This is a genomic window from Sulfitobacter sp. JL08 (assembly GCF_003352045.1).
GTDB lineage: Bacteria > Pseudomonadota > Alphaproteobacteria > Rhodobacterales > Rhodobacteraceae > JL08.
This window is the reverse complement of sequence record NZ_CP025815.1, coordinates 3,525,772-3,984,487: the sequence shown is the minus strand read 5'-3', so window position 1 is coordinate 3,984,487 and position 458,716 is coordinate 3,525,772. Positions and strand designations below refer to the sequence as shown.

Annotated in this window: 442 protein-coding genes, 1 tRNA gene, 5 pseudogenes and 2 riboswitches (2 of these 450 running past the window's edge); of the genes and pseudogenes, 231 read left to right on the top strand and 217 right to left on the bottom strand. The window is 57.4% G+C overall.

The window, feature by feature from the left end:
- Together C1J05_RS19590 and C1J05_RS19585 are read right to left on the bottom strand one after the other, a co-directional pair.
- A protein-coding gene (locus tag C1J05_RS19590; RefSeq protein WP_114871732.1) for a phytoene desaturase family protein crosses the window boundary here: on the bottom strand, positions 1-926 show its 5' portion. The gene continues 640 nt to the left of window position 1, outside the view; only the first 926 of its 1,566 coding nucleotides appear in the window; it begins with the start codon at positions 924-926; its stop codon lies beyond the left edge, outside the window.
- Positions 927-936: 10 nt separating this feature from the next.
- Entirely contained in the window at positions 937-2,574 is a 1,638-nt protein-coding gene (locus tag C1J05_RS19585) for a phytoene desaturase family protein (RefSeq protein ID WP_114871731.1), read from the bottom strand.
- Positions 2,575-2,714: 140 nt separating this feature from the next.
- Here C1J05_RS19585 and C1J05_RS19580 point away from each other — a divergent pair, with 140 nt between their 5' ends.
- Positions 2,715-3,371, top strand: a complete 657-nt coding sequence (locus C1J05_RS19580) for a TetR family transcriptional regulator C-terminal domain-containing protein (protein WP_114871730.1) — start codon at positions 2,715-2,717, stop codon at positions 3,369-3,371.
- A 16-nt stretch (positions 3,372-3,387) separates the two neighbouring features.
- Here C1J05_RS19580 and C1J05_RS19575 read toward each other — a convergent pair whose 3' ends face one another.
- Together C1J05_RS19575 and C1J05_RS19570 are read right to left on the bottom strand one after the other, a co-directional pair.
- On the bottom strand, positions 3,388-4,092 hold the full coding sequence (locus tag C1J05_RS19575) for a winged helix-turn-helix domain-containing protein (protein ID WP_205388999.1): 705 nt from the start codon (positions 4,090-4,092) through the stop codon (positions 3,388-3,390).
- On the bottom strand, positions 4,064-4,357 hold the full coding sequence (locus tag C1J05_RS19570) for a hypothetical protein (RefSeq protein WP_114871729.1): 294 nt from the start codon (positions 4,355-4,357) through the stop codon (positions 4,064-4,066). Before C1J05_RS19570 ends, C1J05_RS19575 begins: the two co-directional genes overlap by 29 nt.
- 178 nt (positions 4,358-4,535) lie before the next feature.
- On the opposite strand from C1J05_RS19570, the gene C1J05_RS19565 reads away from it, so the two are divergent.
- The 3 genes from C1J05_RS19565 to C1J05_RS19555 all read left to right on the top strand — a co-directional run bounded on the left by C1J05_RS19565 (position 4,536) and on the right by C1J05_RS19555 (position 6,973).
- Positions 4,536-5,036: a hypothetical protein gene (locus C1J05_RS19565; RefSeq protein ID WP_114871728.1), complete on the top strand. Its 501-nt coding sequence runs from the start codon at positions 4,536-4,538 to the stop codon at positions 5,034-5,036.
- A gap of 116 nt (positions 5,037-5,152) precedes the next feature.
- Positions 5,153-5,770, top strand: coding sequence for a ribonuclease HII (locus tag C1J05_RS19560; protein ID WP_114871727.1), 618 nt, complete (start codon positions 5,153-5,155; stop codon positions 5,768-5,770).
- Positions 5,771-5,875: 105 nt separating this feature from the next.
- Positions 5,876-6,973 (top strand): site-specific DNA-methyltransferase, encoded by a 1,098-nt coding sequence (locus tag C1J05_RS19555; RefSeq protein WP_114871726.1) that lies wholly within the window; start codon positions 5,876-5,878, stop codon positions 6,971-6,973.
- Between the two features lie 135 nt (positions 6,974-7,108).
- Here C1J05_RS19555 and C1J05_RS19550 read toward each other — a convergent pair whose 3' ends face one another.
- A complete protein-coding gene (locus C1J05_RS19550) occupies positions 7,109-7,435 on the bottom strand; it encodes a DUF1330 domain-containing protein (protein ID WP_114871725.1) in 327 nt (108 codons plus the stop codon).
- Positions 7,436-7,605: 170 nt separating this feature from the next.
- Here C1J05_RS19550 and C1J05_RS19545 point away from each other — a divergent pair, with 170 nt between their 5' ends.
- A complete protein-coding gene (locus C1J05_RS19545; protein ID WP_114871724.1) occupies positions 7,606-8,298 on the top strand; it encodes a winged helix-turn-helix transcriptional regulator in 693 nt (230 codons plus the stop codon).
- A gap of 142 nt (positions 8,299-8,440) precedes the next feature.
- Positions 8,441-10,369 carry a DUF3604 domain-containing protein gene (locus C1J05_RS19540; protein ID WP_114871723.1) on the top strand — a complete coding sequence of 643 codons (1,929 nt, stop codon included), beginning with the start codon at positions 8,441-8,443 and terminating at the stop codon, positions 10,367-10,369.
- 31 nt (positions 10,370-10,400) lie between these two features.
- Here C1J05_RS19540 and C1J05_RS19535 read toward each other — a convergent pair whose 3' ends face one another.
- The 3 genes from C1J05_RS19535 to C1J05_RS19525 are packed head-to-tail and all read right to left on the bottom strand — an operon-like array spanning position 10,401 to position 12,213.
- A complete protein-coding gene (locus C1J05_RS19535; RefSeq protein WP_114871722.1) occupies positions 10,401-11,012 on the bottom strand; it encodes an MAPEG family protein in 612 nt (203 codons plus the stop codon).
- A 44-nt stretch (positions 11,013-11,056) separates the two neighbouring features.
- On the bottom strand, positions 11,057-11,746 hold the full coding sequence (locus tag C1J05_RS19530) for a hypothetical protein (RefSeq protein ID WP_114871721.1): 690 nt from the start codon (positions 11,744-11,746) through the stop codon (positions 11,057-11,059).
- Positions 11,743-12,213: a hypothetical protein gene (locus tag C1J05_RS19525; protein ID WP_205388997.1), complete on the bottom strand. Its 471-nt coding sequence runs from the start codon at positions 12,211-12,213 to the stop codon at positions 11,743-11,745. The genes C1J05_RS19530 and C1J05_RS19525 overlap by 4 nt, the downstream gene beginning before the upstream one ends.
- Before the next feature lie 447 nt (positions 12,214-12,660).
- Here C1J05_RS19525 and C1J05_RS19520 point away from each other — a divergent pair, with 447 nt between their 5' ends.
- Both C1J05_RS19520 and C1J05_RS19515 read left to right on the top strand, forming a co-directional pair.
- Positions 12,661-14,052, top strand: coding sequence for an adenylate/guanylate cyclase domain-containing protein (locus C1J05_RS19520; RefSeq protein WP_114871719.1), 1,392 nt, complete (start codon positions 12,661-12,663; stop codon positions 14,050-14,052).
- 95 nt (positions 14,053-14,147) lie between these two features.
- A complete protein-coding gene (locus tag C1J05_RS19515; RefSeq protein WP_114871718.1) occupies positions 14,148-14,819 on the top strand; it encodes a cupin domain-containing protein in 672 nt (223 codons plus the stop codon).
- Here the strand turns inward: C1J05_RS19515 and C1J05_RS19510 are convergent.
- Positions 14,816-15,952, bottom strand: coding sequence for an alkane 1-monooxygenase (locus C1J05_RS19510; protein WP_114871717.1), 1,137 nt, complete (start codon positions 15,950-15,952; stop codon positions 14,816-14,818). The two genes, C1J05_RS19515 and C1J05_RS19510, sit on opposite strands and share 4 nt — an antisense overlap.
- Before the next feature lie 63 nt (positions 15,953-16,015).
- Entirely contained in the window at positions 16,016-17,077 is a 1,062-nt protein-coding gene (mutY, locus tag C1J05_RS19505) for an A/G-specific adenine glycosylase (protein WP_114871716.1), read from the bottom strand.
- A gap of 83 nt (positions 17,078-17,160) precedes the next feature.
- Here mutY and C1J05_RS19500 point away from each other — a divergent pair, with 83 nt between their 5' ends.
- Genes C1J05_RS19500 through C1J05_RS19490 form a run of 3 tightly spaced genes read left to right on the top strand, consistent with a single transcriptional unit; the run spans position 17,161 to position 19,467 of the window.
- Positions 17,161-17,670: a DUF721 domain-containing protein gene (locus tag C1J05_RS19500; RefSeq protein WP_114871715.1), complete on the top strand. Its 510-nt coding sequence runs from the start codon at positions 17,161-17,163 to the stop codon at positions 17,668-17,670.
- 13 nt (positions 17,671-17,683) lie between these two features.
- Positions 17,684-18,349, top strand: a complete 666-nt coding sequence (locus C1J05_RS19495) for a DsbA family protein (protein ID WP_114871714.1) — start codon at positions 17,684-17,686, stop codon at positions 18,347-18,349.
- Positions 18,349-19,467, top strand: a complete 1,119-nt coding sequence (locus C1J05_RS19490) for a CaiB/BaiF CoA transferase family protein (RefSeq protein ID WP_114871713.1) — start codon at positions 18,349-18,351, stop codon at positions 19,465-19,467. The genes C1J05_RS19495 and C1J05_RS19490 overlap by 1 nt, the downstream gene beginning before the upstream one ends.
- Before the next feature lie 85 nt (positions 19,468-19,552).
- Here C1J05_RS19490 and C1J05_RS19485 read toward each other — a convergent pair whose 3' ends face one another.
- Both C1J05_RS19485 and C1J05_RS19480 read right to left on the bottom strand, forming a co-directional pair.
- Positions 19,553-21,031, bottom strand: coding sequence for an NAD-dependent succinate-semialdehyde dehydrogenase (locus C1J05_RS19485; protein ID WP_114871712.1), 1,479 nt, complete (start codon positions 21,029-21,031; stop codon positions 19,553-19,555).
- A gap of 167 nt (positions 21,032-21,198) precedes the next feature.
- On the bottom strand, positions 21,199-21,540 hold the full coding sequence (locus tag C1J05_RS19480) for a cupin domain-containing protein (RefSeq protein ID WP_114871711.1): 342 nt from the start codon (positions 21,538-21,540) through the stop codon (positions 21,199-21,201).
- A gap of 185 nt (positions 21,541-21,725) precedes the next feature.
- Here C1J05_RS19480 and C1J05_RS19475 point away from each other — a divergent pair, with 185 nt between their 5' ends.
- The 7 genes from C1J05_RS19475 to C1J05_RS19445 are packed head-to-tail and all read left to right on the top strand — an operon-like array spanning position 21,726 to position 29,214.
- On the top strand, positions 21,726-22,802 hold the full coding sequence (locus tag C1J05_RS19475; protein WP_114871710.1) for a hypothetical protein: 1,077 nt from the start codon (positions 21,726-21,728) through the stop codon (positions 22,800-22,802).
- Positions 22,803-23,936 (top strand): hypothetical protein, encoded by a 1,134-nt coding sequence (locus C1J05_RS19470; RefSeq protein ID WP_114871709.1) that lies wholly within the window; start codon positions 22,803-22,805, stop codon positions 23,934-23,936. It begins immediately after the preceding gene.
- 39 nt (positions 23,937-23,975) lie between these two features.
- On the top strand, positions 23,976-25,907 hold the full coding sequence (locus C1J05_RS19465) for an AAA family ATPase (protein WP_114871708.1): 1,932 nt from the start codon (positions 23,976-23,978) through the stop codon (positions 25,905-25,907).
- A 6-nt stretch (positions 25,908-25,913) separates the two neighbouring features.
- Positions 25,914-26,936 (top strand): AbiJ-NTD4 domain-containing protein, encoded by a 1,023-nt coding sequence (locus C1J05_RS21610; protein ID WP_162798143.1) that lies wholly within the window; start codon positions 25,914-25,916, stop codon positions 26,934-26,936.
- Entirely contained in the window at positions 26,933-28,279 is a 1,347-nt protein-coding gene (locus C1J05_RS19455) for a DUF6638 family protein (RefSeq protein ID WP_114871707.1), read from the top strand. The genes C1J05_RS21610 and C1J05_RS19455 overlap by 4 nt, the downstream gene beginning before the upstream one ends.
- Before the next feature lie 2 nt (positions 28,280-28,281).
- On the top strand, positions 28,282-28,548 hold the full coding sequence (locus tag C1J05_RS19450; RefSeq protein ID WP_114871706.1) for a hypothetical protein: 267 nt from the start codon (positions 28,282-28,284) through the stop codon (positions 28,546-28,548).
- Between the two features lie 12 nt (positions 28,549-28,560).
- Positions 28,561-29,214 (top strand): DUF1523 family protein, encoded by a 654-nt coding sequence (locus C1J05_RS19445; RefSeq protein WP_114871705.1) that lies wholly within the window; start codon positions 28,561-28,563, stop codon positions 29,212-29,214.
- Between the two features lie 14 nt (positions 29,215-29,228).
- Here C1J05_RS19445 and C1J05_RS19440 read toward each other — a convergent pair whose 3' ends face one another.
- Positions 29,229-29,609 carry an HIT domain-containing protein gene (locus C1J05_RS19440; protein WP_114872464.1) on the bottom strand — a complete coding sequence of 127 codons (381 nt, stop codon included), beginning with the start codon at positions 29,607-29,609 and terminating at the stop codon, positions 29,229-29,231.
- A gap of 8 nt (positions 29,610-29,617) precedes the next feature.
- Positions 29,618-31,195 carry a DUF5928 domain-containing protein gene (locus tag C1J05_RS19435; RefSeq protein WP_114871704.1) on the bottom strand — a complete coding sequence of 526 codons (1,578 nt, stop codon included), beginning with the start codon at positions 31,193-31,195 and terminating at the stop codon, positions 29,618-29,620.
- Positions 31,196-31,340: 145 nt separating this feature from the next.
- Here C1J05_RS19435 and C1J05_RS19430 point away from each other — a divergent pair, with 145 nt between their 5' ends.
- Entirely contained in the window at positions 31,341-32,159 is an 819-nt protein-coding gene (locus C1J05_RS19430) for a sulfotransferase family protein (RefSeq protein WP_114871703.1), read from the top strand.
- Between the two features lie 82 nt (positions 32,160-32,241).
- Here C1J05_RS19430 and C1J05_RS19425 read toward each other — a convergent pair whose 3' ends face one another.
- Positions 32,242-33,486, bottom strand: a complete 1,245-nt coding sequence (locus C1J05_RS19425; RefSeq protein ID WP_114872463.1) for a lytic murein transglycosylase — start codon at positions 33,484-33,486, stop codon at positions 32,242-32,244.
- A 153-nt stretch (positions 33,487-33,639) separates the two neighbouring features.
- On the opposite strand from C1J05_RS19425, the gene smpB reads away from it, so the two are divergent.
- The 4 genes from smpB (at position 33,640) to C1J05_RS19405 (ending at position 36,871) form a co-directional block, all read left to right on the top strand.
- Positions 33,640-34,116, top strand: coding sequence for an SsrA-binding protein SmpB (gene smpB, locus C1J05_RS19420; RefSeq protein ID WP_114871702.1), 477 nt, complete (start codon positions 33,640-33,642; stop codon positions 34,114-34,116).
- Complete coding sequence (locus tag C1J05_RS19415; RefSeq protein ID WP_114871701.1) at positions 34,109-34,756, top strand: glutathione S-transferase family protein; 648 nt, start codon at positions 34,109-34,111, stop codon at positions 34,754-34,756. Before smpB ends, C1J05_RS19415 begins: the two co-directional genes overlap by 8 nt.
- A 73-nt stretch (positions 34,757-34,829) precedes the next feature.
- Positions 34,830-35,684, top strand: coding sequence for a 3-mercaptopyruvate sulfurtransferase (gene sseA, locus C1J05_RS19410; protein WP_114872462.1), 855 nt, complete (start codon positions 34,830-34,832; stop codon positions 35,682-35,684).
- A gap of 2 nt (positions 35,685-35,686) precedes the next feature.
- A complete protein-coding gene (locus tag C1J05_RS19405) occupies positions 35,687-36,871 on the top strand; it encodes an amino acid aminotransferase (RefSeq protein WP_114871700.1) in 1,185 nt (394 codons plus the stop codon).
- A 51-nt stretch (positions 36,872-36,922) separates the two neighbouring features.
- Here the strand turns inward: C1J05_RS19405 and C1J05_RS21605 are convergent, their stop codons facing one another.
- Positions 36,923-37,105, bottom strand: a complete 183-nt coding sequence (locus C1J05_RS21605) for a hypothetical protein (protein ID WP_162798142.1) — start codon at positions 37,103-37,105, stop codon at positions 36,923-36,925.
- A gap of 43 nt (positions 37,106-37,148) precedes the next feature.
- Positions 37,149-38,066: a LysR substrate-binding domain-containing protein gene (locus C1J05_RS19400; protein WP_254684654.1), complete on the bottom strand. Its 918-nt coding sequence runs from the start codon at positions 38,064-38,066 to the stop codon at positions 37,149-37,151.
- Between the two features lie 103 nt (positions 38,067-38,169).
- Between C1J05_RS19400 and C1J05_RS19395 the strand changes: the two genes are divergently transcribed.
- Positions 38,170-38,670, top strand: a complete 501-nt coding sequence (locus C1J05_RS19395) for a DUF6647 family protein (RefSeq protein WP_114871698.1) — start codon at positions 38,170-38,172, stop codon at positions 38,668-38,670.
- A 143-nt stretch (positions 38,671-38,813) separates the two neighbouring features.
- Here the strand turns inward: C1J05_RS19395 and C1J05_RS19390 are convergent, their stop codons facing one another.
- Together C1J05_RS19390 and C1J05_RS19385 are read right to left on the bottom strand one after the other, a co-directional pair.
- A complete protein-coding gene (locus tag C1J05_RS19390) occupies positions 38,814-40,136 on the bottom strand; it encodes an ammonium transporter (protein WP_114872461.1) in 1,323 nt (440 codons plus the stop codon).
- Positions 40,137-40,165: 29 nt separating this feature from the next.
- Positions 40,166-40,504 carry a P-II family nitrogen regulator gene (locus C1J05_RS19385; RefSeq protein ID WP_114871697.1) on the bottom strand — a complete coding sequence of 113 codons (339 nt, stop codon included), beginning with the start codon at positions 40,502-40,504 and terminating at the stop codon, positions 40,166-40,168.
- Positions 40,505-40,758: 254 nt separating this feature from the next.
- Between C1J05_RS19385 and C1J05_RS19380 the strand changes: the two genes are divergently transcribed.
- Entirely contained in the window at positions 40,759-42,969 is a 2,211-nt protein-coding gene (locus C1J05_RS19380) for a transglycosylase domain-containing protein (protein ID WP_114871696.1), read from the top strand.
- 5 nt (positions 42,970-42,974) lie between these two features.
- Here C1J05_RS19380 and C1J05_RS19375 read toward each other — a convergent pair whose 3' ends face one another.
- Complete coding sequence (locus C1J05_RS19375; RefSeq protein ID WP_114871695.1) at positions 42,975-43,583, bottom strand: MlaC/ttg2D family ABC transporter substrate-binding protein; 609 nt, start codon at positions 43,581-43,583, stop codon at positions 42,975-42,977.
- Complete coding sequence (locus C1J05_RS19370) at positions 43,573-44,394, bottom strand: MlaA family lipoprotein (RefSeq protein WP_254684653.1); 822 nt, start codon at positions 44,392-44,394, stop codon at positions 43,573-43,575. The genes C1J05_RS19375 and C1J05_RS19370 overlap by 11 nt, the downstream gene beginning before the upstream one ends.
- A gap of 352 nt (positions 44,395-44,746) precedes the next feature.
- Here C1J05_RS19370 and C1J05_RS19365 point away from each other — a divergent pair, with 352 nt between their 5' ends.
- The 4 genes from C1J05_RS19365 to C1J05_RS19350 are packed head-to-tail and all read left to right on the top strand — an operon-like array spanning position 44,747 to position 47,485.
- On the top strand, positions 44,747-45,205 hold the full coding sequence (locus tag C1J05_RS19365) for a RidA family protein (RefSeq protein ID WP_114871693.1): 459 nt from the start codon (positions 44,747-44,749) through the stop codon (positions 45,203-45,205).
- Positions 45,202-45,966, top strand: coding sequence for a glycerophosphodiester phosphodiesterase family protein (locus C1J05_RS19360; RefSeq protein WP_114871692.1), 765 nt, complete (start codon positions 45,202-45,204; stop codon positions 45,964-45,966). Before C1J05_RS19365 ends, C1J05_RS19360 begins: the two co-directional genes overlap by 4 nt.
- Positions 45,967-46,010: 44 nt before the next feature.
- Positions 46,011-47,198, top strand: a complete 1,188-nt coding sequence (locus C1J05_RS19355) for a GNAT family N-acetyltransferase (protein WP_114871691.1) — start codon at positions 46,011-46,013, stop codon at positions 47,196-47,198.
- A complete protein-coding gene (locus tag C1J05_RS19350) occupies positions 47,195-47,485 on the top strand; it encodes a 4a-hydroxytetrahydrobiopterin dehydratase (protein WP_114871690.1) in 291 nt (96 codons plus the stop codon). Before C1J05_RS19355 ends, C1J05_RS19350 begins: the two co-directional genes overlap by 4 nt.
- A gap of 131 nt (positions 47,486-47,616) precedes the next feature.
- On the opposite strand, the gene C1J05_RS19345 is transcribed toward C1J05_RS19350, so the two are convergent.
- Entirely contained in the window at positions 47,617-48,105 is a 489-nt protein-coding gene (locus tag C1J05_RS19345) for a peroxiredoxin (RefSeq protein WP_114871689.1), read from the bottom strand.
- Positions 48,106-48,200: 95 nt separating this feature from the next.
- Between C1J05_RS19345 and C1J05_RS19340 the strand changes: the two genes are divergently transcribed.
- Genes C1J05_RS19340 through C1J05_RS19330 form a run of 3 tightly spaced genes read left to right on the top strand, consistent with a single transcriptional unit; the run spans position 48,201 to position 50,183 of the window.
- Positions 48,201-49,409, top strand: coding sequence for an NAD(P)/FAD-dependent oxidoreductase (locus tag C1J05_RS19340; RefSeq protein ID WP_114871688.1), 1,209 nt, complete (start codon positions 48,201-48,203; stop codon positions 49,407-49,409).
- Positions 49,406-49,957 (top strand): 16S rRNA (guanine(966)-N(2))-methyltransferase RsmD, encoded by a 552-nt coding sequence (gene rsmD / locus C1J05_RS19335; protein WP_114871687.1) that lies wholly within the window; start codon positions 49,406-49,408, stop codon positions 49,955-49,957. The genes C1J05_RS19340 and rsmD overlap by 4 nt, the downstream gene beginning before the upstream one ends.
- A gap of 28 nt (positions 49,958-49,985) precedes the next feature.
- Entirely contained in the window at positions 49,986-50,183 is a 198-nt protein-coding gene (locus C1J05_RS19330; RefSeq protein ID WP_205388995.1) for a hypothetical protein, read from the top strand.
- A 74-nt stretch (positions 50,184-50,257) separates the two neighbouring features.
- Here C1J05_RS19330 and C1J05_RS19325 read toward each other — a convergent pair whose 3' ends face one another.
- The 3 genes from C1J05_RS19325 to sfsA form a co-directional block, all read right to left on the bottom strand.
- Positions 50,258-51,292 carry a TRAP transporter substrate-binding protein gene (locus tag C1J05_RS19325; protein WP_114871685.1) on the bottom strand — a complete coding sequence of 345 codons (1,035 nt, stop codon included), beginning with the start codon at positions 51,290-51,292 and terminating at the stop codon, positions 50,258-50,260.
- A 182-nt stretch (positions 51,293-51,474) separates the two neighbouring features.
- Positions 51,475-52,302 (bottom strand): type I methionyl aminopeptidase, encoded by an 828-nt coding sequence (map, locus tag C1J05_RS19320; protein WP_114871684.1) that lies wholly within the window; start codon positions 52,300-52,302, stop codon positions 51,475-51,477.
- Positions 52,303-52,356: 54 nt separating this feature from the next.
- Positions 52,357-53,061 (bottom strand): DNA/RNA nuclease SfsA, encoded by a 705-nt coding sequence (gene sfsA, locus C1J05_RS19315; protein WP_114871683.1) that lies wholly within the window; start codon positions 53,059-53,061, stop codon positions 52,357-52,359.
- Between the two features lie 46 nt (positions 53,062-53,107).
- On the opposite strand from sfsA, the gene C1J05_RS19310 reads away from it, so the two are divergent.
- From C1J05_RS19310 to C1J05_RS19295, 4 genes are read left to right on the top strand one after another with little or no spacing between them, the layout of a single operon-like run.
- Positions 53,108-53,830, top strand: a complete 723-nt coding sequence (locus tag C1J05_RS19310; protein ID WP_114872460.1) for a competence/damage-inducible protein A — start codon at positions 53,108-53,110, stop codon at positions 53,828-53,830.
- The gene (locus C1J05_RS19305; protein WP_114871682.1) at positions 53,827-54,558 is read left to right on the top strand and encodes a GNAT family N-acetyltransferase; all 732 of its coding nucleotides are present in this window, start codon (positions 53,827-53,829) and stop codon (positions 54,556-54,558) included. Before C1J05_RS19310 ends, C1J05_RS19305 begins: the two co-directional genes overlap by 4 nt.
- A complete protein-coding gene (locus tag C1J05_RS19300) occupies positions 54,555-55,127 on the top strand; it encodes a peroxidase-related enzyme (RefSeq protein ID WP_114871681.1) in 573 nt (190 codons plus the stop codon). The genes C1J05_RS19305 and C1J05_RS19300 overlap by 4 nt, the downstream gene beginning before the upstream one ends.
- Complete coding sequence (locus C1J05_RS19295; protein ID WP_114871680.1) at positions 55,124-56,062, top strand: OmpA family protein; 939 nt, start codon at positions 55,124-55,126, stop codon at positions 56,060-56,062. Before C1J05_RS19300 ends, C1J05_RS19295 begins: the two co-directional genes overlap by 4 nt.
- A gap of 91 nt (positions 56,063-56,153) precedes the next feature.
- Here the strand turns inward: C1J05_RS19295 and C1J05_RS19290 are convergent, their stop codons facing one another.
- Positions 56,154-57,059, bottom strand: coding sequence for a LysR family transcriptional regulator (locus tag C1J05_RS19290; protein ID WP_114871679.1), 906 nt, complete (start codon positions 57,057-57,059; stop codon positions 56,154-56,156).
- 241 nt (positions 57,060-57,300) lie between these two features.
- Between C1J05_RS19290 and C1J05_RS19285 the strand changes: the two genes are divergently transcribed.
- On the top strand, positions 57,301-57,723 hold the full coding sequence (locus tag C1J05_RS19285) for a DUF4399 domain-containing protein (protein WP_254684812.1): 423 nt from the start codon (positions 57,301-57,303) through the stop codon (positions 57,721-57,723).
- 99 nt (positions 57,724-57,822) lie between these two features.
- Here the strand turns inward: C1J05_RS19285 and C1J05_RS19280 are convergent, their stop codons facing one another.
- The 3 genes from C1J05_RS19280 to C1J05_RS19270 all read right to left on the bottom strand — a co-directional run bounded on the left by C1J05_RS19280 (position 57,823) and on the right by C1J05_RS19270 (position 60,068).
- Positions 57,823-58,212, bottom strand: a complete 390-nt coding sequence (locus C1J05_RS19280) for a GFA family protein (RefSeq protein WP_162798141.1) — start codon at positions 58,210-58,212, stop codon at positions 57,823-57,825.
- A 527-nt stretch (positions 58,213-58,739) separates the two neighbouring features.
- The gene (locus tag C1J05_RS19275) at positions 58,740-59,540 is read right to left on the bottom strand and encodes a class I SAM-dependent methyltransferase (protein ID WP_114871676.1); all 801 of its coding nucleotides are present in this window, start codon (positions 59,538-59,540) and stop codon (positions 58,740-58,742) included.
- 102 nt (positions 59,541-59,642) lie between these two features.
- Positions 59,643-60,068 carry an acyl-CoA thioesterase gene (locus tag C1J05_RS19270; protein ID WP_162798140.1) on the bottom strand — a complete coding sequence of 142 codons (426 nt, stop codon included), beginning with the start codon at positions 60,066-60,068 and terminating at the stop codon, positions 59,643-59,645.
- Between the two features lie 123 nt (positions 60,069-60,191).
- Here C1J05_RS19270 and C1J05_RS19265 point away from each other — a divergent pair, with 123 nt between their 5' ends.
- Entirely contained in the window at positions 60,192-60,410 is a 219-nt protein-coding gene (locus tag C1J05_RS19265; protein WP_114871674.1) for a tautomerase family protein, read from the top strand.
- 274 nt (positions 60,411-60,684) lie between these two features.
- Here C1J05_RS19265 and C1J05_RS19260 read toward each other — a convergent pair whose 3' ends face one another.
- The 3 genes from C1J05_RS19260 to C1J05_RS19250 form a co-directional block, all read right to left on the bottom strand.
- Entirely contained in the window at positions 60,685-62,319 is a 1,635-nt protein-coding gene (locus C1J05_RS19260) for a tetratricopeptide repeat protein (RefSeq protein ID WP_114871673.1), read from the bottom strand.
- Positions 62,320-62,538: 219 nt separating this feature from the next.
- Entirely contained in the window at positions 62,539-63,243 is a 705-nt protein-coding gene (locus C1J05_RS19255; protein ID WP_162798139.1) for an SDR family NAD(P)-dependent oxidoreductase, read from the bottom strand.
- Between the two features lie 160 nt (positions 63,244-63,403).
- Positions 63,404-65,041, bottom strand: a complete 1,638-nt coding sequence (locus C1J05_RS19250) for a winged helix-turn-helix domain-containing tetratricopeptide repeat protein (RefSeq protein WP_114871671.1) — start codon at positions 65,039-65,041, stop codon at positions 63,404-63,406.
- Between the two features lie 172 nt (positions 65,042-65,213).
- Here C1J05_RS19250 and C1J05_RS19245 point away from each other — a divergent pair, with 172 nt between their 5' ends.
- Complete coding sequence (locus C1J05_RS19245) at positions 65,214-65,630, top strand: hypothetical protein (RefSeq protein ID WP_114871670.1); 417 nt, start codon at positions 65,214-65,216, stop codon at positions 65,628-65,630.
- Positions 65,631-65,791: 161 nt separating this feature from the next.
- On the opposite strand, the gene C1J05_RS19240 is transcribed toward C1J05_RS19245, so the two are convergent.
- Both C1J05_RS19240 and C1J05_RS19235 read right to left on the bottom strand, forming a co-directional pair.
- Positions 65,792-66,733 carry a CorA family divalent cation transporter gene (locus C1J05_RS19240; protein WP_114871669.1) on the bottom strand — a complete coding sequence of 314 codons (942 nt, stop codon included), beginning with the start codon at positions 66,731-66,733 and terminating at the stop codon, positions 65,792-65,794.
- A gap of 40 nt (positions 66,734-66,773) precedes the next feature.
- Positions 66,774-68,801 (bottom strand): NADPH-dependent 2,4-dienoyl-CoA reductase, encoded by a 2,028-nt coding sequence (locus C1J05_RS19235; protein WP_114871668.1) that lies wholly within the window; start codon positions 68,799-68,801, stop codon positions 66,774-66,776.
- 133 nt (positions 68,802-68,934) lie between these two features.
- Between C1J05_RS19235 and C1J05_RS19230 the strand changes: the two genes are divergently transcribed.
- On the top strand, positions 68,935-69,417 hold the full coding sequence (locus C1J05_RS19230) for an RNA pyrophosphohydrolase (RefSeq protein ID WP_114872459.1): 483 nt from the start codon (positions 68,935-68,937) through the stop codon (positions 69,415-69,417).
- Between the two features lie 11 nt (positions 69,418-69,428).
- Here the strand turns inward: C1J05_RS19230 and C1J05_RS19225 are convergent, their stop codons facing one another.
- Genes C1J05_RS19225 through nth form a run of 3 tightly spaced genes read right to left on the bottom strand, consistent with a single transcriptional unit; the run spans position 69,429 to position 71,663 of the window.
- Entirely contained in the window at positions 69,429-70,028 is a 600-nt protein-coding gene (locus C1J05_RS19225) for a GNAT family N-acetyltransferase (RefSeq protein WP_114871667.1), read from the bottom strand.
- 1 nt (position 70,029) lies between these two features.
- Positions 70,030-71,022 (bottom strand): adenosine kinase, encoded by a 993-nt coding sequence (locus tag C1J05_RS19220; protein WP_114871666.1) that lies wholly within the window; start codon positions 71,020-71,022, stop codon positions 70,030-70,032.
- Positions 71,019-71,663 (bottom strand): endonuclease III, encoded by a 645-nt coding sequence (nth, locus tag C1J05_RS19215; RefSeq protein WP_114871665.1) that lies wholly within the window; start codon positions 71,661-71,663, stop codon positions 71,019-71,021. Before nth ends, C1J05_RS19220 begins: the two co-directional genes overlap by 4 nt.
- A 146-nt stretch (positions 71,664-71,809) precedes the next feature.
- Between nth and C1J05_RS19210 the strand changes: the two genes are divergently transcribed.
- The 5 genes from C1J05_RS19210 to C1J05_RS19190 all read left to right on the top strand — a co-directional run bounded on the left by C1J05_RS19210 (position 71,810) and on the right by C1J05_RS19190 (position 76,398).
- Positions 71,810-72,952, top strand: coding sequence for a benzoate/H(+) symporter BenE family transporter (locus C1J05_RS19210; protein WP_114871664.1), 1,143 nt, complete (start codon positions 71,810-71,812; stop codon positions 72,950-72,952).
- Between the two features lie 91 nt (positions 72,953-73,043).
- Positions 73,044-73,895 carry a methylated-DNA--[protein]-cysteine S-methyltransferase gene (locus C1J05_RS19205; protein WP_114872458.1) on the top strand — a complete coding sequence of 284 codons (852 nt, stop codon included), beginning with the start codon at positions 73,044-73,046 and terminating at the stop codon, positions 73,893-73,895.
- Between the two features lie 136 nt (positions 73,896-74,031).
- Positions 74,032-74,700, top strand: a complete 669-nt coding sequence (locus tag C1J05_RS19200; protein ID WP_114871663.1) for an OmpA family protein — start codon at positions 74,032-74,034, stop codon at positions 74,698-74,700.
- 171 nt (positions 74,701-74,871) lie between these two features.
- A complete protein-coding gene (locus C1J05_RS19195; RefSeq protein WP_114871662.1) occupies positions 74,872-75,405 on the top strand; it encodes a hypothetical protein in 534 nt (177 codons plus the stop codon).
- Between the two features lie 189 nt (positions 75,406-75,594).
- Complete coding sequence (locus tag C1J05_RS19190; protein WP_114871661.1) at positions 75,595-76,398, top strand: class I SAM-dependent methyltransferase; 804 nt, start codon at positions 75,595-75,597, stop codon at positions 76,396-76,398.
- 217 nt (positions 76,399-76,615) lie between these two features.
- Here the strand turns inward: C1J05_RS19190 and C1J05_RS19185 are convergent, their stop codons facing one another.
- Entirely contained in the window at positions 76,616-77,416 is an 801-nt protein-coding gene (locus C1J05_RS19185) for a GNAT family N-acetyltransferase (protein WP_114871660.1), read from the bottom strand.
- 398 nt (positions 77,417-77,814) lie between these two features.
- On the opposite strand from C1J05_RS19185, the gene C1J05_RS19175 reads away from it, so the two are divergent.
- Positions 77,815-78,357, top strand: coding sequence for an NADPH-dependent FMN reductase (locus tag C1J05_RS19175; RefSeq protein WP_114871658.1), 543 nt, complete (start codon positions 77,815-77,817; stop codon positions 78,355-78,357).
- Here C1J05_RS19175 and C1J05_RS19170 read toward each other — a convergent pair.
- On the bottom strand, positions 78,354-78,758 hold the full coding sequence (locus C1J05_RS19170; RefSeq protein ID WP_114872457.1) for a VOC family protein: 405 nt from the start codon (positions 78,756-78,758) through the stop codon (positions 78,354-78,356). The two genes, C1J05_RS19175 and C1J05_RS19170, sit on opposite strands and share 4 nt — an antisense overlap.
- A gap of 42 nt (positions 78,759-78,800) precedes the next feature.
- Between C1J05_RS19170 and C1J05_RS19165 the strand changes: the two genes are divergently transcribed.
- Complete coding sequence (locus C1J05_RS19165) at positions 78,801-79,604, top strand: FAS1-like dehydratase domain-containing protein (RefSeq protein ID WP_114871657.1); 804 nt, start codon at positions 78,801-78,803, stop codon at positions 79,602-79,604.
- On the opposite strand, the gene C1J05_RS19160 is transcribed toward C1J05_RS19165, so the two are convergent.
- Entirely contained in the window at positions 79,601-80,644 is a 1,044-nt protein-coding gene (locus tag C1J05_RS19160; protein ID WP_114871656.1) for an NAD(P)/FAD-dependent oxidoreductase, read from the bottom strand. The two genes, C1J05_RS19165 and C1J05_RS19160, sit on opposite strands and share 4 nt — an antisense overlap.
- Positions 80,645-80,705: 61 nt before the next feature.
- Here C1J05_RS19160 and mnmD point away from each other — a divergent pair, with 61 nt between their 5' ends.
- Positions 80,706-81,380 carry a tRNA (5-methylaminomethyl-2-thiouridine)(34)-methyltransferase MnmD gene (gene mnmD, locus C1J05_RS19155; RefSeq protein WP_162798138.1) on the top strand — a complete coding sequence of 225 codons (675 nt, stop codon included), beginning with the start codon at positions 80,706-80,708 and terminating at the stop codon, positions 81,378-81,380.
- On the top strand, positions 81,377-82,255 hold the full coding sequence (locus C1J05_RS19150) for a DMT family transporter (RefSeq protein WP_114871654.1): 879 nt from the start codon (positions 81,377-81,379) through the stop codon (positions 82,253-82,255). The genes mnmD and C1J05_RS19150 overlap by 4 nt, the downstream gene beginning before the upstream one ends.
- Here the strand turns inward: C1J05_RS19150 and C1J05_RS19145 are convergent.
- The gene (locus tag C1J05_RS19145; protein ID WP_441351675.1) at positions 82,211-84,247 is read right to left on the bottom strand and encodes a lytic transglycosylase domain-containing protein; all 2,037 of its coding nucleotides are present in this window, start codon (positions 84,245-84,247) and stop codon (positions 82,211-82,213) included. The two genes, C1J05_RS19150 and C1J05_RS19145, sit on opposite strands and share 45 nt — an antisense overlap.
- Positions 84,248-84,320: 73 nt before the next feature.
- Here C1J05_RS19145 and dapA point away from each other — a divergent pair, with 73 nt between their 5' ends.
- A complete protein-coding gene (dapA, locus tag C1J05_RS19140; RefSeq protein ID WP_114871652.1) occupies positions 84,321-85,196 on the top strand; it encodes a 4-hydroxy-tetrahydrodipicolinate synthase in 876 nt (291 codons plus the stop codon).
- Between the two features lie 40 nt (positions 85,197-85,236).
- On the opposite strand, the gene C1J05_RS19135 is transcribed toward dapA, so the two are convergent.
- The 9 genes from C1J05_RS19135 to C1J05_RS19095 form a co-directional block, all read right to left on the bottom strand.
- On the bottom strand, positions 85,237-86,109 hold the full coding sequence (locus C1J05_RS19135) for a dimethyl sulfoxide reductase anchor subunit family protein (protein ID WP_114871651.1): 873 nt from the start codon (positions 86,107-86,109) through the stop codon (positions 85,237-85,239).
- A gap of 1 nt (position 86,110) precedes the next feature.
- Positions 86,111-86,857 carry a 4Fe-4S dicluster domain-containing protein gene (locus tag C1J05_RS19130; RefSeq protein ID WP_114871650.1) on the bottom strand — a complete coding sequence of 249 codons (747 nt, stop codon included), beginning with the start codon at positions 86,855-86,857 and terminating at the stop codon, positions 86,111-86,113.
- The gene (locus C1J05_RS19125) at positions 86,854-89,667 is read right to left on the bottom strand and encodes a molybdopterin oxidoreductase family protein (RefSeq protein ID WP_114871649.1); all 2,814 of its coding nucleotides are present in this window, start codon (positions 89,665-89,667) and stop codon (positions 86,854-86,856) included. Before C1J05_RS19125 ends, C1J05_RS19130 begins: the two co-directional genes overlap by 4 nt.
- 118 nt (positions 89,668-89,785) lie before the next feature.
- Positions 89,786-90,808, bottom strand: a complete 1,023-nt coding sequence (gene pta / locus C1J05_RS19120) for a phosphate acetyltransferase (RefSeq protein WP_114872456.1) — start codon at positions 90,806-90,808, stop codon at positions 89,786-89,788.
- 48 nt (positions 90,809-90,856) lie between these two features.
- Complete coding sequence (xsc, locus tag C1J05_RS19115; protein WP_114871648.1) at positions 90,857-92,635, bottom strand: sulfoacetaldehyde acetyltransferase; 1,779 nt, start codon at positions 92,633-92,635, stop codon at positions 90,857-90,859.
- A 119-nt stretch (positions 92,636-92,754) separates the two neighbouring features.
- Positions 92,755-94,215 (bottom strand): MocR-like pyridoxine biosynthesis transcription factor PdxR, encoded by a 1,461-nt coding sequence (gene pdxR, locus C1J05_RS19110; RefSeq protein WP_114871647.1) that lies wholly within the window; start codon positions 94,213-94,215, stop codon positions 92,755-92,757.
- Positions 94,216-94,479: 264 nt separating this feature from the next.
- Positions 94,480-95,070, bottom strand: a complete 591-nt coding sequence (locus C1J05_RS19105) for a CIA30 family protein (RefSeq protein WP_114871646.1) — start codon at positions 95,068-95,070, stop codon at positions 94,480-94,482.
- 81 nt (positions 95,071-95,151) lie between these two features.
- A complete protein-coding gene (locus C1J05_RS19100) occupies positions 95,152-96,543 on the bottom strand; it encodes an aminotransferase family protein (protein ID WP_114871645.1) in 1,392 nt (463 codons plus the stop codon).
- Between the two features lie 78 nt (positions 96,544-96,621).
- Positions 96,622-96,960 carry a hypothetical protein gene (locus C1J05_RS19095; RefSeq protein WP_162798137.1) on the bottom strand — a complete coding sequence of 113 codons (339 nt, stop codon included), beginning with the start codon at positions 96,958-96,960 and terminating at the stop codon, positions 96,622-96,624.
- Here C1J05_RS19095 and C1J05_RS19090 point away from each other — a divergent pair.
- From C1J05_RS19090 to C1J05_RS19080, 3 genes are all read left to right on the top strand, one after another.
- Positions 96,959-97,948 carry a taurine ABC transporter substrate-binding protein gene (locus C1J05_RS19090; RefSeq protein WP_217621161.1) on the top strand — a complete coding sequence of 330 codons (990 nt, stop codon included), beginning with the start codon at positions 96,959-96,961 and terminating at the stop codon, positions 97,946-97,948. The genes C1J05_RS19095 and C1J05_RS19090 overlap by 2 nt on opposite strands.
- Positions 97,949-98,058: 110 nt before the next feature.
- Positions 98,059-98,865, top strand: a complete 807-nt coding sequence (locus tag C1J05_RS19085) for a taurine ABC transporter ATP-binding protein (protein WP_114871642.1) — start codon at positions 98,059-98,061, stop codon at positions 98,863-98,865.
- Positions 98,862-100,130, top strand: a complete 1,269-nt coding sequence (locus tag C1J05_RS19080) for an ABC transporter permease (protein ID WP_114871641.1) — start codon at positions 98,862-98,864, stop codon at positions 100,128-100,130. Before C1J05_RS19085 ends, C1J05_RS19080 begins: the two co-directional genes overlap by 4 nt.
- Before the next feature lie 226 nt (positions 100,131-100,356).
- Here the strand turns inward: C1J05_RS19080 and C1J05_RS19075 are convergent, their stop codons facing one another.
- The 3 genes from C1J05_RS19075 to C1J05_RS19065 form a co-directional block, all read right to left on the bottom strand.
- Entirely contained in the window at positions 100,357-100,605 is a 249-nt protein-coding gene (locus tag C1J05_RS19075) for a VOC family protein (RefSeq protein ID WP_254684651.1), read from the bottom strand.
- A gap of 90 nt (positions 100,606-100,695) precedes the next feature.
- Positions 100,696-101,409 (bottom strand): response regulator transcription factor, encoded by a 714-nt coding sequence (locus C1J05_RS19070; RefSeq protein ID WP_114871640.1) that lies wholly within the window; start codon positions 101,407-101,409, stop codon positions 100,696-100,698.
- The gene (locus tag C1J05_RS19065; RefSeq protein ID WP_254684650.1) at positions 101,406-103,313 is read right to left on the bottom strand and encodes a PAS-domain containing protein; all 1,908 of its coding nucleotides are present in this window, start codon (positions 103,311-103,313) and stop codon (positions 101,406-101,408) included. The genes C1J05_RS19070 and C1J05_RS19065 overlap by 4 nt, the downstream gene beginning before the upstream one ends.
- A gap of 248 nt (positions 103,314-103,561) precedes the next feature.
- Here C1J05_RS19065 and C1J05_RS19060 point away from each other — a divergent pair, with 248 nt between their 5' ends.
- The 10 genes from C1J05_RS19060 (at position 103,562) to C1J05_RS19015 (ending at position 115,966) form a co-directional block, all read left to right on the top strand.
- Positions 103,562-105,535, top strand: coding sequence for an AMP-binding protein (locus tag C1J05_RS19060; RefSeq protein ID WP_254684649.1), 1,974 nt, complete (start codon positions 103,562-103,564; stop codon positions 105,533-105,535).
- A gap of 106 nt (positions 105,536-105,641) precedes the next feature.
- Positions 105,642-106,397 (top strand): ABC transporter ATP-binding protein, encoded by a 756-nt coding sequence (locus C1J05_RS19055; RefSeq protein WP_114872453.1) that lies wholly within the window; start codon positions 105,642-105,644, stop codon positions 106,395-106,397.
- A 9-nt stretch (positions 106,398-106,406) separates the two neighbouring features.
- Positions 106,407-107,360, top strand: coding sequence for a branched-chain amino acid ABC transporter permease (locus C1J05_RS19050; protein WP_114871639.1), 954 nt, complete (start codon positions 106,407-106,409; stop codon positions 107,358-107,360).
- Between the two features lie 81 nt (positions 107,361-107,441).
- Positions 107,442-108,518, top strand: coding sequence for a branched-chain amino acid ABC transporter permease (locus C1J05_RS19045; RefSeq protein ID WP_114871638.1), 1,077 nt, complete (start codon positions 107,442-107,444; stop codon positions 108,516-108,518).
- Positions 108,519-108,568: 50 nt separating this feature from the next.
- Positions 108,569-109,876 carry an ABC transporter substrate-binding protein gene (locus C1J05_RS19040; protein ID WP_368073721.1) on the top strand — a complete coding sequence of 436 codons (1,308 nt, stop codon included), beginning with the start codon at positions 108,569-108,571 and terminating at the stop codon, positions 109,874-109,876.
- Positions 109,877-109,944: 68 nt separating this feature from the next.
- Positions 109,945-110,769, top strand: a complete 825-nt coding sequence (locus tag C1J05_RS19035; RefSeq protein ID WP_114871637.1) for an ABC transporter ATP-binding protein — start codon at positions 109,945-109,947, stop codon at positions 110,767-110,769.
- A gap of 14 nt (positions 110,770-110,783) precedes the next feature.
- Positions 110,784-112,001, top strand: a complete 1,218-nt coding sequence (locus C1J05_RS19030; RefSeq protein ID WP_114872451.1) for a phenylacetate--CoA ligase family protein — start codon at positions 110,784-110,786, stop codon at positions 111,999-112,001.
- A 105-nt stretch (positions 112,002-112,106) separates the two neighbouring features.
- Positions 112,107-113,750, top strand: a complete 1,644-nt coding sequence (locus C1J05_RS19025) for an ABC transporter permease (protein ID WP_114871636.1) — start codon at positions 112,107-112,109, stop codon at positions 113,748-113,750.
- A gap of 149 nt (positions 113,751-113,899) precedes the next feature.
- Positions 113,900-115,300 (top strand): selenium-binding protein SBP56-related protein, encoded by a 1,401-nt coding sequence (locus C1J05_RS19020; protein ID WP_114871635.1) that lies wholly within the window; start codon positions 113,900-113,902, stop codon positions 115,298-115,300.
- 12 nt (positions 115,301-115,312) lie between these two features.
- Positions 115,313-115,966, top strand: coding sequence for a hypothetical protein (locus C1J05_RS19015; protein ID WP_114871634.1), 654 nt, complete (start codon positions 115,313-115,315; stop codon positions 115,964-115,966).
- 70 nt (positions 115,967-116,036) lie between these two features.
- Here the strand turns inward: C1J05_RS19015 and C1J05_RS19010 are convergent, their stop codons facing one another.
- From C1J05_RS19010 to C1J05_RS19000, 3 genes are all read right to left on the bottom strand, one after another.
- Positions 116,037-117,056 (bottom strand): Fe(3+) ABC transporter substrate-binding protein, encoded by a 1,020-nt coding sequence (locus tag C1J05_RS19010; RefSeq protein ID WP_114871633.1) that lies wholly within the window; start codon positions 117,054-117,056, stop codon positions 116,037-116,039.
- Positions 117,057-117,263: 207 nt separating this feature from the next.
- Entirely contained in the window at positions 117,264-117,389 is a 126-nt protein-coding gene (gene ykgO / locus C1J05_RS19005; RefSeq protein WP_114871632.1) for a type B 50S ribosomal protein L36, read from the bottom strand.
- A gap of 85 nt (positions 117,390-117,474) precedes the next feature.
- Positions 117,475-117,549: transfer RNA gene (locus C1J05_RS19000), tRNA-Val, on the bottom strand.
- A 149-nt stretch (positions 117,550-117,698) separates the two neighbouring features.
- Here C1J05_RS19000 and C1J05_RS18995 point away from each other — a divergent pair.
- Positions 117,699-118,559: an N-formylglutamate amidohydrolase gene (locus tag C1J05_RS18995; protein ID WP_114872450.1), complete on the top strand. Its 861-nt coding sequence runs from the start codon at positions 117,699-117,701 to the stop codon at positions 118,557-118,559.
- Positions 118,560-118,567: 8 nt separating this feature from the next.
- Here the strand turns inward: C1J05_RS18995 and C1J05_RS18990 are convergent, their stop codons facing one another.
- Genes C1J05_RS18990 through C1J05_RS18975 form a run of 4 tightly spaced genes read right to left on the bottom strand, consistent with a single transcriptional unit; the run spans position 118,568 to position 124,422 of the window.
- Complete coding sequence (locus C1J05_RS18990) at positions 118,568-119,722, bottom strand: ABC transporter permease (protein ID WP_114871631.1); 1,155 nt, start codon at positions 119,720-119,722, stop codon at positions 118,568-118,570.
- Positions 119,719-120,747, bottom strand: a complete 1,029-nt coding sequence (locus C1J05_RS18985) for an ABC transporter permease (RefSeq protein WP_114871630.1) — start codon at positions 120,745-120,747, stop codon at positions 119,719-119,721. Before C1J05_RS18985 ends, C1J05_RS18990 begins: the two co-directional genes overlap by 4 nt.
- Positions 120,744-122,657 carry an ABC transporter substrate-binding protein gene (locus C1J05_RS18980; protein WP_114871629.1) on the bottom strand — a complete coding sequence of 638 codons (1,914 nt, stop codon included), beginning with the start codon at positions 122,655-122,657 and terminating at the stop codon, positions 120,744-120,746. The genes C1J05_RS18985 and C1J05_RS18980 overlap by 4 nt, the downstream gene beginning before the upstream one ends.
- Positions 122,650-124,422 carry an ABC transporter ATP-binding protein gene (locus C1J05_RS18975; RefSeq protein WP_114871628.1) on the bottom strand — a complete coding sequence of 591 codons (1,773 nt, stop codon included), beginning with the start codon at positions 124,420-124,422 and terminating at the stop codon, positions 122,650-122,652. Before C1J05_RS18975 ends, C1J05_RS18980 begins: the two co-directional genes overlap by 8 nt.
- Before the next feature lie 255 nt (positions 124,423-124,677).
- Between C1J05_RS18975 and C1J05_RS18970 the strand changes: the two genes are divergently transcribed.
- From C1J05_RS18970 to C1J05_RS18950, 5 genes are all read left to right on the top strand, one after another.
- A complete protein-coding gene (locus tag C1J05_RS18970) occupies positions 124,678-125,163 on the top strand; it encodes a class I SAM-dependent methyltransferase (protein ID WP_114871627.1) in 486 nt (161 codons plus the stop codon).
- 100 nt (positions 125,164-125,263) lie between these two features.
- The gene (locus C1J05_RS18965) at positions 125,264-127,345 is read left to right on the top strand and encodes a 3-hydroxyacyl-CoA dehydrogenase NAD-binding domain-containing protein (RefSeq protein WP_114871626.1); all 2,082 of its coding nucleotides are present in this window, start codon (positions 125,264-125,266) and stop codon (positions 127,343-127,345) included.
- Positions 127,346-127,350: 5 nt separating this feature from the next.
- Positions 127,351-128,520: an acetyl-CoA C-acyltransferase gene (locus C1J05_RS18960; RefSeq protein ID WP_114871625.1), complete on the top strand. Its 1,170-nt coding sequence runs from the start codon at positions 127,351-127,353 to the stop codon at positions 128,518-128,520.
- An 11-nt stretch (positions 128,521-128,531) separates the two neighbouring features.
- Positions 128,532-129,731 carry an acyl-CoA dehydrogenase family protein gene (locus tag C1J05_RS18955; protein WP_114871624.1) on the top strand — a complete coding sequence of 400 codons (1,200 nt, stop codon included), beginning with the start codon at positions 128,532-128,534 and terminating at the stop codon, positions 129,729-129,731.
- Positions 129,728-130,900 carry an acyl-CoA dehydrogenase family protein gene (locus C1J05_RS18950; protein ID WP_114871623.1) on the top strand — a complete coding sequence of 391 codons (1,173 nt, stop codon included), beginning with the start codon at positions 129,728-129,730 and terminating at the stop codon, positions 130,898-130,900. The genes C1J05_RS18955 and C1J05_RS18950 overlap by 4 nt, the downstream gene beginning before the upstream one ends.
- Here the strand turns inward: C1J05_RS18950 and C1J05_RS18945 are convergent.
- From C1J05_RS18945 to C1J05_RS18935, 3 genes are all read right to left on the bottom strand, one after another.
- On the bottom strand, positions 130,858-131,622 hold the full coding sequence (locus C1J05_RS18945; protein WP_114871622.1) for a 2-dehydro-3-deoxygalactonokinase: 765 nt from the start codon (positions 131,620-131,622) through the stop codon (positions 130,858-130,860). The genes C1J05_RS18950 and C1J05_RS18945 overlap by 43 nt on opposite strands.
- A 20-nt stretch (positions 131,623-131,642) precedes the next feature.
- Positions 131,643-132,335, bottom strand: a complete 693-nt coding sequence (rpe, locus tag C1J05_RS18940; protein WP_114871621.1) for a ribulose-phosphate 3-epimerase — start codon at positions 132,333-132,335, stop codon at positions 131,643-131,645.
- Between the two features lie 93 nt (positions 132,336-132,428).
- Complete coding sequence (locus C1J05_RS18935) at positions 132,429-133,115, bottom strand: DUF1045 domain-containing protein (RefSeq protein WP_114871620.1); 687 nt, start codon at positions 133,113-133,115, stop codon at positions 132,429-132,431.
- Positions 133,116-133,326: 211 nt separating this feature from the next.
- On the opposite strand from C1J05_RS18935, the gene C1J05_RS18930 reads away from it, so the two are divergent.
- Positions 133,327-134,586 carry a UDP-N-acetylglucosamine 4,6-dehydratase family protein gene (locus tag C1J05_RS18930; protein WP_114871619.1) on the top strand — a complete coding sequence of 420 codons (1,260 nt, stop codon included), beginning with the start codon at positions 133,327-133,329 and terminating at the stop codon, positions 134,584-134,586.
- A gap of 10 nt (positions 134,587-134,596) precedes the next feature.
- On the opposite strand, the gene C1J05_RS18925 is transcribed toward C1J05_RS18930, so the two are convergent.
- The 5 genes from C1J05_RS18925 to C1J05_RS18905 form a co-directional block, all read right to left on the bottom strand.
- The gene (locus C1J05_RS18925; RefSeq protein WP_114872449.1) at positions 134,597-135,613 is read right to left on the bottom strand and encodes an SDR family NAD(P)-dependent oxidoreductase; all 1,017 of its coding nucleotides are present in this window, start codon (positions 135,611-135,613) and stop codon (positions 134,597-134,599) included.
- A 105-nt stretch (positions 135,614-135,718) separates the two neighbouring features.
- Positions 135,719-135,919 carry a DUF2783 domain-containing protein gene (locus C1J05_RS18920; RefSeq protein ID WP_114871618.1) on the bottom strand — a complete coding sequence of 67 codons (201 nt, stop codon included), beginning with the start codon at positions 135,917-135,919 and terminating at the stop codon, positions 135,719-135,721.
- A 1-nt stretch (position 135,920) separates the two neighbouring features.
- Positions 135,921-137,525 (bottom strand): FAD-dependent oxidoreductase, encoded by a 1,605-nt coding sequence (locus C1J05_RS18915; RefSeq protein WP_114871617.1) that lies wholly within the window; start codon positions 137,523-137,525, stop codon positions 135,921-135,923.
- Complete coding sequence (locus C1J05_RS18910) at positions 137,522-138,088, bottom strand: DinB family protein (protein WP_114871616.1); 567 nt, start codon at positions 138,086-138,088, stop codon at positions 137,522-137,524. Before C1J05_RS18910 ends, C1J05_RS18915 begins: the two co-directional genes overlap by 4 nt.
- A gap of 4 nt (positions 138,089-138,092) precedes the next feature.
- Positions 138,093-139,043, bottom strand: a complete 951-nt coding sequence (locus C1J05_RS18905; protein ID WP_114871615.1) for an MBL fold metallo-hydrolase — start codon at positions 139,041-139,043, stop codon at positions 138,093-138,095.
- A gap of 283 nt (positions 139,044-139,326) precedes the next feature.
- Between C1J05_RS18905 and C1J05_RS18900 the strand changes: the two genes are divergently transcribed.
- The 7 genes from C1J05_RS18900 (at position 139,327) to C1J05_RS18870 (ending at position 150,571) form a co-directional block, all read left to right on the top strand.
- Complete coding sequence (locus C1J05_RS18900; protein WP_162798135.1) at positions 139,327-141,123, top strand: autotransporter assembly complex protein TamA; 1,797 nt, start codon at positions 139,327-139,329, stop codon at positions 141,121-141,123.
- On the top strand, positions 141,120-144,548 hold the full coding sequence (locus C1J05_RS18895) for a translocation/assembly module TamB domain-containing protein (protein WP_162798134.1): 3,429 nt from the start codon (positions 141,120-141,122) through the stop codon (positions 144,546-144,548). Before C1J05_RS18900 ends, C1J05_RS18895 begins: the two co-directional genes overlap by 4 nt.
- Positions 144,549-144,751: 203 nt before the next feature.
- Positions 144,752-145,756 carry a BMP family protein gene (locus C1J05_RS18890; RefSeq protein ID WP_433990446.1) on the top strand — a complete coding sequence of 335 codons (1,005 nt, stop codon included), beginning with the start codon at positions 144,752-144,754 and terminating at the stop codon, positions 145,754-145,756.
- Positions 145,757-147,307: an ABC transporter ATP-binding protein gene (locus C1J05_RS18885; protein WP_114871611.1), complete on the top strand. Its 1,551-nt coding sequence runs from the start codon at positions 145,757-145,759 to the stop codon at positions 147,305-147,307.
- A complete protein-coding gene (locus tag C1J05_RS18880) occupies positions 147,297-148,346 on the top strand; it encodes an ABC transporter permease (protein WP_114871610.1) in 1,050 nt (349 codons plus the stop codon). The genes C1J05_RS18885 and C1J05_RS18880 overlap by 11 nt, the downstream gene beginning before the upstream one ends.
- Before the next feature lie 3 nt (positions 148,347-148,349).
- Positions 148,350-149,294 (top strand): ABC transporter permease, encoded by a 945-nt coding sequence (locus C1J05_RS18875; protein WP_114871609.1) that lies wholly within the window; start codon positions 148,350-148,352, stop codon positions 149,292-149,294.
- Positions 149,294-150,571, top strand: a complete 1,278-nt coding sequence (locus tag C1J05_RS18870) for an amidohydrolase family protein (RefSeq protein ID WP_114871608.1) — start codon at positions 149,294-149,296, stop codon at positions 150,569-150,571. Before C1J05_RS18875 ends, C1J05_RS18870 begins: the two co-directional genes overlap by 1 nt.
- 6 nt (positions 150,572-150,577) lie before the next feature.
- Here C1J05_RS18870 and C1J05_RS18865 read toward each other — a convergent pair whose 3' ends face one another.
- The 8 genes from C1J05_RS18865 to C1J05_RS18830 form a co-directional block, all read right to left on the bottom strand.
- Complete coding sequence (locus C1J05_RS18865; protein WP_114871607.1) at positions 150,578-151,837, bottom strand: BatD family protein; 1,260 nt, start codon at positions 151,835-151,837, stop codon at positions 150,578-150,580.
- Positions 151,834-153,366 carry a vWA domain-containing protein gene (locus tag C1J05_RS18860; RefSeq protein ID WP_254684648.1) on the bottom strand — a complete coding sequence of 511 codons (1,533 nt, stop codon included), beginning with the start codon at positions 153,364-153,366 and terminating at the stop codon, positions 151,834-151,836. Before C1J05_RS18860 ends, C1J05_RS18865 begins: the two co-directional genes overlap by 4 nt.
- Positions 153,363-154,346 carry a VWA domain-containing protein gene (locus tag C1J05_RS18855; protein ID WP_368073720.1) on the bottom strand — a complete coding sequence of 328 codons (984 nt, stop codon included), beginning with the start codon at positions 154,344-154,346 and terminating at the stop codon, positions 153,363-153,365. The genes C1J05_RS18860 and C1J05_RS18855 overlap by 4 nt, the downstream gene beginning before the upstream one ends.
- Positions 154,343-154,822, bottom strand: coding sequence for a DUF4381 domain-containing protein (locus C1J05_RS18850; RefSeq protein WP_114871605.1), 480 nt, complete (start codon positions 154,820-154,822; stop codon positions 154,343-154,345). The genes C1J05_RS18855 and C1J05_RS18850 overlap by 4 nt, the downstream gene beginning before the upstream one ends.
- A complete protein-coding gene (locus tag C1J05_RS18845; RefSeq protein WP_114871604.1) occupies positions 154,819-155,754 on the bottom strand; it encodes a DUF58 domain-containing protein in 936 nt (311 codons plus the stop codon). The genes C1J05_RS18850 and C1J05_RS18845 overlap by 4 nt, the downstream gene beginning before the upstream one ends.
- Before the next feature lie 11 nt (positions 155,755-155,765).
- The gene (locus C1J05_RS18840; protein WP_114871603.1) at positions 155,766-156,752 is read right to left on the bottom strand and encodes an AAA family ATPase; all 987 of its coding nucleotides are present in this window, start codon (positions 156,750-156,752) and stop codon (positions 155,766-155,768) included.
- Between the two features lie 42 nt (positions 156,753-156,794).
- Complete coding sequence (locus C1J05_RS18835) at positions 156,795-157,763, bottom strand: HAD family hydrolase (RefSeq protein WP_114871602.1); 969 nt, start codon at positions 157,761-157,763, stop codon at positions 156,795-156,797.
- Between the two features lie 119 nt (positions 157,764-157,882).
- On the bottom strand, positions 157,883-159,472 hold the full coding sequence (locus tag C1J05_RS18830) for an arylsulfatase (RefSeq protein WP_114871601.1): 1,590 nt from the start codon (positions 159,470-159,472) through the stop codon (positions 157,883-157,885).
- A 165-nt stretch (positions 159,473-159,637) separates the two neighbouring features.
- On the opposite strand from C1J05_RS18830, the gene C1J05_RS18825 reads away from it, so the two are divergent.
- Both C1J05_RS18825 and C1J05_RS18820 read left to right on the top strand, forming a co-directional pair.
- On the top strand, positions 159,638-160,345 hold the full coding sequence (locus tag C1J05_RS18825) for a Crp/Fnr family transcriptional regulator (protein WP_114871600.1): 708 nt from the start codon (positions 159,638-159,640) through the stop codon (positions 160,343-160,345).
- Between the two features lie 198 nt (positions 160,346-160,543).
- On the top strand, positions 160,544-162,481 hold the full coding sequence (locus C1J05_RS18820) for a multiheme c-type cytochrome (protein WP_114871599.1): 1,938 nt from the start codon (positions 160,544-160,546) through the stop codon (positions 162,479-162,481).
- Positions 162,482-162,496: 15 nt separating this feature from the next.
- On the opposite strand, the gene C1J05_RS18815 is transcribed toward C1J05_RS18820, so the two are convergent.
- From C1J05_RS18815 to C1J05_RS18765, 11 genes are all read right to left on the bottom strand, one after another.
- Positions 162,497-163,774, bottom strand: coding sequence for an NAD(P)/FAD-dependent oxidoreductase (locus C1J05_RS18815; protein WP_368073719.1), 1,278 nt, complete (start codon positions 163,772-163,774; stop codon positions 162,497-162,499).
- Between the two features lie 60 nt (positions 163,775-163,834).
- Entirely contained in the window at positions 163,835-165,388 is a 1,554-nt protein-coding gene (locus C1J05_RS18810) for a trimethylamine methyltransferase family protein (protein ID WP_114871597.1), read from the bottom strand.
- Positions 165,385-166,146: an NAD(P)-binding domain-containing protein gene (locus C1J05_RS18805; protein ID WP_114871596.1), complete on the bottom strand. Its 762-nt coding sequence runs from the start codon at positions 166,144-166,146 to the stop codon at positions 165,385-165,387. The genes C1J05_RS18810 and C1J05_RS18805 overlap by 4 nt, the downstream gene beginning before the upstream one ends.
- Positions 166,143-167,621 carry an aldehyde dehydrogenase gene (locus C1J05_RS18800; RefSeq protein WP_114871595.1) on the bottom strand — a complete coding sequence of 493 codons (1,479 nt, stop codon included), beginning with the start codon at positions 167,619-167,621 and terminating at the stop codon, positions 166,143-166,145. The genes C1J05_RS18805 and C1J05_RS18800 overlap by 4 nt, the downstream gene beginning before the upstream one ends.
- Positions 167,621-168,526: a dihydrodipicolinate synthase family protein gene (locus C1J05_RS18795; protein ID WP_114871594.1), complete on the bottom strand. Its 906-nt coding sequence runs from the start codon at positions 168,524-168,526 to the stop codon at positions 167,621-167,623. The genes C1J05_RS18800 and C1J05_RS18795 overlap by 1 nt, the downstream gene beginning before the upstream one ends.
- Positions 168,516-169,220 (bottom strand): GntR family transcriptional regulator, encoded by a 705-nt coding sequence (locus C1J05_RS18790; protein WP_114871593.1) that lies wholly within the window; start codon positions 169,218-169,220, stop codon positions 168,516-168,518. The genes C1J05_RS18795 and C1J05_RS18790 overlap by 11 nt, the downstream gene beginning before the upstream one ends.
- A 100-nt stretch (positions 169,221-169,320) precedes the next feature.
- A complete protein-coding gene (locus tag C1J05_RS18785; protein ID WP_114871592.1) occupies positions 169,321-170,718 on the bottom strand; it encodes an FAD-binding oxidoreductase in 1,398 nt (465 codons plus the stop codon).
- Between the two features lie 101 nt (positions 170,719-170,819).
- Complete coding sequence (locus C1J05_RS18780; RefSeq protein WP_114871591.1) at positions 170,820-171,332, bottom strand: DUF6505 family protein; 513 nt, start codon at positions 171,330-171,332, stop codon at positions 170,820-170,822.
- Positions 171,329-172,036: a biotin/lipoate--protein ligase family protein gene (locus C1J05_RS18775; protein WP_114871590.1), complete on the bottom strand. Its 708-nt coding sequence runs from the start codon at positions 172,034-172,036 to the stop codon at positions 171,329-171,331. Before C1J05_RS18775 ends, C1J05_RS18780 begins: the two co-directional genes overlap by 4 nt.
- Entirely contained in the window at positions 172,033-173,100 is a 1,068-nt protein-coding gene (locus C1J05_RS18770) for an Mrp/NBP35 family ATP-binding protein (RefSeq protein ID WP_114871589.1), read from the bottom strand. The genes C1J05_RS18775 and C1J05_RS18770 overlap by 4 nt, the downstream gene beginning before the upstream one ends.
- Position 173,101: 1 nt before the next feature.
- Positions 173,102-173,296, bottom strand: a complete 195-nt coding sequence (locus C1J05_RS18765) for a DUF6494 family protein (protein WP_114871588.1) — start codon at positions 173,294-173,296, stop codon at positions 173,102-173,104.
- Positions 173,297-173,394: 98 nt separating this feature from the next.
- On the opposite strand from C1J05_RS18765, the gene C1J05_RS18760 reads away from it, so the two are divergent.
- On the top strand, positions 173,395-174,141 hold the full coding sequence (locus C1J05_RS18760; protein WP_114871587.1) for a c-type cytochrome: 747 nt from the start codon (positions 173,395-173,397) through the stop codon (positions 174,139-174,141).
- Here the strand turns inward: C1J05_RS18760 and C1J05_RS18755 are convergent.
- Positions 174,135-176,087, bottom strand: a complete 1,953-nt coding sequence (locus C1J05_RS18755; protein ID WP_114872447.1) for a 4Fe-4S binding protein — start codon at positions 176,085-176,087, stop codon at positions 174,135-174,137. The two genes, C1J05_RS18760 and C1J05_RS18755, sit on opposite strands and share 7 nt — an antisense overlap.
- A gap of 386 nt (positions 176,088-176,473) precedes the next feature.
- Here C1J05_RS18755 and C1J05_RS18750 point away from each other — a divergent pair, with 386 nt between their 5' ends.
- From C1J05_RS18750 to C1J05_RS18715, 9 genes are all read left to right on the top strand, one after another.
- Positions 176,474-177,016: a DUF3305 domain-containing protein gene (locus C1J05_RS18750; protein WP_114871586.1), complete on the top strand. Its 543-nt coding sequence runs from the start codon at positions 176,474-176,476 to the stop codon at positions 177,014-177,016.
- Entirely contained in the window at positions 177,013-177,675 is a 663-nt protein-coding gene (locus C1J05_RS18745; RefSeq protein ID WP_114871585.1) for a DUF3306 domain-containing protein, read from the top strand. The genes C1J05_RS18750 and C1J05_RS18745 overlap by 4 nt, the downstream gene beginning before the upstream one ends.
- Positions 177,672-178,280 (top strand): TorD/DmsD family molecular chaperone, encoded by a 609-nt coding sequence (locus C1J05_RS18740; RefSeq protein ID WP_114871584.1) that lies wholly within the window; start codon positions 177,672-177,674, stop codon positions 178,278-178,280. The genes C1J05_RS18745 and C1J05_RS18740 overlap by 4 nt, the downstream gene beginning before the upstream one ends.
- Positions 178,281-178,334: 54 nt before the next feature.
- Positions 178,335-178,526, top strand: coding sequence for a ubiquinol-cytochrome c reductase iron-sulfur subunit N-terminal domain-containing protein (locus tag C1J05_RS18735; RefSeq protein WP_114871583.1), 192 nt, complete (start codon positions 178,335-178,337; stop codon positions 178,524-178,526).
- A gap of 78 nt (positions 178,527-178,604) precedes the next feature.
- A complete protein-coding gene (locus C1J05_RS18730; protein WP_114871582.1) occupies positions 178,605-181,499 on the top strand; it encodes a formate dehydrogenase subunit alpha in 2,895 nt (964 codons plus the stop codon).
- A 13-nt stretch (positions 181,500-181,512) separates the two neighbouring features.
- Entirely contained in the window at positions 181,513-182,109 is a 597-nt protein-coding gene (gene fdh3B / locus C1J05_RS18725; RefSeq protein WP_114871581.1) for a formate dehydrogenase FDH3 subunit beta, read from the top strand.
- A gap of 111 nt (positions 182,110-182,220) precedes the next feature.
- Positions 182,221-183,423, top strand: coding sequence for a formate dehydrogenase subunit gamma (locus C1J05_RS18720; protein WP_114871580.1), 1,203 nt, complete (start codon positions 182,221-182,223; stop codon positions 183,421-183,423).
- A gap of 21 nt (positions 183,424-183,444) precedes the next feature.
- Entirely contained in the window at positions 183,445-183,570 is a 126-nt protein-coding gene (locus tag C1J05_RS22030; RefSeq protein ID WP_302622782.1) for a hypothetical protein, read from the top strand.
- A gap of 2 nt (positions 183,571-183,572) precedes the next feature.
- Positions 183,573-184,931 (top strand): sigma-54-dependent transcriptional regulator, encoded by a 1,359-nt coding sequence (locus C1J05_RS18715; protein WP_114871579.1) that lies wholly within the window; start codon positions 183,573-183,575, stop codon positions 184,929-184,931.
- On the opposite strand, the gene C1J05_RS18710 is transcribed toward C1J05_RS18715, so the two are convergent.
- Both C1J05_RS18710 and C1J05_RS18705 read right to left on the bottom strand, forming a co-directional pair.
- Positions 184,928-186,886: a sensor histidine kinase gene (locus C1J05_RS18710; RefSeq protein WP_114871578.1), complete on the bottom strand. Its 1,959-nt coding sequence runs from the start codon at positions 186,884-186,886 to the stop codon at positions 184,928-184,930. The genes C1J05_RS18715 and C1J05_RS18710 overlap by 4 nt on opposite strands.
- Positions 186,887-186,974: 88 nt before the next feature.
- Entirely contained in the window at positions 186,975-187,538 is a 564-nt protein-coding gene (locus C1J05_RS18705; RefSeq protein WP_114871577.1) for a TetR/AcrR family transcriptional regulator, read from the bottom strand.
- 103 nt (positions 187,539-187,641) lie between these two features.
- Here C1J05_RS18705 and C1J05_RS18700 point away from each other — a divergent pair, with 103 nt between their 5' ends.
- From C1J05_RS18700 to C1J05_RS18685, 4 genes are all read left to right on the top strand, one after another.
- Positions 187,642-188,100: a (2Fe-2S)-binding protein gene (locus C1J05_RS18700; RefSeq protein WP_114872446.1), complete on the top strand. Its 459-nt coding sequence runs from the start codon at positions 187,642-187,644 to the stop codon at positions 188,098-188,100.
- Position 188,101: 1 nt separating this feature from the next.
- Positions 188,102-190,345 (top strand): xanthine dehydrogenase family protein molybdopterin-binding subunit, encoded by a 2,244-nt coding sequence (locus tag C1J05_RS18695; RefSeq protein ID WP_114871576.1) that lies wholly within the window; start codon positions 188,102-188,104, stop codon positions 190,343-190,345.
- 192 nt (positions 190,346-190,537) lie between these two features.
- The gene (locus tag C1J05_RS18690; protein WP_114871575.1) at positions 190,538-191,488 is read left to right on the top strand and encodes an FAD:protein FMN transferase; all 951 of its coding nucleotides are present in this window, start codon (positions 190,538-190,540) and stop codon (positions 191,486-191,488) included.
- Between the two features lie 17 nt (positions 191,489-191,505).
- Positions 191,506-191,886 carry a c-type cytochrome gene (locus C1J05_RS18685; protein ID WP_114871574.1) on the top strand — a complete coding sequence of 127 codons (381 nt, stop codon included), beginning with the start codon at positions 191,506-191,508 and terminating at the stop codon, positions 191,884-191,886.
- 120 nt (positions 191,887-192,006) lie between these two features.
- Here C1J05_RS18685 and C1J05_RS18680 read toward each other — a convergent pair whose 3' ends face one another.
- The 11 genes from C1J05_RS18680 to C1J05_RS18630 all read right to left on the bottom strand — a co-directional run bounded on the left by C1J05_RS18680 (position 192,007) and on the right by C1J05_RS18630 (position 201,684).
- Positions 192,007-192,252, bottom strand: coding sequence for a hypothetical protein (locus tag C1J05_RS18680; RefSeq protein ID WP_114871573.1), 246 nt, complete (start codon positions 192,250-192,252; stop codon positions 192,007-192,009).
- Complete coding sequence (locus tag C1J05_RS18675; protein ID WP_114871572.1) at positions 192,249-192,998, bottom strand: CbiX/SirB N-terminal domain-containing protein; 750 nt, start codon at positions 192,996-192,998, stop codon at positions 192,249-192,251. The genes C1J05_RS18680 and C1J05_RS18675 overlap by 4 nt, the downstream gene beginning before the upstream one ends.
- Entirely contained in the window at positions 192,955-194,502 is a 1,548-nt protein-coding gene (locus tag C1J05_RS18670; protein WP_114871571.1) for a nitrite reductase, read from the bottom strand. The genes C1J05_RS18675 and C1J05_RS18670 overlap by 44 nt, the downstream gene beginning before the upstream one ends.
- Positions 194,477-195,700 carry a heme d1 biosynthesis radical SAM protein NirJ gene (nirJ, locus tag C1J05_RS18665; RefSeq protein ID WP_114871570.1) on the bottom strand — a complete coding sequence of 408 codons (1,224 nt, stop codon included), beginning with the start codon at positions 195,698-195,700 and terminating at the stop codon, positions 194,477-194,479. The genes C1J05_RS18670 and nirJ overlap by 26 nt, the downstream gene beginning before the upstream one ends.
- A 2-nt stretch (positions 195,701-195,702) precedes the next feature.
- The gene (ahbB, locus tag C1J05_RS18660; protein ID WP_114871569.1) at positions 195,703-196,191 is read right to left on the bottom strand and encodes a siroheme decarboxylase subunit beta; all 489 of its coding nucleotides are present in this window, start codon (positions 196,189-196,191) and stop codon (positions 195,703-195,705) included.
- Positions 196,188-196,637 carry an Lrp/AsnC family transcriptional regulator gene (locus C1J05_RS18655; RefSeq protein ID WP_114871568.1) on the bottom strand — a complete coding sequence of 150 codons (450 nt, stop codon included), beginning with the start codon at positions 196,635-196,637 and terminating at the stop codon, positions 196,188-196,190. Before C1J05_RS18655 ends, ahbB (C1J05_RS18660) begins: the two co-directional genes overlap by 4 nt.
- A complete protein-coding gene (ahbB, locus tag C1J05_RS18650) occupies positions 196,634-197,626 on the bottom strand; it encodes a siroheme decarboxylase subunit beta (protein WP_114871567.1) in 993 nt (330 codons plus the stop codon). Before ahbB (C1J05_RS18650) ends, C1J05_RS18655 begins: the two co-directional genes overlap by 4 nt.
- A 3-nt stretch (positions 197,627-197,629) precedes the next feature.
- Positions 197,630-198,772 carry a cytochrome D1 domain-containing protein gene (locus C1J05_RS18645; RefSeq protein WP_114871566.1) on the bottom strand — a complete coding sequence of 381 codons (1,143 nt, stop codon included), beginning with the start codon at positions 198,770-198,772 and terminating at the stop codon, positions 197,630-197,632.
- Entirely contained in the window at positions 198,769-199,077 is a 309-nt protein-coding gene (locus C1J05_RS18640) for a c-type cytochrome (protein ID WP_433990282.1), read from the bottom strand. The genes C1J05_RS18645 and C1J05_RS18640 overlap by 4 nt, the downstream gene beginning before the upstream one ends.
- Positions 199,070-199,855: a uroporphyrinogen-III C-methyltransferase gene (gene cobA, locus C1J05_RS18635; RefSeq protein WP_114871564.1), complete on the bottom strand. Its 786-nt coding sequence runs from the start codon at positions 199,853-199,855 to the stop codon at positions 199,070-199,072. Before cobA ends, C1J05_RS18640 begins: the two co-directional genes overlap by 8 nt.
- A 74-nt stretch (positions 199,856-199,929) precedes the next feature.
- Positions 199,930-201,684, bottom strand: coding sequence for a nitrite reductase (locus C1J05_RS18630; protein ID WP_114871563.1), 1,755 nt, complete (start codon positions 201,682-201,684; stop codon positions 199,930-199,932).
- Between the two features lie 109 nt (positions 201,685-201,793).
- On the opposite strand from C1J05_RS18630, the gene C1J05_RS18625 reads away from it, so the two are divergent.
- The 8 genes from C1J05_RS18625 (at position 201,794) to C1J05_RS18590 (ending at position 210,557) form a co-directional block, all read left to right on the top strand.
- Complete coding sequence (locus C1J05_RS18625) at positions 201,794-203,860, top strand: NosR/NirI family protein (RefSeq protein ID WP_254684647.1); 2,067 nt, start codon at positions 201,794-201,796, stop codon at positions 203,858-203,860.
- A complete protein-coding gene (locus tag C1J05_RS18620) occupies positions 203,857-205,050 on the top strand; it encodes an NnrS family protein (protein WP_114871562.1) in 1,194 nt (397 codons plus the stop codon). Before C1J05_RS18625 ends, C1J05_RS18620 begins: the two co-directional genes overlap by 4 nt.
- Before the next feature lie 110 nt (positions 205,051-205,160).
- Positions 205,161-205,613, top strand: coding sequence for a c-type cytochrome (locus tag C1J05_RS18615; protein WP_114872444.1), 453 nt, complete (start codon positions 205,161-205,163; stop codon positions 205,611-205,613).
- 15 nt (positions 205,614-205,628) lie between these two features.
- On the top strand, positions 205,629-206,993 hold the full coding sequence (locus tag C1J05_RS18610; protein ID WP_114871561.1) for a cbb3-type cytochrome c oxidase subunit I: 1,365 nt from the start codon (positions 205,629-205,631) through the stop codon (positions 206,991-206,993).
- Between the two features lie 5 nt (positions 206,994-206,998).
- The gene (locus C1J05_RS18605; protein WP_114872442.1) at positions 206,999-207,811 is read left to right on the top strand and encodes a CbbQ/NirQ/NorQ/GpvN family protein; all 813 of its coding nucleotides are present in this window, start codon (positions 206,999-207,001) and stop codon (positions 207,809-207,811) included.
- Positions 207,812-207,820: 9 nt separating this feature from the next.
- On the top strand, positions 207,821-209,746 hold the full coding sequence (locus C1J05_RS18600) for a nitric oxide reductase activation protein NorD (protein ID WP_114872443.1): 1,926 nt from the start codon (positions 207,821-207,823) through the stop codon (positions 209,744-209,746).
- Positions 209,743-210,291, top strand: coding sequence for a cytochrome c oxidase subunit 3 (locus tag C1J05_RS18595; RefSeq protein ID WP_114871560.1), 549 nt, complete (start codon positions 209,743-209,745; stop codon positions 210,289-210,291). The genes C1J05_RS18600 and C1J05_RS18595 overlap by 4 nt, the downstream gene beginning before the upstream one ends.
- A gap of 2 nt (positions 210,292-210,293) precedes the next feature.
- Entirely contained in the window at positions 210,294-210,557 is a 264-nt protein-coding gene (locus C1J05_RS18590; protein ID WP_205388993.1) for a nitric oxide reductase F protein, read from the top strand.
- On the opposite strand, the gene C1J05_RS18585 is transcribed toward C1J05_RS18590, so the two are convergent.
- Both C1J05_RS18585 and C1J05_RS18580 read right to left on the bottom strand, forming a co-directional pair.
- A complete protein-coding gene (locus C1J05_RS18585) occupies positions 210,547-211,107 on the bottom strand; it encodes a DUF4202 domain-containing protein (RefSeq protein WP_114871558.1) in 561 nt (186 codons plus the stop codon). The two genes, C1J05_RS18590 and C1J05_RS18585, sit on opposite strands and share 11 nt — an antisense overlap.
- Positions 211,104-211,670 (bottom strand): Crp/Fnr family transcriptional regulator, encoded by a 567-nt coding sequence (locus C1J05_RS18580; RefSeq protein WP_441351673.1) that lies wholly within the window; start codon positions 211,668-211,670, stop codon positions 211,104-211,106. The genes C1J05_RS18585 and C1J05_RS18580 overlap by 4 nt, the downstream gene beginning before the upstream one ends.
- A gap of 300 nt (positions 211,671-211,970) precedes the next feature.
- Here C1J05_RS18580 and hemA point away from each other — a divergent pair, with 300 nt between their 5' ends.
- Positions 211,971-213,194: a 5-aminolevulinate synthase gene (gene hemA / locus C1J05_RS18575; RefSeq protein WP_114871557.1), complete on the top strand. Its 1,224-nt coding sequence runs from the start codon at positions 211,971-211,973 to the stop codon at positions 213,192-213,194.
- A 431-nt stretch (positions 213,195-213,625) separates the two neighbouring features.
- Here the strand turns inward: hemA and C1J05_RS18570 are convergent, their stop codons facing one another.
- From C1J05_RS18570 to C1J05_RS18560, 3 genes are all read right to left on the bottom strand, one after another.
- Complete coding sequence (locus C1J05_RS18570) at positions 213,626-216,769, bottom strand: efflux RND transporter permease subunit (protein WP_114872440.1); 3,144 nt, start codon at positions 216,767-216,769, stop codon at positions 213,626-213,628.
- Positions 216,770-216,773: 4 nt separating this feature from the next.
- Complete coding sequence (locus C1J05_RS18565) at positions 216,774-217,868, bottom strand: efflux RND transporter periplasmic adaptor subunit (protein WP_162798133.1); 1,095 nt, start codon at positions 217,866-217,868, stop codon at positions 216,774-216,776.
- 168 nt (positions 217,869-218,036) lie between these two features.
- Positions 218,037-218,960 (bottom strand): DMT family transporter, encoded by a 924-nt coding sequence (locus C1J05_RS18560; RefSeq protein ID WP_441351695.1) that lies wholly within the window; start codon positions 218,958-218,960, stop codon positions 218,037-218,039.
- Positions 218,961-219,160: 200 nt separating this feature from the next.
- Here C1J05_RS18560 and C1J05_RS18555 point away from each other — a divergent pair, with 200 nt between their 5' ends.
- The 12 genes from C1J05_RS18555 (at position 219,161) to C1J05_RS18500 (ending at position 228,854) form a co-directional block, all read left to right on the top strand.
- Positions 219,161-219,685: a CoxG family protein gene (locus C1J05_RS18555; protein WP_114871555.1), complete on the top strand. Its 525-nt coding sequence runs from the start codon at positions 219,161-219,163 to the stop codon at positions 219,683-219,685.
- Between the two features lie 100 nt (positions 219,686-219,785).
- A complete protein-coding gene (locus C1J05_RS18550) occupies positions 219,786-220,721 on the top strand; it encodes an ABC transporter ATP-binding protein (protein ID WP_114871554.1) in 936 nt (311 codons plus the stop codon).
- A complete protein-coding gene (locus C1J05_RS18545) occupies positions 220,712-221,473 on the top strand; it encodes an ABC transporter permease (RefSeq protein WP_114871553.1) in 762 nt (253 codons plus the stop codon). Before C1J05_RS18550 ends, C1J05_RS18545 begins: the two co-directional genes overlap by 10 nt.
- A gap of 112 nt (positions 221,474-221,585) precedes the next feature.
- Positions 221,586-222,383, top strand: coding sequence for a S49 family peptidase (locus tag C1J05_RS18540; protein ID WP_114871552.1), 798 nt, complete (start codon positions 221,586-221,588; stop codon positions 222,381-222,383).
- Positions 222,364-222,552 (top strand): hypothetical protein, encoded by a 189-nt coding sequence (locus C1J05_RS21960; protein ID WP_114871551.1) that lies wholly within the window; start codon positions 222,364-222,366, stop codon positions 222,550-222,552. The genes C1J05_RS18540 and C1J05_RS21960 overlap by 20 nt, the downstream gene beginning before the upstream one ends.
- Before the next feature lie 3 nt (positions 222,553-222,555).
- On the top strand, positions 222,556-223,500 hold the full coding sequence (locus C1J05_RS18530; protein ID WP_114871550.1) for a calcium/sodium antiporter: 945 nt from the start codon (positions 222,556-222,558) through the stop codon (positions 223,498-223,500).
- A gap of 23 nt (positions 223,501-223,523) precedes the next feature.
- A complete protein-coding gene (locus C1J05_RS18525; protein WP_114871549.1) occupies positions 223,524-224,306 on the top strand; it encodes an SDR family oxidoreductase in 783 nt (260 codons plus the stop codon).
- A gap of 290 nt (positions 224,307-224,596) precedes the next feature.
- On the top strand, positions 224,597-226,474 hold the full coding sequence (gene uvrC / locus C1J05_RS18520; RefSeq protein WP_114871548.1) for an excinuclease ABC subunit UvrC: 1,878 nt from the start codon (positions 224,597-224,599) through the stop codon (positions 226,472-226,474).
- A 51-nt stretch (positions 226,475-226,525) separates the two neighbouring features.
- On the top strand, positions 226,526-227,389 hold the full coding sequence (locus C1J05_RS18515) for a DUF6544 family protein (RefSeq protein WP_114871547.1): 864 nt from the start codon (positions 226,526-226,528) through the stop codon (positions 227,387-227,389).
- A gap of 107 nt (positions 227,390-227,496) precedes the next feature.
- The gene (pgsA, locus tag C1J05_RS18510) at positions 227,497-228,162 is read left to right on the top strand and encodes a CDP-diacylglycerol--glycerol-3-phosphate 3-phosphatidyltransferase (RefSeq protein ID WP_114871546.1); all 666 of its coding nucleotides are present in this window, start codon (positions 227,497-227,499) and stop codon (positions 228,160-228,162) included.
- Positions 228,162-228,407 (top strand): molybdopterin converting factor subunit 1, encoded by a 246-nt coding sequence (gene moaD / locus C1J05_RS18505; protein ID WP_114871545.1) that lies wholly within the window; start codon positions 228,162-228,164, stop codon positions 228,405-228,407. Before pgsA ends, moaD begins: the two co-directional genes overlap by 1 nt.
- Positions 228,408-228,410: 3 nt before the next feature.
- Complete coding sequence (locus tag C1J05_RS18500; protein WP_114871544.1) at positions 228,411-228,854, top strand: molybdenum cofactor biosynthesis protein MoaE; 444 nt, start codon at positions 228,411-228,413, stop codon at positions 228,852-228,854.
- A gap of 4 nt (positions 228,855-228,858) precedes the next feature.
- On the opposite strand, the gene C1J05_RS18495 is transcribed toward C1J05_RS18500, so the two are convergent.
- The 3 genes from C1J05_RS18495 to ubiA all read right to left on the bottom strand — a co-directional run bounded on the left by C1J05_RS18495 (position 228,859) and on the right by ubiA (position 232,112).
- Complete coding sequence (locus C1J05_RS18495; RefSeq protein ID WP_114871543.1) at positions 228,859-229,191, bottom strand: hypothetical protein; 333 nt, start codon at positions 229,189-229,191, stop codon at positions 228,859-228,861.
- A gap of 10 nt (positions 229,192-229,201) precedes the next feature.
- Positions 229,202-231,088 carry an OmpA family protein gene (locus tag C1J05_RS18490; RefSeq protein ID WP_114871542.1) on the bottom strand — a complete coding sequence of 629 codons (1,887 nt, stop codon included), beginning with the start codon at positions 231,086-231,088 and terminating at the stop codon, positions 229,202-229,204.
- A 61-nt stretch (positions 231,089-231,149) separates the two neighbouring features.
- Positions 231,150-232,112: a 4-hydroxybenzoate octaprenyltransferase gene (gene ubiA, locus C1J05_RS18485; protein WP_114871541.1), complete on the bottom strand. Its 963-nt coding sequence runs from the start codon at positions 232,110-232,112 to the stop codon at positions 231,150-231,152.
- Positions 232,113-232,124: 12 nt separating this feature from the next.
- On the opposite strand from ubiA, the gene C1J05_RS18480 reads away from it, so the two are divergent.
- The 4 genes from C1J05_RS18480 (at position 232,125) to C1J05_RS18465 (ending at position 235,443) form a co-directional block, all read left to right on the top strand.
- Positions 232,125-232,847: a 16S rRNA (uracil(1498)-N(3))-methyltransferase gene (locus tag C1J05_RS18480; RefSeq protein ID WP_114871540.1), complete on the top strand. Its 723-nt coding sequence runs from the start codon at positions 232,125-232,127 to the stop codon at positions 232,845-232,847.
- Positions 232,844-233,371, top strand: coding sequence for a hypothetical protein (locus C1J05_RS18475; RefSeq protein ID WP_114871539.1), 528 nt, complete (start codon positions 232,844-232,846; stop codon positions 233,369-233,371). The genes C1J05_RS18480 and C1J05_RS18475 overlap by 4 nt, the downstream gene beginning before the upstream one ends.
- Before the next feature lie 59 nt (positions 233,372-233,430).
- The gene (locus C1J05_RS18470; protein WP_114871538.1) at positions 233,431-234,801 is read left to right on the top strand and encodes a glutamate--cysteine ligase; all 1,371 of its coding nucleotides are present in this window, start codon (positions 233,431-233,433) and stop codon (positions 234,799-234,801) included.
- Between the two features lie 93 nt (positions 234,802-234,894).
- Positions 234,895-235,443, top strand: coding sequence for an amino acid synthesis family protein (locus C1J05_RS18465; protein ID WP_114871537.1), 549 nt, complete (start codon positions 234,895-234,897; stop codon positions 235,441-235,443).
- Here the strand turns inward: C1J05_RS18465 and C1J05_RS18460 are convergent.
- The 5 genes from C1J05_RS18460 to C1J05_RS18440 form a co-directional block, all read right to left on the bottom strand.
- A complete protein-coding gene (locus C1J05_RS18460; RefSeq protein ID WP_114872438.1) occupies positions 235,434-236,066 on the bottom strand; it encodes a LysE family translocator in 633 nt (210 codons plus the stop codon). The two genes, C1J05_RS18465 and C1J05_RS18460, sit on opposite strands and share 10 nt — an antisense overlap.
- Positions 236,067-236,156: 90 nt before the next feature.
- Complete coding sequence (gene plsY / locus C1J05_RS18455) at positions 236,157-236,765, bottom strand: glycerol-3-phosphate 1-O-acyltransferase PlsY (RefSeq protein WP_114871536.1); 609 nt, start codon at positions 236,763-236,765, stop codon at positions 236,157-236,159.
- Positions 236,765-238,054 (bottom strand): dihydroorotase, encoded by a 1,290-nt coding sequence (gene pyrC, locus C1J05_RS18450; RefSeq protein WP_114871535.1) that lies wholly within the window; start codon positions 238,052-238,054, stop codon positions 236,765-236,767. The genes plsY and pyrC overlap by 1 nt, the downstream gene beginning before the upstream one ends.
- Positions 238,051-238,608, bottom strand: coding sequence for a hypothetical protein (locus C1J05_RS18445; protein ID WP_114871534.1), 558 nt, complete (start codon positions 238,606-238,608; stop codon positions 238,051-238,053). The genes pyrC and C1J05_RS18445 overlap by 4 nt, the downstream gene beginning before the upstream one ends.
- The gene (locus C1J05_RS18440; protein WP_114871533.1) at positions 238,608-239,558 is read right to left on the bottom strand and encodes an aspartate carbamoyltransferase catalytic subunit; all 951 of its coding nucleotides are present in this window, start codon (positions 239,556-239,558) and stop codon (positions 238,608-238,610) included. The genes C1J05_RS18445 and C1J05_RS18440 overlap by 1 nt, the downstream gene beginning before the upstream one ends.
- A gap of 153 nt (positions 239,559-239,711) precedes the next feature.
- Between C1J05_RS18440 and C1J05_RS18435 the strand changes: the two genes are divergently transcribed.
- From C1J05_RS18435 to C1J05_RS18415, 5 genes are all read left to right on the top strand, one after another.
- Complete coding sequence (locus C1J05_RS18435) at positions 239,712-240,476, top strand: uracil-DNA glycosylase (protein WP_114871532.1); 765 nt, start codon at positions 239,712-239,714, stop codon at positions 240,474-240,476.
- Complete coding sequence (locus C1J05_RS18430) at positions 240,469-241,089, top strand: LysE family translocator (protein ID WP_114871531.1); 621 nt, start codon at positions 240,469-240,471, stop codon at positions 241,087-241,089. Before C1J05_RS18435 ends, C1J05_RS18430 begins: the two co-directional genes overlap by 8 nt.
- A 3-nt stretch (positions 241,090-241,092) precedes the next feature.
- A complete protein-coding gene (gene moaB, locus C1J05_RS18425) occupies positions 241,093-241,635 on the top strand; it encodes a molybdenum cofactor biosynthesis protein B (protein WP_114871530.1) in 543 nt (180 codons plus the stop codon).
- Between the two features lie 95 nt (positions 241,636-241,730).
- The gene (locus C1J05_RS18420) at positions 241,731-243,188 is read left to right on the top strand and encodes an efflux RND transporter periplasmic adaptor subunit (protein ID WP_114871529.1); all 1,458 of its coding nucleotides are present in this window, start codon (positions 241,731-241,733) and stop codon (positions 243,186-243,188) included.
- 3 nt (positions 243,189-243,191) lie between these two features.
- Entirely contained in the window at positions 243,192-246,587 is a 3,396-nt protein-coding gene (locus C1J05_RS18415) for an efflux RND transporter permease subunit (RefSeq protein WP_114871528.1), read from the top strand.
- On the opposite strand, the gene C1J05_RS18410 is transcribed toward C1J05_RS18415, so the two are convergent.
- On the bottom strand, positions 246,584-247,399 hold the full coding sequence (locus C1J05_RS18410; RefSeq protein WP_254684646.1) for a protein-disulfide reductase DsbD domain-containing protein: 816 nt from the start codon (positions 247,397-247,399) through the stop codon (positions 246,584-246,586). The genes C1J05_RS18415 and C1J05_RS18410 overlap by 4 nt on opposite strands.
- Positions 247,400-247,521: 122 nt before the next feature.
- On the opposite strand from C1J05_RS18410, the gene C1J05_RS18405 reads away from it, so the two are divergent.
- Entirely contained in the window at positions 247,522-248,136 is a 615-nt protein-coding gene (locus C1J05_RS18405) for a YqgE/AlgH family protein (protein WP_254684645.1), read from the top strand.
- 13 nt (positions 248,137-248,149) lie between these two features.
- Here the strand turns inward: C1J05_RS18405 and C1J05_RS18400 are convergent, their stop codons facing one another.
- A complete protein-coding gene (locus tag C1J05_RS18400; RefSeq protein WP_114871526.1) occupies positions 248,150-249,094 on the bottom strand; it encodes an L-threonylcarbamoyladenylate synthase in 945 nt (314 codons plus the stop codon).
- Between the two features lie 127 nt (positions 249,095-249,221).
- Between C1J05_RS18400 and C1J05_RS18395 the strand changes: the two genes are divergently transcribed.
- The 5 genes from C1J05_RS18395 (at position 249,222) to C1J05_RS18375 (ending at position 253,331) form a co-directional block, all read left to right on the top strand.
- Positions 249,222-250,934, top strand: a complete 1,713-nt coding sequence (locus C1J05_RS18395) for an acyl-CoA dehydrogenase (RefSeq protein ID WP_114871525.1) — start codon at positions 249,222-249,224, stop codon at positions 250,932-250,934.
- Positions 250,931-251,989: an MBL fold metallo-hydrolase gene (locus C1J05_RS18390; protein WP_114871524.1), complete on the top strand. Its 1,059-nt coding sequence runs from the start codon at positions 250,931-250,933 to the stop codon at positions 251,987-251,989. Before C1J05_RS18395 ends, C1J05_RS18390 begins: the two co-directional genes overlap by 4 nt.
- 3 nt (positions 251,990-251,992) lie before the next feature.
- Positions 251,993-252,499 carry a DUF6173 family protein gene (locus C1J05_RS18385; RefSeq protein ID WP_114871523.1) on the top strand — a complete coding sequence of 169 codons (507 nt, stop codon included), beginning with the start codon at positions 251,993-251,995 and terminating at the stop codon, positions 252,497-252,499.
- A gap of 85 nt (positions 252,500-252,584) precedes the next feature.
- A complete protein-coding gene (locus tag C1J05_RS18380; protein WP_114872436.1) occupies positions 252,585-252,719 on the top strand; it encodes an aa3-type cytochrome c oxidase subunit IV in 135 nt (44 codons plus the stop codon).
- 21 nt (positions 252,720-252,740) lie between these two features.
- Positions 252,741-253,331 (top strand): hypothetical protein, encoded by a 591-nt coding sequence (locus C1J05_RS18375; protein ID WP_114871522.1) that lies wholly within the window; start codon positions 252,741-252,743, stop codon positions 253,329-253,331.
- Positions 253,332-253,334: 3 nt separating this feature from the next.
- Here C1J05_RS18375 and C1J05_RS18370 read toward each other — a convergent pair whose 3' ends face one another.
- Both C1J05_RS18370 and C1J05_RS18365 read right to left on the bottom strand, forming a co-directional pair.
- Positions 253,335-253,661 (bottom strand): AzlD domain-containing protein, encoded by a 327-nt coding sequence (locus C1J05_RS18370; protein ID WP_114871521.1) that lies wholly within the window; start codon positions 253,659-253,661, stop codon positions 253,335-253,337.
- A complete protein-coding gene (locus tag C1J05_RS18365) occupies positions 253,658-254,377 on the bottom strand; it encodes an AzlC family ABC transporter permease (RefSeq protein WP_114871520.1) in 720 nt (239 codons plus the stop codon). Before C1J05_RS18365 ends, C1J05_RS18370 begins: the two co-directional genes overlap by 4 nt.
- Positions 254,378-254,424: 47 nt before the next feature.
- Between C1J05_RS18365 and C1J05_RS18360 the strand changes: the two genes are divergently transcribed.
- The 4 genes from C1J05_RS18360 to C1J05_RS18345 are packed head-to-tail and all read left to right on the top strand — an operon-like array spanning position 254,425 to position 258,498.
- Positions 254,425-255,315 (top strand): formate dehydrogenase accessory sulfurtransferase FdhD, encoded by an 891-nt coding sequence (locus C1J05_RS18360; protein WP_114871519.1) that lies wholly within the window; start codon positions 254,425-254,427, stop codon positions 255,313-255,315.
- Positions 255,312-255,932, top strand: coding sequence for a molybdenum cofactor guanylyltransferase MobA (mobA, locus tag C1J05_RS18355; RefSeq protein ID WP_114871518.1), 621 nt, complete (start codon positions 255,312-255,314; stop codon positions 255,930-255,932). Before C1J05_RS18360 ends, mobA begins: the two co-directional genes overlap by 4 nt.
- Positions 255,929-256,420, top strand: a complete 492-nt coding sequence (mobB, locus tag C1J05_RS18350) for a molybdopterin-guanine dinucleotide biosynthesis protein B (protein ID WP_114871517.1) — start codon at positions 255,929-255,931, stop codon at positions 256,418-256,420. The genes mobA and mobB overlap by 4 nt, the downstream gene beginning before the upstream one ends.
- The gene (locus C1J05_RS18345; protein ID WP_254684644.1) at positions 256,417-258,498 is read left to right on the top strand and encodes a molybdenum cofactor synthesis domain-containing protein; all 2,082 of its coding nucleotides are present in this window, start codon (positions 256,417-256,419) and stop codon (positions 258,496-258,498) included. Before mobB ends, C1J05_RS18345 begins: the two co-directional genes overlap by 4 nt.
- Positions 258,499-258,523: 25 nt before the next feature.
- On the opposite strand, the gene C1J05_RS18340 is transcribed toward C1J05_RS18345, so the two are convergent.
- The 3 genes from C1J05_RS18340 to C1J05_RS18330 all read right to left on the bottom strand — a co-directional run bounded on the left by C1J05_RS18340 (position 258,524) and on the right by C1J05_RS18330 (position 260,541).
- On the bottom strand, positions 258,524-259,546 hold the full coding sequence (locus tag C1J05_RS18340) for a hypothetical protein (protein WP_114871516.1): 1,023 nt from the start codon (positions 259,544-259,546) through the stop codon (positions 258,524-258,526).
- A gap of 12 nt (positions 259,547-259,558) precedes the next feature.
- A complete protein-coding gene (gene greA / locus C1J05_RS18335) occupies positions 259,559-260,029 on the bottom strand; it encodes a transcription elongation factor GreA (RefSeq protein WP_114871515.1) in 471 nt (156 codons plus the stop codon).
- A gap of 131 nt (positions 260,030-260,160) precedes the next feature.
- Complete coding sequence (locus C1J05_RS18330) at positions 260,161-260,541, bottom strand: VOC family protein (RefSeq protein ID WP_114871514.1); 381 nt, start codon at positions 260,539-260,541, stop codon at positions 260,161-260,163.
- Positions 260,542-260,617: 76 nt separating this feature from the next.
- Here C1J05_RS18330 and soxR point away from each other — a divergent pair, with 76 nt between their 5' ends.
- From soxR to C1J05_RS18310, 4 genes are all read left to right on the top strand, one after another.
- Positions 260,618-261,097, top strand: a complete 480-nt coding sequence (soxR, locus tag C1J05_RS18325) for a redox-sensitive transcriptional activator SoxR (RefSeq protein ID WP_114871513.1) — start codon at positions 260,618-260,620, stop codon at positions 261,095-261,097.
- Positions 261,098-261,251: 154 nt separating this feature from the next.
- Positions 261,252-262,901, top strand: a complete 1,650-nt coding sequence (locus tag C1J05_RS18320; protein WP_114871512.1) for an electron transfer flavoprotein-ubiquinone oxidoreductase — start codon at positions 261,252-261,254, stop codon at positions 262,899-262,901.
- A gap of 119 nt (positions 262,902-263,020) precedes the next feature.
- Positions 263,021-264,715 (top strand): tetratricopeptide repeat protein, encoded by a 1,695-nt coding sequence (locus C1J05_RS18315; RefSeq protein ID WP_368073718.1) that lies wholly within the window; start codon positions 263,021-263,023, stop codon positions 264,713-264,715.
- Positions 264,699-265,574 (top strand): 4-(cytidine 5'-diphospho)-2-C-methyl-D-erythritol kinase, encoded by an 876-nt coding sequence (locus C1J05_RS18310; RefSeq protein WP_368073717.1) that lies wholly within the window; start codon positions 264,699-264,701, stop codon positions 265,572-265,574. The genes C1J05_RS18315 and C1J05_RS18310 overlap by 17 nt, the downstream gene beginning before the upstream one ends.
- Here the strand turns inward: C1J05_RS18310 and C1J05_RS18305 are convergent.
- Positions 265,567-266,556 (bottom strand): polyprenyl synthetase family protein, encoded by a 990-nt coding sequence (locus tag C1J05_RS18305; protein WP_254684643.1) that lies wholly within the window; start codon positions 266,554-266,556, stop codon positions 265,567-265,569. The genes C1J05_RS18310 and C1J05_RS18305 overlap by 8 nt on opposite strands.
- A gap of 68 nt (positions 266,557-266,624) precedes the next feature.
- Here C1J05_RS18305 and C1J05_RS18300 point away from each other — a divergent pair, with 68 nt between their 5' ends.
- The 3 genes from C1J05_RS18300 (at position 266,625) to C1J05_RS18290 (ending at position 267,881) form a co-directional block, all read left to right on the top strand.
- A complete protein-coding gene (locus tag C1J05_RS18300; RefSeq protein ID WP_114871508.1) occupies positions 266,625-266,846 on the top strand; it encodes a putative signal transducing protein in 222 nt (73 codons plus the stop codon).
- Positions 266,846-267,619 (top strand): tRNA1(Val) (adenine(37)-N6)-methyltransferase, encoded by a 774-nt coding sequence (locus C1J05_RS18295; protein ID WP_114871507.1) that lies wholly within the window; start codon positions 266,846-266,848, stop codon positions 267,617-267,619. The genes C1J05_RS18300 and C1J05_RS18295 overlap by 1 nt, the downstream gene beginning before the upstream one ends.
- A gap of 97 nt (positions 267,620-267,716) precedes the next feature.
- The gene (locus C1J05_RS18290; RefSeq protein ID WP_114872434.1) at positions 267,717-267,881 is read left to right on the top strand and encodes a YdcH family protein; all 165 of its coding nucleotides are present in this window, start codon (positions 267,717-267,719) and stop codon (positions 267,879-267,881) included.
- Here the strand turns inward: C1J05_RS18290 and yddG are convergent.
- The 5 genes from yddG to C1J05_RS18265 all read right to left on the bottom strand — a co-directional run bounded on the left by yddG (position 267,870) and on the right by C1J05_RS18265 (position 273,083).
- Positions 267,870-268,757 (bottom strand): aromatic amino acid exporter YddG, encoded by an 888-nt coding sequence (gene yddG / locus C1J05_RS18285; RefSeq protein WP_114871506.1) that lies wholly within the window; start codon positions 268,755-268,757, stop codon positions 267,870-267,872. The genes C1J05_RS18290 and yddG overlap by 12 nt on opposite strands.
- Positions 268,754-269,701, bottom strand: a complete 948-nt coding sequence (locus tag C1J05_RS18280) for a transcriptional regulator GcvA (protein ID WP_114871505.1) — start codon at positions 269,699-269,701, stop codon at positions 268,754-268,756. The genes yddG and C1J05_RS18280 overlap by 4 nt, the downstream gene beginning before the upstream one ends.
- 312 nt (positions 269,702-270,013) lie before the next feature.
- On the bottom strand, positions 270,014-270,736 hold the full coding sequence (phbB, locus tag C1J05_RS18275; RefSeq protein WP_114871504.1) for an acetoacetyl-CoA reductase: 723 nt from the start codon (positions 270,734-270,736) through the stop codon (positions 270,014-270,016).
- A 151-nt stretch (positions 270,737-270,887) separates the two neighbouring features.
- Positions 270,888-272,063: an acetyl-CoA C-acetyltransferase gene (locus tag C1J05_RS18270; protein WP_114871503.1), complete on the bottom strand. Its 1,176-nt coding sequence runs from the start codon at positions 272,061-272,063 to the stop codon at positions 270,888-270,890.
- A 168-nt stretch (positions 272,064-272,231) separates the two neighbouring features.
- Positions 272,232-273,083, bottom strand: a complete 852-nt coding sequence (locus tag C1J05_RS18265; protein WP_114872433.1) for an EAL domain-containing protein — start codon at positions 273,081-273,083, stop codon at positions 272,232-272,234.
- Between the two features lie 122 nt (positions 273,084-273,205).
- Between C1J05_RS18265 and C1J05_RS18260 the strand changes: the two genes are divergently transcribed.
- The gene (locus C1J05_RS18260; protein ID WP_114871502.1) at positions 273,206-273,778 is read left to right on the top strand and encodes a DNA-3-methyladenine glycosylase I; all 573 of its coding nucleotides are present in this window, start codon (positions 273,206-273,208) and stop codon (positions 273,776-273,778) included.
- Between the two features lie 4 nt (positions 273,779-273,782).
- Here C1J05_RS18260 and C1J05_RS18255 read toward each other — a convergent pair whose 3' ends face one another.
- Complete coding sequence (locus C1J05_RS18255; RefSeq protein WP_114871501.1) at positions 273,783-274,343, bottom strand: TlpA family protein disulfide reductase; 561 nt, start codon at positions 274,341-274,343, stop codon at positions 273,783-273,785.
- A 25-nt stretch (positions 274,344-274,368) separates the two neighbouring features.
- Here C1J05_RS18255 and argH point away from each other — a divergent pair, with 25 nt between their 5' ends.
- From argH to C1J05_RS18240, 4 genes are all read left to right on the top strand, one after another.
- On the top strand, positions 274,369-275,760 hold the full coding sequence (gene argH, locus C1J05_RS18250; protein ID WP_114871500.1) for an argininosuccinate lyase: 1,392 nt from the start codon (positions 274,369-274,371) through the stop codon (positions 275,758-275,760).
- Complete coding sequence (locus C1J05_RS21770) at positions 275,757-275,933, top strand: hypothetical protein (RefSeq protein WP_205388991.1); 177 nt, start codon at positions 275,757-275,759, stop codon at positions 275,931-275,933. The genes argH and C1J05_RS21770 overlap by 4 nt, the downstream gene beginning before the upstream one ends.
- Before the next feature lie 146 nt (positions 275,934-276,079).
- The gene (locus tag C1J05_RS18245; RefSeq protein WP_114871499.1) at positions 276,080-276,244 is read left to right on the top strand and encodes an argininosuccinate lyase; all 165 of its coding nucleotides are present in this window, start codon (positions 276,080-276,082) and stop codon (positions 276,242-276,244) included.
- Entirely contained in the window at positions 276,244-276,561 is a 318-nt protein-coding gene (locus C1J05_RS18240) for a DUF2834 domain-containing protein (protein ID WP_114871498.1), read from the top strand. Before C1J05_RS18245 ends, C1J05_RS18240 begins: the two co-directional genes overlap by 1 nt.
- 236 nt (positions 276,562-276,797) lie before the next feature.
- Here C1J05_RS18240 and C1J05_RS18235 read toward each other — a convergent pair whose 3' ends face one another.
- A complete protein-coding gene (locus tag C1J05_RS18235) occupies positions 276,798-277,757 on the bottom strand; it encodes an IS5 family transposase (protein WP_114868636.1) in 960 nt (319 codons plus the stop codon).
- Positions 277,758-277,922: 165 nt separating this feature from the next.
- Between C1J05_RS18235 and C1J05_RS18230 the strand changes: the two genes are divergently transcribed.
- The 4 genes from C1J05_RS18230 to C1J05_RS18215 all read left to right on the top strand — a co-directional run bounded on the left by C1J05_RS18230 (position 277,923) and on the right by C1J05_RS18215 (position 282,674).
- Positions 277,923-278,264, top strand: a complete 342-nt coding sequence (locus C1J05_RS18230; protein ID WP_114871497.1) for a hypothetical protein — start codon at positions 277,923-277,925, stop codon at positions 278,262-278,264.
- Positions 278,265-278,651: a VPLPA-CTERM sorting domain-containing protein gene (locus tag C1J05_RS18225; protein WP_114871496.1), complete on the top strand. Its 387-nt coding sequence runs from the start codon at positions 278,265-278,267 to the stop codon at positions 278,649-278,651.
- Between the two features lie 147 nt (positions 278,652-278,798).
- Positions 278,799-280,064 carry a diaminopimelate decarboxylase gene (lysA, locus tag C1J05_RS18220; RefSeq protein ID WP_114871495.1) on the top strand — a complete coding sequence of 422 codons (1,266 nt, stop codon included), beginning with the start codon at positions 278,799-278,801 and terminating at the stop codon, positions 280,062-280,064.
- Positions 280,065-280,097: 33 nt separating this feature from the next.
- The gene (locus tag C1J05_RS18215; protein WP_114871494.1) at positions 280,098-282,674 is read left to right on the top strand and encodes a TIGR02302 family protein; all 2,577 of its coding nucleotides are present in this window, start codon (positions 280,098-280,100) and stop codon (positions 282,672-282,674) included.
- 2 nt (positions 282,675-282,676) lie between these two features.
- On the opposite strand, the gene C1J05_RS18210 is transcribed toward C1J05_RS18215, so the two are convergent.
- The gene (locus C1J05_RS18210) at positions 282,677-283,525 is read right to left on the bottom strand and encodes a zinc-ribbon domain-containing protein (RefSeq protein ID WP_114871493.1); all 849 of its coding nucleotides are present in this window, start codon (positions 283,523-283,525) and stop codon (positions 282,677-282,679) included.
- A gap of 197 nt (positions 283,526-283,722) precedes the next feature.
- Here C1J05_RS18210 and C1J05_RS18205 point away from each other — a divergent pair, with 197 nt between their 5' ends.
- The 5 genes from C1J05_RS18205 (at position 283,723) to C1J05_RS18185 (ending at position 287,958) form a co-directional block, all read left to right on the top strand.
- Positions 283,723-284,400, top strand: coding sequence for a cell division ATP-binding protein FtsE (locus C1J05_RS18205; protein WP_114871492.1), 678 nt, complete (start codon positions 283,723-283,725; stop codon positions 284,398-284,400).
- Positions 284,397-285,302 (top strand): cell division protein FtsX, encoded by a 906-nt coding sequence (locus C1J05_RS18200; RefSeq protein WP_114871491.1) that lies wholly within the window; start codon positions 284,397-284,399, stop codon positions 285,300-285,302. The genes C1J05_RS18205 and C1J05_RS18200 overlap by 4 nt, the downstream gene beginning before the upstream one ends.
- On the top strand, positions 285,299-286,048 hold the full coding sequence (locus C1J05_RS18195) for a lysophospholipid acyltransferase family protein (RefSeq protein ID WP_441351672.1): 750 nt from the start codon (positions 285,299-285,301) through the stop codon (positions 286,046-286,048). The genes C1J05_RS18200 and C1J05_RS18195 overlap by 4 nt, the downstream gene beginning before the upstream one ends.
- A complete protein-coding gene (locus tag C1J05_RS18190; RefSeq protein WP_114871490.1) occupies positions 286,035-286,640 on the top strand; it encodes a pyridoxamine 5'-phosphate oxidase family protein in 606 nt (201 codons plus the stop codon). Before C1J05_RS18195 ends, C1J05_RS18190 begins: the two co-directional genes overlap by 14 nt.
- 82 nt (positions 286,641-286,722) lie before the next feature.
- Positions 286,723-287,958 carry an OmpA family protein gene (locus C1J05_RS18185; RefSeq protein ID WP_205388990.1) on the top strand — a complete coding sequence of 412 codons (1,236 nt, stop codon included), beginning with the start codon at positions 286,723-286,725 and terminating at the stop codon, positions 287,956-287,958.
- Between the two features lie 18 nt (positions 287,959-287,976).
- Here the strand turns inward: C1J05_RS18185 and lpdA are convergent, their stop codons facing one another.
- From lpdA to mdh, 7 genes are all read right to left on the bottom strand, one after another.
- Positions 287,977-289,365 (bottom strand): dihydrolipoyl dehydrogenase, encoded by a 1,389-nt coding sequence (gene lpdA, locus C1J05_RS18180; protein ID WP_114871489.1) that lies wholly within the window; start codon positions 289,363-289,365, stop codon positions 287,977-287,979.
- 40 nt (positions 289,366-289,405) lie between these two features.
- Entirely contained in the window at positions 289,406-289,816 is a 411-nt protein-coding gene (locus C1J05_RS18175) for an MAPEG family protein (RefSeq protein WP_114871488.1), read from the bottom strand.
- Between the two features lie 121 nt (positions 289,817-289,937).
- Complete coding sequence (gene odhB / locus C1J05_RS18170) at positions 289,938-291,446, bottom strand: 2-oxoglutarate dehydrogenase complex dihydrolipoyllysine-residue succinyltransferase (RefSeq protein WP_114871487.1); 1,509 nt, start codon at positions 291,444-291,446, stop codon at positions 289,938-289,940.
- A 3-nt stretch (positions 291,447-291,449) separates the two neighbouring features.
- On the bottom strand, positions 291,450-294,413 hold the full coding sequence (locus C1J05_RS18165) for a 2-oxoglutarate dehydrogenase E1 component (protein WP_114871486.1): 2,964 nt from the start codon (positions 294,411-294,413) through the stop codon (positions 291,450-291,452).
- 76 nt (positions 294,414-294,489) lie between these two features.
- Positions 294,490-295,371, bottom strand: coding sequence for a succinate--CoA ligase subunit alpha (gene sucD / locus C1J05_RS18160; RefSeq protein WP_114871485.1), 882 nt, complete (start codon positions 295,369-295,371; stop codon positions 294,490-294,492).
- Positions 295,372-295,424: 53 nt separating this feature from the next.
- Positions 295,425-296,618 (bottom strand): ADP-forming succinate--CoA ligase subunit beta, encoded by a 1,194-nt coding sequence (sucC, locus tag C1J05_RS18155; RefSeq protein WP_114871484.1) that lies wholly within the window; start codon positions 296,616-296,618, stop codon positions 295,425-295,427.
- 308 nt (positions 296,619-296,926) lie between these two features.
- Complete coding sequence (gene mdh, locus C1J05_RS18150) at positions 296,927-297,889, bottom strand: malate dehydrogenase (protein WP_114871483.1); 963 nt, start codon at positions 297,887-297,889, stop codon at positions 296,927-296,929.
- Between the two features lie 167 nt (positions 297,890-298,056).
- On the opposite strand from mdh, the gene C1J05_RS18145 reads away from it, so the two are divergent.
- Complete coding sequence (locus C1J05_RS18145) at positions 298,057-298,812, top strand: sulfite exporter TauE/SafE family protein (protein WP_114871482.1); 756 nt, start codon at positions 298,057-298,059, stop codon at positions 298,810-298,812.
- Here the strand turns inward: C1J05_RS18145 and C1J05_RS18140 are convergent.
- Positions 298,809-299,120 (bottom strand): hypothetical protein, encoded by a 312-nt coding sequence (locus tag C1J05_RS18140; protein WP_254684809.1) that lies wholly within the window; start codon positions 299,118-299,120, stop codon positions 298,809-298,811. The two genes, C1J05_RS18145 and C1J05_RS18140, sit on opposite strands and share 4 nt — an antisense overlap.
- Before the next feature lie 298 nt (positions 299,121-299,418).
- On the opposite strand from C1J05_RS18140, the gene C1J05_RS18135 reads away from it, so the two are divergent.
- The 13 genes from C1J05_RS18135 (at position 299,419) to C1J05_RS18075 (ending at position 309,609) form a co-directional block, all read left to right on the top strand.
- Positions 299,419-300,276, top strand: coding sequence for an HpcH/HpaI aldolase/citrate lyase family protein (locus C1J05_RS18135; protein ID WP_114872429.1), 858 nt, complete (start codon positions 299,419-299,421; stop codon positions 300,274-300,276).
- A 7-nt stretch (positions 300,277-300,283) separates the two neighbouring features.
- Positions 300,284-300,841: an NnrU family protein gene (locus C1J05_RS18130; protein ID WP_114871481.1), complete on the top strand. Its 558-nt coding sequence runs from the start codon at positions 300,284-300,286 to the stop codon at positions 300,839-300,841.
- Positions 300,838-301,041 (top strand): DUF1737 domain-containing protein, encoded by a 204-nt coding sequence (locus C1J05_RS18125; RefSeq protein ID WP_114871480.1) that lies wholly within the window; start codon positions 300,838-300,840, stop codon positions 301,039-301,041. Before C1J05_RS18130 ends, C1J05_RS18125 begins: the two co-directional genes overlap by 4 nt.
- Entirely contained in the window at positions 301,042-302,076 is a 1,035-nt protein-coding gene (locus tag C1J05_RS18120) for a MaoC family dehydratase (RefSeq protein ID WP_114871479.1), read from the top strand.
- 62 nt (positions 302,077-302,138) lie between these two features.
- Positions 302,139-302,549, top strand: a complete 411-nt coding sequence (locus C1J05_RS18115) for a hypothetical protein (protein ID WP_162798132.1) — start codon at positions 302,139-302,141, stop codon at positions 302,547-302,549.
- Positions 302,550-302,595: 46 nt separating this feature from the next.
- Positions 302,596-303,303: a DUF1194 domain-containing protein gene (locus tag C1J05_RS18110; RefSeq protein WP_441351671.1), complete on the top strand. Its 708-nt coding sequence runs from the start codon at positions 302,596-302,598 to the stop codon at positions 303,301-303,303.
- A 158-nt stretch (positions 303,304-303,461) separates the two neighbouring features.
- Positions 303,462-303,845: a succinate dehydrogenase, cytochrome b556 subunit gene (sdhC, locus tag C1J05_RS18105; protein ID WP_114871477.1), complete on the top strand. Its 384-nt coding sequence runs from the start codon at positions 303,462-303,464 to the stop codon at positions 303,843-303,845.
- A gap of 12 nt (positions 303,846-303,857) precedes the next feature.
- Positions 303,858-304,229, top strand: coding sequence for a succinate dehydrogenase, hydrophobic membrane anchor protein (gene sdhD / locus C1J05_RS18100; RefSeq protein WP_114871476.1), 372 nt, complete (start codon positions 303,858-303,860; stop codon positions 304,227-304,229).
- Between the two features lie 22 nt (positions 304,230-304,251).
- Positions 304,252-306,057, top strand: coding sequence for a succinate dehydrogenase flavoprotein subunit (gene sdhA / locus C1J05_RS18095; RefSeq protein WP_114871475.1), 1,806 nt, complete (start codon positions 304,252-304,254; stop codon positions 306,055-306,057).
- Complete coding sequence (locus C1J05_RS18090; protein WP_114871474.1) at positions 306,057-306,344, top strand: hypothetical protein; 288 nt, start codon at positions 306,057-306,059, stop codon at positions 306,342-306,344. Before sdhA ends, C1J05_RS18090 begins: the two co-directional genes overlap by 1 nt.
- Positions 306,301-307,227 carry a hypothetical protein gene (locus tag C1J05_RS18085; protein WP_114871473.1) on the top strand — a complete coding sequence of 309 codons (927 nt, stop codon included), beginning with the start codon at positions 306,301-306,303 and terminating at the stop codon, positions 307,225-307,227. The genes C1J05_RS18090 and C1J05_RS18085 overlap by 44 nt, the downstream gene beginning before the upstream one ends.
- Positions 307,228-307,335: 108 nt before the next feature.
- A complete protein-coding gene (locus C1J05_RS18080) occupies positions 307,336-308,115 on the top strand; it encodes a succinate dehydrogenase iron-sulfur subunit (protein ID WP_114871472.1) in 780 nt (259 codons plus the stop codon).
- A 318-nt stretch (positions 308,116-308,433) separates the two neighbouring features.
- Entirely contained in the window at positions 308,434-309,609 is a 1,176-nt protein-coding gene (locus C1J05_RS18075; protein WP_114871471.1) for a type III PLP-dependent enzyme, read from the top strand.
- Between the two features lie 48 nt (positions 309,610-309,657).
- On the opposite strand, the gene deoD is transcribed toward C1J05_RS18075, so the two are convergent.
- The 4 genes from deoD to C1J05_RS18055 all read right to left on the bottom strand — a co-directional run bounded on the left by deoD (position 309,658) and on the right by C1J05_RS18055 (position 313,946).
- Positions 309,658-310,362: a purine-nucleoside phosphorylase gene (gene deoD / locus C1J05_RS18070; RefSeq protein ID WP_114871470.1), complete on the bottom strand. Its 705-nt coding sequence runs from the start codon at positions 310,360-310,362 to the stop codon at positions 309,658-309,660.
- A 21-nt stretch (positions 310,363-310,383) separates the two neighbouring features.
- Positions 310,384-310,707 carry an H-NS histone family protein gene (locus tag C1J05_RS18065; protein WP_114871469.1) on the bottom strand — a complete coding sequence of 108 codons (324 nt, stop codon included), beginning with the start codon at positions 310,705-310,707 and terminating at the stop codon, positions 310,384-310,386.
- Between the two features lie 273 nt (positions 310,708-310,980).
- The gene (locus C1J05_RS18060) at positions 310,981-311,940 is read right to left on the bottom strand and encodes an IS5 family transposase (RefSeq protein ID WP_114868636.1); all 960 of its coding nucleotides are present in this window, start codon (positions 311,938-311,940) and stop codon (positions 310,981-310,983) included.
- Between the two features lie 38 nt (positions 311,941-311,978).
- Complete coding sequence (locus tag C1J05_RS18055) at positions 311,979-313,946, bottom strand: protein meaA (RefSeq protein WP_114871468.1); 1,968 nt, start codon at positions 313,944-313,946, stop codon at positions 311,979-311,981.
- Positions 313,947-314,094: 148 nt separating this feature from the next.
- Here C1J05_RS18055 and C1J05_RS18050 point away from each other — a divergent pair, with 148 nt between their 5' ends.
- The 8 genes from C1J05_RS18050 to C1J05_RS18020 all read left to right on the top strand — a co-directional run bounded on the left by C1J05_RS18050 (position 314,095) and on the right by C1J05_RS18020 (position 322,240).
- Complete coding sequence (locus C1J05_RS18050; RefSeq protein ID WP_114871467.1) at positions 314,095-315,507, top strand: 1-acyl-sn-glycerol-3-phosphate acyltransferase; 1,413 nt, start codon at positions 314,095-314,097, stop codon at positions 315,505-315,507.
- Between the two features lie 141 nt (positions 315,508-315,648).
- A complete protein-coding gene (ccrA, locus tag C1J05_RS18045; RefSeq protein WP_114871466.1) occupies positions 315,649-316,935 on the top strand; it encodes a crotonyl-CoA carboxylase/reductase in 1,287 nt (428 codons plus the stop codon).
- 145 nt (positions 316,936-317,080) lie between these two features.
- A complete protein-coding gene (locus C1J05_RS18040) occupies positions 317,081-318,040 on the top strand; it encodes an IS5 family transposase (RefSeq protein WP_114868636.1) in 960 nt (319 codons plus the stop codon).
- Positions 318,041-318,320: 280 nt separating this feature from the next.
- Positions 318,321-318,533, top strand: a complete 213-nt coding sequence (locus tag C1J05_RS21595; RefSeq protein ID WP_162798130.1) for a hypothetical protein — start codon at positions 318,321-318,323, stop codon at positions 318,531-318,533.
- Positions 318,475-319,191, top strand: a complete 717-nt coding sequence (locus C1J05_RS18035; RefSeq protein ID WP_114871465.1) for a helix-turn-helix transcriptional regulator — start codon at positions 318,475-318,477, stop codon at positions 319,189-319,191. Before C1J05_RS21595 ends, C1J05_RS18035 begins: the two co-directional genes overlap by 59 nt.
- A 94-nt stretch (positions 319,192-319,285) precedes the next feature.
- On the top strand, positions 319,286-319,924 hold the full coding sequence (locus C1J05_RS18030; RefSeq protein ID WP_114871464.1) for an acyl-homoserine-lactone synthase: 639 nt from the start codon (positions 319,286-319,288) through the stop codon (positions 319,922-319,924).
- Positions 319,925-319,985: 61 nt separating this feature from the next.
- On the top strand, positions 319,986-321,509 hold the full coding sequence (locus tag C1J05_RS18025; protein ID WP_114871463.1) for an ATP-dependent DNA helicase: 1,524 nt from the start codon (positions 319,986-319,988) through the stop codon (positions 321,507-321,509).
- Positions 321,506-322,240, top strand: a complete 735-nt coding sequence (locus tag C1J05_RS18020) for an SDR family oxidoreductase (RefSeq protein ID WP_114871462.1) — start codon at positions 321,506-321,508, stop codon at positions 322,238-322,240. Before C1J05_RS18025 ends, C1J05_RS18020 begins: the two co-directional genes overlap by 4 nt.
- A gap of 23 nt (positions 322,241-322,263) precedes the next feature.
- On the opposite strand, the gene C1J05_RS18015 is transcribed toward C1J05_RS18020, so the two are convergent.
- The 13 genes from C1J05_RS18015 to trpS form a co-directional block, all read right to left on the bottom strand.
- Entirely contained in the window at positions 322,264-323,019 is a 756-nt protein-coding gene (locus C1J05_RS18015; protein WP_114871461.1) for a TIGR02186 family protein, read from the bottom strand.
- A gap of 3 nt (positions 323,020-323,022) precedes the next feature.
- Complete coding sequence (locus C1J05_RS18010; RefSeq protein ID WP_114871460.1) at positions 323,023-323,946, bottom strand: sulfite exporter TauE/SafE family protein; 924 nt, start codon at positions 323,944-323,946, stop codon at positions 323,023-323,025.
- 100 nt (positions 323,947-324,046) lie between these two features.
- Positions 324,047-325,012, bottom strand: a complete 966-nt coding sequence (locus C1J05_RS18005) for an ABC transporter permease (RefSeq protein ID WP_114871459.1) — start codon at positions 325,010-325,012, stop codon at positions 324,047-324,049.
- The gene (locus C1J05_RS18000) at positions 325,012-326,106 is read right to left on the bottom strand and encodes an ABC transporter permease (RefSeq protein WP_114871458.1); all 1,095 of its coding nucleotides are present in this window, start codon (positions 326,104-326,106) and stop codon (positions 325,012-325,014) included. The genes C1J05_RS18005 and C1J05_RS18000 overlap by 1 nt, the downstream gene beginning before the upstream one ends.
- Positions 326,107-327,669, bottom strand: a complete 1,563-nt coding sequence (locus C1J05_RS17995) for an ABC transporter ATP-binding protein (protein WP_114871457.1) — start codon at positions 327,667-327,669, stop codon at positions 326,107-326,109.
- Between the two features lie 2 nt (positions 327,670-327,671).
- Positions 327,672-328,667, bottom strand: coding sequence for a BMP family lipoprotein (locus C1J05_RS17990; RefSeq protein ID WP_114871456.1), 996 nt, complete (start codon positions 328,665-328,667; stop codon positions 327,672-327,674).
- A gap of 157 nt (positions 328,668-328,824) precedes the next feature.
- Positions 328,825-329,217, bottom strand: coding sequence for a GNAT family N-acetyltransferase (locus C1J05_RS17985; RefSeq protein WP_254684642.1), 393 nt, complete (start codon positions 329,215-329,217; stop codon positions 328,825-328,827).
- 29 nt (positions 329,218-329,246) lie between these two features.
- Positions 329,247-329,867 carry a tRNA (adenosine(37)-N6)-threonylcarbamoyltransferase complex dimerization subunit type 1 TsaB gene (gene tsaB / locus C1J05_RS17980; RefSeq protein WP_114871454.1) on the bottom strand — a complete coding sequence of 207 codons (621 nt, stop codon included), beginning with the start codon at positions 329,865-329,867 and terminating at the stop codon, positions 329,247-329,249.
- Positions 329,857-330,420 carry a NifU family protein gene (locus C1J05_RS17975; RefSeq protein ID WP_114871453.1) on the bottom strand — a complete coding sequence of 188 codons (564 nt, stop codon included), beginning with the start codon at positions 330,418-330,420 and terminating at the stop codon, positions 329,857-329,859. Before C1J05_RS17975 ends, tsaB begins: the two co-directional genes overlap by 11 nt.
- Before the next feature lie 86 nt (positions 330,421-330,506).
- Positions 330,507-330,962: a universal stress protein gene (locus C1J05_RS17970; protein WP_114871452.1), complete on the bottom strand. Its 456-nt coding sequence runs from the start codon at positions 330,960-330,962 to the stop codon at positions 330,507-330,509.
- 86 nt (positions 330,963-331,048) lie between these two features.
- Positions 331,049-331,903 carry a branched-chain amino acid aminotransferase gene (locus C1J05_RS17965; protein ID WP_114871451.1) on the bottom strand — a complete coding sequence of 285 codons (855 nt, stop codon included), beginning with the start codon at positions 331,901-331,903 and terminating at the stop codon, positions 331,049-331,051.
- Positions 331,904-331,962: 59 nt separating this feature from the next.
- Entirely contained in the window at positions 331,963-332,448 is a 486-nt protein-coding gene (locus C1J05_RS17960) for a VOC family protein (RefSeq protein ID WP_114871450.1), read from the bottom strand.
- A 100-nt stretch (positions 332,449-332,548) separates the two neighbouring features.
- Complete coding sequence (gene trpS, locus C1J05_RS17955; protein WP_114871449.1) at positions 332,549-333,568, bottom strand: tryptophan--tRNA ligase; 1,020 nt, start codon at positions 333,566-333,568, stop codon at positions 332,549-332,551.
- A gap of 74 nt (positions 333,569-333,642) precedes the next feature.
- Between trpS and C1J05_RS17950 the strand changes: the two genes are divergently transcribed.
- On the top strand, positions 333,643-334,353 hold the full coding sequence (locus C1J05_RS17950) for a rhomboid family intramembrane serine protease (protein WP_114871448.1): 711 nt from the start codon (positions 333,643-333,645) through the stop codon (positions 334,351-334,353).
- On the opposite strand, the gene murJ is transcribed toward C1J05_RS17950, so the two are convergent.
- From murJ to C1J05_RS17935, 3 genes are read right to left on the bottom strand one after another with little or no spacing between them, the layout of a single operon-like run.
- Positions 334,350-335,891, bottom strand: a complete 1,542-nt coding sequence (gene murJ / locus C1J05_RS17945; protein WP_114871447.1) for a murein biosynthesis integral membrane protein MurJ — start codon at positions 335,889-335,891, stop codon at positions 334,350-334,352. The genes C1J05_RS17950 and murJ overlap by 4 nt on opposite strands.
- Positions 335,888-338,677, bottom strand: a complete 2,790-nt coding sequence (locus tag C1J05_RS17940) for a [protein-PII] uridylyltransferase (RefSeq protein ID WP_254684808.1) — start codon at positions 338,675-338,677, stop codon at positions 335,888-335,890. Before C1J05_RS17940 ends, murJ begins: the two co-directional genes overlap by 4 nt.
- Before the next feature lie 19 nt (positions 338,678-338,696).
- Positions 338,697-339,872, bottom strand: coding sequence for a penicillin-binding protein activator (locus tag C1J05_RS17935; RefSeq protein ID WP_433990448.1), 1,176 nt, complete (start codon positions 339,870-339,872; stop codon positions 338,697-338,699).
- Positions 339,873-339,961: 89 nt separating this feature from the next.
- Between C1J05_RS17935 and rsmI the strand changes: the two genes are divergently transcribed.
- The 3 genes from rsmI to gshB all read left to right on the top strand — a co-directional run bounded on the left by rsmI (position 339,962) and on the right by gshB (position 342,199).
- On the top strand, positions 339,962-340,825 hold the full coding sequence (rsmI, locus tag C1J05_RS17930; protein ID WP_114871444.1) for a 16S rRNA (cytidine(1402)-2'-O)-methyltransferase: 864 nt from the start codon (positions 339,962-339,964) through the stop codon (positions 340,823-340,825).
- A 5-nt stretch (positions 340,826-340,830) separates the two neighbouring features.
- Positions 340,831-341,187 (top strand): YraN family protein, encoded by a 357-nt coding sequence (locus tag C1J05_RS17925; RefSeq protein WP_114872427.1) that lies wholly within the window; start codon positions 340,831-340,833, stop codon positions 341,185-341,187.
- Between the two features lie 73 nt (positions 341,188-341,260).
- On the top strand, positions 341,261-342,199 hold the full coding sequence (gene gshB, locus C1J05_RS17920) for a glutathione synthase (protein ID WP_114871443.1): 939 nt from the start codon (positions 341,261-341,263) through the stop codon (positions 342,197-342,199).
- A 12-nt stretch (positions 342,200-342,211) separates the two neighbouring features.
- Here gshB and C1J05_RS17915 read toward each other — a convergent pair whose 3' ends face one another.
- Together C1J05_RS17915 and C1J05_RS17910 are read right to left on the bottom strand one after the other, a co-directional pair.
- Positions 342,212-343,729, bottom strand: a complete 1,518-nt coding sequence (locus tag C1J05_RS17915) for a YifB family Mg chelatase-like AAA ATPase (protein ID WP_114871442.1) — start codon at positions 343,727-343,729, stop codon at positions 342,212-342,214.
- 73 nt (positions 343,730-343,802) lie between these two features.
- Positions 343,803-344,486 carry a glutathione S-transferase gene (locus tag C1J05_RS17910; protein ID WP_114871441.1) on the bottom strand — a complete coding sequence of 228 codons (684 nt, stop codon included), beginning with the start codon at positions 344,484-344,486 and terminating at the stop codon, positions 343,803-343,805.
- Positions 344,487-345,078: 592 nt separating this feature from the next.
- Here C1J05_RS17910 and C1J05_RS17905 point away from each other — a divergent pair.
- The 5 genes and pseudogenes from C1J05_RS17905 (at position 345,079) to C1J05_RS21590 (ending at position 348,505) form a co-directional block, all read left to right on the top strand.
- Positions 345,079-345,387 (top strand): hypothetical protein, encoded by a 309-nt coding sequence (locus C1J05_RS17905; RefSeq protein WP_114871440.1) that lies wholly within the window; start codon positions 345,079-345,081, stop codon positions 345,385-345,387.
- 1 nt (position 345,388) lies between these two features.
- Complete coding sequence (locus tag C1J05_RS17900) at positions 345,389-346,327, top strand: bifunctional DNA primase/polymerase (protein WP_114871439.1); 939 nt, start codon at positions 345,389-345,391, stop codon at positions 346,325-346,327.
- Positions 346,324-347,694: a virulence-associated E family protein gene (locus C1J05_RS17895; protein WP_114871438.1), complete on the top strand. Its 1,371-nt coding sequence runs from the start codon at positions 346,324-346,326 to the stop codon at positions 347,692-347,694. The genes C1J05_RS17900 and C1J05_RS17895 overlap by 4 nt, the downstream gene beginning before the upstream one ends.
- Positions 347,695-347,775: 81 nt before the next feature.
- Positions 347,776-347,916: pseudogene (locus C1J05_RS17890) on the top strand (IS110 family transposase); the annotation flags it as partial.
- Positions 347,891-348,505: a hypothetical protein gene (locus tag C1J05_RS21590; RefSeq protein ID WP_162797863.1), complete on the top strand. Its 615-nt coding sequence runs from the start codon at positions 347,891-347,893 to the stop codon at positions 348,503-348,505. The pseudogene C1J05_RS17890 and the gene C1J05_RS21590, both read left to right, overlap by 26 nt.
- Positions 348,506-348,702: 197 nt before the next feature.
- Here C1J05_RS21590 and rpsU read toward each other — a convergent pair.
- From rpsU to nrtS, 6 genes and pseudogenes are all read right to left on the bottom strand, one after another.
- A pseudogene (rpsU, locus tag C1J05_RS17880) lies at positions 348,703-348,904 on the bottom strand (30S ribosomal protein S21).
- An 86-nt stretch (positions 348,905-348,990) separates the two neighbouring features.
- Entirely contained in the window at positions 348,991-349,275 is a 285-nt protein-coding gene (locus C1J05_RS17875) for a hypothetical protein (protein WP_162797923.1), read from the bottom strand.
- A 495-nt stretch (positions 349,276-349,770) separates the two neighbouring features.
- Positions 349,771-350,139 carry a hypothetical protein gene (locus C1J05_RS17870; protein WP_114871436.1) on the bottom strand — a complete coding sequence of 123 codons (369 nt, stop codon included), beginning with the start codon at positions 350,137-350,139 and terminating at the stop codon, positions 349,771-349,773.
- A gap of 47 nt (positions 350,140-350,186) precedes the next feature.
- Positions 350,187-350,390 (bottom strand): hypothetical protein, encoded by a 204-nt coding sequence (locus C1J05_RS17865; protein WP_114871435.1) that lies wholly within the window; start codon positions 350,388-350,390, stop codon positions 350,187-350,189.
- Between the two features lie 550 nt (positions 350,391-350,940).
- Entirely contained in the window at positions 350,941-352,242 is a 1,302-nt protein-coding gene (locus tag C1J05_RS17860) for an adenylate/guanylate cyclase domain-containing protein (RefSeq protein ID WP_114871434.1), read from the bottom strand.
- On the bottom strand, positions 352,239-352,559 hold the full coding sequence (gene nrtS, locus C1J05_RS17855) for a nitrate/nitrite transporter NrtS (protein WP_114871433.1): 321 nt from the start codon (positions 352,557-352,559) through the stop codon (positions 352,239-352,241). Before nrtS ends, C1J05_RS17860 begins: the two co-directional genes overlap by 4 nt.
- A gap of 188 nt (positions 352,560-352,747) precedes the next feature.
- Here nrtS and C1J05_RS17850 point away from each other — a divergent pair, with 188 nt between their 5' ends.
- Entirely contained in the window at positions 352,748-353,908 is a 1,161-nt protein-coding gene (locus tag C1J05_RS17850) for an IS30 family transposase (RefSeq protein WP_114871432.1), read from the top strand.
- Positions 353,909-354,017: 109 nt separating this feature from the next.
- Here C1J05_RS17850 and C1J05_RS17845 read toward each other — a convergent pair.
- Positions 354,018-354,197, bottom strand: a pseudogene (locus C1J05_RS17845) (transposase); the annotation flags it as partial.
- 576 nt (positions 354,198-354,773) lie between these two features.
- Positions 354,774-355,466, bottom strand: a complete 693-nt coding sequence (locus tag C1J05_RS17840) for a Crp/Fnr family transcriptional regulator (protein WP_205388989.1) — start codon at positions 355,464-355,466, stop codon at positions 354,774-354,776.
- A 118-nt stretch (positions 355,467-355,584) separates the two neighbouring features.
- Here C1J05_RS17840 and C1J05_RS17835 point away from each other — a divergent pair, with 118 nt between their 5' ends.
- Positions 355,585-357,504 carry a DUF3604 domain-containing protein gene (locus C1J05_RS17835; protein ID WP_254684641.1) on the top strand — a complete coding sequence of 640 codons (1,920 nt, stop codon included), beginning with the start codon at positions 355,585-355,587 and terminating at the stop codon, positions 357,502-357,504.
- Positions 357,505-357,739: 235 nt separating this feature from the next.
- The gene (locus C1J05_RS17830) at positions 357,740-359,281 is read left to right on the top strand and encodes a phospholipase D family protein (RefSeq protein ID WP_114871428.1); all 1,542 of its coding nucleotides are present in this window, start codon (positions 357,740-357,742) and stop codon (positions 359,279-359,281) included.
- 273 nt (positions 359,282-359,554) lie between these two features.
- Here C1J05_RS17830 and C1J05_RS17825 read toward each other — a convergent pair whose 3' ends face one another.
- From C1J05_RS17825 to cls, 4 genes and pseudogenes are all read right to left on the bottom strand, one after another.
- Positions 359,555-359,887 (bottom strand): potassium channel family protein, encoded by a 333-nt coding sequence (locus tag C1J05_RS17825; RefSeq protein WP_114871427.1) that lies wholly within the window; start codon positions 359,885-359,887, stop codon positions 359,555-359,557.
- Between the two features lie 121 nt (positions 359,888-360,008).
- On the bottom strand, positions 360,009-360,536 hold the full coding sequence (locus C1J05_RS17820) for an HdeD family acid-resistance protein (RefSeq protein ID WP_114871426.1): 528 nt from the start codon (positions 360,534-360,536) through the stop codon (positions 360,009-360,011).
- A 169-nt stretch (positions 360,537-360,705) separates the two neighbouring features.
- Positions 360,706-361,017, bottom strand: a pseudogene (locus C1J05_RS17815) (DDE-type integrase/transposase/recombinase); the annotation flags it as partial.
- A gap of 186 nt (positions 361,018-361,203) precedes the next feature.
- Positions 361,204-362,634: a cardiolipin synthase gene (gene cls / locus C1J05_RS17810; protein ID WP_114871425.1), complete on the bottom strand. Its 1,431-nt coding sequence runs from the start codon at positions 362,632-362,634 to the stop codon at positions 361,204-361,206.
- Between the two features lie 117 nt (positions 362,635-362,751).
- Between cls and C1J05_RS17805 the strand changes: the two are divergent.
- Positions 362,752-363,457 (top strand): annotated as a pseudogene (locus C1J05_RS17805) (IS6 family transposase).
- A gap of 98 nt (positions 363,458-363,555) precedes the next feature.
- On the opposite strand, the gene C1J05_RS17800 reads toward C1J05_RS17805, so the two are convergent.
- The 5 genes from C1J05_RS17800 to cobU all read right to left on the bottom strand — a co-directional run bounded on the left by C1J05_RS17800 (position 363,556) and on the right by cobU (position 368,717).
- Positions 363,556-365,100: a DUF1214 domain-containing protein gene (locus C1J05_RS17800; protein ID WP_162798128.1), complete on the bottom strand. Its 1,545-nt coding sequence runs from the start codon at positions 365,098-365,100 to the stop codon at positions 363,556-363,558.
- 30 nt (positions 365,101-365,130) lie between these two features.
- A complete protein-coding gene (locus C1J05_RS17795; protein ID WP_108839259.1) occupies positions 365,131-366,129 on the bottom strand; it encodes a DUF1254 domain-containing protein in 999 nt (332 codons plus the stop codon).
- An 85-nt stretch (positions 366,130-366,214) separates the two neighbouring features.
- On the bottom strand, positions 366,215-367,177 hold the full coding sequence (locus tag C1J05_RS17790; protein WP_114871423.1) for a helix-turn-helix transcriptional regulator: 963 nt from the start codon (positions 367,175-367,177) through the stop codon (positions 366,215-366,217).
- A gap of 437 nt (positions 367,178-367,614) precedes the next feature.
- Positions 367,615-368,190, bottom strand: coding sequence for a histidine phosphatase family protein (locus tag C1J05_RS17785; RefSeq protein WP_114871422.1), 576 nt, complete (start codon positions 368,188-368,190; stop codon positions 367,615-367,617).
- Positions 368,187-368,717 (bottom strand): bifunctional adenosylcobinamide kinase/adenosylcobinamide-phosphate guanylyltransferase, encoded by a 531-nt coding sequence (gene cobU, locus C1J05_RS17780; protein WP_114872426.1) that lies wholly within the window; start codon positions 368,715-368,717, stop codon positions 368,187-368,189. The genes C1J05_RS17785 and cobU overlap by 4 nt, the downstream gene beginning before the upstream one ends.
- A 97-nt stretch (positions 368,718-368,814) precedes the next feature.
- Here cobU and C1J05_RS17775 point away from each other — a divergent pair, with 97 nt between their 5' ends.
- The 5 genes from C1J05_RS17775 to C1J05_RS17755 all read left to right on the top strand — a co-directional run bounded on the left by C1J05_RS17775 (position 368,815) and on the right by C1J05_RS17755 (position 373,311).
- Positions 368,815-369,693: an RNA polymerase factor sigma-32 gene (locus C1J05_RS17775; protein WP_114871421.1), complete on the top strand. Its 879-nt coding sequence runs from the start codon at positions 368,815-368,817 to the stop codon at positions 369,691-369,693.
- Entirely contained in the window at positions 369,690-370,481 is a 792-nt protein-coding gene (locus C1J05_RS17770; RefSeq protein ID WP_114871420.1) for a ChaN family lipoprotein, read from the top strand. The genes C1J05_RS17775 and C1J05_RS17770 overlap by 4 nt, the downstream gene beginning before the upstream one ends.
- Before the next feature lie 68 nt (positions 370,482-370,549).
- The gene (coaBC, locus tag C1J05_RS17765) at positions 370,550-371,752 is read left to right on the top strand and encodes a bifunctional phosphopantothenoylcysteine decarboxylase/phosphopantothenate--cysteine ligase CoaBC (RefSeq protein WP_114872425.1); all 1,203 of its coding nucleotides are present in this window, start codon (positions 370,550-370,552) and stop codon (positions 371,750-371,752) included.
- A 42-nt stretch (positions 371,753-371,794) separates the two neighbouring features.
- A complete protein-coding gene (dut, locus tag C1J05_RS17760) occupies positions 371,795-372,256 on the top strand; it encodes a dUTP diphosphatase (RefSeq protein WP_114871419.1) in 462 nt (153 codons plus the stop codon).
- The gene (locus tag C1J05_RS17755; protein ID WP_114871418.1) at positions 372,256-373,311 is read left to right on the top strand and encodes a HesA/MoeB/ThiF family protein; all 1,056 of its coding nucleotides are present in this window, start codon (positions 372,256-372,258) and stop codon (positions 373,309-373,311) included. Before dut ends, C1J05_RS17755 begins: the two co-directional genes overlap by 1 nt.
- An 18-nt stretch (positions 373,312-373,329) precedes the next feature.
- Here C1J05_RS17755 and C1J05_RS17750 read toward each other — a convergent pair whose 3' ends face one another.
- From C1J05_RS17750 to C1J05_RS17725, 6 genes are all read right to left on the bottom strand, one after another.
- The gene (locus C1J05_RS17750; RefSeq protein ID WP_114871417.1) at positions 373,330-375,000 is read right to left on the bottom strand and encodes an amidohydrolase; all 1,671 of its coding nucleotides are present in this window, start codon (positions 374,998-375,000) and stop codon (positions 373,330-373,332) included.
- A 71-nt stretch (positions 375,001-375,071) separates the two neighbouring features.
- The gene (locus C1J05_RS17745) at positions 375,072-376,097 is read right to left on the bottom strand and encodes an ABC transporter substrate-binding protein (RefSeq protein WP_114871416.1); all 1,026 of its coding nucleotides are present in this window, start codon (positions 376,095-376,097) and stop codon (positions 375,072-375,074) included.
- A 25-nt stretch (positions 376,098-376,122) separates the two neighbouring features.
- Positions 376,123-376,929, bottom strand: a complete 807-nt coding sequence (locus tag C1J05_RS17740; protein ID WP_114871415.1) for an ABC transporter permease — start codon at positions 376,927-376,929, stop codon at positions 376,123-376,125.
- Positions 376,922-377,833: an ABC transporter permease gene (locus C1J05_RS17735; RefSeq protein WP_114871414.1), complete on the bottom strand. Its 912-nt coding sequence runs from the start codon at positions 377,831-377,833 to the stop codon at positions 376,922-376,924. The genes C1J05_RS17740 and C1J05_RS17735 overlap by 8 nt, the downstream gene beginning before the upstream one ends.
- Positions 377,834-377,838: 5 nt before the next feature.
- Positions 377,839-378,912 (bottom strand): ABC transporter ATP-binding protein, encoded by a 1,074-nt coding sequence (locus C1J05_RS17730; RefSeq protein ID WP_114871413.1) that lies wholly within the window; start codon positions 378,910-378,912, stop codon positions 377,839-377,841.
- A 279-nt stretch (positions 378,913-379,191) separates the two neighbouring features.
- Positions 379,192-380,400, bottom strand: a complete 1,209-nt coding sequence (locus tag C1J05_RS17725; RefSeq protein WP_114871412.1) for a trans-sulfuration enzyme family protein — start codon at positions 380,398-380,400, stop codon at positions 379,192-379,194.
- A gap of 127 nt (positions 380,401-380,527) precedes the next feature.
- On the opposite strand from C1J05_RS17725, the gene C1J05_RS17720 reads away from it, so the two are divergent.
- Entirely contained in the window at positions 380,528-382,540 is a 2,013-nt protein-coding gene (locus tag C1J05_RS17720) for a M3 family metallopeptidase (RefSeq protein WP_114871411.1), read from the top strand.
- 6 nt (positions 382,541-382,546) lie between these two features.
- Here C1J05_RS17720 and C1J05_RS17715 read toward each other — a convergent pair whose 3' ends face one another.
- From C1J05_RS17715 to C1J05_RS17685, 7 genes are all read right to left on the bottom strand, one after another.
- Positions 382,547-383,479 (bottom strand): 2-hydroxyacid dehydrogenase, encoded by a 933-nt coding sequence (locus tag C1J05_RS17715; protein WP_114871410.1) that lies wholly within the window; start codon positions 383,477-383,479, stop codon positions 382,547-382,549.
- Positions 383,480-383,500: 21 nt separating this feature from the next.
- Positions 383,501-384,640 carry a rod shape-determining protein RodA gene (gene rodA / locus C1J05_RS17710; protein ID WP_114871409.1) on the bottom strand — a complete coding sequence of 380 codons (1,140 nt, stop codon included), beginning with the start codon at positions 384,638-384,640 and terminating at the stop codon, positions 383,501-383,503.
- Positions 384,637-386,580, bottom strand: coding sequence for a penicillin-binding protein 2 (gene mrdA / locus C1J05_RS17705; RefSeq protein ID WP_114871408.1), 1,944 nt, complete (start codon positions 386,578-386,580; stop codon positions 384,637-384,639). The genes rodA and mrdA overlap by 4 nt, the downstream gene beginning before the upstream one ends.
- Entirely contained in the window at positions 386,577-387,116 is a 540-nt protein-coding gene (locus tag C1J05_RS17700; RefSeq protein WP_114871407.1) for a rod shape-determining protein MreD, read from the bottom strand. The genes mrdA and C1J05_RS17700 overlap by 4 nt, the downstream gene beginning before the upstream one ends.
- Entirely contained in the window at positions 387,109-388,011 is a 903-nt protein-coding gene (gene mreC / locus C1J05_RS17695) for a rod shape-determining protein MreC (protein WP_114871406.1), read from the bottom strand. Before mreC ends, C1J05_RS17700 begins: the two co-directional genes overlap by 8 nt.
- Positions 388,012-388,043: 32 nt before the next feature.
- The gene (locus tag C1J05_RS17690) at positions 388,044-389,072 is read right to left on the bottom strand and encodes a rod shape-determining protein (protein WP_205388988.1); all 1,029 of its coding nucleotides are present in this window, start codon (positions 389,070-389,072) and stop codon (positions 388,044-388,046) included.
- A gap of 188 nt (positions 389,073-389,260) precedes the next feature.
- A complete protein-coding gene (locus C1J05_RS17685; RefSeq protein WP_114871404.1) occupies positions 389,261-390,835 on the bottom strand; it encodes a 2-isopropylmalate synthase in 1,575 nt (524 codons plus the stop codon).
- Between the two features lie 338 nt (positions 390,836-391,173).
- Between C1J05_RS17685 and C1J05_RS17680 the strand changes: the two genes are divergently transcribed.
- Positions 391,174-391,839, top strand: a complete 666-nt coding sequence (locus tag C1J05_RS17680; protein WP_114871403.1) for an SDR family NAD(P)-dependent oxidoreductase — start codon at positions 391,174-391,176, stop codon at positions 391,837-391,839.
- Positions 391,840-391,866: 27 nt separating this feature from the next.
- Here C1J05_RS17680 and C1J05_RS17675 read toward each other — a convergent pair whose 3' ends face one another.
- A complete protein-coding gene (locus tag C1J05_RS17675) occupies positions 391,867-393,261 on the bottom strand; it encodes an MORN repeat-containing protein (protein WP_114871402.1) in 1,395 nt (464 codons plus the stop codon).
- A 157-nt stretch (positions 393,262-393,418) separates the two neighbouring features.
- Between C1J05_RS17675 and C1J05_RS17670 the strand changes: the two genes are divergently transcribed.
- Positions 393,419-395,077: an NAD+ synthase gene (locus C1J05_RS17670; RefSeq protein ID WP_114871401.1), complete on the top strand. Its 1,659-nt coding sequence runs from the start codon at positions 393,419-393,421 to the stop codon at positions 395,075-395,077.
- A 21-nt stretch (positions 395,078-395,098) separates the two neighbouring features.
- On the opposite strand, the gene C1J05_RS17665 is transcribed toward C1J05_RS17670, so the two are convergent.
- Positions 395,099-395,344: a TFIIB-type zinc ribbon-containing protein gene (locus C1J05_RS17665; RefSeq protein WP_114872424.1), complete on the bottom strand. Its 246-nt coding sequence runs from the start codon at positions 395,342-395,344 to the stop codon at positions 395,099-395,101.
- Positions 395,345-395,467: 123 nt separating this feature from the next.
- On the opposite strand from C1J05_RS17665, the gene C1J05_RS17660 reads away from it, so the two are divergent.
- Positions 395,468-396,799: an NAD(P)/FAD-dependent oxidoreductase gene (locus tag C1J05_RS17660; RefSeq protein WP_114871400.1), complete on the top strand. Its 1,332-nt coding sequence runs from the start codon at positions 395,468-395,470 to the stop codon at positions 396,797-396,799.
- Between the two features lie 42 nt (positions 396,800-396,841).
- Here C1J05_RS17660 and C1J05_RS17655 read toward each other — a convergent pair whose 3' ends face one another.
- A complete protein-coding gene (locus tag C1J05_RS17655; protein ID WP_114871399.1) occupies positions 396,842-397,762 on the bottom strand; it encodes an MBL fold metallo-hydrolase in 921 nt (306 codons plus the stop codon).
- 106 nt (positions 397,763-397,868) lie between these two features.
- Here C1J05_RS17655 and C1J05_RS17650 point away from each other — a divergent pair, with 106 nt between their 5' ends.
- The gene (locus C1J05_RS17650; protein ID WP_114871398.1) at positions 397,869-398,297 is read left to right on the top strand and encodes a DUF1801 domain-containing protein; all 429 of its coding nucleotides are present in this window, start codon (positions 397,869-397,871) and stop codon (positions 398,295-398,297) included.
- 69 nt (positions 398,298-398,366) lie between these two features.
- Positions 398,367-399,692 (top strand): glutamate--tRNA ligase, encoded by a 1,326-nt coding sequence (gltX, locus tag C1J05_RS17645; protein WP_114871397.1) that lies wholly within the window; start codon positions 398,367-398,369, stop codon positions 399,690-399,692.
- A 48-nt stretch (positions 399,693-399,740) separates the two neighbouring features.
- On the opposite strand, the gene C1J05_RS17640 is transcribed toward gltX, so the two are convergent.
- The gene (locus tag C1J05_RS17640; protein ID WP_368073716.1) at positions 399,741-400,337 is read right to left on the bottom strand and encodes a gamma-glutamylcyclotransferase; all 597 of its coding nucleotides are present in this window, start codon (positions 400,335-400,337) and stop codon (positions 399,741-399,743) included.
- An 85-nt stretch (positions 400,338-400,422) separates the two neighbouring features.
- On the opposite strand from C1J05_RS17640, the gene C1J05_RS17635 reads away from it, so the two are divergent.
- From C1J05_RS17635 to gcvP, 4 genes are all read left to right on the top strand, one after another.
- Entirely contained in the window at positions 400,423-400,884 is a 462-nt protein-coding gene (locus C1J05_RS17635; RefSeq protein WP_114871396.1) for an RrF2 family transcriptional regulator, read from the top strand.
- Between the two features lie 21 nt (positions 400,885-400,905).
- A riboswitch (glycine riboswitch) is annotated at positions 400,906-400,994 on the top strand.
- A riboswitch (glycine riboswitch) is annotated at positions 400,995-401,072 on the top strand.
- Between the two features lie 92 nt (positions 401,073-401,164).
- Positions 401,165-402,289 carry a glycine cleavage system aminomethyltransferase GcvT gene (gene gcvT / locus C1J05_RS17630; RefSeq protein WP_114871395.1) on the top strand — a complete coding sequence of 375 codons (1,125 nt, stop codon included), beginning with the start codon at positions 401,165-401,167 and terminating at the stop codon, positions 402,287-402,289.
- 31 nt (positions 402,290-402,320) lie between these two features.
- Positions 402,321-402,680, top strand: coding sequence for a glycine cleavage system protein GcvH (gene gcvH, locus C1J05_RS17625; protein ID WP_114871394.1), 360 nt, complete (start codon positions 402,321-402,323; stop codon positions 402,678-402,680).
- 91 nt (positions 402,681-402,771) lie between these two features.
- Positions 402,772-405,621: an aminomethyl-transferring glycine dehydrogenase gene (gcvP, locus tag C1J05_RS17620; protein ID WP_114871393.1), complete on the top strand. Its 2,850-nt coding sequence runs from the start codon at positions 402,772-402,774 to the stop codon at positions 405,619-405,621.
- 42 nt (positions 405,622-405,663) lie between these two features.
- On the opposite strand, the gene C1J05_RS17615 is transcribed toward gcvP, so the two are convergent.
- Both C1J05_RS17615 and C1J05_RS17610 read right to left on the bottom strand, forming a co-directional pair.
- Complete coding sequence (locus C1J05_RS17615; protein WP_114871392.1) at positions 405,664-408,192, bottom strand: ABC transporter permease; 2,529 nt, start codon at positions 408,190-408,192, stop codon at positions 405,664-405,666.
- On the bottom strand, positions 408,189-408,881 hold the full coding sequence (locus tag C1J05_RS17610) for an ABC transporter ATP-binding protein (protein ID WP_114871391.1): 693 nt from the start codon (positions 408,879-408,881) through the stop codon (positions 408,189-408,191). Before C1J05_RS17610 ends, C1J05_RS17615 begins: the two co-directional genes overlap by 4 nt.
- Before the next feature lie 49 nt (positions 408,882-408,930).
- On the opposite strand from C1J05_RS17610, the gene C1J05_RS17605 reads away from it, so the two are divergent.
- A complete protein-coding gene (locus tag C1J05_RS17605; protein WP_114871390.1) occupies positions 408,931-409,584 on the top strand; it encodes an arylesterase in 654 nt (217 codons plus the stop codon).
- An 87-nt stretch (positions 409,585-409,671) separates the two neighbouring features.
- Here the strand turns inward: C1J05_RS17605 and C1J05_RS17600 are convergent, their stop codons facing one another.
- A complete protein-coding gene (locus C1J05_RS17600; protein WP_114871389.1) occupies positions 409,672-409,878 on the bottom strand; it encodes a cold-shock protein in 207 nt (68 codons plus the stop codon).
- 383 nt (positions 409,879-410,261) lie between these two features.
- On the opposite strand from C1J05_RS17600, the gene C1J05_RS17595 reads away from it, so the two are divergent.
- Both C1J05_RS17595 and preA read left to right on the top strand, forming a co-directional pair.
- Positions 410,262-411,584 carry an NAD(P)-dependent oxidoreductase gene (locus C1J05_RS17595; protein WP_114872422.1) on the top strand — a complete coding sequence of 441 codons (1,323 nt, stop codon included), beginning with the start codon at positions 410,262-410,264 and terminating at the stop codon, positions 411,582-411,584.
- 36 nt (positions 411,585-411,620) lie between these two features.
- On the top strand, positions 411,621-412,922 hold the full coding sequence (gene preA / locus C1J05_RS17590) for an NAD-dependent dihydropyrimidine dehydrogenase subunit PreA (RefSeq protein WP_114871388.1): 1,302 nt from the start codon (positions 411,621-411,623) through the stop codon (positions 412,920-412,922).
- A 27-nt stretch (positions 412,923-412,949) separates the two neighbouring features.
- On the opposite strand, the gene C1J05_RS17585 is transcribed toward preA, so the two are convergent.
- A complete protein-coding gene (locus C1J05_RS17585; RefSeq protein WP_114871387.1) occupies positions 412,950-413,549 on the bottom strand; it encodes a short chain dehydrogenase in 600 nt (199 codons plus the stop codon).
- A 41-nt stretch (positions 413,550-413,590) separates the two neighbouring features.
- The gene (locus tag C1J05_RS17580; RefSeq protein ID WP_114871386.1) at positions 413,591-414,217 is read right to left on the bottom strand and encodes a TetR family transcriptional regulator C-terminal domain-containing protein; all 627 of its coding nucleotides are present in this window, start codon (positions 414,215-414,217) and stop codon (positions 413,591-413,593) included.
- A gap of 182 nt (positions 414,218-414,399) precedes the next feature.
- On the opposite strand from C1J05_RS17580, the gene C1J05_RS17575 reads away from it, so the two are divergent.
- From C1J05_RS17575 to C1J05_RS17540, 8 genes are all read left to right on the top strand, one after another.
- Positions 414,400-414,687, top strand: coding sequence for a cupin domain-containing protein (locus tag C1J05_RS17575; RefSeq protein ID WP_114872421.1), 288 nt, complete (start codon positions 414,400-414,402; stop codon positions 414,685-414,687).
- Positions 414,688-414,699: 12 nt separating this feature from the next.
- The gene (locus C1J05_RS17570) at positions 414,700-415,950 is read left to right on the top strand and encodes a Zn-dependent hydrolase (RefSeq protein ID WP_114871385.1); all 1,251 of its coding nucleotides are present in this window, start codon (positions 414,700-414,702) and stop codon (positions 415,948-415,950) included.
- A gap of 46 nt (positions 415,951-415,996) precedes the next feature.
- Positions 415,997-416,287, top strand: a complete 291-nt coding sequence (locus C1J05_RS17565; RefSeq protein ID WP_114871384.1) for a hypothetical protein — start codon at positions 415,997-415,999, stop codon at positions 416,285-416,287.
- A gap of 33 nt (positions 416,288-416,320) precedes the next feature.
- Positions 416,321-417,781 (top strand): dihydropyrimidinase, encoded by a 1,461-nt coding sequence (gene hydA, locus C1J05_RS17560; RefSeq protein ID WP_114871383.1) that lies wholly within the window; start codon positions 416,321-416,323, stop codon positions 417,779-417,781.
- Between the two features lie 30 nt (positions 417,782-417,811).
- Positions 417,812-418,597, top strand: coding sequence for an ABC transporter ATP-binding protein (locus C1J05_RS17555; protein ID WP_114871382.1), 786 nt, complete (start codon positions 417,812-417,814; stop codon positions 418,595-418,597).
- A gap of 228 nt (positions 418,598-418,825) precedes the next feature.
- Positions 418,826-419,689: an ABC transporter permease gene (locus C1J05_RS17550; RefSeq protein ID WP_114871381.1), complete on the top strand. Its 864-nt coding sequence runs from the start codon at positions 418,826-418,828 to the stop codon at positions 419,687-419,689.
- Positions 419,689-420,528, top strand: a complete 840-nt coding sequence (locus tag C1J05_RS17545; protein ID WP_114871380.1) for an ABC transporter permease — start codon at positions 419,689-419,691, stop codon at positions 420,526-420,528. The genes C1J05_RS17550 and C1J05_RS17545 overlap by 1 nt, the downstream gene beginning before the upstream one ends.
- 61 nt (positions 420,529-420,589) lie before the next feature.
- Complete coding sequence (locus C1J05_RS17540; protein WP_162798127.1) at positions 420,590-421,570, top strand: ABC transporter substrate-binding protein; 981 nt, start codon at positions 420,590-420,592, stop codon at positions 421,568-421,570.
- 73 nt (positions 421,571-421,643) lie between these two features.
- Here the strand turns inward: C1J05_RS17540 and C1J05_RS17535 are convergent, their stop codons facing one another.
- The 9 genes from C1J05_RS17535 to C1J05_RS17495 form a co-directional block, all read right to left on the bottom strand.
- Positions 421,644-422,198, bottom strand: a complete 555-nt coding sequence (locus tag C1J05_RS17535) for a L,D-transpeptidase (protein ID WP_114871379.1) — start codon at positions 422,196-422,198, stop codon at positions 421,644-421,646.
- A 140-nt stretch (positions 422,199-422,338) separates the two neighbouring features.
- On the bottom strand, positions 422,339-422,833 hold the full coding sequence (locus tag C1J05_RS17530) for a histidine phosphatase family protein (protein WP_114871378.1): 495 nt from the start codon (positions 422,831-422,833) through the stop codon (positions 422,339-422,341).
- Positions 422,834-422,986: 153 nt separating this feature from the next.
- Positions 422,987-423,376, bottom strand: coding sequence for a Na+/H+ antiporter subunit G (locus C1J05_RS17525; protein WP_114871377.1), 390 nt, complete (start codon positions 423,374-423,376; stop codon positions 422,987-422,989).
- Positions 423,373-423,660 carry a K+/H+ antiporter subunit F gene (locus C1J05_RS17520; protein ID WP_114871376.1) on the bottom strand — a complete coding sequence of 96 codons (288 nt, stop codon included), beginning with the start codon at positions 423,658-423,660 and terminating at the stop codon, positions 423,373-423,375. The genes C1J05_RS17525 and C1J05_RS17520 overlap by 4 nt, the downstream gene beginning before the upstream one ends.
- Entirely contained in the window at positions 423,657-424,157 is a 501-nt protein-coding gene (locus tag C1J05_RS17515; RefSeq protein ID WP_114871375.1) for a Na+/H+ antiporter subunit E, read from the bottom strand. The genes C1J05_RS17520 and C1J05_RS17515 overlap by 4 nt, the downstream gene beginning before the upstream one ends.
- 1 nt (position 424,158) lies before the next feature.
- The gene (locus C1J05_RS17510; RefSeq protein ID WP_114871374.1) at positions 424,159-425,700 is read right to left on the bottom strand and encodes a monovalent cation/H+ antiporter subunit D; all 1,542 of its coding nucleotides are present in this window, start codon (positions 425,698-425,700) and stop codon (positions 424,159-424,161) included.
- Entirely contained in the window at positions 425,697-426,065 is a 369-nt protein-coding gene (locus C1J05_RS17505) for a Na+/H+ antiporter subunit C (RefSeq protein ID WP_114871373.1), read from the bottom strand. The genes C1J05_RS17510 and C1J05_RS17505 overlap by 4 nt, the downstream gene beginning before the upstream one ends.
- A gap of 1 nt (position 426,066) precedes the next feature.
- Complete coding sequence (locus C1J05_RS17500; RefSeq protein ID WP_114871372.1) at positions 426,067-428,943, bottom strand: monovalent cation/H+ antiporter subunit A; 2,877 nt, start codon at positions 428,941-428,943, stop codon at positions 426,067-426,069.
- A gap of 241 nt (positions 428,944-429,184) precedes the next feature.
- Positions 429,185-430,060, bottom strand: coding sequence for a hypothetical protein (locus tag C1J05_RS17495; RefSeq protein ID WP_114871371.1), 876 nt, complete (start codon positions 430,058-430,060; stop codon positions 429,185-429,187).
- A gap of 212 nt (positions 430,061-430,272) precedes the next feature.
- Here C1J05_RS17495 and C1J05_RS17490 point away from each other — a divergent pair, with 212 nt between their 5' ends.
- From C1J05_RS17490 to C1J05_RS17455, 8 genes are all read left to right on the top strand, one after another.
- On the top strand, positions 430,273-431,253 hold the full coding sequence (locus C1J05_RS17490; RefSeq protein WP_162798126.1) for a TRAP transporter substrate-binding protein: 981 nt from the start codon (positions 430,273-430,275) through the stop codon (positions 431,251-431,253).
- Between the two features lie 3 nt (positions 431,254-431,256).
- Positions 431,257-431,622, top strand: coding sequence for a cupin domain-containing protein (locus C1J05_RS17485; protein ID WP_114871369.1), 366 nt, complete (start codon positions 431,257-431,259; stop codon positions 431,620-431,622).
- Between the two features lie 133 nt (positions 431,623-431,755).
- Positions 431,756-432,310 carry a TRAP transporter small permease gene (locus C1J05_RS17480; protein WP_114871368.1) on the top strand — a complete coding sequence of 185 codons (555 nt, stop codon included), beginning with the start codon at positions 431,756-431,758 and terminating at the stop codon, positions 432,308-432,310.
- Positions 432,307-433,584 (top strand): TRAP transporter large permease, encoded by a 1,278-nt coding sequence (locus C1J05_RS17475; RefSeq protein WP_114871367.1) that lies wholly within the window; start codon positions 432,307-432,309, stop codon positions 433,582-433,584. The genes C1J05_RS17480 and C1J05_RS17475 overlap by 4 nt, the downstream gene beginning before the upstream one ends.
- Positions 433,585-433,586: 2 nt before the next feature.
- A complete protein-coding gene (locus tag C1J05_RS17470; RefSeq protein ID WP_162798125.1) occupies positions 433,587-434,372 on the top strand; it encodes an IclR family transcriptional regulator in 786 nt (261 codons plus the stop codon).
- A complete protein-coding gene (locus tag C1J05_RS17465; RefSeq protein WP_114871365.1) occupies positions 434,369-436,444 on the top strand; it encodes a hydantoinase/oxoprolinase family protein in 2,076 nt (691 codons plus the stop codon). The genes C1J05_RS17470 and C1J05_RS17465 overlap by 4 nt, the downstream gene beginning before the upstream one ends.
- Positions 436,441-437,991, top strand: a complete 1,551-nt coding sequence (locus C1J05_RS17460) for a hydantoinase B/oxoprolinase family protein (protein ID WP_205388987.1) — start codon at positions 436,441-436,443, stop codon at positions 437,989-437,991. The genes C1J05_RS17465 and C1J05_RS17460 overlap by 4 nt, the downstream gene beginning before the upstream one ends.
- Positions 437,991-438,755, top strand: a complete 765-nt coding sequence (locus C1J05_RS17455; RefSeq protein ID WP_114871364.1) for an HpcH/HpaI aldolase family protein — start codon at positions 437,991-437,993, stop codon at positions 438,753-438,755. Before C1J05_RS17460 ends, C1J05_RS17455 begins: the two co-directional genes overlap by 1 nt.
- Positions 438,756-438,771: 16 nt before the next feature.
- Here the strand turns inward: C1J05_RS17455 and C1J05_RS17450 are convergent, their stop codons facing one another.
- Positions 438,772-439,665: a LysR substrate-binding domain-containing protein gene (locus tag C1J05_RS17450; protein WP_114871363.1), complete on the bottom strand. Its 894-nt coding sequence runs from the start codon at positions 439,663-439,665 to the stop codon at positions 438,772-438,774.
- Positions 439,666-439,764: 99 nt separating this feature from the next.
- On the opposite strand from C1J05_RS17450, the gene C1J05_RS17445 reads away from it, so the two are divergent.
- The 5 genes from C1J05_RS17445 to C1J05_RS17425 all read left to right on the top strand — a co-directional run bounded on the left by C1J05_RS17445 (position 439,765) and on the right by C1J05_RS17425 (position 444,921).
- A complete protein-coding gene (locus tag C1J05_RS17445) occupies positions 439,765-440,394 on the top strand; it encodes an aminopeptidase P family N-terminal domain-containing protein (RefSeq protein ID WP_114871362.1) in 630 nt (209 codons plus the stop codon).
- Positions 440,395-440,415: 21 nt separating this feature from the next.
- On the top strand, positions 440,416-441,000 hold the full coding sequence (locus C1J05_RS17440) for a M24 family metallopeptidase (RefSeq protein WP_114871361.1): 585 nt from the start codon (positions 440,416-440,418) through the stop codon (positions 440,998-441,000).
- Between the two features lie 30 nt (positions 441,001-441,030).
- Positions 441,031-442,653 (top strand): ABC transporter substrate-binding protein, encoded by a 1,623-nt coding sequence (locus tag C1J05_RS17435; RefSeq protein ID WP_254684640.1) that lies wholly within the window; start codon positions 441,031-441,033, stop codon positions 442,651-442,653.
- Positions 442,654-442,718: 65 nt separating this feature from the next.
- Complete coding sequence (locus tag C1J05_RS17430) at positions 442,719-443,900, top strand: mandelate racemase/muconate lactonizing enzyme family protein (RefSeq protein ID WP_114871359.1); 1,182 nt, start codon at positions 442,719-442,721, stop codon at positions 443,898-443,900.
- Positions 443,901-443,916: 16 nt separating this feature from the next.
- Positions 443,917-444,921, top strand: coding sequence for an Ldh family oxidoreductase (locus C1J05_RS17425; RefSeq protein WP_162798123.1), 1,005 nt, complete (start codon positions 443,917-443,919; stop codon positions 444,919-444,921).
- 40 nt (positions 444,922-444,961) lie between these two features.
- Here the strand turns inward: C1J05_RS17425 and arsB are convergent, their stop codons facing one another.
- The 6 genes from arsB to C1J05_RS17395 all read right to left on the bottom strand — a co-directional run bounded on the left by arsB (position 444,962) and on the right by C1J05_RS17395 (position 451,269).
- A complete protein-coding gene (arsB, locus tag C1J05_RS17420; RefSeq protein ID WP_114871357.1) occupies positions 444,962-445,972 on the bottom strand; it encodes an ACR3 family arsenite efflux transporter in 1,011 nt (336 codons plus the stop codon).
- The gene (gene arsJ, locus C1J05_RS17415; protein WP_114872418.1) at positions 445,969-447,174 is read right to left on the bottom strand and encodes an organoarsenical effux MFS transporter ArsJ; all 1,206 of its coding nucleotides are present in this window, start codon (positions 447,172-447,174) and stop codon (positions 445,969-445,971) included. The genes arsB and arsJ overlap by 4 nt, the downstream gene beginning before the upstream one ends.
- Before the next feature lie 68 nt (positions 447,175-447,242).
- Complete coding sequence (locus C1J05_RS17410) at positions 447,243-448,241, bottom strand: ArsJ-associated glyceraldehyde-3-phosphate dehydrogenase (RefSeq protein WP_114871356.1); 999 nt, start codon at positions 448,239-448,241, stop codon at positions 447,243-447,245.
- 6 nt (positions 448,242-448,247) lie between these two features.
- Positions 448,248-449,090, bottom strand: coding sequence for an arsenate reductase/protein-tyrosine-phosphatase family protein (locus C1J05_RS17405; RefSeq protein WP_114871355.1), 843 nt, complete (start codon positions 449,088-449,090; stop codon positions 448,248-448,250).
- Between the two features lie 170 nt (positions 449,091-449,260).
- The gene (locus C1J05_RS17400; RefSeq protein ID WP_114872417.1) at positions 449,261-450,376 is read right to left on the bottom strand and encodes an aromatic ring-hydroxylating oxygenase subunit alpha; all 1,116 of its coding nucleotides are present in this window, start codon (positions 450,374-450,376) and stop codon (positions 449,261-449,263) included.
- A gap of 5 nt (positions 450,377-450,381) precedes the next feature.
- Positions 450,382-451,269 (bottom strand): MurR/RpiR family transcriptional regulator, encoded by an 888-nt coding sequence (locus C1J05_RS17395; protein ID WP_114872416.1) that lies wholly within the window; start codon positions 451,267-451,269, stop codon positions 450,382-450,384.
- A 71-nt stretch (positions 451,270-451,340) separates the two neighbouring features.
- On the opposite strand from C1J05_RS17395, the gene C1J05_RS17390 reads away from it, so the two are divergent.
- Genes C1J05_RS17390 through C1J05_RS17380 form a run of 3 tightly spaced genes read left to right on the top strand, consistent with a single transcriptional unit; the run spans position 451,341 to position 456,233 of the window.
- Positions 451,341-453,797 carry an FAD-dependent oxidoreductase gene (locus tag C1J05_RS17390; RefSeq protein ID WP_114872415.1) on the top strand — a complete coding sequence of 819 codons (2,457 nt, stop codon included), beginning with the start codon at positions 451,341-451,343 and terminating at the stop codon, positions 453,795-453,797.
- Positions 453,794-454,942, top strand: a complete 1,149-nt coding sequence (locus C1J05_RS17385; protein ID WP_114871354.1) for a mandelate racemase/muconate lactonizing enzyme family protein — start codon at positions 453,794-453,796, stop codon at positions 454,940-454,942. The genes C1J05_RS17390 and C1J05_RS17385 overlap by 4 nt, the downstream gene beginning before the upstream one ends.
- 4 nt (positions 454,943-454,946) lie before the next feature.
- Positions 454,947-456,233, top strand: a complete 1,287-nt coding sequence (locus C1J05_RS17380) for an aspartate aminotransferase family protein (protein ID WP_114871353.1) — start codon at positions 454,947-454,949, stop codon at positions 456,231-456,233.
- 145 nt (positions 456,234-456,378) lie between these two features.
- Here the strand turns inward: C1J05_RS17380 and C1J05_RS17375 are convergent, their stop codons facing one another.
- Together C1J05_RS17375 and C1J05_RS17370 are read right to left on the bottom strand one after the other, a co-directional pair.
- Positions 456,379-457,710 (bottom strand): sigma-54-dependent transcriptional regulator, encoded by a 1,332-nt coding sequence (locus C1J05_RS17375; protein ID WP_114871352.1) that lies wholly within the window; start codon positions 457,708-457,710, stop codon positions 456,379-456,381.
- A protein-coding gene (locus C1J05_RS17370; RefSeq protein ID WP_114871351.1) for a sensor histidine kinase crosses the window boundary here: on the bottom strand, positions 457,707-458,716 show its 3' portion. It continues 730 nt past the right edge of the window; the window shows 1,010 of its 1,740 coding nt (coding positions 731-1,740); its start codon lies beyond the right edge, outside the window — the gene reads right to left on this strand; the stop codon is at positions 457,707-457,709. Before C1J05_RS17370 ends, C1J05_RS17375 begins: the two co-directional genes overlap by 4 nt.

Here is a 458,716-nt window from a genome sequence, read left to right as displayed (position 1 = left end):
TCAAAATGGGCGAAACCGGCCATCTGCATGGTCTGAAAGCCGCCAAGGCTGGACAGAACCGCCTTGGCCCGGATCACCGTGCCATCGTCCAGTTCCACACCTTGTGTGCGGTCCTCTTCAACCAGAACACGCGCCACACCGGTTCCGGTGTGAATGTCACAGCCCTTGCCCCGAGCCGCAGTGGCAAAGGCATCGGCAACCGCACCCATGCCGCCCATCGGCAATTGCACCGCACCGCCATTGCCCAGACGGTACATCAGCGAAAACACCGTGCCCGGTGAACGCGGCCCCGCATAGGCGCCGCGTACCGCATCCGCCGACAAGGCACCTGCCAGTGGCGCGTCTTGCAGTTCGTCCAACAGAACGTCACTGGCGTTTGACAGCAGGATACGCAGAAATTCGCGCATATCCTTTTTGCCCATGCGTTTCAGATCAATGCCAAGCTTTGCCAGCCCCGCCAGTTCCTTGAGCGTCGCAATTTCTGACAACCCACCCGCAAGGGACGGGGGCGGCTTGACCGACATCCGGCCCAGCAGCGTTGCGAATTTTTGCAAACGCGCCACCAGCGCGCGACAGGTTTCCGCTTCGGGATGTGCGGACCCATCGGCAAAGGATACATCCTTGCCGTCTATTACAACATGTTTGCCATCCGCTGACAGTGACACAGTCGGCAGGTTGACCGATTTCGGCAGGGTCAACCCGATCTCGCGGGCCACAACCGGGTTCAGATTGTAGAGCAGATGCGCAATTTGCGGGGCCTTGACCCCGTCGCCCATGTCCACGGTCTTGGACATGCCGCCAATCGCCGTGTCCCGTTCGATTACGCACACCGACTTGCCCTTGGCGGCCAGTGTCGCCGCCGCGGCAAGCCCGTTGTGGCCTGCCCCGATCACGATCGCATCATAAGGTTTGGATGTTGTGTTCATGCCATCCCCCTCACGCTGCAAAGCTGGGCATCAGCTTGCCCTTGCCGATCGTGCGCAGAATTTCACGTGCGGCGTTGGCGCCGGGGGCTGCCATCACACCGCCACCGGGATGGGCGGATGATCCGACAATATACATGCCGTCAATCGGTGTGTCGTATTGCGCGTAACCGGGCACCGGACGGTTGAACAGCAACTGGTCAAAGGTCAGTTCACCCTGAAAGATGTTGCCTTCGGTCAGGCCAACCTCTTTTTCGATATCCCAGGGCGTGCGCACTTCTGCATGGACAATGCGTTTGCGGATATCGGGGCAGGCCTGTTCAATCTTGTCAAACACGCAATCGGCAAAGGCCTTGCGGGTTGCATCGTTCCAGTTCTCGCCGCTGCGCACGCCGTTCACCTCCAGATCGTAGGGGGCATACTGAACGAACACTGTCATCATATGTTTGCCGGGGGGCGCCATCGTCGGGTCGATCTGGCTGGGGATCAGCATGTCGAAATAAGGGTCGGACGACCATTGCCCTTCCTTCCAGTCGTCATAGGCCCGTTCCAGTTCGTTCAGCGAGGTTGAACAATGCATGTCGCCGCGCAAGAATGTGGCGTTGGCCGGGGCTGCGGGAAATTCGGGCAGGGCATCCAGCGCAATGTTGATCTTGCCGCTGGATCCGCGAATTTTGAACCGTTCCACAGCGCGGGTGAAATCTGCGGGCAGATCGCTGCGATCCACATGATGCAGGAAGGTGCGTTTCACATCCATGTTCGACGCCACAATCGGGGCCTCGAACGTATCGCCATTTTCCAAGGCCACACCCGTCACCTTGCCGTCCTTGATCAGAAACTTTTCAACGCCCGATCCAACGGCTATTTCGCCGCCTGCCTCTTCGAAGGCTGCGCCTAGTGCATTGGAAATGGCCCCCATCCCGCCGCGCGCAAAGCCCCACGCGCCAATGGCGCCATCCACATCGCCCATGTAATGGTGCAGCAACACATAGGCCGTTCCGGGCGAATAAACGCCAAGGCCGGTGCCGATGATGCCCGATCCGGCCAGATGCGCCTTGATCAGATCGTTTTCAAAATGCTCGTCCAGAAAATCGCCGATCGACATGGTCCAGAACCGCAGGGTTTCGCCCAGTTCCTTGGCCCCCAGCCCGTGCGCCTGTTTGACCAGAAACAGCAATTCGGAAATGTCGCGGGGTTTCATCAATGTGGGATCCGGCGCATTGCGCAGCAGGAACGGACGGATGAACCGGCACTGGCGGATCACGGTCTGGCTGAACCGTTCATAGGCATCCACATCCCGCGGATTATGCCGCGCCATTTCACGGCGCAGGGCATCATGGTCGGACATGTAGGCGAAATAATCGCCATTCCGGTCAAAGCTGGCACCGCCTTCGTAGGGGATCACCTGCAAACCAAAGCGCGGCAATTCCAGATCGCGCACGATTTCACGGCGCAGCAGCGAACAGACATAGGAACAGTTGGAATAGGTCCAGCCTTCGTGCAGCGACCGGCTGACAGCGGCGCCGCCGATCCAGTCGTTCTTTTCCACGACCAGTGTCCGCAAACCGGCCTTGGCCAGATAGCAGGCAGTTGTCAGGCCGTTGTGGCCCGCCCCTGCGACAATCGCATCATAGGCGCTGTGTTTGCCCATTTTCCGTCTCCATGATTTCCCGCGATACTAGCCGACAGACTCTTGCCGGTAAAGTTTTTCTGAGCGCTCAAATAAAAATAATCTGGCTGACACGGTGCGCGGTTTATGAAAAACAGGGACTACCTGTCAGAGGCGGCAATATGAAGACGACTGAAACCGAAACGGCCAAGCCTAGAAAAGAGCGCAAGGCAAATGCAGACAAGCGGCGCCAGCAGTTGCTGGATGCCACGCTGCGTTCGATTGTGGCGAACGGTCTGACCAAGACAACCCTTGCCACCGTTGCGAACGAGGCATCGCTTTCGCAAGGGGTTGCCGTTTTCTACTTTAAATCGAAAACCGGCCTTCTGACCGAAGCCTTGCGCGAACAATACAGACGTTACGAGGAAAACTGGCAACAGGCTCTTGCTGCGGCGGGGCCGGATCATCTGGATCAGTTGCTGGCCCTGATCCGGGCCGATTTTGCGCCGCAGGTCTGCAATTCTGATGCGTTGTCGATCTGGTTCGCCTTTTGGGGCGAACAAAATTTCACGCCGTCCTATGCCGATGTTTCAGCCCAGTTCGATATCCGCCGTTCACAGGCGGTCCGCAATGTTTGCGAACGTTTGCTGGCGGATGATGATCAGGCCAACCCGGCGCGCATTGCGGAATGGATTGACGGGTTTACCGATGCGTTCTGGCAGCGTTTGCATCTGTTCCCCAAAACGGAAACCATCGAGAACGCACTCGAATCGACGTTCGAACTGGTTCAGCAGCTTTTGCCCGATCATGCGGAAAGAATCCGCAAACAGGTGCGGTGATACGCGCCCAATCGGCCTAGATGACTTGGATCACATCCTTGTCGATCGCCAGCATGTAACCGCGTCTTGCAATATTCTTGACCAGCAGTTCCGACACGATCTGATTGCCCAGCGTGTCGCGCAATCGCTTGATGCGGGTCGCCCCTGCCGCTTCGTCACAATCGGCGGCGTTGCGCCCTGAAATCATACCTTCGATCTCGGATCCGGACAGTACATCGTCGTCCAGCCGCGCTTCGGCCAGAACGCTAAGGGTTTCCATTGCCGCTTCGGTCAGCTTGAAGCCCAGATTGTTCAGATAAACGGTTTTTTCCTCGCGGCTGATCAACAGCGAATTGACCTGAATGCCCACGCGTTCAATCTGTGCCATGCGCCGGTTCAGCGTGACCAGCATCACCAGAAACACCAGCGCCGCCACCAAAAGCGCCGTGGCGAACACCAGCAGCACAAAGATCACAATGCGGTAACTGGACAACGTATCGGAAAATGCCGTGCCGGACTGCGCCAGAATTTCAAGCAGCTTGATCTCGGCCTGCGCGGTCAGATCATTGTTTTCGATAAACAGTTGTTCAACGCGGGCATCAAATGCCCCGGCATCCGGCAAGGCAAAAAAAAGCCCGATGGCCGCAACAAGAAGGATCAGAACAATAGAGACGATCCCGAAAACCACGATCCGGTTTCCGGACCGGCGCGTGTCAATAACGGAGGTAGAAAGGTCCGGCACTGTCTTTCCTTTCTGGCAAACCTTCAGGCCCGAAAACGGACACCACATTTAACACAGTCCACCCGCTGCCGGACAGTCTTGCCGCGATTTCCGATTTTGCCGACTCTTTGGTGCAGGCACCGCTGATTTGAACCACGCCGTAATGCAGGCGCAGCGGGTTGTCCTGTTTGGCCTTGTAATCGGCAAAACAATCGGCGGCCAGAACCGGCGGCGCCATCCAGGCCAGCACAACGGTGGCCACAAGGGAAAGAAGCATCTGTTTCATAAGTCACTTAGTGCGCCTTTGCTGGCTGATATTCAATATCGGGCCGCCGCCGGTTCGCTGTTATCGGATAACGCCGCGCTGATATTGCCTGTCTTTGCCGTCCTCACCCAGTCTTGGGCATATTCCCTGCTTTCCGCATCGGAACAGGATCAACCTAAGCTGCAAAAGGAACGACAAGATGTCCGGAAAACGCCACAGAAGATTCATTGCCGCAATCATTTCGGTTTCCATTTCAATAACTGCATTCTCGGCCGGGTCGGCCCGTGCCGGCGATCGGGATGTGGCCCGCTTTCTGGCCGGAGTCGCCGGGCTTGTCGTTCTGGGGGCTATCATCAACGACCAGCGCAAAAAGGATAAGGCGCCTGATTATGATTATACCGCGCGCCGCGACTATCAGCCGTTGCCGCGTACCCAACATGCGCCCCGTCATGCGTTGAAACCCAGACCGTTGCCCGACCGGGTCGCGCGCAAGGTTCTGCCAGGTCATTGCCTGAACGATTACAACACGCGGCGCGGGCCGGTTCGGCTTTTGGGCGAACATTGCCTGCGCAAAAATTATCGCCATGTGAACCGCCTGCCAAGCGAGTGCTACAGCGAAGTGCGCAGCCGTGGCGGCGTGCGGCGCGGCTACGGCCCGCAATGCCTGCGCACCTATGGATACACCTTCGCCCGCAACTAGTACGCAGGCGAAGCGGCACCGCGTTCTATGGTGCCGAACTTGGGGAAAGGTCTGATTCAGTACCTTTCCCCCTTTTTCGGGTTGATGTCGGGGCGGTCCTGCGGGCATTCAACAGTATGGCCGGACCTGACTATTCATTCGAAGCAGAAGCCGCTGCACGCGGGTACATCCGCATTGCGGGCGTCGATGAAGTGGGGCGCGGCCCGCTGGCAGGCCCCGTCACCGCCGCGGCGGTTATTCTGGACCCGACCAACATACCCGCCGGGCTGAACGATTCCAAAAAACTGGGGCCAGCGGTGCGCGCTCGTCTGAACGATGCCCTGATGGCTGTTGCCGATGTATCGATTGCGCATGCAAGCGTCGAAGAAATCGACACGCTCAATATTCTGCGCGCGTCGCATCTGGCGATGGAACGTGCCGTTGCCGGATTGAACCCGCCGCCGGATTTCCTGTTGATCGACGGCAACTTGATTCCGCGCGGATTACACATTCCGGCAGAACCGCTGATCAAGGGTGACAGCAAATCAGTTTCGATTTCTGCGGCCTCGATCGTTGCAAAAATATGCCGCGATCGCATCATGGTGGATTTGGCGCAACAGCATCCGGGATATGGATGGGAGACAAATGCGGGATATCCGTCAAAAAGCCACAGGTTGGCGCTTCAAAATCTTGGCGTAACCCCACACCATAGACGTTCGTTTAAACCGGTGCACTATATCTTGTATCAAGGCTAAATCTTAAAGCCTTGATTCAAAAAAGAAATTGACGACGAATCAGCTTTGACTCATCTTTGTCCTCAACCAACGAGCGTAAAATGCGCCGGGACAGAGGCAGACAGAATGACCAAGACAAAGGGCGCCGCGGCGCTCCCGCTGAATACGATTATTGATGGCGATTGCATTGATGTGATGAACAGTTTGCCGGAGGGCTCTGTTGATCTGATCTTTGCCGATCCGCCCTATAATCTCCAACTCAAAGGCGACCTGCACCGCCCCGACAATTCCCGCGTCGATGCCGTGGATGACGCCTGGGATCAGTTCTCGTCTTTCGCTGCCTATGACACCTTCACCAAAGCATGGCTGAAAGCGGCCCGCAGGTTGCTGAAACCGCATGGCGCGATCTGGGTTATCGGATCTTATCACAACATTTTCCGCGTCGGCGCAGCGATGCAGGATACCGGTTTCTGGCTGCTGAACGATGTTGTCTGGCGCAAATCCAACCCGATGCCGAACTTTCGCGGCAAGCGGTTTACCAATGCCCATGAAACGATGATCTGGGCCAGCAAGGAAGAAGGCGGCAAATACACCTTCAATTACGAAGCGCTGAAGGCGTTGAACGAAGGGATCCAGATGCGCAGCGACTGGGTGCTGCCGATCTGTACCGGCCACGAACGTCTGAAAGACGACAACGGCGAAAAGGCCCACCCGACGCAAAAACCCGAAAGCCTGCTGCACCGCGTACTTGTCGGCTCTACCAATCCCGGCGATGTTGTGCTTGATCCGTTTTTTGGCACCGGCACCACAGGGGCTGTCGCCAAGATGCTGGGCCGCGAATACATCGGCATTGAACGCGAAGCCGCCTATCGCAAGGTCGCGGAAAAACGTATTGCATCCGTGCGCAAATTCGACCGCGAAGCGTTGCAGGTCAGCGCATCAAAACGGGCCGAACCGCGCGTTCCCTTTGGTCAGTTGGTGGAACGCGGCATGCTGCGACCGGGCGAAGAACTTTATTCCATGAACAACCGCCACAAGGCCAAGGTGCGAGCCGATGGCACCCTGATCGGGGATGATGTCAAAGGCTCGATCCATCAGGTTGGCGCCGCGCTGGAAGGTGCGCCAAGCTGCAATGGCTGGACCTATTGGCACTTCAAACGCGATGGAAAACGCGTGCCAATCGATCTGTTGCGCCAGCAAATCCGTTCGGAAATGGCCAACTGATTTTCAAGAGAATTCGAATACCGCCGGTGCCTGTGGTCTGTCTGGACCGCCTGTAAAACAGGCACTCACCTTGGCCCCGCCCCCCAAAGGCGGGGCCTTTTTTGTGCACCTGTCAGGCAGAATATTTGCCGGTTTTCACCCGGCCTTCAGGTAGGGAATTGACCCGGCAATATCGGTATCGTCGATCACGTGAAAATTGCTGACGCTCCCCGCCTGTCGCGCCCGGCCAAACGGTGCATATTCCGGATCGGATGCAAAACTGTTCAATGCGTCCCGCGTTGGAAATTCCAGAATCGCAATCAGCGTGCTGTCCTTGTCCGAACCCTCAAGGGTTTCGATATTGCCGCTGCGAGACAGGTACCGGCCACCGTGCTTTTTTACCAGTTCGTGGACATGGGTCGCGTAGTCCGGAACCCAGCTATCGTCTGTGATCTTGATGTCGGCTATTAGAAATACACTCATGATTTTCTCCCATTGGCTTCAGCATCGAACATCGAGGCTTGCCAGAGAAACCTAGGGTACGGTGCCGCAACCGATCCAGTTCCGCATCTGAACCACCAGATTCAGTTTCTGAACTAGGCGGATGGTGTTTCGGACCCTAGGATCATTCCTTATGGAACAGGAGGTTCGATATGGCACAAGCCGGATACAAGCAGTTTTGCCCCGTGGCCATGGCGTCCGAGGTGCTTTGCACAAGATGGACCATGGTTTTGTTGCGCGAACTCGTTGCGGGAACCACACGGTTCAACGACTTGCGACGTGGCGTTCCCAAGATGTCGCCTGCTTTGTTGTCGACACGGTTGAAAGAGCTTGAACAGGCGGGCGTGGTTGAACGCAAGGCATTGAAAACCGACAAAGGCATTTACGAATACCACCTGACCGAGGCTGGAAAAGACCTTCGCTCGGTCATCGAAGCCATAGGCATCTGGGGTCAGAAATGGGTCGAGTCATCGCTTTCCCTCAAAAACCTCGACCCTTCGCTTCTCATGTGGGACATGCGCCGCAATCTTGATCCATCCCCTTTACCGCAGATCCGCACAGCAGTTCAGTTTATGTACTCGGATTTACCGTCCACGAAAAACCTCTGGTGGCTGGTCATCGAACCTGACGGCGAAGTCGATCTTTGCTGGTCCGATCCGGGATTCGAGATCAACCTGTATGTGACCACCGACTTGCGAACGATGACCGCGATATGGATGGGACTAAGCACGATTGAAAGGGAACGGGACAAGATAGAGCTTTTGGGTGATCGGCAGCTCGCGCAAACCATGCAAGTCTGGATGGGGTTAAGCCCCTTTGCCAAACAGAAAAAGCTGGTGGCCTAGAATCCGCGAAGACACAGCGAGAGCTCAGGGAAAACGATCCTCTCGCTGGGTCTGATTCACAGTTTTTGACACTGCCTACTTTCTTTTTTTGCGCATGCTGCTGTAACATCAGGGAAAACACAAAAGCTTGGGAGATCGTAGGATGCGTATAATTGTATCAGCCGCTTTGGCAGCTTTGTTGTCCGGCTCGCTTTATGCTCAGGACGCCACGGGCGTATCAGACGATGTTTTCAGCGGCCGGCCGTATTCTCCGTATGCCGACCGTGCGTTTCCTACGAATGTGTATTTCGGCGACACGCATGTACATACCGGTTTGTCAGCAGACGCTGGTGGTTCTGGTACGCGGCTGATGCCGCGCGATGCATATCGTTTGGCCCGGGGCGAGCAGGTAACCTCAAACACGGGCCAGCCGGTTAAACTGTCCAGACCACTCGATTTCTACATGATCACGGATCACTCTGACGCCATGGGCGCGATCATTGATATCCTGGAGGGCGCGCCGAACATCATGGCGGACCCTGACGGAAAAACATTTCACGAGGATTTCAATGCAGGTGGCACTGTTGCTGCAGAGGCGATGTTCCGCCTGATCACTCAGTTTGCCCAAGGCACCATTTCTCCGGAACTGAACTATCAACCGGGTAATCCGGCCTACAAACGGGTCTGGGATGATATCGTTCTGGCAGCGGAAGAGTTTAACGATCCCGGTGTTTTCACAACGTTCATTGCCTTTGAGTGGACCTCGCTGGTCGCGGGCAACAATTTGCACAGAAACGTCATTTTCCGGGACGGCCCAGAGCGTGCCGGTCAGGTATTGCCTTACACAACAACACCGCCCGTAGGGTCCAGAAACCCCCGCGATTTGTGGGCTTGGCTTGAGAACTACGAAAACACCATTGGCGGAGATGTCACAGCCATTCCGCACAATGGCAACCTTTCGAACGGTATGATGTTTGCCCTGCAGGATGATTTCGCGGGCGGTGCCGAACTTGACGCCGAGTACGCAGAAAATCGGCAAAAGTGGGAACGGTTATATGAGGCGACGCAAATGAAGGGCGACGGAGAATCGCATCCTCTGCTGTCTCCGACGGATGAATTTGCTGACTTTGAAAACTGGGATGTTGGGAACCTTGATCTTACCGAACTGAAAACGCCAGAGATGTTGCCCGGAGAATATGCACGTTCGGGTCTCAAACGTGGCCTGCAGCTTGAAAGCAAACTTGGTGTGAATCCGTTCAAATTCGGCATGGTCGGCGCCAGTGACACGCATGTCGGCATGACAACAATGGAAAACAACAACTTCTTCCACAAATTCACAACTTATGAGCCATCTCCGGACAGAGTTGTAGAAAACGGAGAAATCCACTTTTCGAACAAAACGGCGGATGGGCTGGCCGGAATCGCGGCATGGCAATATATCACTTCCGGGCTTACAGCGGTCTGGGCAACAGAAAACACACGCGGTGCAATATTCGACGCGATGGAACGTCGGGAAGTCTATGCGACCACCGGCAACCGTTTGCGCCTGAGATTTTTCGGTGGCTGGGATTTTGACGAGAATGACGCGAATACTCGGGAACTGGCGCAGGTTGGCTATGCCAAGGGCGTACCAATGGGATCAGATCTGTCCGCAGCACCTGACGCAAAAACCTCGCCCCGCTTTCTTGTTTATGCGCTGAGAGATCCGATTGGCGCGAACATTGACCGCATACAGGTGGTCAAAGGATGGCTTGATGCAGAAGGAAACACGCAAGAGCGCGTTTACGATGTCGCATGGTCAGACCAGCGCATACCGGATGAAAACGGTAAACTGCCGCCGGTTGGTGATACGGTGGACCTGGCGGTTCCGAATTGGACAAATACAATCGGCGCTGCCGAGTTGGGTACGGTTTGGACCGATCCGGAGTTCGATCCATCGCTAAAGGCGTTTTACTATGCTCGTGTGATCGAGATTCCGACCCCGCGCTGGACAGCATATGACCGAGTGAAATTCAACGTCGAGTTTCCGGACAACGTTACCTTGAAAGGACAAGAGAGAGCCTATTCTTCGCCGATTTGGTACAATCCCTAAATCGGTACTCAAGATGCGAAAAACGGCGCTGCTATACCAGCAGGCTTAGCGCCAGATTGCTTGCAAGACCGTAAATCGCAAGCAGGCTAAAGCTCATTGATGCCTGTCGCAGCCCGGTCCGTCCGCGCAAAGCACCGAATGAATATCCGATGCGGGCAATTGCAAAGCAGACCAGCCAGACCTGCGCTAATAGGGTTGCCGGAGAAGTGATGCAGACGATGAATGCCAGAAAAATGAAATAAACGGTATTCTCGGTCGCATTTCGGTGGGCGTTATGGTGACGCTCAAGCTCGATCCAGCCCTGTTCGTCCACGTCTTCTTTGCGGGCGTTGTTTTGGGTCCATTCCTCGTGGGTGGCGTACATGTTGTGATGCAGACGTGTCAGTTCCGTCGCTGTCATCAACCAGGTGTGGTTCAGAACCAGAAGCAGTCCGCAAATCGTCAATGCCCAGACGATTTCAGTTGATGGCAGGGCAAGTACGAATGGTTCAACACCAAATGCCAGTAGATTGATAACAACACTGACCAGTATGAGTACAACCGGATACGCCTGGATGATCACTGCGTATTTGCGGATTCGTTTGTCTCGAAGCGTCACGATCTCCGCTTCATCTGCCCGCTGCGCTCTTATTGAATACGACATGCGTCATCTCGCTTTCTTTTGGAAGGCATCTCTTGATCCCGCGTTTACTCCGGATCGGGGCAATCAGCCACCCAGGCGTTAGGACCGACGGCAAAAGCGCGGCCCCCACCGCCGGGATAGCGGCCAGCCTGCAATGCTTGCTGGTCAGGCACGTTGCCGCTGAAATCGGCATCGACCTCATAAACTCCGGGTTCAAAGCTGGTCGGCGCAGCACGGCTATAGACTGTAACGACAAAAGGTTGACGGCCGGGTGCAAGAGCCAGCATGACCTTTTCGCGGCCCATTGATGCACCGGGGTATTGCGGGCAACCCAGCGATTGCAGATCAACACCGCGGCTGCGCAGTGCGCCGGTGACGTTGTACCGGCCCTCCGAGCCCGGCTCTTGCCAGTCAAAGCGGATGCCTGCTGCGTCCAAGGACATTGCAACCCCGGCCGGCATAGCCGCCCCGGATATCGCACGCGGCGCTTGCGGGTTTACTGCGTCGCCGTCGGCTCTGCTCATCGCAAGTATGGTATCTGCCATCGGGCCTGCCGCTGCGGCCCATCGCCACTTGACCTGGCATTCGGCCCGCGCCCAAGGGGCCGCATTTGGCTCGCGCTTTGCCCATTCATGTTCACAAGCATCCAGAAAGGCGGTTTCAGACTGGACCACCGGAAATGAGTCCGCCTGTGCCGCTGCGCTACCGGCGCTCGCGATCAGTCCTGCGATTATCAGAAACGAAAATGATGTCATGCGACACCCCCCATCCAGGCCTTGGCGTATTTGGAAATGGCCTCGCGCAGGTCGCGCTGCAGTGCTTGGGCACAGTCCGGCGTCAGCCCGCCGCTTAAAACCGTCTCGTCACTGCCCGCGCGGGTGCGCAAACTGACAAGATAGGAACGATCGATCATCCGTCTGTTGAGTGCGCGTGAAAACATCGCTGATGTGGACTTGCTGGCATGAACCAGTCCGCCATCCGGCGTTCGCTCAACCAAAGGTGGCGGCTCTTTCGCATTGATCCAGCTTCCCTGCCGCACGTTGAAATCCGCAATCTCGCCCAGCCGCCAGGATTTGCCGCCACTGTTGACCGCATCACTCGTAATCGTGATTTCGGCGGATCGTCGGTAGCGTGCCCCGATCAGAAAGGCGAGCGCCCCCATGGTCAGCGGGATCAGGCCGAAAAACGCGATGATCTCAAGCGTATTTATACTCGCCAGCATGATCACACCCACAACAATCGCAACCAAAGCTGCGATCGAAGGTCTTGCCGGGGTGATACTGAAGACAGTTTGACCGTCGCGTTCGGTTCGATGAAATCTGGCTTGCCCGCGATTGCCGAGTGTCAGAAAGAAGCCCAGAAGTCCGAGCTTCCCAGCAAGAAAAAATCCCGCTACGCCCAGCACCGCAAGAATAAGCACACCCATGCCCATGGCAAAACCACGCATCAAGAAGAAAGAGATCGGAGGTACGTTGCCGAACCGGCGTCTCTCAAGATTACGTTGATGTCAGACCGCGTAACTTGTCAAATGGAATGGTGTGCCGGAACAGTCTAAGCCTCGCACAGCCCCCCGTTCCCAAGACTGGTAGGGCTTTTTTTGTCCTGACCCGATGTAAATCGGGTAAACTTTGATCCACAAAGCCGCAAAACCGATCCGAGAGGACAAGAAATGGCCAGAACCATGCAATCCTTCCCCGTCTTTTCCGTGTCGGATTTACCCGACCAGATGACAGAGGCGGATGTTCAGGCCAACCGCTTTACGGAATCCGCCCTTGAACGCCACAAACGCGAAGGGCTGGAACTGGCTATTCGGGCGCGCTGGATCTCGTTGGCGGTTATTGGCGTCATGCTGCCGTTCCTTAACCCCAACATCGAGGTGCTGTATTACGAGGTGCTTCTGGTTCTGGTGGCGCTGAACGGGTGGGCGCTGCGCAAGGTCGGGCGGGTGGGCCGGTCGGGCGTCGAACTGTTTCTGATCTTCGTCGATCTGGCGCTGATGACCTTTATTCTGGTGTTCCCCAACCCGTTCAGCGTGACCGAATGGCCCGATGCGATGATCTACCGCTTTGGCAATTTCATCTATTTCTTCGTGATCCTCGCCAGTGGCACGCTTGCCTATTCCTGGCGCACCATTATGGCGCTGGGCAACTGGACAGCTGCGCTTTGGGCCATCGGGGTTGCGCTGATGTGGTGGTACGGCTCTGTCGATCCGGCGCTGACCGACGCAACGCAAACTGCCTTCGGGTTCGTGCCGCAGATGGTCACGCTTCTGGATCCGAACAGTCTGAGTTTCGACATTCGGACACAGGAAATCGTTGTTTTTGTCATCTGTGCCTACACGCTGGCGCTGACGGTGCGGCGCTTCAACCGGCTGTTGTTGGGCAACGCGGCGCTGGAACGCGAACGGGCCAACCTGTCCCGGTATTTTTCACCCAATGTCGTCGCCGAACTGTCCCAGAATGATGAACCGCTCAAGCAGATCAGATCGCAGGGCGTTGCGGTGATGTTCGTCGATATCGTCGGGTTTACGGAATATGCCTCTGAACGGCCGCCGCAGACCGTGATCGCAACGTTGCGGGATTTTCATGCCCTGATGGAAACCGCGATTTTCGACAATCACGGCACGCTCGACAAATTTCTGGGCGATGGTCTGATGGCCACGTTCGGCACGCCCGTTGCCGGTGAACAGGATGCTACGAATGCGGTTCTGTGCGCCCGCGCCATGATCCGGGCGCTGGATCAGTGGAACGACCAGCGCTGTGCCGCTGGCGAAACACCGATCGAAGCGCGGTTCGGTTTGCACTATGGCCCGGTTGTTCTGGGCGATATCGGGGTCAACCGGCTTGAATTTGCGGTGATCGGCAACACCGTCAACGTGGCCAGCCGGCTTGAGGCGCTGACCCGTCCGCTGGGGGCACGTCTGGCGGCCAGTCACGCATTTGTGCAACAAGTGCAGGACGAAGCTGTTTCACCCGAAACATGCCTGTCGGGCCTAACCGAACGGGGGGCACATCCCATTCGCGGGGTGGCGCAGGAAATCCCGGTCTGGACACTCAACTGACCGCCACCCGTTGTCCCGCGGGCCCGCGCGCCTTAAATACGTCAAGCGAACCCGCGCGCGCTGACCAGAACGCCGAAAGCAAAAGGAGACATCCCATGCGCCTGAATGCCGATTTTACAAAACGTGTTGTCGTGCGGCCATCCGATTACGAATGGGTGTCGTCCCCTGCAGGCGGTGTTGATCGCATGATGCTGGACCGGATCGGCGACGAAGTTGCGCGCGCCACGACGATCGTGCGCTTTGCGCCAAATTCCTATTTCGATGCCCATACCCATGACGGCGGCGAAGAATATCTGGTGCTGGACGGCGTGTTTTCCGATGAAAGCGGCGATTATCCGGCAGGGTCTTATGTGCGCAACCCGATCGGGACAGCGCACAAACCCCACACAAAGGGAGGGTGCACCATTCTGGTCAAACTGCACCAGTTCGATCCAGACGATACCGAACAGAAGGTGGTTGATACAAGAAGCGCACAGTTTGTTCCGGGTTCGGCGCCGGGCCTGTCGGTATTGCCGCTTCACTCTGTCCCGGGGGAAAACGTTGCGCTTGTGCGCTGGGCGCCGGGCACGAAATTCACCGCTCACCGCCATTGGGGCGGAGAAGAGATTTTCGTGATCGAAGGCACGTTTCAGGATGAACACGGCGACTATCCGGCAGGCAGCTGGCTGCGCTCACCGCATCTTTCACAGCACCAGCCGTTTTCCGAAGAGGGGTGCCTGATCTACGTGAAAACGGGCCATCTGGCGCCGCACGCCGATGCGGCCTAGCGCGGCATCGGATTGCGCGCCTTGTTATAGGCGGTCCAGTCGGTGATTTCAGGATAATACATCTCGCGCCAGCGTTTCACCCGCTTGTTCATCACCTTGCGCCACAGCGGCGGCACCATCGCCGCCATGGTCATCACCGGATACCCGTAAGGCAATTGCGGCGCATCGGCTTCGGTATAGTTCTGCAACAGGGGAAAGCGGCGGTCGGGTTTATAATGGTGGTCAGAATGGCGTTGCAGATTGATCAGCAGCCAGTTCGATGCCTTGAACGGCGCGTTCCAGGAATGGCGGGGCTGGACGTGTTCATATTTGCCATCGCCCAGATGTTTGCGCGTCAGCCCGTAATGTTCGACATAGTTCACCAGTTCAAGCTGCCAGATCGCAACGCCCGCCTGCATCAGAAACAGCCCAAAGCCCGACCAGCCGCCCAGAAGAAACGCCAGTACCAGCATCGCGCCCTGCAGCGCCCAGTATTTGAAAAACGGGTTGCTTAAATCAGTCCACGGCAGGTTCTTGCGCGCCAGCATGTCCTTTTCGGCCCGAAACGCCGAGATCAGGCACTGTTTCAGCACCCGCGGATAAAACCGGTGAAACCCTTCATTATAGCGCGCAGTTACCGGATCGCGCGGCGTGGCGACATAGCGGTGATGCACCAGCAGATGTTCGGACCGGAAATGCGAATAGAGCACCATGGCGAGCAAGACATCGGCCAGTCCACGTTCCAGACGGTTTTTCTGATGCATCAGTTCGTGGCTGTAATTGATCCCGATTGTCCCGGTCATCACGCCGACACCAAAGAACAGCGCCAGCTTTTCGACCGTGTTCAGATGATCCGACTGCGGCACATACCAGATCAGGGCGAACACCGTCACAAACTGCAATGGCACCCATGCAATCGTAATGCCCTTGTACCAGAACAGTTCGTCCTCGTCGGTTTCAGGATCGGCATTTTTAGTGTTCACGCCCAAGACCGCATCCAGCCCCGAAAACAGCGCCCAGGTGGCCAGCGGCAACAGCAAGACCGTCCAGCCACCGTTCAGCGCGCCGATCCATGCCAGCGGGATCAGGGCCAGGGACAGCGCGAAAGGCAATGCCGCGGCGGGCGGTGTGGTTTGTGGTGCAGAACGTGTCATGCCGGGCCTCGTGTTTCGTCGATAAGGATATAACCCGCCATGGCCGCCTGCACAAAGCCTGCGTTAACTTGCGTGGCGTAAATCATAGGCTTTGCGCATCACGGTGGGCAGATCGGATGGCCGGAACCTGTCGCGCTCCAGAAATTCGCCCCTGTCCACCGGATGATCCTGCGCCACGGTGGCAGACCTGACGCGCAGGATCAGATGAAAGTGGGTGAATGTATGGCGCACCTCGGTCTTGGTGTCGGTCCAGTCCGCAACGCAGGGCGGGCTTTCTTGGGGCGCGGTTTCGGCCCACTCCGATCCCGGCCACCCGAGCATGCCGCCCAGCAATCCCTTATCGGCGCGGCGTTCCAGCAAAACCGCGCCATCGCTGCGTTCGACAAGATAGACAATGCCATAGCGCGTCGGTTTGGGTTTCTTGGGTGTTTTCCTGGGCAGATCGGCGGCGGTACCCTGCGCGCGCGCCGCGCAGGGCGTGCGCCACGGGCAGATGCCACAGGCGGGCGATTTCGGCGTGCATATCGTTGCGCCCAGATCCATCACCGCCTGCGCATAATCACCGGGTCGCAGATGCGGGGTCAGCGCGTCGGCCTGCGCCGTCAATCCCGGTTTGGCGGCAGGCAACGGCGTGTGAATATCGAACATCCGCGCCATCACGCGTTCCACGTTGCCGTCGACCACCACATGGCGCAGATCGAACGCGATTGATGAAATCGCCGCCGCTGTGTAGGGCCCGATGCCCGGCAGGGCGATCAGCGCGTCGTAATCGGGCGGAAACCGGCCGCCGTGATCGGCCACGATCTGGCGCGCACATTTCAGCAGGTTGCGGGCGCGGGCGTAATATCCCAATCCGGCCCATTCGCCCATCACATCACTGTCTTGGGCCGCAGCCAGATCGGCCACAGTGGGCCAGCGCGTCGTGAACCGCAGGAAATAATCGCGCACCGCCGCCACAGTTGTCTGTTGCAACATGATTTCCGACAACCAGACCCGATAGGGATCAGGGTGCACACCGGCCTTGCGGGCGGCAGGCGGTACCCGCCACGGCATGTCGCGGGCATGCACGTCATACCAGGTCAGCAACGCGTCGGCCAACGCATCCGGGGCAGGCAGGTCACGCAATGTTTATACTCCGGTCAGGTCGGTTTCACTGGCGCTGGATCATCTGTCCACTAAAGTAGCGCACAACGCGGAGAACCAAAACCATGACCTTGAAACAGGGCGGCACCAAGGGATTCAAGCGGACCGCAACGCTGTTGACGGACCGGATCCGGCGCGCGGGTGAAACGCGCGGCTTTGCCGTCAGCCGTGTGCTGACCGGGTGGCCGGAAATCGTGGGCGACGATATCGCTGCCATCGCGCGGCCCGTTAATGTCAGCTATGGGCGCGGCGGCTTTGGCGCAACGCTGACGGTTCTGACAACCGGCGCACAGGCCCCGATGCTGGAAATGCAAAAGGAACAACTGCGCGCCAAGGTGAATGCCGTTTACGGCTATAATGCCATTTCGCGTATCCGCATCACCCAGACTGCGCCCACAGGCTTTGCCGAAGGGCAGGCACAGTTCGAAATGCGCCCGAAACCACATGCCGAAAACCCAGCCGATCCCGCGGTGGAACAATCCGCCCGCGACGCGGCAAAGTCGGTTGAAAACGAAAACCTGCGTTCCGCGCTGGAACTGCTGGGTAAAAACGTTCTATCAAAAGCAAAACGCTAGGAAAGGATCCGCTATGAAGCGTGTGATCGCCGTCATTTGTGCTGCCGTAACCCTTGGCCTCGGGGCTTTGTGGTTCACCGGCACGTCTTCCACCCCGCCCAACCCGCTGGTCGGGGCAGCCAACGCCCAACAGGCTGCGGATATCGATATTTCCACCATCACCGAGATGGTGCAAGGCGATGAAAACGCGCCGGTCACCGTGATCGAATATGCGTCTTATACATGTCCGCATTGCGCATCGTTCCACGCCGGTCCCTACAAGCAGTTGAAGGCTGATTATATCGATACCGGCAAGGTCCGGTTCGTTTACCGCGAAGTCTATTTCGACCGATTCGGCCTTTGGGCATCGATGATTGCCCGCTGCGCCGGACCTGATCGCTTTTTCGGGGTGTCCGATCTGCTGTATTCCGGTCAGCAAACATGGGCCCGCGCCGGCGATCCGAACCAGATTGTCGAAGAATTGCGTAAAATCGGGCGTCTGGCCGGGGTCAGCGATGATGAACTGAATGCCTGTCTGCAGGATGCGGACAAGGCGCAAACTCTGGTGGCATGGTATCAGGCCAACGCCGAAGCGGACGATATCACCTCAACCCCGACCTTCATCATCGACGGCACCAAATATTCGAACCTCAGCTACGATGATATGTCGGCGCGGATCGAGACTGCATTGGGCAACTGATGCCGGGACCGCTTGCTGGGCTGAAGGTCATCGAACTGGCGCGTATTCTGGCCGGCCCCTGGGCCGGTCAGACGCTGTCGGATCTGGGGGCCGAAGTGATCAAGGTGGAATCGCCCGATGGCGATGACACGCGCAAATGGGGCCCGCCCTTTGTCACCCGTGACGAAGATGTCTCGGCGGCCTATTTCCATTCCTGCAACCGGGGCAAGGCATCGGTCACTGTCGATTTTTCCACGCCCGAAGGGCAGGAGCGGATCAAGGCCCTGATCGCGGATGCCGATATCCTGATCGAGAATTTCAAGAAGGGCGGGCTGGCAAAATACGGTCTGGCCTATGGCGATCTGCACAAGATCAATCCCCGCCTGATCTATTGTTCTATCACCGGATTCGGGCAGGATGGCCCCTATTCCCATCGCGCCGGGTATGATTTCATCATTCAGGGCATGTCTGGCCTGATGTCGATCACCGGAGAGGCGGACGGCCAGCCGCAGAAATCCGGCGTGGCGATCACCGATATCTTCACCGGCGTCTATGCCACCACCGCCATTCTGGCTGCCGTGCATCAGCGCCAGTCGACAGGGCAGGGCCAGTATATCGACATGTCCCTGCTGGATGTGGCCGTGTCTGTCACCGCAAACCAGGCGATGAACTATCTGGTCACCGGCACACCGCCCGGCCGGATGGGCAATGCCCACCCCAACCTGACCCCCTATCAGGTGTTCGATTGCGCCGACGGGCATATCATCATCGCCACCGGCAATGACGGCCAGTACCAGCGCCTGTGCCGGTTGCTGGGGCTGGATGACATGGCGCAGGCACCTGACTTTCTGTCCAATGCCAAACGTATTGAAAACCGCGCCGACATGACAGCCCGCCTGACAGCGGCCACGTCACAACGCACCAAGGCCGATCTTTTGGCAGCTTGCGAGGCTCAGGGTGTGCCCGCCGGCCCGATCAACACGCTGGACGAGGTGATGGCCGACCCGCAGGTCGTGGCCCGCGGCATGCAGATCGAACTGGATGGCGTGCCGGGTGTGCGATCCCCGTTCCGGTTTTCCGATGCCAATCTGGCCCTGCACCGTCCGGCGCCCAAACTGGGCGAAGACAACGCCGGCTGACGGCCAGACCGATCCGGACATGAAAAAGCCGCCGGTGCGAATTGTATCGCGCCGGCGGCTTTTCCGGTTTCTTTGTGATCGTGGATCAGACGGACATGCAGATGTATTTCATCTCCAGATAATCCTCGATGCCGTGGTGGCTGCCTTCGCGGCCCAGACCGGATTGCTTGACACCGCCAAACGGCCCGACCTCGGTGGAAATGATGCCGGTGTTGACGCCGACGATCCCGTATTCCAGCGCTTCGGCAACCTTGTAAACGCGGCTCAGATCCTTGGCGTAGAAATAGGATGCAAGACCAAAGATCGTGTCATTGGCCATCGCGATCACTTCGTCTTCATCCTCGAATTTGAACAGCGGCGCCAGCGGGCCGAATGTTTCTTCCTGCGCCACCTTCATGTCCTGCGTCACGCCGGCAACAATGGTGGGCTGGAAGAACGTGCCACCCAGCGCGTGGGCCTTGCCGCCCGCCAGAACTGTGCCGCCATTGGCTGTCACGTCCTCGATATGTTCGACGACCTTGTCGACCGCATCGGCATTGATCAGCGGGCCGGTTGTCACACCGTCAGACAGCCCGTCGCCAACGCTCAGCTTGTTCACCGCAGCCGTCAGTTTTTCGGCAAAGGCGTCGTAGACACCGGCCTGAACGTAAATCCGGTTGGCACAGACACAGGTCTGCCCGTTGTTGCGGAACTTGCACAGCATCGCGCCTTCAACGGCGGCATCCAGATCGGCATCGTCAAACACGATGAACGGGGCGTTGCCGCCCAGTTCCATGCTGCATTTCATCACCTGATCTGCGGCCTGACGCAGCAGGATGCGGCCGACTTCGGTGGATCCGGTAAAGGTCAACTTGCGTACGGCGGGGTTTTCGCAGAATTCCTTGCCGATTTCCGATGACCGGGACGACGGAACAACGTTGAACACGCCCGCCGGAATGCCCGCGCGCTCGGCCAGCACACCCAGAACGGTGGCGGACAGTGGCGTTTCCGCCGCAGGGCGCGCCACGAACGCACAGCCCGCCGCCAGTGCTGGGGCCGCCTTGCGCGTGATCATCGCATTGGGGAAATTCCACGGCGTGATGGATGCGGCCACACCGATGGGCTGCTTGATTACGGTGATCCGCTTGTCGCGCTGGTGGCCGGGAATGGTTTCGCCGTAGACGCGCTTGGCCTGTTCGCCAAAGAACTCCACGAACGAGGCTCCGTAAACGATCTCGCCCTTGGCTTCGGCCAGCGGCTTGCCCTGTTCGGCGGTCAGGATCATTGCCAGATCATCGGCGTTTTCGATCATCAGATCGAACCACTTGCGCAGCACGGCGGCGCGTTCCTTGCCGGTCCATTTGGCCCAGTCCTTTTGCGCCGCTTCGGCCTGCGCAATGGCACCTGCCACCTGGGCGCGGCTAAGATCGGCGACCGCGGCAATCACATCGCCGCGCGCCGGATTGGACACATCGAACGTTGCGCCCCCGTCGCCATCGATCCATTGCCCGCCGACATAGCCTTGGGTTGCCAGAAGGCTGGGATCTTTCAAAAGTGATTTCAGGTCTGTTGTCGCATCAAGCATCGCGCGCTCCCTTCATGTTTGGTGTTGCAGCACCCAAAGCAAGTCGCAGGGCATTTGTCCAGAGCCACGTGCAGGCGAATGCGAAACCCGCGGGTGTACGCCCGCGCCGCAAACGCAGCGCCTTTATCGGGCCTGCGGGAGTCCGTATTCGGGCCAAAAAGAAGCGGTCAGAGCCGGATGACGTAATCCTTGGTGGTGGTTTCCAGAACCTCCCACGTGCCAGAAAAGCCGGGGCGCAGAATGAAACTGTCGCCCGCTGTCACTGTGATCGGTGCGCCGCCGTCTTCTGTGACGACGGATGTGCCCGACAGGATGCGGCAATATTCCCATTCGTCATAGGACATGCGCCATTTGCCCGGCGTGGATTGCCAGATGCCACAGTAAAGCCCGTCGCGCTCTTCAAGGTTCCACGTGGTGAATTTGGGATCGCCTGAAATCAGCTTTTCGGGCGCGGGGGCGTCGTATTCTGGATCGCCGTGCGGCGTTACGGGAAACATATTCAGGGTCATGCAGGGCCACCGTGGTTAGAAGATCAGACCAATGATATACGCCATTGCAGTACGGCTGCAACGCGCGCTCTTTCAATTGAAGCGATGATTTGCGACAGTTTTATCCGACAGTTCGGAATGTTTTGATGTAAATCCACGTAACATTCCTTATATCAAGGGTAACAGGTTGGAAAAAGGAACGTTTCATGGCCAATTTTGACGCACAGGTGAAAGAATCCCAGGCCCAGGTGGCCGAGGCACAGGCAAAAATCGCCGAACTGACCGGCCGGATCGAAACTGCGCGGGCCAAGATGAAATCCGGCGATGATGCGATGATCGACATCGAAAACGCCACGCTGGACGATGTGCACGCGCATACGGATGTGATGAACGCCAATATCGCCGAACTGATCATGGGGCTGGATGATGTGACAGCGGCCTTTTCCAAGGATTTTGACGAAATGCGCAACAAGACAGGCTGGGAAAGCTTTGTCGGCGTGTTTTCAAAGGGCAAATCCGACAGCATGCGGCAGGAACGGATGCGCACCGCTTCGATTGACGACAAATTGCAGGATCTGATCGGCAAATCCGATGTGATCGTGCAATTGCTGGAAGGCCAGTTGCGGATGCTGGAAGAGCAGCGCACCAAGGTCGAGGGCAACCTGTCCGAAACGCTGGATGAACGCGAACTGACGGTCGGCGAACTGGAAGCCACACGCGCCGAAATTCTGGCAATGGACCCCAAGATCATCGCGCTGGAAAACAAGATCGCGGTCGAACAGGATGCCGCCGCGCGCACCAAACTGGAAACCGAACTGGCCGCGCTGAACACGAAATACAATGCCATGGTGCAGGACGAACAGGTCAAGCTGGCGAAATCGCAGACGCTGGAACGCTATATCGAAAAGGGCAAGACCTGGATTGATTCGCTGCAAAACCAGGCGGCAACGCAAATGGTTTTGATCAACAAGCTGCAAACCGACACAAAACAGCGCGTGGTGCTGTATGATGCCCTGTCGAAATCGTTGAAAACCGCTCAGCAACAGGACGTTGCCCACCGGATCAACGAAATTGGCGTGCAGACGGATCAGGAGGCGCAAACCGCCATGGCCTCGATCGGGACAGCCACCAACAAGCGCATGGCCGACATGATGGAAGCGCATGAAGACCACATGGTGTTTGCCCGCGAGGTTCTGGAAGCCAAGGCCAAGGCCGACGAACGCTTTGCCCGCCGCTTTGGGAAGATCATCGAGAAGCACGACAAGAACCTTTACGGCGGATAGATGACAGATCCTGTCACACCGGATCGCGACCATGTCGGGCTGACCGATCCTTTTGCCTCGCGACGGTACTTCAAGAAGTTTGAGTCGATCATCGGCCACATGACCCGCGTGGCCGGGGTGATGGAAGCCGAAGGCAGCCTGAGCAAGGACGAGGTCAAGGTTTTGACGCGTTATGGCGCGGCGCTGTCTTATACGTTTCGCGCGCTTAGCCTGAAATATCTGCTGGTGGGGCGGGATACGGGGCGGTTTTTCGGCAGTCTGGCGATGGACGCGCATGAAAGCGGATTTCCGGTGGCGGCCGAATTGCTGACTATGGCCAATGACGCGCAACAGGCCGCGCGGCATCTGGACAATATGCCGTCCACAGAGGCGCTGAAAGACCAGATGGTGCGGCAGATCATCGGCGATCTGGAATTGCCGACCAAACTGCAATTCGCACTGTCCCAACGGCTCTACTACGAAGAATTGCTGCGCGGGCACCTGTTCTGGGCGCAGAACGATCCGCAGGCCGTGTGGACGGGCAATCTGTCGGAACAGCGGCGCAGGTTTCTGCTGCACTGGGCCGTCTATGACAGCCAGATCAACCTGCCGACAATCTATCTGATGGAGGTCGAGGACACCGGCAAGACCGCCTTGCCCAAGGATCAGAACCGCTGGCCCGAGGCGCAGGCGCATCTGATGGCGCAAAGCCTGGGCGGGCTGAAACTGTTGACCATCGCACAGGGGTTTGACCGAGATTTTGATGATCTGCATCCAAAGCGGCTGCGCCGGTTCCATATCGGCCCGATGTATTCGCATGCGTATACCGCACAATCGGGTCCGCTGCGCGAGGTTCTGGCCGAGGCAAAATCACCTGAAGGGCAGGACTGGGCGCTAGTCTGGACCACCGAAGATCTGGAAAGCGAGCGGGTGATCGAAGAGCGTGCCGGCTGGTTTTCAAAGGTGGAGCGGCAGGTTTTTGCCCTTGATCCGTTTGCCGGGCGCGGTGTGGACACCGGTGCCACCCGCACCGAGCGCAGCATCATCCTGCCCCAGCGCCCCTATCAGGTTCTGGAAGAAAAGAACCCGCCCGGCTTTGCCAGTGTGCGGAAATTTGTAGTGAGTCCGCAGGGGCGTGTTCTGTCCTATCGATGACGGATGCCTCCGGCGGGAGTATTTTGGGAAAGTGAAGATATGAGCCTGACCTCGGACCAGATGGAACTGCGCGAAGACGATATTGTGGGGCATTACCCTGCTGTTACGGCCATGCTGGAAGGGTTTGACCACACGCCCCGGATCGGGGTGGCAGACTCGGACGAGACACCGGAAAAATCCAGCGGGATCGGATCCCGGCGGCGGTTTCGCACCACCACACCCGGCCTTGTCACGCGGTCGACGGCGCGCAGCGAAGGGGTGCAACTGCTGGCGCGGATCGAGGCTGCGGATGGCGGGGATGCGCTGACATCGCCGTTGCAGGCGACGGTGATGAACGTGCTGCGGCGCGCGGTGTCGATCGCGCTGGCGGTGGCGGATCAGTACGGTGCGCAAACCGGGCTGGGCGATCTGAAACGGGCGAATTTGCAGGGGTCACTGGCGGCCGCGCGCAAGACCGAGTTTTCCGAATTGCTGGCGGCCGAGGCACTGATCACGCTTTATGTGTTTGGCAACGCCACGGCCTATCTGTTGTCGCCGCACCTGTCCGAAGTCACGGTCGAGGTCGGTGAGGTTGAAGAAATACTGACTGACAACGGGCAACTGGCGCTGCATGGCGCGCTGTGGGAACTGGATCAGGACATCGGCGCACATGCCGGTGACGATGCGCGCCTTGTGGCGACGGTGGCGGCCTTTGCCGAACAGCTGATGGAAAAGGTTAAGTTGCGCGCCCAGACCGCCGGGCGGCTGGAGCCGTTCAACGGCGCCGCGTGGCACGTGGCGGCGGATGATCTGACGATCCGCGGATTTTCCCCCAGTTCCAAGGCAAAATCGACCACCCTGACGATGACGTTCAAGAAACCGAACGAGGTGGTGGGCAACCATATTGCCAAGTATCAGGCGATGAAGCTGGCCAAGATGCTGATGGCCTATGATTTTGACAGGCGCCTGAACCCGTTTGCCGAACTGGGCGGGTTCATCTTTACCTTCATGGGGGATGGCAAGCCGGGCACGGGCAAGACGACCCTGATCCAGATGATGGCGGGCATGATCAACGACTATTGCCAGATTGCAGGCTATCCGTTCCGCTACCAGAATCTGAGCACGGGCAATATCGACAGCTATCAGGGCAAATCGGGGCAGAACGCCAAGGCGTTCATCGACACGATCATCGACCCGTCGGTAATCGGGTTCGGCACAATCGATGATATCGACACGCTTGCAGGCAAACGCGGTGATCGCCAGTCCAGCGCCGGCCAGCTTGAGATTACGGCCGTGCTGATGGAAAGCTTTGCCGGGGCCAATACGGTGGTGCGCGGCAACTGTACGTTCGGGATGTTTTCGAACTATCCCGAAAATGTCGATGATGCGCTGCGCCAGCGCGCCGGCGCGCGGTTTCTGGTTGATGGTCCGATCACGCGCGAGGATTATATCGACATCCTGTATCTGCTGATGGGCAAGAACCACGACATTCCGCTGGGCGATCACGATGCCTATGCCGCGCAAGAGATCAAGAAGGCGGTCGCCGCCTCTTTCGCATCGCATGCGCGACCGCACGAGGACGGGTTGTTGCGGGTCTATGAACAGGTCAGAGGCGACATCGGCGCGCTGGATACGATTGCCAAGCTGGGCACCTATCTGAAAGGCATTCAGGAGGCGGATGACCGTTTTACCGGCCGCGCGATCAAGAACATCACAGACGCGGTCAAGGTGCGGGCAATGGATTTCGAACTGCCCGACGAGTGGATGGAAAACCCCGATCTGTTCCTGTTTCAGGATTACGACACGAAAATGAACATGATCAAGGAACTGCGCCAGCCGATCACGGTTGAGATGGTGATACAGGAAATCAACCGCTACGCGGATTCAGAATTCCGCTATGCGGATAAATCCGACGAGGTGGCGATTGACAACATGGTGCGCGAATACGAGCGGACCGAAGCGGCGAAGAAGCGGTATCTGGAAGGGAAATAGAGCTTCATGCTTACAGATGTGTTTTTCACAAGATACGAAGAGACAGCACTGTTTAGGAGTTTGCTTCGGCGAGAAAAAAGAACGCTACATCAGTGCTTTACTATACTTGAAGATTTCCACCCCTACTGGGGAGAAGTAGGTAAAGAACAAGAATCGAGTGCCAGTTTTTGGGCGGAAGTTCATAAAAGGCTTGCCAATGAGCTAGGTGCTCGTTGGTTGTCCGATGCTTATTATCAGACCGACGTCGGCCTCGGAGAATACAGGCGGACCGAAAGCAGGCAAAGGCCGTACATAGAAATTTGTAGAAACTGGTATTCCGCGCAAAAAGCATTGGATGCTGATATTGATCAATACCTAAAGGAAAGGCTCGGTCTAATCGAGGTCGGTTTGCGACAGAAGTATGAGCGTGCAGAGGCAATGCGTGATACTGTGAAAATAGGCGGCCCAGTCGCGGATATGGTCTCTAAGGCTTACCAACTAGAAATTCAAAAATATGAAGACGCTGCCGCCGAAGTTAACTCCAGATTTCGCGCTGCAAACTTTCCTTTGCACTATCACAACGGCTTTTTTCAAATAGAGGCTGATCAATTAGTCTCACACGAAATCGAACAACCATTTTGGAGTCTAGTTTCTGAACCAATCTGGCAAAATGTTGATTTGGACATGAAAGAAGCGGTTGATCAGAGGGACAATGGAGGAAAAGATCCAGCATTTTTTGCGGCCAAAGCGCTCGAAAGTACACTCAAAATCATTTCAGGCGAGCTATGTGCGACCCATGGGAAAGAAAATGGAGCTCACAGTTTCATTGACAACTTATCAAAGAAAGATCTGGTTTTCTTGGAGGTTTGGGAAAAGGAGTTACTCAAGGCTTATTTTTCAAAGGTTCGGAACCAGCTTGGTCACGGCCCCGGAAGCGAACCGATGCCGCAACTCACAGTGTTTCAAACTTCTTGGGCAATCGAAGGTGCAATGTCATGGATAAAAATGCTCGTCCTTCGGTTTGAAGAGAAGAGGGGTTCATCCCTATGAAACGGCTTATCCAACGTGGCCTGATGTTCGGTAACCTGATCGAGGTTGCCTCGCCCGCGCTGGTGGACCGGTATAACCGTGCGCTCAAGCATCTGACAGGCAAGACTACGCAGCTGTCCGATTTCCACATCGACATTTCCGGCTATTCGCCCGAGATCGGGGACGAGCTGAACGACCATCTGTATCTGAACCATGCCGGGGTGAACCGGCAGTTCATTCTGCTGACGACCGATCAGAAACGCGCGCCGCTGCTGAATACGAAATTTTCAACCTCGCGCGGGATATTGCGCCAGTTCATCACTGAAAACGAGGCGCAGTTATTTGCACTGACGGCCCGGGATGCCGTGGCGGGGGAGCTGGTGAATTCGGTCTATGATGTGTCTTCGCCCAAACGTCTGTTCGATATCCGCAGCGTCACCGTCGAGGCCGATACCACAACCGGCACGGTGCGCGATGCCAAGGCGCTTGGCGATATGGTGGACCGGTTCAAAACCGCCGAGGACGGCTGGTTTGATGATGTGCTGATCGCGGACATGATCACATTGGCCAAACGCACCGGCGATGTGACGCGCAATCCGGTCAAGCTCAGACACATGAAATTCGAACAGGATAATTTCTGGACCGCACATTTCGGCGGGCTCTACCTGTTTCGCGGGGTCGAACATCCGGCGCTGATATCGGTTGGGCCCAAGGCGCCGCTGGGCGAATTGCCGATCCAGTATGTGCTGGATTTTTCCGAACCCAACAGGATCGCGCGGTTTTTCGAATTCAACGGGCTGGTCGAACCCATCGTCAAGGCGCGTGGCATCGATGCCGCCGCTATCCTGCGGCAAAAGATTGATTTCATCGTGGTGGATGCCGCAACCCAAAGCGGCATTGATCTGAAGGGGGCGACGCGGCGTGATATCAGGCGGCTGGCGCGCGAAAACGCCGCCGGTCTGCCGCCCGAATTCCACGCCCTGTCCGCGCTGCTGCGCTGGGCCGAAGATGGCGGTCCATGGCCGCGGATCGCGTCTGACCACCCGGCCTATTTCTATACGCTGCGCGCTGCCGATACACCCGACCGTGATCTGGTGAACATGCTGCTTGCCGAACTGACCCCAAAGGATATCCGCCAGTTGTTCATCTGCCACAAGGATGCGTTCTATCAGCGTTATCAGGGCTGGAGCGAGGCCAAGAAATCCTATGTGGTTGATTTTCTGGACCGGGAATATCAGGTAGACAAGGCAGGTGCGCGCCGCGCGTTGTTCGGGCATGATGCGCCGATGGAAGAACCTGCAGCCCCCGATCCCCGCGATCTGATTGATCGTGTCGGACCCTGGGGCGCGGTCAGGAAGGGGTAGCCATGTTTGCACTGGGTCGTTTGCTTGTCATCGGATTTGTGGTTCTGACCATCATCTACGTTGCCCTGTCGTTTTATTCGCGCGCGGTGCGCAAGGGAAAGCTGCAGCGCGAATGGGACGAAGAAGGCATGGAAGGCGACAAGGACGCATGGGTGCAACAGGGACTGGAAGACTATGACGGATCGCTGCGGCGCAAACTAATCCTGGGGGTTTACGTTGTGCCGGTTGTCGTGGTGTCGATCATCATCTATCTGACCAATTTCCACTAGGGGACGGGCGAAATGAAATACATCAAGTGGGCTTTGATCATTGCTGTCTGGGTCTTCATCGGCAGTTTCCTGCATTATACGCTGCCGCAACGCGACGTGGTGCGGATTACAGATACCTATCTGGAACGCATCGATTTCGGCGAGAATTCGATCTTCTGGTCGCATGCGCAAACCGGCGACAACCCGAACCTCACGAACCGCGATGTTTTCTTCATTCAGGCGTTCAAGGACAACGGCAAGCCGATCATCTACCGCAACGAAGATACCGGTTGGGGCTGGCCGCCGTTCTTCAAATTCGACACCTCGAACCTGCAGGCCGAAGCATCCGATCTGGAATCCAAGACAACGGCCGGTGGCGCGCAATGGGCTGTGATCCGGCATTACGGCTGGCGCAACGAATTCCTGTCGATCTATCCCAATGCGCTGGGTGTCAAACCGGCCACGGGCCCGGATCACCAACTGGGCCTGCCTTGGCTGAATATCATTATCCTGACGCTGCTGGCCGCACTGGTCTATGGTATCTGGGTACGCTGGCGGCGGTTCCGCCAACGCCGGATCGATCCGACGCTGGAAGAAATTTCAGACAGTTGGGAGGCCGCCGGCGATGCGGTGGACGAACGGCGCGGGCGTATCCGGCGCTGGTTTGACAGCTGGCGCAGCAAGTAGCCGCGCCAGCGCAATCACGCCTTTTGCAGCATCCGCCCCAACGGACGCCCGCCCAGAATATGCAAATGCAGATGCGGCACTTCCTGAACGCCATGTGTGCCGGTGTTTGAAATGGCGCGAAACCCGTCGCCCCCCGCACCGGGCTGAACGCCGGTGATTTTGCACACCTCGCCGATGGCGCGGGTAAAGCCGATGATTTCCGCATCCGATGCTTCAAGCGCGAAATGGTCATAACACACATAGGGCCCTTTCGGGATCACCAGCACATGCACTGGCGCCTGAGGATATAGATCGTTGAACGCCAGCGCGTGTTCGGTATCCAGAACCGTGCTGTTCGGAATCTCGCCGCGCAGGATTTTGGCGAAAATATTCTGGTCGTCATAAACATAAGCCATCATGTACCTCAGTCGGAAAACAAGTGTTCGGATGCCGTGACCTGATGCGCGTTGCCGTGTGAAATGGCAAGAAAAGCGGCCAGCTTTTCAGCATTTTTTTCTGGGTCATCCGTTTCACGCAACCGGTAGTGGTTTTCGAAATCGGCGTCGCGGATGCGGTCGCTTTCAAAGATCATGTCCTGCCGGATGGTGGGCAACAGCCGCTCCAGTGTCTCGGGCGGGGTGCGTTCCCCGGTAAGCCCAACCCGCATGGCATGCCCTTTCAAATAATCATCACTGAACTGGCATTCGATCTCAAGCAACCTGGTCACAGACCGGTCCGAACAGAAATCCTGCAACAGCTCGATGTTGTTGGGGTCCATGCAGACCAGCAGGCGATCGGTTTCGTAATAATCAAACAACATCCGCACCAGCGAACGGCGGTGCCGTGTACGTTTGCCAAGGGTCGTTTGAATGCCCCCCAGATCGGGAAGATCCGTATCTTCTTCGTTGAACAGATATTCGATTGTCGGGATGTTGCTGACCGCGCGAATGCGTTCGACCATCCGTTTGGCGACGTGCCATTTCTTGCACACCACGATCAGCAATTCACGTTCGCGCCCCAGCGTGCTTTCGGTTTCCCAGAACCGGCTGGCAAAACGCCGACCGATCCGGCCCCGCCCGGTCAGGAATTTGAACAGGCTCTGGGCTTCGTTCGAAATCTGGAATTCGACACCGCTTGCCGCATAAAGCGCGCCCAGCCGGCGCTTCAGTTCGCGCGCCTCGGGGCTGATCTTGCGGGCAAAAAGGAAATCCTGGCTTAGCAAAAGATCGTAGTGATCGTTGTAAAAGGTAATCGGCATCCCGTAATCGGAAAACATCAGGCAGGTCAATGTACGAGTCTCGATCTCGGTCTCGGGCACAAGATGGCGCACCAGTGTCTGGAAAAATGTTTCATCCGGTATCCATGTGGTACGGAAAAACCGGACGACATCACGCCTTGATTTGATGAAATCCAGTATCCATTCGATCGTGCGCCGCCGCAGGCACCACCACTGGCTTCCTATCTGAACCTGAATATCGGGTGGGATGCTGCGGGTCAGCCCAAGCCGTTTCTGAAACCCGTAGGCCGCATAGAACAGGCCGGGTTGTGTGCGTTCATTGAACAGATGCCGGTAGATCAACCGCTCCTGCTTCATTCCGGTCTTGATCCAGTCGCTTTCGAAAAAATCAAAGCTTTCGATGTAATCGACATCGCGGCTGTCCAGAAATTCATGGGCGTATTCAGCCGATTTGATCGCCATGCAATCGCCGGACAACATGTAGAAATGCGTGGCCCGCGGAAACGCGTCAACCGCAGCTTCGACCGCATGGATGCTGGCCTGCACCAAAGACCACGCCCCCCACCCGCATTTGATCCGCTTGCGGGCAAACACGACGTTCGGATTGTCCTTGAGCGCGCGCCGGATCATATCGAAATGCGCCGGCTTGGCCCGCGCATCGAAATGGATGGACATATAGTCGCCAACAGCGGTCAGCCGTTCAGCCTGGTTGATAATGGCCTCCGGGTCTTTGTGGCATAGCAATATGTAGGCGATTTTGGCCATTCTCGGAACGTGACTGCCCTTTTTTTTGTGTTGCCTACCGTGATACTGTTGAACACTGATTGAATAAACAGGATTTGTTTGCTTTTTTGTCGGATGAAGCAACTGTGGTCACATAAACGCGCCGCAGCGCATAGGAGCGAGCAGTATGGGCTTTCCCGGTACGTGGATGACAGAAAGCGAAAGCGTGGTCTATCGCGTGGTGCCCAAATGCGCCTGTTCGACGATCGGGCAGATCATGTATTATTCAGATCACGGCGTTTTCTTTGATGGCGATATTCACGACGCCAAGGGCGGCCTGCACAAATGGGCGCTGGAAGACAGCCAGCATCTGATTTCGGCCAATGTGCAGGATCACGCCTCTTACGCCTTTACCTGTGTGCGCAATCCCTACACCCGCATCCTGTCATCATTCTTTGATAAAATCTGCGGCATCCAGCGCAACGGCAAACGCTACCGGGGCAATCTGGTGCCGCTGCTGATCCAGAAATACGGCATCGAAGTGGGCGGTGATGATGGCAAGCAGGAGTTTGACCAGATCAAATCCTTCCGCCGCTTTTTGTTGTTTGCACGCGATTCCATCCGCTGGCGCCGCCCGATGGAGCCTGATATCCACTGGTCCGCGCAGTCGGGCCACCTGTCTACCTTCATTGTGAACGGTGGCCGGTACGACAACATTTTCTGGACCGAAAAATTCAATGACGGCATGCAATCGGTGCTCAACGCCGTGGAGACACCCCATTCGGTCGATCTTGCCAGCATCCCCCGTTTCAACGAAAGCGAAGGCCACGGACCCAAACGCGCCCATCCGGTCGAGGATTACTTTGACGATCTGTCAAAGCATCTGATGTTTGAAATCTACAAGCGTGATTTCCAGTTGTTCAAATACGATTTCGATGATCCATCCAACAAGATGCCGACCGGCGAAATCGATCTGGATGAAGTGCACATTAAATTGGGCGACTGACTGCCGAAGCAGGCAAGTATTTATGAAAAGATGAAGACAGGCCGGTCTTCATTTGTCCAAAAATACTCAAAAAATCCGACAGTTATTGCAACCGCGCCAGCAGGTCGAGCGAAGGCTGCCCCGTTACGGCCAGCCCGTTAGCGCTTTGATAGGCGGTGATCGCAGCCGTGGTTTTCGATCCGATCACGCCATCGGTGCCGCCGGTGTCGAACCCGGCAGCGGTCAGCCCCTGTTGCAGGGCGCGGCGGTCGTTGATCGTCATGCCGCTGGCATCGGGGGGAAAGCTGCCCTGGATCGGCGGTTTGCCGATGATCCGGTCGGCCAGATGGCCGATGCCGATCACATAGCTTTCCGAATTGTTGTAGCGTGTGATCGTGGTGAAATTGCTGAACGTCATGAAGGCGGGGCCGCGGGCACCGGAGGGGATGATCACCGAAGCGCGGCCGTAATCCGGCACGGTGCGCCCGTTCATATCGCGCACCCCCATACTGGCCCAATCCGCGGTGGACCGGGCCGTACCGCGCCCGGTGAGACCGGTGTTGAACCCTTGCGGCAGGCGCACCTCGACCCCCCAGGGCTGGCCACGGGTCCAGCCGTTCTTAGCCAGATAAGCCGCCGCCGAGGCCAGCGCGTCGGTCGGATCATCCGACCAGATATCGCGCCGCCCGTCGCCGGTGAAATCCACGGCAAAGGCTTCGTAAGATGTGGGAATGAACTGGGTGTGGCCCATGGCACCGGCCCAGCTTCCGGTCATGCGATCCGCTGTTGTGTCGCCGTACTGCAGAATCCGCAGGGCCGCGATCAGCTGTTTTTCAAAAAACGTGCCGCGCCGCCCGTCAAAGGCCAGTGTCGACAGCGACGAGATTACCGGAATGTCGCCGCGCCGCTCGCCATAGCGGCTTTCCAGTCCCCAGATTGCGGTCACATATTGCTTTTCCACGCCATAGCGCGTTTCGATCCGGGACAGGGTGGCATCGTACTGGCGCAGTTTGGTCCGGCCCGTGGCGATCCGCTCGTCCGACGCGGCGATGGCCAAGTAATCTTCCAAAGAGCGTTTGAATTCAGTCTGGTTGCGGTCCCGTTCGATCACGCCGGGCAGATATCCGACACCGCGAAAGGCCCGATCGATCGTTGTGGCGGATATTCCGGCGGCGGCAGCGCGGCCCCGGAACCTGGCCACCCAGGCATCAAACCCGGCATTCGGAACCGATTGCATGCGTGTCGCTGACGCCGTGGAAGATGAGGACGAGAACGATGTGACATTGCCGCCACAGGATGCCAGTGCCGTTGCCGCCAGTCCAAACCCCATCATGCGTCGTGTCAGCATCGGTTTCACCCTTTTGTCTGTGCCGCGTTGTCCCACATCTACCGCAGCGGCGCGCGACATCAAGGTGCAAGCGGCGGGATCGGTGGATTTGCGCGGGTTCGGGCGTGCGCGCCATCTTGCGCTGTCAGGCGTCACCGCCTACATCTGCCTGCCATGGCCCAGAAAAAATCAGACCCGAACTACAAGGTGATCGCCGAAAACCGGCGTGCGCGGTATGATTACGCGATCGAGGATGATCTGGAATGCGGCATCATTCTGGAAGGGTCCGAGGTGAAATCCCTGCGCGCGGGTGGTGCCAATATTGCCGAAAGCTATGCCGCCGTTGAAGACGGCGAATTGTGGTTGGTGAACAGCTATATCGCGCCCTACGAAGGGGCCAGAACATTCCGCCACGAAGAACGCCGCCGCCGCAAGATGCTGGTATCGCGCAAGGAACTGGAGCGCCTGTGGAATGCCACGCAGCGCAAGGGCATGACGCTGGTCCCGCTGGTGATGTATTTCAACCATCGCGGCATCGCCAAGCTGAAGATCGGGATCGCCAAGGGCAAGAAAAACCATGATAAACGCGATACCGAAGCCAAGCGTGACTGGTCGCGCCAGAAGGCCCGATTGCTGAAAGACCATGGATAAGACGGGCGGCGTGACGCTGTTCGGGTTCACGCCCAGCGTTTACACCCGCGCCGTGCAGATGGCCCTGATCGAAAAATCCGTTGCGTTTGGTTTTGTCGAGGCTGATCCGTTCGAGGATCCACCTTCGGACGCGCTTGCGCGGTTACATCCGTTCGGGCGGGTTCCGGTGTTGCGCGATGGCGGCTTCACCCTGTACGAGACAAGCGCGATTTTGCGCTATGTGGATGACATCGCGCCGCGTCCGCCACTAGTGCCTGCCGCTGTCAAAGCCCGGGCGCGGATACAGCAGGTGATTTCGATCATGGACGCGTATGGCTACCAGCCGCTTGTGCGCGATGTCTTTTCGCATCTGGTCTATCGCCCGGCACTGGGGCTTGACGCTGATCCGCAAAAGGCGGCAGCGGGGCTTCGGGCCGCACCGGCTGTTCTGGGCGCGCTTGAGGATATCGCCGCCGAGGGCCACGTTCTGGACGGGCAGAGTGTGACACTGGCCGATCTGCACCTGTCCCCGATGATCGGGTATTTTGCCATGGCCGCAGAAGGGCGCGATATGATGCGCCGGTTCACGGCGCTGTCGCGCTGGTGGGACAAGGCGCAAGCGCGGCCGTCCTATCAGAGTGTATGCGGGGATGCGACATAAGCCCGCCGTAGCCTTGCCAGTGCGCGCCCCTGCTTGTAGGTCATAGGCAACCTTGGCCAAGCGGATAAAGATGATGACAGACGATCCAAAAACCCTTGTTTCCACGGACTGGCTGGCAGCCCATATGAAGGATCCCGACCTGCGGATTCTGGATGCGTCATGGTACCTGCCCGATACGGGGCGCGATGCACAGGCTGAATACCAGGCGGCGCATATTCCCGGCGCACGGTTTTTCGATATCGATGATATTTCCGATCACCGGTCTGACCTGCCTCATATGGCACCCCCGATCGAAAAATTCATGTCACGGCTGCGCGCGATGGGTGTGGGCGACGGGCATCAGGTTGTTGTCTATGACGGTGCCGGGCTGCTGTCGGCGGCGCGGGTGTGGTGGCTGTTCCGCCTGATGGGGCAGCGTGATGTTGCGGTTCTGGATGGCGGGTTTCCCAAATGGCAGGCCGAGGGCCGCGAGACTGAGGATCTGCCGCCCGTTGTACGGGATCGCCACATGACGGTGCGGTTCCAGAATCAGCTGGTGCGCGATGTCACGCAGGTGGCGTCGGCCTCGAAGCTGGGGGATCACGAAATTCTGGATGCCCGTTCGCCGGCGCGGTTTCGCGGCGATGCGCCGGAACCCCGCGAAGGGTTACGCAGTGGGCACATTCCGGGATCGCGCAACGTCTTTTATGCCGATCTTCTGAATGAGGATAAGACCATGAAAGACGCATCGGACCTGAAAGCCGTGTTCGAGGCATCTGGCGCGGATCTGTCAAAGCCGGTCATCACCACCTGCGGGTCGGGTGTGACGGCTGCGATCCTGAGCCTTGCACTGGAACGGATCGGCAAGACCGATCACACCCTTTATGACGGATCATGGGCGGAATGGGGCATGTTCCCGACCGTGCCCGTTGCCACAGGAGACGCATAACCATGCTGAGCAATCTGAAACCACAGCCGGCCGACGGCATCCTGATGCTGATGCAGCAGCTGAAGGACGATCCGCGGCCTGTCAAAATAGATCTTGGGGTGGGCGTTTACAAGGATGCCACCGGCAACACGCCCGTGATGCGGGCGATCAAGGCCGCAGAGCACCGGTTGTGGGAAGAGCAGACAAGCAAAAGCTATGTCGGGCTGGCCGGCGATCCTGCGTTCAGCGATGCGATGATCGCACTGGTTCTGGGCGATGCCGTGGCCCGCGCAAACGTGGCCGCGGCGGCCACGCCGGGGGGAACGGGTGCGGTACGTCAGGCGTTTGAACTGATCAGAATGGCCAATCCGGACGCGCGGGTGTTTGTATCAAACCCGACATGGCCGAACCACATTTCGATCCTGAAATATCTTGGGATGCCGATTGTCGAGTACCGGTACTTCGACGGAGACACCCGCGCGGTGGATTTTGACGGCATGATGCAGGATCTGGCGCAGGCGCGGGCCGGGGATGTAATTTTGCTGCACGGATGTTGCCACAACCCGACTGGCGCGAACCTGAACATGACAGAATGGCGCGCGGTGGCCGATCTGTTGAACAAGACCGGTGCCGTGCCGATGATCGACATCGCCTATCAGGGGTTCGGTGACGGTTTGAGTGAAGATGCGCTGGCAACACAGTTGATCGCGTCTTCTGTGCCGGAATGTCTGATTGCGGCCAGCTGTTCCAAGAACTTTGGCATCTACCGCGAACGCACCGGCCTGTTGATGGCGGTATCGCAGGATGCGGGGCAACAGGCGCTCAGCCAGGGCACACTGGCATTCCTGAACCGGCAGAACTATTCGTTTCCGCCCGATCACGGTGCGCGGCTGGTGACAATGATCCTGAACGACGACGCACTGCGCGCCGACTGGCAGGCCGAACTGGAAGAGGTTCGGTTAAGCATGCTGGGGCTGCGCACCGCGCTGGCGGCGGAATTGCAGCGGCTGTCGGGATCGGACCGGTTCGGATTCATCGCACAGCACCGCGGCATGTTTTCACGTCTGGGCGCAAGCAAGGACAAGGTCGAGGAACTGCGGGCCAAACACGCGATTTACATGGTGGGCGACAGCCGCGTGAACATTGCCGGTCTGAACAAGGACACCGTGCCCATTCTGGCCAAGGCGATCATCGACGTCGGCATCTGAAGATCGCGCGATAGAAAAAAAGCGGTTTCCGCCAGACTGCATTGGTTCGCGTTACTTTAATTCGGGAGAGCCTGCCTCGCGGCGGCGTTTCTGCGAAGGCTGTCCGCACGCGGTAAAGCTGGTGTTGTGGGCGAGGGCTGAATTGAGGCCTTTTTGGCTGGTGCTGCGGCGGAAACGAATGCCTGCTGTACCGCTGAAATCCACAAAAACCGCATTCAGATTCTGGTATTCCAACGAAACCTACCGCTGGTGCGCCGACGGTTGTCAGCGTGGACGGTTACTCGGCCACGAGGATTGATTTGCTAGTAGCGGAATTCTGTCTCGCCTCGGCCAGCAACCAATCGCGGAATGCGCGGATAAGCGGGTCATTGCGGCGCGTCGCCTTGGTTGCAATGGCGTAGATGGTAAAGGGGATTGTCGTCGCCTTGAACAAACGCACTAGACGGCCTTCCGCCACTGTTGGGCCGACGACCGCCTCATAGGCCAGCGACACGCCCAAGCCTGCCTCAGCGGCCGTGGAGGCATATTCGCAATTTGGATATATCGGGTCGCCCTCGGCCAGTTCGGCCACAACGCCAGCAGCGCGAAACCATGCAGGCCATTGATCGTCAACTTCGTCCCGAAACAGGGTCAGGCGAAGCAAGTCGCGCGGGTGGGATATGCTTTCACGCTCCAGTAACGCAGGAGACGCCACCGGGTAACGCGCCGAATGAATGAAGGGCACGACATCAACGCCCTCTTCCGCATCATCGCGCCACTTGATCACGACATCGGCATTGTTGGTTGAAAAATTGGTAGATGGTGCTCCCTCGGCGATGTGCAGTCGGATTGCCGGCGCATGTTGAAACCTTGCCATGCGCGGCAACAGCCAGCGAGCGGCAAACCCGGGCGTGGACAGGACCCGCAAGGTCTGCCCGTGCGTTCCTGCCCGTGCTGCGCGCGTGCTGTCATCCAGATGATCCAGCAACTGCGACAGCCGGCCGGCATAGTCGCGTCCTGTGCCCGTCAGACTGATCCGGTTGCCCTCGCGCCGGAAGAGCGCCGTCGCAAGGTAATCCTCAAGAGCTCGGATTTGATGCGAGATTGCAGAGGGGCTCAGGCAAAGTTCATCCGCAGCAGCTTTAAAGCTCAAGTGCCGGGCTGCTGCCTCGAAGGCCTTCACGGCTGAGAACGGAGGGAGCCGCCGTTTCTTCACAAGTGAATTTTCCTCGTCAGGCGATGAATTACGATCCTTTGCAGTCAAGCATACCTGCTGGCTAGACTTCTGGCAAATCAACACTTGCCGGACGGAGGGAGCCATGCTCTTGACCCAACGCGCCACGGTTGCCGTGGCCGCCCAGCTTCTTATTGCCTATTCGAGCATTGCCGGAGCCGAACCCAGTTCCATCCAAGCCGGGCTAATTGAAGAGCTTCACTATTGGATCGACACCACAACAGTTCTTCCAGCAGCAGACACCTCTGCCACAATCGTGTTTGTGGATGCTCAGGACTTGGCAGAACCAAGCGAGATGGCATCAATGATCGGCAGCACTCCGCGTGGGCTTTATGACCCTGACACCGGAACTATTTCGTTGGTCCGTCCGTGGAGCGCGGAAAACCCGCAGGACGTTGCCGTGCTGCTGCATGAACTCGTGCATCACCGTCAGGGCGGGAAGCACTTTTATTGCGAAGCAGCCAAAGAGCACGCCGCTTACCATGTTCAGAAGAACTGGTTGGCCGAACGCGAAATTACACTCGACGTCAACTGGATCGCGATCGTACTAGCCTCAAGTTGCGCTGTACGCGATACTCACCCCTAAGGAGCCATAGCTGCCATTGGCGTGATTGCGGCGAAAGGCGGAAAAGTCCACCCAACTGACCAACACGGTCTGCGGACATTTCCGTAAAAAAACCCGGGCGCGAACGCCCGGGTATACTCGTCACCCCACCATTTCAGGTTGGTTCAGCCTTTGGAGAACTCGGGATAGGCTTCCATCCCCAGTTCGGCCATGTCGAGGCCGTTAATCTCGTCCTCTTCGCTGACGCGGATGCCCATTGTCGATTTCAGGATCAACCAGACGATCAGCGAGGCCACGAAGGTGAAGATACCATAGGCGAGGATGCCCAACAGCTGAGTGCTCAGGCTTGCATCGCCATAGAAGATCACCGCGATGGTGCCCCAGATGCCGGCAAACAAGTGCACCGGGATCGCGCCGACAACGTCGTCGATCTTCATCTTGTCGAGGAAGGGCACGGCAAAGACAACGATCACACCGCCAATTGCACCGATCCACAGGGCGCCGAACAGGGTTGGTGCCAGCGGTTCGGCGGTAATTGCCACCAGACCGGCCAGCGCGCCGTTCAGAACCATTGTCAGGTCCGGTTTCTTGTAAAGCACCTGCGTCAGGATCAGCGCGGTGACCGCACCGGCTGCCGCCGCCATGTTGGTGTTGGCAAAGATCCGCGACACGTCAGATACGTCGCCAACTGTTCCCATGGCCAGTTGCGAGCCGCCGTTGAAGCCGAACCAGCCCAGCCACAGGATGAAAGTGCCAAGTGTCGCCAGTGCCAGGTTTGAACCGGGCATCGGGATAACCTTGCCGTCCTTGCCATATTTGCCGATACGCGGGCCAAGGATCAGCGCGCCTGCAAGCGCGGCCCAGCCGCCGACCGAATGCACAACTGTCGAACCGGCGAAGTCCGAGAAGCCGGCCTCGGACAGCCAGCCGCCGCCCCACTGCCACGAGCCCGAGATCGGGTACAGGACACCCGTCAACACGATGACGAAGATCAGGAACGGCCACAGCTTGATCCGTTCGGCCAGCGCGCCCGACACGATCGAGGCGGTGGCGGCAACGAACACCAGCTGGAAGAAGAAATCGGATCCGACCGAAGCATAATCAAGCGCCGCATCGGCGGCGGCCACGCCCACCGGGTCAAGTACGGTTTGCGAGAAGAACGGGCCGACCCAGCCTGCCATGATCCAGCCATCGCCGGGATACATCAGGTTGAACCCGATCAGCCAGTACATGATCGCGGCAAAGGAATAGAGCGCGATGTTCTTTGTCATCTGCATGGTGACGTTCTTGGAACGCACCAGCCCGCCTTCGAGCATCGCAAAGCCTGCGGCCATGAAGAACACCAGAAAACCGGCCATGCAGAACAGCAGGGTGGTCATGATATAGGGGCCGATCTCGTCGAAGCCCGGCGTGGCATCCTGTGCCAGCGCAAGTGACGGCAGCGCGGCCATTGCCGCCGCGACCGGAAGAATTTTGATCAGTTTCATCGGTTTGTTTTCCTTGGTCTGGCACATTTTCAAAGCGCCTCGTCGTTGGTTTCGCCGGTGCGCACGCGGATCGCCTGCTGCACGTCCAGCACGAAAATCTTGCCGTCGCCGATCTTGCCGGTCTTGGCTGTCTTGGCGATGGTTTCGACGACCTGATCAGCCATCGACGCCGCGACCACGATTTCGAGTTTGATTTTCGGAACGAAGTTCACCGCGTATTCCGCGCCGCGATAAATTTCTGTGTGACCCGATTGAGAGCCGAAGCCCTTTATTTCCGTCACCATCATGCCGCGCACGCCTGCGTTGGTCAGCGCTTCGCGGACCTCTTCCAGCTTGAACGGTTTGATTGTCGCAATGATGAGTTTCACCTTTGTCCCCTTAACTTGGCAGGAAGTCCTGCATTTCGCACTTGCAGAAAAATGCGCGACTGCAGCGTGAATGAAAGGGAATTACGGTGCGCAAAGCGGCTGGCGCTGGTGTAATTTGCACAATTTTTGCACAGAAAAGGTGTTTTGCCTAAAAAATGGGCTAACTAAAAAGGCATACAGAGAAAGTCTGTGCCTCAACATTCCGAAGAAGGCATAGTAGTCTGTCCGAAAGAACAGGCTCGGGCAGGGCATCAATGAGTGATTCATCGCGTCGAAAACCGCCTTTGGTGGCGGACAAACGCTATCCTTCGGGATCGGCGTCAAAATCGGCGCGCAAGGCCAAGCCAAAAGCCGCGCCGCGCAAATCCAGACCCAAACGGACGCGAAGGCCGATGCGCGGGCCGTTGCGCTGGCTTCTGGCGCCGGTGCGGTGGCTGTTGCGTCTGCTGTGGGGGATCGGGTGGCGCATCGGCGCGATCATGGCGGTCATTCTGGCGCTGGCGATTGGTTATGTGTACCTGACATTGCCCAACATGACGTCATTGCTGGACGGGCGCGCCCGCGGATCGGTGACGTTGATGGACCAGACCGGCGCTGTGTTCGCGTGGCGCGGGGATCAGTTTGGCGGTGTGGTGACGACCGATACCGTTTCCCCGCATCTGAAGAACGCGATTGTCGCGACAGAAGACCGCCGGTTCTACCGCCATTTCGGCATCAGCCCGCGCGGTGTGGCCAGCGCTGTGCGCATCAACCTGCGCGAAGGGCGCGGGCCGCTTTCGGGCCATGGCGGATCGACGATTACGCAGCAGACGGCGAAACTGCTGTGTCTGGGCGTGCCCTATGATCCGGAATCGGGCATGAGCGAAGCCGACTACGAGGCCGACTGCCGCCGTGGCACTATCCAGCGCAAGATGTACGAAGCGATTTTTGCGATGGCGATGGAGGTCAAATATTCGAAAGACGAAATTCTGACGATCTATATGAACCGCGCTTTTCTGGGGGCCGGTGCGCGCGGATTCGAGGCCGCAAGCCAGCGTTATTTCGGCAAGTCCGCCGCCGAGGTCAATCCGGCCGAAGCCGCGATGCTGGCGGGGCTGCTGGTCGCGCCCAGCCGTTACGCGCCGACTAATGATCTGGACCGGTCGCAGAACCGCGCGGCAACCATTGTCCGCCTGATGAGCGAAGAAGGCTATCTGACCGAGGCCGAGGCCGCCTATGCGCAGGCCAACCCCGCTGTATTGTCAGAAGCCGCAGAGGCGCGCGCCGGCGGGTATTTTGCCGATTGGGTGATGTCCACCGGGCCGGAGTTTTTTACCCGCAAAACGACCGAAGACGTGATCATTCGCACCACGCTGGACCAACGCATCCAGAAAGCCGCCGAGGCGGCGATGATATCGGTTTTCGAAAACAAGGTGCGTGAAGGATCAAAGGCGCAGGCTGCCATTGTCGTCATGTCGGCAGATGGTGCGGTACGTGCGATGGTGGGCGGGCGCAACACCAAGGTGTCGGGTGGTTTCAACCGGGCCACGCAGGCGCTGCGCCAGACGGGATCATCGTTCAAGCCGTTCGTTTATGCCACGGCGCTGGAACTGGGTTATTCGCCCAATGATGTGGTTCTGGACGAACCGTTTTGCATGAACATCCCCGGATCGGGCCAGTGGTGCCCGGAAAACTACACACGCAAGCATTATGGAACCGTCACGCTGACGCAGGCGCTGAAGGATTCTCTGAACGTGCCGGCGGTGAAGGTATCTGAAAGCGTCGGGCGCGAGAATGTGCGCAAGATCGCCGAGGATTTCGGGATCAAAAGCGATCTGGCGCTGGGCCCAGCCCTGGCGCTGGGGGCATCTGAAAGCACATTGCTTGAAATGACCGGAGCCTATGCCGGTATTCTGAACGGCGGGTCGGCCGTCAAACCCTATGGTTTGATCGAATTGCGCCTTCTGGGCGACCGGGAACCGCTGATGGGGGCCGGCGGCGGTATCGGAGAGCGGGTTATTCAGGAACGCGCGGCGCGGTCGCTGACCTATATGATGGAAAAGGTCGTATCCGAAGGATCGGGTGGGCGGGCTGCAATTGACGGGTGGCAACTGGCCGGGAAAACCGGCACGACGCAAGGCGCGCGGGATGCGTGGTTTATCGGATTTTCGGCCGATTACGTGGCGGGCATCTGGATGGGCTATGATGACAATTCCCCGCTGACCGGGGTGACAGGGGGCGGATTGCCCGCCGAAATCTGGCACGAGGTGATGGTGCGCGTGCTGGAAGGTGTGCCGCCCCGCGCGCTGCCGATGGATGTGCCGGGGGCGGGAACGAAAACCTTTGATCCGGGTGCGCAGCTGGGCGGCGGAACTTCTGGTTCCAATTCCACAGGGTCGATTATCGAAAACGTGCTGCGGGATATCTTTGGCGGTGGCAGTGGCGGTGGATCGTCCGGCCAGGCGCCCGCGTCGCCCAGCCGGTAACGCGGTTATCCCGCCTTGGCCAGATCGGCTGTCATCTGGTCGATATTGCCGCCGCGACGGTCCAGCATCGCGCCGATTTCGGCACGTTCGGCCAGCAACATGTTCACGCCTTCGATGAACATGTTGAAAAACAGATCGCGCCCCGACCGGTCAGACACCAGAAAGGTGACTTCGAACGGTTTCTGACCGCTGAGCTTGACCGTCGATCTGATCTCGTACCCGCTTTTGATTTTGCGGCTGGATTGAACAATCACCTGTCCACCGATGAAATCGCGAAACTGTTTGCCGTATTTTCGGGCGATGTAGCCCTGAAACGCGCGGGTGAAATTCTGGATCTGGGCAGCGCTGGCGGTGCGTCCGTCATTTCCCAAAGCGTATCTGGCCATGATCGGCACATCGGCGTAGCGCACGAAAATCTTTTCGAAATCCTTGATCATCGCGGATTCGGATTTGCCGGAACTGATCACTTTGTTGATTTCGCCGACCAACTGGTCAACCAGCGCCTTTGCCCCCTGTTCTGTCAGGGCGAACACGGATGTCGGCATCGAAAATCCGGCCACCGATGCGGCAAGCCCGATAAGTGTGGTACGTCTGTCAAATAAATTATTCTGCATAGGGGTCCTCGTACGGGTCATCATAGGGATCAGAGTAGAAATCATCATAGGGGTCTGAATAGGGGTCAGTGCCATCGTTTTCGCTGCCCTGTCCCAGTTCGAACCGCCGGTTCTGAATATAGATCAGGCGGCTTTGGGCATAGCTGTCGGCGCTTTCATACAGGATAAAGTCGATGGTTTCACTGAATCGGCCCCGATCACTGACGCTTGAGGCGACGGCGGCGCCATACCCCCAAAGCTGGTCAGATCCGCTGACAACATAGGCCAGCGGGTTGGTGAACAGATCGACAAAGCGGCCCGTTGCATCCCGTTCCGTGGACGGGCCAAGGAACGGCAATTCGATAAACGCGCCTTCGGGTGCGCCCCAGACATGCAGGGTTTCACCGAAATCTGTATCGTGATCGGGCACGTTGAATTCGTCAGCTGCATCAATCAGACCGCCGATGCCGATGGTCGAATTCATTGCGAAGCGGACAATTGCAAGGCCGGTGCCGCCCAGATCACCCTGAAGCAGGCTGTTCACGGCAACGCCGGGCATCGACAGGTTGCTTGAAAAATTACCGACAGCGGCCTGCACGGGTATGGGCACAATGGTCTGATAGCCCCTGCCAGCGGGACGCAGCAGCGCACGGTCAATTGATTTGTTGAATTCGTGTGTACGCCGGTTTTCTTCTTCGAACGGATCGAAGGCCTGGCTGACATCCCGGTTATCTGCATCCGGTGTTGTGCAGGCAACAAGCGTCAGCAACGCGACGAGCAAAACGCCCGTGCGCCAAAATCCTGCCCCTGAAGTCGCTGTGAGCTGTACCAAGAAACCAACCAGTCTGTAACTCGCGCCCTGATGAATCATTGTTGTCGGAATGCCCAGCGGGTGCGTGCGGGATTATTTTCAATGTGGCCTGACAGATACATGAGTTGGGCACGTTTTGTAACTGCTGTGTTCAGTTGGAAACCGGATGGGCGAAAGCCAGCTAAGGCGGTGTAATCTGTGTCAATTGGCCTTATTTTGACATGAAATTGCGTCTGGGCCCGGCAGGATGACATCCCGGTCAGAAGAGGATCGTTTTCCTGTTCACCGGGTTGTGAACCCGGATTTCCAGCTTTCCGTCGGACGCAAGGCCCGCTAGCGTCTGGCCGAACACTTTGAACAAGAGGATTTCCCGATGAGCATTGAATCGAAACTGACCGAACTGGGTGTCACCCTGCCGGATGCCCCCGCGCCCGCCGCCAACTATGTGCCTTATGTGCAGGTCGGCGACATCCTTTACGTATCCGGCCAGATTTCGAACGGGCCAGACGGGTTTATCACCGGCAAGCTGGGCGACAACATGAGCGTCGAAGACGGGGCGGCGGCTGCCAAATCCTGCGCGATCAGCCTGCTGGCGCAGGTCAAAGCCGCGTGTGGCGGCGATATCAACCGTCTTGTGCGGGTGATCAAACTGACAGGTTTCGTGAATTCCACGGCTGATTTCACCGATCAGCCCAAAGTGATCAACGGCGCGTCTGATTTCATGGTTGCGGCTGTGGGTGATGCCGGGCGCCATTCCCGATCGGCGGTTTCCGCTGCGGCGCTGCCGTTGGGCGTTGCGGTTGAAATCGAGGGAATATTCCAGATCAAATGATCCCTCTTGCGTCTGCTTTTATCGACATTCCGCTGGCCCATCGTGCGTTGCACGATGTGTCGGACGGGCGCCCTGAAAACAGCCGGGCCGCCATCCGGGCGGCGCTGGACGCGGGCTATGGCATAGAGATTGATCTGCAATTGTCTGCCGACGGGCAGGCGATGGTGTTCCATGATTACGATCTTGGCCGCCTGACAGATGCCAAAGGGCCGATGAACGCCCGCACGGCGGTCGAACTGGCGCAAATTCCGCTGAAAGGCGGAACAGAGGGCATACCGACCCTGAAAGAGGTGCTGGAACTGATCAACGGGCGTGTGCCTTTGCTGATCGAAATCAAGGATCAGGATGGCGCGATGGGCGCCAATGTCGGCCCGCTGGAACAGGCCACCGCGCTGGCCATTTCAACCTATACCGGCCCGTTGGCCGTGATGTCGTTCAACCCGCATTCTGTTGCTGAAATGGCCCGCCTGTCACCGGATATGGCGCGCGGCATCGTCACCAGCGCCTATGATCCCGACGATTGGCCGCTGAGCACGAAGATGTGCGACGTGTTACGCGACATTCCGGATTATGACCGCACGGCTGCCAGTTTCATCAGCCACGAGGCCTGTGATCTGGATCGCCAGCGGGTGCGTGCCCTGAAACAGCGCGGCGCGCGTATCCTGTGTTGGACCATAAGGTCGCCCCTTGAAGAGGCAGAGGCGCGCCGGATCGCGGAAAACATCACCTTCGAAGGCTATCTGGCAGCATTGCCTGCTTGATTGCAGCGATGCGGGCCACACATACGACCCAAGGCAGGGACGCGATGGCTGAACAGGAAATCGAAATCAGGGTAGTGGATGCGCTGTCAAAGATTGACGCGTCTGACTGGGACAGCTGTGCCTGCCCCGAAGCAGCGACCGGCGACCGGCCCAATGACCCCTTTACCACCTACCGGTTTCTGAGCGCTCTGGAAGACAGCGGTTCGGTGGGCACCGGCACAGGCTGGCATCCGCATTATCTGACGGCCTATGCACAGGGCCAGCTGATCGCTTGCGCGCCGATGTACCTGAAATCGCATTCGCAGGGCGAATACATCTTTGATCACAACTGGGCCCATGCCTATGAACGTGCGGGCGGGCGATATTACCCGAAATTGCAGATCGCCGTACCGCATACGCCAGCGACAGGGCGACGGTTTCTGATCCGGCCCGGATTTGAAGAGGCCGGGTTTTCGGCATTGGTGCAGGGCGCGGTGCAACTGGCGCAGAACAACAGGATTTCGTCGCTGCACGTGACGTTCTGTACCAAAGAGGAGGCCAAACGGGGCGGTGATCTGGGCCTGATGGCCCGGACGACACAGCAGTTTCACTGGCTGAACCACGGCTACGAAAGGTTTGATGATTTTCTGTCCACATTGTCGTCACGCAAGCGCAAGAACATCCGCAAGGAACGGGCGCAGGCCAAGGCATTCGGCGGCACGATCGAAACCCTGACGGGCGATCAGATCCGTCCCGAACACTGGGATGCATTCTGGGTGTTCTATCAGGATACAGGCGCGCGCAAATGGGGCACGCCGTATCTGACACGGCGGTTTTTCGACATTGCGCAGGACAGCCTGCGCGATGACATGGCGCTGGTGCTGGCCAGACGTGACGGGCAATATGTTGCCGGAGCGTTGAACTTTATCGGGGCTGATGCGTTGTTTGGCCGATACTGGGGCTGCACAGAGCATCACCCCTGCCTGCATTTCGAACTGTGTTACTATCAGGCGATTGATTTTGCGATTGCCCGCGGTCTGGGCCGGGTCGAGGCGGGGGCGCAGGGAGAGCACAAGCTGGCGCGGGGTTATCTGCCCAGCCTGACCCATTCGCTGCACTGGGTCGGGGATCCGGGTTTTGCAGATGCCATCGCGCAGTATCTGCGCGCCGAACAGGCGGCAGTCGAGGAAGATGTAGAAATACTGACGGCCTATGGCCCGTTCAGGAAAGCAAATGTAGAGGAACAGGAATGACCGAGAAACTGTCTGAAGAAACCAGAGGCGCGTTGCTGGAACCGCTGTTCGCGTCCGGTTGGGAAATGGTGCCGGAGCGCGATGCGATCCGCAAAACATTCGTGTTCAAGAATTTCGTCGAGGCGTTCGGCTGGATGACACGGGTCGCCTTGTGGGCGGAAAAATGGGATCATCACCCGGAATGGGACAATGTCTACAAAACGGTGAATGTTGTGCTGACGACCCATGACGTGGACGGGTTAAGCACGCTGGATGCCAAGCTTGCCCGGAAGATGGACAGCCTTTAGGCCCGCCCAAGAATGACGCGCCCCATGGGGCGCGGCGCGATGCTTTGTCGCCTTCGGCGAAAGTATTTTGGAAAAGATGAAGAATGGGCCGGTGCCGTACGTGGGTTCGCACGGCGCCGGCTGTTGTGATCTTACATCGCGTCCAGCAGGGCCTCACCACCCGAGACGTCGCAGACGCCCGGGCTTTCTTCGGCCTGAAACAGCGTGACCGTGCCGTTATCAACCAGCATCGCGTAGCGTTTCGAGCGGGCCATCAGACCGGCGGGCGGGGCATCAAAATTCATGCCGATCGCTGTTGTGAACGCGCTTTGCGCATCCGCCAGCATTGTGATGCCGGCATCGGTTGCGCCGGTGGCTTCGCCCCATGCCTTCATGACGAAAGGGTCATTCACACTGATGCAGATGATTTCATCGACGCCTTTGGCAGCGAACTGATCCTTGGTGCGCACGAAGCTGGGCACATGGGCAGAATGGCATGTCGGCGTGAACGCGCCGGGCACTGCAAAAATCACGACCTTGCGGCCCTTGGTCTTGTCGGACAGGTTTACGGCTTCGGGGCCGTCTGCCCCCATCCGGACCAATGAAGCGTCCGGCAGTGCATCGCCTTGAGAAATTGTCATTATGTGTCGCTTTCGTGTAATTGCGTTTTGCTGTTTCAAGGATGTAGGGTTCGCCGAGGCAATGGACCACTGGTTTTCGTGCGGGAGAGCGTAAAATGAGCCACATCGTTGTGATCGGCGCGGGACAGGCCGGTGCGTCTTTGGTTATGCGCCTGCGCAATGGCGGCTTTGATGGTCAGATCACGCTGATCGGGGCGGAGCCGGTGCCACCCTATCAGCGGCCGCCGCTGTCCAAGACCTATCTGACCGGCGAGATGGCGCTGGAGCGGTTGTTCCTGCGGCCGGAAGCGTTTTACGGCGAACACGGTATCACCCTGAAACTGGGCCATGCCGTCGATGCCATTGACCGGGATGCCAAAACGGTTTCGGTGAATGGCGAGGTGATCGCCTATGATCATCTGGTTCTGACCACCGGTTCAGAGCCGCGACGCCTGCCAGCATCGATCGGCGGCGATCTGGCGGGCGTGCATGTCGTGCGCACATTGGCAGATGTCGATGGAATGGCCCCCGATTTTACCGAGGGCGCACGCGCGCTGATTGTCGGTGGTGGCTATATCGGGCTGGAGGCTGCTTCGGTTGCCAGCAAGCTGGGCGTAAAGGTGACGTTGGTGGAAATGGCGGACCGGATCCTGCAACGTGTGGCCGCGCCGGAAACCAGTGATTATTTTCGCGCGCTGCATCGCGCACATGGTGTGGACATCCGCGAGGGGATCGGGCTGGACCGGTTGCTGGGCGAAGATCACGTATCCGGCGCGCGGCTGAGTGACGGCACCGAACTGGAGGTCGATTTTGTGATCGTCGGCGTTGGTGTCACGCCCGGTCACGCGCTGGCCGAGGCGGCGGGGCTGATCCTGAACAACGGGATCGAGGTTGATGCGCAGGGGCGCACATCGGATCCGTCGATCTGGGCGGCGGGGGATTGCGCGTCTTTTCCCTACAAAGGCGCGCGCATCCGGCTGGAGAGTGTGCAGAACGCGATTGATCAGGCCGAATGTGTGGCCGACAACCTGCTGGGGGCGCAAAAAGACTATGTACCGCAGCCTTGGTTCTGGTCGGATCAGTATGACGTGAAATTGCAGATTGCCGGGCTGAACAGCGGCTATGATCATATTGTCACGCGCAAGGGCGAGGGCGATACCGTGTCGTTCTGGTATTACAAGGGTGATACGTTGCTGGCGGTGGATGCGATGAACGATCCGCGCAATTACATGATTGGCAAGCGGTTGATCGAGGCCGGAAAATCGCCCGCGCCGGATGTGATTGCCAACCCGGACACCGATATGAAGGCCCTGCTGAAAGCGTGAGGATCATTGCGGGGCAGTTTCGCGGTCTGGCGCTGGCCTCGGTTGGCAAGGGGGACGCGGGTGCGCATTTGCGCCCGACATCGGACCGGGTGCGCGAGAGCCTGTTCAATATACTGACCAAATATGATGTGTTCGACGGGGCGCGGGTGCTGGACCTGTTTGCCGGAACCGGCGCGCTGGGGCTTGAGGCGCTGTCGCGCGGGGCGGCGCAGGTGTGTTTTGTCGATGACGGGGCCAAGGCCGGACAGTTGATCCGCCAGAATATTGCCTTGACGGGATCGGGCGCGCAGACGCGGTTGATCCGGCGGGATGCGCGCAAGCTGCCGGCGAACGAGGATGCGCCTTATGATCTGGTGTTTCTCGACCCGCCATATGGCAAGGATTTGGGGGCGCGCGCGCTGGATGCGGCCAGGGCGGGCGGATGGATTGGTGACGATGCGATGATCGTGTGGGAAGACAGCACGCCCCAGCCCGCACCGGACGGGTTTTCCCTGCTGGACCAGCGCAAATACGGCGCGACCCATATCACGATTTTGCAAGCGGATTGAGCCGTGATAGAAAGATTCCATGCAAAACGTGGCGTCATTTTTTAACATCCGCCTTCCGGGCCAGACGCACCGGTCAAGCGCCCGCAGTGGCACCGAGCGGCAGCGGTACCGCGGGCCATTGTTTCTAAGTGACGCGGTGGTGCCGTGGGGGCGGGAAACCGTGCTGCTGGACCGGTTGCGCAAGGATGCGCTGGCGGCGCAGGCGGATGAGGACGACAGCCCATAACCGGCGCGCTGCGGAGTGTATTGCAGGTGCCGCCGGTGATCCGGCAGCACCCGTAATGTTCGATGTAAAAGGGGCTATTTCCAGTCGCGGGTGATCTGAACCGCGGCGCGTGCGTCCGCGATCAGGCCGGCACCATCCAGACCCTTGGCATTCATTTCTTCGATCCAGTTGGCGGTGACGGTTTCGCCCATTTCCTGCATCAGCTGGGTTTCAGCCTCGCTGATTTCGCCAATGGCGTTGCCGGATGCTTCCATGGCGGCGCGGCCTTCCAGATCGCCCTGATCATGGGCACGACCGGCCCATGCGCTGGCCATCATGCCGGAATTGTTGTCGATCACGGCCTTGAGGTCATCGGGCAGGGCAGCATAGCTGTCCTTGTTCATCGCCCAGATGAAGAACAGGTTATAAAGCGATTTTTCGCCCGCCACGTCGGTGTGGCTGTCTGTCAGTTCATCAAGTTTGAGCGATGGAGACATTTCCCAGGTGATGACGCCGCCATCAACCACACCTTTTGACAGGGCTTCGGGAAAGGCGGGAACGGCCATGCCGACCGGCGTAGCGCCCAGCCTGTCCAGAAGCAGCGTTGCGGGGCGCGAAGGACCGCGCAGTTTCAGCCCGTTGAAATCGCTGACGGTGCTGATTACGGGGCCTTTTTTGTGGACCAGACCGCGCCCGTGCATATGCGCGGCAATCAGGTGTACATCGGCGAAATCGTCCATCAGGTTTTTCTGTGTGAATAACCATGCCGCGCGGCTGGCTTCTTCGCCTGATTTCGTGGTCATGAACGGCATTTCCATGGCTTCCGCTTCGGGGAAACGACCGGGCTGGTAGCCCGGAATGACCCAGCCACCGTCAATCGCGCCGTCGCGGATCAGGTCGTACTGGCTGGGGGCTTTGCCGCCCAGCTGCATGAACGGGTAAATTTCGACCTTGATGCGGCCATTGCTTTCCGCTTCGATCTTTTTGGCCCAGGGTTCGATGAAGAATTTCGGGTTGGCCGATTTGGGAGACACGAAATGCTGAAAGCGTAACGTGATTTCCTGGGCTGTTGCGGCGGTTGCGGTTACCCCCAAGAGGGCGGCAAGGGCTACGGATTTCAGAAAGGTCATCGCGCGGGCCTCCTTTATACAGGACAAAGCGATACGCCGCTGCAGTGCGGCAATTGGTTAACTAGGGCGTGCATGGCCGAGTTGCAAATCATTCGCAATAACCTGAAGCAATAAAAGTCGAATTTCTTCCGATAAGCGCAGTCGCTGGCTTATTATTCAGCATTTGGGGGGAAACGCTGAAATTATTCCCCGTATGTGGGGTGAAACCGGCCTGCCGGGGACAATGTGAAAATGTCCACGCCGGTTTCCGTCACGCCGACCGAGTGTTCGAACTGGGCTGAGAGGGATTTGTCACGGGTTACAGCCGTCCAGTCATCGGACAGTGTCTTGGTTTCAGGCCGTCCCAGATTGACCATCGGTTCAATGGTGAAGAACATGCCCGGTTCCAGCGTGGCGCCGGTGCCCGGACGGCCATAGTGCAATACGTTGGGCGGCGCGTGAAACACGCGGCCCAGCCCGTGACCGCAAAAATCGCGCACGACGGACATGCGATGGCTCTCCACAAAGCTTTGGATCGCGTGGCCGATATCGCCGAACGTGTTGCCGGGTTTCACGGCCTCGATCCCGCGCATCAGGGCGTCGTGGGTGACATCGATCAGGCGTTCGGCCTTGCGTGGCAATTTGCCGGCCACGTACATCCGCGAGGTATCACCGAACCAGCCATCGACGATGACCGTGACGTCGATGTTCAGAATATCGCCGTCCTTCAGGGTTTTGACACTGGGAATACCGTGGCAAACGACGTGGTTGACCGAAATGCAACTGGCGTGCTGATAGCCCTTGTAGCCGATGGTTGCCGATTTCGCGCCTGCGGCATCAACCATATCGGTGATGATACGGTCAATTTCTTCGGTGGTTTGCCCAACCTGAACATGTGGCGCGACATCATCCAGAATCCGCGCAGCCAATGCGCCGGCAACATGCATTCCGGCAAAATCGGACGGTTCATAAATTCGAATGCCGTCCTTTGTCAGACGGCCACGGGTTTCGTTATTCACGTGGGGCCTCATTCTCGCGGTGTTAGGGGGTTATTATAACGGGAAAATGAAAAGTGCCAGACCAGCTTAGGCGCGGCAAGCGACCGGCCCGGCCATATCGACAGCTTCGGGTGATATCTGGGTGCCAAAGCAAAAGGTTTCAACACCTGCTGCGCGCGCCGTATCAAATGCGCGGCCATAGGCCGGATCAATATCGCGCGCGAGATCGAAAGCCGTGCAATCGGTGCGCTGGACAAGGTACAGCATCGCAGCGCGGTGGCCTTGCAAAACCATTCCGGCAAGTTCTTCCAGGTGTTTTGCGCCCCGTTTTGTCACGCTGTCGGGAAATTCGGCCAACCCGCCTTGCCGGCACAGTGTTACGCTTTTGATTTCAAGGTAAAGATCGGGCAGGTCCGGAGCGCGCAGCAGATAATCGATGCGGCTGTTCTGGCCGTATTTCACCTCGGCCTGCACATCGGTGTATTTGGCAAAGGGCGCAATCTGTTGATTGCGCAATGCGTTGCCCAACACGCGATTGGGCACGCCCGTATCAACGCCGGTAAAGTGGCCGTTTTCATGATCCACAAGGCGCCAGCCGTATTTCAGCTTTTTGCGGGGGTCGTCATTGGGTTCCAGCCAGATTTTGCACCCCGGTTGTGCCAGCCCCATCATTGATCCGGGGTTGGCGCAGTGCGCGGTGATTTCGCGCCCGTCCGGCAACAGGCAATCGGCCAGAAACCGTTTGTAACGACGGATCAGCGTGGCCGGAACAAGAGGGGTTTGAAAGCGCATGGGACACCCCCTATACCTGCGGTCAGACCCATTCAAGGACAAGACCATGCCAAACCCTACTGCCGCCATGCTGGTGATCGGAGATGAAATTTTATCCGGCCGCACCCGCGATTCAAACACGCACTATCTGGCGCAGGAACTGACCAAACAGGGCATCGATCTGCGCGAGGTGCGTGTTGTCAGCGATGATCGCGCGGCGATTATCAATGCCGTAAAGGCACTGAGCCAAGGGTTTGATCATGTGTTCACCAGCGGCGGTATCGGGCCGACCCATGATGACATCACCGCCGATTGTATCGCCGCGGCGTTTGATGCGCATATCGACGTGCGCGAAGATGCGCATGCGATCCTTGCGGCACACTACGAACGATCGGGGCTGGAACTGAACGCGGCGCGGTTGCGCATGGCGCGTATTCCCGATGGTGCGGGGCTGATCGAAAATCCGGTGTCGGCGGCGCCGGGGTTTTCGATTGAAAACGTATACGTGATGGCAGGCGTGCCTTCGGTGTTTCAGGCCATGGTGGCCAGCGTTTTGCCAACCCTGACGGGCGGCAAGCCCCTGTTATCCCAAACCCTGCGCATTCAGCGCGGCGAGGGGGATATCGCCGGACCGCTGGCAGAACTGGCGGCAGAGTTTTCCGACCTGTCGATCGGATCCTATCCGTTCATCAAAGACGGGATTTACGGATCGAACATCGTGATCCGCGGCAGCGATGGCGCGCGCGTGGATATGGCAATTGCGCGATTGTCGGCAGTGTTCGGCGAATGAGCGACGCATCGATCTTTGATGTGGTCGATGCGACATGGCCAGCCGCGCGAATGATCAAGGACGGCCCGTGGATTTTGCGTGAGGGCAAGGGCGGGGGCAAGCGTGTGTCCGCAGCGAGTACGGAAATTGATGTAGAGGATGCGGACATAGATCAGGCCGAGCAAGCGATGGCCCGATTGGGGCAGGATGCCTTGTTCATGCTGCGCAAAGGGCAGCAGGGGCTGGATCGTTTGCTGGAAACACGTGGCTACCGTGTTCTTGATCCGGTGACAGCCTATGCCTGTCCGGTTGTGCAGTTGACGGATATCCCGCTGCCCCGCGTGACAGTTTTCGAAATCTGGGAACCTTTGGCAATCATGCTGGAAATCTGGGCCAAAGGCGGGATCGGTCCTGCGCGTGTCGATGTGATGCGCCGTGCAACGGGGCCAAAAACCAGCCTGCTGGGGCGGTGGAACGAACACCCCGCCGCCGCAGCCTTTGTCGCGATGCATGGCGATACGGCGATGGTTCATGCGATCGAAGTGCTGGAACACCAGCGGCGCCATGGCATGGGCGCGTGGATCATGCGGGGCGCTGCCTTCTGGGCCGCAAGGCAGGGGGCAAAGACCCTGTCGGTTGTCTGCACAGATGAAAACACCGGTGCAAACCGGCTCTACACTTCCCTTGGTATGGCGGTTGTGGGACACTATCATTACCGCTACCTGCCTGATGAGAAAGACAAATCATGACGGATACATCCCTGCCCACCGCGCTGAACCTGCCGATGGTCAACCCGCTGCCCGAGGAAACGCAGAAATATTTCGATATCTGCACGCAAAAACTGGGCATGATCCCCAACGTGCTGAAGGCCTATGCCTTTGATGTTGAAAAGCTGAACGCCTTTACTGCGATGTACAACGATCTGATGCTTGCGCCCTCGGGGTTGAGCAAGCTGGAGCGTGAAATGATTGCCGTTGTCGTTTCGTCGATCAACAAGTGTTTCTATTGTCTGGTGGCGCACGGTCAGGCGGTGCGGCAATTGTCGGGTGATCCCGCGCTGGGCGAGGCATTGGTGATGAATTACCGTGTTGCCCCGCTGGATGACCGTCAGCGCGCGATGCTGGATTTCGCCGCATTGATGACAAGTGCCAGTGCGACGATAGAAGAGACGCATCGCCAGGCTTTGCGCGATGTCGGGTTCAGCGACCGCGATATCTGGGACATTGCCAATGTGGCGGGTTTTTTCAACATGACAAACCGGGTGGCCAGCGCCACGGCGATGCGCCCGAACGAAGAGTATCACGCGCAAAACCGATGATCAGAGCGCTGGCCATCATAGTTTGTGGTGCATGCGCCCCGCCAGCCAAGGCGCTGGACCTGACGTTGCCGCCAAATGCCCGCCAGACGGTTGAACGGGTCAGTGCGCTGGACACTTATCAGGCCCCGGTTGGCGTGTATGAGGATGGCAAGGTGCCCAGCCTTGAGGTTGAAGGGCGCATTGACCGCCGTGTCTGGCGGATCGATGGCAAGACGCTGACATCGCTGCAAATCATGGACCCGCTGCAAGACCAGCTTGAGGCTGCGAATTTCACTACGGTGTTTCGCTGCGATGCGGAAACCTGCGGCGGGTTCGATTTCCGCTTTGCGGTCGAGGTTATGCCGACGCCGAATATGTTTGTGGATGTGCGCGATTACAGGTTTCTGACGGCGGTCAATGGCACATTGGAAAACCCGGAAGAGGTGATAACCCTGATGGTTTCGCAATCCGGTACATCCGGATATATTCAGGTTATTCAGGCGGTTGCCCGCAGCGGGTTGCGGCACACGCCCACCGGGTCAGATGATCTGGCCCGGCGCGCGGAACCACCCGCGCAGGGTGATCTGGCAACGCAGCTTACTGATTTTGGCCATGTGGTTCTGCCTGATCTGAAATTTGAAACAGGATCGTCACAACTGAGCGCCGGAGACTATCCGAGCCTTGCAGCGCTTGCGCAGTTTCTGGCCGAAAACGAGGGCCTGAAAATCGCGCTGGTCGGCCATACTGACAGTGAAGGCGATCTGGGCGTGAATATCGCATTGTCCAAACAACGTGCGGAGTCTGTGATGGATCGGCTGATCCGCGATTTTGCCATTCCCGCCGCGCAACTTGATGCCGAGGGGATGGGATATCTGGCGCCGATCGCTTCAAATCTGACACCGGACGGTCGCGAACTGAACCGGCGCGTCGAAGCGATACTGATATCGGCCCGATAGCGATGGTGCCGAAAGAAAAGCCCCCACAGCGCAGGGCGTATGGGGGCAGGTGTGTTGCCAAGGGGAAGGACAACAGGGAAATCTGTCTGATCTACCAGTCGGACGGGCCTTTTTCGGCGAAGGAATGGACCAGAAAATCAATGAAGGCGCGCACTTTGGGCTGGGTAAAGCGGCCCGGGGGATAAACGGCGTAGATGCCTTGGGTTTCCATCGGCAGATCGGGAATTGCATCTTCGATCAGGCCCTGTTTCAGGGAATCGGCATATAGATAGCTGGGCAGATAGGCGATGCCCAATCCGGAAATGGCCGCGTTCAACAGGGATTGACCGTCATTGACGCTGAGCCAGCCCGCGGTGCGCACCTGACGTTTTTCACCGGACGGGGCCGTCAGTTTCCAGACATTGCCGCTGGACTGGTTGGAATAATGCAGCAGCTTGTGTTCGTTCAGATCATCGATTTTTTCGGGGCGGCCGTATTTTTCGAAATAGGCCGGAGATGCGATCATCCGTTTGGTGGTTTCGGTCAGCTTGCGGGCACGCAGGGTGCTGTCCTCAAGCTCTCCGATCCGCACGGCCATGTCGAACCCTTCGGAAATCAGTTCAACGTAGCGGTTGTTGAGAACCATGTTGACGGTGATATCAGGAAAGTCCGCAAGGAATTCTGACAGCACGGGCGACAGGTGATTGACGCCAAAATCGGTCGCAACGCTGATCCGGAGCAGACCGGAGGGCGCAGATTGCATGGATGTGACCAAGGCATCAGCCTCGCCCGCATCGTTCAGAACCCGGCGGGCACGGTCATAATAGGCCAGTCCGATTTCCGTCGGGCTTACGCGTCGAGTGGTCCGGTTCAGCAGACGCGCCCCCAGACGTGCCTCCAGGCTCGAGACGTGCTTCGAGACGGCGGATTTGGAAATCCCCATCTTCTTGGCGGCATCTGTAAAGCCGCCCTGATCCACCACCGTGGCGAAGGCTTCCATCTCAGTTAAGCGATCCATACCAATTCCTTAAATCTTGGTTCGAGACTGATCTATCGACCTGAATCTGGGCATAAACGCGGCGCGGGTGGGATAATATCTAGGTTATTGCAGGGATCGTTCATGGCAGGGAAACAACCAAAACTGGTGTTCCAACTGCGAAACATGGGTATGCTGGGGGCTGGATGTGGTACGATCCAGCGCTATTTTACAAATGAATTCGTGCAAAACGGGAGGAAGAAAAATGAAAAAAATTCTTGTTATGGTTGCAACGCTCTTAGCGTTTTCGGTGCCGGCAGTGGCACAGCAATCGGCCGCGCCGCCAGAGGCACAGGTGTATTTTGCGAACCTTGAAGACGGTGCATCCGTGACGTCTCCGGTGACTGTCGTGTTCGGGCTAAGCGGTATGGGTGTCGCGCCCGCAGGTACGGAAAAGGACAACACCGGCCATCATCATTTGCTGTTGAACCGTCCGCCATTCGGGCAGGGCGAAGATGGCGCGGACGAATTGATGAACGGTTTGCCTGCGGATGAAAACCACATGCATTTCGGCGGTGGCCAGACCGAAGTGACGCTGGATTTGCCGCCCGGCACGCACACGCTGCAACTTGTGCTTGGGGATATGGGGCACGTGCCGCACAACCCCGCGGTTGTGTCCGATGTGATTACGATCACGGTTGAATAGACGGTACTGCGGGCGGTTTAAAAGGCAGGGGCCCGGGTTCTGGGCCCCCGTTGAAAATATCAGGGCTGTCGCGATAACTGGAACCGATTGCGTCTTTGACTATTCGACCATGAATTCACCGCTGCCACCCCAATCGGCTGGCATGTCTTTCAGTTTTGGCAAGCCATCCTTGATTGGAAGCACGGCATTTTCGTAGTTGAGATGCACAGTCGGCGTGAATTTCAGATCTGAAAAGAGACCGGCAAAGATATCGAACAAGCCTGCATCCGCCAGGTACACTCCGACCAGACCATTGCAAACACCACAGGTAAGGACGCCGCCTTCGGGATGGTTGTTTTTGGAATAGCGCCGCAGTTTATCCTCACCCGAAACAAAACGTATTTTCGGTCTTGGCCAAAGAACCGGAGCACTTACCGGACTGCCGGTGCGACTGCGGCATGAGTTGCAATGACAGTAGCACTGAACCAGTGGTTCACCATCGGCCTCCATCTTTACCGCCCCGCAGGCGCATTGTGCGTGGTAAATCATATCTGGCCTCCCGTTCCTTGCAACGACATGAGCACGGTCGCACAAAAGCGATGTTCGACCAAGGCAAAGCTTCTGCCCGCGCATTGTGCATGACGGGTTCGTCCGCAAAGCTGAACCAGACCCATTTGCCGCCAGCGTCTGCTTTTGGCCTAGGCAGCCATTCAGCCCCCGAGTTTCGAAGTTTCAGCCGTGAACAGCCGCTTGGCGCGGCAAAGCTGCGATCCAGATAAATCGATTGTATGACAGGTTAGAGCCGATTGTGACCGATTCTGCAATCCGCACGGATGACCGAATGTTGCGCAAAACTGCCATTGGCGGCGCAGGTCTGGTCAGCTCGTTGGTTTTCTGCAAATGCGAACGAGAACAGTCACTGTTCCTCAATGCCGCCATTCAGCGCGAAGGTCATGAAAATTCTTTAAAGGCCCATAAGCCTCTGCAAAACCAACCGTTCGTTAAAGGTGCTTCCCTGAATGGTGTCTCCTCAGAGTTTACACAGACCGCGATGCTACAACGATGTTGGCGCTATGGGGGAAACGCAGCGCGAAATCATAATAGGTTCCGAACCCCTTTAGGATATCGTTTTGCAGTGCCGTACGGTCAGTGGGGGTCATTGCCGCTATGCGGTCGGCAACTGGAGTTGCCATCATCAATCCATTCACAAATGCGGGCCCATCTTCAGCTTCAAGATCAAGAACAACTTTCTCAACTGCGACCTGCCCGAAACCTGCGCCTTCGAATACAGACCGCATCTCATCGGGATCAGGAAAGCCACAAACGGCACGGATCGCTCCTGTTGTCTCTTCGCCAAAATGCCTGCCAAAGGCGGTAACCTGTGCGCGCATTAGAGGATTTTCCTCCAACCCACGCGCCGTGCAAAACACGGCCTGGCCACCTGGTTTTATGACGCGTAAACACTCAGACATTGCGGCAGGCTTGTCTGGAAAGAATTGAAGGCCTTGCTGGCATATGACGGCATCAAAAATTTCATCTTCGAATGGCAGGTCCTGCGCATCTGCCGAATGGAAACTTGCGTCCAACCCTGCGGCGCGTTCTTTTGCAACTGCCAACATGGCGGGATTGATGTCACCGCCTGTCGCCATGACACCTGACTGTGCTGCAAGTCGTGCGACAATGCCTGTTCCGCAAGCCAGATCGAGAAGACTATCGCCGGGAACAAGGCCCGCGCGCGCAATCAGGTGATTGGCCCAAGGCATAAAAATGACGGGTACGAGGTATTCTTCGTATCGTTCGGCCATATTGCCGCTGAGTTGCCATTCCGTGTTTGTCATGTTCTTCTCCCTCAGCGCTGACCTTTCAAATTTTCTTCGCGTTGTCTTTGTGCAGCCATCCAGTCTGCCATCCGGTGGAGTTAACACTATGTCCCAGGTCGACTAGGTGGCGTCTTCCTGCCAGGCACTCGCCCTCTGTCGGACCTCATCCGGAATGTCCGCTGCCCTGCGTGTTTCCAGACTCAACATCACACATTTGAATACTGTTTCAAACGCCGTTGCATCGTCTTCAGACCTTACAAGACGATGCCGGAATGTGATGGATTTGACACCCATCTCAATGATCGATGTCTCCAGCCGTATTGCATCACCTGCAGACAGTTCGGATCGAAAATCGCTTTCGGCATGTACGACTGCAAATGACAGCCTGCGCCCCGAGCGCATGTCACGGGCTGTCAACCCCATCTCTGATTGGATGGCGAAAACACCGTCTGAACAGGCGGCAAAGTATCTCGAAACATTCATGTGGCCCAGAAAATCACAATCTGCGGGGTCAACGACAGAGCGGAAGGAAATCATGGCAGTCATTCTCGGACACCTTTCATTTTTAATATGCAATTTTACACGGAGAAGCATCATATGTCATGTTGCGGGCCAGACGATCGTTCAAATGATTGATCTTCTGCGAGGCCACAGACAAAGGAGCGGGTGATGCCATCCATCGATATCCAAGTTCTAGAAGGTGTATTCTCTGCGGAGGAGAAAGCCGAGATCATCCGAAAGGTGACAGTCGCATTTGGTGAGGTCGCAGGTCAGACCATCAGGGCTGGGACATCCGTCCGCGTACATGAAGTGAGCAGCGGTTCGTGGGGTTACGCCGGAAATATCCTGACAACCGAAGATGCTTTGGAGATGCGCGCACGCGATTGATCAAGCCTCCTGAAATTGAACAAACTTGCCACGGCCTTGGACCTTGGGCCTATAAGCGGGCAGGAGCTTTATTGGCAGACTACATCGACACCGGACTGTTGCCAAAACTGACGCTATGACCGAGCCGCAGAGCGGTGTTTTAGGTTGATCGTGCACCCAAAAAGGAACAATCAAGTTGGAATGCAGGCGCAACGCTGATGCATCCCCTGTTTTGTCTGTAATATCAGCGGCATGCACCGTTAACAAAGGCAGCGCACTGGATGATTCTTGGTATTCAGGCTGCAGCCGCGCGGCACAAGCAACTTGCACGGATCGGGATATCAGCCCGCGCAATAGCCTGATCAAGCAATAGCTTCACATGAGGCAGTTCCACGCTCTCGCCTCGCCTTGTCAGACACTCGTGCAAGCCGTGCAGCGCCCAGACATTACGCGGGTGCTGGCTTGGACGCGGTAGTTTGCCATCTAGACCCAAATCAGCACGATATGCCGCTTCGGCCTCGTCATATTCGCCAGCCTCCATGAGCAGTGCACCCAAAGCGTGACGCGTGGGCTGCGGCCAAGACCAGGGTTCTTCGTATTCCAAGTTGTCGTCCAGATCGACCGCCTTGCGCAGATGGTTCAGGCCTTCCTCACGACGGCCTGCTTTAAAGTCGATCTCGCCTTTCATCATCTCTTCGGCCAAGCCAAGCACATCGCGCGCCTTGTTGTTGAACAACATCCGGCTTTCAGGAACCTTCGCATAGGCCGAGGTGAAATCAGCCATTGCTGCTATGGCTTCTTCCTGTCGACCCAGATTAGCAAACGCTACCGCCTTGGCATAATAGATCAGGGCGTCAGTGGTGACATAAAGTTCCTTGTCTTCAGGTTGCGCGAGATCAAGTATCTCGGACCACATACCGAAGCGAATGTAGACGTGCGGTGCAGCGGCGACGAAAGTTTCGAATATATCTGGGTAAGAGCGCACAACCTCGTCGGGAACTTCTTCACGCAGGCGTACGGCTGCATTGATTGCAGCTTCCTTTTGACCAAGAAACATTGCTCCATAGAAAGCAAAGTGCAGATTGTGAATACGGTAGAGCGCGTAGAAGTTTGCCGGTCCAGCGTAGGCCTTGAATTTCTCATCTACTTTAGCGGCAGCAAGATTTCTGTAGAGGACGTTCTGATATTCACCACACAATACATCTATGTGCGTTCCCATGTGTACCAGATGGCCGGCATCAGGAACCAGGTCTTTCAAGCGGTCGCCATGGCGTAGGGCACGTTCCGGAAACGGTGACATCTCCATCAGGTGAATGTACATGTGCAACAAGCCTGGATGGTCCCAAGCCCCGGAAGTCTGATCGAAAGCACGCTCAAGCACGGCCATCGCCTCAGGTGTTGAAGCATCGGGGTTGGGAACGCCATTATGAAAATCCCATAGCTGCCAAGGAGTCCGGTTCATCATGGCTTCAGCATAAGCAAAGACGATATCCAGATCGTCGGAATGAGCCTCGTAAACCGGCTTCATGGCGGCTGCGAAACCGTCATTGAAAGGCTGGTAATCTTCAATTTTCGGATCGGTCGGGTAGCGCGATGCAAGTGCTTGGATCAGAGCGCGTTCCACCGGCTTGGCATTGTCGAGAGCGAGGCCCGCCTTAAGCGCTGTGTGCGCGCGTTCAAGCGCTGGTGATTTCTCCTCCGGCGTAAAAAACTCCCACGGCTTGTTGTAATTCGGGCCGATGGCATAGGCGATCCCCCATTGAGCTAAAGCGCAGACAGGATCGGCCTTAAGCGCCTTTTCGAAACAGACAATGGCTTCTTCATGATTGTAAGCGAACAGCCAGACAAGGCCGCGATCAAACCACATTTGTGCATCAGGAACATCACTGACTGGGCGACTGTAGCTGCCCAAATTGAAATAATCTGACATGAAAATACTCCTCGTTGACTTACCAACGATATCACAAACTTCGGGCTCAGTCTGCCTAGCCCGATGTTTCGAGTGAACTATGCGCCACCTTCGGCTTCGGGCTGATTGTGTTGAAAAACTCTGTTTTCTCCGAACACGGTTAATAATCTCGCCATAGAGCACCAGTTGCAAATATTGGCCGGTGCACCTCACATAGCCGCTGTTGGCTCGGCCGACAGTTTACCACTTCTCTCCGAACGGACGGATGTCGAGTTCGAATGTCCAAGCCGATTTGTCTTGCCGAGCGAGCATAAGTGCCGTTTCAGCAATCCGAGTGGGTTTGATGAAAAACTCGTCGGGTTCTTCGGGTGCGAAGTTTGTTCGGGTGTCTTCTGTATCGATCACACCATCAATGACCAGATAAACAACGTGCACTCCTTTCGGACCGAGCTGCTTCGCGAGCGAGTTCGCCAATGTACGTTGGGCAGACTTGGAGGGAGCGAAAGCTGTCGTCCAGATATTCCCTCGAAGCGCGGCCGTGGCACCAGATACGATAATCACGCCTGAACCGCGTTTAGACATCTGAGGCCCTAAAAACTTGGCGGTGGCAAATAGACCCAGCGCTCCAACCCGCCAACTCTGTTCAAACTGGAGTTCGGAAACATCGTCGAGAGACCCGAATTGAGCGAGGTCGGCGTTGTAGATTACGACGTCAATCGGACCTAACTCGTTTTGGACAGAGGCAAGAGCGTCCTTTATGCTGCCAGGTTCTCCTGCATCGCACTTGTAGGTTCGAATTGACGTGTTTGTAGCTTCGTCACTGCCGAGATCCGCCTCCGATCTGCTTAGCAGCCCGAGATCGTATCCAGCGTCTTTGAAAATCTCAGCATAGGCAGTTCCCAAGCCCGGACCAAAACCAATGATTGCACAGACCTTCCCGCCCATTGCGATACTCTCCTCAGACAAGTTGCGTTCGTACAATCGTATCATGAACCAATCAAATCGCGTAATGTGCGACGCCTTCGTCCCGCAACACGGTCCTTCGCCAATCTATCGCGAATGTTCACTGTTTGCGCCAAGGCGGTCATTCCGCCGAAACAGGTTCTTACTCAGGCAAGCCAGCGTTTTTCAGGGAGGACAACCAAATCCTCCTGTTTTCCGGGTCGTTTTTTGATCCGGCAAACTGCCGTTGCATGGCCGAAACAGACAGGTTCGGATTAATGAAAAGGGCGTCCTTGATGGCGTCCTGCGCCTCTTTGTGCCGGTCCAGTTCGGTAAGGTTGGCCGCACGCAGCAGATGGTAAAAGACGCGCCAAGCATTGCTCGTAGCCAACGCGCCGAGTTCACGTGCCGCACCCAATGCGTCCTCGTACCGCCCGAGGTGGAAAAGGATATGACCCTTGTAAAAGTACATGTTTTGCAACAATGGGTCCCGCGGGCTGAGTTTGATCGCCATGTTTATCTGAGGCAACGCACGCTCCTGCATGCGGAACCAGTCGTAGGTATGCCCCAATTCCAGCCGAATACGCGCGTCATTTGGGTTCAGCACCACTGCACGCTCAAGATTGGCAATGGCAAGATCGGCTTTACCGGTAAACCGATGGATATAGCCAAGAGCAGCATGCGCTTGCGCATCATCATTATCCAGTTCGATGGCCCGCGTGGCAGCCTCTGTTGCCGAAACCAGCGTATCTTGCGGAGTATCGCTCCATTGAAAGAAGAAGATCGTCCCAAGCGCACGGGCTTTCAGACTGTAGGCCGCTGCGAACTGCGGATCACGACTGATCGCGTCCTGGGCAAATCCCAAGGCTTCATACTGCGCGTCTTTGGAAAACACAGTCTGTAGTGCGCGTCCGCGCAGATAAAAGTCCCAGGCATCGAAATCTTCCGTCGGTTTTTCGCGTATCCGCGCTATATCCGATTGGTAAATTTCAGGCAGCAATTGACCTGCGATGGCCTGGCTGATTTCGTCCTGAACACCAAAGACATCCGTAAGACTGCGATCAAAGACTTCGGCCCAGATGGTTTCCCCCTCCTGAACGTCGATGAGTTCGCCACTGACGCGTACCTGATCGCCAGACCGGCGGACACTCCCCCTGACGACATAGCTGACGCCCAAATCACGGGCAATCTCGATCGGGGTCGCCTGTTCGTCCGCATAGGAAAACATTGTCGCGCTGGACACCACGAACAGCTCTCGATTGCGGGACAAATGGGCGATAAGGTCGTCCGTCATCCCGTCTACAAAATAGCGCAACGTGTGCTCGTCGCCGAGGTTATCAAACTGCACGACCGCAAGTGAGGGTTTTTCTGTTTCAAGCTCAGAGGCTCGGTTGCCGAAGGCGAACACTAAGAGCGCTAAAAGTGTCACGGTTGCGGCGGCGCCTGCGACCAACGGCCAACGCTCCAACGCCCTTCGGGGCCGCCCGGCCTTTGTCCCCGCATCCTTGACCGGGGCTACGAACTGAAAACCGCGCTTGGGAAAGGTCTTGATGAAGCTGGCGGCTGCTGCCGAGTCCCCGAGAGCCCTGCGCACGGACCTGATCCGCGTATTCAAGGCCGCGTCAGTGATCGCATTGCCGCCCCAGATCTCGTCCACGATATCTTGCTTGCTGACAACCCTGTGCCGATTGAGAACGAGATATTCGAGCAGTTGTAGGGCCTGAGGCTCCAGCGCGACCGGCGCACCGTTGCGGGTCAGACCGATGGCAGGATCAAGCGTGAATTCCCTGAATTCGTACATGCTGAAGTCTAAGACCAACACAACTATCGTTTCAACGCTGTTTGGCGAATGTCATCTCGATATCAGAAATTGTCAGCTTGCGATCAAGCGCTTGGGTTCCGTGGCGTACAACTGTTGTTGGCGGTCAGTTGCCTGACCGCACCGAACCTTACAGATCAAAGGAAATCTAGACATGAAGCACTTGAAGACATTGATATTTGTAGCTGCAACAGCATTGGTAGGCAGCGCGGTTTTTGCGGATACCGAATTGCAGACAGCCTTGAAGAACGGAGGCAACCAGCTTTCGTCGGATCAGATTGCAGAGCTTTTGATCGGACACGCGGTGACGGCGAAATCCGGAGACAAGATGTTCCGCTTCTATTACGACCCAAGCAATGTCGTGAGCGGAGTGTTGACCAACGGCGGGTGGGAAGGCTCCGGCAGCTATGCCATCACCGACACAAACAAGGTCTGCGTGTCGATGGCCGCTGACAACGGTCGCTTTCGTTGTCTGACCGCTGTTCGGAATGGAGATGTCGTTCAAAAGTTTGACGCCAATGGAAAGATGACATTCGAACTGCTCAGCACCGAACCTTCGACGGGGCTTTGAACTTCAACTTCCGTTGGTTTGCTCTGAGCCAAAGCAGACGTTGAACTCAAAGAGATTAGCGTCTGCTTAGTCCGCACTTCCGACATCAGCCAGATTTTGTCGAACCGCCGGTCCTGCCAGAAGCCAGCGTTGAAGCTGGAACCCGTTTGTAGTTCCCGAGCCTAAAGAAGCTTTGACCATTTCAGGATTGCAAAGCTGAGACCGGCAATCACAAAGATGCCGACGCAGAGCGCGGCAAATGCGCCCGGCCAGCCGACGCCGGGCATACCAGCAAGGTTGACGCCGAACAGGCCGGTAATGAACCCCAGCGGCAGAAATATCGCGGCGATCAGCGACAGCGCGTACCCGTTTCGGCTGTGTTGGCGGGCGATATACGCGTCGATGTGATCCTGCAGGGCCGAGAGTCGTGCCGCCAGAGACTCGAGTGCCTCGCTTGACACCAGAGCTTGATTGACGGCTTCGCGCAGATGCAACCTATCCAGCCGGTTCAACATGGGGCTTTCAAGGTTCAGCAATGCTGTCAGCGCGGCGCTTTGGGGCACAAGGTAGCGCCGCAGCCCTATGATCGTCTTGCGTGGTACCGGAAGGTGTGACGCTTCTGGTGCGGCGTCGTTTTCAAAGGCGTCCTCGAGGGTTTCGACCTGTTCGGTCAGATCAAGCACAACGTCATGCGTGCGTTCCGACAAGCCCTGCACCACCTGACCCAGAAACTGCCCGACCGTTGGCGGAGCGTCATTCCGGGCGCAACTGTCCTTGATCCCGTCCAGCGCGAAAACCTTGCGCAACCTGACGGTCACGATCGTTTTTTCGGCCACCCACATGCGCAGGGACACCATCAGATCAACGGGTCCGTCCGTGTTCAGGTTCACGCTGCGCAGGTTGATGATCAGCCCGTCCTGAAACACATCGCAGCGCGGGCGGGTTTCGCTTTGCAACAATGATTGTGCGACGATTTCGGGCAGATGGCTGTCGCACCAGGGATCCAGAGCCGGATCGTCACGGTCGAAATGGAACCACCGGTAGTGGGCCGGCCCTGTCGGGTCCAGATCGGGGGCGGGCTCTGCACGTCCATCGGCCCAGATATCGTATGTCAGCAATGGCATGGCTGGTCACCCTTGTTGCGTATCGACATATCACGTTCCACTAGAGTGTGGCAGCAAGACGGGTTCCCTGATCAATCGCGCGTTTGGCATCCAGTTCGGCGGCCACATCGGCACCGCCGATAACATGGCAGGACATGCCTTTTGCAATCAGTTCATCGGCAAGCGAGCGTTCCGGCAACTGACCCGCGCACAGGACAATTGTGTCGGCTTCGATCAATGTCGGATTTTCACGGGCTTCGCCAAAGGACACCATCAATCCGCCCGGTTCGACGCTTTCATAGTTCACACCGCCCATCATCCTGACGCCCTTCATGTTCAGCGCGGCGCGATGGATCCAGCCGGTTGTCTTGCCCAGACGCTTGCCCGGTTTTTCGGCCTTGCGTTGCAGCAGGGTTACAGCACGGGCAGGGGCTTCGGGTTTGGGGCCTTCCGGGGCAAGACCGCCGCGGTTTTCCTCGGGGTCGCTGACGCCCCATTCTTCCATCCAGTCCGGCAGGTTTTCTGTCGGGCTTGATCCTTCTTGCGCAAGAAATTCGGCAACATCGAAACCGATACCGCCCGCCCCCACAATCGCGACGGTTTTCCCGACAGGGGCCTTGTCGCGCAATACGTCGATATAGCTGAGCACGTTCGGGGCATCCTGCCCGGCAATTGCTGGATCACGCGGAACGACACCGGTGGCGACGATCACATCATCAAATCCGGTCAGATCGTCGGCCGTTACCGATTGGCCCAATCTGGTTTCAATGCCCATATCCGCGACCATGGTTTTGTACCAGTCGACCAGCCCCCAGAATTCTTCCTTGCCCGGCACCTGTTTGGCCATGTTCAGTTGCCCGCCAATGGCATTGGCGCGATCAAACAGCGTTACCTGATGGCCGCGTTCCGCCAGTGTCATCGCGGCGGACAATCCAGCAGGTCCGGCGCCGACCACGGCAAAGGATTTGCGTGTTTGCGCCGGTGTGACGACCAGTTCGGTTTCGTAGCAGGCGCGCGGATTGACCAGACAGCTTGAGATTTTGCCGCTGAACGTGTGGTCAAGACATGCCTGGTTGCAGGCAATGCAGGGCGCGATGCTGGCGGCGTTTCCGGCCATTGCCTTGGACACAAATTGTGCGTCCGCCAGCATCGGGCGCGCCATCGACACCATATCGGCGTAGCCGGTGGCAAGCACGTTTTCCGCGACATCGGGTGTGTTGATCCGGTTGGACGTGATGATGGGGATACCGACCTTGCCCATCAGCTTTTTCGTGACCCACGCGAAGGCCGCGCGGGGCACGGATGTGGCGATTGTGGGGATGCGCGCCTCGTGCCAGCCGATGCCGGTGTTGATGATGCTGGCGCCTGCTGCCTCGACCGCCTTTGCCAGTTGCACTACTTCGGCGTGGGTTGATCCGTTCGGGATCAGATCAATCATCGACAGACGGTAGATGATGATGAAATCATCGCCCACGGCTGCGCGGGTGCGGCGCACCACCTCGACCGGCAGGCGCATCCGGTTTTCATAAGACCCGCCCCATTCATCAGTGCGTTTGTTGGTATGTGTCACCAGAAACTGGTTCAGGAAATACCCTTCCGAGCCCATAATCTCGACCCCGTCATAGCCGGCCTGACGGGCGCGCACGGCGGTGTCGACGATATCGCTGATCTGTTTTTCGATGCCGGCGGCATCAAGTTCCGTCGGGGGAAAGGGGGAAATCGGGGATTTGATCGCAGAGGGGGCCACGCATTTCGGGCCGTAGGCATAGCGGCCCGCATGCAGGATCTGCATGGCGATTTTCCCGCCTGCATCGTTTACCCGTTGCGTAACCACGGAGTGATTGTCGATATCATCCTGGCTGACCATCATCGCGGCTCCGGGCAAAACCGAACCTTCCAGATTGGGACCGATGCCGCCTGTCACCATCAGCCCCACTTCGCCCCGCGCGCGCTCGGCATAGAATTCGGCCACGCGATTCCAGTCTTTGGTTTCTTCCAGACCGGTGTGCATGGACCCCATCAGAACGCGGTTTTTCAGGGTCGTGAACCCCAGATCAAGCGGTGCAAGCATGTGCGGATAATTGGACATCAAAACCTCTTTCGATACGTTGGGCACAGATCACCCCAACCGTGCGGCCATGTCACGCGCTACGCCGCGTCACGGGCTTGTACTAATGTATCGGTAGGTTAGAGATAGGCCAACTGCCAAAAGGATGCCGCCGATGACACCGGATCAGATTGCCAGACTGCCTTATCGCCCCTGTGTCGGCGTGATGTTGTGCAACGCGGCGGGCGAGGTGTTTGTGGGCCAGCGGCGCGACCGCTTCACTGAGGCGTGGCAGATGCCGCAAGGGGGCGTGGACAAGGGCGAAAGCGCGCGTGACGCCGCCCTGCGTGAATTATGGGAAGAAACCGGTGTTGTGCCCGATCTGGTGACGATCGAGGCGGAAACCAAAGACTGGCTGCCCTATGATCTGCCGCACGATCTGGTCCCGCAGATCTGGAAGGGCCGGTATCGGGGGCAGGAACAGAAATGGTTTCTGATGCGCTTTAACGGCCGTGACGACCAGATCGACATAGCGACGGAACACCCTGAGTTTTCACAGTGGCGCTGGTTGCCGATCGATCTTCTGGTTGATCATATCGTGCCGTTCAAACGGGATGTTTATGCCCGTGTCGTGGACGAATTCCGCGCGCTTCTTTAGGCGCTGCGGGATCAGTCGAATATCGGAACATGTGGGCCGGAATCGCGTGGGACCATCCCGGTCAGGCGCGGGTCTTCTTCGATATCGATGGTCTGTCGCACCGGAACGAAGCCGCTGCGCTGATAAAACGCCAGCGCGGCAGGGTGATCTGCGGTGCAGGTGTGCACATGCAACAGCCGGATGGGTTCGGCCCAGGCTGCGGTGATCGCGTGGTTCATCATAGCCCGTCCCGCGCCCTTGCCCATCAGGGATCGCGTGGTGCCGAAAAATGCCAGCTCGCACAGGCCTTGGGTGCGGAAATCAAGTTCGACAATACCTTCGTCCTGCCCGTCAAGCTGTGCGGCGTAAACGTGTACGGCGGGATCGGTCAGGATCGCGTCAAGTTCCGCGTCGTCCAGATCAAGACGTGAATGCCAAAGCCATTCCAGCGCACCGACCCGGCGGAACAGATCGCGATACCATGCAACATCCGGATTGGTGACGCGGCGCATGGAAAAGCCCTTGATCGCGGGGGCGGCGCGTACGGGTTGTGGCGCGGTCATTTCAAGATAGGTGACGACAACCGACAATTTGCCCTTGGGTATTTCGTATTCACCGACGCCCAGCATCATCCTATCCCAGCAATCCGGCCGCGCGGAACAGGGTTTCCACATCGTTTTCGGGGCGCGGGCCGACATGGCCAATCACCTCGCGCGCGGCAACGCACCCCATGCGCCCGCTGGTTTCAAGATCATGGCCGTTCGCCCGCCCGAAAAGGAAGCCGGCGGCAAACTGATCCCCGGCGCCGGTGGCGTCGACCGGTTTGATTTTTTCAACCGCGATGTTGATGCGCTGGCCATCGGAAATGATCGAGACACCGTCACCGGACCGCGTGCAGACAACCAGCGGACACATTGCAGCGGTGCGCGCAATCGCGTCTTCCAGATCGTCGGTTTCAAACAAGGACCGGATTTCGGCCTCGTTGCCGATCACGTAATCCAGTTCATTGCCGATCAGTTGCAGAAAATCGGCGCGGTGGCGATCAACGCAGAACGGATCGGAAATTGCGATACCTGTCTTGCCACCATTGGCGCGGCAGGCCCGTGCTGCCTGAAGGAAGGCTTCTTTGCCTTTGTCCTTATCGAACAGGTACCCTTCGAGGAAAATAATCTCGGCCTGTCCTGCAACATCGGAGGGCACGTCATCGGGGCCCAGTTCGGACGAAATGCCAAGATAGGTATTCATCGAACGTTCGCCATCAGGCGACACGAAGATCATGCTGCGCGAGGTGGGCAGTTCGCCGTTCCTGACCGGCGGATTCACGAAATCGGTTCCGCCTTCGTTCATCGCGTCGGCATAGAAATGCCCCAGCGCATCGTCATGCACGCGCCCGATAAAGGCGGTGCTTAACCCCAGCGCGCCGGCCCCCGCGATGGTGTTGGCGACAGAGCCGCCGGGGGTTTGCACCCTTTGTTTCATCGCACCGTACAGGGTTTCCGCCCGGTCCTGTTCGATCAGTTGCATGATGCCTTTCTGAATGCCCATATCATCCAGAAACTGATCATCGGATTTCGAAATCACATCGACAACGGCATTTCCGATGCCGACAAGCTGGTAGGTTTTCATAGGGTTTTATCCTCGAATTGGCAGAGATCACGAATGAGGCAGGCGGCGCATTTGGGTTTGCGCGCGACACAGGTATAGCGCCCGTGCAGGATCATCCAGTGATGGGCGTGTAGTTGAAAATCGGTTGGTATGTTGTCTTCGATGGCGCGTTCCACCGCATCCACGGTTTTGCCCGGTGCAATGCCCGAACGGTTGCCCAGACGGAAGATGTGGGTATCGACGGCCTGAGCGGGATAGCGCCACCACATATTCAGCACGACATTGGCAGTCTTGCGACCGACACCGGGCAATGATTGCAGCGCAGCGCGCGAATTTGGCACCACGCCGCCATAATCTTCGACCAGTATCCGGCTAAGTTTGATCACGTTCTTGGCCTTTTGGCGGAACAGGCCGATGGTTTTCACATATTCGGTCAGACCTTCTTCGCCCATAGCCAGCATTTTTTCCGGAGTATCGGCAACTTTGAACAGGGCTTTGGTGGCCTTGTTCACACCGGCATCGGTGGCCTGCGCGCTTAAGGCGACGGCCACAACCAGAGTGTAGACGTTGACGTGATCCAGTTCGCCCTTGGGTTCGGGATCTGCCGTCTGAAACCGGCTGAAAATCTCGCGGATGGTGTGATAATCAAGCTGCTTTGCCATGTCGCCCCTGCGGTCGGTTCTGTCCCGCATTCAAGGGGTCGCAATCGTCTTAATCCGCGACCGGCCAGAGTTCAATCACATGCGCGTTTGACACGCACGGGATTGGCCCGCAAACATGCGCGCAGAACGCAATATCAGAGAGCGCGATGAGAGTTTCGGTTGTTATTTCAGCGCTTGTTGCGGTTCTGGTGGGGTTTGGCGGATCGGTTGCCGTGGTGATCGCCGCCGCCGAGGCGGTGCAGGCAACGCAGGCGCAAACCGCATCTTGGATTGCCGTTCTGTGCGTTTCGATGATGATGACCACGGCCATTCTAAGCGTGACCTACCGGATGCCCATTGTCACCGCTTGGTCAACACCGGGAGCGGCGCTGATTGCCACCACATCGGGCGTGTCGATCCAGATGGCTGTCGGCGCGTTTTTGTTTTGCGCGCTGTTGCTGATGATCACCGCCGCGTTCAAACCGCTAAGTGCGCTGGTGCAGCGTATCCCGTCCGGCATCGCCGCCGCGATCCTTGCCGGGGTTCTGTTTCCGTTTGTGTTGGGTGTGGCGGTTGAGACTGTGGCGTTGCCGCTGCTGGGTGTGCCGCTGGTCATTGCCTTTCTTGTGATCCGCCTGTTTTCACCCGCCTGGGCTGTTCTGGCCGTGGTGATCGGCGGTGTCGGGCTTGCCTATGCGCTGGGTCTTGCCGGCCAGACCCATGGCCTTGCTTGGTCCGAATTTGTCTGGGTTGCCCCGGTTTTCGATCCGGCGGTTCTGATCGGGCTGGGTATTCCGCTGTATCTGGTCACGATGGCCTCGCAAAACCTGCCGGGATTTGCAGTGTTGCAGGCATCGGGATACGTGCCGCCCAGCCGTCCCATTGTTGCAATTACAGGTGCCGCATCACTGTTAAGTGCGCCCTTTGGCGGGCATACCACCAGTCTGGCCGCAATCACCGCGTCGATCTGTACCGGCGCCGATGCCCATCCCGACAGGAACAAGCGGTGGCTGTGCGGGCCGGTCTATGCGGCGGGCTATGGCGTGCTGGCGCTGGGCGGGGCATCGGTGGTTGGGGTGATCGGGAACGTGCCGCCTGCACTGGTCGCGATGATTGCCGGTGTGGCGCTGTTCGGACCGTTTGTTGCATCGGCCCGTCTGGCGTTTGCGGGGCAGGATGATCCGTTTCCCGCCGCGATTGCCTTTGTCGTGACGGCATCGGGGGTCGGCGCCTTTGGGATCGGGTCAGCGTTCTGGGGGCTGGTGATCGGGGTTGCGGCGCACGCGCTGAACCGTTGGGCGCGCCGGTAGTCGCGGATTTGCGCATGTTTCGGGTCGCGTGGTCCGGGCGAATTGCGTAGTTTTGCTGTATCAAGGGCCAGAGGACGCAATGGGTATGGATATGGACACCGGTAACAGCGAACAGGGCTATCATTACGGCGTGATGCGCCGCGCCATTGATCTGATTGATCAGGATGGGGCGGGCCTGAGCCTTGAGGCGCTGGCTGCCCAGATGGATATGAGTCCGGCGCATTTCCAGCGGGTGTTTTCGCGCTGGGTGGGCGTTTCGCCCAAACGGTTCCAGCAATATCTTGCACTGGGCCATGCCAAGGCGCTTTTGCGCGATCATTTCACGACGCTTGAGGCGTCGATGGCCACCGGTCTGTCGGGCAGTGGGCGCCTTCACGACATGTTCCTGCGCTGGGAAGCGATGAGCCCCGGAGAGTTTGCCCGCGGTGGCGACGGCCTGAAGGTGTTCTGGGGATGGTTTGACAGCCCGTTTGGCCCCAGCCTTGTGATGGGTACGGACAAGGGCATTTGCGGTATCGCGTTCGCAGCCGAAACCGGAGAAGAGGCTGCGATGGCGGACATGCTGTCGCGCTGGCCCAAGGCGACATTTGTAGAAGATCCGATGATGTTGCGCCCCTGGGTGCTGTCGGCCTTTGGGGCGCAGGGAAACGAACTGTCACCAACACCGCTGTATCTGATCGGTGCGCCGTTCCAGATCAAGGTGTGGGAGGCGTTGTTAAGCATCCCGTCGGGGCAGGTGACGACCTATTCGGAAATCGCCGATGCCGTCGGTAACCCGCGCGCCGTGCGCGCGGTGGGCACGGCGGTCGGGCGCAATCCGATCAGCTGGCTGATCCCCTGCCACCGCGCCTTACGCAAATCAGGTGGACTGGGGGGCTATCATTGGGGTTTGCCCGTCAAACGGGCGCTGCTGGCGTATGAATCCGCCCGCGCCGAGGCCTGATATTGCCACAAATAGCCATGCGCGGAATGCTGCCGAAGCCCAGTTTTCATTGTATTGTGATGTGCACAGGGTTTAAGAACGGGGCCATAATCAACCGCGCCCTGAAAAAAAGGGCCCGATACGAGGTAGTAGAGCAATGATATCAGTAAAAACCCCCCTGATCCTGGCGGTGTGCGGCACGTTTGCGTTGGGCGCGTGCACCAATCCTTCACAACTGAACAACCCCGATGACCCGAATGCGAACGCCAAACAGGGTGCCCTTTTGGGCGCCGGTGTTGGCGCGGCGCTGGGCACGCTGGTTGGCGGATCGGGCAACAAAACCGAAGCAGCGCTGGCGGGTGCGGCGCTTGGCGGTGTCGTGGGCGGCTTTGCCGGCAACAATCTGGATCGTCAGGAGGCCGAGTTGCGCCAGCAGCTGGCGAATGAAGATGTACAGATTACAAACACCGGCGACCGCCTGATCTTAACGCTGCCTCAGGATATCCTGTTTGCAACCGACAGCGCGTCGGTCCGCCCCGATCTGCAAAGCGATCTGCGCACCGTGGCCAGCAATTTGCAGAACTACCCGAATTCGACAGTCCAGATCATCGGACATACCGACAATACAGGTGAAGCGGCGTATAACCAGCAATTGTCGCAACGCCGCGCCGATTCCGTGTCCAGCGTTCTCTTGGGTGCAGGCGTACCGGCATCGCGTATCCAGGCCTATGGGCGCGGCGAGGACCAGCCGATTGCGTCAAACCTGACGCCGGAAGGCAAGGCACAGAATCGTCGCGTGGAAATCGTGATCCTGCCGACCGCCTGATCGCGCATAACAGCACAGTAAAGGGCTTCGGTTTCACACCGGAGCCCTTTGTTTTTTCGCAAAAACTGCGGTCAATGCGTTTTTGGAAAACCCCGTGGCACTGGCTGGATTTGGGCCATTGCTGACGACAAGCCCTGTTTGTGGTAAGGTTGCCACAGGGGGGATTGCTGGATGTTCGATATTGATAGATTTGTCGCAGACTGCGTCGAAGCTGTTGAAACAGACCCGACACACAAATCAGCTGCCGAAGTAATGCGGCGCGTAATGTCTGATCCTGCCGATGTGCTTGCGTCGCTGGGAGCGCCGACAGAGCCGGGCATTACCCCGCTTTATCAATCGTCAAAACTGACGATCGTGAATCTGGCGTGGAAACCGTCAACGACCATCCCGCCTCATAACCACGAAATGTGGGCTGTGATAGGCATCTACGGTGGCCGCGAGGACAACATATTCTGGCGCCGCATCAAAGATCACCCAAACGGGCTGATCGAAGCGGCCGGTGCAAAGGCATTGTCAACCGGCGACGTCTGCCCGATGGGTGCGGATATCATTCATTCCGTGACCAATCCAATTCCCCGGCTTACCGGTGCATTGCACATTTACGGTGGCGACTTTTTCGAGGCGGAAAGAAGCGAATGGGAGGCCGAAGGTCTGACGGAACACCAACTTGACATCGAGACCGTTCGGGCACGGTTCTCCAGCTAGAGCCCGATTTTGGCCAAGGTCGCCTGCATCCCGAAAAACAAGTGTTCCGTGTCGTCCGACAATGGCAGGGGCGGTCCAATTGGGCTTCGAGGCACTGTCAGGATTGAGGCCGGAGTGGCCGATGCTGCGTGACAATCGAATGTCCGCTATGCTGATCATATTCTTGCAACTATTCAGATTGGACTAATTATGGATTGGGATGAAATGGCGCGTCCTTGGCTGGAGGCGGCTCCAGATTTGGAAACCTCCTTCAGCGAGGTATTCGAAGCACTTTTTGAAGCGGCAAAACTGAAATCTGGGGAAACCGTATTGGATGTCGGCTGTGGCACTGGACCCACACTCCTTCATGCAGCCAAATCAGTGGGGGATCAGGGCCGTGTACTTGGAATTGATGTCGCTTCGCCTTTGGTTGCTGTTGCCAAGGAACGTGCGCCAGACAATGTCCAACTGATCGTAGGAGACGCTGGCTCACATCCATATGAAAAAGACATGTTCGACGCGGTTATAGCAAACTTCGGGATTATGTTTTTTGATGACAACGATGCCGCCTTCAAGAATCTTAGATCCGCGATTAAGCCCAATGGACGTATGACGGCAACAGTATGGGCCACGCCTCGTGAAAATCCGTGGTTTTCCATGCCTCGCAGAATAGTCGATCAAATGATCGCGGACGTACAAAGGCCGGATCCTTCTGGACCGGGGCCAATGCGGTTTGGTGACCCAACTGCTCTTGAAACGGTCTTGGAGCGAACTGGCTGGAAATCCAAGATCGAAACATTTGATCTGTTGTTGCGCCCGCCCGGCTCGGCGGAACGCGTTGCAGACCTTCACATGAAAGTAACGGTTGGCATGATGCTCAAGGACGTTGAGGTCGACGAACATAAACTTGATGACATCAGAGCTGCGATCATTGACGCCTGCAAACAGTATCAAAGCGAAGATGGCATTGCTGTCCCGGCCAGAATTCACATTGTCGAAGCGGTCGCCGCATAGACACAATTGAGTACGTTTGACCTGTGCTCGTGAATAGCAGCATCGTCCGCACCGAGGCCGTTCATCGCCATTCTGCAACCGCAAGCTGCTTCAAAGAGCAAAAAGGAAACCACACCCCGGCATTGCAGGTGCCGCAGTCAATGCGTTTCAGAAGCTGGAACAGCAATGGCTGGAATGAGGCCAGAGTTACCGATGCTGCGCCGAGTTCGAAAGACCGCTAAGATACTTTCGGCAACAACAGACGCATTTCCGACTGAACGATGAAGCGGTGAGCCCCAAGCTCCTGCAGAAGGAACCGTAAGGCGCTGTCAGAGCAATCGACATTTACCAATGTCAGAGAGCCGACCGTGGCTGCCGCAGCAAGGAGGTCTTCCAATGCCGAGGGTTCGCTGGCGGCAATCTGATGCACGAGGCCACCAGCGCCAATGATCGCTCCGCCTTTTTCGTGCAGGAAGGACGTCAGCCGCAGGCCAGAAATGGTTTCCTTGGCGTTCTGCCAGGTCGGCTCCCAAGTCGAATACCTTTGAATGGCATTCGCAACGGTGCCGAAATCCGCCAGTTTGAATGAGGACGGATCAGGAGATGGATGATCAAGCCGATAACAGTCGAGCTTTCTGGTCACGTCAAACCCCATCTTCGTATAGAGACGTTCAGCGCCTTCGTTTCCCTCAATAACCTCGAGCCAAAAGCTCTCAATCCCGGCATTCTCTGCCGCATTTATCGCCGCCATACCCAAGCTTGACGCCAATCCTTTGCGTCGATGACCAATCCGTGTGCCGCTGCCTATCAGGTACCGTTTGGTGTTGCGCGTCGCCACGTTCCAAAATCCGATGATTTCATCTCCGTCGACGGCGACAAAGGACGCCTCGGGATCGAAACCTCTAGAGCTCAGCGTTGATCGAAATGTATCTGCATCTGGTTGCAGAGGAACAACGTAGTCAGAGAATGCAGCCAGCATGGCACGATGAAGCGCATCCATATCGAGGCCCGATTTGGCAAACGAAACAATGCGCGACATTGCTTGTGCATTCTCCAATTTGTTAAACTTTGAGAAGTAAAGAATGCGTTTTGTGTTCGAGGCGCAAGTTCGGAATTTTTTTGACGTTTAATCCGGGTGGCTGCGAACTTCGGCTTTTTACTTTGTTTTTCGAAGCGAACGTTCTTGAGGCAGTAACGAACTGGCGCATCGTCCGCACCGAGGCCGTTCATCGCCATTCCACACCCACATGGTCAGACACAGGCGGCTTTGAAGAGCTAACGGGAAACCAAACCCCGGCATTGCAGGGATTTGCCAAAAGCATTCGCGCCGTTTGCATCATTTACCGCGAATGGCCCCGGTTTCGCACCAAAGCCCTTTGTTTTTGTAACTCAAAGGTTACGTAAGGCAGCAGACGCAATTATTCAAAGGACCAGTTTATGTCAGAGCCTGTACTTCTCGGGATTTCCGGTTCCCTGCGCAAGGACGCGACCAATCGCAAGTTGATCCGCGAAGCCGCGCGCCTGTTCGGGGATGCAACCTATGTCGAAGCCGACCTGTTGCTGCCGCTTTATAACGGCGATGACGAGGACGCAGACGGGATCCCGTCCGAGGTGCAGCGGCTGGCGGACCAGATTGCGCAAGCAGACGCTGTGGTCATTTCAACGCCGGAATACAACAAGGGCTTGTCCGGTGTGTTGAAGAATGCGCTGGACTGGGTCAGCCGGACAGACGGCAACCCATGGTCGGATAAACCGGTTGCGGTGATGTCGGCGGCAGCGGGGCGTGCGGGCGGGGAACGGGCGCAAACCACATTGCGATCCTGTCTTGTGGCGTTTCGCCCCCGTATCCTGCAGGGTCCAGAGGTGCATCTGGCCGACAGCAGCAATGAATTCGACGATCAGGGCCACCTGACAAGCGAAATGTACACCAAGACGCTGAAAGCACTGATGACGGCGCTGCGCGCGGAAATCGGGCGTTAGGTACCCGGCGGCGTGCCGATTTCGATCAGGTTCTGATCGGGGTCGCGCAGATAGATCGACAGGATCGGGCCAGTTGCACCGGTGCGCTTAACCGGGCCGTCCTCGATAGGCACGTCAAGTGCGGCAAGGTGCGCGCACCAGAGATCGGCAGGGGCATCTGACAGGAAACACAGATCTGCCGAACCCGGCGTCGGATGTGCGGATTTCGGTTCGAATTCGTTCCCGTGCAGATGAAGGTTGATCTTTTGCGCCCCGATATCCAGCGCCCAGCGGGTGCTGCCATCGGCAACGGGAAATTCCTTGGGCTGTGCGCCCAGAACGTCGCGATAGAACCGGATCGTTCGGGGGATGTCGGCAACCGTCAACACCAGATGATCGATTGCGGTAATGTGTGGTGTCATCGGCAATTGCCCCTTTCCGGTCAGCGCCATATCCTGCGCTTTATGAATGATGATGCGACACAGGGCGAACACCGTCAAACCGATGTTCTGGATCCGGCGCGGGCGGCTGCGTTTGAAATTGCGTTGGGGCAGGCGCCGACGATCCGTCAGGGCAGTGCTCTGCCGCCGTTTTTTCACCAGCTGTATTTCTGGGCACCACAACCGCCCGATCAACTGGGGCGTGACGGGCACCCGAAAGTGGGCGGGCTTATCCCCGATATGGGCCTGCCGCGCCGGATGTGGGCGGGCGGGCGGCTTGAATTTCACGCACCGCTGCTTGCGGGCGTTGATGCGGTGAAAACCAGTGTATTGGAAAGCGCCGCACGCAAAGACGGCCGCACCGGGCCTTTGGCCTTTGTTACCCTGCGCCATGATATTCATCAGAACGGGCAATTGTGCCTGAGCGAATGGCATGATCTGGTCTATCGGGAAGATCCATCGCCCGATGCCCCGCGACCGGTACCGCCGATGGCCGCGCGCGATGAAACGGACCGGCACGATGTGGCGTTTTCGTCGACGCTTTTGTTTCGCTATTCCGCGCTGACCTTCAATGGGCATCGCATCCACTATGATCTGGATTATGCCCGCGATGTGGAAGGCTATGCCGGATTGGTGGTTCATGGTCCGCTATTGGCGCAACATCTGATGCTTCTGGCGCAATCCCACCTTGGAACGCTGCGCAGATTTGCCTTTCGCGCGACTGCCCCGCTGATGCATTTCGAAACCGCAAGCCTGTGCTGGAAAGACGGTGATTTGTGGGTGCGCGGGCCGGACGGGCGGCAATGTATGAGTGCGACGGCGGATTAGGCTGTGCCGGGTGGTTCCAGCCTGAATTCATCGGGAATATGATCCGCCCCGTCAAGCACCAGATCGGCCATCACCGTGGCGATCCGCGGTGCCATGCCAAAGCCGATCTTGAACCCGCCATTGGCGATAAAATGGCCCGCCCGCCCCGGATAGGTGCCCAGAACAGGCGCGCGGGATCGGCTGCGGGGGCGCAATCCGGCCCAGGTGGAAATCAGCGTGGCATCGTGCAGCGCCGGAACGGCGGCGCGGGCGCGGGCAATGACGGCGTCCAGTTTGCCATCTGTCGCAGCCGGATCATCAAAGACCGGTTCGCTGGTTGAGCCAATGGCAATTGTACCGTCGGCATGCGCGATGACATGGACGGTGTCGGCAAAAATCTGCGGCGCATCCGGCGGCAGCGGGGCGGCGGGCTGCAACAGCGCCGCCTGACCTTTGTTCGGGCCGCCGACCGGTCGGCCCAGTTCTTGGCTCAGCTGGTCCAGACCGTGCGCGCCGGTGGCCCAGATCACCGCGCCCTGATCGGGGGCATCAGACAGGATGCGCCCACCCCGTGCCGTGATCGCGGCGGCAAGTGCGGCACAGGCCTGTCGCGGATGTATCCGCGCGCTGAGAGTATCATGGATCAGGTACCCTGTCGGGCTGAGCGGCGCCCAATCGCGATCTGCCTGCACCACCTCCCACACGGCTTTGCCCTGCCAGAGGGTTTCGGCGTTGCGGCCACGGTTTTTCGCCCGTTCGAGAGCAATTTCATCGGGGATCGGTTGCAGCCGTCCGCTGCGGGCATAGCCTGATGACAGGCCGGATGTGGCATCGATTTCGGCCCAGAACGTGCCGGCCAGTAGCAGGCTGTCCAGTTGGAACGCCTTTTTGCTGTTCCAGTTTTCCGGTGTGTGCGGCGCCAGCGCGCCGACAATGCCGCCGCTTGATCCGGCACCAACGCCGCCCGGGTCGATGACCTGCACGCGCGCGCCGCGTTGCAGGCAGGCCCATGCGATGGACAACCCGAAAATACCTGCACCGCGAATGGTTACATCCGGCATTGCCAATTTACCTGCCTCACTTCATTGTCCCGCGCTCGGGCAGACTTTAATGGACCCAGCCATGCAGAACCAGCATCCAGATATAGAATGGCGCAATGAAGATGTGCCAGTGTCGACGCGCTTTGACGATCCGTATTATTCGCTGGAAAACGGGCTGGATGAAACGCGCCATGTTTTTCTGCATGGCAATGATCTGCCGGACAGGTTCAGGGACGGGTTTCATATCGCGGAACTTGGCTTTGGCACCGGTCTGAATTTTCTGGCCACGTTGCAAAGCTGGCGGGCGTCCGGCAGGGCCGGAACCTTGCGGTATTCCAGCTTTGAGGCGTTTCCGATGCGCAGGGATGACATCGCGCAGGCGCTAAAGCCGTTCGCGGAGCTGGCTGGCATCGCGCAGGACCTTGTTGCCCGCTGGACGGAGATCGGCGGGCGGTTTGAATTTGCGGGTGGTGTCGAGTTGGATCTGATCGTGGGGGATGCGCGCGAAACGTTGCCCCGTTGGGCCGGCAAGGCCGATGCGTGGTATCTGGACGGGTTTTCACCCGCCAAGAACCCCGAATTGTGGGGGCCTGACCTGATGCGGCAGGTGGCCCTGCACACCGAAAAGGGCGGTAGCATCGCCACCTATACCGCTGCGGGGTTTGTGCGTCGCGGATTGCAAGAGGCGGGGTTTTCTGTCACCCGCGTGCCAGGGTATGGCCGCAAGCGCCATATGACAAAGGCCATGCTGCAATGACACAATCCAACAACATCCCTTTGGGGATCGGGCTGATGGTGCTGACCACGTTCGTATTTTCGGTACAGGACGGCATTTCGCGCCATCTGGCGGGGGAATACAACGTGCTAATGATCGTCATGATCCGGTACTGGTTTTTCGCCGCCTTCGTGATTTCGATTGCGGCGCGCAAGGCCGGTGGCGTTGGTGCGGCGGCGCGGACGACACAGCCGGTTCTGCAAATCGTGCGCGGCGTTCTGCTGTCGACGGAAATCTGTGTGATGGTGGCCAGTTTCACAATTCTGGGTCTGGTCGAAAGCCATGCGGTTTTCACCTGCTATCCGCTGCTGGTGGCGGCCCTGTCCGGCCCTATTCTGGGCGAAAAGGTCGGGTGGCGGCGGTGGTCGGCGATCGGGGTCGGGTTTGTCGGCGTTCTGATCATCCTGCAGCCCGGGATCGGGGTTTTCGATCCGGCGGCGATCATTCCGCTGATCGCGGCGACCATGTTTGCCGTCTATGGGCTGCTGACGCGCTATGCCGCGCGTCGTGACACCACCGCGACCAGCTTTTTCTGGACAGGTGTAACGGGGGCTGTGGCGATGACGGCGCTGGGCCTTTGGGCGTGGGAGCCGATGACGCAGCCGGATTGGGGCTGGATGGCGGCGCTTTGCCTGACGGGCGTGACCGGCCATTGGTTGCTGATCAAGTGCTACGAGGTGGCCGAGGCCAGCGCCGTGCAGCCTTTTGCCTATCTGCAACTGGTTTTCGCATCGGTTCTGGGTATCGCGGTGTTTGGCGAAACCGTTGAACAGAATGTGGCGATCGGGGCGGGGATTATCGTGGCGGCGGGGCTATTCACTTTTTGGCGCGAACGCGCGCAACGTCGAACCGGTTAGTTCTTCGCTAAAGGGAACGGGCAGCGGATCAAGCCCTAGTCGCGCACGGTAGATCGGCAGGCTTTCCGTGACACGCATCACGTAGTTCTGGGTTTCGCGAAACGGGATGTGTTCGATCCAGTCGATTACGTCAAAACCCGGATCAGCATTGCTGCGCGGATCACCGTATTGCTGCATCCACCGGATCGGGCGGCTGGCGCCGGCATTGTAGGCTGCGGACATCATCACGACATTTCCGTCAAATTGCCCCGCCAGCGTCGACAGGAAGGCCGCCCCAAGCTCGGCGTTGTATTTCCAGTCGACAAGCAGGCGGTCGGTGCTGTGTTCGGCGCCACGGCCCAACTGGCCTGCAACCTCGCGTGCGGTTGCGGGCATGATCTGCATCAGGCCCCGCGCGCCAACGCCGCTGACCACACCGGGATCAAATTCGCTTTCGCGCCGGGCAATGGCCAACAACATTTCCGGCGCCATCGGCAGATCCATCTGGCGCATTGGATGCAGGGCGTAATAGGCGGCTGGCAAAACGGTTCCCTGCGTCGCAACCCGCTTGCCGATCATGACGGCCAGATGCGGTTGGGCCAGTTCCATCGCCATGTCGCCCAGTTGCCCGGCTTCGGTCCGTGACAGGGATTCCGACAGATGTGTCAGGAACCGTTCGGCCAGATTAACCTCGCCTGATGCCAGCAACAACAGCCCGGCTTCGAACACGCTGGATTTTGAAAAGCTGGCACTACGCCAGGCGCCGAATTCTTCCTGACCCGCCAGACTGATATCAAATGGTGTATCTGCTGCTTCGGCGGCCAGAAGCCCGTAAAATGATGTCTGGTATTGCGCCCCGTCTTCAAATGCCCTTAGCGCGCCCGCCGCATCGCCCAACGCCTGATAGGCACGTCCGGTCCAGTATCCGGCCCGGCCCTTTGAGATGGGCGAAGCCACGGCGGCATCAAAGCGTTTGAAATGATAAAGCGCGGTTTTCGGATCGTTCAGCTTGCGCAGGGCGATGTATCCGGCCAGCCATTCCAGATCGGCATAATCCGACCCTTCGGTCAGATGGTTTTGCGCCGCGATTGCATAGGCACGTTTTGCATTGCCCTCGCGCATCTGGTCTCGCGCCATGGTGCGACGGCGCGGTGCCCAGGCATCCGGGCGGCCCAGTGTCTCTGCGCTGGTGCTTTGTTCCAGCATCAGGTCGATCGCCGTGTCCAGCCTTTTGCGCGCCCGCCAGTCGAACCGATCAAATGCCAGCCCCGGGTTTGACTGCAAACTGGCAGGCACCTTGTCGATCAGGGCGTTGACCCCGTCCGCGCCGTCACGCAGTGCAATCCGGGCCTGGGCCAGAACCTGCCAGCCTTGCGGCACAAGGGCCTTCATCCGGTTGGCATCTGACGTCCAGCCGCGCCAAAGCATATAATCCAGCCGCGCAATATGGTGATCTTTGAGCAGGGTTTCGTGTGCGCCGAGAAAAAGCGCATGTTCGCCCGCGCCCATACGCATCGTGCGCCAGGCATTGATCACTTCCTTGCGGGCTTTTTCGGATTGTCCGACAGAGTCCAGCGCGCGGGCGTATGACAGCACGCCGCCGGCTGTTTGCGGGGGAACCTTGGCGAAAAAATTCAAAACGTCCTGATGGGATTGCTGGATAACCACCGGTTCGGATTTGCGGCGCAACCATTCCAGCCCGGGCCAGTTGGGCCGCCGTTCCAGAAACGCGATCACCTCTTCATAGCTGCCGCGCCCTTCGCGAAGGCGGTGCCATTCGATCACGTCCAGCGCTACGGCACCGTCCCGTTCGGCCAAAAGGCCGGCGTTTCCCCAATTGCCGCCACGCATTGCATCCATCGCCTGCCCCAATGGTCGCGGGGATTGCGCAATGGCGGGAAAAGCCAAGCCAAGGACGAGGAGTATAGCGATCAGATTTCGTGTCATGTCTTGCATTTCGGGCCATGTCAGGGATAGACGCTGAAACAATATCGTGCATGCGGTCTGGTTCAACCGGGAAACCTAGAGCATGTGTCAGCTTTTACCACCGGGTTGTTTGCCCCGCCAGATACAAGGAACGCACATAATGTTCAAAGGCTCTATGCCCGCGCTTGTCACTCCGTTTCGCAACGGAGCTTTGGATCTGGATACTTTGGCCAAGCTGATCGAATGGCACATTGGTGAAGGCACTGACGGGTTCGTGCCTGTGGGAACGACAGGCGAAAGCCCGACACTGACCCACAAGGAACACGAAAAAGTCGTGGAAGAGGTTGTGCGGCTGGTTGCAGGGCGCAAACCGGTGATCGCCGGTGCCGGATCCAACAACACGCTGGAAGGCATCCGTTTGATGCAGCACGCCCATTCCGTCGGCGCGGATGCCGCGCTTGTCGTGACGCCCTATTACAACAAACCCACGCAACGCGGGCTGATCGCGCATTTCACCGCGCTGCACGATTGTTGCGACCTGCCGATCATCATCTACAACATTCCCGGCCGGTCGATCATCGACATGACGCCAGACACTATGGGCGAACTGGCCAGATTGCCGCGTATCATCGGTGTGAAGGACGCAACCGGCGATGTTGCGCGTGTGTCCCAGCAGCGTGCGACCTGCGGCGCAGATTTTGTGCAATTGTCCGGAGAAGATGCAAGCGCGCTGGGGTTCAATGCGCATGGTGGTGTGGGCTGTATCTCTGTCACCGCCAATGTGGCTCCGGCCCTGTGCGCGCAGTTTCAGGCCGCGACACTGGCAGGGGACTACGCCAAGGCGCTGGAATTGCAGGACCGGCTGATGCCCCTGCACGAAGCGATTTTCGTTGAACCGGGTCTTGTCGGGGCCAAATACGGCTCGTCGCGTCTGGGCATGTGCAGCGAAGAAGTGCGCCTGCCCCTGACCGGATTGATGGACAGCACCAAGGCACAGATCGATGCCGCGATGCGCCACGCGGGCCTGATCGACTGATTGCACGGTCGCCCGATCCCGTCAGGGTCGAGCACGCCGCCTATCGTTTGCCGTAATAGAGGCCGACGACGTGTTCTGCCTCGGCAAAGAACAGCCAGCGAGAAGTTGCAACTCCGATCAGGTGGCTGAGCACCGCAAGGGCGGCGAACATGTGGTTGAAAGGCAGCGCCAACAATATGACCGGCACCACCACCATCAGCGCCAATGCGATCACCCGCAGTTTCTGTGCGTGTTTGCGGGCCACGACATAAACGAACTCGCGCAGCAGATAATTGGTGCCGGTGTGGGGCGGTTCAAAGGCGCGCACGGTGCCGATGTTGCCCAGACCCGTCGCGCTGGCCATGGTTGTGGCCGAACCGGTAAATGCCTTGTCCCCCATTATCCAATAGGCCAGTTGCACAAGGCCCGCGACAACCAGCAGGCCAAGCGCCCATGTGGTCTGATCCGCCAGCAACGCACCACCGGCCAGTGAAAAGCTCAGGAACATGACCGGTGTCAGCGGGATGTTCCAGCGTGGCACGGTTTTCAACTGTCCGTAGATCATCGAGGTTGTGTAGACCGTTGCAAGCGACAAAAGCGCGCCCAGCCATCCCAATGGCGCCCAGTGGGCCCCGAAAAAGACCGCGCCTGCGCCGTAAAGGCCCATGACCGTCAGCGCCATGACAGACATCCATGCCTCGCGGCTGAGCCAGCTTGTTTTCCACTGGGTAAACGCCTTGAGCGCGCGTTCGGGATGGCCAAGGTGAAAGGTTGACGCCAGCAAGCCGCCGACGGCCAGAACATAGGCAATGGCAAAAAAGGCAAAGGCGGTCCAGCCGGTGACAGGCGGATAGCCAAGACCCAGCCAGAACAACAGGCCAAAGCCAAGGCCGGACAAAGTGGTAAAGGCAATAACAGACGGGGCGGGATGCATGTCAGAGCTTCTCCAGCGTTTTATCAAGCCAGCCAAGGAAGCCTTTGGGCTCTTCGATCACGGGGTCCAGAAACGGGGCCAGAACATCGAACTGTTCATAGCTGTCCTTGGGGCGGGGGGGCAGGTATTTGTTGACCGGTTTGGTGCCCTGTTCGGGCATCAGATCCATACCGCCACGATCCGCCACCAGTTTGGATACTTCGCTGTCGGGATCGCCCAGATCGCCGAAATGGCGTGCGTTTGACGGGCAGGTGCGCACGCAGGCGGGCTGGCGGTCATCCTCGGGCAGGTTTTCGTTATAGATACGATCGACGCACAGGGTACATTTTTTCATCACCCCTGCTGCGGCGTCCATTTCGCGCGCGCCATAAGGGCAGGCCCATGCGCACAGGCCGCAGCCGATGCAATCGCTTTCGTTGACCAGCACGATGCCGTCTTCCACCCGTTTATAGCTGGCGCCGGTCGGGCACACCGTGACGCAGGGCGCGTCTTCGCAATGCAGGCAGGATTTGGGAAAGTGGATCAGTTGCGCGGGGCCGGTTGCGGGCTGCACCTCGTAGGAATGGACCCGGTTCAGGAACGTGCCGGACGGGTCCGCGCCGTAAGGATCTTGATCCGACAGCGGCGCGCCGTAGTTTTCGGTGTTCCAGCCCTTGCAGGAAATCACGCAGGCATGGCAGCCCACGCAGGTGTCCAGATCAATGACAAGGCCAAGCTTTTTCTCGGTACGGGTTGGCAGTTCGGTCATTTACCCACCTTCCATTTCAGTTCTTTCGGGCCGGTGCCGACGGGGGATTGGATCGCGTCAAAGGCAGGTTCGCATTCGGTCTGGTCATCGACCTTTTCGATCTTCACCTTCAGGTCGAACCACGCCGCCTGACCGGTGATCGGGTCTGAATTGGCCCATCGTAAACCATCGCCCTTGGGCGGCAGCAATTCGTGGATCAGGTGGTTCAGCAGAAAGCCCTTGGTCGCTTCGGGGGCATCGGGCTCCAGTGCCCACGCGCCTTTGCGTTTGCCGATCGCGTTCCATGTCCACACGGTGTTTTCATTGAGCGCTGCCATATGCGCAACAGGTACGCGGATGGCACCGTGCGGTGAGGATACGCGCGCCCAGTCGCCATCCTTGAACCCGTGTTCCTGCATCAGTCTGGTTGGCAGATACAACGGGTTGCGCCCGTGCAGCTGGCGCAGCCATGCGTTTTGCGAGCCCCACGAATGATACATGGCCATCGGCCGTTGCGTCAGCGCGTTGACGGTAAAGCCTTCGTTGCCGGTCTGGTCGGTTTCATACCAGATCGGCAGCGGGTCCATGCGCGATTTGATCTGGTCGCGCAGATGGTCGGGGGGCTGGCGATCTCCGTGACCTTCGGCGGCCAGCTGGAACTTGCGCATCGGTTCCACATAAAGCTGGAACAGATAGGGCTGGGGCGCGTCATAGAGGCCGATTTTCACGGCCCAGTCCTGATAGGCCATGTTCCATGGTTTATAGTAATCGGCACCTTCGGGAATGTGGCTGACGAAAAAGCCGCCGTTTTCGATGTATTTGTCCAGTTGATCTGGGTTCACATCACCGCGTCCGGTGTCAGAGCCATCGCCGCGGAAGCCGGCCAGCGGGCCGATGCCCGGTTTGCGTTCGTGATTGACGATGTAATCGGCGTAATCCGCGTATTTCTGGCTGCCATCTTCTGTCACGAACCCTGGCAAGCCCAGACGTGCGCCCAGATCGCACAGCGCGGATTGAAAGCCGCGCACATCGCGGTCGGGTTCGATTACGGGCCAGCGGATGGCATCGGCGGCGGCGTCAGCCTCGCAGATCGGGCGGTCCAGCAGGCTGATGCAGTCGTGGCGTTCCAGATAGGTGGCATCGGGCAGGATCAGATCGGAATAGGCCACCATTTCGGAGCTGTAGGCATCCGAATAGATGATGCGCGGGATCACATAATCGCCGTTTTCATCCGTGTCAGTCAGCATGTCGATCACGCCGCGCGTGTTCATCGAGGAATTCCACGACATGTTTGCCATGTACATGAACAACGTATCGATCTTGTAGGGATCACCGGCATAGGCGTTGCTGATCACCATGTGCATCAGTCCGTGCGCCGACATCGGGTTTTCCCAGGTAAATGCCTTGTCGATGCGCGCCGGTGTGCCGTCGTCTTTCAGGGCCAGATCGTCCGGCCCCTGCACAAAGCCCAGATGCGGGCCGTCAAGCGGCGCGCCGGGTGTGACCTTGCAATGCGGTTTTGGGTGGATCGTGGCCGGTTTGGGGTAGGGCGGTTTAAAGCGGAAGCCGCCCGGCACCTCGACCGTGCCCAGCAGGATCTGCAACACATGCAGCGCGCGGCAGGTCTGAAACCCGTTGGCATGGGCGCTGACACCGCGCATCGAATGGAAGGATACAGGCCGCCCTGTCATGCTGGCGTGTTTTTCGCCGCGGAAATCTGTCCATTCCTGCTTGATCTCGAACGCTTCGTCAAAGGCGACGCGGGCCAGTTCGGCAGCGATGGTTTTGATCTTGGCGGCGGGGATGCCGCAGCGGTCTGCCACCGCCTCGGGGGCGTATTCGTCTGCCAGATAACGATCTGCCATCATGTGGAACACGGGCACATGGGTGATGCCGGCGCTGCGATGCGTACCGGACAGATCGGGGCGTACGCCGGGTTTGTCAAAGGCGGTCAGTTTGCCCGTGACGCGGTCGACAACCAGCGGTTTGCCATCGTCGTCTTTCAGGAACAGACCGTATTCCGGCGACTTGGGGTCTGAATCAACCAGAACCGGCGCGTTGGTATAGCGCGCCAGATAATCCAGATCGATCTTGCCCGCCTTCATCAGTTCATGCACCAGCGCCAGAATGAACAATCCGTCTGTGCCCGGTGTGATGCCGACCCATTCATCCGCCACGGCATTATATCCGGTGCGGATCGGATTGACGCCGATTATCTTGGCACCGCGCGCCTTGATCTTGCCGATGCCCATCTTGATCGGGTTGCTGTCATGGTCTTCGGCAACGCCGAACAGCATGAACAGTTTCGTGTGGTCCCAGTCGGGCTGGCCGAATTCCCAGAACGCCCCGCCCATCGTGTAGATACCTGCCGCCGCCATGTTGACGCTGCAAAATCCGCCATGGGCCGCATAGTTGGGCGTGCCGAAATTCTGTGCCCAGAAACTGGTGAAGGATTGCGATTGATCACGACCGGTGAAGAACGCCAGCTTTTCGGGATTGGTGTCACGGATCGGTTTGAGCCAACTGACTGCCAGATCCAGCGCCTCGTCCCAACTGATCTCCTCGAACTCGCCCGATCCGCGCGGGCCAACCCGCTTCAGGGGCGCGCGCAGGCGGGACGGCGCGTTGACCTGCATGATGCCCGCGCTGCCCTTGGCGCACAACACGCCCTTGTTTACCGGGTGATCGCGGTTGCCTTCGATATAGGCCACCTTGCCGTCTTTCAGATGCACATTGATCCCGCAGCGACAGGCGCACATATAGCAGGTGGTTTTGCGCACCTCGTCCGAAACATGCGGCGACGTGTCGAGGGTTGGCTGGCGATGCGGCATCTCTACTCCTTGGCGTTCGGTACACGCTAGTGCGAGACCCCGAATAGCACGACAATTTTCTGTTCACACCCGATCAATCGGAATTCTGTTTTTCAAAACGCGAAATGCGCGGGATGGTCTAGGGTTCTTTCCGGTCAGCTTTGGCAGACTGGGCCTGCACCACGGTTACGGCGATCATGTTGAACACGTCCCGTGCAGAACATCCGCGCGACAAATCATTGGCGGGTTTGGTCAGTCCCTGAAGAATCGGGCCGATGGCGGTTGCGCCGCCGATCCGCTGTGCGATTTTGTAGCCGATGTTTCCGGCATCAAGGTCTGGAAAGATCATGACGTTGGCGTTCCCCGCGATGGCGGAGTCCGGCGCTTTGGTTGCCGCAACAGAAGGCACAAACGCAGCGTCAAACTGCATCTCACCGTCAATCAGCAGGTTGGGGGCTTGTTCCCGCGCAAGTTCCGTTGCTTTTGCCACTTTATCGACATGGGCATGATGCGCGCTGCCCTTGGTCGAAAAAGACAGCATCGCAACCCGCGCGGGCTGTGCCATCATGGCGGTGTAGGATTTCGCTGCTGCCACGGCGATCGAGGCAAGTTCAGATGCGGACGGATCAATCACCAGACCGCAATCGGAAAACACCAATGCATCGATACCGCTGAAATGGTTGTCGGGTAAAACCATCAGGAAAAAGCTGGAAACCAGTGCCGCGTCCGGCGTCTTGCCTATCATCGTGATCGCGGCGCGGACGGTATCGGATGTTGTGCAGACCGCACCGCCAATGGTGCCGTCGGCCAGACCGACCCGCACCATCAGCGCCGCAAAAATCAATGGATCGCGCGCCTGTTCGCGCGCCACGTCTTCGCTGACACCTTTGTGTTTGCGCAGTTCGAAATAGAGGTTGGCCAGATCCGCACCATGCGCGGATGTTGCCGGATCTTCTATCGTAATGCCTGACAAACCGTCGCCGTCTGCATCAGATAATTGTCGGGCCACTATGTCGTGCGGACCGACCAGAACGACCGATGCAAACCCGGCCTTGACCGCCTGAACGGCACCGGCCACGACCCTTGGATCGTGGCCTTCGCTCAGCACAATCCGCGCTGGGCTTGCCGCTGCGCGTTTGTGTATGTCGCGCAGCGGTTTCAAGGTCGTACCGTTGGCAGGCAACGTAATGTCAGGCCGGTTGGCACCGGTTCATGCGCCTGTCTGCGGGTGCATATCGGCGGCAGAGACGCCTGCAACGGCGACCGGTTTCTTCATGGCATCACGGCGGAACGGTTCACCCAGTTCCTGATTGATCATCGCTTCGATCAGGGTGGTCACGCCGTTTTCCATCTGGTCCTTGATCGCCTGGTTCAGCGCATCGGTCAGTTCGTCCATCGTGCGGGCCACGACACCTTTCAGACCGCAGGCATTGGCGATACCGGCATAAGACACGCCTGTGTCCAGTTCGGTGCCGACAAAGTTGTCTTCGTACCACAGGGTCGAGTTGCGCTTTTCCGCGCCCCACTGGTAGTTGCGGAACACGATCTGCGTCATCGCGGGCCATTCTTCGCGCCCGATCGCTGTCAGTTCGTTGACAGCAATGCCGAATGCACCATCGCCCGAAAAACCGACGACAGGCACATCGGGGCATCCGATCTTGGCACCTGCCACAGCCGGAAGGCCGTAACCGCAAGGCCCGAACAGGCCGGGTGCCAGATATTTGCGGCCTTCTTCAAACGAAGGATAGGCGTTGCCGATGGCGCAGTTGTTGCCGATATCGGACGAAATGATCGCGTTCTTGGGCAAAGCCGCCTGAATCGCACGCCACGCCATACGCGGGCTCATCCAGTCGGGTTTTGCGCCACGGGCGCGTTCGTTCCATGTGGTGCCGGGATCGTCTTCTTCGTGGTCCATGCTGGACAGTTGTTGCGCCCATGTGGATTTTGTTGTCGCGATCAGGTTCTTGCGTTCTGCACGGCCATCATCGCCAGCGTTTTCAGGCAGTTTCGCCAGAATGGACTGAGCCACTTTCTTGGCGTCGCCAATAATGCCCACGGTCACTTTCTTGGTCAGACCGATCCGGTCGGGGTTGATATCAACCTGAATGATCTTGGCGTCCTTGGGCCAGTAATCGATGCCGTAACCCGGCAATGTCGAAAACGGGTTCAGGCGTGTACCAAGGCACAGAACAACATCGGCCTTGTTGATCAACTCCATGCCGGCCTTTGATCCGTTATAGCCCAGCGGACCGGCAAAAAGCGGGTGCGAACCGGGAAACGCATCATTGTGCTGGTAACCAACGCAAACCGGCGCATCCAGACGTTCGGCCAAAGCGATCGTATCCTTGATCGCACCTGCGAGGACAACGCCCGCGCCATTCAGAATAACCGGAAACTTGGCATTTCCGATCAGATCGGCCGCTTGCGCAATCGCGGCTTCACCGCCCGCGGGACGTTCGAATTCGACGATTTTGGGAATTTCGATATCAATGACTTGAGTCCAGAAATCGCGCGGCACGTTGATTTGCGCGGGGGCGCTGGCGCGTTTGGCCTGCAGGATCACACGGTTCAGGGTTTCGGCGATACGGGTCGGATCGCGCACTTCTTCCTGATAGGCGACCATGTCTTCGAACAGCTTCATCTGTTCGACTTCCTGAAATCCGCCCTGACCGATTGTCTTGTTCGCGGCTTGCGGTGTGACCAGCAGCAGCGGCGTGTGGTTCCAGTAGGCGGTTTTCACGGCGGTCACGAAATTGGTGATGCCGGGGCCGTTCTGGGCGATCATCATCGACATCTTGCCGGTGGCGCGGGTGTAGCCATCGGCCATCATTCCGGCGCTGCCTTCATGGGCGCAATCCCAGAAGGTGATGCCGGCAACCGGGAACAGATCGCTGATCGGCATCATGGCCGACCCGATGATTCCAAAGGCATGTTCTATCCCGTGCCGCTGAAGTGTTTTGATAAAGGCTTCTTCGGTCGTCATTTTCATGGCTGTGATCCTTCGGAAAAATGGGTGATCGCGCATATGCGGTTAAGCTTGCAAAGGTTTTAGGGCGTTTGGCCAAAGCGAGTTAGGGCCAGATAGGCCCCCGCGATAAGGCCAGTGTATCAAAAGTTGTCAATCGCGGTCTTAATCCGTGCAATCCCGTCCGGTATTCTGGATGCCGGAATTGAAGAGTAGGCCAGACGATAATAATGTTTGGGGCGTCCTGTGCCGCTGAAAAAGGCGCGTCCGGGTTCGATCATCACGCCGTCGCCTAATAGCCTTTTCGCAAGTATATCGGTATCGACGTGGCTCGGTGCCTGCATCCAGAAAGACGACCCCCCGAACGCACCCTGACCGGCGATGCGCAATCCTGTTTCGGCGATGGCGGTTTCCATCACGCTGCGCCGTTCATGGAACGCCCGCCCCATGCGCCGGATCAGGGCATCGTAATGCCCAAGGGACAGGAAATAGGCAGCCGTACGCTGGATATGGCCGGGCGGATGGCGCAATACGCTGGCGCGCAGGGCGCGGGCCTCGCGGATAAAGGGTTCGGACCCGACAAGGTAGCCAAGCCGCAGGCCCGGAAACAGCGATTTGGAAAAGCTGCCGACATAAATAACGCGCCCGTCCGGATCCAGTGATTTCAGCGCGGGCGAGGGCGGTTTGAGAAAGGACATTTCAAATTCGTAATCGTCCTCGACGATCAGCGCCTCCATCTGGCGGGCCCGTTCCAGCAACGCGCGCCGCCGGTCCAGAGGCATCGTTGCCGTGGTCGGGCATTGGTGGCTGGGCGTTGTGAATATCACATCGGTGCCGGGGGGGATGGCATCGGGGGGCAAGCCATCCTTGTCGACGCGGATCGGCGATAAATGGCAGCGCGACTGGGTCAGGATATCGCGCAGGGCGTGATAACAGGGGTCTTCGATGGCTGCGGTGCGGCGCTGCGTCAGCAGGATTTGTGCGGTGAGCCACAATGCGTTCTGTGCGCCCAGCGTGATCAGAACCTGTTCCGGGCGGGCGTTGATGCCACGGCGCGGCAGGGTGTGGCGCACAATGAATTCGATCAGTTGCGGATCGTCCTGATCGTAATAATCCGTGGTCAGCGGTGTGAAGTCTTTTTGCCCCATTGCCTGCAGGGCGCAGTGCCGCCAGTTCGCGTGATCAAACAGCGCAGGATCGGCCTGTCCGTAGATGAAAGGAAACCGGTAGCGCGCCCAGTCCTGCGGTTTGCTGGGGGTATCGCCGCCGGTGTACCGCCGCCCGATCGCGCGGGCCCAATCGACGGCATCCTGTTGCGGAGCAGAGGGTGCGAAATCGGGGGGGATGGGTGCATTGGGGGATACAAAATATCCTGAACGACCCTGTGATGTCAGATAATCGTTCGCCAGCAGTTCGGTATAAGCCAGCGTGACGGTGATGCGGCTGACGCCCAGATGGTTGGCCATCTTGCGGGTAGAAGGCAGTTTTTCGCCCTTGGTAAATCGCCCGGATAATATGCCCTGCGCAATCATCTGCTGTATCTGCGCCTGCAAGGTGCCTTGCATGTCAGGTTTCAGAAAAAAGGTTTCAACAGGAAGCGACATTTGTCGAGTGTACTTTGGACTTAGGGCCAGTTCAATCTGGACTTATCAGGAAATGAAACCGCAGGGAATTCTGGTGAAAAAGCCACGTAAGCGTCGGGAATCACTAGGGAAAATTCGGATATGAAGCTGCATTATTGAGACAATTGGTATCAAAAATGTTCGGCTTGTAAGTGGAGAATCATGTCATTTCGGGTGAAAAACGTGCGTTGGCAGATCCGCGCACGACATTCGCACGTCAGCGCAAGCCATGGCCGGTTGCCGCTGTTATTGCGCGGCATAGGTTCCGATCGACTGAACGGACACATCGGCCAGATGGTCCCGACCGTAGGCCACGATACCAAGCGATCGGATGGCCTCGGGTTTGACCTGATCCGGCAATATCGATCCGGACGCTTTGAACCGGTCCAGCGGAATATCGACAATCTGCCAGTTGGCCGACGTGTCAAACGGGGCCTGATAATATTGCCATGGAAGGCGTGTTGATGTCGTTCGCAGATGAACGAAATACTGTTGTCCGTTGCCGCGCACCCGCAAGCGGATGCCAATTGCAGTCGGGGGCAGGCCATCGGGCAAAGCCGTGCGGACCTGGATGAAGCCACCGCGGTTTTCCGTGCTGACTGTTCCGGTGAGTTGAAGGACAGTGGAACCGTTGCGGTTCTGTAAACCTGCCTGCCCCTCGGACACGCCGCCCATCACGGTATCGGCAAGATAGGTCCAGGAATAATCCTGTACCGGCTTTTGATCGTCCGCCATCAGATCGCCCGCCCAAAGATGCCCCGCAACCAACGCAACCGGTAGTGCAAGCCATGATCGACGCGACACAAGCCGTGTGGTTTGGATGTTCAAACTGGTCATGAAATGCAAAATGGCCCCGAACCGGTAAATTTCAAATACCGTTCGGGGCCAATTTTGTACGTGCCGGAAAACCGGCCGGATTTAGCCGAAAACGCGACCCAATGCGCCATCAATGGCGGTTGTAATCTCGTCGATGTCATCCGGCGTGGCGATCAGCGCGGGCGACAGGCACAACGTATTGTTGTAGCCGGGTACCGACCGGTTGGTCATACCAATGATGACGCCCTGCGCCATACAGTCGGCTACGACGGCGGCCACCTGTTTTTCCGGCATCGGTGCGCGTGTTTCGCGATCGGCGACAAGTTCGGCACCGCAGAACAGGCCTTTGCCACGCACCTGACCAATGGCAACGTGTTTGTCTGCCAGCGCATTCAGGTTGTCGATCAGACGGGCACCCATCGCTGTGGTGTTTTCCAGCAGGTTTTCGTCTTCAATGATCCGCAGGTTTTCAATGGCCGCAGCCGGGCCGGCGGTGCACCCGCCAAAAGTAGAAATATCGCGGAAATAGTTCATCGGATCGTCCGCGTTGTCCTTGAACTTGTCAAAGACGCCTTCGGTTGTCACCAGACAGGCAATCGCGGCGTAGCCCGAAGCGACGCCTTTGGCCATTGTCACCATATCGGGTTTGATGCCGAAATGCTGATAGCCGAACCACGTGCCTGTGCGCCCGACACCGCACACGACTTCGTCGATATGCAGCAGCACTTCGTATTTTTCGCAGATTTCCTGGACCCGCTCCCAATAGCCTTTCGGCGGCGTGATCACACCACCGCCCGCGGTAACGGGTTCAAGGCAAAGCGATCCGACAGTTTCCGGACCTTCGCGCAGGATGGTCGCTTCGATCTGGTCGGCGGCCCACTGGCCGTAGTTTTCCAGATCGGCCCCGTCCTGTTCAAAACCGCGATATTCAAGGCAATGCGGGACACGTACAAATCCGGGCGTAAAGGGGCCGTATTGCGCGTTGCGTTCATCCTGACCACCGGCAGACAGCGCGCCGATTGTGGTGCCGTGATAATCGCGATCACGGTACAGGATCTTGTATTTCTTGCCGCCATATTTTGCATGCGACAGTTGCCGCACCATCTTGAAGGCTTTCTCGTTCGCCTCGGAACCGGAGTTCGTATAATAGACGCGGCTCATTCCCGGCATTTTTTCGATCAGCTTTTCGGCAAAGATCGCGCCAGGGATCGACCCGGCCGAGCCGGCGAAATAGTTCAGCTTGATCAGCTGATCGCGCACGGCGTTGGCGATGGATTCGCGGCCATAGCCGACATTCACGGTCCAGACCCCGCCGGAAACAGCATCCAGATGCTCTTTGCCCTTCTGATCCCAGACGCGCATGCCTTTGCCTTCCACGATGATCCGCGGATCCGTAGATTCGAAGGGTTTATGCTGAATCAGGTGGTGCCAGACATGCGCCTTGTCGGCTTGCACCACATGACTGATATCATTGTCTTTAAACGTGCCGTCCATGATGTGACCTTTCTGTGAAGAAGGAATGCCAAACGTTATCTGGCAGTAATATGCCCGTAATTTGATCAAAAATCACCACTAAATTGCGACTCTGGATAGGGCCAGTTGCGACATCCCTGTAGGGCCAAAAGCGTTCACGTTCCCAACAAAAACTGGCGCAATTGCGCGGCAAATACATGATTTCATGTTAAAAAGACCAATTTCGGGTTTCCGATACCGGAATACGCATTCTTCAAACTCGCGCGGATCGTGTGAAAAAATGTTGATCGGCGGTGCCTTTTGCGTTGGGATCACCGGCAAGCACAGGTTTTCACCTGATGCGGTGCTGTAATCGCACAAGAGGCGGACAACCGCCCCCAATGACAAACAAAGCCGCTTGAAGGCGGCGATCAAACCGGGAGAATCTTCTATGAACATGAAATCGAAACTGATGGGTGCCGTTGCTGGTGTTGCCATGCTGACAGTCGCGAATGCCGCTTTGGCGGACATCACCGTTGGTTACTTTCTTGAATGGCCGATGCCGTTTCAGTACGCGAAAGTGAACGGAACATATGACGAAGCTTTGGGCACAACCGTGAACTGGGTCAGCTTTGACACCGGCACAGCGATGAGCGCCGCGATGGCATCGGGCGACGTGCAGATCAGCGTCAGCCAGGGTGTACCACCCTTTGTTGTGGCAGCATCCGCCGGTCAGGATATCCAGATTGTCGATGTTGCGGTGTCCTATGCCGACAATGACAACTGCGTCGTCGCCAGCGGGCTTGAGATTGACCAAGGCAGCGCGTCCGAACTGGCCGGCAAGAAAGTGGCCGTGCCACTGGGCACAGCCGCGCATTACGGCTTTCTGAAACAGATGAGCCACTTTGGCGTCGACGTTGGCAGTATGGATGTTGTTGATATGGCCCCTGCCGAAGGTGCTGCGGCACTTGCACAGGGATCTTTGGATATGGCCTGTGGCTGGGGTGGCGCGCTGCGTCGCATGAAAGAGCACGGCAACGTATTGCTGACCGGTGCCGAGAAAGAAGAGCTGGGCATTCTGGTGTTTGACGTTACCAGCGCGCCGGCAAGCTTTGTCGCCGAAGAAGGCGACATGCTGGCGAAGTTCCTGAAAGTGACGGCAGACGCCAACGCAATGTGGAATGCCGGATCGAACCGGGATGAAATGCTGGCCGTGATCGCCAAAGACGCCGGTATGGATGTCGATGCCACGGCTTCGACAATGGATACGTTTGTGTTCCCGTCCGTTGACGACCAGTTGTCCGGCAAGTGGCTGGGCGGTGGTAGCCAGGAATTCATGAAAGGCGTCGCCGACGTGTTCGTGGAAGCAGGCAGCATCGATGCCGCGATGGACAGCTATGAAGGCACGGTCAACACCGGGCCGTTGCAAGCCGCGCAAGGCATGTAAGCCAGTTCGGATCGGGGGCACGGCACAGGCCGTGCCCCCGTTTTCGTATCATCTGAATACCGGTGTGCAGATCATGCACACGTCCGACTGCATTCCTTGAGGGAGAGCCCATGTCCGGATTATCAATCGAAAAAATTTCCATGCGATTTGACCTGCCCAATGGCGGGTCCGTTCAGGCGTTGAAAGATGTCAGTCTGCACCTCAAAGAGGGTGAACTGATGTCGGTGCTGGGGCCATCGGGTTGCGGTAAAACCACGTTGTTGAATATCCTTGCGGGGTTTCTGGCCCCGACCGAGGGCAAGATCGTGATGAACGGGCACGAGGTCCACGGGCCGGATGCCGAACGCGGCATGGTGTTTCAGCAGGGTGCTTTGTTTGAATGGATGTCGGTGCGCGAAAATGTCGGGTTTGGCCCGTCGATGAAGGGCATGCCCAAACACGACAAGGCCGAGATCGTCAATCACTTGCTGGATGTCGTGGGCTTGCAGGAATTCAAGGAAAAGGCGGTTTACGAATTGTCAGGCGGGATGCAGCAGCGCGTGGCACTGGCCCGCTGTCTGGCAAATGATCCCGATGTCATTCTGATGGACGAACCGTTGGGCGCGCTGGACGCGCTGACGCGTGAAAAGATGCAATCGCTGGTTCTGAAACTGTGGAAGGAAACCGGCAAGACGATCATTCTGATCACCCATTCCGTGGAAGAGGCATTGTTGCTGGGTGAACGTTTGTTGGTGATGGCCCCGCGCCCCGGACGTATTCACAAGGAATACCGGCTGCCCTTTGCGGAACTGGGTGTTGGTGCTGATCTTCGCGAGGTGAAGAAGCACACGGATTACGCCAAAACACGTGAAGAAATTCTGGGTATGATCTGGGATATGGAAGAAGAAATTATGGGCCGTACGGAGGAAACAGCATGATCCCTCTGCTCATATATACCGCCATTTTCGCTGTTTCTTTTTACATCGTGACGCGGGTGGCGCATCAGGCCGCCAAGAATGATTACACATCCCTGAAGACCGTGACATTCGGTGATGAAAGCGCCGTAACGCCCAACCGGATTGCCGGTGTGATTTCCATCATCACGATTTTTGTTATGTGGGGTATGTTTACCGGATCGGCGTTACTGCCGTCGTTCATGCATGCACCCGGCCCGTATCAGGGCACGACCAGTTTTGTGTACACCGCCGAAACCGCGGACGGGCAACGCGACGATGCAACGGTGACGGTGCTTGTTCATGGCCGCGACGAAAATCCAGACGCGCCCGAAGTGTCCGGTTCTGACGGGTTTGCGAAAGACGATTCGGCAACTGTGGCGGCGTGGCGCAGTGTTCTTGTGTCGGTCGACAAAAACGATGACGTCAAGAAAAGCGATGGCGCGCAGATTGTTGCCATTAACGGTACGCCGGTATCGCCGGGGCAGTCTGTCGAGATTGAAGGCGGTGTCGTCAGTCTTTCGGACAAGGGCACGCCCAATTTCGAGCCGACAAAAGGCTGGCAGATGGAACCACTTTACCTGCCATCACCAGAGGCGGTCTGGGAGCGGATGATCAAGATATCCAGCGAAGGTTTCCGCAACACGTCATTGCTGGGCCACCTGGGCTGGTCGCTGTTTCGCGTTGTCGTCGGGTTTTTGCTGGGCGCACTGGTGGGTATTCCGCTGGGCTATGCAATGGGGCTAAGCAACTGGTTCCGCGGCTGGTTTGATCCGATTGTCGAATTCATGCGTCCCGTTCCGCCACTGGCATTGATCCCGCTGGTGATCATCTGGGCGGGTATCGGGGAAGCCGGAAAAATCATCCTGCTGTTTCTTGCGGCGCTCTGGATCATGGCGATTGCGGCCAGATCGGGCGTGTCGGGCGTGAAGATCAGCAAGGTGCACGCGGCCTATTCGCTGGGGGCCAGCAAATGGCAGATCATGCGCTATGTCATCATCCCTAACAGCCTGCCGGAAATCTTTACTGGCGCGCGGGTTGCGATGGGCGTGTGTTGGGGCACCGTTGTGGCGGCTGAACTGGTGGCGGCGGAAAAAGGCGCGGGCATGATGATCATGGTCGCATCCAAGTTCCAGAACACCGATATCGTGATCATGGGGATTATCCTGATCGGGATCATCGGCTTTGGAATCGACATGCTGATGCGCTGGGCCGAACGGATTCTGGTGCCGTGGAAGGGCAAAGGCTGACGCCTGAAGTCTTGCCAGCGTCCTAAGTCAAAAGAACAACCGCCGCCGGACAGGATCTGGCGGCGGTTTCCGTTCGTACTGTCAGGCGGCAGCGCCGGTGCGGTTAGACGTGCTGGTCTACCAGAATCGGGATGCCGTCCGGATCAATCACCACAAAACTTGCGGGGCCTGTGCCGGTCTCGTCGGCTTCGCTTTCAAAGCTTAGACCGCTTTTGCTTAATGCTTTCTAAATGTCCCGAACATCGGTGAAATCCTTCAGCGTGTTCGCATCCTGATCCCAACCGGGATTGAAGGTAAGCGTGGTTTTTTCGATCATGCCCTGAAACAGACCGATGATGCAGACACCGTTTTTCAGGATGGCCCACCCCTGATCGGGATCTCCGCCAAAGGCTTGAAACCCAAGCTTTTCATAAAACGCCATGCTCGCGTTGACGTCTTTGACATTCAGGCTGATTGAAAACGCGCCAAGTTCCATCTGTTGAGTCTCCTGTTGCTGGCTTTTCCCATGCTACTTCATTTGTGCAGTTGGGGCACACAGGTGATCACCAAACGGCTAGGAAACGCATTAATCCCACTGCACGTCACCCAGAAAGATATAGCCGGCGCCGTATATGGTTTTGATCAGCCGCGGATTCTTGGGGTCTTCCCGCAATTTGGTGCGCAGGCGCGAAATACGCACATCCATCGCCCTGTCAAAGCTTTCACCGGCGGCGCCCCCCAGGGTTTCCTGCATCAGATCGCGTGAAATCAGCCGTTTTGGCCGTTCCAGAAACAGGCGCAGAACTTCGCCTTCAGCGTGGGAAAACGGGGTTTCCTGCCCTTCACTGTCCTTAAGCAGGTATTGGTCGAAATGTGCGGTCCAGCCATTGAAACGGGCGGAATGGCCTGCCGGTGTTGCGGCTTGCCCGCCGCGAATGCGTGCCCTGATGCGGGCAACCACTTCGGCGGGATCGAAGGGTTTGGTAATATAGTCATCAGCGCCAAGTTCCAGCCCGGTGATCCGGTCCTGTACCTGCGTTCGCCCCGAAATGATGATGACAGCCGCGCCCTGTTCCAGCGCCAGCCGATGCACAAGGGCCAGCCCGTCGGTATCGGGCAGCGAAAGATCGACAAGGCACACATCGGGGCGTTGCGTTTTCAGCGCGGCTTCAAACTCGCGCGCGCGGCCAAAACAAAGGGTGCGGAACCCCGCTTCATTCAGGGCGTCCGACAGAACGTTTCGCACGTCGGGTTCGTCATCCAGTATGGTCACAAGCGGTGCGGCGGGATCACTGGTCATTCTGCGGCTTTCGGGGCAATAAGCGCCGCAAGCGACGCGGTATCAAAAGGTTTGCGCAAGACAGCGGCGATCGACAGGGCCTGTTGATGCAGGGCGTGATCGGGCGGCAGCGATGTCATCAAAACGCAGGGTACACCGGTACCGCGCATTCGGTTTACAACATCTATGCCGGTTCCCGCACCTTCGATCAGAATGTCGGACAACACCATGGAAATGTCTGGCAGGTCGGCCGCAAGGGCAATCGCCTCATCCGCGGATGTGGCCTCGATCACGGAATGGCCAAGATCGATCAGCATATCGCGGACGTTGGCGCGGATGTCATCGCTGTCCTCGACCAGCAGAACCAGACCGCAAACAGCATCGGGCGCAATGCGGTAGGGCAGGCGCAATGTTACAATCGCGCCACTGCCGGTGTTGCCAAACCGCAAATCCCCGCCGGCCAGTTTGGTCATGTCATAGACCATCGACATGCCCAGACCTGATCCTTCGCTGCCTTTGGTGGTAAAGAACGGATCAAGCGCCTGTTTCAGGGCATCGTCAGAAAAGCCGGGGCCGGTGTCTTCGATCTGGAATTCGATCCAGGTGTTGTCCAGATTGCGGGCTGTCAGGCTGATGCCGCCCTGCGCCCCGCAGGCATCGCGCGCATTCAGGATAACATTCAACAGGCTGTCCTGCACCATGCCGACGTCCAGCAGTATATTCGGCGCGCCAGGGTCCAGCCGGTTTTGGATGTTCAGTGACACGCCTCGCGGTAAGGCGGGGCTGGCCAGAATGTTCAGATCGTTCAGCAGTTCGGCCACATTGCAGGCGACGGGGCGCAGGGTGCGGTGGCCTGTCATATCCCCGATCCGGCCCAGCAGCGATCCGCCGCGCCGCGCAGCCGCCAGTGTCGCGTCAACCAGATCGGCGGCGCCTTCAGGCAGCGGCATGCGCTTCAGCTTGCTTTGCATGCCCAAAATAATGGTCAGCAGGTTGGAAAAGTCATGCGCTAGGCCGCTTGTCATCTGGGCGGCCAGTTCGCGTTTTCGGGTATGTTGAAGGGCGACGCGGGCCTGGGTTTCTTCGGTCACGTCCATCGAAAGAATATAGACGCCGCCCTTTTCGTCGGGGGTAAACGCGGCCCTGATCCTGCGTGAACTGGGTTTGTCGGTGAATTCGAACACGGATGATGTGCCGCAATAGGCCTTATCAAGATAGGGTTTGATCCGCCCGAACGCAGACCCGCCCAACGCATCGCTGATGTGCAGCCCAAGAATACTGGAAGGTCGCCCCGGAATGACCGAACTGAGCCGCCGGTTGGAATAGGTATAAATGCCGTCCGAACCGACATGCGCGATATGAGCCGGCATCATTTCCGTGGTCAGACGTGTGCGGGCTTCGATTTCTGTCAGCTGGTGTTTGGCTTCTTCCAGCGCGTTTACGGTCGCTTCCAGTTTACGGTTTGTGGCAGACAGAGCTTCGGAATGGGCCAGAAGCTGTTCGGACAATTCCTCGGATCGGGCCCGCAACAGAACTTCGTGTTCCTTGGTGCGGGTGATGTCGGTATAGACAGTGACCCAGCCGCCTTGCGGCAAGGGCGCGCCTTCCACGGAAATCGTTCTGCCATTGGCGCGGGTGCGTTCCATATAGTGCGGTTTGAAATCGCGTGCCCGTTCCACGCGGGTTTTCACAAAGTCAGAGATATCATCGACAGGCCCGTACTCTCCGGCTTCGACCAGATAGCGAATGACCGCTTCAAAGGAAACGCCAGGCTGCACCATCGCATCGGGCAGATTGAACATCTGCTGCATCGGGCGGTTTATCTTAACCAGACGCAGGTTGTGATCAAAGATCGACAGGGATTGCGCGATCAGGTTCAACCCTGCGGTCGTCAGAGCATTGATATTGGGTGTTTGCTGTTCCACGCGACCCTCCGTTGTGACTTGGCTAGCATCCGGTGGCACCAGATCAAAGCAGGCTTTTTCGGTCGGCCTGTCAATAACAGAAGGGGAATTGGTGTGGCCCCTGCCGTTGTTACAATTCGTAAGGATTGGGAAAACATTGCGAAAAAGTTGACGTGGAATGTCAAACGCGCATCTTGGACGCACGGGGAATCGTCCAAGGGCGAAAGAGGCTTTTGCCGCAATCGGTAAAAGTTCGGGAGGAGACAAATTTGGCTGATACGCTGAACGGCGCGGGCGGACACCAATCCATCCCGGCGCTTTTGCACAGAAATGCAATCCAGTACGCCGGGTCTGCCGCGTACCGCGAAAAAGATCTGGGCATCTGGCAAAGCTGGACATGGGCGCAGGCCGAAGCCGAAATTCAGGCACTGGCGCTGGGGTTGATCAATCTGGGTGTGCGCGAAGGCGATTTTATAGCCGTGATCGGCCGCAATCGTCCCTATCTATACTGGTCGATGGTGGCAGCTCAGTCTGTCGGTGCCATACCAGTGCCCCTGTATCAGGATGCTGTGGCCGAAGAGATGGCCTATGTGATGGAACATTGCGGCGCGCGGTTTGCGATTGTCGCAGATCAGGAGCAGGTCGACAAAGTGATCGAGGTGCAGGAAAACCTGCATCAGTTCGAACACATGATCTATCTGGATCCGCGCGGTTTGCGCAAATACGACCATTCAAAACTGCATCAGTTCAGCCATGTGCAGGAACAGGGCCGGGCCGCTCTGGACGAGTTTCTGCCCGAACTGCAGCGGCGAGAAGCCACCCTGAATTACGACAGTCCCTGCGTGATGCTTTATACATCTGGCACCACCGGAAAGCCCAAAGGGGTATTGCTGTCCAATCGCAACGTGATCGAAACGGCGAAATCCAGTTCCGAATTCGACAATCTGCGTGAATCTGACGAAGTTCTGGCCTATTTGCCGATGGCATGGGTGGGCGATTTCATCTTTTCCATCGGGCAAGCCTATTGGACAGGGTTCTGTGTCAATTGCCCCGAAAGCGCGGACACGATGATGACGGACCTGCGTGAAATCGGGCCCAGCTATTATTTTGCGCCACCGCGTATTTTCGAAACGCAGCTGACCAACGTGATGATCCGGATGGAAGATGCCAGCCCGGTCAAGAAACGGATTTTCGATTACTTCATGGCGCATGCGCGCAAGGTCGGTCCTGATATTCTTGATGGTCATTCGGTGGGCGTATTTGACCGTTTGAAATACAAGCTGGGCGAATTTGTGGTCTACGGGCCATTGAAGAACGCGCTGGGCTTTTCTTCGGTACGTGTTGGATACACGGCAGGTGAAGCGATCGGGCCGGAAATTTTCGATTTCTACCGCTCGCTCGGCATCAATCTGAAACAGCTTTACGGCCAGACCGAGGCCACCGTGTTTATCACCGCGCAGCCCGACGGGCAGGTGCGCAGCGACACGGTCGGGGTGCCGTGCCCCGGCGTGGAATTGCGGATCGCCGAAAACGGTGAGGTGTTCTATCGCAGCCCCGGCGTATTTGTGGAATATTACAAGAACCCTGAAAGTACGGCAGACACCAAGGATCCCGAAGGCTGGGTGGCCACAGGGGATGCCGGATTTATCGAGGAAGACACCGGCCATCTGCGCATCATCGATCGCGCCAAGGACGTGGGCAAAATGGCCTCGGGTGCCCTGTTCGCGCCGAAATACGCGGAAAACAAGCTGAAGTTCTTTCCCAACATCCTTGAGGCTGTCGTGTTCGGCAACGGACGCGAGGAATGCACGGCCTTTATCAATATCGATCTGACCGCAGTGGGCAACTGGGCCGAACGCAACAATATCGCTTACGGATCCTATCAGGAACTGGCGGCGCATCCGCAGGTCATGGATACGGTGCAATCCCATGTGGAAGCCGTGAATGCATCATTGGCCGAAGACCCGATGCTGTCAGGCTGCCAGATTCACCGCTTTGTCATTCTGCACAAGGAACTGGATGCGGATGACGGCGAACTGACCCGCACGCGCAAGGTGCGCCGCCGGATCATTGAAGAGAAATTCGCGGATATCATCACAGCGCTTTACGATGGATCGCCCAAGGTCAGCACCACGACCGAAGTGACCTATGAAGACGGGCGCAAGGGATCGATTTCCGCAATGCTGGAAATTCGCGATGCCAAGGTTGTTCCGGTCACGCCACAGCAGGTGGCAGCGGAATGAGCGGGCAGGGCGCAGTAAGTATTTATGAAAAGATGAAGGGCGGGGCAGCGTGAAAGAGACCGAAGGCTATGTTACGGCTGATGGTCGCCAGATTGGCGGTACGGTGATGGAAATGAAAAACATCACCCTGCGCTTTGGCGGAGTCGAGGCGATCAAGGATATTTCGTTTGATGTGCACGAGGGCGAAGTGCGCGCCATCATCGGGCCGAACGGGGCCGGCAAATCATCGATGCTGAACGTGATTTCCGGGTTTTATCACCCGCAGGAGGGTGAGGTCTGGTATCGTGGATCGCAACGTCCTTCGATGAAACCTTATGAGGTGGCACGTCAGGGGATTGCGCGCACGTTCCAGAATATTGCGCTGTTTGAAGGCATGTCTGTGCTGGACAATGTGATGACCGGTCGGCTGACGCATATGAACGCGGGCCTGCTGAGCCAGGCGATGTGGTGGGGCAAGGCGCGCAGCGAAGAAATGGAGAACCGCGAAAAGGTTGAGGAAGTCATTGATTTTCTTGAAATTCAGGCGATCCGAAAAACGCCTGTGGGGCGGTTGCCCTATGGGTTGAAGAAACGGGTCGAGCTGGCGCGGGCGCTGGCGGCTGAGCCGAAAATCCTGCTGCTGGACGAACCGATGGCGGGTATGAATGTCGAGGAAAAAGAGGACATGAGCCGCTTTGTTCTGGACGTGAACGATGAATTCGGCACCACGATCGTGTTGATCGAACACGATATGGGGGTGGTGATGGACCTGAGCGACCGGGTGGTCGTGATGGATTACGGTAAAAAGATCGGCGACGGAACGCCGGACGAGGTGCGCAATAATCAGGACGTGATTGATGCTTACCTTGGCGTTCAGCACTAGGGGCTACTGATGTTAAAAGATATCTTTGTCACACCGTTTATCGACATGGTCGAAGCCCCCGATTTCCTGATGCAGGTGCTGTGGGAAGGGCTTGTTTCCGGTATCCTTTATGCATTGATCGCGCTGGGCTTTGTTCTGATCTACCGGTCATCGCGCATTTTCAACTTTGCCCAGGGGATCATGGTGGTGTTTGCCGCGCTGACCCTTGTGGGGCTTTACGAGATGGGCGTTCCGGCGTGGATCTGCGTGTTGCTGACGCTGGCCGTGATGTTCGTACTGGCAGTGACCATTGAACGGATCGTGCTGCGCCCGCTTGTCGGGCAGCCCGATATCATCCTGTTCATGGCAACCATCGGGATCACCCTGTTTCTGATCGGCTTCGGCGAGATCATCTTCGGTGGCGAAAACAAGATCATGATCACCGAAGAACTGGGGATTCCGACGGACAGCTGGGTTCTGGAACCGTTTGGCGGCCTGCTGATCCTTGAACAGAAGGATGTGACAGCCGTGGCCGTCGCAGCGATGCTGGTTGTCGGCTTGCTGGTGTTTTTGAACAAGACCCGTATGGGCCGGGCCATCCGTGCGCTGGGCGATGACCATCAGGCGGCCCTGTCTGTTGGCATTTCACTGCAGACCATCTGGGTTCTGGTCTGGTTCATTGCCGGTATCATCGCGCTGGTCACGGGCATCGCGTGGGGGGCCCGTGCAGGTGTTTCCTTTGCGCTTGAGGTGATTGCCTACAAGGCGCTGCCGGTGCTGATGCTGGGCGGGCTGGAAAGCATTACCGGCGCGATCATCGGCGGGCTGATGATCGGAATGCTGGAAAAACTGTTCGAAATCTATTGGGGACAGCCGCTGATGGGGGGCAACACCGAAACATGGTTTGCCTTTGTTCTGGCGCTGATCGTGCTGCTGTTCCGCCCGCAGGGACTGTTCGGAGAAAAGATAATCGAAAGGGTCTAGGGCGGCGCGGGGCGCGCTGCACCAGACACCAAAGGCGGGCCGCAAGGCCCCAACCGTTCAAGCAAGTAGAAGAGAACCAAGATGCTTTACAGAACCGCAGGTCAGTTCAAGACATCCTATGTCAAGGATCAGGCGCTGTTCCCGGTGCGTCAGGACGCGATCCTGCTGATGGTCATTCTGGCCTTTGTCTGGATCATCCTGCCGATGACAGCGTCCGAATTTGCGTTCCAGACGCTGCTGATCCCGATCCTGATCTATTCGCTGGCGGCGATGGGGCTGAACATCCTGACCGGCTATGCCGGACAACTGAGCCTTGGGACCGGCGCGTTCATGGGTGTGGGGGCTTATGCCTGCTACAAGATGGTCACCATCATGCCCGAGATGAACCCGGTGCTGGCGATCCTGCTGTCTGGGTTCTTCAGTGCAGGCGTCGGCGTGATGTTCGGCATCCCAAGTTTGCGGATCAAGGGATTCTATCTGGCGATTGCGACGCTGGCGGCGCAGTTCTTTCTGGTCTGGCTGTTCGAAAAATGGGCCTGGCTTTACAATTACAACGCGTCGGGTGCCATTCAGGTGCCCAACCTTGATATGTTCGGGGTGACGGTGGCGGGGCCGCTGGCGTCGTCAATGACGCAGTACTACGTCGTGCTGGTGATTGTCAGCCTGCTGACCTTACTGTGTATCAACCTGACGCGCGGCAATCTGGGTCGCACGTGGAAGGCAACGCGGGATATGGATATCGCCGCGGAACTGATCGGCATCAACCTGATGAAATCCAAGCTGACGGCTTTTGCGGTGTCCAGCTATGTCATCGGTGTTTCGGGGGCGTTGTTCGTGTTCATGTGGCGCGGCGCGGCAGAACCGAACCTGTTTGATATTCCGCTGTCGTTTCGGGTGCTGTTCATCGCCATTATCGGTGGATTGGGATCGATCATGGGCAACTATCTGGGTGCGATCCTGATCGTCGGGTTGCCGGTTGTTCTGAACACCGTACCCGAAGCGTTGGGGCTTGATATCAAATCGGCCACGGTTGAACATCTCAACATCATGATCGTCGGATCGCTGATCATCTTTTTCCTGATCATCGAACCACATGGATTGGCGCGGCTTTGGGCGCTGATCCGCGAAAAACTGATTATCTGGCCGTTTCCGCATTAGGGGCGCCATTCATGCAAGACGTTAACGAAATCAAAATCCACGGGAGGAATATGATGAAACACCTAACCAAATTTGCACTTGGGGCCGCGATGGCTCTCGGCGTTGCGGGATCGGCCGCGGCAGAAGGCCTTTATGCACCCAACCTGTCCTATCGGACCGGTCCGTTTGCGGCGACAGGTATTCCGCTGATGAACGGCCAGAAAGACTATATGGAAATGCTGAATGCGCGCGATGGCGGCATTGGCGGCGTCAAGATCGATTTTGACGAATGCGAAACCGGCTATTCCACGGAAAAAGGCGTGGAATGCTATGAGAAAACCAAAGGCAAGGCGATCGTAACGCAGCCATGGTCCACAGGTATCACGTTGCAGGTTCTGCCCAAGACGAACGTGGACAAGATTCCGATCCTGGCCCCCGGCTACGGCTTTAGCCCGATGGCAGACGGCAAGGTGTTCCAGTGGGCGTTCAACATGCCTGCATCTTACTGGGATGGTGCATCGATGATCCTGACGGAGTTGGGTGGTGGCGATCAGGCCGGACTGAAGGGCAAGAAAATCGCGTTTCTGCATCTGGATCACCCCTATGGCAAAGAGCCTTTGCCCTATCTGGAAAGCAAGGCCGCCGAGCACGGTTTTGAATTGCTGCCCATTCCGGTCGGTCTGAAGGAAATGCAGAACCAGTCGGCGCAGTGGCTGCAAATCCGCCGTGAACGTCCCGACTTTGTCGTGATGTGGGGCTGGGGCGCGATGAACGCCGGTGCGATCACCGAAGCGGTGAAAACCAAATACCCGATGGACCAGTTCGTGGGCGTCTGGTGGGCGGGTCATTCCGATGACCTGCAAGCCGTTGGCGAAGACGGAAAAGGCTACCGTTCGATCAGCTGGTCGATGCCGCAGTCGGATGCGCCTGTCATGGCAGACATTCGCAAGCATGTTTTTGATGCGGGTAAATCCCTAGCCAGCGAAGAAGAGATGGGCGAAGTGTTCTATCAGCGTGGCATCGTGATTTCGATGATCCTTGCCGAAGGTATTGCCGCCGCTCAGGCGCATTTCGGCGACGCCAACATAAACGCCGAACAGTTGCGTTGGGGTCTGGAAAACATCGACATCACCGAAGCACGTCTGGCCGAGCTGGGCATGTCGGGCATGGTGCCGCCGTTCAAGACATCCTGTGCCGACCATACCGGTCACTCGGGTGGCTGGATGCTGGAATGGAACGGTTCCGAGTTCGTGCAGGCCAGCGATCTTCTGGTGCCTGATACAGATGCAATTTCTGCGCTCGAAACTGCCAAAGCTGCCGAATATGCCGAGGCAAATGCGCCCTGGCCGGTAAACGAAGCGTGTAACGCAGAGAGCTAAGCAATGCGCCACCGGCGGTCTTGTGCCGCCGGTGGACACCCTGATGCCTTTTGCCAAGAAGAGCGACCATGCTGGACAGTTCCAAGACCACCGAGACCCTGCTTGAGGTCAACAATATCGAAGTGATTTACAATCACGTCATTCTGGTTCTGAAAGGGGTCAGCCTGTCGGTTCCCAAGGGTGGGATTACGGCCCTGCTGGGCGGAAACGGCGCGGGCAAAACCACAACGCTCAAGGCGATTTCGAACCTGCTGCATTCCGAACGCGGTGAAGTGACCAAGGGGTCAATCCTTTATCGTGGCGAACGCGTGCAGGACAAAGACCCATCCGATCTGGTGCGCAAGGGCGTAATTCAGGTCATGGAAGGGCGCCATTGTTTTGAACACCTGACCGTCGAGGAAAACCTGCTGACCGGTGCCTATACACGCCGCGATGGCAAGGGGGCCGTCGAGGCCGATCTGGACATGGTCTATTCCTATTTTCCGCGGCTGAAAGAGCGCCGTAAATCGCAATCGGGGTACACATCCGGCGGCGAACAACAGATGACAGCGATCGGGCGCGCGCTGATGTCCAAACCGGAAACCATTCTGCTGGACGAGCCGTCTATGGGGCTTGCACCGCAACTGGTTGAACAGATTTTCGGCATTGTGAAGTCCGTCAATGAAAACGAGGGCGTCAGCTTTTTGCTGGCCGAACAGAACACCAATGTCGCGCTGCGATTTGCCCATTACGGCTATATTCTTGAAAGCGGACGGGTGGTCATGGACGGGCCGGCGGCCGAATTGCGCGAGAACCCGGATGTAAAGGAATTCTATCTGGGGATGTCGGATGAAGGGCGCAAATCGTTCCGGGATGTGCGTTCCTATCGCCGCCGCAAGCGGTGGTTAAGCTGATGCGGGATGCTGCTATGACCCATTTTGACAATCTGGAAACACGATCTGCCAATGATCGCGCCCGTGATCTGGCTACGGCACTGCCCGCGCAGATTGCGCGTGCGCAGGCTTTGGCGGGCTATGCGGGCCGTCTGGACGGTGTGGACGCAGCGGCCATTAAGGATGCGGCCGCGCTGGCCGGTTTGCCAGTGTTGCGCAAATCCGAAATTGGCACCGCGCAGGCCGGGCAACCGCCTTTTGGCGGGTTTACCATGCGGCCCGCATCGGGGTTTGCCTATGTTTTCCAATCGCCGGGGCCGATCTATGAACCGGGCGGGATCGAACATGACTGGTGGCGCATGGGGCGGTTCCTGCACGCCTGCGGCATTGGCAAGGGCGATATTGTCCAGAACTGTTTTGGCTATCATCTGACACCCGCCGGCATGATCTTCGAAAGCGGTGCACGCGCGGTTGGCGCGGCGGTTTTGCCTGCGGGAACGGGCCAGACCGATTTGCAGGTTACGGCGGCGCACGATACCGGCGTTACCGCCTATGCTGGCACACCGGATTATCTGAAGATCATATTGGATCGTGCCGACGAAATGGGTGTCAAACTGGGCATCACGCGGGCCGCCGTGGGCGGGGGCGCGCTGTTTCCGTCACTGCGCGCGGAATATGCAGAGCGGGGCATATCCTGTCTGCAATGTTACGCAACCGCCGATCTGGGCAGTATCGCTTATGAAAGTGCGGCGATGGAAGGGATGATCGCCGACGAAAATGTCATCGTTGAAATCGTGACCCCGGGCACCGGCGATCCGGTCCCGGACGGTGAGGTGGGCGAAGTCGTCGTGACCACGCTGAACCCCGATTACCCGCTGATCCGGTTCGCCACAGGCGATCTGAGCGCGGTGTTGCCCGGGACCAGCCCGTGTGGCCGCACCAATATGCGTATCAAAGGATGGATGGGCCGCGCGGACCAGACGACCAAAATCAAGGGTATGTTCGTGCGCCCCGAACAGGTGGCGGCGCTTGTCGCGCGCCATGAAGAAGTGGTGAAGGCCCGCGTCATCGCCTCGCGGAGCGGCGAAATGGATGTGATGACGGTTCAGATCGAAAGCGCCGGAGGTGACGCGGATGCCTACGGCGCATCCGTCGCCGAAGTGCTGAAGCTGAAAGGCAAGGTAGAGGTTGTCGCCCCCGGCACATTGCCCAAAGACGGTCTGGTGATCGAGGATCAGCGCACATACGATTGATCAATCGCTCTGGCAATTCCGACTGATTTGGTCAATTAAGGGTCACTGCCCCGTTTGGGGCACCCAAAGAGACTGACCCCGAGGTTTCCGTTGAATAGCGCACACATGCAGAGACAATCCCGTTCCGGGGACAGCCTGCGATGGTTGGGTGTGCTGGCATCTGCCACGGCGATTGCCTGTGTTCTGCCCATGCTGGCGGTGCTGATTGCCGCGCTTTCGGGCGGCACAGACACGGTTGCGCATCTGATCGACACGGTGTTGCCGCGTTATGCCGGTACGACACTGGTTCTGGTCCTGCTGGTGGCGCTTGGTACATTCGCGTTGGGTGTTGGCGCGGCATGGCTGGTGACGATGACCCGGTTTCCCGGAGTTCGGATACTTGAGATTGCATTGGTGCTGCCGCTGGCCTTTCCGGCCTATGTTCTGGCATATGCCTATACCCACATTCTGGATCATCCCGGCATTGTTCAAAGCACCCTGCGCGATGTAACGGGCTGGGGCCCGAGAGATTACTGGTTTCCCGAAATCAGATCCGTCGGTGGCGCGGCGGTTATGTTGATCCTGGTTCTGTATCCTTATGTCTATCTTCTTGCCCGCGCTGCATTCCTGCAGCAAAGCGGAACCACTTTTCTGGCTGCTCGGGCCTTGGGCAAAAGCGCCTGGGCGGCCTTTTTGCAGGTCAGCCTTCCGATGGCGCGGCCCGCAATTGCCGGCGGTGTGTTGCTGGCTGTGATGGAGACGATCGCAGATTTTGGTACGGTCGCGTATTTTGGGGTCCAGACATTTGCGACCGGGATCTACACCAGTTGGTTTTCAATGGCAGATCGCGCTGCCGCAGCCCAGCTTGCCCTGTGTTTGCTGACATTTGCGCTTATGCTTGCCATGCTGGAACGGTATCAGCGTGGCAACGCCAAATACCATGATACGTCAAAACGTCACCAGACCATGCCGCCGGCAGAATTACACGGTGTTCGCGCGGCATTGGCCTTTTTCCTGTGCGCGGTTCCTGTCGTGTTCGGGTGTTTGCTGCCGGTTGCGATTCTGCTGCAAATGGGCCTTGGGTCTGAACAGGATTTGTTCAGCAGCCGGTATCTGAGTTTTATCCGAAATTCGATCACGCTGGCGGGCACTGCTGCGGTTCTGACGGTGTGCGCTGCGGTTGCGGTTGGGTTTTTCCAGCGGTTGCGGCCCGGGCGTTTGTCTTCTGCGGCCGCCTATGCCGCGCGGTTGGGCTATGCGGTTCCGGGGGGTGTGATCGCGGTCGGGCTGATGGTGCCTTTTGCGGTTTTCGATAACGTGCTGGACAGCTGGATGAGGTCAACCTTTGATATCTCGACCGGGTTGCTTGTGACGGGGTCGATATGGTTGCTGGTTGCGGCCTATATGGTGCGCTTTCTGGCGGCTGCGCTGGGCGCTTATGAAGGTGGTCAAAGCACAGTACATGCCAATATGGATGCCGCGGCGCGATCCCTGGGGCAAACCCCTTTTGGTACGCTTCGTCGTGTGCATCTGCCGATTTTGACACCCAGTTTGTTGACCGCTTTGCTGATCGTATTCGTTGATGTGATGAAGGAATTGCCAGCCACGCTGATCATGCGACCTTTCAACTATGATACCTTGGCGGTGCAGGCGTACCGGCTGGCATCTGACGAAAGACTGGCCGGTGCTGCGGTGCCCAGTCTTGTGATTGTCGCGGTTGGTTTGCTGCCGGTTGTTCTGATTTGTCGGCAGGTCGGCAGACAAATCTAGCGCAGGCACCGTTTCGGCGGTTTTCGAATTGTGAAGTGAAAAAGCTTGACTGAATCGGTCAACTTCGTCGACGCTGGACCAGCGCGAAAATAATTCCAAAAAAAAATGGAAAACGGCGAATTCAATTCCAATCTCTGGGAGGAGAGCCAATGAATTTGAGACCAGACCCCACCTTTCACCCGTCCCCGAAAATGGCGATGGAAGCACCGGTGGAAACCGTTGCCTTTACCCTGATGCTCAGTCCGGACGGATCAAAGCCGGATGGTTTGGCAGTCGTCGATGTCGACCCCAAATCGAAAACCTATGGCGATATTGTCCATCAGGTGATCATGCCGAACAAAGGGGACGAGTTTCATCATTTCGGCTGGAATGCCTGTTCTTCGTCTCTGTCGCCCTTGTCGGGCCACGCGTTTCTGGAACGTCGTTACCTTATTATTCCGGGGATACGGTCTTCGCGGATTTACATCATTGATGTCAAGGAACCGCTGAAAGCAAAGATTCACAAGATCATCGAACCCGAAGAGGTGTTTGAAAAAACCGGATATTCCCGCCCGCATACAATCCATTGCGGACCGGAAGGCGTTTATGTTTCGACATTGGGCGGGGGTGGCAAGGATGGCACTGACGGACCGCCGGGTATCTTTATCATGGATTGTGAAACCTTCGAAATTCTGGGCCGCTGGGAAATGGACCGGGGCATTCAGGACAAGCACTACGATTTCTGGTGGAACCTGCCGCGCGATTACATGGTCAGTTCGGAATGGGGCCTGCCACCGCAGTTCGAAAACGGGATCGTTGCCGAAGACCTGCTGAGCAACAAATATGGCCACAAGATCCATTTCTGGGATCTGCGGGCGCGCAAGAATGTCCAGACCATTGATCTGGGCGAAAACCATCAGATGGCATTGGAAATCCGGCCGGCGCATGACCCTGTGAAAGAGTACGGATTTTGCGGTGTCGTCGTGGATACGACCAACCTGCAAGGTGCCATATTCACATGGTGGCGCAACAAGGACGGAACGTTTGAGGCCAAGAAAACGGTCACGATCGATCCCGTACCTGCCGATCCGGATGATCTGCCGGACCTTCTGAAAGGGTTCGGGGCGGTGCCGCCGCTGGTGACGGATATCGATCTTAGTCTGGACGACAAATATCTTTATGTGGCGTGCTGGGGATTGGGGGAAATGCATCAATACGATGTATCGGATCCGATGAACCCCGTTCTGGCCGGCAAGGTCGAAATCGGCGGTATCGTCGCCAAGACAAAGCACCCCAACGGCGAAGAGTTCGGCTATGGCCCGCAGATGGTCGAGATCAGCCGCGATGGCAAACGCGTCTACTGGACCAACTCGCTTTATTCCACATGGGACGACCAGTTCTATCCGGGCGAACGTGGTGCTGCGATGGTTATGGCGAATGTCGGCGAAAAGGGCGGCCTGACTCTGGACAAGGATTTCTGGGTCAAGTTCCCTGATGGCTATCGGTCACACCAGATCCGTCTTGAAGGCGGGGATTGTTCCACTGACAGCTTTTGCTATCCGTCGGTCTGATCGTTGACTGAAATGCTTTCCGGTGCGGCTGGCCTGTGGCTGGCCGTTATCGGGGTTGGATTATACCATGGGGCCAATCCCGGCATGGGTTGGCCCCTTGCCGTCTCGGCCGCCCTGATGGAGCAGAAGGCCGGTGCCTTGCCGCGCGCGCTTGCCGCGCTGGCAGTGGGCCATTTTGTGTCCATGGTCGGCATTCTGCTTCCCTTTGCGTTCATGTACGTCCTGATCGATTACCAGCGCGAAATCCAGCTGGGTGCCGCGGTATTGGTGATCGGGCTTGGGGTGTTTTTGTTGCTGAACCGGCGTCATCCACGGTTTCTGGCGCGGATTCCGCCTTCTCGTCTGGCGCTTTGGTCGTTTCTGGTGGCACTGGCGCATGGGGCCGGATTGATGCTGGTCCCGATTTACCTGGGGCTGTGCGAAATGTCGGAACTGGATGCCGGCCATCAAGCTGCGGCGTCGCTCATGGGCGAAAACGCTGGTCTTGCGATCGCCGTTGCGCTTGTTCACACGGCCGCAATGATCGTTGCGGGTGGCGGCATCGCGCTTGCCGTGTATCGGTGGCTGGGCCTAAAATTCCTGACCAAAAGCTGGTTCGATCTGGATATCGTCTGGGCGCTTTCGCTGGTTCTGGTCGGTACAATCGGATTTTTCCACGCGCTTTAGCCGAAGGGCAGGCAAAAAAACGCGGGTCGCCAAACCCGCGTTTCAAAAATTTTTTGGTATGATGGCCAGATTACTTCCAGCCCACTTCGTTAAAGATCTTTTGCGCGGTTGCGATGTTTTTCGCAACGGCTGACAAATCGACGTCATCCGCTTGGAATGACCCAAGTTTTTCAACCGAGGGAGACAATTGCACGCCCTCGACAACAGGGTATTCATCGTTTCCGGCCGAGAAATACTGCTGCGCCTGATCCGAAGCCAGATATTCGAGGAATTTTACCGCGTTGTCATAGTTCGGGGCATAGGCCGCAACACCGCCTCCGGACAGGTTCATGTGTGCGCCGTTGCCATCCTGATCGGGGAAAAGCCAGCCGATCTGATCGATGCTTTCGGAGACGCCTTTTACATCCGTGCGGATCGCGCGGGCAAAGTAATAGGTGTTGGATACAGAGATATCACATTCCCCCGACACAATGCCGCGCAGCTGATCTGTGTCGCCACCTTGCGGGTCGCGTGCCATGTTGGCCACGACGCCGGTTGCCCAGTCACGGGCCGCGTCTTCACCGGCATGTGTGACAATCGCTGCCAGCAGGGTTTGGTTGTATTCATTGCTGGACGATCTGATGCAGATCTGGCCCTTGTACATCGGATCTGCAAGCGCGGCATAGGTTTGCGGCGGCGTGTCGACGGTTTCTGTGTTGTAAAAGATGATGCGCGAACGCTGTGACAAACCAAACCATTGGTTGTCGGTGTCCTGCAACTGCGGGGGAATGCGGTCTTCCAGAATTGCGCTATCGACAGACTGTAAAACGCCCAGGTCCTTGGCCCGTGCCAGACGGGATGTATCGACCGTCAGCAGGATATCGGCGGGGCTGTTGGCGCCTTCTGCCTGCATCCGCGCCAGCAATTCGTCAGCCTTGCCTTCAATCCGGTTGATCGTGATGCCGGTTGCATCGGTAAAATCGGAATACAGGCGTTCGTCTGTGTCGTAGTGGCGCGAGGAATAAAGGTTCAGTTCGCCTTGGGCTGTGGCCATGGTGGCAACGGTTCCGGCCAGTGCAATTGCCAGCGTTGGAGTAAGAAGTTTCGTCATCTGAGGAGCCTTTTTGCATGATGTGCGAGTGCTTCGGATATTTCCGACTAAAACCATCAGAAACATGATTCTGCGGGGAGCGCAATCATATTCTTACTGTTTTAGTCGGTTATTATTCGTGCCTAAGACCCGCACGCAAAAAAGCCGCCCGAAGACCGGGCGGCTTTTTTATGTCTGAACGCCCATACAGGCGTTTTGACCGGTGTCTTATCCCTGACGGGCCTTGAACCGGGGCTGCGTCTTGTTGATCACGTAGACGCGGCCTTTGCGACGCACAATGCGGCAATCACGATGCCGTGCTTTGAGCGAACGGAGCGAATTTCTGACCTTCATGGGTCTTCTCCTGGTCTCGTGGCGCGGGCCAGCGCCGGGGTTGCGGGTGTTCGGAACGGCGATGCCATCCAAAACAGTGAATTCATGGTGGGCACTACAAGGTTCGAACTTGTGACCCCTTCGATGTCAACGAAGTGCTCTACCGCTGAGCTAAGCGCCCATGAATACCAACAGGAATAACTGTGCCCCAACAAAATGGGGCGCGGAAATCCGCGCCGGTAGGCGGTCTATAAAAGGAGTCGCAGAAGGGATCAAGGGCTTTTGGCATTTGACTTTAATGCGCTATCATATCCCATAAGGAGAATGGAAATGCAGAACGACGCCTTTGATCTGATTCTACCGGAGCGCCGCACATCCTGTGCGGTTTTCGCTTCGCCACACAGTGCGCGCAATTATCCGCACGCCTTTGTACGCCAGTCGGTTCTGGATGAACATATTATCCGGTCTTCCGAAGATGCATTTGTTGATCAGTTGTTTGGCTGTGCGCCGGAATTTGGCGCCCCTTTTCTGAAGGCGGGCGTTCCGCGTGCCTATCTGGATCTGAATCGCAGCCCCGATGAACTTGACCCGGCGTTGATCGAAGGGGTGGAAAAGCACGGGCACAACCCGCGCGTTGCGTCCGGTTTGGGTGTCATTCCGCGGGTGGTGGCCAATGGTCGCGCGATCTATCGGGGCAAGCTGCGACGGGCAGAGGCACAGCGCCGTATCGACCAGTATTGGTATCCCTACCATCACGCCCTGCAGAACCTTCTGGATCAGGCGCTTTCGGATCATGGCCGCGCCATATTGATCGATTGCCATTCAATGCCGCACGAGGCGATGGACGGTATTGCAAGATCAGGGGTCAAACGCCCCGAGATTGTGTTGGGGGACCGGTTCGGAGCCGCGGCAAACGGTGAAATTGTCGACCGGATCGAATCCGCATTTGCGACGGCGGGTTTTGTTGTTTCGCGCAATGCACCGTTCGCGGGGGCCTATGTGACGCAGGCCTATGGACGCCCGTCGCGCCAGCAACACGCCATTCAGGTCGAAATTGACCGGTCGATCTATATGAATGAAATCCTGATCCGGCCGAACAAGAACTTTGATGCGTTCCAAAGAACCCTGCGCGGCGTGATTGCAGAAATCAGTGCGATCGGACAACGGCGCATGCCACTGGCCGCCGAATAGCGCAGCTGTCAGCTTTTATATGGGTCCAGTGAATCGCGCAGGCCGTCACCCAGAAAGTTGAAGGCCAGCACAACGATGATGATCGGCAGCATCGGAATGGCGGTCCACGGATAGATTTCGATCGACGCAAGGTTCTGGGCATCGTTCAGCATGACGCCCCAACTGACCGCTGGCGCGCGCAACCCGAGGCCCAGAAAACTGAGCGCGGTTTCCCCGAGGATCATCGCCGGAATTGACAGGGTTGCGCTTGCGATAAGATGGCTGAGGAAATTGGGAAGCAGATGGCGCTGGATAATCCGCTTTGGTTTGGCCCCCATCATTTCCGCAGCGCGTACATATTCCTCTTCGCGCAAGCTTAGAAATTTTGATCGGACGGACCGGGCCAGTCCGGGCCAGTCCAACAGGCCCAATATGATCGAAATTATGAAAAAGACGGCAACTGGCCCCCAGTGCGACGGCACCGCCGCCGATAGGGCCAGCCACAAAGGCAGTTCCGGCAGAGAGCGCAAAATCTCGATCGTGCGCTGGATCAGCCAGTCCGTCTTGCCGCCGAAATATCCCGCGATGCTGCCAAAGCCGATGCCCAGCAGGAACGATACGCTGATCCCGATCAGACCGACGGTAAGAGACAGTTGCGCGCCGTAAAGGATGCGGGAAAACACATCGCGACCAAGCCTGTCAGACCCCAACAGAAACACTGTCGCACCTTCGGGGGCGCAGAACAGGTGTTTGTTGGTCTTGATCAGCCCGGCGAGTTTATAGGTGCCACCCTCGCAAAAGAATTCAAGCGGCATGGGGGTGTCGAGCTGCGGATCATAATACCAGCGGAATTCTGTCAGATCGGCCCGTGCAACCAGTGGAATGACATGTGGTCCGATGAATTTTCCCTGATTGAACAGGTGGATCCCCTGCGGCGGGGCATAAAGATGATCGGTGTGGCGTTCGTTCGGTGTATAGGGCGCGATGAAACCGGCAATCGGCAGCATCAGATAGGAAAACAACAGGAACAGACCGGAAATCAGGCCAAGCTTGTGACGGCGAAAGCGGCGCCAGACCAGCACCCAGTTGGGCGCATCCATATCCGTGCGTTCAAGTTTGTGCAGGTCTTCGCTTGGATCGTAAGGTGCATCGTCAACATACCGGCCATCGGGCAGAATGGTCATAATTCGCGCCCCCCGTACCGGATGCGCGGATCAAGCAGCATCAGCAGAACATCGGAAATCATCGTGCCAATCAACGTGAGCAATGCCACGAACATCAGCACAAACCCTGCCAGAAACTGATCCTGACTTTTCAGGGCGGCCAGAAGATCGGGGCCGATGGTTTGCAAGCCCAGCACCACAGACACCAGAACCGACCCCGAAACCATGGCGGGCAGCAGGTTTCCGATATCGGCGACAAACGGGTTAAAGGCCACACGCAACGGGTATTTGGTCAGCATCCGCGCCGGCGCCATGCCTTTGGCTGTAGCGGTTTCCACATAGGGTTTGCCCAGTTCGTCCAGCATATTGGCGCGCAGCCGTTGCATCATGCCTGCAGCACCAGAGGTGCCGATCACGAAGGTCGGTACAATCAGGTGAACCAGCACCGATTTGACCTTTTCCCAACTCATCGGTTCACCTTCGAATTCGGGGGACATCAGGCCGCCGATGGGCAGGTCGAAATATTTATGGCCATAATAGAATAGAATAAGCGCCAGCAGAAAGTTGGGGGTGGCAAGGCCCAGATACCCGACGAAACCCGCCGTGTAATCAACCCAGCTTTCCGACTTTGCCGCCGCCAGAACACCCAGAGGAAGCGCCACGATATAGACAAACAACACCGCAGAAAGGTTCACCAGAACCGTCAGCCACAACGCATCCCCGACAATTTCCGACACTGGCCTGTCGAATTCGAAAGACCAGCCAAAATCGCCTTGTATCAGGCCGGAAAACCCGTTTGGTCCGGGCGCGAACCCGACCCAGATCAGGTATTGTTCCCAGATGGGTCGATCCAGGGCGTATTCTTCGCGCAAGAATTCGGCCTTGGCCACGCCAGAGCTTTGCCCCGTCGCGCGCAGTTCGTTGATCTGGTTGCTCAGGTAGTCGCCGGGCGGCAGGTTGATGATCACAAAGATCAGCACCGACACCACAAGCAGCGTCAGCAGCATCGTGAAGAAGCGGTAGATCGCGTAGCGCAAGACCATCATTGTGTCACGGGCTCCGGATCAAAATAAAATTCATCGATCCGGTGCACGCCAAAATGCGCGCCCGGTTCCCATGTCCAAAGGGCGGTTTCGGGGACGTTGCGCAGACGTTTGGACACGACGACGGGTTGGGGTGTTTCAGAGATGATTCCAATCCCGAACAATTGGTCGGCATGAATCTCAAGCATTTCCTGCCAGATACGACTGCGTTCCGTTTTGTCAGTCGTGCGTTCCCACGCATGTGCCAGATCCAGCAGTCGCTGTGCGGGTTCCAAATCTGGCGGTTCACCGGCTTGTCCTGTCGTTTGATAATATTGCCCCCACATCGGCCAGGCAAAGAAATCCTGCGTTGTGGGTGCAAGGTAGGTCGGTGGGGTCATGGCCGTGGGAATACCGTTGTCCCACCCGAACCAGACCGCCCCCATGGTGACGCCTGCATAGACCCTGTTGCGCAGGATATCGCGATCCAGCGGGCGCATCACAAGTTGCACGCCAATGTCGCGCCAGGTGTCTGTCACGATCTGAAGAACGTTTTCGACTTCTTGCCGTTCGCCGGCTGTTTCGATGATAAAACGCAGCGGACGACCATCCGGCAGTTTGCGAAACCCATCGCCGGTTCGCTCTGTCAGGCCCATTTCATTCAGCAGGGCGTTTGCCTTTTCAACGTCATAGGTTGCCCAGGCTGTCCGGTTTTCATCTTCAAAAAACGGGCTTTGCTTTAGAACCGTCATGCCGCCTTCGACACCCAGACCAAAATACAGCCCGCGATTGATCATGCGTCTGTCTATGCCCAGAGACAGCGCCCGCCGGAACCGGACATCGCGCAAGATATCGCGCCAGATCGGATCTGCGAAATTCAGGTTGGGATAAATCGCGATTTGCGATGCGACGGCATTGGACCAAAGATGAACGACATAGTTTCCGCCGTCCAGTTCGCCCTTTTTCAGAATCGGAACATCGCGAAAATCCAGGCCACGTGCCTGCAGGTCTGCTTCGCCCGCATTGGCCTTGGCCGCGATGAGACCCGAGCCTGTCACTGTCATTTCGACAATGTCGATATAGGGCAGCTGAACGCCCTTTGAATCGATCCGGTGGTAATAGGGGTTGCGCACAAACAGATACCGAGATGTCGAATTGTTCGATGCACTCATCCACGGTTGCAATGTCGGTTCGTCCGGATTGTCGAACTTGTACATGTTATCCAGTTTGTTGTGCAGTGCCGCCCAACTGTTCACCCGCTTTTCTTCGACGATTTCGGCAAGGGTTTCCGGATCTACAAAATCCTTGTGAAACTGTTTCAGGTAATTGGCGGGCCGGTAGATAAACGGCGGGCGCGCTTCGGCCAGCAACTGAAGAAACCGTCCGTTCGGCTTGGACCATTCAAAAATGACGGTGTAGCGGTCGGGAAAGCTGACTTCGGGATATTCGCCCTCGACGCTCATGAATTCGGGCGGGCCTGTCGGGCTAAGTTCCTTGTTATTGGCGATATGTTTCCACCAGTATTCGAAATCGGCCGAGGTGAACGGCGCACCGTTGGACCAGCGGTGGCCAGGGCGCAGATTGAACACGAAGCGCCGGTTGTCATCTATTTCATAGCTGGACAGGATATCCGGCTTCAGTTCGTAGTTTTCATCGTAGCCGACCAGACGGGCGTAGCCATAAACCACCATTTGCCGCACGTCTTTCGAACGGGATACCAAGGTGCGCATCGTGCCGCCCTGCACGCCAAAACTGCGGCCTTTTGCGGGTAGATCCACAATCAGCGGTTCTGCGGGCAAACGTGCTGCAATCGGGGGCATATCGCCGCGTTCAACTTCGCTTTGCCAGAATGTGCTTTCCTTCAGCACAGGGGTTTGCGCGGCTGCCGCGCTGCCCCAGATCAGGAGGATGGATAAGATCAGCAGTCTATACATGGCACCGTACCTTGTGGCCGGGTGACAATTCGGTCAGGGCGGGCAGTTCTGTTTCGGTCATGCGGAACGCTTCGGGCCACGCCATCGGGCTGCCCGCGCCCTGCGCCACGATGTTCAGGTCGATGGGTCGTGAAATATCGGGTTCAGGCTGGGCCGCGATCAGCGCCTTGGTGTAGGGGTGGCGTGGATCATAGAACAACGTGGCCGGTGGCGCCTGTTCTACCACCAGTCCCTGTCGCATCACGGCCACTTCGTCGGCGATACGTGCAACGACGGCCAGATCGTGGCTGATGAAAAGATAAGACAGGTTCATCCGGTCGCGGATATCTTCCAGAAGGGTCAGTATCTGGTCCTGAACGGACACATCCAGTGCTGATGTCGGTTCGTCACAGACCAGAAAAACCGGATCAAGCGTCAGGGCGCGTGCAATCGAAAGGCGCTGCCGCTGGCCGCCGGAAAAGGCGTGCGGATAACGGTACAGCATATCGGGGTTCAACCCGACCTGCGTCAGTGACGCTGCCGCGCGTTCCCGTTGTTCGGTGCGGTTTCCAATGCCGTGAATTTCAAGCGGCTCGGTCAATGCATCCACGACCCGCATACGCGGATTAAGCGAGGAATAGGGATCCTGAAACACCATTTGCGCCTGTTTTTGAAAAGCAAAGCGCTGCGTTTTGTCCAGTGCGTGAACCGCCAGCGGCGTGGTGCCCTGTTCCGCTGTGAACATGACCGAACCGCCCGCGTCCGGGCGTTCCGCGCCCAAAGCGATGCGCGCGCAGGTGGTTTTGCCCGATCCGCTTTCCCCCACCACCGCCAGTGTCTTGCCGCGCGGTACGTTCAGATTGATGCCCCGGCAGGCGTTCACCTCGATCTTGGGTTTCCAGGCCGATGCGCCGCGCACGTAATAGGTTTTCGATACGTCGGACATCGACAGGATCAGATCCTGCTTTTCCAGCGGGGGCGCGCCCTTGGCAACGGCTGGTATCAGCGGCGCGGCGTTGAACAGTTTTTGTGTGTAAGGATGCGCCGGTGCGGACAGTACCAGATTGGCAGCACCGGATTCCATCACCCGCCCGTTGTTCAGAACAACAACCTGTTCAGCCATGTTGGCAACAACACCCAGATCATGCGTGACCAGAATGACGGCCATGCCTGTCTCGCGCTGCAGATCCTTGATCAGGCCCAAGACCTGCGCCTGCGTGGTTACGTCCAGCGCGGTGGTTGGTTCGTCGGCGATCAGAAGATCCGGTTTGGCAACCATCGCCATCGCGATCATAGCCCGTTGACGCATGCCGCCTGACAATTCGAAGGGGTAGGCGCTGTACACCCGTTCGGGATCGGGAAATCCGACCCGATCGAACGTTTGCAAGACAGTCTTGCGCGCCGCACGCTCTGACAGGCCGTCATGCAGTTTCAGAACCTCGGACACCTGATTGCCGATCCGGTGCAACGGCGACAGTGATCGCATCGGTTCCTGAAAGATCATCGAAATGTAGTTGCCGCGGATATCGCGCATTTGCCGTTCACGGAGCGACAGCAATTCGACAGATTTGTCAGCGCGACTAAAAGTGATGCTGCCCCCCAATATCCGTGCGGTACTGGGCAGAATCCGCAGGATCGTGCGGCACGACAGTGTCTTGCCAGAGCCGCTTTCACCGACCAGGGCAAGTGTCTGTCCGGGAAGGACAGCAAAACTTACATCGCTGATGACCGGCGGCGCCTTGCCGAACCCGATGCTCAGGTTGTCAACTTGCAACAGGGGCTTCATTCAATCCGGTTCCAACTGTCTATTGTCCAAAAAGGCCACTCACACAAAAGCTTCAGGACAATGGACCCGCAGCGCAATCATACCATCACCCATTGGCAGCCTGTTAGTCAAATCCGATTTGGCGAATTTTGTGCAGGGCGACCCGCCCGAAACAGACACAAGACCCTACACATTCCGAATTGGATCAGGCATCTAGCGTTCGGATCCGGTGGGCGCCTCCGCCGGATCAGGACGACGGAAGATAAGGAATGATACATGACCCGCCTTGACCTGTTCATTGACCGTATGGTGTCGCAACGTGCGTGCCTGAACTTTGCTGTCGAGCAGACCGGAAACCTGCCCGGCCCCGTTTTTGAACTGGGGTTGGGAAACGGACGCACCTACCACCACTTGCATGAAATCGTGAAGGGCAGGGACATCTATGTTTTTGATCGCGCGGTTGAATCTCATCCCGAGTCTACGCCAGACCCCGACCATATGATTCTGGGTGACGTGATCGAAACACTGCCTGCGGCCCTGCGGCGGTTTGGCGCGAAAGCCAGCCTGATCCATGCGGATCTGGGGGGGCATATTCCGGCCCTCAATGATGCGTTTGCACGCACATTGTCACCGCTGATCGAACCTTTGCTGGCCGTTGGCGGCCTCATGGTTTCAAGTGATCGCATGTATTTCAACGATCTCGAAGAACTGCCTTTGCCACCGGGGGCCGTGCCGGGCCGATGCTTTGTCTATCGCAAGTAACAGTTTTTACGACGCAGCGTTACGCAGCACACCCTTGATCCCTGGACAATAAAAGAACAGCCTTGCGCCAACGGAATTCCAGTTTTGCGGGGACGACCTGATGTCTGAAGTGATTGCTTACGAACTGCACGGAGATATTGCAGTGCTGCGGGTGCAAAACCCGCCGGTGAACGCATTGGGTCACGCGGTGCGGCTTGGTCTGGACAAGGCGATGACACGGGCCGAGGGAGAGGCCAAGGCAGTTGTGATTGTTGGCGATGGCCGTTCGTTCCCCGCAGGTGCCGATATCAGCGAGTTTGGAAAGCCGCCGCAAGACCCCTGGCTGCCTGATCTGTGCAACCGGATCGAAGCATCGCCGCTGATAGTCGTTGCTTGCTTGCATGGCACCGCTTTGGGCGGTGGTCTTGAGGTGGCGCTGTCGGCGCATTACCGCATTGCCGTTCCGTCCGCGAAAGTGGGGTTGCCCGAGGTGCATCTGGGTATTCTGCCCGGTGCAGGCGGCACCCAGCGGTTGCCGCGTCTGACCGGGGCCAAGGCGGCTTTGGGCATGATCACAACAGGCCGGCATGTCGGCGCGGACGAGGCGTTGCAGATGGGCATTCTGGACCGTCTGGAAAAAGGTGATCCGCAAAGCATCGGCGTGGGTTATGCGCAGGCATTGCTGGATCAGGGGGCGCCGCGCCGTCCGGTTTGCGATATGCCGGGGCCGGATCCTGTCGATTTCGATGTGGTTTATGCGGACGTGCTTGCCAAGGGGCGGGGACAACTTTCGCCAGCAACGGCAGTACGCGCGGTGCAGGCCGCAAGCGAGTTGCCTTTTTTCGAAGGTCTGAAGCGCGAGCGGGAATTGTTTTCCGAATTGATGGCAACGGATCAGCGTCACGGATTGATCCATGCGTTTTTTTCAGAACGTGCAGTCAGCAAACTGCCAGAGTTGCAAGGCATTGCGCCACGTGACGTCAAGGCGATCGGCGTGATCGGCGGTGGCACCATGGGCGCGGGAATCGTTACCGCGGCCTTGTTGTCGGGATTCGCAGTGACCTTGATCGAAATGTCTGACGCGGCAGCCAAAGCGGCCCGCGACCGTATAGAAGGCAATCTGGGCGGCGCGCTGAAACGTGGCAAACTTAGTCAGGAACAATATGATGCCCTGACGCAAAAGGCCCTCACACTGGCCACGGATTACAATGCGCTAAGCAATGCTGATCTGGTGATCGAAGCGGTTTTCGAAGACATGGCCGTCAAGAAAGACGTATTCGCCAAGCTTGACGCAGTGTGCAAACAGGGGGCCGTGTTGGCGACCAATACATCCTATCTGGATGTGAATGAAATCGCGGCAAGCACGTCGCGGCCGCAGGATGTGATCGGGCTGCACTTTTTTTCGCCGGCCCATGTCATGAAGCTGCTTGAAGTGGTGGTGGCCGACAAAACCGCGCCGGACGTGGTGGCCACCGCATTTGCGCTGGGCAAGGCAATGCGCAAGGTCGCCGTGCGCGCGGGCGTGTGCGACGGCTTTATCGGCAACCGTATTCTGAGCGCCTATCGCACCTGTGCCGACCATATGATTCTGGATGGGGCCAGCCCCTATCAGATCGACAAGGCGCTGACGGATTTCGGTTTTGCCATGGGGCCGTTCGCGGTGGCCGATCTGGCGGGGCTGGATATCGGCTGGGCCAGCCGCAAGCGGTTGGCCCCCACCCGCGATCCGCGTGAACGGGTGCCGGATTATCCCGACCGCCTGTGCGAGGCGGGCCATTTCGGGCAGAAAACCGGCAAAGGCTATTATATCTACGAGGCGGGCAAACGCGGGGGCACGCCAAACCCCGAAGTGATGGAGTTGATCGCCGCAGAACGTGCATCAAAAAAGATCACACCACGGGCGTTTTCGGATGAAGAGATCGTGCGCCGCTATATGGCAGCGATGGTCAACGAGGCTGCCAAAGTGGTGGGCGAAGGCATTGCGCGCCGCCCGCTGGACGTGGATATGACGCTGCTGTTTGGTTATGGGTTTCCGCGTTATCGCGGTGGGCCGCTGAAATGGGCAGACCTGACCGGATTGCCCGAAGTGTTGAAGGATATTGAAACCTTCGCACAGGAAGATGCGTATTTCTGGCAGCCCGCGCCGCTGTTACAGGAACTGGTCCGTGACGGGCGCAGTTTTGATGATCTGAACAAAGGATAATCCTGATGAAACAAGCTGTTATCGTTTCGACGGCTCGTACGGGCCTGGCAAAATCGTTCCGCGGATCGTTCAACATAACGCATGGCGCAACCATGGGGGGGCATGCGGTTTCCGCAGCGGTCGAACGCGCCGGGCTTGATCCGAACACCATCGAGGATTGCATCATTGGCTGTGGTTTTCCCGAAGGGGCGACGGGCCAGAATATTGCCCGCCAGATTGCGATCCGCGCCGGTCTGCCAGTCACCGTGTCGGGCATGACGGTGAACCGCTATTGTTCCAGTGGTCTGCAAACGATTGCACTGGCAGCCCAGGCAATCCAAGCGGGTGCCGGCCCGATGATTGCGGGCGGTGTTGAAAGCATTTCGATGGTGCAGCCGAACACCACGCCAACGCCAGAGGCGTGGATTCTGGAACATAAACCGGCAATTTACATGGCGATGATCGAAACAGCGGATATCGTGGCAAAGCGATACGGCATCACGCGGGACGCGCAGGATGAATATGGATTGCGCAGCCAGCAGCGGATTGCGGCGGCGCAAAAGGCGGGCCTGTTCGAAGATGAAATTGTTCCGATGCAGACGGTCATGGCTGTGAAGGACAAGGAAACCGGAGAAGTGTCACAACACAAGGTCACGGTAGATCGCGACGAATGCAATCGCCCGGGTACGGTTCTGGAAGGGTTGCAGGCGCTGCAACCTGTGCGCGAAGGCGGCTATGTTACTGCAGGCAATGCCAGCCAGTTAAGCGACGGGGCCGCCGCGTTGGTGATGATGGATGCGCAACAGGCCGAACGGCAGGGGCTGACCCCGATGGGCGCGTTCAGGGGCTTTGCCGTTGCCGGATGCGAACCCGACGAAATGGGCATCGGGCCGGTGTTTGCCGTGCCCCGTCTGCTTGAACGGCACGGGCTGAAGGTTGACGATATCGACCTGTGGGAGTTGAACGAAGCGTTTGCGTCGCAGGCGTTGTACTGCCGCGACAAGCTGGGAATTGATGACGAAAAATGCAACGTGAACGGCGGGTCCATCGCAATCGGGCACCCGTTTGGAATGACAGGTGCGCGTATGGCGGGCCATCTGCTGCGCGAAGGACACCGACGCGGGGCAAAGCTGGGAGTGGTGACCATGTGTATCGGTGGCGGCATGGGGGCCGCGGGCTTGTTTGAAATCTACTAGGGGCATTTGTCATGGACCTGAGTTATTCTGATAAAGAACTGGCCTTTCGGGAGGAAGTGCGTGCCTTTCTGAAGGCTGAATTGCCATCAGACCTGAGTGACAAGGTGCGCGCCGGCGCAACCCTGAGCAAACAGGACCATGACCGTTGGCACGCGATCCTGCATGCGCGCGGATGGCTTGCCATAAACTGGCCAAAGACGTTCGGGGGTGCCGAATGGAACGCCGTTCAACGCCATATTTTTGAGGAAGAATGCGCGCGTGCCTATGCGCCGCGGGTGGTGCCGTTCGGTCTGACGATGCTGGGCCCGGTGTTGCAAAAATTCGGATCGAAGGAGCAACAGGATCATTGGCTTCCCCGTATCCTGAATGGCGCGGACTGGTGGTGTCAGGGGTATTCCGAACCCGGTGCCGGGTCTGATCTTGCATCGTTGAAAACCAGCGCCGTGCATGACGGCGACCACTATGTGGTGAATGGCCAGAAGACGTGGACGACACTGGGCCAGTACGCAAACATGATTTTTTGCCTTGTGCGGACCGATCCGGGGGTCAAGCAGCAGGAAGGCATATCGTTTCTGCTGATCGACATGGAAACGCCGGGTATAAAAGTGCGCCCTATCATCCTTCTGGATGGCAGCGCCGAAGTGAACGAGGTCTGGTTTACAGACGTGCGTGTGCCTGTCGAGAATCTTGTAGGCGAGGAAAACCAGGGGTGGACCTACGCCAAGTATCTTTTGACCCATGAACGCACGAACATCGCCGGTACAGGGTTTTCCGCGGCGGGCCTGGACGCCTTGAAGCGCATTGCCCGCGCCGAGGTTGCGGGCGGTCGGCCATTGATCGAAAACCCCCTATTTGCTGCGCGGATCGCACGGGTTGAAATCGAATTGATGGCGATGGAAATCACCAATCTGCGCATGATCAGCAAGGCGGCGTCAGGGCAGGCGCCGGGTGTTGAAAGCTCGATGCTGAAGGTCAAAGGCACGATCATCCGTCAGGAGATCAATGATCTGACACGCCGTGCGGTCGGGCCTTATGCGATGCCGTTCGTGTCCGAAGCGATTGAAGGCGATAACGCAGGCATCGGGCCGGATTACGCACGGCCGGTTGCAAGGCAATATTTCAACAACCGCAAGATTTCGATTTACGGCGGTTCGAATGAAATCCAGCGCGAGATTATCGCCAAGACCGCGATGCGGGGGCAGACAGGATGAATTTCGAACTGACCGAAGAGCGCCGGATGCTACAGGACAGCCTGCGGCGGTTTCTGGCGGATAAATACACAACGCAGGTGCGAAACCAGATACTGGACAGCACCGCGGGCCTGTCTGCGACGATCTGGTCCCAAATGGCAGATCTGGGCGTGATCGGCGCATTGCTTGGCGAAGACAAGGGCGGCTTTGGCGGAACGGGGTTTGACATTACAACCGTGTTCGAAGAACTGGGCCGCGCCGGTGTGGTCGAACCGTTTCTGGATACGGCCATTCTGGGTGCCGGTCTGATTGCGGAACTGGGCACCGACGATCACGCCGGAATTCTGGAGGATGTGATGGCCGGATCTGTGCATCTGGCATTTGCACATGGTGAGCCAACCAGCCGATATGATCTGAACATTGTTGCAACAACCGCGCAGAACCGAGGAGATCACTATGTTCTGAACGGGCGCAAATCGGTTGTGGTGAATGCCGAGGCGGCCGATCATCTGGTGGTGTCTGCCCGGACATCCGGTGATGTTGATGATCAAAACGGCATTTTGCTTTTCCTTGTTCCGTCAGATGCAGACGGGCTTGAACTGAACGGCTATCCGCTGATCAGCGGAGGGCGCGCAGCAGAAATCGTTATGGACGGTCTTGTGCTACCGCAAGACGCGTTGCTGGGCAGTGAGGGTAACGGGTTTGACGCAATCGAAAAATGCGTGGCTATGGCCAATGTTGCCTTGATCGCCGAGGCGCTGGGGGCGATGGAAACAGCCGCGCGGCTGACGTTGGATTATCTGGGCACCCGTACGCAATTTGGCCGTCCGATTGGTTCGTTTCAGGTACTGGCGCACCGAATGGCGGATGTGTTTATCGAACTGAAACAGGCGCGTTCGGCCGTGATTCTTGCCGCGGGCCATCTGGAAGCGGATCGTGTCACGCGTGAGCGGCATGTCAGTGCCGCGAAACATCTGATCGGTCGCGTGGGCAAACTTGTCGCCGAAGAGTCAATTCAGATGCACGGCGGTATCGCAATGACGCAGGAATACGAACTGGCGCATATCGCCAAACGTATCGTGATGATCGATCATCGGTTTGGCGACACCGATCATCATCTGGAACGCTTTATCGCGCTTGGTGCGGATCAGTTGGCGGGGCGGTCCGGGACTGCGGCCACCACCGCATAAGCCACCTTCAACCCGTTCAGGATCATGTCTTCCCAGGGCGCAACAGCCACTTCGGCACCCTGCATTTGCAACGCCTTGGTGTATAGATCTGTCAGGTTCCCGATCATGACGATCTGCTGGCCCAGCCAATAGGGTTTTGCCGCGGCCAGTTCCGCACCGACCAGATGGCCGGTTACCCTGTCCGGCGCGTTCATGGTTCTGGCGCTGCTCAACTGGCGGGCCAGACGATCGGGATGGGACAACGTGTCTGACACGGCATCGCAAAAACCGTCGGTCGGGTGCTGCGCCCCGGCCAGAGCAGTGATCAATTCAGGGGTCAGGAACGTTTGAAAGCTGACGACTTCGCCCGCCGAAATCTGCGCCCACAAGGTTGCTGCGCCATGTACGCAAATGACGCCTTCGAAAACGGGGTTCACGGACAAATAGCCGGTGATCACAGTTTCCAACCCGCTGCTGATTGCGGGCGGATTGTGTTGCGCCAGCGCGGGAACGGCGGCGATATTGGACGAGATCGAAGTTGCGCCAACTGTTTCAAACGGGGTGCAGGGCACGATGCGGGAAGGGCCGGGCAAACCACATGCGATGATCGGCCCCTGAATTTTTGCAGCATAGTCGGTGAAGGCGGTCACAGGCACGTCTTTACACGCCAAAACCTGTTCGGCCTGCAGTTCCCAAACCGTGACGTGTTCGCCATCGACATAGGCTGCGGCCCAGTTATCCATGGGTCTGAACCGGTCTTTGATCAGGCATAGACACCCACTGCCGCTTCGCGGATGGCACGGATATTCTGGCCGTATACGTCCGGATTACTGACCGATCCGCCCTTGAACACTGCAGATCCGGCAACCAGAACGTCTGCCCCTGCCTGCGTCACCAGCGGCGCTGTTGTCGGATCAACACCGCCGTCGATTTCGATATGAACGGGCCGGTCGCCGATCATCGATTTCAACTGGCGCACTTTCTCGATCTGCGAATGAATGAATTTTTGCCCGCCAAAGCCGGGGTTCACTGTCATCACGCAGACCAGATCCACCAAATCCAGCAGATATTCTATCGCGCTGGCCGGTGTGCCGGGGTTCAATGCAATCCCCGCCTTGGCACCATTGGCGCGGATGGCCTGCATTGTCCGGTGCACATGGGGCCCGGCCTCGACATGTGCGGTGATCACGTCGGCACCTGCCTTGGCGAATGCTTCGATATAGGGATCAACAGGTGCAATCATCAAATGCACGTCCATGACGCCTTTGATGTGGGGGCGGATTGCGGCGCAGGTTGACGGGCCGAAAGTGATGTTGGGCACGAAATGGCCATCCATCACATCAACATGCACCCAGTCGCATCCCTGCGTTTCAATGGCTTCGCATTCGGCACCAAAATTGGCGAAATCGGCTGACAGGATCGACGGGGCGATTTTAACAGAACGTTCAAAGGACATGGGGCAGCGCACCTTTTTTGCGGGAACGGGGATTTGTTGTGATATAGCTTGCGCTTTGGTCAAAGGTCCAGCGGTGCAACGCCACGTGTGCGGTCATCCAGTCAGGCGCGCGCTTGAAATCTGGTGAAAGTATCCCGTTTCGCTTTCACCGGCCAGAATGATGCGATCAATGTTCAAAACCTGTTCCAGCACCGGCAGCAAGGCGTTTTGCAACGCTGCGCTGGTTTGGGAACGCGTTGTTTTACCCAGTTTGCCTGTCAGGGTGATGTGAAATTTGAAATCTTCCATCACATGCGGATAGCCCCACTGCGCCAGATGTTCTTTCTGCCTGTCGGACAGGGTGGATGCTTCGCGCCGCGCGATTTCCTGCGCCGTCAAAGGCGCGCGAAAACAATCCAGATCCTGCACACATTTCGCGGCCAACTGGGCAAGCGGTTTCGTATCGCTTTTGGGCACAAGCGCAAGAAACTGGCCCAAGGCGACCAGTTTCAGCCCGTCAAGCGCGATGGGCGAAAGCGTTTTGGCAAGTGCCGCCAGCGCCGTTTGCAGTTCTTGCTCGGTCCGGTTCTCGGCCAGTCGGAACGGCGGTTTCAACGTGGCATGAAACCCGTATCGGCGCGGTGTTTCTGTCAGGTCTTGGATTGGTTCGGACAACCCGGGGATATGCGGCCGCGTCACAGGTTTGCCGGTTCGTATATCCCACCCCAGCCAGCTTGACCCGAAATCGGCCAGATCGCCCTGGGGTGGCGTGTAATAGATGGCATAGCGCTGAAAGTTCATAAGGCCCCCGTTTGTCAAAGACTGGTCTGGAAACCCTTCTTTTGTCCAGATTGCTTTTCCCGATGCTTGGAAAATCGGAAGTTTCGTTCTTTGTGGACTGGTTTCGTTAACCAAACTGAAAACAAAGCCGTGCTGATGTGACCACGTTGCCTTGGGTGCGACACTTGCCCGGTGTTGCGCTGCGCAAGAACGGAGATTTCTGGAACTGAAAATGATCGAATTGTCACATGCTGCCCTGCGTTGGTTCCGCCCACTTCATTTCTTTCTGTCTGCCCTGTCACGATCAACCGGATTGATCGGACCATGGACAAGCCATTACGCCGGCAGGGCAAAGACGGTTCACAGACCGCTACAGGATCGCATCATTCACGACGAACGTGATGTCTTGCTCGGGCGCGCGCACGTAGACCTGACCGCGCCGCAGATCGCGGCGGTTTATCACGGCCAGTCTGTCCTGATTACCGGTGCAGGTGGATCGGTTGGTTCTGAACTGGCCCGACAGGTTATCGAAGCTTGCCCGCGTTTGCTGGTACTGTTGGATCATTCAGAGCTTGCGCTTTATCAGATCGATCGCAAACTGCGTGAAGCGGCACGGGCAAACGGTGTTGTGCTGCGCCCCGTTCTGGCATCGGTCACCGATGCGGCCAGGGTTTTTTCAACCCTGAGCCAGAATGAGGTAAGCATCGTTCTGCACGCGGCGGCCTATAAACATGTTGCCCTTATCGAAGGAAACGAAATTGCGGACGTTCTGAACAACGTGATCGGTACACAGGTTATGGCCGATGTTGCGCGCCAGTCTGGGGTCAAGCGGTTTGTGCTGGTTTCAACGGACAAGGCGGTGCGCCCCAAGAACATCATGGGGGCAACCAAACGACTGGCTGAACTGGTTGTTCAGGATATCCAGACACGCGCACCCGGAACGATTTTTTCTATGGTGCGGTTCGGCAATGTGGTCGGCTCGTCCGGCTCGGTTGTGCCCCTGTTTCAGGAACAGATCGCGGCCGGTGGCCCTGTCACCATCACGCACAAGGATGTTTCGCGCTATTTCATGACAATTCCCGAAGCCGCGCATCTGGTTCTAAGTGCAAGCGCCTTTGCCAGGGGCGGTGATTTGTTCATGCTGGACATGGGAAAACCGGTGCGGATTGTCGATCTGGCCCGCCGTATTGCGCGACACTCTGGCGTCAGGATCCGCGATGAATGTGCGCCAGACGGTGAAATCGACTTGCAGATTACAGGTTTGCGCCGTGGTGAGAAACTGTTTGAAGAATTGCTGGTCTCTGCCACGCTAGAACCAACGCCGCACCGCAAGATTTTTCGCGCGTCACCCAAGGGTATTTCGGAACTGGAAATGGCCCGGATATTGCGTGATCTGGCAACTGCCGTTGCGCATGTTGACAACGCGTCAGCCCGCCGGATTGTCACGTCAGCCCTGTCAGAGGATCGGATTCCGGAACAAACCGCGATATGAACGCGCGCGGCTATACTTGATAATAATCGCGATACCAGTCGACAAAGGCCTGAATGCCAACGTTTATCGGTGTTGCGGGGCGTGACCCTGTCAAAGTTTCCAGCAGGCTTGCATCGGCCCATGTGGCCGGCACATCGCCGGGTTGCATGGGCAGAAATCGTTTTTCTGCTGTCCGGCCAACTGCGGTTTCGATGGCTTTAATGAATGTCATCAGTTCAACCGGCTGTCCGTTTCCGATGTTTACAATCCGGTACGGCGCGACCGCAGAAAGGCTGTCACCATCGGCTATGTCCTGTTCTGTTGCTGGACGTCGTGGCGCGGCATCGATTAGCGCACAGATGCCGGCAACAAGATCGTCGATATAGGTGAAATCCCGCTGCATTTTGCCGTGGTTGTAAATGTCGATCGGGTTCCCTTCCAGAATGGCCTTGGTGAATTTGAAATGGGCCATGTCGGGCCTTCCCCATGCTCCGTAAACGGTAAAAAAACGGAACATCGTCATCGGAAGATCGTAAAGATGGGCATAGGAATGGGCCATGCTTTCCGTGGCCTTTTTCGTCGCTGCATAGAACGACATCTGCCGGTTGGTCTGATCGGTTTCGCGGTAAGGCATATCCGTATTCGCGCCATAGACCGAAGATGTGGACGCCAGCAGAGTGTGCGCCGGGGGATAGGCGCGTGCCGCCTCGAGCAGTTCAAGCGTGCCGACAAGGTTGGATTGAACATAGCTGCGCGGCTGATCGATGGAAAACCGCACACCGGCCTGCGCCGCCAGATGAATGATCGCATCGAAACGGTGCTTTTCGAATAGATCCAGCAGCAGCCCATCCTGTTCAAGCCGTGCGTTCACGGCGGTAAAACCGGCGCTTTGCATAAGCATTGCCTGACGGCGCTGTTTCAGCGTCACGTCGTAATAATCGGTCATCGCGTCCAGCCCGACAACGCGCCACCCCGCGTCCAGCAGCGCGCGCGCCGTGAAGTATCCGATAAATCCGGCAGACCCGGTAACAAGTGCTGTGCGCTGCATTCTGTTTGCCTTGATTGTCATGTTCGGTTCAGGACGGTTGGCGCCTTTTGCCAGTTGGCGGCGATCAGGCCAAGGGCACATGAGTGGATTGGTGGTTGACCCCGTTTATGCCTCATCCGGCATCGTGGCGGTCTTCAGGGCAGCGCGCAGAACTTCGCGGTCGCCGATATGATTGCACAGGATCAGCACCAGCCGGGCGTGAAACGCATCGCTTTGGTCTTTTGTCAGGCCGTCATGGGCGGCCAGCAATTCGGCATAAAACCCATCCACATCTGTAATGTTGGGTTCAAGGTTCAACTGTACCATTTCAACCCTCTTTTCCGATGGCGCGGCGCATGGCAGCGCATATTTTGGTTTCATCAAACGTGCCCCACCGGGCCGCGATATAGTGATCGGGGCGCACCAGATATACCGCAGAGTCGGCACTTCCCAGAAATCTTTCCCGGATGACGGGATCGCAATCCATCTTGACGCGCCGCGCACTTACACCTGCTTCACTGATTGCATCCGGCGCGGTTGCATTCATTGTCAGAAGGCTAAAGCCGGGGCCCAGATTTTCCAGAAGAAAACCCTGTGCCATGGGCACGTCGCAACATGGCGCGCCCGGGCGTGTCAATGCGGGACCGCCAGCAAGATCATCGGGGCCTGTGAGGGGCGAGGATTCGTAATTGCAGGGCACCGACAAGCGGCCGGAATTGACCATCGGGCGTGCAAAGCCGTGATGTTCGGAAAGGTCCAGCACGGCATCCCGCAATATCCTGCTGATCTGTGATTTCGGTGTTATGAAATCTGTCGAACGCGACGAGTTAAGGATGTTTTCGTCGGCTCCGAAAACACGTTCGGCATCGTAAGAGTCGAGCAGGGTTTCGGGTGCGGTTCCGTCGATCACCAGTTTGAGCTTCCAGCACAAGTTGTCGGTGTCTTGCAGGCCCGAATTGGCCCCGCGCGCGCCGAAAGGCGATACCTGATGTGCGGCGTCACCCGCGAATATGACGCGGTTATGGCGGAAACGTTCCATGCGGCGGCACTGAAACTTGTAGATCGACACCCATTCCAGTTCGAAATCGATATGCGCGCCCAACATCGCCTTCAGGCGGGCAACAACATTTTGTGGCTTTTGTTCTTCGTCTTTGTTGATGTCCCAGCCCAGTTGCAGATCAATGCGCCAGACCCCGTCGGGCTGTTTGTGCAGCAATGCTGATTGGCCACGGTTGAACGGAGGATCAAACCAGAACCAGCGCTCTTTCGGAAAATCGGCGTCCATCACCACATCGGCGATCAGAAAGTTATCCTCGAACACGCGCCCGACGAAATCCAGCCCCAGCATCTGACGCATCGGGGAACCGGCACCATCACACGCGATCAGCCAGTCGCATTCCAAGGCGTAAGGGCCATCGGGCGTTTCTATGTTCAGCGAGACGTGATCGTCGTGCTGGCTCGCCTGCGTAACCTTGTTGCGCCCACGCAATTCGATTGGCGCACCGGCGTTTTCCAGCGCCCTGACCCGTTTGATCAGGTGGTGTTCCAGATGGTATTGCTGTAGATTGATAAAGGCGGGGCGTTTGTGTCCTGCTTCGGGTTGCAGGTTGAAGTGATAGACCTGCCGGTCGCCGAAAAATACCTTGCCAACGTTCCACTGAACGCCTTTTTCGGTCAATTCCTGACCGCATCCCAACCTGTCAGCGATGTCCAGCGTCCGTTTCGAAAAACAGATGGCGCGACTGCCGAAAGACACCTTTTCGTTGTCATCGAGTATAAGAACCGGAATGTCCTGCTGCGCGAGATCAATCGCCGCCGCCAATCCCACAGGCCCCGCGCCGACAACAATCACCTGCTTGCGCGCCGGTGTTTCGCGATCCTGATCTGTGGAACGGCGGTAGGGATACAGAGGTTTTTCAAAAATTCTGGTCATTGTGGGCCGCGTTTGCCTGATTGCGGGCGTTTGGTTGTTTCCAACGGTTCCGCAAAATAGCGCGCAGCAGTCGGTGCGCGCCCGTATTCAAGGTAGAAATCATCCAGTTGTGGTGGTGCGATACCGGCGTGGTGAACCATCGTGTGGGCCTGACCGCGATGATGGATCTGATGTTGAAACAGGTGCAGCAGCAAAGGCCCGACCCGTTCATAAACATCGCCTGTTTCACGCCGGGTCAGGCGCAGACTATCCAGATCTTGGGGCCGTAGTGTTTCGCAGAAGCGGATCAGCTCTTGATCCAGTGCGGTTTGTAACTTTGCAAGGGCCGCACACGACCCGACATCGGTCCGGTCATAAACCGAACGGCCATGTCCGGTTTCCTGCAGGGCATCAATATAATAAAGATCAACCTCGTAAATGTGGTTCAGCGTTCGCTTAAGCGACGGAAAGAAACCCGGACGCGGACCGGAAAACGCACTGTCTGACAGCCCTGCAACCGCGGCATAGAGCGTTGTGTTGGCCCATGCGTTGTTTTGCGCCATCAAAACAAATGCATCCTTCATTTGATCATTCCTGCAATGCGGCCCACATCTCCAGATCGCGCTCTGCGGTCCAGATCTTTGGCGTCTCTACGCCGCGGGCTTCGTCATAGGCGCGGGCCACGTTGAAGGGCAGGCAGTGTTCATAGATCGCATAATCGGAAAATTTCGGATCACAGGCCGCACGTACCGCATCCCACGCCTCTTTCAACGATCCACCACGGGCTGCGACGCGCGCGGCGGGGGCATAGGTGCTGTTTACGAAATCGCGCGTGTTTTCGATTGCGGCGTTGACCATTTCTTTTCCGATCAATGCATCACCACGACCGGGCGCAATAGCATCAACATCGAAAGACCGGATGTTATCAAGCGTATGATTCCATTCACCAAAGTAGCCATCGCCACAGTAACAGGCCGAATGGTATTCAACGATATCGCCCGTGAACATGACGTTCTGGTCAGGCACGTGAACAACAATATCGCCAGCGGTATGGGCGCGCCCCAGATGCATAAGATCGACACGCCGGTTGCCCAGATAGACTGTCATCGCATCCGAAAACGTGGTGGTCGGATAGGTCAGGCCCGGGATACTTTCATGGCCTTCGAACAGACGGGGGAAGCGCTGGAATTCACTGTCCCAATCTTCTTGCCCGCGTTCCACCACCATGGCGCGGGCTGCATCGCTCATGATGATCTGATCGGCGCCATAGGCCGATGCGCCAAGAACGCGCACGGCGTGGTAATGCGTCAGAACCACATGCGAGATCGGTTTGTCAGTGACGGTGCGCACATTCTCGATCACCTTTTTGGCCAGACGCGGTGTTGCCTGCGCTTCGACAATCATCACAGAGTTGTCGCCGATGATGACACCCGAATTGGGATCGCCTTGTGCCGTATAGGCCCAGATACCGTCGCCGACTTCGCTGAAGCTGACGATTTTTTCCTCCAAGTCACCTTGCGATGCGAATGCTTTTGTCATTGATTTTCCCTTCAAGTGCCGTTGTGCAGGAAATGCAAACGCCCCTTCATGTCGTAATTCAATCGCAGCAAAGCTAACACGGGTTCACATGCAGCGAAAGCAGGCAAGGCACCGCGTATCCGCCGTTGAAACAGCCGTGAATATTCACCTGTGAACGATTTCTTTACTTGCGGTCAGGTGCGCGCATCGGGCATATCTGGGCCAATAAAACCCATTGGGGCAGGACACGCGACTTTCGTTTAATTCAGCCTTTCGGTTCCGTTCCGGCAGGGAAAACGATGACTTGAAACTGACGTCGAAATTTCTCTTCAGACTATCGGTCGGCATCTTGCTGTCGATACAATCGGCTATGGCGCTGACCGTGCAGATCAATGGTGATCTTCCCGAGGACGTTCTTGACAGTTTGAACGGCGCATCGCTGCTGGTTGAACAGGCGAATAACGAGGACGCCGCCAGCCAAGACCCTTACGCATCGGCAACAGCAGATTACGCCCGTTTGCTGGCGGTGTTGTACGAGGCTGGATACTTTGGTGCGGAAATCAGCATCAAGCTGGATGGCCGGGAAGCGGCAAATGTCAGCGCGATCAACGCCCCCAAGACCGCGAATTCGGCTGTTATCAACATTCAGCCGGGGCCGGTTTTCCGTTACGGAACAGCGCAGGTAAAACCGATCGCGCCGGGAACCGAATTGCCAAAGGGGTTCGCAACGGGTGAAACCGCCGGTCTTTCCACCTTGCGCGGCGCCAGTGAACGGGCAATTTCGGGGTGGCGTGATCTGGGGTACGCCAAGGCCAGGATCGTTGATCAAAAGGTGACGGCAGATCACCGGAACGCGATCCTGAATGCTGCATTGCAGGTGAATGCGGGGCAACAGCTGAAATTCGGCAACCTGACCGTCAAGGGCAACAGACGGGTTCGTACGGAACGCATTCTGGAAATCGCGGGCCTGCCGCAAGGCGAGGTTTTTTCACCCGAAGCTTTGGACAAGTCTGCCAAACGGTTGCGGCGCACGGGTGCGTTTGGTTCGGTTGCGTTCTCCGAAGCCGAAAATGTCGGATTGAACCAGACGTTGGATATTACGCTGGACGTGTCCGAACAGCGCCGCCGCCGCGTCGGATTTGGCGGGGATATTGCAACGTCTGACGGGTTGAGCCTGAGCGCATTCTGGATGCATCGCAACCTGTTGGGCGGTGCCGAGCGGTTGCGGATCGAAGGTGAAATCAGCGGCATTGGCGGCGACACGGGCGGCGACAATTATCGACTGAGCGCGCGGTTCGAACGGCCTGCAACCTTTGGGCCAGACCGTGATTTATACGCATTGGCCGAACTCGAAGAATTGAACGAAGTCAACTATTTCACGCGTCAGGCAACCGTTGGCGTTGGTGTGAACTGGATCGCATCGGACCGCCGCGAATACGAATATGGCGTTGGCCTGATGGCAGCGGAAACCCGTGATGCGTTCGGTGAAGACGAATATCTGTTGTTTATCATCCCCGCTGAAACCCGCCGCGATTACCGAAACAACCAACTGGATGCGACCAAGGGCTATTACCTGCGCGCCAACGCTGCGCCTTTTGCTGCCATTCGCGGATCGGATGACGGTGTTCGTGCGTTCGGAGACTACAGAATTTACCGCAGCTTCGGGACAGAGCGCCCGGTTACCCTCGCGTTTCGTGCGCAGTTGGGATCGGTTTTCGGGCCATCCTTGGCGGATGCCCCGAGCGATTTCGTGTTTTACTCGGGCGGCGGCGGCACAGTGCGCGGGCAACCCTATGAATCCTTGGGCGTGGACGTAGGCGGCGGATTGATCGCTGGCGGGCGATCCTTTCTGGGTCTTTCCGCCGAGGCGCGGTTCAAGGTTACCGAGACGATCGGAATCGTCGGGTTTTATGATTACGGCTTTATCGGGTCAGACCCATTGCCCAGCGAAGGCAGCGGCGATTCACAAAGCGGTGCAGGTATCGGCGTGCGCTACCAAACGCCGATCGGCCCGATCCGGTTTGATGTCGCTGTGCCGGTTGATGGACCGAATGAAAGCAATAATTTTGAAATCTATATCGGGATCGGACAAGCGTTTTGAGAAAGCTGGCCCTCATTCTGATGTTTTGTCTGGGCTGCGCAAATGCGGGCTTGGCGCAGGAAGATGATCGCGGGTTCCTGACGCGCAAGATAGAAGAGGCTCTTGCCGGGGCGGGGCGCGATGTGCGTCTGGAAGGGTTCAGGGGTGTGCTGACGTCGGAGGCGTCTTTTGACAGTCTGACCATTGCCGATGAAGACGGTATCTGGCTGTCACTGACCGATGTCGTGTTGGATTGGAAGCGGTCGGCGCTGCTGCGTGGACGGTTCGAAGTCAACACGTTGTCCGCCAAATCGCTGGATTTGAAACGCATTCCGAAAACCGAAGAACAGGCCGAGGTTCCGGATGCGGAAGCCAGCGGATTTTCTTTGCCTGAACTGCCGGTCGCAATCAACATAGCCGAGTTCAGGGTAGATGAAATCACGTTGGGCGAACCCATTCTGGGCGAGGCGGTTGCCCTGTCGATCACGGCATCGGCAAGGCTGGAAGACGGGGAATTTGAAACCGATCTGAATGCGGAACGAACAGACGGAAAGATGGGGCGTTTCCTGATTGATGCCAGTTTTGAACAGGCAACTGAAACGCTGGCTGTCAAGCTTGAGGTGGTGGAAGATTCGGGCGGGATCGCTGTGCGCCTGATGAATCTGCCCGGACATCCCGAACTTGATCTGACGGTTGATGGAACGGGAGTGCTAAGCGATTTTGTTGCACAAATCGCGCTGGCAGCAAATAACGAACCGCGTTTGACCGGTCAGGTAAAGCTTAGCGCGGAACCGGTTGCTGAAGGTCAGACAAAACCGGCGCGCCGCATCCAGGCCCAACTGGGCGGAGATATCGCGGCTTTGCTTGCGCCGCAGTATCAGCCCTTTTTTGGCGATGATATCGCGCTGGATGTCGATGTGCACACCGCCGTCGATGGCAGCATCGACGTACGCGCATTCAGCCTTGCTGCCCAACAGGCCAATCTGGACGGGCAGGTGCGTCTGAACAGTGATTACTGGCCGGTATTCATGGATGTCGACGCCAAAATCGGTCATCCCGACGGCGATGCCGTCCTGCTGCCTTTGGGCGGGCCGGAAACCTACGTTTCGGCAATGGATCTTTCGGTTCAGTTCGATGCCGCAGATGGCGATAGCCTGAATGCGGTTTTCGATGTGCGCGATGTCTCTCGGGATGGAAACGAGGTATCGCAAGCGCAGGTTGAGATGGTGGGAAATCTGCATGGCGAGGTTGGACATGTCGGGCAGGTGGTCGGGGATGTGACAGCCGCTGTCACAGGTCTGCGATTGGCCGATTCCAGTTTGCGCGAAGCGGTTGGATCGCAACTGAATGTTTCGACAAACGTCAACTATATCGAAGGGCAGCCGGTCAGGTTGTCGGATCTGGTTGCAACTGGAGTAGACTATGGTGTGCGCGGGCGGGTGATCATCAATGATCCTGCAAGCGGTTTGCTGACACGTTTGAACGTGCAGGTTGACGCGCAGGATATCAGCCGCTTTTCGGCCCTCGCGGATCGCGCCCTTGCGGGTGCAGTGGCGGTTTCGGTGGCGGGCGAGGTTGCGCCGCTGGCGGGTACTTTTGATGTCGAAGTGAAAGGCCGGAGCGATGATCTGAAGGTGGATCAGGCGCAAGCCGATATCCTGATGGCGGGGCGTACGCAGCTGGATATTATTGCAAGCAGAACCACTGAAGGGTTCAAGGTGTCAAAGCTGGACCTGTCCAATCCGGCGTTGCAAGCCAAAGGGCAGGCCGATCTGAGTAGTGGCGACAGTCAGGTTCAGCTTGACGCGACATTGCGTGATATTTCGCTGCTGGCCCCTGAATACACCGGATCGCTAAGTGTAAAGGCACAGGCCGAAGAGGATGCAAACGGTTGGTCTGTGGATGCCAGTGCAGACGGCCCCTATGCATCGCGCGCGATGGTCAAGGGCCGTGTGACAGGTCCGGATGCCGATGTTGATTTCGAAGCCAGCCTGCCGGACATCCGGGTTTTTGTGCCACAGATACCGGGCCCACTTTCTACAAAAGGGAATGCCAAAAAGGCAGCGAACGGATGGCAGGTTTCGCTGAACGCGGACGGCCCTTCGGGAACGAAGGCGGATGTGAGTGGTCTGGTTGCGGATAGCGGTGATCTGGATATTGAAATCGTTGGTACCGCCCCGCTTGGGTTGTCGGCCCCGTTTCTGAAGCCACGCGTATTGCAAGGCCCCGCGACATTCGATCTTTCGGTCAACGGTCCGCCGGCGCTAAGTTCGGTTTCAGGTACAATCGGGACAGCGGGCGCGACGTTTTCGGCACCCAACCTGCGCCTTGCACTAAGCAATATCAACACGAACGTGACGCTGTCCGGAGCGTCGGCCAACGTGGATGTTTCCGCTGCAGTCGAGAATGGCGGTTCTTTGAAAGTGTCTGGTCCGATCGGATTGACCGGTGGGTTGAACTCGGATCTTGATATTCAGCTGGCCGGGGTCAAGCTGATTGATCCCAGCCTTTACGAAACAGTTCTGGATGGGACGATATCCGTGAATGGTGCCCTGACGGGGGGGGCGCAAATAGCCGGCCGGATCGATGTGGGACAAACCGAGATCAAGGTTCCTGCATCGGGTTTGAGTGCAATCGGCGACATACCGGAGATACAGCATGTTGCAGAACCCGCGCCTGTTCATCTGACACGCGAAAGGGCTGGTCTGATCCAGGACGAAGATGCGGAGGCCAGTTCGGGGGCTGCCGGGCCTGCCTATCCTCTGGCGATCACCGTCAATGCGCCGCGCATATTTGTGCGGGGCCGGGGGCTTGATGCCGAACTGGGTGGTCAGTTGCAGATCAAGGGCACGACAAACAATATCATTTCGTCCGGCCGGTTTGATCTGATCCGGGGGCGGCTGGATATTCTGGCGAAAAGGTTCACTCTGGATGAGGGGATCATCCAGTTGCAAGGCAGTTTTCTGCCATACGTCCGGTTTGTGACGTCAAATACAACGCAGGATTTCACGGCCAAGATTATCCTTGAAGGGCCGGTGGATGATCCCGAGATTACGCTGGAATCGACGCCGGACGCCCCTGATGACGAAATACTGGCACAGCTTATGTTCGGACAAAGCGTGTCTGACATGTCGGCCTTTCAGGCGTTGAGACTGGCCAGCGCGGTCGCGGTTCTGGCGGGTGGAAGCGGCATAAATGTCATCAAGAACCTGCGCACCGGTTTCGGCCTCGATAATCTGGACATCACTACCGACGAAGAAGGTGTGACCCAGTTTGAGGCCGGGAAATATCTGACGGAAAATATCTATACCGAAGTCACGGCTGGGACGGATGGCAGCAGCGAGGTTTCGCTGAATATTGACCTGACCAAGTCGCTGACCGCCAAAGGCGCTGTGGATGACGAAGGCGATAGTTCTGTCGGATTGTTTTTTGAGCGTGATTATTAACGCGTGGGCGCAGACTCGCGGTCTACGTCTCCGGAATTGCTGCACAAAAATTGAACGCTTGCGCCACGCGCCTTGTAAGAGCAATGTTGTTTGCAGCGTTTTTGCCGAGGCTTTGCTTGACTCGGTAAAAATTTTATCAAACGGTAAAAACTTAACAACAACCGGGTGGGACAATGTCAAATTCAAAACAACTCAATTCCAAAATGAACATCACACGCCGTACACTTCTGGGAACAGGCGCAGTTCTTGCCGCTGTTGGTGCTGCCGGTCTGCAATCGCCATTGTTGGCGGCAGAGCCGCTGAAGGTTGCGGGTATCTACACCGTGCCGGTGGAGCAGCAGTGGGTCAGCCGCATTCACAAGGCCGCTGAAACCGCGCAGGCCCGTGGCGATATCAGCTATGTGTTTTCCGAAAATGTCAGCAATACGGATTATGCCCGCGTGATGCGCGAATACGCCGAACAAGGGTACCAGATGATCATCGGCGAAGTGTTCGGTGCCGAGGACGAGGCACGCGAAGTCGCCGCGGACTATCCCGAAATCGCCTTTCTGATGGGATCCAGCTTCAAGGAAGATCCGGCGCTGCACAATTTTGCGGTGTTCGACAACTATATTCAGGATGCCGCGTACCTGTCGGGCATCATCGCCGGATCAATGACCAAATCGAACAATATCGGTATGGTCGGCGGTTTCCCGATCCCCGAAGTGAACCGTCTGATGCATGCTTTCATGGCGGGTGCTGCGGAGATGAACCCTGATATTACATTCCAGGTCAGCTTTATCGGTAGCTGGTTCGATCCGCCCAAAGCCAAGGAAACCGCTTTTGCGATGATCGAAAACGGCGCTGACCTGCTTTATGCAGAACGTTTCGGTGTATCTGATGCGGCGCAGGAAAAGGGCGTTCTGGCCATCGGCAACGTGATCGATACGCAGGCGGATTATCCGGAAACCGTGGTTGCTTCGGCGATCTGGCACTTTGAGCCGACACTGGACAAGGCAATTGCCGAAGCCAAGGCCGGCAAGTTCAAGGCGGCGGACTACGGCGTCTATTCCTTCATGAAAGAGGGTGGCTGTTCGCTGGCACCGCTGGGCACGTTCGAGGGTAAAATCCCGCAAGAGGCACTGAATCTGGTCGAAGAACGCACACAGGCGATCAAGAACGGATCGCACGTGGTCGAGATCAACGACGAAGAACCAAAGTCCAAGTAAGTGAACGAAACCAACACCAAGGCGCAGGTTGTCCTGCGCCTTGACAATATTACCAAATCCTTTGGGTCACTGGTGGCCAATGATGCAATCAGCTTTGATTTGCACAAAGGTGAAGTGATCGCCCTTTTGGGCGAAAACGGTGCCGGCAAAACGACGTTGATGAATATCCTGTTCGGTCAGTACACCGCCGATACTGGCACTGTAGAAGTGTTCGGACACCCCATTCCGCCCGGAAACCCGCGCGCCACGCTGGCGGCGGGCGTGGGCATGGTGCATCAGCATTTCACGCTGGCCGATAACATGACGGTGCTGGAAAACATCGTGCTGGGCACGATGCCGTTGTGGAAACTTGGCTTTGGCCGCGCCGATGCAAGGGCGCGTATTCTGGCACTGGTGGATGATTACGGGCTGAGCGTTGATCCTGATGCGCTGGTCGGGTCGCTGACGGTCGGAGAACGCCAGCGGGTCGAAATCCTGAAAGCGCTTTATCGCGATGCCCGCATTCTTATTCTGGACGAACCGACAGCGGTTCTGACCCCGCAGGAAACCGATGATCTGTTCGCCACGATGCGCAAGGCGGTGGCGCATGGCCTGTCGGTAATCTTTATTTCGCACAAACTGCACGAGGTGGCGGCCATTTCATCAAGGGTTGTGGTTTTGCGCCACGGCAAGCTGGTGGCAGAAGCAATGACAGCGGATACAGACCGTCATACGCTGGCAGAAATGATGGTGGGGGCAGAAGTGCCGGCGGCCCAGGTTCAAACCAGCACGCCGGGCAAGGTGTTGTTGCAGCTTGATACCGTTTCAACGCCTGATCGTGGCAGTGCGCCGGGGTTGAAGGCTGTGAACCTTTCGGTGCGCGCGGGGCAGATTATCGGGCTGGCGGGTGTATCCGGCAACGGGCAGGCGGCACTGGCCGATCTGGTGGGCGGGCTGATCCGGCCGGCAGAGGGCGATCTGCATCTGGACGGGGTGGAACCTGTGAACTGGTCACCGCGCAATGCGGTGTCGGCAGGTATCGCGCGTATTCCCGAAGACCGGCACAAGACCGGCACAATTTCCGATTTTGACCTGACGGAAAACGCGATACTGGAACTCTATGCGAAACCGCCCTACAGCCGCAAAGGCTGGATGAACTGGGCGCGCGCGCGCAGTTTCACCGAAAACATCATCAAAACCTATGATGTGCGCTGTCCCGGGCCGGAAACGCGCATTCGCCTGCTATCGGGCGGCAATATGCAAAAGCTTATTCTGGGCCGCGTTCTGGAAACCGAACCGATGATTGTGCTGGCGAACCAGCCGGTGCGCGGTCTGGATATCGGCGCGCTGACCTATGTGCACGAACAGTTGCTGGCCGCGCGGGATCGTGGGGCGGCGGTGATCCTGATTTCCGAGGATCTGGACGAAATCGTCGCGCTGTCGGATGTGATCCACGTGATTTCCGAAGGCCGGCTTTCGCCCGCGTTTGATCGTGGCAGCAAGACAACAACAGAACTGGGGGTCTGGATGGCTGGCCACGGGTTCGAGCAGGGGAACACCCATGCGGCTTGAACCGATCGCGAACCCGGCATTGTCGCGGACTACCGGCCTGCCCGCCGTGGCACTGATCAGCACCGTGATTGTCACATCCCTGCTGGCCATGGTTGCGGGCGCTTCGCCGTTTTCGGTGCTGGGCCTGATATTCAAGGGTGCGTTCGGATCGCAGTTTGCGGCCCTTGAAACGCTGAACAGGGCCACGCCGCTGATCTTTACCGGCCTTGCCGTGGCTGTCGCCTTTCGCGCCAAGCTGTGGAACATCGGAGCCGAGGCGCAATTATATGTCGGTGCGGTGGTCACGGTTGTTCTGGGCACCGGGGCACTGCCCTGGGCGTCTGCCGCACTTATTCCGACCATTGCACTGGCTGCGATGGTGGCGGGTGCGATGGTGCTGTTGTTGCCCACCTATCTGAAAACCCGTTTCGGCGTGGACGAGGTTGTGACAACCCTGCTTTTGAACTTTGTAGTTCTGCTGTGGGTGTCGATGCTGCTGGAAGGCGCGTTGAAAGACCCGATGGCGATGGGCTGGCCCAAATCGCAAAAACTTCTGGCCGAGGCGCGATTGCCCCGCATTGTCGAAGGTTTGCGCCTGCACTGGGGTTTTGGCCTTGCGCTGATTTCGGCCCTGATCATCTGGGTCGTGCAAACGCGCACGACGCTGGGATATGAAATGCGCGCGGTCGGCCAGAACAAGGATGCGGCGCGCTTTGCCGGTATTCCGGTCAATCTGGTACTGATCAAAACGGCGTTGCTGTCAGGCGGGCTGGCGGCGCTGGCAGGATTTTCCGAAGTGGCGGGCCTTAAGGGCAGCCTGACTTTGGATCTGTCTCCGGGGTTTGGTTATACCGGTATTATTGTCGCGATGCTGGCGCTGCTTAATCCGTTGGGCGTTGTTGTTGCCGCGCTGTTCGTTGCGGGTATTTTTGTGGGCGCCGACAGCATGAGCAGGGCAGTGGGCGTGCCGACCTATCTGGCTGACATCATGCTGGCCACGGCGCTGTTAATGATGGTGCTGGCAATCATGCTGACACGGTTCCGGATCAGGTGGGATTAGGCGATGGACATCATTGATATCCTGTTATCCGCCAGTTTCTGGGCCGCTGCGATCCGCATCGCCAGCCCGCTGATCTTTGCCGCGCTGGGTGAATTGATCTGTGAACGCGCGGGTGTGCTGAACCTTGGGATCGAAGGCATCATGGTGGTGGGCGCCTTTGTCGGCTGGATGACGGTCTATCTGGGGGGCGGTCTGTGGGTCGGGGTATGTGCCGCGATGCTGGCGGGTATGTTGTTCGGGTTGCTGCATGGCACGCTGACGGTGCCCTTTGGGCTGTCACAGCATGTCGTGGGCCTTGGCATTACCTTGCTGGCCACGTCGCTGACCTATTTCTGCTACCGTCTGGCCCTCCCCGAGGTGACATCCCCGCCCAAGATCGAAGCATTTCAGCCATTGCCGATCCCTGTGTTGTCCGACATTCCGCTGATTGGCCCGGCGCTGTTCAACCAGACGCCGCTGACCTATCTGGCCTTTGTGCTGGTGGTGGTTGTCTCGGTCGTTTTGTATCGTACGCCACTGGGCCTTGCCCTGCGCGCGGCAGGCGAAAACCCTTCGGCCGTGGCGGCGCAGGGGCTGTCGGTTACGGGCATTCGGATGGGGGCCGTGATGGTGGGCAGCGGGTTGATGGCCGTGGGTGGTGCATTTCTGACCATGTCGGCGTTCAATTCGTTCTTTTTCGAAATGGTCAACGGGCGGGGCTGGATCTGTATCGCGCTGGTGGTGTTCGGATCGTGGAAGCCGGGAAAAACGCTGATCGGGGCGATCCTGTTTGCGGCTTTTGACGCGTTGCAGATCAGGGTGCAGCAAACGCCGCTGGGGGCCGATGTGCCCTATCAGATATTCCTGATGATGCCCTATATCCTTTCGATCCTTGCGCTGGTGATCATGTCGCGCCGCGCCGAGGTGCCAGCCGCATTGATGGTGCCGTTCAACAAGGGAGAACGCTGATGTTTGATCTGATTGTCAAAGGCGGCACGCTGCCGGACGGGCGTGTGGCCGATATTGGGATCGCGGGCGGCAAGATCACCGCGATCGACAAGATCGAAGCCGAAGCAGGCGAAGTGATCGACGCCAGTGGCGATCTGGTCAGCCCGCCCTTTGTCGATCCGCATTTCCATATGGACGCAACGCTTTCCTATGGCACGCCGCGCATCAACGCATCCGGCACCCTGCTGGAAGGGATCGGTCTGTGGGGCGAGTTGAAACAGGTGATGACACCGGACGAGGTGCGCGACCGTGCACTGGCCTATTGTGACTGGGCGGTTTCGATGGGTCTGCTTGCGATCCGCAGCCATGTGGACACTTGCGATAACACTCTGACCGGAGTTGAGGTGTTGCTGGACGTGAAAAAGCAGGTGGCGGACTATATCGATCTGCAACTGGTCGCGTTCCCGCAGGACGGGCTCTTTCGCGATCCGACAGCGTTGCAAAACACCGTGCGCGCCCTGGATATGGGCGTGGATGTGGTGGGCGGCATCCCGCATTTCGAACGCACGATGGCGGATGGGGCCGCATCGGTGACGGCGCTGTGTGAAATGGCGGCAAAGCGCGGACTGATGGTGGACATGCATTGCGACGAAACAGATGATCCGATGTCGCGCCATATCGAAACACTGGCTTACGAAACCCAGCGCCTTGGTTTGCAGGGCAGGGTGGCCGGATCACACCTGACGTCGATGCATTCGATGGACAATTACTATGTCTCGAAACTGTTGTCGCTGATGGCCGAGGCACAGGTGGCCGCCATTCCAAACCCTCTGATCAACATCATGTTGCAGGGCCGGCATGATACGTTCCCCAAACGCCGCGGGCTGACGCGGGTCAAGGAAATGCTGGCGATGGGCATCACTGTCGGCTGGGGGCAGGATTGCGTGATGGACCCGTGGTACAGCCTAGGCACGGCCGACATGCTGGATGTGGCGTTCATGGGGTTGCACGTGGCCCAGATGTCCAGCCCGGATGAGATGCGCCAGTGTTTCGAGATGGTCACGCATTCTAATGCGCAGATCATGGGGATTGACGATTACGGCCTGCATGTGGGCGCCAAGGCTTCGCTTGTGGTGCTGGATGCCGGCAACCCGATTGAGGCGGTGCGTCTGCGCCCTGACCGGCTGTGCGTGATCGCCAAGGGCAAAGTGGTGTCACGCAAGCAGCGCAACAATGCGCGCCTTTCGGTTGACGGGCGACCCGATCATGTGCGGCGCAGACACGCGGCCCATTCCTAGGACGGGTCAGAACGGGTTGAGTGCGGGCAGGGATGACGCCTGATCATTCGACAATGCTGCCTGTTCGGCCTTGCGCGCGGCCTCAACCGCGCAGCCCAGTTCAGCCCACGCAGCTTTGACATCCGGTTTGGTGCCGGAGCCGAACTGCGCAGCGGTGATCGACAACAGGGCCGTATCGATGGCGGTTTGCGCCACGGCTGATCGGGGGGGCATCCGGTGCCGCCAGATTTCCAGCCAGCGCAAGGTTTCGTTCAGATTGTGATGCCCGATGGCTTTGCGCAGGTTTTGATGGGCGTAAGCCTCGCTTGCCTTGCGTTCGGATTTGCGGCGCGCACGTCGCTGGCGAAGCACAGGCCACAAGAACCGCCACATGGCCCAGCCCACGATCGCCCCGCCGACCCCCAAGGCCATCCACATCAGGATCAGCGCGGGATCTGCTTCGCGTTTTGGCGTGGGGCCTGGCTCTATTTCAAAGCTCGCACCGTCCAGTTCCACGGTTTCCACCTGGTTTGAAGACAGATTGAACCACTCCAGCTGCAAGACCGGCAAGCTGACTGGCCCTGCCTGCGTGGCAATATAGGATATCTGTTCCGTGCGCGTGCCCGACAAAACCCCGCGATCAACGGCTTCGGTGACTTTGGGATCTTGCGGATATCCCCGCAGATTTTCAGTTTCAGTTTCGACCAGCAAAGGCGGAAGAAACAAGGGTGATGTGCCTTCGACGCTGATTTCAAGCTGTCTGGTGATCGCATCCCCGACCTTGATCGGCCCGTCCGCTGCGGTGATGGATTGGGTGATCTCCAGGTCCTTGGCAAGAATGACGGGATCAAGCCCCCTGGCCCCCTCGGGAATGGTTGACGTGAACGCAAAAGCGGGTGTGGAAAGCGTTTTCGTGACGGGCGTTACGCCGTCGTCATCTTGATATACAATTGTCAGGTCAGAGGCGGGCAACTGGAATGTGCCCTCGATCATGGGATAGATCGTATAGGTGCGGATCACGCCCGACCATGTTTCCCCGTCGATGGTTTCGCTGGTCGGGTTGGTGGCGCGCCCGTTCAGCCTGACCATCAGGTTGGGCGCTTCGAAGGATGGAAAGGCGGGCGGGGACGGCATGAAGGTCGGCACCAGCACCTTTAGCCGTACGATCAGGGGCTGGCCCAAAAGAACCGTGTCTTCCTGTGCGCTGAATTCGATCTTGGGATCTTGTGCAGCCGCGGGCAGGGCCAGTGCAAGCGCAAGGCACAGGGTGATCACAAACCGGATCATTCCGCCACCTGCGAATTTTCAATCAGAAAGCGGGATTTCAGAAAGTCACCTACATCCGTATCAACCGAGCGCATCCATTCATCTGCCGTTTGCAGGCCACCGCCTTCTTTTTCGGATTCGATCTGGGTTTCCGCACCCATCCCGCTTTCATTGTCAAAGACGATCTCGTCCGCGCCGATACCGGCCTCTTCGCCGGTGTCGGATTGCGCCTGTGTTTCTTCGACCAGCTTCACCATTGCGGTTGCGACTTCCAGATTGTGGCGGGCGGCGTCGAAATCCGGTTGCAGTTCCAGCGCCCGTTCAAAGGCGCGCATGCCCGGGCGGTACTGGCGGTTGCGCAGGCGGGCCATGCCTTCGCCAAAGGCGGCGTCGGCCCCCTCCATCGCGGCATAGCTTTCGGCCGCGGCCTCGTACTGGCCGTCTTTGAACTGGGCATATGCGCGCCATTGCGGATCCTGAAACAGGTCGGCGGCCGCCTTGAAATCCTTGTCGTCAAAGGCCAGACGCCCCTGTTGATCCGGTGTCCAGAACCAGCTTTTCCAGCCATCTGCACGGGCGGCATTGGGCGTGTTCAGGCCCACAACCAGCCCGATCAGAACAGCCCACCGCATCGTCCACCCTTTGCGGAACCACAGCAAAAGCAACAGCGCAGCAGGCCATCCCAAAAGCCATCCCCTGTCATTCCAGGTCTGCGTTTCATCGTCCAGCAGCGCCTTGCGGTAGGCGGACAATATGCGCCGCTCGATCCGGTCAAGATCGCTGTCATCCGCACTTAGCCGCACGGTTGATGCATTCGGGACAGTTTCCAGCTGCGGGAGCACAACGCTGTCGGGTGCAATCACGAAAAAGACAACGGGTGGCCGTGCGTCGGCTTCATTCGCGAACGCGGCGCTGTCGGCTGGGGTGAAATCATCCAGCACAAACAGAATAGCGCCAGGCGTCTGGGTGCGTTCCAGTTCGGCCACCGCCTTGGTCAGGGCTGCCGCCGCATCGGCGCCGTCCTTGGGCATCACTTCGGGGGAAAGCCCCTGCATGTAAGAGCGCAGGATATTCGGATCGGTTGTCAGGGGGGCGACGCGATGTGCCGTCCCTGCGTAGGCGATCAGGGCGGTTTCCGCACCTGCCCGCCGCGCCACGAGATCAAGGATTTTGAATTGCGCGCGGTCCAGTCGGGTGGGCTGAACATCGTTTGCTTCCATCGATGGCGTCACCTTGATCGCGACAGCCAGCGGGGCCGTTTGTGCAAGCAGCGGATTTGGCAACCGGCCCCATGTCGGCCCGGCGGCCGCCAGCGCCAGAAGCACCAGAAACGCAGCGACACCGTCGATGGGATAAAACCGTTGCCTGCCCTGTCCGCCCACTGTCAATGCCTTGGCCAGATGCGCAGGAAACCCTTTGGTCAATGCCGCCTGCTGATCCGCTTTCGGGCGGATCCGCCACCATAACAGGGCAGCCAAAGGCACGGTGATCAACCACCACGGCCGGATGAAATGAAAAACGCCAAGCCAGTATGTGATATCTTCCATCATGCGCGCCGCCCCGGACGGGTCAGATGCAAGAACGCCAGAACCACAAGGCCAATCACAAGGGCAAGCGACAGCGGGATAAATCCGATCTGGTCGCGGGGCTGAAAGGTCTGGGTGTCGGTGACGCGCGGATTACTTTCATCAATCCGGTCGTATATTTCGGCCAATCCCTGTTCATCATCGGCGTAATAGAACGATCCTGATGCACGGGTTGCGATGTCTTCCAGCGCGTCCAGATCAAGCCGTTCTTCGCCGCTGCCTTCCGGGTCGCCGACCCCTATCGTGTAAATCGTCACGCCCGCCTGTGCGGCAATCTCGGCCGCGTTTACGGGGCTCATCATGCTGCTGGTGTCGGCACCGTCACTAAGCAGGATCAGCAGGCGCTGGTCCACTTCGCTGGTTTCAAAGGTGCGGATGGACAGGCCAATGGCATCGCCGATGGCCGTATTCGGCCCCGCCATGCCGACCTGTGTCTGGTTCAGCAATTCCGACACGCTGTCCAGATCTTCGGTAAACGGTGTCTGAACATAGGCTTTTGCGCCAAACACGATCAGGCTGATCCGATCGCCTTCCCGATCGGCGATAAATCCAGCGATCACATCCTTGACCGCTTGCAGCCGTTGTTTGCGCGTGCCGTCGGGCGCTTCCATATCGCGGTCATCCATGGACCCTGAAATATCGACGGCCAATATCAGATCCCGTGTCGATTTTTCGATTGTTACAGGATCACCCAGACGTTCCGGCCGTGCCAGAGCCGTGACCAGAAGAATCCAGCACAGGATGGTGGTCAACATCTGCAATCTCGACCGTGGCAGAACCAACGCGCCCTGTGACACCGCGCTTTGCGTGGCGCTGGTGACCTGGCGAAAGAACGGCACGCGCAACGCTGTGGTGCGTTCCTTGTGCGGTGGGGCCAACCACCATACCAACAGGGGAAGCGGTAATAGGCAGAACGCCCAGACAAAGCCAAAGGTCAGCATCATGGCACTGTTCCCTTGGTCGTATGCGATTTGATCCAGCGGCGCGCCGATGCGGCCAGATCCGTATCCGGTGCGGTCGCTGTGTAAGGCGCATTCAGCAGTGTTTGCCCGGCATCGGTTCGGGACAGTTTGATATCTGGACAGGTCGCATCCAGAAACCCTAGCCAGTCGTCACCGATCAGGCCCGCCACCCTGTCGCGCGGGTACGCGGCAATTGCGGTCCGTCGCAGGATATGTGCAATCATTGCCGGATTGTCGCCGGCATCTTGCAGTGCGGCAAGCGCTGCGCGGCGATAGGCGTTGGCGCGGTATCGCCGCCGCCACAGGGCAATAGCAACGATACCGGCGGCTGTGATGACGGCGGCCAAAATCAACCATCCTGCCGTTTGCGGCGTCAGCGGCACCTGCGGCGGCGTCGTGATCGGGATCAGCTGATCATAAAGTTCGGTCAGGCCGAGTTTTGAAAGATCCTCGCTCATGTCGGTTTGCGTCTTGCGCCCATCAACGCAAGTATCTGCGGCAGGGTTTCCGCCGCCGCCGTCAGGGGCAGAACTGGAATGCCATATTTCTGCGAAATCTCCAGCAAGGTCTTTAGCCGGGCCGAAGCAAAATCCTGCAGCTTTTTGCGTGTCTGGTCTGATCCGATGGCCAGTTGCGCCTGTAACTGACCGTCGGACACAACGATATCCAGATCCTTGGGCATATCGTCGGCGATGGGATCGGTGACGGTAAACAGAATCACGTCATTATGCTGGGCAAGGGCGCGCAGTATTTTTTCTGTCGTGGCGTCCATGCCGTCGAAATCGCTGAACACCAGAACAAGCCCCTTTGTCTTGGCGATGCGCGATGCAGCGGCCAGCGGCTGGTTCAATAGCATGGATTGCGCGGGAATATGATCTGCCGATAACGCCGAATTTGCTGACGCCACCGACGCCAGAAACCGGTTCAGCGCTTTCAGGCTGGACTGTGGCCGGTGTTCGATCACGGATTCATCATTGAATACGATGCCGCCCACACGATCGCCCTGTTCACGAATGGCAAAGGCGGCCAGCGCGGCGGCTTCGGCGGCGGTGACGGATTTCATGTTCCGCTTGCTGCCAAAAAACATCGACATCCGCTGATCCACGATCAGAAGCGCGGGTCTGTCCCGTTCTTCGGTGTAGACGCGCACATAGGGTTCTCGCGCCCGCGCCGTGACCTTCCAGTCAATCGTGCGGACATCATCGCCGATACTGTAATGCCGCAGTTCTTCGAAATTCAGGCCGCGCCCTTTCAGACGCGAGGCATGGCGCCCGTTCAGGATACTGTCGACCGGTTGACCGGGCAGAAAACTGATGTGGCGCGCCATCAGTTTCAGCGCCTGAAGATGTGCCAGATCAACATGGATGCGAGGGTCGGCGAGATCGGCCATTGGCGTTCCCCTTACGGCAGTGCGACCAATTCGATCAGGGTATCGATGATGTCGTCCGCGCTTACCCCTTCGCCCTGCGCCTCGAATGTCAGTGTCAATCGATGCCGTAACACGTCATGGGCAATGGCCCGCACATCTGCCGGATCGACATAGTCGCGCCCCGACAGCCAGGCATGTGCCCGTCCGCATTTGTCCAGCGCAAGCGATGCGCGCGGGCTGGAGCCAACTTCGATCCAGCGGGCCAGATCGTCGCTCAGCGCCTTGGGGGTGCGTGTGCCGTAGACCAGATCGGCCATATACCTGTCCATTGCGTCCGACACCGTCACAGCGTCGATTTCAGTGCGGGCATCAAACACCGCCTGTTGCGGGATCGGCGCCGGCCCTTCTTTGTTGGTCTTTGATTTGGGGGCGTTTGCCGCCGCATCCTCGGCGCGCACCAGACGGATGACTTCAACCTCGTCCTCGACTGGGGGGTAATCAACGCGCACATGCATCAGAAACCGGTCCATCTGCGCTTCGGGCAGGGGATAGGTGCCTTCCTGTTCGATCGGGTTTTGCGTGGCCATCACAATGAACAGGGGCGGCATCTTGTGCGTTGTCCCCGCAACTGTCACCTGCCGTTCCTCCATCGCTTCCAACAGGGCGGCCTGCACTTTGGCCGGGGCGCGGTTAATCTCGTCGGCCAGAACGATATTGGCAAAAATCGGCCCCGCCTCGAACCGGAATTCCGCGCCGGTATCCGACTGGTGATACACTTCGGTTCCCGTGACATCAGAGGGCAGCAGATCGGGCGTGAACTGGATGCGGCTGAAATCAGCTTCGAGGTTTTGCGACATGGCCTTGACCGCGCGGGTTTTCGCAAGGCCGGGCAGGCCTTCGATCAACAGGTTGCCATTGGCCAAAAGCCCGATCACCAGCCGTTCGATAACATCCTTCTGGCCGATGATGGATTGCGCCATGCGCTCTTGCAAGGCGCTGATCTGTTCACGTGCCGACATTGCTGTTCACCCTGTTTGTTTTCTACGCTGTCTAAGCCTGTTTCAGGGCCAGACACGCGCCCAGTCATTTGCCATGTCCACAATCAGCCATCCGCGGTCGGGGCCTTCGTCCAGTCCGCGTACAAGTTTGCCGATATGGCTGTCGCGGTCATAGGCAACTTCGCGTTCGGCGTCGGTGTGGTGAACGATCAGGCCAAAGCGCGGGCCTTCGCCGCTTGTCGCCCATTCCAGCATGGCGAAATCGCCATCAGAATTGCCACCCACGAAGATCGGGCGTTTGCCGATCTTGGCGTCGATCCCGACAGGTTTGCCTTCCTTGTCGTCGATAAATGCAATGCCGGGCGTTTTCACGACAGTCGGAACGCCATCAATCACCTGATAGCTTGAGTTGAGCGCGCTTCCGATCACCTGGGATGGCGGAATGTTATACGCTTCTTCCGCAAAGGCGCGCATGAAGTGAACGCCACCGCCAGAAACGATGTAGGTCGAAAATCCTTCGTCGCGCAGATACCGCAACAGTTCGAGCATGGGTTGATAAAGCATTTCGTCGTAGGGGCGGCCTGTTGTCGGATGGCGTGCCGTATCAAGCCATGCAAGAACATCTGCCTGAAAGTCATCGACAGACATACCCGAATGCGATGCATCGATGATTTCAAGCAATCCCTTTTCACCACCCGCCATGATGCCGTCCATATCGCCCGCCGCCGCCGCCTTCAGAACATCTGACGTCAGAATATCGGGGTTGTCTGCTGCCATGCGCGCAACGCGATCAATGGCATAGATCAGTTGGAAATAGACCGGTTGTTCGCTCCACAATGTGCCGTCGTTGTCGAATACGGCAATTCTGTCGTCCGGTCTGACATAGGTGTCCAGGGACGGGTCTGTCACGTCATCGACAAAGTTTATGATACGCGATTTGGCATCGGTTTCGTTCCAGGATGGCAGGGGGTCGGCGATAACCGGGGCTGCACACAGGGAAGCAACCAGTGCAAGACTGAAGCTCAAACGCATCGAAACTCTCCTCGGGAATAACAAATCTGGATCAATTGTACCGGAGACACTACTGGCAAAAAGCGGCGTTGCGCGGACAAGGTACCGCGCAACGCCATGTCATGTAAAAGCGACAGATCTTACGGCGTACCTGGCGGGGTCGACAGTTTCTCCATCACCTTGTCGAGGCTGAAGCTGGCTGCTTCCTGACGGGGCGGATATTCCTTGAAGGTTTCAAGGAATTGCGCCACGTAAGCCTGCGCCGGTACGAGCATGTAGGCGCGATCCAACATCCAGTCATAATAGGTGTTTGACGTGCGATAGCCGCGTTCATAGGGATCACGTCGCAGGTTGAAGATCAGCGGTGTGCGCAATGGCGTCAACGGCTCGATCCAGGCGCGGAATGTCGCCCATTCCTTCTGCTCAAGGAAGGTGATCTTCCAGTCACGATACCGGAGCGCGGCAAGGTCGCCATCGTCGGTAAAGTAGAAGATCTCGTTACGTCCGCTTTCCTTGGTTTCTCCGGTCAGCATCGGCAGAAGGTTGTAGCCGTCCAGATGCACGCGGTAATCGCGCCCGCCACCCACTTCGGCGACTGTGATACCTTCCAAAAGGTCTTCCTTGACTGTTTCATTGCCTGCGGCGGCAAGAAATGTCGGCAACCAGTCCATGTGATGCACGATTTCATTGCTGACCGATCCTTCGGCAATCTTTCCGGGCCAGCGCACCATGGCAGGCACACGCCATGCGCCTTCCCACTGGGTGTTCTTTTCACCCCAGAACGGTGTCATGCCGGCGTCAGGCCACGTGTTCATGTGTGGGCCGTTGTCGGTCGAATAGAACACGATCGTGTTGTCGGCGATGCCCAGTTCATCAAGAGTGTCGAGGAAATTGCCGATATCCATGTCATGTTCGATCATGCCAGCGGTGTATTCATCCACCTTTTTGCCAACGATGTCGTCGGCGATTTTCCGGTTTTCGTCGCTGACATGGGTGCGGAAGTGCATCCGTGTGCCCGACCACCAGACAAACCAAGGCTTGCCCTGTTCCTCGTTGCGCTTGATGAAGTCGATGGCTGCGGCTGCTGTTTCGTCATCCACGGTTTCCATCCGCTTTTTGGTCAGCGGTCCGGTGTCTTCAATTGTGCCATCGGATGAGGACTTGATCACTCCGCGCGGACCAAAACGGTCACGGAAGGTCGAGCCATCGGGCATAATCATGTCGCCGGGATAATCTTCGTTCTCGGGCTCTTCCTCGGCGTTCAGGTGGTAGAGGTTGCCCAAGAACTCATCAAACCCGTGGTTCGTCGGAAGGTGTTCATCCTTGTCGCCAAGGTGGTTCTTGCCAAACTGGCCGGTGGCGTAACCTTGCGCCTTGAGAAGGCCGGCAATCGTAGGGTCTTCGATCTGCATGCCCTCGTCAGCGCCGGGCAGGCCGACCTTGGACAGACCGGTGCGGAACACCGACTGGCCCATGATGAACGATGACCGTCCGGCGGTACAGGACTGTTCACCATAATAGTCGGTGAAAAGCATGCCTTCGTTGGCGATTCGATCAATGTTCGGCGTGTTGTATCCCATCATGCCGCGTGTATAGGCCGAGATGTTGGACTGGCCGACGTCATCGCCCCAGATCACAAGGATGTTGGGTTTTTCGTCCTGCGCCCAGGCGGGTGCCGCGATTGCAACGGCGCAGGACAGCACCGCCAATCGTTTTAAGGTTGACCGCATGAACGCGGTTCCGGGTAGGTGATGTCGCATCGCTAAAAGGCCTCTCTGGTTGGTATTGAAATCAAATCACTACATTAAGTTTGATGTCGGTTTCGCAAATGCCACACTGGCAATTTGACCGAATACCTTATTGTTAAACATAATCGGATTTGACAAAATAATCATATGACAGTTTTGGAAAGAAAAAGATCACGACCGGCCAGTCGCAGTGTTCTGGAGGGTTTTTCAAGAAGTGGCTGGCTGGCCGGTCGCTCTGAAAACGCCCGCCGGTTGATCCTGTCCTGCGGACGGGTGCGCCGTTACGAAGAAGGCGAAACCATCTATCACATCGGTGATCCGCCAGAGGGTCTTTACGGATTGATCAAGGGTGGTGTGATCGTAACGATTCCCAATGACGCAGGTACCGATTTTGCGGTGTATCAATCCACCAACGGATTCTGGATCGGTGATCTTGCTCTTTTCGCGGATCAGGTGCGTCTGGTGTCTGTCGTGGCGTCGGAAGACACAGAGGTTCTGTTTCTGCCAAGCCGAAGAATACAGAAGCTGGTTGGCGAACACCCCGAACTGATCCAGGATTTCTATGCGCTAAGCCATGTCAACATGGCTATCGCCCTGCGCCTACTGGCCAACATGGCCATTCTGGACACAAAAAAACGAATGGCGGCGTGGCTGCTGTTTTCAAATGATGGGCTAGGTGGAAACGAAACCTGGATTCCCACGTCGCAGGAACGTCTTGCCGCGATGATTGCCGTGTCGGTTCCCACGGCGCAGAGATTGCTGAAATCGCTTGCCGGGCTGAACCTGGTCGAGATCGGCTATCGCCGTCTGCGCGTCAGGGACCGCGCCGCATTGGTGGAATACTTGCGATCCTGATCCATCGCCGTGACGGGTTCGAATGCTTCTTTGCCCTATCACGCAGGCGCGACAAATAGGGGCGGCCACTGCGCTAGACTTGCCGCGGGTGCCGTGCCAGTCTCTTACAGGTTGTCGCCTATCACGTTGGTCAGATCCTTGATAAAAAGTTGCTTTTCCCAAAATGCGATCTTCCGGTCGGGCCAGCCCGTGTCCCGGATGGTGGCCGGTTTGCTGATTGGTCTTTTGCTGTGCCTTTCAGGTGGGCCGGCATCGGCGCAAACCCCTTTTGTACCTGCCTATATCGGGTCCGAAACCTGCCGCGATTGTCATCTTGACGAGGCGGAACAATGGGACGGGTCACATCATGCGCTGGCGTGGACACCCCCCACCGAAGGCAATGTTCTGGGCGATTTTGATGATGCCGATTTTTATCACAGAGGTGTGCTGACGCGGTTTTCGTTCGACGGCGACAGCTATTTCATCGAATCGGACGGGCCGGATGGTGCGATCACAAAATATCCCCTGGCGGGGGTGGCCGGGATCGCGCCGCTGCAACAATACCTGATCGAAACCGAACCCGGTACGGTGCAATCCTTTGATGTGGTCTGGGATGTGGAAAAGCAGGAATGGTATCACCTGTATCCAGAACAGGATTTGCCGGCGAGCGACGGTTTGCACTGGACCGGACCCTACAAGAACTGGAATGCGCGCTGCGCGGAATGTCATGCGACGGCGTTTGAAAAGAATTACGATCCGATCGCCAGAACCTATTCCAGCACCCAATCTGAAATCGGTGTCGGGTGCGAGGCCTGTCACGGCCCCGGAGAGGCACATCGCGACTGGGCCGTTGCAAATGATACCTATGATCCGGCGCGCTGGGCCAAGGTTGGCGAAACAGGATTCAGCATGGATTTCGATGCCGGGCCCGAGGCCGAAATACAGCAATGTGCCAGTTGCCATGCCCGCCGCGAACCGTTCACGGACGGGAACCCGTTGCCCGGCACGCCGTTCCATGATGCGTATCGCCTTAGCCCGCTGCGCGATGGGTTGTATCATCCGGACGGGCAGATCCTTGAAGAGGTTTATGTTTACGGGTCTTTCCTGCAATCCAAAATGTACGCAAAAGGCGTGGCCTGCACAGATTGCCACAATGCGCATACGGCAGAGCTTAAGGCCGAAGGGAATGCGGTTTGCGCGCAATGCCATTCACCGGCGGCCAACCCGCGTTTTCCGACGCTTGTCGCGGCAGATTATGATGATCCCTCACATCATTTTCACGAACAGGGCAGCGAAGGCGCGCAATGCAAAAGCTGCCACATGATCGAGCGCGATTATATGGGTATAGACGGGCGGCGTGATCACTCTTTCCGTATTCCGCGTCCGGATCTTTCGGTTATCACATTGGCCCCCAATGCCTGCAACGATTGCCATACAAACGAATCGGCGTCCTGGGCGGCGGAAAAGGTTGAAACCTGGTATCCCGACAGCATCAAGCGCGGCCCGCATTTTTCACAGGCGATGGCGCGCGCCCGGTCCGATCCCCGCGGTCAGGTCACGGGGCTGATCGAAATTGTCGAGTATCAGGCCCTGCCCGCAATTGTCCGCGCCACCGCGCTTGAGGTTCTGGCGGCGGTGACGGATCCGCAAATCGCGGCGCGCCTGCAACCTGCGTTGCAAGACCCCGATCCCATGGTTCGCGCCGCGGCCATTCCGGTGCAGCGGGGTGCGCCCGAAACCGAACGGCCCGGCCTGTTCATGAATATGCTGGAAGATCCCGTGAAACTGGTGCGGATGGCCGCAGCACGCGAGTTTTTGAACCTGAACATCGTGCGCATGCCGGAACGCGTGACGGAAAGTCTGGGACAGGCGATGGGGGAATGGCAGCAGACATTGCAGGCCAAGGCGGATTTTCCTGAAACCCAACTGGTTTTGGCTGGGATCGGTCTGACCACACGGCGTATGGATTCGGCGCTTTCGGCCTTTGGCGAAGCGGTGCGCATGGACCCGCAGATGGTGCAGGCGTGGATGATGATGGTCCGGATACATGCGGCCCTTGGAAATATCGACGCTGCAATTGAAACGGCGGATGCGGCATTGGCTGCCAACCCCGACAACATAGATCTGAGCCTGATGCGGGCAGAGCTGGCGCAGTAGACGCGCGCGAAAGCCTTATAGTTCCTTGCCCGCTTTTCGTTCCTGAAAGCGCATGAACGCGTTCGCGCCCAGATAGGCCAGCGGCTTTGGCGGCAAACGCGTTGGCTGGTCCGCCTTTGCTGCGGCATCAAGTTGCGCCGACTTGTGGCCGGTGGCCAGTTCTGCCGCCAGCAATCCGGCCAAAGTGCCTTTGGCGGTGCCCAGCCCGTTCTGGCAGCAGGCTGAAAACAGGCCGGGTTCCAGTTCGCCAATCACCTGAACGTTGTTGCGGCTGATGCACAAACGCCCGCCCCAGCGGTATTCCATTTCGACATCGGACAGCATCGGAAACCGCGCGCGAAAGGCACGATCATGTGTATGGCCGACATCGGTGATCCGCCTGTCTGGCACCGTCATGGACGGATCATAGGTAAACCGGTTGCGGATCACGATCCTGTCGCCGCCTGTGCCGGAAATCCTGCGCACTGTCGTGCCCATCGGATCGGCAGGCGTGACCCCCCATACCGGATCGCCACCCAAACGGACAATCTGTTCGGGTGTCATCGCCTTGGTCATTGAGGCATATGTAAAGACGTGCATCAGCCGGTTCCGATAGAATCCGAAACTGTTCAGATGCCCGTTCACTGCCAGAATGACGTTGGGTGCCGTGACCGTGCCCTTGGGTGTGGTGGCGACCCAACCGGACGGTCTGGCCAGTTCCACGACCGGGCTGTTTTCGTAAATTGAAACCCGGTTTGAACGCAGCCCCTTTGCAACACCCCGCACAAACATAGCCGGCTGGATCATCGCGGAATGCGGGGTGAACAACCCGCTTTGGTAATAATCCGTTCCTGTCATGGCCTGCATCTGCGCGGCGCTGCGCAATTCGTGCGCTTCGCCCATGCTGGTCAGGTGGCGGGCATAATCCAGATTGTGCCGATGCCCCGCATCTGTTGCCGCTGCATTGATCTTGCCGCATTGCACAAAAGCTTCTTGCGACAGGTCGAAATCGCGGGCCATCTCTGCGGCAAAGGCAATGGCATGACGGTTGGCAATGGTCTGGGCGCGGTCGGCGTCGAGTGCGCCGCCATAATCGCTGGAGGACAGATCATGTGGCAGATCGATCATGAAACCAGAATTGCGCCCCGCCGGGCCTTCGCCGATGCGCGTCGCGTCCAGAATGATGATGGTGTCTTTCGGGCGCAACTGGGTCAGCCGCCGCGCCGCCGCCAATCCGGCAAAACCGGCACCGATGATCAGCCACTCAGCGGTTTGCGCCCCGACTTGTTCCTCTACGGGCGGCGGTGCAGGCAATAGCCTGTTCCATGCAGCAGGGCCTGGATCAACGGGAAGCGCGCGCACCTTCATGGCGGATCAATAGCTTTGATTAAGGGCGTCAGCGGCAGGGATTTCGCGCTCTCGCCGAGCGATGTAATCCAGCAATGCCTCGTTGACAGCGGGATCCAGTCTTGGTTCCTCGTATTCCTTTAACATGGTGCGGGCATGGGCGTTTGCCCTTGCGTTGATGTCGTGAGACCCTTCTGCCTGCCATTGTTCGATTGAATTGTTGTCAAACAATTCGGGCATGAAAAACGCGCGTTGAAAATTTTCCAGCGTGTGGGGATGGCCCAGATAATGCCCGCCCGGTCCGACATCACGCACTGCGCGCAAGGCTTCGTCAAAATCATCCCAGCGGATGCCCTGGGCCATGCGGTAGCCCATCGCGCATTGTTCGGCATCAACCACAAATTTGGCCATCGAACAGTGCATTCCGGCCTCGTTCCAGCCGGCAGAGTGCCAGATGTAATTGGCCCCTGCCATCAGCACGGCCATCAGGGTTGTCGCGCTTTCATATCCGGCTTGGGCGTCGAATGTCTTGGCCCCGCCCAATGTGTTCGACGTGCGCCACGGAACGCCATAATACCGCGCCATCTGGCCGATCATGAAATTCATCAGGCTGATTTCCGGGGTGCCCGCCATCGGTGCGCCCGATTTCATGCTGACCGTGCTGAGGTAATGGCCATAGATCGCAGGCGCGCCCTTGCGGATGACCTGCGTATAGGCCAGCGCGCTTAGCGCTTCGGCATTCAACTGCGCGACGGTGGGGGCTACGGATGCGGGCGTGTTTGCCCCGCCCAACACGAAAGGCGAACACAGAACCGGCTGATTGCGGCGGCTGAACGCCCGCATGGCGCCCAGCATGGTTTCATCCCAGACAAGCGGGGAATTTCCGTTGCAATTGCCGGTGACAACTGGATGCATTTCCAGAAACTCCTCACCGAACAGGATGGCGCACATATCCAGCACATCTTCGGCGTTCTTGGGGCTGGTGGTCATACCCATGAACGTCTTGTCGGAATGTTTCATCGACGAATAGGTGATGCGCAGATGGCGCTGGCTGATCGGATGATCGTAGGGTTCCACAATGTGATGCGCAGATGAATGCAGCGCCGGCAGCATGTGGCTAAGCTTGTGAAAATTGGCCAGATCATCCAGTGTCGGATTGCGCCTGACGTTATCAAGATCGCGCAGATAGGGCGCACCCGTCATCGGTACAAAAATGCTGTGGTTCTTGCCGAAGGGCAGATTATGCGCCGGATTGCGCGCGTGGTAGGTAAAGCTTTCCGGGATCGTCGAAATCAGATCGCGCACCAGAGCACGATCCAGATGCACCCTGTCACCATCGCGGACATCGGCCCCTGCCTTGCGCCAGTCCGCAATCGCAACGGGATCGCGGAACACCACGCCAACCTCTTCCAGAATATCCATCGAAGCCGCATCGATACGCGCGATCTGTTCGGCGTCCATCGGTTCTGTCAGGGGCAAACCGCGTTCAAGCGCGGGCAGCATCGCCACATCGCGTTGCTGGCGGGTGGCCTTGCGCGCGCCACGTCCGCGCCGGATCGTACCTACAGCATCCACGCTCATGATTTTGTCTCCAGACGTGCGTTGATCGCATCAAGTGCTTGTTTCAATGTGTCATGGCACCCGCCGTCGCGCAGTGCGGTCGTCATTTGCAGACTGATGGTTCCATCGGTGGCCAGTGCATCGCGTTCGCGCGACAGTTGACCTGCATCTGATGGTGGCAGCGCGGCCAGAAAACCGCGGATCAGCTGAGTTGTGTAAAGCGCCGCGGCGTCCTGATCGCCGGTGGCATCGCCCAACCATCCTGCGCCGGTCGACATCAGGTCAAGCAGGCCGGGCAGCAGCGTGCAGATCGCGAAGTGCTGGTTCAGCGCGCTTTCCGAGGCCAGCTCGATCACCGGATTTTCCGGTGAAAACAAGTGTTCCAGCAGAGTTTTGGACGGGTACGCAGGCAGGGGGCAGCCCCCGGCTTCCAGAAATCCGAACGGGATGGTCAGGCTGAAATCAGCGGCAGGCGAACAAAGGGATTGAAGACGTTCCAGCGCAACGCCTGCCATTACCGAAATGATCTGCTGGTCCTGTCTGAAATTCAATGCGGTCAGTATGTCTTCGGCCAGATGGGGCCGTACGCAAAGAAACACGATGTCAGAGGCATCCACCACGCTTTGATTGTCCGCAATCCTGACCCCGTGGCTTTTGTTCAGGTCCGCCGCGACATCCGCGTTGCGATCTGACACTGAAATCACATGCCCGTGGTCCGACAGGAACCGCACCATCGGGGCCGCGATGTGGCCGGTACCGATAAAGCCGATGGCGCTCATCCCACGTTGTCCCCGTCTGACGGGTCGGTCAGATCGATCCAGATGGTTTTCAGTTCGGTGTACTGGTCGTGAGCGTGAACGCCATTGTCCCGCCCGCCAAAGCCGGATTGCTTGTACCCGCCAAAAGGCGTTGCTGCATCGCCTTCTCCGTAACAGTTCACGGTTACGGTTCCGGCGCGGATGTCTCGGGCCACCCTGATCGCCTGACGCGCGCTGGCCGTGAACAGCGAAGCCGCCAGCCCGTATTCGGTATCATTGGCAATTGCGACGGCTTCATCGGTGCTTGAAACTTCGATCACAGCCAGAACGGGGCCAAAGATTTCTTCGCGCGTCCGTTTGTCGGATTTGGGTACTTCATAAACAACGGGCTGAACATATGGCCCCTTGCCAGCATCCGATTTGTCCATATAGCTTCGCACTTTCGCGCAGTGTTCCGCATCAACCAGCGCGCCCAGATGGTTGGCGGGGTCCAGCGGATCGCCGGTTTTCCAATCCCGCATGCGCGCCTTGATCCGGTCCATCAGTGCGGATTTCACATTCTTGTGGACAATCAGGCGCGAGGCGGCGGAACAGTTTTCACCCATGTTCCAGAACGCGGCATTCACCACATGCTGCGCCACATGATCAAGGTTTTCGGCATCTGCCAGCACGATAGCGGGGTTTTTGCCACCGCATTCCAGAACCACCTTTTTCAGATTGCTGTCGGCCGAATACCGCAAAAACCGCCGTCCGGTTTCTGTTGATCCGGTAAAGCTGACCATATCCACCCCGCCGTGCCGCCCCAGCGGTTCACCCACAGACGGCCCGTCCCCGGGCAAAACCTGCAAGACACCGTTCGGCACACCGGCTTCGTAGGCCAGTTCGGCCAGCCGCAGCGCGGTCAGGGTGGTCTGTTCCGCGGGTTTCACGATCACCGAATTCCCGGCGGCCAGTGCGGGCCCGATTTTCCATGCCATCATCAAAAGCGGGAAATTCCATGGCAGTATGGCGGCTACAACGCCAACGGGTTCGCGCACGATCAGGGAAATCGCATCGTCGCCGGACGGCCCCGTCTGGTCATAGATCTTGTCGATCGCTTCGGCGTGCCATTTGATGCAGTTGATGGTTTCGGGCAGATCGATCGATTCGCAATCGCGGATCGGTTTGCCACTGTCGAGGCTTTCCATCACGGCCAGTTCGCGCCGGTTTCGGGTGATCAGTTTGCACAGACGGATCAGTGTGTCTTTTCGTTCGGACGGGTGGATTTTGGCCCAACGCCCCTGATCGAACGCATCGCGTGCCTTTGATACGGAAAGATCAACATCTGCGGCGTTCGCGGTGCTGATCTGTGCCAGTTCCGCGCCTGTCGCCGGGTTGATTGTCGCCATCATCGGCCCCGCGCCCTTGTGGAATTTGCCGTCGATAAACGGCGCGCGCGGCAGGGTCAGAGAACCTGCGATGGCTTGGTATTCTGCGTGGGTCAGCAAATCGGTCATTATGACTCTCCCGTGATCTGGGAAATGGTTGTGTTCATGGTGCGAATGACCTCGGCCAGTTCGCGTTTGTCATCTTTGTTCAGCGGTTGCAGCGGTTTGCGCGGCGGTCCGGCATCTATGCCACGCAGGGTCAGCCCGTTTTTGATGCACTGGATGAACTTGCCGCCCTGTTCCAGCACCCGCATCAGCGGTAGCATGGCTGACATGATCGCGCGCCCCTTGGTAAAATCACCCTCGACGGCGCAGGCACGATAAAGCGCGATATGTGCCTCGGGGGCGAAATTTGATCCGGCGCAAACCCAGCTGCGTGCGCCCCAGGCGAAAAACTCCAGTGCCTGATCATCCATGCCGCAGGACAATGCGATATGCGGATAATCCCGCGCCAGCATGTGCAGGCGGTTGATGTCACCGCTGCTTTCCTTGATCGCGCAAAAATTGGGGGACCGTCCCAGCCGGTTCAGCGTGTCTTCATCCATGTTGACAGACATGCGGCCGGGATAATTGTAAAGCATCACAGGCAGGTTGGCCGCCCGGTCAATTGCAAGCGCATGAAGGGCAATCTCACGCCCTGTCGGGTACGCGTAAGGGGGCGTGGCAACCAGAATGGCATTCGCCTTGTGGGCCTTTGCCGCCAGCGCAAATTCTATGCTGTCTTCGGTGCGGATGGCGCCGGTGCCGATGATGACAGGAACCCGCCCCTTGATCAGATCAGTGGCGCGTTTCATCATCCAGACACGTTCTTCGCCGGTTTGCGCATAATATTCGCCGGTTGTACCCGCCACGATGATGCCGTTCACACCGGCCCCGATCAGGTGTTCTACGGTATCGGCCAGCGCATCTTCGTTGACGGTGAAATCATCATGATAAGGTGTGATCAGGGGGGTGTAGATGCCTTCAAACTGCATTGCGGCGCTCCTTGAGGGAAATCACATCCAGTGGCAAAGGGTCGGGGGTGACGAAACGTTCCAGGCGATCTTTTGACAGATCCCAGTGTTGCAATGTCAGGTCGATGGCCAGCGCGGGTTCACGCGCTTCGATTGCGGAAATCATCGCGTCATGCTGATCGCTGGCCTTCTTTACCAAAGCCTGTTCCGTGTCTGATTCCGGGCGATAGAATGTCTGGCTTAGACGGGTATGATCGACCAGCATCCGGCTTAGACTGGCCACGAGATACGGGTTATGGGCCATTTCGCCGATGATGGCGTGAAAGCGGTGGTTCAACATCGCAGCTTGCGCGGCGTTTGCATTTTTTGTTGCTGTCGCAAACTGGGTCTGGGTTTTCTTCAGGTCTTCGATCTGAACGGGTTGGCGGTTTTCGGCGGCCAGACGGGCAATGTTGGCATAGATCAGCGGCGCCGTCTGAAAGAACGTGCGCATTGTGTTCAGGTCCATCGATGCCACCTTGGCGCCGCGGTTTTCGGCCAGTTCAAGATACCCGTCACCGGCAAGACGCTGCACTATCTCGCGCAGGGGCGTGCGCGAAATTCCGTAGTGATCAGCAAGAGTGACTTCGTCCAGATCAGAGCCGGGGCCCAAATCCAGTGTCAGGATTCTAAGCTTCAGATCGTTGAGACAATCCAGTTTTCGGGATTTCGACAAGGGTCAGTTCCTGATTCTACAAATTGTGGACATATTGTATACATTTTAATAGGGCGTGACCTGTGACCGAGTCAAGCCATTCCTGCGGCCTGATATCGGTTCAGGTTTCAGCGATGTCGATTGTGATGACCTTGCCGGGATTCATGATCCCGTTCGGGTCCAGCGCAGATTTTATCATCCGCATGATCTGGAGTTTTCCTGCATCGCCGTAGCGGCCCAGATCAGACCGTTTGTCTGTTCCGATGCCGTGTTCTGCGGAAAAGGATGCGCCCGAAGCGGCAAGACCCTGATAAACGATCTCTGAAATAGCATCGTGCAGTTCGCCGATTTCGTCAGTGCCCGAGATTGTCAGATGCAGGTTGCCATCGCCCAGATGCCCCATCACAAATGTTCGGATCGAGGGGTGCAACTTTTGCAGCGCGTCTTTTGTGCGCGTGACATAGCCGTCAAGCATGCTGTGGGGCAGTGAAACATCATACCAGAAGTTATGCGAAAACATCTTTTCCAATGCCCAGCTGTCTTCGCGCACCATCCAGATGTTGTTTCGTTCCCGTTCGTTCTGGGCCACGATCACGTCTTCACATCCGGCGGTTTCCAGTTGCTCGGCCAGAGGATCCAAAAACGCATCAACAGACCCGTTCAACGGATCCATTTCAAAGGCAACATGCACAGAGCGATCCGGGGCAGGTAAAACGGCTTGCAGGTTCAGTGCTTTGGCCGTTTCAACCGCATAATCGCGCCACATGATCTCGGCCCGCAACAGCCGGGCAGATGGCATGGCGTTCAGGGCGTGAAACATGTTCAGCGCGGTTATCGTGTCGGAAAATGACGCGATAAAGGTGCAGCAAATGCCGGGCGCTGGTGCCAGCCGCAAAACGGCGCGGGTGATGAAGCCCAATGTGCCTTCGGATCCGATAAATACCTGTTTTATATCGATGCCTTCATTGGCCTTGGTGACCCTTTTCAGGTCGGACATGATGATGCCGGTCGCCGAAACCGCCTCAAGCCCGAGAACACGGTTGCGCATGATGCCGTTGCGAAATGCCTCGCCCCCGCCAGCATTGGTGGCGATCATGCCGCCGATGGTTGCCGTATCACGCGCGCCGATGTCAATGCCGGCGCACAATCCGTGTTTACGCGCTGCATGATCAAGCGCTGCCAACGTGGTGCCCGCTGTAACCAGCGCAAGCCGGTTCACCGGATCTATTTCAATCTCCGTCGGCAGTCTTGCGCTGCTGATAATTATCTGTCCCGCATTTGAAACAGCGCCACCTGCAAGACCCGTCAATCCGCCCTGGGGCACGGCGGAAACCCCGAACCGGTTACACAGCTTCAAGACATCGGCAACCTGTTCCGTTGATTGCGGGCGCACGGCGCATGTCGCGCCAAGATTTTCAGGGTGAAATCCGAAATCCTGACCGGCAAGAGCGTTGCCGGTCAGAATGGCGCCGGACCCGCAAATCTGTTCAAGCGCGTTTACGAAAAGCGGATCAAGCATCGGCGGTTTTCCCCAAATCCCATCGGGTCATAACCGCATGGTTTGATCTTTTGGGCAAGCACCGGAAACAGACGCCACAACAGTCTCGCGACACGCCCGTTCTAGTGTTGGTGCGGTTCTTCGTCCAGCGATCCGTGAATGGCAAACTGGTCCAGACCGGCCTCTTGCGGCTCGATCATACGAAAGGCCTCTTTCACACCGGCCTCGGTCAACTCGCGGCTTAGCATCAGCAGCGTGTTGGGGGCCTGTCCGTCGCAAAGTTCCGCCATTTGGGTCAGCTCAGCCAATGCAACACCGCGCGCGGCTTCAACGGATGGTGCGCCGTAATGGCTGACGAAATGGGCGGCCAGCATATCTATCAGTACCTCGAATTCGGAAGGTTCGATCTTGGTGATTGCAACAACAGATACCCTTCCGAAGGTTTCCAGCCCAAGCCAGCCATTGGCAAAAGCCTGTTTGGCCTTGCCCGTCAGATCACCCTCGGACCAGTTCGAGAATTCGAAACCGCCCGAAATGCACCATTCGCCCGTGCGGGCCGGAGTGTGAAAGATGTTCATATCGCTTTCATCGAAATGGATTGCGCGGGCCAGATATGCGGGGGCACCGTCTGTCATTGTGAAGCCTCCAGAACGCGGGTCAGGGGGATAAGATGGTTCGTGTCACCGCTACGAAGCAGCATCCCGAACTTTTCGTCAACGCCCAGGAATGTGCCGCTTTGATCGGCAAAGGCCACGTTTTCGCCGATATCGCTGGACAGGCCGCGCCATTCATTGTGAACGACGGCGGTTCCTTCGTCTGTCCAGCGGCTGATCCAGACCAACGTGTGCCGGGCCCAGCTTTCCAGAAGCTGAACAGCATCCACATCGGCGCATCCTTCGGCGTAAAGGGCCGTTTGATCCGGAGTGTGGCCGGTATCGTCTGACGCGGGCCAAAGCGGAACCTCAAGTCCGACGATCAACCAGTCGGGAACCTGTTCGGGGTCATTGGTTGATGCGACAGCCCGCAACCTGCCACAGGATGCCCCGTTCACCTGAATGCCGCCCTTCCAGTCGAGATGAACGGCAACCTCTGGCGGGGCCAGTGCGCCCAAAGCATTCTGGAAGCCGACACCACAGGCCGGCAGCATGGCCATTGCATCAGCCAGTGGCACTTCTGGCACCAGTACGATTGCGGCCCGCAACTCTGTTGCCCCGAGGTTGTAAACGATCAAACCCGCGTCACACCCTATGGCGGCCTGTGCCTGTGCCGTATCAAAGGGATCGGTGTCACCGGAAACGGCAAAGCCGCTAAGCAATGGGGGAAAGGTGGGCGTGGTCATGCGTTGCCATCCGCAATAAGGGCCCGCGCGACTTTGCGAAAGGCCTGTGCCTGCGCGCTGTCCGGTTTGGACACCACAATCGGTGCGCCGCCGTCGGCTGCCAGACGGATATCCAGATGCAACGGAATTTCCGCCATCAGAGGTACACCGATCTTGGCGGCTTCGCTGACAACGCCACCATGGCCGAAAATATGTTCTTCGTGGCCACAGGCCGAACAGATATGCGTGCTCATGTTTTCGATCATTCCCAGAATGGGTGTGCCCAGCTGGTTGAACATGTCGATGCCTTTTCGGGCATCGATCAATGCAACATCCTGCGGGGTCGATACAATGATCGCGCCGTTCAGCTGGGCCTTTTGTGCCAGTGTCATCTGTACGTCACCGGTACCGGGTGGAAGATCAACCAACAATACATCCAACGCGCCCCATTGGACCTGCGACAGCATTTGCTGAAGCGCGCCCATCAACATCGGCCCACGCCACACGACCGCCTGATCTTCGTTCGCCATCAATCCCAGCGACATCATCGTGACGCCATGATTGCGCATCGGCAGGATCGTCTTCCCATCGGGCGAAGCCGGGCGCCCGGACACACCCAGCATACGCGGCTGGGAGGGGCCGTAAACATCGGCATCCAGCAATCCCACGCGACGGCCTTCGGCGGCGAGGGCACAGGCAAGATTTGCCGAAACTGTAGATTTTCCAACACCACCCTTGCCCGAGGCGATGGCAACAATCCGGTCGATGCCGGGAATTTTCTGGGGGCCTTTTGCTTCGGCAGGGCGCGACGGTTTCAGATCCGGTGGCGGCGCGCTTGTGGTATGGGCCGTCATGATCGCAGAGACGCTGGCGATGCCCGGCATCGCCTTCAGTGCCGCCTCGGCTTGGGCGCGCACGGGTTCCATTTTCGCGGCCAGAGACGGGGCCACTTCAAACACAAACCGTACCGCTCCTTCGTCGACTGACAGGGCGCGCACAAGGCCGGCGGCCATGATATCCTGATCCGAAAGCGGATCCTTGATGGTTTTCAGTACTGAAAGTACATCGTCGCGCGTTACGGACACTTCAGTTATCCTGACCTGTGATTTTTCCTGTCACGACATGCTCCAGATCGAGGCCCGGAATTGTCAAAACCACCTTGGCCTCGAAACTCTGGCCGCCGGTGGATTTTCCGCGCATCGCTTCTTCTATGGCCTGTTGCGATGTCACGCCAACCTGCTTGAGGAATTTGCGCATCGACATATTGAAATCTTCGCTCATAAGCTTGTGCTCCTTTGATCTGGATGTCCGAAATGTTGACCCGCGGCGTTATGTGCCGCTAGGCTTCTGGCCTGCGGTTCAGGCAAAAAGAGGTTCGTATGCGTATTTTGTGGTGCACATTTGGCATTTGGCTGTCGATGGTCAACCTTGCACATGCGGATGACAAGACTTTCCGCCTTCTGGTTCCCGATACGCTGGAAAAGACCGGCCTGCCTGATCACCTGTTGCCTCGGTTTTCCCTTAAAACATCGGTCAAGGTGTCGCGCGTTACATCGGGTGAACCGGCCGAGCTTGAGTTGAATACCGACAATCGCGGAACGGCCGTTTTCGAGGGTCCGGCCGCAACTTGGTATCTGGATGTTGTGCAAAGCACACCTGCGGCAGACCGGTTCGTTGAATGGCTTGTTTCGGATGCTGGCGGACGGGCCATAACGGGGTATCAGCCGGACGATGGCGCGATGTTCACATTGCCGGTCGTCGCCGAAGTCGAAGATGCGCCGGTGATCCGCGACGGTGATGCCGTCGCGGGCGAACGTTTGTCGCTGGTGCATTGCGGGCGATGCCACGTTGTGAACGAAAAGAACCGCATGAAAGCCATCGGATCGACCCCGTCTTTTGCCCTGATCCGGGCGCTGGACAACTGGGAATTCCGGTTCGAGGCTTTTTACGCGCTGAAACCGCACCCGGCCTTTACGCAGGTTGATGGGATCACACAGCCTTTTGATCCGGCCCGCCCGTCGCCGATCGAGCCGATGCGGATGAGCGGGCAGGATCTGGACGCGATCCTTGCCTATGTCGTCACCATCGAACCGGCCGATTTGGGCGCGCCGCTGCAAACTCAGTGATCCTTGCGCTTTAAGAAATAATCGTCGCTGGTGCGTACTTTCGGGCGTTCTCCGGCGGCAAACGGGTTGTCATCGGAATGGTACTGCGCCTGAATGCGGCAATTGTCGCACATCTGGATCATTCTGGCGGCTTTTGGGTTGGAAAACATCGCGTGCTTCCCGGCAAGCTTTTCGGTGATCCTTTCGACCGTCGATTTCACGCCAAACAGGCTGCCGCATTCGATACAGGCAAACGGTTCTTCCTCGTTCAGGATAACCTGCGTGAATGCCGCGTCTGTCAGGTTGAACCGGGGTTCAAGGGTGATCGCCTGTTCCGGGCAGATGTTGCTGCACAGACCGCATTGCAGACAGGCATCTTCCTGAAAGCGCAACTGGGGTTTGTCGGGATTTTCCGCCAATGCGCCCGACGGGCAAAGCGACACACAGGACAAACACAAGGTACAGGCATCCGTGTCCACCAGAACGGCACCATAAGGGGCGGTTTCGGGCAGGGGCACAATCGTCGCATCCGGGGCCAGCGCCTTGGCGGCGGTGCGGGCCACCTGACGGCGCGTGCCCATGGGCAGGATCGGATCATGTGCGATATCGGCAGGGCCCGCATCAAAAAGCGAATCTGAAAGGGCATCAGGGTCGCTCACATCCAGAAGGCTGACCTTGGTGCCCGCGATCGCATTTGCCAGTTCCGTTTCGCGGGCCAGTGTTTCGCGATCAGACCGCGGCGACAGCAGTACAGAAACAGAGGAAAACCCGCTGCCCAGCGCAGCCAGCATTTCGGCATGCCCGAAACCGGCAAGTGCAGTCACTTCCAACGGGATAACGTCGGCAGGCAGGCCACGACCGTGGCGGGCGGACAGCGATATCATCTGATCGCCGTGCCCGTCATCGTGCACCAGAAGGCGCGGCACTGATCCGGCCTCTTTTCTGTAGGTTGATGCCAGAACCTGAACCCGCCGGAATACCGTATCAACCGTCGGGGCATCATATGAAATCGCACCGGACGGACACAGGGCCGAACAGGCACCGCATCCAGCGCAGATCATGGGGTCGATCGCAACATGTTCGCCGGCCGAAGTGATGGCGCCGGTGGGGCATGCATTCAGACAATTCGAACATGCCGGTTTTTCGGCACGTGAATGGGCGCACAAGGACGGCTCGAGGCGGACATACAGCGGTTTTTCGAATGTCCCGACCATTTGGGACGCCTGCAAGATCACGTCTGCGACGGCCGGGCTGTATGACGGATCGGCGCGCAGGTATCCTTCGCGCTTTTCAGGTGCGGGAAACAGCGGCGGGTTTCCAGAAAGATCAATAATGACATCACATTGCGAAGATGCACCCGACTTGGGCGGTGAAAACACGGCGGCGCCACGTCCGCCCGGTTCGATTTCCTGCAAGGCATCAAACGTCAGGTCAAACCCGCCCAGTGCGCCGCGTGCCATTTCAATGCGTCCGCGCACGATATCAAAACCGGTTTCCCTTTCCGGCGCGGTTTCGTCGGTCAAAAGAACGGTCAAGCTCAGGATATCCTTGAGCTTGCGCGCCGCCTCAAGCGCGACCGCGCCGGGCCCGATGATCAGGCATATACCTTCGGATACCACGTCAAGCGATTTGCCTTCGGCGACGGGCAACAGCGCCTCGGCGGCCAGAGCGGCCATTTTGGGTAGTTTATCGGCGGTATCGGCAGACCATCCCGCACGGTCCCGCAGGTCGACAAAACCGGGAATGTCGGCCTCCAGATCGTGGGCCAGTTCTTCGAATCGCGACCGTTCCTGCTGGCATGCGATTATGGCATCGCCAGACTCGATTGCCTTGGCGGCCAGATCAATCTGCGTGGTGCAAAGCGCTGTGTGCAGTCGGGAACACGACAATCCCGTTGCGTTCGACAACCCATCGGCATCGATGGACTGACTTCCCAAACAATCACATATTATCAGGTGTTTAGGCATCTTTTTTTGCGCTTTCATTTTCTGGAAAACCGGTTCGATTTCAGGCGGCTGCGCGCAAGTGTAGCCACGGATTCGATCCGCCGTAAACCGGAAAACTTGATTCGGGTTCGCGCTATCCGGTTGATGGAACGGCGTGCCACATACCGAATCATTCGGTGCGATCTGATCATGGCAGAAAATCGCGCCGATCCGCCCGAGGGACATTTCGTCCATGTTGGGGGTCGATGGTCGTGGTGACGCCCCATTTTGTCCGTTTGCGCATTTTGATGTAAAAATCTGCCAAAAGTTCTTTGCGTCGCGGCAGAGTTGGTCCAGCATACGATAGAATACAGCAGATCATGCCTTTGGGAGGAGCCTTGATCCACAATCCAAACCAGTATCAGACAATGCCGCTGGGCGTTGTTCTGAGGCGGACGCCGGGTGTGACCCGGTGGGCCAAGTGGTGTTGGAAAGCGGTTGCTGTTTTGCCGGGGGCGTCGGAAGCTCGATGGAAGCTGCTGCGCGAAGAAGACGGCGTTCAGGAATACCACATCGCGACCCCCTATCTGGAATTGCACGGTGCCGACAGCGAGGCGTATCTGACGGGATTGTCCGACAGTGTTCCGGCAATCTACGTCGTGTTGCGCAAGACGATGTCTGCGGAGCATCCCTACGATGTTTTGCTGGCCACCGCGTCGCCCTACGAGGCGCAGGATTACGCGGACAATGGCGAAGATCTGGTGGAAAAGGTGCCGATGCCGGGTGGCCTGATCGCGTGGATCCGCGATTTCGCCGTGAAGCACCACGAGCACGAGGCGTTCATAAAGCGCCGCCGCGACAAACACCGGACCGATCGGGTGCAGGATGGCGTTGGCGATGCACGGATTTCGCAGATGAGCGATGTTTATCGCGCCCCGAGCAAACGTTCTGACAAGGAGCAGGTGCATTGACTGGTCGCACAGGTTCATCCGGGTTCTGGTCGGACCGCAAGGCGCGCGTTCAGGCCGAGGCGCTGGCGGAAGAGCAAGAGACGCTGGCGCGCACTGCCGCGGAAGAACAGGCGGTGCAAGAGGCCAAGAGTGATGAAGAACTGCTGGAAGAGTTCGGGTTGCCGGACCCCGATAGCCTGAAGCTGGGTGATGATGTCCGGGGTTTTATGTCAAAGGCGGTGCCGGATCGCCTGCGCCGTCGTGCCCTGCGCCAGTTGTGGAAGCTGAACCCGGTGCTGGCCAATGTTGATGGGCTTGTGGATTACGGTCAGGATTTTACCGATAGTGCGATGGTCGTCGAAAACCTGCAAACGGCCTATCAGGTTGGCAAGGGCATGCTAAGCCATGTTCAGGAAATGGCGCGTCAGGCCGAAGAGAAACTGGCAAAGGCCGAGATGGCAGAAGCCGTTTCCGAAGAACCCGAGCTTGAGGGCGAACCGCAGGGCGCGCCCGACCAGGATATGGCCCTGCAAGAGCAAGACGCGCAGGTCACAACCGCCGAACAATCAAAAGATCCCGAACCGTTAGCGCAAGACGACCTGTCTGATCACATCGAAGCGCCCCGCCGCCGGATGCGGTTTCAATATTCAAAACCAAACGGATCGGAGGCCGCAGCATGAGTGCTTTGGCAGATACCACGTCAGTCAGTGCAGAAGACCGGTTGCGCGCGGACCTGTACAATTTTCTGGGGCTGTTGCTGTCGGGGCCGCCCGATCAAACCCTGCTGGATCAATGTGCCGGCCTGTCAGGCGACGACAGCGCGATGGGGGAAGCCATTTCAACACTGGCGCGCGTCGCAAAAGTGACCAAGCCCAACGCGGTGCTTTCAGAATTCAATGCCCTGTTCATCGGTTTGGGGCGCGGTGAACTGCTGCCCTATGCAAGCTATTACCTGACGGGCTTTCTGAATGAAAAACCGCTGGCAACATTGCGCAAGGATATGGCGGCACGCGGTGTCACGCGCGCCCAGAACGTGTTCGAGCCGGAGGACAACATCGCATCGCTGATGGAGATGATGGGCGGACTGATCGTTGGCCGGTTCGGCCGATCGGCGGACCTTGCCGACCAAAAGCTGTTCTTCAACAAACATATCGGCCCTTGGGCCACACATTTCTTTTCGGATTTGGAAGCCGCGCAAGCGTCGGTGTTCTATGCGTCTGTCGGCTCGGTCGGCAAACAGTTCATGGATATCGAACGCGAGGCGTTCCGGATGATTGCGGGATAAATCCCGCGCAGACCGGCGGGGGGCCCCGCCACAACACAGAAGGGGAGAATTCCCATGAAAAAGGAAAAAGCCGACGGCACCAGCCGCCGCGATTTTCTGAAACTGGCTGGCACAGCCGCACCGGCAGCCGTTGCTGCGGTTGCCGTCAGCGGATCGGATGCACAAGCGCAGCCGGTCGATCTTTCATCTGACAAGATGCAGGACACTGCGCATACCCGCGCCTATCTCGACAGCGCCCGGTTCTGATCGGACGTCCTTAATATCCGCTGACGACTGGTTGCGTGAGGCCCGACTGTCAGAGGAGTTCCTTATGGAGGAAAAACTATGCTTAGGAAAAAGACCAACGGGGTTGCGCGACGCTCCCAGCGGACAAGTATCCTGTCGACGATGTCTGAAACATCGGTTGACCGCCGTGCGTTTTTGCGCGGTTCGGGATTGGCCATTGGTGGCCTGACCGCAATTGCCGCAACGGGCGGCACAGTGACGGCAGCGAATGCGCAGTCTGCCGCAAACACAGCAGTTGAAACTGTCAAAACGGTTTGTACCCACTGTTCGGTCGGTTGCACGGTTGTAGCCGAAGTCGACAATGGTGTCTGGACGGGTCAGGAACCCGGCTGGGACAGCCCTTTCAATCTGGGGGCGCATTGCGCCAAGGGGGCCGCGGTTCGCGAGCACGCCCATGGTGAACGCCGCCTGAAATATCCCATGAAGCGCGAAGGCGGTGAATGGAAACGCATCAGCTGGGAACAGGCGATCGACGAGATCGGCGACGGCATGATGAACATCCGCGAAGAAAGCGGTCCGGATTCAGTGTACTGGCTGGGATCGGCCAAGCATAACAACGAACAGGCCTACCTGTTCCGCAAATTCGCCGGCTACTGGGGCACGAACAACGTGGACCACCAAGCGCGGATTTGTCACTCGACCACGGTTGCGGGTGTTGCAAACACATGGGGCTACGGCGCCATGACCAACAGCTACAACGACATGCACAATTCCAAGGCGATTTTCATCATTGGCGGAAACCCGGCCGAGGCGCATCCCGTGTCTCTGCTGCATATCCTGAAAGCCAAGGAACAGAACAACGCGCCTTTGATCGTGTGCGACCCGCGGTTTACCCGCACGGCGGCCCACGCTGATGAATACGTGCGGTTCCGCCCAGGTACAGACGTTGCGCTGGTCTGGGGTATTCTGTGGCATATCTTTGAGAATGGCTGGGAAGACAAAGAATTCATCCGCACCCGCGTGTGGGGAATGGACCAGATCAAGACCGAAGTCGCCAAATGGACACCGGAAGAGGTCGAGCGCGTGACAGGTGCACCCGGCGAACAGTTGCGCCGCGTCGCCCGTACGATGGTCAACAACCGTCCCGGCACTGTTGTCTGGTGTATGGGCGGTACGCAGCACACCAGCGGCAACAACAACACACGCGCCTATTGTGTGCTTCAGCTTGCGCTGGGCAACATGGGCACATCGGGTGGCGGAACAAACATCTTCCGCGGCCACGACAACGTGCAAGGTGCCACTGATCTGGGTGTTCTGTCCCATACCCTGCCGGGCTATTATGGCCTGTCTGCCGGTGCATGGGCCCATTGGGGCCGTGTCTGGGGCGAGGATATGGACTGGCTCAAGGCGCAGTTCGACACGATCCAGGGTGCGGATGGCAAAGACAAACCGTTGATGAACGAAACCGGTATTCCGGTGTCGCGCTGGATCGACGGTGTGTTGGAAGACCCGGCCAATATGGATCAGCCCGCCAAGGTGCGCGCCATGGTGTTGTGGGGCCACGCGCCCAACAGCCAGACGCGTATGAAGGAAATGAAGACGGCGATGGAAAAGCTGGACATGCTGGTCGTGATCGATCCGTTCCCCACCGTTTCCGCCATTCTTCATGACCGGACAGACGGCGTTTACCTGTTGCCGGCCTGTACGCAGTTTGAAACCCGCGGTTCGGTGACCGCCTCGAACAGATCGATCCAGTGGCGTGACCGCGTGATTGAACCTCTGTTCGAAAGCGTCCCGGACGAGGTGATCATTGCCAAGTTCGCCAACAAATTCGGCTTTGCCGACCGTCTGTTCCGCAATATCGAAATGGACGATCCGGAAACCCCGAATGTCGAAAGCATCACCCGCGAATTCAACAGCGGTATGTGGACAGTCGGCTATACCGGTCAAAGCCCGGAGCGGATGAAACTGCACATGGCCAACCAGCATACGTTCGACAGAACGACGCTGCAGGCGGTGGGTGGTCCGGCAGATGGTGATTATTATGGTATGCCATGGCCGTGCTGGGGCACTCCCGAAATGAACCATCCCGGAACGCCCAACCTTTATGACATGTCCAAGCGCGTGTCCGAAGGTGGACTGACATTCCGTGCCCGGTTTGGCGTGGAACGTGACGGGGACAACCTGTTGGCCGAAGGTGTCTACAGCAAGGATTCGGATATTCAGGACGGTTACCCCGAATTCACCATGCAGATGCTGATGGATCTGGGTTGGGACAGCGAGTTGACCGATGAAGAGCGTGCCGCGATTGATGCGGTGGCCGGACCGGATACAAACTGGAAAACCGACCTGTCAGGTGGCATCCAAAGGGTCGCGATCGCACATGAATGTGCGCCATTCGGCAATGCCAAGGCGCGGGCGGTGGTCTGGACCTTCCCCGATCCGATCCCGGTACATCGCGAACCGCTGTATACAAACCGGCGCGATCTGGTCGCGGACTACCCGACATACGAGGACCGGAAGTTCTATCGTCTTCCGACCATGTATGCCTCGATCCAGAAGAACGACTTTTCCAAGGATTATCCAATGATCCTGACGTCTGGTCGTCTTGTGGAATACGAGGGTGGTGGCGACGAAACCCGATCCAACCCGTGGTTGGCCGAGCTTCAGCAGGACATGTTCGTCGAGATCAACACACGTGACGCCAACAATCTGGGTGTGCGTGACGGATCTCAGGTCTGGGTCGAAGGCCCGGAAGGCGGCAAGGTCAAGGTGATGGCAATGGTCACAAACCGTGTCGGCGAAGGGGTGGCGTTCATGCCGTTCCACTTTGGCGGCCATCTGGAGGGCGAAGACCGGCGGAGCAAGTATCCGGCGGGTGCGGACCCTTATGTATTGGGCGAAAGCACAAACACCGCACAAACCTATGGCTATGATTCAGTGACACAGATGCAAGAGACGAAAGCCACTCTTTGCAAAATCTGGTCGGCATAAGGAGGACACCATAATGGCTGCAAGAGCAAAGTTTCTCGTCGACGCCGAACGCTGCATCGAATGCAATGCGTGTGTGACAGCGTGTAAGAACGAGCATGAAGTGCCTTGGGGCATCAACCGCCGGAAGGTCGTCACCATCAATGACGGCGATCCGGGTGAACGGTCGATTTCCGTGGCATGTATGCACTGTTCGGACGCGCCCTGTATGGCGGTTTGTCCGGTGGATTGCTTCTATCAGAACGAGGAAGGTGTCGTTCTGCATTCCAAGGACCTGTGCATCGGGTGCGGATACTGTTTCTACGCGTGCCCGTTCGGTGCGCCGCAGTTCCCGCAGGCCGGCAACTTCGGATCCCGTGGCAAGATGGACAAATGTACATTCTGCGCCGGTGGCCCGGAAGAAAACCACTCTACAGCCGAATTCGCCAAATATGGCCGCAACCGGATTGCAGAAGGCAAATTGCCGATCTGCGCCGAGATGTGTGCCACCAAGGCGCTTTTGGCAGGCGACGGCGATGTTGTCTCCGGTATCTACCGTGAACGCGTCGTGGCCCGTGGATTTGGTTCGGGCGCTTGGGGTTGGGGCACTGCCTACGACCAAAAGGGCGGCTGATTTGCCCACTGGCCTCGTGCCAAACAGATAAAGCGTGGGGCGGCATTCTTGCCGCCCTGTCGCGCTGAAATAAATAAAGATTCAAATAAAACCGACACAAGGAGCCTGCTTATGGCCCGTGCGCTGCTTATTCCCGTATTCGGATTCATCCTGAGCCTTGTTCTGAGCACAGGTGCATTTGCGCAGGAAAATACCGAGACTGACCGCTCTGCCACGGGCGGGGCACAGACTTTGGAAGACATCATGGCCCGCCAGCGTGGTGAAAAGCTGGATGATACATTCCGAAGCGAAGCAACCGGCGATCCGGATGCGGCTGCGGGGATCAGCAGCCAGTTGGGAACGCTGGGTGGCGCATCCGATCCGGAGCTTTGGCGCGCGTACCGGTACGGCACGGCGAATATCACAACGCAGGTTCGCGGCCCTGCCGCCGGTGTGGTGATACAGGATGGCGGCATGTGGTGGTATTCGTTCCGCAATGGCCCGCTGGCCACATACGGAGCGTATCTGCTGGGGGGTACGATTGTCCTCTTGGCGTTGTTCTATCTTATTCGCGGGCGCATTCGCATTGACGGCGAAAAAACCGGCCGCACGATTACCCGCTTTCAGGCCGCTGAACGGTTCGGGCACTGGCTGATGGCCGGTTCCTTTCTGGTGCTTGGCCTGACGGGACTGATTTCGTTGTTCGGCCGCAAGGTCATGATCCCGCTGTTCGGGCACGAAAGTTTTTCAACCATCGCGATCGCTTCGAAATGGGTTCACAACAATGTTTCGTGGGCTTTTATGCTGGGTCTGGTGATGGTGTTTTTCATGTGGGTGGTGCACAACCTGCCCGCAAAATCCGATCTGAAATGGCTGGCGCAGGGGGGCGGTATTTTCCGCAAGGGCCTGCATCCGCCCGCGGGAAAATTTAACGCAGGCCAAAAGCTGATATTCTGGTCGGTCATTGTGCTGGGGGCGTCGATCTCGGCATCCGGTCTTTCATTGCTTTTTCCGTTCGAACTGCCGATGTTTGCCAAGACGTTTGCCATTCTGAACGCAACGGGTTTGCCGCAACTGTTCGGGTTCGGAGAATTGAACACCGTGCTCGCGCCGCATGAGGAAATGCAATATGCCCAGTTGTGGCATGCGATCGTGTCCTTCGTTCTGCTGGCGATCATCTTTGCGCACATCTACATCGGCACTGTCGGCATGGAAGGCGCTTACGATGCAATGGGATCCGGCGAAGTCGAAGAACAGTGGGCACGCGAGCATCACAGCCTGTGGGTCGAAGAAGTGACGTCAAAGGCGACAAAATCAGCAAGCCCGGCCGAGTAGCGGGACAAAGGGAGACGTACAATGAAAATGATGCTTTTGTCCTTTGCCGCCACAGCCGTGATCGCGGTAGGTGCCTATTATGTCCTGCACGAAATCGGATTCTCGGCTGAAGACCAGACAACCGGCGCGGATGTCAGATTGGACTGATCATGCAGGCAAAACCTGCTGCCGCTGACGCAGACGCATATGGTGAAACGCTGGCGCGCGCCTCGGTTCTGATCGTGGATGACGAACCGGGGATGCGTAATTTCCTGACCAAGACCCTGTCGCCGCGTTGTAAACGGGTGGAACAGGCGGAAAGCGCGGATGCCGCCGCGCGGCGGCTGGATTCAAACCATTTCGATCTGGTGGTTCTGGATAACATCATGCCGGGAAAAACCGGCCTGCAATGGTTGCGTGAACAACGCCGTGTCGGGTTTTTCGGCGATGCGATCCTGATCACTGCCTATGCTGATCTGGAAACCGCGATAACCGCACTGCGCGCCGGCGTTGCCGATTTCGTTCTGAAGCCTTTTCGGGCCAACCAGATCACCAACGCCGTTGCGCGGGCAATGGATCGCCAGCGTTTGCGCCGCGAAAACTATCTGATGCGATATGAATTGCAGTCGGACGATACCGGCGCGCGCGGGCGCCTGTTGGGCACGTCGCCCCAGATCAACCGCGTCCGCGATCTGTTGGTGAAAATGGCACCCTTGCCCACTTCTGTGCTGTTCACGGGCGCAAGTGGTACGGGCAAGGAGGTCGCGGCGCGCACATTGCATTCGATGTCGGACCGGGCTGGTCAGCCCTTTGTGCCGATCAACTGCGCTGCATTGTCCCCCGACCGGATCGCGCAGGAACTGTTCGGGATCGTCGATGATGATCAGCATCGCACCGAAGGGCTGTTTCTGCATGCGGATGGCGGTACGCTGTTTCTGGACGAAGTCGCGTATTTGCCGCCACAGGTGCAGGCAACCCTGTTGCGGGTGGTCGAAGAACACAAGGTCAGGCCTTCCGGATCAGAGCGTGAATTGCCGCTGAACGTGCGGATATTGTTTGCGACGAATGCAGATCTGCCCAAGGCCGTCGATGCAGGGACGTTTCGTGCCGATCTGTTTCACCGGATCAACGTTGTGAACATTGAAATGCCCACGCTTGAAAACCGGGGCGACGATGTGGTTGAACTCGCCGCGATGTTCATGGCTCAGATTTCCCGCGCACTGGGCTTACCGGCACTGGACCTGAACGAAAGTGTCCTGCTCAAGCTGCGGCGCTACACGTGGCCCGGAAATGTACGCGAATTGCGCAACCTCATCGAACGCTCTGTCATATTGGGTGAATTTCCCGACGAATTTGCCGGTACGGGTGCGATTTCGGGTACCGAAGCCATTGAAACCCTGGAACTGGTTGAACAACGGCACATCATGCACGTTCTGGATGCCTGCAACGGCAACCGTGCAGAAGCGGCGCGCCGGTTGGGTGTGTCGCGCAAGACCATCGACCGCAAGTGCGCCCTTTGGGAGAATTAGGCCTGCGGCGCATCGGCTGAAGGCAACCATACCGTAAACACAGTACCGCCATCACTGCCATGCTGCGCCATGATCTGGCCGCCGGCGCGTTGTACCAGTGTCTGGCTTATGGATAATCCCAATCCCGAACCTTCGCCGGGCTTGGTGGTGAAGAACGGATCAAACACCTTGTCCAGAATGTCGTCGGCTATTCCGGCGCCACTGTCCTTGATTTCCACGGATACGCCTTGCCGGTCGTTTCGGCTCTGGGGTTTGATCCGAAGTGTCAGTACGCCACTTCCGTCCATTGCCTGCAGGGCGTTTACAAGCAGGTTGATGATGACCTGCTGCAATTCGCCATGATCCATCATCACATTGGGTGCATCCTGAAAATCGCGGATCACCGTGGTGTCGGTCTGGCTGATGCCATAGCCCACCAGAACCAGACAATCTTCAATCACTTCGTCCAGCGCAACAGAGTCTGCCGTTCCGCTGAATTCGCTGGGGCGGGCGAACTGCAAAAGCTTGCCGACAATAGCGTTGATCCGTTGTACCTGCCGGTCGATCAACGAGAATTCAGTGTTCAGGTCCGCGGCCTTGTCCCCCAGTGCGGCGCGCATGACATCCACGTTTCCCTGAATGACCGCGACAGGATTGTTGATCTCATGCGCCACACCGGCAGTGATTTCGCCGATCGAAGCCAGTTTTTCTGAAACGACAAGCTGCTGGAACGTGGTTTCCAGTTTCTTGTTTGCATCGCGCAATTCTTCGGTGCGTTGTTCGACCCGCGTGTTCAATTCTTCGGCCCAGTTGCGCAATGCCTGATCGCGATCACGCACCTGATCCAGAAGCGTATCCAGATGCGAAGCGACCTCGCCGATTTCGTCGCGGGTGCCCACCGGCCCGATGCGCGCCTCAAGATTTCCTTCTTCGACCTCGCGCATGGTTTTGGTCATGCGTTCCAGCGGTGCGAAAATGCCGCGCGCAATGCGCAGAAACAAAGGAACCGTCAGGGCGACAATCGCCAGGAAAGCGGCCAGGACCGACCAATAGGCAGATCGTGTCGCAGCTTTGAACGGGGCCTCAAGAAAGCCGACATATAACATGCCAACCCGTTTGTCGTGGCTGTCCAGAATTGGCAAGTAACCCGAAATGTACCAGTCGTTGACAACAAAGGCGCGGTCCAGCCACGTGCGCCCCTGATCCAGAACAGCCCCCCGCACCTCGGCGGACACACGTGTGCCAAGAGCGCGGACATCCTCGAAAAGGCGCACATTGGTGCTGATGCGCACGTCTTCCAGAAACAGTGTGGCGGTACCCTGGCGCGCACCATCCGCGTTGGATTCGCGGTAGACAAGATCGTTGATGGTATCGATGAAGTGCAGGTTCCGGTTCAGCAATGTGCCGCCGACCAACACGCCCTCGTGTCCGGGCAATGCAACATGGGTTGCCGTGTGCACGACCATTCCGCGATCTTCGACAAGTCGATCGGTCGGGACGGCAGCCTGGGTTGCGATCAGCGGGATTTTGGCCTGTTCTGCCAGCGCAGGTGCATTTTGTGCCAGATCCTGTTCCGAAAATATATCGATATGCGATGACGCGCCGCCGTTCAGAACATTCTGGACGACGGGCCAGGGGGATGTTTGTGCGGCTGTTTTTGGCAGGTAGTGCAAGAAATCCAGCCCAAGATCGATGCGCGCGCGTTCAAGCAGCGTATCAACGGGCGGGCCGCCCGCGGATAGGATAGCGTTGAATTCAACCGATTTGGCCAGCCCCTCAACCTCGGTTTCGCTGCTGTCCAGAATACGCCGCAGATATTGTTCGGCGATGCGCAAGTCACTGGCGACATTGGCAATCAGCAAAGCATCGTATCGTGCAGCCCAGCGATTGATGCCAACACCTAGCATCAATGGCAGCAAGACGATCAGCGGTAACAAAGCGAGGACCAACAAGCGTAGCCGAACGGATTTCAGCATCGCTGTTCCATTTGTTTGCCCCTTGCGCCGTTTCGACAGTGATTAGACCATGTCGGCCCGTCACGCGCAAATCCGTTCTGGGGCGGAATCAAATCTCGTTCACCAGAGAAAGAATGCTCTGTTTCAGCGTTTTCAGGCGTCCGGCCAGCTGTGTGCGATCACCCGAGCCGGTCTTTGCGCTGTGGCTGGAGGTATAGACAAGTTCGGCAACACCTTTGGCGGTCACGCCCTTGCTTTCAAGCGTGTCGGCGTAAGGCTGGAACAGGCTTTCAAGCGCGTCCGTCCAGCGGGCTGCACCTTTGGCCAGCTCTTCGCCACCGGCCAGGTTCAACCCGTCGATCAGATCGGCCGCATCCGGTGAGGATTGAACAAGATCGAACCATGACAACGGGCCGATCTCGAAAAACCGGTCAAGTTGTTCAGACAGGGTTGGGCTATTGTCCCAGGCTTTGTGAACATCATGAATACCGCTGTCGGTGACATAGCGAATGGCTGCCTGAATCACCTGATCCTTGTTTGCGTAGGTGTTGTACAGGGTTTGCCGCGACACTCCTGCGGCAGCTGCGACATCGCCCATCGTGGCCTTGCGAATGCCATAGCGCGACACGACGCTGATGGCAGATCGTGCAATGTGATCAGTTCCGTTCGACATGAAGAGATGTTTACATTGTATGTCGTATTGTACAATATGTACAAAATGCCAATTATTGTACAAATGTAAAACTGCATGACCGCCTAATGTGAGGATCGCTGCCGTGAAACTGATCGTGAATGACAAGGAGTACGATGTCGATGTGGATCCCGAAATGCCGCTGTTGTGGGTTCTGCGCGATGAATTGGGGATAACCGGGCCGAAATACGGGTGTGGTGTTGCTATGTGCGGGGCCTGCACCGTGCATGTGGATGGCACAGCGCAAAGATCGTGCCAGATACAAGTGGGCGATCTTGACGGGCGGGTCACAACGATCGAAGGGCTTGGAACTCCTGATGTCTTGCATGCGGTGCAACAGGCATGGATCGAACATCAGGTTGCGCAATGTGGGTACTGTCAATCGGGGCAAATCATGCAGGCGGCTGATCTGTTGGCCCGAAACGCAGCCCCGAACGATGGCGAAATCGACGATGCAATGGCTGGCAATCTTTGCCGCTGCGGAACGTATCCGCGCATTAGGTCGGCCATTCACAGCGCAGCAGCAAAACTGAGCGAGGTGTAATATGGGCCGTATCAAAACCATTGCGCGCCGTTCGTTTCTTGTGGGTTCGGCAGCCATCGCCGGCGGTGTTGCGTTTGGCTATTTCGCGTACAAGCGGCCGGTTGAAAATCCGTTGCTGGAAACCCTTGAACCGGGCGAGGTGGCGTTGAACCCGTATGTCAAAATTGATGCATCCGGTATCACGCTGATCACGCCAAGGGCGGATTCCGGACAGGGGGTTTATTCGGTTCAGGCGGCATTGATTGCTGAAGAACTGGATGTGACACTTGATCAGGTGCGGGTCGATCCGGGCCCACCCAGCCCTGCCTATTACAACACTGCATTATCAGAAGAAGGTGCGCCATTCCGGTCGACAGATGACCGTTTCGTCGCGGAATCTGCGCGTGGTTTCGTGGATGTCGTGATGAAGTTCACTGGCATGCAGATCACCGGAGGGTCGACAACGGTTCCGGATGCATACGAAAAACTGCGTTTGGCCGGCGCAGTGGCGCGCGAAACCCTGAAACTTGCGGCATCGCAGCAAACCGGGGTGTCCGTTGATCAGATGAAAACGGAAAACGGCGCGGTCATTCTGCCGGATGGAACCGAGATTTCGTATGTTGATCTTGCAGGGATTGCCGCCGATCTGGAGCCGGTTGACAATGTACGCCTGCGACCGCCTTCGGAATGGCGCATCATCGGCAAGCCGATGCAGAGAATTGATATTGTTGCAAAATCTACGGGAACGCAGATTTTTGGCATTGACGTGAATGTCCCTGATATGGTGCATGCGACGGTCCGGCTTAACCCGCACCAGACAGGCAAGATGAACCGTTTTGACGCCAGCAAGGCGTTAAAACAGCGGGGTGTTCAGGCTGTTGTTCCGGTGACCGGCGGTGTCGCTATTGTTGCGTCCAACACCTGGTATGCAATTAGGGCGGCACAGCATATCGAAATTGATTGGGAACCGGCGGCGTTTCCATCGGAACAGGAAGACCATTGGGCGGCCCTGTCGGGTGCCTTTACAGATGAATTTCGCGATAGCCGAAAACGCGACGACGGGGATATCGAGGCGGGTCTGACCACCGGCCAGGTGCTGGAGGCCGAGTATCGGGCGCCCTATCTGGCCCATGCGCCGCTGGAGCCGGTGAATGCGATTGTCAAAGTCACGGATGATCGGGTGGATGTGTGGACGGGGACGCAGATACCGCGCTTTGTGCAAGCCAACGTGGCAGAGATCACCGGTATTCCTGCCGACAAGGTGCACGTGCATGTCCAGATGATGGGCGGTAGTTTCGGGCATCGTCTGGAAGACGACGTTGTCAGGAAAGCCGCGGAAATAGCAGTGCAGATGAAAGGCACGCCCGTCAAACTGACATATTCCCGAGAAGAGGATATTGCACAGGATTATGCGCGCCAGATCGCGATGGCGCGGATGCGCGGGGCGGTCAGGGACGGCAGGGTTGAAACCTATGACCTGTCGATCGCAATGCCATCCATTATCGCATCCCAGATGGGGCGGCAGGGGTTTCCGGTTCCGGGGCCGGACCTTCAGATCGTTGCAGGCGCGTGGGAACAACCGTTCGCTCTGCCCAACTACCGCGTGACAGGGTATCGCGCGCCGCCGCTGGCACCGATCAGTTCGTGGCGTTCTGTTGGTGCATCCACAAACGGGTTTTTCCATGACGGGTTTCTGGACGAGTTGATCCATGCTGCGGGCGCGGACCCGATGGCGGAACGTATCCGGCTGTGCTGGCATGAATCGTCCCGCAAGGTACTGGAAGCGGTGCGTGACATGTCAGGTTGGGACGGCGCTGATCTGGGGGCAAACCGGGGACGGGGTGTGGCGTTCTGCATGTCGTTCGGCGTGCCTGTGGCCGAAGTGATCGAAGTCACAAATACCGATGCAAGCATCCGGATTGACAAAGTCTATGTTGCGGCCGATGTCGGGCGTATTGTTGATCCCGTCAATTTTGAAAATCAGGTACAGGGCGGCGTGATCTGGGGATTGGGTCATGCGATGAACTGCGAAATCACCTTTTCTGAGGGCGCTGTCGAACAGTCGAATTATTATGACTTCGAAGGTATGCGCATCGATCAGTGTCCGGTTATCGAAGTGAAAGGTCTTGAAAACGCATCAAAAATCCGTGGTATAGGAGAGCCACCGGTTCCGCCCGCGGCACCCGCGCTGGCCAATGCGATTTTTGCGGCAACGGGCGTGCGTATCCGGGAAATGCCATTCAACAAGTTTGTCGATTTCGTTTGATTGCCGGCGGCAGGTTGCGGCGCAGGGCCTGCCAAAGCCGCGAAAACCGTTGACTTAGGTCAAGTCGGGGAAGCGGCGGTTCCGATATTGAATAGGGATGGCACAGTTATGCAATCCAAGTCTGGAGACAGCATTCTTCCGGGATGCGATGAACGCCGTTGATCCCCGTGATCAGCGAAAGGCGACAGTCTGATGTCAAATCGCCTGACGCGCCGCCGATTTCTGTCAATTTCTGCTGCCGGTGCGGCAGTTGCAGCCGGTGATCCCTCTGCTGTGATGGCATCGCAAGGCCATCTGACCAGATGGAACGGACAGGCCCTTGGGGCGCCTGTTTCGATGCGATTGTCGGGTGTCAGTACACAACAGGCGCGTCCGGTGTTCAAAGCAGTGGAACGGGAACTGGCACGTCTTGAACGGGTTTTCAGCCTGTTTGACAGGCAATCGGAATTGTCCCGCCTCAACGCCGCCGGAAGGCTGAATGCGCCAAGCGCTGATCTGGTTTCGGTTTTGCGGTTGTGCGACCGGCTGCACACAGCCTCGCGAGGTGCATTTGATCCGACGGTTCAGCCGTTGTGGGAACTATATGCGCATGCCGTGCGAAACGGTGTGTCCGTTGACCGTAAAAGCGAAGCGGACATGCGCAAGCGCATCGGTTGGAGATATGTGCAGTTTGATGCCGATGAAATCTGCCTGAAACGCCCCGAAATGGCATTGACCCTGAATGGCATCGCCCAAGGCTATGTGACCGACCAGATCGCAGCCCTGTTGCGCCGGCGCGGATTGACGGATGTCCTGATCGATATGGGCGAAATTGCCGCGATCGGGCAACGTGCCGACGGCCCCGGGTGGAGTGTGGGTGTGGCGATGCCGGATGGCACATTTATCAACCGTATCACCTTGAAAGATCGTGCGCTTTCAACATCTTCGCCATCCGGTACGGTTCTGGATTCACAGGGCCGGATTGGCCACATTCTTGATCCGCGCTCGGCAGGGCGGGGGGGGATGCATCAGTTGGTGTCCGTATCTTCGCACTCTGCGGCGATTGCGGACGGCATATCAACTGCGGGATGCTTAATGTCGCACCCGGAACTCATGCAGACCATTGGAAGTTTCCCGAAAACTAAACTAGAAAACCTTATCTGAAGAAGAGGACTCTGAACATGATCAAACCAATTCTGACCACCGCAGCCACGTTGCTGGCTTTGTCGACACCTGCCTTTGCAGAAGGTGACGCTGAAAAAGGCGAAAAAGTATTCAAGAAATGCAAGGCGTGCCACGCAGTTGGCGAGGACGCCAAGAACAAGGTTGGTCCGATTCTGAACGGAATCGTCGGTGCACCAGCAGGAGCGAATGCCGATTTCAAATATTCGGACGCGCTGATGGAAAAAGCCGGCGAAGGTTTGGTTTGGGACGAAGAGAACCTGACCGCATTCCTGACCAAACCAAAAGATTTCCTGCCAAAGACCAAGATGTCCTTTGCCGGATTGCGCAAGGAACAGGAAATCATGGACGTCATTGCCTATATGGCTTCGTTCGAGTGATTGCGGACAACTGACTAAAACCAGTACCTGAATAAACGCTGTCGGCCTGTCCGGCAGCGTTTATTTTTTGGCCAAGACTCTGACGCAGAAAAACAACAAACCTGTTGATTACAGGTTCTTTCAGTTTGTGCCGTCAGCTTCGTCCATCAATCCACGCACCCAGCGCGTAACAAGCCAGTTGGCCGGCAGGCCCAGCGGGATGCTAAGGACAAGTGCCGTGACCGGTGACATAGCGGTGAACCCGATGGCCTGCAGCATAAGGCCAAGCATGAACAGATTGATCGCAACGGCCCCTACCGTGAAGATGTAAAGAACGGCAAAAAGCTTTCCGAACGGCAGGCCGCTTTTGGGTGGGGTGGGTGTCATGCGATTGCCCTGTGTTCGAATTGCGCGGCCAGTTCAGATGCGATCAGGGCCGGTATGTCGGGATGTGTCCCGATCGGATCAAGGCGCAAGCCGGCGAATTCGGCACCATCCAGCGCCTCGGGTATATCATCGGTTACATGCCCGCGGATCGCGGCAAAGAACGGCAGGCAGATGGATTTTTCCCCTGCATCGAATACCACATCTGTCAGATAGGGCGGTTCTTCGATGAACCCGACACGTATCTCGCCAAAGGGCAGGCGCGCCGAAAGCGCATTCGAAAAGCTGCGCGTATCGCGCGAGGAATTCTCACTGCGCCCGGATCCGTGCGCTGCGACAATCAAACAAGTGTCTCCGGCGTTCCAGCCTTGGGCTTTCAGTTCGGCCAGAAGCCAGCGTTCGGCCAGCGCGGGCAATGATTGGTCCACGCCCAGCGGCGCCAGGATCTTTGCATCAGGCGAAGTGACGCGCTTTGGCAGGGTGGTCTGCGTGAACCATCCGTGCGTCATGAAAAGCGGATAAATCAACGGCGCAGGACCTGCCTGCTCCAAGGCGGTTTCCAATGCGTTTTCCTTGGCCAGTGTGGCGCTTTGCACGTGCCAGTCGGGCATCAGGCGTGCGACATCCATGGCCAGCGTTGCCAGTTCAACTTCGGCCGGATCCGGATCAGAGGGTTGGCCGTGGCTGACGATGATGGCCTGCCGCTTAGTGGCTGGTTCCTTCGGAAAAGGTGATTTTGTTCCAGACATTGTATTTCCCGGATGGTTTGCGCATCGGAAGGCGGCGCAGTTCGACTAGAGTTTGTGCGTCATAAACGATAACAGCGCCATCGTCTTCCCACACCGAAACCAAAGCATAGCGCCCGTCGCGGGTGAATTCCACATGCGCCACCGTCGCACCGGGCTCCGGGCGCAGGGTTTTCACGATTTCAAGGCTTTGCTTGTCGATGACGTGCATCACGTCCTTGTTCGGTCCGAAAAACACATCCGCCCAGAAATAGGGTGAATTTTCGTGACTGCGCAGGAAAAATCCCGGCCCGTCGGTTTCAATGGTTTTCAGAATGCTCCAGTCATCTGTGTCGATGATCGACAGTTTACCTTCTTTCAGATGCGGCGTTGCCATGACGCGGCGACCGTCCAGTTCCCAGCTGATGCCGGACCCCAGATGCGGCATGCCGGGCAAGGGCAGTTCCGCGATCTCGCGCCCGACATTCAGGTTGACGACAACGCCGCGCGCACCATCACGGGACGCTCCGATCAGGTTGCGGTAATCGTCCGTGAAAAAGAAATCGTCCAGCGGTTCGGCGGTTTCGATCCGGCGGCGCGCGAACAGCCCTTGGGACGATGGAATGGCTTCTATCATGTCCTTTTCCTGAGAATGGATAAAACCTTCGTAGACCGGATCGGCATTCGGGTCGGTCGCGACCTCCCAAATCTCGGGGGCATCTTTCAGGGCAAGGATAAAGCTGTTGCGCTGCGGGGCCTGATAGACCGCCGAAACACGGCTGTGCACGCCGCTTTTCGAGAATACCGGCATGACCTTTTCAACACTCAGATCGGCCGTAGACAGCAAGGTCAGCGTCATGGGCAGATAATTGGCGACAGCAAGGTGCAGCCCGTCGGCGCTGATCGCGATATTGCGGCTGTTCAGTCCGGCGCGCACACGGCCAACCTGATGCAGCGACCAGATATCGTATTTCTGAACCCAACCATCGCGCGACATGATGAAAACATACCGGCCTTCGGGGCTGAATTTTGGGCCGCCATGTACGGCAAACGGGGTTTCAAACCGGTCAAGCACGTCAAATGTGTCGCCATCCAGAACGCTGACATGATGATCACCGGTTTCCACAACCAGCGTGATGTTCATCGGGTCGGCATCAAAAACAGGGGCATCCGCCGCAACGTAATCGGGATCCAGCCACAAGGTTTCGGCAATTTGATCCGTATCCCAGTCCGGAACTTCGTCCAGCGGTGTTTCGAGGTAGGCGGCAAGGCTGGTGATGTCGTCCGCCGTCAACACATCTGCGAACGCGGGCATTTGCGTTGCGGCGCGGCCGTCGGCAATGACCTTTTCAAGGTTGGGGCCGCGCATCCGTCCCAGCGTTTCGGGGATCAGGGCCGGGCCCGTTCCACCCAGACGCGCCGCACCGTGGCAGGACGCGCAGTTGTCATTGTAAATCTCGGCCGGATCTGCCTGTGCATTGGCGGCACCCAGTATCAGAAGGCTAGTGAAAACGATGCGCCGGATCATGGCGTTTCCCCCGGAATGGCGTCACGATCAGGCGATCGGTATCTTGGGTTTCGTCCACGCCGATTTCGGCGTTCGACAGGTAGCATGCCGGATCTTCGGCCCATGGATCACCTGTTAGCTGCAAGGCCCGGATACGGGTGTTGCCGCCGCACACAGATTGGAACGCACAGGCCCCGCACCGCCCCTTGAGAGGGCGCGGGCGCAGGCGCAATTGCGCCAGCATCGGATCACCGCCTGTCCAAAGCTGTGAAAACGGCGTGTCTTTGACGCTGCCGATCGTATAGTCGGACCAATAGGTGTCGGGATGCACCTTGCCCTGATGATCGATGTTGGCAACGCCCAGACCGGATGAATTGCCACCCCAGGCTTCAAGATGGTCGCGCAGATTGTCCAGTTTCGGTTGATCGAAATGCCTTTTGGCCCAGTTCATCAGCAACACGGCATCGGCATCATTGTTGCCGGTCACGATATCCAGCGGCATGTCTTCGGCGGCACCGACCCATGCGCGGTCAATCAACTGATCCAGCGCATCGCGGGTGTGTTTGTGCACAGCGTCCTCGCCACGGTTCTTGTCTCCGCGACCGGCGTAAACAAGATGTGACAGGTAGAATTTGTCGATACCTTCATCATCACACAATTGCAGAAGGTCCGGTAACTGCGCGGCATTGTCCCGCGTCAAGGTAAAGCGCAACCCGACTTTTATGCCGCGTTTCTTGCACTCGCGCACACCGCGCACCGCATCGTCAAACGCACCGTCCACGCCGCGGAACCAATCGTTCGTGGCGCCAATGCCGTCGATTGAAATGCCGACGTAATCGAACCCGATTTCGGCGACGCGGTCGGCGGTTTCGCCGTGAATTTTCGTGCCATTGGTCGAAAGGGCAAGCATCTTGACCTTGGGCCGCGCGCGGGCTGCCAGATCAAAGAAATCGAACCGGTCCAATGGTTCGCCCCCCGACAGAATCAGCGCGGGAACGCCAAAGTCACCCAGATCGTCCAGTGTAGAGACAGCCTGTTCGTGGCTCAACTCCCCGGGGAAATGCACATCGGCAGAGACGGTATAACAGTGGCGGCATTTCAGGTTGCAGCGCCGTGTCAGGTTCCAGATCACGACCGGTTTCACAGGCCCGTCGCCACGACGTACACGGACAGGCGTGGGATGAACAAGCTGGTGCATATACTCGGATAGACGGAACATATTTAACCTTTCTGGGGCCGCAGCCGCAGCCCGGTCTTTTTCAGGATACGGGTTGAATACAGAATGTCGTGGGCGGCGCAGGCATCCCCCAGCAGACTGGCTACCTTGTGTCGCAAGGATTCGACATCGTCGCGCGAGGTGCCGTGTAACATGGCAAACAGGTTGTAAGGCCATTCGGGCAGGGCGCGGGGGCGTTCATAGCAATGGCTGACAAATGGCAGATCTCCGACCATCTGGCCCAGTTCGGCAACACGATCGTCCGCGACATCCCAGACTGACATTCCGTTGGCGATCATGCCAAGCTTGTAATGGTTCGGGGCCACCGCGATACGGCGGATCACGCCGCGGGCCTGCATCGCGTTCATACGGTCCAGCAGATCGTGTTCGCTGATGCCCAGCTGACCCGCAACATGCGCATATGGCTCTGTCACAAGCGGGAGTCCGGATTGTGTTGCGGTGATAATCTGGCGGTCGATGGGATCAAGTTTCATGCGGCAACCCGGAAGCGAATAAAGAACTCCCTGAGTTTTGGAAAACAGAGCACATTGTGCCCTGTTTCCTGACGAAGGGATGTAGCCACCTGTTCGATTTCCTCTTGGGTTTCCGTGGCCAAAACGAACCACATGTTCAGCCGGTGACTGCGTTCATAATTGTGCGCCACCTCGGCGTAAGCATTGACTTTTGTCAGGACGGTTTCAAATTCGTCTTCCGGCACGGCCATAGCGCACAGGCAAAACGCACCCCCCAGCGCGGCCGCATCAAAGAACGGGCCAAAACGGGTGATCATTCGGTTTTCCTTCAACGCCTTCAGTCGGTTCAGCACGATCTGTTCGGTCAGCCCAAGCTGATCTGCGACCACTTTGTAGGGATGCGCGGCAATCGGAAAGCCGTCCTGCAAGTGATTCAAAAGCAGGCGGTCGGTATCATCCAGAATCATGGGTTGGCCTTTTCGGGTTCAGCGACCATTGCACCGGTTTGTTTGAAGCAATGTAGTGAAAACAACGGCAGATGCGGCACGTTCGTAAGTTCGGGCAGGCTGCAAACGCGGGTCAGAACATCCAGCGCATCGGCGCGTGTTCTTGCATGGATCATCGAATACAATCTGTAGGGCCAGACACCGGGTACCGGTTCGCGCTCGTAGCAGAGTGTTATGCCAGGCTGGGCCGCCAAAAGTGGACCGATTGTGGTGATCTTGTCATGGGGCAGGTCCCATACCACCATCGCATTTGATCGCCAGCCCAACGCACGGTGGCGCACGATCACGCCAAGGCGCGCGATGATGCCCGCATCGCTTAGGGCCTGAACCCTGTCCAGGACACTGCTTTCACTGCGGCCCAGTGCATCGGCCAACGCAAGAAAGGGGCGCGGTGTCAGCGCTAGTCCCTTGGTCAATGCCTGCAAAATCGGGCGATCATCCGGTTGAAAAACCGATGCATCCACCTGTTTTGAAACAGCGTGGGTTGTGCCGTTGCGCCGCAATGCAAACCCCAGATCAATATTGAAGGGGCGCACAAGCCGCAGGTCAAGAACACGTAACCCGGACCGCTCTGAGATGCGGCGCAGCGTCTTGTCTACATGGGCGCGGTCCGGGCCGGTGGCGACAAACCACAGGTTCCAGTCATGTTCGCGCAGATAGGAATGGTTAACGCCGTCCTCTGCCCCGATGATGGCGGCAACTTCCTCGATACGGTCTTCGGGTGCGGCCACGGCGGCCAACGTGCTGGCCGAAACCGTATTGGGCGCGCAGGTGGCCCCAACGCGTGTGATACGGCCTGTTTCGCGCTGTTTTTTCAGCCGTTCGATGACATCCTGTTCGCTGATCCCAAGCTTTTGCGAAATGATATGAAACGGCGTTGGATCAATCGGGAAATCGCGCTGCCAGTCATCCAGTAGGGATTGTGTGATCGGATCGGTAACGCCTTCCATGTCTTACAACCCCAACCGATGCGCGCGGGCCGTAAAGAAAATGCCAGAGGGGCTTTCCGCGTCAATTTCGCGCAACTTTTCAAAGGTTTGCGTGTCGTAGATCATGACTTTACCGGCGTCGCGGACGGACAGCCAAACTTCGTGTCCGCGTGGAGTGAACTCCATATGAAGTACACCGGGCCCCGGGCTGAATTCATGAATGACCGCTTTCGTGGTGCTGTCGATCACCTGAATCGTATCGTTCAGCGGGTGGGCAAAATTCACCCAGACGTGACGGCCATCGGGACGGGACATGGCAAAGACAGGTTGTCCATGAGTCGCTGTGCGCCCGGTTTCCTGCAAACTGCGGGCATCGACCCACAATACTTCGTGCTGGCCGATCGCCGGCAGCACGAATTCTCCGCCTGCCAAGGCCCATCCTTCCAGATGCGGCATCTTGTAGACCGGTAAACCTTCGCGCCCCTTGCCATATCCTTGCAGGATCGGTTGCGGTTCGGGGATATCCTGCCACAGATCCAGCGCAGTCAGGTGGTCTTCTCCGAACAGGCCGGTGATGTATGTCCGCCCGTCAGCTGTGACCAGCGCATCATAAGGGTTTATGCCGATATCCTTGATTTTGGTGATCGCGGGTGTGTCGCCCGACATGTCTACAATCCAGGTTTCGCCATCATCCCACAGGGTGAACACAAACCGGCTTTCGGGGATGTCGACCAGTCCGATGGTTTTTGCGCCGGTGGGGATGTCGGCAACCATTGCGAGCGTTTCAGTTTCAAAAATACGCACGCCGCCGGGTTCGTAATTGGAGACCGCGACCAGCTTTCCATCATCAGAGATCGCACCTCCGATAGAATTTCCCGCCTGCATCACACGCGCCACGATGGTCTGTGACAGGATATCGACCTTGGTCAGGCCACCATCGCGGCCGAACACAAAGGCGAATTGCTGGTCAGGGGAATAAACCAGTGACGCGTGGCTGAGGTCGCCCAATCCTTCGATCCGTCCGATCTTCGCACGATCCGATTGATCGACCACCAGAAGCGACCCGGTGGCGCGTTCGACGACAAGACCAAGATCGCCGGTGGATTGGGAAAAGGCGGGCGCACCAAAGACTAGCGTGCAAATGGTTGTCAGCACAACACGGTTCATTCTGCGACTCCGGTCAAAAGATAGGTCACGACCCATTCCACCTCGGCTTTGGTCAACAACGGACGCCATGGGGGCATGGCTGTGCCCGGAATACCGTCAAGGATAATGGTCCCCAGCGTTTCAGGATCGTGGTGCGCAAGGGAGCTAGGCTGGATATCAGGACCAAGCCCGCCCTTGAGCGTCAGGCCGTGACATGAGCCACAATCCTGTTTCACAAGGCGTTCCAGCGCAGGGCCGTCAACGTCTGCCCGATCGCCCGCAATGGCGGCACTGGCCAGAAACAGATATGCAAACAGCCTATTCACCGGCCATCGCGGCCAGAAGTGGCTGCGCCTCCTGCGAGTGGACCGGTTGTTCGCGGTAGAGTGACACGACATGTCCGATGACGAACAGAACCGGCGCGCGCAGCGGCATTGCCTGAATGTCGACGCCAACCTGGTCAAGCCGCGAGATCAGACGTTTTTCACGCGGGGTTGTCGCGCTTGAAATCGCCATCACAGGCATCGAACCGGGCATGCCTTCGCCCATCAGGCGCAAGGCGATTTCGCTGATGTTTGCGACACCCATATAGACAACAAGCGTGGTGTCGGTGTTGGCCAGACTGGCCCAGTCCAGATCCAGTTTCTGATCAGCGGCCCGGTGGCCGGTCACATAACGCACACCGGTCGCAAGGCCGCGATGGGTCAACGGCACGCCGGTTGCGGCGGCCATGCCCTGGGCGGCGGTGATGCCGGGGGCGTATTCTACTTCGATGCCGTGATCCATCAGATGCGCGGCTTCTTCCGATCCGCGCCCGAAAATCAACGGGTCACCGCCCTTGAGGCGGGCAACGGTCAGGCCCTGCAGGGCCAGTTCGGTCAGAATTTCATTGATCCGGTCCTGTGGAACCGTGTGGCATTTGGGGGCTTTGCCCACCGGGATCATTTGCGCCGTTGCCGGTGCAAGATCCAGAATTTCAGGAGAAACAAGGCGGTCGTAAACAACCGCATCCGCGCTTTGCAACATGCGCAAGGCGCGCAATGTCATCAGGTCTGCATCGCCGGGTCCGGCACCGATCAGATATACTTTACCTGCATGAGTCATGGGGCGGCTCCTTTTCGTCGGCCTGATGTCTTGGGGAAATCCGGGGGCCGGCCAGCGGCCCCCGGACATGTTTGTCAGTAAACGTCGGCACGTGTGTTGTAGACGTTGAACTTGCCAGTCGGTGTGATCAGGCGTTCGTCTTTGATGACGTGCTTGAGCTCCAGCGTCTTGTCATCGACAACAACGATGGCTGATTCCAGATCGGCAGCATTCCAGACCGAGAACCAGATTTCGTTGCCGGCCTGGTTGTATTCGCCTTGGACAACACGAGGTTGACCATCAGCGATTCCCGCCCATTCGACGATCGGAAGAACAGTGAATTCAGGTTCTTCCTGCGCCAGGTCTGCAATTTTGAAGACCGCGACCGAACCGGAAACTTCGGCATCCGGGTTCAGCGGCGCATCGACATACAGATGCTCTGATGTGGGGTGAGTTTTCACAAACAGCGATCCGCCACCCATGGCGTAAAGCTGCTGCACCATCTTCCACGCATGATCGGGGTGGCCTTCCGGGTCTGTTCCGATCAGGGCAACAGTATCGTCACCAAGGTGGGATGTAGCCCAGACGGGTCCGTATGTCGGGTGGTTGATGTTGGCTCCGCGACCCGGGTGCGGTGTCGCACCTTCGGTTTCGACCATTGCAGTCAGCGACCCTTCCTTGGTGTCGATCACCGCCACTTTGTTACGGGCGTTGGCCGCTGTCAGGAAGTAACGTTTGGTGCTGTCCAGACCACCATCATGCAGGAACCGTTCGGCTTCGATTTCGGTGACTTTCAGGTTCTTGATGTCTGAATAGTCGACCAACAGAATCTTGCCGGTTTCCTTCACGTTCACGATGAATTCAGGTTTGTAGTGGGACGAAATAATCGCCGCGACCCGAGGTTCGGGGTGATAGGTCTGTTCGTCATAGATCATGCCACGGGTGGATTTGATCTTGAGCGGTTCCAGCGTGTTGCCATCCATGATCACGTATTGCGGCGGCCAGTAGCTGCCGGCGATGGCGTATTTGTCCTCGAACCCTTCCATTTTGGATGTTTCGACAGACCGCGCTTCGGCACCGACCTTGATTTCGGCAACCGTGGCCGGGTTTTCCATCCACAGGTCGATCATGTTGATCTTGGCGTCACGGCCAATCACCAGCAGATAGCGACCGGATGCGGAAATCCGGCTGATGTGCACAGCGTAACCGGTGTCGATCACCGATTTGATTTCATAGCTTGCACCGTCGATCAAGGCGATCTGGCCGGCATCGCGCAATGTCACAGAAAACAGATTGTCGATATCCCAATCGTTCATTTTTTCGGTTGGGCGGTCTTCCGGCGCGATCAGAACTTTCCAGCTTTCGCGCATTTGCGGCATGCCGTATTCGGGCGGCGCGGGCGGTTCAAGCAGCAGATAGCGGGCCATCAGGTCCACGTCTTCTTCGGTAAAGTCACCCGAGGTTCCCCAGTTGGGCATGCCCGCAGGAGAGCCGTATGTGATAAAGTCGCGCAGATATTCAAACCCGTTTTCGCGGGTGATATCGGTGGTCAATGCCTTGCCGGTCGCGCCTTTGCGCAGCACGCCGTGGCAGCCTGCGCACCGTTCGAAATAGATGGTTGTCGCCTTCTGGAATTCGGAAGGTGTCATGACAGGGTCGCCGGGTTTTCTGCCCGGAATTTCGACCTGGATCTGACCAAGCGTTGTCATGCTTGGTTGATAGGCCGCAGCGGCGTCATCGCCGTGGTCTTTTGGCTTTTCCTGGGCTGATGCGCCTGTCACGGCAAGGCCCAGTGCGACTGCAGCGCTTGTCAAAAGTGATGCGCGCCGGATGGCTGTTTTGGATTTCATAACGAATACTCCGTTCGCTGGTGAGGCAGCTACGGTTTTGCGCGCGTTCGTGATCGGGTGCCTTGACTTTCGTTAAGGCGGCAAACTTTCCGGCGCGCAACAAGATGGAATGGTTCGTCAACTTGTATCCATGATGATTTGTGTGTTGGCCTGTGTTGCACCGGCTTCGGTGCATTTTGCCAGTGCGCAAACTGTGCGTCCGCAGATGGAGCAGGGCATTGCCGCGATCCCGCCAACACCCGAGATTGCCCAGGGCCTTTTTGATCTGCAGGATGCGCCGGTCATCACACGCGACGAAGCCGCCGTTCCGGGGTGGTCCGTATCCCAGGGCGGCAGGGTTGTTGGCCATATTGCGTCGACATGGGAAATTGCACGCTCTGTCGGCTACTCGGGCCGTCCGCTGGATGTGATGGTGGCCATTGGTCCGCAAGGCCGCATCGTTGGCGCCAGGCTGATGCAGCACAACGAACCCATTCTGACTTTGGGCCTGACAGATCAGGACATCGCCAGATTCGTCGATGGGTTTGCCGGTATTGACCTGACGAACCCAGACGGGGCGGGTGACGGCCCCGATATGCCGGACATTATCTCCCGCGCGACGGTTTCTACAGGTGTAATCAGGGATTCGATCCTGCGGACTGCGCGCACATTGGCAATCGGGCGCGGATTGCTGCCCGGTGGTGGCATCGACCGGATCAGTTTTGAAGCAAAGGACTGGCCCACACTGATTGCCGAAAACGCAATTTCGCACAGCGTGGTAACACTCGATACCGCGCGCGCGGCCTTGAGCGGGGCCAAGGTTCCGGTTCCCGCAGGGGATGCGCCCTTCATAGAGGTATGGGTCGCCCTGGCCGATCCCCCCACGATTGGCCGCAATATTCTGGGACAGCAGCAATATACCCGCGCTGTCGGGGCGCTTGGACCCGGTGACGTGGTTCTGTTTGTTGCCTCGCGCGGGCTTCATTCGCACCGGGGCACTGATTGGCGCAAGACCGGCGTTTTTGACAGGATCGTTCTGGTGCAGGGCGACAGGCGTGTGCCGATCACCGATGCAGGATATGTGCGCGTTGATAAACTGGCCACGGCGGGTGCGCCGGAAACCAAGGAACGCAGCCTGTTCACGATCCCGCCGGACGGCTTTGACCCGACCCGCCCGTTCACCCTTGAACTGACGGCGACACGCCCCGACAGCGCCGGGAATGACCTGTCATTCGTGATTGATGTTCCATACGCCTTGCCTGAAACGCATCTGGTGCCGCCCCCGCCCGAAGCTGCGCCGTTATGGCAGCTGACGTGGCAGGACAAACGGTTTGCCGTGATCAGCGTTGCAGCTATGCAAATCATACTGACCCTGATCCTTCTGTTTCAGGAATCCGTGGTGCGCCGGCCCAAATTGTGGCGGGCCATCCGGCTGGGGTTTCTGACAACCACACTGGTCTGGCTGGGTTGGATTCTGAACGGCCAGTTGTCTGTCGTGCAGGTCGTCGCCTTTGTGCATTCCCTGCTGAACGGATTTCGCTGGGAAACATTCCTGATCGAACCGGTCATATTCACGCTTTGGGCGGGTGTCGGTCTGGGTTTGTTGTTTTGGGGGCGGGGTGTGTTCTGTGGTTGGCTATGCCCGTTTGGCGCTTTGCAGGAACTGTCGAATGTTATCGCGCAACGTCTGGGTGTGCCCCAGATCAAGGTGCCGCATGCCCTGCACGAACGGCTGTGGATCATCAAGTACACCTTGTTCGTGGCGATTCTGGCGCTGTCCTTCTATTCGATGACACAGGCGCTAATTCTGGCAGAGGCAGAGCCGTTCAAGACGGCGATTTCCATGCAGATGATGCGCGCATGGCCATTTGTGGCCTTTGTGCTGGTGCTGCTTACGGCCGGGCTGTTTATCGAACGGTTTTATTGCCGCTATCTTTGCCCGCTGGGCGCCGCACTGGCCATTCCGGCCAAGCTCAAGATATTCGACTGGCTGCACCGCCGCCCGCAATGCGGCCGCGAATGCCGGTTGTGCGAGACCAAGTGTACGGTCGGCGCGATTGATCCGCTGGGCCGTATCAACCCGAACGAATGTGTTCTGTGCCTCAGATGTCAGGTTGTCATGAATGATGCCGCAACCTGCCCTGTTCTGAAAAGGCGCCAACGCGCCACACCCGCTGTAGGAGGGTCATCCGCATGACATCGCTGATCTCACGTCTGTTTTCCCAGGGCTTCCGCATCTTCTTTCTGGCTGCGGGGGCGTTTGCGATATTTTCGATGCTGGTATGGGAATTGTATCTGGGGGTGCATTTCGCCGGCGGCATGATTTATGATCTGCCCTTCGCCCCGCCGCCGCATCTGTGGCACGCACACGAGATGATATTCGGCTACTCTGCTGCGGCGTTGGGGGGCTTTCTGCTGACAGCCGTGCCAAACTGGACCGGTGCCAAGGCCGCGCCGCAACGCTTTATCGCCGTCGCTGCGGGTGTCTGGCTTGCCGGACGGGCTGTCATGTGGTGGTCCGGTACCTTGCCGGCGAGTTTGGTTGCCATTGCCGATCTTGCCTTTCTGCCGATCATGATCGCCCAGATCATGTCGCAACTGATCAAACGGCCGAAACCTCAGAACATGGTTCTTGTCGGGTTTCTTGGCGCAATCTGGGTCAGCAATCTGGTGGTGCATCTGGAATGGATGGGCGTGACAGAGGACAGTGCAGCCGTCGGATTGCGGGCCGGTCTGTTTGCGCTGTGCGCGATGATTGCTGTTCTGGGCGGACGCGTGACACCGGCCTTTACCCGAAATGCGATGAAACGCGCAGGTGTCGCGGAAGCTTTTTGGCCAACCAGCCCGAACCGGATCGAGCGCCCTGCCATTCTGTTAATGGCGGCGTTGCCGCTGGCCCTGTTGATCGGTTTGCCCGCATGGGTGTTGGGGGGAATGGCCGCAATTGCCGGCATTCTGCAATGTCTGCGTGTGGCCTGCTGGCGGCCGTTCTGGACGTGGAACCAACCGATCCTTTGGTCGTTGCATCTGGGCATGCTGACGCTTGGCGTGGGGCTGGTGTCTTGGGGGGCCAGCCAGTTCGCCCTGTCCAGCGAAGTTGCGGCACTGCATGTTCTGGGCATCGGTTGCATCGGGGGTATGACACTGGCCGTGATGAGCCGTGCAATACTGGGCCATAGCGGGCGCCCGTTGATTGCGCCGGTTGCGGTCGCTGTTGCCTACGGGCTGATCATTCTGGCCGCCGGTTTGCGCTGGGTCGGATCCACGCTGTCGGGCGATTTCTATTTTCCCATGATGCTGGGCGCCGGTGGCATCTGGATCATCGCCTTTACCCTTTACCTGATCGCGCTGTGGCCGGCTATATCGGGGCCGCGCCAGACCGCGTGACATTTGCGAAAACGTAAAAGAAACGCCGCTGCTTGACTTTTGCCAAGGATCAAAACGGCCGCGGCGCACAAAGTGCCCCTATCATCAACGCAGCGCAAAAGGAGAGCGCAATGCGCGAAGTCATGACCAAGAGCATGGCCCGGAACATCTTTTTCGGGGGATCCCTGTTCTTTATTATCATCTTTGTGGGGCTGTCGGTTCATTCGCACCGTTACATCGTCACCACATCTACCGATCACGAGGGCATCACCGAAAGCGTTGCCCTTGGAAAACACCTTTGGGAACAGAACGGTTGTATCAACTGTCACACGATCCTTGGCGAAGGCGCGTATTTCGCGCCTGAACTGGCGAACGTGATGACCCGCTGGGGCGTCGAAGACGATCCGGAGGCGGCGTTTGAAACGCTCAAAGGCTGGATGGAGGCCATGCCGACAGGCATCGAAGGCCGCCGTCAGATGCCGAACTTTGGCCTGAACGACGAAGAATACCGCGCCCTCAGTGATTTTCTGCTGTGGACCGATTCTATCGATGCGCAGGGCTGGCCGCCCAATGATGCGGGCTGAGAAAGGACGAAACCGATGAAATACCAATCACAAAAAATCGCGTATGCGTATTTTGGGGTGGCGCTTGGCCTGTTCGCGATCCAGATCGTGGGCGGTTTGCTGGCGGGGTTTGTGTATGTGATGCCCAACACCCTGTCAGAGCTTTTGCCCTTTAACATTATCCGGATGCTGCACACCAACAGCCTTGTTGTGTGGCTGCTTCTGGGCTTTTTCGGCGCGGCCTATTTCCTGATCCCGGAAGAAGCCGAGCGTGAAATCCATTCGCCTACCATTGCCTATCTGCAACTGATCATCCTGGTGGTCGGAACACTGGGCGTTGTGCTGACCTATGTGTTCAACCTGTTCGAAGGCAACTGGTTGCTGGGCAAGGAAGGACGCGAGTTTCTGGAACAACCCAAATGGGTCAAGGTGGGCATCGTCGTGGCTGCATTGATGTTCCTTTACAATGTCAGCATGACAGTTCTGAAAGGCAAGAAAACCGCAATCACCAACATCCTGTTGCTGGGTTTGTGGGGTCTGGCACTGTTGTTCCTGTTCGCCTTTTACAATCCTGACAATCTGGCGCTGGACAAACAGTACTGGTGGTATGTGATCCACCTGTGGGTGGAAGGCGTGTGGGAGCTGATAATGGCATCCATTCTGGCCTACCTGATGCTCAAGCTGACCGGCGTGGACCGCGAGGTGGTTGAAAAGTGGCTTTACGTCATCGTTGCCGCAGCGCTGTTTTCCGGCATCCTTGGTACCGGACACCATTATTACTGGATCGGATCACCCGGTTACTGGCAGTGGATCGGATCCATCTTCAGTTCGCTTGAAGTGATCCCGTTCTTCATGATGATGGCCTTTGCCTTTGTCATGGTCTGGAAGGGCCGTCGGGACCATCCGAACAAGGCAGCACTGTTGTGGAGCCTTGGCTGCGCCACACTGGCGTTCTTCGGGGCGGGTGTCTGGGGCTTCCTGCACACGCTGCACGGGGTCAACTACTATACCCACGGCACCCAGATCACGGCTGCGCACGGACACCTTGCGTTTTATGGTGCCTATGTCTGCCTTAACCTTGCGATCTTCACCTATGCGATGCCGATCCTGAAAGGGCGTGATCCCTATAATCAGGTGCTGAACATGGCGTCGTTCTGGCTGATGTCGGGTGGTATGGTGTTCATGACCTTCACACTGACCTTTGCTGGCACTGTCCAAACCCACATGCAGCGCGTGCTGGGCGAAAACTTTATGGACGTGCAGGACAGCATCGCGCTGTTCTACTGGATGCGCTTTGGGTCCGGTGTGGTCGTCTTCCTGGGCGTTCTGTTGTTCCTTTACGCGATCTTTGTGCCCCGGCGCGAAGTGATCGAACCCGGTAAAACAGTAGCAGCGGAGTGATCGATATGGATGGCACCTTTGCCCCGAACAAGAAGGGGGCGGCTGACGCCCCCTTTTACCTGCCGCAGGGCGATGAATGCGCCCTGTTCGAAGCGGCCAGCGCGAATGATCTGCCGGTTCTTCTGAAAGGTCCGACAGGCTGTGGCAAGACACGCTTTGTCACCCATATGGCCGCCCGTCTTGGCCGCCCGCTTTATACGGTAGCCTGTCATGACGATCTGTCAGCAGCCGACCTGATCGGGCGGTATCTGCTGAAAGGCGGAGAAACCGTTTGGGTCGATGGCCCGCTGACCCGCGCGGTGCGCGAAGGCGCGATCTGCTACCTTGACGAAGTGGTCGAGGCGCGAAAGGACGTGACTGTAGTCTTGCATCCGTTGACGGATGACCGGCGTATCCTGCCGATCGACCGTACCGGAGAAGAGCTTGAAGCCGCGCCCGGATTTATGCTGGTGGCCTCGTACAACCCCGGTTACCAGAATATTCTCAAAACCCTTAAACCATCGACACGCCAGCGCTTTCTGGCCGTTGAATTCGACTTTCCCAAGCCCGATGTCGAGGTGGAAGTCGTGGCCTGTGAAAGTGGGCTGGATGTTGACCGGGTCAAACCGCTTGTCCGACTTGGCGGGAAATTGCGGGCCCTGAAAGGTCAGGATCTGGAAGAGGGTGTTTCAACACGGCTGATCGTCTATGCGGCCACGTTGATAGCACAAGGCATGCCCGTGGAACGGGCCGTCGAAGCGGCGATGATCGAACCGCTGACCGATGATGCCGATATCAAACGCGGGCTCCTCGATCTTGTTACGGCCATCTTCGGGTGAGGCATGGCCATGGGCAAGATTGAAATCGAGCCATGGGAACCCGAAGAAACTGTCGGGAAACTGTGGCACGCGTTTGCCAGCCGTCTGGATGCGCCAACCATGCATCACGGAGCCGGTGTTGACCTTTCCGAGGTCAGCGGGCGGCTGGCAGTTTTTTTCCGTGGACTGGGCGGTTCCCATGCCGTCGAACTGCGCCCTGTCAGCGCCGAAGTCAGCCGCCACAGGCTGAGCTTTCTGCGCCGTCTGGGAGCCGAGGCCGAAATAGTCCCGCGCGCCAGCTTTGACGGAGAAGCCTTGCGCTTGCCGCAAAGACTGGCGGTTTTTCCAACGCGCGAAGCCAACGGGGCCTTGTATCTGTGGCTGACAGCCGCAGCGGCGCACGCACCCGAATTCGTGCGCGATGATGATCCGTTGCGCGCCGATCTGCGTGCAATTGATGCCGCCCGTACAATGGCGCGGGCGGCGTTGGAAAATGGCCCCGGTCTGGCCGATCTTTACCGCGGTCTGTGTGATGTCACACGCCACCACCGCCGCACAGCGCACCTGCCGAAAACCGAAGCCGCCGTCGAAGCCCTGGTGCGGGCTGCGCTGGGCGATCCTGCGCCGCTGCCTGCACTGGCATTGAAATTGCTGGATGCTCCACGTGAAACCCTGACGGCAACAAGGGGATACAGCCCCTATCAGCCGGTGCCTCTGTGGCCTGATCTGCGCGAACTGGTGTTCAGCGCCCCAGACAGTGTCGAAGCGCGTGATTCAGATGGGCCGCCCGAAGAATCCGGTGACGGCACCCATCGCGCGCGCCGTCGTCAGGCCGATCAGGCCGAACGCACCGACAGCCTGATCCTGCACAAGTTCGAAGCCATTCTAAGTTGGGCAGAGTTCCTGAACCTGAACCGCCGTGTCGATGACGATGATCCGGACAATGCAAAAAAAGCGGCTGACGATCAGGATGAAATCGGCCTTGGCCAGATTTCCAAGGCACCGGCCACGCGGCTGAAGCTGCATCTGGATCTGGCCCCCGAAGACGTAGACCGTGAACGCCTGTCCGGCGTGACGACATATCCGGAATGGGATGCGCGCTCTGGCAGCTATCTACCTGATCACGTGCGTGTTTTGCACAGTCTTGCCAAAGCGGGGGATACAATTCCTTCCTTTCGAGAAGACCCTCGTGCGGCGCGTCGTATCCGTCATGTCAAACGCCAGTTCGAAGCATTGCGCCCGGGACGGGTGTTTGTTCCGGCATGTCTGGACGGAGATGAACTGGACATGGAGGCGGTTGTGCGCGCGCGTGTCGATATTCTGGCCAATGGGTCGGGCAGCAACCGCATCTGGCGGCAATCCCTGCCACAGGCCCGCGATCTGGCGGTGTCTATCCTTCTTGATGTGTCCCGTTCGACGGAAAGCGCCGTAACGGGGCGCGCCGTGATTGATATCGAGCGTGAAGCGCTGGCGGCGCTCAGCTGGGGGTTGGATGCGTGCGGGGACGATTTTGCGATCCATGCGTTTTCATCCTTAAAACGTGACCGCGTCTATATCCAGCAATGCAAAGCTTTTGGTGAAGCGATGAGCGCGCATGTCGAAGACCGGATTGGTGCATTGCGCCCGGGATTCTACACGCGGTTGGGGGCAGCGATCCGCCATGCGTCGGCCGATCTGGCGCAACAGGGCAAGAAGCGCCGCCTTCTTCTGGTTATTACCGATGGCAAACCCAATGATCTGGACCATTACGAAGGCCGCCACGGGATCGAAGATACTGCCATGGCCGTGCGCGAGGCGCGTCGTGCAGGGCAATCGGTGTTTGGTGTCACCATCGACAAACAGGCCAAAACGTGGTTCCCGCGACTGTTCGGGCGCGGCGGCTTTCATGTGATCGCGCACCCCGACAAGCTGACCGAGGCGTTGCCGCAAATCTATCGGGAACTGGTGGGTGCATGAGCACGCATTCGGTGCTGGATGAGCTGCCCGGCGATTTGATGATGTGGGTGTTGATCATCAGCGAGCTGCTGGTGTTCGGGGCCGGTCTGGCGGCCTTTTCGGCGATGCGGGCCACCGATCCTGCAGGGTTTGCATCAGCGCAGGCCGTGCTGAACAGCACAGCGGCCGGGATCAACACGATTGTTCTGGTGACAAGCGGGTTGTTTGCGGCGCTTGCCGTTGCCGTGCGCGAACGCGGCCAACGTGCGCGCGCCCGCGTGTTGCTAGGGCTCGCTGCTGTCCTGGGCTTTGCATTCTTGTGGATCAAATCAGCAGAGTATGCCGACAAGGCAGAACTTGGGATCGGCTGGGACACGCACCCGTTCTTTACGTTCTACTATCTGCTTACAGGGTTTCACGCTGCGCATGTGGTGGCCGGGATTGTCATTCTGCTGTTGGTGATGTGGCGCGATGCGCCCCGCAACATCGAAGTAGGCGCAGCGTTCTGGCATATGGTTGATCTGGTTTGGGTTCTGTTGTTCCCCGTGATCTATCTGCTGCGATGACGATGCGGGCCTTGATTTTGGGTTGGGGGATGCTGATCGGGTTCAGCGCCGTTTCAACGTTGGTGTCGATCCTGCCTGTGCCATCGCAGTGGCATGCCGCGAGCGGGGCAATTGTTCTGCTGCTTGCCTGGCTGAAAGCGCGTGTGATCCTGTCGCGCTATCTGGGGCTGTGTGCCGCGCCGTTCTGGGCCCGCGGCTTTGGGCTGGCGCTTGGTGTGTTCTGTACCGTGTTGCTGGGCCTCTATCTGATCCCGTTCATGTTTTGAAAGCGTCCGCGAAATCGGCAGGTAAATCGAATTCCTTCAAAACACGCGTACGCCCTTCTGCCGACATTTTGCGCGCTGTCTTTTCCACGATCCTCAGCAATTTGTCGGGGGCTTGCGTTTTGGAAAACGGTGAAAAATACCATTTCAGAAAGACGAAACAAATCACGTCTTCCAGTGCCTGGACCTCTGGGTCGCGCTTGATCCCCTCTTTGCGGATCATCCGCCCTGCGGCATCTGCCTGATCTGCACTATAGCCGCTCTCCAACATGATCTCTCCGACACGATGCGCATGATGCCTGGCCAGATCGCGCCGCCACGCCAGATATCCGGCGCGGTCCTGCGGAAAATCGGCCCGCTTCAGAACCCAGCGTTCAATATGTTGACCGCGGGCGGCGATTTGCAGCGGCTCTGACGCGTCGGGAAAAAGGCGCGCGAGTTCCGCGCTCATCCGTTGGCCATAAAGCTGCGCGGCGGGCGCGCCTTCGGCTGTATCGGGATCGGCCGCGTTGGCCGCGTCAATCCGTGAAAGCGCCTGTTCCAGTCTGCTCACAGCGCTTTGTTCCAGGCTGCCGCAGGATCTTCTTCGGCGTAGTCACGCAAGCGTTCCACATTATCGATCGTGGCGTGGTTTTTGGAAATCCGCACGCCAACGGGGCGCAATTTCGAAAACGCGCGGGACAGGCTTTCCGGTTTCATCCCAAGCCGGCCAGCGATCAGAACCTTGTCGTAGGGCAGGGTCACAACGCAGCTTCCATCAGCACAGTTGCTTAAATCCAGCAGGAATTCCGCAACCCGCTGGGCCCCGGTCTGTGCCTTGATTTGTTCAACTTGTGACACAAGAGAATGCAGGTGCTGAAAGGTTGATGCCAAAATCGAAACGCAGATTTCCGGCTGGTCCTTCATCAGCGAAATGAGCGAGGTTGCCGAGATTTGCATCAATGTGCAGTCGGTTACCGCCTCTCCCGATACCGGATAGTCCAGATGACGCAGTGCAACGGCTTCACCAAAACTGCTGCCGCGGGTGAACACGCTGACCACGGCTTCGTTTCCGTTTGGGGCAATACGGTACAGTTTCACCCAGCCATCCAGAACGACATGAATAACTTGTGCCATTTCACCCTGCAGAAAAAGAGTTTCGCCCCGTGTCGCGGTCCGGGTGTGTGCGCCTTTAAGCACGGTATCAACAACAGGATCAGGCAGGCTGCGTAGCAGCAAAGACTCTCTGGCTGTTTTCAAGTTCAAGTCTTTGATCATTCTGGTTCCACGCTTTTTTGCCATGCTATGTGTGGCGCGAAAACATGGCAACCAAGACTTTTGAAGGCTGCGGCTCGATGACTTGACGTTAGTCAAGGAAGCAAACGGTGCCGCATCCTATTTTTTGGCCATCAACACCAAAAGTCCGAGGGGTCTGACATGACATATGAAACCTATTTCCATGATCGTCTTTCGCGCCTCAAGGAAGAAGGGAATTACCGCGTCTTCACCGATCTGGCACGGCACAAGGGGCACTTTCCCGCGGCCACCCGACACAAGGGTGACGACCAGCAGGATGTCACGGTGTGGTGTTCAAACGATTATCTTGGGATGGGGCAGCATCCGTCGGTTCTGAACGCGATGCATACCGCGCTGGACAGGTGTGGTGCTGGCGCGGGGGGAACACGCAATATTTCCGGCACCACGCATGATCACGTTCTGCTTGAGGCTGAACTGGCTGATCTGCACGGCAAGGAAGCGGCCCTGCTGTTTACATCGGGATACGTGTCAAACTGGGCCGCGCTGGGAACACTGGCGTCGGAAATTCCTGATTGCATCGTGTTTTCCGATGCCTTGAACCACGCAAGCATGATCGAGGGTATTCGCCATTCGCGGGCACCCAAAGTGATCTGGAAGCACAATGACCTTGCCGATCTCGAGGCGAAACTGGCTGCGGCCCCGGCGAACGCGCCCAAGCTGATCGCCTTTGAAAGCGTCTATTCAATGGATGGCGACATTGCCCCGATTGCCGAGATTTGTGATCTTGCCGACCGGTATGGCGCGATGACCTATCTGGACGAGGTACACGCTGTTGGCCTTTATGGGCCACGTGGCGGCGGCATTGCCGAACGCGAAGGGCTGATGCACCGGCTGACAGTGATCGAGGGAACGCTGGGCAAGGCATTTGGTGTTGTTGGCGGATATATCGCGGCTTCCGCTGCACTGTGTGATTTCGTGCGCAGTTTCTCAAGCGGGTTCATTTTCACCACGGCGCTGCCGCCTGCCATCGCCGCCGGTGCCGCCGCATCGGTTCGCCATCTGAAATCAAGCCAGAGCGAACGGGCCTTGCAACAGAAACGCGTGGCAGAACTGCGTATGCGCCTGGACAAGGCAGGCATACCGCATCTGGATAATCCCAGTCATATCATCCCAGTGATGGTTGGCGATCCGGTCAAGTGCAAATACATCTCGGACCTGCTGCTGGACCAATTCGGAATTTACATTCAGCCGATCAATTATCCGACAGTCCCGAAAGGCACGGAACGGTTGCGCATCACTCCGTCACCTGTTCACAGCACGCAAGATCTTGACCGGTTGGTGAACGCGTTGGCGCAATTGTGGAATCAGTGCAAGCTGGCCCGGTTGCCTGTGGCCGCGCAGTAGATTTGCCGCGCTCAGAAACAGATTGTTCCGGAATTGGCCATTATTGAAGATGGGCAATTTCGCCTCAATTGTTAAAGCGGTTTGGGGCGATTTTCGTGCTGATCCTGGAAACAGTCGGGCGGGATATCTTTGTGAAATCTGCAACGGCCAGATGATTTGCCCGCCAATGTTTCCGAAACCGAGCCGGACGAAAAAACGACCCGGAAAACCCGGCCTTACTTGCGCCAAATTCCTGACACCTGACGCTTATCGGCGTCATATACTGGCCCATTTTGGGCTGTCTAACGATCCCTGTAGTGACGAGTGCCACGGCATTATGTCCCAGGGGAAACCTTGCTGGACAGAGTGAGTGGTTCGGGTGCCCGCCGGGATGAATGCGAGTTTGTTCCGGCGGATTATAACCCTTGGCCACTCCTGAACCCGCAGTAAACCTATGTGGACGGTTGATCCGGAGTTGTCGCGTCCGGTTGTCGTTTGACCTTTTCCCGCAATGTCTGAAACACGACGTATAAGGCAGGGATCACAAAGATCCCGACGGCTGCCGCTGCCAGCATCCCGCCTGCAACACCGGTACCAACCGCGCGCCTGCTCAGCATCGAAGCACCTTCGGCTGTGACCAGTGGGATAAGGCCCGCGATAAAGGCAAAGCTTGTCATCATCACCGCGCGAAACCGTGCGCTGGCGCCGGATATCGCGGCGTCGATAATCGAGAGGCCGGCGGCCCGTTTCGCCATGGCGAATTCCACGATAAGAATCGCGTTCTTGGCTGCAAGTGCAAGCAGCACAACCAACCCGATCTGGGCATAGATATTGAAAGGCAATCCGGTGACCAGCAAGGCAATCATCGCACCCAGAACGCCGAAAATGACCGACAACAGAACCGGAACCGGAATGGTCCAGCTTTCGTAAAGCGCGACCAGAAACAGATAGGCAAACAAAACGGCCAGCGCCAGAATGACTGTGGTTTGCCCAGAAGCCGCTTTTTCCTGAAGAGCGGTTCCGGTCCATTCGTAATCAAAGCCGGGTGGTGCATTGGCCGCCATGATCTGTTCCATCGCCGCAATCGCATCGCCCGAAGACGCGCCAGCAGCCGGATCACCGTTAATCGTGGCGGTCCGCACGTTGTTATAACGCTGCAATGACATCGGGCCGGTCGTGTATTCAACCGTCGCAAATGCAGATAACGGAACCATTTGGCCGGTGTTTGAACGGACGTGAATCCGGTTGATATCGTCTACGGCATCGCGGTTCTGTTCCTGCGCAATCACGCGCACCTGCCATGCCCGGCCGAACAGGTTGAAATCGTTGATGTAGAGGCCACCCAAAGACGCCTGCAAAGCCGAGAACACATCACTTACCTGAACACCCAGCGTATAAAGCCGCTTTCGATCGATATTCAGGAACAGTTGCGGGCTGTTGGCCGAAAAGGTTGTATAGACGCCGGACAGATCAGGATGCTGATTGGCAGCAACTGTCAGTCCGCGCGCCGTTGCGGCCAGATCGGCAGCACTGCGCCCTTGCAGATCGGTCAGCTGCATTTCGAAGCCTGAGCCGCTGCCCAGCCCGGCAATGGGTGGCAGGTTGAATGCGATCACCTGCGCTTCACGTATTGTACTGCCGCGAACAAGTGTCGATTGAATGGCGGAAAAAACCGATGTTTCGACTGTGGTACGCTCGGCAAACTCGTCCATCGAAACAAACGAAAAGGCCGCATTTGATTTTACGATGCCGTCAAGAATGGAGTAGCCGACAACGCTGGTCACGGTCTTGACGCCGGGAATTTCGCGGATCAGGTCTTCGACCTGGCGCTGGGCTGCGAATGTCCGGTTTACGGATGCGGATTCCGGCAATCTTGTTTCTACAATGTAAGATCCCTGATCTTCCGCGGGTAAAAACCCGGTTGGGATCTTGCCGAACAGAAGCCCGGTCATAACGCCTGCTCCGACCAGTAGCAGCACGCCCAATACAGCCCTGCGGGCAATGTGACCCGCCACATTTGCATAGCCGTCGCGCGCATTGTCGATGCGGTTTGAGATCCAGCCAAGGATACCTTTCTTGGGTCCGTGGTGCGGTTTTAACAAAATGGCACACAGGGCCGGTGACAAGGTCAGCGCGTTAATCGCCGAAATCACCATCGAGACAGATACAGCCACCGCGAATTGCTGGAACAGCTGGCCGGATATACCGGGAATAAAGGCGACCGGCACGAAAACCGACAACAGCACCAGCGTAATGGCAAGGATCGCACCGGTGATTTCGCCCATTGCGGCACTGGCCGCTTCGGCGGGGCTCATCCCGGGGTTTTCCTCCATCTTGGCCTCGACGGCCTCGACAACAACAATGGCGTCATCCACCACGATCCCGATGGCCAGTACCAGTGCAAGCAATGACACGGTGTTCAGCGAAAACCCCATCGCCATCATCACCGCAAAGGTACCAACCAATGCCACGGGCACGGCGACAAGAGGTACGATCGTGGCGCGCAAATTCCCCAGAAACAGGAATACGATCAGCACGACCAGAACGAACGCTTCGATCAAAGTGTGTTCAACCGCCAGAATGCTTTCTTCGACGAACACGGAATTGTCCGAAATGATATCGTATCCGATGCCGGACGGGAAATTCTGCGACAGCCGTTCCATCAGGTGCTTGGCGTCTTCGGCCGCATTCAGGGCATTGGAACCGGGGGCCAGATACATGCCGATCAGCGTGCCCGGCACACCGTCAAAGCTGGTGATGACGTCAGCGCTTTTTTCGCCCAGAATTACCGTGGCCACGTCGCCAATACGGATCACCGATCCGTCAGGGTTGGACCGAACGATGATTTCGGCGAATTCTTCGGCATCGGACAGGCGGCCGGTGGTCGTGATGTTCAATTGCAGACCTGGGTCTTCCGTCATCGGTTGCCCGCCAACGCGCCCTGCAGCCGCCTGAACGTTCTGGGTGCGCAGCGCTGCCGAGATATCATCAGGCACCAGCCCAAGGGCCGTCAGTCGGTCAATGTCCAGATTGATCTGCATGGCAAAATCGTCACTGCCAAAAAGCTTGGCATCGCCAACCCCTGCCACCCTTTTCAACTGATCAACAAGGTTGATGCGCGCGTAGTTGGTCAGCAAAGGACCGTCGACGCTTTCGTCTTTGGCGTAGAGCACGATACCCATCAGCAGCGATGTCGATTTGGAGGCCACACTGATCCCGGTGTTGCGCACATCAGCCGGCAGCAACGGTTCAGCCAATGCCACACGGTTCTGTACGTTGACAGTGGCGATGTCGGGGTCGGTGCCGACTGCAAAGCTGACGTTCAGCGTGTAACTGCCATCCGCGCCCGACGTGGATTTCATGTAAATCATGTCATCGACGCCAATGACCTTGTCTTCGATCACCTGCGCGACGGTTTGTTCCGTCACTTCGGCCCCGGCACCGGGATAAGATGCGGTCACGGTGACCTGCGGCGGAACGATATCGGGGAACTGTTCGACCGGCATCCGCGTCAGGGCGATAAGACCGGCCAGAAACATGACGATTGAAATGACGCCGGCAAAGCGGGGGCGCGCAATAAAGAGATCTGCCAGCATCGGACTATCCGTTGTCCGCAGTGGCCGCATCAACGACCATGCCGGGGCGCACCTTGTTGATGCCGTCTGTAACCACCTTTTCACCTGCGACCAGTCCGTCGGACACAATCGCCTTGCCCTGCGCAATCCGGTCAACTTCGACGCGCCGCTGTTGGGCAGTATTATCGTCGGCCACAACCAGAACAAATGCGCCTTGCAGATCGCGCTGGATGGCTTGTTGCGGCACCGTCAGGACTTCGGTTGCCTCGCCCGATGTCAGAACAACGCGAACAAGCTCTGTATCAAGAAGAACACCTTCCGGGTTGTCGAACCTGGCCCGGACGTTCACAGAGTCGGTTGCCGAATTGACAGCGCTGTCCACAAAATCGACGTCACCCATTCTTTCATAGGTATCCCCGTTTGCCAGGATCAAAGACACGACGGCCTCGTTGCTGGACTTGCCAGAAGCCACACGATCCAGATGCGCACGCAGATTGGCTGTCGATACCGGGAATTCTGCGTGTATCGGATCAAGCTTTGTGAGCGTCACCAGCGGCCCGCTTTCAAGCCCGACAAGTGCGCCTTCGTCCACTTGTGCAACGCCTAAACGCCCCGAAAAAGGCGCAACGACCTTGGTATAGGACAAATTCAGTCTTGCGGTATCAAGCGCGGCATTCAGGCGGATAACAGAACCCTCGGCCTGACCAAGCGCGGCTTCGGCACGATCCAGTTGTGTTTGTGCCGATGCTTCGCGTTCGACCAGAACCTGTTGTCTGTCGCGTTCAAGTTCTGCAAGTTTGCGCTCTGCTTCGGTCGAAACCAGTGATCCTTCGGCTTCTTTCACAGCGGCGGCGTAAAGTGTTTCTTCGATAAGAAACAGGACATCGCCTTCTGATACGATATCGCCCGGTTCAAACAGAACTTCCATCAGCGTTCCGCTGACACGTGCCCGCAGATCAACGCGCTGGTCTGCTTCCAGCCGCCCGTTGAACACAGCGCTTTCGTTCACGTTTTCAAGGATTGCCTGCGTTACAATGACGGCGGGCGGCGGGGGTTGTTGCGCATGTGCGGGAGCGCAAAGCAGGACAAGCGTAATTGTGCGAGCAAGTGTCTTTAGCATTCTGATTAAACGCCCCCGTGTTTTTTGTTGATTGGAATGCCTGACACATCCTTTCAATAACGGTAACGCCGCCAATCACGGGGCGCAACCTTCGTGGATGCGGACAGGTCCGGTATCTTGAAGCGTATCAAGCATGCAAAAATGGCACCGGCAAAGGAAGGCAGCGCCTTAGTAGCGCCGGTTCACAGTTGCTGATGCCAGTTTCCTTGCCTTTTGCCGTTCGCGCAAAAACACGAACAGGCCCGATCCCATGATCAGAAGCATGCCCAGCCAAACCTCCCACACCGGGATTTCGGCCCAGAAGACCCAGCCCCAGAAAACGGCCAGAAGCAGGCCGACATATTCAAACGGTGCGATCGTGGCAGCGTCGGCCATCCTGTACGCCTGACTGAGGCAATATCCGATGATCGCAGAGTTCACGCCAAGCCCGAGCATGACCCAGATATCATTGTCTGTGGGCCAGACCCAGGCCCGCAGAAGAAACTGCACACTGCTGTTTTCGGACCCTTGGGCAAAGCGCCCGTCGCCGGCGACGACGTAAAACAGGACCGACACAACAATAAACGTTGCCTGAATGTATAATGCCAGTGCCGAAGCCTTGGTCGTTCCGCCCAGTTTTCGTGTCAGGATCTGGTTGAACGCATATGTGATGGCGGACAAAACCGGCAACAAAAGCACGATGCGGCTTGCCATGAGATCATCTGATCCTTCCCATGGGCGCTGCATGACGATGACGCCCAAAAATCCGATGGCAACAGCGATGATCCGCAAAGGCCCGACTTTTTCACCCAGTATTGGAATGGACAAAAGGGTTATGAACAACGGCGCTGCAAAAAACAGGGCCGTTGCATCCGCCAGCGGCAAGGCGGCAAGTGCCACGAAAAATGTCATGTTGGCGATCACGATCAAAACACCGCGCAGCAGATGCAAGGCAGGTTGCTTTGTCTTCAAAATCGAAAGCCCGCCTTCGAACCGCACAAGGATCAGCGTGAACAGAATACCAATGCTGGATCGCGCGAAAACGATCTGGTGCAGGGGATAATCGCCAGACAACAGTTTAATCATCAGATCATTCAGCGAAATGCTGAGCATGCCGGCCAGAATGAAAGCAATGCCGACACTGGACTGATTTCTCAGGGCAGAGGTCAAATGAAGTTCCTACTTTGATTTGACTTCACCGCTAACACAGCGCTGGCTGGTGTCTATGCCTGTTTGCGACACCGGATCGAAACGTCGTTGGCGGCCATCCAAAGATGCATTAGAAAACAATGAGCACAGCGAGGAGACACATTATGCAGATGAGCGATCAGCGCGATATTCAGGCCCCCCCGGCCACAGTCTATGCGGCTTTGCTAAGTCCCGATGTGCTGATGGAATGTGTGCCCGGCGCGCAAGAGGTCACAGGATCGCCCGAAGACGGGTTCGAGGCGGTCGTGGTGCAAAAGGTTGGCCCCGTAAAAGCCACTTTCAAGGGTACTGTGGTTCTTTCGGAAATGGTTGAAAACACATCCCTGATCATTTCCGGAGAAGGCAAGGGCGGTGCCGCCGGGTTTGCCAAGGGCGGCGCAAATGTTCGTCTTGAACCGCTGGAAGACGGCGGCACGCGGCTGATTTACGATGTCGAAGCGAAGGTTGGCGGAAAGCTTGCGCAATTGGGCAGCAGGCTGATTGACGGATTTGCCAAGAAAATGGCCGATCAGTTTTTCACTCGGTTTCAGGAAGTGTTGGAAGGACCCGCAGAAGGTGCGGAAGACGGCGACGCAGCGCCCGAGGCCGAAAAGAAAGGCTGGATCAAACGGTTTACCAAACGTGGCTAAGACCTGCGCGGTTACGCAGGTCAGTCTGTGCAATTGCGCGGTATCCAATCGCGGGTTTGCCTTTTAGGGTTCGCGCAAACAACCAAGGCTTTCTGACTTCATGGCACCAGTGCTGGACATCCGCGACCTTCGCAAATCCTATGACGACGGGTTCGAAGCGCTAAAGGGCGTTAGCCTGCAGATCGAAAAGGGCGAAATCATCGCGCTGCTGGGACCAAACGGTGCTGGCAAGACGACGTTGATTTCTACCGTGTGTGGCATCACCACACCGACATCCGGCTCTGTCACGGTTGCCGGTCATGACATCATGACAGACTACCGCGCTGCGCGCGCGATGATCGGGCTGGTGCCGCAGGAAATCGCGCTTGAGCCTTTTGAAAAAGTGATCAACACGGTCCGATTTTCGCGCGGACTGTTCGGGAAGGCCCGCGATGATGCCATCCTTGAAAGGATATTGCGGCAATTGTCACTTTGGGACAAACGCAACAACCGCATCATGGAACTGTCGGGCGGTATGAAGCGCCGCGTGTTGATTGCCAAAGCGTTAAGCCATGAACCGGACATCCTGTTTCTGGATGAACCTACAGCCGGTGTTGATGTCGAACTGCGCAAGGACATGTGGGATATCGTTGCCGGTTTGAAAGCCAGCGGCGTTACGATCATCCTGACGACGCATTACATCGAAGAAGCCGAAGCCATCGCGGATCGCGTGGGTGTGATCAACAAGGGTGCCCTGCTTCTGGTGGAAGACAAAACCGCGTTGATGGCGCGAATGGGCCAGAAACGGCTGGTGATCCACATCCAGAACAAGACACCTGAAATACCCGCTGCCCTGTCGCATTACCAACTGGAACTGGGCGCTGACAAACTCAGCCTGATCTATACCTATGATACTAAGAGCGACCGGACAGGCATCACCAAGCTGCTGGCCGATCTGGCCGGCGCCGGTCTGGTTCTGCGCGATCTGCAAACCCAGCAAAGCAGTCTGGAAGACATATTCGTCAATCTTGTGCAGGAGGATGCGTCATCAACCTAACGGCTGTGAAAGCGATATATCTTTACGAAATGGCGCGCTTTTTCCGCACGCTGTTGCAAAGCTTCATTTCTCCTGTGATTTCAACATCGCTGTACTTTGTGGTTTTCGGGGCGGCGATCGGCAGCCGTATTCAGGAGGTCGAAGGTATCAGCTATGGGGCCTTTATCGTTCCCGGCCTTATCATGCTGTCGGTGATGACGCAGGCAATTTCAAACGCGTCCTTTGGTATCTATTTTCCGAAATTCATCGGCACGTTCTACGAATTGCTTTCGGCGCCGGTGAATTTTCTGGAAATTGTCATGGGCTATGTCGGGGCGGCTGCGACGAAATCGCTATTTATTGGTCTGGTCATTCTTGTCACGGCCGGATTTTTCATTGATCTGCAGATTGCACATCCGTTGGCGATGATCCTGTTTCTGGTACTGACCTGCCTGTCCTTTTCGTTGATGGGGTTCATTATCGGGATCTGGGCGGGCAATTTCGAACAGTTGCAGCTTGTCCCGTTGCTGATTGTCACCCCTTTGGTTTTCCTTGGCGGGTCGTTTTACTCGATCTCTATGCTGCCGCCGGTCTGGCAGACGATCACGCTGTTCAATCCGGTCGTGTACCTGATTTCGGGTTTTCGCTGGTCATTCTTTGGCACCGCAGACGTTCCCATCGGGTTAAGCCTGCTTGCGATTGCCGGGTTCACATTGCTTTGTCTGGCTGTCATCGGCTGGATTTTCAGAACCGGATGGCGGTTGCGCAAGTAAGCGGACGGGATCGTGCGGAACCGGACCTGCTTTCAAGTATTTTTGAAAAGATGAAGAACGATATTGCATCGCTGCCTTGTTTGTCGCTGCGCTGAAATATACATGGGCATACATGAGAGCACGGCTTCCCTTTATCAAATCGCACCCGACGGTCGCCGTCATCCGGTTGGCCGGTGCCATTGGAATGGCGGGGCGCGGATCGTTAAGCGATGCCGGCATGGCGCCGATCATCGAAAAGGCGTTTTCTCGCGGCAAGCCGGATGCGGTTGCGCTTGAAATCAATTCCCCCGGCGGATCACCGGTGCAGTCTTCCTTGATCGGGGCGCGTATCCGGCGCCTTGCGGAAGAAAAGAACATCCCCGTCTTTGCCTTTGTCGAAGATGTGGCCGCGTCGGGTGGGTATTGGCTGGCTGCTGCGGCGGATGAAATATGGGCCGACGACAGTTCGGTCATCGGATCGATCGGGGTGATTTCGGCGGGATTCGGGGCGCATGTGTTTCTGGCGCGGCAGGGCGTTGAACGCCGCGTTTATACCGCGGGAAAGTCGAAATCCATGCTCGACCCGTTCAGCCCGGAAAAACCGGAAGATGTGACACGGCTCAAAGAAATTCTGAACGATATCCACGGCACCTTTATCGCGCATATCAAAAGCCGCCGCGGCGACAAGCTTGACCAGAAAAAAGACCTGTTTACAGGTGAAATATGGGTGGGTCACAAGGCGCAAGAGGTCGGTTTGATTGACGGCATCGGCCATCTTCAACCCAAGATGAAAGAATGTTTTGGCGACAAGGTTCGCTTTCGTCGTTATGGCATACGCAAGCCCTTCCTGCAGAAATTCGGCCTGCAACTGACCCAGGACGCGCTGGCCGGACTGGAAGAACGCGCACAATATGCGCGGTTTGGGCTGTGACGTGATATTCAAGATCGTCATCCTGTTTCTGGTCTTTATGGGTGTATTGGCCATGTTCGGCAAAATCACCTTGCCGGGCCAGAAACGGCTGGCATCTGCCCGCTGCCGCCACTGTGGAAAATTCCGGATCGGCAAGGGGCCGTGTTCGTGCGGCCAGGGAAAAGGATAAGCTGTGATTGCCTGGCTTTTAGTAATCCTGGGCCTTGTTATCCTGCTGCTTGCCGGTGACGCGCTTGTTAAGGGCGCGGTGAATCTTAGTCTTCGATTGGGCGTGCCGGCGTTGATCGTCAGCCTGACTATCGTGGCCTTTGGTACATCCGCACCGGAATTGCTGATTTCGATCCAGGCGGTGCTGGACAATGCGCCGGGCATTGCGCTGGGCAATGTTGTTGGCTCGAACACGGCGAATGTGTTGCTGGTTCTGGGCATACCGGCGCTGTTGGCGACCTTGCACACAAGCGAATGCAACACGCGCAAGACATTCGGCTTTATGATCGCCTCGTCGCTTATATTTATAGCGCTGGCGTTTCGCGGTGTTTTCGACTGGATCAGCGGTTTGGTTCTGCTGTCGGTGCTGGCGCTGGTGCTGGGTGATGCATTTCGCGATGCGCGGGCCCACAAGACAGCCAATGACAGTATCGAGGCAGATGTCGAAGGTGCCGATCCGGATATGCCGTGGTGGAAGATCGCCGTTTTTCTGGTTCTGGGTCTGATCGGTCTTCCCTTGGGTGCTGATCTGCTGGTGGACAATGCAACCGTTATTGCGAAAACCTATGGCGTCAGCGACACCGTGATCGGCCTGACGCTGGTTGCCATCGGAACGTCATTGCCCGAACTGGCAACCACCGTGATGGCCGCGTTGCGCAGACAGGCTGATGTTGCGCTGGGCAACGTGATCGGGTCGAACATGTTCAATCTGCTGGCGATCATCGGAATAGCTTCGCTTGTCGGGCCGATCAGCGTGGATCCGGAGTTCCTTCGCTTTGATCTTTGGGTCATGCTGGCGGCATCGATCATGTTGATCCCGTTTGTCTACTGGCGGCGTGACATCACAAAGGCCTGGGGCATCGGCTTGACCGCACTTTATTTGGTCTATCTGACAGTGGTGTTGATCTAACGGATTGAAGGGGACGCACCGAGATGTCGATATGTTTGGTAACAGGTGCAGGCAGGCGGCTGGGACGCGCGATGGCGCTGTACATGGCGGGCCGCGGATATGATGTGGCCGTGCACTACGCAACGTCCCAAGCCGAGGCGCAATGCGTTGTTGACGAAATTCTGGCGATGGGCCGCAAGTCTGTCGCGATACAGGCTGACCTGCTTGACGAAAACGCCGTTCAGGCCCTGTTGCCTTCTGTGGTTGATGCGCTGGGCGGGCCGGTAACCTGCCTGATCAATAATGCGTCGATCTTTGAATATGACACGATTGAAACCGCGACCCGCTCAAGCTGGGATCGACATATGGAAAGCAATCTGCGCGCGCCCTTTGTGCTGACCCAGGCGATGGCAGCGCAAAACCTGGCAGCGCAGATGGACACACGGAACGAACCGGTTTCGGCCGGTCTTGTGGTCAACATGATTGATCAGCGGGTGCGCAAGCTGACGCCGGATTTCATGACATACACGCTGGCCAAAATGGGCCTCTGGGCGCTGACCCGTACAGCGGCGCAGGCGCTGGCCCCTGCCATCAGGGTCAACGCGATCGGGCCGGGGCCGACCTTAAAGGGCGCACGGCAAAGCGAGGCGCATTTTGATGCACAACGCCGTGCGACGGTTCTGAGCCGGGGCGCGGACGAGGGGGATATAACGACCGCTCTTGGATACCTTCTGGATGCACGATCAGTGACGGGGCAATTGATCTGTGTCGACGGCGGACAGCATCTTGGATGGCAGACACCGGACGTTCTGGGCGTTGAAATGTGATATTCCCCGTGCAAAGTTTTGCACGTGGGCGCAGTGATTTACAAAAATGTCACAAAAAGACCTTTGTTTTCAGCGCCTTGCTTAATGTTCATAAAAATATCATGTAAAAACAGTATGTTATTTGGCTGCCTAAATTTTAGGCAGTTCGGCGAAGCTACCAAAAAACAACGAAAATTTCCGGATCACCGAAAGATATCATCAGACTTATCCACAAGAAGCGGGGATGCCTTTGGCCTTGCAGTGGGCCAGTCAAGATTGCAGCCAGAGCCAGAGAATCATATCTGTTGATCATGACACAACCTGACAACAAAACGACGGCCCCAAATGTGACCGGTCATGCCTGTATTCAGTCCTATTTGAAGTCGCTGAGCAATGCGCCAGGGGTTTACAGAATGCTCGATGCGGACAGCCGGGTGCTGTATGTTGGTAAGGCGCGCAATCTGCGGGCCCGGGTTTCGAATTATGCGCGTCCCGGTGGCCATAGCAGCCGGATCGACAGGATGATCCGCGCCACAGCATCGATGATGTTTCTGACCACGAAAACCGAAACCGAAGCGTTGTTGCTGGAACAGAACCTGATCAAACAGTTGAAGCCCAAGTTCAACGTTCTGCTGCGTGATGACAAAAGTTTCCCCAATATTCTGGTCGCCAAGGACCATGCGTTTCCACAGATCAAAAAGCATCGTGGCGCAAAGAAAGAGAAGGGGGCGTATTACGGCCCCTTTGCCAGCGCGGGTGCGGTAAACCGGACGTTGAACCAGCTGCAAAAGGTTTTTCTGCTGCGCAATTGCACCGATACCGTGTTCGATGCGCGAACACGGCCCTGTCTTTTGTACCAGATCAAACGCTGTTCGGCACCATGTGTCGGCCATATCTCGGAACGGGATTATGCCGCTTCCGTGCGCGATGCAGAACGGTTCTTGTCCGGCAAGTCGACCGAGGTGCAGGAAACGCTGGCGACACAGATGGCGCAAGCGTCTGAAAACATGGAATACGAACGCGCTGCCGCAATACGGGATCGTATCCGTGCCCTGACACAGGTGCAGACCGCGCAAGGTATCAACCCGCGTGGCGTGCGCGAAGCGGATGTGATCGCCCTGCATCTGGAAGACGGGCAGGCCTGTGTTCAAGTGTTTTTCATTCGAGCCAACCAGAACTGGGGCAACCGCGATTTTTACCCGCGCGTGGGCGATGATGTCGATGCCGCCGAGGTTCTTGAGGCGTTTCTGGGCCAGTTTTACGATGGCAAGGAACCGCCCCGCCAACTGATCCTGTCCAACGAGATCGAAAGCCCCGATCTGATGACGAACGCGTTAAGCGAAAAGGCGGGGCGCAAGGTGGAACTGATCGTGCCCAAGCGCGGCGAAAAGGCCGAACTGGTAGACGGGGCGTTGCGCAACGCGCGCGAATCCCTGGGCCGCAAAATGGCTGAAACCGCAACCCAGAAAAAGCTATTGAAAGGCCTTGCCGAGGCGTTCGATCTGCCTGCACCGCCGGCCCGCATCGAAGTGTACGACAACAGCCATATTCAGGGTGCACATGCGGTCGGAGCGATGATTGTTGCAGGGCCGGAGGGTTTCATGAAAAACCAGTATCGCAAGTTCAACATTCGCGGAGAAGACCTTACCCCCGGCGATGATTTCGGCATGATGAAAGAGGTTCTGACCCGAAGGTTCAAGCGCCTGATCAAGGAAGACCCTGATCGCAGCAAAGGCATGTGGCCGGATCTGTTGCTGATCGATGGTGGTGCCGGACAGGTTAGCGCGGTGCAATCGATCATGCGGGCGCATTCTGTGCAGGATATTCCGATGGTCGGTGTCGCAAAGGGGGTGGACCGCGACGCCGGTAAAGAGGAATTTTACCGTACGGGTCAGCGCCCCTTCGCCCTGCGCCACAATGATCCGGTGCTGTATTACGTGCAGCGCATGCGTGACGAAGCGCACCGGTTTGCCATTGGTACCCACCGTGCAAAGCGGTCAAAGGCGATTGGTGCAACGCCGTTGGACGAAGTGCCGGGCGTTGGCGCCACGCGCAAACGGGCCTTGCTGGCGCATTTCGGATCGGCCAAGGCCGTTGCGCGGGCAAATCTGGCTGATCTGAAAGCGGTTGATGGTGTTTCTGACGCTTTGGCCGAAACCATTTACGGGTTTTTTCATGAACGTGGCTAGCGTTTGAGCAGCGTCATTGGGTTATGACAGCTGCCGCTGTAAAAACAGTCCATGCTGACTGTTGTGATCATACTGGTTTGCCTGATCCCGTGCGGATTGTTGCTTTGGCGTTTGTCTGATGTTCTGGCTGAACGAAACGCCTGGACGCGGCTTGCGGACCTGTCGAATGGTGCTGCGGTTGCCTTTGATCCGAAGACCGTCAAAGACCTGCCTGACCCCGCGCGGCGGTTTTTTCTTTATACATTTTCAGAAGGGGCAAGTCTGCACCGCAACACTGTTCTGACGATGACGGGGGAATTGTCATTGGGCCGCAAGGATGCGCCGGATTACCGCCCGATGCAGGCGCGACAGATACTTGCGCCGCCATATGGTTTGGTGTGGAGGTTGAAATTTGGCGCGATCAGCGGGTCGGATGTGTTGCTTCCGGAAACATCGTGGACACGGTTCTGGGTCTTTCATCTGTTGCCTGTGGTGCGGGTCGGGCGCGCACGCGATCATCAGTTGTCCGCCTTTGGCCGCCTGATCGCTGAAAGCGCATTCTGGGCTCCGGCGGCGCTTTTGCCGGGTAAGGATATCACGTGGGAACCTGTTGATGATCAGATTGCGCGTGCGATCTGTCATTTTCAGGGATTTGAGCAATCTGTTGAAATTACCGTCGATCCCGATGGACGCCCCAGCCACGTCGTGATTGACCGATGGAGCAATGAAAACCCCGAACACCTTTTCCGCAGGCAGCCCTTTGGCGGAACCCTGTCCTGTTTCCGCGATTTTGATGGTGTGCGGTTGCCCACATATGTGGAAGGCGGAAACCATTTCGGAACTGAAGACTATTTTCCATTCTACAAGGCACGCATCTTGTCAGTTTCGTTTGACGCAACCGGTCCGAAATCTGGCGCCGGTTCGAGCGCAACTTAGCGGATGACAAACGACGCCCGCCAACCGCACCCGATTTTTGGTGTGGAAAGCGCCTGAGCCTTGCGTTCATTCTTTCCCCTGCGACTTTGGCGATGTAGGGTTTTTTCATGAAATGGACTTTGCCAAATATTCTGACCGTTCTGCGGTTGCTGGCCGCGCCGGGTATCGCGGTTATGTTTTTATATTTTACAAGACCTTATGCAGACTGGTTTGCGCTTATCCTGTTCGTCAGCGCAGCAATAACAGACTGGTTTGACGGGTATCTTGCACGGGCCTGGCGGCAGGAAACCAAGCTGGGAGCGATGCTGGATCCCATTGCGGACAAGGCAATGGTTGTCATCGCCTTGATGGTCATTGTCGGCTATTCGTCAATGTCGCCCTGGCTTGTGCTGCCTGCCACGGTGATCCTTTTTCGTGAAGTGTTCGTTTCTGGCCTGCGCGAGTATCTGGGCGATACGGCAGGCACATTGAAAGTCACCAGTCTGGCCAAATGGAAAACCACCCTGCAGATGATCGCGATCTCGGTGCTTTTTGCGCAGGGCATATTCGAACATTATCTGGGCATGTCCGTCTGGGGGATGGAGCCAAACATGATTCAGGATATTCTGTCCGGCAAAGCCGCTGATTTGCAGGGCTTGCGCTGGAAACTTGCCGGAATGGAATGGGCAGGACGCATTGGGCTGTGGCTTTTGTGGCTGGCCGCCGGGCTTACACTGTTGACCGGAGTGGACTATCTTAAAAAGGCCTTGCCGCATTTGAAGGAGCAACGCTGATGGATATTCTTTATTTCGCATGGGTGCGCGAACGGATCGGCGTCCCCAAGGAAACGTTTGAAACCAAGGCGGCCACTGTGGCCGATCTGGTTGATGAACTGCGCGCGCGCGAGGGGCGCTATGATGTGGCGTTTTCTGATCTCAGCGCCTTGCGGGTTGCTGTGGATCAGGAACTGGCAGATTTTGACGCCCCGATTGGGAACGCTTCGGAAGTGGCGTTTTTTCCGCCCATGACAGGTGGGTAAACGATGCAGGTGCGGGTACAGTCAGAACCGTTTGACGCCGGTGCAGAGCTGAACGCATTTGCGACAGGGCGGCATGATCTGGGCGCGATTGTCACGTTTTCGGGCATTGTGCGCGATACTGCCGAAGGCGGCCTGCGCGGTATGGACATCGAACATTACCCGGGCATGACGGAACGGGCGCTGCAAAAGATTGCACAAGACGCGGCCGAACGATGGTCTTTGGGCGACGTTCTTGTCATTCACCGCTACGGCCCGCTGGCAGCAGGGGATATCATCATGATGGTTGCAACCGCTGCCCGACACCGCAAAGACGCGTTCGAAGCCGCCGAATACCTGATGGATTACCTGAAATCACGTGCGCCGTTCTGGAAAAAGGAACAGACCGCGGAAGGTTCCGATTGGGTGCAGTCGAAAGATGAAGACGAAAAGGCCCTGACCCGCTGGTAGCGCTTTACCCTGTCGGGGCATTCATCCGTTCGATATAGCCGCGCATTTCTTCGGCTTCGTGGCGTGCATCACGCAATCCATCCATTGCAGCGCGCAGTTCCGCCTCGGTCTGACTTAGCTGATTGGTCAGTTCTGCTTCGCGTTGTTGCAGATACGTGATGGCCTGATCGCGGGTTTCTTCGGCTTCGTGCAGTTCCTGACTCATCTTTTCCAGTTCACCGACATCGCTTTGGCTCACGCGGGTGAACCGGTGGATCAGCCAATTGGCAAACCAGCCCATACAGAACGCGACAAAAAGAACGATCGCCGTTGCAATAATGAATTCTGTTCTGCTCACACGCCTGTCCCTATTCAGTTTCGCCGTTTTCCGGCGTTATTTCTTCTTCCGTGCGTTCCAGCCCTGTGGGCTGTTCTGCTTTTGCCGGGGCCGGGCGGATCAGTTTGAATTCGATCCGGCGGTTGGTTTCCCGACCTTCTTCGGTCCCATTATCCGCGATTGGTAAAGTTTCGCCATACCCTTTCGCAGAAAAAGATGATGTTAATACCCGCCGGGCGCGCAGTTCGTCCAGAACCGACTGGGCGCGTTCCTGACTTAGCTGCTGGTTCATTTCCTCGCGGCCCTGACTGTCTGTATGACCCTGAATTTCGATTTTCATGTCACCGCATTTTTTCAGAACTTCCGCAATGTCATCCATTGTCTCAAGCGCGGCGGCGTTCATTTGCGACGATCCCGGTTCGAAATCGATTTTGGCAACATCGATGATCGCCTTGATCTCGGCTTCGCATTCGTCGGGCGTTGGGGCGCTGGCCACGGGATCCAGCTTTTTCTGGTACGCGACATCGATCTTGAAATCTTCTGCGGCCCCCAGTTTCTCAGCCAGCAAACTGGCAATCGCAGCATTTGCATCAGGGTTGCCTGTGTTCCCCTGTACCTGAATGCTGTCCGGGGTCACGGTGACATATCCATTGCTAAGAAAGCTCAGGGCTTCCAGCCCGGTCAGAACGCGCAGCGGCCAGTTTGGCGGAAGATCGGAAACGATCCGCGCCGCCGTATACACCCGGGCCGACCCGAATCTGGCCTGGGCGTAGCTGTCGGCGACACTGCGCAGGTTTTCATCGCTCAGCCGGCCCCGAAGCTGAACCAGCCCTTCGGGGCTCAGCGTGGCTGTAAACTCCGGCGGGCCCTGGTTCTGCCCGGTTTCGGGAACTGGCAGCACGGCATGCAATGCAAACACATCCGGAAGAGCGGCCTCAAGCTCTCCGACCACACGGTCAAAAATGTCTTGATCCGTGCCTTCAATCGCGATCAGGGCGACATCGGCATCCGAAAACGTCACCGAACCGCCACCCAGTTCGGCAATTGCGGAAATGGATTGAACCGCGGCCTTTGACCAATTCGGCGAAGGAACCCCCATGCCGATCGTGCAGCCTGTGTTTTCGCCCAGACCTGCAATTCTTGCTGCCGCCAGAATGCGATCTGCCGATGCTTCGGTGTCTGCCGAACAGGCATCAAAACGTGCGCCGTCCGCGTCCAGCACAAAGCGCAATGTGAACGGGGTGATGACAGGGCGCGGCGCTGATATCGCAACAACCAGCTGAATTCCGGGCGGTGCCGCGCGGGTCAGAGTGTCTTCAACCTTTTGCTTGGCCTCGGCGCTGTCGGTCATCGCCGTGATTGAAACACGCCCCGCCGTGACCGACACTTTTGATCTCGGCAGGTCTTTCAAGGCTGTCAGCGAAAATCCCAGCGCTTCCTCCCATCCATCGGGCACGCTGTAATCGGCGGTTTCAAGAAGGTCGGTGACATCGCCGTTTCCGGCCATCTTTTGCAGGCGTTCAACGATGGCTGCGCGATCCGTTGCTGACGGGATCAGGCCGATGATCGAAATGCCGCGATCATTGCGCAGCACTTCGACAGAGAACCGCGGCGGGGCCAGATCGGCCACTGCCTTGACTTCCATGTTGTCGATGATCCGGGCCGCATCAACAACACTGCCTGCCGCGCTAAGCGCCTTGAACCGAACCGCTTCGGATGGTGCGACACCTGACAGCGTAACCTGCAATCCGTCTGCCTGTACTTCAGCCCAGGGCATTCCCTCGGCGTCCAGTGTATCACGCACCCCGATTTCGGAATTGTCTTCAATCAGCGTTACCGAAAACCCGGCCGCCACAAGGCTTATTACTGCGGCACCGACAAACGTGGCGATAACAATGAAAAGTGCGGAAAGACGCATCGATAACAGGCTCGACCTTGTTGCTTTCAGGTTTGATACGCCGATGGGGCAGGGTATTCAATCACGTCAGCAGGGCTGCGCAGAAAAACACCAGCGGGATCATGCCAGTGTCCCTGTTGGCGCGAAACAGGCGCAGCAATTTGGCGTTGTCATGTATGTCCAGCCCGCGCAATTGCCATGTCATGTGCCATCCCATGGCCCATGGCCCCCCCAGCGCAATCGCCATTCCCAGAACATTTGCACTGTCGATGGCGGAATAGATCACGGCAATTCCCATCAATCCGACCGTCGCCATCAGGAATCGGCGCAACCATGGCGCGGTGTTTTCAGCGAACAGGCGTGCCGTTGATTTGATTCCGATCAGTGCGTCGTCTTCGGTGTCCTGATGGGCGTAAATCGTGTCGTAAAACAATGTCCACGCGATACCGGCCAGATAGAGAACGACGGCGGGTGCCCCCAGCGATCCGGTATGTGCGGTCCATGCCAGCAGCGCCCCCCAGTTGAACGCCAGACCCAGAAAAACCTGCGGCCACCACGTAAAGCGTTTTGCAAACGGATAGATCGCGACCGGCAAAAGCGCGAGCACGCCAAGGGCGATGGCCGCCGTATTGAACGTCAGCAGAATGCAAAACGCCAGCAATGCCTGTGCGATCATCCAGATGGCCGCCTGTCGGGTGCTGACCTGCCCGGACGGGATCGGGCGGGATCGCGTGCGTTCCACCTGAGCATCAAAATCACGGTCAGTAATATCGTTCCAGGTACACCCCGCGCCGCGCATCAGCCACGCACCCAGGGCGCATCCCAGCGCAATCCACGCATCATGCCAACCGGCCTTGCCGTCAAACAGCATCGCAAGCGTCAGACCCCACCAGCACGGGATCAGCAACAGCCACGTGCCAATCGGCCTGTCGGCGCGGCTGAGGCGCAGATAGGGGCGGGCCGGCGCGGGTGCGTAAAGGTCTACCCAGTTGCCTTTGACAGCATCTGCAACCTGTCCATCTGGTGTTGGCGCATCACCTTGCATATGTATCAGCCTATGAATGCAAAAATCAGGCTTTATGTAGAGCACCCGTTGGGGGTGGGGCAATCGGTTCCTTTGGGGCGCGATGCTGCACATTATCTTTTTGGCGTCATGCGACAGGCGGTCGGGGCCGCTGTTCTTGTATTCAACGGAAAAGATGGTGAATGGCTGGCAGAGGTCAGCGAAGCGTCAAAGCGCAGTGGTGTCTTGAGTGTGCGACACCAGACGCGTCCTTTGCAGATGCCACCAGACCTATGGCTGCTGTTTGCCCCGATCAAAAAGGCGCGTACCGATTTCATCGTGGAAAAAGCTGCCGAAATGGGGGCGGCGCGCATTGTTCCGGTGCAGACTGAATTTACCAATGCAGGCCGCATTCAGCAGGACCGGCTGCAGGCGCACGCGGTGGAGGCCGCCGAACAATGCGGCGGAACCTATGTTCCCGAGGTGACGGGCCTGCACAAACTGGATCGTCTGCTGGCCGATTGGCCGCAGGATCGCCAGTTGATGTTCTGTGATGAAGCCGAAGCAGGCGGGCGGTTGAACCTGCCGATAAGCGAACGCGGGCCCTGGGCCATCCTGATCGGGCCCGAAGGCGGGTTTTCCGAAGCGGAACGAAAACGGCTGCGCGCCTTGCCGTTTTCGCACTCGATTTCACTGGGTCCGCTTGTTTTGCGCGCGGATACGGCGGCGGTGGCCGCAATGACCCTTTGGCAACACACCCTGGGGGACTGGACATGAGCCTGATACGGCCGGCCGCGCGGCAGGTGCTGTGGCGATTGCGCGAGGTTCTGGTGGGGATCGGGCTGATTGCACTGGGCCTTTACTGGATCGTTGGCACCTACGGCATCTTGCAGATCGTCGGCTATGTCACGGGCGCCGTCGGGGTAGGGCTGGTCGTTCTGGGCCTGCAACGCGCACGGTTTCGCGTGGGCAGTGGCGGACCGGGTGTTGTGCAGGTGGACGAAGGCCAGATCACCTATTTCGGCCCCCTGTCCGGCGGCGCGATCGCACTGGCCGATCTGGAGCGTGTGACACTTGATCATGCCAACACACCGGCCCACTGGATACTGGAACAACCCGGCCAGCCGCCGGTTTACATTCCCCTGAATGCGGAGGGCGCAGAAACTCTATTCGATGCATTCTCGACCCTTCCGGGATTGCGCACCGAACGGATGCTGGGCGAGCTGAAGGGCAAAAAAGCTCATGCAGTTGTGATCTGGGAGAAGACACCATTGCGCCCAAGCGTGGCCCGGCTGCATTGACACCCTGACGGTTTCCACGCAGGACTGCCCCGAACGCTTTTTCAGATTGGAGCACGCGCATGTCCATTCCTCAGTCCGGCGGTGGCCCGATCGAACATCATGACCAGTTGGCCGAGTATCTGGCCGACGGGTGCAAACCCAAAGAAGACTGGCGCATCGGCACCGAACACGAAAAATTCGGTTATTGCAAAGACACGCTGAAACCTTTGCCGTTCGAAGGCAAAAGATCGATTCTGGCGGTGTTGGAAGGATTGCGCGACCGTCACGGCTGGTCCGAGGTGCGCGAGGCGGGCCACTTGATCGGTCTTGAAAAAGACGGTGCGAATGTGTCGCTGGAACCGGGCGGCCAACTGGAACTGTCGGGCGCGCCGTTGGAAACCATTCACGAAACCTGCGACGAGGTGAACACCCACCTGCGCGAGGTCAAGGATATCGCGGACGAGGTCGGCGTCGGATTCATCGGCCTTGGCGCAGCGCCGATCTGGACGCATGACGACATGCCGCTGATGCCAAAGGGCCGCTATGCCCTGATGAACGAATACATGCAGCATGTGGGCACGATGGGCCGGGCAATGATGCGCCGCACCTGCACGGTGCAGGTGAACCTTGATTTCGGATCCGAGGCGGACATGGTGCAGAAGTTGCGTGTGTCCCTTGCGTTGCAACCTGTGGCAACTGCACTGTTTGCCAATTCGCCTTTCTTTGAAGGCAAACTCAACGGCTACAAATCATGGCGCAGCTATGTCTGGCGCAATCTTGATGATTCTCGCACCGGCATGCTGCCTTTCGTGTTCGAAGACGGCTTCGGGTTTGAACGCTGGGTGCAATACGCGCTCGATGTGCCGATGTATTTTGTGTATCGCGATGGCAAATATATCGATGCGCTGGGCCTATCGTTCCGTGATTTCCTCAAGGGCGAATTGTCGGCGCTTCCGGGTGAAACGCCGACCCTGTCGGATTGGGCCGATCACCTGACCACGGCCTTTCCCGAAGCGCGGATCAAGAAATTCATTGAAATGCGCGGGGCTGATGGCGGTCCCTGGCGGCGGTTGTGTGCGCTGCCAGCCTTCTGGACCGGTTTGATGTATGATCAGACCGCGTTGGATGGTGCTTGGGATCTGGTCAAGGGCTGGGATGCTGAAACACGCGAAGAACTGCGTGTTGCCGCCGGACGCGACGGATTGCAGGCGCAGGTTGGCAGCCTCAAGATGCACGATCTGGCGCGCGAAGTCGTGGCGCTGTCCGAAGCGGGACTGAAAGCGCGCGGGCGCAGCGGCGCGGGCGGCATGGTGCCGGATGAAACCCACTTTCTGAACACGCTGAAAGAAAGCATCGAGTCGGGGAAAGTGCCTGCCGACGAATTGCTGGACAAATACAACGGTGAATGGGGCGGGAATCTGACCCGTATTTATCAGGAATATTCGTACTGAAGCTGCGGGCGGTTTCAGCATATTGTGCATTTCCAATCGACCGAACGGCATAAACCGTGCACAGTTTCCACCTGAAACAGATGGAAAGCCGCAATGGTACAAACCCGAAAGATCATTTTCCTGCGCGAACTGATTACCGCCGATTTGCTGGGACAGCCTTGCGCGCCAGTTACGCGGGTTGCGGCGATTGCCGTTTTTCGCAATCCACTTGCCGGCCGTCGCCGGGATGATCTGTCGGAACTGTTCGAGATTGGCGCAGAACTGGGCCAGACCCTTGCGCAGGACGCGGTTGCGCAGCTTGCCAAAGCACCGGTGTCTTATGGCAAGGCGGCGATCGTTGGCGTCAACGGTGATATGGAGCATGGCGGCGCTGTCATTCACCCGCGATTGGGTGCCCCGATGCGTGGCGCTGCGGGTGGGGGTGCAGCGGTTATTCCGTCGAATGTCAAGATCGGCGGGCCGGGCACCTCAATCGATTTGCCCTTGGGTCACAAGGATAATCCGTGGTCTTTCGATCACTTCGATACCATTACGCTGTGCGTGCCCGATGGCCCCGGACCGGACGAAATCGCGATGGTTCTGGCCTATGCCGATGGGGGCCGCCCCATCCCGCGCTGTGGCAGTGGGCCGGTTCAGCCCTGAGGCGCGGCAAGACGGGCTGTCAGAATGCGCAGTGCGGCAGCACCAAAAGCCATTGCAAACACGGCCTCGAACCCGCGCCGCATCCGCTGGTAACAGGCGATCATCGGGGCGCTGGAAAAAATCACAGCATAGGCGTGAAACACGATCATGCTTTGCGTTCCAACAGCAAGGATGACGATCACCAACCCCGATGGTGGCGTATCCGGCGGCAGGCCAATGGCATATAGCGCCCCGAAGAACAGGATTGCCTTTGGGTTCGTCAGGTGCAGCGCCAATCCTTTGGAATAGGCGCGACGCGGCGACAGAACGAGAGCAGGCGTTTTCAACTGCGCCCCCTGCAAGGCAGAGCGCGCGGATTTATAGGCGAGGAACAGCAAGTACCCCGCCCCGGCGTAGCGGATGATTTCGAATGCCCAGGCATTGGCAAGCATCACGGCCGCCAATCCGAACGCCGCCGAAACAGACCAGACAAATGATCCGGTGGTCACGCCCGACGCAAGGGCCAGCCCGGCGCGCCGCCCCGATGTCATGGATGTGCCGGCAATCGCCAATGTTGCCGGACCCGGACTGGCCCCCGCCAAAAGCGCGGCAATCAGGATCAGGGGCAGATTCAGTTCAATCATTGCCGGCGCTCCTTGCAGTGTGCGCATTCATCTGGCGCAACCACATTTGTGCGCAACGGCGACTTGCCGATGGGTTTCTTGACAGACCCGTCAGGTTTTCTGGCCGATCTTTGGTTCTGTTCCGGCCTTGATCCGCTTGATGTTGTCCTTGTGACGGACAATCACCAAAACTGTCAGAATGACGCCCAGCAGCAGCGCGCCGGCATGTCCCATGAACACCATGAAAAAAGTGGACGAAGACGCAGCCACCAGCGCGCCCATCGATGACATGCGCGACAGACCTGCGCCTGCCGCCCATGCGGCGCAACAGGCCAGCCCGACAGGCCAGGCCAGCGCCAGAATGATGCCCAGAAACGTAGCAACGCCCTTGCCGCCGCGAAAGCCCAGCCAGACCGGATAACAATGCCCCAGAAAGGCGGCAAGTGCCGCGATCTGGGCCGCGTCTTCGCCGGCAAACATACGGGCCAGAACAACGGCGACCGCGCCCTTTGCGCCATCCAGCAGCAGTGTCAGAAACGCCGCCAGTTTGTTGCCTGTGCGCAATACATTGGTTGCCCCGATGTTGCCCGACCCGATATCGCGCAGGTTCCCCAGCCCCATCAGACGTGCCAACACCATGCCGAACGGAATAGACCCCAGCCCGTATCCGATCAGAGCCCAGAGAAGCAAACCGGCGACAGAAGTTTCAAACAAGGGCATTAATGCTGTCTTTCAAATACAGGCTGGCCTGCAACATAGGTTGCGATAACCTTACCCTGCATGCGCTGTCCGTCAAACGGTGTGTTTTTCGATTTCGATTTCAGGGTGGTGCGATCCATCATAAATGGCGCATCCGGGTCAAACAACACCAGATCGGCGGGAGCACCTGCCTGCAACCGGCCACCGGGCAAGCCAAGCCGTTTTGCGGGATTCAGCGACATGGCCCTGAAAAGCGCGGGCAAATCCAACTGCCCTGCATGATAAAGGCGCATGGCGGCCGGCAGCAGGGTTTCCAGGGCCACGGCACCGCTTGCGGCCTCTTCAAAGGGCAGGCGTTTGCTTTCTTCGTCCTGCGGCGTGTGCATCGAACTGATCGTATCGATCAGGCCGCTGCGGACAGCTTCGATAACCGCCAGCCGATCGTCTTCCGCACGCAGCGGCGGTTTGACCTTGAAGAAGGTGCGGTAATCGGCCACGTCGAATTCATTCAGCGTCAGATGATGGATCGACACGCCTGCCGTGATGTCTAGACCATTGCGTTTCGCCCGCTCAAGCGCTGGCAGGGCCCGTGCCGTTGTGATCTGGTCGGCGTGATAGCGCGCGCCTGTCATTTCGATCAGCGCTATGTCACGGTCCAGCCCCATCCGCTCGGCCATGGGCGATACCGCCGGAAGACCCCGCAAGGATGCAAATTTGCCAGAGGTGACAGCCGCGCCCTGTGACAGGACCGGTTCCTGCACATGGGCAATCACAAGCGCGCCCAAGGATCGGGCATAGGTCAGCGCGCGGCTGAATACCTTGGTGTCGGTGACCACGTGGTCGCAATCAGTAAACGCAACAGCCCCGGCATCCATAAGAAACCCGATTTCCGTCATTTCGCGTCCCTGCCTGCCTTTGGTCAGCGCGGCCATGGGCACGACATTGACAGGCGCGGCTTGGTTCGCGCGGCGGGTCACAAATTCAAGAATTTCAGGGCTGTCGATGCTCGGATCGGTATCGGGGCGCGTGACCATCGTGGTCACGCCGCCCGCCGCCGCAGCAAGCCCGGCAGAGCGATAGGATTCCTTGTGCCGTTCCCCCGGTTCGCACACCTTGACGCCGATATCGACAATACCCGGCGCCAGGCATTTACCGGAACAGTCGATACGTGTTCCTTCCACCGTTTTCGGGAGGGCATCATAGGATACAGCGCTAATTTGGCCGTTTTCTGTCCGTACCCAGCCAATGTCATCTGTTCCGGTTTCCGGATCGATCAGGCGGGCATTGGTAAAGACGGTTGCATCGGTCATTGCGCGCCCACCCAAATCATCAGCCCGACGACAGCAAAGGCCACAATCAGCGCCAGCATCGCAATCCGCCCGGACATGGCGGCATCTGACACTTTGCTTCTTTGCGGCGTTACACCAGATGATGCCTTTGCCGATTGATCGGGCAGATCATCAAACCGGATGTCGGGTTGTGGTTCCTGCAAGGTCGCGACCAACCGCAGGGGCGGCTTGGGCTCCAGTTCAGTTTCCACGCCACCAAAGGCAGGTGACCAGACCAGAACCACCAGCCCTTTCAGGGCCTCAAGCGCGGCCCGGACCTTTTCAATATCTTCCGGCGCAATGGCGTAGCCTTCGGCAAGGTATCCGGCAACGCCGATATCGGCCAGATCCGCGACCGGAAAAATCTCGACATGCCGGGGCTGGATATCTGCAACGCCCAACGCATCACGCAGGGGCCATAAATCGCGGCCTTCGTCGGTGTTTCGGGTCGTGAATTCGGCTTGCGCGGAATCATCCAGATCTATTGCAAAGATCCGGACCACACCGCGTTCGTTTTTCGGGATATGGATGCGCATCACATTGCCCCCGTCTGATGTTGGGCACGATGGCTTTGCATCAGCAGATCCATCACGGCCATGCGCACGGCCACGCCCATTTCCACCTGTTCCTGAATGACCGAACGGTTGATGTCGTCGGCCAGGGTTCCATCGATTTCCACGCCTCTGTTCATCGGGCCGGGGTGCATGACGATGGCATCGGATTTGGCATGGCCCAGCTTTTCCGCATCCAGCCCGAAGCGGTGGTAATATTCACGCTCTGACGGGATAAACCCGCCATCCATGCGCTCTTTCTGAAGGCGCAGCATCATCACGACGTCTACATCCTGAAGGCCGCGGTTCATATCGTCGAACACTTCGACACCAAAATCGGCAATTCCTGCCGGCATCAGTGTCGGCGGACCGATCAGGCGCACGCGGTTTTCCATCTTGCCCAGCAGCATGATGTTGGAACGCGCCACGCGAGAATGGGCAATATCGCCGCAAATCGCTATCGACAGGCGGTGCAACCGGCCTTTGGCCCGCCGGATCGTCAGCGCGTCAAGCAAGGCCTGTGTCGGATGTTCGTGACGCCCGTCGCCCGCGTTCAGAACCGCGCAGTTGACCTTTTGCGCCAAAAGATCGACAGCGCCGGAATGCGGATGGCGCACCACCAGAAGATCAGGATGCATGGCGTTCAGTGTCATCGCCGTATCAATCAGGGTTTCGCCCTTTTTGATCGACGAAGCCTGCATTGCCATGCTCATCACATCGGCGCCCAGCCGTTTTCCCGCCAGTTCAAAGCTGGCCTGGGTGCGGGTGGAGTTTTCAAAGAACATGTTGATCTGGGTCAGGCCGGCCAGAACGTCAGAGTGTTTTGCCGTCTGGCGGTTCAGCGCCACATAATCATCTGCCAGATCAAGAATGGTCGTGATGTCGTCAGGTCTGAGTTGTTCGATACCCAGAAGGTGACGGTGGGCAAATGTCATGGACCGCTCCGGCAGCAATTTTCAGCCTTATAAGGATGCGGTCGTGCCCGGGCAAGAGACGGATGCGCGGAACTGAAAGACCGGGTTTCCGTATTTGGTGCAAAAAGAAGTTGGGCGTTTTCACCGGATCGCAGGCAGGATAGCGTAGGGCGCATGGAATCAATGGATTTTCACACGGCCAAAGCGCTGCTGGACTGGCAGATTGATTTGGGCGCGACCGAGGCGATTGGCGACGTTCCGGTCAACCGCTATGAAGTTCAGCTTGCGCCGGTCAAACAGGCGGCAGCCCCTGCACCTGCTTCCGCAATGGCCGCGGCAGTGGATCCGGTTGCAGAGGCCGAACAGGCCGCGCGAAACGCCGGATCACTGGAAGCCCTGCAGGCGGCGCTGGCGGCGTTCGAGCATTGTGAATTGAAGCTGGGTGCGCGCAATCTGGTCTTTTCTGACGGCGTGCCCGCCGCGCGGGTGATGATCATCGGCGAGGCTCCGGGGCGGGACGAAGACAGGGAAGGCCGGCCGTTTGTAGGACGCGCAGGCCAGTTGCTTGACCGGATGCTGGCCGCGATCGCAATGTCGCGGGATGCGGCGCGAAATCCGGTCTACATCACCAATGTTCTGCCCTGGCGTCCGCCGCAGAACCGTGATCCGGCACCCGACGAGATAGCGATGATGCGTCCGTTTCTGGAGCGTCATGTGGCGCTGGCCGATCCCGATGTTCTGGTTCTTATGGGCAATATCAGCTGTCAGGCTGTACTGGGCAAACGGGGTATCACGCGGCTGCGCGGGCAGTGGCAGAGTGCTTTTGGAAAACCGGTTCTGCCAATGTTCCACCCGGCCTATCTTTTGCGCAATCCGGCGGCCAAGGCGCAGGCGTGGGCCGATCTTTTGGCGCTGAAGTCGAAACTGAACGATGGTTGATCTGCTGACACTTCTTGCCTTTGTGCCTGCCGCGCTTGCGCTGAACCTCACTCCGGGGGCAGACATGATGTTTTGTCTGGGGCAGGGTGTCCGATCCGGCGCGTCATCGGCGGTTGCGGCCAGTGCGGGCATTTCCGCGGGTTCCATGGTGCATGTCTCGCTTGCAGGTGTCGGATTGGGTGCGGCTGTCGCGGCAGTGCCCTGGCTTTTTGATGTGATCCGGTGGGTCGGTGTGGCCTATCTGTTGTGGCTGGCACTGGGTGCGATCCGCGGCGGGTTCGGCAATGGGCCGCGTTTGTCCGCGCCTGTCAAAAATGCGTTTCGCGCAGGCTTCATCGTTAACCTGACAAACCCAAAGGTCATCCTGTTCGTGCTGGCCTTTGTTCCGCAATTCGTGGATCCGGATCATGGATCGGTGCTGGGACAGTTTCTGGTGTTCGGATCGGTTCTGGCGATTGGCGGCTTTCTGATCAATGCCGGCGTCGGTGTCTTTGCCGGACAGGTGCGCCGGTATCTGACCGGATCGTCAGGGTTTGAGCGTGCACTTGCGTGGATCAGTGGCGGGATTTTCGCCGTGCTTGCAGTGCGGCTTGCGGTTTTTGAAAGGGGTTAGGCTATGTCCAGAATTGATGAAAGCATGGAATTTGTTCCGGTCCGGATCGCCGTTCTGACCGTGTCTGACAGCCGCAGTCTGGATGAGGATAAATCAGGCAAGGTGCTGGTCGACCGGATCAGCGAGGCGGGGCATATTCTGGCGGACCGCAAGATCGTTCAGGACGAACGGGCGCTTATTTCGGATCAGTTGCGGGCCTGGATCGCGGATGCCTCGGTAGATGTGGTTTTGACAACGGGCGGTACAGGGCTGACCGGTCGGGATGTTACGGTCGAGGCGCACCGGGATGTTTACGAAAAGGAAATCGAGGCGTTCGGAACCGTGTTTACGATTGTTTCGATGCAGAAAATCGGCACATCCGCTGTGCAATCACGGGCGACTGGCGGGGTCGCTGGTGGCACATATCTGTTCGCCCTGCCAGGAAGCCCGGGCGCGTGCAAGGATGCCTGGGACGAAATTTTGCGGCTACAGCTGGATTACCGGCACCGGCCCTGCAATTTTGTTGAGATTATGCCGCGTTTGGACGAGCATAAGCGACGGAAATAAAACAATTCTCCGTTAACACTCTTGTGGCTTGGCATTTCGTGCCACTTCTTTAGTTTAAGAGTGTCGGCCCGCAAGGGTCCAACAAAGGATAAGTTATGCGGTTTCTCAGGCAAAGCCTGACGGGATTGTTTCTGGCAGCAGCGACGCTGGCCTTGTTAATGTATGCTGGTCAGATGATCGGATCGGCCATTCAGGTCCGTTTGTCAGACACTCCGGTTATCGAGGCGCCGCGCGAACGGGTGTTTGCAGTCAACGTTCTGACAGCAACGGCGCAAACCCTGACGCCTGTTCTGACCGCTTTTGGCGAAGTTCAGAGCCGCCGGACGCTTGAAATACGGGCGGCGACGGGGGGGCGTATCGTCGAACTGGCGGATGCGTTTCAGGAAGGCGGCGATGTCAAGGCCGGCCAGTCACTGATATGGATCGATCCTGCGGATGCACAATCTGCGCTGGATCGCATTACCAGCGACTTGCGTGATGCCGAGGCAGAAGTGCGCGATGCAGCGCGCGGGCTTGATCTGGCGCGTGACGACAAAACTGCCGCCGAGGCGCAAGCCATATTGCGCGATCGCGCCCTGCAGCGACAGATCGATCTTCAGGAACGCGGTGTTGGTACGGCCGCCGCCGTCGAGATTGCAGAACTTGCAGCGTCTTCGGCGCGGCAGGCTGTCGTTTCGCGCCGACAGGCCGTGGCGCAGGCCGAAGCACGGGTTGATCAGGCGGCGACCCGTCTGTCGCGCGCCGGTATAGCGCTGGCCGAGGCAGAAAGACGGTTGGATGATACAGTTGTCGTGGCTGAGTTTGACGGCACGCTGGCAGATGTCAGCGTGGTGCGTGGCGGTCTGGTTGCCGCCAATGAAAAACTTGCCAGTCTGGTTGACGGAAAGGCACTTGAGGTGTCTTTTCGGGTATCGACATCGCAGTACAGCCGTTTGCTGGACGAAAGCGGTGAGCTGCTGCTTGCACCGGTCACGGTCACTTTGGATGTGGCCAGCATAGATTTGACCGCTCGGGCCCATATCGAGCGTGACAGTGCCGTTGCGGGAAACGGGCAGACTGGTCGTCTTATCTTTGCAAGGCTGGATGAGGCCCCCGGTTTCAAACCGGGTGATTTCGTGACGGTTTCGGTGCAGGAGCCAGCTTTGGACAATGTGTATCTGTTGCCATCCTCGGCTGTGAATGCAGCAAGCAACGTGCTGGTTCTTGTCGGGGAAGACCGGCTTGAATCCCTGCCTGTGGTGGTTCTGCGCCGTCAGGGGGATGATGTGATCGTACGCGCCGAAGAACTTGAAGGGCGCGAGGTTGTCGAGTCGCGCTCGCCCTTGCTGGGTGCCGGCATTGCCGTGCGGCCCCTTCGCGGAGATGAGGGCCGCGCGATAGAAGAACAGGCGATGCTGGAACTGAGTGCAGAGCGCCGCGCGAAACTGGTGGCGTTTGTGCAGGCAAGCACACAAATGCCCGCCGAAGCCAAGGCGCGCATTCTGGCGCAACTGGAAAAGTCGCAAGTGCCGCAACAAATGGTCGAACGGATCGAAAGCCGTATGGGAGGGTAGGCCATGGTCCGGGACATCCCTCATGCGGCTGGCGGATTGCTGTCTTACTTTACGCGTCATCCCACAGCCGCCAATCTGTTGCTTGTGGTTTTGCTTGTCGCGGGTCTTGCATCGTTTCCCAATATGCGGGCGCAGTTTTTTCCCGACGTGATCCTCGACAACGTCACCGTGTCGGTGGAGTGGGAAGGTGCGGGCGCCGAAGATGTAGATGCAGCGATAGTGCAGGTGCTTGAACCTGTTTTACTTGCCGTTGAAGGGGTCGAAAGTTCGAATTCAAACTCGCGCGAGGGGCGGGGCAGCATTACGCTTGATTTTGATCCGGGCTGGGACATGTCGCGCGCCGCGGATGACGTGCAAACCGCCGTTGATACGGTCACGACCCTGCCCGAAGACGCCGAAGACCCCAGCGTAAGACGGGGCGCATGGCGCGACAGGGTAACAGACGTGGTGATCACGGGGCCGATCGGGCCGGATCAACTGGGCCGTTTCGCGGATGAATTCGTAACGCGCCTTTTTGCCGAAGGCGTTACCCGCACCTCAATCCGCGGTGTGGCAGCGCCCCAAACCGTTGTCGAGGTGCCGTCTGCGAAGCTTATCGGGTACGATATCTCGATGGCAGAGGTCGCCGCTGCGATTGCCGCAGAGGTTGATGCTGATCCGGCAGGGGATGTCGCAGGTGCGAATGCGCGGGTGCGCACCGGTGTTGAAAAGCGCAGCGCCGAGCAGATTTCAGGCATTGTCCTGCGTTCGAACCCGGATGGGTCCAAGCTGACGATCGGGGATATCGCGACGGTTCGGGTTGAAGGAGTAGACCGGAATCGTAGCTATTTCGTGGGGGATAACCCGGCGGTGTCCATCCGCATCGACCGGTCCGACAAAGGCGATGCCATCGGCATTCAGGAACAGGTTGAAACCGTAGCGGCGCAAATGCAGGCTGTGTTGCCGGCCGACGTCAAGATCGAGCTGATCCGAACCCGCGCAGAGGCTATCACGGGGCGTCTGGATATCCTGCTGGATAACGGTCTGATGGGTCTTGGGCTTGTGGTGATGCTGCTGTTCCTGTTCCTGAACGCGCGCACCGCATTTTGGGTTGCGGCCGGTATTCCCGTTGCCATGCTGGCTGCGATTGCACTGATGTACCTGGGGGGGCTTACCATCAACATGATCAGTCTGTTCGGGCTGATCATCACGTTGGGCATCGTGGTGGATGATGCAATCGTCGTCGGGGAACACGCAGATTTTCGGGCGCGCAGATATGGCGAACACCCGGTCACTGCAGCAGAAAACGCAGCCCGCCGCATGGCAATGCCGGTTTTTGCGGCAACCCTTACAACCGTCATTGCGTTTTTCGGGCTAGTGGCCATCGGGGGGCGTTTCGGTGATCTGATCCGCGATATTCCACTGACCGTGATTGCGGTTTTGCTGGCGTCACTGGTGGAATGTTTTCTGATCCTGCCGCATCACATGTCGCATGCACTGGCCCATACCGGAGAGCGGCACTGGTACGATTGGCCCAGCCGACAGGTCAACCGCGGCTTTATGTGGTTCCGGTCGCGCATGTTCCGCCCGTTCATGGCTGGCGTGATCTGGGCGCGCTATGCGGTGTTTGCCGGCGTGATTCTGGTTCTGGCCAGTCAGGTATCGCTGTTTATTCGCGGCGATGTGCAGTGGCGTTTTTTCAATGCGCCCGAGCGTGGATCAGTGACCGGCAATTTTGTGATGGCCGAAGGGGCAACCCGTCAGGACACATTGATGATGATGCGCGAAATGCAACGTGCGGTTCAATCCCTGGGCGCCGAATACGAAGAACGCTACGGGCGCAATCCGCTTGATTATGTGATTGCCGAGATTGGCGGCAATGCGGGGCGCGGATTGTCCGGCGTTGAAACCAAGGACAAGGATCTTCTGGGGGGTATTTCGGTTGAATTGATTGATGCCGATTTGCGCCCTTATTCCAGCTTTGCCTTTGTCGGCGAATTGCAGGATGCCGTGCGCCATCACCCACTTGTCGAAACGGTTTCGTTCCGCAGCTGGCGCTCCGGTCCGGGGGGTGATGCGCTGGATGTTCAGTTCTTCGGGGCGGGAACCGACACGCTCAAGGCCGCGTCACAGGATTTGCAGGCGGCGCTGCTGCGCTATCCCGAAGTGTCCGCGGTTCAGGATAATCTGGCCTATGACAAGGAAGAACTGATCCTTGATCTGACGGCGCAAGGGCGGGCACTGGGCTTTACGATTGACACTCTGGGCCGCGTTTTGCGCAACCGTTTGAACGGGATCGAAGCGGCAACGTTTCCGGACGGGCCGCGCAGTGCCGAAATCAGGGTGGAACTGCCCGAAGGAGAGCTGACGGCAGATTTTCTGGAACGCACCCAGTTGCGGACACCAACGGGCGCCTATGTACCGCTGGCAGATATTGTCAGTGTGCAGCAGCGGACCGGATTTTCCACTGTGCGCCGTGAAAACGGTATCAGAATGATTTCGGTCACGGGGGATTTGTCCGAAGATGATCCGGCACGGGCTGAACAGATCATGACCGAACTGGAAGAGGAAATACTGCCCCTGATCGCAAGCGACCGGCAGGTCGAATTCCGGTTTTCTGGCTTGTCGGAACAGGAAGACACGTTCCTGACCGATGCATTGACCGGTCTGATCCTGTGTTTGACGGGCATCTATCTTGTTCTGGCGTGGGTTTTTTCCAGTTGGACGCGTCCGGTTGTGGTGATGATCATTATTCCGTTCGGACTGGTCGGAACCATTTACGGGCATGTGGCGTGGGATGTTCCGCTGAGCATGTTTACAGTTGTGGGCTTGCTGGGCATGACCGGCATTATCATCAACGATTCCATCGTTCTGGTCACAACCGTGGACGAATATGCAAAGGATCGCGGTTTTATACCTTCCATTATCGATGGCGCGGCGGATCGTCTGCGGCCGGTTCTGTTGACCACCCTGACAACGGTATTGGGCCTTGCGCCACTGTTGTACGAACAATCCCAACAGGCCCAGTTTCTGAAACCCACCGTGATTACATTGGTCTATGGACTTGGGTTTGGCATGGTGCTGGTGTTGCTGATTGTCCCATCCCTGCTGGCCATGCAGCAGGATGTGAACCGCCAGATCAGCGCGATGCGGCGTGGCTTGCGTGGATCGGCAGCAGGAATAAAGGCGGCGCTTTTTGTGGCGTGGGGACTGGTTTGTGGCTGGCTGATCGCCACGCTGGGTTGGGCGATTGCATTGGGCACTTTGCCGGCACCGATCCTGTCGGTGTTTCCCGCGTTCCAGTCATGGTCACCGGAAATCGCCGGGTTGGCGCTGTTTCTGATCGGGGCGGCAGTGATTGCGTTGGTCACTTACATCGTGGCGGTCGCAGGATACTTGCTGGCCGCAAGGCGCGCCTAGCCGGGGCTGCAGCCCCTGATATCGACCGAGTGTTTGCCACCCAGTACCGTTATCCGCACATCCGACCGGTCCAATGCAAATGCACTTTGACTGACATGGATCAGATCGCTGTAGGCTGTCAGTTGGTCGCCCGATCTTTCGCTGACGGATTCAGACGCCCAGATTTGCGGATCGCCGGGTTCGATAACCGCAAACTCGGTGCCGCCGGATGACGGCATCGTGATTGTTGCAGACAAGCGAAGACCGCCCTCGATCGGGCTAAGGCTGCATGTGACCGAACGAACGCCGGCCTCGTCCGCGCTATAGGGGCCAGAGGCCATTGCAGCGGCGATCACGGCATCGGGCTGCGTATTTGCGGCCAATGCCCACTGGTCGAATTTCAGGCTGCGCGGAATGCAGATGTCTTTGCAAACGCCCAGTTCGATTTCGCCTTTGATCCGGATATCCTTGCCGGATTTGTCCGGTGTGATGTGAAGCGGGATAACCAGTTCGTCTTTGTATCCGACAGACCGCATGCCGTTTTGATCAAACACCATGGGCGTGGGCCAAGACACCGCCATTGTTCCGATATTGCGCGATCCGTCCCAGAAGAACTGTGGCGGGATGCCCGCATCGCCCGGCGCGCGCCAGTAGGTTTTCCACCCCGGCGCAAGCGACAGGTGCAATGCGGCCATGTGGGTGCCGTTGGATTGCGTCCAACCGGGGCGAACCTCGACCGAAATGACATCGGTATAGGGATCGCCTGCAAATGCAGGGGCTGCGCCCAGACAGGCGGCAATGCACAGAAGGCTGGATGCTGTTCTGGTTCTCATCCTTTCCAGATGGGCCATGTCGATTGAAATGCCAAGTCACGTTCTGGTTAGCGAATGTGTCTGAACCGGCATTGTGATGCTTATCAGGGCAAAGCAACTTGCAGCACAGGCAAGCTCGGGCCATGCTGTGGGTAGCGTCCAAACCGCGGATCGAGGTGCCGAAATTGACAATGCCGCTTGACCTGACAGGTAAATTATTGATCGCAATGCCGGGAATGGGTGATCCGCGGTTCGATCATTCTGTTGTCTACATGTGCGCACACACTGACGAAGGCGCGATGGGTCTGATCATCAACAAACCGGTCAGCGACGTTACGGTGACGGACCTGATGAAACAGCTTGAGGTCGATGTTGAAGACGGTGCGGTAAATATGGGTATGCAGGTGTGCTTTGGAGGTCCGGTCGAACAGGGGCGCGGCTTTGTGCTGCATTCGCCCGATTACCTGTCGCGCATTCAAACGCTTGAGGTTGACGAGAGTTTTTCCATGACGTCGACCATGGATATTCTGGAAGATCTTGCCCGGGGGCAGGGGCCGAAACAGGCGCTGTTGATGCTTGGATATTCCGGATGGGGTGAAGGCCAGCTTGAGAACGAGATTACGCGCAATGGCTGGTTGACCTGTGCGGCAAGCCCGAAGCTGGTGTTCGATGTTCCCGAAAGCGAGAAATGGGAAGCGGCGCTGAAATCAATCGGGGTAGACCCGATCAGCCTGTCCGCAGTTGCCGGCCACGCCTGAGTGAACGGGCCGGTCAGCGGGGCGCTGCGGCACGTAACAATCTGTCATTGATCGCACGGCCCAGTCCGACATCGGGTATCGGGGCAATGGCAATGGGTTGGTCGGTTGCATCCATTTGATGCAGATAGTCAAACAATCGCGCCGCAGCCTGGGCCAGATCCGATGTGGGTGACAGGTTAAGATCCCCCCTGATCGGGCCAAACCCAAGATGGATTTCGCCGGCATGCGCCGTTTTTGCATTCAACCTGACCTTTGCGTTCGGCGCATAGTGCGATCGCAACTGGCCGGGTGCGGTCAGCGGGGCATCGGCGGCAGGCAGTTCAAGCGGTGCGCCCATCACCTGTTCGATGCTTTCGCGTGTTACACCGCCTTCGCGCAGCAAGGTCGGATGATTCTGCAGGCCGACAATGGTTGATTCAACACCAACGGCGCACGGGCCGTCATCCAGAATCGCGGAAATCCTGCCGTTCAGCCCTGCGCGTACATGATCAGCTGTTGTCGGGCTGATCCGCCCGGACGGATTGGCCGACGGCGCGGCGATAGGGCCATCAAACGCGTCCATGATCGCCTGCGCCGTCGGATGGGAGGGAACCCGGATTGCCAACGTGTCCAGACCTGCCGTGACCAGTGGTGAAATGCCGTGATCGGGGCAAAGCGGCAAAACCAGCGTTAGCGGGCCGGGCCAGAACGCATCGGCCAGGCGTTGTGCCAGATCGGACCAGACAACATGGCGTCGGGCTTGTTGAGGTGATGACACATGAACAATCAGGGGGTTGAACGCTGGCCGGCCCTTGGCATCGAACACTTTCGCCACGGCCTGGCTGTTGCGGGCGTCAGCGCCCAGACCGTAAACCGTTTCGGTTGGAAACGCGACAAGCAACCCCGCCGCCAGCAATTCGGCTGCCTTTGCAACGCCTTCCTGTGTTGCTGTCAGGCCCAGTGTGATGTCGTTTGGCATGTTTTGTTACGCGGCGTTTGTGTTGCGTGTGCGGTCAGAGCCGATAGTTTTGGCCGCAATAGCAACATGTCTTTATAGCCGGCCAAGGCGATTGCCAAGCCGCTGGTTTGTTCCGGAGAAGCCCCAAATGTCATTCCGAGCGCCCGTATCCGAATACCAGTTCATACTGAATTCCGTGGTGGGACTTAATCAGGTTGTCGCGACCGAAAGGTTCAGTGACGCGACCGAAGATGTATCATCGGCCATTCTGACCGAAGCGGCCAAGCTGTGTGACGAGGTTCTGGCCCCTCTGCAACGGTCGGGCGATCAGGAACCGGCGCGACTTGAAAACGGTGTCGTGCGCACATCCCCCGGATTTGCAGATGGCTACCGCGCCATTGCAGAAGGGGGCTGGATCGGGATCAGCGCCAGCCCTGAACATGGCGGCATGGGGCTGCCTGTTGCGCTGGCGACAGCCGTGAATGAAATGATGAGCGGCGCGTGTCTTTCGCTGCAGCTTGCGCCACTGATGTCGCAAGGCCAGATCGAGGCGCTGGAACACCACGCCAGCGACGCCATCAAGGCCTTGTACCTGCCAAAACTGGTGTCTGGTGCGTGGACCGGAACCATGAACCTGACGGAACCGCAGGCCGGATCCGATGTCGGCGCCTTGCGCACGGCAGCTGTGCCGAATGACGATGGTACATATGCCATCACCGGCCAGAAAATATATATCAGCTGGGGTGACCATGATGTGGCCAAAAATGTGTGCCATCTGGTGTTGGCCCGGTTGCCAGATGGTGTGGCCGGTACAAAAGGCATCAGCCTGTTTCTGGTACCGAAACGTCTGCCGGACCAGAACGGCAATGCAGGTGCCGCGAACAGCCTGAATGTTGTCAGCCTTGAACACAAAATGGGTCTGCACGGATCACCGACCGCCGTCATGCAGTTTGACGGGGCCACCGGCTGGCTGGTGGGCGAACCGAACAAGGGCATGGCGACGATGTTCACGATGATGAACAATGCGCGGCTTGGCGTCGGGTGTCAGGGCATCGGCGTGGCCGAAGCTGCGTTCCAGCACGCGCTTGCCTATGCCATGGATCGCAAACAGGGTCGCACGGCGGTTTCGGGTGACGGTGCGATTGTCGATCATGCCGATGTGCGGCGTATGCTGCTGTCGATGAAATCCGACGTATTTGCCGCGCGCGCGATCGCGCTGTCCTGTGCAGTGGCCACGGACATGCATACAGCGACACAGGACACAGACTGGGCTGCGCGCGCCGCATTTCTGACGCCGATTGCCAAGGCGTTCGGCTCTTACACGGGCATATCCGTTGCCGACACGGGCATTCAGGTGCATGGCGGCATGGGCTATGTCGAAGAAACCGGCGCGGCGCAATTTGCCCGCGATGTGCGTGTGACCGCCATTTACGAAGGTACGAACGGCATTCAGGCGATGGACCTTGTGGGGCGCAAGCTGATGGATGGCGGCGAAATGGCCAACAGGCTACTGGACGAGGTCGAGGATTTTGCCGAACAGGCCCGGACCAGACTGCCCGATCTTGCGGAAGCGGTCTGGCAGGCATCGGAATCATTGCGCGAAGCCACCGACTGGATGGTATCGCAAACCGACATGAACGAACGGTTTGCCGGAGCAGACCCTTATCTGCGTGCGTTTGCGGCGGTTTTGGGCGCACATCATCATCTGGTGGCGGCCCTGTCTGCCTCGGGCACATCGCGCGAGGCACTGGCGCGGTTCTATATTTTGCGGCGGCTGCCCGAATATGTCGGTCTTTTGCCCCATGCCCAAGCTGGCGCTTCGGGGCTTTTTGCCATAACTGCCGAAGACCTGATGGCATGAAAGACAATCCCTTGACTGATCCCGAACCGGTGCTGCGCTATCCATGGGACGTACCCCCAGACCCCGGAACGGCAATCGAAGTTGCCGAAGGTGTCTTGTGGATGCGTTTGCCGCTGCCGATGAAGCTGGATCACGTCAACGTCTATGCGCTGGACGAAGGCAGCTACTGGACCATTGTCGATACCGGATTTGACACCGGGAAATCCAAGGCCGTCTGGCAGCAGTTGCTAAACGGGCCACTGGCCGGAAAACCTGTGCGCCGCGTGATTGTAACGCATTATCACCCGGACCATATCGGTTTGGCGGGCTGGTTTCAGGCGGAATTTGGCGCCGAACTGGTTACCACGCGCACCTCGTGGCTGTTTGCGCGGATGCTGACGCTGGATGTGCAGCCGGTGCCTGCGCTCGAAACGCTGGCCTTTTATCGCGACGCAGGCATGGACCCTGCCATTCTTGAAAAACGCGCCACGGAACGCCCGTTCAATTTTGGCGATGTCGTCGCACCATTGCCGCTGGGGTATACCCGTATCCAGCAGGGCAGTGTGATCGAAATCGGCGGGCGCACCTGGGATGTTCATATTGGCAACGGCCACGCCCCCGAACACGCCACATTCTGGAGCCGCGATGACAATCTGGTTCTGGCGGGGGATCAGATATTGCCGTCGATCAGCCCGAATATCGGGGTCTATGCAACCGAACCGATGGCCGATCCGATCGGCGAATGGATCGAAGCCTGCGAACGGTTGCGGCAACATGCGCGTCCTGACCATCTGGTTCTTGGCGGACATAAACTGCCGTTCACAGGTTTGCCGTTTCGGATGCGCCAGTTGATTGACAACCATCACGGTGCCTTGTCGCGGTTGCTTGATTACATCACTTCCCCGAAGGCGGCGGGTGATTGTTTCGCCCCGCTGTTCAAAAGATCGATAGGCGAAGCGGAATATGGCCTTGCCCTGGTTGAATCCGTAGCCCATCTGAGCCACCTTTACCAAACGGGTCTTGCGACGCGCATCCGGCGTGAAGACGGCGCGTGGGCCTATCAGCGCAAGGATTAAGTGATGGAAGATGCAATCAAAACTTCTGCAGAGGCGGTCGAAGCTGACGCGTTGCCCCGTCTGCACGAAGTGCACACAGATCCGAACCGCAAATGCGTCGATGCCAAGCCCCTGAAGAAAAATATTGCGAAAAAACCGGTCAAACAGAAAAGCCCGGCGGAATGGGCCTATGAGCGTATAATTCTTTATATAAAGAATTTCGAAGAACAGCTGGACAACCAGCACGAAGTCGCGATGGGCTTTGCCGGGGGGGACGCCGGCGTTTTGCGGATCGAAGGAATGGGTTTTTTCGACCCTGATATCATTACGTTTTACGGGTCCGAAGCAACCGGCATAAAAACCCAGTTGATCCAGCATGTAAGCCAGCTGAACGTGTTGCTGCGCGCCCTGCCCAAACAGGCGGATCAGCCCGAACCGAACAGGATCGGGTTTCAACTGGCCGCAGATCTTGAAAAAACCGCCAAGCTGGCAAAAAAGCCCGCCAAAACGAAAGCCCGCAAAAAAGCCTAGCAATCGCGTCGCTTTGAAGGGATGACTCGGATTTGAAAATGCGTTAACCAGCGTTCAAGCGATGGACTACAAGGACACAAAGCAAATGGCTGACCACAAACACGGCGATATGGATATCAAGACGCAGGAAAAAACCTTTGACGGGTTCATGCGTTTCACCACTTGGTCTGTGATTGTCATCATGGCAATCATCATTCTGATGGCGATCTTTATCACCTGATCAAGCTGGTAGGCTCACATCATGCGTGTTCTGGTTTCTTTGTGCCTGATGTTGGGCCTGGTCGCGTGCAGCGAAAGCTCTCCTATTCTGGCGACGCCTGAATCGATTGCCGCAGTCTCCTACCGGGATGAAGGCCCGTCGAAGCTGACGGTCATCACGATGATCAACAACGAGACAGGGGCAGGCGGGCATACCGCCCTGATGATCAACGGGCCGCAACGGATCATTTTCGATCCGGCAGGATCGTTCCGAACCCCGAACGTACCGGAACGCGGCGATGTGCTTTACGGGATCACACCACAGGTCTTTCAAACCTACAGAAGTTCGCATGCACGCGCATCGCATCACGTGGTGACGCAGGAAATCGTAATCAGCCAGGCGCAGGCACAGGCGGCATATCAGCTTGCCACCCGCAACGGGCCTGTGTTTGGCGGTTTCTGTACAAATGCCGCATCACGGTTGCTGTCACAGGTGCCGGGCTTCAGCCAGATCGGCGTGACCATGTCGCCGATCCGGTTTCAAAACCAGATCGAACAGATCCCCGGCGTGAAGACCGAAAAATACTATGAAAACGATGCCGGAGACGTTGTGGACGCCCTGGCTGTTCTGTGATCGTCAACCGATCAGATAAAGCATTCCGAACAGCGTAAGTGCGCCCCCGATGATGGATGCAAAGACATTTTTCGTCAGCAGGCCGATCACCACAGTTGCAAGCGCCGCCAGCGCCCGCGGCGCATCCGGTGTGCCTCCGGTTGCAGCAGGCCACGCCACCAAAGGGGCGACAAGCGCAGGCAAGACCGCGACGGCCGTATAGCGCAGGTGGCGTAAAAGCCATTCGGGCATCGCACGGTCGCCAACAAGGCCGATAAACGAAAACCGGATCAGAAACGTCCCGATGCCCAAGCCGATGATGACGGTCCAAAGTGTGGTTGGTTCGATCATTGAACAGCCACCTTTCTGTTTTGTGTCCAAAGCTCGGTACGCGCACCAGCCACCATTCCTGCCATACCGGCGATGATCAGGCCAAGATTGTAAGGCACATCCGCACAGATCAGGGCCATGACAATTGCGACGACGGCAGCAACGACATGCGCAAGGGTGCGCAGCATGGGGGTGATCATGGCAAGAAACGTAATCGGCAGGGCAAAATCCAGCGCGAACGAATCCGGAATACGCCCGCCAACCACCGCGCCGACCAGAGTAAACTGGTACCACAACGGGCAGACCGGCGTGACCGCACCAAAGAAATACGCCATGCGCTGAGGCACGGTAAGTGCCGGTTCGCGTTCGAATTTCGATATGGAACAGGCATATGACTGATCAACGGTGAAATAGGCTGCCAACGCCCGCTGCCAGATCGGCGCTGACCCGAGGAAGGGGGTCAGGTGCGCTGAATACATCGCCATCCGCAGGTTCACGGCAAGCGCAGAGGCTAGAACGATCAGGGTTGGAACATTTTCGACCATCAGTTGCAGAGCGGTGAATTGTGCCGCACCTGCAATGACAACCACGCTGAACGTCATGGTTTCAAACACGCTCAGGCCGGCTTCGGTGCCCAGAACGCCAAACAGGGCCGAAAACGGAATGACCACAAGAACAAACGGCGCGCCGTCTCGAAAGCCTTGCCAGAAGATTGATTTGGTGGTGGAGGTAGTCATCGCTTGCCCCTAAACTGGACGCCAGCCCTAGCTGCGAAATCAAGGGGATGCAATTGGCCAAGTCGAAAGATCAAACAGATTACATCATCGCGCCCGACCCGTTTGCGCCGGGACTGACGCGCGCGGTTGACGGAACGGATCAGGATGGCAAGGTCAGCCAGATTTCCGTAGTGGAAGAACGGCCTTTGACGATTTTTCTGAACAGCCAGGAAATCGTGACTGCGATGACGATCGGGGATTATCCGGACTACCTTGCGCTTGGATTTCTGCGCAACCAGCGCATGCTAAGCCTTGAGGACGTCGTGACCGGTGTCGATTACGACGAAGACCTTGAAACGATTGTTGTTCGCACTGCGGTCAAAACCGATTTTGAAGCAAAGATGCGCAAGAAAACGCGGACAAGCGGTTGTGCCGTGGGCACGGTTTTCGGCGACATGATGGACGGGCTGGAGGGGATCACCTTGCCCGAAACCACGATGCGCACGTCCTGGCTCTATACGCTTTCGGCAAAGATCAATCGCACGCCGTCCCTTTATCTTGAGGCCGGAGCGATCCATGGCACCGTTCTGTGCGAAGGAGACCGCCCTTTGGTCTATATGGAGGATGTTGGCCGCCACAACGCCGTAGACAAGATTGCCGGATGGATGCTGATGAACAAGGTCCAGCCCGAGGGCAAGATACTTTACACAACGGGGCGCTTAACGTCTGAAATGGTGATCAAGACTGCCCTTATGGGAATCCCGGTGCTGGCGTCGCGTTCCGGTTTTACGGCGTGGGGCGTTGAAATCGCGCGCGATGTCGGGCTGACGCTGATCGGGCGGGTGCGGGGGCGCAGGTTTATATGCCTTTCGGGCGAAGAGCGTCTGATCTGGGACGCCGATCCGGATCAGGTGGCTGACGAACCCAGAAAATCGGGCCGCAAGGGGGCCAAGACATGAAGCAGCCTCTTGGTGTGATACTGGCGGGTGGTCTTGCCAGCCGGATGGGTGGTGGCGACAAGGGCCTGCTGAAACTGGGCGGTGTTCCCATTCTGAGACGTGTCATTGACAGGCTTGAGCCGCAGGTCGCATCGCTTGCCTTGAATGCAAACGGCGATCCGGCGCGGTTTGCAGCGTTTGGCCTGCCTGTTCTGCCCGATACGATTGACGGGTTTGTCGGCCCTTTGGCCGGTGTTCTGGCAGGTTTGGACTGGGCGGCAGATCAGGGCGCCGATACGATTGTGACAGCCGCCGCTGATACACCGTTTTTCCCCTGTGATCTGGTGCCGCGCCTTCTGGCCACCGCTGAGGGTATGGCGGCACCGCTAGCTCTGGCCGCGACGCCGGATGCAAAGCGTGGCCAGGTACGCCACCCGACCTTCGGGCTTTGGCCGGTCGCGTTGCGCGACGATCTGCGCGCGGCGTTGAACAATGGTGTGCGCAAGGTTGTGGTCTGGACAGATCAACACGCCGGGCGCGAAGCCTTGTTCGAAACAAACGGGATTGATCCCTTTTTCAACGTCAACACGCCGGATGATCTGATCGCCGCGCAATCCGCACTTGAGGCCGCATCATGAGAATTTTCGGAGTTGTCGGTTGGAAAAACGCTGGAAAAACCGGGCTGATGGAACGGCTTGTGAGCGAAATCACCGCGCGCGGATTTACGGTTTCAACCGTCAAACATGCACATCACACCTTTGATGTGGATCACGCGGGCAAGGATAGCCATCGGCATCGCGTGGCCGGTGCCACCGAAGTTTTGCTGGCGTCGCGCAACCGGTTCGCATTGATGCATGAATTGCGCACCGAAGAGGAACCCACGCTGGACATGCTTTTGAAGAAGCTGGCGCCGGTGGATCTGGTGCTGATCGAAGGCTATAAACGCGATCTGCACCACAAAGTTGAAGCGCATCGCGCCGAAACCGGCAACCCGTTGATCGCGCCGGATGATGAAACGGTGCGCGCTGTCGCTTCGGACGTGCCGCTTGATCTGGACCGTCCGGTATTTGATCTGAACGATACCGTGTCCATCGCAGATTTCATACTGTCCGAGGTTGGATTGTGACACCTTATGACACGTTCATCATGGTGGATTGGTCCGGAGGAAATGATCGTGGCCCGACACCGGTAAAGGATGCGATCTGGGCCTGCATTGCACGCGCAGGCGGCGCCGAAGCGCCGGTTTATCTGCGCAACCGTCAGGTGGCGGAAAAGTGGATTACGGAAACTCTGAATGTTGAGGTGTCGGCCGGTCGCCGGTGCTGTATCGGGTTTGATTTCCCGTTCGGGTATCCAAAGGGGTTCGCGCATGCCTTGACGGGGCAAACCGATCCGTTTGCCGTTTGGGATTGGTTTGAAAACCGGATTAAAGACGCCGGTTCGCAAAACAACAGGTTTGATATGGCTGCTGAAATCAATCTGTCTCTGGGAACAAATGGCCCGTTCTGGGGCAATGGGCTAAAGCGTGATATTACAGGTCTGCCGCGTACAAAGCAGGGATACGTTAACCCGTTTCCTGACCGACGAAGCGTGGAAACGCAGGCACCCGGGGCGTTCACCTGCTGGCAACTGGCAGGAGCGGGTGCTGTCGGATCGCAGGTTATGATGGGGCTGCCGGTTCTGTCACGTCTGCGACGCGCGTTTCCTGACACGCTTTCGGTCTGGCCATTCGAACCGCTGGCCCGGCCTGTTTCAGTGGTGGAAATCTGGCCCAGCCTTTTGGGTGGGGTCGCACCCAAGAACATGATCAAGGACGCGTGGCAGGTCCGGAATGTTGCGCAAACCCTGTCGCGCCTTGACCCTGTGATACTGGGCAAGATGCTGGATGTGGACGCGCCGGAAGAGGGCTGGATTTTGGGGGTTGGACACGAGGCGCAACTTGCGCCGGATAAACCCGTGCCGCCCCCGTTAAGGAATGATTGTTTTGCGCTGCCCGCAGGTGTCGACTGGACCCCGGTTGATGATGCGTTGGCCATGCTGCGTGATCGGTTGAACCCCGTCACCGAAACCGAACTGATACCGGTTTTGCAATCAAGGGGCCGGGTTCTGGCCGAACCGGTTTTCGCAAAACGGGCCAATCCGCCCCGCGCGAATTCGGCAGTGGACGGGTACGGGTTTTCGGGCAGCGTGCCATCGGGTGCACAGTATCTGCCGCTGGTGACTGGCCGCGCCGCAGCGGGGGGCGATTTCAAGGATCGGGTTCCAAACGGGTCGGCGGTTCGTATACTGACGGGGGCTGCCCTGCCTGCGGGTGTGGACACGGTCATTCTGGAAGAAGACGTGACAGTTGGCCAAGACCAGATTGCGTTTCATGGCCCGTTGAAACAAGGCGCCAACACGCGCCGCGCCGGAGAGGATTTTTCCGCCGGTGACAAGGTGTTGAGCGCCGGAGAACGGATCGGGGCTGCCGACTTGGCGCTGTTGTCGGCAGCAGGTGTCACGCAAGTGAACACGCACAAGCGCTTGCGCGTTGCTGTTGTGTCTACCGGTGACGAGCTGGTGGATGTGACCGGCGATGCGCAGGACAACAAGATCATTGATGCCAATCGCCCGATGCTGCTGAACATGATCGCGCGATTCGGGTTTGAACCGGTTGATTTGGGTATTTCGCCTGACAACCGCGACGCGCTGCGCGGATTGCTGGATCAGGCCGCTCTGGAAGCGGATGTTATCCTGACAAGCGGTGGCGCATCGGCCGGCGACGAAGATCATGTGTCGGCGCTATTGAAACAGGCGGGTGCCATGGCGTTGTGGCGTATCGCCGTCAAACCGGGGCGGCCTTTGGCGTTGGGCTTGTGGAACGGCAAGCCGGTGTTCGGCTTGCCGGGCAATCCCGTGGCCGCGCTGGTCTGTACCCTTGTTTTTGCGCGCCCCGCGATGGCGCAGATGGCGGGCGAACGCTGGCAGGTCCCGCAGGGGTTTGATGTGCCTGCGGATTTCGACAAGCGCAAGAAACCGGGGCGGCGCGAATACTTGCGTGCCCGCATCCGCGACGGCAAGGCGCAGGTGTTTGCATCCGAAGGGTCAGGCCGGATCAGCGGGCTAAGCTGGGCTGAAGGCCTTGTTGAACTGGACGATGGCGCGCGCGACATCAGCAAAGGGGATCCGGTGCGGTATATTCCCTACGCGAGTTTTGGACTCTAGCAGATAAGGGGCTTTGGCATGTCGCCTAGTCAAATGTGCCGGCGACGCGGCCCAGCAGCATAAAGGCGCGCGCTGTGCGGGTTTCGGACAGTGCGGAGATTTCCGCGTCCGATGCTGTTTTTTCGAACTCTGCAAACATCCTGTCGAATTTGCGCAAAAAATGATGCGCCGCATCGCGAAAGATCGGATCCTGCTTCATGCGACCGGCAGAGAGCGCCAGAGACGATCTGTCACGTACACCGCCCAACGCGGCCACGCTGCGCCCGCGTGCTCCGGCCGCAAACTGGCGCCATATCTCGGGTCTGGCCATATCCGGGCGCAGATCGTCCATGTAAATGCCGTCTTGTGACAACAAAGTCAGCACATCCTGTGCCGCCTGTATCAACTGCGAGGCCGATCGATCCTGCAAGGCGCGGCGCAGGGCTGCAAACCCTTCGTGATCTTCTGCGGTTTCGGGAAAATTCAGGGCCCGGATGAAATCAGAGCGTTCCAGCGGCGGCGCCATATCTTCGGCGCGTGTTCCAAGGGCCAGCGAGGTTTGGTTTTCTTCGCCCATAGAGCTGTCAGCCGGAGGTGGCGCCGCGCGCACAGGCGATGCATCGCGACGGCTGGAAAACGTAGCCAGCGCGCTTTCGGTTTTGCGTGTGGCGGCAGCGATTTCGTCCAGTTTACGCACGACAGAGGGTTCAGACGCCGTGTTCCGCCCCTGATTCTGCGCGACATAGGCCTGTCGGATCGCATCAATTGCGGTCTGAAGGCGCTGGCTTTCTTCACGCATCACACGTGACGACCGCGCCGCCGTTGCCGCAACCCAGATCATGGCGATTGGCATGAATATCGCCAGAATCGTCATCAGAAACTGAAGGCTGTCAAAGTTGCTTGGCAGCGCATCCTCGGGATCGGGCAGAGACAAAAAGAAAATCGCTGTGCCCATCAACCACAAAAGGCTGAGGGCAAGCGCTGCCACCTCGATTCCGGAAATAGCATCGCGGCGCGGTTTATCATAAATGCCCAAGGGCGTCGGGCGTGTGGTCTCTTTGTCGGTCATCTGGCGTACCTTTTACGCGTAAACGATCTTGAGAACCTCATAGGATTTTTCGCCTCCCGGGGTGCGGACCTCAACGCTGTCACCTTCTTCCTTGCCGATCAGTGCGCGCGCAATAGGCGATTTGATGTTGAGCAGGCCATTTTCGATATTGGCCTCGTGTTCGCCCACGATCTGCCAAGTTTTTTCTTCATCCGTATCTTCATCGACCAGCGTTATCTTTGCGCCAAACTTGATCGCGCCGGATAATTTGGACGGATCAATAACTTCGGCAAGGCTTAGCACGCCTTCCAGTTCCTTGATTCGGCCTTCGATGAAAGACTGTTTTTCACGCGCGGAATGGTATTCGGCATTTTCCGAAAGGTCGCCATGCTCGCGCGCCTCTGCAATTGCCTTGATGATCGCGGGGCGTTCAACTGACTTTAACTGCTTCAATTCGGTTTCCAGCGCGGAATGGCCCGCGCGGGTCATAGGTATCTTTTCCATTCAAACTCTTCCACGCCGTTACGACGGTCTTAATACAACCTGTCAGTTCTCTGGCAGATACCTGACCCAAAGCGGCGGGGGATTGCAAGCAGAACACGCGCGGATCATTCAGACCCGCGCGATCAGGCCGATCAGGAATAGGCGACAACTTCGTATTCGATGCCATCGTGATCGTGGAAATAGAACCGTTTTCCGGGTTCGTAATCGGCATGGTTTTCGGGCACAAAACCGGCGGCTTTCACCTTTTCCTCCATCGCGTCGATGTCATCGACCACAACCCCAACATGGTTCAAACCGCCAATCGTTTTGTAATTGTTATCGGTCGCCTTGTGCGGATTGCCCGGCGAATAAAGCGCAAGGTAATGGTCTTTGGTGCCGACATGAACGCTGCGACCGTTGTCTATCGACGGGCCGGCCCAGCGTATCTGCCATCCGAACAGATCGCACATCCATTCGGCGGTGGCATCCACGTTGGCAACGGTGAAATTCGTGTGTTCCAGATGGGCTGTCATGTCAGTCTCCTTTGTTGTGTGGCCTCTTTGTAATTCCTCAAGTAAGCTTGAGGTCAAGAGGGAAAGAGAGGCCTATATGCTAAGCATCGGAGAGGTTGCAGAGCGCACCGGTCTGGCGGTGTCGGCGATCCGGTATTACGAAGAAATGGGGTTGGTTCACCCCGACCGGAATGCCGGCGGACACCGTCGGTTTGAACGTGCGGATATTCGTCGCCTGTCATTTGTGATGATCGCACAGGAATTCGGGTTTTCTCTGCCCCAGATCAAGGCCGAGCTGGACCGGCTGCCAATGGGGCGCACCCCGACCAAGCGCGACTGGAGCCGGATCAGCATACAGTTTCGTGCCGTATTGGATCAGAAAATCGATGCAATGCAGCGTTTGCGGGATCAACTGGATGGCTGCATAGGGTGCGGGTGCCTTAGCCTGGCGAAATGCAAACTCTATAACCCCAAGGACCGTGCAAGGATCAACGGCGCCGGGCCGCGCTATCTAATGGGGGACGCGCCGGAAACGCCACACAGGCCTGTCGGGTCGCCATCGAACTGGCAAAAGTGATAAATCGAACCAGTTTCAGACTTACAGAGTCGTTTTGGACTGTTTTTACGCCGTGTCGTGATTGCAAGTAAGCCGCCGCTGCGATAGCCAATCGCGAAAGATTATTTCGTGCGCAGATTGGTGGGCGCCACTTAACGAACAGGAGAGCCGCGAGATGGCCGAGATTGAACGCGAAGCAATGGAATATGATGTGGTTATCGTGGGGGCCGGCCCTGCCGGATTGTCCGCCGCGATCCGCCTGAAACAACTTGATGCCGATATCAATGTTGTCGTTCTGGAAAAAGGTTCGGAAGTCGGTGCCCATATCCTGTCCGGTGCTGTGCTTGATCCTGTCGGGCTTGATGCGTTGATCCCCGACTGGAAGGAAAAGGGCGCACCGATCAATGTGCCTGTCAAGGAAGACAATTTCTACATGCTGGGCGAAGCGGGCCAGTTGCGCATCCCGAATTTTCCGATGCCGCCGTTGATGAACAACCACGGCAATTACATCGTGTCGATGGGCAATGTCTGCCGCTGGATGGCCGAACAGGCCGAGGCGCTGGGGGTCGAGATTTTTCCGGGCATGTCCTGTTCCGAACTGGTTTACGGTGACAATGGCGAAGTCAAAGGCGTTGTGGCCGGTGTATTCGGTCTGGAAGAAGATGGCAGCCTAGGCCCCAACTCTGAACCCGGTATGGAACTGCACGGTAAATATGTCTTCCTGTCCGAAGGCGTACGCGGGTCGCTGTCCAAGGAAGTGATCGAGAAATTTGACCTGTCCAAGGGGAAAGAGCCGCAGAAATTCGGGCTTGGCATGAAGGAAATCTGGGAAATTGATCCCGATAAACATCACGAAGGCCGCGTGACCCATACAATGGGTTGGCCTCTGGGCAGCAATGCCGGTGGCGGGTCGTTCATCTACCACCTTGAAAACAATCAGGTCTATGTCGGGTTTGTGGTGCATCTGAACTACAAGAACCCGCACCTGTTTCCCTACATGGAATTCCAGCGTTTCAAGCATCACCCGATGGTTGCCGATTTGCTGAAAGGCGGGAAACGCGTGGCCTATGGCGCGCGGGCGATTTCCGAAGGCGGGTATCAGTCGATGCCCAAAATGGTGGCACCGGGTGTTGCACTTTTGGGGTGCTCTGTCGGTATGGTCAACGTGCCGCGGATCAAGGGAAACCATAATGCGATGCTGTCTGGCAAAGCTGCAGCCGAAGCCGCGTTCAAGGCCATTCAGGACGGGCGCAGTGCGGATGAACTGAGCGCTTACGAGGACGAAGTACGTTCTGGCGCTATCGGAAAAGATCTGAAGAAAGTGCGTAACGTCAAACCCTTGTGGTCCAAATACGGGTTGATGGCTTCGCTGACGCTGGGCGGGTTCGATATGTGGACCAACACGCTGGGGTTTTCCCTGATGGGAACGCAAAAGCATGGCAAGACTGATGCTGAAGCGACGGAAGAAGCCAGCAAGCACACGCCCATCGACTATCCGAAACCCGATGGCACGCTGTCTTTTGATCGCCTGACCAACGTCGCGTTTTCATTTACCAATCACGAAGAAAGCCAGCCCGCGCATTTGAAGCTGAAAGATGCGTCGATACCGGTTGCACAGAACCTGCCCAAATTTGCGGGTCCGTCGGCGCGCTATTGCCCGGCTGGAGTGTATGAATTCGTTGAAGAAGCTGGCAAGGACACGCGATTTGTCATCAACTTCCAGAACTGTGTGCATTGCAAGACCTGTGATATCAAGGATCCTGCGCAAAACATCAACTGGACGACACCGCAAGGCGGAGACGGGCCGAACTACCCGAACATGTGATGATATTCCAGTGTCTGCAAAGGGTTTGATTCATCGCGCGCCATTGCGCGTTGCCCCATAAAACCCTAGCTTATCGCGCAAGAGCAGAAAACAGCGAGGCAGGGCAATTGCGGAACCTATTGAGACGTACGGCGTGTATTGCGGCACTGATCACGATGTCGGCTGTACCGGTGGCCGCACAATCAGGGGCCGGAGCCTATCTTGCCGCGCGACAAGCTGCGCTTTCCAGCGATTTCGATGTCGCTGCGCAGTACTACACCCAAGCGTTGGTGCGTAGTCCAAACGACCCCGAATTATTGGAAAGTGCGGCCCTTGCTCAACTGTCCCTCGGGCGGATCGATACCGCGTATCCGATGGCCCAGCAAATAGAAGCCGCCGGCCTGCGCAGCCAGATTGCACACATGATTGTTGTCGCAAAGCTAAGCGCTAACGAAGATTACGCCGCCATTCTGGAACGTGATTCACAAAAACTGGGAATTGGCCCTCTGGTTGATGGTCTGGTCGAGGCATGGGCGCAGATCGGCAACGGGTCTGTCGCCCAGGGGCTGGAACGTTTTGACGATGTGGCGCAGGATGCAGGGCTGCGTGGCTTTGCCTATTACCAAAAGGCACTGGCGCTGGCGATGGTCGGCGATTTTGAAGGTGCTGATGCGATCCTGTCGGGTGATGCGGCGGGCGCGATCAACAGAACCAGACGCGGGGCGATGGCACAGGCCGAAGTCTTGTCCCAGTTGGGGCGGAATGAGGATGCGCTTGCCGGGCTGACGGCCACGTTCGGTTCATCGCTTGACCCGGAGTTGCAGGGGCTGGTTGACCGGCTAAGCACCGGAGAGCGCCTGCCTTTCACGCATGTCACATCGGTCAATGACGGTCTGGCCGAAGTGTTTTATTCCGTAGGGGCCGCGTTGTCGAATGAAGCGACCCCTGATTATTCGTTGGTCTACACCCGCATCGCAGCCTATCTGCGGCCCGATCATATCGACGCCCTTTTGCTAAGTGCCGCCCTACTGGATGAACTAGACCAGTTCGATCTTGCGATCGAGACGTACAAGCAGGTGCCCGAAGGTCATGGCGCCTATCATGCTGCGGAACTTGGCCGGGCGAATGCGCTGAACCAAAGCGGCAAGCCGGATGCATCCGTCGAGGTGCTGGAACAACTTGCACGGGCTTACCCCGACCTGACGATCGTTCATTCGACATTGGGCGATCTTTTGCGCCAGCAGGATGATTTCGAAGGGGCGGTTGGCGCTTATGACCGCGCCCTTGCCCTGACCAAGGATGGCGACAGATCGCAATGGTTCTTGTTCTATGCGCGGGGCATATCCCATGAACGATCCGACAACTGGCCCGAAGCCGAAGCAGATTTTCGCGCCGCGTTGGAACTGAACCCGGATCAACCGCAGGTGTTGAACTATCTTGGCTATTCGATGGTTGAAAAGCAGATCAACCTGGATGAGGCGCTGGACATGATCCAGCGGGCCGTCGCCGCCCGCCCGGACAGCGGATATATCGTGGATTCGCTGGGTTGGGTTTTGTACCGTCTGGGGCGCTACGAAGAGGCGGTTGGCCATATGGAACTGGCGGTCGAGCTTGAGGCGGTCGATCCTATCGTGAACGACCATCTGGGCGATGTGTACTGGGCTGTCGGGCGTTATCGCGAGGCCCGTTTCCAGTGGAACCGTGCCCTGTCCTTTGATCCCGAAGAAAAAGAGGCGGACCGTATCCGGCGTAAACTGGAAGTCGGGCTGGATCAGGTTCTTGAGGAAGAAGGCGCCCCGCCCTTGAAGCTGACGAAAGATGAAAATGAAGGCTAGGGCCTTTGCACCGGCAAAAATAAACCTGAGCCTCCATATCACCGGCCAGCGCGCTGACGGGTATCATCTGATCGACAGTATTGTCGCCTTTGCCGATGTTGGTGACATTGTCACGGTAGAGACAGGCAAAGGCGCGGGGCTTTCGGTAACTGGTCCTGCGGCACAAGGTGTTCCCGCAGATGAAAGTAACCTTGTCTGCAGGATCGCGCGCGCTTTCTGGCCGGATGCTGACGTACATATCCAACTGGAAAAACATTTGCCGTCCGCATCGGGTATCGGCGGCGGGTCTGCGGATGCAGCGGCGTGTTTCAGGGCCATGTCAAAGCTGTTTCCATGCGCCGCTGCGGCAGACGTTACATCCGAACTTTTGCAAATCGGGGCTGATGTGCCGATGTGCGTGTCGGGCAAACCGGCGCGTGTTGGCGGCGTTGGTGAAATTCTGGACCCGATTGATGCGCTTGCGTCTTTGCCGGCTGTTCTGGTCAACCCAGGTATCCCTGTTTCTACACCGGCGGTGTTCGCAGCGCTTGAATGCCGGTCCAATGCCGCAATGGGAGTTCTGCCAGACGACATGAGCGATCCTGCGTCTGTGGCCGACTGGTTAAGCCGGCAACGCAATGACATGCAGCAGGCAGCCATCGCTCAGGTTCCCCAGATCAGCGCGGTTCTGGATCATATCGCGTCCACGTCAGGATGCGCGTTCAGCCGGATGTCGGGTTCGGGGGCCACGTGTTTTGGCATCTATCCGGCACCGGCAGATGCCAAAGCCGCCGCGCTCCAACTGGCGGCAGAGCGGCCGGATTGGTGGGTTTGCTTTGCCGTGTTGGGTTCCCCCCGCCCCAAGCGGATGCTCAGTTGATGCGTTCGACGACGTAATCGGCCAGATCAATCAGCATGGTACGGATCGGATGATCCGGCAATCGGGTCAGCGCTGATTTGGCCCGATCGGCCCAGTCAATCGCTTCGCGGCGCGTTGCCTCAAGCGTGCGGTGCTTTTTCATCAGGGATAGCGCATGGCTAAGATCACCGTCTTGTTGCTTGCCCTTTTCGATCGTACGCACCCAGAATTCCCGTTCGGTCTGATCCGCCAGCGCGACGGCCTTGATCACCGGAAGCGTCAGTTTACGTTCGCGAAAATCATCGCCGATGTTCTTGCCGGTTGCCCCGGTGTCGCCTTGATAATCAAGCAGATCGTCGACAATCTGAAACGCAATGCCCAACGCATCGCCATATTCAAACAAGGCCTTTATCTGGTCCTCGGGCGCGTTTGCGATCACGCCGCCAACTTCGGTAGCGGCAGAAAACAGGGCCGCTGTCTTTCCGCGCACAACCTTCAGATAGACGTCTTCGCTTGTCGCCAGATTCTGGGCGGCTGTCAGTTGCAGCACTTCGCCTTCGGCAATCGTTGCAGCGGCGTTGGCCAGAATATCAAGAACCCGCAACGACCCGGTTTCAACCATTAGCTGGAAACTGCGGGCGAACAGATAATCCCCCACCAGTACGGATGATTGATTGTCCCACAGCAGGTTGGCCGTGGGGCGGCCCCGGCGTTGTGCGCTTTCGTCTACCACATCGTCATGCAAGAGAGTGGCCGTGTGAATAAATTCGACCGTGGCCGCCAGATGGATGTGATAGGGCCCGTCGTAGTTGCACAAACCTGCCGTCGCCAATGTCAGCATCGGACGCAGACGTTTTCCGCCTGCTTCGACCAGATGCGCCGTGACTTCGGGAATGCGGGGGGCGTGTTCGGACGCCATGCGCGCCCGGATCAGCGCGTTGACCTGATCCAATTCGCCTGCAAGGTAGCGGGCCAACTGCTCATGCGGCTTTGCAGGTACCATTGCGCTGTCCATGCTTCCCCTATTCCAAGGCTCGACATTCATGCCGCCTTGCTCTTACAACCTTGCCTATGAAGGAACTATTGCGCACGACCGATCCGACAATCATTGCCTTTGCGTCCGCCCTTCTTAAGGGAGAGGATATAGCTTGCTTTGAAATGGACGTAAATATGAGCGTTCTTGAAGGCGGTATAGGGATATTTCCCCGCCGGATGATGGTGCGTTCGGGTGATTATGACAGGGCGCTGCGGGTTATGTTGGACAATGAGATCGATCTGGGCCAGTCGCGCTGATGTTTTCAGAAGAAGATGTTACTCTGGATGCGTTTCTGGGTGGCAAGGTCAGACTTTATCAACCTCGTAACGGCTACCGCGCTGGTGTTGATCCCGTGTTGCTGGCTGCGTGTGTCAATGCAAAGCCGGGGCAATCGGTTCTTGAACTGGGCTGTGGCGTTGGCGCGGCCAGTTTGTGCCTGTCGGCCCGCGTTGCAGACCTGCACATAACCGGGGTCGAGCGACAGGCCGATTATGCAACTCTGGCGCGGCGCAATGCGGAACTGAACAAAGCGTCATTTGCCACCGTGACGGCAGATATCAGCGCTTTGCCGACCGACGTGCGCCAGATGCGGTTTGATCATGTGATCGCAAACCCGCCCTATTATCAGCGCACTCAGGGCACCGCGGCGGATGACAGCGGGCGCGAAGGCGCGCTGGGCGAAGATACCCCGCTTGAAACATGGGTGCGCGTTGCCGCGAAAAGGCTGGCGCCCAAGGGATACGCGCATTTCATTCACAGGTCGGAACGTTTGCCCGATCTGTTGGCCGCGTGCGCTGGCCGGCTGGGCAGTATCGAGGTGTTACCGCTTTGCGCGCGGGCCGGACGAAAGGCCGAGCTGGTCATATTACGGGGCCGTTCCGCGGGGCGCGCACCCTTTACCCTGCACGCGCCGGTTATTCTGCACCAAGGCGCCACACACGAACGGGACGGCGAAGACTATGCGCCGCTTGTACGCGATGTTTTGCGGCTTGGGGCTGCGCTGCCGTTTGGCGATCCGGCGGCCGGGTGATTGTAAAGAATTTGTTATCCATAGTTTGCGTCTGCAGCGTGACAGGTGGAAAAAAATATGGTTCGATACACTGCAACTTATTCAGAGGAGGATTGCCATGAGCCTGAGCTCGCATCTGTCGGAACTGAAAAAGAAGCACCAACACCTGAGTGATGCCGTGGAAGATGCCCAACGTGCACCCGGGGTGGATGGACTTCAAATTGTGGATTTGAAGAAGCAGAAATTGCGACTCAAGGAAGAGATTGAACGCCTAACGGCCTGAACCGCCGATTTGTTCACTTCTGCTGCTGGCGCGCGCGGCAATCACGGCGCCAGCGGTTATCAACATGGCCGCAAGCGCCAACGTTAGTGTTGGTGGGGCAATACCTGCAAGCACCAGGCACAGTGTGGATAGCAGCGGCGCAGCATATGATGCTGTGCCCAAAAGCTGTATGTCGCCCTTTTTTACGCCTATGTCCCAAACATAAAAGGCCAGCCCGACAGGCCCAAGGCCCAACCCGATGGCGGCCAGCCAGGAACTGGTGGTTTCGGGCCAAACTGTCGTTTCAAACATCATGTGCAGCACCCCGGACAGCACCGCCGTTGCACAACAGAATACGGCGACCGTTTCCGTTGGAAACCGGCCCAGCCGCCGCGAAACAACCGAATAACCGGACCACGTCAGGGCGCACAGAAACGCCAGCGCGTATCCGGGGATTGCGGATGACTGAAATCCGGTTTCGCCGCCTGTAATAATCAGTGCGGCACCGCCAAAACCGATCAGTGCACCGATCAGATGGCCAGCCCTGATTTTTTCACCGGGTAACAATCCGGAAAACAAAACGATCAACAAAGGCCAAAGATAAGCAATCAGCCCGGCCTCGGCCGCCGGGGCGAGGCGCAATGCCGAAAAATACAGCGCGTGGTAGCCGAAAAGCCCCAGTGTTCCGAACAGATAAACAGACAGCGGAACAGCGCGCAGTTTCGCAAATCCGCCAGTTGTGGCGCACCAGACCAGCCCCAGTATGCCACCGATGGAAAAACAGATGGCGTTCAGTAACAAGGGTGGCGTTGGCGCAGACCCGACCGTAAGCAGGGCCAGCAACGCCCAGAGCAATACGGCACCGAACCCAATGGCTGTGGCGCGAGTACGTGTCATTTGGCGGCGATATCTTCGACGGGAATGATGTTCAGGGTGGCGTTGAAATCTGAAAGCTTTTCTATTTCTTGCAAAATCCAATCGCGGAACGCTTTAACCTGCGGGCGGTTTTCTGCACCTTCGGGGCACAAAAACCTGAAATGCGCCTTGGTGGAAATGGCGGTTTTGAACGGCGCGACCAGCCGTCCCTCGCTTAGATCCTTGATCACCAGGGCGCGCCGGCCCAATACGATTCCCGCGCCCGCAAGCGCTGCATCCACTGCGTGATCTGCCTGCGAAAACCGGACGCCATGCGTTGGGTTGAAATCAATGCCAACCGCGCGGAACCACGTCTGCCAATCGCATTTGGGCCTTAGAAAACTGATTGAATCGTCAAACAGCAAAGGGGCATCTTTCAGAGATTCGGGTGTCGGGTATTTCTGGGCAAGTTCGGATGTCATGACCGGCATGACCCATTCCACGGCCAGTGGTATCGCGTACAATCCCGGATCAGGGCCGTACCCGAACCGGATAGCAACATCGATTTCGTCGCGATCGAAATCCATAATGCGCAACCCCGCCGAAAACCGCAATTCGATGTCCGGATGGGCCTGTGCGAATTCATACAGCCTTGGGGCCAGCCATTTTGCAGTGAATGCCGGCCCTGCCGTGACGGTCAGTGTTGAATTGTTCTGAAGGCGTCGTGCAGAACGCCAGGCGCTTGCCAGCATTGCAAATCCATCAGCAGTTCCCGGGGCCAGCGCCCGGCCGGCTTCTGTCAGGGTGACGGCCCGGTTCAGCCGGTGAAACAAAGGCTGGCCCAAATGATCTTCCAGTGACTTGATCTGAAAGGACAGGGCGGCAGGTGTTACGTTCAGTTCGGCAGCGGCTTGCGCAAAGGACATGTGTCGCGCGGCGGCATCAAAGGCGCGTAATGCGGTGAGGGGTGGAAGGCGATCTGTCATATTCAGTTAAGTATAACTTAATTGAAGCTTTGAAAAGTCTCGTTTGTCAGTTTGATTGCAAAAGGCCATGTTAAGTGCAGTTAATCAAACCTGATCCAAGGAGAGTTCAGATGCACGAAGCTACAACAATCCGCACATTGCGCAACGCAATGGACAAGGCACATTCCGAACGGGCCCGCGCCGCAGCCGATATCTGGCACTGGCTGTTTTCCGGCAAATCTTCCCGCTGAATACCGCGCGCAGTATTCTTACGGGATGAAACGAAAAGGGCCGGTCAAATCGACCGGCCCTTTTTTTGTTCACTGGACAAAATCAGACGAAATACTGCGCTCCGTTGGCAGAAATTGTGGATCCGTTGATAAAGCCCGAATCTTCTGACGCCAGAAATACAACGCAGCGCGCGATTTCATCGGGTTCACCCAAACGGCCCGCCGGGATTTGCGCGATGATGCTTTCGCGCACTTTTTCCGGAACCGCCATGACCATGTCTGTTCCGATGTAACCGGGGCAGATTGCATTTGCGGTAATGCCCGCACGGGCGCCTTCTTGTGCCAGAGATTTGACGATACCCAGATCGCCTGCCTTGGTCGCGGCATAGTTCACCTGTGCGAACTGGCCCTTTTGGCCGTTGATCGAGCTGATCACGATGACGCGCCCGTATTTACGCTCGCGCATGCCCGGCCAGACCGGATGCACGGTGTTGAACACACCGGTGAGGTTTGTATCGATAACCTCGTGCCACTGTTCCGGGGTCATTCTGTGGAACGGCGCGTCACGGGTGATACCGGCATTTGCGACAACAACGTCAATCGGGCCGACTTCGGCTTCAACCTTGGCGATGCCGGCTTTTGATTCTTCGTAATCGGCAACATTCCATTTATAGGTTTTGATGCCGGTTTCTTCCGTAAACTTCGCGGCGGCTTCGTCATTGCCAGCATAGGTCGCTGCAACGTTATAGCCCTCCGCTTTCAAAGCTTTGGAAATTGCGGCTCCGATACCGCGGCTGCCGCCGGTTACAAGGGCTGTACGGGACATGGTTCAGAATTCCTCCAGATTTGTGTTCGTAATCTTGTTACGTTGTATGATTTAGTTGCGCAATAATATTGCGTCATGAAAATGCAGCCGCAGCGGTATGCCGCGTCTGCATGTCTTTAATCGGGCTGCACTTTGTGCACTTTGATGTGGATCAGTCGCGTTCCACACACATAGCGACACCCATGCCACCGCCGATGCACAATGTGGCCAGGCCCTTTTTCGCGTCACGGCGCTGCATTTCAAACAGCAGCGTGTTCAAAACCCGGCAGCCCGAGGCGCCGATGGGATGACCGATTGCGATCGCGCCGCCGTTCACGTTCACGATCTCCGGGTTCCAGCCCATGTCCTTGTTGACCGCGCAGGCCTGTGCGGCAAACGCCTCGTTGGCTTCTACAAGATCCAGATCTTCGGCTTTCCAACCTGCTTTTTCCAGCGCCTTGCGGCTGGCATAGATCGGTCCAACGCCCATGATCGACGGGTCCAGACCGACGGTCGCATAAGATGCGATACGGGCCAGAGGTTTGATGCCGCGTTTTTCGGCATTGTCTGCGGACATCAGCAGGGTCGCGGCGGCACCATCATTCAGGCCGGAAGCGTTGGCGGCTGTGACCGATCCATCCTTGGTAAAGGCGGGGCGCATCTTGGCCATGGCTTCGATATTGGCGCCGTGACGGATGTATTCATCGGCATCTACCACGATGTCACCCTTGCGGGTCTTGACCGTGAAAGCGACGATTTCATCTTTGAACTTGCCGGCTTTCTGTGCGGCTTCGGCCTTGTTTTGCGACGCGACGGCGAATTGATCCTGCGCTTCGCGGCTGATCTGCCATTTCTCAGCAACGTTTTCGGCCGTCTGGCCCATGTGATAGCCGTTGAAGGCATCCCACAATCCGTCGCGGATCATGGTGTCGATATATTTCATATCCCCCATTTTGTGGCCGGCACGCAGGTGGGCGGCGTGGGGGCTGAGGGTCATGTTTTCCTGTCCGCCGGCGATCACGATATCCGCGTCACCCAGCTGGATGTGCTGGGCGCCCAAGGCAACGGCGCGCAGGCCCGAGCCACACACCTGGTTGATTGACCAGGCTGCGGCTTCCAGTGGAAGGCCGGCGTTGACATGTGCCTGGCGCGCCGGGTTCTGGCCCTGGGCGGCTGTCAGAACCTGACCCAGAATGGTTTCGGACACTTCCGATTTGTCGATACCGGCGCGTTCGACAACGGCCTCAAGCACGGTTGCGCCCAGATCATGGGCCGGTGTGTTTGCGAAAGATCCGCCAAAGCTGCCGACAGCAGTACGTGCCGCGGATGCGATTACAATATTGGTCATGGTGATGTGTGTCCTCTACCAGGTTCCGGTTCTGGCCGAGAATCAAACAGGAATTGCCGTGTTTGCAATGTCCTGCTCCTCCGCCCTTCGGGAGTGCAATAAAGGATTAGCTGCAGTGCGGCAACAGACAGGGTGTCTCAGGTGTTGGAGAACGCGAAAAGCATAGGGTTATGCCGAGGCGCGCGAGCCTTTTTGGCGGTGGTCCGGTGCTGCCCATTGTGGTGATGTCGTCGTGCTGCCAAAGAAATAACCCTGCATGCAATCCACCCCCAGACTGACCAGCATGGTCACATCTTCGGCGGTTTCGACATGTTCCGCGACGGTGACCATTTCAAACTGTTCCGCAATTGCGATCATCGCGCGCACCAGAATCTGATTGTCCGGGTGTGTTGCGATACCGCGGATGAACTGACCGTCGATCTTGATCATGTCGAAATAGAAGTCTTTCAGATGCCGCAGGGATGTGACGCCGGCGCCGAACCCATCCAGAGCAAAGGAAATGCCGCGCGATTGCAGCCGTTTCATGAAGTCGACAACCAGTTCGGGCACCTGCATCGCGGATGTTTCGTTGATTTCAAGGATCAGCCGCTCCGCGAGGGTCGGATTTCGGTTCAACCCGCGATCAAGCACACGCATCCAGCGCCGGTACCCGATCGAGCGCGCGGACATGTTGATCGACAAACGCAAGCCGGGATTGTTGGCAAGGGTCCGAAGCCCGATTTCCAGCGCAAGACAGTCCAGCTTGCGGCCGAGTTCGCTGGTTTCGACAACGCTCATAAAATCTTTGGCCGGTATGATGCGGCCTGTTTCGTCTTTCACCCGGATAAGACCTTCGTAAAAGGCGGGTTTGTCCGGAGACTGACACAGGATTACAGGTTGATAGGTCAGAAACGTTTCCTTGTGCGCAATGGCATGCGCAACCATGTCCAAAACGGATTTGTCACGCGACGACACGGCAAAATTGATCGGAGAATCCTCGCCACGTTCGACAGCGTGGAACCGTTTGCCTTTGCGTTGCATCATGTTGTCATCGCCTGATCAAACCCATTATCGGGTCAGAGTGTTGCGCCGAAACGCTAAAAAGGGCTTAACCTCTGATTTTGGTTCAAGTTTGATACAACCGCAAAGCAGGAGGGTTCGAATTGACGCAAAGATGTGGCTGGGCCGGACCGGAACAGATTTATCTGGATTATCACGACACCGATTGGGGTGTTCCTGAATATGACAGCCGCGCGTTGTGGGAAAAGCTTGTCCTTGACGGGTTTCAGGCCGGGCTAAGCTGGATCACCATTCTGAAGAAGCGCGAGAATTTTCGTGCCGCTTTCGAAGGGTTCGACCCGAATGTGATTGCCGAATGGGGCGCCCCCGAAGTTGACCGCCTGCTTTCCAATCCCGGAATAATCCGGCACCGCGGCAAGATCGAAGCGACGATCACAAATGCCAGAGCGTGGCAGAAGATCGAAGCCGATGGCGGGTTTGACCAGTTTTTGTGGGATTATGTCGGCGGCAAGCCGCTGCAGAACGCCTGGACTTCGCTGGATCAGGTGCCTGCACAAACACCTTTGTCGGCAATGGTATCAAAAGACCTGAAGAAATCGGGTTTCCGGTTTTGCGGCCCGACAATCGTTTATGCGTTCATGCAGGCCACCGGACTGATCAATGACCATCTGGTCGGATGCCCGCGCCATGACCAGGTGAAAGCCCTTGTACGCTGACGGATCAGCCGCCTGCCAACAACGTGGAGATAATGGTTTTGGCACTGTCCGATACCCAGTCGGCATCGCCCCGCAGCCGTGCGATTTCCTGGCCTTCGGGGTTGATCAACACGGTAATTGGCAGCCCGAAAATACCCATGTCGCGGGCCAGGGCCTGTTTCGGGTCCTGATGCCGGGGCAGATTGCTGACACCGATGTCATCAAAAAACTTCCTGATCCCGGTGGGAGAGTTGCGGCCCGTTGCAATTGTCAGAACTGTGAAATTGTCGCCGCCAAATTTGGTCTGAAGTTCTGACAGCATCGGCATTTCCTTGCGGCAGGGCGCGCACCATGTCGCCCAGAAGTTCAGCAGGACATACTTGCCCTGATACTCCGCGAGCGTGGTGGTGCCACCGTCATCCTCGATGTTGAACGGGGTTGCGGGAACCTGCTGCGGGTCGGCATGGAACACCAGCTTTTTCATATCGCCTTCGCGCAACGCCTCAAGCGTTGACGCATCGCTGAAAGCGGGGTTTGCACCCAAGACAAGGGCCGTATAAACGAGCGCCAACCAGATTTTTTTCATGTTCCCTCCCAGCGGGTGTATTCAAATGACCGACAAAACCCAGAACCAGATGTGGGGCGGCCGCTTTGCCGCCGGACCAGATGCGATCATGGAAGCAATTAACGCGTCCATCGGGTTTGACCAGCGTATGGCGGCGCAGGATATTGCCGGTTCGCGGGCCCACGCAGCCATGCTTGGCGCAACGGGCATCATAAGCGATAGCGATGCCGCCGCCATTCAAAAAGGTCTTCTCACGGTATTGTCAGAGATCGAAGCGGGGGATTTCCCGTTTTCGACGGCTTTGGAAGACATTCACATGAATGTGGAGTCGCGCCTGAAAGAGATTATCGGTGAACCGGCAGGGCGCCTGCACACCGGGCGCAGCCGCAACGATCAGGTGGCCACCGATTTCAAATTGTGGGTGCGCGACCAGTTGGACGCCGCCGATGGTGCGATTGTCGCGTTGATGAAGGCGCTGTTGGGACAGGCCGAGGCAGGGGCCGACTGGGTCATGCCGGGGTTTACGCATCTGCAAGTGGCGCAACCGGTCACATGGGGCCACCACATGATGGCCTATGTCGAAATGCTGGGCCGTGATCTGGGGCGGATGCGGGATGCGCGGGCGCGCATGAATACTTGTCCGCTGGGCACCGCAGCGCTGGCCGGCACATCGTTTCCGATTGATCGCGATATGACGGCATCCGCGCTGGGTTTTGACGCGCCCGCCGCCAATTCGCTGGATGCGGTCAGCGATCGCGATTTTGCGCTGGAATTTCTTGGTGCCTCCAGCATCTGCGCCATGCACCTAAGCCGTCTGGCCGAAGAACTGGTGATCTGGTCGTCAGCGCAGTTCCGGTTTGTCACGCTGTCGGACCGGTTTTCCACCGGAAGTTCGATCATGCCGCAAAAGAAGAACCCCGATGCCGCCGAACTGATCCGCGCCAAGGTCGGGCGGATCATGGGGGCCAATGTTGGTTTGATGATGGTGATGAAGGGGCTGCCGCTGACCTATTCAAAGGACATGCAGGAAGACAAGGAACAGGTGTTTGATGCTGCCGATAACCTGATGCTGGCCCTTGCCGCAATGGAAGGCATGGTGCGCGACATGACCGCCAACCGTGATCATCTGGCCGCCGCCGCCGGGTCCGGTTTTTCCACGGCGACCGATCTGGCGGATTGGCTGGTGCGCGTTCTTGGCCTGCCGTTTCGCGATGCGCACCATATCACCGGGGCACTGGTTGCGATGGCCGAAGGCAAGGGCTGTGATCTGCCGGATTTGACCGTTGAAGACATGCAGTCGGTGCATGCGCAGATATCCGCAGAAGTGTTTGATGTGCTGGGCGTGCAAAATTCGGTCAATTCGCGTATATCCTATGGGGGAACCGCGCCAGATCAGGTGCGGTTGCAGATCGCGCGCTGGAAAGAGGTTCTGGGATGAAACATGCGGCTGTTTTGATGATCGTTCTTACTGCGCTTGCTGCATGTGGCGCGGACGGAGAGCCAGTGCGGCCCAGTGTGAACGCGGGCGTGAGCGTGACGCCCAGTGGCGTTTATCCTTCCGCGTCCGTTGGGGTCAGCAAGGGGCCGTTGTCGGTCTTTCTGGGCCTTTGATGGTATCGCAGCGGGCACGCATATATACTTGTTTTCGAACGCTGAATGGTTAGATCAAGCTGACAGTTGCCTAGTTTGACAGGGTCAAGGGCACCAGTTGCAGGCTTTGGCAGCCCTGAAATGCCAAGACACAAAGGTGAAAGCCAATGAAGTTTATTGTTCTAACGGTATTATGTGCATCGGTTGCCGCGTGTGGCGCCCCGTCGGGTAACACGTATTCGACGCCAGATAACGAACGCCAGATCACAACGCCGCCGCCGGGCATTTCCGTATCCGGCTATGCGCGGTTCGGTGTGGTCGGTCACCGCTGATGTCGCCTTTGCGCATGGTCTATCTTGCCCTTGCCGTCTGGGGGGCAATCCATCCGATGTACTATTTCGTCCAGTGGTTCATGGCCAATGGGTTTGACATCATGGCCATGGTGGATGCCTGGCACGTCAATGCCGCCAGCAGCGGGCTGGTCTGGGATCTGACGATTGCGGCCATCACGCTCACGATCTGGATCGTCGCCGAAGTTGCGGTGCGCCGGAACTGGTCTGGTCTGCTGGCGATTCCCGCGACGTTCTGCATTGGAGTCAGTTGCGGGCTGCCTTTGTACCTGTTCCTCAGAACGCGGCCAATAGACTGATAAATAACAGAAACCGGTTGTTTCGTGCGAATCCGGAAACGGTCAGTTTCCGTTACGTCAGGTGCGTCAATGATTGAATCATGGCAGTATTGTGGGAAAGTCTGATCAACGCCTTCGGCTTCGCCGCCGTGCCGGCTTGAAGGTAGTTTGGGGCGTCAGACGTCCCATTTCCAGCGATTTTCCCGCTGTTTCGGCCGCCTGAGTGGCGGTTTCGGCGTTTTTGGGCAGACTCTGCCTCATGCTGCCAGCTTTCTCCGGGTCATGAACAGGTTGCCGAGGGCGAAGAGCGTGAACAGATGCGCCCGGTTCTTGGCCAGCCCACGGTAGCGCGTCTTCACGTGGCCGAACTGGCGCTTCAGGATCCGGAACGGGTGCTCAACCTTGGCCCGGACCTTTGCGATGATCCGGTTGATCTGCACGTCGAGCGGATCCAGTTCGCCACCTTTGGGTGCCTTGCGCATCACGCCCCAGAACCGGCCTGCATCCTTGGTGAAGGCCGCCTCTCGTTCGGAATGCACGTAGCCCTTGTCCGCCCAGACGGATGTTTCGTTGCCGTGCAGCAGTTCGTCCCAGACCTGGCTATCGTGGGTCTTGGCAGTGGTGGTCTCCAGGCTGTGGACGATGCCGCTGTCTGCATCGACGCCAACATGGGCCTTCATGCCGAAGTACCAGTCATTACCCTTCTTGGTGGATGACATCTCGGGATCGCGGGCCTTGGCTTCATTCTTGGTCGAGGACGGCGCATCGATGATCGTCGCATCCACCAACGTGCCAGAGCGCAGCGTGACGCCCTTGTCGGCAAGATAGGCATTCACCTCGGCAAACAGCTTCTCGGTCAGCTGATGCTTCTCCAGCAGGTGCCGGAAGTTCAGGATCGTTGTTTCGTCGGGGATGCGGTCATCGCCAAGCTCGATACCGGCAAACCGGCGCATGGCCTCGCTGTCATACAGGCTCTCTTCGGCCATCGGATCGCTCAGCGCGTACCAGCTCTGAAGGAAATACACTCGCAGCATCGTCTCCAGTGGCATCGGTGGCCGACCACCCTTTGACCCAACCTTCGGATAGTGCGGCTCGATCAGCGCCAACAGACGACCCCAAGGCACCACCGCATCCATCTCCGACAGGAACTTCTCGCGGCGCGTCACCTTCTTCTTCACCGCATCACCAAGGCCGGGAATGGCAGGCTGTTTGGGCATCGGCGGGCTCCTCTCTCATCCGCAGAAACCATACCAAATCACGCCAAAATGGGGAAGTTCTTCAGAGATTCCTGTGTTAGGCAGAATATCGCCTATACGTGCGATTCGCGCGTTTATACGGTATGAGCAGAGCGCAAGAAGAAACGTTCAATGGTTTGGAGAGTAATGATGAAGACGACTTTGAAAGCTGTATTTGCTGCAGCGTCCTTGATGATGGCCCCGATGGCCGCATCGGCCGCCACGACATTCACAATGGATTTTGAAGATAAGAATGCCCACTTGGGCAATGGCGGCGGATGGACCGAGTATACTTTTGCGGGTCGTACGTTCAATCTGTCTGCAACCGGATGGACAGAAGGTGCGAACCTGTTTGACACCGCGTCCTGCCCGACAAAAAACTCTTCTTCGACTACAAGCCATTGCTTCGGCGATTTCGATCTCGTCCCAGAGGCGAATGATGACGGCGTCGGTGGCAATGTTCTGATCCGGCAGCGTAAAGCTGGTTGAATGGGCGATCTGGCGAATGATGCGCCGAACAGCGGAAAGATCATTTTTGAACTGACGTCCGGCCCGGCATTGACATGGCTTGGCGCATCGGCTGTTGACAATGGTGTGTTTACGTTTTTGACCAATATTGACGGGTCCGAAACTACGCTTGGCTCAATCTCCGGTCTGGCGGATCGTGAAACCGCAAAGCTGACGTTCACGGAAAAATCTTCTCTGATCGAAGTAGGTGACCAGTTCATCATCCACTTCAGCGGTTCGGGCGGCGTTGACTCGCTGGTATTCGAAAACATCAGTGTGGTTCCAGTGCCTGCAAGCCTGCCGCTGCTGGTTGGTGCAATCGGCGGATTGGGCTTCATGGCGCGCCGTCGCAAGCAGCGCGCAGCCTGAACCTGACATTCTGAACCGGATCTGAAAGGGCGGCATTGACCGCCCTTTTTTGCATTTCTGATCCGGCCAAATCACGACGGATGATTGCGCTGCCCGCGCGGTCTGATATGACCCGCTAAGGCGCTTACAATTCGGGTATGCCACGGCATGGATCATTTCTTGTATAAAAACGGCGTGTTGCATGCCGAAGACGTGCCGCTCAGCGAAATAGCGGCCACGGTTGGAACGCCGTTCTATGCGTATTCCACAGCAACGCTTTTGCGCCATTTCAGGCTGTTTGATGACGCATTGGCCGGCATGGACCATCTGGTCTGTTACGCCATGAAGGCCGCCAGCAATCAGGCGATATTGAAAACGCTGGCAAATGCGGGCGCGGGTATGGATGTCGTTTCGGGCGGTGAATATCTGCGGGCAAAGGCGGCGGGCGTGCCCGGCGACAAGATCGTGTTTTCCGGTGTCGGAAAAACCGCGGATGAAATGCGTATGGCGTTGACCGTTGGTATCCGGCAGTTCAACGTGGAATCCGAACCCGAAATGGCGCTGTTAAATTCTGTTGCGCTTGAGCTGGGAAAAATCGCGCCCATCACCATTCGCGTCAACCCGGATGTCGATGCCAAGACCCATGCCAAGATCGCGACGGGAAAATCCGAAAACAAATTCGGCATTCCGATTGCCCGGGCGCGCGACGTCTATGCAACGGCAGGCGCAATGCCGGGGCTTGATGTGATCGGGATCGATGTTCACATCGGATCGCAACTGGTCGATCTGGCCCCGTTTGAACAGGCTTATCTGAAAGTTGCCGAACTGACAGAACAACTGCGTGCCGATGGGCATGATATCCGCCGCCTTGATCTGGGTGGCGGTCTTGGCATTCCCTACGCCAGATCAAACGAGGCACCACCGTTGCCGTCGGAATACGGTGCGTTGATCAAGAAATGCGTCGGCCATCTGGGGTGCGAGGTGGAAATTGAACCGGGCCGCCTGATCGTGGGCAACGCCGGCGTGCTGGTGAGCGAGGTCATTTATGTCAAGTCGGGCGAAGGCCGTGATTTTTTGATCCTTGATGCGGCTATGAACGATCTGATCCGGCCGGCGATGTATGACGCCTATCATGATATCGTTCCGTTGCTTGAACCCGACGCAGCCGTTGAACAGCAGCCCTATGATATCGTCGGTCCGGTCTGCGAATCCGGTGATACGTTTGCAAAACAAAGAATGATGCCGCCACTGGATGCGGGTGATCTTGTCGCGTTTCGCAGCGCCGGCGCTTATGGCGCTGTCATGAGCAGCGAATACAATACCAGACCGATGATTCCCGAGGTTTTGGTCAATGGTGATCAATTTGCGGTTATTCGCTCACGTCCAACCTTTGACGAAATGATAAATCGCGATACCATCCCAGAGTGGTTGTAGCGCAGTTCCGCGTTTGCGCCACCGGAGAACGCGATGGCATCTTTTTCCCGCCATGAAATGCGCCGCAGTCTGAAAAGCCTGCGCTGGCCGGTGCGGTTGACCCAAAACGGTATGGTTGCTGAACGCGCACTGCGCAGTTTCTGGCCGTTCCTGTCGCTGTGTCTGGCGGTGATCGGTCTGTTGATGCTGGGCGTGCAGGACATGCTTGCGCTGGAAGTGCTGTGGGGCGGTGTCGTGTTATCGGCGCTGGGCGCGTTGGTTTTCCTGATGCTGGGCATCCGCAGTTTCGCGTGGCCCACGCGGGCCGAAGCGGTGGCAAAGCTGGATGCAACCCTGCCGGGACGGCCCATTCAGGCGCTGATGGATGATGCCGCAATCGGCGCGGATGATGCCAGTGCGATGGCTGTGTGGCGGGCGCATCAATCCCGGATGGCCGCACGCACCAAGGATGCGAAACCAGTTCAGCCCGATCTGCGTATTTCTCGGCGCGATCCGTTTGCTTTGCGATATGTCGCGGTACTTGTGTTTCTGGTCGCCCTGCTGTTCGGATCCGTCTGGCGGGTCGGTACGGTTGGCAATCTGGCCGGTGCATCGGCGGCGGTACCGAACGGGCCCACATGGGAAGGCTGGGTGGAACCGCCCCGTTATACCGGCCTGCCGACTGTCTATCTGAACGATATCACTGACCCGTCATTGCGCGTTGCACAGGGAAGTACGATAACCCTGCGCCTTTATGGTGAAGTGGGCGCGCTGAATGTGACCGAAACGGTTTCGCCGGCAATGTCCGATGTACCGGCTGAAGGGCAGGCATCACCGACCCAGGAATTTACTGTCACACGCAGCGGAAACATCACGATCAACGGTGAAGGCGGGCGCAGTTGGGCCGTCGATCTTGTCTCTGACACACCGCCGCAGATTGAAATCACCGGCCCGGCCGAAGCGTCTGCCGTTGGCGAAATGACCCTGCCGTTCGAGGCGCGCGATGATTACGGTGTGGAATTTGGAACTGCGCGGATCACGCTTGATCTGGACTCGGTTGATCGCCGTTACGGGCTGGCCGCCCAACCGGACCCGCGCGAGGCGATTGTCGTGCCATTGCCGACACCGATCACAGGGGACAGGCGCAATTACGCGGAAAGCCTGATTGAAAACTTTTCCCAACATCCGTTTTCCAATCTTCCGGTGATCGTCACGCTTAACGCCCAGGATGCGCTGGAACAGAGCACACAAGCCGCTGGCAAGCCGATGACCCTGCCGGGGCGAAGGTTCTTTGATCCGATGGCGGCCGCCGTTATCGAACAGCGGCGCGATCTTTTGTGGGCCGCTTCGAATGCGGGGCGCATCGCGCAAGTGCTGCGTGCGGTCTCGCACCGCCCCGATGAAGTGTTCCGCTCGGAAACCGCTTACCTGCGGTTGCGGACCATCCTGCGCCGGATTGAAGCGCTGGCCCCTTACGGTGTATCTCCAGAACAGCAGGATGAAATCGCCTTGGCGATGTGGGATCTTGCGATCATGCTGGAAGAGGGCGATTTGTCCGATGCGCTTGAAAGGCTTCGCCGCGCGCAGGAACAACTGGCCGAAGCGATGAAGAACGGCGCTTCCGATCAGGAAATCGCGGAACTGATGCAGGAACTGCGCGATGCAAGCGATGACTACATCCGCCAGTTGTCACGTCAGGCCCAGCAGGAAGGCGAGCAGAGCGACGAACGCCAGTCGGCCGAGAATTCCATGCAGATGACGCAGGATGACCTGCAAGCGATGATGGATCGCATTCAGGAGCTGATGGAACAGGGCCGTATGGCCGAAGCCCAGCAGGCGCTGCAAGAGTTGCAGCAAATGATGGAAAACATGCGTGTGACGCAAGGACAAGGGCAGGGTGGCCAATCGCCGGGCGAACAGGCGATGGAAGGGCTTGCCGAAACCCTGCGTGAACAACAGGGTCTGTCGGATCAGGCATTCCGGGATCTGCAAGAGCAGTTCAATCCGGGCGCGCAAGCTGGTGAAAGCCAAGGGAACGAAGGCCGAAATGGCGGGCAGGGCCGCGGCCAGAGCCACGAAGGACAAGGCGGCCAGGGTCAGGGGAATGGCGAAGAACAGGGCGACAATCAGGCCCAGGGGTCTGGCAGTCTTGCCGACCGCCAACAGGCTTTGCGTCAGGAACTGGGCCGTCAGCAAGGCAATCTGCCCGGCGCCGGAACACCCGAGGGCGATGCCGCGCGTGACGCGCTGGATCGTGCAGGGCGCGCGATGGACGGCGCAGAGGAAGCGTTGCGCGAGGATGATTATGCCGGTGCGATCGACCAGCAATCCGAAGCGATGGAAGCGCTGCGCGAAGGGATGCGCAATCTTGGCGAGGCAATGGCACAGGAACAACGCAACCAACCCGGTCAGGGCACTGCGGAAGGCAACCGTCAGGCGCAAAACCGCGACCCGCTGGGGCGCAATGCCGGATCAAACGGATCTATGGGAACCGATGAGGGATTGTTGCAGGGCGAAGACGTTTATCGGCGCGCGCGCGAACTGCTGGATGAAATCCGGCGCCGTTCGGGTGACGGGGATCGGCCCGATATCGAACTGGAATATCTGAAACGTCTGCTGGACCGGTTCTAACCTTAACCGCCCGCGCCGCCTGACGCTTTTTCATCCAGCCACTCAAGGATCGACGTGACATAGCCGTCAAGAACGACACGTCCGTTGTCCACCAGAATGACATAACTGTTCAGAGCAGGTTCCGCTTGCGGGACGGTTTCCGAGATTTTCGGCGCAAAAACGTAGATCACGGCCAATATCGCTGCGATCAGGATCGTCAGCGTAAAACCGCGACGGAATCCGCTGCGCTTGCGCATGATTTCGACGTCTTCGTAGACACCGGCATCGCCGATATCGGTCTGCCGGTCGCTTGCCGAGCGCAGGGTCGAATTGATTTCGTCGATGTCGGGAAGCAGATCGCGCCGCGATCCAAGCGCATCTGCCGCGTTGTCCGCAACAGGTGTTTCCGAGCCTTCGCCGCGCATCCGGGCCATCCGTTCGCGCGCTTCGCGAGACCGGCGTGTTGCGTCGTCTTCGGCGGCCTGCAAGCCCAGATCAGGCTGTGTTTCAAGGTTAGAGGATTTTTCGCTGCTGCGTTTTGATGCCTCGTGCGCGGCTTCCTGTTGCAGAATTTCGGCGACAGCAGGATCAAGATCCCGCCGCGGCTTTTCTTCGGCATCGGGTTTCGGTTCGGCACTTTCCTCGGGTTTTGTCTCGGGCTGGTCTTCCGGTTCGGGTGCTTGATCCTGTTCTTCGGCATCATCATCCGCCGTGAGAGTTTCAAGATCATCGTCCGTTGCCTGAGCGTGATCAGGGTGCGACTGGAACCAGGTATCGCCACAATTCGAGCACTGCACATCCCGCCCGTCCAGAGGTATCACCTCATCCGGGACTTCGTATTGCGCGCCGCAATTCGGGCAAATCAATCGCATTTTACTGCCTCATCCACTCGTGATGTCGCCTTTTAGCGTCTTGATCATCCTATATCTTGTAACAAGGCGCGAAAAAAGTGCAATAACCCGAGTTGGTGAAGCGCGTTTGCATATGATGCCAATTTGTCCATGTGGGGAATTGAAACTGCGCAGCGTGTCAGGCACAACACCGGCAGAAAACAAAGGCGGACGCACGCGTGATCGAGCTTGAAAATGTGGCCTATAGCTATGGTGGTGGTGAACTGCTGAGCGATATATCCGTCAAATTGTCTGCCGGATCGTTCCATTTTCTGACAGGTCCGTCCGGTGCCGGTAAAACAACGTTGCTCAAGCTGTGTTATGGGGCTTTGTTGCCCACGTCAGGCCATGTTCGCCTGTTTGATACGGATGTGCGGGCCCTGACGCGCGATGATGTGGCGATGCTGCGTCGCCGGGTGGGTGTCGTGCATCAGGATTGCCAGTTTCTGGATCATTTGTCGGTGTCTGAAAACCTGGCCTTGCCGCTGACCGTTTCAGGACGAGATGCCGCGGGCGAGGCAGAAAACCTGCGCGAGTTGATGCAATGGGTCGGATTGTCGAGCCGCGGCGATGCATTGCCGCCCGAATTGTCCGGAGGCGAGCGGCAACGTGCGGCCCTGGCCCGGGCCGTTATCATGTCGCCTGATGTTGTTCTGGCTGATGAGCCCACCGGAAATGTTGATTGGGAAATGTCGCAACGCCTGCTTAGGCTTCTTGTCGAGCTGAACAAGATGGGCAAGACGATCCTGATTGCGACACATGATCTTGCCCTGATCCGCGCTGCCAAAAGCGAGGTGCAGGCACGTGTCTTGCGTATTTCGAACCGGCGCCTGCAACTTGCGGGGGCCGATCTATGAAATTGAACAGCCGCGCCATTGCATCCTTGCTGACCGGTGATGTGCAGGCAGACCGTATCGTACCACCGACAGGATTTACGGCGCAGTTGACGATTTTCGTATCTGGCGCGATGGCCTTTCTGGTGGTTTTCGCCCTTGCGCTTTCGCTTGCTACGGGACGTTTGGCAGAACGATGGGGCAACGAACTTGCCCAAAGCGCGACGGTTCGCATAACGGCGCCCCAGAATCAGATGGCGGCGCAAACGGCGGCGGCGGTTCGGGTGCTGGAAACCACCGCCGGCATTGAAACCGTGCGCGTACTGTCGCTTGAGGAACAACAGGTTCTGCTGGCGCCCTGGTTTGGCCCGGATGTGCCGTTGGCCGATCTGCCGGTGCCGCAGTTGATAGAAGTGGTTCAGGACAAACCGGGATATGATGCGGCTGGTTTGCGATTGCGCTTGCAGGCCGAAGCGCCCGGTGCCGTTCTGGATGATCACACACGCTGGCGGACCCCGCTGGTTCATGCGGCCGACAGGTTGCGTTTGTTGGGGTGGGTTTCGATTGTCTTGATCGGGTTGACGATGGCGGCGATGATTACGCTGGCCGCCAATGCCGCGCTGGCCGCGAATGCGCAATTGATCGCCGTACTTCGGCTTGTCGGGGCAAAGGACAATTACATTGCCAAAGCTTTTGTGCGCCGGTTCACCTTGCGTGCTTTTGTCGGCGCTGCAGCCGGTATGATCCTTGGCCTGGCTGCTGTTTTCCTGTTGCCGTCCGCATCAGATGAAGGCGGATTTTTAACCGGGCTAGGCTATCAGGGGCGGCACTGGCTTCTTCCCATGGTGATCCCTTTTGCCGCTGCCGTTGTCGCCTTTAGCGCGACACGTTTTGCGGCACAGCGCACGTTGGCGGAACTGGCATGAGCGGTATTGCATTTGCCATCCAATGGGTCCGGTCGCTGCTGTTTGTGGGTCAAATCTATCTGATGATGCCTGTCATCGGGCTGGTCTTTGCGCCTTGGGCCATGTTCAGCCGGAATGGCGCGCGGATTTGTTGCAAAACCTATTCCCGCTGGGTGTTCTGGACGGCAAGCTGGATGGTCGGCATCAAAACCGAAGTGCGTGGCACCCCGCCAACAGGCGAAACGCTGATTGCATCCAAGCATCAGTCCTTTCTGGATATCATGATGATTTTCACGGCACTACCGGCTGCTAAGTTCATCATGAAAAAGGAAATCTTGTGGACTCCGATCATCGGGCAATATGCGCGGTTGCTGAACTGCGTTGCGGTGGATCGCGGCAAACGCGGTGCCGCGATTGAAAAAATGGTAGCAGATGTCGCGTCGGGCCAGCAGGAAGCGGGGCAGTTGATCATCTATTCGCAAGGCACACGGATCAAACCGGGGGTCAAGGCGCCCTACAAGGTTGGAACCGGCGTCTTGTACGAGCAGTTGAACCAGCCCTGTGTGCCGGTGGCCACCAATGTCGGTGTTTTATGGCCGCGAAAAGGCATCATGCGATACCCCGGCGTTGCGATCGTCGAATTCATGGAACCGATTGCGCCGGGTTTGCGCCGGGATGTTTTCATGGCGAAACTGGAACATGACGTGGAAGCGCGATCAGACGCGCTGATGCGCGAAGCGGGGTTTGATCCTGATGGAGTACATTAAGGACATTGATGCGCTTGAGGCACTTTACGGTGAGCCCGGCGCAGTTTCCCTGCGCAAGGTCACGCCCGGTCTGACGCCGCTTTATCGCAAATGGATCATGGCATCGCGTTTGTGCATTCTGTCCACGGTCGGACCGGACGGAACGGATGGCAGCCCGCGTGGCGATGACAGCGCGGTGGTGCAGGAACTGGATGCCAGAACACTGGCCATGCCCGACTGGCGGGGGAACAATCGGCTGGATACCCTGCGCAATATCGTCAGTGACGGACGGGTTTCGCTGATGTTCTTGGTTCCCGGTTCCAATAACGTGATGCGTATCAACGGGCGGGCACAGCTGACCACTGATGCAACGCTTCGGGCCCGTTTTGACAAAGGTGGACGGCAGCCGGCGACGGTGATCGTTATCTCAATACACGAGGTTTACAGCCAGTGTGCGCGCGCGCTGTTGCGGGCAGACATCTGGGGCGGCGCAGATGACAGCGCGGATCTGCCGACGATCGGCCAGATCATGGCTGAGATTACCGACGGGGAAGAAGGCGGTGCAGCCTATGACGATGCGTGGGCCGCACGTGCCGCCAAGACGATGTGGTAGCCTGACACCGCAGTTGTTGCCCGATTTCCTGCTTTGCCCTAGCCTTGCAGGCAGGATGCGTTAAGCGAAACGGGGGGTTGCAATGCGGTTTTTGTATATATGGCTGGTTCTGAGCTGTACGGCGGCGATGATCCGCCCCGTTGCGGCGCAGACATCGCAGCCTGATGATCTGCTGACACTGGCGAAAGGCGCGATCCTGCTGCCGTCCGATCATGATCCGACAGCCGGCCTTGCCCTGACCGATGGCGATCCGTCCAGCACATGGAGCATGAGCACCAAGAAAAACCCGCCGCCCTATTCCTTTGTCTTTGAACTTCTGTCCCCGGCCCTGTTGACCAAGGTAGGTATTCACGGTGCCGGCCCCCGGCCCGGCGGTGTCGCGGGTGGTTCGGCCAAGGATGTGTTGATTGAAGGTTCCGCAGACGGCCCCGAAACCGGATATGTCGAACTGGCGCGTTTCAGCGCGGCCGAGGACGGGGCGACATTGGCAGATGTAACGAACACCACACCGATGCGCTGGCTGCGCGTTACCGTGGAAAGCGCACAATCGCCGGATGCCGCGTTTCTGTACTTTGCCGAAGTGATTGCGCACGGGGAATTGACCGTGCCTGATGATGTGGACCGGTTTACCGGCGTGTTTCAGACCGGGCGCAAGAATTTCGTGGAACTGGTGCAGGCGGATGATCTGATCCTTGGGTGTTTCACGGACAATAGCGGGCTTAGCACGGGTACGGTAACCGGATCGGTGGTTGACGGGGTTGCGCTGCTGTCGTGGCGGTCCGATCAGGGGATCACCGGCACGGCATTCCTGACGGTCGACAACACAGGCGCCCTCGCTGGTGTCCGATACCGCCAGCGCAGCCGGTCGGTCTGGGCCGGACCGGTCGCGCCCGAAGGCACCACGACGCCGTGTAGCCCGACACCTGCAGCAACTGAAACAAGCGCGCCGCCCGATCCGATCGTGACGGCATTAGAGACCGAAGGGGTTGCGCGCCTTTACGGCATCTATTTCGAGGTGGACAGCGATGTTCCCAAACCATCTGCCACCGGCGCATTGGAACGGTTGCTGGCCGCGCTGACGGCTGCGCCCGACCTTGTTGTGGATATAGAAGGGCATACGGACAGCGATGGCGAAGATGCCTATAATCTTGACCTGTCAAACCGGCGCGCGCAAAGCGTGGTCAACTGGCTGGTCGGCCAAGGCATAGACGGCGCCCGGTTGGGGCCCGTCGGCAAAGGCGAAACGGAGCCCGTAGCCAGCAATGACACGGCAGATGGCAAGGCGTTGAACCGCCGCGTCGATATCCGGCGGCAGTAAACCCGCGCGCCGGTCCGCTTACATGTGGATCGGCCCGTCGCCGCAGGCCAGAGCGGCTTCGCGCACAGCCTCGGAGTAGGTGGGATGGGCGTGGCATGTCATCGCCAGATCCTGCGCGGATGCGCCGAATTCCATGGCAACACACACCTCGTGGATCAGATCACCGGCAGCGGGGCCGATGATATGCGCCCCCAGAATGCGATCGGTTTCCTTGTCTGCCAGAATTTTGACGAACCCGTCGCCCGCAAACACCGCCTTGGCGCGCGCATTGCCCATAAAGCTGAACTTGCCCACCTTAAAGGCGCGTCCCTGTTCTTTCAGGCTCTCTTCGGTTTCACCAACATTGGCCACTTCGGGATGCGTATAGATCACACCGGGAATGACACCGTAATTTACATGCCCGTGTTTGCCCGCCACCGTTTCCGCTGCGGCCATGCCTTCGTCTTCGGCCTTGTGCGCCAGCATCGGGCCGGCGATGGCATCACCGATGGCATAGATACCTTTGACATTGGTCTGCCAGTGTTCGTCGGTCTTGATCATGCCGCGCTCGGACATTTCGACGCCCAGTGCATCCAGCCCCAGACCGTCCGTATAGGGTTTGCGCCCCGTTGCCAGCAGCACGGTATCGGCGTCAACCACGTGTTCACTGTCATCCTTGCGCAGTTTATAGGTCACCTTGGCCTTGGTCTTGGTCGCCTCTGTCTTTTGAACGGCGGCGCCCATGATGAATTTGATCCCCTGTTTGCCCAGCATCCGCTTGAACACTTTTTGCACTTCGCCGTCCATGCCGGGCGTGATCGCATCCAGAAATTCGATCACTGTCACCTCTGATCCCAGACGGGCATAGACGCTACCCAGTTCAAGGCCGATCACACCCGCGCCGATCACCACCATTTTCTTGGGCACCTTGCCCAGTTCCAGCGCGCCGGTCGAGGTGACAACCACCTTTTCATCCACGTCGACACCCTTGAGCGGGGCCGGTTCCGATCCGGTTGCGATGATGATGTTCTTGGCCTCGTGCACGTCATCGCCCACCTTGACCTTGCCAGCCTCGGGGATGCTGCCCCAGCCTTTCAGCCAGTCGATCTTGTTCTTCTTGAACAGGAATTCGATGCCTTTGGTGTTGGTATCAACCGTGCTTTGCTTGTAGGCGAGCATCTGTTTCCAGTCGACTGACGGGCTTTTGCCCTTAAGCCCCATCTCTGCGAAATTGTGTTCGGCCTCGTGCAGCATATGGCTGGCGTGCAGCAGGGCCTTGGACGGGATACAGCCGACGTTCAGGCAGGTGCCGCCCAGCGTATCGCGCCCTTCGACGCACGCCACCTTTAGGCCAAGTTGTGCGCAGCGGATGGCGCAGACATAGCCGCCGGGGCCCGAGCCGATGATGATCACGTCATAAGATGCCATTGGTTTATCCTTTGATTTTGGGGCGGTCGGACCGCCCGAATTAGATCAGCGCCGCGAACAGCATGAATGTCGTGGCCAGAAACCCCACCGCCCAGATCAGGCTGCGCCAAGGGCTAAGGCCAAATGCATAGGCCGGAATGTAGGCGATCCGTGCGACCAGATAAACCCATGCGCAACTGGCCGTGAAAGGGGTGGATTGATCTGTAAGGGCGATCACCACGCAGGCGATGGTGAACAGGATCAACCCTTCGAAATGGTTGTTCAGGGCGCGGATCAGGCGGCCCGTCGGGACGCTGACCTGATCCTGCAAATCACCGCCCAGGCGATGGCGATCCCGAGGAGACAGCGTCTTGCCCGGCCCCAGTTCGATATTCGCAGGCACCGCCATCAGGACGTACTGAACGACCTGAAGCAGGGCAGCGAGGGTGAGGACAGTGAGTTCGAGGGTCATTGGCCTTGACCCCTTGCCGATGCCCGCACGGGTTGCGCCCAACCGCTTCTTCCCGGCAGGCACATTTTTCGAAACTGGCGGGCGAATGTGTCCCTATGTCTCTCGCCGCGGATCAAAATGATCACAAATCCATCAGCAAGCGGCGCGGATCCTCGATCAGTTCCTTGACGCGGACAAGGAACGTGACAGCGCCCTTGCCGTCGATGATCCGGTGGTCATAAGACAGTGAAATGTACATCATCGGGCGGATCACAACCTCGCCGGCGATGGCCATCGGGCGGTCTTGAATCTTGGCAAGGCCAAGAATGCCCGATTGCGGCGGGTTTAGGATCGGGGCGGTCATCAGCGAACCGTAAACGCCGCCGTTCGAAATGGTGAATGTGCCGCCCTGCATTTCGGCCATGGTCAGCTTGCCATCACGCGCGCGTTTGCCTTTTTCGCCAATGGCTTTTTCAATGTCGGCAAACGACATCTGATCGACATCGCGCACAACTGGCACCACAAGGCCGGTGGGTGTGCCAGCAGCCACGCCCATATGCACATAGTTCTTGTAGATCACGTCGGTGCCGTCGATTTCGGCGTTCACCTCGGGAATTTCCTTAAGAGCGTGGCAGCACGCCTTGGTGAAGAACGACATGAAGCCCATGCGCACGCCGTGTTTCTTTTCAAACGAGTCTTTGTATTCCTTGCGCAGTGCCATCACCTCGGTCATGTCGACCTCGTTAAAGGTGGTTAGGATCGCGGCGGTGTTCTGTGCCTCTTTCAGGCGGCGGGCCATTGTCTGTTTCAACCGCGTCATTTTCACACGTTCTTCGCGTGCGGCATCATCCGCGGCAGATGGCGCGCGGGACGGGGCAGCCGTCGGCGCAGGCGCGGCTGCGGCGCTGGTGCCCGCGGCCAGTGCCTTGGCCACATCTTCTTTCATGATCCGCCCGTCGCGGCCCGTGCCGGTAACGGCGTCGGCGCTGATCCCGGCTTCGGTCATGGCCTTTTTCGCCGAGGGTGCGTTTTCCACATCCTTGCCGGATGCGGCGGGGGCTGCGGGCGCGGCAGCGGGGGCCTCAGCGGCAGGCGCGGCGGCTGCGCCTGAACCGGAAATCACGGCGAGTTTTGCCGAAGCATCCACGGTGCTGCCTTCGGGGGCGACGATTTCGGCCAGAACACCGGCGGCGGGGCTTGGCACTTCGACGCTGACCTTGTCTGTTTCCAACTCGCACAGCATTTCATCCTGCGCGACAGTATCGCCCACGGCCTTGAACCATGTGCTGACGGTGGCTTCGGTCACGGATTCGCCAAGGGTGGGCACCATCACATCGGTTGTGCCGCCGCTGTCTTTTGGCGCGGCGTCCGCAGCTGGTTTTTCAGCAGGGGCGTCGGATTTTGCGGCACCTTTGCCTTCGTTCAATGTGGCCAGCAGGGCGTTCACCCCCACAGTATCGCCTTCTGCGGCAACGATATCACCCATTGTACCGGCCGACGGGCTGGGCACTTCGACGGTGACTTTGTCGGTTTCCAGCTCGCACAGCATTTCATCGACAGCGACAGCATCACCGGGCTTTTTGAACCAAGTGGCCACGGTTGCTTCGGTCACGGATTCGCCCAGAGTCGGGACGCGGATTTCGATTGTCATGGTTTATTTTCCTTCAATAGTCAGCGCGTCGTTCACGAGGGCTGCTTGCTGGGCTTTGTGCTGAGAGGCGAGGCCGGTGGCGGGGGAAGCCGCAGTGGCGCGGCCCACATAGACGGGGCGTTTGTGCTTGGCCTTGATCCGGCCCAGAACCCATTCGATATTCGGTTCCATGAACGTCCACGCGCCCTGATTTTTCGGTTCTTCCTGACACCAGACCACTTCGGCCGATTTGAACCGTTCCAGTTCGTTAACCATCGAAATCGCCGGGAACGGATAGAACTGTTCGACCCGCAGAAGGTAAATATCGTCGATCCCGCGCGCATCGCGTTCTTCCAGCAGATCAAAATAGACCTTGCCGGAACACAGCACGACACGTTTGATCTTGTTGTCCGGCTTCAGCTTGGTATCGGAATTGCCGTGCTGCGCATCGTCCCACAACACGCGGTGAAAGGACGATCCTTCGGTGAATTCTTCGGCTTTGCTGACGGCCATTTTGTGACGCAACAGCGATTTCGGCGCCATGATGATCAGCGGTTTGCGGAAAGACCGGTGCACCTGTCGGCGCAGGATGTGGAAATAGTTCGCAGGCGTCGTGCAGTTTGCCACGATCCAGTTGTCCTGTCCGCACATTTGCAGGAACCGTTCCAGACGGGCCGACGAATGTTCCGGCCCCTGGCCTTCGTAGCCATGTGGCAGCAGGCACACCAGACCGGACATGCGCAGCCATTTGCTTTCGCCCGAGCTGATGAACTGATCGAACATGATCTGTGCGCCGTTGGCGAAATCGCCAAACTGCGCTTCCCAGATGGTCAGCGCGTTGGGTTCAGCCAGGGAATAGCCGTATTCGAAGCCAAGCACCGCGTATTCGGACAACATCGAGTCGATGACTTCGTAATGCGACTGGCCTTTGCGCACATGGTTCAGCGGGTAATACCGTTCTTCGGTGTCCTGATTGATGAAACCGGAATGGCGGTGGCTGAAGGTACCGCGCGTCGCATCCTGACCGGACAGGCGCACCGGATAGCCTTCGGTCAGCAACGATCCAAAGGCCAGCGCCTCGCCCGTGGCCCAGTCAAAGCCTGTGCCAGAGTCAAACATCGCCTTTTTGCTTTCCAGCAACCGGCCAACGGTTTTGTGCAACGGAAAATCAGCGGGCGCGGTTGTCAGGGCCTTGCCGACCTCTGCCAGTGTTTTCGCGGGAATTGCGGTTTCGCCGCGCACGTAATCTTCTTTGTTGCGGCCCAGATGCGACCAGCGCCCATCCAGCCAGTCGGCTTTGTTGGGCTTATATTCCTTACCCGCTTCGAACTCATCGTTCAGAAACGCCTGAAAGGCGGTTTTCATATCCTCGATTTCGCCTTCGGGGATCAGGCCGTCCTTGACCAGACGTTCGGTGTAAAGCGACAGAGTGGTTTTGTGGGTCTTGATCTTCTTGTACATGATCGGGTTGGTGAACATGGGCTCGTCGCCCTCGTTATGTCCAAACCGGCGGTAGCAAAAGATATCCAGAACGACATCCTTGTGGAACTTCTGGCGGAATTCAGTGGCAACCTTGGCCGCGTGCACAACCGCTTCGGGGTCATCGCCGTTCACGTGGAAAATCGGTGCTTCGACCATCAGGGCGATATCGGTCGGGTACGGGGACGAACGCGAAAAATGCGGTGCCGTGGTGAACCCGATCTGGTTGTTCACGATGATATGCATCGTACCGCCGGTCTTGTGCCCCTTGAGGCCGGACAGGCCAAAGCCTTCGGCGACAACACCCTGACCGGCAAAGGCCGCATCTCCGTGCAGCAGGATCGGCAGAACCTTGATGCGTTCCTTGTCGTTCAGCTGGTCCTGTTTGGCGCGGGCCTTGCCCAGCACCACGGGATTGACCGCCTCAAGGTGGCTTGGGTTGGCTGTCAGCGACAGATGGACCGAGTTGCCGTCAAATTCACGATCTGATGACGCGCCAAGGTGGTATTTCACATCGCCCGATCCGTCGACATCTTCAGGTTTAAAGCTGCCACCCTGAAATTCGTTGAAAATCGCGCGGTAGGGCTTTTGCATGACGTTGGCCAGCACCGACAGACGGCCGCGGTGGGGCATGCCGATAATGATATCGCGCACACCCAGCGCGCCGCCGCGTTTGATGATCTGTTCCATCGCGGGGATCAGGCTTTCGCCGCCGTCCAGACCAAAGCGTTTGGTGCCCATGTATTTGACATGCAGGAATTTTTCAAAGCCTTCGGCCTCGACCATCTTGTTGAGGATCGCCTTGCGGCCTTCGCGGGTAAAGCGGATTTCCTTGTCCAGCCCCTCGATACGTTCCTTCAGCCAGCTGGCTTCTTCCGGATTTGAAATATGCATGTATTGCAGGGCAAACGTGCCGCAATAGGTGCGTTTCACAATTTCCACGATCTGGCGCATCGACGCGATTTGTAGGCCCAGAACATTGTCGATGAAAATCGGGCGATCCATATCGGCTTCGCTGAAGCCGTAGGATTTGGGATCAAGTTCGGGATGCGCCGCCATTTCGCGCATGCCCAGCGGATCCAGATCGGCCACCAGATGGCCACGGATACGGTAGGCGCGGATGATCATCAGGGCGCGGATACTGTCCAGCACGGCACGTTTGATCGCATCTTCGCTGACTTTGGCACCGGTTTCGGCGGCTTTGGCGGCAATCTTTTTACCTGCGCCATCCGCTTCGGCGGGCGGCGCGGGCCATTCACCGGTCAGTGCCGATGTCAGATCGTCATTGGGGGCCGGGGGCCAATCCGTGCGCGCCCAGGACGGGCCGGATGCTTCTTTCTTGATGTCCAGATCGGCATCGCCCAGAGCCTTGAAAAACTCGGCCCAGGCTGCATCGACCGCGTTCGGGTCGTTGGCATATTGCGCGTAAAGCTGTTCCAGATATTCCGAATTGTGCCCCTGCATGAACGAAGAGGCGTGGAACTGGTCGTTGGTGGGTTGTTCGGTCATGTCTGGACCCCAATTCAAAATATGTGGACACGAAAATTCAAACCCGCCCCGCATGCTGCGGAACGGGCCAATTCAGTTACCCGATCGCTTCCAGTACAGCTTCACCAAGGCTTGCCGGGCTTTCGGCCACGACAATTCCGGCACTGCGCATTGCTTCGATCTTGCTTTCCGCGTCGCCTTTGCCACCGGCTACAATGGCACCGGCATGGCCCATGCGCCGACCCGGAGGTGCGGTACGGCCCGCGATGAAACCGGCGGTGGGTTTCCAGCGGCCCTTTTTCTTTTCGTCTGCCAGAAACTGTGCGGCTTCTTCTTCGGCGCTGCCGCCGATTTCGCCGATCATGATGATGCTTTGCGTTTCAGGGTCGGCCAGAAACATTTCCAGAATATCGATATGTTCGGTGCCCTTGATCGGGTCGCCGCCGATGCCGACTGCGGTGGACTGGCCAAGCCCGCTGTCCGATGTCTGTTTCACCGCCTCGTAGGTCAGCGTGCCCGAGCGGGACACAACACCGCAGGATCCACGCTTGTGGATGTGGCCGGGCATAATGCCGATCTTGCAGGCGTCCGGCGTAATCACACCGGGGCAGTTGGGGCCGACAAGGCGCGATTTCGATCCGTCCAGCGCACGTTTGACCCGCATCATATCCAGCACCGGAATGCCTTCGGTGATGCAGATGATCAGTTCCATTTCAGCGTCAATCGCTTCCAGGATCGAATCCGCGGCAAAGGGGGGCGGCACATAGATCACGGACGCGTTCGCGCCGGTGGTGTGCATCGCTTCGTGCACGGAATTGAACACCGGCAGGTCAAGATGGGTGCTGCCGCCTTTGCCTGGCGTTACGCCGCCGACCATTTTGGTGCCGTAGGCGATCGCCTGTTCCGAGTGGAACGTGCCCTGAGAGCCGGTAAGGCCCTGACAGATGACTTTGGTGTTTTCGTCGATGAGAATGGCCATTTGGTGGCTCCTTGATATCTTTTGTTCGGAATGAAGGTTGGCGCGCTGTGCGATTAACCCTTCACGGCCTTCACGATCTTCTCGGCCCCGTCGCGCAGATCATCTGCGGCGATCACGTCCACATCGGAATTGTTGATGATGGCCTTGCCTTCTTCGACCTTTGTGCCTTCCAGACGGACCACCAGCGGCACTTTCAGGCCCACCTCTTTCACGGCGGAAACAACGCCCTCGGCGATCACGTCGCAGCGCATGATGCCGCCGAAAATGTTGACCAGAATGCCTTTGACGTTGGGATCGGATGTGATGATCTTGAACGCTTCGGTCACTTTTTCCTTGGTTGCACCACCACCAACGTCCAGAAAGTTGGCGGGTTCCGCACCATAAAGTTTGATGATGTCCATCGTTGCCATGGCAAGGCCCGCGCCGTTGACCATGCAGCCGATTTCTCCGTCCAGCGCGATATAGTTCAGATCGTATTTGGACGCGGCCAGTTCTTTGGGATCTTCTTCGGTTTCGTCGCGCAGTTCCGCAATATCGGAATGGCGATAGATCGCGTTGCCATCGAACCCCATCTTGGCGTCCAGACATTTGAGATCGCCCTTGTCGGTCACGATCAGCGGGTTGATCTCCAGCATTTCCATGTCTTTTTCGGAAAACATTTTATAAAGTGTGCCCATCAAGGCCACACATTGTTTGATCTGCGCGCCTTTCAGGCCCAAAGCAAATGCGATGCGGCGCCCGTGAAACGCCTGATACCCTGTCGCGGGATCAACACTGAACGACAGGATCTTTTCCGGAGTGCTTGCGGCGACTTCTTCAATGTCCATGCCGCCTTCTGTCGAGCAGACAAAAGAAATACGGCTGGTTTGGCGATCGACCAACAGGGCCAGATACAATTCCGTTTCGATGCCGGATCCGTCTTCGATATAGATGCGATTGACCTGCTTGCCCGCGGGACCGGTTTGATGGGTGACCAGTGTCCGGCCCAGCATTTTCTTGGCTTCCTGCGCGGCTTCTTCCACCGACTTGGTCAGGCGGACACCGCCTTTTTCCCCGGCGTCAGCTTCTTTAAAGCTGCCCTTGCCGCGACCACCGGCGTGGATCTGTGCCTTGACCACCCACAACGGACCGTCCATTTCGCCTGCGGCGGTTTTGGCGTCTTCCGCCCTTAACACGACCCGCCCGTCCGAGACCGGTGCGCCGTAACTGCGCAACAGTGCTTTTGCCTGATACTCGTGGATGTTCATCAAATCTGTCCCGTCTAGCTTCAATTATCTGCCTATAGTCGCGTGTTCGTCAGATAATTAAATGCCATTTTGCCGCAGTGGCGGCTTTTCGACAAGAAAAGCGACATTTGTGATCACAGGGAAAAATAGTGTGATCACAAAAATTCAAACCCGTCGGATTTGCAAAGTGATTCGCACCTGAATCTGCGGTACCAGCAGGGCTATCGGGCGTATATACGCTGTCTGCCTCTGAATATCCCCACGACATTCGTGCATAAAAAAACGCCCGTCAAAGCGGGCGTTTTCAAGTTCAGGTATCGCGTCCGAGATCAGGCCAGGCTTGGATCAATCTCTTTACAGGCGGCGACAAGGCCTTTCACGGCGTCGACAGATTTGTCGAACATGGCCTGCTCATCCTTGTTCATCTTGATGTCGACGACGCGTTCAATGCCACCGGCGCCAATCACTGTCGGAACTCCGACATAAAACCCTTTCAACCCGTAAGCACCATCGACAAAAGCGGCGCAGGGCAGCAGGCGTTTTTGGTCTTTCAGATAGGCCTCGGCCATTTCGATCGCGGATGTTGCCGGTGCGTAAAAGGCGGAGCCGGTTTTCAGCAGGCCGACGATTTCGGCACCGCCATCACGGGTGCGCTGCACGATGGCGTCCAGTTTTTCCTGCGTGGTCCAGCCCATTTTGACCAGATCAGGCAACGGAATGCCGCCAACCGTGGAATACCGAGTGAGCGGCACCATTGTATCGCCGTGTCCGCCCAGAACAAAGGCCGTGACATCGCGCATGCTGACATCAAATTCCGACGCAAGGAAGTGGCGGAACCGCGCGCTGTCCAGAACACCGGCCATACCGCAGACCTTTTCGTGCGGCAGACCCGAAAATTCGCGCAAGGCCCATACCATGGCGTCCAGCGGGTTGGTGATGCAGATGACAAACGCGTCTGGCGCGTGTGCCGCGATGCCTTCGCCAACAGATTTCATGACCTTTAGGTTGATGCCCAGCAGATCGTCCCGGCTCATCCCCGGTTTGCGCGGAACACCGGCGGTTACAATGCACACATCCGCACCGGCAATATCGGCGTAAGACTGGGTGCCCGACAGGTTCGCATCAAACCCTTCCGAAGGCCCGGATTCAGCGATGTCCAGCGCTTTGCCTTCGGGTGTGCCTTCTGCGATGTCGAAAAGAACGACGTCGCCAAGTTCTTTCAAAGCGGCAAGGTGGGCGAGCGTGCCGCCGATCTGACCTGCGCCGATGAGGGCAATTTTGGGTCTGGCCATGGAATATGTCTCCGGTCCGTTTGGTTGGTGAAATTTGGACGCTTGCGTAGTCCCAAATGTATCAGGGTGCAAGGGTGCTGCGGTGCGGCACAAACGTGCGCGGGCACTGTTCGCTTGGCGGGAATGGCGCTAAAGCACGTCGCACACCAAGAAAATGAGGCTGCTGCATGCTGGTACTGGATTGGACGTTTTTTGCAATTGCCGGGCCCGCAGTTGTATTTGCAGGCGTATCCAAGGCCGGATTCGGATCCGGCGCGGCCTTTGCCGCGGCAACGATTCTGGCGCTGGTGATCGAACCGGGACAGGCACTGGCGATCATGCTGCCTTTGTTGATGTTGATCGATGCGGTGACATTGCGGCCCTATTGGAAAAAGTGGAGCTGGCCAGATGCCCGGGTTCTGATCTTCGGGGGTGTGCCGGGGGTCGCGCTGGGGGCTGCCCTGTTCCAAGTTGCGGATGCGGACGTGATCCGGCTGTTGATCGGCGGCATCGCCATTGCGTTCGTGGTTTGGCAAATTGCGCAGACCCGTGGCCTGATCCGGCCCGCCCGGGAACGTCTGCCGCTTTGGGCCGGCTGGGTTGCCGGTGGTGTTGCGGGGTTTACCAGCTTTGTCAGTCACGCGGGCGGGCCACCTGCGGCAGTGTATCTATTGTCGCAGAAACTGGGAAAAACCGGATTTCAGGCAACCACAGTGTTGGTGTTCTGGGCAATCAACATCGCCAAATTCATACCTTACGCGTTTCTGGGGATGTTCACCTGGCAAACAGCGCAAGCCAATCTGGTTCTTGCCCCGTTTGCATTGATTGGTGCGTGGTTGGGTGTGAAAGCGCACCGTCTGGTGCCCGAGCACGTATTTTTTGGACTGACCTATGTGTTGCTGGTGCTGACAGGTAGCAAACTGATCTGGGATGGGTTGTCTTAGGCGTCACTTCCAGCATCGGGCAGGGTTTCCGCAAGCGTTTCGAAAGCATCGCCCGAAGCGACAAGACAGGTGACCCCGTCAGGTGTTGTAACGGTGATTGTCCACGTGCCGGTTGTGCGCGCGGCAAAAAGTTCGACGATTGCGTTGTTTTGCCCCAAGCCGATGCTTTGACGGGTTTCGCCATAACCGGATGCAAGCCGTTCGATCACCAGATCGCGGGGGCCGCAATTGCGTGCGGTCTGCGCCTGCGCCAGTTCAAACCACGCAAAAAACAAACAGAAGGTCAGTGCGGCGGTCTTCAAAGCCATATCGTTTTTCAAGCGGTATCTCCTGTGCCGTCGGTTTCGTGCTGTTGAGGTCGGAATGGCCATCCCCTGGTCCGATTAAAGGCCGGTAGGGCAGGGTTCTGATCCACGTCTTCATGTGGTTGAAAGCATGCTTCCGAAGGCTTTGAATAATGGTTAACGCGGCGGGCGCAGGGCGCGAAAAAGGCTGATTACCTGATCGCAGACCATGCAAATTGCTGCGCCGCGGCAAGAAATCCCTTGAACATTCAGCCAAAAAATGGCCCTTTCAGGCGCAAATCCACGCCAGAAAGCTGCTGAAATGAACACAAAACTGCGCCCTTATCGGTCTGTCCTGTATATCCCCGCATCCAAACCCCGCGCGATGGACAAGGCCAAATCTCTGGCTGTCGATGCCATTATTTTCGATCTGGAAGATGCGGTTGCGGTAGATGAAAAGGATAATGCACGCGAAGGGTTGAAGCTGGCGCTGAGCGAGGGCGGATTTGGCCCGCGCATGCGTATCGTGCGCATCAACGCGCTGGATACCGACTGGGGCAAGAAGGATGCGCAAGCCGTTGCAGAAATGGATGCAGACGCGGTGTTGCTGCCCAAGGTCAACCATCCCGACGATATGGATGCTTTGGCGTCGATCACAGGTGATCTGCCAATCTGGGCGATGATGGAAACCCCGCGCGGCATCCTGAACGCGGCCGAGATTGCGGCGCATCCGAAGCTTGAAGGCTTTGTGATGGGCACAAACGATCTGGCCAAAGACCTGCAAAGCCGCACGCGGCCCGACCGTTTGCCGATGATGGCGTCGCTGGGTCTGTGTTTGCTGGCCGCCAAGGCCGAAGGCGTTGTGATCGTTGACGGTGTGTTCAACGCGTTCAAGGACGACCAAGGGTTGCAGGCAGAGTGTGAGCAGGGCCGGGATATGGGGTTTGACGGCAAGACGCTGATCCATCCGGCACAGGTTGCGATCGCGAATACGGCATTTGCCCCGACCGAAGCGGAAATTGATCTGGCGCGCCGTCAGATCAATGCCTTCGAAAAGGCGATAGCCGCCGGGCAGGCGGTTGCCGTGGTTGACGGGCGTATCGTCGAAAATCTGCACGTTGCAACTGCACGTGAAGTACTGGCAAAAGCAGAGTCAATCGAAGCCCTCGCAGCGGAGTGACCCGAAAATGACCCTGTTGATCCTTGGCCTGTTGCTATGGGTGGCCGCCCACTATTTCAAAAGATTGATGCCGGATGCGCGCGCCGCGCTGGGCGACAAGGGCAAGGGATTGGTGGCCGTTGCCGTTGTGGCGTCTGTCGTGATGATGATCCTGGGCTATCGAAGTGCCGGGTATGTAGATGTCTGGACGCCCCCGGCCTTTCTTGTTCACGTCAATAATACGCTGATGCTTCTTGCCTTCTGGGTCTACGGATCAAGTGCGGCCAAAGGCGCCAAGGTCTGGCCTGCAAACAAGATCCGCCACCCGCAACTGACAGCGGTGAAAATATGGGCACTGGCGCATTTGCTGGTGAATGGCGATCTGGCGTCTATCATCCTGTTCGGTGGACTGCTGGGCTGGGCTGTCGGTTCGGTCATTCTGATCAACCGGGCAGAGCCTGACTGGACACCGCCGCCGACAGCCGGAACAGCGACCAAAGTGCGCCTGCTGGTGATTACATTGGTGCTTTATGGCGTGGTTGCGGCCGTTCACGTCTGGCTGGGTGTGTGGCCTTTCCCGACATGAAACTCTATCGGTTTTTGACAGCAGATGACACTTCTGCGTTCTGCCACAAGGTTACGGATGCGTTGAATCGGGGGTGGTCGCTTTACGGTGATCCTACATATGCGTTCGATCAGGCGAACGGTGTGATGCGATGCGGGCAGGCGGTCATCAAGGAGGCAGACGGCACATACACACCCAACACAAAGCTTGGAGAACAGTAGATGGCGCAAAAGACCAATTCGGGACGGTTTTTTGAAGACTACAGCGTAGGCGATGTCTTGAACCACGCGGTGCCACGCACGGTAGGGGCGGGCGAACGCGCGCTTTACCATGCGCTCTATCCGGCGCGGCACGCCATTTATTCATCGGATGAATTCGCGCGAGCATGTGGATTGGCGGCCAGTCCGCTCGATGATCTGGCTGCGTTTCACGTGGTCTTTGGCAAAACTGTTCCTGATGTGTCTTTGAACGCTGTGGCCAATCTGGGTTATGCCGAAGGCCGCTGGCTGAAACCGGTTTATCCCGGGGATACATTGCGCTCGGTTTCCGAAGTGATCGGGGTCAAGCAGAATTCAAACGGCAAGACTGGTGTGGTTTACGTGCGCACGTGCGGAATGAACCAGCGCGAAGAAACGGTGCTGGAATACGCGCGCTGGGTGATGGTGCGAAAACGCGATCCCGGTGCCGCGGCGCCCGAAACAGTGGTTCCGGACCTGGCAAAGGTGGTTTCGCCCGAAGATCTGGTTGTACCCGAAGGTCTGGATTTTACCGGATATGATTACACTCTTGCCGGTGAACCGCATCGCTGGGGTGATTACGAGATTGGCGAAACAATCGATCATGTTGATGGAGTCACCGTCGAGGAAGCCGAGCATATGCTGGCAACCCGCCTTTGGCAGAATACATCGAAAGTGCACTTTGATGTGGCGGCACGCCCTGATGGAACACGGCTGATCTATGGCGGGCATGTGATTTCAATGGCGCGGGCGCTGTCGTTCAACGGGTTGGCCAATGCGCAGATGATGGTTGCTTTGAACAGTGGCGCGCACGCCAATCCCTGTCTGAGCGGTGATACGATCCGTGCATGGTCGCAAGTGCTGGACAAGGCAGAAACAGCTGGGCCGGGTGTGGGTGCGATCCGGCTTCGTCTTGTGGCAACCAAGGGCGGTGCACCATTCGAATTGAAAAGCAGCGATGGCAAGTACCTGCCCGAAGTCCTGCTGGATCTGGATTACTGGGCGCTGATGCCGCTTTGACGTAGGTCTTGCTTTTTCATGCAGCCCGGATGCATACGCGTCTTTTTGAGGGAGGGACAGATATGCTGATAGTGGCCGTTGGTCTTTATTGTTTTGCTGCGCTGGGCACTTTTGCGATGGCAATTGTTTACGGCGTTGCGCCTGTTCCGACAGCATACCACCGCGAAATTCTGAAACTGGACGGATCCGACAAGGGCAAGAATGCCGTACGGATCATTGGCGCGCTGTGCCGTGTGCTGGGCGGCGCGTTTGCCGCGTTGGCCTTTATGCTGGTCTGGCTGGCTTTGGTTCCGATCTCGGCCGATGTGTTATCCGCGAAACTTGCCGCACTTGTTGCGGGCCTTGCGGTTGCCATTCCGTCAATGATCATCCCGATGCAGATTGAAAAAGACACCGGAATCCGCACACCCTGGCGGATCGCTGCTGTCTTGCTGGTTGTCATACTGGTTGCGTTTGTTCTGTCGGTATTGTGACGTGAAACAGTAATGCGTTTTTGCGACCGCTTGATAAGGTCGCCTTATGAAACGGGTTTGCACACATTTGCGCTGGATAGGTCTGGGGATGGGTCTGGCGGTTTCGGCGGGTTCATTGGCACAGGCCTGCGATCTGGCGCTGGTGCTGGCGGTTGATGTGTCCGGTTCGGTCGATCCACAGGAATACCGTATTCAAATGGACGGACTGGCAGAAGCGTTGCGTGACGGGATCGTGGCCGAAGCACTGGTTGACGCACAAGCATGGCTGACACTTGTGCAATGGACGGGGTCATCGCGACAACAGACAAGCATCTCTTGGGCGCAGATGACCACGTTTGACGCAGTTGAAGCTTTTGCCGAACGGGTCACGCAAGAGCCGCGGCTATGGCGGAATTACTCAACGGCGATAGGGGAAGCACTGCATTATTCGCTGGCATCGTTTGATGACATTCCCGATTGCCGGCGCAAGGTGATTGATGTGTCGGGCGACGGTTCATCCAATGAAGGATTATCCCCGCGCGACATGCACGCGGCATTGAACGCGGAGAAAGTGACAGTAAACGCCGTTGTCATCGAAACAGATGGTGAAGACCTGACGGGGTATTTCTGGGAAAACGTGATCACGGGAGAAGGCGCTTTTGTCATGACCGCAAACGGCTTTGCAGATTATCCGGATCGCATCCGGCGCAAGTTGCAGCGCGAGACGGTGCGCCAGCTGTCCGATTTAGACAAAGGTCATCTGGATCTGCGATAATTGTGATCACACAATAATTACTGTGATCACAAAACGGAAATTGACCCCGGAAAAGTGACAGGCCGCGCCAAAAAACCGCGCTCTTGATGGTTTGATGCGGGTGACACCCGGAAAAATTCCTATAAAACAGTGCGCATAGAACCGGAAAGGACTCACCCATGGCTGACGTGAACCGGGGCAATCGCCCGCTTTCACCGCACCTGTCGATCTATCGCCCGCAGCTTACTTCTATTACGTCGATCCTGACACGTATCACCGGCAATGCTTTGTTGCTGGCCGCGTTGCTGATCGTGTGGTGGTTTCTGGCGGCGGCAACATCACCTGAATATTTTGCCGTTGCGGACGGTCTGATTACCAGCTGGTTCGGCGACCTTGTGATGCTGCTGTCCTTGTGGGCCTTGTGGTATCACACGCTGGCCGGCGTGCGGCACCTGATCTGGGACAATGCCATCGGTCTTGAAATCGAAACCGCAGAGAAACTGGGATGGGCCGTGGTTATCGGCTCTTTGGTTCTGACGGTTCTGACCGTTGTGATCATATAAGGGGCGGCGCAGATGAGATATTTAACAGATCGCAAGCGGGCGTCGGGCATGGGAAGCGCCAAGTCAGGCGTGGCGCATTTCTGGGCGATGAAGGTCAGTTCTGTCGCCCTTTTGCTGCTGATCCCACTGTTCGTATTTACCTTCGGGTCGATGTTGGGCGCGCCACATGCGGATGTGGTGGCCTATTTCGCCCGGCCGTTTCCCGCCATTGTCGCCGCTCTGACAATCGTCGTCGGGTTCATGCATTTCAAAGATGGTGTGCAAGTTCTGATCGAGGACTATGTTCACGGATTGGCACAGAAGGTTCTGATCATTCTGATGATCTGCCTTAGCTACGCCGCCGCAGCGACCGGTCTTTTCGCCATCGCGCGCATCGCGCTTTAAGAACTATAGGGATTAGCAAGATATGGCTGCCTACGAATACGAAACACATGAATATGACGTGGTTGTGGTTGGGGCCGGCGGTGCAGGGTTGCGGGCAACGCTGGGCATGGCCGAACAGGGGCTGCGCACGGCCTGCATATCCAAGGTTTTCCCGACCCGGTCGCATACGGTTGCCGCGCAGGGCGGGATTGCGGCATCGCTGTCGAACATGGGCCCCGACAACTGGCAATGGCACATGTATGACACGGTCAAGGGGTCGGACTGGCTGGGTGATACGGATGCGATGGAATACCTTGCCCGCGAGGCTCCGAAAGCCGTTTACGAACTGGAACATTACGGTGTGCCTTTTTCGCGCACCGAAGACGGCAAGATTTACCAGCGCCCGTTTGGCGGGCACACCACAGAATTCGGCGAAGGCCCGCCCGTGCAACGCACCTGCGCCGCGGCTGACCGGACCGGTCACGCGATCCTGCACACGCTTTATGGCCAGTCGCTGAAAAACAACGCGGAATTCTACATCGAATATTTTGCGATCGATCTGATCATGTCCGAAGATGGCCAGTGTCAGGGCGTCGTCTGCTGGAAGCTGGACGATGGCACGATGCATGTGTTCAACTCCAAGATGGTCGTGCTGGCCACCGGCGGCTACGGGCGCGCCTATTTCAGCGCGACATCGGCCCACACCTGTACAGGTGACGGCGGGGGCATGGTGGCGCGGCAGGGATTGCCGTTGCAGGACATGGAGTTCGTACAGTTCCACCCGACCGGAATTTACGGATCGGGCTGCCTGATCACCGAAGGCGCGCGCGGCGAAGGTGGATACCTGACCAACTCTGAGGGCGAGCGTTTCATGGAACGCTATGCGCCGACCTACAAGGATCTGGCCAGCCGCGATGTGGTATCGCGCTGCATGACGATGGAAATCCGGGAAGGGCGCGGTGTGGGGCCGGATGGTGATCACATCCACCTGCACCTGAACCATTTGCCACCCGAAACTCTGGCGCTGCGGTTGCCCGGTATTTCGGAAAGCGCCCGTATCTTTGCGGGTGTCGATCTGAACAAGGAACCGATCCCTGTTCTGCCCACAGTTCATTACAATATGGGTGGCGTGCCAACGAATTACTGGGGCGAGGTTCTGAACCCGACCAAGAAAGACCCCGATGCCATCGTACCGGGGCTGATGGCCGTGGGTGAAGCAGGGTGCGCGTCTGTTCATGGCGCAAACCGTCTGGGATCGAATTCGTTGATTGACCTTGTTGTGTTCGGACGTGCAGCCGCGATCAAGGCGGGCAAGGTGGTAGATGCCGAAGCGCCTAACCCGGTGTTGAACCAGGCATCCGTTGATGCCGCTTTCGACCGGTTCGACGGCTTGCGCAATGCCGACGGAGGCACGCCGACAGCAGAGTTGCGTCTGGAAATGCAGCGTACGATGCAAGCCGATGCAGCGGTGTTCCGCACGGACAAGACACTGGCCGAGGGCGTCAAGAAAATGACGGACGTCGCAAACAAGATGTCCGATTTGAAGGTGACTGACCGTTCGCTGGTGTGGAATTCCGACCTGATGGAAACGCTTGAACTTGCGAACCTGATGCCGAATGCGCTTGCAACGATCCACGGTGCCGAGGCCCGCAAGGAAAGTCGTGGGGCACACGCGCACGAAGACTATGCGGATCGGGATGACAAGAACTGGCGCAAACATACGCTGGCCGTTGTCGATGGTGCAAAAGTCGCGCTGGCGTACCGCCCCGTCCATCTGGAGCCTTTGTCAAAGCAGGAAGACGGTGGCATCGACCTGAAGAAAATCGCGCCGAAAGCACGCGTTTACTGATGCGTTCCGGCTTTGCCATCCTGTTGCTGACGGCCGGCCTTTTACCATTTGGTACAGGGGCGGCCGATGCCAGATCGAAAGTAGACCCCGATTTCATCCTGTTGGGGTGTCTGCACGACAACGGCGTCAGGAAGGATATCGAATTTGCCCGGAAAAACGGCCCCCACAAAACATGGGAAACGATAGAGTTCACGGATTACCGTTTGTCGCCAGTCATGCGTGTTTCGTCAAAGCAGAAAGAAGGTGTTGCCGCTTGTTTCGCTGAAGAAATGGCAAAACACCGATGATGATACCGGGCTTGGCCAGATGATTGCGATTGTGCGCAAATCCCCGCTTGAGAGCGGATGGGGAAAAAGCGGCCTGAACCCGAACATGGCTTTGCAGGTGTTCGGAATGCGCCGGGCCGGGAATCATGCCGTGATCAACTGGATAATGCGCAATCCGCCGGAAGACAGTTCCGGTACGATTTTTCTGAACAATTGCCGCCCGTGGCGCGACCCGGTCGAAAGCCGCAAAAGCTTGGAAGTTAACGGCAAGCGTCGCGGTGACAAAACCGACACGATGGCCAAGGCGGGATCTTCGCCTTTGGTTGTTGTGTCCTACGAAGATTGCGCGCCACCCGCCGCAGATGTCGGGAAATCCATCATGCGCGGTTTCAAGATTGATGATGTGGATCACGTTGTCGTCGTCTATCGCGGGTTTCTGAACTGGAGCGCGTCCCTGCTAAAGAAGCTGCGCGGAAATCCGGGGTATTCGCCGGTGACGCGCAGCCGGATCATGCTGCGTTCTATCGAGCAATATGCCGAGGTTCTGGACCGGCTGAAATATCCCAACGTTATCGGCATCTGCTATGATGCCTGGGTCACTGCGCCGGCGTATCGTGCCGAAAAACTTGGCCAGCTGGGGCTGCCGGTAAAGGATAACGCATTGGGCGATATCCAGCGTTACGGTGGCGGATCATCGTTTCAGCAAGAGGCTGCAAAAGGTCAGGATCTGGGCGCGCACAAACGCTGGATCGAGATGGTTGAAGATTCAGAATACCTTGTGATGTTGTGGACAGTGGCGCAGGACGCCGCGTTTCTTGCGGTTTTGAAGGATCATTTTCCCGATGATGTCGAACTGCTGAAGCCGCTGGTCAATGCACACCCCGGATTGGGTGCGGCATTATGATGATGAACACACATATGGTTGGGACGTCTGGCGCCAACGTGGATTTTACGTTAGAAAACAATGAAATATTCGGGCGCTTGGGTCGTCCGTCAGCACAGGAGATGCGAAATGGTTCAACTAACGCTTCCTAAGAACTCGCGCATAACCACGGGCAAGGCATGGCCGAAACCCGAAGGCGCGACAAATGTCCGCAAGTTCAGCATCTACCGATGGAATCCCGATGACGGTCAGAACCCGCGCTTGGATACCTACTGGGTTGATATGGATACATGTGGTCCGATGGTTCTGGACGCGCTGATCAAAATCAAGAACGAGATTGATCCGACACTGACGTTCCGGCGGTCCTGCCGGGAAGGCATTTGTGGATCCTGCGCAATGAACATTGACGGGATCAATACGCTGGCCTGCATCTATGGCATGGACGAGGTGAAGGGCGATGTTAAGATTTACCCCTTGCCGCACATGCCTGTGGTCAAAGACCTGATCCCGGATCTGACGCATTTTTACGCCCAGCACGCCAGCATCATGCCGTGGCTTGAAACCAAAACCAATCGCCCCGCCAAGGAATGGCGCCAGTCGGTCGAAGACCGTGAAAAACTGGACGGGTTGTATGAATGCGTGATGTGCGCCTGTTGTTCAACGTCGTGCCCGTCCTACTGGTGGAACGGCGACAGATATCTTGGGCCGGCGGCCTTGTTGCATGCCTATCGCTGGATCATCGACAGCCGTGATGAAGCAACGGGCGAACGTCTGGATGAACTGGAAGATCCGTTCAAACTTTACCGCTGCCACACGATCATGAACTGCGCCAAGACTTGTCCCAAGGGTTTGAACCCGGCCAAGGCGATTGCGGAAATCAAAAAGATGATGGTTGAACGTACCGTTTGATTCTGTGAACGAGCCGCTGCCTCTGGCGGCGGCTCGCGCGGGCAATGATGCTGTCGGGCCCGCACTGTCCGGGTAATTGTTCATTGGATGATACCGGTTCCGATCCCTGATTGTGATCAACCGGAGCATTGCGCAAAAAAAATTCGGTCGACACAATAATCTCTATTGATCGACTCAAGCAATTGCCCCATATGCGCGTTCAGACGCCAACGCACGCGCCTCTGGCACGGCAGGGTTTCCCGCACGGTTACGTAGCGACGGTAACGTCTCCTTTGGAAATGAGCGGTCATGAATGGCCGGTTCTGTTGGAGATGACCAATGAATGCCTACGTCACCGATTTTTCGGAATTCAAAGCTGCACGCCCTGACCAGACACGCGCCGAAGTGTTTATCCGCAACACGCGGTTCGACAAGCCGACGCTTGTGCTGGATGTCGAAGCCGTTGCGCGCCAGTACGCGGCCCTGTCTGCGGGTCTGGGGCGGGCGCATATCCATTACGCTGTCAAAGCCAACCCGGCCAGCGCGATCATTGATCGTTTGGTACAAATGGGATCGGGATTTGATGCCGCTTCCCGTGGCGAGATCGAGCTGTGTCTGAGCCAGGGGGCTGACCCTTCAAAGATATCGTTTGGCAACACTGTGAAACGCGTCAGCGATATTGCGTTCGCGCATCAGGTGGGTGTGACTCTGTTCGCCGCAGACGCGGAAGAAGAGCTGGACAAGATCGCCGCGCATGCACCCGCTGCGCAAGTTTACATTCGTGTCATCGTGGACGCATCACAAGCCGACTGGCCGCTTAGTCGCAAGTTCGGCTGTGCGCGTACCAAGGTTCTGGCGTTGCTGTCGTATGCAAAGACCGTTGGCCTGACACCGGTCGGCCTGTCATTTCATGTCGGATCACAGACACGCCGCGCCGAGATGTGGACAGATACTCTGGATCAGGTGGCCAGCGTCTGGCGGGATGCGAAAGAGGCGGGATTTGATCTGTCCCTGCTCAACATCGGCGGTGGGTTCCCGGCGTTTTATGGTGAAGAGATTGACGGTGCGACCACGTATTGCGCGTCTGTGATGCAGCTGATCGCCGAACGCTTTGGCGATGTTCCCATGATCATGGCCGAACCCGGACGCGGTTTGGTGGCGGAATGTGGGGCCATCGCGGCCGAGGTTTTGCTGGTCTCCAGAAAATCCGACGACGATGTACACAGATGGGTTTATCTTGATATCGGTCGGTTTTCCGGTCTGGCCGAAACCGAAGGCGAAGCGATCCGTTATCAGTTTCTCACGGAAAAAGACGGTGATATTGAGGGGCCATGCATTCTGGCCGGGCCGTCTTGCGACAGTGCCGATGTTCTATACGAAAAACGCCCGGTCATGCTGCCGCACAATTTGTGCGCCGGTGACAAAGTGATCATCCGCAACTGCGGGGCCTACACGTCAAGCTATTCTTCGGTTGGCTTTAACGGTTTTCCCCCACTGGATGTAATGATCCTGTAAGGTGCGTTGTTCCGGGGCGTCCACGGGAGGGGATGCCCCGGAAATCTGTCAGGCGAACGCAGCTTCAAGCGCGATCTCGACCATGTCGCCAAAGCTGCTTTCGCGCTGGTCGGACGGAAGCGCCTCTTTCGTCAGAAGATGGTCCGACACCGTTAATATCGCAAGCGTCCGCCGGCCATAGCGCGCAGCAAGAGTGTAAAGTTCTGCCGCTTCCATTTCGACACCCAGTATGCCGTGACGCACCATCTGTTCATTCAGGTCCGGACGTTCATCATAGAACACGTCAGACGAATATATCCCGCCGACATGTGTTCTGGTGCCGTGGCTTTCGGCAGCGACCGCAGCGGCCCGCAACAGCGACCAGTCCGCTGAAGGAGCGAAATTCAGTTCTTTGAACAAAGACGATGACGGCGTGTTTACGGTTGTTGCCGTCATCGCGATAATCACGTCACGGATCGCAACATGGGGCTGCATGCCGCCGCAAGATCCGATGCGGATAAGCGTTTTGGCATCGAAATCGCGAATCAATTCATTCACATAGATTGACAGCGATGGCATTCCCATTCCGCTGCCCTGAATGGTTACGGGATGGCCATTCCATGTTCCGGTAAATCCCAGCATTCCGCGGGTTTCATTTACCAGTCGGATATCTTTCAGAAAGGTTTCCGCAGCCCATTTTGCGCGATAGGGATCGCCGGGCAATAAAACAGTTTCCGCAATATCGCCCGGTTCGGCCCCAATATGAATTGTCATGCGTTCGCCTTTAAGTAGTTATCAGATTTCCATCTTTGATGGATCTGTACCTGCTTTCAGCGCTTCTTTGAACCAAAAAGGCTGGCGTCCGCTGCCAGACCAGGTCTGGCTTTTGTCCTTGGGGTTGAAATACTTTGGTGGCCGTTTTGCTTTGGTATTCGAAGCATTGCGGCCAGCAGTCGGGGTTATGTCCGATAGGGAAAACCCGTATTCGGCAGCGGCCTTTTTTGCAGCTTCAAGCGCCAGTTTCTTCTCGGTGGCTTCGACAGCCTTTAATGCTTTTTGCACATCTGCGGCCAGTTTTTCGAGGTCTTTTCTGGACATCTCATTAAGATTGAGCGTCATTTTTTTCTCCCTGTGAGCGTTATCGCTTATCGCACAGGGAATTATTCTGTTTCAATCCATGCCATTGGCCGATTTTGTGTCAGCGTTAAAGCTTTATTGCGCTGCGACAGCTTTGGGGTCCGCCAGTTCAAGGAACGTCTGATCAACGCCTTCGGCTTCGCCGCCGTGCCGGCTTGAAGGTAGTTTGGGGCGTCAGACGTCCCATTTCCAGCGATTTTCCCGCTGTTTCGGCCGCCTGAGTGGCGGTTTCGGCGTTTTTGGGCAGACTCTGCCTCATGCTGCCAGCTTTCTCCGGGTCATGAACAGGTTGCCGAGGGCGAAGAGCGTGAACAGATGCGCCCGGTTCTTGGCCAGCCCACGGTAGCGCGTCTTCACGTGGCCGAACTGGCGCTTCAGGATCCGGAACGGGTGCTCAACCTTGGCCCGGACCTTTGCGATGATCCGGTTGATCTGCACGTCGAGCGGATCCAGTTCGCCACCTTTGGGTGCCTTGCGCATCACGCCCCAGAACCGGCCTGCATCCTTGGTGAAGGCCGCCTCTCGTTCGGAATGCACGTAGCCCTTGTCCGCCCAGACGGATGTTTCGTTGCCGTGCAGCAGTTCGTCCCAGACCTGGCTATCGTGGGTCTTGGCAGTGGTGGTCTCCAGGCTGTGGACGATGCCGCTGTCTGCATCGACGCCAACATGGGCCTTCATGCCGAAGTACCAGTCATTACCCTTCTTGGTGGATGACATCTCGGGATCGCGGGCCTTGGCTTCATTCTTGGTCGAGGACGGCGCATCGATGATCGTCGCATCCACCAACGTGCCAGAGCGCAGCGTGACGCCCTTGTCGGCAAGATAGGCATTCACCTCGGCAAACAGCTTCTCGGTCAGCTGATGCTTCTCCAGCAGGTGCCGGAAGTTCAGGATCGTTGTTTCGTCGGGGATGCGGTCATCGCCAAGCTCGATACCGGCAAACCGGCGCATGGCCTCGCTGTCATACAGGCTCTCTTCGGCCATCGGATCGCTCAGCGCGTACCAGCTCTGAAGGAAATACACTCGCAGCATCGTCTCCAGTGGCATCGGTGGCCGACCACCCTTTGACCCAACCTTCGGATAGTGCGGCTCGATCAGCGCCAACAGACGACCCCAAGGCACCACCGCATCCATCTCCGACAGGAACTTCTCGCGGCGCGTCACCTTCTTCTTCACCGCATCACCAAGGCCGGGAATGGCAGGCTGTTTGGGCATCGGCGGGCTCCTCTCTCATCCGCAGAAACCATACCAAATCACGCCAAAATGGGGGAGTTCTTCAGAGATTCCTCAATTATATCCATCATGATTGAATTCAGTTCAAAATCTTTGGGCGTATAAACCCGCGCGACACCCATTGCCGCCAGTTTCGCAGCATCGTCGTCCGGTATGATGCCGCCTACAATGACTGGGATGTGCCCCAACCCCGCAGCATTCATTTTTTCCATCAGATCCTGAACAAGCGGAATATGCGATCCGCTTAAAATCGACAGCCCCACGACATGGGCCTGTGTTTCGATCGTATTCGCAACGATTTCATCCGGTGTCAGGCGAATGCCGTTATAGTCAATGTCCATGCCGCAATCGCGGGCACGAAATGCGATTTGTTCGGCGCCGTTCGAATGGCCGTCAAGGCCCGGCTTGCCCACCAGAAACTTCAACCGGCGCCCCAGCTTGTCGCTCACGGCATCTACGGCTGCGCGGATGTCGTCCAGCCCTTCTGTTTTGTTGGATACGGACGCAGACACTCCGGTTGGGCCGCGATAGGTGCCAAAGACCGCGCGCATCTGTTCGGCCCATTCGCCGGTTGTGACGCCGGCCTTTGCCGCTGCAATCGACGGTCCCATGATGTTTTCGCCGGTCTTGGCGGCATTGCGCAGGTTCTCAAGTGCGGCTTTTACGGCAACGGCGTCACGCTCTGAGCGCCAGGCGTTCAGTCGGTTGATCTGTTCCTGCTCAACGGCCGGGTCTACGACCATGATGCCGCCGTCTTCGGTTTGTAGGGGTGACGGTTCGGATGTTGTAAACTTGTTCACGCCCACAACCGTGACTTCGCCGGCTTCGATGCGGTTCAGGCGGTCTGCGTTGCTGTCGACCAGGCGGGACTTCATGTATTCAATCGCACTGATCGCGCCGCCCATGCTGTCCAGATTGGCCAGTTCCGCGCGCGCGCCGTCTTTCAGGCTTTCCACCTTGGCGTCTACGGCCGGGTTGCCATCAAACAGATCATCAAATTCCAGCAGGTCCGTTTCATAGGCCAGAATTTGTTGCATCCGCATTGACCATTGCTGATCCCATGGCCGGGGCAGACCCAATGCCTCGTTCCAGGCAGGCAGTTGCACGGCCCGTGCGCGTGCGTTTTTGGACAATGTCACAGCCAGCATTTCAATCAGGATGCGGTATACATTGTTTTCCGGTTGCTGTTCGGTCAGACCCAGACTGTTGACCTGCACGCCATAGCGAAAACGGCGGTATTTGGGGTCTGTGACCCCATATCGCTGTTCGCAGATTTCATCCCACAGGTCGACAAAGGCCCGCATTTTGCACATTTCGGTGACAAAGCGGATACCGGCGTTCACGAAAAAGGAAATACGGCCCACCAGGCGTGGAAAATCTTCGTCGGGCACCTGACCTTTCAGTCCGTCAAGCACTGCGGTTGCGGTGGCCAGCGCAAAGGCCAGTTCCTGTTCCGGCGTCGCGCCTGCTTCTTGCAGGTGATAGGAACACACGTTCATCGGGTTCCATTTCGGGACGTTCGTATAACAATACGCCGCCACATCCGTAATCAGTTTAAGCGACGGTTTGGGCGGGCAGATATAGGTGCCGCGCGACAGGTATTCCTTGATAATGTCGTTCTGAACGGTGCCTTGCAGTTGCGAAATGTCGGCGCCCTGTTCTTCTGCCACTGCGATGTACAGGGCCAGCAGCCAAGGTGCCGTGGCATTGATTGTCATCGATGTGTTCATCTGATCCAGCGGGATTTCATCGAACAATGTCCGCATGTCACCCAGATGTGCGACAGGCACGCCGACCTTGCCGACCTCGCCGCGCGCAAGGATGTGATCGCTGTCATATCCGGTTTGCGTGGGCAGATCGAAGGCAACTGACAAACCGGTTTGTCCTTTGGACAGGTTCGACCGGTAAAGCGCATTGGACGCGGCAGCGGTGGAATGCCCCGCGTAGGTGCGGATCAGCCAGGGGCGGTCTTTTTCGTGCTGGGTCATGGACGAACCTCGTGAATCACTTCGGCAATTTTATTGCGTTCAAAGGGTGATACTTGGAACTTTGCGCAATTGTCAATTCGCTGCATTGCGGCATAAGGCCCGAAACCGGTGATTGTGTGTGGCGGGATTTGCTGCCACGGTAAGGTTGATGACAACGACAGTAGAACTTCCTCTGTGGCTCTTGATTGTGATCCTGCTGTTCGCGGCGGTCACATTTGCATCGCATTTCCTGTTTCCGTCTGTACGCTGGTTCTTTCGCAGACGGCTGGAAAAGGTCGTGGCCAAGGTGAACGAAAGGCTGGAACGGCCCATCGAACCATTCAAGCTGGCGCGCCGTCACGATATGATCCAGCGGCTGATTTACGACCCCGCAGTAACCCGCGCGGTGGCGGCCCATGCAAAAGACAGCGGTATCCCCGAAAACGTCGCCTTTGAAGAGGCGCGCCGCTATGCGCGTGAAATCGTGCCTTCATTTTCGGCCAGCGCCTATTTCGGCGTTGCGATCCGTCTGGCCAAACTGTTGTCGAACGCGCTGTATCGTGTACGGCTGGGCTATCAGGATGAAGACGCGCTCAAGTCACTGGATCCGGACGCGACAGTCGTCTTCGTGATCAATCACCGCAGTAACATGGATTATGTACTGGTTACATATCTGGCGGCAGAGCGGTCGGCCTTGTCCTACGCAGTTGGCGAATGGGCGCGTGTCTGGCCCCTTTCCGGATTGATCCGGGCAATGGGCGCCTATTTCATCCGGCGAAAATCGCGCAACGAGCTTTATCGCTGTGTGCTGGCCCGCTATGTCGGTCTGGCCACCAACGGCGGCGTGACCCAAGCCATGTTTCCGGAAGGTGGGCTTAGCCTTGACGGGGCGCTGAAGCCGGCAAAGCTGGGCCTTTTGAAATATATCTCGGACGGATTCACTGACGGTGATCGCGATGTGGTTTTTGTACCTGTCGCGCTGAACTATGACCGGGTTTTGGAAGACCGTATTCTGATCGCAGCCGGGGATGCAGGCGAACGCCGGTTCCGCGCGCGCATCAGTGTTGTCGCGGGATTTGCTCTCAAGCAGGTCTGGCTCAGGCTGACGGGACGTTTTCACAGGTTCGGCTATGCTGCGGTCAGTTTTGGATCGCCCCTGTCGCTGGCCCAGTTCAGCGCCGGCAAAAAGGGTGATATCGCGGCGTCCCTTGGGGCCGAGCTGATGCGGCGGATTGGCAATGTGGTGCCGGTGTTGCCTGTGCCCTTGGTTGCGCATGTCCTGCAGGGCGGTGCGCCGATGGATCGTGCGGAACTGGAACGGTCCGTTTCGGGCCTGTTGGCGCAATTGGGTGATGCCTACGTACATCTGCCGCGCAACAACCGCGATTATGCTGTCGAGGTGGGGGTACGCCATCTGGCAGAACGCGGGATCGTGATCGAAAAGGACGGGTTGTTCCACACACCTGAAGCGCAGCTCAGTGCACTGGCGTATTATGCGAACTCGATCCGGCATCTTGTCCCGAAGGACGGCCCCGTACTTTCTGCGGATGCGAAGGAAATTTCTGCGACTGCTGGGTCATAAAATTACCAATTTGAACCGTTTTGGGTTGCAATATTGCGTATCAGGCCATATCCCACGGTAGGCGCCGGGCGATTCTGCGCTGCGGCACGGCCTGATGTCAGGCTGTATGGTGTTAAGACAGGGACAAGATCAGGAGGCCACATGGCTTTGGACAACGATGGCGGAATTGCCAACTACGACGCACCCGAAAAAGATCTTTATGAAATGGGTGAAATGCCGCCTTTGGGCTATGTCCCGAAACAGATGTATGCCTGGGCAATCCGTCGGGAGCGCCATGGTGAACCAGACAAGGCCATGCAGGTAGAAGTTGTCGACGTACCGGTGCTGGACAGCAACGAGGTTCTTGTTCTCGTGATGGCTGCGGGCGTGAATTACAATGGCGTCTGGGCCGCTCTGGGCGTTCCGATCAGTCCTTTTGACGGACACAAACAACCCTATCACATTGCCGGTTCTGATGCGTCAGGCATCGTCTGGGCTGTCGGTGACAAAGTCAAACGATGGAAAGTTGGTGATGAAGTCGTTGTGCACTGCAACCAGGACGATGGTGATGACGAGGAATGCAATGGCGGCGATCCGATGTATTCGCCAACCCAGCGGATCTGGGGGTATGAAACTCCGGACGGGTCGTTTGGCCAGTTCACGCGCGTGCAATCGCAGCAGTTGATGCCGCGCCCCAAACATCTGACCTGGGAAGAGGCCGCGTGTTACACGCTTACTCTTGCGACAGCCTACCGGATGCTGTTCGGCCACGAGCCGCATGATCTGAAACCAGGTCAGAATGTTCTGGTCTGGGGCGCTTCAGGCGGTTTGGGATCTTACGCAATCCAGTTGATCAACACGGCGGGTGCGAATGCGATCGGCGTGATCAGCGACGAAGACAAACGCCAGTTTGTTCTGGATCTGGGCGCAAAAGGCGTTCTGAACCGCAAGGATTTTGATTGCTGGGGGCAAATGCCCACGGTGAATACCCCTGAATATGCCGCGTGGTTTGCCGAGGCCCGCAAATTCGGCAAGGCAATCTGGGACATTACCGGTAAGGGCGTCAATGTTGACATGGTGTTTGAGCATCCCGGCGAAGCAACATTCCCGGTGTCGACATTCGTTTGCAAAAAAGGCGGAATGGTCGTGATCTGTGCCGGTACTACCGGTTTCAATCTGACATTTGACGTGCGTTACATGTGGATGCACCAGAAGCGCTTGCAGGGCAGCCACTTCGCGCATCTCAAGCAGGCATCATCGGCGAACAAGCTGATGTTGGAGCGTCGTTTGGATCCATGCATGTCAGAAGTATTTTCATGGAACGATCTTCCGGATGCGCACATGAAAATGATGCGGAACGAACACAAACCCGGAAACATGGCGGTGCTTGTACAATCGCCTAAGACCGGACTTCGGACATTTGAAGACGCGCTGGAAGCCAAGCGATAAAAGCAGAAACACTCTGTCTCTTGATTGACACCTGCGACTGGTTTGGGCCGGTTGCAGGTGTTTTTTATTATTAGGAATCTCTGAAGAACTCCCCCATTTTGGCGTGATTTGGTATGGTTTCTGCGGATGAGAGAGGAGCCCGCCGATGCCCAAACAGCCTGCCATTCCCGGCCTTGGTGATGCGGTGAAGAAGAAGGTGACGCGCCGCGAGAAGTTCCTGTCGGAGATGGATGCGGTGGTGCCTTGGGGTCGTCTGTTGGCGCTGATCGAGCCGCACTATCCGAAGGTTGGGTCAAAGGGTGGTCGGCCACCGATGCCACTGGAGACGATGCTGCGAGTGTATTTCCTTCAGAGCTGGTACGCGCTGAGCGATCCGATGGCCGAAGAGAGCCTGTATGACAGCGAGGCCATGCGCCGGTTTGCCGGTATCGAGCTTGGCGATGACCGCATCCCCGACGAAACAACGATCCTGAACTTCCGGCACCTGCTGGAGAAGCATCAGCTGACCGAGAAGCTGTTTGCCGAGGTGAATGCCTATCTTGCCGACAAGGGCGTCACGCTGCGCTCTGGCACGTTGGTGGATGCGACGATCATCGATGCGCCGTCCTCGACCAAGAATGAAGCCAAGGCCCGCGATCCCGAGATGTCATCCACCAAGAAGGGTAATGACTGGTACTTCGGCATGAAGGCCCATGTTGGCGTCGATGCAGACAGCGGCATCGTCCACAGCCTGGAGACCACCACTGCCAAGACCCACGATAGCCAGGTCTGGGACGAACTGCTGCACGGCAACGAAACATCCGTCTGGGCGGACAAGGGCTACGTGCATTCCGAACGAGAGGCGGCCTTCACCAAGGATGCAGGCCGGTTCTGGGGCGTGATGCGCAAGGCACCCAAAGGTGGCGAACTGGATCCGCTCGACGTGCAGATCAACCGGATCATCGCAAAGGTCCGGGCCAAGGTTGAGCACCCGTTCCGGATCCTGAAGCGCCAGTTCGGCCACGTGAAGACGCGCTACCGTGGGCTGGCCAAGAACCGGGCGCATCTGTTCACGCTCTTCGCCCTCGGCAACCTGTTCATGACCCGGAGAAAGCTGGCAGCATGAGGCAGAGTCTGCCCAAAAACGCCGAAACCGCCACTCAGGCGGCCGAAACAGCGGGAAAATCGCTGGAAATGGGACGTCTGACGCCCCAAACTACCTTCAAGCCGGCACGGCGGCGAAGCCGAAGGCGTTGATCAGACGTTCCATTAATCATGTGAATTCAGAAGGTTAAAATATATGCCCCCACTATTATTGGGGAGTTGAAAAACGCGAATTCCAAGAGAAGTGAAAACATGTTAAGGTTGTGTTAACGACTTATTAACTACCAAAGAGCGATATTATTATGAGAAATGATTGGATTTTAGACGTTCTGGCGGACCTGCAAAGCTTTGCGCGCAAAAACGGGATGGATGCGCTGGCGGAACAGTTGGGTGATACCAAGATCATTGCCGCCGCCGAAGTCATGTCTTTGGATGAAAAGGCTTACGCGCGCTGCAATGAACAAAACTCGTCTGGAGCAGATACTGGTAACACTGGAGCAAGCCGACGCGCTTGACAGCCTTCAATCTGCATCAATTGCATTGCGGGATTACTTTGCCATTGACCATATTGTTTATCATTGGGTGGATTCAGCGGGTGACCAATACGGCTGCGGAACTTACGACCGGGCTTGGGCGCAGCACTATATCGAACGGAATTATCTGCGGATAGATCCCGTGATTATAGGGTGTTACCAACGGTTCCACCCTGTCGACTGGAAAAGGCTGGACTGGTCGAGCAAGGCCGCGCGCGCCTTCAAAGCGGACGCAATGTCGTTTGGGGTTGGCAATCAGGGTTTTTCAGTTCCAATTCGCGGTCCGAACGGTCAATTTGCCTTGTTCACGGTTTCTCATTCCTGCTGCGATGACGAATGGGACAGGTTCACAGAAAAACATCGCCGCGACCTGATCCTGATTGCGCATTACTTTAATCAGAAGGCGCTTGATTTCGAACCGGATCGCGCCCCGGAACCGTCACAAACGCTGTCCCCGCGCGAGGTGGATGCAATGACCTTACTGGCGATCGGGTATAATCGGGCGCAAGTTGCCGAAACGCTTTCCATTTCCGAACATACCCTGCGTGTTTACATCGAAAGCGCCCGTTTCAAACTGGGCGCGATGAACACCACCCATGCTGTTGCACGCGCCCTTAGCCGCGGATTGATCGTCGTTTAGCTGTTGCGTCAATCAGAGCAGACCGCGCGGCCCTGAAATACAAAACTAACATGCGCAAATGTAGCTCTTTGCCATCCTGTAGGAGGGGTTAAAGATGCTAAGATACATTTACGGAAATGACTTGCACGACTATCCGAAACTTGCACAGAGCATGTTTCAGGATCGGGCGGACCAGTTCAAAACCCGTCTGGGCTGGGACGTGTCGGTCAACGCGCAAGGGCACGAGCGGGATGACTATGACGACCTCAATCCGCTTTATGTGATCTGGGAAGAAAGCAGCGGACGCCATGGCGGATCCATGCGGTTCCTGCCGACAACTGGTCCTGTCATGGTGAACGATCATTTTTCCCACCTTCTGGGAGGCGGCACACTGGTCAGTCCCCTGATCTGGGAATGTACCCGGTTTTGTCTGGCACAGGGTGCAGCGCCGCGTGTAGCTGCTGCCCTTATGCTGGGCGGGGGCGAGATCATGGCGGGTTTTGGCGTCCGCCATTTTGTTGGTGTCTTTGATGCGCGCATGGTCCGCATCTATCGCATGATCGGGTCATCGCCCGAAATCCTGGGCACTGACGGGGAAGGGCGCAGCAAGATCAGTGTTGGCCTTTGGGAGTTTGCGCCAGATGCCAAAGCCCGGATTGCAGCGCGGACAGGGCTGTCCGAAGACGTTTCCCGGCTTTGGTTCGATCGCGCATTCGGCCGTCGCGAACGGGGCAAGCTTGCACTTTCTGCGTAACTTTCCCGCAAATCGATCCAGCTGTCTGGCGCCTGCCTGACAGCGCCTATAGTGTCCCGATATGACCGTTGCGCCAGTTACATTTTCGCAGGATCAGGCCACCGCTTACGATGCGGTGGCCGATGCGTTGCGTATCGCCGGGATAGATTTGCTTGATGGTGCACTGACGCCCCCCCGTGAAGGTCAATCCAGCGTCGTCGCGATCACGGGCAAGGCCGGATCGGGAAAGACATTGCTGCTGGCAGAGCTTTATCGCGCAATGAAAACCGCAGGCGTGGAAATTGTATCGGGCGATTATGAAAGCCGCAAAAGGGCGGGAAAACGCACATTGGCCATCCTCGCGCCAACCAACAAGGCAGCATCGGTTTTGCGGCTGCAAGGTGTTCCCGCGACGACGATCCACCGCATATTGTACACGCCGGTCTATGATCCCGATTACGAAAAAATCGCCGAATGGCTGACGGGCAATGGTGAGCGGCCGGATGTCGAAGGATTGACCGATCAGGCACTGGATCGCGCGGCGCTGTTTTACAAGGCGAACGCATCCATTCCCGGCGCGCTGGCCGCAGCCGGATTGCGGGGCTCGGATTTCATCACAGGCTGGAAGCGCCGCGAAGAGCCGTTGGACGTCGGATTTATCGATGAAAGTTCGATGCTGGATGACCGGCAGTTTGAAGATCTGAAAGACATTTTTCCGACCCTGCTGCTGTTCGGTGATCCGGCACAGCTGGCGCCGGTGAACCAGTCAGGCACGATGATATTCGATCGCTTGCCCGAAACACGGAAATTCAATCTGGACCGGGTGTACCGTCAGGATGCCGACAACCCGATCCTTGATCTTGCACATGCGCTGGCCGACCCGAAGCTGGAATTTTCCGATTTCGAAGGCATGGTTCAGGATATAGCGCGGACGGATGATCGTGTTGTCTGGGGCGAACGGGTGGAAGTTGACCTGATGGCGCGCAGTCCGGTTCTGGTCTGGCGCAATGCAACCCGTGTTCGGCTGATTACCGCATTTCGCAGCGTTTATGGCGCCCCGGATGATGAATTGCTGCCCGGTGAGCCGCTGATCTGTGACGGTATCGAACTGCCCCTGAAGCACCGCAAGAAACGGCTCGACCTTGAGGCGCGCGGCCTGATCAAGGGGGCTCAGGTGGTTTATCTGGGGCCGGGGCGCAAGCCCGGTTTTTCAAGGTTGCACGTCGTCGGTGCGGAAGACCCGCAAGTCAGTGCTGCATCCATCGTCAAGATCGAAAAGCCGGACGAGGAAGAACCGTTTATCCCGTTCGCCGCCAAGATGGGGGCTACGTTTTTGCATGGGGCCGCGGTGACAATCCACAAGGCACAGGGCAGCCAATGGGACACCGTACAGGTATTTGCCCCTGACCTTTTCGTGGCCGCGCGTATGGGGCGGATCGAAGCGGGGCAACCCTTGTGGAAACGTCTGGCCTATGTGGCAATCACCCGTGCACAAAACCGACTGATCTGGGTCGTGCGTAACAGGTTGTCAAAGCCGACAGATGCCTTGCGTATAGATGACCTGGCCGCAGTTCCAGCCCCGCTGAGCCTTGAGGAGCCGACATGAAATCCGTTTTGATCACCGGTGCCAGTTCTGGCATAGGACGTAACACCGCAGTTCAATTTCTAGAGAATGGCTGGCGTGTTGGCCTGGTGGCACGCAGGGCCGACCGTTTGAACGGACTTCAGGAACAGTATGAACACGCGATCGCATTGCCGGCGGATGTGACAGATGCAACGGCAATGCAAGCTGTCTTTGACAGTTTTGCAAAGCAGGCGGGCCATCTGGATGTGGTGTTTAACAATGCCGGAACATTTGGTCCGTCCGGAACCATCGACGAAATTGATCTGGACGCATGGGAGGCCGTGCTGAATGTCAATTTGCGCGGCATGTTCATCACGGCGCGCCTGGCCTTCGCGCAGATGCGTGCGCAATCCCCGCAAGGGGGCAGGATCATCAACAACGGGTCGTTGTCGGCCTATGTGCCACGCCCCGGGTCGGTTTGTTACACGACGACCAAACACGCCATTACCGGTCTGACCAAGACGCTGTCTCTGGATGGTCGACCTTTCAACATCGCGTGTGGCCAGATCGATATCGGGAATGCCCAGACCGAACTGGTGGATGATCTGAACGCCCGCGCCTTGGCCGCGAACCCGGATGCAAAGCTGATGCCGATGATGCAGGTTGATGATGCCGCGCGTTCGGTTCTGCACATGGCAAACATGCCCGAGGGTGCGAATGTTCAGTTCATGACAGTGATGGCAACGAATATGCCCTATATCGGGCGTGGCTGACACACGCCCAAAAACCTGCCAGATCAGGCGCGGAACAGTTTGAATATGGCGGATGCGCCCCATCCGGCGGCAATCGCAATTGCCAGAGACATCAAGCCGTAAATCAAAGGCTGTTCCCGCGACAGGCCAAACAACCACCGTTCCAGCCCGACCTTGTACACATCGATCTGGGTATCATAGCTTGATACAACCTCGCCGCCGCGGGTCAGAAAAATGCGTATCACATAGTTGCCTTCGGTCAGGTTGGCGGGCATTTCTATCGCCGTTCGGAACAATGTCTGTTCATCGACAACCACATATTCCTGCAAAAGCTGATACAGCCGGTTTTCTGTCCGGATGCGAATGACCGCGTCCGTAAAGTTTTCCGCGTCCGAGATGTTTTGCGGGGCGCCGACTGACCGGATTGCGCGCGGAATGGACACGCGATGGCGCAGGTCTTCGGTATCTGTCAGGGCCTTGAACAAAGGCGCGCTGGTCGCGATGGCATAGAAACTGGGCGCTTTGTCCACTTCAAGAACATCGGTGTTGACCCAGATACCAAACCTTTTCTCCTTGCGCCGGACGGTCACCGGCACGGAGGGGCCGGAAACGGTAATGATCACTTCAAGAGGTTCGCCTTGCGGGATCGGCATTTCGCGTTTGACCGCACCGAAAATCAGGATTTCCGAACCGTCAAAGCTGGTGGTGATGTCCACCTTGTCTTTGCTGAGGCCCAGAACCACCTGTTCCGCGCTTGCTGGCCAGGCCAGACACATCAGCAGGATCAGAACACGAACCATTTGCTAATGCCCACCCGGTTTGCCAAGGGAATACAATTCCGCCGGCATGACAAGAAGATCAAAAGCCAGTTTGCCGCAGACCGCCAGCACCATGATGGCCAACAGAATACGCAACTGCTCGGCTTTCATTTTCACACCGATGCGCGTGCCGATCTGTGCGCCAACCACCCCGCCAACCAACAGAAGAACGGCCAGAACGATATCAACGGTAAAGTTGGTTGTCGCGTGCAGAAGGGTTGTGAACGCCGTCACAAAAATGATCTGGAACAGGGACGTTCCAACCACCACCTTGGTTGGCATGCCCAAAAGATAGATCATCGCCGGAACCATGATAAATCCACCGCCAACGCCCATAATCGCGGCAAGAATACCCACCGCGACACCAACGACGAGAGGCGGGATAACCGAAATATACAACCCCGAAGTCCGGAACCGCATCTTGAACGGCAGCGCGTGAATCCAGCCGCGGTGTTTTCGTCTGGGAACGGGCGCACCGCCACTTTTGCGGGCTTTGCGAATGGCATTCAGGCTTTCAACGAACATCAGGCTGCCGATAACGCCCAAAAACACGACATAGCAAAGCTTGACCAGCAGATCGACCTGACCCAACTGTTTGAGGTAGTTGAACACCAATACACCGATTGCAGCCCCGACAAGGCCGCCGATCAACAGCACCGTTCCCATTCGAAGATCGACAGTCTTTCGCTTGAAATGCGCAAGCACACCGGAAAACGAAGATGCCACGATCTGGTTTGCTTCTGTTGCAACCGCGACCGCCGGAGGAATCCCGATGAAGAACAACAGCGGTGTCATCAAAAATCCGCCGCCCACACCGAACATGCCCGACAGGATGCCCACGAGCCCACCCAAGCCTAACAACAGGAAGGCGTTGACCGAAACTTCGGCAATGGGAAGGTAGATCTGCATTAGCTTTCCTAGACCGGACGCCGCCGCAAATGCAATATATCAAAGCCGTCCTGTGACCAAAGGCGCGGGCGATTTTCCGGAACTGGCCTTATTGCAGGCGTTAACGTTCTTTCACGTAGGGTTCGCCGCCGGCGCGGGGGGGAATGGCCTTGCCGACAAACCCGGCCAGAATGACGACTGTCAGAATGTAGGGCAGGGCATCCATGAACTGCACCGGAACGGTAAACGCCCCCAGATCGATATTCTGATATCGCAGTGCAATCGCCTGAAGAAAACCGAACAGCAGACACGCGGACAGAGCGTACCAGGGGCGCCATTTTGCAAAGATCAGCGCTGCCAATGCGATGAAGCCACGCCCCGCCGTCATGTCTTTGACAAAGCCGGCTTGCAGCGCGGTGGCAAGGTAAGCCCCGGCAATTCCACACAGCACACCACAGATCGCAACCGCGGCGTATCGCAGGCCCACAACAGACACACCCGCCGTATCAACGGCTGCCGGGTTTTCCCCGACCGCGCGCAAGCGCAAACCAAAACGGGTCCGGAACAGGATCCACCACGTCAGGGGCACGCTGGCAAACGCAAGATAGACCAGAACGGAATGCCCCGAGATCAGTTCGTAATAAACCGGTCCCAGCAATGGCACGTCACGCAATGCATCCGCGAAAGGCAGCGTTATGGGTTCAAACCGGGCTGCCCCTATCAAAGACGGGGTGCGCCCGCCCTGTTGAAACCAGTCCTGAGCGATCAGAACCGTCAGGCCGGCCGCCAGAAAATTGATGGCAACTCCCGATATCAATTGATTGCCGCGGAATGTGATTGACGCCAGACCGTGCAGCGCACTAAGCGCCATGGACGCACCAACTCCGGCCAGCAGGCCTAGCCAGACAGATCCGGTGAGGGCTGCGACAGCCGCCGAAAAAAAAGCAGCGGCAAGCATCTTGCCTTCAAGGCCGATATCAAAAATGCCCGCGCGTTCGGAAAACAACCCGGCCAGACAGGCCAGCAATAACGGGGTCGCCAGCCTTACTGTGCTGTCCAGCACCTGAAGCAATGTTGCAAAATCCATCAGCTTTTCCTTTGCCGCAGGGCCAGAAACAGCTTTTCAAGCGGCATCCGAACCATGTTGTCCAGCGCGCCGGTAAAAAGGATGACCAGTGCCTGAATGACGACAATCAATTCGCGCGGGATCGTCGTCCACAGGGCTAGTTCGGCGCCGCCCTGATATAGGAAGCCGAACAGTATCGCGGCCAGAAACACACCGACGGGATGGCTGCGCCCCATCAGCGCGACCGCGATGCCGATAAACCCCGCACCTTCCGTGGCATTAAGAACCAGCCGTTCCGCTTCGCCCATGACATTGTTGATCGCCATCATGCCGGCCAAGCCGCCAGATATCAGCATTGCGATCATGGTGATCTTGACCGGTGAAATACCTGCGTATTTCGCAGCGGATTCAGAATGCCCGTAAGCGCGGATTTCGTATCCCAGACGGGTGCGCCAGATCAGAACCCAGACTGCAACACAGGCCAGAACAGCCACCAGAAGGGTCACATTTGCAGGGGCTGATTTGGAGAATTCGATCCCGAAAGGGGCCAGCATTTCATGCAGCGTGGGCAGGTGGACGGTTTCACCGAACCGTGCAGTCGCCGGATCCATCGACCCCTTCGGGCGCAGCATGTTGACCAGAACATAGTTCAGCACCGCCGCGGCGATGAAATTGAACATGATGGTGGTAATTACGATGTGGCTGCCGCGTTTGGCCTGCAAATAGGCCGGAATGGCAGCCCACATGGCCCCAAACAGCGCCGCACCGATAGTTGCCCCCAACAGGGCCAGCGACCAATGCGGCCACGGAATGTAAAGGCAGGCCAGCGCAACACCCAGACCGCCCAGCATCGCCTGACCTTCGCCGCCGATATTGAACAGCCGTGCGTGAAACGCGACCGCGACGGCCAGACCGGTGAACATGAAGTTCGTAGCGTAATACAGGGTATAGCCCCACCCGTATGTAGACCCCAAAGCGCCATTGATCATCAGTTTGACCGCAGCCACCGGATCTTCGCCAATGGCCAGAATAACAAGGGCGGACAGGATGGCGGCCAGCAACAATGAAATCAAAGGCACCAGAACAACTTCGGCCCATTTCGGCATCACATCCATCTATGCGGCCTTTCCCGACATGCCGGCCATCAAAAGACCCAGTTCCTTTTCGTCGGTCTGCTCTGGCAGGCGTTCGCCCATGATGTGTCCGTCAAACATCACTGCGATGCGATCACTTAGGGACAGGATTTCTTCCAGTTCGACACTGACAAGCAAAATGGCCTTGCCCTGATCCCGCAGGGCCACGATCTGTTGGTGAATGAATTCGATGGCGCCGATGTCCACGCCGCGCGTCGGTTGGCCGATCAGCAACAGATCGGGGTTTCTTTCAATTTCGCGCGCAACAACGATTTTCTGCTGGTTGCCGCCGCTGAAATTCTTGGCCTCTTGCCAGCAATTGGCAGGCCGGATGTCGAACTTTTCGATCTTGGCCTCGGTGTCGCGGCGCAGCGCTGTGTTGTTCATCAGCAATCCGGAATTATAGGCCGGGTCGCGGTGATAGCCAAAAGCCACGTTTTCCCACGCGTGAAAGGGCATGATCAGCCCTTCGCGCTGACGATCTTCGGGAACATGCGCAATGCCGTTGGCGCGGCGGGTTTGCCCGTCTGACAGCCTGCCGGTCACGTCCAGCCGTTTGCCGTTTATTGCGATCTCGCCTGTGCCGTTGGCATATCCGCCCAATACCTCAAGCAATTCGGATTGCCCGTTGCCCGCAACGCCTGCAATACCCAGTATTTCACCGGCGCGCACATTCAGATTGATGCCCTTGACGCGCTCCACGCCTTTTTCATCGACAACGCGCAGGTTCTTGATTTCAAGCACGATATCACCTGGGGTCGCCGGTTTCTTGTCGACCCGAAGCAAGACTTTGCGGCCAACCATCAGTTCCGCCAGTTCAGCAGGCGATGTTTCCGATGTTTTGACAGTTGCCGTCATTTCACCACGGCGCATCACACTGACGGTATCGGTAATATCCATGATCTCGCGCAGTTTGTGGGTGATCAGGATGATGGTTTTGCCTTCCTGACGCAGCCGATCCAGAATGCGGAACAACTGATCCGCCTCGGCCGGGGTCAGAACACCCGTTGGTTCATCCAGAATCAAGATATTGGCATTGCGATACAGTGCCTTGAGGATTTCGACCCTCTGCTGCATGCCGACGCCCAGGTCTTCGATCACTGCATCAGGATCGACATTCAGTCCGTATTCCTGTTCCAGTTCAAGCAGAATGCGCCGTGCCTTGGTCAAGGATGGCATCAGCATGTGGCCGTCTTCGGCCCCCAGAATGATGTTTTCCAGAACCGTGAAATTTTCAACCAGCTTGAAGTGTTGAAAGACCATGCCGATGCCGGCGGCAATCGCCGCCTGGCTGTCAGGTATCTGCGTGCGCTGGCCACCGATGAACACCTCGCCCTTGTCGGCTTTGTAAAAGCCGTAAAGGATGCTCATCAAGGTGGATTTGCCAGCACCGTTTTCACCTATGATACCATGTATCGTACCGGGCATGACCGAAATGGAAATGTCCTTGTTGGCCTGAACCGGACCAAAAGACTTTGAAATTCCGCGCAATTCAATTGCCGGAGCGGCAGTATCCCGCCGCTCCGAAGTTTGATCGGCTCCCACGCTCAGAAGCTCAGGTCCGGGCAGCTGTCGTCAGACATATAGTCATGCACGCTCAACTCGCCGCTGGCGATCTTGGCCGCTGCCGCTTCAACCGATGCTTTCATCTCGTCGGTGACAAGGGATGCGTTGTTTTCATCCATTGCGTAACCCACGCCGCCATTGGCGATGCCCATGACATTGAATCCGGCTTCCAATCCGGGGCCATCCTTGAACGCGTTGTAAACCGCATTGTCGACCCGCTTCATCATCGAGGTCAGAACCTTGCCGGGGTGCAGATGGTTCTGGTTGCTGTCCACGCCGATCGACAGAATGCCTTCATCTGCTGCGGTTTGCAGAACACCAACACCGGTGCCGCCCGCCGCCGCATAGACCACATCCGCGCCCTGACTGATCTGTGCCTTGGTCAGTTCAGAGCCCTTTACCGGATCATTCCAGGCCGAAGGTGTTGTGCCGGTCATATTGGCAATCACGGTGGCATCTGGGTTTGCAGCCTTTACACCCTGAGCATAGCCGCAAGCGAATTTCCGGATCAGCGGAATATCCATGCCGCCGATGAAACCGACGGTGTTGGATTCCGAGGCTTGCGCCGCCATCATGCCAACCAGATAGGATCCTTCATGTTCGTTAAAAACAACCGAACGGACGTTGGGGGCGTCAACCACCATATCGATGATGACAAATGATGTGTCAGGATAGTCTGCGGCGACCTGTCCCAGCGCATCCGCGAATGCAAACCCGGCCATTACGATCGGGTTTGATCCGCTTTCGGCAAACCGGCGCAGGGCCTGTTCGCGCTGCGCTTCGGATTGCAGCTCGATTTCACGGAAGGATTCGCCGGTTTCTTCGGCCCAGCGCTGTGCCCCGCCAAAGGCTGCTTCGTTGAACGATTTGTCAAACTTGCCGCCAAGATCGAAAATCAACGCTGGTTCGGCCAAAGCCGCGCCCGCCGTCAGGGCAAGCCCTGCGGCCGCGCCCATAAGGGATTTCATAAGTGTCATTCTGTGTCTCCCAGTTGTTTTGTGACGAGGCGGCCATTTACCATTCCGGCGCCCCTGTTTGTTTTCAGGTGTCGTTTTGCACCGCCAAATAAGGCCGCAGTGCCCGCCAAGGGTCAACTGCTTTTTAACTGTGTTTCTGGCGGTAATGCGGAAAACCTTACGGCAAGGGGCGCGACAACAAAAGAGCATCGACAGGGCCGACCCCTGCGCGCGCATAATAGCCGGGGCGCAGGCCGACCTGTGCAAAACCAGTGCTGTGGTACAAAGCCAGCGCACCGGCATTGTCTGCCGCCACTTCCAGGAACAGTTCAAATGCGCCCAGTTCGGTGGCTTTGGCCATGGATCGGATCAACAACGACTTTCCAAGCCCGGCGCGGCGATGTTCGGGGTGAACTGCGATTGTCAGCAATTCGGCCTCGTCTGCGATCACACGGATCAAGGCAAATCCGTTGCTTTCGGCAATCACATGACAGTGCGGTGTGGCCAGCAGGTTCGCGAATTCGTCTGCGTCCCATGCACGGTCTTGTGTAAACGCTGCACGGTGAAGCATGGCCAGATGCGAAGGTGTGACCATGCGGATCACGAGGCCAGAATGACCGGCGGTGCGTCGCGCGCAGTTGCGGCATCCGCAGGCCTCATATACAGTGGGGCAGGCGGAGCGCTTTCGGTTTGCCATCTGGTTGCAGCGATACGGGCAATCCGTTCGGCCAGCACCAAAGGAGGCAGCGGCGCCGGTGTGGCGAGGCCCGCATGTGCCGTTTCCGCATCTGCATCCAAGCGCAGTTGTAACCGCGGTGCCAGACATTCGTCTTCCAGATAATCCTGCCTGTAAACCTGTGCACGTGGTGCATCGATCAGTGCCGCGAACGGGCGTGTGGTGCCGAATGCCAATGCCTCGAACCCGGAAACCCCGACCGCAGCAATGTCTAGCCCCATGGCCAGCCCGCGCGCTGTCGCTACCGAAATGCGGATACCGGTGAAATTTCCTGGTCCGATCCCGACACCCAAAGCATTCAGATCGTTCCAGCTTGCGCCTGCCTTTGCCAGTACTTCCTGCAAAAGTGGTACCAGCCGTTCTGCCTGACCTTTGGACATGTCTTCTGCAAGGCCCGCAATAATCCGGTCGCCAGACAGTAAAACGGCCGCGCAATGCGCGGCCGATGTGTCAAACCCGAGAATCAGTGGCTGATCAAACGGCAACGGGTCGTACCTCGGTCACTTCGGGAATATAGTGGCGCAGCAGGTTTTCGATGCCCATTTTCAACGTCAGCGTAGAAGACGGACAGCCTGCGCATGCCCCCTGCATATGAAGGTAAACCACGCCGCGATCAAACCCGTGAAAGGTAATATCGCCGCCGTCCTGTGCAACGGCGGGGCGCACCCGGCTGTCCAGCAATTCCTTGATCTGGGATACAATCTCGCCGTTTTCGCCGTTATGTTCGGCATGGCCCGATGCGGGTTCATGACCGTCGTTCATAACCGGCTGACCGGACTGATAGTGTTCCATGATCGCGCCCAGAATGGCGGGTTTGATATGGTCCCATTCGGTGTCGTCCGATTTTGTCACCGTGACGAAATCAAGCCCGAAGAACACGCCTGTTACGCCACCAACTGCGAAAATGCGCGTGGCCAATGGCGATTTGTCAGCCGTATCGGCCGATGGAAAATCCGCAGTGCCCATTTCCATCACGGATTGCCCGGGAAGAAACTTCAAAGTCGCGGGGTTTGGGGTCGATTCAGTTTGAATGAACATGTGTGCATCTCCGGTTGGGCTGAGCTACGGATATGCGTCTGCGCAAGGCGAAAGTCAAGGTTTGGAACGATTCTAAAGCGGGGGTTTCAGGTGATCGCTTCCAGCTTTTCCTTGGACAGATCACCCGGAACGATCGTTACGGGAATGGGCAGGGAACCTGCATTCTTCATCAGTTGCGTGATGATCGGGCCGGGCCCCTTGTTGTCGGTGCTGGCCCCCAAAACCAAAACCCCGATTTCCTTGTCTTCCGTAATCTGGGCGATGATTTCCTTGACGGGCTGGCCTTCGCGAATGACCAGTTCGGGATCAATCCCCTGTTTGTCCCGCATCCATTTGGCGAACACTTCGAAATGGGCGTGAATACGTTCGCGGGCCTCTTCGCGCATCACTTCGCCGACGCCGATCCAGTGGTTGAATTCGTCAGGCGGGATAACAGACAGAATTTGTACGCCGCCCCCGGTATGCGCCGACCGCATTGCGGCAAAACGCATCGCATTCAGACATTCGCGGCTGTCGTCCAATACCACCAGAAATTTGCGCATTTGATTGCTCCCTAACCGGGGTGATCATGGCGTGACTTAGTGATCGTGGCAATTGGCTTTTGCGGTAAAGCCGGCGGTCAGCGTTCTTACGCGGCCCAGTCCCAATACATTTCCCGAACTTTCCGTGCCACCGGCCCTACCTGATATTGCGTGTCATCAAAGGCTTTTACAGGTGTGACCTTGGCCATATTGCCCGACAGGAAAACTTCATCGGCGTCGTGGAAATCTTCAAAACTCAGAACGCTTTCATGCACCCGCATTCCGTCTGCCTGCATATTTTTGATGTGGCGGGCGCGGGTAATGCCGGACAGGAACGTGCCGTTGCCAATGGGGGTGAAAACCTCACCGTCCTTGACCATGAACACGTTCGCCGTTGCGGTTTCGGCCACATTGCCCATCGCATCTGCCACCAAAGCGTTGCCAAAACCTTTGGCACGCGCTTCCTTTAGCATCCGCGCGTTGTTGGGATAAAGACAGCCCGCTTTTGCATTTACAACGCTGTCTTCCAGTACGGGGCGTCGAAAGCGGGTGCGTGTCAGCGTGGTCGAATGATCTGCGGGCGGCATTGGTATTTCTTCCAGACAGATCGCAAAACCGGTTTTGTCCTGCGATGGAACAATTGCCGTAATGTCCCCGTCAATGCCCCAATACATCGGGCGGATGTAAACGGCCGCGTCCGGTGCAAATCGCTTGAGGCCCTCGTGAATAATCGCGACCATTTCGTCAGTTTCGACGGTCGGTGCCAGCATCAAGGCCGCGGCTGACCGGTTCACGCGGGCGCAGTGAAGATCAAGATCAGGAGATAGACCTTCGAAAAAACGGGCGCCGTCAAACACTGTGCTGCCCAGCCACGATCCGTGGTCGGCTGCATTCATGATGGGCACATCCCCGTCATGCCAGGCACCTTCAAAGTAGGTTCTGATATTGCTGCCCGTTGCCATGTTGTATCCTCCCCTTGACCTGCAAAGCCTAGGGCAGTTTTAGGTCAGACGTCCAGACCTTAATTGGCCTCGCCGACCAATGCTTGTACATCCAGCGGCGCATTGACCATCGCCAGCGTGCCGTTTGCCTGGCGCGGCCATTCGGCTTCCGGTCTGTCGCGGTATAGTTCTATGCCGTTGCCATCGGGATCGTGCAGATAGACCGCTTCACTGACACCGTGATCTGCCGCGCCGTCCAGCGTGATGCCCGCCTCCTGCACCGCTTTGATCGCCGCGCCCAAGGCGGCCCTGTCGGGATAAAGGAACGCGACATGATAAAGCCCTGTCGTATTGGCCGCCGGCGCCGGCCCGCCACGGCTGTGCCACGTGTTCAGCCCGATGTGATGGTGATAGCCGCCAGCCGACAGAAAGGCGGCCTGATCGCCATAGCGCTGGGTCACGTCAAATCCCAGAACATCGCGATAGAACGCAATGGCGGCGTCAAGATCGGACACTTTCAGATGAACATGTCCAACGCGGGTTTCGGAGTGGGTTTTTCGGCTCATGTGCGCTCCTTTCGGGTTGCACAGAGAATGGGGTATTCAGACAGGCCCGCAAACCCCCAATGGTGCAGGCTATCTGTTCAAATATGCAGGCCTGGTTCTATCAGGCACCAACCATGCCGACGATTTCATATGTTTTGCGCAAGATCGGGGCCGTAATCTCGCGCGCGCGCTCCGCACCGACACCCAGAATGCGATCAATCTCAGCCGGGTCAGCCATCAATCGAGCCATTTCGGATGAAATCGGCGCCATTTTCGATACTGCCAGATCCGCCAGCATCGGCTTGAACGCGCCAAACTGTTGTCCGCCAACCTCGCGCAAAACGTCTTCGACAGTTTTTTCCGCCAAAGCGGCGTAGATATTGACCAGATTGCGGGCTTCGGGGCGGTCTTTCAGTCCGTCAATTTCGGATGGCAATGCATCGGGATCGGTTTTCGCCTTGCGAATTTTCTTGGCAATGTCGTCGGCGCTGTCGGTCATGTTGATGCGGCTGGCATCGGACGGGTCCGACTTTGACATTTTCTTGGACCCGTCGCGCAGCGACATGACCCGCGTTGCGGCCCCTTCGATCACAGGTTCGGTGATGGGAAAGAAATCAACGCCGTAATCATGGTTGAATTTCGCGGCAATATCGCGCGTCAGCTCCAGATGCTGTTTCTGGTCTTCGCCCACAGGCACATGTGTTGCATGGTAAATCAGAATGTCCGCGGCCATCAGCGCCGGGTAGGCAAACAGCCCGAGCGATGCGTTTTCTGCGTTTTTGCCTGCCTTGTCTTTCCATTGGGTCATCCGGCCCATCCAACCCATGCGGGCCACGCAATTGAAAATCCACGCCAGTTGCGCATGTTCGGGCACCTGGCTTTGGTTGATCAGAATGGATTTTTCCGGATCGATGCCGGAGGCGATAAACCCGGCGCACAATTCGCGTGTGCTGCGTTTCAGGTCTTGTGGGTTTTGCCACACGGTGATCGCGTGCAGATCGACCATGCAAAACACCGTTTCAACGCCCTGATTCTGGGTTTCTACAAAACGCTTCAGCGCGCCAAGATAATTGCCCAGATGCAAATCGCCCGACGGCTGAATCCCTGAAAAAACGCGGGGGGAAAAGGCAGGGGCGGTCATCTGGTCATCTCCGGCTGGATTATTGGGCTCGCCTCGCTTACCCATGCGGTCAGGCCCCGTCAAGGAGAGCAGGCATGATCCACGGTCAAGACATCGATCCCAACGCCAATCCGGTCAATCCGTTGCCGCCGGTTGTGCTGGCCCTGTTCATGATCATTATCGGAATCGAATGCGTCATGGTTCTGGGGGCCGAAGGGCTTATGGGTGGCCCGCAAGCTGTCGGATGGCGTCTGGAAACGATCCAGAGGTTTGCGTTTTCGGGCCCGGTATTCGACTGGATGGTCGAAAACAACCGCTGGCCACCAGAACACCTGATCCGGTTTTTCAGCTATTCGTTCATCAGCACGGGCTTTACGCATGCCCTGTTTGTCGGTGTCATTCTGCTGGCGATGGGCAAGGTCGTCGGCGAAGCGTTTGGCGGATTGGCGACCCTGATCATGTTTCTGGTATCCGGCGCGGTCGGGGCGCTGGCCTATGCCGTGTTTCTGGATGATCCGGTGCCGTTGATCGGTGGCTTTCCCAGTGTCTATGGCCTGATCGGCGGGTTCACCTATCTGTTGTGGCGCAAATTGTCGTCCGTGGGCGCGCGGCAGGAACGGGCCTTTACACTGATCGCGTTTCTGATGGCGTTCCAGTTGTTGTTCGGGTTGCTGTTTGGCGCGCAGAAAGACTGGGTGGCGGATCTGGCCGGATTTGCCACGGGGTTTGCGTTGTCTAGCGTTATGGTGCCGGGCACATTGACGCGATGGTTGCGGCGGCTGCGCGGTGAAAACAGCGGGCCTTAACCACGGCGCAGTGTTGCGCGCATTTCCGAAAGGCGGAAGGCGCCCAGCAACTGGCCCAGTCCGAAATAACTCAGAATTCCGATGCTGACCAAGATGAACAGGGCCAGATAGCGCCATCCGGCCATTCCCAGAAATGGCGACAAAGACACCGAGCTGATCCAAAGCACTGCCCCCATCAAAAGTGAAGCTGCCACAATCCGCCAGATGCGGCGATGAAACCGCGCATCAAACCGCGCGACCGTGCCCATGCGGCGGGCACCGACCCCCAAAAAGGCAACCATGGCCCAAGCCGCAAGCGTTGTTGCGATGGCGGGTGCAATCCAGCCAATTACAGGCGCCAGTCCAAGCGCGACAGCCGCATTGATCACCATCGCAATTACCGCATACCGGAACGGGGATTGCGTATCTTCACGGGCGAAAAAAAGCGGTTGCAGGATTTTTTGCAAAACAAAGGCGGGCAGGCCCAGACCATAGATCGTGACCGCGACGGCAATGGCTGCACTGTCATCCGCCGTTGCCGCGCCACGCTGGAACAGAACCGATACCAAAGGAAGCGGGATCACGATCAGCGCAACCGCAGACGGGATCGTCAGGCCCAAAGCGATTTCGCTGGCGCGTGAAAACGCATCGCGCGCGCCGTCATCGTCCTTTGCCTTCAACCGGCGGGACAGATCCGGCAACAAAACAATGCCGACAGCGATCCCCACAACGCCCAAAGGCAATTGATAAAGACGATCCGCAGCGTAAAGCCAGCCAACAGCCTTGTCGAAATAGGATGCAACCTGCTGCCCGACCAGCAGGTTGATCTGCACCACCCCGCCCGCCAGCGCGGCCGGAATGGCGATGCGCACCAGCTTTGACAGTTCCGGCGTCATGCGCGGCCATTCCGGTTTGATCGAAAACCCTGCCCGCGAAGCCGCAACCCAGACCAGCGCCATTTGCGCAAGGCCGGCAATCGGGATCATCCAGATCAGGGTGCGTGCCACGTCGCCGCCGATCCATGCGGCGGCGGCCATGCCCGACACCAGCAACACGTTCAACAGAACCGGGGCTGCCGCAGCGGCGGCAAATCGCCCCGTCGCGTTCAGCACGCCCGACAGCAAAGCGGCCAGCGAGATGAACAAGATGTACGGGAAAGCAATGCGGCCAAATTCCACAGACAGATCAAATTGTTCCTGCCCGACGAACCCGCTTGCCAGAACAAAGATCAGCCATGGCATTGCCAGCTGGGCCAGCAATGTCAGAACAATCAGAACCGACGCCAAACCGGCAAATGCATCGCGCGCAAATCTCTGGGGGTCTTCATCGCCTTCCAGTTTTTTCGCAAACATCGGCACAAAGGCCATGTTGAACGCGCCTTCGGCAAAGAAACGTCGGAACATGTTGGGCAGGCGAAAGGCAACAACATAGGCTTCGTACAGCGGCCCTGTGCCCAGATAGGCCAATATCATCGCGTCGCGTACAAAGCCCAGCACCCGGCTTAGCATTGTCCACATTCCGACCGTCAAAAACCCCGACACCAGTCGGATAGGTTTCATGTGCTTGCCCTTTCGGCGCCTTCCTTGATGGCCGCGCGCAGTTTGTTTTCCAGCGTTTTCTGTTTGCTGGCCGAGTAGTATTTCAGCCCGAACATATCCTTGACGTAAAACGTATCAACGACCTGTTCGCCATAGGTCGCAATCAGCGCGTTTGCAATGTAGACATTCGATGCGGCAAGCGTGCGGGCCAGATCGTACAGCAATCCGGGGCGGTCACGGGTGTCGACCTCGATGATCGTGTAAATGTCTGATCCTTCGTTATCAAAGGTAATGTGGGTGGGCACATTGAAGGCCCGTTCACGCTTTTTGATTTTATCACGGGATTTCAACGCTTCGGTGGCGACAACCTTGCCTTGCAAGGTCTTTTCGATCATCTGTTTCAACCGTGGCAGGCGCGAGGCTTCGTAAGGGTGGCCATCGGCATCCTGAAGCCAGAACACATCGGTCACATATCCGTCCTTGGACGTATAACTGCGCGCATCCACCACATTTGCGCCAACCAGCGCAAGCGCTCCGGCCAGTCGCGCAAAGATGCCGGGATGGTCCTGCATGACCATGCAGGCGCGGGTCGCATCTCGGTCTTCGTCAGGATGCAGATCAATCCGGATTTCATTTTCGCCCAGATCCCGCAGCAGATTTGCGAAAACAACATGGGCCGTCACATGCAGGCCCTGCCAGTAAGGCGGATAGTGGCGGGATGTTTCGGTCTGCAATTCCTTGCGCGACCATTCGGGCAGCGCGGCGCGCAACAGTTTCTTGGCTTCGGTGCCGCGGTTTTCGCGGTTCAGATCTTCCAGCCCGGTTTCCAGCGCGCGTCTGGTCTGCCGGTAAAGTGCGCGTATCAGCGCGGCCTTCCAGTTGTTCCACGTGCCGGGCCCGACGCCGCGAATATCGCAGACAGTCAGAACCGTCAGCAGATCAAGACGTTTGACCGTTTGCACCGCTTTCGCAAAATCGCGGATGGTGGCGGGATCGGCGATATCGCGTTTTTGCGCCATATCCGACATCAAAAGATGATAGCGCACCAACCATTCCACCGTTTCGGAATCCGATTTGTTCAGCCCCAGACGCGGTGCGACCTTGCGCGCGATCTGTGCGCCCAGAATGGAATGGTCTTCGGAACGCCCCTTGCCGATATCATGCAGCAGCAACGCCACATACATCACCTTGCGATTGATCCCGCGTTTCAGAATGCCCGAGGCTACCGGCAATTCTTCGACCAATTCGCCTTTTTCGATCTGTGCCAGATTTGCGATGCACTGAATGATATGTTCATCGACGGTATAGTGGTGATACATGTTGAACTGCATCATCGCGACAATCGGTTCGAATTCCGGGATAAATGCCGACAGAACCCCCAATTCGTTCATCCGGCGCAATGCCCGTTCCGGATTGCCGTGTTTCAGCATCAAATCCAGAAAAATGCGTTGTGCTTCCGGTCTGGAACGCATGTCGTCATCAATCAGATCAAGATGCGCGGTAACCAGCCTCATGGCATCTGGATGGATCAGCATGCCGGTGCGCAATGCTTCCTCGAACAGGCGCAACAGGTTCAGTTTGTCGGTCAGAAACGTCTTTTCGTTCGCGATTCCGATGCGGTTGTGGATTTCGACATAGCCGGGTTTCAGTTTCGGCCGGCGCCGGAAAATTCGTTCCAGCAAAGGCTCGGCCTTGGCGTGCATCGCTTCCAGTTTGGTCAGGAAAATACGCGTCAGGTCACCGACCGCGGTGGCGTGACGGAAAAAATCCTGCATAAAGATTTCGACACCGCGCCGCCCGACCGTATCTTTATACCCCATGGCCTGCGCGACCTGCACCTGCAGATCAAACGTCAACTGATCTGTCGCCCGGCCCGTGATCAGATGCAGATGTGATCGGACGGCCCACAGGAAATCCTCGGCTTTGATGAATGTTTCAAACTCGGCTTGTGTAAAAACATTGAGGGGCACCAGATCGGCCGCGTCCTGAACGCCGTGGATGTATTTTGCAATCCAGAACAGGGATTGCAGATCGCGCAACCCGCCTTTGCCCTCCTTTACATTGGGCTCGACAACATAGCGCTGACCGCCCTGTTTGATATGGCGGTTGTCGCGTTCTTCCAGCTTGGCTTCGATGAATTCGCGGCCTGTTCCCTTGAACAGATCGTTTTTCAGACGTGCATCCAGATCGGCGGCAAGATCGGCGTCGCCCGCAATGAACCGGTGTTCCAGCATCGCAGTGCGGATGGTGAAATCTTCGCGGCCCAAACGTATGCAGTCTTTGATTGTGCGGCTGGCGTGGCCCACTTTCAGCTTCAGATCCCAAAGGATGTAAAGCATCGATTCAATGATGCTTTCGGCCCAGGCGGTCGTTTTGTACGGGGCCAGAAACAGTAGGTCGACATCGGAATAGGGGGCCATTTCACCCCGCCCGTAGCCCCCAACAGCGATGACAGAAATATGTTGACCTTTGGTGGGGTTCGGCAACGGGTGCAGGTGCTTGTGAGCGACATAAAGCGCCGACGTGACAAGGCCATCGGTCAAATAGGTATAGGCCGATGTTGTTTCCCGCGCGGCAAACGGACGTTCCTTGAATGCGGCAGCAATGGCGGCACGGCCTTCGGCATTGATCTTTTTCAACAATGAAACCGTCCGGGCGCGCAACTCCATCGGCGCGTCGACCTCTTGCGCGATGGCGTCTATTTGGTTCACGAACGCTGTCGCATCAAAGATATGGTCTGGTGGACAAATCAGTTCACGCGCGGCTTTAGGCCGGTCGGGAACCGATTCAGGCGCGAGAGTCGAAATGGATGCTTTGCGGTTCAGATCAGAACCCGGCGCCAAAGCTGCCCGGCGCAGAGTCGATCACCACAACCTGCCGGTCACGGATCGTTGCCACCGCCATTCCACGTTCGTTTGTGCCATCGGGCAGCAGGCGGAAAATGCCATTCACGCCCTGAAACCCTGCCGGTTGGGTCAAAGCGCCGCCCGTCAGCGCGTTTGCATTGCCACTTCCCACCAAGGCCCCGATTGCGGCGATGCCGTCATAGGCCAGACCGCCAATGGGATGCGGTGCCGCCCCGTAAGCCACCTGATACCGCGACTGGAAGGCCGCGCTTCGACCGGGGTCGGGCAGTGCAAACCATCCGTTCTGCACACCGGGCAGTTCAAGGGTTTGCGACGGAATATCCCAGCGGGTCAGGCCGATAAACTGTGTCTGTGCCGGATCAACGCCAGCTTCCGGCAGTAATTGTGTCAGCAGGGGAAGGGCGGACGCCGTTGTTGCCGTGGTAAACATGGCATCCGCACCCGAAGACCCAACGGCCGCGCGGATTTCCGGGACGGCCGCAACCACGCCCTGTTGCGATAACTGATAGGGAACCGAGGCCACGACAGACGCGCCGCTGCGTCGAACCGCATTTTCGATCGCGGCCTTGCCTTGTTCACCGGCAACATCTTGCGAATGGACCACAACGATGCGCGATTTTCCCTGTCCGGCGGCAAATTGCGCGAGTCGGTTGGCCGTGTTCTGAAAGGTTGGTCCCAGCACAAAAACGTTGCCGCCCGCGATCGAGGCATTGTTGGAGAATGACAAGACGTTCACACCCTTGTTCGCCACGGCAAGTCCCACCGCGTTCGCGGATGCGCCATAGACCGGGCCCAGAATAATCTTGGCACCATCCGCAACGGCCTGCGTTGCCTGACTGGCGGCGATGTCAGCGTTGCCTGCGGTGTTGTAGACACGCAGATCGATTTCCACACCCTGCAGATCGCTGATCGCCAATCGCGCAGCATTTTCAAGGCTTTGCGCAAGAACATCATCACCGGATTGCCCTGATCCGCGCGGAACCAGCAGCGCCACAGGAACCGGCGTAGTCGGGTTGATCGATGGACCACCAAGATTGCTGGACGGAACCCCGTCACACGCAGCGAGTGCCAAAAGGCCCAAGACAGCGAACATGCGCAAGCCAAGCTTGCGGGCGGGGGTTAAAACAGCAAAAATGGACACAAGCGATACTCCCTGACCGGACGGCGACAGCCCGCCCTTTGACGTTGCAGGGATAATAGACGTCACGAAAGGCGGGTCCAGCGTTGAATCACCAAAAGGTCAGATTGGCACCGGGTGTCTACTTTGTGGCGACGCCGATCGGGACGGCGCGGGACATTACATTGCGTGCGCTGGATATATTGGCGTCCGCCGATGTGATCGCGGCAGAAGACACGCGCAGCATGCGGCGTCTGATGGATATTCACGGCGTGCCATTGGGGGATCGCCCGCTGCTGGCCTATCACGATCATAACGGTTCGGCGGTGCGCCCAAAGCTTTTGCACTATCTTGAACAGGGTAAATCCGTGGCCTACGCATCCGAAGCCGGCATGCCCCTGATTGCCGATCCGGGGTTGGATCTGGCACGGGCGGCACAAGGCGAAGGGTATCTGGTCACCATTGCGCCCGGTGCGTCTGCCGTTCTGTCTGCCCTGGCGCTGGCCGGATTGCCGACTGACGCATTCTTTTTTGCCGGGTTCCTGCCAAACGCGGGCGGTGCGCGACGGACCGCCCTTGAATCATTGCGCGAGATACCGGGAACGCTTGTGTTTTACGAATCACCCAAACGTGTTGCGGCGATGTTGGCCGATGCGGCGACGGTTCTGGGCGATGACCGCAAGGCGGCAATCTGTCGGGAACTGACCAAGAAATTCGAGGAAGTCAAACGTGGCACCCTTGGTGAACTGGCCGCAGAAATCGCTGGAACGACCCTGAAAGGTGAAATTGTCGTGGTGATAGACCGGCAACGTTCGGAAACTGTTAGCGAAATGGACGTAGAATCGGCGCTTAGACAGGCATTAACCTCTATGTCGGTCAAAGATGCCGCAGATCTGGTTTCGCAAGCGCACAACCTGCCGCGGCGCAAAATGTACCAGTTGGCGTTGAAACTGGGAAAGGACGACGGTTGAATTCGATCACGGGCCAGCGGGCTTATCATGCCGGTGTCGCTGCGGAAAACATGGTGGCGCGCGTGTACGAAAACCGCGGCTGCATCATTGCGCACAGACGATGGCGCGGACGGGGTGGTGAAATCGATCTGATAGTGCGCGATGGTGCGATGGTTATTTTTGTTGAAGTCAAAACCTCAAAATCATTCGCGCGGGCTGCCGAACGGGTTTCGCCGCTCCAGATAGAGCGTATCCGGAATTCGGCGGCGGATTTTTTGGGGTCAAAGCCTTCGGGCAGCCTGACAGAGGCGCGTTTTGATGTTGCGCTGGTCGATCATGCGGGAATGGTTCAGGTGATCGAAAACGCGTTTGTCCATATGTAAGCTGATGTGATCGCCCATTGCGCCGGCGTTCCGGCTGCGCCATGTATCGCAAAAGGTCACATGGGGTTATGTCATGAAAATCGCTTTTCAAATGGATCCGATCGGTGCGGTCGATATCAATGCCGACAGTTCGTTCCGTCTGGCAGAAGAGGCGCAATCGCGTGGCCACAGCCTGTTTTATTACGAACCCGATCATCTTGCCTATCAGGAGGGCAGGATCACGGCGCGCGGGCACGACCTGACTGTGCAACGCGTTCAGGGGGATCATGCGCATCTTGGTCCGGTTCGCGAAGTGGATCTGTCGGAATTCGATGCTGTCTGGCTGCGTCAGGATCCGCCTTTTGACATGCACTACATCACGTCCACCCATCTTCTGGACCGGCTGGCGCCCAAGACGCTGGTGGTGAACGACCCGTTTTGGGTGCGCAACTATCCCGAAAAGCTTTTGGTTCTCGATTTTCCGGATCTGACACCGCCGACGACAATTGCGCGTGACCTTGAAACGATAAAGGCGTTCAAGGCGCGTCATGGAGATGTCATTCTAAAACCGCTTTACGGTAATGGCGGCGCGGGTGTTTTCCGCCTGGACGCCAATGACAGGAACCTGACATCGCTGCACGAATTGTTCACCGGTTTCTCGCGTGAACCGCTGATCGTGCAGAAATTTCTGCCGGATGTTCGCAATGGGGACAAACGTGTCATCCTTGTCGATGGCGAACCTGTCGGCGCCATCAATCGCGTCCCTGCCGAGGGCGAAACCAGATCCAACATGCATGTGGGTGGACGTCCTGAGAAAATCGGCCTGAGCGAGCGGGATCGCGAAATCTGCGCGCGCATTGGCCCGCTGTTGCGTGAAAAGGGGCAGGTTTTCGTCGGGATCGATGTGATCGGTGATTACCTGACCGAGATTAACGTGACGTCTCCCACCGGCATTCAGGAGCTTGAGCGCTTTGACGGGGTCAATATCGCGGGCAAGATCTGGGATGCGATCGAAGCGCGTTGCAAAGGCTGACGGGGCACCGTTTCAGGGTGATTGCACTGCGTCATTCAGCCGGAAACTGATCGCCTCGGCGATGTGGGTGCGCGATACGTGATCATCCCCGTCCAGATCGGCGATGGTCCGCGCGACACGCAAAACGCGATGATAGCCGCGTGCGGACAAGCCAAACCGTTCGGCAGCCTGGATCAAAAGCGTTTTTCCCTCTTTGTCGGGTGTTGCCACCTGTTCCAGAAGATCACCCTCGGCGTCGGAATTTTCGCTGACATCCGGAAAATCCGCATAGCGTTCATTCTGTCTCTGACGGGCCATCGCCACCCTGCCTGCAACGTCTTTGGACGTGTCGCCGCTCGCTGGTAAATCCAGATCGGTAAATGCAACGGGGGGAACGTCCACGCGCAGATCGAACCTGTCCATCAGGGGGCCGGAAATGCGCCCCATATAGTCTTCTCCGCATTGGGGGACGCGGGCGCATGCGCGTGCGGGATCGGTCAGATACCCGCATTTGCAGGGGTTGGCCGCGGCAACCAGCATGAATTTGCAAGGGTATCTGACATGCGCATTGGCCCGGGCGACGATAACCTCGCCTGTTTCGATCGGCTGGCGCAGTGTTTCCAGAACGGCACGCGGAAATTCGGGAAACTCGTCCATGAACAGAACGCCGTTATGCGCCAGGGAAATTTCACCCGGTTTCGCGCCACGCCCACCGCCGACAATGGCCGCCATAGACGCCGTGTGGTGCGGTTCACGAAACGGCCGTGCCCGTGAAATGCCGCCTTCATCCAAAAGCCCGCTGAGCGAATGAATCATTGATGTTTCAAGAGCTTCGGAAGGACGCAAAGGCGGCAGAATCCCCGGAATTCTGGCCGCCAGCATGGATTTCCCGGATCCGGGCGTGCCAACAAAAATCAGATGGTGGCGCCCCGCAGCCGCGATTTCAAGCGCCCGTTTGGCACGTTCCTGTCCTTTGACATCGCGCAGGTCGCGGGCGTGATGTGTGGCCGTGACAACGCCCGGTTCTGACGGGGCGATCGGGTTCTGGCCTAAATAATGGCGCACGACATCCGCAAGGCTGGCCGCGCCGATCACTTGCGTGTTGCCTACCCAGGCCGCTTCCGCCCCGCACGCCTTGGGACATAACAGTCCGCGGTTTTCTTCTGCCGCGGCCATCGCCGCTGGCAATGCCCCCAAAACAGGGATCAGCGATCCGTCAAGCGAAAGCTCGCCCAGTGCGATTGTACCTTCTATGGAATCGCGCGGGACAATATCCAGAGCCGCCAGAAGAGCCAGCGCAATGGGCAAATCGAAATGGCTGCCTTCCTTGGGCAAGTCGGCCGGGGACAGGTTGATAGTGATGCGTTTTGAGGGCAGCGCGATCGCCATGGAACTGAGAGCGGTGCGCACACGGTCGCGTGCCTCTGATACGGCCTTGTCCGGCAGGCCGACGATGGCGAATGCCGGCAATCCCGGTGTCACCGCGCATTGCACTTCAACCAGACGCGCTTCGATCCCCTGAAATGCAACCGTGTAGGCGCGCGTAATCACACCTGACCCCTTTAGGTTTCCCAAGGGTTAATGGGTAGCCTGTTGTTGGTTTAGGAATGGTTAACAAATGGGGTCAGCTGACCGGCCACGGGGTGTTGGGCACATCCTGTGGGTAGGGAAACGGATCATAGCTGATCTCAAGCGCCTGTTTGCGCCACGCAACAAAGGCGGGGTCGCCTATGGTTTGCATGCAGTAGGTTCTGGCGTCTTCGCTGATGGGCAGTCCGTACCCTATTATGCGCGCCGCGACAGGCGCAAAAAATGCGTCGGCAGCGGTGTATGCCCCGAACAGCCACGGCCCGCTTTTGCCATGCCGCCTGCGCGCCAAATTCCAAAGGGTTTCGATCCTGTCCAGATCCGCCAGCACATCCGGCGCGGGTTCATAGCCCACATGACACATTTGCAACTGCATCGGGCAGGTGCTGCGCAAGGCGCTGAACCCCGACGCCATTTCCGCGCACATCCATCTTGCCAGGATACGCGCGCTTTCCTCGGTCGGCCAATGGCCTGCATCCGGGTGACGTTCGGCCAGTGTTTCGACAATGGCCATGGTTTCACCAACCACATCGCCCTGCGGTGTTCTGAGGACGGGGACCAGACGCGCAGGGGCCAAAGGGGCAAGATCCTGCGCCATGGTGCCGGAATAAAGGCCAACCAGATGGGTGTTGTGGGGCAGGCCGAATTTCTTCAGCAACAGCCAGCCGCGCAAAGACCAGCTTGAAAACAACCGGTCACCGATGAAAAGATCATATGTCATGACACGATGCTAAAGCGAAACGGATGACCGGAAAAACGAAGAAATGTGCGCCCTTGGATCACGGTATGTGATTTTCACGCGGTGAATAGAGCCCTTATTTTCATGACGGTTTGCGGATTTCTGTTGCCCTGTGGCAACGCTGTGTCACCAACCTTGGGCCTGCCGCGGGTGTTGCCCAGTCAGAGAAAACCCCCGGCCGTGGTAGCGACCGGGGTTCTCTTTATGTGTCATACGGTCCAGAGCCTCGGATGGGTGAAAGGGAGCGCATCGATTACCCACGGATCCACGAGTTCATCCCGCTCGACTGCGACAGGCGCATACCATATCCCTTGTGTGTTGTCCACGCAAGAGCGTGCATTTATAACACAGCTTTTTAGCCCGTCTGCGTTGACGCATAACGGGCTACTGTGATATTTAGTGGTTGAGCCACAGTTCTATACTATGTGTAGACCGAAGGCGCACCCCCTCGATCGACTTGGTTACATCCGGGAAGATGCAAATCGATCAGGGCTCATCGCACTCTCCTGCGCGCCCGCCGTTCGGACCACACAGTGCTTTTTACATCGCGGGCTATGAAAGGTCAAGGCCTGCTATGGCATATTTTTCTGACGACTTACGGCGCATCTGCGCCGCCCTCCCCGCGTCCTTCAAGGACAGCGGCGACTTCAAAACATTCATTACCCGCTACGCGGACAGTGATCATGCATATTTCCTGTCGCCGATCACGACGGCCCAGTGCGCTGAGCTTCTGGGCATCACTGCCCAAGCGCTGCGTAATCGCCGATGCCGCAACGATGGACCTCCGGGCTATATCGAGCCCGCCAACGGCAAGGGCAACGGCATGTATCAGAACAGGCTGACTATATTTCGTTGGATCAACGAACAGGTCGAGGCGGCCTGATATGGGTGATACATTCAAACTCGCCAAGCGCATCCGCAGGGTGTGGAGTGTACCGGTTTTCCCGGTGCTGATCACGTGGGACGAGAAACGGAAGAAGTTTCGGAAGACGCCGCTCGCGCGGTGGGCCCACTGTCCGCCCCTCGACGACAACGCTCCGTGGGGCCGCGCCAACGCCGTCGGCGTGCCTATGGGCGAACGCTCTGGTCTGATCACGATCGATCGTGACGACTACAAAGAGGGGTCGGATGACGCCGCGTGGTTCGCGAAGCACAACATGCCCGAGACGCTGACACATTCCACGCGCAGCGGTGGACGGCATTACATCTTCGAATATCCCGAGGATGTCACGCTGACCAACGTCGCTCCCAAGGAGCACGGGATCGATGTCCGTGGTCAGGGCGGCTACATCGTCTGGGCCGACCTGCTGGGCCATTACCAGACGGTGGTCGACGTCGAACCCGTGCCTTTGCCCAGTAGCGTGCTGGCTGAGCTGACAGAGCTTAACCGCGACGCCGCGACAAGGGCGCTGAAGGACATCCGGGTGCCGGATCCCCGTAACATCCGCCCAGACCTGCAGGGGCGGCTGGTCGAGGCCTGCCGCAGCATGAAAAACACGCTGCTGCGCCGGCGCCTGCTCCAAGGCTCGACCGAGGGGCTGGGCGACAAGTCCAAGTCGGCGATGGACATGTCCGTGGCGTCGCTGATGGCGAGCGCCGGCTTCAACTACGAAGAGATCGTGATGATCCTGATGGACCATTTCGAGCACGGGGTGATGGCCCGGGACGGATGGACGGATATGTCCGAGCGGTCGGTCCTGCGCTGCGCGACCCGCGCCATCGAGCAACATGAAAACAGAACAGCCCAGCGGAGCGACGTGGTCGCGGCCGCAGCTGCATCAATGCACCAGATCGGTGCCCAACTGAAAGGCCTTTCGACATGAAAGACGCAAAGAAAAAGAAAAAAGACAACAACAACGTGGTCAATTTGAAGGCGATCGAGGCCGATCCCGTGAATACCGCTATGCAGGAGCTGGAAGCCAATCTGCTGTGGAGCCAGACGACCACAGGGACGCAGGTGATCAAAAACGCGCAGAAGAACTACAGCGTGTTCATGAAACACCACCCCGATCTAAGGGGCTGCTTCGCGTTCGACGAGTTCGACAATCAGCCGATCCTGACGGCGCCGATCCCGGGGTCATATGAAGACAACGGGCAGCCCTTCACCCCTCGCCCCTTCACGTCTAGCGATGTCACCGCCGTGGTGCAGTGGCTTGATGAACACTCAAAGATACACGGGATGATTTCGAAGGAAAAGGCCGAGGAGGCGATGTATTTTGCGGCAGATTTCAACCGCGGCGATCGACTGAAGCAATATCTGGAAACCTGCGCCGCCAAGTGGGACCGCAAGCGCCGCATCGAAGACCTCTTTCGCGTTCATATGGTCGCCAGTGATTGGAACGAATACAGCAAAGAGATGGGCGAGATCTGCATGATGGCACAGGTGCTGCGAGGGCTATATCCCGGCGCCAAGCTGAAGATCATGCCCATCATCGAGGGGGCACAGTCTATCGGCAAGTCGCCCAGTCTGGAGGCGCTGTGCCCAGATGGGAAAATGTTCGGCGACAGCCCGCCTCTACCCCTATCGGACACGCTGAAGTCGGGCCTCTACCTTCGCGGCAAGTTTCTCGTTGAACTGGCGGAGATGGCGCCGGTGCGCAAGACGGATCAGAACGAGTTGAAGTCGTACATCACGCGGCAAAATGAGGAGTTCATCCCCAAATATGTCCGAAACGCCGTCAGCGAGCCCAGACGCTGCATGATCTGGGGCACCACGAACGAAGACACCTACCTGCGCGATGAAACCGGCGCGACGCGGTACTACCCGATCGAGGTCGAGACGACGTTCCCAGATAAGATCCGCGAGGACCGCGACCAGCTGCTGGGCGAGGCTGTCGTTGCGCTGAAAGAGGCGCTCGACGCGGGTGAAAATTGGTGGGAGCTGTCGCCCAAGGCGCAGGAGTATCTGGTCGATCTACGGGACAACAAGGCGGAGGACGACCCCTACACCTCTGTTGTGCTGAACTACGTCGAGGGGCTGACCGAAGTCACGACCCGCGAAATCGTTTTAAAACCGGCGAATTACAAGGATCGCCCGGGGCTCGGTCTCGACAACCACGCTGGACGCGGCCCGGGGATGCAGGTCGCCGCCATCCTCCGCAAAAACGGCTGGCGCAGGGCGAAGAAGGTCAAATCGTCTGGGCCGTACAGAGGTCAGGCGGTCTACTTGGCACCGAAAAAGCGCAGCTGACGCGGGGTACTGATGGCGTTGATAACGCACATGCCCACCGACACGTGCCATATGACCGTTGCGTTGATGCATCGTTTCATAGCTTGCCTGAGCGCGCACTTTGTCAGCCGAACGCTGCGCAAGATGGGGTTCGAGCCCCGGATCATTCCCGCGATTTATGTGAAGCCTTTCAACAAGGGCCAGAAGAACGACTACAATGACGCTGAAGCTATTGCAGAAAGCGTCTCTGGAACAGGCGGAAGCAGAGCTCGCGAAAACTTACATCTACGCGGGTGTGGATGGTTCAGTCGAGCAGTTCACTTTGCAGGTGGGAGACTATGTCAATCCGATCTTGCGCCCTGCAGGGATTCTGATCCCTGAAAAGTTCTCCAGAAATAAGCGATTCCTAGCCAGTTTCGGCCAGATTTCTGCGCCTGTTATCAAGGTGGGAAGCTACGTCGAAATGTCCTGCCTTTCCAAACCTTTCACTGTAATCCCAATGGTGGTGGTCGATATTCAGGATGTTATACCCTCGGGACAGATCAGGCAGGAGGACCGTCTTCTTGATCCGCAGATTGGCCTGTTACCGGGCAGCCTAACGGTTTTCCTGGAGCCTGTTTATCCTGGCAGTGTCGACGAAGTTTTGACCGGGTCCACGTGTCTGGCGAATGCATACAGTAATCATCATGACGTTCTACACGAAGGTGACGTTGGTTCTGTCGAGCGGGTCTATCTGCACGCCGTGGATACGCTGGGGTTGGTTCACGCGATTATTCTGAGAATTCAAGTATTTATGCTCCCGGTGTTTTCGTTGGTCTTGAGTGGCCACTAATTTGGAACTCATCAGGGAAGTAACCCGCACAACCACGCCGCCTTCAGCCGCCGTTAGTGACCGTTGCGGCGAAGGGGCGGTTTACGGACTTTGATATCTCAGGACGTCGATTTGAAAAATGGCCCACAGAAACGCAAAACCCCTGCTGTCAGCGGGCAACAGGGGTACATTTGTTCAGCATCGAGGAATGAAATGCATCATCCTTCGCGTTCCAATTTTTTGCGTGCCAACTTACGGGCACGGCGGATAGCTTCAGCTTTCTGGCGTGCGTTTTTCTCGGACGGCTTCTCGAAATGTTGCTTGAGCTTCATTTCACGGAAAACGCCTTCCCTCTGTAGCTTTTTTTTTCAGAACCCGGAGGGCCTGATCGACATTGTTGTCACGAACGCTAACTTGCATGAGATTTGCACCACCTTTCTAGTTTGAAGTTGCAGTAATTTTCAGCAATTGGCCGAGCTAATTTTTTGGCTTCATCCGCCACTAACTTAGAAAGAGAAAGTAATCTCACCGGATTGCCCGCTGATGCTTTCTGCGTCGACAATTCCCGCCGCAATCATTTTTCCAAATGCGGCTTTGTTGATTTCGGTTGCAGCCTCCATCTTGGCTTGAGTGTCATATTTGGCGATAACAATGCCTTTGCCATCGCCCACTGAGATAACATCAATAAATTCCGCGCCAGCAGCTGCCACTTCTTCGCGTAAAGTTTCAGCGAACTCGACCATCTTGCTCATATCTCGTGATGTAAATTCGGTAAGTCTAAAAACTGGCATCTTTTTGAGCTCCTTGGCTTCTGTTTGAATGGTGAAGGTTACCAGTCTTTCCAATCCGGGCAAACAAAATCTGAGAACCTGTGGGTTTTCTACGCTTCATCTGCTTTTTGCCAAGGTCGCCAAGTCCGCAGTGCGGACCTCCACGCATGGCGCAACGAACGTCCGGAATCCGCCCGAGATATCAGTGGGCTTTCTAAAACAGTTGGAATTTCGCACTTGCAGCGAATTCACACTTTGTCCGCGACTGAGACATACGTCGCAGCCGCAGCGAACGTCGGGTGCCGGTGAAAGCAGTCGTTCAGAACCAAAACTTCGAATTTCCAGTCGTGAACGGCTGCTTAACGCGACGAACCGGTCATTAGAGAAAAACAGTCGAATGACTGGTCAGAGCCCAGAGCGGACGCGCCAGATCGCGCATCAGCACCTCATTTCAATTAGAAAACCCGACTTTGATCGCTTATCGGAAGCCGTCTTAAGGATACGACCAATTTTGCTTCAAAGGTTTAAAACTGTTTTGATGGCATTGTCTACGATCCCGGCGAGCAGCCCGTTTCTGTCCGCTTCGCATCCAGCCCGCAGCGCTTCAATAAATTCCGCGCGCAGTGCCGCAAATTCTTCCTCGGTGCCTGCATATTCTGAAATATCGATACCGCGGTTCGCAAATGATACGATAGCCATTTTACGAACAACATCCACGATTGCCTCTTCGTCTCCGCCAGTTTCCTCAACGACGGTTTCGCATGAGTGATGCATGACTGGCAGCGCTTCTTTGAGCATCTGGTCCAGTTCCTCGTCTGCGGTCGCGCTCACCGCAGATATGACAATAGCAAGTGCGCCAAAACCCAATAGTCTAATTATAGTCATTAGTTCAGCTTCCTTCAAATTTAGATCGGATTCGGGATATGTCGCTGTTAGGAATTATTGCCGATAATCGCTCCAGCAACTCCCCCAGCGACGGCTCCTTTACCGCCCCCTATCAAACCGCCAACACCCGCGCCAATAACGGCTCCTTTCCCTTTCTTGCTTAGGGCATGTGCCGAAGTGACGGAAACCAGCGCGAACATCAGAGCTAAAACGCCAGAAATGAAAAGGTTCTTTCGTTGATTGGCAGACATAGTAAATTCCCCTTATCTGTCATTGCCGAAGTGGAATACCGGAGCAGAAGAATGCCACTGCTTTGTGTCTCGTTCAAGCTTTATGGACACACTGCTTCCATGATATGTGCACCTGACGTAAAATCTGAGCCAGGCTCCAGGTCTCAGCGCCGCGGTCTTGATCTAAACTTTGTAATGGTTGACGCATAGTTGGACAGCCCCCCTGTCCTAAGGCCGCGCCTGTGGCGCGATAGCGATGTAACACCCGCAAACTCAAACGGCGGCAAAGTCCCGCATGTGAGACATTCGACGATTTTTCACGAACGTCCGCTGCTGGTGAAAGCCGACTTTCGGGCTGGAAATTTCAAATCGACGGCCTCGAACGACTGCTAAACGCGACACAGCAGCCACTGACCAAAATTTGGCGTAGGTCTGCTCTGAGCCCAATGCCGACCTCGATTTCCAAAGGACCGTCTGAGGCGAACCGCAGAGATTTTCACTCGATGTCGGCAGTCGCGAAGAACACACGGCGGTGCGGCTTGGATAGGCTAAATGATGCCCTCAACCGATGTCACTTGTGTGGCGTGCCGTCTTTTTCATTTTTCGCCAACAGGGTCTCGAATTTGTTCTGTATTTCACGCAGTTCCTCGATGGCGCCGCGAATGTCTCCGCTATCGTAGAGCATGACTTCGACATGCTTTCCTATATGAGACAATTGTTTCTGAACTTCGTGCCGGGCTTCTTGAGCTAGGCTCTTCAACTCGTAATAGCGTACCGGACGAGCAAAACCTCGCGGCTGAAACTCCCCCGCGAGGTCTGCCAAGACCACAGTTTCGACCAGGTTATAAGTGTTTTCATCCACAACGATCTTGTTGGGTTCGGCCACACTCTGTAATCGAGAGGCCAGATTGACCGGGCTGCCAAGGACGGTGTAGTCGAGCCGCTGGTCTGAGCCGAAGTTACCAACCGTACAGAAACCAGTCGCGATACCCATTCGCACCTTCAGCCCATTGGTAACGCCTTTCTTACGCCAATGGCTCTGCAGCTGGGCGACCCTTTCCTGCATTCTTACAGCCATTTCGACACAACGAAGCGCATCCTCGGCCTCGCCCTCCGTTTCAGGATCGCCGAAAAAGACCATGATGGCATCGCCGATGAACTTGTCGATGGTTCCGCCACACTCAAGCGCGATATTGGTCATCTCGGACAGATAGGAATTCACAATGTCGGCAAGGCGTTCTGGTTCGAGCGTGTCGCTGAGATCGGTGAATTGGACGATGTCGGAAAAAAAGATGTTCAGTGTCTTACGTTTGTGCACGTGCGAAGTGTCTTCACTTTCCGAGAAGATACTCTTGTAGATCTGTGGCGAAAGGTATTTCGCCAGCCGGGTCGCGAGGTTTTGCAGTTCCTGAGATTTCGCTTCGATCAACTCGCGGTCCCGCAGCTTCTGTTCCAGAAGCTCCTCGCGTTCCTTGCGAAGCGACCATTCTGTCGTCCGGTCGACGAACTGGCCCTGTATGCCGTTTAGATAAGAAAAATCAGCGTCTTGTGTGAACGTGGATAGCAGCGAGTAGATCCGGTCTTCCCCGTTTGCTGAAATCTCGACCTTGGGTAGCAAGACCGAACCATTTTTCAATAATTCCGTTCTGTAGGTGTCAATCTGGACACCGGGAACACCAAGCTGTTCGAGTACATCGAGCATTGAGGCTTTCGACACATTTCCGAGCAAAGGAAAAAAAGCTCGGAAATTGTCATTGGTGCGCAGGATCTCGAAGTCTTTATTGGCGAAATATGCTGCGGTAATCGCGTTCCTGAAGTTGAAAAAGCTTAAGTCAACGATCGATTTTTGATTGAAGAACTGCTCTGCATTCATTCCCGTCTCTCCTGACGTGCAATCTGCTCGGTCTGATTGGCTCGGTACTGTGCGAGCTTGCCGGTCGCAGCCCCCCAACTCGTAACGCAGTATGGAACGCAATAGGTCAGGATAACCTTGAAAACCGGAGGGTAGTCTCCCGCGAGGATGGTGTCGCCATGATTGATGCCGGTCAGAACTGTTCCAACTACCAAGGCGGTCAAAGCCGCTTTGCGTGGCGTGCCGCCGCCGAACAGCAATTCAGGTATGCTCGGTTCGGACTGTGCGATCAGCGTCTCCAATAAGTATCTCAGGGGCCAAGTCGGCGCGGCGATCATTCTTCGGATGCTTCAGCATGCGATCCAATCTAGAGGAGCACACTTTCTCCAGACTAGCTAGTTCTTTTGAAACGGCTCTACTTAGATGAAAGGGCTTTGTACCCATGGAACTGAACGGCCGTTTTGTCCGGCGGTTTCAAAGGGTCGACGCAACACTTTAATCTTTGACCAAAGATGGAGTGTAATTCATGGCCTATCGGAAGCGGATATATTTTACGGACAAACAGAAGGCAGAGATTTGGGACCGCTGGCAGCGCGGAGAGTCGATGAGTTCGATTGGGCGGCTGTTTGATCGGGAGTCCTCGTCGATTTATCCGCTGCTTGCGCGCACTGGCGGTATTCGCCCGCCAGATCGCATCAGGTCACGGCTCGCTCTGACCTTGATCGAGCGAGAAGAGATATCGAGGGGCTTGCGTGCGAAAGCCTCTCTGCGCTCAATTGCCCGAGCTTTGAAGCGACCAGCTTCCACAATCAGTCGCGAGGTCCGGCGTAATGGAGGACCCAAACTTTACCGTGCAGCAGCGTCTGACACAGCAGCGTGGGACCGCGCTCATCGGCCAAAACTTTGCAAGCTGAACGGTAATGCCTATCTCTGCCATGCGATATCAGCCAAGCTGAAGCGCAAATGGTCCCCGCAACAAATCGCAGGCTGGTTGATGCGCGAACATCCTGATGAGGAAGACAAACGCGTCTCTCACGAGACGATCTACCGAAGCCTGTTTATCCAGACACGCGGCGTACTTAAGAAAGAACTGTTGGCTCATCTGCGGGCTTCACGGGCCATCCGCCGATCTCGCCACGCCACATTGAAGCGCAGCGGGTTGGGTCGGTTCAACGATGCAATATCGATCCGTGACAGACCAGCAGAGGCCGAAGATCGAGCCGTACCAGGACATTGGGAAGGAGATTTGATCGCAGGTTCCGGCAACAGCTTCATTGCTACTCTCGTTGAGCGGCACACGCGTTACGTCATGCTGGCCAAGGTGAGCAACAAAGACAGTCACAGCGTCATTCAAGCGCTCATCAAGCAGTCACGCAAACTGCCCAAAGAGCTGTATCGTTCTCTGACATGGGATCGCGGGACAGAGATGGCAGGACATAAAAAGTTCACCTTGGCCACCGATATCGACGTCTTTCTATGCGAGCCACATTCGCCGTGGCAACGCGGCACAAACGAAAATACCAACCGCCTGCTGCGACAGTACTTCCCAAAAGGCACGGATTTGTCGATACATAGCCAAGCAAAGCTCAGCGCCGTCGCCAGACAGCTCAACGAGCGACCTCGAAAGACGCTCAACTACGAAACACCCGCAGAGCGTTTCAATTCATGTGTTGCGTCGACCCTTTGAAACCGCCCCGCAACCCGGTCATAGCTGCATTTTCAGCCAATGTCTGCTCTGGGTCAAAGCTGCCGTTGAGGCCGCGTCCCGTTTATAGGTCCAGAGCCTAGGCTGGGCGAAACAGGCTCTCAGAGATGCCCTCGCGGCGACATAACGCCGAGATGCTTTCCTCGCCACGAAGGCCCGCCAAAACAATGCGGATCTTCTCCTCCGCCGAGTAGGTCTGGCGGGTCTTGCGGCGGATGTTTTTGACCAGCTTGTCAGCTGCGTCTTTCGATGTTCCGGGCTTCTTGTTCATCTTCGCTCCTTAAAGGCTACGATGAACCAGAAACCCTCCGTTGTTCAAATCCTCAAATCTGTCCCACAGGTGCTGACGTCAGACATGTTCGAAAAATAGCATTTTTACCTATGGTTCGTTTAAGCAATCCGGCTCTCGTGCGCGCCACTCGCGCTTTGGTAAACCAAAATGACCAGCAGCCACTGAAGGTTTGAAGCGCCTGAGTCTGGTAATGCCAAGTTGGCTCAAAAATTAAATTAAGTTGCCATTTTTAAAAAAAAACGCAGCGCCCCTATTTTGTTTCCATGATCCACGCCGAACCGTCATTCCGACTTCGGCGCAACTTTTGGAGGAACGAATGGGTATCATGGAAGACTACATCGCCCGAGGCGATCTCGCCAAAGAATTGGGCGTGACTGAGCGAACAATTGCTCGGTATGAAGCGTTGCCTGGCTCCCCCCGCAGCGAAGTTCGATGAAGCTATGACCGAGTTCCGCCTGAGCTGCCATTCGGCGCATCGTTCGCCATCAAATGCCGAGCGGACGAAACTAACGGTGCGCCTGCTTGAGATTTTCAAAACGCTCAACTCTGGAGCAGTTAGTACGTTGCCAGGTGTTCACGCAGCTTTTTGGTATTGGTTAACTTAACTCTGCCGTAAGAACGTGCGACTAATCCAGCTTTCTCAAATCGGTCGAGGTGCCCTGCAATCGTAGCGCGCGACAACGTAGTAAAGTGGGATAGTTCAAACTGTGTTGCATCGATTTCCGGTTCGGGTTCGATGGGTCTATCGATGCTCCTAACACCCGCAAGACGCAACAGTAAGGCTGCAATGCGCCTGCTCGGTTCACGGATAGTCAAGTCGTCCATGATACCCATCGCGGTTAGGAGATGTTCTGCCGCCAATGAACCGATCCAACGCCAAGTTTCCGGATTAGCAGACGCTAACTTCTTGATATCAGGTGTTGCAATGTGAATGTACTCACTAGGGCGGGTGGCCTTGACTGATACGACGTTTGGCAATCCCTTAATTAATTCAATTTCTCCCATCCAATCGCCGGATCGAAAGAGATGTAGAAGGTTCGGTCCGCGCTCAAATGGCGCCATTTCAATAGCAAATGCTCCAGAGACGATGCCACGCAACCCGTCCTGCGGATTACCGGCTCGATGGATGTACTCTCCAGTGTTCGCCTTCCGTAACTCTCCGAGCGAGACGAGTTCCCTCCCAAACTCAACCGGTACGCCCGATAGCCAGCCTTCGCAGCTCAACTCAACATAACTGTCTTTCTTCACCAATTCTTCCCCCAAATGACTGCAGCTGACAGTCTTAAGCATTTGCCAATGATATTGCCAATGCAAATGGCGACCAAGCGTTGAAAACCAGCTCTAACTTTTGTGGGGGAAAGAGAAAGTGAAACCTTTGAAAATGAAAATCGCGGCGATTGGCTTGTGCGCATGCCTTGCATCGACCACCGCGATTGCAGCTGACGTGTCGATCACCGAGGACAATGTAAATATCGGCGCAGCGAAGTATTCCCCGTATCTCTACCGCGGGCATCCCACACAAGTTTTCTGGGGCGATACGCATTTACACACGTCTTACTCGACCGATGCAGGCATGATCGGAAATCGCCTTCCTCCTGACACTGCCTTACGGTTCGCCAAAGGTGAGAAAGTTGTATCCTCGTCTGGCGTGGAGGCGCGCCTGATCCAGCCACTTGATTTTCTCGTCGTAGCGGATCACGCGGAGAACCTTGGCTTGGCTGTAATGATTGAGGAGTCGGACGCGGCGCTGCTTCGCGACCGATGGGGTAAGGAAGTACACGATCTCGTCAAGGCCGGGGACAGCTATGGCGCCTATGGCAAATGGGGCGAAGAAGGGGTGGCGACAGGCATCAACCCAATGCCAAACGTTGCGTTGCAAAGGAACATGTGGGAACGGCTCATTGATACCGTCGAACTCCACAATGAACCGGGTGTCTTCACCTCATTGCATGCTTTTGAGTGGACCTCGTCTCCTAACGTAAAGAATCTACACCGCGTGGTTTTGTTCCGGGATGACGACGACCGTGTGAAGCTAGTGTTACCATTCTCCGCGTATGATTCCGAAGATCCAGAGGACTTGTGGAACTACCTTGAAGGTTACGAGGAGAGGACCGGCGGGCAGGTACTCGCCATCCCACATAACGGTAACTTATCTAATGGATTGATGTTTGACGTTGAGACCCGAGCTGGCGAGCCAATCGACGCGGCCTATGCAAAACGGCGGATGCGTTGGGAACCAATCTACGAGGTAACTCAGGGCAAAGGCGATGGAGAAGCGCATCCTTTCCTTTCGCCCGAGGACGAGTTCGCGGAATTCCATAACTGGGACAAAGGCGACTTTGGCTTCGAAGCAAAGACGCCCGAAATGCTGCCAAATGAATACGCCCGCAGTGCGCTGAAGCTCGGCCTGGAGCAGCAGGCAGCGCTTGGCATCAACCCTTTCAAATTCGGCATGATCGGATCGAGCGACTCCCACACTTCACTTGCCGGCACGCGTGAAGAAAACTATTTTGGAAAATTCTCCGGGGTGGAGCCGGGCACTGGAGAATTCCGCTATGACGACGACGTTGTTTCAGATCGACGTCCAGATGGTGACGGAGGCGTTCAGGTCAAACACTGGGAGACGACGGCTGGAGCGCTGGCCGGTGTTTGGGCTCGGGAGAATACCCGAAAAGCGATATGGGACGCGATGGCCCGCAAGGAGGTATATGCTTCTACCGGCACGCGACCAGTGCTCAGGGTCTTCGCCGGATGGAGTTTCACGGAGGACGATGTGTTCAAGCCGGACTTTGCCACCATCGGATATGCAAGCGGTGTGCCCATGGGCGGCGACATGACCGCGGCACCCGAGGGGCGCGCGCCCAAACTGATGGTCCGCGCCTTGCGTGATCCGAATGGTGCCAACCTCGACCGGATCCAGATTGTGAAGGGTTGGCTTGATGCCAACGGAGTGTCTCAGGAACGGATATACGACGTGGCCTGCTCGGACGAACGAGCGATTTCGGACAACAATCGCTGCGACCGCCCTGTAGGAGACACTGTCGATCTGAATACCGCGACCTATACCAACACTATTGGAGAGGCGGCATTGGCAGCCTATTGGGAAGACCCGGATTTCGATCCGTCCAGCAGCGCCTTCTACTATGTGCGCATCCTGGAAATTCCCACGCCAACGTGGCTTGCCTATGACCGTGTCAAGCTTGGCTCAGAGATTCCGGCCGAAGGCGTCTTGAAGCATCAGGAACGCGCCTACACCTCGCCGATCTGGTATACGCCGGAAGGTTGACTCCAGTTTTTTCGATTTGCGACTGGAGATAGAACTTCGTTTAGGCTGTCAAAGCGTGAAAGGCGTCACCAACTGCGAGGCGGCGCCTTTTTTCGGCTGTTTTGGGGCTCGGAACTGACCTGCGCTGGTTTTCATCGGCGACTGTCGTCATTGAAAATTGAAGATTTGGAATTTCCGGTAGCCGGAGATAAAGGGTTGTAGATCGTAAGACAGGCCATGGAGGCTGGACCAACATATGCGTTTCTTGAAGTGGTTATTGGTGATTGCGGCTTTATTTACCATCGGGGCGGTGGTGTTGAGAACAGTATTCCCTCTGCCAGAGAAGAATTTTTCAGCTCCCACGAACAGACTGGAACCGGATTGGGAAGGGCCACTCGGCCGGGTCATTCAAGGCGCCATGGAGCGCAATCCAGGGCTCGATGGCGTTCGCCCACTTTTCGATGGGCGTTTCGCATTCGCGGCACGGGCTGTTCTGGCAGACGCTGCCGTATCCTCAATCGATGTGCAGTACTACATTTGGCAAAAAGACGTGACCGGTCTGATGCTTCTTGACGAACTTCGGGCCGCTGCCGAGCGCGGTGTGCGCGTCAGGCTGCTGATCGACGACAACGGTATTTCGGGGCTCGACCCTCTGTTGGCGGAACTTAACGAGATGCCGACTGCAAGCGTTCGCATTTTTAACCCGTTCACACTCAGGGATCCTAAATTTCTCTCCTTCGTGTATGATTTCAGGCGGTTAAATCGCCGTATGCACAACAAGTCCATGACGTTCGATGGTGTCGCCACCATCGTGGGCGGGCGCAATATTGGGGATATTTATTTCGACTACGGTACTGGGACCCACTATCTCGACCTCGACGCTTTTGCCATCGGACCGATCGTTAAAGAGGTATCGGCGGCCTTTGACGATTATTGGAACAGTAAATCGGCCTATGACGCAGCATTTTTTCTCACACCGACTGACGGAGAGACAATCTTGGACGCGGCGCAGATTGCGCGACAGTCTGCCTCCGGTGCCGGCTATCAGAAGGCGATTGACGAAAACCCGCTCGCAAAAAGGATTGCCGAAAGAAATTTGAAGTTCGAGTGGAGCGACGTCACGCTAATCGTTGATGACCCGGCAAAGGGGCTTGGAAATGCTGATGGCGACGGGATGATGGTTGAACATCTCGTCAGGCTGGCATTGCAGGCTCAAACGTCCCTCGATCTGGTTTCGGCGTATTTCATCCCCGGCGAAAGGGGGCCAGAGATATTGGAGGGTCTGGCCCGATCAGGGGTAAATGTCCGCGTGTTGACAAACTCGCTCGACGCAACCGATGTCATGCCCGTTCACGCAGCCTACATGGGTTATCGCGAAGATCTCCTGAAATCCGGTGTGGAACTGTTGGAGCTTCATGCACTACGCGAAAGGCGTCGCGATCGCAGTCTGCCGGAGATCCTTGCCGGATCGGCCTCGGGATTGCATGCAAAGGTCTTCGCGTTTGACGGAGAGAAAGTCTTTATTGGATCCTACAATCTCGACCCTCGCTCCGCGAGTCTCAACACCGAGATGGGGCTCTTAATCGAAAGCCGCTCCATCGCAGAGGCGCTTGCATCGCAACTCGCAAAACCAGCGTTCGCATATCGGGTCGAGTTATCCAATGATGGTAACCTCATCTGGATTGAAACAGGCGCAGATGGACAGGTGACAACACACGAGGTCGAACCCGAGACTAGCAGAATCCAGAGAGCCGTGGCCTGGCTCATAGCGAGACTCCCGATCGAATGGATGCTTTGATCTTACCCAGAGCGTCCGCCCCCTCTCGTTGCCAAAGGTCGCGGCCAGACAATCGAACGACCGCTTCAAGTCCTTAGCGGAAGCATTCCGTTTTTGACTTTCGCAGACGCCGCGATGAAATGTGCAAACCCATTGGCTGCGACTCAGCAAGAAAAGCGGACGTTCATTCATATTGCCGTGAAATTTAGCAGTTCTATTTCCACAAATGCGGACAAACCCGCCATTCGCCGCACCGTTCATCAATGGCCGCTTCGCCGACAAAAACGTTGCGCTTCAATCGCGAGTATCGCGATCTGTCTGACGTTGCGCCAGAATGGCATCGGCTACCGCTGTTGCCATGGCTACAAACACTCCGAGCCCAACAATCACGTATCCGATGGTGAAAACTTTACCGGCAATGGTGTCAGGTGAAAAATCGCCATACCCAACAGTCGATATCGTCATCACTGAAAAGTAAACGGAGTCCAGCCAGCCCCAATTCTCTACGTAGTGATAGAACACTGAAGCGCCTGAAATGATCGCAAAAGTGAAAGCTAATAATCCGATAGACCGTGGGTCGATGAAAGCAGCCTGAAGCGCTCGACCCAACCGGGCAAGTGAATTCATCGTTCAATTACCTTTCTGATACTTAGAGGCGAGGACCTGAAGTAGTTGATCCAGGGATCATTCCAAATGCTAGGCCCGCAATTGACTTGCGCGCCTAACAGGTGATCACTGGATGTGAGTTCTATGCCTCCGCGGACGATTTTCCATCGCTACTGAGGGCCATAGCCAGTGAAGATACGCCATCAGACAAAAGCTGTACGCCCAGAAGAATTCCGAGCGCCGAAATAGCTGATACCGGCCAATTCATGAATATGATTAAGCCGACCGCCAATGACGCTAAACCCGATACGAGAACTAACCAGAAAAAACGACGGTCTTCCAGCGCGAAGGATAATACAACTTTAGCGATGCCCCCGCCTAGGCACAGAATAGCGATCATCGTGGTTAGTGCCATCATACCCTTAAGTGGGTGTCCAAGTATTGTGACGCCGAGATAAACGGCCAGTGCACCCAGCAAAATTGTCCAAACTTTTGCTCCTGCTCCTTCGACCCGGAAACCTGCAATTACTTGCAACGCGCCAAAAAGTATGAACAGCCACGCGACTATTATTGTAGCTATGCCGCTGGCAAATACGGGGTTCATTAGTGCTACTACCCCGCCTACAATCGACAGTAACGCCATCAATATCCACAAGATTTTGTTGCCCATTTTGGCATCCTCCCATTATATTTCTTCGATGAGGCACAACGCGCGCGGTGATGGCAACTTTTTACGTCCCCGGCTTCATATTAATTCGAAATGTGTGTTGTATCGGTACTGCGAAGAGTGCTGTCAGATCAATTCGAACTGGTCTCCGAATGGACGGTGAAGCTGCCCCTTACGACGCGCTAAGACCGCGCCACTCGGCCAGAGCAACGGCGCGGTTCAGCTTGAAATCGGGTCGGCCTGAAAGGCTGCGTTCCTGATTAATGTGATTGTAGACGGAAGCGTGAACGGCGGCGAATTTCTGCAAACTTCGCATACGCCGGAAGCGAAGCATGGCTCGCTCTCGTCGTCGAAACGGCAGATGCGAATTCTTCACTCGGTTATTCAGCCTGCGACCGGTCTCCTGCTTGTCTGCGACGCCAATCTCTTTGAGCGCAACGCCGTGCGATGCCAGCCCGTCCGTGACAATCACAGCATCACTGCCAGGCAGATAATCTCACGGCTCGTTTTGAAATAGCGAAACGGATCAAGATTGGTCATCCGATGAGGCTACGAAACCACCCTGCCCGTCACAAGCGATTTTGCTCTGACAGTGCCGTTTAACTCAAACGCAACCACAAAAAAACTGCAGAAAATGTGTTGCATCGAAAGGCGACAAGGACGGCCCATTCTACAATACTGGTCCGATTGTGGCGATAGTATTGTTCCAGATGCGCCGGTGATAGGGCCAGCCAAGCACGTGCGTTAGCATCACGGGGTCGCTCTTTTCAATATAGGCTTGCTGACGGTCACAGACCTGCCTGGTGATCTCGACATCCTGCAATAGAACATTGTTTTCGTAGTTGAGATCAAAGCTGCGCAAATCGAGATTTGACGAGCCGACAAGTGTGACAAGACCATCAATGGTCAGGGTTTTGGCGTGAAGGAGGCCGCCCTTGAATTCGTGGATATCGCACCCGGCCGACAAAAGCTTGCGGTAGTAGCTTCGACTCGCAGCGGCAACGATCCAGCTGTCATTCATTTTTGGGAAGATCAGAGTGATGTTCACGCCGCGATGCGCGGCGGCGCAGAGGGCCTCAAGGACTGTGGCGTCGGGTACGAAGTATGGCGTCGACAGCGTAAGTTGGGATTGTGCGGTTGAAATCAGTGTTGCGAACAACTGAGGCGTTGCCGCGCGGCGTTCAGTTGGGCCGTCCCCCATGACCTGTGCAGGGAACCCTTCAGTTGTGGGGACGTGTTCAACATGGAAGCTCTCAAAAGCTTCTCCGGTCGCCTGCATCCAATCGCTTAGAAACAGCAGTTGGTTCTGGGTGACTACAGGGCCTTCGAAACGCAGCATTATATCTACCCATGGCGCGTATTTGGCTTTCACAAGGAATTCCGGATCGGCGGCATTGCGGCTGCCGCAATAGGTGATGCGCCCGTCAATCACCGTGATCTTGCGATGGTTGCGCAGATCAACCCTGCTTGTCAGCACTGTGCGGATTGGATTATCGAGTGGCATGGCCACTGCAAGCTTCACTCCGGCCTCTTCCATCTCGCGCCAAAGTGGCGATTTGAGTAGTGCTCGCGAGCCCAGCCCATCAGCCATCGCGCGACAGATCACACCCCGCTCGGCGGCACGGATTAGCGCCTTGCACACGTCTTTCCCGGTCGTGTCCGTTAACCAGATGTAATACAGAACATGCACATGATCAGTGGCTGCGTCGATGTCCGCGATCAGGTGTTTGTTCGTCTCTGACGCATCAGCCATTAGCGTGGCTTGGTTGCCCGCGACGGCGTGAAATCCGTTGATTGAAGACGCATAACGGAAGCCTGGCTGGTAGACTGGATTGATCAGATTTATGCCATTCTTTTCTCCAAAATGCTGCACGGCTGCTGCCCTGATTTCATCGAAGACCTCTTTGTGACGTTTGTCGGCTCGGTGCCCGAGGTCAATCTCGCCGAACAGGAAATAGACAACACTCCCGACGTAGGGCAGCACGTTCAGCACGATGAACCAGGCCAATCGCGCGGAGGGCGACAGATCATCCCGCAGTAGAATGCGGAGTGTGAAGCTCAGAACGAGAAGGGCATGAAAAAGAAGAAGAAGTGTGGCCATATGTCTGTGACTTTCTCAAAGCCTATCAAGCATAGCAATTGATTAGGCAACATGCCAGACGGCACTGTCAGAGAAAACCGGCTTGAGGCGGGCAGGGCGGTTCCGTAGCCTCGCCGGATGACCATTCTTGATCCATTTCGCTACTTCAAAACGAGCCGTGAGATTATCCGCTTGCCGGTGATGATATACGTCCGGTTCCCGCTTTCACATTCGAAATGTCGAGGATCTGTTGCACGAACGCGGCATCGATGTCAGCCATGAGGCTGTCAGATACTGGTGGCATCGGTTCGGCCCGATGTTTGCCGCGGAAATCCGGATACGGCGCATTGTTAGCATGAAATCGAGCAAGTGGCGCTGGCATCTTGACGAGATGTTCGTGAAGATCAACGGCGAGAGACACTACCTTTGGCGGGCCGTCGATCATGAAGGTGAAGTCTTGGAAAACTTCGTGACGAAGACGCGCGATAAAAAGGCCGCGTTGAAATTCTTAAAGAAAGCAGTGCGCAAGCATGGTTGCCTGGAGGTGTTCGTCACGGATCTGCTGCGGTCCTATGGCGCCGCGCTGAAGGAGATCGGCGCCGCAGACAGGCAGGAAATGGGTCGGTGGATGAACAACCGAGCGGAGAATTCGCACCTGCCGTTTCGACGACGAGAACGGGCGATGCTCCGCTTCCGGCGCATGCGAAGTTTGCAGAAATTCGCCTCCGTCCACGCCTCGGTCTACAATCACTTTAATCAGGAACGCAGCCTTTCAAGCCGACCCAATTTCAAGCTGAACCGCGCCGCTGCTCTTGCCGAGTGGCGCGGTCTCGGCGCGTCATAAGGGACAGGCTCACTGTCCATTCTGAGACTTGTTCGAATTAGTCTGGCAGCACCCACCTTGGTGCTTCATTCAGCGCCAGCGCCGAATAGACGCGGCCTTCAATCCTTATACTTCGTAATTTCGGGCAACTTAAACTCCCCCTTGAACAATGCTTCGCCCGGTCCGTAAAACCGGAAGTAAGGGAACCATCCTTTGCCCTCGACAGTCGGAACATAGTTAGAGGCAGGTACTTCTTCCGGACGCGTTGCTCCGAACACGACTTCAACACTGCCGTCTTTGTTGGCGATCAGGTTTTCAGTCGATGCCACACCATATTTGTCCAGACCATCAAGGAATGTGGCGTCTTCGAAGTCATAAACGAGCACTGACCAAAACTGATCAACCGGCACGTTTGGCGGTACGGTCAGACTGTAAGTTGTCCCGCCATCCAAGCGCTCGCCGTCGGCGTCACGACTGGTAAGCAAATACATCGTAGGAGGATTGGTGAGATTGAATTCTTCGGCTGAAGTGTAAAAGGCAAAGAACGAACTGCCCCGATCATCCAAAGCTAATGCACCAGACGACATAAGCCATTCAAAACCAGTCTCATAAGACGAAGCCGGAGTAAGAACAGTCCAGCCATTTCCCATTTCTTGTTTTCGTGAATAATTGTCGAAATAGGTTTCTTGCAGGAAGATCAACGCCTCGTTTGCTGCATCGTCAAGTATCTTTATCTCGCGATCAGACGGTGTGAAATCTTGTCCTTTTTCTATTCCCAGCCGTCTGAGCATGCCCAACGCAACCGCATCTCGTTCTTCAAGGTTTTCATTCTGGACAAAATTGTTAATCGAGAGGAACAGAGAAGCGTCAAATTGAACGACGCCAGAAATATTAATATCTTGCAAGTCGATGTACTGCGTCTCAACCGGATTTGCAGGGTCGTAGACTTTAAGTTTTCTGGTGAACTCTTCCGCAGCGGCGAGGGATCCCGCTGATGCGTCGGGAATAATCGGGCGCAACAGAGTATAACCGTTCAAAGTGGTTTGCGGCAGAACATAATCCGCGTTGTAGGTGTCACCTTCGTAGTTTTCAGGAACGATCAGGTATCTTGCTCCCGCGCCCTTGTCTCGGCCTTTCGCACCTACATCTGCCAGTGGTCTCTGCCAGATATCCATAAGCGTGCCCCACAAACCCAAGTCGCCTTCGGTTGGTGGCACCTCGATCATGACCGGCCCGTCGCTGATGTTCCAGAAAGCCATTACATAGGGTGTGGTGTTATTTGGCGTGGTAACAGCGGCTTTGTAGTTTTGGATTTTTGAGAAATAGCACACGTCGTTGTAGTTGCATCCGACATCTGCGAACCCGTCGCGCATCGCAAGTGCATTGGTCAGTGGCATCGCCCAAACAGCGGTTTCTATGGCTCGGCGGTGCGTCATCTTTTCCTGCGTCGTCAGACTGGCCGAGAAGTCTTTGGCCTCGACTGAAAATGTTGAAAACGCTGACACAGCAAAAAAGGTGATCAAAGTCGCCCAACTTCGTGGGTGTAGCCGCATGCGCGTCGAACTTAGAGGGCGCTCAGCATTCACCAAAGACGCTTTTGCCAAGCTGTGTTTGGGCAGCTTCGGCTTCCTGGAATCTGTTATTTCACGTTTATTGAAAGCCACGAATATCTCTCTTTCTTACGTCTTGGCCGTTCACTGTTTTTCAGGCGCAATGCCGCGAACCGACTCAATGTAGTCGATATTTTCCTGCACATCGACTGGCAGGTACATCCGAACAATCCCAGTCCATCCTTCCGGAACCGTCAGACTGTTGGGTTGATCCGGACAGTTTAGATAGATTGAATAGGTTTCGCCGTCGTCCTGCATGTTCTCATGACCGATGTAGAAATCATCCTCAACAATCCAGCCTGCGGTGTCGTAAGTCGTCAACGAAAAGAACCCACCGCTTTCCCAATCTAGATTGGGTTTCGGCAAGGTGTAGCGTTGGCATGAAGCGTCTCCCTGGCCCGCAACCGCCGAGAGGTATTGTGCAGTACTAGCAGGTAAGCCACCCCACCCAACCGCAGCGGCGTATATGTAGCTTGTCGGATCGACGTCATCCATCGTTGCGCCAAAAGACTCGTGTTCGATTATTTTAGCTTTGCCCTCGGCAAACTCCTGAACGAGCTTGTTGCGAAACGCTTCAACGTCTTCGCTGTGGAAGCCTTTTGCAGGATATGGCACGGCCGAGTTGGCCTCAATTGTCATAGCACTTTGTGCCGCGAGGGATTCCTCAAGATCGTCGGTGATTTTTGTCCGTGCCAAAAGATACACATGCGTACCGCCAGTGACGTCTTCGGGGGTGATAGTACGACTTTCACCGGCCTTGATCACGAAATGAGACAGATGGTTTTCATCCATCACGTGAATAATTTGAAAGTCATCACGCGGCGGTACTGTCAGCGTAGCACCGGCCGAAATGTCGACAACGGCGAGCGAGTACATGACATCCCGGTTCGAACGGATCACATCCTGCGCGTCCTTGCTGACCGGGCCGTTGTGCGTGAACGTATTGACCGGCCCAGCGTTCTGTTGGTTGTTGAAATACCAATCAGTTTCGGCAACGACGTAGTTTTCCATCGTGACCGGTTCCGCCAATGCCATTGTCGCACCGAGCAGAAAGGTCCCGGACAGAAGCGCTGTTTTCTTCATGTGCTTTTTCTCCTTGTTCGCCTGACAAGAGATAGTCAAAAGTAACTGCACATCTATGCAGATTGTGCCAATCGTCGTCTGGGCGCTATCGAACGGACCAAATCCCCCGCCTTGTGTCGGAGGGCGACTCGCCAAACAGTGCTCGGTAATTAACAGACAATCTGCCCAACTCGCTGAGGCCGCTCAGGCTTCCCGCGTGCGTCACGGACAATTCGCCGTCCGCCAGCAAGACCCTTCTGACATTGTGCAGACGCCGGCGATTCAAGTAACGGATTGGTGTGTCATTTAAGATATCAGCAAAGGCACGATGCAAGGAACGACGCGATGATCCAGACGCTCGGGCGATATCATCGATGTCGATCCGTTCGGCAAAGCTCGATTCGATGAAGTCTCGCGCGCGTGACACGATATAGAGGGCACCATGTCCACTACGGCTCCAACTGTGTTGAACCGGTGCACGTCCTAGGTGGCGGATCAACGCTTGCAATGTCGCCGTTTCAGGAGAATAGCCTTCGCCTTCGAGTTTCTCTGCCGCTCCTCGATGTAGCGCCGAGAACTCCCGCTGCAAGACGACTGTGGATCGCCCTGGAAGGACTTCTTCAGCATGTCCGGTTACGAGCAACACCGGGTCGAGATGGACTTCGGCGCACTCCGCCTCCGCGGCCAGCGTTTCCAGAGACATCGTAAGGCCGACATAGAGCGAGCCCGGAAGGTAATAGGCTTCGTGGTAATCTCCCGGTCGAAATACCCCAACCGTGCCGGTCTGGACCGGTTTCATCCAATGCCGGGATCCAGAGGGCATATGAAGACCGAGCCCAAGAGTGAGCTGGTCTTTCGACAGTATCCCAGAAAGCAGCGTGCGGCCCATAAGCATGCCGGATGTTGTCGTGACCCCTTTGGAACGACGGAAAGCCAGTGATGCATGAAATTGACCTGGGTCGAACTGTTCGGCCAATAGGCCAGCGCCGAGCACGGCATCGGCCAGATCCTCGATCTTCGACGCGGATAACATTTGCCAACTAGCTTTATTCAATGACTGATTTGGCATCTTACCCTCCCGGAAGCATTAAAACCCGAAACCTGCTGGAGAGAAAGCCTACTCGCAGGCATTGGCCCCAAAGAACTGATCAATGACCGCTTTCGGGAAAACGCTTTGCAGTGCCGCAACTTGTTTCGCGATTTGGTGGACGCGCGGCCGCGAGTTTCGCTGCACCAGCATCAGACTGCTTAGTCCGCAACTCGGTCATAGAACCATCGAAATTCGCTGCGGTCGCGACCAATGTCAGCTTTTCTCTTCGAGGCACCGTTGTACGCGTCAACACAGAACGGCACCTTTTATGGCACCACGCAACTAGGATACCGCTGCGTTTCAGGGTGTAACAGTACAGCCCAGCGAGGACGGCAGCCGATCGCTGGTGATTGTTAAAGTGTTGTTATCACTTAGTTTTTACGTCGGACGCCCAGACGTTGACGCAGCCTTGGGCATCACGGTATGTGATTGATATGCATTGCGGCCCACTGTGGGTGTGTCCCGATTTCGGTGACCGACAAGTTGTCAATGCGGTGGCCAAAAGTTTCGTATCCGCCAATGTTAAGGGCACGCTGCACTTGTGTCAGGATCACACCGAAATGCGCCACAACAATCAGGTCGCGGCCTGAATGTGTTTCCAGCAGCCGATCAATGACACGATCCACCCGACTCCGCGCATCGTTCCAGCTTTCGCCGTTCGGGGGGCGCACTTCGCCCGGATTGTCCCAATACGCGCGGGCGCGCTCGGGATCGTTGTTTTCGATGTCTGTGAATGCTTTCAATTCCCAGTCTCCGAAGTTCAGCTCTCGTAGATCCGGATCATGGGGCAGGCGGGTTCGCTTGTTCTGGATGGCATCTGCCGTGGCCGATGCGCGGATCAAATCGGAAGAGATGACAACCCCGTCCGGTGGCAAATGAGCGTCCAGTCTGGCCAGAGCGGCGGTATCTGACAGATCCGCAGGCAGGTCCGACCATCCGACAAAGGTTTTGGCATGGGTCGGGCCGTGGCGCACCATGAACAGGCGTGTCATGGCAGCGACCCTTTCAGCACTTGCGGCAATCCAGCGATGACAAACAGCACCGTGTCCGCGATTTCGGCAATCGATGCGTTCAGATGCCCCTGCGCTTCGCGAAACTGTCGTGCCATGGCATTGGCCGGCACGATGCCCTGTCCGACTTCGTTCGATACGATCACAACCGGCGCAGGGCAGCCTACAAGCGCCTTAAGAAAAAGATGCTGTGCGTCTGCCAGGTTTTCTTCGGCCATCATCTGATTGGACAACCACATTGTTGCACAATCGATCAGGACGGCATCGCGGGTTGACACGGTTGCCAGCGCCGCCGGCAAATCCAGCGGCTCTTCGATCGTGGTCCATCCTGAACCGCGCGCGATCTTGTGTTTTTGTACTTTCGCCTTGATCTCGGCGTCCAGAACGCGGGCCGTCGCAATGTAGATCTTTGAGTCCGACGCCTTTTTGACCAGCGCTTCGGCGTAGGTTGATTTTCCGGCAGCGGCACCGCCCAGCACCAGAGTCAGCTTTGGTAACGAAATGTTCATGTCACAATTGATCCAGATAAGTGTCATCGGCGTACAAAGTTTAAAAGCGCAACACAAGGCGCGTGCATCGCGCCACCATTCATCAGGGGGATGAGACATGGCACTTGATACTGCACGGGATATGTCAATGTCGCGGAAGGCCATGAAGGCCGAACTGCTGGACGCGGAAACAGAACTGCAGCTGGCATACGCATGGCGCGACCAGCGCGACGAAGCCGCGCTGCACCGTCTGATAACGGCCTACATGCGTCTGGCCATTTCCATGGCGTCCAAATTCAAACGCTATGGCGCGCCCATGAACGATCTGATCCAGGAGGCAGGTCTGGGTTTGATGAAGGCCGCGGACAAGTTTGATCCTGACCGGGGTGTGCGGTTTTCGACCTACGCGGTGTGGTGGATCAAGGCCAGCATTCAGGATCACGTGATGCGCAACTGGTCGATGGTGCGCACGGGATCGACCTCAAGCCAGAAATCGCTGTTTTTCAATCTGCGCCGGGTGCAGGCCCGACTTGAACGCGAAGCGGCGGCGGCAGGACAGGAACTGGATCGGCACCAGTTGCGCCAGATGATTTCTACAGAGATCGGTGTGCCCCTGCATGATGTTGAAATGATGGAGGGCCGTCTGTCAGGTTCTGATTTTTCGCTGAATGCGACGCAATCAACCGAAGACGAGGGGCGCGAGTGGATCGACGCGCTTGAAGATGACAGCGCGCAGGCCGCCGAAGTGGTCGAGCACAATCATGACACCGACAAGCTGCGCGAATGGCTGCTGGCTGCAATGAATGCCCTGAATGAACGCGAACGCTTTATCGTGCGCGAGCGTAAATTGCGCGATGATGCGCGGACGCTTGAAAGCCTTGGAAATGAACTGGGCTTGTCCAAAGAACGTGTGCGTCAGCTTGAGGCGGCGGCATTTGCGAAGATGCGCAAAAACCTTGAAAGCCAGTCGCGTGAGGTGCATCAGTTCCTCGCATGAGGATCACAGCCAGAATTTTGATATGCGGCGCGCTCTTTTCGGGCGCGTTTGCCGTTTGGGCGGGCGATTTTTCGGCTGCCGATATCGTTTTTCTAGGCGAAATCCATGATAATCCGGCGCATCATGCCGAACAGGCGCGCCTGATTGAAAATCTGGAACCTGCGGCTGTCGTATTCGAAATGCTGACATCGCAACAGGCCGCTGCCGTGCCTGAATGGCGTGGTGCGGACCAGGATGAACTTGCCAGCGCATTAGGCTGGGAAGATTCGGGCTGGCCCGATTTTTCAATGTACTATCCGATTTTCAAGGCTACCGGCGATGCGTTTGTATTTGGTGCCGGCGTGCCGCGCGATGCGGCGCGCGTAGCAATGGAAACAGGCGTCGCAGACGCATTCGGCGCGCAGGCCGAACAGTTCGGTTTGACCAAACCACTGGCGCAGGCGCAGCAGGCCGAACGCGAGGCTTTGCAAATGGCGGCGCATTGCGATGCGCTTCCCGAAGACATGTTGCCGGCGATGGTCGAAATGCAGCGGTTGCGTGACGCAACCATTGCCAAGGTCGCGCTGGACGCTTTGCGCCAAACCGGAGGTCCGGTCGTTGTGATCACCGGTAACGGCCACGCGCGCAAGGATTGGGGGGCGCCCGCGTTCGTTGCACTTGCCGATCCGGGTGTATCTGTCATCAGCGTCGGTCAGGCTGAAACGGGCCAGACCCCGGATGGCGGATTTGACATGATGCTGACATCCGATCCGGTATCACGCCCGGACCCGTGCGATGCCTTTCGGTAGGGTTGCAATAGCTCTGGCAGAATTGGGATGTGGGTCATATGCTGGCCCAAGCAGAAAAAGGGCCCATCATGCTGGCATCAAAGCGCATATTGCTGATAATCGGCGGCGGAATTGCAGCCTATAAATCACTGGACCTGATCCGGAGATTGAAAGAGCGCGGCGCATCCGTGACACCCGTTCTGACCCGCGCAGGCGCTGAATTCGTGACGCCGCTTTCGGTGTCGGCCCTGGCGGGCGAAGCTGTTCATACCGATCTGTTCGATCTGACAACCGAAGCGGAAATGGGCCATATCCAGTTGTCGCGCAATGCCGATCTGGTGGTTGTGGCCCCGGCCACGGCTGATCTGATGGGCAAGATGGCAGGCGGTCTGGCCAACGATCTGGCATCGACCCTTTTGATGGCAACCGACACGCCCGTTCTGCTGGCCCCGGCCATGAATGTGCGGATGTGGCAGCATGCTGCTACCCAACGCAATATCACCACCTTAAAAAAGGATGGTATCGGGTTTGTCGGTCCTAATGACGGCGACATGGCTTGCGGAGAATTCGGACCGGGCCGAATGGCAGAGCCGCTTGAGATCGTGGCGGCGGTTGAAGCGGCCTTGGGTGACGGTCCGTTAAATGGGCGCCGTATTCTGGTAACTTCCGGCCCCACACATGAACCTATCGATCCGGTGCGCTATATCGCCAACCGCTCGTCCGGAGCGCAGGGCGCTGCAATCGGTCGTGCGCTTGCCGCACTTGGTGCCGAGGTGGTTTTTGTAACCGGCCCCGCTGATGTGCCTCCGCCCGAAGGCGTTCAGGTGATCAGGGTTGAAAGCGCGGCCGACATGCAAGACGCCGTTGATGCAGCTTTGCCTGTTGATGCGGCTGTGTTTGCCGCAGCAGTTGCGGATTGGCGGGTTGCCACCGCCAGTCAAAGCAAGCTGAAGAAATCAAAAGGCGCGTTGCCCGATCTGAAACTGAAGGAAAATCCTGATATTCTGGCGGGTGTTGCGCAGATGAAAAAGGGACGGCCCAAGCTGGTTGTCGGCTTCGCGGCTGAAACGGACGATGTTGCCGCCAACGCGACAGCCAAACGCAAGCGCAAGGGATGTGACTGGATCGTTGCCAATGACGTCAGCCCTGAAACCGGCATTATGGGCGGCGCAGAAAACGCCGTGGTTCTGATCACCGGGGATGGCGCGGAAGACTGGCCCAGAATGACGAAACATGATGTAGCAAAACAGTTGGCGGATCGTATTGCAAAAGCGCTGGGCCCGGCCCTGTGATCATGAAAATGAATGGGGCGAAAAACCGGGTGGGGCATTGGCATGGTTGCGATTAAAGTGATGTGGGACGACGCAGCTGATCGAAATGTCTTGCTGCCTGCGTACGAAACAACCGGTGCCGCCGGTGCCGATCTGCGTGCGAATTTTCCGCTGGATCAGCGCGATGGTATTACACTGAAGCCGGGGGATCGCCGTCTGGTGCCAACCGGATTGCGGCTGGCCATTCCCGACGGATTCGAGGTTCAGATCCGCCCGCGCTCTGGATTGGCGCTGAAGCACGGCATCACCCTTCCCAACAGCCCGGGAACCATAGACAGCGATTATCGCGGTCCGTTGGGTGTGATCATGATGAACATGGGCGATAGCGATGTGACGATCCACCATGGCGACAGGATTGCGCAGATGGTGGTGGCGCCGGTTCTGCAGGCGCGATTTGATGTTGTCGAAACCCTTGATGAAACGGCCCGTGGCGCGGGTGGTTTCGGATCTACCGGGCGTAACTGATGCTGCTGGTTCTGTTTCTTGGCGCTGTGATCTGGGGTGTCGGTGCATTTATGGGGGTGGACCGGCGTACGCGGCTGGGTTTGCTGCTTGTGCTGTTCAGCGTTGTTCTGGTGGTGCAGCTTGTGCTGCCTTTTGGGCATCCGTTGCGTCAGGCAACCGGTGAATCACCCGCGTTGTGGGTCATTCTGGCCGGATTTGTCGTGCTGGTCCTGATGTACAAAAAAGGTCTGAACTGGTTGCGAAGCAAAGCAAGTGCGCCGGTTGCGCCCCCGTCAAAATCAGAGCTTTTTTCCGAAACGGAACTGAACAGATATGCCCGCCACATCGTATTGCGCGAAGTGGGTGGACCCGGCCAGAAAAAGCTGAAGGAGGCCAAGGTTCTTGTGATCGGCGCGGGTGGTCTGGGAGCCCCTGTGTTGCAATATCTGGCGGCAGCCGGTGTGGGGACGATCGGGGTGATCGACGATGATGTTGTTGATAACGCCAACCTGCAACGTCAGGTCATCCACCGCGATGCTGACATTGATCTGCCAAAGGTGTTTTCTGCTGAACGCGCCATGTTGGCGCAAAACCCGTTTGTCACGGTGCGTCCCTACCACCGCAGGCTGACTGCGGAAATATCCGCTGATCTGTTCGGTGATTATGATCTGATCCTGGATGGCACAGATAATTTTGCAACGCGCTATCTTGTGAATGAAACGGCTGTGGCGTTGGGCAAGCCGCTGGTATCAGGTGCGTTGTCGCAATGGGAAGGTCAGGTCAGCGTGTTCGATCCGGCGCGGGGTGCGCCCTGTTATCGCTGTATTTTTGATGCGGCCCCCGCAGCTGAGCTTGCACCGTCGTGCGCCGAAGCCGGGGTAATAGGGCCGCTGCCCGGTGTGGTCGGATCGATGATGGCGCTGGAAGCCGTCAAGCTGATCACCGGGGCCGGCGAAGTTTTGCGCGGGCGCATGATGATCTATGACGGTCTTTACGGCGAAACCCGGCAGATTACATTGAAACCGCGCAGCGATTGCCCGGTCTGCGGGCGCAAAGATAAAGCCGATCAGACCTGACCCTTGCTGGTTTTGCGATCACGCCGTGTAGGTGACTTTTCCGTCGCAGATTGTCATGATGGCCGACGCATCGGTGATGTCGGCCGGGGCAAGTGCCTCAAGATCGTGACTCATAATGGCAATATCCGCCATCATTCCGGCCTTTAACTGGCCCTTGCGATCTTCGTTGAATTCAACCCACGCATTGTCGCGCGTGTAGCTGGCAAGGGTGTCGTTCAAAGACTGCGTCTGATCGCGCCATGGCGCACCCAGATCAAGTGGCGCAATCGCGGCCTTGATATTGGGCATGACATCAACGGGGATCACCGGCCAGTCGGTTGAGAAAATGACTTTTGCGCCAGTGTTGCGGATGTGCTGCCATGCGTAGGCGCCGGGAATCTGATGGTCATGAAGATGCTTGCCCACACCTGTCGGCGGAAAGAAATGGCCAATCGGCGCATGGGCCGGTTGAATGGACGCAACGATATCCAGTTCCGCCAGTCGCGGGATGTCATCGGGGTGCATCACTTCCAGATGTTCGATCCGGTGGCGGCTGTCGCGTTTTCCGTTGGCTTGTTGCGCGGCCTGATAGGCATCAATGGTGCGCCGCACGCCGGCATCCCCGATCGCATGCACTGAAATCTGCATGCCCAGACGATCCGCCTCGACACAGGATGCCACGAAATGCTCTTGGGTGAATACCTCGTCGCCTGTGTTGTCGTCGGATCCGGGGTAGGGTTGTAGCATCAACGCCGTGCCGCTTTCCACAACACCATCAATGAACATTTTCACGCGGTTGCACCAGACTTTGTCGCCTTGAAAATCATCGCGCATCTTGGCCGCTTCGGACAGGCGCGATACCGGATCGGTGCCTTTCAGGTGAAACGGGATTTCAACGCGGGCATGCAGTCGGCCTTCGGCCTCAAGCTCGGTCAGAAGTTCAAGCTGATAGCGGTTTCCATCCATGTTGTGCAGTGTGGTGATGCCTTGCGCGGCGCAGTGTTTCAGACCCTGTTCGATCACGTCCTTGTCCAGTTCGCGTTCGGCTTTGGTGGCAGGGGGCTCCGGATCGGCGCCGGTGACAAGGCCCAGCATTTCACGCCCGCCATGGCGGGTCAGCCCAAGGATCGGCGCATAGGCCCCGGGTTCCAGCAGTTCACCGCTGGCCAATCCGTCATTCCCCATCACGATTTCCGATCCGGCATCAACCTTGCCGCCTTCCAGCAACCCGGTTGCCTTCAGTGCGGCGGTATTGGCCCAGATCGTATGATGATCCGGGGCAAACATTGCCAATGGACGATCGGCGATGATCTGATCAAGATCGTGGCGTGTCAGGGTACGGCCCAGCCCCAGAATGTCGTAATCGGCCTGAATGCAGAACACGATCTTCTCATCAGGGTTCGCATCGGCATAGGGGCGGATTGCGGCCTTCATCGCGTCCAGCCCTTCGACCTCGTAAAGATCAAGACAGGACAGTTCGAACGAGCCGCCAAACAGGTGCACATGGCTGTCAATGAATCCGGGCAGGACGGTCCCGCCCTTGGCGTCGACCATTTTGGAATTTGCCCCGGCAAGTGCTTTTATATCATCGTTTTCACCAACGGCGGATATCAGACCGCCGGTAATCGCCAGGGCCTGTGCCTTTGGCTGGTCGGGATCGAACGTGATCAGTTTGCCGTTCAGAATGATGATATCGGGGGATGTAGCCATGGCGAATATCCGGTGTTGAAATGAAAAACGCGGCCCCCCGGAACACACCGGGGGGCCGCGCCATTACGTGCTTATTTCTGAAGCTCTGTCCAGATCGCGGTGTACAGTTTCTGTGCCGCGGGCGAGCATGTCTTGGCAACATAGCTTGCCCCGACAAGTTCCGCAGGAACCACGACTTCGGGGGCCGTTTTCATGTCTTCCGGCATGAATTCTTCGGACCCTTTGATGCCGTTGGCATACCGTGCAAAAGCAGACAGCATCGCCGCATTTTCGGGGGCCATGATAAAGTTCATGAAGGTCTTGGCATTATCCACATTTGTGGCATCTGCCAGAATGGCAGCGTTGTCCATCCAAACCGGGAAACCTTCCTGGGGATAGCCGAACGCAATGTCGGGGTTCTGGTTGCGCGCACGGAATGATGCGCCGTTCCAGTTCACACCGGCGGACAGATCGCCTTTGGCGTATTTCTCGATATTGCCATAGTCCATCGAGAGCCAGTGCGGTTTGGCCGCTTGCAACGTGTCACGGACCTTTTTCAGAACTTCCAGATCTTCGGTGCACTGATCGCCACCCACATAGTGGATCGCCATGCCCATCACATCGTTCATTTCCGGTACAACGTTGATCTTGCCCTTCAGTTCTTCGGGCGGATCAAAGATCACTGCGGCGGTGTTGATGTCGCCACTGTAAACAGCCGTGTTGACTGTCACACCCACGGTGCCCCATTGCCATGGAACGGTGTAGTTGCGGCCCGGATCGAAATCGACATCAACCCATTGTGGGTCCATGTGCTTGAAATTCTCCATCTCGTTCGGCTTGCTTTCCATCAGCAGGCCTTCGCTGATGAAAATCGGAATGTAGGTGCCTGACGGAACGACGATGTCATAGCCGTGCCCGCCCGCCTTGATCTTGGCAAGGGCCGTATCGTTGCTGTCGTAATCGGTGATCGTAACTTTGATCCCGGTTTCAGCTTCGAACTTTTCGATCATTTCGGGGCTGGTGTAATTGCCCCAGTTGTACAGGTTCAAAACCCCATCGGCAAAGGCGGGGCTGGCAAGGGCCAGCGCAATCGCGGTGGTTGTTAATGTTTTTTTCATTTGGATACTCCCAGTTGGTTATTGTTTACTTTTTAACGCGGCTTAGGAAATAGAATCCTACCACCATCGTTACCGAAATCGCCAGCAGCACGGTCGAAATCGCGTTGACCTCGGGTGTGACCACACGGCGCAATTGTCCAAGCATATAGGTCGGCAGGGTGTCCTGCCCTGCTGATTTAACGAATTCCGTAATCACCACATCGTCAAGTGAAATAACAAAGGCCAGCATCGCACCGGCAAGAATACCGGGCCAGAGCTGGGGCAGGGTGATCCGGCGAAACACCTGATAAGGGTTGGCATAAAGATCGGATGCAGCCTGTTCCAGCGACAGGTCCATGCCTTGCAGGCGGGCGCGGATCGGAAGGTAGGCAAACGGAATACAGAAGGCCGAATGCGCAATGATCAGATAGAGCAGGCCGGTATAGCCGGTCGCGACCTTGATCATCGCGAAAAAGATCAACAGCGCCACAGCCGTAACAATTTCGGGTACCATCAGCGGCTGGTTGATCAGCGCGAACACCGTCGACTGGCCTTTGAATTTGCGGGTGCGGGTGGTGGCCAATGCGGCCAGAACCGCGGCGCTGGTCGAAATCAGAGACGCCCAGAACGCGATGACCAGACTACGCACGGTTGCATCCTGCACCTGTTCGTTTTCCCAGGCGGACTGATACCAGCGCCACGAGAACCCTTCCCATATGGCGATAGATGTACCCGCGTTAAACGAATACATCACCAACAGGATGATCGGCAGATACAGGATCACGAAACACCCCAGCGCAATACTGGTAAAGCCGACCTGATAGCGGACATCAAAACCCTTTGCCTTAGCCATGGGGATGGTCCTCTTCTCCGGCGGAACGCACATAGACCATCAGGGCAACCATCACGATGGCCAGCAAGGTGATCGACAGGGCCGCACCCAAGGGCCAGTTGCGGCCTTGGCCGAACTGCAATTCGATCAGGTTGCCGATCATCAGCTGGTTGCCGCCGCCCATCACACGCGGAGTGACATAGGCGCCCAGACTGGGCACAAAGACAAGGATAGATCCTGCAACGATGCCCGGCTTGACCAGCGGGATGATCACCTTGCGCAGCACGCGAAACCGCGTTGCATAAAGATCGTAAGCCGCTTCAACCAGTGAAAAATCCAGCCGTTCCATCGACGCATAAAGCGGCAGTACCATCAGCGGCAGATAGACATAAAGCATCCCCAGCATGATCGCGAATTCGGTGTACAGCATCTGGATCGGTTCATCTATGACGCCAAGCGCCATCAGCAATGTGTTTACCGTGCCTTCGTTGCGGATCAGTTCCATGATGGCAAAAGTGCGGATCAATAGATTGGTCCAGAACGGGATGATGATCAGCAACATCCAGAAATCACGGTGCGATTTAGGCCTTGTCGCGATGAAATACGCCGTTGGAAACCCGATCACGAAGGCCGCGATTGTTGTCATCAGCGACAGTTTGACGGATCGCCAGAAAATCGAAAGATGTGCGTCGGAAAAGCCAAGAGTGCCTTCGAAAATATCGCGTTCGAACACCACGTTGAACCAGGCGTTGGGCGAAAACGACCAGACGATGCCGCCGTAATCACCCGGTGTCAGAAAGGAATAGACAATCGTGATCAACAAGGGGCCGGTGGCGGCAAAAATCAGAATGATCAAAGCCGGGGTGAGCAGCAACCAGCGGCGTCGTGCCTCTTGCGTTTCGCGTGCGGAGGAAAGATCAGCCATTCCGATCAGTCCTTCAGAACCTGGCCGACACCGGCAGGAAAGCTGACGCCGATCTTGTCACCGGTTGCATAGGATTGGGCCGTATCGGGCTGGTTCTGGCGCCGCACGACAAAGTCGCCTCCGGTATCCAGACTGATGTGATAATGTGTGTCCGTTCCGAAGTAGACGATATTGTCCAGCGTGCCGGGCAATAATGCGTCTTTTGCGGTGGACAGCGTGGCATGTTCGGGGCGCACGGCCAGCGTTACCTCGCCAGAAGCGGCCATGCCTTCGGGCGCGCGTGCCATGACGGTCTTGCCCGAGGCAAGGCGAATGTCCGCATCGTTCCCGTTAACCGACAGCATATCGGCCTTGAGGAAATTGGTGTCGCCGATGAAATCCGCCACAAACCGTTCGGCCGGATGGTCATAAATATCGCGCGGTGCGCCGATCTGGCGGATCGAACCGGCATTCATGACCGCGATCCGGTCCGACATGGTCAACGCTTCTTCCTGATCATGGGTGACGAACACAAAGGTAATGCCGGTTTCGTTTTGAAGCCGCTTGAGTTCCAGCTGCATTTCCTTGCGCAACTTGAAATCAAGCGCTGACAGGGGTTCGTCCAGCAACAGGACTTCGGGTTTGGGGGCCAGCGCGCGTGCAAGGGCAACACGCTGCTGTTGCCCGCCCGAAATTTGCGCGGTCTGGCGGTCGGCCAGTTGGGTCATCTGGACCAGCGCCATCATCTCGTTAACGGTTTTGTCGATCTCGGCCTTGGGTTTGCCCAGCATCTCCAGACCAAACCCGATATTCTGTGCCACGGTCAGATGCGGAAACAGGGCATAGCTTTGGAAAACCGTATTCACAGGGCGTTTGTGCGGCGGCAGATCCAGCAGGTTCTTTCCGTTCATTGTAACGGTGCCGCTGGTTGGGTCGACAAAACCGGCGATGGTGCGCAGCAATGTGGTTTTGCCACATCCCGAAGGCCCGAGCAGGGTAAAAAACTCGTTCTGCTTTATCGAAACCGATACGTTGTCCAGGGCCAGGAAACGGCTTTTGCCGGTTCCATACGCTTTCGTAACAGCGTTAATTTCGATCATGCGAATGTCCGTCCCCGAATGTGTCAGCCGTTGGTCGACCGTTAAATATATTCTACGCGCAATCGGTGGGTTGCCGTCAAGCACATCATTTGTGACTTTCGCGATTTAGATGGTTGCCCAGTGCTGAACCGCGGGCATGGTGCACAAATTTTGAACAGACAACCGGATCGCTTTCCGCGCGACCGTGACACGCTGCGCCTGTCTTTTGGCTACTGGTTTCAGGTTGCCAGATTTGCTGTGAAAGTTTCATCAATTCAGTCATTTAATTGAATTCCCCCCTCACAAGACACGTTCAAGATCCGCAATCAGATCGCTGGCGTCCTCCAGCCCGACAGACAGGCGAAAAATGCCATCCCCGGCCCAATCGCGATAGGATGCAGCCTGACGGTCGTTCAGCTGAAAGGATGTGTCGATCATGCCTTCACTGCCCATCCAAAAGATCAGACTGCGGTGGTGCCCAAGAGAAACCGCATAGTGAATTATGTTTAATCTATCGATCATATCCTGTGCGATCGACAGGCCGGTTTCGGCACTTCCGACCTGAAACGAGATCATTCCAGACGTGTTGTTCATCTGCCGCTGCGCCAGTTCATATTGCGGGTGCGATGGCACTCCGGGGTAGATCACACGCGTGACCGAGGGCTGCGCTTCAAGCCAGGTCGCGACCGCCAAAGCACCTTCCTGATGGGCGCGCATGCGCAGCGGCAAGGTGGCGGCGCCGCGCGCGATCAGCCATGCGTTGAATGGCGACAGAACGTTACCATGGTGTATGCCCGCTTCAATACGCATCTGGGCAATCAGATCGGCGCGCCCTGCAACCGCGCCACCCACCGCATCACCGTGCCCGCCGATATACTTGGTGGTTGAGTGCATCACCAGATCAACACCCAGCTGGATACAGTCCATGCCAATAGGCGAGGCAAACGTGGCATCGCAGCTGACCAATGCCCCGGCGTCATGGGCCAGACGCGACACTGCCGCCAAATCTGTCAAACGGCCAATAGGGTTCACGGGCGTTTCGGTGTAAACCAGCTTTGTGCCCGGCCGGATTGCCTGCGCGACAGCGTCAAGATCGGACATATCGACCGGTGTCACGTCTACCCCCATGCGCGGCAGGGTTGTCCGCACCAGTTCGGCCACGCCGGCGTAAGACACATCCGATATGACCAGATGATCGCCCGAACTCAGAAACGTGAACAGGATGGCCGATGCGGCCCCCATGCCCGAGGCCGTGCACAGGCAGGCTTGCGCCCCTTCAAGTGCCGCGATCTTATGTTCCAGCATGTCCACTGTCGGATTGGCCCAGCGGGCGTAGGTATAGGGGCTGTCATCGGTCAGATTATGGGCGGAAAACCCTGACGGCTCGTCCGTTACGAATGTGGATGACATATGGATCGGAGGCGCCGAAGCATTCGTTGCCGGATCGGGCATTTCGCCGGCATGGATCGCCGTGGTCATGATGCCGGTATATGTGTTGCGCTTTGCCATTCTAGTGCCCTCTGCCGATGAATGATTGTACTTTCGGCGTGTTCGCGTTGCGATGGCAAGCTAATTTCCAACCACCACTGGACCATGCTGTGTGCGAAGCCTAGCTTGCCGGACAAAGGAGAATGAAATGACGAACCCGCTTTTGCGCCCGTGGACGACGCCATTTGGAGTCGCCCCCTTTGATGAGGTTTCCGACAGCGATTTCGCCCCGGCCCTTGAAACCGCTTTGGAACGGCACCGCGCCGAGATAGACGCGATCGCGCATAATCCGGACGCACCCGACTTTACCAATACGATCGAAGCACTGGAGGCGGCGGGCCACGATCTGGATCAGGTTCTTGCCGTGTTTTTTACCGTTGCAGGGGCCGACAGCAATCCGTTACGCGAAACCCTGCAACGTGATTTTTCACCCAAACTGGCAGCGCATTTTTCCGAGATTTCTTCCAACAAGGCGTTGTTTTCGCGGGTCGCTGCTCTTTGGGCGCAGCGTGACAGTCTTGCCCTGACGCCGGAACAGGCCCGCGTGCTTATGTTGACCCATCGCGGGTTCGTACGTGCCGGCGCTGCGCTGGACGGTGACGAAGAAACGCGCATGAAAAAGATCAAATCGCGGCTGGCCGTATTGGGAACCGAGTTTACCCAGAACCTGCTGGCTGACGAACGCGAATGGCTGCTGCCATTGACCGAGGACGATCTGGATGGCTTGCCGGATTTTGCGATCAAAGCGGCGCGCTCCGCCGGAGTGGAGAAGAACGCAGGCGGGCCGGTTGTGACGTTGTCGCGATCTGTCATTGTTCCGTTTCTGCAATTCTCCGACCGGCGAGACTTGCGTCAGACCGCTTATATCGCGTGGTCAAAGCGCGGCGCAAATGGCGGCGCGACAGACAACCGGGATATTGCCGCCGAAATACTGGCGCTGCGGCAGGAACGCGCGCAGCTTTTGGGCTATGACAGTTTTGCCGATTACAAGCTTGAAACCGAAATGGCCAAAACCCCGCAGGCCGTGCGCGATTTGTTGATGGCTGTATGGGAACCGGCCAAAGCGCAGGCGTTGTCGGACGCAGACGTTCTGACCGAGATGATGCACAAAGACGGGTTCAACGGCGATCTGGAGCCGTGGGACTGGCGTTACTATGCGGAGAAAAGGCGTAAAGCTGAACATGATCTGGATGAGGCGGCGCTGAAACCTTATCTGCAACTGGACCGCATGATAGAAGCCGCTTTTGCCTGCGCGAACCGGTTGTTCGGCCTGTCGTTCAAGCCACTGGATATCCCGCTTTATCACCCAGACTGCCGCGCGTGGGAGGTAACGCGAAACGGCCAACATCTGGCGGTTTTCATAGGTGATTATTTCGCCCGTGGGTCAAAACGGTCTGGCGCCTGGTGTTCCGCAATGCGGGCACAAGCGAAATACCCGAAAGAACAGACCCCTATCGTGATAAATGTCTGCAACTTTGCCAAGGGCGATCCGGCTTTGTTGTCATATGATGACGCGCGCACGCTTTTCCATGAATTCGGGCATGCGCTGCACCAGATGCTGTCTGATGTGACCTATGAAAGCGTTTCGGGCACATCCGTGGCTCGTGATTTCGTTGAATTGCCCAGCCAGCTTTTCGAGCACTGGCTGGAAGTGCCCGAAGTCCTGTCAGAATTCGCGACGCATTGTGAAACGGGTATACCGATGCCGCAGGATATTCTGGACAAGGTATTGAAGGCGGCAAATTTCGATATGGGCTTTGCCACGGTCGAATATGTTGCATCGGCGCTGGTTGATCTGGAGTTTCACAACGGCGCGGCCCCCACGGACCCCATGGCGCGTCAAGCCGATGTTCTGGCAGATCTGGGCATGCCACACGCCATCGGAATGCGCCACGCCACACCGCATTTTGCCCATGTCTTTGCGAGCGACGGGTATTCCAGCGGCTATTACAGTTACATGTGGTCCGAAGTCATGGATGCGGATGCATTTGCGGCCTTTGAAGAGGCTGGAAACGCCTTTGATCCGGTTCGTGCGGCGGCTCTTGAAACCCACATTCTGTCGACCGGTGGTTCACAGGATGCCGAAGCGCTTTACAAGGCGTTCCGCGGTCGTTTGCCCGGCGTCGAGGCGTTGCTGAAGGGACGCGGGCTGGCGGCCTGATCGGGGTCAGTATCCCAGATCGCGGTCCACCAGATGCAACAGCGGTTCGCCGGCTTCGCTGCGCGCGATGTTTTCGGCCACCACTTCGGCACAGGTTTCCGCACGGGTTTCAGCGGCGATATGCGGCGTGACCGTTACAGACGGGTGCGCCCAGTAGGGATGATCTGCGGGCAACGGTTCCACCCGGAACACATCCAGCGTGGCGTGTGCAATCTGGCCGCTGTCCAGCGCGGCAAGCAGTGCCGTGTCGTCAATCAGCGGCCCGCGCCCCGGATTGATGATGAACGCCCCGCGCGGCATCATGGCCAGTGTTTGTGTATTCAACGTGTTTTCGGTGTCGGGCGTATTCGGCAATAACAGGATGCAGATTTGCGCTGTTGACAGCGCCTTTTGCAATCCATCCTTTCCGTGCAGGCATGTGATCCCGGGTACGGATTTTGGCGATCTGCTCCACCCTGTGACTGGAAACCCCAGATTGTCCAAGGCATGCGCGGCCGACAGGCCCAATGCGCCCAGACCCAGAACTGTCACAGGCCGGTTCTGTGCCAGAGGCGGGGCACCGGGGCGCCAAACGCCATCCTGTTGCAGGATATGCGCGTCCATTCCCAGATGATTCCGCAGGCTGTGCCCGACAACCCATTCTGTCATGCCTTGCGTCAGGCCGTGATCCACCATCCGGGTCAACGGTTGCGTCAGTGTCTTGTTGCCGACAATCGCCTCGACCCCGGCCCAAAGGTTAAGAACCGCCTTGGTACGGGTGAACGGGGTGAAATCCTGTAATGCGCTATTGGGGGCGTAAACGATGTAATCAACGTCCTCTGGCGCAAAGGCGAGCCCCAGATCATAATCCAGCCCACGCGCATCCAGTTCGCGGGTCAGTGGCCCTTTGTAATCTTCCCAACGCTCTTCAGCGGCGGCAAACAAGATATTGATAGTCATGAAAGGCTTTCTTTTTGGGGATTATCGAGGGCGGTGGACATGTGCGCTTTGAACCAGGCCAAAGGCGATCATAAGGACAAGCATGGCAGACCCGCCATAGCTGACCATCGGAAGCGGGACGCCCACAACCGGTGCCAGCCCCATGACCATCGACATGTTGACCGCAAAGAACAGAAAGAAGTTCAACGCGATGCCCAGAGTAAGCAAAGAGGAAAACCGGTCTTTTGTCGACAAGGCGGTATAAACGCAAAACACGATGATCAGCAGATAAAGCACAAGCAAAGATATCCCTCCGACAAAGCCGAATTCTTCGGCAAGTGTCGTAAAGATGAAATCCGTGTGCTTTTCCGGCAGAAAGTTCAGCCGTGATTGTGTGCCCTGCATAAAGCCGCGCCCCGTCCAGCCGCCCGAGCCAAGCGCGATCTTGGATTGCGTGATATGATAGCCCGCGCCCAGCGGATCGGTTGACGGATCGATAAAGGTATCAATCCTGCGGAATTGGTAATTGGCCAGCAACTGCCAGTCTGTGCCACGGCTTTTGAACACCGCGGTAATCAGCCCGATGCTGCTGGCAACGACAGCCGCGAAATAGGCCCAGTGCACGCCAGCGACAAACATCAGACCACCGCCAGCGGCCAACAGCAGAATGGCGGTTCCCAGATCCGGTTGCCGCAAAACAAGAAACGTAGGAAACAGGATCACGATCACAGGGATCAGAACCCAGAATGGGCGGGATTTGCGGAAACTTGGCAACCAGTCGTAATAAGCTGCCAACAGCATCACCAGCGTGATTTTCATCAATTCCGAAGGTTGCAGGCGCATGAAGCCAAGATCGATCCAGCGTTGCGCCCCCATGCCCACCGTGCCAAACAATTCGACCATGATCAACAAAGCCACAGAGACGCCATAGGCGACCACGGCCATGTTTCGCCAGAACCAGATCGGCACCATGGCGACAAAGATCATCAATACCATGCCCAGAACGAACCGTTTCATTTGCGGTTCGGCCCAGGGCGTGAACGACCCACCCGCCACGGAATACAGCATAAGAAAGCCAATGCTTGCGACGGCGATCAGCAAGACGGTCAGGGGCCAGTTCAGATACAGAATCTTGCGGACGCCTGCAGGAACGGATTTGACGGAATGTTCAAGATAGCTCATGCGCGGCCCCGGCCATCAATGTCGGCAATCGGATGGATCTCTTTCAGTCGTTCCTGTTGGGACTTGATCCGCGCGCGATCACCTTCGGGATAGGCGGTCAGCGGGGGCGTTTCGCCGTAAAGGGCTTGCAACATCAGGTCGCGTGCAATGGGGGCCGCAGCCTTGGAGCCGCCGCCGCCGTGTTCAACAACCACCGAAACCGCAAATTTCGGACGATCCATCGGTGCAAAGCTGACAAACAGGGCGTGGTCGCGCCGTTCCCATGGCAGGTCTTCGTTGCGGATCACGCCACTGCGCCGTTCGGCGGCTGTGATGTTGCGGACCTGGCTGGTTCCGGTCTTGCCGGCCATGCGGAACGCATCTTCTATGATCCGGCTGCGATAGGCGGTGCCCCTGCGATCATTGCTGACGGCGAACATGGCCTTGCGCATCTTGCGCAGATTGTTTTCGTTCATACCCATCGGTTCGCCCGCGCCGCTGGGTTCTTCAACGCCGTCGATCGTGCGGATCAGGCGCGGTGTAACTGAACGCCCTGTGGCAAGCCGCGCAGACATCACCGCCAGTTGCAGCGGAGATGCCAGCATAAAGCCCTGTCCGATGGAAGAGTTCGCGGTGTCCCCGATCCGCCATTCGGAATCGTGGGTTTGCAGCTTCCAAAGCTTCGTGGGTGTCAGACCTTCGGCTATGGCGGACATTGGCAGATCGTGGCGCACGCCCAAGCCGAACCGGTTGGCCATAGCAGAAATCTTGTCGATCCCCACCTTCAGTGCCAGATCGTAATAATACACATCGCAACTTTGCTTGAGAGAGTCTTCCAGGTTCATGAACCCGTGACCCGCCCGCTTCCAGCAATGGAATTTGCGCCCGCCGACGTCCAGATGGCCGGGGCAATACACGGTTTCATCCGGTGTAATCAGGCCTTCTTCCAGCGCTGCCATTGCGGTGATCATTTTGAATGTCGATCCGGGCGGATAGGTGCCTTGAACAGATTTGCTGGCCAGGGGGCGGTATTTGTTGTTCAGAAGGCTGGAATAGTCCGCTGATGAAATACCGCGCACAAACAGGTTCGGATCAAAAGTCGGCGCCGATCCGATGGCATAAAGATCGCCTTCGTCACAATCCATAATTACGGCGCTGGCGGCTTCGCCGGCCAGGCGCGCCTGCAAATAGGCTTGCAGCTTGTGATCAACCGTCAATTGGATGTCAGACCCGGCCTGACCTTCACGGCGATCCAGTTCGCGCATCACGCGGCCGGTGGCGTTCACTTCAACCCGCTTGGCACCTGCCTTGCCACGCAATATTTCCTCGCGCTTGGCTTCAAGCCCGACCTTGCCGATCTGGAATCGCGGAATGCGCAACAACTGGTCGGGGTCTTCGATCCGTTCCAGATCATAATCGCTGACCGCGCCGACATAGCCTACGACATGGGCAAAATCCGATCCCCGCGGATAGACGCGGCTTAGCCCGACTTCGGGTGTAATGCCTGGCATGGCGGGGGCGTTCACGGCGACCTTGCTGACATCTTCCCACGATACCTTGTCGGCAACAGTTATGGGCAGAAACGGGGCACTGCGCCGCATTTCTTCCATCGCACGGTTCAGTTCATCGTCGTCCAGTTCGATCAGCTGCGACAGGTTGCTGATAACCTTGTCCACATCGCCAGTATCTTCGCGCACGATGACGATCCGGTAACTGGGAACATTCTTGGCGATCGCGGCCCCGTTGCGATCATAGATTTCGCCACGCTCTGGCGGGATCAGGCGGATGTTGATGCGGTTTTCTTCGGCCAAAAGGCGGAACTGGTCGGCCTGTTCGACCTGAAGATGACGCATGCGGAACGCAAGCGCGCCGGCAAATGCCAGTTGTACGCCACCCAGCAACAGGGCGCGGCGACTGAGCAAGCGGTGGCTGCCGTCGATATCGCGTTTGGTTTTCTTCATGCGCCACGTCTTACCAGATCAACATCGCCCGGTGCAATTTTGCGCACACCCATGACAAACTGGGTGAAGGCGACGACAAAAGGATAGCACAGAACAGTCATACCCATCTGCAAAAAACTAAGCGAAAAGGCGGCTTGTGGAACGACCAGAATACTAAGCACCAATCGGTTTCCAAGGGCTATGGCAATCATCACAAGCGCAACGGCTGACCATTCGCTCAGAAACGGGGCCTCGCGCAGCGCGCGCGCGCGTGTTTTGAGGTTTTCTGTGCCCAACAAAACCAGCAATGCCAACAGACCGGGCGGTCGCTGCAACAGAAGATCACCCAACAGCATCACCAGTGCCACGCTGAGTGCCGGTACATAATCCGGCCGCCGCAATGCCCATGCAAAGGCCAGAGCCATGATGATATCTGGCCCTGCCCAATTGCGCGGCGTTGTGTCTAGTGGCAACAGATGCAGGAACATCACGAACATGCACAGCGCCACAAAGGCGGCACGCATGAGCCACAGCCGCGATACCGTCAACTCAGCCATCCGGCGCCTCGGATATGTCTGAGGTTTCGCCACCCTGCGCGGGTTTCACGATCTGGCTGGGGTCTGCGATTGGCTCGGCGCCATGGTGGCGCAGGACCCGAAGAAACTCCAACCGCTCATAATCCGCAGCCAGCCGGACGCGCAGGCGCCCTGCCGGATCGGCTGCGATCTGTCCGATCAGCAAACCGGCCGGAAAAACACCGCCATCACCGGATGAAATGACCCGGTCACCGGGCCGCACCAGATCGGGGTTTTCCAGAAACTCCACAGGCGGGGCCGCCGTGTTATCGCCCGAGATCATGGCCACCTGACCGGAGGGTTGCACCGTTGCCGGAATGCGGCTGGTCGTATCAGTCAGCAGAATGACCCGTGCCGTGTTTTTTCCGACGCCGGAAATGCGCCCGACAAGGCCGATACCGTCCATCGTGGCCCAACCATCCATGATCCCGTCCCGCGCGCCAACATTCAGCAAGACAGATTGGCGAAAGGGCGATCCGCTGTCGGCCAGAACAACCCCGGTTATATAGGTCAGCCGCGGATCAAGGCGCACATTGTTCAGGTCCAGCAGGCGGGCGTTTTCCTGCTCCAGCTGAAGTGCCGCTTCCTTCCATGCCTGCATCTGGCGCAATTCACTGCGCAATTCGCGGTTCTGTTCGGAAAGGCGCTGATAGCTTTGGAAATCCCGGATCAGATTGACAAAGCCTGTGACCGGCGCCATCGCCCACTCCAGATTGGGTACCAACGCGTCAGTCACCTGCGCGCGAAACCGTTCAACCCGCGGGCTGTCGATCCGCCAGACCAGAAAAATGGCCAGCAGACACAACAGCAACACCCCCATCAGCAATCGCCGCAGGGGACCTGTGTAGTCTTCGCCGTTTGATCTGTCTTTGGCCAATGTGTTCCCTTTGATGCCAAAGGGTGGTTGGGTTAGCTGTCGTAGTCAATCGCGTGGCGCAGCTGTTTTTCGTATTCCAGCGCTTTGCCAGTGCCCAATGCAACGCAATTCAGGCTTTCGTCGGCGATCGATACGGCCAGTCCTGTCTGTTCGCGCAGGGCAAGATCAAGATCCCCCAGCAGCGCGCCACCACCGGTCAGCATGACGCCGCGGTCGACGATATCGGCGGCAAGGTCGGGCGGGGTCGCTTCCAGCGCTGTCATCACCGCTTCGCAGATCTGCTGAACCGGTTCGGCCAGTGCCTCGGCCACCTGTGCCTGACTGATTTCGATTTCCTTGGGCACGCCATTCAACAGGTCACGGCCGCGGATTTGCAGGGATGTGCCCCGCCCGTCATCGGGCATACGTGCGGTGCCGATTGTGGTTTTGATCCGTTCCGCCGTTGATTCCCCGACCAGCAGGTTCTGCTGGCGCCGCAGATAGGAAATAATCGCTTCGTCCATACGGTCGCCGCCAACGCGGACAGAACGGGCATAAACAATGTCTCCAAGGCTCAACACTGCAACCTCGGTGGTGCCGCCGCCAATATCGACGACCATGTTGCCCGTCGGATCCGTGATCGGCATGCCGGCCCCGATGGCGGCTGCGATGGGTTCTGCAATCAATCCGGCGCGGCGGGCGCCTGCGCTTAGAACAGACTGACGGATCGCGCGTTTTTCCACCGGTGTTGCGCCATGCGGGACGCATACGATGATCTTGGGCTTGGAAAACGTGGATCGTTTGTGCACTTTGCGGATGAAATGCTTGATCATCTCTTCGGCGGTGTCGAAATCGGCAATCACGCCTTCACGCATCGGGCGGATCGCTTCGATCGAACCGGGGGTGCGGCCCAGCATCAGCTTGGCATCTTCGCCAACGGCCAGCACCTTCTTGACGCCGTCCTTGATGTGGTACGCGACAACCGAAGGTTCGGACAGCACGATGCCGCGGCCTTTGACATAGACCAGTGTGTTTGCCGTCCCCAGATCGATCGCCATATCCGACGAAAAGAGACCGCTCATTCTACCCAACCACGACATACGCCTGTCATCCTGCTTGTTTTTCTTGTGGACCCCCGAGTCAGGCCCGGGGGGCCATGTCTGTATAGGCCTCGCACCTGTCCGGTGAAAGGGTTGTTTGCAAGGGCAACGGCACGAAGTTGCCCAAATACACAGGGCAGTCCGCGCCGCTTACCGGTGTGGCGCCGGCCTTACCCGACGTCCTTGTAGTTGATTTCCCGTTTGTCGGCACCGGGCCCGGTTTTTTCGCGTCGCACCAGCAGCCGGTTCAGCGCGTGGACATAGGCGCGCGCGCTTGCCACGACGGTGTCGGTATCCGCCGACTGACCGGTCACGATACGCCCGTCTTCTTCCATGCGGACAGACACCGTGGCTTGCGCGTCGGTACCTTCGGTGACCGCGTGCACCTGATAAAGTTGCAGGCGCGCTTCGTGCGGGACCAACGCCTTGACGGCCTTGAAAGATGCATCCACGGGGCCGTCGCCGGTTTGGGTTGTGCTATGCTCGGCGCCATCAATGATCATTGTCAGATCGGCAGTTTGCGGACCATCCGTACCGCACACCACGCGCAGCGACTTGATCTGCAAACGGTTGTTTTCGGCGTCATCGCCGACACGCATCAGGGCAATCAGGTCGTCATCGTAGATTTCCTTCTTGCGATCTGCCAGTTCCTTGAACCGGACGAACACGTCTTTCAACTGGTTGTCGCCCAGTTGAAACCCGAGATCCTGCAATTTGGACCGCAACGCGGCGCGTCCGGAATGTTTGCCCATCACAATGTTGGTTTCGGTCAGGCCCACATCTTCGGGGCGCATGATTTCAAAGGTTTCCGCGTTCTTCAGCATGCCATCCTGATGGATGCCACTTTCATGGGCAAAGGCGTTCTTGCCTACAATTGCCTTGTTGAACTGCACCGGGAAACCGGACACTGCCGCCACCCGACGGCTGATGTTCATCAGTTTCGTGGCGTCGATCCGGGTTTGATAGGGCATGATATCATTGCGCACTTTCAGCGCCATCACGACTTCTTCCAGCGCGGTATTGCCGGCGCGTTCGCCCAAACCGTTGATGGTACATTCAATCTGCCGCGCGCCGCCTTCGACGGCGGCCAGCGAATTGGCTGTCGCCATGCCCAGATCATTATGACAGTGGGTGGCGAACACCACCGCATCCGCGCCCGGTACCTTTTCGATCAGCATCCGAATCAGATCGGCGGATTCGATGGGTGCGGTATAGCCGACCGTATCGGGGATATTGATGGTCGTGGCACCGGCCTTGATCGCGATCTCGACAACCCGGCACAGGTAATCCTCTTCGGTGCGGGTGGCATCCATGGGCGACCACTGCACGTTGTCGCACAGATTGCGCGCATGGCTGACTGTGTCGTGGATGCGGTCGGCCATTTCATCCATATTCAGGTTCGGAATGGCACGGTGCAGCGGAGAGGTGCCGATAAACGTGTGAATGCGCGGGAACTTGGCGTGTTTCACCGCCTCCCAGCAGCGATCAATATCGCCGAAATTGGCGCGGGCAAGGCCACAGATAACGCTGTTTTTGGCATTTCGTGCGATTTCGGACACGGCATTGAAATCGCCGTCCGACGCGATGGGAAAACCGGCCTCGATGATATCGACGCCCATTTCATCCAGCAGGCCGGCGATTTCCAGCTTTTCGGCATGGGTCATCGTGGCGCCGGGGCTTTGTTCGCCATCGCGCAAGGTGGTGTCAAAAATCAACACACGGTCCTGTTGTGTTTTGTCAGTCATTTTGGGGTCTCTTCTGTTCTGATCCTAATTTCCTTGGCGCGCGTCGGCCTCCTCTGAGCGGGCGCGCCGGAAGGCACGCTCAGAGGCGGATTAGGATCAGTAGGGCAGCATTACGCAGCGCGCGAATGCGCGTGCCTGTCGAATGCATATGCCCGTTTCCTGTCATGACTGCAGTTATAACCACGTCGATTCAAAATAAAAGAGGTGTTTTCGCAGAAAGCCGAAGCAATGCGAGGCACCGAAACCCGCTATGCGGTCTTTCCCTTTGCGCGGGCAAGATTTGCGAGAACCGCAGGATGGCAGTTGATAAACACTCTGAACCTTCTAACTGGCACCTTATGAAACGCACATTGATCATAGGGTCGTCCGGCGGAATCGGATCGGCAATCGCAGCAGAATTGCGGGGCAACGGCACCGAAGTCGACACGCTTTCGCGATCTGAAAACGGGTTTGATCTGACAGATCCGCAAACTGTCGAGGACGCATTGCAGCGGCTTTCTGAACCCTACGATCTGGTTCTGGTGGCAACCGGTGCGCTTGAAATCAACGGGGCAGCGCCTGAAAAATCCGTTCGCGCCATTTCTGCCAAGGCGATGGCCGATCAGTTTGCGGTGAACGCAATCGGCCCGGCCCTGATCCTGCGCCACGCGATGCGCCTTTTGCCAAAGGACAGCTGGTCCGTCTTTGCGGTTCTTTCCGCGCGTGTCGGTTCGATCGGTGACAATCAGATCGGCGGCTGGGTCAGTTACCGCGCGGCCAAGGCGGCGGTGAACCAGATCGTGCACACCGGCGCGATCGAACTGGCGCGGACGCACCCGCATGCAATCTGTGTGACGCTGCACCCGGGCACGGTGCAAACTGCGTTTACAGAAAAATATCTGGGGCGGCACCCGTCGGTTCCGGCGCAAGAGGCGGCGCAAAACCTGTTGCGTGTGGTGTCCGGATTGAATGTGGACGACACCGGCGGGTTTTTCGATTGGGCCGGAAAGCGCGTGCCCTGGTGAAAATCAGACGCAGCTGTCTGACTGCGGTCAGCCGCCGTCGGTAAGCGCCCCGTTTTCCCAGTTTCCGCTGGCTTCCTGCCCGGTGGAGTAGCGCATCGTGCCTGTGCCCTGACGTTTGCCCCCTTCGAAAGAGCCTTCGTAAATATCGCCGTTGGCATAGGTCGCAATGCCTTGTCCGCTGATTTCGCCGTTCTTCCAGTCGCCGGTGTACTTGAACCCGTCAGCCATCACGATTTCACCCTGACCATGACGTTTCCCATCCACAAACTCGCCCGTATAGACCGTTCCGTCAGGATAGGTGGCTTTGCCGTGGCCGTGGCGCTGTCCGTCTTTCCATTCGCCTTCATAGCGATAGCCGTCTGCGTAGGTCATCACACCTACACCGTGATTGCGCGCATTCAGAAACTCGCCTTCGTAGACGACACCGTTTGTATAGGTTGCCTTGCCCGGGCCTTCGATCACGCCCGCCACCCATGATCCTTCATAAATGGACCCGTCCGGATAGGTGATCTTTCCGATACCATCGGCCAGATCGGCGCTGAACTGGCCTGTGTAAACTGACCCGTCCGGATAGGTCACGGTGCCTTCGCCCTCGATCTCTCCGGCCACCCAACTGCCGGTGTAGACGTATCCGTCGGTTCCGGTGAACGTGCCCTGACCCTGTCGCCTGTCGTTGACAAAGCCGCCGACATAGACATCACCGTTTTCGTAAGTGACCTTGCCCTGACCCTCGCGGCGTCCGGCGACCAGTTCGCCTTCGTAGACATCGCCGTTGGGTTGCGTCAGCACCCCGGTGCCTTCGATCTGGCCCGATTTCCACATGCCCACATAGGTCAGGTCGTCGGGCATCGTCAGGGTGCCGGTGCCGTCACGCTCGCCGGCCTTTATCTGTCCGTCATAGATGGCACCATCCGGATAGGTGATCACGCCCATGCCTTCTTTCACGCCATTGACCCAATCGCCGTTGTATTCATAGCCACCGGGTGATTGCATGACGCCCTTGCCGTGGTGCTTGGCATTGCGGAACGATCCTTCATAGCGCACGCCATTGGCATAGATCGCGATTCCGTTGCCGGTAATGGCGCCATCCAGCCATTCGCCTTCATAGGTGCCGCCATCGGCAAAGGTGATTTTGCCAAACCCTTCCGGTTTGCCTTTTGCAAAGTTGCCCTCGTAAACAGAGCCGTTCGGAAAACGGGCAACGCCATTGCCCTTGATCTCGCCCTCGACCCATTCGCCGGAATACTCGTACCCGTTTGGCAATGTGTAGGTGCCGGTGCCATGTTGCAGGCCGTTACGGAATGTTCCCTCGTAAACGCCCCCATCGTCATATTGCTTGGTCAGAACGGCAGCGTCCTGCGCCAGTAGGGATGTCGCGGAAAGTGCGGCACAAAAAACAAGGGTGGCGATCGTGTGCTTCATGTCATGTCCTGATTAACGTTCGGGCAACGTGCCGGGAAAACCTAAGATGTTGCGCGGCTCGGGGCAATGTCTTTTGCCGATCAACCGTTGCGGCGGGCTTTCCCTTGCGCGCTGATCTGCTACATGGGCAACACAGATAACGAAGGATCAGGGCACAATGGCCGACCGATTTCGAGTGACACTGGCGCAGCTGAACCCGACGGTGGGCGATCTGGCAGGCAATGCAGCCCTTGCGAGGGATGCATGGGAACAGGGGCGCGCAGCAAATGCTGACCTTGTGGCGCTGCCTGAAATGTTCATAACCGGATACAACACACAGGATCTTGTGTTGAAACCGGCATTTCTGAACCACGCCCAGGCGCATATCGAAGCTCTGGCCGAAGAATGCGCAGACGGCCCCGCACTGGCCATCGGCGGGCCATGGATAGAAAACCGCAAGCTTTACAATGCCTATTTCATTCTGAAGAACGGCAAGATCGCCAGCAAATCGCTAAAGCATCATCTGCCCAACGAAACGGTGTTCGATGAGGTGCGAATATTTGATTCTGGCCCTTTGGGCGGCCCGTATAATGTGGGTAACACGCGCATCGGAAGCCCGATCTGCGAAGATGCCTGGCACGAGGACGTGGCCGAAACACTGGCCGAAACGGGGGCGGAATTTCTGCTGGTGCCAAACGGATCGCCCTATTATCGCGGCAAATTCGAAACCCGCCTGAACCATATGGTGGCGCGGGTGGTCGAGACCGGATTGCCGCTGATCTACCTTAATATGGTGGGTGGTCAGGATGATCAGGTGTTTGATGGCGGGTCTTTCGGGCTGAACCCCGGCGGGGAACTGGCCGTGCAATTGCCGGTTTTCGATCAACTGGTGACCCATGTCGATCTTGAACGCACGGATCAGGGGTGGCGGATTGTCGAAGGGCTGCGCGCCTCGTTTCCGGACAGTCTGGAACAGGATTACCGCGCCATGGTCGAAGCCTTGCGTGATTACATGCGCAAGACCGGTTTCAAAAAGGTTCTGTTGGGCTTGTCGGGCGGGATCGACAGCGCGATCGTGGCCACCGTCGCTGCAGACGCGATTAGCGCCGAAAACGTGCGCTGTGTCATGTTGCCTTCGGAATACACGTCGCAGTCGTCTCTTGATGATGCGAAATCTGTCGTGTCGGCATTGGGCTGCCATTACGACACGGTGTCGATCGCGCAGGGGCGCGCGGCCATTACCCAAACGCTTGCCCCGCTGTTTGAAGGGATGGAACCCGGCCTGACCGAAGAAAACATCCAGTCGCGATTGCGCGGACTTTTGTTGATGGCGATGAGTAACAAGTTCGGCGAAATGCTGCTGACCACCGGCAACAAATCCGAGGTCGCCGTCGGGTATGCGACGATCTACGGGGATATGGCGGGTGGCTACAATCCGATCAAGGATTTGTACAAGACCCGTGTTTTTGAAATCTGCCGCTGGCGCAATGCCAACCATCGCGACTGGATGATGGGCCCGTCCGGGGTGATGATTGATCCGCGTATCATCGACAAACCACCTTCAGCCGAATTGCGCGAAGATCAGAAGGACAGCGACAGCCTGCCGTATTATCCGGAGCTTGATGCAATCCTGAACATTCTGGTGGATCAGGACGGATCGGTTGCCGATTGCGTCGCCGCCGGATTTGACCGCGAGACGGTCAAAAAGGTCGAGCATCTGATCTATATCAGCGAATACAAACGGTTCCAGTCTGCCCCGGGCACACGGCTTTCGCCGCGCGCCTTTTGGCTGGACCGGCGGTATCCGATCGCGAACCGGTGGCGCGATCCAAGCTAGGGCGCCAGGTTCGCTGCGTCCTCAGAAATCGAAAACCTCGCTCAGAAAGCTTTCCTTGCGCTTTTTGCGATAGGGTTTGTCGCTATAGCGCTGCTCTTCATGACGGGGGGCTGCGGCCTGCGGCGCGGCGGGCGGCACAGATCGTTCGATGATCTTGTCCAGTTCACCCCGATCCAGCCAAACCCCGCGGCATGTCGGGCAATAATCAATTTCGACACCGCTGCGGTCAGACATGACAAGGGTCGTATCGTCTATCGGGCATTTCATCGGGGCCATCTCCATCTTGGTTCAAAAGTTACTGAATCCTGTCTTTGAAATGGGTGTTTTTATCGGATTTTCAATGCACGAGACTTGTGTAAGCTGCCGAAAACAATTGAAAGTCAGCATCCTATGCCCGGCCCCACTCCAACCGCTGTGATCGGTGATACGCAATTGCCCAAACGCGTTGATGTTGTGGTGATCGGTGGTGGCATCATCGGTGCGATGGCGGCGCTGGAACTGGTCGAGCGGGGCATTTCCGTTGCGCTGTGCGAAAAGGGTGAAATCGGGGCCGAGCAATCCAGCCGGAACTGGGGCTGGGTGCGGATGGCGGGGCGCGACGCGCGCGAAATTCCCCTTATGGATGTTGCCATTCAGGCGTGGCAGGGCATGGACAAGCGATTGGGCCGCAAAACCGGCTATACCCGCACCGGCAGTATTTTCGCGGCCTCTTCAGACCGGATTTTTTCGCGCTATCAGGATTGGACGCGTAATCTGACAGATCGTCAAATGACGTGCCACATGGTGTCCGCCGCCGATCTTGAGGGTCTGTTGCCGCGCAACAACATGCAACTGGCGGGCGCGATGCAAACGCCGATGGATGGCCGCGCGGAACCGCAATGGGCGGCACCTGCCATCGCCGAAGCGGCGCGGGATGCGGGCGCGCATGTTCTGACAGGCTGTGCGGTGCGGACAGTTGAAACCAGTGCCGGCGCGGTGTCGGGGGTTGTGACTGAAAAGGGTGAAATCGGTTGTCAGGCGGTGGTGCTGGCGGGGGGCGCATGGTCGCGCCTGTTTGCGGGCAATGCGGGGATCGAACTGCCGCAATTGAAGGTGCTGAACTCTGTTTTGCGCACAACGCCGATCAGGGACGGGCCGGATGTTGCGTTTCGAGGCGACAAAATCGCATTCCGCAAACATGCCGATGGCGGGTACATCATCGCGTCCAGAGAAGAAAACGTGTTTGACCTTGTGCCTGACAGTTTCCGCCTTGCGCGGGCGTTTTTCCCGGCACTTCGCGCGGAATGGAAGGCGATTTCCTTTCGGCTTTCGGATCGCTGGTGGCAAGAGGCACGGATGAAACGCCACTGGCGGGCAGACGACACGTCGCCGTTTGAAACCTGTCGCATCCTTGATCCCGTGCCGTCGGCCAAAGCCCGTGACCATGCCTGGACTGCTGCCCGCGCCGCATTTCCGTTTCTGCAGGGGGTCGAAATCGCGCAAAGCTGGGCTGGTTTGATTGATGTGACACCGGACGCCATCCCGGTCATTTCGCCCGTTACAGACAGGCCCGGATTGTACATTGCGACAGGATTTTCCGGCCACGGGTTCGGCATCGCGCCGGGGGCGGGGCGGCTTGTGGCCGATCTGATTACAGGTGCGCCGCCTACCGTCGATCCGCACGATTTTCGCCTGTCGCGGTTCAGCGATGGCAGTAAAACCGTGCTGGAAACCGGGTATTGAAGGCACAAGGCAGGTCCGGGCCTGCCTTGTGCTGTTTTGGTCCTAAAGCATCAACTGATAGCTGTGCGGAACGTACCGAAATCCGCTGTCGCGGGTTTCGACATACCCGAACGCGGGCCAGGGCATGTGGTACCCGACAAACGGGATTTTATCGGCCGCCATCATATCCAGCATCTTGCGACGCGTGGCGGCAGCAGCGGCCTTGTCCATGTCAAATTTGACCTCCCAGTCGGGATAGCCCAGCGACCAGACATAATGGTTGGCAAAATCCGCACCAAGTACCAGTTGTTTGCCGTCTGATTCGATCATGTATGCCATGTGGCCCGGGGTATGTCCGAATGCAGCCATCGCTGTGATGCCGCCGGCCACGCTGCCGCCATCATCCAGAAATGTCATCTGGTCGGCCAGGGGGCGCACTTTGGTTTCGAACCCTTCGTTTTCGGCTTTGCCCCAGGCATCGAATTCGGTTGTTCCGGTAACGTAGCGCGCGTTGGGGAATGTCGGTGCGTCACCTGTCATCAGACCGCCGATGTGATCGCCATGCATGTGCGTGATCACGACAACGGTGATCTGATCGGGCGTGTATCCGGCTGCAGCCAGTGCGGCGGTCGTGCCTTCGCCCGATAAGCCTGTATCGAACAGAACCAGTTCGGATCCGGTGTTCACAATGGTCGGGGTGAAAAAGAACTGGGCCTGATCGACCGGCAGATTGTTGGCAGCCGAAACCGAATTGAATTCATCGGCGGGCACGTTCATCCCGAAAATCGCCTGCGGATCAGGCACGGCGCGCGTACCGGCCAATAGTGTGGTCACGTCATAGCCACCCAACGTGACCCGCATGTAGGGGGCCATCGATGCGCCCATCATCGGGGCCGATGCGCTTGCCTGTGTGGCAAGGGCACTGGAAAGGGGCAGGGCGGCGGCACCGGCCAATGCGGCGCGGCGGGTAATTTTCTGTGTCATTCAACTGTCCTCCTGTTGATTGCTTTGAAATAGGGTCGGTGCAGGTTTTGTCGTCAAAGTGTAACGCTGACGTGATCGAACGAAACAATTATGCTAGGTTTCACAAATGACCGGAAACAAGACGCAAATGTCAGACACTGATGTCGCGGGTTTTCTGGATCGGGTTGTCCCGGCGGCAAAACAGAACGATGCGCAGGTGCTGGATACCCTGTTTCGCCGCGTTACCGGGTATCAACCCCGCATGTGGGGGACATCCATCATTGGCTACGGCACCTATCACTATGTTTACGATTCAGGTCGGGAAGGTGATTTTCTGGCGACAGGGTTTTCGCCGCGCAAGGCGGCGCTGTCGATCTATATCATGCCCGGTTATGCCGATTTCACAGAGATTCTGGGCCGCCTTGGCAAACACAAGATCGGAAAATCCTGTCTTTATGTGAACAAGCTGGCGGATATCGACACTGATGTTCTGGCCGAACTGATAGGCGCGGGACTGGCAAATCTGAATGCGCGTTGGCCCGTTACGCCAACTTAACGCGGTTTCGCGCCTTCTGGACAAAGCCCATGCCCTGTGACAGGACAGCGCCGACGCTGGAGATATCACATGACCATTACCCGTTTTGCCCCGTCCCCAACCGGTTACATCCATGTTGGCAACCTGCGCACCGCGCTGATGAATTACCTGATCGCCCGCAAGGCCGGCGGGACGTTTATCTTGCGGATCGACGATACGGATGCGGAACGCTCCAAGCAGGAATATGTCGATGGGATCATGCGGGATCTGGAATGGCTGGGCCTGGAATGGGACAGGGTGGAACGTCAATCAGACCGTTTGGACCGCTACGCCGCGGCTGCGGACGAACTGCGCGCAAAAGGCCGTTTTTACGAAGCATTCGAAACCCCGACCGAACTGGACCTGAAGCGCAAGAAACAGCTGAACATGAGCAAGCCGCCGGTTTATGACCGGGCGGCTTTGTCCCTTTCGGATGCGCAAAAGGATGCCTTGCGCGCCGAACGTGGTCCGGGTGTGTGGCGGTTCCTGCTGGACCATGAACGCATCGAATGGGCTGATGGCATTCTGGGCGATATTTCGATCGATGCAGCGTCCCTGTCCGATCCGGTTTTGATCCGGGGTGACGGGCAGGTTCTGTACACGCTGGCATCGGTGGTGGATGATATCGAAATGGGCGTCACGGATGTGGTGCGCGGATCAGACCATGTGACCAACACAGCCACGCAAATCCAGATCATCAATGCGCTGGGCGGAACGCCGCCGCGGTTTGCACATCATTCGTTGCTGACGGGGCCGCAGGGCGAAGCGTTGTCCAAAAGATTGGGCACACTGGCGCTGCGCGACCTGCGTGAGCGCGGCATCCAGCCGATGGCGCTGCTGAGCCTGATGGCCCGGCTTGGATCGTCCGATCCCGTTGAAATCCGCACCGATATGTCCCAGTTGATCGATGGCTTTGACATCAGCCATTTCGGGTCCGCACCGACCAAGTTCGATGCCGATGACCTGTTGCCGCTGACCGCCCATTATTTGCAGGCGCAGCCGTTCAACGCCGTCGCGGAACAGGTTGCCGAAATCGGTGTACCGGCCCATCTTGCAGAGCCTTTCTGGGACGTGGTCAAGGACAACATCACGACGCTGAACGATCTTGAAAGCTGGTGGGACATGCTGTCGAAGGGAGCCACACCGGATATCGATCCGGAAGATGCGGAGTTTGTCGACACGGCGCTGTCGATGTTGCCGCCTTTGCCCTACACGCCTGACACATGGGGCAGCTGGACCGCCGCTGTAAAAGACGCGACCGGTCGCAAGGGGCGCGGTCTGTTCATGCCGTTGCGCAAGGCGTTGACCGGACAGGCGCACGGACCGGATATGTCGCAACTGATGCCTTTGCTGCAAAACCCGCCCCGCCGCAAATAGCCCGGGCTGGCTAAACGTTTATCCGGCCTTTGGCGGAAACCAGCCAATCTAGCGTTTTGGACTCAAGCCTTCTGGCCGGTCAATGCGCGCCGACAGAGCTTCGAGATTCTGATCGACGAAGCGGCGTTCAAAGTCTGTCAGGCTGCGATGGCGGGCATAGACCGGCGCGGCGCGGTCATTCAGGATCGGGGCCTCCCATCCATCGGTCGTTTCGAAAAACCGTAATGCGCCTTCGACGCCGAATTCGGTCAGATAGCCCTGAACGACCACGTCTATGTAGCTGAGAAGGATCGGATGCCTGGTATCGGGCGCGTGGTTCTGGTCAGGCGCGACGGTGTAAAGATGGATGGCTGGCCGGTGATCAAGGTCGTGCCTGATCTGATCGGATGCGGCGACACGATCATAGGCCCATTCGCGGGCATCCAGCGCGGCCCAGTCTGCCCCGGGAACAGATGCAATCAGCCCGTCTATTCTGCAAGACGGATCAGGAACCACGGTCAGAAAGGCAACCGGGCGTTTGCCCGTATGGCGCCACAGACGCCGCCAGCCCTGTGCCGTTGCACGGGTCGGATTGCCGTAATCATGCGTGGTCCGGTTCACCAGAGAACCGTAACCGAAGAAATAGGGAGGAGGCATGTGTGTCATAAAAATAGGGCGCTTGATATAGGTCAAACCTGTTTCGGGCGGACTGTGCCAAGGTATTGTACCGAATGGCAACAGGTGAACGCGCGTGCGGATAACCAAACGAACCAACATAGCCGTCAGATTGCTGATGTATTGCGCAGCCCACCCCGGCAAGCTGGTTACAAAAAACCAGATCGCGACCTGCTGCAACATTTCAGAAAACCATCTTGCGCAAGTGATCAACCAACTCAGTCAGCTGGGATATTTGCATACGCAGCGGGGGCGCAATGGCGGCTTAAGTCTTGCCAAGGCGCCGGGCGATATCCGGATCGGTGATGTGTTTCGCAGTGTCGAGGCCAACATACCGATTGCCGAGTGTTTTGCCGATGCCGACAATACATGCCCCTTTACCAATGCTTGCCGACTGAGAGAGGCCCTGACAAAGGCCGCTGCCGCGTTCTTTGCGGAACTGGACGACGTGACGCTGGACGGGCTGGTGTGTGGCAACGAGGCTTTGATCGCGATGCTGAATCCATCGCAATGCAATCAAGACCGCTTGTCAGCGTGAATGTTGCATACTACCGTATACCCTATTGAAACGGGAGAATCGGCGCAGCGCCGATGCCGAAGGAGCAACCGCCCCGGAAACTCTCAGGCCTAAAGGACCGTTTCAACCAAAACACAGACTCTGGAGAGTGGCGTTTGCGCGCCCGCCGAAGGGATAACGATCTCAGGCAACAGGACAGAGGGGGCATCAGGCGTCAGACCCACAAGGGCTGGCGATCAGGTGCCGGTATGTTCGGGGTTTTCCAGACAGCCAATGGCACACAAAAAGGGGGAGTTTTGGCGTGTCGGATTTGTTGCATACGGCTTTGTTTGATCTGCATGTGGAACTGGGTGCAAAAATGGTGCCCTTTGCCGGATACGCGATGCCGGTGCAGTATCCGATGGGCGTCATGCAGGAACATTTGCACACGCGCAGTGCCGCAGGCCTGTTCGATGTCAGCCATATGGGTCAGGTGCTGTTGCGCGGAGCGTCCTGGGATGCGGTTGCCCTGGCCTTCGAAGCGCTGGCGCCGGTGGATGTTCTGGGATTGGCAGACGGGCGGCAACGCTACGGGTTCTTTACCAATGAAAAGGGCGGGATCGAAGACGATCTGATGTTCGCGCGCCGTGGTCAGGATCTGTTTGTCGTGATCAATGCCGCGTGTAAGGAAACCGATCTGCGACTGATGCGGGCGGGTTTGCCTGCTGATATCATGATCGAGGTTCTGGAGGATCGCGCTCTTATCGCGTTGCAGGGCCCGAAGGCAGAAACTGCACTTGCCCGTCTGGATCCTGCTGCGGCCAACATGCGGTTCATGGATGCCGCGCCTTTAGATCTGAACGGAATTGCCGTCTGGGCCTCCCGATCGGGGTACACGGGCGAGGACGGGTTCGAAATTTCGGTTGATCAGGGCGATGTCGAACCCCTGGTACGCACCCTGCTGGAGATGGAAGAGGTTGCGCCCATAGGTCTTGGTGCGCGCGACAGCCTGCGGCTTGAGGCCGGTCTGTGCCTTTACGGACAGGATATGGATGCTGGCACCACACCTTCATCTGCCGCTCTGACTTGGGCCATCCAAAAGGTGCGCCGCGCGGGCGGTGCGCGGGCAGGCGGATTTCCCGGTGCCGATGTGATACTTGCCGAATTCGAAACGCCGTCGCCATCCGTGCGCGTCGGTCTGTCACCGCAGGGGCGCGCGCCCATGCGCAGCGGCGTCGCGCTTTTCGCCGATGAAACATCCGATGTTCAGATCGGGACTGTCACCTCTGGCGGGTTTGGCCCCAGTGTGCAGGCCCCCGTTGCCATGGGCATGCTGAACCGCGAAAACGCCGCAGCCGGCACAACCGTTTACGGCGATGTGCGGGGCAAACGCCTGCCGGTAGCGGTTGTCAAACTGCCCTTTGTGGCGGCGGGTTTCAAACGTTAAACACAACTATCACCAGCAGGAGAACGACCAAATGAAGTTTACCGAAGAACATGAATGGCTGCGTCAGGACGGCGACGAGATCGTCGTTGGCATCACCGAACACGCCGCCGAACAACTGGGCGATGTTGTGTTTGTGGAATTGCCCGAAGTCGGCCGTGCGATCACCAAAGACGAAGAGATCGTCGTGATCGAAAGCGTCAAGGCCGCATCGGATATTCTTGCGCCGCTGGACGGAGAGATTACCGAAGTGAACGAGGTTCTGACCGATGAACCGGGCAAGGTAAACGATGATGCGGAAGGCGAGGCGTGGTTCTTCAAGATGACCGTCGCGGACCCGTCGCAACTGGACGACTATATGGATGAAGCAGCCTACAAGGCCTTCATCAGTTGATCTGACAGCGCAGCCTGTGCGTTGACACGGCTGCGCTTTTTGCCAGGACACAGCAAAGGCCCATGGTTCTTTGCCTTTCAGGGAGTGAAAAATGCCGTTCAAGCCAATCGACTATCTGCCTTATGATTTTGCCAACCGCCGCCATATCGGGCCGTCCCCGTCTGAAATGACCGAGATGCTGCGTGTGGTCGGTGCCGACACGCTTGACGCCCTGATTGACGATACGCTGCCCCCCGCGATCCGGCAGAAGGAACCGCTGGACTTCGGCAAGGCAAAATCGGAACGCGAACTTTTGTATCACATGAAAAAGGTCGCTTCGAAAAACAAGGTTCTGACCTCGTTGATCGGTCAGGGGTATCACGGCACGGTTACACCGCCCGCGATCCAGCGCAACATTCTGGAAAATCCCGCGTGGTACACGGCCTACACTCCCTATCAGCCCGAAATCTCGCAAGGGCGGCTTGAGGCGCTGTTGAACTTTCAGACCATGGTCAGTGATCTGACGGGGCTGGAGATTGCCAATGCGTCGCTGCTGGACGAGGCCACGGCCTGCGCCGAAGCAATGACCATGGCGCAACGGGTGGCCAAATCCAAGGCCAAGGGCTTTTTCATCGACGAAAACTGCCACCCGCAGAATATCGCGGTGATGCAGACGCGTGCAGCGCCTTTGGGGATCGAAGTGATCGTCGGATCGCCTGACAACATTGATCCCGATGCTGTGTTCGGCGCGATTTTCCAGTATCCGGGAACCTACGGACATGTGCGCGATTTTACCGATGCCATTTCGGCCCTGCACGGGGCCAATGCAATCGGCATCATCAGCGCCGATCCACTGGCCCTGACTCTGTTGAAAGAACCGGCGGAAATGGGTGCCGATATCGCTGTCGGCTCGACACAGCGGTTTGGTGTTCCGGTCGGATATGGTGGCCCCCATGCCGCCTATATGGCGGCGCGGGATGCGTATAAACGCGCGATGCCCGGGCGCATTGTCGGGGTGTCGGTGGATGCCCACGGCAACCGTGCCTATCGCCTGTCGCTGCAAACGCGCGAACAACATATCCGCCGCGAAAAGGCCACGTCCAACGTGTGTACCGCGCAGGCTTTGCTGGCCGTCATGGCAGGGTTTTACGCGGTATTTCACGGCCCCGAGGGGCTCAAGGCGATTGCGCAGCGTATCCACCGCAAAACCGTGCGTCTGGCCAAGGGGCTGGAAGCCGCCGGTTTCAACGTGGAACCCGAAACTTTCTTTGACACGATCACTGTGGATGTCGGCCTGCTGCAACGCGGCGTGTTGCACGCGGGCGTGCGCGAAGGTGTCAACCTGCGCCGCGTCGGCGATACAAAGATCGGCATATCGCTGGACGAGTTGACCCGCCCCGCCACGATTGAAGCGGTCTGGCGCGCGTTCGGGATTATGATGGATGACGATCTGATCACGCCGGCCTACCGTGTCCCGGAAGATCTGGTGCGCACGACGGAATTTCTGGAACATCCGATTTTTCACATGAACCGTGCCGAAACCGAAATGATGCGCTATATGCGCCGTCTTGCTGACCGCGATCTGGCACTGGACAGGGCGATGATACCGCTGGGATCGTGCACGATGAAGCTGAATTCGGCGGCGGAAATGATGCCGATCAGCTGGCCCGAGTTTTCGCAGCTACATCCGTTCGCGCCCAAAGATCAGGCCGAAGGATACAGCGAACTGATCACCGATCTGAGTGACAAACTGTGCCAGATCACCGGGTATGACGCGATTTCCATGCAACCCAATTCCGGCGCGCAGGGCGAATATGCGGGCCTGTTGACCATATCGGCCTATCACCGCGCCAACGGGCAGGGGCATCGCAACATTTGCCTGATCCCGATGTCGGCCCATGGTACGAACCCCGCCAGCGCCCATATGGTCGGGTGGGATGTGGTGCCTGTAAAATCCGATGCGCGAGGCGATATCGATCTGGAAGATTTCCGCGCCAAAGCAGAAAAACATGCCGAAAATCTTGCCGGATGCATGATCACGTATCCGTCGACCCACGGCGTGTTCGAGGAAACGGTGATCGAGGTGTGTAACATCGTGCACACCCATGGCGGACAGGTCTATATTGACGGTGCGAACATGAACGCGATGGTCGGCCTGTCGCGCCCCGGTGATCTTGGCGGCGATGTCAGCCACCTGAACCTGCACAAGACGTTCTGCATCCCGCATGGGGGCGGTGGCCCCGGCATGGGCCCGATCGGTGTCAAATCGCACCTGATCGAACATCTTCCCGGCCATCCGCAAACAGGCGGTGTACAGGGGCCGGTTTCGGCCGCGCCTTATGGATCCCCGTCGCTTTTGCCGATCTCGTGGGCGTATTGCCTGATGATGGGTGGTGAAGGCCTGACGCAGGCAACACGGGTTGCTATCCTGAACGCCAACTACATCGCCAAGCGGCTCGAAGGGGCGTTTGATGTGCTGTACAAGGGTCCGACAGGCCGGGTGGCGCATGAATGCATCATTGATACGCGCCCCTATGAGGACAGCGCCGGCGTGACGGTAGAAGACATTGCCAAACGTCTGATTGATTGCGGCTTTCACGCCCCGACGATGAGTTGGCCCGTGGCGGGCACGCTGATGATCGAACCGACCGAAAGCGAAACCTGCGCCGAGCTGGACCGGTTCTGCGATGCCATGCTGGCCATCCGCGCCGAAATTGCCGATATCGAAGAGGGGCGGATTGATCCGGTCAACAACCCGTTGAAGAACGCGCCTCACACGGTCGAGGATCTGGTAAGCAAATGGGACCGGCCCTATACGCGCGAACAGGGGTGTTTCCCCCCGGGTGCGTTCCGCGTGGATAAATATTGGCCCCCGGTCAACCGTGTCGACAACGTTTATGGCGATCGCCATCTGGTCTGCACCTGCCCGCCGATGGAGGATTACGCCAAGGCGGCAGAGTAAACGGCAAAACCGCGTCTGGCAGGATGGTCTGCCAGACGCATTTTATTCGCGCGCACGCAGCACCTGTGCCGGGCGCGCGGCCAGTGGCCGCCACGCAAAGGCAAGACCCGACAACAGCGTTGCAATGATCCCGCCGGCAATAATGGCCAGTGCGGATGGCCAGATAACCTTGAAATCCGTGCTCATCACATAGGTGCTTACGGCCCAGCCACCCAGCAATCCGGCCCCCAGCGCGACCAGCCCCGCCGCCGCGCCCAGCAGGGCCGCCCGCAAGGCAAAGCTGTACAATATCTGTCGCCGCGATGCGCCCAGGGTTTTCAGGACGGCGGCCTCGTAGGTGCGTGCCCCTTCGCCTGCGGCAGCAGCGCCGATCAGGACCAGAAAACCGGTCAGCAATGTGGCTGCGGCGCCATAGGATGTGGCTGCGGCCAATCCGGCAAGAACCTCGGAAACACGATCGATTGCATCGCGCACCCGAATGGCGGTGATGTTGGGAAAGGTATTTGAAAGATCGCGCAGAATGGCCGCTTCGGCCTGCGGTTCGGCATAGACGGTTGAAATGAAACTGTGCGGCGCACCCGCCAGTGCGGCGGGGTTCATCGTCAGCACAAAGCCGATGCCTGCGGTGGAAAAATCAACCTCGCGAAAGCTGGTGATCGTGGCGGTGATGTCGCGCCCCAGAATGTTGATGGTCAGGATATCCCCCAGAAGCAGCCCCATTTCATCGGCTTCTTCCTGGGCAAAGCTGATCTGGGGTGGGCCATCGTAGCCTTCGGGCCACCATGTGCCAGCCGTGATGCGGGTGTTTTCGGGCAGTCGGTCGGCGTAGGTAACGCCGCGATCCCCATTCACCACCCAATGATCGCCAGCGACGTCGCGCGCAGGCCTGCCGTTGATTGTGGTGATCACACCTCGCAGCATTGGTGCGCTTTCGACCTTGCGAACTGCTGCATCACTGTTCAGGCGGTCATTGAACCCGTCCATCTGGTCCTGCTGAATATCAACAAAGAAATATGATGGCGCGACTTCGGGCAATTGCCCCGAAATGGCGTTGCGCAGGTTTCCGTCAATCTGGCCGACAGCCGCCAGTACGGACAGTCCAAGCCCGAGAGACAAGACGACAGAAGCCGCGCCTTCGCGCGGCCCGCCGATCGCCCCCAAGGCCCATCGCAGTGCGGGCCGGTTGCGGGCCAGCCGGACGCCACGGCGCGACCCCCAGCGGATCAGAACCGAAGCAACCGCCAGGATGACCAAGGCTCCGGCGATGCCGGCCGCCGTCCACAGGGTAAGGCGCCACGTGTTGCTGAACCAACCCGCCAGCCCGATCAAAGCAGCCAGGCCAAGGACTATGACCAGCAGGTACCGCGGTGCGGGCAATAATCTGGTGCCGCCCAACGCATCCCTGAAAAGGGTCGCCGCGCGGACGTCTTCGGTTCTTGCGAGGGGCCAGAGTGTGAAAACCAATGCCGTCAGAATTCCGTACAACGCGGCTTCGATCAGGGGCTCAGGATAGATTGCAAAAGACGCAGGTATCGGCAGGCGCGCTTCGATCAGTGGCGCAACAAGCAGGGGAACAAAGCCGCCCAGGAACAGGCCGATCACGATCCCCAATATGCTAAGCACCCCGATCTGGATGAAATAGGTCTGGAAAATCGTGCGGCGGCTGGCGCCCAGTGTCCGCAACGTGGCGATCACATTGGTCTTGCCAGCCAGATAGGCCCGCACTGCGGCAGAAACGCCGACGCCGCCCACCGCCAGACCCGATAGCCCGACCAGAACCAGAAATGCCCCCAGCCGGTCAACGAATTCGGCCACACCCGGCGCGCCGTTGCGGGAATCTGTCCAGCGCAGCCCTGCATTTTCAAATCGGGCCTTGGCCTGTTGTTCCAGTTCCTCCAGTTCGGTTCCCTCGGGCAGCGCCAGACGGTATTTCGAAGAAAACAGCGTGCCCGGTTCCAGCAGGCCGGAATTTTCCAGATTTTGCGTTGTTACAATGGTGCGTGGCCCAAGGGCGAAACCGCCCGCCGCCGCATCGGGCTCCCCGGCCAGTTCCGCCATCAAGACAAAGTCTTGCGTTCCAAGGGCAAAGCTGTCGCCGATGACCAGCGCCATACGGTCGATCAGCGCCCGTTCCATCACCGCACCGGGCAAACCGCTCTGGCCCTGCATTGCAATATCCAGCGGCATTTCGGGTATCAGGTCAACCTGTCCGACCAGCGGATAAACATCATCAATTGCTTTTACCTGCGTCAGCCCGCGTTCCGCTTCGCCGTTTTTCCGCGACACTGCCATTGATCGAAAATCGATTACTTCAGAAACCTCTTGCGCGTTTTGGCGCATCCAGTCGCGTTCTTCCTCGGTTGCAAAGCGGTAGGTCAGTTCGATCTCGGCATCGCCTCCCAGCAGGGCGGCGCCTTCCTTTGCCAGACCGGCCTCGATGCTGGCGCGCACAGAGCCGACAGCCGCAATCGCCGCGACACCCAGAGCGAGACAAGCCAGAAAAATGCGGAACCCCTGAAGCCCGCCACGCAGTTCTCGCCGTGCGAAACGTGCGGCCAGACGCAAACTCATTCCGCTGCCTTACGGGCTGAATCGTCTATGTGACCGTCGCGCAGCCGGATAATACGATCGCACCGGTCTGCCAGGCTGTTGGAATGTGTCACCAGTACCAGTGTGGCGCCATGGCGATCACGCAAATCAAACAGCAGATCTATGATTGCGGCGCCGTTTGCGCCATCCAGATTTCCGGTCGGTTCGTCGGCCAGCAGGATATGCGGTCGTGGCGCCGATGCACGCGCCAGGGCGACACGCTGCTGTTCGCCGCCCGACATCTGGGCCGGGTAATGATCTGCACGATGAGACAGGCCAACCGTTTCAAGTTCCTGCCGAGCGCGATCAAAGGCATCGCGCATACCCGCCAGTTCCAGTGGGGTCGCGACATTTTCCAAAGCGGTCATTGTCGGAATTAGGTGGAAGGATTGGAAAACCACCCCCATATGATCCAGACGAAAGCGCGCAAGGTCGTCTTCGTTCATGGCCGTCAGGTCGTGACCAAGCGCCTTGATCGTGCCGCCGGTGGCCTGTTCAAGGCCACCCATCAACATAAGGAGTGACGATTTGCCTGATCCGGATGGCCCCACAAGACCAAGTGTTTCACCTTGCGCAACATCCAGTGTGATGCCGTGCAAAATATCGACAGGTCCGGCGTTCCCTTCCAGCGAAAGAGCTGCATCCTTTAGTGAAATCACGGGGTCGGTCATTGGTGCGGGCCTTTGGTTGCGTCACTTTGCATATGGAGCGCGATGCGGGATGCGCAAGCTTTCTTTGGCAATTGCAATGATTTGCGCGGCAAGTGTTGTCGCGGCTGAAGAGATCACTGTAGCTGCATTGGGCGACAGCCTGACCCAAGGCTACGGGTTGCGTCAATCTGCCGGGTTTGTGCCGCAACTGGCCGATTGGCTGAATGCACAAGGCGTAACCAACGTGCGATTGATCAATGCGGGCGTTTCCGGTGATACCACAGCGGGTGGATTGGCGCGGGTGGATTGGACGCTGACGCCGGATGTGGATGCAATGATTGTCGCGCTGGGGGGCAATGATTTGCTGCGCGGTATCGATCCGCAAGTCAGCCGGTCAAACCTGGAAGGGATATTGAAGGCGGCGCAGGCTGCAGATGTAGATGTTCTGCTGATCGGGCTGACGGCCCCAAGGAATTACGGGCCGGAGTACAAACAGGCATTTGATGCCATGTATGCAGAACTGGCCGAGGAATATGGCGCGTTGTACCTGCCCAGCTTTTTTGCGGGTATTACAGGCGGAACGGCGCTGCGCGACACCGATCCCGCGCTGGTCCAGCCCTATATGCAGTTCGATGGCATCCATCCGAACGCGTCAGGCGTGCGGAACATCGTTGCCGCCGTCGGGCCAAGCGTGGTCGAGCTTATCGCCTTGGCGCGCAAGTAAGCACAAGTTTCACGCATAAAAAAACGGGCGCATCGTTGCCGATGCACCCGTTCTTTTCAGAATTCGTTCCCTTTGCAGGGTCGAACCTTACGCCAGTGCGATGTTTGTCGCGCTTTCGCGGCCGTCACGGCCCGGTTCGATGTCGAATGTCACTTTTTGGTTGTCGGCCAGACCGGTCAGGCCTGCGCGTTCCACGGCAGAGATGTGCACGAACACGTCTTTGCTGCCGCCATCGGGCGCGATAAAGCCGAAGCCTTTTGTTGAGTTAAACCATTTGACGGTGCCAGTAGCCATCGTTGTTCTCCTTTAAAAACTGCCCACGGAATGCGGCAGGTCGGCTAGGTCAGTGCAAGATCGAAAGACTGAGCCGAAAGGAGCAGTTTGGTCGATAGTGGTAACGTCGCAGGCGCTATATGGCGTCACATTGGGAAAAAATCAAGAGGAATAAGATGAAGTTCCTGTGACGGCAGAAAGGTGCCTGCCCCTGTAACCGACTGATTTCCGTACCGTTCATAAGGATGCAAACGACGTACCCTTGATTTGGGGGGCTTGGATGCACGTGCCGCAACATATCGGGAATCGCTCGAAAAACAGGCATCGTGTAAAAATTTTACCAGTTGATAAAAAAATAAAACCGTGAGAGCGTGTTTGAAACCGACGCAGGGGAAGGGACGCAAATGGCGCAGAATGTGTTTACGCAAGGTGTGGTTGCCGGACGGTTGGCCCCGGATGATTACGAAGCCGGATTTTCCGATCTGCATGCCCCGCTGGATGATCACGAAGCACTGGTAGCTGCAGACAGATGTTATTTCTGCCACGATGCGCCGTGCATCACGGCCTGTCCGACGGATATCGATATCCCGCTGTTTATTCGCCAGATCGCAACCGGTACGCCGGATGCGGCGGCCAAGACGATCCTGACCCAGAACATCATGGGCGGCATGTGTGCGCGGGTCTGTCCCACCGAAACCCTGTGCGAAGAGGCGTGTGTGCGCGAACTGGCCGAGGGCAAGCCGGTGCTGATCGGGCAGTTGCAGCGCTATGCCACCGATGGTCTTCAATCCAAGGGCGTACATCCGTTTGAACGTGCCAAACATACGGGCAAACGGGTGGCCGTTGTCGGGGCCGGTCCTGCCGGATTGGCCTGTGCGCACAGGTTGGCCATGCTGGGCAGCGACGTCACCGTTTACGACGCGCGCCCCAAACCCGGTGGATTGAACGAATACGGGATTGCCACCTACAAAACCACAAACGGGTTCGCCCAGGCCGAAGTGGACTGGCTTTTGAAGATTGGCGGCATCACCACCGAATACGGCAAGGCGCTGGGCAACGGGCTTTCGCTGTCGTCGCTTCAGGCAGAGTATGACGCTGTATTCCTGGGCATCGGTCTGGGCGGTGTAAACGCGCTGAATCTGGCCGGTGAAGACAAGGATGGCGTTTTGGATGCGGTCGATTTTATCGCCGATCTGCGCCAGGCCAGCGATCTGGCCAAGGTGCCTGTCGGGCGCGATGTGGTGGTGATTGGCGGCGGTATGACCGCTGTGGATGCCGCCGTTCAGGCCAAACTGCTGGGTGCGCTGAATGTCACGCTTGTGTACCGGCGCGGGCGCGACAGGATGAATGCAAGTGTGTTTGAACAGGATCTGGCGGCGTCCAAGGGCGTGCGCATCATCACCAATGCGTCCCCCGTGGCGATCCACGGCAATGGCACCGTGCGCGAAATCGAGTTTGAATACACAACGGACGATCTGAAACCGACAGGGCAGACGGTCCGTCTGGCAGTGGATCAGGTGTTCAAGGCCATCGGCCAATCGCTTGAAGGGTCGGACCTGCCTGATCTGGACGGGCGCAAGATTGCCGTCACTGGGGCGGGCCGCACATCTGTCAAAGGTGTCTGGGCAGGTGGCGACTGTGCAACCGGCGGCGATGATCTGACCGTGACCGCCGTTGCCGAAGGGCGCGATGCGGCGATGGACATACATGCAAGTTTGATGGGCTAAGCGTGGGCTGGCCCCCACTTTTGGAAGGAACGCGAAATGGCAAATCTTCAAAGTGAATTTATCGGGATCAAATCCCCCAACCCGTTCTGGCTGGCCAGTGCGCCGCCCACGGACAAGGAATACAATGTGCGCCGTGCCTATGATGCAGGCTGGGGCGGCGTGGTGTGGAAGACGCTGGGGCTTGACCCGCATGTCGTGAACGTGAACGGCCCGCGCTATGGCGCAATTTACGGGGCGGATCGCCGATTGCTGGGCCTGAACAATATCGAACTGATCACGGACCGCCCGCTGCAAACCAATCTGGACGAGATCAAACTGGTCAAACGCGATTATCCTGATCACGCGATGGTCGTTTCGCTGATGGTTCCATGCGAAGAAGAGCCTTGGAAACTCATTCTGCCCCTGGTGGAAGATACCGGTGCTGACGGGGTCGAACTGAATTTTGGGTGCCCGCATGGCATGTCTGAACGGGGCATGGGCTCTGCCGTGGGGCAGGTGCCGGAATATATCGAAATGGTCACGCGCTGGGTCAAGGCGAACACGCGCATGCCTGTGATCGTCAAGCTGACTCCCAACATTACCGACGTGCGCAAACCGGCCGAAGCAGCCATGCGCGGCGGTGCGGATGCCGTTAGCCTGATCAATACGATCAATTCGATCACGTCGGTCGATCTGGACCTGTTCGCGCCCGAACCCACAATTGATGGCAAGGGTGCGCATGGGGGCTATTGCGGGCCAGCGGTAAAGCCGATTGCATTGAACATGGTTGCCGAAATCGCTCGTACGCCCGAACTGGCCAAGTTGCCCATCAGCGGCATTGGCGGTGTCACCACATGGCGCGATGCGGCCGAATTCATGGCGTTGGGGGCGGGCAATGTGCAGGTTTGTACGGCTGCGATGACCTATGGTTTCAAAATTGTTCAGGAAATGATTTCCGGACTGTCGCAGTGGATGGACGAGAAAGAGATTACATCGGTCGATCAGATCGTGCGCCGCGCGGTGCCCAACGTGACCGACTGGCAGTATCTCAACCTAAATTACGTGGCCAAGGCCAAGATCAATCAGGATCTGTGCATTTCGTGCGGGCGCTGTTTTGCCGCCTGCGAGGACACCAGCCATCAGGCGATTTCAATGTCGCCCGACCGCGTCTTCGAGGTGATCGACGAGGAATGCGTGGCCTGCAACCTGTGCGTCAACGTCTGCCCTGTGGAAGACTGTATCACAATGGAGGCAATGGCCCCCGGTTTGGTTGATCCGCGTACCGGCAAGGTGGTTGAACCGGACTATGCCAACTGGACAACGCATCCAAACAATCCGGCCGCAAAAGCAGCGGAATGATCTGGCGGGCAAAGGCCGCTGCGCATTCTATTCGACGATGAACACCTGACCGGTCAGGCACCCTTCGACCGACTTCGAGTAGGCCAGCCCGACGGCTTCATCCGAAACATGGGTGTGGCCGCGGAAAAAGCCGTCATATTTTTGTCTGGACGTTTCCAGAACCTCGGGGCTTACGGCGTTGATGCGGATGCCTCTGGGCATATCGACAGCGGCGCCTTTGACAAACCCGTCAATCGCGCCGTTGGCTGCGGCGGCTGCCGCGCCGCCCCTGATCGGGTCACGGTTCAGAACGCCGCTGGTCAAAGTAAATGAACCGCCGTCATTCATGTAATCAAACCCGGCAAGCACCAGATTGACCTGCGACATGACCTTGCCGTTTATGCCTTTCAGGAAATCCTTGGTCGTCATGTCCTTGACCGGTCCGAAATGGCCATGTCCGACGGCACAAACCATGGCATCAATTTTTCCGACGCGCTGACATAAAGCCTGAATGCTTGAAATATCCTCAATGTCGGCCTGAATGTCGCCGCTGGTTTTGCCGACAGTCACGACATCGTGCCTGCCCGACAATGCCTGGACCGCCGTTCTGCCAACTGCGCCACTGGCGCCGATAATCACGATTTTCATGAGCGTTTCCCTTGATCTGTTTATTGGAGCAGCAACGCGTGTCAGGGCGTCAGCAGCTTGGTGAAAAGTGTTGTCAGGTAGTCTGTTGCGTCGTCATAAGATGATCGTCCTTCCAGCAGAACCTGCACCTGGGCGTCAAAGTCGGCGTAGTGCTGGGTTGTGGCCCAGATGGAAAAGATCAGGTGTTTCGGATCAAATTTTGCAAGTTTTCCCGCATCCATCCACTGCTGGATGATAGCGCATTTATCGTCGAACAGGGGCTTCAGGCTGGATTGCAAATGCGGGCCCATGCGCGGCGCGCCCTGCAGAATTTCGTTTGCGAACAGGCGGCTTTCGCGCGGCAGGTCACGCGCCATTTCCAGCTTTCGCGTGATATAGGCAAGCAATTCCGGCAACGGATCGCCATCCGCATTCAATTTGTGCAACGGGTCAAGCCACGTATCCATCAACTGGTTCAGCAGGGTGATGTGAATGGATTCCTTGCCGTCAAAGTAATACAGGATGTTGGGTTTGCTCAGACCGGCGGCTTCGGCGATCTGGTCCAGTGTGGCCCCGCGGTATCCATGCTGGGAAAACACGTCCAGCGCAGCATCCAGAATAACCATCCGGTTGCGTTTCTGGATGCGGCTTGGCTGTTTTCGGTCGTCCGGCAACGTTGAATCGGGCATTATGACATCCGGGTCCTGATTGAAACTGAGGCAATACCCCAAATGTGCCCAGCTTCGAACATGGAATGTCCAAGTCGAACCTTGACAGTGGGTACCCTAACCGCAATCGTGGCTTTACCAAATGGTAAAATTATTGGGCCGGAAATGAGTGTACACTGCTTCTGTCTTGGATGGTTTTCGGTATGAACAGGCTGCCTGCGAAAGCAACACAGCTGATCGATGATGATCTGGTGCGGGTTACGCGGTTTGATTTCGAGGCCGGAGCCGAAACAGGATGGCACACGCATGCAATGGATTATGTGATCACCGCGATCACGACGTGCCAGATGCAACTGGAAGAGCCGGGTGGTAACATACGCTCTGTCACTGTTGCGCAGGGCGAGGCGTACCGCCGCAACGCGGGCGTGGAACATAATGTGATCAACGCCGGGTCTGCCCCGATGGCGTTTGTGGAAATAGAATTGAAATAAGGCGAGGATGATATGGCAGCCCCCGGCGAGAATCTGAAAATCAACGGCGACCGTCTTTGGGACAGCCTGATGGAGATGGCCAAGATCGGCCCAGGTGTCGCCGGCGGTAACAACCGTCAGACCCTGACAGACGAAGATGGCGAAGGCCGTGCGCTTTTTCAGAAGTGGTGCGAAGACGCAGGCTGTTCCATGGGGCTGGACACTATGGGTAATATGTTCGCCCGCCGCGAAGGTGCTGATCCTGATGCGCTGCCGGTCTATGTGGGATCGCATCTGGATACCCAGCCCACGGGCGGCAAATATGACGGCGTTCTGGGCGTTTTGGGCGGGCTGGAAATCTTGCGTACGCTGAATGATCTGGGGATCAAGACCAAACACCCCATCGTTGTCACGAACTGGACGAACGAGGAAGGTACGCGTTACGCGCCCGCCATGCTGTCCAGCGGTGTGTTTGCAGGCATACATTCCGAAGACTGGGCCAAGGCCCGCGTCGATGCCGATGGAAAATCCTTTGGCGATGAACTCAAACGCATTGGCTGGCAGGGGGATGAACCCGTCGGCGCGCGCAAGATGCACGCGTTTTTTGAACTGCACATCGAACAGGGCCCGATTCTGGAAGCGGAAGGCAAGGATATCGGCGTTGTCACCCACGGGCAGGGTCTTTCATGGACGCAGATCACCATTACCGGAAAGGATTCCCATACCGGCAGTACGCCGATGCCGATGCGCAAGAATGCCGGGCTGGGCATGGCGCGTGTGCTGGAACTTGTCGATGAGATCGCGTGGTCACACGCGCCACACGCGGTTGGCGCCGCAGGGCATATCGATGTCTACCCGAATTCGCGCAACGTGATCCCGGGCAAGGTGGTCTTTACGGTTGATCTGCGATCCCCCGAAATCAAGGTGATCGAGGATATGGAGGCGCGGTTGAAATCGGGCGCGCGGAAAATCTGCGATGATATGGGGTTGGGCATCGAAATGGAAAAGGTCGGCGGATTTGATCCGGTGACGTTTGACGACACCTGTGTCACAGCTGTACGCAATGCGGCAGAAAGATTGGGTTATTCCCATATGAACCTGATTTCCGGCGCGGGGCATGATGCCTGCTGGATCAATCAGGTGTCGCCGACAGCAATGGTCATGTGCCCCTGTGTTGATGGTCTGAGCCATAACGAGGCCGAAGAAATTTCGAAAGACTGGGCCACAGCGGGGGCCGATGTACTGATGCACGCTGTTGTCGAAACAGCAGAGATTGTAGAGTGATGTTCGCAGTCAAAACCTGTGGCTTACTGATTCAGGGAGACAAAACATGAGCATGGTCCGATTGATCCCGCTTTTTGCAGCCGGCCTCGCGCTAAGCGCCTGTGGTGATCCTTACAATGGCGTCTACATTCCCAGAGCGGTCGAACGGGGATACGTATCGCAGCTGGCGCGCAGCGCGCTGCCGGTCAATCAGGATTTGAGCCAGGTGGTGCGCGGTGTCGAAGACCGATGTTACTATATCCTGATGGAAGGCACGGCGAGGGGGTATCTGGCTCCGGTTCTGAACCCGTATCATCGTGCCACTCCGGTGTGCGACCCGGTCACCACAACACAATAACGCGGCACCGGCCGCACAGAGGGGAGAATGAAAATGACAAAGGTCATCAAGAACGGCACCGTCTGCACAGCAGATCGCAGCTGGAAAGCCGACGTGCTGATCGAAGGCGAAACCATCAAGGAAATCGGCGAGAACCTGAGCGGGGACGAGTATATCGATGCCGAAGGCGCCTATGTGATCCCCGGCGGGATCGATCCGCATACCCATCTGGAAATGCCGTTCATGGGCACCACTGCCGCCGAAACCTTTGAATCCGGCACCTGGGCCGCCGCCGTGGGCGGCACAACGATGGTTGTCGATTTCTGCCTGCCGGGGGCGGATGGCAGCATCAAGAACGCGATCAACGAATGGCACCGCAAATCCGCGCCGCAAATCTGTTCCGATGTCGGCTATCACATGGCGATCACCGGCTGGAACGAGGATGTGTTCAATGAAATGAAAGACGCCGTGGATATGGGCGTGAACTCGTTCAAGCATTTCATGGCCTACAAGGGCGCGCTGATGATCGAGGACGATGAAATGTTCGCGTCCTTCAAGCGCTGCGCCGAACTGGGTGCGCTGCCGATGGTGCATGCCGAAAACGGTGATCTGGTTGCGGAAATGCAGCAGAAATACTTTGATCAGGGCATCACCGGGCCAGAGGGCCATGCCTATTCCCGCCCGCCCGAATTCGAAGGCGAAGCTGCCAACCGCGCCATCACCATCGCAGATGCGGCGGGGGTGCCGCTTTACGTCGTTCACGTGTCCTGCGAACAGGCGCACGAGGCGATCCGGCGGGCCCGCCAAAAGGGGATGCGCGTTTACGGAGAGCCTCTGATCCAGTTCCTGACGCTGGATGAAAGCGAATACTTCAACAAGGATTGGGACCACGCCGCGCGCCGTGTGATGTCGCCGCCGTTCCGCTCAAAAGATCATCAGGACAGCCTGTGGGCGGGTTTGCAGGCGGGATCTCTGCAGGTGGTGGCCACCGATCATGCCGCCTTTAACACCGAACAGAAACGTGCGGGCCGCGATGATTTCCGGATCATTCCGAACGGATCGAACGGGCTGGAAGAACGTCTGGCGGTTCTGTGGACCGAAGGCGTGGAAACCGGCCGTCTGACGCCCAATGAATTCGTCGCCGTGACCAGCACGAATGTCGCGAAGATCCTGAACATCTATCCGAAAAAGGGTGCGATCGTCGAAGGCGCGGATGCCGATATCGTGGTGTGGGATCCCAAGCTGAGCAAAACGATCAGCCCCGCAAACCACCATTCTGTTCTGGATTACAACGTGTTCGAAGGGTTCAAGGTGAACGCACAGTCGCGCTATACCCTAAGCCGCGGCGAAGTGATCTGGGCCTGGGGCCAGAACAGCCAGCCGCAGCCGGGCCGCGGACGGTTTGTGCCGCGCCCCGCCTTTGCATCGGCGTCGGTCGCGCTCAGCAAGTGGAAGGCGCTGACCGCCCCGAAAATGATCCAGCGCGACCCCCTGAACATTCCGGCGGGAATCTGAGCGCAATACCGGCACGCAAGGACACATGAATTGACCTCAAATACCGTTATCAGCGCGCGCAATCTGGACCTGACATTCCAAACCAACGATGGTCCGGTGCACGCGTTGAAAGATGTGTCCCTGGACATTGAAAAAGGCGATTTTGTGAGCTTTATCGGCCCCTCAGGCTGCGGCAAAACCACGTTTCTGCGGGTGATGGCCGATCTGGAACAGCCCACGGGCGGAACGATCAGCATCAACGGCACTTCGCCCGAACAGGCCCGCAAGGCCCGCGCCTACGGGTATGTTTTTCAGGCTGCGGGCCTTTATCCTTGGCGCACAATCGGCGGCAACATCCGCCTGCCGCTGGAGATTATGGGCTATGACGCGGCTGATATGGCGGCCCGCGTCGCGCGTGTTCTGGATCTTGTCGAACTGGGCGGATTTGAAAAGAAATATCCCTGGCAATTGTCGGGCGGCATGCAGCAACGTGCCTCTATCGCGCGGGCACTGGCCTTTGATGCCGATCTGTTGCTGATGGATGAACCCTTTGGCGCGCTTGATGAAATCGTACGTGACCATCTGAACGAACAGTTGCTGCATCTGTGGGAACGCACCGGCAAGACCATTGCGTTTGTCACCCATTCTATTCCCGAAGCGGTGTATCTCAGTACCAAGATCGTGGTCATGTCGCCGCGCCCGGGACGGATCACCGATGTGATCAACAGCCCGCTGCCCAAAGAGAGGCCACTGGATATCCGGGACACGCCGGAGTTTCTTGAGGTTGCGCATCGCGTGCGCGAAGGCCTGCGCGCGGGGCATGGCGATGAGGTTTAGCGTGCCGGAAAAACACCCTGTCCTTTTGTATCCAGGATCGCCGGGACAGGGTGCCTTCACTTGTCACGGTCATCGGCTCTCCAGCCTGTACCGCCTGGCCAGGGAACACGATAAGTCCTTCATTTGTCTTAAAGTACTCATTCTTTTCCGTCAGATCATGCGCTTTTCGGTAAGGGCAGGTGCCTCCGGCGGGAGTAGTTTTGGACAAATGAAAGCGGAGACAGGCACATGACGCGGTCGCTGTTGCCTGTGCTGACTGTCGTATCGGCGATTTTTGCGATGTGGTATGTCGCATCGGTTTTTTTGAACGCACCGTGGGCCTATGACAACGCGGCGCGCGCCGGCGTTGAACTGAGTACGGCAGAACTGATTGCCGATACCTGGGCGCAGGACAAACCGAAGCTGCCGGCACCGCATCAGGTCGCGGTCGAATTATGGCAGACCACGGTCGAGAAAAAAGTCACGTCAAAACGGTCCCTGATCTATCATGCTTGGATCTCTTTTTCATCGACGATGCTGGGGTTCGTTTTGGGCACGTTGCTGGGGATCGCGCTGGCGGTCGGGATTGTGTTCAACCGCACGATGGACATGAGCGTGATGCCATGGGTGATCGCGAGTCAGACCATTCCGATTCTGGCCATCGCGCCGATGATCATCGTCGTTCTGAATGCCGTGGGGATTTCCGGATTGCTGCCCAAGGCGGTGATTTCGATGTATCTGTCTTTTTTTCCGGTGGTGGTCGGCATGGTCAAGGGTTTGCGCAGTCCTTCTGTCATGCAGCTTGACCAGATGCGGACGTGGAATGCGTCGCCCGCACAGACATTCTGGCGTCTGCGTTTTCCGTCATCGATGCCCTATCTTTTTACCTCGCTCAAGATTGCGATGGCTGCGTCGCTGGTGGGGGCGATTGTTGGTGAATTGCCCACCGGGGCCGTTGCCGGATTGGGCGCACGCCTGCTGGCGGGCAGTTATTACGGCCAGACCATCCAGATCTGGAGCGCGCTGATCATGGCGGCGGCCCTTGCCGCGGCCCTTGTCGGGATAATCGGTGTTTTGCAGCGCATCACGTTGCGCCGCATGGGGATGGCGTGATGGGCTGGCTTGTTTTCGGAGCGCTGTTCTGGATTGGCGGGTGGGCGCTGAATGTGTGGCTGGCTGGACAACCGCGTACGTCTTTTACACGGCTGGCGGTGCCCGTTGTGTTTGGCGTGACGTTGATCGTGATCTGGGAAAGCGTTGTCCGCGGGCTGGAGATCAGTCCCGTTCTGTTGCCGTCGCCTTCTGCCATTGCCGTGCGGTTTGCAGCCTCGACCGCCATTTTGTGGGAAGATTTTGTACAAACCGTGCTGAAAGGTGCACTGAGCGGCTATGTCATCGGGTGCGGGTCCGCCTTTTTGCTGGCGATCTGGATCGATCGCTATCCGTTCCTGCAACGCGGGCTTTTGCCGGTTGGCAATTTCGTCGCGGCTTTGCCGATCATCGGGATGGCGCCCATTCTGGTGATGTGGTTCGGATTTGACTGGCAGTCAAAGGCGGCAGTTGTTGTGGTCATGGTGTTCTTTCCGATGCTGGTAAATACCGTGCAGGGCCTGCAGGATACCGATGCCATGCAGCGCGATCTGATGCGGACCTATGCGGCGGGGTACTGGCGCACCCTGCTGAAACTGCGATTGCCCGCTGCCATGCCATTTATCTTTAACGGTTTGAAAATCGGGAGTACATTGGCACTGATCGGAGCAATCGTTGCCGAATTCTTCGGATCGCCGACGCGGGGCATGGGATTTCGGATTTCCACCTCTGTCGGGCAATTGGCCATGGATCTGGTGTGGGCGGAAATTGTTGTCGCGGCGCTGGCAGGGTCCGCCTTTTACGGGGCGGTTGCACTGATGGAGAGGGCGGTTACATTCTGGCATCCGTCGCAGCGCCGGTAAAAAACAGCGGCGCGTTGCGAACAAAGACACGAAACAAAAAACAACCAACAAGGAGAGTATCATGAAGACAATCACAAAAACGCTGGGCATTGCCGCTTTGGGCGCATGGGGCAGTATGGCCCATGCCGCCGATGATCTGACATTGCAACTGAAGTGGGTCACACAGGCGCAGTTTGCGGGCTATTACGTGGCGCTGGATCAGGGCTTTTACGAAGAAGAAGATCTGAACGTCACGATCAAACCAGGCGGACCGGATATCGCTCCGGTTCAGGTCTTGCTGGGCGGTGGCGCCGATGTGATGGTCGATTGGGGCCCGTCGGCTTTGGCCGCGCGTGAAAAGGGCGCGCCGATCGTCAATATCGCGCAGCCGTTTGCATCGTCCGGTCTGATGCTGACCTGCCTGAAGGAACACAACATCAATTCGCCCGAGGATTTTCCGGGTAAAACCCTGGGAACGTGGTTCTTTGGCAATGAAATCCCGTTGCTCAGCTGGATGGGCAAGCTGGGATACGCCACAGACGGGTCCGAGGGCGGTGTGACCATTCAGAAAATCAACTTTAACGTTGATCCGCTGCTGCAAAAGCAGGTCGAATGCGCAACCACCATGACCTATAATGAGTACTGGCAGGTGATTGATGCCGGCTTGACGCCCGATGATCTGGTGGTCTTCAAATACGAAGACGAAGGTATTTCTACGCTTGAAGACGGCCTGTACGTCACTGAAGAAACGCTTGCCGATGAGGCAAAGGCAGACCAGCTTGTCCGGTTTGTGCGTGCGTCGATGAAAGGCTGGAAATGGGCCGAGGAAAACCCGGATGCCGCCGCGGATATCGTGCTGGAATATGACAACACCGGTGCCCAGACCGAAAAGCACCAGCGCCGCATGATGGGCGAAATCGCAAAGCTGACCGCAGGGTCGAACGGAACGCTGGATCCGGCCGCTTTTGACCGGACTGTCGCGATCACCATGGAAGGTGGCATGATCACCAAAGCGCCCGAAGGCGCGTGGACTCATGCGATTACGGACAAAGCGCTGAACTAAAGCGAAGCAAACGCAAGAAAGGGCCCGTCAGATCGACGGGCCCTTTTCTATTGGGGACTGTCCGCTGGTCCGTTTACAGAACGGTTACCACTGTTCCGACAGGCACGCGTTCATAAAGATCGGCGACATGTTCGTTCAGCATCCGGATGCACCCGTTTGATACGGATTGCCCGATTGTGTTTGGCTGGGTCGTTCCGTGGATGCGGAAATAGGTGTCTACTCCGTTCTGAAACAGATAGAGCGCCCGCGCGCCCAAGGGGTTTCCGGGGCCACCGGGCATGATGTAATCATTGTCGATGAACTGCGTATAGAGATGGGGATCGCGTTCGATCATCTCTTCGGTCGGCCGCCATGTCGGCCATTCCTTTTTCACGTCGATTGTGGCGCTGCCGGTAAACTCAAGCCCTGCTTTGCCCACGCCCACGCCATAGCGGATGGCCTTGCGTTGTTCGGTCACGAAATACAGGTAGTAGGATCGTGGCAGGATCAGCAGTTGACCGGGTTGGAATTCTTTCTTGATCCTGACCTCTTGTGGTGTGGGATCAAAAACAACGTCTTGCGAAAAACCGATTTGTGGCAGTGTACTGGCGGCAATACCGGTTCCCAAAAATAAGCGACGGGAAATCATTATAAGCAATCCTTCTAAAACACCCCTCGACTTTTATGTGTCGGGCAGGGGTTCAAAATCAAGGTTTGTTCAGGATAACCGCTTGCCGACTGTTGCAAAAGAGGCATGACAACGATGTGAACATACTGTCGCGAGTGAGCCTAGGGTAGTCCTGCGGGCACATGAAGGCGCGTAACCGAAGCTGCGGATTTACCCTGCATTTTGACGACAAACAGTTCTCCGTAATTCTGTGGCGCGGGATCCTGCGCCCCCAGTTCGGACCATAGCGCGCGCAGGTTATCCTTGTTTCCCACCCATAGAACGGTGCCGTCGGGGTGTTCCTGCGTCATGCGCGCGCCAGCATATTCCTTTGGGATCAGGGTAATGGGCAAGCTTGTTGCCTGCGACAGCGGCTCTGCCGTGGCAATGTTACGCGCGATATCGGGGCTGTAGATGGCATCCAGATCATAGGCAGCGACAGCCGCAGGCAGGTTTTTCGCACGCACCTGTCCCTTTGAGCTTAATTCATCCCCGGAACGATCCGCATGGCGCAATGCAAGGATCGTTGTTTGTGCATCATCGGGAATAACCGGAAGGGTACAAGCACCACAGATGGCGGCGAACAGAAGGGCAGTAAGAAAACGTAGGGACAGCATGAAACAGGGGACCGGAAAAAATCTTGATCAATCCCGGTACTCTGCCACATTTTGTCCGATAGTCAAAATCTCGCGCGGTTCCTGCACTTTTGGACGGTGAAGCCGTTGCCCCGCACCGCGTTTCAGAACGCCATAGACGGTTGGCGCATATGGTCAGGTTTCGCTCTGTTCTACAAATTCGCGGTCTGCTTCGGGTACATCCAGGGTCGACCATGTTTCATCGCGCGGAGGCGACGGGGGTTCGGCGCAGGCGCGTTTGTGAATGGTCACCTTGGCCATGAAATTGGCCGAAATCGGTGCTGTGACGAACAGGAACGCCATGATCAACAACTCGTGCAGGGACCCTTCGCCAAAGGTGAAAGAATGGATCATCGATGCCAGCAACAGGGCACCAACACCCACCGTGCCCACCTTGGTGGGGGCGTGAAGCCGTGTCATGGAATCATTGAACTTGAGCAGGCCGATCGAACCGACAAGTGTAAAGAACGCCCCGATCACAAGGCAGACAGCCACGGCATAAGTCAGGAAATCTTCTACCGTCATTCTATGATGTCCCCGCGCAATACGAACCGGGCATAGGCCACTGTAGAAACGAACCCCAGCATGGCAATGATCAGCGAAACCTCGAAGTAAACCCGCGTGCCTTGCCCTATTCCCAACAGCACGATCAGGCCAATGGCATTTACCACCATGGTATCAAGCGCCAGAATGCGATCACCGGTATCGGGCCCGATTACCAGCCGGATCATGGCCATAAGCTGTGCCAGCGCAACTGCGACAAACGCAATGATTAGCGCAGTATTCATGACATCGGTTGCAAGGGTCATGTGAAAATCTCCTTGAGACGGCGTTCATAACGGTTCTTGATCTCGTCTCGTACAGCGTCGGGATCATTGGTATCCAGCGCGTGTACCAGCAGGCTGTGCCCTTCATTGGACAGGTCTGCCGAAACGGTACCGGGCGTCAGTGTGATGGTTCCCGCGAGGATTGTAATGGCTTCGGGCGTGCGCAGGTCCAGCGGTACGATCACCCAGGCCGGGCGCAGTTTGGAATTGGGGCGCGTCAGGACAATCCATGCCACCTGAACGTTGGCCACCATAATGTCCCACATCACAATCATGACATAGCCGATCATCCGGCCCATTCGGAATCCCTCGGGCCGGTCAGGCCACCAGACCGAGGTTCCCAAGGGTATGATAATCCCGAGGATCAGGCCAAACACAATCATGCCCGCCGAAACATCGTTTTGCAGCAGGGTCCAGACGACGGCCAGCAACAGAGTCAAAAGCGGGTGCGGTAACAGCCAGTGGAATGCTTTGATCATGTCAATTGGCCTCCTTGGGTGTGCTGAGTTTACCGGGGGTGTCCAATACTGTCGAAATATAGGGTTCCGGTGCAAAAAGTTGCGCGGAAGTTGCGGCCATGTAGCGCTGCACCGGTCCGGCAAAGACGGTATGCGCGACCAGCAAGCCCAAAAGCCCGCCAACGGCCACATATGACAATATCGCGGGTGAGGGGGGGAGAGGTTCGTCCTCGGGGCGCTCGATGCTTTGCGCCTTCCAGAACACGATGCTGCCTGCACGGGCAAACCCGACGACGCTGATAAGGCTGGCCGACAGAACGATGGCCCAAATCCAGACCATTGCCGGCGTGGAATAGGCTGCATCAAGGATCATCAGCTTGCCCACAAATCCCGACAAAGGCGGCAGACCTGCCATCGCGATCGCCGCGACAAAGAACAAACCGGCGGTCAGGGCCGCCCCCCCGACAGGAGGGGCCGCCACCAGATCTACGTTGGCGCGCCCCGTGCGGACAAGATCGACGATCAGGAACAGCGCGCCCGCGGCCAATGTCGAATGGACGATATAATACAAGGCTGCTGCGATGCTGTCGGGCGTGAACATGGCAATCGCGACCATGACCATTCCCATCGATCCGATAACGGCAAAGGCCACAAGGCGGTCAAGCTTGCCTGCCGCCAGTACTCCAACCATCCCGATGGCCAGCGAAATAAGCGCCGCTGGCAGAAGCAAAGCGCTGTGCAAATCCGCCGTCACCGCAAGATCGGGTGGAAAAACGATCGTATAGACCCGGATGATCGCATAGGCACCCACCTTGGTCATGATGGCAAACAGGGCTGCAACAGGTGCCGGGGCTTCTGCATAGCTTGACGGAAGCCAGAAATGCAGCGGCACGACCGCTGCCTTGATGGCAAAGACCAGCAACAGCAGAATGGCGGCAACCCTGATGCCGACCGTGGTGTCAGCACTGACCAGATTTACGCGCTGCGCCAGATCGGCCATGTTCAGAGTGCCGGTTTCCGCATAGATCGCGCCCAGTGCAAACAGGAACAGGGTGGACCCCAGAAGGTTGAACAGCACGTATTGCACCCCCGCCCGCAACCTGACATTGCCGCCAGCGTGGATCATCAAACCATAGGATGCGATCAGAAGTACTTCGAAAAAGACGAAAAGGTTGAACAGGTCGCCGGTCAGAAACGCACCCATGATGCCCATCAGCTGGAACTGGAACAGCGCGTGAAAATGCCGTCCGCGGTCATCCCATCTCGATCCGATGGAATATAGCAGCACAAACAGCGCAAGCACCGCGGTCAGCAGCACCATCAACGTGGAAAGCCGGTCAGCGACCAGCACAATGCCGAAAGGCGCAGCCCAATCACCCAGTTGATAAAGCGTGATCGTGCCATCGGATGCCTGCCAGGCAAGACCTGCGGCAATGGCGATCACCATCGAGACGCCGGCTATCGAAAAGACCCGCTGGATGCCGATATGATATCGTGCGGCCAACACGATAAACGGGGCCAGAATGGCGGGCAGGATAACGGGGGCGATGATCCAGTGAATCATGTCGCGTCCTCCGTCCTGGTCAAAGATGCGTCCGAAGGCGGTTCAATCTGATCGTCCACATGGTCATCGTCCGAGCCGAGATAAGCGCCCAGCGCAATCATGACGACAACAGCCGTCATCCCGAAGGAAATCACAATCGCAGTCAGAACCAGTGCCTGCGGCAGCGGATCAGTATAGGTTGAAACGCCTTCCGTCAGGATCGGTGGGGCCGCCACCGTCAACCGGCCAGACGCAAACAGAAACACATTGACCGCATAAGTCAGCAGCGACACGCCAAGGATCACAGGAAACGTGCGCAACCGGAACACCAGATACAATCCGGCGGCAGTCAGAATGCCGATGGCAGAGGCGACAAGAAGTTCCATTCTACACCTCCTTCTGCGCGAGGCGCAGGTCGGCTTGTGGGTCGTCCCGTGACGGGTCGATATCCATCGGGTGATCGCTGTCGGGAACGTGCGCACGCCGTGCTAGGCGCGAAAAACTTTCCAGTGACAACATGACGGCACCGACCACGGCCAGAAAAACACCCAGATCAAAGGCTGCTGCCGTGGCCAGTTCGAACTTTTCAAAGGGTGGGATGCGGACATAGGTGAAATCCGATGTCAGGAATGGTTTGGTGAAGAACCACGATCCGATACCGGTCAACCCCGCCACCAGAACACCGGCACCAATGACGCCGTGATAGGGATAGCGCAACCTGTCCGAAGCCCAGTTGAAACCGCTGGCCATGTACTGCATGACCACCGCGATCGATACCACCAGACCGGCAATAAAGCCGCCACCGGGTTCGTTGTGACCGCGCAGGAAAATGTAGAATCCGACCATCAGAACAACCGGCATGATGACCCGCGTCAGCACAACCATCATCATCGGGTGCATGTCTCCCGAGCGTGGCTGGTCGGGCTTGCGGTTCAGCAGGCGCGCCCGGACAGGTCCGGACAATAGCGTTTCGGTCAATGCATAGATCAGCAGTGCGGCAATCCCCAGAACGATGATTTCGCCATAGGTGTCAAATCCGCGGAAATCGACCAGAATAACGTTCACAACGTTCGTGCCGCCGCCACCCTTGTAGGAATTGGCAAGGTGGAACTCCGAAATCGGTGTCGTGACGGCATCGCGCAGCAGGTAATGATAGGAAAGCGCCATTGCGCACAGGCCGCCGGCCACGGCAATGAATGTATCGCGCGTGCGGCGCAACACAGTGCTTTCGACCGGTGTGCGATTTGGCAGAAAGTTCAGCGCCAGAAGCAGCAGGATGATCGTGACCACTTCTACGGTGATCTGGGTCATCGCCAGATCGGGCGCGCTGAAATAGACAAACCCGATCGAAACGACCAGACCGACGATTGCGATCAGGATCAGCGATAGCATGCGGTTGCGGTGCAGGAACACCAGACCGCAGGTTGCAGCCACCAGCATCAGCCAACCCAGGATTGGAATCGGGCCCGAAGGTTGCATGATCCGCGTCGCGCTGCCGACGGTCCCGGTTGTCCAGGCGTAGAACCCTGCGCTTAGAACGGTCACAGCCATAATCGCGCCATAGCGAGAAAACGCACCATCGTGCAGCGTGTTGATGACACGCTGCGCCAGCCCGACGACTGCAGTAATAATCGCGTCGAAAATAACCTTGGCTTCTGGCCGGGGGGCGGCATCCCACATTCTCAGGGCCGGGCGGTAGGCGGCAAGCAACAGCAAGCCGCCGACCGTCGCAACAATCGACATGTAAAGGGCAGGTACCAGACCATGCCAGATTTTCAGATAGGCTTTTGGCATTTCGGCGGCGTCACCCAATACGGCTGCAGTGACAAGGCGCACCAGCGGCTCTGCCAGAAACGGCGCCACGCCGATGGCAACAACCAGAATAACCAGAATTGCAGGTGGCAACCAAAGCCCCGAGCCGGGATCATGAGGCTGCGCCGGATAATCGTCGCGGACCGGCCCCAGAAACACGTGCCCGATCAGCCGGAAGCAATAGGCGGCAGAAAAAAGCGAACCCAGAACCGCAAGTCCGGGCACCAGCCACCACGTGTTGAACAGGACGGTGTGCGTTGTTTCCTCAAGCATCATTTCCTTGGACAAGAAGCCGTTCAGCAACGGGATACCAGCCATGGAAAGGGCCGCCAGTGTCGCAATGCCGAAGGTCACGGGCATCAGGTGGCGTAACCCGCCAAGCCTGCGGATATCGCGGGTGTGGGTTTCATGATCAATGATGCCTGCGGACATGAACAACGCAGCCTTGAATGTTGCATGGTTCAGAATGTGGAACACGGCAGCCATAGCGCCGAACGCGGTTCCCGTGCCCAGCAACATGGTGATCAGGCCCAGGTGGCTGACGGTTGAGAACGCGAGCAGCGCCTTCAGGTCATGTTTGAACAGCGCAATCACAGCCCCCAGCACCATCGTGACCAAGCCGGCCGTGGTGACAATGACGAACCATTCCGGCGTGCCCGAAAGCACCGGCCACATACGGGCCATCAGAAATATTCCGGCCTTCACCATCGTTGCGGAATGCAGATAGGCCGATACCGGGGTCGGCGCGGCCATGGCGTGGGGCAACCAGAAGTGAAAAGGAAACTGCGCGGATTTGGTGAAACAGCCCAGCAGGATCAGGATCAGGGCGGGCAGATACAAGGGCGAAGCCTGGATCAGTTCACGGTTCTGCAAGATCACGCTCAGATCATAACTACCCGCGATCTGGCCCAGAATAAGCATGCCACCAATCATCGCCAGCCCGCCCATGCCGGTCACAGCCAGCGCCATACGGGCGCCTTGCCGCCCTTCGGGCAGATGTTTCCAATACCCGATCAACAAGAAGGATGAAAGCGACGTAAGTTCCCAGAAAATCAGTAATAGCAGTATGTTATCGCTTAGAACGATGCCGACCATCGCGCCCTGAAACAACAGCAGATAGGTAAAGAATTCGCCCATATTGTCCTCGCGCGCGAGATAAAAACGCGCATAGGCAATAATCAGCAATCCGATGCCAAGGATAAGACCGGCAAAAAAGAACCCCAACCCGTCCAGCATCAACGTAAAGTTCAGCCCGAGCGAGGGAATCCAATCGGCCCGTGCCATCACGAAATCGCCGGCAAGGACCGTCGGCAGATTGGTGAGCAATCCGATAAATGCCGCGAGTGAGACGGTGAAGGTGACGCCTGCACAAGCCTGGCGTCCAGCGGAATTCATCAACCCGGGCAAGAGCGCGCCCAGAAAGGGCAGGGCAACGACAAGGAAAAGAGACACGTGAACTCCTGATCTGTGGGCCGGACAGTTTCCCCTATTTGTGACAGTTTGCGCGCAACCTCAAGAGAAACCGACAAAAACTGTCATGAATTCATGCCCTGTCTTTGTGACAGCATAAGTCGCTTGGCGCGTGATTGAGAAGTGTTAATGCGCGTTTATTCCGGCCTTCGAGCCATTATTGCGTGCCAAAAAGCAGGGTGATGACGGGGGTCAAAGCGGGTACTGGCTGTACCGCACCAAGCTAAGGCGAAATCAACTGGACGCCGGGCATGCGCGAGATTTCCAGAACGTCTTCTTCGTAGATATCGGTCAGCTCGCCAACCAACGCGTCCGTCCATCCCGGCAGGTCCAGTTCCTCGACGATTTCATCTTCCAAAGCGAATTTGTCCAGAAACGCGGATATCACCCGACGGCGCTGGACCTCGGTCATCGCAGGATGCGATGTCAGATAGGTTTCAAAACGTGCCATGCCTTGCGGGCTGATGATGTCGGACAACAGGTCATAGGCGCCCTCGATTTCTGAAAAGGGCTCCATACCGGCCATATCCCTGACGATCTGGGACCAGATCATCGGCGTATCCTCGTTGCACCAGACGGTGACAGATATTCCGGGGTTTGCTTCCTTTATGTCGCGGATCGTATTGGACCAGCGCAGTTCGCGCGGGTCCGCGCCGTCAAGAAAATCGTGCAGTTCGTCCTTGGGGGATTCCTTGTAGATCGCTGGCAAAAAGCTTCCCGGATCGCGCAGCCCCATGAACATTTCAACCTCGTCATCGGGAAAAAGCTGCTGAAAGTGCGACATGCGTTCGGCTGCGGTCGGATATATTTTCCCGCGCCGTACCGCCGCTCTGGGCGCGCCGAAAAAATTTGTGTTGGACAGGATCACGCGGTCGGCGGTTTCTTCATCCAGTATGGCATCCAGCAACACTTCGCGGGCATCGGGGTCTGCCGCTGACTTGCGCATCGCAATCAGCGTCTGACGCAGTAATTTTCGGTATTTTCCCGGTCCGGGCACCGCAACGCCCAAATCCGAAAAAGCCTGTTTGTTCTTCAACAGGCACTTCATCAACCGCTCTTCGTCTGTGTAGTGCGCGCCAGTGTGAACGATAACCTGCATGACACTCCGCAGAAGTTTGAGATGACTGGCGGCAAGTATATCGGGTTTGCGGGCGAACGGAACCGGTTTTGCATCTGAAGGGTGCGGGGCAGGGGATCGGCCAGCGCATCAGCCCTTATCAACTCCATTGACTCGTGATGATAGTTGTTTCATTCTCGTATTGTCTGTTTCACACAGCGAAACAGCATTCACAATGGGAGAGGAGGCCCGGGATGAAACATCTATTCCTGACAACGACATTGATCCTTGGAGTGCCGTTATCTGCAGCGGCTCAGGATGTTACGATCAAGATGGGCCACGCGGCTTCGTCACAGCATGTTTTCCACGAAGGACTCGAGATTTTTGCGGCCAAGGTGGCGGACAAGACAGGCGGCTCTGTCGCGGTCGAGGTTTTCGGTGATCGCCAACTTGGGGATGACAAGCAATTGCTTGAAGGCTTGCAAATCGGCCTGATCGATGGCGCGCTGGTGTCTACGGCCACCTTGCCGCTGGTGCTGGAACTGGGCGGGTTCGATGCGCTGCAACTGCCATTCGTAACATCCAGCTACCAACAGATGTCTGATGTGCTGACCTCTGATCTGGGTGCCGAGCTGCTGGCGACGCTGGACGACAAGTCGATCAAGGGCGTGGGTTTTATCGAAGCAGGTCAGCGGCATTTTCTTGCCAAGGGCGACGCAGTGATGTCGGCCGATGATTTTGCGGGTTTGAAAACGCGCATCGTGCCAATCCCGTTGCACAAGGCCACGTGGGAAGCCATCGGCGTGAACCCTATCGGCATGGCCTATGGCGAGGTTTATTCCGGTCTGGAAACGGGAACCATCGATGCGGTTGAAATCAACCTTTCCTCGATCCGGTCCGAAAGCCTGTTTGATGCGGCGAAACAGGTCACGTTGACAGGCCACTATTTTTGGCCGGGCGCGATTATGCTGTCGGCCAATGTCTGGGACGGCCTGACAGACGATCAAAAGGCAGCGATAGAAGAGGCCGGGCGTGAAACAACTGCGCAAGCCTATGCTTTGTCCGCAAGCCAGGAGGCGGATACAACCGCGTTTCTTGAGGATAACGGTGTGACGATAAATGAAATGTCTGATCTGGACGCGATGAAGGCCAAGACATCGTCTGTTGTCGAAACCTGGACCGCCAAGGACCCGCTGGTTGCCCGCATCGTTGACGCGCTGAAATCAGGGAGCTGACGGATGGCGGTCAATGTCTATCGCTGGAGCGAACTGCCAAAGGAATCCGTGCGCCAAGGCGTTTCGCGCACGGCCTTTCGCGGCGATGGTGCGATTATGGTGATGAACTGGCTTGAGCCGGGAATGGAGAAAAAGCCCCATTCCCATCCGTTTGAACAGCTTGCCTATATCCTGTCGGGCCGCGTGCGTTTTGAGATCGGCGATGATGTGGTCGAGGCGGGCGCGGGTGATGTGCTGCGTATCCCGCCCGATGTGGTGCATTGCGGAGAGGCGCTGGGCGATGAAGTTGCGGTGAACCTTGATGTATTCGCGCCGCCGCGCAAAGATTATCTGCATCTTACCGAATATCAGGAAGCCGACTTTACCTGAAACGTGTGGTCCGGTGTTCGTGCCGGGCCACATGCAAATCATAACAGGCACCAAAAGGATAAGTGGGCGTGATCTGCTTTGATCGCGACACCCGTCAAGACAGGTGCGTTCGAGTGTTAGGAACGTTTCGAACATGCAAAGACTGATCCGATCCGTGCTAAGTGGCCTGCTGATCACATTGATCGGAGCGCTACTAGTGCTGATGACTGCACAGATCGTAATGCGCTACGGCTTTAATTCTTCGCTTTTGTGGGCAGAAGAGATGTGCCGCTACATGCTGATCTGGCTGGCGTTTTTGGGTGTTGCGATGTCCTATGAACGCGGTGAAGTCGCGGCACTAACGTTTGTCTCCAACGCCTTGTCACGGCGCCCGGCCCTTTTGCTGGCGATGTTCACCTTTGCGCTGTCGCTCGCGGCATGTCTGCTGCTTGTCTGTTACGGATGGCGCTTTGCCGATCTTGCGGGTGGTTCCCGTATTCCGGCGATGCGGTTCATTCTTGACGATTTGTTCGGTGCAGATGCGCCGCAAGCCCCGACGATTTTCTGGATTTACATCGCGCTGCCATTCGGTATGGCGCTGGTCGCGCTGCGACTGGCGGCCGACATTGTTCTTTGCGCACGCGCCCTTGCACACGGCGAAACGCTGGGTGATGCGCTTGACCGTCGTATGGGGGCCACACCACAATGACCCTTTATCTTTTCGCCTTTGTTGTCTGTCTGGTGATCGGTGTGCCGATTGCCTTTGCGCTGTGCATTGCGTCCATTACCTATCTGATGGTTTTTGACCAATGGCACCTTATGATCGGTTTTCCGCAGAAAATGATCGCGGGCATCGATAATTTCGTGCTGCTGACAATCCCGTTTTTCATTCTGGCGGGCAATCTGATGAATTCTGCCGATTTGACCCGTCAGATCGTGCGCTTTGCCCAGATGCTGGTGGGGCGGGTGCGAGGCGGGTTGGCGGTGGTGAACGTGCTGTCTTCGATGATGTTTTCCGGCGTGTCCGGCGCTGCGACAGCAGAGGCGTCCGCGATCGGGTCGGTGATGATCCCTGCCATGCGCCGCGATGGGTATCGCGCCGAATACGCGGCCGCGCTTACGGCTGCCGGATCGATCCTTGGTCCGATGGTGCCGCCTTCGCTGGCTTTGATCCTTTATGGTGTGCTGACCAGTACGTCGATCTCCAGCTTGTTTCTGGCGGGGATTTTTCCGGCGTTTGTTCTGTGCGGGCTTCTGGTTCTGTATACGGTCTGGCGCGCGCGGGTCGAAGAGCACCCGATGCCGGACCCTGTCGCCAGTCATGAACGCATTGGCCTGACCATTCGCGCGCTCCCGGCTTTGCTGCTGCCCGTGATCATCGTCGGCGGGATCAAATCGGGTGTGTTCACACCTACCGAGGCAGCGGCGATTGCGGCGCTCTATGCACTGCTGATCGGCGTCTTTCTTTACCGCACATTGTCCGGCGCGAAAATTGCGCGGGCTTTTTATGACACTGCAACCATGACCGCAGGCGTCATGCTGATCGTTGCGGTCGCGTCGATGACCTCGTTCATTCTGGGTATCGAGAACATTCCACGCGCCATTGCCCAGGGAATGCTGGAAATCAGCGACAGGCCTTGGGTTCTGATCCTTTTGCTGAACCTTGTCTTGCTGATCCTCGGGCTGTTTCTTGAACCGCTTGCGGCACTTGTTCTTGCGATGCCTATCCTGAACGAGATATTCCCGCTTCTTGCGATCGATCCTGTGCAGTTCGGCATCATGGTGGTGCTGAACCTGATGATCGGGATGATCACGCCACCGGTCGGGTTGTGCCTGTTCATCGTGGCGGCAATCAGCAAGGAACCGTTGGAAAAGGTGGCGATGGCGATCTTGCCGATGATTGGCCTTGCTTTGATTGTGCTGCTTTTGGTCGCTTTCGTGCCGGCCCTCACTTTGTCGCTGCCAACATGGCTGGGAGGCTGAATATGATCGATAGCAAGAACTCGAACACGACGAACCAGTCCACGGTCGCGGCCTTTGCGATACTGGAGGAAATGGCGCAGCATTCCGAAGATTCCCGCGTGACAGATATCGCTGCGGCGCTGGGTATGCCGCGCACACGTGTCTTTCGCTATCTTCAGACGCTTGTTCAACTGGGATATGTCCGTCAGGATCCGGCAACCGACCGTTATCGGTTGACGCTTAAACTGTTTCATCTTGGGCAGGCCATCGCTGACGGTACGCAATTGACCAGCGTGGCACGGCCCGTCATGGCGGCTTTGCGCGATGCGGTGGGGCAGACGGTTACTTTGTCGATCCCGGAACAAGACGGGATGCGTGTGATTGATATTGTACGGGTGGAAACGCCTGTGCAGATCGTTACCAAACCCGGCGCGCTTTTGTCGTTGCATGCCTCTGCCCAGGGCAAGATCGCACTGGCATGGGGCGATCCGATGTATCGCGCGCGTATTCAGGCCGCGTTTGCCGCTGATGAAGTCGCATTGCAGGGACGTGACATGATCTGGCTGGATGCCGAGATTGCCCATGCCCGCAAGACCTGTTGGGCTGTGGCACCCGAAGAAACACTGCCCGGGGTCAACGCCATTTCCGCCCCGATTTTCGACAAGGACGGACATCTGGCCGCCACGATCACCATCGTCGGGTCGGTTCTTCACATCGCCCCCGACCCGTCCGAGCATTACATTGCGTCGGTCTTGGGCGCTGCGCGCGAAATCTCGACCGATCTTGGACTAATGGAGTATCCGGTATGACGCGACATTCACTTGCCATCGATATCGGAGGCACATTTACCGATGCTGTTATGTTGTCGTCAGACGGGGAAAGCTATGTTGATAAAACTCTGACAACGCATGACAATCTTCTGGAAGGGTTCTTTCGCGGGGTCGAACTGGTAACGTCCAGGGCCGGTATCGCGCCCAGGGATGTGGACGATGTCGTGGTTCATGCCACCACGGTCGTAACCAATGCCCTGATCGAGAGGAAAGGCCCGCCTGTGGCTCTGTTGCTGACCGAAGGGTTTCGCGATGTGCTCTATATCCGCGAAGAGCACCGCTATGACATGTACGATCCGCAAATCGAGTTCGCCGAACCGCTGATTCCGGCCGAACGGACTTTTACGCTGAAAGAACGCACATATGCGGATGGTAGCATCGAAACCCCGGTGAATGCCGATGCCGTGCGCGACGTGATCGAACAATGCCGCGCCAAGGGTATCGTTTCAGTAGCGGTCTGCTTTCTGAACAGCTACCGGAACGGCGCGAACGAGGAAGAGGTGCGACGTATCTTTGCCGAGGAAGCGCCAGATATCTATGTCTCGCTCTCGTCCGTGATCGCGCCGCAAATGCGCGAGTATCTGCGCGCCTCTACGGTGGCGATCAATGCCTACACGGTGCCGATTACCCGCCCCTACCTGTTGGCGCTGGTGCAGGAACTGGAACAGCGCGGCTTCCGGCAACAACCCCTTATCATGCTGTCAAACGGGGGCGTGATCGGTGCCGACCGTGCCAGCACAATGCCCGTGCGGATGATTGAAAGCGGCCCTGCCGCCGGGGCGCTGGTGGCATGCTATTTCAGCCGCATTTTCGATATTCCAGACCTGATATCGTTCGATATGGGCGGGACGACGGCCAAGGCCTGCATCGTACAGGGGCACGAACCGTTGGTAACCGGCACATTCGAGGTGGACAGACGGTACCGGTTCAAGCCCGGGTCGGGCATGCCGATCACCGTACCATCGATCGACATGATCGAAATCGGTGCCGGCGGCGGTTCGATCGCATCGGTGGATGATCTGGGCCTGTTGCGTGTCGGGCCGCAAAGTGCGGGTTCGATGCCCGGCCCGGCCTGTTATGGTCGTGGCGGACAGGATGCCTGCGTTACCGATGCCGATCTGGTTCTGGGCATACTGAACGCGGATCGCTTTCTTGGGGGCGACATGCAGTTGGATCTTGCCGCATCGCAGGCGGCGTTCGATCGGTTGGGGGATGCGCTGAACCTGCCACGAAATCAGGCCGCATGGGGCGTCTTCGAAGTGGTGTGCGAACAGATGGCGGCTGCCACGCGAACCCACGCCACGGAACGGGGTATCGATTATCGCGGCTTGCCTTTGCTGGCGTTTGGCGGCGCGGGGCCTGTCCATGCCTGCATGGTTGCGGAACTTACGGAAAGCACCAAGGTCATCTACCCGCCGCTTGCGTCTGTCCTGTCCGCATTCGGCACGTTGGTGACGCCGGTTCAGATTGATCTTGTCCGCTCCAACGTGACCACGCTTGATACGCTGGACTGGGATAGTGTGGGTGGCGTTCTGGACAGCATGACAGACGAAGGAACTGCCGCATTGACCGAGGCCGGGATGCAGCGCGACGAGATCACGTTCGGGTTTTCGGTTGAAATGCGATATCTTGGCCAGCAATCCGAAGTGCGTATCGCCCTGCAAGACGACCCGCGCCGAGCCCGTGACACCGTTGCGATCAAGGCCCTGTTCGAGGCGGAATATCTGCGGCAATACGGTTTGAAACTGGACGGTATGAAGATTGAGATCGTCAGTTGGCTGGTCACTGCTTCGGGTATCCAGCCAGACCGCAGCGCAAAGAAACAGGCGCATGCGGAGATTGGTCAGGGCGTGGAAACACGGCCGGTGCACCTGCGCGACGGCATTCGCGATGTTGCGGTGTGGCAACGCGCTACGATCACGGCGGACGACCTGATCACTGGTCCCGTCATCATCGAAGAACGCGAAACGACGATCTTTGTACTGGAAGGCTGGGATGTGAGCCTGCATTCCAGCGGCAGCCTTGTGGCACGCAAAACAGGAGAGAAATGATGGACGGGGTAGAACTTCAGATCCTGTGGAGCAACTTGATCGGTATTGTCAGCGAGCAGGCGCGCGCGCTGCAACGTATCGCCTTCAGCCCCATCGTGCGCGAAGCGGGCGATCTGGCAAACGGGCTTTTTGACGAACAGGCGCGGATGGTGGCGCAGGCCGTAACTGGGACGCCGGGACACATCAATTCGCTTGCTGCGGCTGCGGGCAACCTGCTGAAGAGCTATGATCCCAAGGATTTGAAACCCGGAGATGTGCTGATCACCAATGATCCGTGGATGTCGGCTGGACACTTCTTTGACATCACCGTCTTGTCACCGATTTTCCGCGCAGGGCGGATCATCGGGTATGCCGGATCGACCATTCACCATTCTGATATCGGCGGCTATGGCATCGGGTCGGGTGCGCGCGACATCCACGAAGAAGGTTTGTGGATACCGACAATGAAACTGTATGACGAGGGCCGCCCGAACGAAACACTGTTCGCGATTATCAAGCGCAACGTGCGCACGCCGGATGCGCTGATGGGCGATCTGGGGGCGCAGGTGTCATCCGGCATTATCGCATCAGAGCGGTTGAATGCCCTGTGCGACCGCTACAAGCTTGACGATATTTCGACGCTGTCCCAGGAAATCATCACCCGGTCCGAAGTGGCCACCCGCGATGCCATCCGGAAACTGGCGGGTGGCACCTATCACGGGTCGTCCAGATTTGACGTGCCGGGTGGTGAAGTGATCGAATTGAAAACCGCTGTCACAATAGACGCAGAGAAAGGCGAGATCGAAGTCGACTTTGAAGGCTCCAGCGGGCCCAGTCCGATGGGCATCAACGTGGTCCCGGCTTACACGCACGCCTATGCAACCTTTGCAGTACGCTCGACCCTTAACCCTGACCTGCCCAACAATGCCGGATCGCTGTCACCGATCAAGCTCAAGCTGCCCGAAAGCTGCGTGGTGAACGCGAAGTACCCGTCGCCGGTCAATGCCCGGCATGTTGTTGGCATGTATGTCCCGTTTCCGATCCTCAAGGCGCTAGCGCAGGTTGTCCCGGATGCGGTTCTGGCCGAAGGGTCTGGTGCTGTCTGGACGGTTCAAATTCAGGGGCGCGATGCGGAAGGCAAGCCGTTCACGTCTTCGATGTTCAACTATTCCGGCGGCATGGGCGCGCGCGCGACCAAGCCGGGTATTTCGGCGGTCTGCTATCCGACGGGCGTGTCCGCAGTTCCGGTAGAGGTTCTGGAAGCATCCTATCCCATTGCGTTTACCTGCAAAGAGCTGGAGCATGGCACAGGTGGTGCGGGCCGGCAGCCAGGGGGTGACGGTCAAAGGATCGGCTATAGAATGCGTACGGACCAGCCATGGCTTTTGAATACGATCCCATCGCGGCTGACTGCCGGACCAGAAGGCCTGAACGGCGGCGGTGATGGCAAGGCCGGTCAGTTCATGATCAATGGTGAACCCGTGACAGATACGCGCAAACGCGAAATGCGCCGGGATGACGAAGTGATGATGGTGACGCCGGGTGGCGGCGGTTACGGAGCTGCTTGATGGATATGCGTGCCAGTTTTGCGCGGGATCTGCGGGCGCGCAAGATCATCGCGGGGACGTTCATCAAGTCGAACGATCCCGCAGTGGTCGAGATTTTGGGTCATGCCGGGTTCGATTTCGCCATTCTGGACGCGGAACACGCCGCTTTTGATCGCGCCGATGTGGCGCTTATGGCGCTGGCTGCGCGCGCTGCCCGTCTGCCTTTGATGGTGCGCATTCCGGAAGCGACCGGCGCTTGGATCGCAACGGTTCTGGATGCAGGCTGTGCCGGCGTGATGGTGCCGCAGGTCAAAAATGCGGCTTCTGCGCGCGACCTTGTAGGATTGATGCGATACGGGCCGGACGGCATGGGGTTTTCACCATCCACGCCCGGTGCCGAATACGGAACGCGGGGCATTGCGCTACATCTGGAACGGCAGCCCGAAGAAACCGTTCTGATATGCCAGATCGAAGAACCCGGCGCCGTCGAGGAAGCAGGGAAAATCGCTGCGGTCAGCGGTGTGGACGGGGTGCTTGTGGGGCCGGTGGACCTTGCCGTGTCAATCGGATCACATGATCCCGCATCGGACGCGGTTACAGGGCTGTGCCGGCAGGCCATCAGCGCCGGTGTTGCTGCACAAAAGGCTGCGGGGCTGTTTCTGACCGATCTTTCCAAACGTGCGGATTGGCAGAATTCAGGCGCGACCGTGTTCGTTCTGGGAAGTGATCAGGCCTATCTGATGCGCGCTGCGAAAGCTGCGCTGGACGCGTTCAAAAGCGGGTAACGGGCGGGCCGATCGGCTAGTCTTCGGGCAACAGGCCGGAATTGATCTCCTTGATCAGCCAGTTTTCGAACTCCTTGACCAGTCGATCGTTGCCGCCCTGCGCACATGTCATCATCCAGTAGCCGCGATTGGAACTGACGGTGCTGCCCGGCAGGACGCGCAATGCGCCGCTGGCAATGTGATCCTGCGCACTGAACGTGCTGACCAGAGCAAGGTTTGGGCTGCGCAAGATCATTTCCACGGCAAGGTGTTCCGCACTGACGCGGGCACCGCGGCTCAGGTCTAGCCCGACCAGCCCCTGCTGGACACACCATTGGCGCCAACTGAATTCACCTGATTGCGGTCCGTTGCGATGTGCAATGTGAAGCAGATCTGCCTTGGCAAGATCGTCAAGTGATGGCGCAGTTCCGGAAAATATCGGATGATCCGCCCGCCCCAGAACGCCACAGGTATCTTCGAATAGCAGTGTCCACTGCCCTGTTTCGGGGCGCTTGTCGGAATGTACGATCACCACGTCCGCATCATCCTGTTCTTTCGGACTATGGGACGGTTCAATGTGCAGATCGATTTCGGGATGTCTCGTGCCAAATTGCATGACCCGGGCGCTCAGCCACAAAACGGCAAAGGAGTAGGCGGCGCTGATCCGCAATGTACCGGTCATCGAGGACCGCAGCAGCCTGTCTGCTTGCCGGATGCGTGTGAACGCATCGCCCAAGCCATCAATGATTTCGGACCCCAGAACCGTGGGGCGGAAAATGCCGGCCTGTCGGTACACCAGATCCCTGCCTGCGGCCGCTTCCAGGTCCTTCAGGCGGTGACTGATTGCGGCGGGTGTCACGTGCAGTTCCCGCGCAGCAGCCGACAGGGTTCCGTGGCGGACAACGGCTTCGAATGCGCGCAGGGCGGTCATGGACGGAGCATTGGGAATTGGCGCTATCCTTTTACCTCAGGTAAAAACGAAGTGTCGCAATTGTCAATTTCGGAATCGCGGCAACGGGGTCACAATTTGATGATGAACATCGCGCTTGATCCCGAAACGACAGCTGCAACCCTGAAGCAGGGAAGGCATGATCTTTACCGTGCGCGTCAGGATCACGTGCGCGCGGGAATGCGCGCACAGGATGTTGCCGTCATGGTGATCTGCGATGCCAATCATATCCGGTACATGACCGGATCCAGCAATATGATGCTATGGGGATTGCGATCGCCATCGCGGTATTTGCTGGCGTTCGCCGACGGCCCGGTGATCCTCTACGATTCTCCCGGCGCGGCGCATCTGGCGGCGGGATTGCCCACAATAACCGAAGTGCGCGCGGCACAGGGGCTGGATTATATCGGATCCGGAGGAGATATCGCGGCGGCTGCTGATCGGTTCGCGGATGAAATTCTGGGTGTCATTCTTGGTGTCGATCCGGAAATCGACAGGGTACACATTGATCGGCTGCCATGGCAGGCGGTGGACGCGGTGCGCGCCCGCGGCTTGCACGTGGCCGATGCGTTAGAGCCATTGTGCCTGACGCGCGCGATCAAGCTGGATATCGAACTGCCCTATATCCAAGAGGCAATGCGGCGTGTCGAAACAGGCGTTGCGCGGCTTGAGTCCAAAGCAGAGCCGGGTATGAGCGAAACCGAAACCTGAGCGGAATTTCACTACACGCTGATGGCCAAGGAAGGCCAGTACGTCTCGACGCGTTTGTTCCAGTCCGGCCCCAATACCTACCCCTATTTTCAAGAGGCAGGCGGGCGCCTGCTGGAACGGGGGGATCTGCTGTGTCTGGATACCGATGCGCTGGGGTTTGAAAACTATGCCGTGGATTTTTCGCGCACGTTTCTGTGCGGTGAGGGCAAGGCCAGCGATGATCAACGACTGCTCTATTCCCGCGCCCGCGAACAGCTTGAACACAATGCCGAACTGCTGGGGCCGGATGTCGAGTTTCGCGCGCTTGCGGAAAAGGCCTGGGTGATCCCGCAAGAGCATCAGGCCAGCCGTTACTATTGTATCGGCCACGGTCTGGGGCTTGCGGGCGAATGGCCCAATATTCCCCATCACGATCCTGACGGCGGCGAATACCCGCTGGATGGTATGCTGAAACCGGGCATGATCATTTGCCTGGAAAGCTATATCGGCTGGGACCGAAGCCATGAAGGCGTCAAGCTGGAAGATCAGTTTCTGATCACACAGACCGGTGCCGAACGTATGTCCAATTACCCATTCGATGACCGCCTGCAAGGGCGCATGATTTAACTCGCAACCAACCAAAACAGGGAAATGGAAATGAAACAGGAAAGACTCTCGAAACTCAGGAATATGGCCAGATCCGTCAAAGCCGGCCAGTTGGACCGCCGCGAATTCATGACACTGGCCAGCATCTGGGGCGTCGGCGCGGCCGCCGCATCCGGTATGTTGGGCATGACACTGGCAACCCCGGCACGTGCACAGGACGCAAAGCGCGGCGGCGTGCTGCGGATCGGTCAGCAAATTCTGGATATCAACGATCCACGAACCTATGACTGGCCACAAAAGTCCAATGTCGCGCGCCAGTTCTGCGAACCGTTGGTAAGGTGGGAAGCAGACGGGTCGTTTTCTCCTTCGCTGCTGACTGCCTGGGAAGTCAGTGATGATGCGTTGACCTACACGTTGCAGGTGCGTCAGGACGCAACCTGGAACAATGGCGATGCGTTCACGGCAGATGATGTTGTTTTCAACATTCGCCGAATGGCGGATGCCACGGTCGAGGGCAACTCAATGGCGGCTCGTCTGGGCGCCTTGCGAGATGGCGATGCAACCGAGGCGGCGGCGGGTGCCGTTGAAAAGGTGGACGATTTCACTGTCCGTCTGAACCTGTTCCGCCCTGATATTTCGTTGATCCCGTCCTTTGGGGATTATCCGGCGCTGTGTGTGCACCAATCATTTGCGGGCCAGTTGCAGGACGCGCCAATCGGAACCGGCGCCTTTGAACTGGTCGAATTCAATGTCGGTGGCTCTGCCATTTTGAAACGCCGTGAAAACGGGTCGTGGTGGGGTGGCGAAGCCTATCTTGACGGGCTGGAATTCATTGATCTGGGCAATGATGATGCGGCGTTTATCGCAGCGTTTGATGATGGCGCCATCGACATGAACGATGAAACGCAAAGCAATTCCGAAGAAGCGTTCAACGCACTGGGCCTGGAGCGGGGCGTGGCTTTGACTGCAACAACCGCTGTGGCGCGCATGAACACGCAACAGCCGCCGTTCGACAATCAGATGCTGCGCAATGCCGTGCAATTGGCTGTCGACAACTCGGTCGCGCTTGAACTGGCGATTGCCGGTCTGGGATCGGTTGCAGACAACCACCATGTTGCGCCGGTGCACCCGGAATATGCCAATGTACCACGCGCGCCCCATGATCCGGCCAAGGCCAAGGCCATGCTGGATGAAAGCGGGCACAGCGCAACGGAAATTGAACTGAATTCAATCGATGATGGCGAATTGAAAGATTTTGCCGATACGGTTGCCGCCCAACTGCGCGATGCAGGGTTCAACATCAAACGCCGCGTTCTGCCGGGTGCGACGTTCTGGAACGACTGGACCCAATACCCGTTCTCCACAACGTCATGGGGCGGACGCCCGCTGGGCGTCCAAGTCTATGCACTGGCCTATAAATCGGGCGAAGCGTGGAACGAAAGCGCCCATTCCAACCCGGAATTCGACGCAAAACTTGACGAAGCACTGGGTGTCTTTGACCCGGAACAGCGCCGTCCGTTGATGGCTGAACTGGAAAAAATGTTGCAGGACAGCGGCGTGATTGTGCAGGCCTATTGGCGCGAACTTGCGATGCATCATACCGCAGCACTCAAGGGGTATACCCGCCACCCGCTGCGCGAAATGCACCTTGAAAAGGTCTGGCTGGACATCTGATCCGGCTTTGTGCCGCCATATGCTGAATATGGCGGCACATATTTGACGCAACTGGAATTCAAGACATGAAAATTACCGCCATTCGGGCAACGCCCGTCAACATCCCGTTTCGTGCGCCCTATCGTTTCAGCTATGGCTCCATCGCGTCGCTGACCAAAACGGTGATTGAACTGGATACCGCTGACGGAGTCACCGGTTTGGGTGAATGTGCCGACGGTGACAGAAGTGCCGATGTCGTGGCGATGGGCGAAAGGCTGATCGGACTTGATGTGCGGGATATCCACCTTGCGCGCCAGAACTGTGTGCCCGGAATGGGCTATACCCCTTGGGATAACACCACGGCCGCGCGGCGCGCATTTGGCGGCATTGAAATGGCGATGTGGGATGCACGCGGCAAGATCGAAAAACTTCCGCTGGTCACGCTGTTGGGCGGTGCGGTGCGCGACAACATCCCTTTGACAGAGTATTTCAGCTATCGCGCACCCGGTGCCCAAGAAAATGGCGAGGCGACCCCGACAGAGGTCGCGCGATATTGCGCACATATGATTGAACGCCACGGTTCCCTGATTTTTGAGGGCAAGGTTGGCACGGTCGCTTTGTCAGAAGAGATTGATATGGTGCGCGAGGTGCGCGCCGCCATCGGGGATCGCGAGTTGCGGCTGGATGCCAATGGGGCGTGGACAGTTCCGACCGCACGTGATGCTTTGAACCGGTTTGCCCGGTTTGACATTACCTGGTTCGAAGAGCCGTGCGAAACATATAGCGAAATGGCGGCCCTGCGCACCCATTCCGCCTGTTCGTTCTCTGCTCATTCGATCAACCTGCCACAGGCTGTCGCGCTGGGATGTCCGGATGCGATTGTGACCAACATCAATGAACATGGCGGCATTTCTGGCACTCGCGATTTCATTGCTGCCTGCGCCGCCATGAATATCGGGTTTCGCTTTCATTCGGGCGAAACGGGTATTGCCAGCGCGGCCTACCTGCACATGACAGCGGCGTTGGACCATGTGCGCGGCGCCAGTCAAACGCTGTTTCACTGGTATGCTGACGATGTGATTGAGGGTGGCCCGCACAAATTGGAAAACGGGGTTGCGGCGGTGCCGGATGGCCCCGGTCTGGGTGTCACGATAGACCCCGTAGCCCTGCAAAGATGCCATCAGCGATATCTTGACGAAGGTCGCTTTCCCTCGGGTGCCCATGCCCCGAAGGGAAGTGGCTACGGCAGCTTTTTTCGTAAATCCTGAACCGGAGAAATCCAGAATGCCCCTGACCCTGTCACTTGACCAAGTGGAAACCGCTGCGCAGCAAACGATGTCTGCAAGCGGTGCCAACAAGATTCAGGCATCGGCTGTCGCCCGTTCGATCCGCGATGCCGAGGCCGAAGGAATTCGTGGCATCGGGTTGGGATATGTCCCCTATTATTGCCAGCACCTGAAGGTTGGTAAGATCAACGGCGATGCCGCCCCGATTGTTACGCAGCCTCTTCCCGCTTTGATCAGGGTGGATGCCGCGGACGGGTTCGCGCACCCGGCATTTGAAGCGGGCGAACAGGCCTTGATAAACGCGACGCAGCAAAACGGCATTGCCCTCATGGGGATATCAAATGCCTATGCCTGTGGCGTGCTCGGGTATTTCACCGGTCGTCTGGCGCGTGCCGGGCTTATGTCGATCATGACCGCGAACGCATCTTCCACGATGGCGCCCTGGGGTGGCAAGACACCGTTTTTCGGAACAAACCCGTGGTCTTTTGCGGCCCCGCGCGTGGGTGAACCATTGATTATTGATAGTTCGTCGTCGGCCACGGCTTTTGTTAATCTGGCCAATGCCGCGTCAGCCAACGAACCGATCCCGTCGACTTGGGCGCTGGATGCGAATGGTCAGCCGACAACGGATGCAAACGAAGCCATGGCAGGCTCCATTGCACCGGCGGGTGGGCACAAAGGGGCGGCGCTGGCCCTGATGGTCGAAGTTCTTGCCGCGGGGTTGACTGGCGCCAACTGGTCCTATCGTGCATCCTCTCTTGGGGATGATGTTGGCGGACCGCCACGACTGGGGCAAACCCTGATCGCGATCCGGCCAGATGGGCTGGGTCAAACCGGACACGCCGAACGTCTTGAACAGATGTTGGCCGACATGACGCAAGAGCCAAACACCCGCGTACCCGGCGACAAGCGCCATAGCGCGCGTGCCCGTGCCGACGCGCACGGCGTGGAAGTCGATGACGCCCTTGCCGGGCAGTTGCGTTCACTGGGCGCCTTGGTTTGACAGCATTCCTGGCTGGGCGTGTGCCACATTCCTTGCTGTGCTAGGATACAAACCGTGCCCGCGTTTTGTTGGCGAATGCAACAAGGGTCAGCATGACCGGCACCTCGACCAGAACGCCGACAACGGTTGCCAAGGCAGCACCAGAGTTCAATCCGAACAGGCTGATGGCAACCGCGACGGCCAGTTCAAAGAAATTCGACGTGCCGATCAGCGCGCATGGGGCCGCAATCCGGTGCGGTACTTTCAATGCAAAGGCGGCCGCGTAACCGACTGCAAAAATGCCGTAGCTTTGCAGAATGATGGGTACGGCGATCAGTATGATGATGAATGGTTTGGATACAATCACCTGCCCCTGCAGGCCAAACAGGATCATGACGGTTACGATCAGGCCAACGATTGAATAGGGTTTCACACGCGCCTGAAATGCCTCGATCGCGTCACTCGACCCAAGCCGGCGGCGTGTCATCAAACCTGCAAAAAGGGGCAGCGCGATAAACAGCAAAACCGACAGAACCAGCGTCGACCACGGCACGTTGATATCCGTAACACCCAACAGGAACGCCACAATCGGTGCAAAGGCGATGACCATGATCAGATCATTCACTGACACCTGCAAAAGCGTGTAGGTTTCATCGCCCCGCGTCAGTTGCGACCATACAAACACCATCGCCGTGCACGGCGCCGCGCCAAGAAGGATCAACCCGGCAATGTATTGCATCGCGTCTTCGGGTGGAATCCATGGTGCGAAAACATACTGGAAAAAAAGCACCGCCAAAGCGGCCATGGTGAACGGTTTGATCAGCCAGTTGACAACAAGTGTGATCAGCAATCCGCGGGGTTGTTTCGCCACATCGCGCAGCGATCTGGGATCAACGCCAACCATCATCGGATAGACCATTGCCCATATCAGCACAGCGACAACCAGATTGACGCTGGCCAGTTCCGCCGCTGCGACCGCATTGACCAGTTGGGGTGCAATATTGCCCAGAACGATCCCGCCCCCCATTGCCAATGCAATCCAGAGGGACAGGTATTTTTCGAAGATGTTCATACTGCAATCCCAGTCGTTTTTTGTGTTTTCAGTTGCAGCATCGCCAGCCAGCTGAGCCCTATCATGAATGCGGCGGTGCCCAAAGACAATGAAAGCCCCCCCAGTTGATAGGTCAGGCCGGACAGAACCGTGCCGACAAGACGTCCTGCTGCGTTGGACATGTAATAGAAACCGACATCCATCGTGACCCTTTTTTCATCTGTAAAGCTGAGGATCAGGAAAGAGTGCAGCGCCGAGTTGACGGCAAAGATGCCGCCAAACACCAAAAGACCCAGAACGATCGTCAAGGTCAGTGCACCGGACGGTTCGGGGGCAAGAAACACCAGACCGGCAAGCAGGGCTGGCACTATGATCAACATAGCGACCCAGCGTTTGGCTTGGGCCAGAATCTGTTCGTCGGTGCGCGATGCAGCCTTGAGGATGCGGGGGGCCCAGCCCTGAACAAAGCCGTAGAGGATTGTCCAGACAGCCATGAATGTACCGATCATGAAGAATGCGGCGCGTTTGCCATCGATGCTGCCATCGGAAAGCACCGCGTAGAAATAGATCGGGATGCCAACCACAAACCACACATCCCGGGCGCCGAACAGGAAAAGACGGGCCGCGCTCAGCCAGTTGATGTTGCGGTTTTTCGATAACACCTCGGAGAATTTGGCGTCCTTTCGGGCAACCGGCAGGCCGGATGGCATGCCGATCACGACCGCGATCAGGATCGCGAAAAGGATCACGGCCATTATCAGAACAGATGGAACAAAACCGAACACCGCCAGCAGTACGGCACCCAGCAGAAAGCCGCTTCCTTTGACTGCATTCTTTGATCCTGTCAGAAGCGCCACCCAGCGGAACAGACCGCCGCCGTCACGCGGCGCAAGGATTTTGACGGCGCTTTTGGAACTCATCTTGGCAAGATCCTTGGCCACGCCGGACAGCCCTTGCACCGACATCACAAAGATCACAGAGGCCGTGATGCTCCACGCGGGATCAAGCTGGGTTAGCGCCAGCAAGGCAACAACCTGCAGGGTCAGCCCGGCATAGAGTGTCGAGGTCAGGCCGAACCGCGCCGCAACCCATCCGGCAGACAGGTTGGTCACGACACCGGCGATTTCGTAAAGAACAAAGAGATAGGCCAGTTGGACCGGCGAAAATCCCAAAGTGTGAAAATGCAGCAGAACCAGCATGCGCAGGGCACCATCGGTCAGCATGAAGGCCCAGTAGGCCGCCGTGACAGCGATGTAAGCGCTCAATCCCGCAGGCCGTTCGTCAGGTTTTGTCACAGCTTGCCGCCGACCATAAGGGCAACATCGACCAACCGGTAGGCATAGCCATATTCGTTATCATACCACGCATAGACCTTAAGCTGGGTGCCGTTCACGACCATCGTCGATGGTGCATCAATGATGCTGCTGCGCTGATCGTTCGTGTAATCCGATGACACAAGGGGGCGTGTTTCGTACCCAAGAATACCTTTCAACGGGCCCTCGGCGGCGGCCTTGAACAACCCGTTCACCTCTTCCACGGTCGTTTCGCGGGCCATTTCAAACACACAATCCGTGATCGAGGCGTTAAGCAGCGGAACGCGAACGGCATGGCCGTTCAGTTTGCCGGTCAATTCCGGGTAGATCAGGGTAATCGCCGTGGCCGATCCAGTCGTGGTCGGGATCAGGTTGGTCAGCGCAGAGCGGGCCCGCCGCAAATCCTTGGCCGGGCGGTCGATGATTGTCTGGGTATTGGTCACATCATGGATTGTCGTGATGGAACCGTGCTTGATGCCGATCCCCTCAAGCAAAACCTTCACGACCGGAGCAAGGCAGTTTGTCGTGCAACTGGCCGCTGTAATGATCTGGTGGGTTGCCGGATCGTAAATACCCTCGTTTACGCCATAAACGATGTTTGCCGTTGGTCCGTCCTTGACCGGCGCCGATACGATGACCTTTTTCACACCTGCGGCAAAATACGGGGCCAGGCTGGCCTCTGTCTTGAAGGCGCCTGTACAGTCTATGACAACATCCACACCGTCCAAAGGCAGGTCTTCCAGCGTGCGGGTGCTGGTTACGGGAATATGGGTTCCGTCAATGCTGATCGCATCCGCGTCTGCCGCAAACTCCGCAGGCCAACGCCCGTGAACCGAGTCAAATTCCAGAAGATGCGCATGCATGGCAGGATCGCCAATGGCATCATTGATGAATGCAATCTGCGCGCCGCGTTCAAGCAAAGGGCGCAAGGCAAGCTTACCGATGCGGCCAAGACCGTTCAGTGCGTAGGTGGTCATAATCAGTTATCCTTGGGTGGCGGTTTCTTTGCCGATTTCATCGACTCGTTTTTGCAATGTCGCGCGATCAAGAAGGTCGAAAGACAGCGCTGTGAATGCGTTGATCCGGTTGTACAAAGCCCCGTATGTCTGTTGAAACGCCAGCCGCTTTTCAGCAAGAGTCCCATCAGCCTTGACCGGGTCCGGCATGCCCCAATGGCCCGAAACCGGCTGGCCGGGCCAGGTGGGGCATTCTTCGTTTGCGGCGCGGTCACACACTGTAAAGACAAATTCCATTTTCGGCGCGTCGGAATGTTGAAATTCTGACACGTTCTTGGACCGCAAGGGGGCGATGTCGTGCCCCTTTGATTGCAGCATTTCAACGGCAAGTGGGTTCAACTCTGAGCGATGCGCAGTACCTGCGGAGTAAGCGGTGAATTTGTCACCTGCCATGTCGCGCAGGATGGTTTCGGCAAAAATCGAGCGGGCCGAATTGCCGGTGCATACAAAAAGCACGTTATATTTCTTGTCAGCCATGAGAGGAATACTCCTGATAAGGTCAGAAAAGTGAGGCGGGCAAAGATCTGCCCGGCCGCGACAACAATCGACAAAGAGACCCGCAACAACATCGCGGGCAGCATTAAGATTTACGGCGTAAAGCAGTCGTGTCTTGTCCCGGCGTTGCGAGATCAGCCCGGCCTGTGTCAGGGCCGAAAGATAAACCGATGCGGTGCTGGGCTTCAGGTCCAGCACTTCGGCAATCTCGCCGGCGGGCAGTTCATCGGGGCAGCGCCGCATGAGCAGACGAAACACCGCCATCCGCTGGGGATGGCTAAGAGTTGCGAGTCGGTCTGTGAGCAATGATTCCATATTTCACGAATATTGGAAATATAGGGAGTGCGTCAATACAAATATCGAGAGAACATCCAAAGCAAATGAAATCGGGTGGCTTTCCTATTCGTACATCTTGACGAGCGCGCCAATCATGGCGTGGATCATCGCGACGCGTTTCGAGACCTTAGCCGGATGTTGCGAACAGCTCAGCCATTCACAGCCTCGCGCATCCAGCGTTGCAGATGCAGCACCGAATGTTCGGAATTCACGCCGCATCCGGGATCGACAACCAGCGGACCCGGAACATATCCGCGCGATTTCAACCCGCGCTGAACGCTTTCGACCAGATGGATATCCTCTTCGACGGTGGTTGCGCGATCTTGCTGGGCCATGCGGCGTACGGTTTCGTCGTCATAGCCACCGACCGAATACCACCCGCGCCAGACCACCACATGATCCGCATTCACGGCGCGCCAGTGATAGGTGTTAAGCAGGTTGCCCGGATAAACCTGAAACGAGAACATCGGCCACAAGAACCACGACGAGTATTTGTCATTGTTTTCGAACCCGCTTGCGATGTCATAGGTCATCTGGGACAGGTCGTTGCATTCGGTGGTATGGCGCAAACAATAGCCCTGCGGCTGGATATCATAGGTTTCGGGCCGGATCACGCCAGTGGCAAAGGTCGGGTGGTTCAGGCTGCAATGGTAACATTCCGAGTAGTTCTCGACCGACACTTTCCAATTGCAATTCTCGGGGATTTCCACCCATTCCAGTGGTTTCAGATCGGCCCAATGCGGCACAAATGTTTCGATTTCGGCGCGGGAATTTGGGAACCATTCGTCCATTGGCGCGGCGTTCGGATCAAGATTGACAAAAATGAAGCCAAGAAAGACTTCGGTACGTACTTCGGACAGGCAGATCTTGGATTTATCAAAACCCGGTACGGATTTGGAATTGGGTGCTGCGCGCAACCCGCCTGTCAGTTCATAGGTCCATGCGTGATAGGGGCAAACCACGACACGGGTTGATCCTTCGCCGCTGACAAGCTGATGCGCGCGGTGCTGGCAGACGTTGTAGAAGGTGCGAATGACTCCGTCATGCCCCTTGATGCAAAACAGGCTTTCGTCGGCCATATCAAAGGCGAAGTAATCACCGGGGTTTTCCAGCTGACTTGCATGTCCCGCAAACTGCCATGTCTGCGCCAGCAGGCCTGCTTTTTCCACCTCATAGACGTGCGGGTCTGTGTAATAACGCGCATCAAGCGAGCGCACAGGCGTGCTTGTCTGCGCCGCCGCTTCGCTGTTTGAGGGCGCGGTCATGTCACTCATTCGGGATCCTCCACGTAGATGCCAAGCTGATGGCGACGATCATGAAATTTCTCGACCCGCTCCACGATCTCTTCGGATGCCACGGCGATGACAAAGCTGAGCAGGGTTTCCAGTAGGGCGATGGTTGGCACCGAAGAGGGGAAGAATTGCGGTGTGTCCACGGCCACGACAAAACCGTGATCGGCGGCGCGTATGACCGGGCTGGCGGGGCTGTCGCTCAGACCTATGATCGTCACCCCCTGTTCGCGCGCCACGTTGATGGCGGCCACAACCTCGCTGCGGTAAGGGCGCATGGACATTGCAATCAGCACGTCGCGCCCGTCGGCCCAGGCCAGATCGTCTACCGCGGTCGATCCGGGGCGCGGGATCGCGTGAAACTGCGTCATGCCGGTCGACGCAAGGTAGGTAAAGTTGCGCGCGTTGGCATTGTTGACGCCGACACCAAGGGTGAACACCTGCCGCGACGCCCATATCGTTTCAGCCGCCGATTTCATTGCTTCTGCGCTGGTGGCGGCAAAAGTTTCTTCGATGTTGCGGATCGCGGCGCCGGCCATATCAGCGTAAAGCCCGCCAAGGTCGCCGGATTTTCGAATATCCTGCAACCAGCGCGCCCGGTCGGGGAAGCTTACCGCGCCTTTGCGGATCGCCTCGCGGAAGGGCGCGCGGAAATCCTCGTAACCTTCGAACCCCACCTGGCGCGCCATACGCACAAAGGTGTTGGGTTTGACATTGGCCGCCTCGGCAATCTCGCGCACGGTCGAAACCCCAACGTCATTGGGGTTTTCGAGGACGTAGCGCGCAGCCTTCTGTGCCTCGGGTGTCAGCGCGTCCCACTCTTCGGTGAGGCGGTCCAAGACGTTCGATGATACATTTGTGCCATTCATGATTGACATTGGTACACATGTGCATCTAACCTGTCCATCAGTTTCGCGATTTTCGGGCAAAGGATATGACCATGTCGGAGAAGAGTTTTCCCAGTCACGCCCGTGTGGTCATTGTTGGCGGCGGTGTGATGGGGGTGGGGCTGGCTTATCACCTCGCGCACGAAGGATGGGGCCCGGACGTGGTCTTGCTTGAAAAGGCCGAGCTGACGTCCGGAAGTACGTGGCATGCCGCGGGGCAGATCACGCATTCCACCTCCAGTTTTGGTCTGGGCAAATGCGTCGATTATAATATCGGCCTCTATTCCGGCGGGTTGGAGGCAGAGACCGGACAGGCTGTCACCTGGCATGGCTGCGGTTCATTCCGGCTGGCCTATACCAAGGACGAGATGGACTGGCTTCGGCATACACTTTCGGTCGGGCGCTCTCTCGGGTTCAATATCGAACTTGTCGGGCCGGACCGGGTGGCGGAACTGCACCCGTTTTACAACCTTGAAGGTGTGTTGGGCGCGCTGCACACGCCGGATGACGGACATGTAGATCCAACCAACGTGACAATGGCAATGGCTACGGGTGCGCGGGCCAAGGGGGCGCGGATCATCCGTCGCTGCCGGGCGACAAACATCGCGCTAGCGCCGGGCGGCGAATGGGTTGTTGAAACCGAACAGGGTACAATCACTTGCGAACATGTGGTCAACGCGGGTGGCACCTATGCACGGCAGATGGGCGAGTGGTCGGGGTTGCAACTGCCGATGACTTCGATGACGCACCACTATTTCGTGACCGACGAGGTGCCGGAGTTCCGCGATCTGGAGCGTGAATTGCCAGTGATCCGCGATGATCGAAAGGTATCCGGTTATATCCGGATGGAACAAAAGAAGGGTCTGATCGGCATCTACGAAAAGACCAATCCCAATACCGTCTGGACGGATCATTGCCCTTGGGAAGCCGAGAACGAACTTTTTGAAGCTGACTATGACCGTGTCATGCCGTGGCTTGAGGAATCTCTCAATCGTATGCCGATTTTTGCCGATCTGGGCATCACGCGCGATGTGCACGGCGCAATCAGCCATCCGCCGGATGGCAACCCGCTGATCGGCCCTGCGCCCGGCGTGCGAAATTACTGGTGTTGTTGCGGCACCCAGATCGGTATCGGCTGGGGCCCCGGTCTGACACGTGAACTGGCACGTTGGATGGTGCATGGCGCAGCGGATATCTCGATGCGTGATTTCGATCCGCGCCGCTTTGGCAGCTACGCAGTCAAAGAGTGGCAGGTCACTAAGGCGAAGGAAGACTACTGCCTGCGCCATGAAATTCCATTCCCCCATTTTAACCGGCTGGCGGGGCGCCCGATCAAGCCATCGCCGCTTTACGAGACTCTCGGGGCGAAAGGCGCCGTCTATGAAGAGGTCTATGGTTTTGAGTGCCCGCGCTGGTTCGCCAGGGATGGCATAGCGCAGAAAGATCACTATTCGTTCCGTCGCACAGAGGTGGACGACATGGTCGCCGCAGAGGTCAAGGCGGTGCGCGAACGTGTCGGGATAATGGATGTGACCGCTTTCACCAAGGTGCTGGTCGAGGGGCCGGATGCCTATGCGTTGCTTGATCATCTGACGGCGAACCGGATGCCGCAAAAAGTCGGATCGATCACGCTCACCCACATGCTGAACCGCCGCGGCCGAATAGAGCTTGAAACGACGGTTGTCCGCATGGCAGATGATCGGTTCTATCTGGTTTGTGCAGCCTTTTTCGAACAACGTCTGCTGGATCATCTGCGCCATCATCTCGGCGAACAGGATGTGACCATCACCGCCTTGTCCGATAGCTGGGGCGCATTATCGCTTAACGGTCCTCGCGCCCGCGATGTTCTGGGCGCTGTCACTGCCGCGCGGCTTGACAACGCGGGCTTTCGTTGGCTTTCGGCACAGGAAATCGACATTGCCGGACATAGAATTTGGGCCTTTCGCATGTCCTATGCCGGCGAATTGGGCTGGGAATTGCACATGCCGTTTGCGGCGATGGCGGATGTCTACGCCGCGCTTTGGAACGTCGGTAAACCGTATGATATAGCTGATTACGGCAGTTTCGCCATGAACGTGATGCGCATGGAAAAAGGCTTCAAGGGCGCGGGTGAACTGACCAACGAAGTCACGCTGGCCGAAGCGGGCGTGTTGCGCTTTGCGCGGACGGACAAGGATTATCTGGGACGCGAAAAAACCTTGAATACCGACCTTCCTTGGGTCTGTGCGTATCTTGGGATCGAACCGGATGGCGAGATTGACGGTCACGGTGGCGAGGCTGTGTTGCTTGACGGTAAAGTGGTTGGTTCCACAGCATCAGTTGTCTATGGCCATACGGTCGGCAAAATCCTCGCTTTCGCCTATATCAAGCCAAACGCCGCCGAACCCGGAACCGCGCTAGAGGTGGTGATCCATGGCAAGCCCCGCGCTGCCCGCGTACTTGGCGAACCGGCCTACGATCCGCAAAGCGAACTGCCGCGCGTGGATGCCATTCAGGAGCCCGCCCAATGAACCGGATCGCGTCTCCTGCGCTGACGCCTGTCGGGACCGGTCAACGCATTACAAGGTTGCGGCTTTGGCATGTGCCGCTGACCAGCCATACGGCCTATTACATGGCCGACGGCAAAACCTGCGATACGGTGGAAACGGTTATCATTGCGGTCGATACCGATGCCGGGCTGACAGGCTGGGGCGAGGTTTGTCCGATCCCGCATTACCTGCCTGCCTATGCGCGTGGCGTTGCACCCGCCTTGCAGGAACTGGCACCGGTCATCCTTGGGGGCGCCCCCGTCGGGGCAGAGGCCCTGATGGCCAGGGCCGACGCCATTCTTCCCGGTCACGTCTATGCGAAATCTGCGCTGGACATTGCGCTTTGGGACATCACCGGGCAAGCGGCGGGTTTGCCGATCCATGCCTTGATGGGCGGACGCCGGCAAGAGAGCCTGCCGCTTTACCATTCCATCACCTGCGTCGACCCCGACAAGATGGCCCGCATCGCACACGAGGCGAAAGCAAACGGCATCACCCAGTTTCAGGCAAAACTGGGCGCATTGGGCGACTGGCAGACCGATATTGAACGACTGGTCAAGGTGCGCGAGGCGGTCGGCCCCGGTCCGCTGGTTTACGGTGACTGGAATTGCGGTGCCACGACATTGGATGCGATCCGTGTGGGGCGCGGAGTTGCGCATCTGGACATCATGCTGGAACAACCCTGCGCTACGCTGGAGGACTGCGCACGGGTGCAATCTGCAACCGGCCTGCCGATGAAACTTGACGAGTTGGCCCATGACACGGCCTCCCTTCTGAAAGGGCACAGGCTTGGGATCATGGATGCAGTGGCGCTGAAGTTGTCGAAGTTCGGCGGGCTTTCGCCTTCGCGCCGGGCGCGCGACCTGTGCCTGCATCTGGGTGCCAAGATGTGTATCGAATGTACCTGGGGCAGCGATATCGTCACTGCTGCCGCGCTGCACCTTGGCGCGGCGACTCCGCCAAACCTTGTTCTGAACGTCTGTGACCTGTCAGGCTATGTCAGCCCGCGTCTTGCACCCGACGCGCCGACCCGCGACCATGGCCGCATCGCTCCGCCTGATGGTCCCGGTCTTGGCATCACCATCGACGAAGGCAGCCTTGGCACACCTGACCTGATACTGGACTGAGCACATGAACCGCATTCACACCCAAGCCGACTGGATCGCACGCGCGCGAAAGGTTCTTCCGGCCGCGGGATTTGGAAATTTTGACCCGGGCATTGTCATTGCACGGGGGCAGGGCAGCCACGTCTGGGACGAGGATGGCAAGGAATATGTCGATTACCTGATCGGTTCTGGCCCGATGCTGCTTGGTCATGGCCATCCCGAGGTCATGGAGGTGATCTTTGATCAACTGCCACAAGGAATGACCTTTTTTGCCAACAACGCCAAAGGCATAGAGCTGGCCGAAGCGATTGTCGAAGCTGTACCCTGCTGCGAACAGGTGCGCTTTGTCACCTCGGGTGGTGAGGCTGACATGTATGCGATCCGTCTGGCGCGCGCCTTTACCGGCAAATCCAAAATCCTGAAATTCGAAGGCGGTTATCATGGTATGTCCGCAGAGGCGCAGATGAGTCTTGCACCGGTCAGACAGGTCAACTTTCCCACTGCCGTACCCGACAGCGCCGGTATTCCACAGGGCGTCGCCGACGAAATGCTGATTGCGCCCTTCAACGATCTGGAAGCTGTCGCATCGCTTCTGAGCGAACATAATGACGTGGCTGCCATCATCGCAGAGCCTTTGCAGCGCATCATCCCGGCGCTTCCCGGCTTTCTGCAAGGTCTGCGCGACCTCTGCGACAAGCATGGCGTTCTGCTGATTTTCGATGAGATCGTTACCGGGTTCCGCCTTGCCTATGGGGGCGCACAGGAGCGTTATGGCGTGACGCCGGATATCTGTACGCTGGGCAAGATCATCGGCGGTGGCTTTCCGCTGGCTGCTCTCGGCGGCAGCACCGAAATCATGTCGCATTTTGACAAGGCGACCGTGGGTTCCGAGAAGTGGCTGATGCAGCTTGGTACATTGTCGGGCAATCCGGTCGCATCAGTCGCGGGGCTGAAGACAATGGAAATTCTGCGCCGGGCGGGTCAATATGACCGGCTGCGCGACCTTGGGCAACGATTGATTGATATGCAGGCACGGGCCCTGACCAAGGCGGGTATCAACCACAGGATTTGCGGCGACCCGACCCTGTTTGATCTTTACTTTACCGATGTCGACCCGGTGGATTACCGCAGTGCGAAACACAGCGATCCCAAACTGAACGAAGTCTGGAACACTGTCCTGCGCGAGAACGGCATCTTCAAGTCGCCGGGCAAGTTTTATCCATCACTGGCATTGACGGATGAGGATTTGGAGATGACGCAGACAGCCGTAAACCTCGCGGCACATGCGGTGGCGAAGATAGTTAATGGATAAGAACCAACTGACATGCCCGAGATCGGGTAATTCGCCAAATTGAGTTTCCGTTGGCCCAGTATCGCCGAGGTTCTTTGGGTAGTATGGCAAGCTAGCCCTTTTGTTTCCCCGTCAAGCGCAAGATGAAATGAACAGGCGGGGCAAATCAGTCTGTTCTGTCAGACTTGGCGTCGGGGTCGGAAGACAACCCATAGCGCCGCATCTTGTCATTAAGGGTCCGGCGGGGAATCCCCAGTTTTTCCGCGGCACGCAGCGTATTGCCGGCATGGGCATCCAGAACCGCTGAAATCTCGCGGGCTTCGAATTCAGATACACGTTCTGAAAGGGTCATCGGGCCGGAGCTTGGGCCAGCCACGCCGCCCAGGTCAAACAGCCCAAGCGCATAGGCCTCGGCGCTTGTCTTGAGTTCACGCACATTTCCTTTCCACGCAAGACGCTTGAGCTTTTGTGACAGCGACCAAGGCACCTTGGGGTCTGCGCGGCCATAGCGGCGGGCGGCAAGTTGTGCGTAATGCGCAAAGATCAAAGGAATATCCTCGCCGGCCTCGTGCAATGTCGGCGTGTTCAGTTCTGTGCCTGCCAGCCGAAAGTATAGATCGGGGCGAAAGGTGTCGAGCAAACGGAGATTGGTTTTCGTCGTGGCGATGACCCGGACATCAAGAGGCCTTGCTGCTGTTTCGCCCATCCGTTCCAGGCTGCGTTCCTGCAACACGCGCAAAAGCTTGGCCTGAATGGCGCCGGGCATCGTCTCGACCTCGTCCAGCACAAGTGTGCCCCCGTGTGCCGCCTCCAGCTTGCCGGCGCGTCCTTTGGCATCGTGGGCAAACACGCCCGCGCCATGCCCAAACAGGATCGTTTCAGCCATCTGTTCCGGCAGGGCCGCGCAATTGAGGGCCACGAAAGGGCCTTTGCCACGGGTGCTTGCGGCATGGATCGCGCGGGCCGCAAGTTCCTTGCCCGTACCTGTTTCGCCGGTGATCAGCACGTCCAGATCGACCGAAGCCAGCGCCGCAATGCGTTTACGGAACCCGCGCATGGCACGTGACTTTCCCAGAATGCTGACATCTGCGTGCTGGGCCAGAACCGTTTGCAGGCGGGCAACCTCGCGCCGGGCGGCCTGCGCCTCCAAGGCGCGGCTTACGACGGCAAGCAGATGCGCGGAATCGTATGGCTTTTCCAGAAAATCCTCGGCGCCGGCACGGACTGCCTCGACCGCGTGGCCAATATCGCCGTGGCCTGTCAACAGAACCACTGGCACGTCCGGTCTTTGCGCCTTGATCTCTTTCAGAAAGGCAATACCGTCCATTTGCGGCATACGCAGATCGCTGATGATAAGGTCAGGCTCGCCCGCCAAGGCGCGCAAAGCGTCGCCCGCCGAAGAAAAGCCTTGAACCGCATAGCCGGAAATCTGAACCAGATCGCCAAGCGCTGACAGGTGATCGGCATCGTCATCCACGATATAGATGCTGGCGGTCATGCGGCTTTTACCTTTTCCTTAACAGCCAGGGGCAGGGTGACTGTCACTTGCGTGCCTTTGCCTTTGGTCGAAGAAATATCGAGCGATCCGTTGAAATCGGCAAGGATCGCCTTGCAGATTGCCAAGCCAAGACCCAACCCCTCACCGGTCAGCTTGGTCGAAAAGAAAGGTTCGCTGACATGCGACAGGTCGGCGTCGGGAATGCCGACGCCGGTGTCTTTCACGCACAGGCACGCCCGACCCTGTTCAGATGTCAAAGTGATACTGATATGGGCATCCTGTTTTTCGGCAATCGCGTCCAGCGCGTTCAGCAGCAGATTCACCACGACCTGTTCGATCCTGATGGCGCCAGCCATCACAAAAACCGCATCTGCCGGGCTTTCATATCGGGGTACAATCCCCAAGCTGCGCAATCGCGGCGCAACCAGATCAAGGGCGGCATCCACCGAAACGCGCATGTCGATGAGTGACAATTCCACCACTTCCTTGCGCGCAAAGCTTTTGAGGTGTTTTGTTGTGCGCTGCATCCGCCGGATCAGCCCGCGCGCCTTGCCCAGACGGGTCATTGTTGGTGCGTCACCGTGATCCACACCCAGTTCCGCCGCCGATAATGTGGCCTCCATCGCCGCAAGCGGTTGGCTGATCTCGTGGACGATCGCTGCCGACATCCGCCCAAGAGCAGCCATCTTTTCAGTATGGACCAGCGCCTCTTGCGCGGCTCTCAGGTCTACTTCGGCCTGAATGCGGGCATCCACTTCCCGGGCAAGATCCGTTGTGCGTTCAATGACCATGGATTCCAGTTTTTCCGACTGCGAAAGACGCAATGCAATGATCTGGCGACGCTGTTCCCACGCTTTCAACGCAGCCGCAATCGCCAGTGTGGCTAGCGCGGCAAGAGCGGCCCAGCCCAAAGCCAGAAGCTGCAATCCTGCGGTCGGTCGGGCGGCGATCACTTGCCAGCCGGTCGCTTGCATCGGCGCAATCCGCGCGATCCACCCTGCGCCTT

Bases quoted from the DNA above. Each gene is read 5' to 3' on its own strand.
- C1J05_RS19585 (WP_114871731.1), bottom strand. From the start codon at position 2,574: ATGGGCAAACACAGCGCCTATGATGCGATTGTCGCAGGGGCGGGCCAC.
- C1J05_RS19580 (WP_114871730.1), top strand. From the start codon at position 2,715: ATGAAGACGACTGAAACCGAAACGGCCAAGCCTAGAAAAGAGCGCAAG.
- C1J05_RS19570 (WP_114871729.1), bottom strand. From the start codon at position 4,357: ATGAAACAGATGCTTCTTTCCCTTGTGGCCACCGTTGTGCTGGCCTGG.
- C1J05_RS19565 (WP_114871728.1), top strand. From the start codon at position 4,536: ATGTCCGGAAAACGCCACAGAAGATTCATTGCCGCAATCATTTCGGTT.
- C1J05_RS19560 (WP_114871727.1), top strand. From the start codon at position 5,153: ATGGCCGGACCTGACTATTCATTCGAAGCAGAAGCCGCTGCACGCGGG.
- C1J05_RS19555 (WP_114871726.1), top strand. From the start codon at position 5,876: ATGACCAAGACAAAGGGCGCCGCGGCGCTCCCGCTGAATACGATTATT.
- C1J05_RS19550 (WP_114871725.1), bottom strand. From the start codon at position 7,435: ATGAGTGTATTTCTAATAGCCGACATCAAGATCACAGACGATAGCTGG.
- C1J05_RS19545 (WP_114871724.1), top strand. From the start codon at position 7,606: ATGGCACAAGCCGGATACAAGCAGTTTTGCCCCGTGGCCATGGCGTCC.
- C1J05_RS19540 (WP_114871723.1), top strand. From the start codon at position 8,441: ATGCGTATAATTGTATCAGCCGCTTTGGCAGCTTTGTTGTCCGGCTCG.
- C1J05_RS19535 (WP_114871722.1), bottom strand. From the start codon at position 11,012: ATGTCGTATTCAATAAGAGCGCAGCGGGCAGATGAAGCGGAGATCGTG.
- C1J05_RS19530 (WP_114871721.1), bottom strand. From the start codon at position 11,746: ATGACATCATTTTCGTTTCTGATAATCGCAGGACTGATCGCGAGCGCC.
- C1J05_RS19525 (WP_205388997.1), bottom strand. From the start codon at position 12,213: ATGCTGGCGAGTATAAATACGCTTGAGATCATCGCGTTTTTCGGCCTG.
- C1J05_RS19520 (WP_114871719.1), top strand. From the start codon at position 12,661: ATGGCCAGAACCATGCAATCCTTCCCCGTCTTTTCCGTGTCGGATTTA.
- C1J05_RS19515 (WP_114871718.1), top strand. From the start codon at position 14,148: ATGCGCCTGAATGCCGATTTTACAAAACGTGTTGTCGTGCGGCCATCC.
- C1J05_RS19510 (WP_114871717.1), bottom strand. From the start codon at position 15,952: ATGACACGTTCTGCACCACAAACCACACCGCCCGCCGCGGCATTGCCT.
- C1J05_RS19500 (WP_114871715.1), top strand. From the start codon at position 17,161: ATGACCTTGAAACAGGGCGGCACCAAGGGATTCAAGCGGACCGCAACG.
- C1J05_RS19495 (WP_114871714.1), top strand. From the start codon at position 17,684: ATGAAGCGTGTGATCGCCGTCATTTGTGCTGCCGTAACCCTTGGCCTC.
- C1J05_RS19490 (WP_114871713.1), top strand. From the start codon at position 18,349: ATGCCGGGACCGCTTGCTGGGCTGAAGGTCATCGAACTGGCGCGTATT.
- C1J05_RS19485 (WP_114871712.1), bottom strand. From the start codon at position 21,031: ATGCTTGATGCGACAACAGACCTGAAATCACTTTTGAAAGATCCCAGC.
- C1J05_RS19480 (WP_114871711.1), bottom strand. From the start codon at position 21,540: ATGACCCTGAATATGTTTCCCGTAACGCCGCACGGCGATCCAGAATAC.
- C1J05_RS19475 (WP_114871710.1), top strand. From the start codon at position 21,726: ATGGCCAATTTTGACGCACAGGTGAAAGAATCCCAGGCCCAGGTGGCC.
- C1J05_RS19470 (WP_114871709.1), top strand. From the start codon at position 22,803: ATGACAGATCCTGTCACACCGGATCGCGACCATGTCGGGCTGACCGAT.
- C1J05_RS19465 (WP_114871708.1), top strand. From the start codon at position 23,976: ATGAGCCTGACCTCGGACCAGATGGAACTGCGCGAAGACGATATTGTG.
- C1J05_RS21610 (WP_162798143.1), top strand. From the start codon at position 25,914: ATGCTTACAGATGTGTTTTTCACAAGATACGAAGAGACAGCACTGTTT.
- C1J05_RS19455 (WP_114871707.1), top strand. From the start codon at position 26,933: ATGAAACGGCTTATCCAACGTGGCCTGATGTTCGGTAACCTGATCGAG.
- C1J05_RS19450 (WP_114871706.1), top strand. From the start codon at position 28,282: ATGTTTGCACTGGGTCGTTTGCTTGTCATCGGATTTGTGGTTCTGACC.
- C1J05_RS19445 (WP_114871705.1), top strand. From the start codon at position 28,561: ATGAAATACATCAAGTGGGCTTTGATCATTGCTGTCTGGGTCTTCATC.
- C1J05_RS19440 (WP_114872464.1), bottom strand. From the start codon at position 29,609: ATGGCTTATGTTTATGACGACCAGAATATTTTCGCCAAAATCCTGCGC.
- C1J05_RS19435 (WP_114871704.1), bottom strand. From the start codon at position 31,195: ATGGCCAAAATCGCCTACATATTGCTATGCCACAAAGACCCGGAGGCC.
- C1J05_RS19430 (WP_114871703.1), top strand. From the start codon at position 31,341: ATGGGCTTTCCCGGTACGTGGATGACAGAAAGCGAAAGCGTGGTCTAT.
- C1J05_RS19425 (WP_114872463.1), bottom strand. From the start codon at position 33,486: ATGCTGACACGACGCATGATGGGGTTTGGACTGGCGGCAACGGCACTG.
- smpB (WP_114871702.1), top strand. From the start codon at position 33,640: ATGGCCCAGAAAAAATCAGACCCGAACTACAAGGTGATCGCCGAAAAC.
- C1J05_RS19415 (WP_114871701.1), top strand. From the start codon at position 34,109: ATGGATAAGACGGGCGGCGTGACGCTGTTCGGGTTCACGCCCAGCGTT.
- sseA (WP_114872462.1), top strand. From the start codon at position 34,830: ATGACAGACGATCCAAAAACCCTTGTTTCCACGGACTGGCTGGCAGCC.
- C1J05_RS19405 (WP_114871700.1), top strand. From the start codon at position 35,687: ATGCTGAGCAATCTGAAACCACAGCCGGCCGACGGCATCCTGATGCTG.
- C1J05_RS19395 (WP_114871698.1), top strand. From the start codon at position 38,170: ATGCTCTTGACCCAACGCGCCACGGTTGCCGTGGCCGCCCAGCTTCTT.
- C1J05_RS19390 (WP_114872461.1), bottom strand. From the start codon at position 40,136: ATGAAACTGATCAAAATTCTTCCGGTCGCGGCGGCAATGGCCGCGCTG.
- C1J05_RS19380 (WP_114871696.1), top strand. From the start codon at position 40,759: ATGAGTGATTCATCGCGTCGAAAACCGCCTTTGGTGGCGGACAAACGC.
- C1J05_RS19375 (WP_114871695.1), bottom strand. From the start codon at position 43,583: ATGCAGAATAATTTATTTGACAGACGTACCACACTTATCGGGCTTGCC.
- C1J05_RS19365 (WP_114871693.1), top strand. From the start codon at position 44,747: ATGAGCATTGAATCGAAACTGACCGAACTGGGTGTCACCCTGCCGGAT.
- C1J05_RS19360 (WP_114871692.1), top strand. From the start codon at position 45,202: ATGATCCCTCTTGCGTCTGCTTTTATCGACATTCCGCTGGCCCATCGT.
- C1J05_RS19355 (WP_114871691.1), top strand. From the start codon at position 46,011: ATGGCTGAACAGGAAATCGAAATCAGGGTAGTGGATGCGCTGTCAAAG.
- C1J05_RS19350 (WP_114871690.1), top strand. From the start codon at position 47,195: ATGACCGAGAAACTGTCTGAAGAAACCAGAGGCGCGTTGCTGGAACCG.
- C1J05_RS19345 (WP_114871689.1), bottom strand. From the start codon at position 48,105: ATGACAATTTCTCAAGGCGATGCACTGCCGGACGCTTCATTGGTCCGG.
- C1J05_RS19340 (WP_114871688.1), top strand. From the start codon at position 48,201: ATGAGCCACATCGTTGTGATCGGCGCGGGACAGGCCGGTGCGTCTTTG.
- C1J05_RS19325 (WP_114871685.1), bottom strand. From the start codon at position 51,292: ATGACCTTTCTGAAATCCGTAGCCCTTGCCGCCCTCTTGGGGGTAACC.
- map (WP_114871684.1), bottom strand. From the start codon at position 52,302: ATGAGGCCCCACGTGAATAACGAAACCCGTGGCCGTCTGACAAAGGAC.
- sfsA (WP_114871683.1), bottom strand. From the start codon at position 53,061: ATGCGCTTTCAAACCCCTCTTGTTCCGGCCACGCTGATCCGTCGTTAC.
- C1J05_RS19310 (WP_114872460.1), top strand. From the start codon at position 53,108: ATGCCAAACCCTACTGCCGCCATGCTGGTGATCGGAGATGAAATTTTA.
- C1J05_RS19305 (WP_114871682.1), top strand. From the start codon at position 53,827: ATGAGCGACGCATCGATCTTTGATGTGGTCGATGCGACATGGCCAGCC.
- C1J05_RS19300 (WP_114871681.1), top strand. From the start codon at position 54,555: ATGACGGATACATCCCTGCCCACCGCGCTGAACCTGCCGATGGTCAAC.
- C1J05_RS19295 (WP_114871680.1), top strand. From the start codon at position 55,124: ATGATCAGAGCGCTGGCCATCATAGTTTGTGGTGCATGCGCCCCGCCA.
- C1J05_RS19290 (WP_114871679.1), bottom strand. From the start codon at position 57,059: ATGGATCGCTTAACTGAGATGGAAGCCTTCGCCACGGTGGTGGATCAG.
- C1J05_RS19285 (WP_254684812.1), top strand. From the start codon at position 57,301: ATGGTTGCAACGCTCTTAGCGTTTTCGGTGCCGGCAGTGGCACAGCAA.
- C1J05_RS19280 (WP_162798141.1), bottom strand. From the start codon at position 58,212: ATGGAGGCCGATGGTGAACCACTGGTTCAGTGCTACTGTCATTGCAAC.
- C1J05_RS19275 (WP_114871676.1), bottom strand. From the start codon at position 59,540: ATGACAAACACGGAATGGCAACTCAGCGGCAATATGGCCGAACGATAC.
- C1J05_RS19270 (WP_162798140.1), bottom strand. From the start codon at position 60,068: ATGACTGCCATGATTTCCTTCCGCTCTGTCGTTGACCCCGCAGATTGT.
- C1J05_RS19265 (WP_114871674.1), top strand. From the start codon at position 60,192: ATGCCATCCATCGATATCCAAGTTCTAGAAGGTGTATTCTCTGCGGAG.
- C1J05_RS19260 (WP_114871673.1), bottom strand. From the start codon at position 62,319: ATGTCAGATTATTTCAATTTGGGCAGCTACAGTCGCCCAGTCAGTGAT.
- C1J05_RS19255 (WP_162798139.1), bottom strand. From the start codon at position 63,243: ATGGGCGGGAAGGTCTGTGCAATCATTGGTTTTGGTCCGGGCTTGGGA.
- C1J05_RS19250 (WP_114871671.1), bottom strand. From the start codon at position 65,041: ATGTACGAATTCAGGGAATTCACGCTTGATCCTGCCATCGGTCTGACC.
- C1J05_RS19245 (WP_114871670.1), top strand. From the start codon at position 65,214: ATGAAGCACTTGAAGACATTGATATTTGTAGCTGCAACAGCATTGGTA.
- C1J05_RS19240 (WP_114871669.1), bottom strand. From the start codon at position 66,733: ATGCCATTGCTGACATACGATATCTGGGCCGATGGACGTGCAGAGCCC.
- C1J05_RS19235 (WP_114871668.1), bottom strand. From the start codon at position 68,801: ATGTCCAATTATCCGCACATGCTTGCACCGCTTGATCTGGGGTTCACG.
- C1J05_RS19230 (WP_114872459.1), top strand. From the start codon at position 68,935: ATGACACCGGATCAGATTGCCAGACTGCCTTATCGCCCCTGTGTCGGC.
- C1J05_RS19225 (WP_114871667.1), bottom strand. From the start codon at position 70,028: ATGATGCTGGGCGTCGGTGAATACGAAATACCCAAGGGCAAATTGTCG.
- C1J05_RS19220 (WP_114871666.1), bottom strand. From the start codon at position 71,022: ATGAAAACCTACCAGCTTGTCGGCATCGGAAATGCCGTTGTCGATGTG.
- nth (WP_114871665.1), bottom strand. From the start codon at position 71,663: ATGGCAAAGCAGCTTGATTATCACACCATCCGCGAGATTTTCAGCCGG.
- C1J05_RS19210 (WP_114871664.1), top strand. From the start codon at position 71,810: ATGAGAGTTTCGGTTGTTATTTCAGCGCTTGTTGCGGTTCTGGTGGGG.
- C1J05_RS19205 (WP_114872458.1), top strand. From the start codon at position 73,044: ATGGACACCGGTAACAGCGAACAGGGCTATCATTACGGCGTGATGCGC.
- C1J05_RS19200 (WP_114871663.1), top strand. From the start codon at position 74,032: ATGATATCAGTAAAAACCCCCCTGATCCTGGCGGTGTGCGGCACGTTT.
- C1J05_RS19195 (WP_114871662.1), top strand. From the start codon at position 74,872: ATGTTCGATATTGATAGATTTGTCGCAGACTGCGTCGAAGCTGTTGAA.
- C1J05_RS19190 (WP_114871661.1), top strand. From the start codon at position 75,595: ATGGATTGGGATGAAATGGCGCGTCCTTGGCTGGAGGCGGCTCCAGAT.
- C1J05_RS19185 (WP_114871660.1), bottom strand. From the start codon at position 77,416: ATGTCGCGCATTGTTTCGTTTGCCAAATCGGGCCTCGATATGGATGCG.
- C1J05_RS19175 (WP_114871658.1), top strand. From the start codon at position 77,815: ATGTCAGAGCCTGTACTTCTCGGGATTTCCGGTTCCCTGCGCAAGGAC.
- C1J05_RS19170 (WP_114872457.1), bottom strand. From the start codon at position 78,758: ATGACACCACACATTACCGCAATCGATCATCTGGTGTTGACGGTTGCC.
- C1J05_RS19165 (WP_114871657.1), top strand. From the start codon at position 78,801: ATGAATGATGATGCGACACAGGGCGAACACCGTCAAACCGATGTTCTG.
- C1J05_RS19160 (WP_114871656.1), bottom strand. From the start codon at position 80,644: ATGCCGGATGTAACCATTCGCGGTGCAGGTATTTTCGGGTTGTCCATC.
- mnmD (WP_162798138.1), top strand. From the start codon at position 80,706: ATGCAGAACCAGCATCCAGATATAGAATGGCGCAATGAAGATGTGCCA.
- C1J05_RS19150 (WP_114871654.1), top strand. From the start codon at position 81,377: ATGACACAATCCAACAACATCCCTTTGGGGATCGGGCTGATGGTGCTG.
- dapA (WP_114871652.1), top strand. From the start codon at position 84,321: ATGTTCAAAGGCTCTATGCCCGCGCTTGTCACTCCGTTTCGCAACGGA.
- C1J05_RS19135 (WP_114871651.1), bottom strand. From the start codon at position 86,109: ATGCATCCCGCCCCGTCTGTTATTGCCTTTACCACTTTGTCCGGCCTT.
- C1J05_RS19130 (WP_114871650.1), bottom strand. From the start codon at position 86,857: ATGACCGAACTGCCAACCCGTACCGAGAAAAAGCTTGGCCTTGTCATT.
- C1J05_RS19125 (WP_114871649.1), bottom strand. From the start codon at position 89,667: ATGCCGCATCGCCAGCCAACCCTCGACACGTCGCCGCATGTTTCGGAC.
- xsc (WP_114871648.1), bottom strand. From the start codon at position 92,635: ATGAAAATGACGACCGAAGAAGCCTTTATCAAAACACTTCAGCGGCAC.
- pdxR (WP_114871647.1), bottom strand. From the start codon at position 94,215: ATGTCGCTTCCTGTTGAAACCTTTTTTCTGAAACCTGACATGCAAGGC.
- C1J05_RS19105 (WP_114871646.1), bottom strand. From the start codon at position 95,070: ATGACCAGTTTGAACATCCAAACCACACGGCTTGTGTCGCGTCGATCA.
- C1J05_RS19100 (WP_114871645.1), bottom strand. From the start codon at position 96,543: ATGGACGGCACGTTTAAAGACAATGATATCAGTCATGTGGTGCAAGCC.
- C1J05_RS19090 (WP_217621161.1), top strand. From the start codon at position 96,959: ATGAAATCGAAACTGATGGGTGCCGTTGCTGGTGTTGCCATGCTGACA.
- C1J05_RS19095 (WP_162798137.1), bottom strand. From the start codon at position 96,960: ATGTTCATAGAAGATTCTCCCGGTTTGATCGCCGCCTTCAAGCGGCTT.
- C1J05_RS19085 (WP_114871642.1), top strand. From the start codon at position 98,059: ATGTCCGGATTATCAATCGAAAAAATTTCCATGCGATTTGACCTGCCC.
- C1J05_RS19080 (WP_114871641.1), top strand. From the start codon at position 98,862: ATGATCCCTCTGCTCATATATACCGCCATTTTCGCTGTTTCTTTTTAC.
- C1J05_RS19075 (WP_254684651.1), bottom strand. From the start codon at position 100,605: ATGGAACTTGGCGCGTTTTCAATCAGCCTGAATGTCAAAGACGTCAAC.
- C1J05_RS19070 (WP_114871640.1), bottom strand. From the start codon at position 101,409: ATGACCAGTGATCCCGCCGCACCGCTTGTGACCATACTGGATGACGAA.
- C1J05_RS19055 (WP_114872453.1), top strand. From the start codon at position 105,642: ATGGAAATGAAAAACATCACCCTGCGCTTTGGCGGAGTCGAGGCGATC.
- C1J05_RS19050 (WP_114871639.1), top strand. From the start codon at position 106,407: ATGTTAAAAGATATCTTTGTCACACCGTTTATCGACATGGTCGAAGCC.
- C1J05_RS19045 (WP_114871638.1), top strand. From the start codon at position 107,442: ATGCTTTACAGAACCGCAGGTCAGTTCAAGACATCCTATGTCAAGGAT.
- C1J05_RS19040 (WP_368073721.1), top strand. From the start codon at position 108,569: ATGATGAAACACCTAACCAAATTTGCACTTGGGGCCGCGATGGCTCTC.
- C1J05_RS19035 (WP_114871637.1), top strand. From the start codon at position 109,945: ATGCTGGACAGTTCCAAGACCACCGAGACCCTGCTTGAGGTCAACAAT.
- C1J05_RS19030 (WP_114872451.1), top strand. From the start codon at position 110,784: ATGACCCATTTTGACAATCTGGAAACACGATCTGCCAATGATCGCGCC.
- C1J05_RS19025 (WP_114871636.1), top strand. From the start codon at position 112,107: ATGCAGAGACAATCCCGTTCCGGGGACAGCCTGCGATGGTTGGGTGTG.
- C1J05_RS19020 (WP_114871635.1), top strand. From the start codon at position 113,900: ATGAATTTGAGACCAGACCCCACCTTTCACCCGTCCCCGAAAATGGCG.
- C1J05_RS19015 (WP_114871634.1), top strand. From the start codon at position 115,313: ATGCTTTCCGGTGCGGCTGGCCTGTGGCTGGCCGTTATCGGGGTTGGA.
- C1J05_RS19010 (WP_114871633.1), bottom strand. From the start codon at position 117,056: ATGACGAAACTTCTTACTCCAACGCTGGCAATTGCACTGGCCGGAACC.
- ykgO (WP_114871632.1), bottom strand. From the start codon at position 117,389: ATGAAGGTCAGAAATTCGCTCCGTTCGCTCAAAGCACGGCATCGTGAT.
- C1J05_RS18995 (WP_114872450.1), top strand. From the start codon at position 117,699: ATGCAGAACGACGCCTTTGATCTGATTCTACCGGAGCGCCGCACATCC.
- C1J05_RS18990 (WP_114871631.1), bottom strand. From the start codon at position 119,722: ATGACCATTCTGCCCGATGGCCGGTATGTTGACGATGCACCTTACGAT.
- C1J05_RS18985 (WP_114871630.1), bottom strand. From the start codon at position 120,747: ATGATGGTCTTGCGCTACGCGATCTACCGCTTCTTCACGATGCTGCTG.
- C1J05_RS18980 (WP_114871629.1), bottom strand. From the start codon at position 122,657: ATGTATAGACTGCTGATCTTATCCATCCTCCTGATCTGGGGCAGCGCG.
- C1J05_RS18975 (WP_114871628.1), bottom strand. From the start codon at position 124,422: ATGAAGCCCCTGTTGCAAGTTGACAACCTGAGCATCGGGTTCGGCAAG.
- C1J05_RS18970 (WP_114871627.1), top strand. From the start codon at position 124,678: ATGACCCGCCTTGACCTGTTCATTGACCGTATGGTGTCGCAACGTGCG.
- C1J05_RS18965 (WP_114871626.1), top strand. From the start codon at position 125,264: ATGTCTGAAGTGATTGCTTACGAACTGCACGGAGATATTGCAGTGCTG.
- C1J05_RS18960 (WP_114871625.1), top strand. From the start codon at position 127,351: ATGAAACAAGCTGTTATCGTTTCGACGGCTCGTACGGGCCTGGCAAAA.
- C1J05_RS18955 (WP_114871624.1), top strand. From the start codon at position 128,532: ATGGACCTGAGTTATTCTGATAAAGAACTGGCCTTTCGGGAGGAAGTG.
- C1J05_RS18950 (WP_114871623.1), top strand. From the start codon at position 129,728: ATGAATTTCGAACTGACCGAAGAGCGCCGGATGCTACAGGACAGCCTG.
- C1J05_RS18945 (WP_114871622.1), bottom strand. From the start codon at position 131,622: ATGGATAACTGGGCCGCAGCCTATGTCGATGGCGAACACGTCACGGTT.
- rpe (WP_114871621.1), bottom strand. From the start codon at position 132,335: ATGTCCTTTGAACGTTCTGTTAAAATCGCCCCGTCGATCCTGTCAGCC.
- C1J05_RS18935 (WP_114871620.1), bottom strand. From the start codon at position 133,115: ATGAACTTTCAGCGCTATGCCATCTATTACACGCCACCCCAGGGCGAT.
- C1J05_RS18930 (WP_114871619.1), top strand. From the start codon at position 133,327: ATGATCGAATTGTCACATGCTGCCCTGCGTTGGTTCCGCCCACTTCAT.
- C1J05_RS18925 (WP_114872449.1), bottom strand. From the start codon at position 135,613: ATGCAGCGCACAGCACTTGTTACCGGGTCTGCCGGATTTATCGGATAC.
- C1J05_RS18920 (WP_114871618.1), bottom strand. From the start codon at position 135,919: ATGGTACAGTTGAACCTTGAACCCAACATTACAGATGTGGATGGGTTT.
- C1J05_RS18915 (WP_114871617.1), bottom strand. From the start codon at position 137,525: ATGACCAGAATTTTTGAAAAACCTCTGTATCCCTACCGCCGTTCCACA.
- C1J05_RS18910 (WP_114871616.1), bottom strand. From the start codon at position 138,088: ATGAAGGATGCATTTGTTTTGATGGCGCAAAACAACGCATGGGCCAAC.
- C1J05_RS18905 (WP_114871615.1), bottom strand. From the start codon at position 139,043: ATGACAAAAGCATTCGCATCGCAAGGTGACTTGGAGGAAAAAATCGTC.
- C1J05_RS18890 (WP_433990446.1), top strand. From the start codon at position 144,752: ATGAACATCACACGCCGTACACTTCTGGGAACAGGCGCAGTTCTTGCC.
- C1J05_RS18880 (WP_114871610.1), top strand. From the start codon at position 147,297: ATGCGGCTTGAACCGATCGCGAACCCGGCATTGTCGCGGACTACCGGC.
- C1J05_RS18875 (WP_114871609.1), top strand. From the start codon at position 148,350: ATGGACATCATTGATATCCTGTTATCCGCCAGTTTCTGGGCCGCTGCG.
- C1J05_RS18870 (WP_114871608.1), top strand. From the start codon at position 149,294: ATGTTTGATCTGATTGTCAAAGGCGGCACGCTGCCGGACGGGCGTGTG.
- C1J05_RS18865 (WP_114871607.1), bottom strand. From the start codon at position 151,837: ATGATCCGGTTTGTGATCACCCTGTGCCTTGCGCTTGCACTGGCCCTG.
- C1J05_RS18860 (WP_254684648.1), bottom strand. From the start codon at position 153,366: ATGATGGAAGATATCACATACTGGCTTGGCGTTTTTCATTTCATCCGG.
- C1J05_RS18855 (WP_368073720.1), bottom strand. From the start codon at position 154,346: ATGATGCTGACCTTTGGCTTTGTCTGGGCGTTCTGCCTATTACCGCTT.
- C1J05_RS18850 (WP_114871605.1), bottom strand. From the start codon at position 154,822: ATGAGCGAGGATCTTTCAAAACTCGGCCTGACCGAACTTTATGATCAG.
- C1J05_RS18845 (WP_114871604.1), bottom strand. From the start codon at position 155,754: ATGGCCGATCTCGCCGACCCTCGCATCCATGTTGATCTGGCACATCTT.
- C1J05_RS18840 (WP_114871603.1), bottom strand. From the start codon at position 156,752: ATGTCGGCACGTGAACAGATCAGCGCCTTGCAAGAGCGCATGGCGCAA.
- C1J05_RS18835 (WP_114871602.1), bottom strand. From the start codon at position 157,763: ATGCGTTTGAGCTTCAGTCTTGCACTGGTTGCTTCCCTGTGTGCAGCC.
- C1J05_RS18830 (WP_114871601.1), bottom strand. From the start codon at position 159,472: ATGCGGTCAACCTTAAAACGATTGGCGGTGCTGTCCTGCGCCGTTGCA.
- C1J05_RS18825 (WP_114871600.1), top strand. From the start codon at position 159,638: ATGACAGTTTTGGAAAGAAAAAGATCACGACCGGCCAGTCGCAGTGTT.
- C1J05_RS18820 (WP_114871599.1), top strand. From the start codon at position 160,544: ATGGTGGCCGGTTTGCTGATTGGTCTTTTGCTGTGCCTTTCAGGTGGG.
- C1J05_RS18810 (WP_114871597.1), bottom strand. From the start codon at position 165,388: ATGAGCGTGGATGCTGTAGGTACGATCCGGCGCGGACGTGGCGCGCGC.
- C1J05_RS18805 (WP_114871596.1), bottom strand. From the start codon at position 166,146: ATGAGCGCCATCGGCTTTATCGGTACCGGCCACATCGCGGCCCCGATG.
- C1J05_RS18800 (WP_114871595.1), bottom strand. From the start codon at position 167,621: ATGACCGATTTGCTGACCCACGCAGAATACCAAGCCATCGCAGGTTCT.
- C1J05_RS18795 (WP_114871594.1), bottom strand. From the start codon at position 168,526: ATGCAGTTTGAAGGCATCTACACCCCCCTGATCACACCTTATCATGAT.
- C1J05_RS18785 (WP_114871592.1), bottom strand. From the start codon at position 170,718: ATGCTTGATCCGCTTTTCGTAAACGCGCTTGAACAGATTTGCGGGTCC.
- C1J05_RS18780 (WP_114871591.1), bottom strand. From the start codon at position 171,332: ATGACAGACGGTGCCCCCGCATATCTGGCCCGCGCAATCCATTTCGAT.
- C1J05_RS18775 (WP_114871590.1), bottom strand. From the start codon at position 172,036: ATGACCACGCCCACCTTTCCCCCATTGCTTAGCGGCTTTGCCGTTTCC.
- C1J05_RS18765 (WP_114871588.1), bottom strand. From the start codon at position 173,296: ATGAGCGAAGATTTCAATATGTCGATGCGCAAATTCCTCAAGCAGGTT.
- C1J05_RS18760 (WP_114871587.1), top strand. From the start codon at position 173,395: ATGCGTATTTTGTGGTGCACATTTGGCATTTGGCTGTCGATGGTCAAC.
- C1J05_RS18755 (WP_114872447.1), bottom strand. From the start codon at position 176,087: ATGCCTAAACACCTGATAATATGTGATTGTTTGGGAAGTCAGTCCATC.
- C1J05_RS18750 (WP_114871586.1), top strand. From the start codon at position 176,474: ATGCCGCTGGGCGTTGTTCTGAGGCGGACGCCGGGTGTGACCCGGTGG.
- C1J05_RS18740 (WP_114871584.1), top strand. From the start codon at position 177,672: ATGAGTGCTTTGGCAGATACCACGTCAGTCAGTGCAGAAGACCGGTTG.
- C1J05_RS18735 (WP_114871583.1), top strand. From the start codon at position 178,335: ATGAAAAAGGAAAAAGCCGACGGCACCAGCCGCCGCGATTTTCTGAAA.
- C1J05_RS18730 (WP_114871582.1), top strand. From the start codon at position 178,605: ATGCTTAGGAAAAAGACCAACGGGGTTGCGCGACGCTCCCAGCGGACA.
- fdh3B (WP_114871581.1), top strand. From the start codon at position 181,513: ATGGCTGCAAGAGCAAAGTTTCTCGTCGACGCCGAACGCTGCATCGAA.
- C1J05_RS18720 (WP_114871580.1), top strand. From the start codon at position 182,221: ATGGCCCGTGCGCTGCTTATTCCCGTATTCGGATTCATCCTGAGCCTT.
- C1J05_RS22030 (WP_302622782.1), top strand. From the start codon at position 183,445: ATGAAAATGATGCTTTTGTCCTTTGCCGCCACAGCCGTGATCGCGGTA.
- C1J05_RS18715 (WP_114871579.1), top strand. From the start codon at position 183,573: ATGCAGGCAAAACCTGCTGCCGCTGACGCAGACGCATATGGTGAAACG.
- C1J05_RS18710 (WP_114871578.1), bottom strand. From the start codon at position 186,886: ATGCTGAAATCCGTTCGGCTACGCTTGTTGGTCCTCGCTTTGTTACCG.
- C1J05_RS18705 (WP_114871577.1), bottom strand. From the start codon at position 187,538: ATGTCGAACGGAACTGATCACATTGCACGATCTGCCATCAGCGTCGTG.
- C1J05_RS18695 (WP_114871576.1), top strand. From the start codon at position 188,102: ATGGGCCGTATCAAAACCATTGCGCGCCGTTCGTTTCTTGTGGGTTCG.
- C1J05_RS18690 (WP_114871575.1), top strand. From the start codon at position 190,538: ATGTCAAATCGCCTGACGCGCCGCCGATTTCTGTCAATTTCTGCTGCC.
- C1J05_RS18685 (WP_114871574.1), top strand. From the start codon at position 191,506: ATGATCAAACCAATTCTGACCACCGCAGCCACGTTGCTGGCTTTGTCG.
- C1J05_RS18680 (WP_114871573.1), bottom strand. From the start codon at position 192,252: ATGACACCCACCCCACCCAAAAGCGGCCTGCCGTTCGGAAAGCTTTTT.
- C1J05_RS18675 (WP_114871572.1), bottom strand. From the start codon at position 192,998: ATGTCTGGAACAAAATCACCTTTTCCGAAGGAACCAGCCACTAAGCGG.
- C1J05_RS18670 (WP_114871571.1), bottom strand. From the start codon at position 194,502: ATGATCCGGCGCATCGTTTTCACTAGCCTTCTGATACTGGGTGCCGCC.
- nirJ (WP_114871570.1), bottom strand. From the start codon at position 195,700: ATGTTCCGTCTATCCGAGTATATGCACCAGCTTGTTCATCCCACGCCT.
- ahbB (WP_114871569.1), bottom strand. From the start codon at position 196,191: ATGAAACTTGATCCCATCGACCGCCAGATTATCACCGCAACACAATCC.
- C1J05_RS18655 (WP_114871568.1), bottom strand. From the start codon at position 196,637: ATGATTCTGGATGATACCGACCGCCTGCTTTTGAATCACTTGCAGGAC.
- ahbB (WP_114871567.1), bottom strand. From the start codon at position 197,626: ATGGAAGGCGTTACCGATCCGATCACACAATCCCTACTGGATGACTGG.
- C1J05_RS18645 (WP_114871566.1), bottom strand. From the start codon at position 198,772: ATGAACCGTGTTGTGCTGACAACCATTTGCACGCTAGTCTTTGGTGCG.
- cobA (WP_114871564.1), bottom strand. From the start codon at position 199,855: ATGACTCATGCAGGTAAAGTATATCTGATCGGTGCCGGACCCGGCGAT.
- C1J05_RS18630 (WP_114871563.1), bottom strand. From the start codon at position 201,684: ATGAAATCCAAAACAGCCATCCGGCGCGCATCACTTTTGACAAGCGCT.
- C1J05_RS18625 (WP_254684647.1), top strand. From the start codon at position 201,794: ATGGTTCGTCAACTTGTATCCATGATGATTTGTGTGTTGGCCTGTGTT.
- C1J05_RS18620 (WP_114871562.1), top strand. From the start codon at position 203,857: ATGACATCGCTGATCTCACGTCTGTTTTCCCAGGGCTTCCGCATCTTC.
- C1J05_RS18615 (WP_114872444.1), top strand. From the start codon at position 205,161: ATGCGCGAAGTCATGACCAAGAGCATGGCCCGGAACATCTTTTTCGGG.
- C1J05_RS18610 (WP_114871561.1), top strand. From the start codon at position 205,629: ATGAAATACCAATCACAAAAAATCGCGTATGCGTATTTTGGGGTGGCG.
- C1J05_RS18605 (WP_114872442.1), top strand. From the start codon at position 206,999: ATGGATGGCACCTTTGCCCCGAACAAGAAGGGGGCGGCTGACGCCCCC.
- C1J05_RS18600 (WP_114872443.1), top strand. From the start codon at position 207,821: ATGGGCAAGATTGAAATCGAGCCATGGGAACCCGAAGAAACTGTCGGG.
- C1J05_RS18595 (WP_114871560.1), top strand. From the start codon at position 209,743: ATGAGCACGCATTCGGTGCTGGATGAGCTGCCCGGCGATTTGATGATG.
- C1J05_RS18590 (WP_205388993.1), top strand. From the start codon at position 210,294: ATGCGGGCCTTGATTTTGGGTTGGGGGATGCTGATCGGGTTCAGCGCC.
- C1J05_RS18580 (WP_441351673.1), bottom strand. From the start codon at position 211,670: ATGGCACAAGTTATTCATGTCGTTCTGGATGGCTGGGTGAAACTGTAC.
- hemA (WP_114871557.1), top strand. From the start codon at position 211,971: ATGACATATGAAACCTATTTCCATGATCGTCTTTCGCGCCTCAAGGAA.
- C1J05_RS18570 (WP_114872440.1), bottom strand. From the start codon at position 216,769: ATGCTGGCAGATCTCTTTATTGCGCGCCCCCGCTTTGCCGGCGTCATT.
- C1J05_RS18565 (WP_162798133.1), bottom strand. From the start codon at position 217,868: ATGCTAAAGACACTTGCTCGCACAATTACGCTTGTCCTGCTTTGCGCT.
- C1J05_RS18560 (WP_441351695.1), bottom strand. From the start codon at position 218,960: ATGCTCAGCATTTCGCTGAATGATCTGATGATTAAACTGTTGTCTGGC.
- C1J05_RS18555 (WP_114871555.1), top strand. From the start codon at position 219,161: ATGCAGATGAGCGATCAGCGCGATATTCAGGCCCCCCCGGCCACAGTC.
- C1J05_RS18550 (WP_114871554.1), top strand. From the start codon at position 219,786: ATGGCACCAGTGCTGGACATCCGCGACCTTCGCAAATCCTATGACGAC.
- C1J05_RS18540 (WP_114871552.1), top strand. From the start codon at position 221,586: ATGAGAGCACGGCTTCCCTTTATCAAATCGCACCCGACGGTCGCCGTC.
- C1J05_RS21960 (WP_114871551.1), top strand. From the start codon at position 222,364: ATGCGCGGTTTGGGCTGTGACGTGATATTCAAGATCGTCATCCTGTTT.
- C1J05_RS18525 (WP_114871549.1), top strand. From the start codon at position 223,524: ATGTCGATATGTTTGGTAACAGGTGCAGGCAGGCGGCTGGGACGCGCG.
- uvrC (WP_114871548.1), top strand. From the start codon at position 224,597: ATGACACAACCTGACAACAAAACGACGGCCCCAAATGTGACCGGTCAT.
- C1J05_RS18515 (WP_114871547.1), top strand. From the start codon at position 226,526: ATGCTGACTGTTGTGATCATACTGGTTTGCCTGATCCCGTGCGGATTG.
- pgsA (WP_114871546.1), top strand. From the start codon at position 227,497: ATGAAATGGACTTTGCCAAATATTCTGACCGTTCTGCGGTTGCTGGCC.
- moaD (WP_114871545.1), top strand. From the start codon at position 228,162: ATGGATATTCTTTATTTCGCATGGGTGCGCGAACGGATCGGCGTCCCC.
- C1J05_RS18500 (WP_114871544.1), top strand. From the start codon at position 228,411: ATGCAGGTGCGGGTACAGTCAGAACCGTTTGACGCCGGTGCAGAGCTG.
- C1J05_RS18490 (WP_114871542.1), bottom strand. From the start codon at position 231,088: ATGCGTCTTTCCGCACTTTTCATTGTTATCGCCACGTTTGTCGGTGCC.
- ubiA (WP_114871541.1), bottom strand. From the start codon at position 232,112: ATGCAAGGTGATGCGCCAACACCAGATGGACAGGTTGCAGATGCTGTC.
- C1J05_RS18480 (WP_114871540.1), top strand. From the start codon at position 232,125: ATGAATGCAAAAATCAGGCTTTATGTAGAGCACCCGTTGGGGGTGGGG.
- C1J05_RS18475 (WP_114871539.1), top strand. From the start codon at position 232,844: ATGAGCCTGATACGGCCGGCCGCGCGGCAGGTGCTGTGGCGATTGCGC.
- C1J05_RS18470 (WP_114871538.1), top strand. From the start codon at position 233,431: ATGTCCATTCCTCAGTCCGGCGGTGGCCCGATCGAACATCATGACCAG.
- C1J05_RS18465 (WP_114871537.1), top strand. From the start codon at position 234,895: ATGGTACAAACCCGAAAGATCATTTTCCTGCGCGAACTGATTACCGCC.
- C1J05_RS18460 (WP_114872438.1), bottom strand. From the start codon at position 236,066: ATGATTGAACTGAATCTGCCCCTGATCCTGATTGCCGCGCTTTTGGCG.
- plsY (WP_114871536.1), bottom strand. From the start codon at position 236,765: ATGCCCTTGTTTGAAACTTCTGTCGCCGGTTTGCTTCTCTGGGCTCTG.
- pyrC (WP_114871535.1), bottom strand. From the start codon at position 238,054: ATGACCGATGCAACCGTCTTTACCAATGCCCGCCTGATCGATCCGGAA.
- C1J05_RS18445 (WP_114871534.1), bottom strand. From the start codon at position 238,608: ATGCGCATCCATATCCCGAAAAACGAACGCGGTGTGGTCCGGATCTTT.
- C1J05_RS18440 (WP_114871533.1), bottom strand. From the start codon at position 239,558: ATGACATTTGCCCACCGTCACCTTCTGGGTATCGAACAACTCAGACCT.
- C1J05_RS18435 (WP_114871532.1), top strand. From the start codon at position 239,712: ATGGAATCAATGGATTTTCACACGGCCAAAGCGCTGCTGGACTGGCAG.
- C1J05_RS18430 (WP_114871531.1), top strand. From the start codon at position 240,469: ATGGTTGATCTGCTGACACTTCTTGCCTTTGTGCCTGCCGCGCTTGCG.
- moaB (WP_114871530.1), top strand. From the start codon at position 241,093: ATGTCCAGAATTGATGAAAGCATGGAATTTGTTCCGGTCCGGATCGCC.
- C1J05_RS18420 (WP_114871529.1), top strand. From the start codon at position 241,731: ATGCGGTTTCTCAGGCAAAGCCTGACGGGATTGTTTCTGGCAGCAGCG.
- C1J05_RS18415 (WP_114871528.1), top strand. From the start codon at position 243,192: ATGGTCCGGGACATCCCTCATGCGGCTGGCGGATTGCTGTCTTACTTT.
- C1J05_RS18410 (WP_254684646.1), bottom strand. From the start codon at position 247,399: ATGAGAACCAGAACAGCATCCAGCCTTCTGTGCATTGCCGCCTGTCTG.
- C1J05_RS18405 (WP_254684645.1), top strand. From the start codon at position 247,522: ATGCTGTGGGTAGCGTCCAAACCGCGGATCGAGGTGCCGAAATTGACA.
- C1J05_RS18400 (WP_114871526.1), bottom strand. From the start codon at position 249,094: ATGCCAAACGACATCACACTGGGCCTGACAGCAACACAGGAAGGCGTT.
- C1J05_RS18395 (WP_114871525.1), top strand. From the start codon at position 249,222: ATGTCATTCCGAGCGCCCGTATCCGAATACCAGTTCATACTGAATTCC.
- C1J05_RS18390 (WP_114871524.1), top strand. From the start codon at position 250,931: ATGAAAGACAATCCCTTGACTGATCCCGAACCGGTGCTGCGCTATCCA.
- C1J05_RS18385 (WP_114871523.1), top strand. From the start codon at position 251,993: ATGGAAGATGCAATCAAAACTTCTGCAGAGGCGGTCGAAGCTGACGCG.
- C1J05_RS18380 (WP_114872436.1), top strand. From the start codon at position 252,585: ATGGCTGACCACAAACACGGCGATATGGATATCAAGACGCAGGAAAAA.
- C1J05_RS18375 (WP_114871522.1), top strand. From the start codon at position 252,741: ATGCGTGTTCTGGTTTCTTTGTGCCTGATGTTGGGCCTGGTCGCGTGC.
- C1J05_RS18370 (WP_114871521.1), bottom strand. From the start codon at position 253,661: ATGATCGAACCAACCACACTTTGGACCGTCATCATCGGCTTGGGCATC.
- C1J05_RS18365 (WP_114871520.1), bottom strand. From the start codon at position 254,377: ATGACTACCTCCACCACCAAATCAATCTTCTGGCAAGGCTTTCGAGAC.
- C1J05_RS18360 (WP_114871519.1), top strand. From the start codon at position 254,425: ATGCAATTGGCCAAGTCGAAAGATCAAACAGATTACATCATCGCGCCC.
- mobA (WP_114871518.1), top strand. From the start codon at position 255,312: ATGAAGCAGCCTCTTGGTGTGATACTGGCGGGTGGTCTTGCCAGCCGG.
- mobB (WP_114871517.1), top strand. From the start codon at position 255,929: ATGAGAATTTTCGGAGTTGTCGGTTGGAAAAACGCTGGAAAAACCGGG.
- C1J05_RS18340 (WP_114871516.1), bottom strand. From the start codon at position 259,546: ATGACCGACAAAGAGACCACACGCCCGACGCCCTTGGGCATTTATGAT.
- greA (WP_114871515.1), bottom strand. From the start codon at position 260,029: ATGGAAAAGATACCTATGACCCGCGCGGGCCATTCCGCGCTGGAAACC.
- C1J05_RS18330 (WP_114871514.1), bottom strand. From the start codon at position 260,541: ATGACAGCCCATCTGGAACACACGAATTTCACCGTTGCCAACGTGGAT.
- soxR (WP_114871513.1), top strand. From the start codon at position 260,618: ATGCTAAGCATCGGAGAGGTTGCAGAGCGCACCGGTCTGGCGGTGTCG.
- C1J05_RS18320 (WP_114871512.1), top strand. From the start codon at position 261,252: ATGGCCGAGATTGAACGCGAAGCAATGGAATATGATGTGGTTATCGTG.
- C1J05_RS18310 (WP_368073717.1), top strand. From the start codon at position 264,699: ATGAAAATGAAGGCTAGGGCCTTTGCACCGGCAAAAATAAACCTGAGC.
- C1J05_RS18305 (WP_254684643.1), bottom strand. From the start codon at position 266,556: ATGGTACCTGCAAAGCCGCATGAGCAGTTGGCCCGCTACCTTGCAGGC.
- C1J05_RS18300 (WP_114871508.1), top strand. From the start codon at position 266,625: ATGAAGGAACTATTGCGCACGACCGATCCGACAATCATTGCCTTTGCG.
- C1J05_RS18295 (WP_114871507.1), top strand. From the start codon at position 266,846: ATGTTTTCAGAAGAAGATGTTACTCTGGATGCGTTTCTGGGTGGCAAG.
- C1J05_RS18290 (WP_114872434.1), top strand. From the start codon at position 267,717: ATGAGCCTGAGCTCGCATCTGTCGGAACTGAAAAAGAAGCACCAACAC.
- yddG (WP_114871506.1), bottom strand. From the start codon at position 268,757: ATGACACGTACTCGCGCCACAGCCATTGGGTTCGGTGCCGTATTGCTC.
- C1J05_RS18280 (WP_114871505.1), bottom strand. From the start codon at position 269,701: ATGACAGATCGCCTTCCACCCCTCACCGCATTACGCGCCTTTGATGCC.
- phbB (WP_114871504.1), bottom strand. From the start codon at position 270,736: ATGTCCCGTACAGCCCTTGTAACCGGCGGCAGCCGCGGTATCGGAGCC.
- C1J05_RS18270 (WP_114871503.1), bottom strand. From the start codon at position 272,063: ATGACCAATATTGTAATCGCATCCGCGGCACGTACTGCTGTCGGCAGC.
- C1J05_RS18265 (WP_114872433.1), bottom strand. From the start codon at position 273,083: ATGCAACGCAAAGGCAAACGGTTCCACGCTGTCGAACGTGGCGAGGAT.
- C1J05_RS18255 (WP_114871501.1), bottom strand. From the start codon at position 274,343: ATGAAAAAAATCTGGTTGGCGCTCGTTTATACGGCCCTTGTCTTGGGT.
- argH (WP_114871500.1), top strand. From the start codon at position 274,369: ATGACCGACAAAACCCAGAACCAGATGTGGGGCGGCCGCTTTGCCGCC.
- C1J05_RS21770 (WP_205388991.1), top strand. From the start codon at position 275,757: ATGAAACATGCGGCTGTTTTGATGATCGTTCTTACTGCGCTTGCTGCA.
- C1J05_RS18245 (WP_114871499.1), top strand. From the start codon at position 276,080: ATGAAGTTTATTGTTCTAACGGTATTATGTGCATCGGTTGCCGCGTGT.
- C1J05_RS18240 (WP_114871498.1), top strand. From the start codon at position 276,244: ATGTCGCCTTTGCGCATGGTCTATCTTGCCCTTGCCGTCTGGGGGGCA.
- C1J05_RS18235 (WP_114868636.1), bottom strand. From the start codon at position 277,757: ATGCCCAAACAGCCTGCCATTCCCGGCCTTGGTGATGCGGTGAAGAAG.
- C1J05_RS18230 (WP_114871497.1), top strand. From the start codon at position 277,923: ATGATGAAGACGACTTTGAAAGCTGTATTTGCTGCAGCGTCCTTGATG.
- C1J05_RS18225 (WP_114871496.1), top strand. From the start codon at position 278,265: ATGGGCGATCTGGCGAATGATGCGCCGAACAGCGGAAAGATCATTTTT.
- lysA (WP_114871495.1), top strand. From the start codon at position 278,799: ATGGATCATTTCTTGTATAAAAACGGCGTGTTGCATGCCGAAGACGTG.
- C1J05_RS18215 (WP_114871494.1), top strand. From the start codon at position 280,098: ATGGCATCTTTTTCCCGCCATGAAATGCGCCGCAGTCTGAAAAGCCTG.
- C1J05_RS18210 (WP_114871493.1), bottom strand. From the start codon at position 283,525: ATGCGATTGATTTGCCCGAATTGCGGCGCGCAATACGAAGTCCCGGAT.
- C1J05_RS18200 (WP_114871491.1), top strand. From the start codon at position 284,397: ATGAAATTGAACAGCCGCGCCATTGCATCCTTGCTGACCGGTGATGTG.
- C1J05_RS18195 (WP_441351672.1), top strand. From the start codon at position 285,299: ATGAGCGGTATTGCATTTGCCATCCAATGGGTCCGGTCGCTGCTGTTT.
- C1J05_RS18190 (WP_114871490.1), top strand. From the start codon at position 286,035: ATGGAGTACATTAAGGACATTGATGCGCTTGAGGCACTTTACGGTGAG.
- C1J05_RS18185 (WP_205388990.1), top strand. From the start codon at position 286,723: ATGCGGTTTTTGTATATATGGCTGGTTCTGAGCTGTACGGCGGCGATG.
- lpdA (WP_114871489.1), bottom strand. From the start codon at position 289,365: ATGGCATCTTATGACGTGATCATCATCGGCTCGGGCCCCGGCGGCTAT.
- C1J05_RS18175 (WP_114871488.1), bottom strand. From the start codon at position 289,816: ATGACCCTCGAACTCACTGTCCTCACCCTCGCTGCCCTGCTTCAGGTC.
- odhB (WP_114871487.1), bottom strand. From the start codon at position 291,446: ATGACAATCGAAATCCGCGTCCCGACTCTGGGCGAATCCGTGACCGAA.
- C1J05_RS18165 (WP_114871486.1), bottom strand. From the start codon at position 294,413: ATGACCGAACAACCCACCAACGACCAGTTCCACGCCTCTTCGTTCATG.
- sucD (WP_114871485.1), bottom strand. From the start codon at position 295,371: ATGGCCATTCTCATCGACGAAAACACCAAAGTCATCTGTCAGGGCCTT.
- sucC (WP_114871484.1), bottom strand. From the start codon at position 296,618: ATGAACATCCACGAGTATCAGGCAAAAGCACTGTTGCGCAGTTACGGC.
- mdh (WP_114871483.1), bottom strand. From the start codon at position 297,889: ATGGCCAGACCCAAAATTGCCCTCATCGGCGCAGGTCAGATCGGCGGC.
- C1J05_RS18145 (WP_114871482.1), top strand. From the start codon at position 298,057: ATGCTGGTACTGGATTGGACGTTTTTTGCAATTGCCGGGCCCGCAGTT.
- C1J05_RS18140 (WP_254684809.1), bottom strand. From the start codon at position 299,120: ATGGCTTTGAAGACCGCCGCACTGACCTTCTGTTTGTTTTTTGCGTGG.
- C1J05_RS18135 (WP_114872429.1), top strand. From the start codon at position 299,419: ATGAACACAAAACTGCGCCCTTATCGGTCTGTCCTGTATATCCCCGCA.
- C1J05_RS18130 (WP_114871481.1), top strand. From the start codon at position 300,284: ATGACCCTGTTGATCCTTGGCCTGTTGCTATGGGTGGCCGCCCACTAT.
- C1J05_RS18125 (WP_114871480.1), top strand. From the start codon at position 300,838: ATGAAACTCTATCGGTTTTTGACAGCAGATGACACTTCTGCGTTCTGC.
- C1J05_RS18120 (WP_114871479.1), top strand. From the start codon at position 301,042: ATGGCGCAAAAGACCAATTCGGGACGGTTTTTTGAAGACTACAGCGTA.
- C1J05_RS18115 (WP_162798132.1), top strand. From the start codon at position 302,139: ATGCTGATAGTGGCCGTTGGTCTTTATTGTTTTGCTGCGCTGGGCACT.
- C1J05_RS18110 (WP_441351671.1), top strand. From the start codon at position 302,596: ATGAAACGGGTTTGCACACATTTGCGCTGGATAGGTCTGGGGATGGGT.
- sdhC (WP_114871477.1), top strand. From the start codon at position 303,462: ATGGCTGACGTGAACCGGGGCAATCGCCCGCTTTCACCGCACCTGTCG.
- sdhD (WP_114871476.1), top strand. From the start codon at position 303,858: ATGAGATATTTAACAGATCGCAAGCGGGCGTCGGGCATGGGAAGCGCC.
- sdhA (WP_114871475.1), top strand. From the start codon at position 304,252: ATGGCTGCCTACGAATACGAAACACATGAATATGACGTGGTTGTGGTT.
- C1J05_RS18090 (WP_114871474.1), top strand. From the start codon at position 306,057: ATGCGTTCCGGCTTTGCCATCCTGTTGCTGACGGCCGGCCTTTTACCA.
- C1J05_RS18080 (WP_114871472.1), top strand. From the start codon at position 307,336: ATGGTTCAACTAACGCTTCCTAAGAACTCGCGCATAACCACGGGCAAG.
- C1J05_RS18075 (WP_114871471.1), top strand. From the start codon at position 308,434: ATGAATGCCTACGTCACCGATTTTTCGGAATTCAAAGCTGCACGCCCT.
- deoD (WP_114871470.1), bottom strand. From the start codon at position 310,362: ATGACAATTCATATTGGGGCCGAACCGGGCGATATTGCGGAAACTGTT.
- C1J05_RS18065 (WP_114871469.1), bottom strand. From the start codon at position 310,707: ATGACGCTCAATCTTAATGAGATGTCCAGAAAAGACCTCGAAAAACTG.
- C1J05_RS18060 (WP_114868636.1), bottom strand. From the start codon at position 311,940: ATGCCCAAACAGCCTGCCATTCCCGGCCTTGGTGATGCGGTGAAGAAG.
- C1J05_RS18055 (WP_114871468.1), bottom strand. From the start codon at position 313,946: ATGACCCAGCACGAAAAAGACCGCCCCTGGCTGATCCGCACCTACGCG.
- C1J05_RS18050 (WP_114871467.1), top strand. From the start codon at position 314,095: ATGACAACGACAGTAGAACTTCCTCTGTGGCTCTTGATTGTGATCCTG.
- ccrA (WP_114871466.1), top strand. From the start codon at position 315,649: ATGGCTTTGGACAACGATGGCGGAATTGCCAACTACGACGCACCCGAA.
- C1J05_RS18040 (WP_114868636.1), top strand. From the start codon at position 317,081: ATGCCCAAACAGCCTGCCATTCCCGGCCTTGGTGATGCGGTGAAGAAG.
- C1J05_RS21595 (WP_162798130.1), top strand. From the start codon at position 318,321: ATGAGAAATGATTGGATTTTAGACGTTCTGGCGGACCTGCAAAGCTTT.
- C1J05_RS18035 (WP_114871465.1), top strand. From the start codon at position 318,475: ATGAACAAAACTCGTCTGGAGCAGATACTGGTAACACTGGAGCAAGCC.
- C1J05_RS18030 (WP_114871464.1), top strand. From the start codon at position 319,286: ATGCTAAGATACATTTACGGAAATGACTTGCACGACTATCCGAAACTT.
- C1J05_RS18025 (WP_114871463.1), top strand. From the start codon at position 319,986: ATGACCGTTGCGCCAGTTACATTTTCGCAGGATCAGGCCACCGCTTAC.
- C1J05_RS18020 (WP_114871462.1), top strand. From the start codon at position 321,506: ATGAAATCCGTTTTGATCACCGGTGCCAGTTCTGGCATAGGACGTAAC.
- C1J05_RS18015 (WP_114871461.1), bottom strand. From the start codon at position 323,019: ATGGTTCGTGTTCTGATCCTGCTGATGTGTCTGGCCTGGCCAGCAAGC.
- C1J05_RS18010 (WP_114871460.1), bottom strand. From the start codon at position 323,946: ATGCAGATCTACCTTCCCATTGCCGAAGTTTCGGTCAACGCCTTCCTG.
- C1J05_RS18005 (WP_114871459.1), bottom strand. From the start codon at position 325,012: ATGGATTTTGCAACATTGCTTCAGGTGCTGGACAGCACAGTAAGGCTG.
- C1J05_RS18000 (WP_114871458.1), bottom strand. From the start codon at position 326,106: ATGGATGTGATGCCGAAATGGGCCGAAGTTGTTCTGGTGCCTTTGATT.
- C1J05_RS17990 (WP_114871456.1), bottom strand. From the start codon at position 328,667: ATGACACTTATGAAATCCCTTATGGGCGCGGCCGCAGGGCTTGCCCTG.
- C1J05_RS17985 (WP_254684642.1), bottom strand. From the start codon at position 329,217: ATGCTTCACCGTGCAGCGTTTACACAAGACCGTGCATGGGACGCAGAC.
- C1J05_RS17975 (WP_114871453.1), bottom strand. From the start codon at position 330,420: ATGTTCATTCAAACTGAATCGACCCCAAACCCCGCGACTTTGAAGTTT.
- C1J05_RS17970 (WP_114871452.1), bottom strand. From the start codon at position 330,962: ATGCGCAAATTTCTGGTGGTATTGGACGACAGCCGCGAATGTCTGAAT.
- C1J05_RS17965 (WP_114871451.1), bottom strand. From the start codon at position 331,903: ATGGCAACGGGCAGCAATATCAGAACCTACTTTGAAGGTGCCTGGCAT.
- C1J05_RS17960 (WP_114871450.1), bottom strand. From the start codon at position 332,448: ATGAGCCGAAAAACCCACTCCGAAACCCGCGTTGGACATGTTCATCTG.
- trpS (WP_114871449.1), bottom strand. From the start codon at position 333,568: ATGACCGCCCCTGCCTTTTCCCCCCGCGTTTTTTCAGGGATTCAGCCG.
- C1J05_RS17950 (WP_114871448.1), top strand. From the start codon at position 333,643: ATGATCCACGGTCAAGACATCGATCCCAACGCCAATCCGGTCAATCCG.
- murJ (WP_114871447.1), bottom strand. From the start codon at position 335,891: ATGAAACCTATCCGACTGGTGTCGGGGTTTTTGACGGTCGGAATGTGG.
- gshB (WP_114871443.1), top strand. From the start codon at position 341,261: ATGAAAATCGCTTTTCAAATGGATCCGATCGGTGCGGTCGATATCAAT.
- C1J05_RS17910 (WP_114871441.1), bottom strand. From the start codon at position 344,486: ATGACATATGATCTTTTCATCGGTGACCGGTTGTTTTCAAGCTGGTCT.
- C1J05_RS17905 (WP_114871440.1), top strand. From the start codon at position 345,079: ATGGCATATTTTTCTGACGACTTACGGCGCATCTGCGCCGCCCTCCCC.
- C1J05_RS17900 (WP_114871439.1), top strand. From the start codon at position 345,389: ATGGGTGATACATTCAAACTCGCCAAGCGCATCCGCAGGGTGTGGAGT.
- C1J05_RS17895 (WP_114871438.1), top strand. From the start codon at position 346,324: ATGAAAGACGCAAAGAAAAAGAAAAAAGACAACAACAACGTGGTCAAT.
- C1J05_RS21590 (WP_162797863.1), top strand. From the start codon at position 347,891: ATGACGCTGAAGCTATTGCAGAAAGCGTCTCTGGAACAGGCGGAAGCA.
- C1J05_RS17875 (WP_162797923.1), bottom strand. From the start codon at position 349,275: ATGCCAGTTTTTAGACTTACCGAATTTACATCACGAGATATGAGCAAG.
- C1J05_RS17870 (WP_114871436.1), bottom strand. From the start codon at position 350,139: ATGACTATAATTAGACTATTGGGTTTTGGCGCACTTGCTATTGTCATA.
- C1J05_RS17865 (WP_114871435.1), bottom strand. From the start codon at position 350,390: ATGTCTGCCAATCAACGAAAGAACCTTTTCATTTCTGGCGTTTTAGCT.
- C1J05_RS17860 (WP_114871434.1), bottom strand. From the start codon at position 352,242: ATGAATGCAGAGCAGTTCTTCAATCAAAAATCGATCGTTGACTTAAGC.
- nrtS (WP_114871433.1), bottom strand. From the start codon at position 352,559: ATGATCGCCGCGCCGACTTGGCCCCTGAGATACTTATTGGAGACGCTG.
- C1J05_RS17850 (WP_114871432.1), top strand. From the start codon at position 352,748: ATGGCCTATCGGAAGCGGATATATTTTACGGACAAACAGAAGGCAGAG.
- C1J05_RS17830 (WP_114871428.1), top strand. From the start codon at position 357,740: ATGCGTTTCTTGAAGTGGTTATTGGTGATTGCGGCTTTATTTACCATC.
- C1J05_RS17825 (WP_114871427.1), bottom strand. From the start codon at position 359,887: ATGAATTCACTTGCCCGGTTGGGTCGAGCGCTTCAGGCTGCTTTCATC.
- C1J05_RS17820 (WP_114871426.1), bottom strand. From the start codon at position 360,536: ATGGGCAACAAAATCTTGTGGATATTGATGGCGTTACTGTCGATTGTA.
- cls (WP_114871425.1), bottom strand. From the start codon at position 362,634: ATGGCCACACTTCTTCTTCTTTTTCATGCCCTTCTCGTTCTGAGCTTC.
- C1J05_RS17795 (WP_108839259.1), bottom strand. From the start codon at position 366,129: ATGAAGAAAACAGCGCTTCTGTCCGGGACCTTTCTGCTCGGTGCGACA.
- C1J05_RS17790 (WP_114871423.1), bottom strand. From the start codon at position 367,177: ATGCCAAATCAGTCATTGAATAAAGCTAGTTGGCAAATGTTATCCGCG.
- C1J05_RS17785 (WP_114871422.1), bottom strand. From the start codon at position 368,190: ATGACACGCCTGTTCATGGTGCGCCACGGCCCGACCCATGCCAAAACC.
- cobU (WP_114872426.1), bottom strand. From the start codon at position 368,717: ATGAACATTTCGTTACCAAAGCTGACTCTGGTGCTGGGCGGTGCCGCT.
- C1J05_RS17775 (WP_114871421.1), top strand. From the start codon at position 368,815: ATGGCACTTGATACTGCACGGGATATGTCAATGTCGCGGAAGGCCATG.
- C1J05_RS17770 (WP_114871420.1), top strand. From the start codon at position 369,690: ATGAGGATCACAGCCAGAATTTTGATATGCGGCGCGCTCTTTTCGGGC.
- coaBC (WP_114872425.1), top strand. From the start codon at position 370,550: ATGCTGGCATCAAAGCGCATATTGCTGATAATCGGCGGCGGAATTGCA.
- dut (WP_114871419.1), top strand. From the start codon at position 371,795: ATGGTTGCGATTAAAGTGATGTGGGACGACGCAGCTGATCGAAATGTC.
- C1J05_RS17755 (WP_114871418.1), top strand. From the start codon at position 372,256: ATGCTGCTGGTTCTGTTTCTTGGCGCTGTGATCTGGGGTGTCGGTGCA.
- C1J05_RS17750 (WP_114871417.1), bottom strand. From the start codon at position 375,000: ATGGCTACATCCCCCGATATCATCATTCTGAACGGCAAACTGATCACG.
- C1J05_RS17745 (WP_114871416.1), bottom strand. From the start codon at position 376,097: ATGAAAAAAACATTAACAACCACCGCGATTGCGCTGGCCCTTGCCAGC.
- C1J05_RS17740 (WP_114871415.1), bottom strand. From the start codon at position 376,929: ATGGCTAAGGCAAAGGGTTTTGATGTCCGCTATCAGGTCGGCTTTACC.
- C1J05_RS17735 (WP_114871414.1), bottom strand. From the start codon at position 377,833: ATGGCTGATCTTTCCTCCGCACGCGAAACGCAAGAGGCACGACGCCGC.
- C1J05_RS17730 (WP_114871413.1), bottom strand. From the start codon at position 378,912: ATGATCGAAATTAACGCTGTTACGAAAGCGTATGGAACCGGCAAAAGC.
- C1J05_RS17725 (WP_114871412.1), bottom strand. From the start codon at position 380,400: ATGGCAAAGCGCAACACATATACCGGCATCATGACCACGGCGATCCAT.
- C1J05_RS17720 (WP_114871411.1), top strand. From the start codon at position 380,528: ATGACGAACCCGCTTTTGCGCCCGTGGACGACGCCATTTGGAGTCGCC.
- C1J05_RS17715 (WP_114871410.1), bottom strand. From the start codon at position 383,479: ATGACTATCAATATCTTGTTTGCCGCCGCTGAAGAGCGTTGGGAAGAT.
- rodA (WP_114871409.1), bottom strand. From the start codon at position 384,640: ATGAGCTATCTTGAACATTCCGTCAAATCCGTTCCTGCAGGCGTCCGC.
- mrdA (WP_114871408.1), bottom strand. From the start codon at position 386,580: ATGAAGAAAACCAAACGCGATATCGACGGCAGCCACCGCTTGCTCAGT.
- C1J05_RS17700 (WP_114871407.1), bottom strand. From the start codon at position 387,116: ATGGCTGAGTTGACGGTATCGCGGCTGTGGCTCATGCGTGCCGCCTTT.
- C1J05_RS17690 (WP_205388988.1), bottom strand. From the start codon at position 389,072: ATGAGCGGTCTCTTTTCGTCGGATATGGCGATCGATCTGGGGACGGCA.
- C1J05_RS17685 (WP_114871404.1), bottom strand. From the start codon at position 390,835: ATGACTGACAAAACACAACAGGACCGTGTGTTGATTTTTGACACCACC.
- C1J05_RS17680 (WP_114871403.1), top strand. From the start codon at position 391,174: ATGAAACGCACATTGATCATAGGGTCGTCCGGCGGAATCGGATCGGCA.
- C1J05_RS17675 (WP_114871402.1), bottom strand. From the start codon at position 393,261: ATGAAGCACACGATCGCCACCCTTGTTTTTTGTGCCGCACTTTCCGCG.
- C1J05_RS17670 (WP_114871401.1), top strand. From the start codon at position 393,419: ATGGCCGACCGATTTCGAGTGACACTGGCGCAGCTGAACCCGACGGTG.
- C1J05_RS17665 (WP_114872424.1), bottom strand. From the start codon at position 395,344: ATGAAATGCCCGATAGACGATACGACCCTTGTCATGTCTGACCGCAGC.
- C1J05_RS17660 (WP_114871400.1), top strand. From the start codon at position 395,468: ATGCCCGGCCCCACTCCAACCGCTGTGATCGGTGATACGCAATTGCCC.
- C1J05_RS17655 (WP_114871399.1), bottom strand. From the start codon at position 397,762: ATGACACAGAAAATTACCCGCCGCGCCGCATTGGCCGGTGCCGCCGCC.
- C1J05_RS17650 (WP_114871398.1), top strand. From the start codon at position 397,869: ATGACCGGAAACAAGACGCAAATGTCAGACACTGATGTCGCGGGTTTT.
- gltX (WP_114871397.1), top strand. From the start codon at position 398,367: ATGACCATTACCCGTTTTGCCCCGTCCCCAACCGGTTACATCCATGTT.
- C1J05_RS17640 (WP_368073716.1), bottom strand. From the start codon at position 400,337: ATGACACACATGCCTCCTCCCTATTTCTTCGGTTACGGTTCTCTGGTG.
- gcvH (WP_114871394.1), top strand. From the start codon at position 402,321: ATGAAGTTTACCGAAGAACATGAATGGCTGCGTCAGGACGGCGACGAG.
- gcvP (WP_114871393.1), top strand. From the start codon at position 402,772: ATGCCGTTCAAGCCAATCGACTATCTGCCTTATGATTTTGCCAACCGC.
- C1J05_RS17615 (WP_114871392.1), bottom strand. From the start codon at position 408,192: ATGAGTTTGCGTCTGGCCGCACGTTTCGCACGGCGAGAACTGCGTGGC.
- C1J05_RS17610 (WP_114871391.1), bottom strand. From the start codon at position 408,881: ATGACCGACCCCGTGATTTCACTAAAGGATGCAGCTCTTTCGCTGGAA.
- C1J05_RS17605 (WP_114871390.1), top strand. From the start codon at position 408,931: ATGCGCAAGCTTTCTTTGGCAATTGCAATGATTTGCGCGGCAAGTGTT.
- C1J05_RS17600 (WP_114871389.1), bottom strand. From the start codon at position 409,878: ATGGCTACTGGCACCGTCAAATGGTTTAACTCAACAAAAGGCTTCGGC.
- C1J05_RS17595 (WP_114872422.1), top strand. From the start codon at position 410,262: ATGGCGCAGAATGTGTTTACGCAAGGTGTGGTTGCCGGACGGTTGGCC.
- preA (WP_114871388.1), top strand. From the start codon at position 411,621: ATGGCAAATCTTCAAAGTGAATTTATCGGGATCAAATCCCCCAACCCG.
- C1J05_RS17585 (WP_114871387.1), bottom strand. From the start codon at position 413,549: ATGAAAATCGTGATTATCGGCGCCAGTGGCGCAGTTGGCAGAACGGCG.
- C1J05_RS17580 (WP_114871386.1), bottom strand. From the start codon at position 414,217: ATGCCCGATTCAACGTTGCCGGACGACCGAAAACAGCCAAGCCGCATC.
- C1J05_RS17575 (WP_114872421.1), top strand. From the start codon at position 414,400: ATGAACAGGCTGCCTGCGAAAGCAACACAGCTGATCGATGATGATCTG.
- C1J05_RS17570 (WP_114871385.1), top strand. From the start codon at position 414,700: ATGGCAGCCCCCGGCGAGAATCTGAAAATCAACGGCGACCGTCTTTGG.
- C1J05_RS17565 (WP_114871384.1), top strand. From the start codon at position 415,997: ATGAGCATGGTCCGATTGATCCCGCTTTTTGCAGCCGGCCTCGCGCTA.
- hydA (WP_114871383.1), top strand. From the start codon at position 416,321: ATGACAAAGGTCATCAAGAACGGCACCGTCTGCACAGCAGATCGCAGC.
- C1J05_RS17550 (WP_114871381.1), top strand. From the start codon at position 418,826: ATGACGCGGTCGCTGTTGCCTGTGCTGACTGTCGTATCGGCGATTTTT.
- C1J05_RS17545 (WP_114871380.1), top strand. From the start codon at position 419,689: ATGGGCTGGCTTGTTTTCGGAGCGCTGTTCTGGATTGGCGGGTGGGCG.
- C1J05_RS17540 (WP_162798127.1), top strand. From the start codon at position 420,590: ATGAAGACAATCACAAAAACGCTGGGCATTGCCGCTTTGGGCGCATGG.
- C1J05_RS17535 (WP_114871379.1), bottom strand. From the start codon at position 422,198: ATGATTTCCCGTCGCTTATTTTTGGGAACCGGTATTGCCGCCAGTACA.
- C1J05_RS17530 (WP_114871378.1), bottom strand. From the start codon at position 422,833: ATGCTGTCCCTACGTTTTCTTACTGCCCTTCTGTTCGCCGCCATCTGT.
- C1J05_RS17525 (WP_114871377.1), bottom strand. From the start codon at position 423,376: ATGACGGTAGAAGATTTCCTGACTTATGCCGTGGCTGTCTGCCTTGTG.
- C1J05_RS17520 (WP_114871376.1), bottom strand. From the start codon at position 423,660: ATGACCCTTGCAACCGATGTCATGAATACTGCGCTAATCATTGCGTTT.
- C1J05_RS17515 (WP_114871375.1), bottom strand. From the start codon at position 424,157: ATGATCAAAGCATTCCACTGGCTGTTACCGCACCCGCTTTTGACTCTG.
- C1J05_RS17510 (WP_114871374.1), bottom strand. From the start codon at position 425,700: ATGATTCACTGGATCATCGCCCCCGTTATCCTGCCCGCCATTCTGGCC.
- C1J05_RS17505 (WP_114871373.1), bottom strand. From the start codon at position 426,065: ATGGAACTTCTTGTCGCCTCTGCCATCGGCATTCTGACTGCCGCCGGA.
- C1J05_RS17495 (WP_114871371.1), bottom strand. From the start codon at position 430,060: ATGCAGGTTATCGTTCACACTGGCGCGCACTACACAGACGAAGAGCGG.
- C1J05_RS17490 (WP_162798126.1), top strand. From the start codon at position 430,273: ATGAAACATCTATTCCTGACAACGACATTGATCCTTGGAGTGCCGTTA.
- C1J05_RS17485 (WP_114871369.1), top strand. From the start codon at position 431,257: ATGGCGGTCAATGTCTATCGCTGGAGCGAACTGCCAAAGGAATCCGTG.
- C1J05_RS17480 (WP_114871368.1), top strand. From the start codon at position 431,756: ATGCAAAGACTGATCCGATCCGTGCTAAGTGGCCTGCTGATCACATTG.
- C1J05_RS17475 (WP_114871367.1), top strand. From the start codon at position 432,307: ATGACCCTTTATCTTTTCGCCTTTGTTGTCTGTCTGGTGATCGGTGTG.
- C1J05_RS17470 (WP_162798125.1), top strand. From the start codon at position 433,587: ATGATCGATAGCAAGAACTCGAACACGACGAACCAGTCCACGGTCGCG.
- C1J05_RS17465 (WP_114871365.1), top strand. From the start codon at position 434,369: ATGACGCGACATTCACTTGCCATCGATATCGGAGGCACATTTACCGAT.
- C1J05_RS17460 (WP_205388987.1), top strand. From the start codon at position 436,441: ATGATGGACGGGGTAGAACTTCAGATCCTGTGGAGCAACTTGATCGGT.
- C1J05_RS17455 (WP_114871364.1), top strand. From the start codon at position 437,991: ATGGATATGCGTGCCAGTTTTGCGCGGGATCTGCGGGCGCGCAAGATC.
- C1J05_RS17450 (WP_114871363.1), bottom strand. From the start codon at position 439,665: ATGACCGCCCTGCGCGCATTCGAAGCCGTTGTCCGCCACGGAACCCTG.
- C1J05_RS17445 (WP_114871362.1), top strand. From the start codon at position 439,765: ATGATGAACATCGCGCTTGATCCCGAAACGACAGCTGCAACCCTGAAG.
- C1J05_RS17440 (WP_114871361.1), top strand. From the start codon at position 440,416: ATGGCCAAGGAAGGCCAGTACGTCTCGACGCGTTTGTTCCAGTCCGGC.
- C1J05_RS17435 (WP_254684640.1), top strand. From the start codon at position 441,031: ATGAAACAGGAAAGACTCTCGAAACTCAGGAATATGGCCAGATCCGTC.
- C1J05_RS17430 (WP_114871359.1), top strand. From the start codon at position 442,719: ATGAAAATTACCGCCATTCGGGCAACGCCCGTCAACATCCCGTTTCGT.
- C1J05_RS17425 (WP_162798123.1), top strand. From the start codon at position 443,917: ATGCCCCTGACCCTGTCACTTGACCAAGTGGAAACCGCTGCGCAGCAA.
- arsB (WP_114871357.1), bottom strand. From the start codon at position 445,972: ATGAACATCTTCGAAAAATACCTGTCCCTCTGGATTGCATTGGCAATG.
- arsJ (WP_114872418.1), bottom strand. From the start codon at position 447,174: ATGCTGACCGATGGTGCCCTGCGCATGCTGGTTCTGCTGCATTTTCAC.
- C1J05_RS17410 (WP_114871356.1), bottom strand. From the start codon at position 448,241: ATGACCACCTACGCACTGAACGGTCTTGGCCGCATCGGTAAGCTTGCC.
- C1J05_RS17405 (WP_114871355.1), bottom strand. From the start codon at position 449,090: ATGGAATCATTGCTCACAGACCGACTCGCAACTCTTAGCCATCCCCAG.
- C1J05_RS17400 (WP_114872417.1), bottom strand. From the start codon at position 450,376: ATGACCGCGCCCTCAAACAGCGAAGCGGCGGCGCAGACAAGCACGCCT.
- C1J05_RS17395 (WP_114872416.1), bottom strand. From the start codon at position 451,269: ATGAATGGCACAAATGTATCATCGAACGTCTTGGACCGCCTCACCGAA.
- C1J05_RS17390 (WP_114872415.1), top strand. From the start codon at position 451,341: ATGTCGGAGAAGAGTTTTCCCAGTCACGCCCGTGTGGTCATTGTTGGC.
- C1J05_RS17385 (WP_114871354.1), top strand. From the start codon at position 453,794: ATGAACCGGATCGCGTCTCCTGCGCTGACGCCTGTCGGGACCGGTCAA.
- C1J05_RS17380 (WP_114871353.1), top strand. From the start codon at position 454,947: ATGAACCGCATTCACACCCAAGCCGACTGGATCGCACGCGCGCGAAAG.
- C1J05_RS17375 (WP_114871352.1), bottom strand. From the start codon at position 457,710: ATGACCGCCAGCATCTATATCGTGGATGACGATGCCGATCACCTGTCA.